A 449,503-nucleotide genomic window follows, 5' to 3' on the forward strand; every position below is an offset into this window, starting at 1 on the left:
TCCCGGACTTCGACACCAGACCGATCCGGCCGGGACCCGCGATGTCGGCCGGGATGATACCGGCGTTCGACTCACCCGGCGTGATGATGCCGGGGCAGTTCGGGCCGATGATCCGGGTGGTGCCGGACGCCTGCGCGGCGGCGAAGAACGCCGCGGTGTCGTGCACCGGCACGCCCTCGGTGATCACCACCACCAGCGGCACCGCGGCCTCGATCGCCTCGAGTACGGCGTCCTTGGTGAACTTCGGCGGCACGAAGATGACCGAGACGTTCGCACCGGTCTCCTTCACGGCGTCCGCGACGGTACCGAAGACCGGCACTGCAACGTCTTGGCCGTCGAAGGCTGAGAATTGAACGCTCTGCCCCGCCTTGCGCGGGTTCACCCCGCCGACGATGTTGGTGCCGGAGGCAAGCATCCGGGTGGTGTGCTTGGTGCCTTCCGAGCCGGTCATGCCCTGGACGATGACCTTGCTGTCCTTGGTCAGGAAGATAGACATGTTCAGCGATCCCTTACTTCGCAGCCAGCTCGGCGGCCCGCTTGGCGGCGCCGTCCATCGTGTCGACCCGCTCCAGACCGGCCAGCCCGGCCTCGTCGAGGATCCGGCGGCCCTCCTCGGCGTTGTTGCCGTCCAGCCGGACGACCAGCGGCTTGGTGACGTGCTCACCGCGGCCGGCCAGCAGCTCGAACGCCTGCACGATGCCGTTCGCGACCGCGTCACAGGCGGTGATCCCGCCGAAGACGTTGACGAAGACGCTCTCCACCTGCGGGTCGGAGATGATGATCTCCAGGCCGTTCGCCATCACCTCGGCCGACGCGCCGCCACCGATGTCGAGGAAGTTCGCGGGCTTGACCCCACCGAACTCCTCACCGGCGTACGCGACGACGTCGAGCGTGGACATGACCAGGCCGGCGCCGTTGCCGATGATGCCGACCGAGCCGTCCAGCTTCACGTAGTTCAGGCCCTTGGCCTTGGCCGCGGCCTCCAGCGGGTCCTCGGCCGAGACGTCGGAGAACTCGGCGTGGTCCGGGTGCCGGAAGTCGGCGTTGTCGTCGAGGGTGACCTTGCCGTCCAGCGCCTCGATGTTGCCGTCCTCGAGCTTGACCAGCGGGTTCACCTCGACCAGCGACGCGTCCTCGGCGATGAACACCTCGTACAGCTTGACGATCTCCGGCGCGACCGTGTCGAGGATGTCCTCGGGGTACTTCGCCGCCCGGGCGATCTCCCGCGCCTTCGCCTCGTCCACCCCGGCGGCCGGGTCGATCGAGATCTTCGCCACCGCCTCGGGGTTGGTGTGCGCGACCTCCTCGATCTCCATCCCGCCGGCGGCCGACGCGATGCACAGGTAGTTGCGGTTCGCCCGGTCGATCAGGAACGAGAAGTAGTACTCCTCCGCGATCGCCGCGGCGGGCACGATGTTCAGCGTCTTGACGATGTGGCCCTTGATGTCGAGGCCGAGGATCTCGCGGGCCCTCTGCTCCGCCTCGTCCGGCGAGGAGGCCAGCTTGACGCCGCCGGCCTTGCCGCGGCCGCCGGTCTTGACCTGGGCCTTCACCACCACCCGGCCGCCGATCTTCTCGGCCGCGGCCCGGGCTTCCTCCGGGGTGGTGACGACCTCACCCACGGTCGTCCGCACTCCGTGCTTGGCGAAGACCGTCTTCGCTTGGTATTCCATCAAGTCCACGACTGTGGTCCCTCTCTCGCACCTGTTCGAGTAGGCCGCGGCAGGCGGGCTGAACCCATCCGGAGGGCACGGGCGCCGGCGCGTTCCGTGGCCTGAGACTAGCCACCCCCGCCTGCACCGCAACAGCCGGGGTGCACGCTGAGACGACCGTCACAGCCCTCTCACCGGTCGTGAAAGGCTGGGCGGTATGACCGATGCAGCGAGCAGACCAGCTGACGACTGGTGGCGTAGCGCCGTCGTCTACCAGGTGTACCCCCGTTCCTTCAGCGACGCCAACGGTGACGGCACCGGCGACATCAACGGCATCCGGGCCCGGCTGCCGTACCTCGCCGACCTCGGCATCGACGCGATCTGGATCAGCCCGTGGTACCCGTCCCCGCTTCTCGACGGCGGGTACGACGTGTCCGACTACCGGGACATCAACCCGGAGTTCGGCACGCTGGCGGACGCGGATGCGCTGATCGCCGAGGCGCACGAGCTGGGCATCCGGATCCTGATCGACCTGGTGCCGAACCACTGCTCTTGGGACCACCCGTGGTTCAAGGCCGCGCTGGAGGCCGGCAAGGGTTCGCCGGAGCGGGAGCTGTTCTGGTTCCGGGACGGCAAGGGCGCGGACGGTGCGCAGCCGCCGACGAACTGGCCGGCGGCGTTCGGTGGCCAGGCCTGGACGCGGATCGAGGACGGGCAGTGGTACCTGCACCTGTTCGATGTCAGCCAGCCGGACTGGAACTGGGAGCACCCGAAGGTGATCGAGGAGTTCGACTCGATCCTGCGCTTCTGGTTCGACCGCGGCGTCGACGGGTTCCGCATCGACGTGGCCGACTCGATGGCGAAGGACGCCTCGCTGCCCGACGTGATCCCGGGCCCGAACGGCGAGGTCACCCGGGACAAGTACGAAGGCCACCCGACGTACGACCAGCCGGCGGTGCACGACATCCACCAGCGCTGGCGCCGGATCGCCGACGAGTACGCCGGCACCCCACTGGGCCCGCGCGTGTTCGTCGCCGAGGCCTGGCTCTCGCCGGCCGACCGGCTCGCCCAGTACGTCCGGCCGCACGAACTGCACTCGGCCTTCAACTTCGACGCCCTGCGGTGCCCGTGGGACGCGGCGGAGCTCCGCGAGGTCATCGACCACACCACCGAGCACTTCTGGGCGGTCGGTGCCCCTGCCACCTGGGTGCTGAGCAACCACGACACGATCCGGCACCGCACCCGCTACGGTCGCGACCAGAAGAAAGCGTCGATGCCCGCCGGGACCGTGCCGACCGATCTGGAGCTGGGACTACGCCGGGCCCGGGCGGCGGTCATGCTCGAGCTTGCCCTGCCGGGTGGCGCCTACATCTACCAGGGCGACGAGCTCGGCCTGCCCGAGGTCGAGGACCTGCCGGAGGACGTGCTGGACGATCCCACCTGGGTGCGGTCGGGCCACACCGTGCGTGGCCGCGACGGCTGCCGTGTTCCGATCCCCTGGAGCGGCAGCGAACCGCCGTACGGGTTCGGTCCCGGCCCGGGCCGGCCCTGGCTCCCCCAGCCGGCCGACTGGGCGTCACTGACCGCCGAGGCCCAGGCCGCCGACCCGGACAGCCACCTCAACCTCTACAAGGCCGCCCTCCGCATCCGCCACGAGCAGCAGGGCCTCGGGGACGGCCGGATGACCTGGGACGAGGATGCCCCGCCCGGAGTGCTGTCGTTCACCCGCGACCCGGACTTCCGGTGTGTGGTGAACCTGGGCGACGAGCCGATCGACCTGCCGCCCGCCTCCGCGGTGCTTCTCTCCAGCGCGCCGCTCACCGACGGCACACTCGGTGTGGACGCGGCCGTCTGGCTCACCGTCTGAGCGCCGTACGGCGTCGCGGAGCGGCCGGGATCCTTTGCGGTGAAAGGATCCCGGCCGCTCCCTCCGGCCGGCTCCCCCCGCCGGCGCGGCCACGACATGACTCTTCGTGATCGCCGGTCATCACTGCCAGATGTTCGGCTTTCCGGTAGTGCCGCGAACAAAAACCGGTGTTATGGTCAAAAGTGATCTGGCACACATCGCTACGCGGTGTGTTCGTACTGCGCACCGCGATTGTGTACCGGCGTCGACGAGACGGGATGTCCGACGGCCACGCCGCCAGCCGCCTCGCCGGGGCAGATCGTTGGCTCGACGGATTGGGGCTGGTGATGGCCGGGCGCAGGTTCCTTCAGGTGGGATTGATGACGGTGGCCGCCGCGTTGACGGCCGCCTGTCTTGCCGAGGACGGCGGTGACGGCGGTGGTACGCAGGCGACCGGAGACAAGAACGTCGAGGTCGTCTTCGGCTTCGGCGGCGCGCAGTCCGCGGGCTTCCAGCAGGCGCTGAAGCAGTTCGAGCAGTCGTCCGGGATCAAGATCAAGTTCACCGAGGCGTCCCAGTCGTTCGACACGCTGATCCGCACCCGGGTTCGCGCGAACAACCTGCCCGACATCGCGCTGTTCCCGCAGCCCGGGATCCTGAAGGACTTCGTCGCCCAGAACAAGATGACCGATCTGTCGACGCAGCTCGATGTGGGCAAGCTGCAGGAGGACCTGGTGCCCGGTGTCCTCGACGCCGGCAAGGTGGGCGACAAGTTCTACGGCGTGCCGGTCTCGATGAACGTCAAGAGCCTGGTGTTCTACCCGAAGAAGGCGTTCGAGGCCAAGGGTTACGAGATCCCGAAGACGCAGGACGAGCTGACCGCGCTGACGAACCGGATCAAGGCCGACGGCACCCCACCGTGGTGCTTCGGCATCGAGTCCAGCGCGGCGACCGGGTGGCCTGCGACGGACTGGCTGGAGGAGTACGTCCTGCGCATCGGCGGCCCGGAGAAGTACGACCAGTGGGTGCGGCACGAGATCCCCTTCAACGACCCGGTGGTGAAGCAGGCCGCGGAGGCGATGGAGAGGCTGGTGCTTGCCGAGGGCAACGTGCTCGGCGGCCGCAAGAGCGTCGCCAGCACCGCGTTCGCCACGGCGGCGAACCCGATGTTCGGCAATCCGCCGAGGTGCTTCCTGCACCGTCAGGGCAACTTCATCACCCAGAGCGGCTTCTTCCCGGCCAACATCGTGCAGAAACTCGACGAAGAGGTCGGAGTGTTCTACTTCCCGGGTCAGTCGGAGGACGATCAGCCCGTGCTGGGCGGCGGTGATCTGGCCGCGGTGTTCAGCGGCAAGGACGAGGACACCAAGCAGCTCATGGCGTTCATGACCGGTGCCGACTTCCCGGGCTGGAGCGAGCAGGGCGGGTTCCTGTCCCCGCGCAAGGACTACGACCTGAACAAGTACCAGAGCGACGTGACGCGACAGATCGCGGAGATCGGCGGCAAGGCGACCGTCTTCCGGTTCGACGGCTCCGACCAGATGCCGGGCGCGGTCGGCTCGGGCACCTTCTGGAAGGGCATGGTCGCGTGGATCAGCGGGCAGAAGAACCTCGACACCTCCCTTACCGACATCGAGCAGAGCTGGCCCGACTGACGCCACCGGCATGACGAGGGGAAGGAGCGCGTCGTGATCAGGGTCATCAACGCTCTGCTGGCGATCGTCGCCGGTGTGGGCGGCGCCTTCGTACTGTTCTGGCTGCTCAACCAGCTCGCCGAGCGGCTGCCGGACAAGTGGGAGGACCGGCTGAAGCCGTACCTGTACATTCTGCCCGCGATCGCGGTGATCGCGTTGTTCCTGCTGTACCCCGCGATCCAGACCATCGTGTACAGCTTCGCCAACGAGACCAGTACGCAATGGGTCGGCTTCGAGAACTACTCGAGTCTCCTGGGCCGGGAAGAGTTCGTCCGCGTGACGCTGCTCAACACGTTGCTCTGGATAGCGCTCGTGCCGGCGGTCGTCGTGGCTCTCGGACTGATGGTCGCGGTCCTGGCCGACCGGCTCAACCCCCGCGGCGAGAAACTGTCGAAGACGATCGTCTTCCTGCCGATGGCGATCAGCGGTGTCGCCTCCGCGGCCATCTGGCGCTTCGTCTACGAGGTGCGGCCGGCGGGCGAGCCGCAGATCGGCCTGCAGAACGCGGTCTGGACCGCGCTCGGCTTCGAGCCCGTCGCCTGGCTCCAGCAGGACACCGCGAAGCTCAACACCTTCATGCTGATGATCATCCTGATCTGGGCGCAGGCCGGGTTCGCCATGGTGCTGTTGTCCGCGGCCATCAAGGGGGTGCCGGACGAAACCATCGAGGCCGCGATGGTCGACGGCGCGAACGAGCGGCAGACCTTCTTCCGGGTGATCGTCCCGCAGATCTGGGGCACCGTCGTCACGGTCTTCATCACCGTCCTGATCGGCGTGATGAAGATCTTCGACGTCGTCTACGTGATGACCGGCGGCAACTTCAACACCGACGTGATCGCGGTCCGCTTCATCACCGAACTGATCGTCAGCGGCGACGCCGGGCGCGCGGCGGCCATCGTCGTGATGCTGATGATCGCGGTCATCCCGGTGATGGTTTACCAGGTGCGCCACTACCGAGCCGAGGAGCTAGCGCGATGACCAGCACCGGTACCGTCCAGCCGGGCGGCACAGCGGCGACCGAGCAGCGCCAACTCCGGACGGCCACGCCGCGCCGGCGCGAGGCCGGCGCGCTCTCCGGGCGGGCCGGCTGGTTCGTCCGGGGTGCCCTGCTGGTGATCTGCTTCCTGTGGCTGATGCCGTCCATCGGCCTGCTCGTGACCTCGTTCCGTACGCCGGAAGCCGCGCTCAGCTCGGGCTGGTGGACTGTGGTCACGAAGCCGTTCACCGACTGGACCGGAAACAACTATGCCCAGGTGCTGCGTGAGGGCGGCTGGAACGCATCCCTGAACAGCTTCGTGGTCAGCCTCCCGGCCACCATCATCCCGCTGATGATCGCCGCCTTCGCGGCGTACGCGTTCACGTTCATGGAGTTCCCGGGCCGTGACTGGCTCTTCATCCTGATCGTGGGACTGCTGGTCGTGCCGCTTCAGGTTGCCATCGTGCCGCTGTTCAAGATCTTCGGCGACCTCGGCCTGACCGGAACGTTCGCGTCGGTTTGGTTGGCGCACGCGGGTTTCGGCATGCCGCTGGCGATCTTCATCCTTCGGGCCTACATGGCGACACTGCCGCGCGGAGTCATCGAGTCCGCGAAGATCGACGGCGCGACCCACTTCCAGACCTTCTGGCGGCTGATCGTGCCGATGTCGGTACCGGCGCTGGCGTCCTTCGCCATCTTCCAGTTCCTCTGGACCTGGAACGACCTGCTCGTCGCCCTGATCTTCCTCGGACCGGGCGAGCGTGAGGTTCTCACCGTCCAGGTCGCCGGCCTCATCGGCGCTCAGCAGCAAGGCTGGCAGCTGCTCACCGCCGGCGCCTTCCTCAGCATGACCATCCCGCTCCTGGTCTTCCTCGGCCTGCAGCGCTACTTCGTCCGCGGCCTGACCGCGGGCTCGGTCAAGGGCTGAACCACCGAGCAGCACCGGATCGCGGCAAGCAGAAGGCCGGAGCCACCTGAGCGACTCCGGCCTTCGCCGAACCACGACTAACGCAACCGGCTCACTTCACGCCACCTGCCGTGAGGCCGGCGACGATACGACGCTGGAAGATCAGTACGGCGATCACCAGCGGGATGGTGACGACCACGCCGGCGGCCATCTGGCTGCCGAACGGCTGGTCGCGTCCCGACGTACCGGTGAACTGCGAGATGACCACGTTCGCGGTCTGGATCTCCTTGCGGTTCACCATGCTCAGCGCGATCAGGAACTCGTTCCACGCCGCGATGAAGGTGATGATCGCGGTGGTGAACACACCCGGGGCGGCGAGCGGAATGATCACCTTCCGGAACGCCTGGGCCGGCGTGCAGCCGTCCACCATCGCGGCCTGTTCGAGCTCTCGCGGCATCTGCCGGAAGAACGCGGTCAGGTTCCACACCGCCAGCGGCAGCGCGAACGACAGGCTGGGCACGATCATCGCCTGGTAGGTGTTGATCCACTCGATGTCGACGAACAGCTTCTTCAGCGGCACCACCAGCGAGATGCCGGGGAACATCGAGGTGGTGATGATGATCGCCAGCACGAAGTTCTTGCCGCGGAAGTCCAGCCGGGCCAGCGTGTAGGCCGCGACCATGCCGATGATCAGCGTCAGGATCGTCACCGTACCGGCCACGATCAGGCTGTTCAGCAGGCCGCGGCCGAACCCTGTGCCCGGCTTGAACACGTCGGTGAAGTTCGTGATCGACCAGTTCCGCGGAATGATCGAGTTGTCGAACTGGTCGCTCGGCCGGCGCAGCGCCGACACCACCATCCAGTAGAACGGCGCCAGGCAGTAGATCACGATCAGCGCGACACCGAGCAGCGGCAGCCACCGCCGGTACCACGGCGCCTCGGCCGCCTTGACGTCGATGACCTTCTTCGGGGCGTTCTCGGCCACAGCCATCACAAACCTCCACTTCCGGCGGTCGCACTGCCCGTCGCGGCACCCGCCGACGTACCCGGTGACAGTTCGTTGCGCCGGCCTCGCCCGTTCTTGCCGTTCTTCTTGGGCTTGCGCTGCACGGTGTCGCCGAACACGTCGGCGCCCAGCAGCTTCACGAACACGTACGCGACCACCGCGACGTAGACGAACAGCAACGTCGCGTACGCCGCCGCCGGTCCGTACCGGGTCTCGTTCGCCTCGAGATAAGCCAGGATCGACAACGTCTCGACCGACTCCTTGTTCGGGCCGACCAGCACGAACGGCAGGTCGAAGATCCGCAGCGTGTCGAGAATGCGGAACAGCACTGCCACCAGCAGTGCCGGCTTCACCAGCGGCATCGTGATCCGGACGAACGTCTGCCACGGGTTCGCGCCGTCGACCTTGGCGGCCTCGTAGACCTCGTCCGGGATGGTCTGCAGCCCGGCCAGCACCAGCAGGCCGATGAACGGTGCCGTCTTCCAGGTGTCGGCGACGATCACCGACAGCACCGACTGCCAGCCTTCGGTGGACCACAGGATCTGCGTCCCGAGGATGTCGTTGGCGATGCCGTCGGCCTGGAAGATCCACTTCCACAGCAACGCCGACACGACGGTCGGGATGGCCCACGGGACCAGGATGCTGGCCCGGACGATACCGCGGCCCTTGAACGCCTTGTGCATCACCAGGGCCATCGCGACACCCAGGATGGTCTCCAGGACCACGCACGTGACGGTGAAGAACGTGGTGTTGTAGAAAGCGTTCCAGAATCGGTCGCCGGTCTCACCTGAGAAGATCGCCGTGAAGTTCTGCAGCCCGACGAACTCCGACCCCTGGACGACGAAGCCCGCCTCGTCGATCCGCTGCCCGCTCTGGTAGAGCGACTCGCGCAACGCCGACAGGATCGGGTAGAGGACGACCAGGCCGAGGACGATCAGCGTCGGCGACAGCAGCAGTGCGGCCAGCCGGCCGGTGCCCTCGTTGAACGAGCTCCGCCGCTTGGGCTTCTTGGTGGTTTCCGGCGTCGGCCGCTGCGCGACCGGGGCGGATGTACTCACCTCTGCCTCCTTCTTTCCGCCCGCTTTCCGCGGGCAGCGACAGGCCGGGGCCGGCCCGCAGCGGTGAAGCTACGCGCCGGCCCCGCCGCTTCGGTCATTGCGTGATGAGCGAGCTCAACTTGGTCTGCAGCTGGCTGAGCGCGTCCTTGGGTGGCGTCGCACCGGTCAGTGCGCCGTACGCCGCCTCCTGGATCGCAGTCGTCACGTCGCCGTACTTGACCACCTTCGGCCGCGACTTGGCGGTCTCGATCGAGGCCTTCAGCGGGGCCAGGTACGGGAACTGCTTGGTCAGCGCCGGGTCGTCGTACAGCGAGGCCCAGGTCGGCGCCTGCGAGGTCTTCTCGACGTTGGCCTTCTGCCGCTCCTCGCTGGACATGAACTTGATGAAGTCCGCGGCGGTCGCCTTGTTCTTCGCGAACTCGGAGATCGCGTAGTTGTGGCCACCCAGGGTGGACACGCCCGGGCCGTCCTTGCCCGGCAGCGGCGCGACCCCGAACTTGCCGGCGATCTTCGACGAGCCGTCGGTCTTGTTCGCCAGCGCGTACACGTAGGGCCAGTTGCGGTGGAAGATCAGGTTGCCCTCCTGGAAGGCACGCCGGCCCTCTTCCTCCTTGTAGGTGATACCCGGCCGCGGGATCATCCCGGACTTGAAGCCCTCGACGAGGAAGTTCAGGCCTTCCAGCGCCTCCGGGGTGTCCACGTTCGGCTTGCCGTCGTCACCGACGACCACACCGCCCGCACCGTTGACGGCCTCGGAGAAGTTCACCGTGAGGCCTTCGTACTTCTCGAACTGACCGGCGTAGCAGCTCGCGTTCTTGGCCTCGGGCAGCGCCTTGACCTTCGCGCAGGCGTCCTGCATCTCTTTCCAGGTCTTCGGCGGCTGCACGCCGGCCTTGTCCAGCAGATCCTTGCGGTAGTACAGCAGGCCACCGTCGGACGTCACCGGTACGGCGTACAGCTTGTCGCGGTACTTCGCGGTGTCGACCGTCGACGGCAGCAGCTTGTTCAGATCGGGGAACTGGTCCTCCGGCAGCTCGGTGACCCAGCGGTTGGCCGCGAACTCCGCGGTCCAGACCACGTCCAGGTTGAGCACGCTGAACGCGTCGGACTTGTTCTGCGCGTTGGAGATCATCTGGGCACGCTGCTGGTCCGCGGACTCCGGCAGCTCCGCCACCGTGACCTTCTCGTCCGGGTGCTGGGAGTTCCACGCGTTGACCTGGTTCGTCAGGTTCCCGGAGGTGTCCTTGCCGGTCGCGAAGGTGATCGGGCCGCGGCCCTCCAGTGCTCCCCCGCCCGCGCCAGTGCCGGTGCCACCATCGCCTCCGTCGTCTCCGCCACCACACGCGGTCGCGAGCAGCGCAAGGCTGCTGACGACGGCCACGAAGGCCGCCTTGCGTGTGTGTGATCGTTCAAACCTCATCGTTTACCTGCCCTCTCCCGATGGGACGTCGCTTGGTCCTGCGTCAGCGGGTCACAGTCCCCCACCGCGCTGCGATCCCGCCTGTCCGGACAGTAACCGACGACGGGGGTGATGTGTCCTGAGCCACACACCTTGCCGCTCAACAGTCTCTGAAACGGACAGACGCATGGCTGTATGCGACCGCGATTCGACAGCCCGCACAACCGGGTCTTTCTTAACGATTCGGTATTACCGGTTAGTAACGTGACTGAACGCACCGTATCCGTTCAGATCGACTCCACCGTGTCGCCATCACGCTCCGGAGTGGAAGGAGACGCTCGGGCCCGTTCGACGACCCCGACGCGGTCGGGCGAACGGCGTCAGGCCGTCGAGGCGGACGCGTCGCCGACGTGGGTGCGGACCCACTCGACGATCTCGGTGGTGGTGGCGCCGGGCGTGAAGATCTTGTGCACACCGAGCTCGGCGAGCGGCTGCAGGTCGGCGTCCGGGATGATACCGCCGCCGAACACCACGATGTCCTCGGCGTCCCGCTCGACCAGCAGTTCGCGGACCCGCTTGAACAGGGTCATGTGCGCGCCGGACAGCACCGACAGCCCGATCGCGTCGGCGTCCTCGGCGATCGCGGTCTCGACGATCTGCTCGGGCGTCTGGTGCAGACCGGTGTAGATGACCTCCATACCCGCGTCCCGCAGCGCCCGGGCGACGACCTTCGCGCCGCGGTCGTGGCCGTCCAGGCCCGGCTTCGCGACGACGACTCGCAGAGGACTCGTAGGAGGCATGTCCGCAGGCTAACCGGTCCCTTCCTCTCGGATAAGACACGGAGGTGTGTGTTCCCCGACACGCCAAGTGGGAACCGGTTACCGTGAAAGAGATCGGACCGATCCGGGGGGTCTGGTTGCGTGAGGAGTCGCCCATGAGCGCTTGGCAGGACGAGGTACGCGGCGCCCTGGACGGCCTCCGCTACGGCGCCCGGACCGCACTCTCACCGCGCGTCCTGCAGGGAGCGGCGATCGAGCTGGGCTGGCTGACCACCCATCTGGCGATGTACCCGCTCGGCCTGGTCGGCGGCTCCGGCTCGCACACCGCCCGGCTGAACCTGGCCGGCCTCACCCCGGCCCAGCGCAGCCTGCTGGTCAGCGACGTCCGGGCCGCCGGTACGCCGATCCTGCTCGTCCACGGGATCATCGACAACCACACCGTCTTCGCGCTGATGCGCCGGCAACTGCTCCGGCGCGGCTTCAGCAGCATCCACACGTTCTCGTACTCACCGCTGACCCTGGACGTCCGCCGTACCGCGGAACGGATGGCGGACGAGGTGGAGCGGATCTGCGACGAATCGGGGTCCGACCAGATCCACGTGATCGGGCACAGCCTGGGCGGCCTGATCGCCCGGTACTACGTCCAGCGGCTCGGAGGTCACGAGCGCGTGCACACCTGCGTCACCCTCGGCACGCCGCACCAGGGCACCGTCGCCGCCCGGCTGCTGCCGTGGCCGCTGGTCAAGCAGGTGCGGCCGGACAGCGACCTGATGGCCGAACTCGCCGAGCCGGCACCTGACTGCGCGACCAGGTTCGTCGCGTTCTACAGCGACGTCGACCAGCTGATCGTGCCGCAGCGGCGGGCCCGGATCCGCCACCCCGACCTGGTGGCCAGTAATGTTCGCGTGTACGGCGTGGGCCACCTGTCCCTGCCGTTCCACGGCGAGGTCGTGCACCAGATCACCGGGGTGCTGGCCCACCTGGACGATCAGGACACCGTCGCCTGACGTTGTCCTGACAATGCTCGATTGTGCCTGACAGGGCAGCTTTCTGAGCGGCATCGGGCGGATGCACGTGCAGCCGCGCATGCAAAAGTTTCGTGAAGGAGCCGGAGAAAAGTGGGTGGCGGGGTTTGTCGCCTCGTGACTGATCCGTTATCGTGCATGAGCCCGGACGGGGAATAAATCTCCGGACGGGTGGGGAAAGGCTCCGGCCGTTCCCCAAAGCCCCTCCCCTGTGACCGAAAGGCCACTCGTGTCTCAGCACCGTGCCGCGGGCAACCGCGTCACGCCAGGCAACGCTGCGCGCAAGCCCGGCGCAGGACGTCACAGTGCCAAGCATCGTGTTGCCAGGCGTACCACCCCGAGTAGTACCCAGATCGTCGGTTTGACCGCGGCCCTCGCCGCGGCAGCGGGAGCTGTCGGGTTCAGCCACAGCTCGCTCGCCTCGCCGACACAGGCGAACTCGGCGGTCAACCTCGCCGCCCTCAGCATGGACAACGGGCAGCTGTCCGGCATCACCACCGCACGCATCCAGGCCCGCCAGCTCGCCACCCGTGACTCCTCCCGGGTCCAGCTGGCCGGCAACGACACGAACAAGAAGCAGGCCGCGGCCGCCCAGCTGGCGAAGGCCCGCGCCGCCAAGCTCACCGCCACCCAGGCCCTCACCGCCAAGCGCGCCTCCGCCCTCGCCAAGGCCAAGGCCGCGGCCGACGCGGCGGAGAAGAAGATCCGCGAGTCCGCCACCCGCTGCGAGATGGTGATCTCCGACTACCGCGTCACCGCGACGTTCGGTCAGGGCGGCAGCCGCTGGGCCCGCAACCACACCGGCACCGACTTCGCCGCCCCGATCGGCACCCCGATCCGGACCGTGATGAAGGGTGTGGTGATCTTCGCCGACTGGGCCGGCCCGTACGGTCGCCAGGTTCAGGTGCGGCACGAGGACGGCACCGTCACCTGGTACAACCACATGTCGAAGTTCAGCGTGTCGGTCGGCGAGACCGTGTACGCCGGGGACCAGGTCGGCGCGGTCGGGATGACCGGCAACACCACCGGCCCGCACCTGCACTTCGAGGTCCACCCGGGCGGGGGCGACGCGGTCGACCCGATGCCGTGGCTGCGCGACCACTGCGGCCTCAACCCCTGAGCTCCCCGCAGTACCTGAAACCAGCTGAGACCGCCCGCCGGCCGGACTAGGATCCCCGGCATGCGTCCAGCACCCGGAGAGGTTCTGCACTTCTCCGAAGATCCGGCCATCGAGGTGTTCCGGCCACACGTCGCCAAGACGACGCGAGAGGCCACTCCCTACGTCTGGGCCGTCGGCTACGACCGCGCTCCCGACTACTGGTTCCCGAGGCAGTGCCCCCGCGCTATGGCGTGGGTCGGCCCCTCCACCACTCCCGACGACCAGGCCCGCATCATCGGCGCCGGCTCCGGCAGCCGTGTGCACGCGGTGGAGTACGGCTGGCTCGATGCGATGCGCTCGGTCAAGCTGTACGCCTACCGGCTGCCCGCCGAACCCTTTGTCGAGGTCGACGCCGCGATGGTCGCCACCACCGTGGTGCGACCACTGGGGCCGCCGGAGCGGGTTGGCGATCTCTTCCAGCTGCACGACGAGGCCGGGATTCAGTTGCGGGTGCTGAACCGGTTGCACGAGTTCTGGTCCGCGGTCGTAATCAGCAGCCTCGAGTTCAGCGGCATCCGGCTGCGGAACGCCCGCCCATGACGGCAACGCAGTACGGCGAACTGGGCGAAGCGGCCTGGGCTTGGGTCCTCGGACAGGTGCAGTGGGACGACGCCGGCCCGTGGATCCCCGAGGCCGCCGGTGGCGACAAGCCGGAGGAGTACCGCGACGGCATGCACGGAGGCGTCGGCGGCCTGGCGCACGCACTGGCGGAGATCAGGCTCGCCCGCGCCTGGACGGCCGGCGAGCAGGACCTGGCCGCCGCGATCGCCGACCGGGTCTGTCGCGCGATCCCGGCCGAGACGTCGATCACGTACTTCGACGGCCTGGTCAGCGCGATCGGCGTCCTCACCGCTCTCGGTGAACCCGGCGCGCAACCCGCCGTGGACCGGATCGCCGAGCTCACCACCGACAACGGCTGGCCGGAGAGCTTCCTCGCCCCGCCCAAGTACCTCCCGGGCGCGGTCGCGAACGACGCGACGCTCGGCACCGGCGCCGTACTGATGGGCGCGCTCTGGGCCGATCGGCGAGGCGAGGACGCCCGCGCACTGGTCGAGCGGGCGGCCGGGCTGCTGATGGCCGAGAAGGAGGAGCCGGCGACCTGGCCGTTCGTCCCCCGCCGCTTCTCGACCGAGCCGAAGGCCGAGATTCCGAACTTCTCGCACGGCTTGGCCGGTATCGCGACCGTGTTGGCGTTGGCCGGTGTCGAGCTGGAGGCAGCCGACCTGATCGACGCCGCCCGGGCCGGAGCCGAGCACCTGATCACGCTCGGGGTCAACGACGACAAGGGCTTCCGGGTGCCGCGCGTGGTCCCGTGGGAGGAGCGGCGCGGCGACGAGTTCACCTACAACTGGTGCCACGGCGGCGCTGGTACGTCGCTGTTGTTCCGCGCACTCGAGTACGCCGGGGTGGAGAAGGTTGCCGGCGAGACGCCGGCCGTCTGGCATCGGCGGTGTCTGGACAGCGTCCGGCACTCCGGCGTACCCGAGCGGCTCTACCCGGGCTTCTGGGACAACGACGGACGCTGCTGTGGTACGGCGGGAGTCGCCGACGTCTTCCTGGACTCCTGGCACCGCGACGGCGACGAGGACGACCTGGAGTTCGCCGTACGGCTCGGCGATGCCTTGGTGGAGCGGGCGTTCCACGACGACGGCACGGCGTACTGGCGCTTCGTCGAACATCGCAACGAGGACCCGCTGCTGCCGCCGGGTGTGGGCTGGATGCAGGGCACGGCCGGGATCGCGGCATACCTGCTCAGGCTCCAACGGGTGCTCGACGGCGGCCGCGAGGCGGTCGAGCGGATGGACAACTGGTGGGCGCTCCGCCAGGCCCAGCCGCGCTAGGCCCAGCCGCGGCAGGTCTAGCGGCGCCAGACCTCGGCGGTGGTGAGGAAGGCGGACGAGCCGGGCTTGTCGGGTGAACCGTCGACCTGGACGAACCCGGGGACGGAGGCGCCGCCGATCGAGACGGTCGCGGACCGGACCGGGGCGATCACCAGGCTGAGGCTGTGGTTGCCCTCGGCGAGCTGGAAGTTGTCGGTGGCGAACAGGCGGCGGTCGAGCACCCCGCCCATCTCGATCTGGATGTCGGCCGCCTTCGCGGTCAGCCCCTCGGCCAGGTTCATCGACACCTGGACCAGGTCGCGCTCGACCGCCGGCTCGTGCCAGGGCAGGCCCTGGACCTCGAGGAACGAGCGAACGAAGTAGCGCTCCAGCCAGGAGGCCAGGTCGACGTCCTCCGACACCACCCGGACGATCCCGTCGAACCAGAGGATCACCGCCGTACCGGCGCCGCGGATGGACCAGTCGACCATCCAGATCGACGCGTACGCGGTCACCTTGCCGGTCTCGTCGAACAGCCGCAGCCCAGGGTTGGCTCCCGCCAGGATGATCCGGCGGTGACTGCCTGCTACCGACTTGGACATGGCGAGAACGCTTCCGGGGGAGGGCCGAAGATCCTTGATTGTCTCAATCTCCGGCCCAGATGCAACGCACCGGCCCCAGAACTTGACTCAGATCTTCTCCACCGGCGCATAACGCAGCAGCAGCCGCTTGACCCCTTCGGACCCGAAGTCGATGTCGGCCTGGGCCTGCTGGCCCTCGCCACGGACGACCACGACGGTGCCCATCCCGAAGCTGTCGTGGACGACCCGGTCGCCCGGGTTCAGGCTGATCACCGGCTTGTCGGAGGCAGTACGACGCGGTGGCTCGTAGCGACTGGAGATGCCGCTGCCCCTCGACGTACCGGTGCCGGACCAGCGGGTGATCGCCGACTCGTCCCGCCGCCAGTCGAGCAGCTCGGCCGGAATCTCCTCCAGGAACCGCGACGGCGGGTTGTGCTGCGGGGCGCCGTACGCCGACCGGACCGCGGCCCGGGAGATCGCCAGCCGCTGCCGGGCCCGGGTGATCCCGACGTACGCGAGCCGCCGCTCCTCCTCCAGCTCCTTCAGGTCGGTGAGCGACCGCGAGTGCGGGAAGACGCCGTCCTCCATCCCGGTCAGGAACACCACCGGGAACTCCAGCCCCTTCGCGGTGTGCAGCGTCATCAGCGTGACCACGCCGCCGTCGTCGGCCGCGTCCGGGATCTGGTCCGCGTCGGCGACCAGCGCGACCCGCTCGAGGAACGCCTGCAGGTCGGCCGGATCACCGGCGGCGGTCCGCTCCTCGACGAACTCCCGGGCCACCGAGATGAACTCGTCCAGGTTCTCCAGCCGGGTCTCGTCCTGCGGATCCGTCGACTTCTGCAGCTCCTCGTAGTACCCGGACCGGTGCAGCGCGACGTCCAGGATGTCGTCCGGCGGCGCACCCGAGTCGACCATCGCGGTCAGCTCGTCAAGGATGTCGATGAAGGCCTGTACGGCGTTCACCGAGCGGCTCGCCATCGCCGGGGCGTCGTGCGCCCGGCGCAGGGCCTGGGCGAACGAGATCCGGTCCCGCGCCGCCAGCGCCTCGATCGCGGCCTCGGCGCGGTCGCCGATCCCGCGCTTCGGCACGTTCAGGATCCGCCGCAGCGACACGGTGTCCTCGGGGTTCACCAGCACGCGCAGGTACGCGAGCGCGTCGCGGACCTCCTTGCGCTCGTAGAACCGGACCCCGCCGACCACCTTGTACGGATGGCCGGTCCGGATGAAGACCTCTTCGAAGACCCGGGACTGGGCGTTGGTCCGGTAGAAGACCGCCACGTCGGACGGCTTGATGCCCTCGGTGTCGGTGAGCCGGTCGATCTCGTCGGCGACGAACTGGGCCTCGTCGTGCTCGTTGTCGGCGACGTACACCGCGATCTGCTCACCCTGGCCCTGGTCGGACCAGAGGTTCTTCGCCTTGCGCCCCTCGTTCCGGCTGATCACCGCGTTGGCGGCGGACAGGATGGTCTGGGTGGAGCGGTAGTTCTGCTCCAGCAGGATCGTCTCGGCGCCGGTGAAGTCCTCCTCGAAGGCGAGGATGTTGCGGATCGTCGCCCCCCGGAACGCGTAGATCGACTGGTCGGAGTCGCCGACCACCATCAGCTCGGCCGGCGGCGCGGTCGGGCCGTTGTAGTTCGGGTCGTCCTCGCCGCAGAGCTCGCGGATCAGCGTGTACTGCGCGTGGTTGGTGTCCTGGTACTCGTCGACCAGCACGTGGCGGAACCGGCGCCGGTAGTACTCACGGACGTCCGGGAACGCCTGCAGCAGGTTGACCGTCGTCATCAGCAGGTCGTCGAAGTCCAGCGCGTTCGCCTGGGCCAGCCGCTCCTGGTAGATCCGGTAGCACTCGGCGTACGTCTCCTCGAGATGGTTCCCCGCCTTCGCCGCCGCGGTCTCGTGGTCGATCAACTCGTTCTTCTGGGTGCTGATCCAGTTCAGCACCGCACGCGGGTTGTACCGCTTGACGTCCAGGTCGAGCTCACGGCAGACCAGCGTCATCAGCCGGCGCGAGTCGGTGTCGTCGTAGATCGAGAACGTCGAGTTGATCCCGAACCGCTTGATGTCGCGGCGCAGGATCCGCACGCACGAGGAGTGGAACGTCGAGACCCACATCAGTTTCGCCCGCGGCCCGACCAGGTCCACCACCCGCTCGCGCATCTCCGCGGCGGCCTTGTTGGTGAACGTGATCGCCAGGATCGACCCCGGGTGCGCGTCGCGGGCCGCCAGCAGGTAGGCGATCCGCCGGGTCAGCACCCGCGTCTTGCCCGAGCCGGCGCCGGCCACCACCAGCAGCGGCTTGCCCGCGTGCACGACGGCGGCCCGCTGCTGCGGATTGAGCCCTTCGAGCAGCGACTCCGGATCGGTCCGATGCTTCGTGGGCTCCTCCAGCGGCACCGGGAGCTCATCAGGCGAGAACAGCGTAGTCATCACCGAACACCTTAGGCGCTCACTCCGACAGTTACCGAACGCCGGTTCGAACGCGGGGGGATCTAGGCTGGGTTGGCATGGGACATCCGGTGTTCGCGCGCGTCTACGCCCGGGTGCGCCCGCAACTCGACGAGCAGGGCGCGGCCGGCCACCGGAAGCGGCTGCTGGACGGTCTGGCCGGGCAGGTGGTCGAGATCGGCGCCGGGGACGGCGGGAACTTCGCCCACTACCCCGCCGAGGTGACGGGCGTGATCGCCGTCGAGCCCGAGGCCTACCTGCGCGCCAAGGCGGAGTCCCGGGCCTTCGCGGCCGCCGTACCGGTGGAGGTCGTCAACGGTACGGCGGACAACCTGCCGCTCACGGACGGCTCTGTGGACGCCGTGGTCGCGTCGCTGGTGTTGTGCTCGGTGCCGGACCAGGCCGTCGCGCTGGCCGAGGCGTTCCGCGTACTCCGTCCCGGCGGGGAACTCAGGTTCTACGAACATGTCGCGGCCGAGCCGGGCACCCGGCTGGACCGCCTCCAGCGGGTCGCGGATGCCACTGTCTGGTCCTGGTTCAGCGGCGGCTGTCACGTCCACCGCGACACGGCCGCCGCCATCGAGGCGGCGGGCTTCACCATCGAGACCCTCGACCGCTTCCCCTTCGGCCCGAGCCCCGCCTCCCCGCACGTTCTCGGCATCGCCGCCAAACCTCAGTCGGCCAGCTGACGCACCACCAGGATCCCCAGGCCGCCCACGACGATCATCGCGACGCCGTACCAGGCTTCCGGGATGCCCCACCACCAGCGATCCGCCGACCGGAACCGCGCCGCGGCCGGCACGGTCGCCTTGTACTTGTCGAGGACCGCCTGAATCCGGTCCTCGTCCGCCGCGGACAACCCGTCCTCGCCGAGGTCACGAGCCAGCCGGTAGACCTCGTCCTTCTGTGCGTCGGTGAAACCGAACATCGCGTTGGTCTTCGGCTTCTGGATCGGCCTCACACCCACCGACCCGCAGTACAGCTCTCCGCCCGTCTCGACATCGAGATGCAGGAACCCGCTACCGCACTCGCCGCCACGCGGGCCGACGTCCACCCGATAGGCGTTCCGTTCGGTGTTCAGGCCCACGAATCCGACGAACGCCGTCATGCACCCGGCGAACACCAGCGCGCACGACGCCAGGTACCCGAGCGCCCAGAACAGGATGCGCATCCGCCCTCACCTTCGTCCGGCACCCGGCACACGATCTCACGCCGCCGGGTGCGGGGCGCGGTGGTGACCGGATGCTGCCGTCAGGACTCGTTTGCTGTGGGCAGAGTCGCCGACAGCAGAAAAGCTGGGGTGGGCGGGTCCGGCCGGTCAGGGTTGGGGACATGGCTGAAGACAACAAACCGCCGCTGTTCAACGAGTCCGCGCGTCAGCGGCTGCTCGCGCAGCGGATCGTCGTACTGGACGGGACCCTCGACGACGACAACGGAACCCTGCTGGCGACGCAGATCCTCACCCTGGCGGCCGATGACCCGGACCGGGACATCTCCCTGTGGATCCACTCACTCGGCGGCTCGGTGCCGTCGATGCTGGCGATCCGGGACGTGATGCGGCTGGTGCCGTGTGACGTGTCGACGCTGGCGATCGGGCTGGCCTGCAGTGCCGGGCAGTTCCTGCTGTCCGCGGGGACGCCGGGCAAGCGGTACGCCCTGCGGCACGCGCGGGTCCTGATGCACCAGGGGTCGGCCGGGATCGGCGGGTCCGCGGTCGAGATCGAGATCCAGGCCAACGACCTGCGGCACATCCGCGACACCGTCCTGCGGCTGATCGCCGAGGACACCGGGCAGCCGTTCGAGACCGTGCACGAGGACTCGCTGCACGACCACTGGTACACCGCCGAACAGGCCCGCGAGTACGGCTTCATCGACCACATCGTCGACTCCTTCGACCAGGTCATGCCCCAGCGAAAGGCCGCGTGATGAGCACCTACACGATTCCAAACGTGATCGCCCAGAGCCCGCGGGGCGAACGGATCATGGACGTCTATTCGCACCTGCTCAGCGAGCGCGTCATCTACCTCGGCACGGCGATCGACGCCGGTGTCGCGAACGCGCTGATCGCGCAACTGCTGCACCTGGAGGCGGACAAGCCGGACCAGGAGATCAACTTCTACATCAACTGCGAGGGCGGCGACATGACCGCGATGCTCGCGATCTACGACACGATGCAGTACATCCAGTCGCCGATCTCGACCTGCTGCGTCGGGCAGGCGGTCGCGGCCGGCGCGGTCCTGCTCGCCGCCGGCGCGGCCGGGCAACGCGCAGTGCTGCCGCACGCGCGGGTCGTCCTGCACCAGCCGGCCGCGCGCAGTCAGGGCACCATCCCGGACCTGATCCTGCAGGCCGACGAGGTGGTCCGGGTCCGCGGTCAGGTCGAGTCGATCCTCGCCGCTCACACCGGGCAGACGATCGAGCGGCTGCGGCACGACACCGATCGCGACCACGTGCTGACCGCCGAGGGTGCCCGCGAGTACGGCATCGTCGACCAGGTCATCCAGCACCGCAACCGGGTGCCGGTCCTGGTCTGATCGTCAGTCGAACGCGGCCTCGAGGACCTTGTCGGCGACCGCGGCGTGATGGGCGACGTCGGCGTCCCGGCGGCCGATCCGGTTGGTCAGGTAGGCGTAGGCGATCCGCCGGTCGGGGTCGGCCCAGCCGATACAGCAGTTGCTGCCGTTGTGCCCGAACGTCCGCGGACTGCTCGTCGTCCCGAGCGGTGTGACCACCTGCGGGACGAACCGTGGCCCGCCGAGCTGGAACCCCTGCGACCACCGGATCGGCGCGTTGACGGTCCGGTCCAGCTCACCCTCGCTGGTCGGCTCGACCGCCGCCGCGATCGAGTCCGGCCGCAGGATCGGGCCGGCAGGCCCGGCTCCGCCGTCCAGGAGCGCCTGGTAGAAGGTCGCCAGGTCCCGTGCGGTGGCGGACATCCCGGCCGCCGGTACGACGGCCTGCCGGGTACCGCGGTTGTTCACGATCGACTGGACGACCGGGCCGACCGGGCCGCTGACCCGGATCGGGACGGCCCGGTTCCAAAGGTCGCCCGGCAGGCCGAGGAACGTGTCGGCAACACCCAGCGGCTCGAGGATCAAGCGCCGTACCAGCTCCTCGATCGGTTGCCCGGAGCATCGATATGCGACCTCGCCGAGGACGAAGCCGAACGCGAGCGGGCTGTACGCGACCGTGCCGATCGGCCAGAGCGGCCGGGCCTGCTCGATCCGCTGCAGCGACCGATCCCAGTCGCTCATCGCCCGGGCCTCGGCCAGGTACCGGCCGACCGTGGTCAGGCCGGACCGATGCTGCAGCACCTGGCGAACGGTGATGTCCCGCTTGCCGTTCTCACCGAACTCGGGCCAGTACGCCGCCACCGCGTCGTCCAGGTGCAGCAGGCGGGCTTCCACGAGCCGGTGGATCACGATCGCGACGTACGGCTTGCCCGCCGAGAACAGCCAGAACAGCGCGTCGGGTGCGCAGCCGATCGCCTGGTCGACCACCACCCGGCCGTCGCGGATCACGCACAGCTGGGCCGCCGCCTTGCGGGTCCGGACCAGGTCGAGCGCCGCCCCCAGCCGCCCGGCGTCCATCCGGACGTCCCGCGGCTCGCACTCGCCGCCCAGGTCCATCGAACCTCCTCCCCGTCATCACCAGCTTGCCCCCGGTACCCAAGCCGCGCGTTAAGGTCGGACGAATGAGCATGCCTGAGCCGAATCCGCGCCCGGACAGCGAGATCGAGCGGGTGCTGGTGGTGGTCGCGCACCCCGACGACATCGACTTCGGCGGTGCCGGGACGGTCGCGACCTGGACCAAGGCCGGGATCGAGGTGCACTACTGCATCGTCACCGACGGCCAGGCGGGCGGTTTCGAGCCGGATCGCGACCGGGCCGAGATCCCCGCGGTACGACGCGCCGAGCAGACCGCGGCCGCGGAGCACGTCGGCGTACACAACCTGCACTTCCTCGGGTACGTCGACGGTCAGGTCGAGCCGGGCCTCGACCTGGTCCGCGACATCACCCGGCTGATCCGCCGGATCCGCCCGCAGCGCCTGCTGACCCAGTCGCCCGAACGCTGGTGGTCACGCCTGCAGGTCTCCCACCCCGACCACCTCGCCACCGCCGAGGCGACGGTCCGTGCCTTCTACCCCGCGGCCGGCAACCCCTACGCGTACGACGACCTGACCGAGGAGGCCTGGGACGTCGGCGAGCTGTGGATGATGGAGCATCCGGAGCGCAACCACTGGGTCGACATCACCGACACCGTCGACCAGAAGATCGCCGCCCTCCTGTGCCACGCCAGCCAGCACCGTGACCCCGAGACTCTCGCCGCCGACATGCGCCGCTGGTCCCAGGACAACGCCCGCGACGCCGGCTTCCCCCCGAACCACCACGCCGAAGCCTTCACCGTCGTCCGCCTCGGCTAATCAGTTTGCGCTGGGGGTGGTGAGCGGGGAGGGTGCGGGCATGACTATTGCTCATTGGGTGGTTGGGGACGGGCCGGCGGTGTTGCTGGTGCACGCCGGAGTGGCGGATGCGCGGATGTGGGCTCGGCAGGTGGATGAGCTGAGCAAGGACCACCGGGTGATCACGGTCGATCTCCGCGGGTACGGCGAGACGCCGCTGGAGCCGGGGGCGAAGTACTCCGACGCGGGGGACGTCCTCGCGGTGCTGGACGAGTTGGGCGTGGAGACGGTCGAGGCCGTCGGAGCGTCGTACGGCGGCTACGTCGTCCAGCAGGTCGCGAGCCGGCAGCCGGAGCGGTTCAGCAGGCTGGTGCTGATCTGTGCGCCGACCGACGGGGTGGAGCCGACCGCGGACATCCGGGCGGTCTGGGCCGAGGAGGGACGGTCGCTCGAGGCCGACGACGTCGACGGTGCCACCGACCTCATCGTGCGGAGCTGGCTCGGCCCCGAGGCGGACGACCACGCCAAGGTCCTCCTGCGCACCATGCAAAGGCGCGCCTTCGAGCTGCAGCTCGCGGCCGGGGACGTCGACAACGAGGAGTACGCCGTCGAGCCGGAGAAGATCAGCGCGCCCGTGCGACTGATCACGGGCGCACATGACTTCGAGTGGTTCCGCAACTGCGCGGCCTACCTGGCCGACCGGCTTCCCAACGTCGAACGCGTCGACCTGCCCTGGGCCGGCCACCTGCCGACCCTCGAACGCCCCACCGAGGCGATGGGTCTGATTCGTTAGTCCGCGAGGGCGCCCATCGGGTCCCAGGCTGGCAGCACGATCGGCTCGTCGTCGAGGCGGGCCTGGAGCTCGGCCGGCAGCGCTGAGCGCCGTACGGCGACCTCGAAGACGTGCTCGCCGAACCACGAGTCGTTCATGGTCCAGAAGCCGTTGTCCGCCTTCTCGTCGCCCCAGCTGTTCTCCACCCGCCAGCGGCGCGGCTTGCCGTCCACCACGTCGACGCCGGTGAACAGCATCGCGTGCGTCATCAGCGTCTCGTGGTGCAGCAGCCGCTCGGCCTTGTCCAGGGTGAACTCGGCGTCGTAGACCGAGCCGTAGTCGTACAGCTTGGCGTCCCAGTAGCCGAGGTCGGCGTTCATCTGCTTGCCGACGTCGCAGCCGAACCAGACCGGCTCACCGCCGACGATCGCGTCCTGGGTGAGCTGCTTCATCAGTTCGATGTCGACGTTCAGGTACACCACCGGCGGCGCGTCGATGACGTTGCCGAGGTAGTCGACGGTGAAGGTCTTGCCGACCGGGCTGGACTCACGCGGGTCGTGCACCAGGCAGACGTACTCCTCCAGCGGCAACTGGACGTACCGCGCGGCGAACTCGGCCGGCGTCATCCAGCCGTCGCGGTGGAACTCCTTCTCGTTGTCCTTCCACTGCCACAGGAACTTCTGCGGCGGCGTGCCGAGGTGGATGCTCAGCACCCGGTGCACGGTGGTCAGGATCTCCTGCTTGCGGTCGCGCCGCGCCTCGACGGTGTCCAGTGCCCGCAGGTCGCGGGCGCCCTGGCGGAGCAGCTTGCGCAGGACGTCGTTCATCTGCGCGGTCGCCGAGGAGCTGTCGGTCTCCGGCATCGCCGACTTCGGCACCAGGCCGTGCTTGCGGACCAGCGCGACGAACATGTTCCACTGGCCGCCGTCACCGATCGGGTCGGACAGCAGGTGCGCCACGGTCCGGTCGTCGACGTCCCGGCCGGCGGTCTCGATGATCGCCTCCAGGAAGAAGTTCGAACGCTCGAACTTGTCCCAGAACAGCAGGTAGTTCTGGGAGAACTCGAAGTCCTTGACGCCGAGCTTCTCGGCCGCGCCGACGCGGAGCAGGTTCAGCCCGGCGAACAGCCAGCAGCGGCCGCTCTTCTTCTGGTTCGTCACCTTCCAGTCGTCGAGCAGATGCGACACCGAATGGTCGATCGAGGTGACGACCTGGCGGTCGAGGGCGATGGCGTTGACCGGCGTCTGCGTGACGGCGTTCTGCATCACCCGGTACTGCGGGTTCGACACGAACTCCTTCTCGAAGAGCGCGAGCTGTTCGGCAGTGAGATTCCGCTCCATAGCACTCGACGGTATAACAGCCGCCAAGCCCGCACCGCCCCCGCCGGGGTGGCGCATTCAGTCGAGCAGGCCGCGCTGGTAGGCCTTCACCAGGGACCGAGGGACGCGGAGTTGCCTGCCGTTCACCGTGATCGGCACCAGGTCGACCGGGGTCGCCTTCCACTGGGCCCGGCGGTGGCGGGTGTTCGAGCGTGACATCTTGCGTTTCGGAACGGCCATTTGGTCTCCTCCTGAGTGTCAGCCGCTATGCTAAATGAAAACGACATTCAACAACAAAGGACACCCGACCATGGCCCGACGCCCGGCGCCGACCGGCAAGCGCAAGCCGAAGCAGAACCCGCTCGACCGCGACGGCATCACCTACATCGACTACAAGGACACCGCGCTGCTGCGGAAGTTCATCTCCGACCGGGGCAAGATCCGCTCCCGCCGGGTCACCGGGCTGAGCGTCCAGCAGCAGAAGCAGGTCGCCCGCGCCATCAAGAACGCCCGCGAGATGGCCCTCCTCCCCTACACGTCCGCCAACCGCTAGGTCAGTGCCAGAAGACGGCGATCCCGGCGTTCAGCAGGGTGAGACCGCCGATGGCGAAGAGGACACCGCGGCTGATCGCGGGCCGCTTGCGGTAGGCGAGGACCAGCCCGGTGATCACCAGGACGACGACCAGCTTGACGGCGATCTTGGTGTTGTCGACGGTGAAGTCGTCGTCCTCGACCCCGGACGCGATCCCGACCAGCAGGACGCCGGTGACCAGTTGGGTCAGCGCACCGTGCAGCATCGCGGCGTTGACCACCGGCGCCTGCGACTTCAGCTGGGTGAAGAACCCACCGAACAGCGCGGCGAACCCGACCAGGTGCAGCAGCGTGAGTACGTCGTGCAGGAAATCCATGCCCACACCTTAGAGGCCCCGACCGACGGCGAGCTCGTTGCCATCGGCACCAGTCACCCCCGGCCACGTCCCGACTCCAGTCACCGAGCCCGTCGGGTCGCGGTCCGCGGCCGTCACGGTCGAGGGTTGATCCGCTGCCAGCGCTTCCCGAGGTCCCCGGCACGGCGGCCTGCCACGGACGCACAGCGACGGCACTGGCTGACGACGCGGTCGGCGGCGCCGCCCGTCTCCACGAAGGTGTCGGCCCATTCGACGCCCGCGAACCTGTACAGGCGGGCACGACTGAGGGGCAACCCGCACACCGTCTGGTTGAGCCCTTGTTCCCAGGCGTGCACTTCCCCCGCGGGGAGTCGTACGCCGTGCTCGTCTCGCCACTCGCCGGTGGCCGCCACGACGTACCGCCGACGTTTCGCCATGGCGCCCCGGTGCCCGGCCGCGGCCCGTGCACACCTGCCGGCGTACGGCGGTTCAGACCAGGCGGCGGTCCGTGGCCCAGCGGGTGAGTTCGTGGCGGTTGGACAGCTGGAGCTTGCGCAGCACCGACGACACGTGGGTCTCGACGGTCTTCACCGAGATGAACAGCTCTCGGGCGACTTCCTTGTACGCGTAGCCGCGCGCGATCAGCCGCAGTACCTCACGCTCGCGCTGCGACAACCGGTCCAGGTCCTCGTCCACCGAGGCGATGTCGATCGCCCCCGAGAAGGCGTCCAGCACGAACCCGGCCAGCCGCGGTGAGAACACCGCGTCGCCGTCGGCGACCCGGCCGATCGCGTCCACCAGCTCGGTGCCGCTGATGTTCTTGGTGACGTAGCCGCGGGCACCGGCCCGGATCACGCCGATCACGTCCTCGGCCGCGTCCGACACCGACAGCGCCAGGAACTTCACGTCCGGATGCCGCTGGTGCACCTGCTTCATCACCTCGGTGCCACCGCCGCCGGGCAGGTGGACGTCGAGCAGTACGACGTCGGGCTCGGTCGCGACGATCGCCTTCACCGCGCTCTCGACGTCGGACCCTTCCCCGACGATGTCGACCGCGGCGCCGATCTCGCTGCGCACCCCGGCCCGGAACATGTCGTGGTCGTCGACGACGACAACGCGCCTCTGGCTCATCTGTCCATCTCCAGTCGCACTTCGGTCCCTGTCTCCGGATCGGACCGCACCGTTGCGCGGCCGCCGTGCCGTTCCATTCTGCCCAACACACTGTGCCGCAGGCCGAGCCGATCGTCCGGCACGCCGTCGACGTCGAATCCCTTGCCGCGGTCCCGGACGAAGATCTCCGCCCGGTCCCCGTCCACCTCGACGAACACGTCGATCTTGGCCGCACCGGAGTGCTTGGCCGCGTTCACCATCGACTCGCGCGCGGCCCGGACCATCGAGGACAGCGGTTCGGTCAGGTCACAGTCGCCGACCGTCACCACCTCGACCGGTACGCCGTGGGAGTCCTCGACCTCGGCCGCGGCCCGCTTGATCGCACCGGCCAGCGTCTGGTCGGTGTTGTCGTCCTCGTCGTACAACCAGGACCGCAACTCGCGCTCCTGCGAACGGGCCAGCCGCGCCACCGCGCGCGGGTCGTTCGCCTGCTTCTGGATCAGCGCCAGCGTCTGCAGCACCGAGTCGTGCAGGTGCGCGGCCATGTCGGCCCGCTCCTGCGACCGGATCCGCTCGGCCCGCTCCGTGTTCAGGTCCCGGGTCAGCCGGTGCACCCACGGCCCGGCGATCACGCCGAGACCGACCACGGCGAGCAGCAGCGCGACCAGTACGTCGCCGACCATCGAGAGCCGGCCGTTCTGGACCAGGAACACGGTGACCGCGGTCCCCAGCAGGATCAGGCCGACGGCGATCCGGACCAGCGACTTCCAGCCGCCCTTGCCGAGCACCAGCCCGAGGATGGGAACCCGGACCGAGTTCGCCCACTCGGTCTTCTGGCTCTCGTCCGCCTGCCGCCAGATCAGCGCCAGACCGGTGCCGGCGAACACCAGCGGCCAGAACATCTTCCCGGCGATGCCCAGCCCGGCGACCTGCAGCAGGAGCAGTACGCCGACGCCGACGACCACCAGGGCCGTCACCTGCCCGCGGCTCTTGTCCTTCTTCTGCTCCTTGGCCTCGGTCACCGGCTGCGGCGGCGGCTGGTCGGTGCGGAGTCCGCCCCGGGTATGCGCCGCCAGCCCGGGCGCGGCCGGCACGGTCGGAGTGGCCAGCGGCATCAGGAACCAGAGCGCGGCATAGATCAGTACGCCGAACCCGCCGAACACCGTGGTGGCGATCAGCACGAGTCGCACGATCGTGTCGGACACGCCGAGGTGATCCGCCACACCGCCCGCGACCCCGGCGACCACTCGTCCCTCGGTACGGCGGTAGGCCCGGCGGACCGGTGGCAGCTCGGAGCCCGGGCCGGGCTGAGGGCCGTACGGGGGCTGGTGGCCGGGCTGAGCGCCGTACGGCGGCTGGTGGCCCGGCTGACCGGCGTACGGCGCGTAGGGGCCTTGGTACTGCCTGGGACCCTGGGGACCCCAGCCCTTGTACTGCCACTGCCCCTGGTCATCCTGGCCGTGCGGGGACCCGGGAGGGGTCCCTGGCGTGGAGGACCCGCCCGTGGGCGCGGCTGCGGCTGGCTGGTTCATCCCCACGATCGTCACACGCGGACAGGGCCGACACCAGCAGGCTTGTCCCTAGCCGTCTCCTCACCGCCTGCCCGGCAGGCTCAGGGTCGTACCGGGGAGAACCCCGAGCGGGCCGGTCCCCTGCAGTGACCCCGGGGTCGCGAGAGGGGGATCCCCGATGTTGCCGGGCCGGGAGCGGGGAGAGTATCGATGGCATGGAGCAGAACTCGACGGGACCCGGTGGGTTCGACCGCGGCGGCCTGCAGAACGTGCAGAGCTGGAAGCGCAGCCGGTCGGACCGGATGGTGGCCGGCGTCTGCGGCGGTATCGGCCGCGCGCTGAACATCGACCCGGTGCTGGTCCGCGTGGTGATGGCGGTGCTCATCCTCAGCGGTCCGGGGGTCATCTTCTACATCGCCGCCTGGGTGCTGATGCCCGACGAGGGCAGTTCACGCTCCGCGGCGCAGGGTCTGCTCGGCGACCGGGTTCGCCCGGACCACCCGTGGCTGTGGCCGATCGTGATCGGCGCCTGCGTGTTCTTCGCGATCGCGATGATGTCGTCGTTCGACTTCGGCCGGTTCGTGCCCGGGCCGCTGATCGTGCTCGCGGTGATCTGGGTCGTCGCCGTCCACCGCAAGAACCGCAAGCGCGCCCGGAGCGCCGACCAGGGCTGGTCCGGTCAGCAGTGGACCGGCTCCGGCCAGTACGGCCAACCGGGTCAGCCCGCGCAGACGCCGCCCGCAGCGCAGACCACCGCGCCGATGGGTCAGCCGGCGACCTCGGCGTACGTGCCTCCTCAGACCGGCCCGTCAGCTCCCCCGGCGGGTCCGTCGTCCTCGGCCACACAGCGACCCCAGGACCGCACCGTCGAACCGGTCCAGCCTGTGTGGACCGAGGACGACCCTCTCGGCTTGTACGTCGACGAGCCGGCGACCGCGCCACCCCCGGCGACCGCCAGGTCCGCCGAACCACCGGCCAAGGGCATGCGCGGGGTCAAGTCGATCGTCGTCCTCCTGACCGGCGCCGCGATCGCGATCGCCTGGGCGGCGGGCGCGGCGACCTCGACGATGCTGATCGTCGGACTGGCGACGCTGGGCACCGGGATGCTGCTCGGCGGTTTCGTCGGCCGGACCCTGGGGCTGCTGCCGCTCGGCATTCTGCTCGCGGCCGGTGCCGTGGCGAGCACCGTGTTCCCGGAAGTGCCGCGCAACGTCGCCGACGTCAACTACACCGCGACCGCCACCGACACCATCACCGCGACCAGCACGAACTACCAGTTCGACGCCGGGGCGGCGAAACTTGACCTGACCAAGGCCACCTTCGCACCGGGCGCCCGGGTCGAGGTGCACGGCGGCGTCGGCGAGGTCGTCATCAAGCTGCCGCAGAACGTCGACGTCGAGGGCCAACTGTCCGCCGAGATGGGCGAACTCGTCTGGCAGAACGAGCACAAAGGCGGCCACAACGCCGAACTGACCATCAAGGACCTAGGCACCGACGCCAAACCCGGCCCCCAATCCGTCACCCTGGACCTAGACCTCAAACTCGGCAGCATCAGAGTGGAGCGCGGATGAAGCAGCAGTCGAAGCCGGATGTTCCCGGGATTATTGCTGGGACCGTTCTGACTGGCGGCGCCACTATTTGGATGCTTACTGAGAACGGCGTCCTGCAACCCGACGACCTGGGTGTGAGCAGTGCGCTTCTGCTGGTGGCTGCCGGCATCGTGGGGCTGGCTGCCACCCACCGCAGCTGACCTGCCCGGGCCCGTACTGCAGCCGACCGCTGTGCGTAAGTCGGTGGACCGGCGCCTGGGGGTTGTCTAGGGTCGGGGGCGTGTCGAGTCCGGAGGCGAGCAGACCGTAGCCACCGGCTGTCCGGTGGCTGAACTGCTCCGGACTGCCGGCGATGCCGGCCGCGCGCTCGAGTGAGTCGCGGCTCGTCCCGCGGCAGACTCGACCTGCCGCATCCATCGACGTGGTTGCGGAGTTCCCCCATGCCTTTCGTGCTGTACCTGCTCGGCCTGGCCGTGTTCGCCCAGGCGACCTCGGAGTTCATGCTCTCCGGCCTCGGTCCGGACATCGCCCGCGACCTGGGCGTCTCGATCCCGGCCGCGGGCTGGCTCACCTCGGCGTTCGCCGCCGGCATGATCGTCGGCGCACCGGCGATCGCCGTCCTCGGCGCCCGCTGGCCGCGCCGCCGTACGCTTCTGGTCACGCTGACCGTCTTCCTGGTCGTCCATGTGATCGGCGCCGTCACCACCAGCTTCACGATCCTGCTGATCACCCGGGTGCTCGCCGCCCTCGCCAACGCCGGCTTCCTGGCGATCGCCCTCGCCACGGCCACGACCCTGGTCCGGCCCGACGCGAAGGGACGCGCGACCTCCGTCCTGCTCGGCGGTACGACGCTCGCCTGCATCGCCGGCGTACCGGGCGGCGCTCTCCTCGGCCAGCACCTCGGCTGGCGGTCGGCGTTCTGGGCGGTCGCGATCATCTCGTTCCCGGCGCTGATCGCGATCGTGCGCGCGATCCCCGCCACGCGCACCACGGGTCCGGCCACGGCCGGCGGACTACGGATCGGGAAACGCCTGGTACTGCTGCTGATCCTGGGCGCATTGGTGAATGGGGCAACGTTCTGCTCGTTCACCTACCTGGCGCCGGTGCTGACCGAGGTGACCGGTTTCGGCGCCGGCTGGGTTCCGGCGATGCTCGCACTGTTCGGCCTCGGTTCGTTCGCCGGTGTCACCGCGGCCGGCCGGTACGCCGACCGCCGCGGCACCCGCCTAGTTCTTGTTGCCGGTGGCATCTTGTTGCTCGGCTGGTGCGCGTTCGCGCTGACCGCGGCCGTGCCCGCCGCGACCGTCGTACTGGTCTTCTGCCAAGGCCTGTTGTCGTTCGCGGTCGGCTCGACGCTGATCTCGTACGCGCTCTACGCCGGCTCGACCTCACCTGTACTCGCCGGCGGCCTCGCCACCGCGTCCCTCAACGTCGGCGCTGCCCTCGGGCCCGCCCTCGGCGGAGTCGCGATCACCGTGACCGGCTACCGCGCCCCATTGTGGGTCAGCGCCCTCTTGGTGGGTACGGCGTTCTGCCTGGCGTCAACCGCTCACCTCTGGGACCGGCGTGCGGATCGCCGGGACACGTAGAGCCGCATCTTCTCCGACGTACCGCAGTCCTCCATCGAGCACCAGCGCCGGCTGCCGTTCTTCGACTGATCGACGAACAACCACGGGCAGCCGGCGCACCGCTTGATCCGAAGCGCCCGCGGCCCGGTCAGCAAGTCGTACGCCGCGTGCGCCACCGGCCACAGCGGTGACTCCGGCTCGTCGAACCGCCACGACGGCCGGAGATCCACCAACTCCATCCGCTCGATCGCGGTGCGTACGAACGGCCGCAGGTCCGCCCACCCTTCGAGCGGCCCTGCGGGTCGCGGGGCGGTGGTGGGTGCGCGGCGCGTGCCGCCGGCTGCCGAGGCATCGACGACGCTGCCGGCGGCGCGGTTGATTGCCTCGCGCAACGAGTGCGCCCGGCTCACCACGGCGGCCGCGCGGCGACCCGGGGCGGCCTGGAGCAGGCGGTCGGCCTCGTGCTCGGCGAGGAGGGACATCCGGAGCGACCACCACAACAGTGCGTGATAGTCGGCGATGTGGTCGTGGCGCTCGGGGCCAAGGGGGTCGTCGACCGTGTTGGCGAAATCGAGCGCGAGGTCACCCGCGACGACCGGGAGCACCCGGATGCCGTCCGGTAACTGGACTGTTTCCATCAAAATGCATTTTACCAGTTTGCTCGCGGGCGCGCCGGGCACTGTTTCCGGCATGAGCGATTTGACTGGAAACACCCCGGCGCGGGCCGGCGGCTGGGCGATCGTCTGTGTCGCTCAGTTCGTGGTGGTGCTCGACGCCACGATCGTCACGATGGCGCTGCCCGCGATCGACGACGAACTCGGGTTCGGCCCGGTCGGCCTGCTGTGGGTCTTCACGGCGTACACGGTCGCCCTCGCCGGCCTGCTCGTCCTCGGCGGGCGGGCGGCCGACCTGGCCGGTCCGCGACTGATGTTCCGCGTCGGCCTCGTCGCGTTCACCGCCGCATCGCTGGCCTGCGCGGTGGCCTGGTCGCCGGCCACCCTGATCGGCTCACGCCTGGTGCAAGGCCTCGGCGCCGCTCTCCTCGCACCGGCCGCCCTGGCTGCGCTCTCCGACTCGCTGCCGCCTGACGCCGCCAAACGCGCACTCGGCTGGTGGACCGCCGCCGGAGCGGCCGGCGGCGCGAGCGGCTGGGTGGTGGGCGGCGTACTCACGCAACTCGGCGGCTGGCGCTGGGTCTTCGCGGTCAACGTGCCGATCGGACTGGTCGCACTGCTCTTCAGCCTGCGGGTCCTTCCCGGTCGCGGCCGCAGGACGCCTGTTCGCACCCTCGATCTGCCCGGCGCCTGCCTCGTCACCGCAGGCATCGCACTCACCGCCATCGGCCTGTCGGAGATCGCTCACGACCCGACCGGGCCGCGGGGCTGGGCGGCATTGGCCGGGGCGGCACCGCTGCTTGTCCTGTTCACACGTGTCGAGCGGCGGTCACCACAGCCGCTCGTCCCCGGCGCCTTCGCGCGCACCCCCGGCGTACTCGGTGGCAACCTCACCGCGGCCGCGGTGACGGCGTCCACCAGTCCACCCATGATCACCGCGGCCCTGTATGTCCAGGACCAACTGCCACCCGCACAGGCCGGCCTGATCTTCCCGGCGTTCAACCTCGCCGTCATCGGCGGCTCGCTGGCCGGTCCGCGCGCCGCCCTGCGCAACGGCACACGCCGGATGCTGATCATCGGCTTCACCGGCATCGCCGCCGGCGTCGCCCTCCTGCTGCTCCTCCCGGCGGACGGCGTACCGCTCGCGCTCCTGCTCACCGCCTTCACCGTGATGGGCCTCAGCCTGGGACTCGCCTCGGTCTCCTCGACCACGGCCGGTACGGCGGAAGTCGTCGAGGGCGAACGTGGCGTCGCCGCGGGCGTACTCACGTCGTCCGCCCAGCTCGGCGCCACGCTCGGCCTGGCTCTGTGCGCGCCTGTCACCGCGGCCGCGGACCGGATGACCGGCTACCGGCTCGGCTTCCTCATCGGCGTCGTCGTCGCGTTCCTCGGCGCCGCGGCGGCCCTCACGGTGCCCCGGGCGGTACGGCGTACCGCGGCCGATCTCGGTTAGGCTTTGTCACGTCGACGACCGCGGTCGTCAGGTCGTAGGTCAGTACCCGAGGGGTCCGGGTGAAGCGGGTCCCGTGGTCACAGGAGTTCCGATGGTGCGCGGCACCGTGAAGTGGTTCAACGCCGACAAGGGCTACGGTTTCCTCGCCGTCGAGGGCGAGGACGACGTGTTCGTCCACTGGAGCAAGATCGTCTCCGACGGCTACAAGACCCTGGAGGACGGCCAGCAGGTCGAGTTCGAGATCGTCGACGGCCCCAAGGGTCGCGAAGCCGACGCCGTCACCCCGCTCTGACCCGCGGCGCCCGGCCCGGGTCATCGGTTGCCCGAGGCGCGCGTCGTACCCGGGTTTCCGGACTGCACCGGGCGGCTGCGAACGGTAACCTGTCGTCTCACCGTGTGAGGGGTTGGGACGTGACAGAGCCGGTACCCGTGATCCGCAAGCTCGAGCAGGCGCTCGCCGACGACGACTTCAACTGGTCGCTGCTGCTCGTCGGCGAGGACCAGACCGACAAGCTCGCGACCCTCACCGGCGACCTGCGCGGCCCGTTCTCGAAGACCGGCGACGGCAAGCAGATCACCTCCGGTTTCTCCTACTGGGGCATCGGCCCGACGATCGCCTGGGCGAACGCGACCAACGACCCGTTCTACCTGGTGATGAAGGCCGGCGCGGAGTCGTTCCTGCGGCACTGGCGCAAGGTCCGCCCGCACGTCGACAAGGGCGGCTTCCACCTGGTCAGCCTCGGCGTCGGCACCGGCGTCAAGGATCGCACCATCCTCGGCGACATGCGCCGGCACAACCCGGACATGTACTACGTCCCGGTCGACATGAGCTCGGAGATGCTCCGGATGGGCACGCTGGAGCCGGTCCGGGGCGTCCGGTTCCCGATGTCGCAGGTGCTGCCGGTGCAACTCGACTTCTCCATCGCCGACAACATGGACGAGCTCGGCCAGATGCTGTCCCGGCTGATCGGTGACGAGCCGATCCTGTTCACACTGACCGGCAACACGCTGGCGAACTTCGACAGCGACGAGGAACTGCTCCGGATCATCACCCGCGTACTGCGGCCGCAGGACCGGCTGCTGCTCGAGGTGGCCAGCACCAGCAGCCTGGACGAGGAGGCGGCGAAGGCGGCCGCCGACGAGTACCACCAGACCCGGGCGTTCGCCGAGTTCGTCACCAGCGCGCTGCGGTACAACACCGACCTGAAGATCGACAACGACCGGATCGACTTCCGCGGCGAGGTGGAGAACGACGACGCCCTGCTGGTGAAGATCGTCTGGCAGAACAACACCGGCGAGCCGATCGTGATGGGTCTGCCGGACCACACCGAGGTGGTGCTCGAGCCGGAGGACACGATCCTGCTCTACACCACCCGCAAGTTCTCCACCGAGCGGCTGAAGAAGCTGACCGCGGCCTGTGACCTGACCGCGATCGAGCACGCCCACTCCGGTTTCCGGTACACCCGCAAGCCGAGCCCGTTCGGCCTGGACCTGCTCCTGCTGGCTCCTGGCAGCGCGGAGGACACCACCGCCCGCACCCTGGCTGACGACATCTGGTCCACATGACCTCAGCCGGTACGCCGACCGACCAGCCTGATCCCGGAGTACGGCGGGCCCGGCTGCGGGTGCTGGCGCGGTTGCGGCAACTGCGGCGGGTGCTGCCGCTGGTGGACAGTCGCTGGGCGGCGTACCGCCGTACGGTCGTCTCCGTCGTCAGCTACGGGTTGCTCGGGTTGGCGTTCGTGCTGGGCGTGATCTGGTTCCTGTGGCCCGAGAACTCGCGGTGGGAGCCGGCCGTCAACTCGCTGACGCTGGTCGCCGGGCTGACCGGCATCTTCGTCGAACGGCTCACCGCGGAGGCGGAGCGCCGTACGGAGGTACTGCGCGCTGTCGCCGACGAGCTCCGCGAGAACACCAGACTCCTGAACGACGAGCGCTTCTCCCCGAAGGCACCCACCACCCGGCAGGTGTACCCGCGGCTCGTCGTCTCCGCGGTCGACCTGGCGCTCGTCTCCGGCGCGCTCGGTCGGCACCGCGACGCGGAGCTCGTCGGGCTGCTGCACCGCTGGCGCGACACCGTGCACCTGTTCAACCGCCGCCTCGACCTGACGGAGATCAGCACGTTCTCCAACACCATCTCGCCGGCCGAGCTGGCCGCCTTCCACCGCGCCCTGCACCGCGAGAACAGCTACTTCGCGGCCACCCGTGACATGCTGGACAACCTGCTTGCCCGGCTGCCACCTGCGTAACGGCCGTGGCCGAAAGGCTGCCCCGCTGCCAGAAGCGGCAAAAACCGCCGAGTGGTTGACTTCACCACACCTCCAAGGCTTACTTTCGGACAGGACCGTAAATAGGTCGTCCACCGGAGGCTTCGCATGCGATCAGCCCGCTCGCTCATCGCGGTGGCACTCGCCGCCCTGCTCGTCACCACCCTGACCACTCCCGCCGACGCCGGAGAGCTCCCGATGGCCCAAGCCGGCCCCACGACGGCAACCCTCGTATCCCTCGGTACGCCGCTGTCCGACGTACTCCTGATCGGCGGCACCGTCGCGCCGGGCCCGAACGGCAAGACCGCGATCTGGAACGTCTCCACCGGCAAACCGGCGTACCTGAACGCGATCGACCCGGCGACCGGCGCCAGCCTGCTCTCCGCGCCGCTGCCCGGGGCCGACGGCAGCTATGCCGTGGCCGCGACATCCGACGGCACCATCTACGCCGGCACGTACAACAACGGCCACCTGTATCGCTGGAGGCCCGGATCGGGGAACACCGTCGAGGACCTCGGCCGCCCGATCGCGAGCGAGTCGTTCATCTGGCGGATCACCACCGACGAACAGGGCAATGTGTACGGCGGCACGTTCCCGAACGGCAAGGTGTTCCGCTACGACCACGCGACCGGCGCGGTCCGCGACTACGGCCAGGTCAAGGCCGGCCAGCCGTACGTCAAGAGCATCGACTACTGGAACGGCAAGGTCTACACCGGTTCATTGCCCGACGCGCACATCATGGAGCTCGACGTCGCATCCGGCGCGATCACCGAGCTGCCGTCGCCACCCGGACTCGGCGATCCCACCGACAAGGTCGTCTATGACCTGAACACGCGCGCCGGCCGGGTCTACGCCCGGATCAGCACCGCGTTCCCCGGCCCGATGTACGTCTGGGACATCGCGACGCGCACCTGGGTGGACGAGATCCCGAACGCGCACGGCCTGGACATCTCCCCGGTCGGCGACAACGGCGAGATCTACCTGATCCAGGCCAGTGAGCTGAAGAAGTACGACCCGGCCACGAAGACGCTGACCGGGACCGGTCTCACCTTCACCGGCCGGATCCAGAACACCCGCTCGATCGGCTGGGCCGAGCTCGGCCTGCCCGACTACCCGGGCATGAGCATTGTCGGCACGCTGTGGCGCGGCGAGGAGTTCCGGTACAACCCGCAGACCGGCAAGTCGGAGATCTTCCAGACCCAGGTACGGCGGGAGCCGATCGAGATCCTGTCCGTGGCCGGCGGCAAGGACAAGATCTACGCCGGCGGATTCCTGAACGGCGGGGTGTCGGTCGTCGACCCGGCCACCGGTGCCGCCACCTTCAACCGGTTCTCGCAGGTCGAGGCGCTGCTGGAGGGCAAGGACGGCAAGCTGTGGATCGGTGCCTACCCGGACGCGCGGCTGTACTCGTACGACCTGAGCCAGCCGTGGAGCAGCCCGGAGTACTCCCCCGGCCCACCCGGTACGCCGGACAACCCCAAGCAGGTGCTCAACCTCAAACCGGAGCTGTTCCAGACCCGTGCCCGGGCACTCGTGGAGGTGAACGGCAAGATCGCGGTCGGCACGGTCCCCGACGGCGACCGGCTCGGCGGTGCGCTCGTCATCTACGACCCGAAGACCGGTACAGCGCAGAAGTTCCGCAACGTCGTCCAGGACGAGAGCGTGTTCGGCCTGACCGCCCGCGACGGCACCGTGTACGGCGGTACGTCGATCGTCGGCGGCCTCGCCACCACGCCACCGACCCGGACCGAGGGCACCGTCTTCGCCTGGGACGTGAAGCGCTCCCGCAAGCTGTGGGAGACCGTGCCCGTGCCCGGCGCGATCACCGTGTCGTCGGTGACGTTCGGTCCGGACGGGCTGCTCTGGGGCGTGGCCGGCAAGACCGTCTTCGCGATGGATCCCCACCGCGGCACGGTGCTCAAGTCGTATGTACTCGGTACGACGTCGTCCAGCGGAGACATCGTCGCCACCGGTGAGGCGGTGTACGTGAGCATCGATCTGAACAAGATCTTCCGGATCGCACCGGGCAAGGCGCCGACGCTCCTGGTCGAGAAGGCGCACCGCCGGCTGGGCGTCCGGAACGACCGCCAGTTGCTGCTGACATACGGTGCCGAGCTGTTCCGAGTTGATCTCAGCCGTTGACACCGGAAATTCCACCCAGCTACTTTCGGTCCTGACCGTTATTCCGGACCCTGACTTCCGGACACCCAGGGGGTGCGATGAAATCCACCGTCCGCCGCATCGCGGCACCGATCACGGCGCTCGTGCTGGCCGCCGCGCTGAGTTCCTGCGGAGGCGACTCCGGCTCCGCACAGGAGGAGAAGAAGACAGTCACGCTCTGGATGTACCCGGTGATCGGCGACCAGGCGGCCAACGACGCGTACTGGCAGAAGGTCGAGAAGGACTTCGAGACCGCCAACTCCGACGTCGACCTCAAGATCGAGGCGCAGACGTGGGACAAGCGCGACGAGAAGCTCGCCGCCGCGTTCGCCGGCAAGAAGGGGCCGGACGTCGTCCTGCAGATCCCCGACCAACTGCCGCAGTACGTCAGGAACGGCTCGTTCGAGCCGGTCGACGACGTGGTCGAGCCGGAGAAGGACAAGTTCCTGCCGGCCGCGATCCCCGGCCTGACCGTCGACGGCAAGGTCTACGCCGCGCCGATCTACCACACCGTCACCACGGCGATGTACAACAAGACGATCCTCGACAAGGCAGGGATCACCAAGCCGCCGGAGACCTGGGCGGAGATCAAGGCGGCGGCGCCGAAGATCAAGGCGGCCGGCTTCTCGACGCTGGACTACTCCGCGTCGCCGGAGGCCTCGCTGAACCTCAACTTCTACCCGCTGCTGTGGCAGGCCGGCGGCAAGGTGTTCAACGACGACGGCAAGACCGTCGCGTTCAACCAGGGGCCCGGTCTCGAGGCGCTGACCTTCCTGAAGGAGCTGTACGACCAGGGCGCGATCCCGAAGAGTGCCCTGAGCAACGGCAACCTGGTCGCCGACCAGCCGTTCGGCAAGGGCCAGGTGGCGATGGCCTTCACGAGTACGCCGGCCTACGCCAAGACGGTGGCGGCGACCTGGGGGGCCGCCAACGTCATCATCGGCAAACCGCTGACCGGCCAGAAGCAGGTCGGTTTCGGCCTACCCGGCGGGCTGGCGGTCAACGCCGCCTCGGAGAACGTCGACGCGGCGAAGAAGTTCCTGTCGTTCATGATCCAGCCCGCGCAGGTGGAGGGGCTCAGCAAGGCGTCGGGCTTCTTCAGTCCCCGTACCGACGTGAAGGCGCCGGACACCGACCCGAACGCGCCGAAGTTCGCCGACGCCCTGCAGTACGCCGTACCGGGTGAGCCGAACGCCTCCGCCCGCCAGGTGATGTCGCTGCTGAGCGTTCAGATCCAGGCCGTGCTGACCGGTAAGAAGGCGCCGCAGCAGGCGCTCGACGACGCCGCGAAGCAGGCCGACGACCTCCTGTCGAGACAGCGTTGACCGAGGCCGGACAAGCGCCGGACACGGCCACGGGCCGGGCGGAACCCGTGGCCGGCGAGCCGGCGCCCACCACCTCCCGCTTCCGCCGCACCCCCCGCTCCACCCCCGGCTCCGGCTCGGGCTCGGGTTCCGGCTCGGGTTCCGGCTCGGGCTCGGGCTCGGGCACGGGTACCGGCTCAGGCTCGGGTACCGGCTCCGGCTCGGGAGCCGGGCGGGGTTCTGGGCAGGGGTTCAGGTCGCGGCTTCCGTTGCTGCGATCCGCGCCGCTCGCGGGGCGGCGCGGGTCGCTCCGGCGCCCGTGGGTCGGGCTGCTGTTCGTCGCCCCGATGCTCGCCCTGTTCCTGCTGTTCCGGTTCGTCCCGGTGGTGGGCGCCGTACTGCTCTCCCTCACCGACTACCGGCTCAGCGGACGCTGGTCCTTCGTTGCGCTCGACAACTACACGCGACTGCTCCAGGACAACCTGTTCCACCAGGCGCTGGTCGTCACCCTCACCTACACGGTGATCTTCGTCCCGATGACGGTGCTGCTGTCGCTCGGCACCGCCGTCCTGCTGCACCAGGTGGTCTGGCGGCGAGGCTTCTTCCGCGGCGTCTTCTTCCTGCCGTACGTGACCAGCATCGTGCTGGCCGCGGTGATCTGGAAGTGGATCTACGACGCCCAGGACGGCCTGATCAACTCCGTGCTCGGGCTGATCTCGATCGGGCCGATCGACTTCCTCGCCGAGTCCAACCTGGTGCTGCCGTCGATCGCGGTGACATCGGCCTGGAAGGGATTCGGCTACTCGATGCTGATCCTGCTCGCCGGGTTGCAGGCGGTGCCGCGTTCGTACCTGGAGGCCGCGATGATCGACGGCGCGTCCACCTGGCAGCGGTTCCGCCACATCACGTTGCCGCAGTTGCGCCCGGTGCTGTTCTTCGTGCTGGTGATCGAGACGATCGGGGCGTTCCAGGTCTTCGACGCGATGTACGTGATGACCGGCGGCGGCCCGGTGCGCTCCAGCTACTCGCTCGTCTACTTCCTGTACGACAGCGGTTTCAAGTACTTCGACTTCGGCTATGCCAGCGCGATCGGCCTGGTGCTGTTCGCGATCGTGCTGATCGTCTCGCTGGTGCAGCGACGGCTGGTCGGGAGGGACGACTGATGGTGAACCTGCTCGAACGACCGAGCCCGCAGGACACGGCACCGCCGCCGAAGACCGAGCAGCACCCGGTCGCACGGCTCACGCTGCCGACGCTGCTGACGCTGACCGCGATCGTCACCATCGTGCCGTTCGCGGCGATGGTGCTGGTCGCGTTCGCGCCGCCGAGCGGCCGGACGTTCCCGGACGCGCTCGACCCGACCCGGTTCACCCTCGACAACTTCACCCGGGTGCTGTCGAGTTCCGACATCCCGCGCTGGGCGGTCAACTCGCTGCTGTACTCGCTGATCTCGGTGGTCTTCGTCCTGCTGTTCGCGGCGATGGCCGGGTACGCGTTCGCGAAGAAGCGGTTCCCGGGCCGGGAGATCATGTTCTGGGCCTTCCTGGCCACCTTGATGGTGCCGTTCCAGGCGACGCTGATCCCGTCGTACATCCTGGTCTCGCGGCTCGACTGGGTGGACAGTTACTGGGGACTGATCGTGCCCACGCTGGCGAACTCGCAGGCGGTGTTCCTGCTCCGGCAGTTCATCAGCCAGTTGCCGGACGAGTTGTTCGAGGCGGCCGAGATCGACGGAGCGCCGGAGTGGCGGATCTTCACCCAGATCGTGCTCCCGCTGATCCGGCCGGCGCTGGCCACCCTCGGCATCTTCGTGTTCCTGTGGCACTGGAACGACTTCCTGTGGCCGCTGGTCATCGGTCAGTCGGCCGAGATGCAAACCCTCACCGTCGGCCTCGCCACCCTGCAGACCCAGGCCGTCCCCATCAACCAGGTCATGGCCGGCGCCACCATCACGGTAGTCCCCAGCCTCCTGGTCTTCGGCCTCCTCCAACGCTACCTGACCGACAGCATCGCCATGTCCGGCCTCAAGAGCTAGGAGTGAGGAAAGCCCGCGCGTGCTCCGCAGGCGTGGCGAGGAGCGGAGCGAGGGCGGAGCGGGTGCGTGGGACGCGTGGGGATTACAACAGTTCGCCGAAGGATTCGATGGAGTGGAGGGCTTGGGTTTGGGGCATGCCGGGGGGTTGGATGCGGAGAATGATGCCGTCGGCACCCATCTGCTCGTAGTGCGCCAGCCGCTCGGCGCACTCGGCCGGGGAGCCGATGACGCTGCGGGCGGCGATGTCGTCCCAGCCCTGGCTGTAGCGGCTTGCGTCCGTCGAGGTCCGCTTCCATCCGGTGTAGGCGTCGTACAGGTCGCGCAGCGGCTCCTCCAGCGCCTGCCGCGCGTCCTGCGACGTCGGGGCGCAGAAGCCTTCCCGGCACAGGATCACGTCGCGTCCCAACGTGCCCTCGCCACTCGGGTAGGAGCGGTACTCCGCGATCTTCGACGGCAGGTCGGAGTCGAGTTCGTTGAACGACGTCGTCCACCCGTCGCACATCCGCGCGGTCCGTTCCAGTACGGCGGAGACGCGGCCGCCGTTCCACAGCCGCGGCCGTGGTGTCTGCACCGGCCGCGGCGACAGGAACGCCTCGCGGATGCTGGTGAACTTCCCGTCGTACGTCACCTCGTCCTCGGTCCACAGCCGGGTCAGCACGGTCAGGCACTCCTCGAACCGCGCGACCCGCTCGGCCTGCGTCACGCCGTACAGCGCGAACTCCTCCGGCCGGTAACCGAGCACGAACCCGGCGGTCAACCGCCCACCCGACAGTACGTCGATGTGGGCCAGCGTCTCGGCCAGTACGACGGGGTCGTAGAGCGGAGCCACGATGCCCGAGGTGGCCAGGCCGATCCGGTCGGTCTTGGCGGCCAGGTAGGCCAGCGAGGTCAGGATCTCGTGGTATCCGGGCCGGTGCAGGTGCCGCTCGCCCAGCACGATCCAGTCGAACCCGGCCTGCTCGGCCAGCCGGGCCTGCTCGACGGCGTCCTCGAGCCGCGGCCGCTCGCCGGGGGTTCCGTAGAGGTTCAGATAGAGACCCAGCCGCATCGGGGGACCACCTTCCGTTGACAGAGAGCGCTCGCGGTATTTACGGTCTTGACCGTAAGTCCTTTCTCGCCAGATTGCGACCCTGAGGAGCCGGATTTGAGTGTCGTACCGCATCCGGTCGGGGTGCCGGCCGAGACCGGCGCGGGGCCGATCAGTGCGATCAAGACCCGCGTGGTCAGCGCGCCGTACCGGCGCCCGTTCCAGATCAGCAGCGGGATCAGCACCGAACTGGTCAGCCTGGTGGTGGAGGTGCACACCGCCGACGGCGCGATCGGCATCGGTGAGACCTCGCCGATGACGGCGTACACCGGGGAGACGCTGGCCGGCGTCACCGCGGCGATCGAGGAGCATCTCGCGCCGGCGCTGATCGGCCACGACCCGCTCGACCGGGCCGGAGCCCACCTGGTGATGGACTCCGTCCTCCGCGGGCAGCACGTGGCCAAGGCAGGCCTCGACATCGCCCTGTACGACCTGGCCGGCCGGCTGAGCGGCTGGCCTGTGCACTCGCTGCTCGGCGGGAGCATCAGGGACCGTGTGCAGACCACGTGGGTGGTCGGGCTCGGCACTCTCGACGAGATGGCGGCCGAGGCGGCCGAGTACGCCGACAAGGGCTTCCGGCATCTGAAGGTGAAGGGTGGCCACGAGCCGGCCAAGGACCTCGAGTTGGTCCGGGCGGTCCGTGCAGCCATCCCTGCCGACGCTGAGCTCTGTCTCGACGCCAACGAGGGGTACGACGCTGCCACGGCGCTCCCCTTCCTGGCCAAGATGGCTGGTGCCGGGCTGACCCTGCTGGAGCAGCCGCTGCCGCGATGGGACCTGGCCGGGTTGGTCCGGCTGCGTGAGCGGCTCGACGTACGCCTGATGGTCGACGAGAGCATGCACTCGCTGCAGGACGCTCTGGAGATCGCCCGGCGGGGTGCGGCCGACGTACTGAACATCAAGATCCTCAAGGTCGGTGGACTGCACAGAGCCCTGCAGATCGCCAACGTAGCCGAGGCCGCGGGCCTGGCGGTGAAGGTAGGCTCGATGCCAGAGCTGGGCGTGGCCACCCTGGCCGCGGTCCACCTGGCCGCCGCCGTACCCGGTGCGACCGTGGCAGCCGACCTGGTCGGGCCGCTGATGGTGCACGAGGACCCGCTGGCTCCGACCGTGTTCGCCGACTGCGACGGCTGGATCGACGTACCAACGAGCCCAGGCCTCGGCCACGACGTCTGAGAGGTTCCATGTCTGATTCCGGGCACCCACTCGTCGAGCAACTCCGCGGCACTCTGCTTCCCGCCGTCGTCACCCCGATGGCCACCGACGGTGTCGTCGCGTACGACGCTCTGACCGCATACGCCGGCCGGATCGCTACCGAGCCGATCGGTGGGGTGGCTGTGTGGGCTCACACCGGTCGTGGCCTCTACCTGTCGCCTGGAGATCGCTCCAAGGTGCTGGAGACGTGGCGGCAGGCTGTAGACGTCCCCATCGTCGCTGGGGTCGGCGTACCTCGCTCTGAGCCGGTACAGACCCTGCAAGAGGCTGCAGACGCGATTGTGGCGATGGCTCTGCAGGCCGCAGCGGGCGGAGCCGATGCCGTGATGGTCTACCCCTTGGCAGCGTTGCGCGACCTGCCGGACGGGCACGCGCAAGCCGTTGCGTTGCATGAACGTGTTGCGGCCGAGAGTGGGCTGCCTCTGGTCGGCTTCTACCTGCACGGTGAGGCAGGTGGGTACCCGTACCCGCCGGAGCTCATCCGCGACCTCCTGAGCCTGGACGCCATGCTCGGGGTCAAGACGGCCACCTTGGATCGGGCCATCGGCTGCCAGGACGCCATCTGGGCCGGGCGCGGTACGGGCAAGCTGCTCATCACCGGTGAGGACCGGATGTTCGGCCCCTCCTTCATGTGGGGCGCCGACACCGCACTGGTCGGCATCGCCGCGGCTCAGGTCGAGCTGTCAGCCGCCGTACTCCGAGCCTGGACGTCTGGCGACCACACCGGCTTCCTGACCGCATCAGACCGGCTGGACCGGTTCGCCGCGGCGACCTTCTACGCACCCATCGAGGGCTACGTGCAGCGGATGCTCTGGGCCGCGGTGTGGGAGGGCCTCGTCCCCGAGGACGCGGCCCACGACCCGTACGGCCCCGACCTGCCCGCGGCCGAGCGTGACGTCGTGATCCGCTGTCTCGAGGAACTCAGCCACTATCCTGCGAGTTGAGGGCCAGACCAGAAGGAGTGCCGTGCAGATCAACCCAGCGGTGGCCTGATGGCCCTCACGGTCGGTGTCATCGGCCCGGAGGACCTGGTCCAGCGCGTGATCGCGGTCGGTCCGCCGAGCGGCGCGACCCTGCTCCCGCTGCCCTACCGCCACGAGACCGAAGCGGTCGACGTGGTCGAGCAGTCGCACGAGAAGGTGGACGCGATCCTGTTCACCGGCGTCGTCCCGTACACGATCGCCACCGGGGCCGGCGTGATCGACCGCCCGGCGATGTACGTCTCGTACGACGGCGCCACCCTGCTGCGAGCCCTGGTCGAACTGCTCCGGCTCGGCCACAACGTCACCCAGTTCTCGATCGACACGCTGCGGCGCAGTGAGGTGCTGGAGACGCTGATCGAGGCCAAACTGCCGACCGACCAGATCCAGGTGCTGCCGTACCGGCCGGGCCTGACCTCGGACGACATCGTCGCGTTCCATCGCACCGCCCGCGAGAAGCACGACACCAAGGTCGCGATCAGCTGCCTCGGCTCCGCCTTCCACCTGCTCGAGAACGAGATGCCGTCGGTCCGTCTCGCGCCGTCGCGGTACTCGATCCGCTCCACGCTGCAGGCTTTGGTTCTGACGACGACCGGCCAGCACGTCGGCGACGCCCAGGTCGCCCTCGGCGTGATCGACCTGCCCGAGCCGGACGACGCCCTCGCCGCCGACCTCATCACCCTCGGCGCCAGCCTGGCCGCGCTCCCTGACGGTCGGCACCTGGTCGTCACCACCCGCGGTGTGCTGGAGCAGGCGACCGAACAGTTCACCCGGATGCCCCTGCTCGACCACCTCGCGTCCAGGCACAGTACGGCGTACATCGGCTTCGGCGTCGGACGTACGGCGGCCGAAGCCGAAGCGCTGGCCCGTCGCGCGGTGAGCCGGGCAGCGTCGATCGGTTCGGTCGCCGGTGTGGTGTCAATGTCCGACGACGTGGAGATCGTGATCGAGCCGACCGGCGACCAACCCACCACCGCCCGCAGCGCGGAAAGCCTGCCCCTGCTGGCCCGCCGGGTCGGCCTGAACACCCAGACCCTCGCCCGGATGCGCGAACTCGTCGCCACCCTCCCCGACGGCCTCACCACCCAGGACGTCGCCGACCACCTCGCCGTCCAACTCCGCACCGCCCGCCGAGTCCTCAAACGCCTCGAACGCGCCGGACTGGCCGACCCCATAGGCTCCCAACAACACGGCCGCACCGGCCGCCCCCCAACCGTCTATCTGATCCGCCTCTAAGAACCCTGGAGGGCGAGGTGCGGTACTACTACGCCGAGCATGAAGCGGCATATCGGCGGGTCGAGCAGGAGGGTATGACCCAGTGGAATGACCTCTTCGAGGAGGACCGGACCGAGGATTTCGGCGCGTTCCCGAACCGGGCGTTCCTCGAACACGCTCTGACTCGCCTCGACCTGCCCTCGTCGGCTGAGGTTGACGTTCTGGAGTACGGCTGCGGTACCGGACCGGCAGCGTGCTTCCTAGCGGCACGTGGCTTCCAGGTCGACGCGATCGACCTCATTCCCCAGGCGATCACACTCGCTCGTCGGTTTGCCCGGCAACGCGGCCTGGACGTCACCTTCGGCGTGCAGGACATGTGCGCCCTCGCAGACGAGCCGGTCAGCAAGCAGTACGACCTCATCGTCGACAGCTACTGCCTTCAATCGATCGTCACCGACGCCGACAGAGCCAGCGTCTTCGCCGCCGTGCGCGCCCGTCTGAAGGCCGGCGGCTGCTACCTCGTCTCCACAGCCATGTACGAGCCGGACCGCAGCTACGGAGCTGGTTTCCGCTACGACCCGACGACCGGCATCTGTTACCAGGAGGTGCCGTCCACCGGAGCGGGACACGATGCGGTCGAGATCGACGGCATTTGGTACCACCCTCACCGGCGCCACCTGACAGCCATGGCATTGCGAGATGAACTGGAGCGCGCCGGGCTTCGTGTCCTGTCACAGGACGGGCCCTACAAAGGCGATCTCATCTGCGTCAGGGCCTCGGCGCACCGGGCTGAGGCCAGGGGTTGATGACCGTGACGCCGGGTGGGGTGCCCTGGGTGAGGGCTGCCAGGGCGGTGGGGGTTTCGTCGAGGGTGATGGTGCGGGTGATCAGGGCGGCCGGGTTGAGGTTGCCGGAGGCAACTAGGTGGAGCATTTCCGGGTAGGCGTGGGCGGGCATGCCGTGGCTGCCGAGCCATTCGAGTTCCTGGCCGATCAGGCGGCCGACGTCCAGTTGGACTCCGGACGGGAGGAGGCCGACCTGGAGGTGGCGGCCGCGGGGCCGTAGGGCGAGCAGGGCCTGCTGGACGATGTCGTTGGAGCCGAGGGCGTCCATGGTGACGTGGGCGCCGCCGAGGGCGCGGATCTCGTCGACGATCTGCGGCGAGGCTTGCAGTACGACGGATGCGCCGTACGAGCGGGCGAGTTCCAGAGCGGCCGGGTTGGTGTCGGCCGCAACCACCCGCGCACCGAGGGCGGCCGCGATCATCACCGCGGACAGTCCGACGCCGCCGCAGCCGAAGACGACCACGGTCTCCCCCGCCGTGACCCGGCCGACCTGGCGGATGGCGCGGAACGACGTCGCGAACCGGCAGCCCAGTCCAGCCGCGGTGTCGAAGTCCAACGAGTCCGGGAGGCGCACCAGGTTCACCTCGGCGTACGGCACGGCGACGTACTCGGCGAAGGATCCCCAATAGTTGAACCCGGGCTGCACCTGGTTGGGGCAGACCTGCTGGTTCCCCGAGAGGCACTGCTCGCACGTGCCACAAGCACAGATGAACGGCGTGGTGACGCGGTCGCCGACCTGCCAGCCGGATACGCCGGTGCCGATGGCAGCGATGGTCCCGGCCAGTTCGTGCCCGGGGACGTGGGGCAGGACGATGTCCGGGTCGTGTCCCATCCAGCCGTGCCAGTCGCTGCGGCACAGCCCGGTGGCCTCGACCTTCAGGACGACACCACCGGGCTCCGGCTCAGGAGCTGCTACGTCGACAACCGTGGGCGGGACGCCGTACTGCTCGACCAGGACGGCGCGCATCAGCCGCCGGCGACCGCCGGGATGATGGAGACCTCTCCGCCGTCCTTGATCGAGGTCTGCAGGCCGTCGGCGAAGCGTACGTCGTCGTTGTCGACGTACACGTTGACGAACCGGCGCAGCTCGCCGGACTCGTCGAGCACGCGGCCCTTGATCCCGGGGTACGAGCTGTCCAGCGACTCGAGGACCTCGCTCAGCGTGGAACCCTCGGCGCTGACCGAGGAAGCACCCTGGGTGTAGGGCCGCAGGATGGTCGGCACCCGGACACTCACACTCACTGCAGACCTGCCTTCACGAAGGCGTCGTAGGACGCGGGGATGGTCACCTTCGGGCCGACCCGGTCGGCCACGGCGTCGAGCGTCTTCAGCCCGTCGCCGGAGTTGATGATCACGGTCTCGGCCTCGGGGTCGAGCTGACCGGTCTCGACCAGCTTCTTCAGCGTCGCGACCGTCACCCCGCCCGCGGTCTCGGTGAAGATGCCCTCGGTCCGGGCCAGCAACTGGATGCCCGCGACGACTTCTTCGTCGGTGACGTCCTCGATCGCTCCGCCGGTACGACGGGCGACGTCCAGGACGTACGGTCCGTCGGCCGGGTTGCCGATCGCCAGCGACTTCGCGATGGTGTCCGGCTTCACCGGCTTGACCACGTCGTACCCGTCCCGGAAGGCCTGGGCCACGGGCGAGCAGCCGGTGGCCTGGGCGCCGTACACCTTGTAGTCGGTGGCGTCCACCAGGCCGAGCTTGCCGAGCTCGGTGAAGCCCTTGTCGATCTTGGTCAGCTGCGAGCCGGAGGCGACCGGGATGACGATCTGCTGCGGCAGCCGCCAGCCGAGCTGCTCGGCGATCTCGAAGGCCAGCGTCTTGGAGCCCTCGGAGTAGTACGGGCGGACGTTGACGTTGACGAACGCCCAGCCCTCCTCCTCGCCGGCGATCTCGGAGGCCAGCTTGTTCACGTCGTCGTAGTTGCCCTCGACGGCGACCAGCGTGCCGCCGTACACGGCGGTGGTGATCACCTTCGGGCGCTCGAGGTCATGCGGGATGAACACGACCGAGCGGATGCCGGCCCGGGCGGCGGCAGCGGCGACGGCGTTGGCCAGGTTGCCGGTCGAGGGGCAGGCGAAGACCTTCATGCCGAGCTCGCGGGTGGCGCTCAGTGCGGAGGCGACCACGCGGTCCTTGAAGGAGTGGGTCGGGTTGCCGGAGTCGTCCTTCACCCAGAGTTTGCGAAGGCCCAGTTCGCGGGCCAGGTTCTGCGCGTCGATGAGCCGGGTGTAACCGGGCTCGGTGTTCGGGAAGCTTGCCACGTCGACGGGGACGGGCAGCAGCGGCTGGTAGCGCCAGATGTTCTTGGGGCCGGCCTCGATCTGCTCACGGGTGATGGTCGGGAAGTCGTACCCGACCTCGAGCGGACCGAAGCACTCGGTACAGGCGTAGAACGGACCGAGCGGCGACTTCGCCCCACACGCGCGACAGCTCAGGTGCGTACCGTTGCCGAAGGCACCTTCACGGATGGTGTGGGTGGCGGTCAGGCTCATGAGTGAGGTTCCCCTCTCATCTTCCCCGGACACCGGATCTCGGCGCGGGACGGATTTGGCACCGTTCCGCCGCGAGGGGCCCGGGACTGGGACCTCAACGGGGAGGGTTGCCGGGACTTCAACGGGCCGTTTCCCTCAGTCCCTCTGGATGAGCTCCCCCGAGGTTACCCAATCGGGTCCATATTGTGTCTTCGGTTCCCAGCATCCGAGACAGCCGATCTCAGCCCTGCCGGGCCCGGAAGGTCCGCCGGTACGCCGACGGCGAGGTGTGCAACTGCTTGGCGAAGTGGTGGCGGAGCGTGACCGGCGAGGCGAACCCGGCCGCCGCCGCGATCTCCTCGACCGGCGCGTCGCCGGTCTCCAGCATCGTCAGCGCCGCCTGCACCCGCTGGGCGATCAGCCACTTGCCCGGCGTCGTCCCGGTCGCCTTCACGAAGTGCCGCAGGTACGTCCGCGGCGACAACCCCGCCTGCCTGGCCAGATCGGGTACGCCGATGGGCTCGGCGAGATGTTCGAGCGCCCAGCCCAGGCTCCGGGCGACCGAGGCGTCGTCCGGATCGGGCGGCACCGGGGACTCGATGTACTGCGCCTGCCCGCCGGACCGGTACGGCTGGATCACGAGGCGCCGGGCGACCGCGTTCGCCACGGCCGCGCCGTGGTCCTTGCGGACCAGGTGCATGGCCAGGTCGAGGCCGGCCGCACAGCCCGCGCTGGTGAGTACGTCGCCCTCGTCGGTGTAGAGCGGCTCGGGATCGACGACGATCTCGGGGTAGCCCTCGCGGAGCAACTCGGCGTACCGCCAGTGGGTGGTGGCGCGGCGGCCGTCGAGCAGGCCGGCGGCCGCGAGGGCGAACGCACCTGAGCAGATCGACACGATCCGGGCGCCACGGCGATGCGCGACCTGCAGCGCGGCAATGAGCTCAGGCGAGGTCGTGCCGTGCGGGTCCGCGACGCTAGGGATGACGACAGTGTCCGCCGCGGCGAACTCCTCCAGGCCGTACGGGCTGCTCAGCGTGGCACCGCCCAGCACACGGATCGGGTCCGGCGTCTCCGTGCAGACCTTCAGGTCGTACCAGGGCTGGTCGATGTCCGGCCACACCAGCCCGAACACCTCGATCACGATCCCGGCTTCGAAGGCCGTCATCCCGTCGTACGCGAGGACCGACACGGTGCGCTGAGCCATGTGTCGAAATCTTAGCGATAGAGGTCGTTCACGCCACTTCTGCGCGCAGGCGGGGCCCCGGACGATGGAGGCATGTTCAAGGCACTGAAGGACTTCGCCGCCGGAATTCACGCCGCGGCCGCGATCCGGCACGGCGTCGAGCCGCCGGCCGCGGCGCTCAATTCCCGCGGCGCCGCTCGAGCATCCGCATCATCGGTGTCGCGGCCACCCCGTGCAGTACGACGCTCAGCACGACGGTGAACCCGACTGTCGCCCACAACCAGGCCAGGTCTCCGGCGAAGTGCGGACCGACGTACGCCAGGTAGAACACAGAACCGACCCCACGGACGCCGAACGCCGCAGTGACCCACCGCTCGGACCGGCGCATCTCGGTCCGTTGCAGAGCAAGCCACGCGGTCACCGGACGAATCACCAGCACGAGCAGCGCGCCGAGCACGGCACCGGACAGCGTCAGGGGTCGCAGCAGGCCTCCGGTCACCGCGATACCGAGCAGCAGCAAAATGCCCCAGGTGAGGATGTGCTCGAGCTGCTCCATGAAGTTGTGCAGCTCGACGTTGTACTCGTGTCCGCGCTCCGCGGCACGCAGCGCCAGGGCGGCCACGAACACCGCCAGGAAGCCGTAGCCGTGCAGCACCTCGGCCAGTCCGTACACACCGAGCGTCATGGCCAGCGCGAGGACCGGCTCCCGGGAGTCGGCGAGCCGGAAGCTGCGCAGCGGTGCGGAGAAGGCCATCCGGCCGAGCAGCCACCCTGACCCCGCGCCGATCGCCACGCCGATTACCGTCTTGCCGACCACGTCCCAGGCGAGCCACTCCAGCGCCCATCCGCCGACCGATTCCTTGGTCGCGACGAACACGGCCAGATACACCAGCGGGAACGCCATGCCGTCGTTCAGACCGGCCTCCGAGGTGAGTGCGAAGCGGACTTCGTCGTCCTCCTCCGGCTCGGCGTGCTCGCCGGTCTTCGGCCCTTGCACCTGTACGTCGGAGGCGAGGACCGGATCGGTCGGCGCGAGCACCGCACCGACCAGCAGCGCGACCGCCGGCGCCACGCCGAGCAACCAACCGGCGCCTGCCATCGCCGCCACGCAGGCCGGCATCGCGATGAACAGCAGCCGCCAGGTCACCGACCACCGCCGCAACCCGATCGGCCGGTCGATCGCGAGGCCGACGCCCATCAGTGCGATCAGGACGGTGAGCTCGGCCAGGTGTTCGGTGATGTCCGGCTCGGCCAGCGGACTGAGCCGCTCCCGGTCGACCACGAGTCCGAGCAGCATGCCCGCACCGAGAAAGGCGATCGGCGCCGAGACCGCGTACCGCCGCAGCAGCCGGGGCAGCACTGCCCCCAGCAGCAAGGCCAGCCCTGCGACCAGGTACAGGCCGTCCCCGTCGATTCGCATCGTGTGACTCCGGTGCCCAGTACCGATTACCTCAAGCGGTGGGTCGCTCCCGGAGTGTGCGTCGGGAGCGCCTTGCGCGGGCCGTATCGGGGGTGTCCGATCCCAGCCAGTTCGAGCAGGCGCTGGACGCGGAAACGGTGGCCTCGGTACGGCTCGATGAGTTCGGCACAGCCGTCGTCGTCGAGTTCCTCGCCGATCAGGGCGTACGAGACGTTCCGGGACACGTGGTAGTCCGCGAACGAGAAGGCGTCCGCGTCACCGTGGGCCCGCTGCCGCACCTCGGCGGCCGTCCACACGCCGACGCCGGGCAGCGACCGCAGCCGTCGCTCGATCTCGGCCGAGTCGGTCAGCTCCAGCGTCCGCTCCAACGCCTTGGCTCGCGTCGCGGCGGTGATCACGACCCTCGACCGACGGCTCTCCACGCCGGCCCGCAACCACTGCCAGGAGGGGATCAGCCGCCACTCCTCCGGCGAGGGCGGGACCATCATGATTCGGCCGTCCGGGGGCCGCGGCCCCGGCGCCGGTTCGCCGTACTCACGCAGGAGCAGCCGCCAGGCGCGGAACGCCTCCTTGCCGGTGACAACCTGCTCGATCCCCGCGGCCGCCATCGCCTCGAAGACGGCCCGCGTCCGCGGCACCCGGACATGCGGGAACCGTCGCGCCGCGTCCACCAGCGCCGTGTGCTCCGGCAGCGGCTCGAACCCGTCCCAGCTGTCCGCATCCCCCAGCAACTCCGGCACCCCGTCCAGCGCCCACTCGGCGCCCGGCCCCCACGCCTCGGCCTCCACCTCCCCGATCGCGGCGTACGGCGTCAGTCGCAAGAGCACCGGTCCTTCGGGGGTCCGCGTGGCCCGCCACACGGCCCGCCGTACCGGGTCGAACACGTACGCCGGGTCGCCCGGCCCCTTCCGCAAGCCGCTGATCACCGTGTGCGGATCGACCGCTCGCCCTGGACGCCAGACCCGCACCACCGAACTCACGCGCCAAGTCTTACTCATGCCACGGACAGAACCGCATACTGAGGCATGACCGGGTGGCAGTGGGTGAAGGCGGTGGGGAACGTCCTGAACCTGTCGACGGTCGTGGGCCTGCTGGTCGGGGTGATCGGACGGGCCCGGTTCAGCCGGGGGCCTCGGGGACTGTTGTTCGCGAACGGGTACAAGGTGAAGTTCCCGGTGGCCGGGGCGTTCACGATCGGGAACGTGGTACTCAGCAAGCACGAGCGCCCGTATTTCGACGACGAGGCGCTGGTCCGGCACGAGGAGCGGCACTCGTGGCAGTACTTCTGCCTGATCGGCTTGCCGTTGTGGCCGCTGTACGTCGTCGGTGTCGTCATCTCGTGGGTGCTCACCGGCGACCCGGCGTCGCGGAACCCGTTCGAGCGGCTGGCCAACCTCCACGACGGCGGGTACGCCGAGCGGCCGGTCCAGTCGTTCGGCCGGACCCTCGCGCAGACGTTCAGCGTGCTGCGATCGCGTCCGAAAGCGCCGTGAGGACAGTCACCACACCGGTCGGGTCGTCCACCACGATGTCGGCCGCCTCGATCAGCTCGGCAGCGTCCGACGACCGGGTGGCGAGCAGTACGGCGCGCAGACCGGCCTTGCGCTGCTCCTCGATCGCCCGGTACGCCGCCAGGTCGCCGAGGTCGTCACCGGCGTACAGGATCGACCGGGCACCGGTGGACTCGAGCAGGCGGCGCAGTGCGACACCCTTGTCGATACCCGGCGGCCGCAGCTCCAGCACCAGGTTGCCCGGCTCCAGCCGCAGCTCGGTCGACTTGGCCAGCTCGGTCAGCGGCGTACGCAGTCTTTCGAGTGCACCGGCCGGATCGGACATGCGGCGGGTGTGAACCGCCAGCGAGCTCTCCTTGTCCTCCACGAAGGCATCGGACAGGTCCAGCTCCCGCAGCAGCTCGGGCAACCGGCTGCGCGCTGCGGCGACACCAGGAGGCACCGGGTCGCTCGTCACCCGGCCGGTCGACGCCTCCCACCGCTCCAGCCCGTAGTGCCCCAGTACGACGAGACGCCCGAGGCCGGGGTGGCCGGTCACACCGGTGAGCTCGGTGGCGACGAGGGCGGGGCGGCCGGTGACGATCGCCACCTGCTGCACCGAGCGGGCCAATCGGGCCAGCGCGTCCAGAGCGCCCTCCACCGGACGGGCCCGGGCCGGGTCCTCGACCAGCGGCGACAGGACGCCGTCGAAGTCCGACGAGATCACCGCGGTGGCCGGATCGGCGACGATCGCCTCCCAGCCCTCGCGACCGGCCTCGGTCTGGATCGTCGGCGTACTCATCCGGTGTAGTCCGTGGTGAGAATCACGGTGAGCCGGTCCTTCTTCATGTTGTCGAGCGCGCCCTTGGTCCGGCCGATGCCGAGGTCGCGGGCGAGCTGGTTGGCGGCGTCGAGCATGCCCGGCGGGTAGTACACGGTGCTGGCGGCGACCTTGCCGCGCCAGTTGTCGGCGCCGGCCACGGTCCAGCCCGCCTGCCGCGCCCGGCCGGCGACCGAGTCGGCCAGGCCCTTGCGCTGGGTGTTGTTGTAGATCTCGACCGCCGGGCGCTGGGCCGGCGGGATGGTGGTGGGCTGCGTCGCCGGCGGCTGGGTGGCGGGCGGCGGCGCCGTCGACGGCTCGCTGCTGGGCTCGGTCGACGGTTCCCTGCTGGGCTCGACGGCCGGATCGCTCGTCGGCGGGGACGTCGGTCCCGCGGTGGGGGTCGGCGTCGTGCCTTGAGCGGTCGGCCCGGGCACACTCGCACCGACGGTCGACGGCCCGCCCGTCGGCTTCGGTGTCGGGGTGTCGGCGGCGGACGGCTCGTTCGCGGTGCTGTCGTTGCCGCGGGTGCCGAACAGCACCAGCAGGCCGGCGACGATCGCCACGACGGCGAGCACGGCAACGAGGGACGAGAGGACCTGGCCTCTGTCGTCCTTCGGGCGGGTCACGGTCAGACCTCGATGCCCAAACGGCGCGCCGAACGGGCTCGCTGCCGGGCGGCGCGCAACCGGCGCAGCCGCTTGACCAGCAGCGGGTCGTGAGCGAGGGCCTCGGGCCGGTCGATCAGCGCGTTCAGCACCTGGTAGTACCGGGTCGCGGACATCTGGAACTGGTCCCGGATCGCCTGCTCCTTGGCCCCGGCGTACTTCCACCAGTGGCGCTCGAAGGCGAGGATCGCGCCGTCACGCTCGGAGAGCCCGGCCGTGCCCGACTCCCCCGCCGCACCACCCCGGTCGGCAGTCGGCGGCGCAGCTTCGGCGGGACCCGGGGAGCTGGCGTTGGCGCTGTCCATCTGCTGGTGACTCCTGTGCGGTCGGTGATCGTCCGTCCGCGCTCCACTGTACGTGCTGAACAACAGCGATGTCATTCACCGCTCCGGCGACACGGACCGTGTCGCTGACGCGGCAGCCGGACGCCCTCAACTCTGGCAGGATCGTTCAAGTGACCTCAACTCTCTCCGACCGGGGTGGTGGGGTGGGGAAGGAATTCCACGCAGTGGCGCTGGTGGAAGAGCTGCAGGCCAGGGCCCGTGAGGTGGACCCGCTGGTCAAATCAGTCTGCACACCCGATCCCGCCGCCCTCACCCATGCCGCACGCCTCGACACCGAGCGTGCCGAAGGGCGGGTCCGTGGCCCGCTGCACGGCGTACCGGTACTGGTCAAGGACAACATCGACACCGCCGACCTGCCGACCACGGCCGGCTCGCTGGCACTGGCCGAGCAGCCGCCGCCACTCCAGGACGCTCCCCTGGTACGGCGGCTGCGTGAGGCCGGCTGTGTCGTCCTGGGCAAGACCAACCTGAGCGAGTGGGCCAACTTCCGCGGCACGTCGTCCTCGTCCGGCTGGAGCGCGTACGGCGGCCTCACCCGCAACCCGTATGCCCTCAACCGCTCCGCCGGCGGCTCCTCGAGCGGATCGGGCGCGGCCGTCGCGGCCGGACTGGCCGATTACGCCATCGGCACCGAGACCAACGGATCGATCGTCTGCCCGGCCGCACTGAACGGCATCGTGGGCTTGAAGCCAACAGTCGGGCTGGTCCCGCAGCAGGGCATCGTGCCGATCTCCCACTCGCAGGACACCGCCGGGCCGATGACCAGGACGGTTTCCCAGGCTGCAGCCCTGCTGACCGTGCTGACCGGTGGCGGCACCGACTACACCGAGCACTGCCGTGGCACCGACCTCAGCGACATGCGTATCGGCGTACCGCGAGGCCCTTTGTGGGGTTACTCCGCCGGGCTCGACCAGGTCAGCGAGAAGGCTCTGGAAATTCTCAGCCGGTGTGGAGCCACGCTCGTCGACCACCTGTCGCTTCCGACGCCCGGTGGCGAGGAGGACCAGTTGCAGGTGCTCGCGCACGAGTTGAAGGTCGACATGGCGGCGTACCTGGCCACTCGTGCTCCTGGCGGTCCGCGCACGCTGGACGACCTGATCGCGTTCAACAAGGAGCACGCGGACGTCGAGTTGCGCTGGTTCGGTCAGGAGCTGTTCGAGCGGGCTGCCGCCACCGAAGGCCTGAACTCCCCGATCTACGTGGCTGCGCGGCTGACAGCCCTGCGGGCGGGCCGGGACGGCATCGACAACCTGCTCCGCGAGAACCAGCTCGACGCTCTGGTCACCCCGTCGTACTCCCCGGCCTGGACCATCGACCTGGTCAACGGCGACCACGTACTGGGCAGCTCCTCCTCACATGCCGCGCTGGCGGGCTATCCGCTGATCTCGGTGCCGTCCGGACTGGTCGCCGGACTGCCGGTCGGAATCACGTTCAGTGGCACCGGACGGAGTGACGCCACGCTCATTCGCTTGGCTCACGCGTTCGAAACCGCGAGAATCGCAGCAGACGGACCGTTCCCGACCCCGGAGTTCACACAGTGGGTGTAGATCGCGTCAGGTGGGGCATCGTTGCTACTGGCAACATCTCCACGTCGTTCACGCGGGATCTGAAGCTGCTCCCCGACGACGCCGTGGTGACCGCTGTCGCGTCCCGGTCGCAGGGCACGGCCGATCGGTTCGCCGCCGAGTTCGGCATCGAGCACGCGTACGACGACTACCGGCGGCTGATCGGCTCCGGCACGGTCGACGTCATCTACATCGGCACACCGCACCCGCAGCACTACGCGGTCGCCCGGGCCGCGCTGCAGGCCCGGATCGCCGTCCTCTGCGAGAAGCCGGTCACGCTGACCGCCAAGCAGGCGCGTGACCTCGTCTCGGTCGCGACCGAGCACCACACGCTGTTCGCCGAGGCCATGTGGATGCGGACCAACCCGGTGATCCAGGCCCTCTTCGCCGATCTGGACAGCGGCGTGATCGGCGAGCCGCAGCAGGTCGTCGCGGACTTCGCCTTTCACAAGCCGTCGCTGCCGGCCCGCCTGCTCGATCCGGCGCTGGGTGGCGGTTCGCTGATGGACGGCGGCATCTACCCGATGACCTTCACCTACATGGCGCTGGGCCGTCCGGCCGAACTCAAGGCGGTCGGCTCGCTGAACGAGGACGGCGTCGACCTCAACGTCGCGATGGCGTGGCGGTACGACTCCGGCGCGGTCGCGGCACTGACCTGCGGCCTGCGCTCGCAGAACCCGTGGACCGCCTCGGTCAGCGGACCGGACGGCAGTCTGTTGCTTCCCCACCGCTTCCACCACCCCGAGTACTACGTGCGCAGTACGGCGGCCGGCCAGGAGCGGATCGACGTACCGACGCATGGGCTTGGGTACCACTATGAGGCGGCCGAAGTGATGCGGGCGCTGCGCAACGGACTCGTCGAGGTGCCGTCCCTGCCGCATGCCGCGACGATCGAGATCCTCGAGCTGCTCGACGAGACCCGTAGACAGATCGGGGTCAGGTACCCCGGTGACAACGAAGACCTGGGTGGATAACAGCAGATGCCGAACGGACGTAGTTCCTTCGTAGTGGTGGCCAATCGCCTTCCCGTCGACCGGATCGAGATGCCCGACGGCAGTACTGCGTGGCGGCGGAGCCCAGGCGGGCTGGTGACCGCGCTGGCCCCGGTGATGCAGCGTCACCACGGGGCCTGGATCGGCTGGACCGGCAGCGCCGACGAGAAGGTCGATCCCTTTGACAACGACGGCATGCACCTGGTCCCGGTGATGCTGTCCACCGAGGACGTGCGGCTGTACTACGAGGGTTTCTCGAACGCGACGCTCTGGCCGCTGTACCACGACGTGATCGTGGCGCCGGAGTTCCACCGGGAGTGGTGGGAGTCCTACGTCGCGGTGAACCGGCGGTTCGCCGAGGCCGCCGCGGACGCCGCCGACGACAACGCCGACGTGTGGGTGCACGACTACCAGTTGCAGCTGGTCCCGGCGATGCTGCGCCGGCTGCGCCCCGACGTACGGATCGGGTTCTTCCTGCACATCCCGTTCCCGCCGACCGAGCTGTTCGCGCAGATGCCGTGGCGGCGGCAGATCCTGGACGGGCTGATGGGTGCGGACCTGGTCGGTTTCCAGCGGCCCGGCGCCGCCTCGAACTTCGCCCGGCTGGCCCGCAACCGGATGGGCCTGCGCACCCGCGGCGACCGGATCCACCTGCCCGACGACCGGATCGTCCGCGCGAAGGCGTTCCCGATCTCCATCGACGTCGGCGAACTGGAGGACCTCGCCCGCAAGCAGGAGACCGAGACCCGCGCGCGGGAGATCCGCGAGGAGGTCGGCAACCCCGCGCACGTCCTGCTCGGCGTGGACCGGCTGGACTACACCAAGGGCATCCGGCAGCGGCTGCGCGCGTTCGGCGAATTGCTGGACGAGAAGCGCATCTCGGTCGACGACGCGGTCTTCGTCCAGGTGGCGACGCCGTCGCGTGAACGGGTCGAGCAGTACCGGGTGCTGCGGGACGAGATCGAACTGCTGGTCGGCCGGATCAACGGTGAGCACGGCCGGATCGGTACGCCGGCCATCAACTACCTGCACACGTCGTACTCGCGGACCGAGATGGCCGCCCTGTTCCGGGCCGCCGACGTGGCCGTGGTGACCCCGCTGCGCGACGGCATGAACCTGGTCGCCAAGGAGTACGTCGCGTGCCGGTACGACGACACCGGCGCGCTGGTGCTGAGCGAGTTCGCCGGTGCCGCCGACGAGTTCCGGCAGGCGTTCCTGGTGAATCCCCACGACATCAACGGGATGAAGGACACCGTCGTCGACGCGATGAACACCGACGACCGTCAGCTCGGCCGCCGGATGAAGGCGATGCGCAAGCACCTCGCGCAGCACGACGTGAACGTGTGGGCCGCGGCCTTCCTGAAGGCGCTGCATGACGAGGATTGACGGCCGCAGCGGCCGCCTGCTGGCGCTCGACCTCGGCACGTCGTCCGCCCGGGCGCTGGTCCTGTCCGCGGAGGACGCCGCCCCGGTCCCCGGTGCGCTGGCGCGCTACAAGATCTCGCCGACCTACGCGACCGGCGGCTCGGCCACGCTGGACCTGCACGAGTACGTCGAAGGCCTGCTCGGCTGCCTCGACGAGCTGCAGCAGAACGGTCACCTGGACGGCATCGGCGCGATCGTGCTGTCCTCGCAGTGGCACTCGATCGTTGCCCTCGACAACAAGGGGGCGGCGCTCACCCCGGTGGTCACCTGGGCCGACACGCGATCGGTGGAACTCGACCTCGGGCCGTCGTTCGACGAACACGCGTTCCACGCCCGCACGGGTTCGTGGCTGCACCGGCTGTACTGGACGCGCCGGATTCCCTGGCTGCTGTCCGAAGCTTCACCGGCCGGATTCGCCGGCCTGCCGGACCTGGTCCTGGAACGGCTCACCGGCGAGCGGGTCACGTCCGTGTCGATCGCCTCCGGCACCGGCACCGTCGACCTCGCACGCGGTGTGTACGACGAGGAGGCCTTGGAGATCGCCGGCGCCAAGGCCGACCAGCTGCCGCCCATCGTCCCGTCCACCTGGACCGGGTCGTTGTCCGCGAAGTACTCACGCCGCTGGCCGGGGCTGGTCGGCGTACCGGTGCATCCGCCGACGGGTGACGGGGCCGCGTCGAACGTCGGGACCGGCGGGTACGACGAGACGACCGCGGCGGTGACCGTGGGGACGTCGGCCGCCGTACGGGTGGTGCATCCGATCGCGGACGCACCCGAGCTGCCGTGGGAGTTGTGGCGCTACCGGGTGGACGACGAGCGTGCCGTGACCGGTATGGCGTTCTCGGCGGCGGGCAACCTGCACGCGTGGCTGACCGGCGTACTGCAACTGGCCGAGGGGGAGCCGACGGGCGTCGAGATCGGCTCGTCCCGGGTGATCGCGATCCCGTTCCAGGCCGGGACCAGGCCGCCGGCGACGGTCCCGAGCGGTTCCGGCGTGTTCTTCGGTCTCTCCTTCGACGACACCGCCGCAGATCTCCTCGCCGCCTCGCTGCAAGGTGCGTCGTTGGAGATCGACCGCGGCCTGCGGATGCTGGACTCGCTGTTCGGCCGTGAGCTCTCGGTGGTCCTGGGCGGCGGTGGGATCGACGCGTCGGCGTGGTGGCGGCGATGCCTCACCGCGACGTTCGCCCGGCCGACGACGGTGTGCGCCGAAGCCGAGGTCGGAGCGCGCGGTGCGGCCGCGGTCGCGCTCGGGTTGTCGCCCGAGCCCGGTGGCGAGCACCTGACCCCGCTCCCCGACGAGATCGCCCGTGTCGCCGACCTGCGACCGCGCTACGCAGCCCTGCGCGAATTGGCCGTGCGGGCCTCCGTCCTCTGAGCCGTACCGCGTTCGCGGTACGTCGCTGATACGGCCGAAGGACGACGCGGTCCCTGGGACGGCCACGTAGTGTGAGCGCATGGGCGCGCTCATGCGGTTCTGCCGCGACCTCCAGCGGCACCCGTTGACGCTGGACCTTGCCCTGGCGCTGTTCCTCCTGGCGATCAATCTGCTGGTGCCCGGCGGCCGGCACGTCGGTGAGCGGATCGAACTGACGCCGACGGTCGTGGTGCTGTCGGTCGTGGCGGCGGTCGCGCTCGCTCTGCGCCGGCACGCGCCGCTGGTGGTGCTCGGCGTGACCACCCTGGTCGCGATCCTGTACTCGATCGTCGAGCAGGGAAAGAGCCCGATCGTCCTGTTCATGGCGTGCGCGGTCTTCACGGTCGTGCTGGAGAAGGACCGGCGGACCCGTACGACGGCGGTGCTCGCGGTGGCGGGCACGACCCTGGTCGCCGACTCCTTGTTCATCGGCGGAACCCTTCTCGACAACCTCGGGATGACGTTTCTGGTGCTGTTCTCGGGTGCGGTCGGCGAAGCGGCGCGGTACCGGCGTGCCCTCCAGCGGGAGCTGGAGGAGCGAGCCCTGCGCGCCGAGCAGTCCCGCGAGGAGGAGGCGGAGCGGCGGGTGATCGAGGAGCGGCTGCGGATCGCCCATGAGCTGCACGACGTGATCGCGCACCACATCGCGCTGATGAACGTGCAGTCCGGCGTCGCCGCGCACGTACTGCGCACGCAGCCCGAGGAGGCCGAGCGTGCGCTCTTCCTGGTCCGAGAAGGCGGCCGGACGGTCCTGCAGGAGCTCACCGTCCTGCTCGGCGTACTGCGTCGTTCCGGTACGTCGTTGCCGACCGCCCCGGCACCGTCGTTGCACGAACTCGGCGCCCTGGTGGACTCGTTCACCGCGGCCGGGGTCAAGGTCGACTGGCACCTGCCGGACTCGGTCGGCCCACTCCCCGACGTGATCGAACTGACGGCGTACCGAATCGTCCAGGAGTCGCTCACCAACGTCCTCAAACACGCCCCGGGCTCCACCGCCCGCGTCCGCCTCACCCGCCGGCCGGCCGCCCTGGCCGTCGACGTCACCAACACCGCCCCGGAGCCGGGCGGTCCCGGCGACCAGGTTGCGCTCACCCCGGCCGCGGCGCCAGTCAGGCCGGTCGGTGCCGGGCACGGTTTGGTCGGTATGCGGGAACGGGTCGCCGCAGTGGGTGGTGAACTGCGCACCGGCCCCGAGCCGGGTGGCGGGTTCGGGGTGCATGCTGTTCTTCCTCTCGAGACGGGAGTCGCAGGTGACGATTCGGGTGCTGCTGGCCGACGACCAGACGCTGATCCGCAGCGGGTTCCGGGTGCTGGTGAACTCGGCACCCGACCTGGAGGTCGTTGCTGAGGCGTCGAACGGCCGGGAGGCGGTCGAGCGGGCCCGGGCCGAGCGAGCCGACGTGATCTTGATGGACATCCGGATGCCGGAGGTCGACGGACTCGCCGCGACCCGGCTGATCACCGCGGACGACGCCCTGGCCGGGGTCAAGGTGCTGATCCTGACCACGTTCGAGGTGGACGAGTACGTCTTCGAGGCGATCCGGGCCGGGGCCAGCGGCTTCCTCGGCAAGTCGGTCGAGCCGGCCGAACTGATCGACGCGATCCGGGTGGTCGCCCGCGGCGACGCTCTGCTCTCGCCGAAGGCGGTCCGCGGACTGATGAACCGCTTCCTGGCCGAGCCGCGGATCGGCCAGGACGTCGGCCCGTCGGTGCTCGACGTCCTCACCGACCGGGAGCGCGAGATCGTCGGCCTGGTCGCCCTTGGGCTGACCAACGACGAGATCGCCGAACGCCTGGTGCTCTCCCCTCGACCGCCAAGACGCACGTCAACCGCGCGATGGTGAAACTCGACTGCCGCGACCGCGCCCAACTGGTCGTGGTCGCCTACCAGACCGGCCTGGTCCGTCCCGGTACGACGTGGCCGGCCGACGTACCGCAGACGCGGTAGCTGGTACGGCGTCCGCAGTACCTCGGAAAGCCCCCGGCCGACCGACGCGGGCTACGCCGGGCGACCGGAACGATCGGCCGCATGGCTACCTTCCTCTACCGGCTCGGCCGGTTCGCTTTCCGCCGGCGTCGGCTGGTCGTGCTGGTATGGCTCGGACTACTGGCCACAGGCATCGCCGGCGCGGCCACGCTCTCCGGCCCGACATCGGACGCGTTCTCGATCCCGGGGACCGAGTCGCAGCGCGCGGCCGACCTGCTCGGGCAGCGGTTCCCGCAGGCCGGCGCGGACTCGGGGACGGCCCGAATCGTCTTCCAGGCCCCGGAAGGCCAGAAGCTCACCGATACGGCCAGCGCCGCGCAGGTCCGCCAGACCCTGGACCGGATCACCGACGCGCCGCAGGTGGCCAGAGTCCTGGATCCCTTCACCGCCAGGGCGATCTCGGCCGACGGCCGCACCGGCTACGCCCAGGTGACGTACGACGTCCGCGCCCAGGAAGTCACACCCGAGGCGCAGGAGGCGGTGGCCGCGGCGGTCGAACCGGCGCGAGCGGCCGGCCTCACGGTCGAGTACGGCGGCGACGCGATGCAGGCGCAGGACGAACAGAGCCTGACCGAGGTGATCGGTCTCGGCGTGGCCGCGGTCGTCCTGCTGATCACGTTCGGCTCGCTGATCGCCGCCGGCCTGCCGTTGCTGTCGGCAATCATCGGGATCGGGATCGGGGTCACCGCGATCACCGCCGCGACCGGGTTCATCGACATCGGGTCCGGGACGCCGATTCTGGCCCTGATGATCGGGCTCGCGGTGTCGATCGACTATGCGCTGTTCATCATGTCGCGTTACCGGCACGAGCTGAGTACCGGCCTGGAACCGCAGGAGGCGGTCGGGCGCGCGGTCGGCACCGCCGGGTCAGCGGTGGTGTTCGCAGGACTGACCGTGGTGATCGCGCTGGCCGGGTTGTTCGTCGTCGACATCCCGTTCCTCACCCAGATGGGGCTCGCGGCCGCGTTCACCGTCGTACTGGCCGTCGCGATCGCCCTCACGCTGCTGCCCGCGCTGCTGGGTTTCGCCGGGCGGCGGGTTCTCGGCGGGCGGGTCCCGGGGCTGCGGGCCGGTGACCCCGAGGCGGCCGGGCGGATGTCGGCCGGGCGGCGGTGGGGGCGGTTCGTCACCCGCCGGCCGGTGGCGGTGCTGCTGGTGACGGTGATCGGCCTCGGTGCGCTGGCGATTCCGGCGACGGACCTCGAACTCGGGCTGCCCGACGACAGCACCGCGGCTCCGGACTCCACGCAGCGCAAGGCGTACGACCTGCTGTCCGAGGGTTTCGGACCCGGGTTCAACGGTCCGCTGATCGTCGTCGTCGACGCCGCTGGATCAGCCGATCCGCAGACGGCGGCCGCCGCCACGGCCACCGCCGTACGCGCGCTGCCTGACGTGACGATGGTGACCCCGCCGACGTTCAACCCAGCCGGGGATACGGCAATGCTGACGGTCATCCCTGCGAGCGGGCCTGGTACGACGCAGACGCGCGACCTGGTCCACGCGATCCGCGCGTTGCCCGGGAACGACAGCGCCGAGGTGGCTGTCACGGGCGCCACCGCGATCGGCATCGACGTGTCCGACAAGCTCAGCGACGCACTGGTGCCGTACCTGTCGCTGGTGGTCGGACTTGCGTTCCTGCTGCTGATGCTGGTGTTCCGGTCGCTGCTGGTGCCACTGAAGGCGACCCTCGGTTTCCTGCTCACCGTCGCGGCGACGTTCGGTGCGGTGGTCGCGGTGTTCCAGTGGGGCTGGCTGGCCGGGCTGTTCGGTATCGAGGGCCAGACCGGGCCGGTGATCAGCATGCTGCCGATCTTCCTGGTCGGCGTCGTCTTCGGCCTTGCGATGGACTACCAGATCTTCCTGGTCACCCGGATGCGGGAGGAACATGTCCACGGCGCCGAACCCCGCACGGCGGTCGTCGACGGCTTCGCCCACGGCGCCCGCGTCGTCACCGCGGCCGCGGTCATCATGACGGCGGTCTTCGCCGGCTTCATCCTGTCCAGCGAGACCCTGATCCGGGAGATGGGTTTCGGCCTCGCTCTCGCGGTCGCCATCGACGCGTTCGTCGTCCGCATGACGATCGTCCCGGCGGTCATGGCGCTCCTCGGCCGCACCGCCTGGTACCTCCCGGGGTGGCTCAACCGCCTGCTTCCGAACGTGGACGTCGAAGGTGAATCCCTGCGCCGCGACGTCCCGCCCGCACCCGACCGCGAGCTCGAGTCGGCCGGCACCGGCCAACGCTAGCGGGTTGCGAGGCGCCGGAGGGCGGTGGCGTAACGGCGGGCGGCCTGGTACTGCGCTTTGCGCGTGACCGGGCCGCCCAGGCGGGTGTACCAGGTGGCGGCGCGGCTGTAGGCGCGGATGGTGAAGTAAATGCCGTCCGGTTCGCGGGTGACGACGAAGGACTCCTCGCCGGACGCGGGGTGGCCTTGGAGGGTTCCGTACGCGAAGCCGATGCGGTCCGGTTCGTCGACCGTCCAGACGACGCGACACGGGACCGGCAGGCCGAGCATGCCCACTGGGCTGACGGTGCGGAGGCGGCCGACCAGCATGCCGGCGCCGAGGCGACCGAGGCTGTTCGTGCCGATGGTCGCCGGGCTGTCGGTCGCGGTCGTCGGCAGGCCGGCGGTGCGGTGCATGCGCCAGTGGAGCAGCGCCTCGCCGGCCCGCCGGAACACCTCGTCGCCCTCGCCGATCCGGGTCTTGTACTCCATCCGGTGATAGCCCGGCGGCGTCTCGTCGTACCGGGTGGAACCGACCGCGTCGTACGTGAACCGCAGGCCCGCCAGGTCCTCGAGCTTCATCCGGATCCTTCCGCCGTACCGAGTCGTCGCCAGGCCAGCAACCCGCACAACGCGAAGCCGACCGCGTTCGCCAGCCCATGGGTGGCGACCATCCACTCCAACGGTAGATAGGGCGTCGCCACCACGTGCCCCAAGGCCCAGCTCAACGCCAGGAGCATGGTCACGACGAGGACCCCTGCGGAGACGGTGAGCAGTACCGCGGTCGCGCGGTCGGCGTGCCGTGATCGGCGCCAGAGGTTCCATCCGACCAGCCACATCCCGGCGGTCAGTACGGCGGCACCGGCGAGCTCGACCGGGTCGCCGAGGAAGAAGCCGAGCAGGACGATTCCGGTGCCGAGCGGGACACTGATCGCCGCGGCATCACCGGCGACCGTCCGCGGCCCGGCGACCAGGAAGGCGATCAGCGCGGCCGCGAAGCCGGCGAAGTGGAAGTGCGCGACGGTGAGCGAGAGAACGGTCAGGCTGAAACCGAACAGTTCGTACGACGATCGTTCGGCGACCAACGCCAGTCCGGCGATCGACGGGGTCGCGAGCGCGGTGTAGAGCGCGATCTCCGGCGGGCGCAATCGCTGGTGGCGGAGGAAATCTCGCGCCGCCAACCCGACCAGAACGACCGTCCCGGCCAGGTAGACCGAGGCCAGAACGATCGATACCGGTCCGCGGGGAAGCCAGAGCGAGACCGCACCGGGCACGGCGAAGATGAACCACCACCGGACGTCCCCGAACCGCAGCAGGGTGAGCCCGAGCGGCACGACAACCAGCATGCCCAGGCTCACCACCGCATGGACGAGAGCGATCAACTGCTCTTCAGACTGCTCGTGTTGTCTTCCTTGAGGGCCTTGAACAGCGCCAGGGCCTTCGTGCGGTCCCAGCGGACGCCGACGCCGTCTTGCGCCGTCCGGTAGCTCTCGTCACCGATCGGGACGGTCAGGGTGACGCCCCCACTGCCCGAGATCGCCCGCATCCCGAGCACGAACTTGCCGAAGTCGAACAGCCCCATGTCCCTGTCCACGGTCAGTGCGTCGACCCCCTTGGTGGAGAGGTTGTAGTAGCGCACCGGGTTGAGGAACGTGGACGGGGAGGCTGCCTTCTTCGCCACCGCGCCGACCATCTCGCGCTGCCGCTGGACCCGGCCGAAGTCGTTCTGGCCGTCCGCCTTCCGCGACCGGACGTAGCCGAGCGCGTTGACACCGTCGAGTTCCTGGCAGCCGGCCGGCAGGTCGATGTGCGCGTCGTCGTCCTTCATTGCCTTCGGCAAACACATGTCGATACCGCCGACGCTGTCGATGATCGAGGCGAAGCCGCCGAAGCCGACCTCGACGTAATGGTCGATCCGCAGCCCGGTCGCACCCTCGATGGTCTGGATCAGCAGCGCCGGGTTGCCCTTGCCGATCGCGAACGCCGCGTTGATCTTCCGCTTGTTCCCCTGACCCGGGACGTCGACCACGCTGTCGCGCGGGATGCTCAGCAGGACCGTCGGCCCGGACTCCGGGACGTGCATCAGCATGATCGAGTCGGTCCGGGCGCCGGCCTCGCCGCCGGTGTGCAACCTGGCCCGCTCGGTCCGGCTGAGGTCGTCCCGGCTGTCCGAGCCGACCATCAGGTACGTCGTACCCGGCGTTTCAGCCGGCCGGTCGCCGGTCGGCATCGCGTCGATCTTGTCGATCCGGCTCCAGGCGTACAGCGGAACCGCGACCAGCATGAGGACGAACAGCAGGACGATCAGTCCGACCGTGCGGAGGAACCAGTGCCGCCTCTTCCTCGGCGGGGCCGGCGGCCGGTTCACGAAGCGCTGGTCGATGGGCTGCGGTTGACTCATACCCACGACCGTATCGGGGTCCGCCGCTCGCGACGTCACCCCACTGAACGGTCCTACCGGTCGGAAAGTCGCCCCCGCATCCTCCAGAAGGAGGAAATCCACCCCAAAACCGAACCAGACCGCCGAAACCCGCGCCGATCAGCCTCGGAGTGACCGGAATGCGGTTGCTTCTCGCTAACGACAATCATTTCGGTTAAGGTGCTGACGATCGACCGGACGGCGGCTGAGGTGCCGCCCGGCGGGACGAAAGCTGAGGAGAGCCGTGAATCGCAACGAGCTGATCGCCGGCGTGGCGCAGAAGGCGGGCATTCCGCGGAACCAGGCCGAAAAGGTCCTCGACGCGCTGGGCGACGTCGTCACCGAGGCCGTGCACAAGGGCGACAAGGTCTCGCTGACCGGTCTGCTGAGCATCGAGCGGGTGATGCGCGCGCCGCGCACCGGCCGCAACCCGCAGACCGGTGAGCCGCTCACGATCCCGGCCGGTTACTCCGTCCGCCTGTCCTGCGGCAGCCGCCTGAAGGCTGCCGCTCGCGGAGACCTCCGCACGATCTCCTGATCACCGCCGTACTGCTGTCACCCAGTACGGCGTGGTGGGTGTCGGTGTGGTCGAGAACCGGGCATTCGGCAGGTAGAGCCGCTTGCCGAAGGCTGCAACGGTCGTCGGTACGTCGAAGTCCGGGCTGGTGATCTCACGGACCAGTGAGCCTCTCGTGCCGGCGCGGTCGAGCTTCACCACTGCCACCTTGTTCAGCTGGTTCTGGACGACGTACAGCGTCCGGCCGATCGTCAGCAGGCCGTCGCCGTTCGTCATCGGCGCAGCGAGGTCGACCTGCCTCGTGACGCCGGTCCGCGGGTTCACCCGGAACAGCAGCCCGGTCGACGACTGCACGATGATCAGCGCCCGGCGATCCGGCGTCAGTGTGATGCCGTTGGCGTTGAACCCGGCCTGGTGCTCGTAATGCCCGGTCAACGGGATCGTGCGTACGGCGGACTGGCCGAGCAGCTTGCCGTGGCGGCCGAACGGCACCTTGTAGATGACTGGCCGCTGCGAGTCGGTGAACCAGGCCGCCCTCCTGGACAGGACCACGTCGTTGACGAACGTCGGCTGCCCCGCAGGAGCCAGTTGGTACGTCGCCAGGATCTTGCCGGTCCGGGTGTCGACCACACGGGCGTTCCCGGCGGGTCCGCCCGCGACGAACAGCCGGCCGCGGCGATCCACTTTCAACCCGACCGACGGCGTATTGGGCCCCTGGCTGATCACCTTGCCCTTGCCGGTGCGCAGGCTGGCGGCGTAGATGTCGCCGTCCGCGAGCGAGCCGAAGTACGCCGTACCTCCCCTGATGGCGATGCCCTCGGGCCGGAACCCGTTCGGCAGTTCGATCCGGGTCGGGAAGGCCCGTTTCGTGCCGGTGTCCGATGTGGTTGCGGCCGAAGCCGGCGTACTGACCAGTCCCAGGATCAGGGCGGACAGGCCGAGTGTGACCCCCAGTCGGCGTACGAGACGTGACATGAGCAGGTTCCTCCCCGGTGTGCGCCGTGGAGTCGGCTCTGTGTGCCCCCGAACGGCCGACGTACGGCTCGTTGTGCCTTCACCGTAGGACAACGAGCCGCGCGCCGGAACGGTTCAGCGTGGGACGGCGGTGACCCAGTACGGCGTGTCCGGAGTGGGTGGGGTGGTGAAGCGGGCGTTCGGCAGGTAGAGGCGGGACCCGAAGGCAGCCGCGGTGGTCGGTACGTCGAAGTCCGGGCTGGTGATCTCGCGGACCAGGTGGCCTTCGGTGCCGGACGGGTCGAGTTCGAGTACGGCGACCTTGTTCAGGCGGTTCTGGACGACGTACAGCGTGGTTCCGATGACCAGCAGGCCGTCGCCGTTCGTCATCACGAGGTCGCCGATGTCGATCCGCCGCGTCACGCCGGTGTCCGGGTCGACCCGGAACAGGAAGCCGGTCGACGACTGGACGATGATCAGGGCCTTGCCGTCCGGGGTGAGTGCGATGCCGTTGGCGTTGTTGACGTCCGGGACGTGCCGGTAGTCGCCGCTGTACGGGATGATCTGGACCGCGGACTGCGGCGGCAGGTCGCCGTGGGGGCCGAGCGGCACCTTGTAGAAGACCGGCTTGCGCGAGTCGGTGAACCAGGCCGCGTCCTTGCTCACGATCACGTCGTTCACGAACGTCGGGGCGGTGGCGAAGGTGTAACTGGCCAGCAGCTCGTGCGTCCGGGTGTCGATCACCCGCGCGTCGCCACCGGCCGCACCGGCGACGAACAGGCGGCCGAACCGGTCCACCTTCATACCGAGCGAACCGGTCCCCGGTCCCCTGACGATCCGCTCGCCGGCCCCGGTCTTCAGGTCGGCGGCGTAGATGTCGCCGTTCAGCCGGGAACCGAAGTACGCCGTACCGCGGTAGATCGCGATCCCTTCGGGCTGGAAGCCGTTCGGCAGCTCGATCCGGGTGCGGAAACTCGTGGTCTGTGCGGAGGCCGAAGTGCTGACGAGGCCGAGCATCAGCGCGGGAACGCTGAGTACGGCGGTGAGCCGTCGGACGAGGCGTGGCATGGGCGGGGTCCCTCCTGATCCGGTGTTTTTACCCGGATCAACGGCACGGGCCTGTGGATGGTTCACCGCGGCCGTCGGGCGTACCGGGTACTGTCGCTGACAGCAACATCACGCGCTGAAGAAAGCCGTCAGGAAGCAAGGGGCAGGGATGACAGCAGGGATCGACATTTCGGGTCTGTCCGACACCGTGCGGCCGCAGGACGACCTGTACCGACACGCGAACGGGCCGTGGCTGGAACAGCACGAGATCCCGGCGGACAAGGCCATCTACGGCGCGTTCCACGCGCTGTCGGACACGGCCGAGCAGGACGTCCGCGCCATCGTCGAGAAGACCGTCGCCGCCGGTCATCCGGAGGGCAGCGAGGCGCGCAAGGTCGCCGATCTGTACAGCAGCTTCATGGACGAGGAGACGATCGAGCGACGGGGCGCCGAGCCGATCGCCGACCAGCTCGCCCTGGTCCGCGGCATCGCCGACACCGGCGACCTGGTCGCCGCCCTCGGCACGCTCGAGCTGCAGGGCGTCTCCGGTGTCTTCCACACCTGGATCGACGCCGACGCGAAGAAGTCCGACGAATACATCGTGTACTTCATGCAGGGCGGGATCAGCCTGCCCGACGAGTCCTACTACCGCGAGGACTCCTTCGCCGCGATCCGTACGGCGTTCGTCGGCCACGTCGGCCGGATGCTGGAGCTGGCCGGCCTGCCCGATCCGGCCGGGGCCGCCGAACGGATCATGGAGCTGGAGACCCGGATCGCGGCCGGCCACTGGGACCGGGTCAAGGACCGCGACGTCACGCTGACCTACAACAAGCTGGACCGGGCCGGGCTCGACGAGCTGACGCCGGGCTTCGACTGGTCACGCTGGCTGGAGGGCGCCGGCGTACCGGCGTCGGCGATCGAGCAGGTCGTCGTCCGCGAGCCCGACTTCTTCACCGCGGCCGCCGGGGCACTGCGCGACGTCGAGCTCGACCGGTGGAAGGAGTGGCTGAGCTGGCGGATCGTGCACGACGCGGCGCCGCTGCTGAGCAAGGCCTTCGTGGACGAGAACTTCGCCTTCTACGGCAAGACGCTGACCGGTGCGCCCGAGCTGCGCGAGCGCTGGAAGCGCGGTGTCGGCGTGGTCGAGTCGGCGCTGGGTGAGGCGCTCGGCAAGCTGTACGTGGCCGAGCACTTCCCGCCGGCCGCGAAGGCCCGGATGGTCGAGCTGGTCGCGAACCTGGTCGAGGCGTACCGGCAGCGGATCGAGAAGCTCGACTGGATGGGACCCGAGACCCGGCAGCGCGCCCTGGACAAGCTCGGCACCTTCCTGCCGAAGATCGGGTACCCGGACAAGTGGAAGGACTACAGCGCGCTCGAGATCGACCCGTCCGACCTGGTCGGCAACGTGCGCCGGTCGGTCGCGGTGGAGACCGCCCGCGAGCTGGCGAAGCTCGGGAAGCCGGTGGACCGGACCGAGTGGAAGATGACACCGCAGACGGTCAACGCGTACTACAACCCGCGGATGAACGAGATCGTCTTCCCGGCCGGCATCCTGCAGCCGCCGTTCTTCGACCTGGACGCCGACGACGCGGTCAACTACGGCGCGATCGGTGCGGTGATCGGGCACGAGATCGGCCACGGGTTCGACGACCAGGGCTCCCGGTACGACGGCGACGGCAACATCAACGACTGGTGGACCGACGAGGACCGGGCCGCCTTCGAGGAGCGCACCGCCAAGCTGGTCGCGCAGTACGAGGTGCTGGAGCCGGCCGAGACACCAGGGCAGCATGTGAACGGCAAGCTCACCCTGGGCGAGAACATCGGCGACCTGGGCGGGCTGTCGATCGCGTACGTCGCCTACCAGCTGTCACTGAACGGCGCCGAGCCGCCGGTGATCGACGGACTGACCGGCAGCCAGCGCTTCTTCCTCTCGTGGGCCAACGCCTGGTCCACCAAGACCCGCCCCGAGGAGGCAGCCCGCCGCCTGGCGATCGACCCGCACTCGCCACCGGAGTTCCGCTGCAACGCAGTCGTCAAGAACATCGACGCATTCCACGAAACCTTCGGAATCACCGAATCCGACGGCATGTGGCTGGCGCCGGAAGACCGCGTCCGCATCTGGTGAACATGACAGCGGGGGCGCACGATCTGTGCGCCCCCGCTGCCTTCTGAGTGTTTACGAAGCCATCCAGTTCTGGAGGGCTTCTACGTCGCGGGGCATGGCGGCGGAGAGGTTTTCGGCGCCGTTCTCGGTGATGAGGATGTCGTCCTCGATCCGGATGCCGATTCCGCGCAGGTCCTCCGGCACGGTCAGGTCGTCGGCCTGGAAGTACAGCCCCGGCTCGACCGTCAGCACGTAACCGGTCTGCAGGTCACCCTTGCGGTACTTCTCCTCACGGGCGGCCGAACAGTCGTGTACGTCGAGGCCCAGCATGTGGCTGACACCGTGCAGGGTGTAGCGCTGGTAGAGCATGCTCTCCGGGTCGAGCGCCTCCTCGGCCGACACCGGCAGCAGCTCCATCGCGTCGAGCCCCCGCACGATGACCTCCATCGCCGCCTCGTGCGCGGTCCGGAAGGTGACACCCGGCCGGAGCGCATCGATCCCGGCGTTCTGCGCGTCGAGGACCAGCTGGTACAGGTCGCGCTGGCGCGGGGTGAACTCGCCGTTGACCGGCAGCGTGCGAGTGATGTCCGCGGTGTAGAGGTGGCGGTTCTCCACCCCCATGTCCAGCAGCATCAGCGTGCCGTCGACGACCGGCCCGTCGTTCTCGATCCAGTGCAGCGTGGTCGCGTGCGGTCCGGCCGCGGCGATCGAGGTGTACCCGACGTCGTTCCCCTCGGCCCGGGCCCGGCGCCAGAAGGTGCCCTCGATCCAGCGTTCGCCGTACTCGCGGACCTTGTCCATCTCGGCGAGGACGTCGGAGAACCCGCGGTGGGTGATCGCGACCGCGTTGCGCAACTGCTCGATCTCGAACGGGTCCTTGACCAGCCGGAGCTCGGACAGCGTCGCGGCCAGCTCCCGGTCCCGGTCGGTGTCCGTCTTCGCGCCGCTCAGCAGGGTCGCGATCGGCGTGTGCTCACCCCGCCGTACCCGGGTCGGCACGTCGCCCTTGAGCGCGTCGGCGAGCCGCTCGACGTGCCGGGTCTCGATGCCGAACTCCTTCGCGGTCTCGGTCAGCGACGGACGACGGCCGGCCCAGAGCTCGCCGTACATCCGGTCGCGCCAGAACTCCTCGCCCTCGCTGCGGTCTGCGCGCGGGCGGAAGTACAGGACCGAGTCGTGGCCGCTGGTGCCGTTCGGCTCCAGCACCAGGACCGCGTCGGAGGTCTGGTTGCCGGTCAGCCAGACGTAGTCGGTGTGCGGGCGGAAGACGTAGTCGGTGTCGTTCGACCGGACCTTGTACGTACCGGCCGGGATGACGAGGCGCTCGCCGGGGAACGCCTGCGACAGCGCGTCCCGCCGCTTGGCCGCCCACACCCCGACGTCGCTGAGCCTCACGTCCTGCCGCTCGGAGTCGGCCCAGCCGGAGTTCATGAACGCCCGCAGCTTCGGGTTCGGCTCGTTGTCGTGCGAGGCGGTCTTCGGCGCGGCCGCGGTCTCGCCGGCCGACGCCGTGGTCTCGCCGGCCGACGCCGTGGTCTCGCCGGCCGACGCCGTGGTCTCGCCGGCCGACGCCGTCTGGCCGGCCGCTGAGCCGGTGGCAGGTTCGTTCGCCGCGGTGGCGGTCTCCGGGGCGGTCTTCTCGGCTGCGGTGGTCTCGGTCGTGTCGGTCATCGTCGACCAGTCCTCATCTCGGCGCGGGGTCAGCGTGTACTTCGTCGCCGCGGAGCGTGCCGCTGTCGGGCAGCGCCTCGGCGGGGTCGGAGCCGATGCGGGTGATCGCATTGTGCTCGTCCACGAAGACTACGCTCGGCTCGAACACCTTCGCCTCCGCGGTGTCGAACATCCCGTAGGCGATCAGGATGACCAGATCGCCCGGGTGGATCAGGTGTGCCGCCGCCCCGTTGATCCCGACCACCCCGGACCCGCGCGGCCCTTCGATCAGGTACGTCGACAGCCGGTTGCCGTTGGTGATGTCGACGATGTCCACCTTCTCGCCGGGCAGCAGATCGGCCGCCTCCATCAGCTCGGCGTCCAGCGTGCAGGACCCGACATAGTCCAGATCCGCCTGCGTCACCGTCGCCCGGTGCACCTTCGACTTCATCATCTCGCGCCACATGCGCGCCATGATCCAGCCCATCCCCACCCCTGTCAGTAACCACCATCACCCAACCGGTTCAGCCCCTGACCAGACCACGCAAAGGCCCCGCAAGCTCATACCTTGCGGGGCCGGGACCTTCCTACCAGGAGGAGCAACCCCGGCAAGTGACCAACACGCCAACAAAACAAGACCATCCGCCGGCCCACGCTCGGTGTGTCACAGATCACCGACCACCTCACGGTTGCAGTTGTGGAGCAACGCACGGAGCTGCCGATGAGCGGAGAGCTGAAGTAGTTGGCCGGCCCCGACGTCATGCGGCTCGTTCGAACCAGTCGAGCGAGAGGTCGGCGACAGCGGCGGGGGCGTCGTCGGTGATGAAATGTGCTGCGTCGTCGACGTAGGCGAACTCGACGCGATCGGCGTACCGCTCCGGATTGCGGCAGATGCGTTGGATGATCTCCTCGTTCCAGTAGCGGTCGAGGCGCCCGAAGACGAAGAGAGTGGGCACCGAGAGCCGGCAGCGGCGGTAAACGCCGCGGACCATGCGCATGCCCTCGGGCACAGCGATGCCGCGGGTGAGAGTGCGAACCGCCGCGTCGATCTCGGGTTGGCGCATCGGTGCGAGATGGGCCTCGATCGTTGTCGCTGCCATCGGGCGGGCGACGTACCTGTCGGAGAAGACGCCATGCATTGAGGCGCCCGGGCGGTGCCAGATGAACGAGGGAAGGTGCCGGAAGCCCGGCATGACCCTCGGACTCAACGTCATGAAGCCCGGCGGCACGGAGAGTTGCACTGCCGTTCGAACCCGCTCGGGGTGGTCGTAGGTCAACTGCATCGCGGTGATGGCGCCCAAGTCGTGGGAGAAGAGGTGGGCGCGCTCGATGTGGAGTACGTCGAAGAGCGCGAGCAGGTCGCGGAGCCGGGTCTCGCGTTCGACGCGCGGATCGTCGGCCACGGTCCAGCCGGCCCCGCGCAGGTCGGGGCAGATGGCGCGGTATCCGGCTGCGGCGATGACCGGAGCTACGGCGCGCCACTGCCACCAGTGCTGGGGAAATCCGTGCAACAACACGACCGGTTCGCCCTCGCCGATCGTGGCGAGGTGAGTGCGAAGGCCGGGCGTCTCGACGACTAGATGCTGGAAGCCGGAGGCCTCCGGCAGCGGGGGCGACCAGGCCGAGGGGTCGACGGAACGGGTGCTGCGGGGCTCGGGCGCGGGCATGGCGACCCCCTCCGTGCGATGAACTACTATTTTCATAGTAGACCTCTGGGAAGGGGGCGTCCATGCCGGCGGCCACCCGGGAGCGCGCACTCGAGGCGGCCGTGGAACTGCTCGGCGCGGAGGGCGTGCGCGCGCTGAGCCATGCGCGGGTCGATGAACGAGCAGGCCTCCCGCCCGGGTCGACCTCGAACTGGTTCCGCACCCGCCGGGCGCTGCTCGCCGGTGTGGTGGACTGGATCGCCGAGCGCGAGCGCGCAGATTTCGACCCGGCCGCGATGCCTACGATCACGGGACTCGACGGGCTGATCGAGGGCTTGTGCGCCATGGCCGAACTGCAGACGGGGCCGTTCGCCACGCGCACCCGCGCACGCTACGCCCTCTTCCTCGAACTCGCCGCCGACCCCGAGCTTGGCGAGCCGCTGCGGCGGCAGCGCCGCGAGTTCGAGCGGTGGACTGAGCGGATCGTGACCGCCGTCGGTATCGCCGACCCCGTGCCGGCGACCCGGGCCGTTATGGCGCTCGCCGACGGATTGCTCCTGCACCGGCTCACCGTCGACCCCGCCCTTGACCTGCGCCCCGCCATCGAACGCGCAGTGCGCGCCCTCGCAGAGTCTTGACCTCTGTGGCGGAAGCGTTGAGCGACACGCGAACGGCAGGTGACACCCGGGATGCGGTGACACCGTGGGTGCTGCGAAACTGTGGCGGGTGAGTCCCAAGACGTTGACGGATCTGGTGGCGCCGGACTGGGCCGAGGCGCTGGCGCCGGTCGAGGACACGGTCGCCAAGATGGGCGAGTTCCTGCGCGGGGAGATCGCGGCCGGGCGGGGGTATCTCCCGGCGGGTGAGAACGTACTGCGCGCTTTCCACCGGCCGCTGCAGCAGGTGAAGGTGCTGATCGTCGGCCAGGACCCGTACCCGACGCCGGGCCACCCGGTCGGCCTGAGCTTCTCGGTCGCGCCGGACGTCCGGCCGATCCCGCGCAGCCTGGCCAACATCTACCGCGAGTTGATGGCGGACGTCGGCGTACCGGCTCCGTCGAACGGCGACCTGACCCCGTGGGCGGACCAGGGCGTGCTGATGCTCAACAGGGTGCTCACAGTGCAGCCAGGCAAGTCGGGTGCGCACCGCGGCAAGGGCTGGGAAACCGTCACCGAGCAGGCGATCCACGCGCTGGTGAAGCGCGGCGGCCCGCTGGTCGCGATCCTGTGGGGCCGGGACGCCCAGACGCTCAAGCCGATGCTTGGCAGCACGCCGTACGTCGAGAGCGCACACCCGAGCCCGATGTCGGCCGACCGTGGTTTCTTCGGCTCCCGCCCGTTCAGTCGCGTCAACGCGCTGCTGGTCGAGCAGGGCGCCACCCCCGTCGACTGGCGCCTGCCGTAGTCGTCATGCTGCGGGTATGGCCCGCTATGTGATCGACGCACCGACCCTGCTCCATCTTGTGGACCGCGGTTTGCCGCTCGATCCCAGCCATCAGCTGGTCGCGCCGAACTCGATCCGCTCGGAAGCGCTCCAGCTGCTTCTGCGTGAGGTCCGCGCCGGCGCGCGCACCGAGAAGGAAGCCCTGAGCCGGCACGACCGCATGACCGCGGTGAAGATCCGCGCGCTCGGCGACCGCGTCTCGCGCCGCGTGTCCTGGCAGTTGGCGCGTGAGCATGACTGGGACACCCTGCGCGACGCCGAATACCTGGCCGTCACCAAGCTCCAGGCCGACGCTCTGGTCACCGTCGACCCCCGCCTGGGCGCCTTGGCCGCCGGCCTCGTCCCGGTGGCTCCGCTCAGAGACCTCCTCAAGCACTGAATCTGCACGCAGCGAGAGCGCCGCACGATTGCCCCTGAGCCGGCCGGACCGATTGACACCGTCGGGCGGTCCGCCGTACGGTCTTGCATCAATAGGAAACTTTCCTAACAGTTGACGCGCTACCGCGCGGCGACGCCACGGATGCTTCGGAGGGAGGCAGGGTTGTCCCATGGCCAAAACATCTGGGACCCCCGGAACACCCCGCCTGCTCCGCGCGATGAACGACCGCGCCGCCCTGGACCTGCTGCTCGCCCAGGGCCCGCTGTCCCGCACCACCCTCGGCAACCTCACCGGCCTGTCCAAACCGACCGCGTCGCAACTGCTCGCGCGGCTGGAGGCGGCGGGCCTGGTCCGGGCCAGCGGCACCACCGCCGGCCGGCCCGGCCCGAACGCCCAGCTGTACGAGATCAACGGCGGCATCGCGTACGTCGCCGGCCTCGACGTCACCCCGACGCGGATCCGCTCGGCCGTCGCGGACCTGACCGGCAAGGTCGTCGGCCGCTACGAGCTGCCCACGCCGGGCCGCAGCGCCAAGGGCACGGTCGAGCGGGTGATCAAGGCGATCGACGGCGCCGCCGGCGAGGCCGGGCTGACCCGCGGCCGGCTGCACCGTGTCTCGATCGGAACGCCGGGTGGTTTCGACCCGACCACCGGCCGGCTGCGGTACGCCACCCACCTGCCGGGCTGGCACTCCCCCCATCTGCTCGACGAACTGGCCGCGGCGATCGCGGTACCGCTCGAGGTCGAGAACGACGTCAACCTCGCGGCCATCGCCGAGCAGCGGCTCGGCCACGCCAAAGAGACCGAAAATTTCGTGCTGCTGTGGGGCGAGGAAGGTATCGGAGCGGCGGTCGTCATCAACGGTCAACTGCACCGCGGAGCCACCGGCGGCGCCGGCGAGGTCGCGTTCCTGCCACTTCCCGGTACGCCGCTCGTCCGCAACGTCAGCCGTAACAACGCCGGCGGCTTCCAGGAGCTGGCCGGTGCCGAGCCGGTCCTCCGCCTGGCCCGCGAGCACGGCCTCAAGGCCCGTACGGCGGAAGCCGCCGTCGCGGCCGCGTTGCACACCGAGGGGGCCGGCGACGCCGTACTGAACGAGTTCGCCCACCGGCTCGCCGTCGGCCTGGCCGCGATCGTCGCGGTCGTCGACCCCGAGCTGATCGTGCTCGCGGGCGGCGTCATCACCGCCGGAGGCGAGCGGTTGCGCGGCCTCGTCCAGGAGGAGCTGGCCGAGCTCGCCGTACCGCGGCCGCGGCTGCTGATGACCGCCATCCACGAGGACCCGGTTCTCGCCGGCGCGCTGCAGTCCGCCCTGACCACCACCCGAGACGAAGTCTTCGACACCGCAGGTCCACCTCTTCCCTAGGAGTCCGGATGCAACGCTTCCACCGCGCCGTACTGGTCACCGCGGCCGTCGCACTGCTCGCGACCGCCTGCACCGGTACGTCGACCGCACCGCAGGCGAGCGACGACGTCACCGAGGACGTCACCATCACCTTCTGGCACGGCTGGAGCGCGCCCGGCGAGGTGGCCGCGATCAACGCCAACGTCACGGCGTTCGAGGCGAAGCATCCGAACATCCACGTGAAGGCAGTCGGCAACATCAACGACGACAAGATCAAGCAGGCGCTGCGGGCCGGCGGGCCGAGCGCGCCGGACGTGGTGTCGTCGTTCACCACCGACAACGTCGGCACGTTCTGCGCGTCGAACGTGTTCGTGGACCTCGAGCCGTTCCTGGACAAGTCCGGAATCGACCTGGACAAGACGTTCCCGAAGGCGCTGCAGGACTACACCCAGTTCGAGGGTAAGCGGTGCACGCTGCCGCTGCTGAACGACGCGTACGGCCTGTACTACAACAAGGACGCGTTCAAGACCGCCGGGATCACCGCGCCGCCGAGGACGCTGTCCGAGTTCGACGCGGTCGCGAAGAAGCTGACCAGGCCGAAGGGCGACACCTATTCCCAGCTCGGCTTCATGCCGAACTTCCACGGCTACGAGTCGACCACCACGCACTTCGCCGCGCAGTGGAATCCGACGTACTTCACCCCGGACGGCAAGTCGAACCTGGCCGCGGACCCGGCGTTCGCGAGCATGCTGAAGTGGCAGAAGAACCTGGTCGACTCGCTCGGCGGCTACGCCAAGCTGGAGAAGTACCGGGCCACCTTCGGCGACGAGTGGGGCGCGAAGAATCCGTTCCACACCGGCCAGGTCGCGATGGCGATCGACGGTGAGTGGCGGCTGGGGATGGCACGTGAGGCCGGCGTGAAGTTCGACATCGGGGTCGCGCCGTTCCCGGTGCCCGACGACCAGGCCGACACCTACGGCAAGGGCTACCTGTCCGGCACCATCATCGGCATCGCGAGCACCAGCCAGAAGCAGAACGCCGCCTGGGAGCTGGTCGAGTACATGACCACCGACACCGATGCCGTGGTCAACTTCGCCAACGCGATCCACAACGTGCCGTCCACCCTGGAGGCGCTGAAGTCGCCCAAGCTGGACGCCGACCCGGCCTTCCGCACCTTCCTCGACATCGCCCGGCACCCGAAGAGCAACACACCGCCGGCCAGTCCGAACGGCGGTGCCTACCAACTGAGCCTGCAGGACCTCGGCTACGCCTACGAGTCCGGCAAGATCACAGACCTGGCCGCCGGGCTGGCCAAGACCGATCAGCAGATCGACAAGGACCTGGCCCAGGTCCGATGAGCTCACCCGGACTGCGACAGGTTCGCCGCAGGGAAGCGGTCCGCAACGTCGCCTTCCTGTCCCCCTGGCTGATCGGCGTCAGCGTTTTCTTCCTCTACCCGCTGATCTCCACCGTCTACTTCAGCTTCATGCGGTACGACGGTTTCACGCCGCCCACCTGGACCGGTCTGAGGAACGGGCAGTACGTCTTCACCGACTACCCGTTCTTCTGGCCGGCCCTGCGGAACACGCTCTGGCTGGTCGTCGTCATGGTCACCCTGAGGGTGATCTTCGGGCTCGGCATCGGTCTGCTGATCACCAAGGTCAAGACCGGCGCCGGGTTCTTCCGGACCGCCTTCTACCTGCCCTACCTGGCGCCGCCGGTGGCCGCGACGATGGCGTTCGCGTTCCTGCTCAACCCGGGCACCGGGCCGGTGAACAGCATCCTCGGCGGCATCGGGCTGCCGCAGCCCGGCTGGTTCAACGACCCGGCCTGGTCCAAACCGGCGCTGACGATGCTCGCACTGTGGGGTATCGGCGACCTGATGGTGATCTTCATGGCGTCGCTGCTCGACGTACCGCAGGAGCAGTACGAGGCAGCGTCGCTGGACGGAGCGGGCCCCTGGCAACGGTTCCGGTACGTGACGCTGCCGAACATCTCGCCGATCGTGCTGTTCGCGGTCGTCACCGGCGTGATCCAGACGATGCAGTACTACACCCAGCCGCTCGTCGCCGGGAAGGTGGCGAGCGGGGTGATCGGTGGCTCCGGGCAACAGTTCGAGCCGGGCTACCCGGACAAGTCGACGCTGACGCTGCCGCAACTCGTGTACCACCTGGGCTTCCAGCGGTTCGACACCGGTGGAGCGGCGGTGATCGCGCTGGTGCTGTTCGCGCTGGCGATGGTGTTCACCGCGCTGCTCATGCGCCGCGGCAGCGGCTTCCTGGCGACCAACGACTGAGGGGCCGGTTATGACTCTGACGATCACGGCGGCCCCGGTCCGGCTCACCGCGGCCGGCCGGGCAGCACGCCGTACCAAGGTCCTGGAATGGATCGCGGTGCACTCATTGGCGATCGCGGCAGCGTTGTTCTTCGTCCTGCCGTTCGTGTTCGTCTTCCTGACCGCGGTGATGAGCGACCAGCAAGCACTCACCCGCGACCTGTGGCCCGACAACTGGCACTGGGAGAACCTGCGGACGGTGTGGCAGACACCGGGCTTCCTGACCTGGTGGAAGAACACCCTGATGTACGCCGGTCTCGGTACGGCGCTGACGCTGTTGTCGAGCATCCCGGTCGCCTACGCGCTGGCCCGGTTCACGTTCCGCGGCCGGAACCTCGTGCTGATGCTGGTGATCGCCACGATGATGCTTCCGCCGCAGGTGGTGATCGTGCCGATGTACCTGTTCTGGGCGAAGGAGTTGCACCTGTCCGGGACGCTGTGGCCGCTGATCATCCCGATGGCGTTCACCGACGCGTTCTCGGTCTTCCTGCTGCGGCAGTTCCTGCTCACCATCCCGAAGGACTACGTGGACGCGGCGAAGGTGGACGGCTGCGGAGACTTCACCGCACTGATCCGGATCATCCTGCCGATGGCCAAACCGGCGATCGCCGCGGTCGCGCTGTTCCAGTTCTTCTACTGCTGGAACGACTACTTCGGCCCGCAGATCTACGCCAGCGAGAACCCGGCCGCCTGGACGCTCAGCTACGGCCTGGAATCGTTCAAGGGCGCGCATCACACCAACTGGAACCTCACCATGGCCGCGACCCTGCTGGTGCTGGCACCGGTGATCATCCTCTTCTTCTTCGCTCAGAAAGCCTTCATCGAAGGCGTCACACTCACAGGGGTCAAAGGTTGAAACTCACAGTCGTAGGCGGCGGATCCACCTACACTCCCGAACTCGTCGACGGTTTCGCCCGACTGCGCGACACCCTGCCGGTGACCGAACTGGTCCTGGTCGACCCGGCTCCCAACCGGCTCGAACTGGTCGGCGGCCTGGCCCGCCGGATCTTCGCCCGGCAGGGGCATCCCGGCCGGGTGGTCACCACCTCCGACGTCGACGCGGGCATCGACGGCGCGGACGCCGTACTGCTGCAACTCCGAGTCGGTGGCCAGGCGGCCCGCAACGAGGACGAGACCTGGCCGCTGGAGTGCGGTTGCGTCGGCCAGGAGACGACCGGGGCCGGTGGACTGGCGAAGGCGTTGCGGACTGTTCCGGTCGTACTGGACATTGCCGAGCGGGTACGGCGTACGAACCCGGACGCGTGGATCATCGACTTCACCAACCCGGTCGGGATCGTCACCCGCGCGTTGTTGTCCCAGGGGCACAAGGCGGTCGGGCTGTGCAACGTGGCGATCGGCTTCCAGCGGCGGTTCGCGCGGTTGCTCGGGGTTTCGCCGGAGCAGGTCTCGCTGGACCACGTCGGACTCAACCACCTGACGTGGGAGCGCGCCGTACGCGTTGACGGCGAGGACGTGCTGCCGAAGCTGCTCGCTGACCATGCGGCTGCGCTGGCGGAGGACTTGAAGCTGCCGGCCGAGTTGTTACTGCAACTGGGCGTCGTGCCGTCGTACTACCTGCGCTACTTCTACGCACACGACGAGGTGGTGCAGGAGTTGCTGTCCAAGCCGTCGCGCGCGGCTGAGGTGGCTGCGCTGGAAAGGCAGTTGCTGGACCTGTACGCGGACCCGTTGCTGGACGAGAAGCCCGCCCTGCTCGAGCAGCGCGGTGGGGCGTACTACTCCGAGGCCGCGGTCGCGCTGGCGTCGTCGCTGCTGAACGACACCGGCGACGTGCAGGTGGTGAACACGCTGAACAACGGGACGCTGCCGTTCCTGCCGGACGACGCGGTGATCGAGGTTCCCGCTGTTGTCGGCGCTCACGGCGCACGACCCGTCTCGGTGAGCCCGGTCGAGCCTTTGTACGGCGGTCTGATCAGCCATGTGACGGCGTACGAAGAGCTGGCTCTGGACGCGGCTTTGCACGGTGGCGTCGAGCGGGTGTTCAACGCGTTGCTCGCGCATCCGCTGGTCGGGCAGCTGTCGCGGGCTCGTGCGCTGACGGACAAGTTGCTGGCTCACAATGCGGCGTACCTGCCGTGGATGCAGTGATGATTCCGGGCGGCGTGCTCGCCTTCGACGCCGGCAACAGCAAGACGGACGTCGCCCTGGTCGCCGCCGACGGTTCAGTCCTCGGTACGGCGAGGGGCGGCGGATTCGAGCCGCAGAACATCGGGGCCGCCGCGGCCGTGGCCGGGCTGGAGCCGCTGGTGATCGCGGCTGCCGCCTCGGCCGGGCTCGACGTGGGCGACGTACCGCTGGTGCAGCAGGTGTCCGCATGCCTGGCGAATGCGGATCTGCCGGTGGAAGAGGAGTGGCTGACGGCTGCCTTCGAGTCCTACGGCTGGGGGCAGTCGGTGTACGTCACCAACGACACGTTCGCGCTGCTTCGCGCGGGCGTCGACGAGCCGCGCGGTGTCGCGGTGGTGTGCGGGGCCGGCATCAACTGCGCCGGGCTGCTGCCCGATGGCCGGACGGCCCGGTTCCCGGCGCTCGGGAAACTGTCCGGGGACTGGGGCGGTGGGCAACATCTCGCCGAGGAGGCGATCTGGGCGGCCGCACGCGCCGACGACGGTCGCGGACCGGCGACCGCGTTGGTCACCGCGCTGACGTCGCACTACGGCGTTGCGTCGCTGACGACGCTGTTCGAAGGGTTCCATCTCGGCGACCTTCCCGCGGTGCGGAAGCTCGAGGCGACACCGGTGCTGTTCCAGGTCGCGGCCGCGGGTGACGCGGTGGCCAGTGCGATCGTGCGCCACCAGGCCGAGGAGATCGTGGCGATGGCGACCGTCGCGCTGCGACGACTCGACCTCCTCGACGAGCCGGTGCCGGTCGTCCTCGGCGGTGGGGTGCTGACGGCCGGACACCCGTTGCTGGTGGAGACCGTCGTACGCCTGCTGTCCGGGGCCGCTCCGAAGGCGGTCCCGCGCGTGATCGACGTACCGCCCGTCGTCGGCGCCGCCCTGCTCGGTCTGGACCGAACAGCCGCCGCCCCGGCCGCTCAGGCGGCACTCCGAGCCGCCTTCTCCGCACCCCACGCGGCCTGAGCTCGCCGGCAACTTTGTGCAGGGTTCCGCCATTTTCCGGCGGCTCAGGTGGAAACCTCGTGCACAAAGGCAGTCTGTGTAATCATGATTACATGAGTACACAGCATGAGAGTGAGCGGGTGCGCGGCTGGTTGACCGGGCGGCTGCCGAGCGGGTGGTTCGAGGGGGAGCCGGAACTGACCATCGACCGGGACGAGATCCTGATCGTCGGCCGGATCGCGGCGCCGGAGCAGAAGGGCGACGTGAGCGCCGCCGAACGGTCCGCGGCCGAGGAGGGCCGGATCAAGCAGTTCCGCGAGGACACCCGGGAGCGCCGGATCGAGATCGCCCGCGAACTCGAGCACGCCACCCGCCGCAAGGTCGCCTGGGGCGTCCAGTGCGGCGACACCCGGACGATCTTCACCTCGCTGTCGGCCCCGGTGATGACGCGCCTGCGCCAGCCCGAACGCCAGGTCCTCGACACCCTCGTCGACGCCGGCGTCGCCCGCTCCCGCAGCGACGCCCTCAGCTGGTGCGTCAAACTTGTCGCCCAGCACAGCGAGTCCTGGCTCGCCGACCTCCGCGAGGCCATGACCAAGGTGGAAGACGTCCGCCGAGCCGGCCCGGACGCCACCAACTGAACCGATCCGGGTGCCGCAACGCCCGTCACGCCCCGGCTCGCCCCGGAAGTACAACTGAGATCTTGATCACGCATGGTCACGGCCGTCGCACCCTTTGGGAGCGGCGGCCGTAGTCATTGCTTCGGAAAACTTCTACGGTGTAGCAGTCTCGACATCTTGCCTACTTCGTGGGTCTATGTTCACATTGTGGGTGCCCAAGCTCGAGACCCTGCCCCCAGCTGCCCGTTCGAAGGACTTCCGCTCATGACTTCAGACGTCGGAGTACTGATCAACACCGCGGTGGCGATCCTCGCGATCGTGGTGCTCATCGTCCGGTTCCGGGTGAACCCGGTGATCTCACTCGTGGTCGGCTCTCTGTACCTCGGCCTGGTCAGCAAGCTCGGCCTGGACAAGACGGTCGAGACCATCACCACGGGCTTCGGCGACATCATGGCCGAGGTCGGCCTGCTGATCGCCTTCGGTGTGCTGATGGGCTCGATCCTGCAGGAGCTCGGCGCGATCGAGCGCCTGGTCCGGCACCTGCTCGAGCTGTTCGGCCCGAAACGGCTGCCGTACTCGATGGCGCTGACCATCGCCACGCTGCTGCAGTCGATCTACCTCGACGTCCTGCTGGTGATCTCGGCCCCGCTCGCCCGTTCGGCGGCGCGGCGGATCGGCCCGCTCGGCAACGCCCGGATGGCGACCGCGCTGGCGATCGGCCTGGAGTGCGGCATCGTCTTGATGGTCCCCGGTGTCGGCGCGCTGGCCTTGTCCGCGTTGCTACACGTCCCGCTCGGCAAAATGCTGATCTGGGGTCTGGTGCTGATCATCCCGACCGTCGTGATCGCGATCGCGATCATGACCTTCCTGTTCCGCCGCGGCTTCTGGAAGCCCGACGTCGACGAGCAGGTCCTGACCGGCGAGCCGGTCGCGGACGAGCAGGACGAGAAGCAAGCGGTCACGGTCGGCGGGTCCGGCGCGAGCACCGGTCGGACTGACGCGGGCGCAGAGGCATCCCGGCGTACCGCGGGCGCCGGATCGGCCGACGGCGCTGGTGACGCCGCCGACGCGGACCGGAGCGAGACCGGGCAGCCGCCGTTGCTCGTGCTGTTCGTCCCGCTGCTCGCGGCGTTGCTGCTGATCGGATTCGGTGCGATCGCCGAGGCCGCCGACTGGGAGAACAAGGTCGTCTCGCTGATCTCCGACCCGGTGGTCGCGCTGCTGGTCGGTCTGGTCGGCACCTGCCTGATCGGCCGGTCCGTGATGGGTCAGCCGCGAGTGGAGAAGGCGATCGCCCGCGGGTTCAAGGAGAGTGGCCAGATTCTCATCCTCACCGCGGTCGGCGGCTCGCTCGCCGCCGTGGTCGCGGCCGGCGGACTCGGCGACATCCTGCGCGGGTACTTCAGCGCCAACACGGTCGCCCCGCTGCTGCTGGTCTGGGCGATGGCCGCCGCCCTGCACGTCGCGGTCGGCTCGGTCACCATCTCCGCGATCACCGCCGCCGGAATCCTGGCGCCGATCGCCCCGGCACTCGGGCTCGACCCGGTCCTGATCGCGTTGGCGGCGGGCTCCGGCTCGCTGTTCGCGGTGCACGTCACCAGCAACACCTTCTGGCTGCTGCAGGCACTGATGGGCCAGACCACCCGCGGGACGCTGAAGAGCTGCACGGTGGGCGTCTCGGTCGCCTCGGTGGTCGCGATCGTCCTGCTGATGCCGCTCAGCCTGCTGTTCTGAAACCGCCAACCCTCTGGAGTGCACTGCTATGACCACGAGTGAGCCGCCGGCGCCACTGGCCGGTGTCCGGGTCCTCGAACTGGGCAACTACATCGCCGCGCCGACCGCGGGCCGCCTGCTGGCGGACTTCGGCGCGGAGGTGATCAAGGTGGAACGGCCCGGCACCGGCGACGAACTGCGCAACTGGCGGTTGTACGCCGGGACCACCTCGCTGCTGTTCCGGACGATCAACCGGAACAAGCTGTCGATCGAGCTGGACCTGCGCAGCGAGTTCGGCCGCCGTACGGTGATCGACCTGGTCCGGCAGTGCGACGTCGTACTGGAGAACTTCCGGCCCGGCACGCTCGAGGCCTGGGGTATCGGCCCCGAGGTGCTGAGCGAGGCGAACCCGGAGGTGGTGCTGACCCGGATCTCCGCGTTCGGGCAGACCGGCCCGATGTCAGACCGGCCGGGCTTCGCCGCGGTCGCCGAGGCGCACGGCGGCTTCCGCGAACTGGTCGGTCATCCGGACCGTCCGCCGGCCCGGGTCGGCATCTCGATCGGTGACTCGATCGCCGGCCTGTACGCGGGTTTCGGCTCGGTGATGGCGTTGTACCGGCGCGACGTACGCCGTACTGCGGGAATGCCGCCGGCACCATTGTCCGAGCGGGTGATCGACGTGGCGCTGAACGAGTCGATGCTGTCGATGATGGAGTCGCTGATCCCGGACTACGAGGCGTACGACGTCCTGCGTGAGCGGATCGGCGGGCGGATGGAGGGCATCGCCCCGTCGAACGCGTACCTGTGCCAGGACGGCGACAGCATCATCGTGGCCGGCAACGGCGACCGGATCTTCCAGCGGCTGATGACGCTGATCGGCCGGGCGGATCTCGCGGACGACCCCGAACTGCGCTCGAACGCCGGCCGGTGGGCGCGACGCGACGAACTGGACGAGGCGATCGGCGCCTGGACCGCCGGCCGCACCGCCGCCGCGGCGATCGAGGAACTGGAGAGAGCCGGAGTCCCGTGCGGACCGATCTACACCGCGCGGGAGATCAGCCGGGACGAGCAGTACGCCGCCCGCGCGATGATCCAGCGCTTCGACGTCTCCAACGGCATCGAGGTGCTGGAGAACGTCGGCTTTCCCGGCGTCGTACCGGTGATCGGTGGGCAGTCGCTGCCGATCCGGAGCCTCGGGCCGGAACTGGGCGAACACACCCAGCAGGTGCTCGGCAGGCTGCTCGGGTTGAGCGCGGCCGAGATCCGGCGCGGGACGCACGATCTGGAGGAGGCGTCATGACGGTCACCCTGCGCGACGTCACCCTGCGGGACGGACTTCAGCTCACCGGGAAACCGTTGCCTACGGCCCGTAAAGTAGAGCTGATCCGATCCCTGCTGGCGCTGGGCGTTCCGGCGCTCGAGATCGGGTCGATGGCGCGGCCGGATCTCGTCCCCGCCGTCGCGGACACTCTCGACGTGATCCGTGCGTTGACGCCCGCGGAGCTGGAGAGGTGCTGGATCTGGGTCGCGACGCCGCGGCATGTCGCGCGGGCCGCGGAGGCCGGTGCGCGCAACTTCCAGTACTGCCTGTCGGCGTCGGACAAGCACAACCAGGCAAACCTCGGCCGGTCCACAGCGGACAGTCTTGCCGCCTTGCCTGCCGCGGTGGAGGCCGCAGCGGACGTTTCGGGCGAGGTCCAGCTGTGCATCGCCACCGCCTTCACCTGCCCGTTCGAGGGTGAGGTGCCGGTGGAACGGGTGCTGGATATCGTTCTCGATCCGCGAACCGACGGGACCAGTGACGTCGTACTGTGCGACACACTGGGACAGGCGATTCCGCAGCAGGTCCACGACCTCGTCAGCCGTACGGCGCAGATCGACGACCGACCGGTCGTGTACCACGGCCACGACACCTGGGGCCTCGGGGTCGCGAACAGCCTCGCCGCCATCAACGCCGGCGCGACGACGGTCGACGGCTCGCTCGGCGGGTTGGGCGGTTGCCCGTTCGCGCCGGGCGCGGCCGGCAACACCTCCACCGAGGACCTCGTCTTCGCGCTCCGCCCGGACTGGCTGACACCGGTCAGATTCGGCGAACTCGTCCGGATCGGGTCGGGGCTGCTCGACGACCTCGGCGAACCCAACCGCTCTCGATCCGCTCGAGGCGCCCGAGCGAGCACGACACGCTTCCCCTGGGCCTCATGATCTCCTTCCGTCTCCGTCCCCCGGCCCGGCCTCCTCTCCCGGGCCGGGGGACCCCGTCCGGCCATCGGAGGTGAATGATGATCCGCGCCGACTCCAGGCGGCAGGTCGCATACGCTGAACCCATGGCAGCAGCGGACGCGGCGGGTGGTAGCGGTCAGCCCCTCCTGGTGCTGGGCAAGATCGGTGAGATCCTCGACGCGTTCTCGCTCGAGCGGCCGTCGCTGACGCTGGGTGAGATCCGCGACGCCACCGGGTTCCCGACCTCCACGGTCCAGCGGCTCGTCACGAACATGGTCGCGCTCGGGTTCCTCGACCGGCAGGGCGACCAGTTCCGGATCGGCGTCAAGATGGCGTACTGGGCCGCGCCGGCCGTCAAGGGCGTCGACGTACTCGACCTGATCCTGCCGCTGCTCAGGCAACTGCGCGACGCCACCGGCGAGACCGCCGCGTTCTTCCGGGCCGAGCAGGGTCACCGGGTCTGTGTCGCGCTCGCGGAAACCCACCACGCGCTCCGCCGGGAGATGCACGTCGGCAAGATCATGCCGCTGCACGCCGGTTCGGCCGGTCGAGTGCTGCTGGCCTGGGACGACTCGCTGGCGCAATCGGTCCTGTCGCAACCGCTCGGACCGATCACGGACAGCACGATCACCAGCGCCGACGAACTGGCTGCCGTGATCAAGCAGACCCGCGCCGACGGCTACGCGATCACCATCGGTGAACGCGAACAGGGCGCCTCGGGCCTGTCCGCCCCGGTCTTCAAGGCCAACGGCGAACTCGCCGGCTGTGTGACGATCAGCGGCCCGACCATCCGGATGCCGCTCGACCGCTGCCTCGAATGGCTCGACCTCCTGGTCGAAGCCGCCGAACACGCCACGCGTCTCCTCGGCGGTCGGTTCCCTACCACGCTCTGATGTCAGCCGGTACGACGTAGGCCGCAAGAACAGGGCGGGCACGGTCTTCTTGGACCGCGCCCGCCCGTTCCAGAGCTTCAGGTGTCAATGGTGCCTATCGCTGGCCGCCTTGCCAGTTGCCGTCGGCGGTGGTGCCGTTGGACCAGCCGCCGGACTGCTGGGCGCCGTGGGTCGCCGGGTGCTGCTCCTGCGACGGGTAGCTGCCCTGCTGGTATCCGCTGCCTTGGCCGGAGCCGGACTGCTGGTAGCTGCCCCGGTCGTAGGTGCCGTTCGACGGCGTGGTGCCGTCGGACTGCGCCGTGGTGTTGTTCTGCATCGTGCTGCGGTCGAACAGGTTGCTGAGCGCCCGGGCCGCCATCTCACGACCACCGAGGCCGAAGGCGAGACCCATCGCCAGCGCCGCGCCGGCGAGCACGATCAGCAGGGTGTTGCCGGTCAGCTGGACCGCGATACCGAGCTGGGTCAGCGCGGCGAAGGCGGCGTACACCAGGATCGCGTACTTGCCCACCTTGGCCAGCGTCTCGTTGCCGGTGGCGCCGCGGATGATCGCCGACAGGAAGTTCGCGAACAGCGCGGCCAGGCAGACGATCACGATCGCCGCGAAGATCCGCGGGATGTAGCCGAGCATGTCGCTCATGAACGCCGAGATCTCCGGTACGCCGAGTGCGGAGGCGAACATCGTGAAGCTGATCAGGAACACGAACCAGAACACGACCTTGCCGAGCATCGCCGAAGCGGTCAGCCCCGTGCCGGACCGCTGCAGCACCCCGGACACGCCGGCTCGCTCCATCCATTGGTCGAACCCGACCCTGCCGAGCAGTTTGCCGACGAGTTTCCCGAGCACCTTGGCGACGATGTACCCGACCACCAGGATGACGAGGCCGCCGAGCAGGTTCGGGACGAACCCGAGAAGTTTGCCGAAGGCATCTTCGAAGGGCTGGGTGAAGTCGATCGCCAGTACCCGACCGGGGTGGCCGGATGGGGGCAGCATGTGCACCGTCATCGAAACTTCCTTCCGGACTGGCCCGCATCCGCTGCCGCGCACGACCGCACACGACCCCGGCACGGGCGGATGCAGTGTGTCTGGTATCACCGTGCCCCGACGCGTACAGCGCAAACGGTTGTCTCAGGCATGTAAACGACGATGGCAAGGAAAAGTGTTTGCATAAGGCAATGACCGTCGACCGCCTTGACTCGTTACCCCCGATGGGTGAACCGGTCAAGTTGGTTGAGATGCTGTGGACATGAGCGAGGAAACCTCAACCGCAGTCATCCGCCGGGCCGCCGCCGGCGACGTCGCCGGGATCGTCGCGATGATCGCCGACGACCAACTCGGCGCAACCCGCGAGTCGGCCGACGACCTGACGCCGTACCTGAAGGCCTTCGAAGCCATCGACGCCGACCCGAACCAGGTCCTTGTGGTTGCCGAACGCAACGGTGAGCTGATCGGCACGCTGCAGCTCACGATCATCCCCGGCCTGTCCCGCCGCGGCTCGTCCCGCGGCCTGGTCGAGGCCGTCCGGGTCGCCGCCTCGGCGCGCGGTGAAGGTCTCGGTACGACGTTGATGGAGTGGGCCGTCCAGGAGTCGCGGGCCCGCGGTTGCACCCTGGTCCAGCTCACCTCGGACAAGACCCGCACCGACGCCCACCGCTTCTACGAGCGCCTCGGCTTCACCAACTCCCACGAAGGCTTCAAACTCCAGCTCAACTGACCCTCATGGCCGGCGCCGCGAAGGTGTTGCAGGAGGCGGGGTTCATGGACGTGAAGGCGCGGAGGCTCCAGTAGCCGTGGTTCTTGCGGGAGCCGTGGTCGCGGATCTTCTCCGGGTTGTACTCGTCGCCGGTGTGCTTGACCATGTCCTGCCAGACGTCCAGGCGTCGGCCGGTCAGCCGGAGCGACCGTTTGTGCGCGCCGAGGAACGCTGCACCGAGACAACTCGCCTGCAGTTCCAGGCGACGCTCACCTTCCAGTTGCGCCGCCTCGGAGCCGCCGGGATGGCGGAACACGTACGTCCGCAGGATGTCGACCGTCTCCTGCAGATGGTGCCCGTACTCGTGCGCGAGCATCTCCTGGAAATCGATGTGGTTCCAGACCTTGTCGTCGTCCGGGTCGGCGAACTCCCGCCACTCGAAGCAGATGACGTGGCCCATGCTGCGATAGAACGCGTCGGTGTGCCGGGGCGGATTGCCGCACAACTGCGTGCCCGACGACTTGCCCTCGACGTACGCGTCGATCCGCGGAGCCGGCAGGTACCGACCCGCCCGCAGCACCAGCGGCGACCACGCTCTCTGCATGCACTCGACCATCACCCGCGCGTAGGCGAGCAGCCCGGCCCGCGTCCGCGCCAGTTCGCTGGGCACCTTGCAGCTCACCGTCGGCACCCGGCCGGCCGTGTACAGCCCGTTCTTGACCGGGACGAGAGTCGGGTCCATCGAAACCGCTGGCGCCCGCTTGGGCGTGGCGGACGGTGACGGCGTCGGATTGGGCACGACCACCGCCTCCGCGACCGCCGGCACCTCCGGTTGCGTGGCGGCCCCAGCAGCAACAGCAGTCAGTACGGCGACAAGCACAAACGCAGCGCCCTTCGCCGCACCTCCCATCAGCTCACCTTGCTCGCTGGAGCGGCGAAGGTGTTGCAGGAAGCAGGGCTGGCGGACTTGAAGGCGGGCCCGGCCCACAGCCACTGGCTCTTGCGTGAGCCGTGGTCGCGAACCTTCTTCGGGTTGTACTCGTCACCGCTGTGCTGAACCTGCCATTCCCACAGGTCGAGCTTCGCGCCGCTGAGACCCAGCGACTTCTGGTTCGCGCCGAGGAAGACCGCGGCCAGGCAGGACGCCTGCAACTCCCGGCGGCGGGCCCATTCCAGCTTCTCCGCCTTGGTCTTCGCCCACCCCTGGCGGGAGAACGACGCGGTGATGATCTCCGTCATCTCCTGCACGTGGTGGCCGTACTCGTGCGCCAGGGTGTCCATCATCCACAACCGGGCTGCGAGCTTGTCCTCCTTGTAGCCGGCGAGATCGTTCTTCCAGTTGATGTTGATGCTTTCGTCGGCGCTGCAGTAGTACGCGGTCTCGGCCTCACCTGAGCAGGTCGAGGCCGGTGCCTGGTTGCTCTGCAACACGACCTTCGGCGGCCGGAAGTCGTAGCCCGCCTTCCTGATCACCGGCTCCCAGGCCTTGTTCAGGCAGGGCAGCATCGCGTTGTAGTACCTCAGGATCGCCGACTGGGAGTTCGGCTTGATGGCCGGTTCCTTGCAGTTCACCGCGGGAACCTTCCCGACGGTGTACAGCTCGTTCTTCCGGAGGCGGACCAGGTCCGGGACCGGCTGGACGGTGACGGTGACGGTGGGGTCGGCGGGGACGGGGAGGGGCGCCTCGGACTTCTTGACCGAGGGGCGGGCCATCGGGCTGTCGACGGTGTCGTAGGAGTTGACGAGTTTGAACCCGCCGACGGTGCCGCCGGTGACGAGGACCAGGGCGAGCACGGACAGTCCGGCGATCACGGCCTTCGAGTACTGCCGAGGTGGCGTGATCGGCGGCGGTTCGGCCGAGAACTGGGCTCCGTTCCGCGATGACGGTTCGTGCCAGCCCACCGGACGAGCGCGGCCGGTACGGCGGGTGCCGACCAGCGGCGTGACCGGGGCGCCCAACGGGGTGGGCGGCGGTGCGCCGAAACTGGTCTCGGTTCCGGGGGCGGGCGGGAGTGGCCGAGCTGTCTTCCGCAGGGACGGGTCGAGGGGTCCGAGGGCGCGGGCCTTGCCGAGGCCGAGCGACTGCCGGCGCTGAGCGGCTCGGACCCGGTCGCCCTCGGTCAGAATGTCGCCGGCACCGCCCGGCAGAAAGTGCCCTGGCTTGGGCAGGCCGCCCCCGCTCCGCGCCGTACCCGATCCGGGCGCCGCGAGGCCGGGAGCCGGACCTCCGTCAGGTGCGCCACCGGCCGGCATGCCTGGGTCGGCCGGCGTCGATGCGCCGGCCGTGGACGATGGATCTGTGTCCGGGTGCTCCTCAGGCATCGCTCGTCCCCATCGTTCGTTCCGTTCCGTCAGCCGACCTTGGCGGATGATGCCACGAAAGTGTTGCAGGTGCCGGGATCGGTACTGGCAAAGCCCTGGTTCATCCACAACGCGAGACTCCTGGCCGACCCGTGGTCGCTCACCTTGTCCCCGGAGTTCTCGTCGCCGCCGTGCTTGATCAGCCAGGTCCACTGGCTCAGCAGTACGCCGCGCAGCGGGAAGCTCGCCTTGGCCGCGCCGAAGAACACCGCCGACAGGCAGTTCGCCTGCAGCGCCTGGCGGCGGTCCAGCTCCAGCCGCGCCGCCTCGGTCGGCTGGGTGTCACGCAGATTGCTGGTCGCGTCGAAGATCCCGGTCAGGTTCTGCAGATGGGCGCCGTACACGAAACCGAGTGACTGGGCCATCTCGACGCGGACGTTGGCCCGGTTCTTCGGGTACTCCTCGGTGAGCTTCTGCCACGGCATCGTGACACTGCCGCCCTGCTCGTCGGCGCAGTACGACGCCACGTCCTTCTGGATGCCGCAGGCCGTCTCCTGGCCGTCGTCGAACACGATCAGCCGCGGCGACCGGAACTCGAACCCGGCCCGGGTGACGAGCGGCGTCCAGGCGCGGTCCATGCAGGCGATCAGGGCCTGGTAGTACGAGTGGACGTTCTCCTTGGAGGTCGGCCGGTACGCCGGTTCCTGGCACTTGACCGTCGGCAGCGGGCCGGTCGCGTAGAAGGGGTTCTCCTTCTGTACGACGGCGTCCGGGGTCGGCTCCGCGGCCGGCGTGGGGATGCCGGACGGATGGTAGGACGGCGTGGCGAGGGGTTTGGCGATGTACTCGTCGTACGACAGCAATGCTTTCGCCGCGAGCGCGACTCCTCCGCCGACGACCAGGAGCGCGGCGACGACGACGGCGGCGATCAGTACCTTCGACCGCTCCTTGGGGACGAACGGGATCGGCTCGGGCGCGAAGACGGCCCGGTAAGCCGCGGCCGCCGGATCATCAGGCGGCGGCGGCCCGAACCGGGTCCCGGAAAGCTGAACCGACCGCCCCGACTCCACCGATCCGGAAGGCGGTCCCGACCGGCCCGAGCCCAGGCGCGGTGTCGGCGCGGCCAGAGGAGCGGCTCCGGACCTCGATGCGTCGTCTGCCGAGTCACCCGCGCCCGCGCCGCCAGGCAGGAAATGGCCAGGCTTCGGCGCCGGCTTGTCCGCCATGAATCCCCGCTCTCCCCAGTACCGGCCGCCGCCGGTCCACCCACACGTCGATCGCGGCCGGCCCCTCCTGCACCGCCGCAAGATGCTAAGCCCTGCACCCCACCGGTGCATACCGGATTCCCCTTTTCGACACCGTTTCGCGACCGGCCGACCCACCTGCCTGACCTTCGCGATGCCGGCGGCTCGCAAACCGGCGACCTGACTGTTGCCGGTGCCGCCCGGTAGGACATGCTGGGGGCATGAGCTGGGCTGTGTACGCGATGCGAGGACCGGGAGGCGTACGCCGCCTCGACGACATTCCGGACGGATACGAACCGCCTTCGGTCGGTACGGCGGAAGACGTGGTGGCGAAGGTCCGTGAGGTCGTCCCGGACGTGGACGCCAGCAAGCCGTCCTGGCTGACGTTGCGCAGCGACGACTTCGACGTCGAGATGACGATCGGCAAGGGCGTCGAGGTCCGCGACATCACCTTCTACCTGAACGACGGACCGCGCTCGATCCCGATCGTGATGGAGATCAGCCGCCGCCTCGGCGTCACGCCGTACGACACCGAGTCCGGCAACTTCCTCACCGAGGAGTCCCGTCCGCCGGTCCCGCCGCCGCTGACCGAGGACGAGATCAAGGCCAACAAGCCCAAGTGGTGGAAGTTCGGCCGCAAGTAACCCCTTCAGGCGACTTCCAGCCGGGTCAGGCGGGGCGGCGGGAGACGAGGACGCCGATCTTGTTGATGCGGTGCTCGGGGTTGCCCAATTCGTCGGCCCAGTAGTTGCCGGCGGCGTGGTCCTCGGGCGTGGCGCAGGTCGAGAGGGTGATCATCGCCTGGGTGGGGGTGACACCCGGGCGGCCCGGGACGGCGGCGTTCTGCTGGGCGATCTCGGCCGGTTTGCGGAACGAGATCGTCATCGTCCGGTTGACGACGTAGTCGTAGACGAACCCGTTCGCGGTGACGAGGACGTGGTCGCCGTTGTTCAGCTCCGGGACGCGGCCGAACGGGCGCCCGTGCGTGGTCCGGTGCGCGGTGATGATGTAGTTGCCGATCTCGCCCGGTCCCACCCCACCGGCCCTACCGCGCGGGCTGGCGGCGACCCCGCGGTCCTGGATCACGGTGCCGGGCCGGTCGTCGGCGGTCCCGGTGTACGGCACCACGCGCAACCGCCGTACGCCGATCGCCGGGATCGACATGCTGGCCACGGTCGTGTTCGAGCGCTCGGTGGTCGGACTGGGACTCCGCGGCACAGACGGTGTGCTCGTCGGCGTCGGCGTCGGCGCGGCGGGCGTGGGCGCGGCGGTCGGCGTACTCGTCCGTGCCGACGGGCTGCTCGGCGCGGCCGGCGTACTGGGCGTCACTCGACTGGACGACTCGCCCACCGGGCCCGCCACATCGGCACACCCGACCAGCCCAGCCGCCACCACAACCGCACCAACCATCCAACGCCCCACACCCCGACGGTAGCCCGCCCCACCGAAAACCGCCCGAAAACCCAGGCCGTCAGGTAGCCGAGTCCAGCAGCACAAGGCTGGCGGGGCCGACGGCGAGGGTTCCCGAGGTGAGCGGGGTGGTGCGGATGCCGGCGTGGCCACGGAGGTTTTTGAAGGCGCCGGGAGCCAGCACGGTGTCCATCCAGGCGCACGGGTTGGCCGGGCGGTTGGCCTGGAACTCGACGGGACCGGCCCCGGAGTCGAGGGTGAAGCGACGGCCGGAGATGCGGGTGCCGTCGGCGGTACGGCGGGCCGCGAGGGCGCCGACGGGAAACCCGCGCAGGATGATGTTGCGGCGGAGGAGCAGCGGGTCCGGGGCAGCGGAAAGTCGCAGGCTCTGAGCGAGCTCGTCCACCGCGGCCGCGTCGAGGAACGTGACGGCCGCGTTGCGATGGATCGTCTGCCCGTAGTACCGATCCCCGACGATTCCGAGGCCGGCGCGGACCTCGACCTCCGGCCGGCCGACCGGCGACGGGTCGGGACGCGCACCATCCTGCGGTCGCCCATCGAAGGCGTGGATGGGTGAGACCATCAGCGCGACGATCTCCACCGGGATGCTCACCTGTCTCACAGTACGAGCCTTAACCCCAGGTCAGCGGGTCGAGGAGGCGGTAGAACTCCAGACGGCGCTGATCAGGTTCCGGTACGCCGTACGCGGTCAGGAACGGGCCGGCATCGGCCGACCACTCGTCGTGCAGCTGGATCGTCGTCAGGGCCAGATCGGAGTAGCGGTCGGCGATGCCGAGACGGCCGAGGTCGATCAGCCCGGTGACCTCCAGCGTCAGCGGATCGAAGAAGAAGTTCGGCAGACACGCGTCACCGTGACAGACCGCGAGCTCCATATCGGCCTCGATGGAGGGACGTTCTGCGACCACCCGGCGCAGCAGCTCGGCCGGCTCGAGCCGCCGCCACTCGTCGGTCAGGAACGCCGGATTCACGGCACCGCGTCCCACGACATCTTCAGCGGCGGCGATCACGGACTCCAGAGGCCTCTCGAACGGACAGTCCGGCAACTCGTGGAGCTCACGCAGCACGACGCCGAGGTTCTGCATCGCCTTGAGCTGGGCGGATTCGGGCAGGTCCGTCGCGGCCACCCCCGGCACGGCCGTCGTCACCAGACAACCACCCTCAGCGGACTCCAGCCAGTCCACGACTGTTGCCCCCGGCAACCCGGTCCCGGCCAACCACTCCACCCGATCGCGCTCATCCCGCAGTTCCGCGAGACCCTCCACGGCGCAGCACTTCGCGAAAACCTCACCCCGCCGGAACACCGATGTCGCGGACTCGCCGATCGTCACCGGCTCCCAGCCGTCACCCTTCGGCTGGAACACGCGACGAATCCCGGACGATCAGTTGCCAGGGGAAGTCGAAGACCTCACCGTCCGCGCCCTCCCGATCGGTCAGCCGGGAGACGATGATCCGCGCCAGCGCCTCGTTGAACCCGACCGGCCCGACCGTCGACAGCGACGGGTCGAGATGCTCCCCCTCGGGGATGTTCCCGACGCCGACCACCGCCAGGTCCCGGGGTACGTCGATCCGCAGCCGATGGGCCGCCCGGACGGCCGCGATCGCCGCGAAGTCCGTCGTACAGTAGATCGCCGTCGGCCGGTCCGGCTTGGTCAGCAGCGCCATCGCAGCCCGGTAGGCGCCTTCCGGATGACGTTCGAAGACCTCGATGTCGTCGTCGCGGATGGGCCGCCCGGCCTTCCGCATCGTGTTCAGGTACGCGTCGAAGCGGGCAAATCCCGACGTCCGCGAGGTGAGCGCGCCGACCCGCGAGTGGTTCTCGAGCAAGTGCTCCACGGCCAGGTGACAGCGCGGCTCGGCGCCCGACCGGATCACGTCGAAGCCACGCGGCTCCAGGGTCTCGCTGAAGGCCACGATCTGCACGCCCTGCGCGGCGAAAGTCTCCAGTTCGGCGATCTGCGACGGGTCCGAACTGACGCTGTCGATGAAGATCACGTCCGGTGTCCGGTTCGACAGCACCGTCCGCCAGTCACCGTCCGCGACGATCAGCGCGGTCTTCCCGAGCGGGCTGACAGCCGCGCTGACCGTGGCCGCGACCGCCTGCGACCACGGGTCGGCGAGCACGCTGAGGGACAGCAGCACCAGGTCGGACTTGCCGGTGCGGATCGCGCGAGCCGCGTCGTTGCGCCGGTAGCCGAGTCTGGTGGCCGCCTCGCGGACCCGGTCGGCGGTCGAGTCCTTGATGGTGTGGCTGCGATGCCGGCCGGACAGCACGTACGACACGGTCGCGAGCGACACCCCGGCCTCGGCCGCGACCATCCGCAGCGTCGGCCGGTCGGCGGCCGCGGGTCGTTGCCCCATCGACATGTGATCGATTCTTGCAGAATGCACCTGGTCCTCGACGGCTCCGGTCTTACGCCCTGGGCACGAAAAGCGGCCGGCGACCGCGGGGTACGACTCCCGCGGCCGCCGGCCGGACACCAGGTCCTTCGACCTGGTCAGCGTGGATCAGTCGATCAGCACCTGACGATCAGGCTGGTGAGTGCGCTACAGGTGCGGCTCGCCTGGTCGTTCGCCGCGTTCGGGTCGGCCGGGCTGCTCTCGGTGCGCTCCGCCGTCGCGACCAGCGACCCGAGCGTGAGCAGGCCGGCGTCGGCCGCGAATGTCCGAGTCGTGCTGGCACCACTCGCCAGGGCCGGAATGTCGCAGGTGACCGTCCTGGTCCCGGCAACCCGGGTGCAACCGGTCGAACCGGCGTACACCAGACCGGCCGGGTAGGTGCCGGTCACCCGGACACCGGTGGCGTCAGCCGGCCCGTCGTTCTTCACGGTGATCGTGTAGGTGACCCGCGAGACCAGCAGGCCCCGCGCCACCGCGTTCAGCGCCACCGCGACGTCGGCCTCGGCCGGCGCGGGCGGCAGGATCGTGAGGACCGGACCGTCCAGGATCTCGAACGCGTAGTTCTCACCGATGAACTGGTGCTGCAGGGTGACCTGCCCGGCCGGAGCCATGTCCTTGACCCGGAGGGTGAACACCACCGTCCTGGTCTCACCGCTGGCCATGTCGCCGAAGCCGCCGCGGATGCTGCTGCCCAGCACATCACAGGCGAACGCGCCCGGACACGACACCAGGTCGACCAGTCCGGGGAGCGACGACTCCTTGCCGTACAGACCGGCCTTCGCGCCGGTGATCGTGAACGCCCGGTCGTTGTGCAGCGTCTGGGTGACCGTGAAGGTCTCCCCTGGACGCACCGACGTCGGACTGACCTCGATCGCACTCGACGGCGGCGCCGCCGTCGCCACCTGCGGAACCGCCACCAGGCCGGCTCCGGCCACCGCCGTCACCAGCGCAGCACGCAGCAATCTCAAGGCACGCATAGTAAAGCCCCCACCCCAGGTCGAACTTTCCCCCACACCCGCTGAACGCGGTGACAAGAGTATGGACCGCCCGGCCATCGGGTACAACACTCAGCCCACAAGGAGTTTGCGAACGGCAACGACCCCCCGAGGACTGGAGTCGCCCGGTACTGTCGTTGACGCGTGGTTGCCGCAAACAACCGGAGGAAAGGTGCTCGAGATCAGTGGCCTGATCTGGGCCGTCACCATCGGCCTGATCGTCGTACTGCTGGCTGTGGACCTGGTGCTCGCGGCGGTGCGGCCGCATCGGGTCGGGTTCCGGGAGGCGGCCGGATGGTCGATCTTCTACGTCCTGGTGGCGATCGCCTTCGGCGTGTGGTTCATGTCGGCGTACGGCGGTGACTTCGGGGCGGAGTACTTCGCCGGCTATATCGTCGAGAAGAGCCTGTCGGTCGACAACTTGTTCGTGTTCGTCATCATCATGACCACGTTCGCCGTACCCGAGAAGCACCAGCAGAAGGTGCTGACGTTCGGCATCGTGCTGGCGCTGGTGATGCGGGCGATCTTCATCGCGCTCGGGGCGACGCTGCTGTCGCTGTTCTCGTTCATGTTCCTGCTGTTCGGCCTGCTGTTGCTGTACACCGCGGTGCAACTGTTCCGGCATCGTGACGAGGACCCCGACGTCGAGAACAACGTGATCGTGAGGACCGCCCGGCGGGTGCTGCCGGTCAGCGACGACTACGTCGACGGCAAACTCGTCGCCCGGATCGACGGTCGCAGGGTCGTCACGCCGCTGTTCGTCGTACTGGTCGCGATCGGCGGTGTCGACCTGCTGTTCGCCCTCGACTCCATCCCGGCGGTGTTCGGCGTCACCGAGGAGGCGTACATCGTGTTCACCGCCAACGCCTTCGCGCTGCTCGGCCTGCGCGCCTTGTTCTTCCTGGTCAAGGGTCTGCTGGACCGGCTCGTCTACCTGTCCGCGGGCCTGGCCGTCATCCTCGCCTTCATCGGCGTGAAACTGATCCTGCACTGGGGCCACGTCGACATCGACGACCGCATCCCCGAGGTCCCCACCCCCCTCAGCCTCGGCGTCATCATCGCCATCCTGACCGTCGTCGTCATCGCCAGCCTGATCAAGACCCGCCACGACCCCACCGCCAAAGCCCACGCCGGCTCCCTCCACGGCCACCGCGAGGATCGAGACACGGCCTGACCTGGAGGGATGGAAAGGGCGCCCCCGGCTTCGGTCCGGGGGCGCTCTCTCGGCATCAGCTGACTGTCACGACGCGGTACGGCGAGACCGCCTGCGCGTGGTCCGCGTCGCCCGGGAACCAGGCCCGGTAGGCGTAGCTGCCCTTGGCCGCCGGCCTGATGCCGAAGGCATACTTCCCGGAGCTGCTGAGCTTGACCGAGGCGATCGACTTCCATGCCCTGTTCGAGTACAGCTGTAGGTACACCAACTTCCCGTAGTGCGCGGGCGCGACGTACCCGGACAGCGCGGTCGTACCGCCCAGCCGGATCGCGGTCGGCGACAGCGCCGAGGAGACCGTCGGCGCGACGTTCACTGTGATGTCCGCAGTCCGCGTCCCCATCAGGTCGGCGTTGCCGGGGAACGTCAGCATGTACACCGACGACACCGCCGGCTTGTGCACAACCGACACCGTCCCCGTCGAAGATGTCTTCAACGCCGCCAACAGCTTGAAGGTGGACACATTCTTCGGCCGCACATAGACGTTGACGGGCAGCCCGGCGTACGCCTTGTTGTCGATCCGCAACGTGCTCCCCTTGATCGTGACCGACCCGCCGTAGTTGACCAACGTCGAGGTCGTCGCAATCCCGGACTTCATCCCCAGCAACTGCTTGACGGCTGCGGGGCCGTACTTCCCGCCGCGGTCCTTCACCCAGGCGGCGTAGGTGTAGGTCGTGCCCTGCGCGAGGCCCGTATTCTTCACGGCCGTCCCGGTGCCGGCGTACACGAGCGTGCCCGTCGTCGGCGTCGGCGCCGTGCTGCCGACGTTGCGCCGCACGATCACCTGATCGAGATCCGGGGTCGACGGAATCGTCCACGCCAAGTTGGCGGCCAGGTACGCCCCACTGCCCGTGAACGTCGTCAGCTTCTGCGGCGCGAGATCGGCCGTGCTGAAGACAGTCCGGACAAAGGGCGCGCTGGTGCCGTCCGCATACTCCAGAGCCTCCGCGATGATCTTGTACGGCGAGTTGTCGAGCAGCGGCGCGTTCGGGGTGATGACCGCCGTCCGAGCCGATGCGTCGTACGTGACGCCGGACGGGACCCAGGCGCCGGTCTTGCCGTGCACCAGCTTGATCCAGCCCGGACCGATCTTGCTCGGGTTCATGTCCCGGGCGAAGGTCAGCGTCGGCGTCGCCGTCACGGCCGCGGTGGTTGACAGGTCAGCCGGCCACACGTCGCGGATCACGTAGCCCCAACCGGTGTCGTCGGGTACGCCGGTGCCGCCCTCACTGACGGTCAGGGTGTAGGGCCGAGTGTCGCGAGAACCGTTCGTGTTGCGCACCGCGATGTACGACGTGCCGGCCTCTGCGCTGACGTCGGTGTCCGCCGTCAGCTTCTGCCACTTCGGGCCTCCGGTGCCCGGGTCGAGCTCGTTCGGGAACGGGTTGGCCGCCAGCGCCGCCGACTTCAGGTCCGGGCCGTACACCTGGACCTCCGGGCCGATGTTGGCCGGGAACTGGTCCTCGTCGAAGAGTGCGCCGGTCAACGAGACCCTGAGGTTGCGAGCCGCGGCCGAGTCGACGGCGTACCAGTCGACCTCACCTTCGACGCTGATCGGCGCCGAGACGGTGGCCGGCGTCGATGCGGTCACGGTCAGCTTGGTCGCCCGGGCGGGCTGGTCGTTGCCGTCGGCCGGGTTGACCGGGAAGTCCGTGGCCCACTTGCCGCCGAGGGTGGCGTACGCGTCCAGAATGCCGGCCCCGTAGTACGGGTCGGTCCCGCGCGGACCGGCGTCCCGGGCGAGTACCTTCAGCCGGGTCGCGATCTCCGTATTGCTGAACGTCGGCCACTTGTTCTTCACCAGTGCGGCCACGCCGGCCACGATCGGGGCCGAGCACGAGGTGCCGGTGCAGTACCAGTAGGGCAGATAGCCGGACGGTGTCATCGACCGGGGACCGGGGCTGAGGATGTCCCAGCCCGGAGCTGCGATGTCGACCCACTCGCCGTAGGAGCTGAAGCTGGTCAGTGCGCCACCGGCGTTCGTCGCCCCGACCGCGATGACGTGGGGGTACGCAGCCGGGAAGTGGGGCACGTTGCTGCCGTCGTTGCCTGCGGCCGCGATCAGGGTCACGTTGCTGTTCACGGCGTTCTGGATGGATGCGCGCAGGACCTCGTTGTCGCCCGGGCCGCCGAGGGACATGTTGATCACCTTGGCACCGTGGGCGACCGCCCAGTCGATGCCTTCGGCAATATCGGCGTCGTACCCCGTGCCGTCGGAGGCCAGGACCTTGACCGGCATCGCCTTGGCGGACCAGCCGACGCCGGCGACGCCGATGCCGTTGTTCGCCGCCGCGGCGATGATGCCGAGCGTCATCGTGCCGTGGCCGTTGTCGTCGACCGGGTTCGGCCGGGTACTGGACACCGCGTTGTAACCGGGCACCAGGCGCCCGACCAGGTCCGGGTGACCGGCGTCGACACCGGTGTCCAGCACGGCGACGATCTGGTTGCCGGTCGACTTGGACACGTCCCACGCCTGCGGCACCCGGACGGTGTTCAGGTACGACGCCTGATCCGGGCCGTACCACTCGTCGTTCGGTACGGCGGAGATCCGGCGCTTGTAGTTGAGCGAGGCCAACTCGACCGTCGGGTCGGCCTTGACCTTCTTCAGCAGCTCAGGCGCCGACAGCTTGCCGGTGAGCCGGACGACGCTCGAGGTGACCGACTGCTCGGCAGTGGCGCCGACCTTGGACACCGCCGCCTTGCGGGCCGAGATGGTGGCCTTCTTCTTGAACTTGACCATCACCGCGTTCGGCTCGAACTCGGCCTTCGCCGTGTTGTGATGCGCGGTGAACGGCGGGCGGTAAGGACGGGGCTCGGCGGCGGAACCGGACGAACCGGTCACGGCGACCAAGCCACCTGCGACCAGCGCCGCGGGCACGGCGAGACGCAGCAGACGAGCAGGGCGGGACAACAAGGGGACCCCCAGAGGAATGGGCGGAGAACCGGGCCACAGACGGCGGCCCGACCCTAAATCGTTCGATTCACCCTTTGCGTTACAGATCAGCCGAGTTCGCGGAGGATCATCTGGACGAGGGCGTCGACGTCGGTGTCGACCATGGGTTCGCCGGTCATGCCCATGCGGTGCAGGAGCGTGCCGATCACGACGTCGATGAAGAAGAGGACGCGGTGTTCCGGCTCGTTCAGGACTTCCTGGAGCAGGAGCCGGTAGGGGTCCTGCAGCTGGGTGGACAGGATCTGGCGCAGGTCGGGATCGCTGATGGCGTCGGTGAACACGCCGGCGAAGGCCGCGGCGACGCCGGGTTCGCCGATCTTCGCGGCGCCGTACCGGATCGCCGCCTCCATCAGCTCCTTCCGGCTCCCGCCGTCCTGCACCGGTAGTGGGCCGAACGTGTCCAGCAGGCAGGCCGTGATCAGCGCGCCCTTCGTCGGCCAGCGGCGGTAGATCGTCGTCTTCGCGACACCGGCCGCGGCGGCGATGCGGTCGACGGTGGCACGCGTGTAGCCGAGTTCGTGCACCGTGCTCAGCGTTGCCGCGAAGACCTCGTCGTCGATACCGGAGCGGGGCCGGCCGGGCGGTCTGCTCGGGGTGGTTGCTCGGGCCATGGTCCCACCTTAGCGAGTTATGCTACTTTCGGTATCGATACCTTTGGTAGCGAAATCCCTCGAGGAGCATGGCATGAGCTTTGCAACCGCCGTACAGCAGCCGCCGCTGGGCATCCGGCTGCTGCACGTGCTGAGGAAGGAGCCGAACGTCTCGTCGATGTCGGACGAGGCCCTGGTCGCGTTCCGGGACGCCCAGAACCGCAAGGCGGCGTCGCCTCTGGTCCGGCCGCTCACCGGCTTTCCGCACCGCGGCGCGACGATCGGCTGGCAGCAGATGGAACTGCCCGATCGCGTCCTCCCCGTCCGCGTGTACCGGCCGCGCGGCACGAAGACCACTCTGCCGCTCGTCGTCCACGTGCACGGCGGCGGATTCGTCGGTACGGCGGTGCAGTGCGACTGGATCAACAGTCACGTGGCCGCGACGCTGCCGGCTGTGGTCGTGTCCGTCGAGCACCGCCTGATCGATCGGCAGACCCCGCTGTCGGCCGCGGCCGATGACGGCTGGGATGTGCTCCGCCACCTGATCGAGAACGCCGCGCAGTGGGGAATCAACCCGGCGTGGGTCGCCGTCGCCGGAGAGAGCGCGGGCGGGGCAATCGCCGCTCTGGCTGCGATCCGGGCCAGGGACGCCGGTCTGCGGCTGCGCGCACAGGTGCTGGTCAATCCCTGTGTCGACCTGACTTCGACGGCGTTGGACTACCCCTCGATGACCCGGTACGCCGACAGCCCGACGCTCACCAGGACGCGGATCGACCTGTTCCGCCGGCTGGCCGTTCCGGAGGGAGCGGATCCGCGGGCGGTGTCGCCGCTGTACGCCGACGACCTGCGTGGGCTGGCCCCGGCGCTGATAGTGGTTCCGACCCTCGATCCGGTCGCCGACCACGGACGCGCGTACGCCGAGAAGCTCTGGGCGGCCGGAACGCCCGCGCGACTGGAAGAGCACCCCGGGGCGGGACACGCGTTTCTGAGCATGCCCGGCCTGGTGCCGCAGGCGAAGGCCGCGCGTGCGCAGATCATCAAACTCCTTCGCGATCGTCTGACGGCATGACGAGCCTGGTACGCCCCTATCTCGGGACCTTCGCCGCCGTCGTGGTCCTGCAGGTGGTCGGCGCCGTCGCGGGTCTGGCGCCGTTGCTGGCGGTCGTGGAACTCGGCCGCATCCTGCTCTCGCCCGGCCCGATCGATCACGATCAGGCCTGGACCGTCGTCGTCCTGGGCGCGGCCGGTCTGCTGGTGCGGCTGCTGTTCACGGCGGCTTCAGCGGGGATCGGTCATGTTCTGGACGACGAAGTGCAGTTGTCGTTCCGCCGGCAGCTGGCGGCTCGACTGGGGCGTGTCCCGATCGGCCGGTTCTCCCAGCGCCGTACCGGAGAACTCGCCAAGGTGGTCGGCGACGACGTGAGCGCCGTACACCCTTTCATCGCCCACACGCCGGGCGAGCTCACGGCCGCGTTCGTGGTGCCGTTGGTGTCGCTGATCTATCTGTTCACGATCGACTGGCGGCTCACCCTGATCACGCTGCTCCCGGTCGTGCTGGCGATCGGGCTGGTCCCGCTGATGATGACGCCGGCGCGGCAGAACGAGCAGCAGGAGTTCGACGCGGCGATGGGACGGATCGCGAACTCGGTCGTCGAGTTCGTCGAGGGGATCGCCGTGGTGAAGGCGTTCGGGGGCACCGGGCGGGCGCATCACCGGTTCCTCGAGGCCGCGGACGATTTCGTCCGCATCTTCTACCGGTGGGTGCGCGGGGTGTCGGTGATCGCCGCCGGAATGCAGTTGGCACTGGCTCCGCCGTTCGTGCTGCTCGTCGTCCTGATCGGAGGTACGACGCTGATCACGAGCGACGGCATGCCGCCGGCCGACCTGCTGCCGTTCGTGCTCCTCGGGCTGGGCCTGACCGCGCCGGTGGCGGCGCTCGGCCACGGCTTCGACGAGCTGCAGGCGGCCCGGCGCGCGCTCGGCCGGATCCGCGAGGTGCTGGACGTGCAGCCGCTCCCCGAACCCGTCCACCCGGTTCCGCCACAGGGCCACCGCGTGGAGTTGCGTGATGTGCGGTTCGGGTACGACGACGATCGCGAAGTACTGCGTGGGATCGACCTGGTGCTCGAGCCGGGCACCGTCACGGCGATCGTCGGACCGTCGGGCAGCGGAAAGTCGACGCTGGTCCGGCTGCTGCCGCGGTTCTTCGACCCGACTCACGGCTCGGTGTCGCTGGGTGGCGTCGACCTTCGTGAGCTGAGCAGCCGAGACCTCTACCGGATGGTCTCGTTCGTGTTCCAGGACGTTCGTCTGCTGCGGGCGTCGGTCGCAGACAACATCGCCCTCGCCGTACCGCAGGCAAACCTCGACGACGTGGTGCGTGCCGCCCGGCTGGCGAACATCCACGACCGGATCCTCGAATTTCCGCGCGGCTACGAGTCGGTGATCGGAGAGGATGCCGGCCTGTCGGGTGGGGAGGCCCAACGGATCGCGATCGCTCGTGCGTTGCTCGCCGACGCGCCGGTCCTGGTGCTCGACGAGGCGACCGCGTTCGCGGACCCGCAGACCGACCACGCCGTACGTCAGGCCCTGGGGACGCTTGACCGGACCATCCTGGTGATCGCCCACCGACTGGAGACGGTCGCCGACGCGGACACCGTCGTACTGCTGGAGAACGGGTCGATCGCCGAACGCGGCCGGCCCGCCGACCTGCTGGCTCAGAACGGCAAGTTCGCCGCCTTCTGGCAATCCCACTCCCTCGAAGGACAGGCCCGATGATCCGACTACTGCTCCGCGTCCTCGGGCACGAGTACGCCCGGCCGGTACGGCGCACGGTGGCCCTGATGACGGTCACCGCGATCGCCGAGGGCCTGTCGTACGCACTGCTGGTTCCCGTCCTGCGGGCGTTGTTCGGAAGCGAGCCTGGCGGCGCCTGGCCTTGGCTGATCGCCTTCGGTACGGCGGTCGCGCTCTACGCCGTACTGCGTTACGTCAGCGACCTGTCCGGGTTCCGCGCCGGGACCACGCTGTTGCGGGGCATGTATCACCGGATCGGCGATCACCTGGCTCGGTTGCCGCTCGGCTGGTACACGTCCGGCCGGGTCGGGAAAGTCTCCGTGCTGGCCAGCAGCGGTGTCCTCGAGGCGATGGGTGTGATCGCACATCTGCTGTCGCCGTTCATCTCGGCCTCGGTGACGCCGTTGACGATCGTGGTCGTGATGCTTGCCTTCCAGTGGCAACTCGGGCTGGCCGCGTTGGTCGCCGTACCGCTGGTGGCGGCGATTCAGGCCTGGACGGGTCGCGCGACGGCCGTTCACGATGCTCAGCGGGCCGAGCGCGACCAGGACTCGGCCGGGCGCGTCATCGAGTACCTCCAAGCCCAGCCGGTACTGCGGGCCGGCGGACGGACCGTGGAGCGGTTCGAATTGCTCGACGACTCGTTGCAGGCGGTCAAGCGGGCGTCCCGCCGTACGACGTTGTCGGCCTTGCCCGGTGTGGTCGGTCTGGCCTTTGTGGTGCAGGCGGTCTTCACGATGCTGCTCGTGCTGGGGACCTATCTGGCGCTCGGCGGCGACATCGAGGCAGCTGAGCTGTTGACGATCTTGGTACTGGCCGCCCGGTGTGCGGATCCGCTGCTGTCGTTGACCGATATCGCCGGGAAGCTCCGCGGCGCACGTGCCGAGTTGGCCAGGCTCGACGAGTTGTTGCGCACCGAGCCGCTGCCGGAGCCGCGCTCCGCTCAGCGTCCGGTCCGGCACGACTTGTCCTTCGAGTCCGTGACGTTCCGGCACGGCGACCGGACGGTGATCGACAACCTTTCGTTGTCCTTGGCAACCGGTCGGCGACTCGCGATCGTCGGGCCGTCAGGAGCGGGGAAGAGCACCGTGTTGCAGTTGCTCGCGCGGTTCTACGACGTGGAGGCCGGCGCGGTGCGGATCGGCGGCGTGGACGTGCGCTCGATCAGCACCGACGTACTGATGGAACAGCTCGCGATCGTCTTCCAGAACGTGTACCTCTTCGACGGAACGATCGAGGAGAACGTGCGCCTGGGCCGCCCGGACGCCAGCGACGCCGAAGTACGGGCGGCAGCGACCGCGGCGCGGCTGGACGAGGTGATCGAGCGGCTGCCCGGCGGCTGGACGACGAATGTCGGCGAGGGAGGCGCGCACCTGTCAGGCGGCGAGCGCCAGCGCGTGTCGATCGCGCGCGCCCTGCTGAAGGACGCGCCGATCGTCCTGCTGGACGAAGTGACGTCCGCCTTGGATCCACGGAACGAAGCGGCTGTCCACGAGGCTCTCGACCGCCTGATGGCCGGGCGGACCGTCGTGATGGTGGCGCACCGGCTTCGCACGATCCAGCACGCCGACCACGTCATCTTCCTGGACGGCGGCCGGATCGTGGAGCAGGGCACCCACGACGAACTCCTCCACCTGGGCGGCCGCTACGCCGCCTTCTGGTCCCTGTCGGTCAGCGCAGGGTCCTGAAAGCGCTACCTGGAGCGGTTGGTGACTTCGAAGGCGACGACGGCGGCGGCGGTGGCGACGTTGAGGGACTCGACGCCGCCGTGGAGGGGGATCTGGAGGTCGGAGTCGGTGGCGACGGTGAGGCCGTGGGTCTCGCCGCCGAGGACGTACACGGCGCGCGGGGCCAGGTCGGCCTTGAACAGGGACTCGTGGGAGCGGGCCGAGAGGCCGTAGACGTGGTAGCCGGCGGTGCGGAGGAGGTCGACCGCGGCCTTCGCGGTGGACGTGTTGACGATCGGAGCCTGGAAGGCAACACCCGCGGAGGCCTTGATCACGAGCGGCCCGACGTGCGGCGTACCGGCCCGAGGCAGGATCACGCCGTCGAACCCGGCGCCGGTCGCGGTGCGCAGGATCATGCCGACGTTACCCGGGTTCGTCACGCCGTCGAGCAGGAACACGTTCGTCGGCCGCTTCCCGCGGGCCCGGACGAACTCCTCCAGCGGCGTCATCCGCGGCGCGTCGACGTCCGCGACCACGCCCTGGTCGTGCTTCCCGTTGCCCGCCAGCCACTTCACCCGGCTGGCGGTGGCCCGCTCGACCGGTACGTCGTACTTCGACGCCGCCCGGAGAATCTCGTGCAGCGACTCCCCGGTCGCGTTGTCGGCCACCACCACCTTCGCCACCGACAGCTTCGGGTCGTGCAGCGCCTCGAGTACAGGCTTGCGCCCGTAGATGGTGATCCACTTGTCCCGCGGCGACCTCTTCGATTCCACCCGCCTACGGTACGACGGACAACTTCACACACGTGCAACAGCCGGGCAACGTGGATGGGTCACGCTCGGGAGCATGGAACCCTTGCGTACGGCACTCGTCGGCGGGACCGCCTGTGACGTGTGCGGGCGTCTCCCGCATCCCCGGCGGCTGCGGTTGACGGTGGCCAAGCTCCTGGCGATCTTCCCGGTCGAGTTCGCCCTGCACGCCCTCGTGCTGGCCGCACACCCGCCGTACCTGGTGACGGTCTCGGTCCTGGTGATCGCCACGACCGCGCTGGTGATCTGGGTGGTCGAGCCGTCGACGATGCGGCTGCTGCGGTCGTGGCTGCATGCGCCGCGGATCCGGCCCACGTCCGGCATCGACGCGCTGTGGCGGATCCGCGTCACCCTCGCGGACCGGACCGGCGCGTTGGAGCGGCTGACCCACCGGCTGGCCGAGTTGGACGCGAACATCCTCGGTCTCCACGTGCACCCGGTCCACGACGGCGTACGCGACGAACTGGTCGTCTCCACCCCGGACGCGACCGGCCCGCATTCGTTGCTGGAGGCAATCGAAGCGGCTGGCGGCCGGGACGTTCACGTCTGGCCGACGACCACGCTCGCACTGGTCGACGGGCAGACGAAGGCGCTGACGCTGTCCGCGCGGGTGGTGAGCGACCCGAGTGAACTCCCGCACGCGGTCGCCGAGCTCCTCGGCGCCCAGCTCGTCACCGATCGCGTCGCGCTGGCCGGTCCGCTGCCCGCCGACGGTTCCGTGCTCAAGATCCCGTCACCGTGGACCGGCCTGTTCGCGTTCACCCGGCCCGGCGAGCCGTTCACACCCGCCGAGTCCGCCCGAGCCCACCGCCTCGCCCGACTGGCCGAGCTGACCCTGCTCATCCGGCAGGGTTAGTCGCCTTGCCGTCGAGCCAGAGCACGTTCGACGGGTCGCTGTGGCTGCCCTTGCTGCCGACGTGCTTGTCGCTGATGACCGGACCGTTCTTGATCACGTGCACCAGCGCCATCGCGTGACCGCGGCCCAGGTCGTAGTCGGCCTTCAGCCAGTCGCAGATCACGCCGGCCTTCACGTCCGGAGCGTCGTACCCGCGCTCCTTCGCCTGCTCGACCAGCGCCCGCGGGGTCAGGCCGGTCTTCTCCTCGATCTTGTCCAAGTACGCCTGGAACGACATCGGGTGCCTCCTCGGGAAGTGTCTTCACCACCGCGTCGATCGGCCGGCGCCGGAATCGACACCCCTCAGAGATCGGTTTGCAGACCGTACTTGTGCAGGGCGTCGGAAAGGCGGCCCTGGTTCTGGGCCTCCACGAGATCGCCGGACACGTCCCGGAGCTTGACGTTGCTGTCCTGGGAGGCTCGCTTGAGTACGTCGAAGGCGACACTGGACGTGATTCCGTAGCGGTGCATCAGCACCCCCTGCGCCTGGCCGATCACGGTCCGCGTGCTGAGCGCCGTACGCAATTGCTCGACCAGACTCCGGCTGTCGTTGAACACCTGCATGTTGTCGAACGTGACCCCGGCGTGCAGGGCGAAGAGCAGGACGACGTCGTACGACGTAGTGCCGAAGGCGTTGGCCTTGGCGGAGAACAGGCTGAACGCGGCTGCGGAGTCGGTGACCGCCGGCAGCGGGAGCAGCAGGCAGCTCCGGTAGCCGGCGTTGATCGCCGCTGCGGCGAACTCGGGCCAGCGGTGGTCCGCGGCGAGGTCGCTGACGCGGTGCGGTTCGCCGTACTTGAGCGTGTCGTAGAGCGGGCCGTCGATCTCGATCATCTGCTGGGCCAGCGTGGCCCGGGCCGGCTCCAGGAGGGCGTCGGCGGTCTTGTGGTACCGCGCGACGATCTCGGCGCGGCCGTCGTCGAGCACGGTGATCGAGGCCTCCTCGCACTCGGGCACCGTCTTGACCACCCGGCCGACGAACCGCCCCAGCGTGCTGGCGACGTCGTCGTCCTCGACCAGCCGACTGATCTCGGCCAACTCCTGCGCCAGCTCCAGAATCCCCTCACCCATGGCATCCATGATGCGGCATCACGCACGGTAGCGGCGCCGCGACGAGCTAGCCCAGGCGCTCGGCCACCGCTAGTACGGCGGCCGCCGAGCGGTCGACGTCCTGCTCGTCCGTCGTCCAGTTGCTGACCGAGATCCGCATCGCCGCCTTGCCCTGCCAGGTCGTGCCGGACATCCAGCACGTGCCCTCCTCCTGCACCCCGCGCACCACGGCCCGAGTCAGCTCGTCGTCGTCTCCGAACCTGACGAGGACCTGGTTGAGTACGACGTCGTTCAGTACGGCGACCCCGTGCGCGGCCAGCCGGTCGGCGAACCGCCGCGCCATCGCGTGACACCGCTCCACGATCTCGGCGATCCCGTCCCGGCCGAGCGCCCGGATCGCGGCGTACACGGCGAATCCCCGCGCCCGGCGGGAGAACTCCGGGTTGAACTCGAGCGGGTCGCGTTCGCCGTGCTCATCGTGGATCAGGTACGACGCCCGCACCGACATCGCGGCGCGGTGAGCCTCGGGATGGGCGCAGAGGACGAGGCCGGAGTCGTACGGGACGTTCAGCCACTTGTGCGCGTCGGTCGCCCACGAGTCGGCCTGGTCGATGCCTTTCAGCAGCGGCTTCAACTGGGGGCTCACGGCCGCCCACAGCCCGAAAGCGGCGTCGACGTGCACCCAGGCGCCGGCCGCGTGGGCTCGATCGCAGATCTCTTCGATCGGGTCGATGGCGCCGGTGTTCACATTGCCGACCTGGGCACACACGATCGTCGGCGTGCCTTCGTCGTTTAGTGCATCTTTGAGGGCGTCTGCTTGCATCCGCCCTTGGTCGTCCACGGGGATCGGCACGACGCAGCTGGTGCCCAGGCCGAGGAACCGCAGCGCCCGGTCGACCGTGTCATGGCGCTCGGCACCGGCCAGCACACGAACCGCCGGCGCACCGATCAGACCGTCCCGCTCCACGTCCCACCCGGCTTTCCGCAGTACGGCGTGCCTCGCCGCCGCGAGCCCGGTGAAGTTGGCCATCTGCGCCCCGGTCACAAAGCCCACCGACGTACCACTCGGCAGCCCGAACAGCTCGACCAGCCAACTAGCCGCAATCTCCTCGACCACCGCCGCCGCGGGCGAGGCGGCGTACAGGCCCGCATTCTGATCCCAAGTGGTGGTCAGCCAGTCCGCCGCAAGCGCCGCAGGCGTCGCCCCACCGAACACAAACCCGAAAAACCGCCCACTCCCACTCGGCAGAAGCCCCTCTTCAACCCCCTTCGCGAGATCCGCAATCACCTCCCGCGCATCCGCCGGGTGCTGCGGCAAACCCCCTCCAAGCGCCTCCCGAAGCTCCCCCGCCGTCCCCCGAGGCCCAACCACGCGCTCCGGCAACCCCTCGAGATACGCCACCGCCCGCCCATACGCCTCCCCCAGCGGCCCCTCCCAATCCGTCATACCCCCTTTGTACGCCCCCCACGTGTGACCAACCGTGTGAGCCCACCCCACCCCGCATCCCCTAAGATGTCCCCCGAAGCACCCAGCCGGTGTGGCGCAACTGGCAGCGCACCGCTCTTGTAAAGCGGTGGTTAGGGGTTCGAGTCCCCTCACCGGCTCCGAACCTGTTCCGTGGACAGCGCGGACTGATCGACCCCACGCGTGCTACGCGGGGCTCCTTCGTCGCACCCGCTACGCCCGCTCCCGCCCACCCGACGTCCGCTGCGGGCTTATCGCCCTCAATGGGCGCTGCCGCGCGATCGACACCCGGGGGCCCGCCCGTACACCCGCGGCTGTTGTCGGAAAGACGTGTGCCGTAGCCGCCGTATTGAGTCCTCGTCACGTCGTCATCCGCCGGCCGAGTTCGCCACAATCTGAGCCCGCGTGACCAGCTCGCCGCCGATTCGCCCGATTTGTGCCACCGCACCCAACCCCGGTTTGGTGCTAACGAACGCCGGGATGCACGGTGGGTAGTGTCGTGGCGTGACGGCTGACGGTGGTACTGAGTCCACGTTATGGAAGATCCACGGTGAGCGGCTGATTGATGACACCCGCCGGCTGCGGTTGAGCATCGCGTCGGTGGAGTTGCCCGATGGTGTGCAGTTCGAGCAGTACGTCCTGCGCATGCCAAAGGCCGCCATGATGGTTGTGCTCGATGACAAGCAAGAGAATGTCTTGATGATGTGGCGGCACCGCTTCATCATCGACCGCTGGGTCTGGGAACTACCTGGCGGCTATGTCGACCCCGACGAAGATCCAGCCGTGACTGCGGCGAGGGAAGTCGAGGAGGAGACCGGCTGGCGCCCAAGGAATGTCAAACCGTTGGTTTCCTTGCAACCTTCGGTGGGTACGACGGACGCCGAGAATCGACTGTTCGTCTCGTACGGTGCCGACTACATCGGAGAGCCGGAAGACATCAACGAAGCAGAACGCATCGAGTGGCTTCGACTCGACTCGATCCGCGAACGCATCGACGCCGGCCAGATCATCGGCGCGGCCTCTCTCGTCGGCCTCCTCCACGTTCTCGCGTTCCATACCCGCTGACTTGGTCGGTGAGGTCCTACCTTCGACATCGCCACCAAAACGGACGTGTCGCGATCGTGGACGGGGGTCGCATGCTGAACATACTTCCCACGTAGTCCGCGAGCGTACGATCGTGGGATGGGCTTCTGGGATCGAGTGACTCGTTCCGATGTCATTCGCGCTATGGAGGAGTACGACCGTCTCGGCCAAGAGCGCTTCCTCTCGGAGCACGGATTCGGCCCCGCCCGTGCGTACATCCTCTTGCACGACGGGAAGAGCTACGACTCGAAGGCGATTCTCGGAGTCGCGTACAAGTTCGCGACAGGCCGGCCGATCGGTTCAAGCGACTTCAGTGGCGGGCTGCATGGTGCGGCTGCTGTGCTTCGCGGCCTCGGCTTCGAGGTGCGCAACACTCGGGATGCTCGCGACGACTGACCCAGGAATCGCACGCCCTCTGGGCGACGCTGCGCAGGTACCGGCCAATGCTCAGAAGGCACAGCGGACAGGTGGCGACGACGACTCATGCACGCGGTGCGTTTGAGTGCCGGTGAGGCGTCAGTGCCTCGTTAGCCTTGGGCGCGTGTGGGATGAAACGCGTCGATCGCGGAGGGCTGATGGCTGGGCGGATTGATTTTTACGACGATCCGGATGGGCCGGTGGCCAACAGTCTGGTGCCTTCGGTCAATGTTGTTATTGAGAATGGCGCGGGGGAGATTCTCATGATCGAGCGGGCTGATAATGGGAATTGGGCGGTGCCTGGCGGTGCGATCGATCTTGGGGAGTCGATGTCGGAGGCCGCGGTACGGGAGACCAAAGAGGAGACCGGGATCGAGTGCGAGATCCTTGGTGTCGTCGGCATTTACAGCGATCCCAAACACATCATCTTCTATGCCGGCAACGGTGAAGCTCGGCAGGAGTTTTCGATCCTCCTCCATGGTCGAGCTACCGGGGGGCGACCCACCACGAGCAGCGAGAGCACCAAGGTCCATTGGGTGCCTCGAATCGAGATCAACAAACTCCCGATGGATCGGTCGATGCGGCGGCGGATTGGCCACTACCTGGAGGGGCGGGCGGTGCCGTATTTCGACTAGCGCGTTACGTGGCGCCGGGGGCCGCCGGGGAGTTGGCTCCCCGGCGGGGGGTCAGGTGGTGGGCTTACCCGTGCCGATTTCGATTCGGCGGTGGTGGGCTGTGGTGGATTTGGGGGGTCGGATGGTTAGGACGCCGTTGTTGAGGGTGGCCTCGATGTGGGCGCCGTTACTTCGCCTGGGAGGGTGATGGTGTGGTGGAACTCGCCGACTCGGCGGGTTTGTTGGTGGAGGAAGCCTTTGCGTTCTCGTTCCTTGACTTCGCCGTGGACGGTGAGGTCGCGGTCGTTCCACTCCAAGGTGATGTCGTCGCGGGCGACGCCGGGGAGGTCGATCTCGACGACGTACGCGTCGTCGGTCTCCTCGATGTCGACCGGGAACGACCAGCGCGGGCGGTCGAAGGTCGTACCGAAGGACCTCATCAGCTGGTCCATCCGGCGGTAGATGTCGTCGAAACTGGCGAGCGGGTCAGTGGGCAGCCAGCGCACGGTCTGGTCGTTGGCGTGGCTGACCTGGTTGCCGCTGGTGCGGCGGCGGACTGGAAGTGCCATCATGCTCACGTCTGGACATCGGTCCTCTGCACATCGATCCTCTGCACATCGATCCCGTGCACATCGATCCCGTGCACATCGATCCTCTGCACGTCGATCCTCTGCACGGTCGATCTCCGGGCGTCCGGCGCACCGGACGCCCTACAGCTGTCGAAGGGCCGCCGTACGGCGTAGGCCCGCACAGGCGATGCGCCGTACGGCGGGGTCTGTCAGGCGTTGATCTCGCGGCGGCCGCCGGTGATCTCGATCTTGCGGGGCTTGGCCTGCTCCGCGACCGGGATCCTCAGCGTCAGCACGCCGGCGTCGTAGCCGGCCTGGATGCGGTCGGTGTCCAGGCTGTCACCGAGGAACAGCTGCCGGGTGAAGACACCCTGCGGGCGCTCGGAGACCTGCAGCTGGACGTCGTCACCGAGGCCGGCCGGCTTCCGCTCGGCCTTCACCGTCAGGACGTTCCGCTCGACGCTGACGTCGATGGAGCCCGGGTCGACGCCGGGCAGGTCGAAGGCGACCACGAACTCGTCGCCAGAGCGGTACGCGTCCATCGGCACCCACGGCCTCGACCACGTCCCCGAGCCGGTGAGCTGCCGGGCCAGCTGGTCGAACACCTGGAACGGATCGGTACGAATCAGCATTGTCACCTCCACGTCAGGATCGGAGCTTCTACCCATTAGAACGGTCGTCGATCCGTTGACATTCCCGAAGTCAGCGATCCGTTGACAAATTTCCCGAAATTCCGCCCTCTGGAAGGTTCATTGTCAGCGGCCGGAGGCCCGTCTATGGTGGCTGCGGGTTGGGAGAACAGCCTGCGGCCAACGCCGTTGCCGAATGTGAGCGACTCCCAGCCGATCCCTCCGGGTGCCTCGGCGGAGTCGCCGTACGGCGGAAACGGCCGCAGACAGCAGCACCACAGCATGTGGACGAGGGAGCGGCCATGACGCCGCCTAACAGGATCACCTACGTCGACCGGCAGGGTCATCCGATCAACCGCACCACCTGGCTCGCGTTGTCGGCACGGCCCGAGTACGTCGTGGTCGCACGAGACGCCGTCATGGTCGGCAGACGACAGGTACAGGTCATGACGATCTGGCTGGGACTGAACCTGCCGACCAGCCGGCCACCGATCTTCGAGACCTTGCTGCACTCGGTCGGCTCCGCCCGGCCGCGGCGGTGGAGCTGGCCGAGCCTGGCCCAGGCCCGGGCGGGCCATCGCCATGTCGTCAGCGAACTCGGTGCCGGAGACGCGAGGGGAGCAACGAACAGCAGCCACTAACCGGGCAGGGGCGAACCATCCGACGCTGCGGCGTGTGCGGCCGGAACCGCGGGCTGGGTCACGTCGGGGCGAACTCTTCCTCTGCATGCGGTACACCAGACGCCAGGACGTGTGCGGCCGGAACCATGGGCCGGGTCACGTCCTGGCGTCGCCGCCGCTCAGCGAGTCCTCCGAATCGGACTCGAACACGCGGCTGTCGACCGGTGGCTGTCCGGTGAGCCTGGTGATGAGGTCCGCGGCGACGCGACGTAGCTTGCGGTTGTTGTGCTGAGAATGGCGGCGCAACAGGTCGAACGCGGTCTTCGCGTCGCATCGTTGCTGGCCCATCAGCACTCCGAGCGCCTGGTCGATCACCGATCGGGACGCCAGCGCCCGCTCCAGCTGCTCACTCAGCTCGGACTGTCGCACTGCCCCGGCCGCGAACGCCAAGGTGGTTGCCGCCTGTTCGGCGTAGGCGGCCGCCCGCTCCCTGTCCGCGTCGGTGAAGGTGTTCGGCCGGTCGTACGCGTAGAGGTTCAGCGCACCGATCGGCCGGCCGTCGACGATCAGCGGGAAGGCGAGCGACGCCTTCACTCCCAGTTCACGCGCCGCGTCGCCGTACCGTCCCCATCGCCGGTCCCGGGCCTGGTCGACGACCTCGACGACGACTCCCTTCTGCAGCGCTTCCAGACAAGGCCCTTCGCCCAGGCTGTACTGCTGCTCGTCGATCAGCGCCGCCCGCGAGTCACTCGTCACCAGCGTCCGCGGCTGCCCGTCGTACCGCGTCGTGATCCCGCACGAGGCGGGCGGTTCGACGACTTTCGCGGCGACCTCGGCCAGCTTCGCCAGCAGGTCCTCGAGTCCGGGACAGCTCAACAGCAGGGAATGCAGTGAGCTCAGTACGTCGACCAGCGGGGTGCCCTCGTCCTCGACCATCACGCCACCTCGATCCCGGCGCCGCCGAGGCGGACGCCAGTCACCGTCCGAGCCGTGGCGGCGGCAGGACACCCGACCGAATCCACGCTACGCCTCCCCGCGGCGATGGGCACCCCTCCCGGACCCCAGGGCCGGCGACGGCAAAATCCCGTTGCCTACAGCGCGCTCCACGACGAGACCCGAACGGCGCCGGGCCGGGCAGAGCACAGAGAATCAGCCAGTGATCTGCCGGGCGAGGTTCTCGGCGTCGTCCTTGCTGTAGTTGCCGCTGATCTGGACCTTGCCGCCGGGGATCGGTGACATGACGGCCGGGGCGGCGGCCACCCGGCCGCGGACCACGATCGCGATCTGGTTCAGCGGGGACTGCCTGGCGGCGAGATCGGTGGTGAGCCGGCCGAACCGCGTCGTACCTTCCGCGTCCAGGCTCAGATCGATGTGCCAGCCGTTGTTGTCGGGCGACTGGGCCGCCTTCACCTCGGACACGTGACTGCCGTCGAGCTCGACCTCGCCGAGGACGTAGTTGTAGCCGTCCAAACCGCAGAAGCTCGGAGCGGCCGGCGTTGGCGACGTGCTCGCGCATCCCCCCGGCGCGGCCTTCAGAACCCGCCGGAATTCCACCGCCCGCGGATCGGACGGCTGCGTGGCTGTCGCAGTCGGCTCGGAATCGCTGAGACGCCGTACCACCACGACCGTGCCGACAACCAGCACCGCAACCAACACCAGCACCAGTACGCCGACAACCACCAACGGCCCCCGCCCCCGCTTCACCGGCCCGTACTGCGAGCGCCCGTACGGTGGAGGTGGAGTCGCCGGCGCCATACCCAGATGCTATGCGCCCACCAAGTCACCGAGCCGGCGCCGACCGCGGTCTCATTGCTTCCGTCTTTCGAAGAGGTAGACGGTGACTCCCAGCGCGAGTCCCAGTAGAACGCCCGGCGACGCGAGGTCCGTGAGCGGATGGTCCGTGGTGAGGATCCCGACGAGAAGGAGCACCGGGACGAGCGCGACCCACGGCAACGGGGTCATCAGCCAGTACTTCGCCTGGTGGCGCCAGGTCACCGCGGTCCGCGGGATCTCGTCCGGCTCGCGGGCCGGCAGCGGCACCCGCAGGTCCGGCGAGATCGACGCGTCGACCGCCGCCACAGCCTCCTGGCCGCGGTTCCACAGCGTGGGCTCGATCGGCAGCTGGTACCCGTCCCGCCGGATCAACACGCGCCCGCCGTCGGGATAGGAGAGGACTGCCGCGAGGTCGTCGTACGACGCGGACGTCTCGCCGGCGTCGGTCTCGACGTGGGCCGCACTGCGCCCGACGACCAACGCACCCTTCGCCACCGGACTCCCGACAGGCTTGAACCGCTGACCCGTGGGCACGGAGCGGGCCGGCGGCGGGCCGGTGTGCCAGCTCAGCTGGGGATCGCCGCTGGCCGCGGGTTCGACCGACAACAGCATGCTGTTCCACATGGTCCGAGCGGCCTGCCGGACGTCGGCCACCGTCACGCCGTCGACCTCGGCGGCCAGCCGGTCGCGATCCGTCGGCGGACGTCCGTACAGCACGTCACGCGCCGCCATGAACGGCAACCAGTTCTCCGCCGGCTCCGTCTTGATCCGGCGCAGTTCGTACTCCAGGTCGTCGCGTAGCTCCACCGGATCGATGCCTCGGTCCCGGAGGCGCCTGAGCACCGCCGTGGTCTCGGGAACGGCGCGATGCAGCGCCTCGGGCAGGATGTCCATACCGGCCGTCAGCATCGCGTGCTCGGCATCCACCAGTTCGTACGACGACCAGCCGCTGTAGCCGACCCCGGCGCCGTGCCGGAACCCACCTTCCAGACCGCGCTGCAGCGCTCGCAGCAACGCGGCCGCAGCGGTCGATCGAGGCAGCACGCCCGACACCGCGACCGAACCGGAAGGTCCCGCGAAACCGCCGGGCAGCGGCTGTTCGCACGGTACGGCGGGATGAATGGGCCACCGCGGTCCCTCGTTGAGCGGCAGTCGCAGACCCGCAGGCGGCGGACCGGTCAGGGCGAGTACGGCGTTGCCGCGGGTGAAGGCCTGCTGAGCCAGGCGCCGCAACCGATCCTCGCCGGCGGTGTACAACCCGACCTCGTCGTACCCGGCCAGGCCCGGACCGTGCGCCCCGTAGCGCCAGATGAGATGCGACGCCACCGCGCCGGTACCCCGGGCGGCACCTTCGGCACGCAGTACGCGTCGTTCGTGCTCCAGGTCGGCGAAGTCCGGGGCTGACAACCACCGGCACACCTGCTGCAGGAAGTCCGCGACGTCCTCCGGCTCGCCCTCCACGTCGAAGCTGGTGTGCAGCATGCTGACGTACCCGTTGACCGGTACCCGGATCGAGCCGCGGTCGTGCAACGCGAGGTGCTCCAGCAGGTGCAACCAGCCGTGCGTCGGCAGCGACTCGTCGGCCAACCCGGTCCGGAACCACAGGCCGGCGCGCAATCTGTTCTGACCAGGCACCCAGTAGACGGGTACTCCGTCCACCTCGGTGGTGCGCAACTCTCCGGTCATCTCCCCCACTCCCCAGCCCTGAACGAATGCCGGAACATCTTGCCCGAAACTCTCGCCTCCCGGCTGCACCATTTGCGGCAATTGCCACTGTTGGCATTCGCCGCGAGGTCGGCTAGGCGCGGAGCAGGTGGGCGGCGAGGGTGGCGTTGCGGTGGGCGAAGGGGTGGTAGAGGGCTGGGGTGGCGGCGACGCGGGGGCGGGCGGCGGCTTCGGAGGTGGGGCGTTGGGTCCAGGTGCACATGCGGCCGGCGCGGATCTGGAAGTGCACGAGGACGCCGTCCGCCCAGCCGTAGACGTCGGTGTCGTGGGGGTCGAGCCAGGAGACCTTCTGTTCCGCGACGACCCAGTCGAACGCGGCGATCTCGTCCTGCAGTTTGGCCGCGAACTCGAAGCGCAGTTCGGCGGCCGCGCGGTCGCGGCGGCGCTCCAGTTCGGCGCGGAGCGCGCCGACCGCGGCCGGATCGCGTTCCAGTACGGCGATCGCCGTACGGGCGAGGGTTTCACGGTCGGCCGGGCCGATCCCGAACAGTTCGGCGAACTCGCGCGCCGAGCCGTTCGCCGTACCCGCGTAGGTCAGCGGGAGAACGCGGTGCAGGGCGGAGATCGCCTGCCGGATGCGGAGGCCGCCGAGGTACGGACCGAAGTGCTGCCCGGTCCCGGTCGCCAGGTGGGCGAACCGCAACCCGGGTCGCCGCGGCTCGTCGTCGTACCGGATGTACCCGACGGCTTCCTGACCGCCTTCGGTGCGGTTCCAGCGCGGCTTGGAGTGCTCGAGCAGATTGCGTTCCAGCCAGGCCGCCTCGTGCTCGGAGTCGCACCACACGGCTTCGACCCGGTCGATGCGGTCCACCATCCGGCGCAACCGCGGCCGGTCGCCGAGATGCGTCCAGTACGACTGCACCCGGCGCCGCAGATTCACCGCCCGCCCGACGTACAACACCTTCCCGCCCACATCCCGGAACCGGTAAACCCCCGGCCCCACCGGGAGCCCCCGAGCCACCTCCCGCGCCGCCGTCACCCACCCATTCTCACCTTTAGCGGGACGACGGTGTGGTTGACGGTCCCCTCGAAGATTCCTCCTGGAGGACGAGCGTGGTGCTGCCGCGCGTAATGGTGAGGGTGTCGGCCTCGGCGGTCCAGGTGGGGCGCGAGGTGAGGAGCTCTCCGACCCACTCGTCCTGGGCTTGTCGGGCGGGTTCGCACGCCATTTCGGTGCCGCCGTAGGTGTCCATCACGACCGTGTCGCCGTCCAGCGACACCAGACCGCTCAACTGGTTGCAGCCGGTGTGGAAAGCCAGAACGCCGTCCTCCCGGAAGTCCAGGCGGATGCGGGTGTTCGGCGCGAGCCTCCTGGCCTTGCCGTCCTCGGTCACGCTCACCGACAAGTACGACTTCCCCACCGGCGAGCCGCCACCGGCCTGCACCTCGCTGCCGCAGGCGGTCAAGGTGAGGCCCAACACCAGCAGGCCCAGCAGTTGCGTCCTCATACTTCAAGGATGCGATCCGGCCCCTTGTCGTTGCATGACCCCTCGGTGTGGTGGGATATGTGGCTGGGTTCCCCGGGTCGTCGGGTTACCGTCCAGGCGCAGTCGCCCGCTCGGGGAGCGTCCCGGGGAACCCACCAGCCACCTAGTTCCTGGCGACCATCAGCCAGCTGACCTGGATGTCGGGTGAGCGGGTCGGCCTGATCGTGACAGTCAGCGTGCCGTCCGGACCCACAGTGACGTTGCCGTATTCGGCCGCCGTCGGGGTGGCGGTGAAGAGGCGCTGGGCGTCGACGACGGAGCCGTTGATCGAGACCTCCGCGGCGCGGTTGGCCCACGGCCACGGGTCGTAGTAGCCGGCGTGGACCGTGTACGTCCCCGGCTCCAAACCGCCGAAGGTGTAGACGAGCGGCTCGTGGTTCTTGGCGTACCGCAGCGTCGTGTACAGGTCACCCGTGCCCGCAGGCGCACTGGATCCGGTGTACCCCCACGTCGTACCGGTGACCGGGTCGGTCCCCAGCGGTTGCTCGGGAGCGGAGTTCAACAGCGGTCCGGCGACCTGGGTCAAGCGCGACCAGTCCGGTGTCGCGGTGCCTCCCGCGTTGACGGCGTACCGCAGACCATGCGGTACGACGATCACCGAGCGAGTGAAGGTCCGCCCGTCGGACAGCGTTCCCTTCAGCTGCGCGGGTCCCGGGCGTGCGATGCTCGCCGCGTCCCAACTGACCGCCACCTGCTCGGATCCGCGCGCCGTATTGACGGTGACCTGGGCCGGCAACGTGCTGGTGTCGTTGAGCCAGACGTGGTCCGGCACGGCCGACGTGACGGTCCAGCGGGTGTACGGCTTCAAGTCCTCCAGCGTCCACTCCCGGTCCGGCCCGATCACCAGCGACCCGCCCTCGCCGAAGCTCATCGGCATCCAGACGTACGGCGAGTTCGCCAGATCACTCGGCGTCCACCGGTCCCCCATGAAGATGAACTTGTTGTTCTCACGGTCGACCGGGATCACGTTGGTGCTCTGGGACCGGTACGTGTTCGCGGCACCGGTGCCGGGCACCGGGTTCCCGCGGTCGGTGAACTGGCCGAGGATGTTCTGCGAGGTCGCGTACCGCGCCGGGTTCGGGTCCCAGCCCGTCGCCCCCGACGTCACCAGGTAGTACGAGCCCTCGGACTTGAACATCGCCGGCGCCTCACGCTGGTTGCACGCCAGCGTCCGGACGAAGTCCCTGCCCTGGACGGCGTTCTGCGGCGACGCGGACAGATACGTGTACGACGGGTTCAGCTTGGAGATGTACATCGTCCGGTTCTCCTCGGACGAATAGATGATGTACGCCGTACCGTCGTCGTCCACGAAGAGATTCATGTCGCGCGCCATCCCGCCGGCTGGGTCGAACGCGGACGACGTGCCGCACCACGGCACCGAGTCGCTCGGCACCCGGTTCAGCCGGTACGAGTCGATCCACCGGAACGGGCCCTTCGGCGAGTTCGCGATCGCCACACCGGCCTCGGCCCGGGCGTACGTCGACGTGCTCGTCGGCGACGACGGTCCGTCGGAGTGCACCCACATGACCCACTTCCCGGTGGCCTTGTTGTAGATGACCTTCGGCCGTTCCAGGATCGACGGCCGCGCCCAGCCGTCGGTGCGGACGCTGTTGGTCGACAGGTCGCGCCAGACGATCTCCTTCTGCGCGGCCGTGTAGCCGTCGTAGAGCTTGACGAAGTACTTGTCGTTCTCGAACTGGTCGAACGAGTTCATCGCGCGCAAGGCGAGACCTTCGTCCTTCCAGTTGTACAAGTCGTACGACGAGTACACGTGCACCCCGGGACTGTCGAAGTACCCGTTGCTGCGGTCCTCGCCGTACCAGTAGTAGATCCGCCGGCCGTCGTCGTCGGTCGCCGGCACCACCTGACCGCCGTGGGCCTGGATCACCTGACCGTTGGTGTCCAGCCAGGGCGCACCGGGCCGGAACGAGTCGTATTTCTCGGCCGCCGCGGCAGGCACGACTCCGGCGACCGAAGCCGCCAGAGCCGCCAGAGCCGCAACGGCTGTCCGGAAGGTCCGACGAGTCATCGTGACTGTCTCCTCACGCAGGCGAAAACGTGCGCCTCAGCGTGCTGCGCGGGCCATTCGTGTTCAACGGTCCGTACACGATCGAACACAGTCGATCCAGCTCAGAACCCTTTGACAGTGACCGTTTCCGCCGGGCTCTTGCGCGGCGGCCGATCGTCCCGCATGCTGTCGGGCACCTTGAGCGCTCGCCGGGGGGACGGTGGGGCCGGGCTGTGGGGCTGGGTTTGCCTGGGGGGACTTCATGATGCATTCCGTCAAAAGGATGCTGGCAGCGCTGTGCGTGGCGCTGCTGGCGCCGTTGACCGTGACCGCGCCGGCACGCGCCGCAGTCGTGCCGACCGGTTTCAGTGAGCAGGTCGTGTTCAGCGGGCTGACGGATCCGACCAACGTCGCGTTCGCGGCCGACGGCCGGGTGTTCGTCGCCGAGAAGAGCGGTCTGATCAAGGTCTTCGACTCCCTCGACGATACGACAGCGGCCGTGTTCGCGGATCTGCGCACGAAGGTCCACAACTACTGGGATCGCGGCCTGCTCGGCCTCGCCCTGCATCCCGGCTTCCCCACCGATCCGCGCGTCTACGTCCTCTACACGCACGACGCTCTGATCGGCGGAACGGCACCGAAATGGGGAACCGTCGGCACCGCCAACGACCCGTGCCCGTCGCCACCCGGTCCGACCAGCGACGGCTGCCAGGTCAGCGCGCGGCTGTCGGTCCTCACCCCGAGCGGGTCGGCGGTGGCGGAACAGGTCTTGGTCGAGGACTGGTGCCAGGTGTTCCCCAGCCACTCGATCGGGTCGATCGAGTTCGGCCCGGACGGCATGCTGTACGCGGGTGGCGGGGACGGCGCCAGCTTCAACTACGCCGACTACGGACAAGACAGCTTCCCGTCCTCGGACGTCACACCGGACAACCCCTGCGGTGATCCGCCGGCCCCGACCGGCACCGCACTCGCGCCGCCGACCGCCGAGGGCGGCGCACTGCGATCGCAGGATCTCCGGACCAGCGGCGACCCGACGACCCTCGACGGCTCGATCATCCGGATCAACCCGGACAGCGGACTGGCCGCGCCGGGCAACCCGCTGCTGAGCAGCCCGGACCTCAACGCCCGCCGCATCGTCGCGCACGGCCTGCGCAACCCGATGCGCTTCGACTTCCGCCCTGGCACCAGCGAACTCTGGGTCGGTGACGTCGGCTGGAGCACCTGGGAGGAGATCAACCGCATCGTCAGCCCGACCGGGGGCGTGACCAACTTCGGCTGGCCCTGCTACGAGGGCGCCGCCAAGCAGAACGGGTACGACGGAAACGACCTGAGCATCTGCGAGAACCTGTACGCCGCCGGTCCGGCCGCGGTCGCATCGCCGTACTACGCCTACAAGCGCACCGAGCAGGTGGTTGCGGGCGAGAGTTGCGGAACGGGCAGCTCGTCGATCACCGGAATGTCCTTCTACGAGGAGGGCAACTATCCGCCGGAGTACGACGGCGCCCTGTTCTTCGCCGACTACAGCCGCAAGTGCGTCTGGGCGATGCTTCCCGGTGCCAACGGACTGCCCGACCCCGCCGAGCTCGTCACGTTCGCCTCGGGCTACGGATCGACCCGGCTGCAGACCGGACCGGGTGGCGACATCTTCGCGGTCGACTACGACAACGGCCGGATCATCCGCTACGTCTACAACGGCACCAACAACCCGCCGACGGCAATCATCGACGCCGACCCGACCACCGGCCCGAGCCCGCTCACGGTCACGTTCGACGGGACCGCTTCGAACGACGCCGACGGCGACACGCTGACCTACGCCTGGGACCTGGACGGCGACGGCCAGTACGACGACTCGACCGCGGCCACCGTCCAGCACACGTACTCCGGCAGCGGTCTCGTCACCGCCAGGCTCCGGGTGAGTGACGGCCGAGGCGGGACCGGCACCGCGTCGGTCCAGATCGACGTGGCCAACGGGCCACCCACCGCGACGATCACCGCGCCCGGCCCGTCGACGAAGTGGAAGGTCGGCGACACCATCAGCTTCTCCGGTACGGCGACCGACCCGGAGCAGGGCACGTTACCCGCCTCGGCGTTGAGCTGGACACTGATCATGCATCACTGCCCGAGCGACTGCCACGCGCATCAGATCACCACGGTGACCGGAACGAGCGGCACGTTCACCGCGCCGGATCACGAATACCCGTCGTACCTGGAGCTCAGGCTGACCGCTCGCGACTCGGCAGGGCTGACGGACGTCAAGAGCGTGCGGCTCGATCCGCAGACGGTCGGTCTCACGTTCGCGACGCAGCCGACGGGGTTGAAGGTCACCCACTTCTCGAAGACGGTGACCGCTCCTGCGACGAGTACGGCGATCGTCGGGTCGAACGGATCGCTGTCCGCCGACCTGCTGCAGCAGACCGCGAACAGGTTCTACCGGTTCGCGTCCTGGTCCGACGGCGGCGCGCGCAACCACAACTTCACCGCGCCGGCCGCGCCGACGACGTACACGGCGACGTACATCCCGAAGCGGAACCTGGCGCTGAACCGCCCGGTGGCTGTCTCCAGCGTCTACGCCGCGGGCCGCGAGGGACCGAAAGCGGTGGACGGTTCGATGTCGACAGCCTGGTCGAGCGCGCGCAGCGATCCACAGTGGCTGCGGGTCGACCTCGGCTCGGTCCAACTGGTGAACCGGGTACTGCTCAACTGGCTGGGATCGGCGTACGGCAAGGCGTACCAGATCCAGGTGTCGGGCAGTGGACGGACGTGGAAGACCGTGTACTCAACAACGGTCGGAGACGGCGGCACCGACAGCCTCCAGTTCAGCCCGAACTACGCCCGGTACGTGCGCATCGACGCGACGGCCCGGGGTGTCGCGGGCAGTTACTACTCGCTGTGGGAGTTCGGGGTCTTCCAGGACACCGGTCAGATCACCGGGATCGCCGGAAAGTGCATCGACATCTACCAGGCCAGTTCGGCCGACGGTACGCCGACGACGCTCTACACCTGCCACAGCAACGCCAACCAGCAGTGGACCCAGTTCGAGGACGGAACCCTGCGATCGCTGGGCAAGTGTCTCGACGCCCGCGGTACGGCGCTCCGCACGCCGGCTGTGCTGTGGACGTGTGACGGCAGCGAGGGGCAGAAGTGGCTACCCCGCCCCGACGGAACGCTCCTCAACGTCCGCTCCGCCCAATGCCTCGACGCCACCGGCGGTTCCAGTGCCAACGGGACGAGACTGATCCTCTACACCTGCCACACGGCAATCAACCAGAAGTGGACGCTGCCCTGAACCAGTCGCGACTGCTGGTGCGTCGGATCACCGGACTCCGGTGCCGAAGATGCGCTGGTAGATGTCTTCGCCATGGCTCGACACCCGCGGTTCACCCGGGGTGAGCCTGAACGTGCGGCGGCCGTCGGTCAGTCGCTCCGCGCGGAGGAACAGAGTCGTCGGCGCGGACTCCTCGTACAGGGCACGAGCGAGGTGGAACAGGTGTGTCACGAAGACGACCCGGACACCACTCTCCGTCAAGGCGCGCAGCACGTCACCGGCGAGCTCGGAACCCTCCCGCTCGTTGGTCGACGCGAAGGACTCGTTGCACAGCAGCAGGTACGACGGCCGGATCCGGTCGACGATGGCGCTCATCCGGGCAAGCTCCTCGTCGAGCTTGCCGCTCGTCATCGTCGCGTCCTCTTCGCGCTGGAAGTGCGTGACGACACCGCCGCACACGCCGGCGCGCAGCGAGTCCGCCGGCGCGAACATCCCCGCCTGCAGCATCAACTGGGCGACCCCGACAGCCCGGAGGAACGTCGACTTACCACCCTGATTGGCCCCGGTGACGACGATGAGCGACGTACCGTCGGCGTCCAGATCGTTGCCTGTGGCCCGTTGCTCCAGTCGAAGGCTGAGACACGGGTCGTACAGCCCCCGGGCCGTCAGCGTGCGTCGGTCCCCGGCCGGGTCGGGTATGCACAAGGGCTCCCCCTTGGCGGACAAGCGTTCGTGCAGGTTCAGGCATCCCACGTAGAACGCGAGTTCGGCCCGGAGCATCCGGAAGAAGTCGAGAATGTGATCGGCGGACTGGGCGATCGCGTTGGCGACCAGGTTGAGCCCGCGTTCCCGCAGTTCCGACAGAGCCTGTACTCCGCTGTCGTCGCGCTCGGGGATCTCCAAGGTGTACGACGTCGGCTCTGAGCGGTCGAGCAACCGGCGCAGGCCCTTTCTGGTTTCGGGCGGCCGCCGCAAGACGTAGTCGGTGCCGACGTTGCCGACGCCGAGCCGGCCGCTGATCAGCACGCCCTGGCGGAACTTCAGCCGCTTCAGATGGTCGTCGACCGTGCGGAGGTACTCGTCGTCCAGATTCGTGACGATCATCCGGAAGAACGTGGTGAAACCCTCGGACCGGAAACCGCCGGCTGCCTGGTCGGCGATCGCACGCAGCCTGGCCAGGTAGGTCATGAACAGCGCGAGTGCCTCACCGGAGCTGTGCAGGATCCCGTCCGGGCTGCGGAAGTAGCGATAGACCTTCCGCTCCCGCTCGATCGCCTCCACGACGACGCCGTACAACTCCCTGACCACCTGTGGTTGCCTGAGGCAATCACGGAGAACGTCCTGGCGGTAGCGGATGTCGTCGGCGTTCTGCAGGCTCGACAGGATCGCCTGGCCCGCGATCTCCCGCAGGAACGGATCATCGGCGGCCATCGCGTCGAACAGCGTGGCGAGCTCGAGGTCCCGGACCAGGTCTCCTGCGCCTGGTGGCGGTTCCTGGTCGGGGTCGAAGTCGCGGTCCGGGTACATCAGCCGTGCCTTCATCGACCCAACCGGCCCTTCAGCTGCGCGTAGGTCAGTCCGTACTTGGCCGCGATCGCGGCCGCGTGGGCGAGCCCGTTCGCCGGCTGCCGGACCACCCGGTACGTCCGGGTCGTGGGATCCGCGGGATCCACGGTGCTGACGAGGCTCACCACCGTCTCGTCCTCGGTGGCGAGCTCGTCGAGGAACGTGACGAAGACGCAGAGCAGGTCCCGGTCCACGATGTCGGTCAGCACCCGGCGACCGAGCACCACCGCATCCCGCAGTGTCGTCGAGTTGAAGATCTCGTTCATGATGACGATGCTGTCGCCGGTCGCCGCGGCCAGGATGTCGCGGATCCGGACCAGGTCGTCCTGGAGTTTGCCCCGCAGGTCGGCCAGATACTCCTCCCGGCCGAAGTGGGTGAACAGGCGGTCGAAGAGGAACAGTCGGGCGTCGTCACCCGGCACCGGCAGCCCGAGCGCCGCCAAGTGGTGCAGCTGCCCGAAGGTACGCGCGAAGGTCGTCTTGCCGCCCTGATTGGGACCGGTGACGACCAGGACCCGTTCGCTTCCGGTCAGGTGGAAGTCGTTGCGGACCACCGCCGTACCGTCGGCCACCAGGGCCGCCGCCAGGGCGAGATCGAAGGTGGCCGTGGCATGGATCGACTTGGCCTTGCCGACGACCGGGTAGCAGAAACCGAGACCAGCGGCCTTGAGTGGCTCTAGGTACTCGAGGTATGCGAGGTAGAACTGCACCTCCCGGTCGAACCTGGCAATGGTGGGGTCGACGAAGTCCTGGTAGCGCCCGCGGAACCGCTGCAGCTCGGTGAAGACCTCCGGGTGGAGCTTTGCGACCCGCTCCAGGATTCCGGCCTCGACGTGGTTCAGCTCGGGCGGCGACTCGAAGACGATCCGGTAGTCCTTCACCGCGTCCTGCTGGAACCTGGCGAAGGTCTGCTCGATCTCCTCGCTGTAGTCGGCCTCACCGTCGTACCGGCTCACGTTGACCGTGTTGCCTTTGATGTGCAGGCGGTAGTGCACGCCTGCAAGGCGGGCGGTGATGTCGGTCGTTTCGGCAACCAAGTCCTGGAACATCGCGGTGCCGGCGTAGGCCGTCACATAGTCAAGCAGCGCCCGCAGACCCCGCGACCGGGGCTGCGCTGTCGCCAGAGCCGCGACCAGGCCGGTCACCGCCGCGCAGTAGTTCTCCGCCGCACTCAGAAACCAGCGTTCCTGCTGAAGGACGTGATGCAGCTTGCCGGCCTGCGCGAGGTGGGTCCGGACGCTGACCATCCGGCGGGCGAACAAGCGCACGCCGTCCGCCACGGCCTTGCCTTCCAGATCCCGCGCGATCTCGTGCCGGTAGGCGATCGTCTCTACCGATCGCGCTGGCGCCGCGAACAACGGAGCCAGATCGTAGTCGTCCCTGCCCGCTGTCACGGCCGCGACGAGCTGATCCAGATTCAGATCCTTGAACGCCGCCGCGCCGACCGCCTCACCCGCCCCCTCCCCGGCCCGCTCGAACAGAACACTCCCGAACCCCTCCGCCGTCACCCCCGAAGCATAGGCAGAGCCGCCGCATCACCCCCGCAGGCACCGTCAAGCTCCGGCCCCGGCAGAACCCAGGACTTGCTCACCATCCAAGCCGAGCGGAGAACCGCCACCGGTGACTTGGCGGGACAAGGCGTCAAGCCCTGGCTCGGGGGAGCCAGGGCTTGCGGGGGCTTGGGGGTCAGGTGTTGCGGCGGTTGTCGGCGCAGATGGTTGCGATCCAGGTCCAGCCGAGGATCACCGCGACGCCGAAGGCGATGATGGTGGGGCGGGAGCCGGCGCCGGCGCTGAGGCCGGCGAAAGCACCGAAGAACAGGATGCCGGTGGCGGCCGAGTAGCGGCTGAACGCCGTCCGGCCGATGCTGCGGTAGTGCGCGGCGACCACCAGGCAGGCGGCGATCAGTCCGGTGAATCCGATGCTGCCGGCAACGAAGTGGCCGACTCCGCGGGCACTGATCTCGGCGTAGTCGGCCGGCGTACCGGCCGGGAAGCCCGCCGCCGGGTCGGCCGGGAAGATCGCGGCGAGCAGCAGGCCGACGCCGTACGCGCCGACCAACCGCGGTGCCCACGTGCTCCCTCGCCCGGTCAGGGTACGGCGGAGTCCGATCGCGGCGCCGATCGACAGCAGGCCGCTGATCACGAAGTTGGCGGTCTGGATCCAGCCCGGTCCGCCGTTGGCGAGCAGGCTGGCCGGGTGGCGGGTCAGGTCGAACCCTTCACGGGTGAAGGCCTGGCCCAGCCAGACCGCGACGTACAGCGGGCCGGCCACGACGCCGCCGGTCAGCAGGGCGCGGGCGGAGACACGAGTGGTGGCCGGGATCGTCAGGTCGTTGGTGGTCATCGCCGGGGTCCTTCCAGGTGGTCTGAGGTCGTCCTTCACCCCTGCGTCGACCAGTCCGGCCCGAAATCGACACCCGCCCCGAGAGAAGTTCGGCATCCTGGACGGATGACAGACGAGGACGAGATCCGGGCCGTCGCGGCGGCCTTCGACGAGGCGCTGGTCGGCAACGACGCGGATTTGGTCGGGAGCTTCATGACCGACGACTGGGTGTACGTCGGTCCCGACGGCATGGTCGCCAAGTCCGACCTGGTCGGCTGGATCGCATCCGGCCGGCTGGCGCACCACACGATGACGGTGGTCGGCGCCGAGCGCCTCGCCCGCGTGGGCGACACCTTCGTCCTGACCGCCCGCAAGGCGAGTTCAGGCACCTGGGACGGTACGACGTACACGACGGAGGAATGGATCAGCGACATCTACGTCCGCGACAACGGCCGGTGGCGCTGCGCCTTCAGCCAGAAGACCCAGTAACCGAGCCACTCAATTGCCTGTATTCAGAAGTCGAAGAAAGCCCTTGCCGGTTCCAGTGGTCGGCGAGGGCGCCTGGTTCACCGGCTGATGCTCGGGGTGTAGAAGTCCCACACAGATGTCGATGCCGGGACGTACAGGCGGTACCGGCGTGTGCGGCCGGGATAGTAGGTATAGCTGGCCTGCCCACTGGCGTTGGTGGTGAGGTAGGCGAGGCCCTTCCACGTCGAAGTGCCGATCTCCTGGTACTGCAGAAGGACCCTCCGTCCGCCCCAGCGAACGAAGGTGTTGGTCGTCGGGCTGAACCACCAAACGGTTGTGATGAAGGCCGTCCGGGTGCCTTTTCGCCCTGCATTCACACTTGCCGACGACGCGAACCTCACCGCGGAATAGGCCTGGATGAGCGTGGCGACCCTGGCACCGCTGGCATCGGTGGCACCGTACGGGTCAGGTTCGAACGTCACCTGCTGAGCGGGGGTTGTGCGCGTACTCAGCGACAGGCGGCACGGTTCGCCGTCCCAGCAGTCCAGGTCTTGCTGAATCCCGTTCGACCAGTTGATGTACCAGCGGGCGTGCTGCACGGTGGACGGACAGTCGCTGCCCAGCGGAATGCTGACGAGGGTCTGCGCTGCGGCCAGGGAGATCCTCGCCGGCGGCTTCATCGAGCAGGTCGCCGCTGTCCCATCCGCGCCCGCCGGTGCTGCGTGGGCGACCGAACCGGTCGGCCCGAGTACCGATGCAACCAGGACGGATGCCACCGCAAGCGTGGTGAATCGCATGATTTCTCCCCAGGTCAGCCGCGAGCCTGCGCGGGAACCTCATCAGGTCCGGCCGCAGCGTATCGCGCTGCTGGGGCTCCTGCAGCGCGATACGGTGCCGAGCACCGTGCAGCAGCGCGGTCCGTTGCTCCGGGCCTCAATCCGTGAGGAGTTTCTCGTAGACCTCCGGGGACCAGCTGGCCACTGTCTTGGTGCGGAGGTTCGCGCCGAGGCGGTCGTAGAAGCGGTAGCCGCCCTCGTTCTCCAGGCGCAGGCCCCAACTGATGGTCAGCCGGTCGGGGAGGGCGTGCCGGGCCAGCTCCAGCATCAGCATGCGGCCGACACCGGCGGAGCGGAACTTCTCCCGCACGTACAGGTCGTCCAGGGCGAGCTGGTCGCCGCCGACCCACAGGTACGGGCGGCGCAGCGACGACACGTACCCGGCCGCCGTCCGGTCGATCTCGGCGATCAGCACGATGACGTCGTCCCGGCCGAGGAAACCCCGCCAGTCCTCGACGGTCGCGGTGACGTACTTCCCCTGGTCCTGGTAGTCGGCCAGCTCGACCAGCATCGACCGGACGGTCTCGGCGTCTGCGGGGACAGCACGGCGGATGTCAGTGCGCATGGGCTGCTCCTGTCGAAGGCTTGGCGGCCGGTACGACGACCAGCGCGAGGACGGCGGCGACGGCCGCGGTGATGGCGGCGAAGGTGAACCCGCGGCTGAACCCCGTGGTTACCGTTCCGGCCAGGCTGGCAGCCGCGAGACTGGACACGATCGCCACACCGAGGGCAGCACCGAACTCGTGGAAGGTGCTCAGGATCCCGGACGCCAGCCCGGCCTCGGTGTAGTGGATCTGGGCGAACGTGGTGGTCGAGGCCGCGACGAAGGCAGCGCCGATCCCACCGGCGCCGAAGCTCGTCCCGATCACGACCATGGCAGCACCCTCCCAGATCGCGGGGACAGCGATGCCCAGCGCCGCGATGACCAGCCCGATCATCGCGACCGGACGAGCCCCGACCTTGCCGATGATCTGGCCGGACACCTGCGCCCCGATGATGGTCAGTACGGCGATCGGCAGGAACAGCAGTCCGGTGCGCAGTGCGCCGTACCCCTGGTAGTGCTGCAGGTAGAACGATCCGAGGAAGAAGACCGCGATCATCAGCGCGGTCGCGACCAGGATCAGGAACGTACCGGCGGCGACCGGGCGGCGGGCCAGGATCCGCAGATCCATCAGCGGCGAGCGGACAACGGTCTGCAGCCAGGCGAACCCGGCGTACAGGACGACCGCGCCGGCCAGCGTGCCGAGCGTCGCGGCCGACAGCCAGCCGCGGTCACCGGCGTTGATCAGCGCGTAGATCGCCGTACCGGTGCCGGCCGTGACCAGGATCGCGCCCGGTACGTCGAGCCGTCCCTGGTTCTCCGACGGACGGTCGGCGGGCAGCAGTTTCAGCAGGAGCGCGAACACGATCACGCCGATCGGCACGTTCACGTAGAACACCCACTGCCAGCCCGGGCCCGCGGTCAGCACGCCACCGAGCAGTACGCCGATCGCGGAGCCGCCGCCGCCGATCGCGGACCAGATGCCGAGCGCCTTGTTCCGCTCGTCACCGTCGAACGTCTTGGTCACCGTCGAGAGCGCGGCCGGTGACAGCATCGCGGCACCGATGCCCTGCGCGATCCGGCCGCCGATCAGCAGTTCGGCGCCGTTCGCCAGGCCGGTCGCCAGCGAGGCCGCGGTGAACACCAGCAGACCGGCCAGCACCACCTTGCGGGAGCCGAGCAGGTCCGCCGCCCGTCCGCCGAGCAGCATGAGGCCGCCGAACATCAGCGTGTAGGCACTGACCACCCAGGTCAGCGTGTCCCGCTCCAGGCCCAGGTCGGTGCCGATGTGCGGCAGCGCGATCGCGACCACGGTCACGTCCAGGATCAGCATGAACTGCGCCACGGCGAGCAGTCCCAGCATCCGCCACCGCCGCGGGTCGGCCGCGGTGACCTCGGGTTGTTCCATCGATGCGGACATCTCCGTCCCCTCCTCCTCGACTATCTCGAACACAGTTGTTCAAGTTATGTGCGCTACAGTAACTCGAACAGGGGTGTTCGACAAGAGGAGATGCGATGCCGGCGAAGCAGGCGGGTACGACGGCCAAGCGGGCCGACGCACAGCGGAACATCGCGGCGATCGTCGACGCGGCGACCGAATGTCTCAGCCGCGATCCGGCCGCCAGTACGAGCGAGATCGCGAAAGCGGCCGGCGTCGGACGGGTCACGCTCTACGGCCACTTCCCGTCCCGGACCGACCTGGTCGACGCCGTCTTCGTGCGCGCGATCGAGGGCGGCGAGGCCGCGCTCAGCCGGGTCGACCTGACCGGCGATCCGCGGGAGGCACTGGCCCGGCTGATCGAATCCAGCTGGCATCTCGTCGACCGGTTCCGCTCACTCCTCATCGCCGCCCAGGACGCTCTGCCGCCGGGCCGGGTCCGCGAGTTGCATGCCGATCCGATGGTGCGGGTGGAGCGGCTGATCGAGCGCGGTCAGAAGGAGGGGGTCTTCCGGACCGACCTGCCGACGTCCTGGCTGGTCGGTGTCATGCACAGCGTGATGCACGGCGCGGCCGACGAGATCAACGCCGGCCGCGTCACCCCGGACAAGGCCGCCGCCTACATCACCGCAACACTCCTGGCCGCCTTCACCCCGCCGGGCGAACGCGTCCCGGCCTGACCACCTGGGTACCGCGATGACCATGCTGAACGTTGCGGAGTTGCCCGAACTGCAGAAGCGACGCAGCGAGAAGTGGTCCGGCCACGCGCCGGGCGTGATTGCGTCGACGGTCGCGGAGATGGACTTCGACCTCGCCGGACCCATCGCCCGGGTGTTGCACGACGCGATCGATCGCAGCGATCTCGGGTACGCGTTCGAGGTGCCGCGGCCGTTGCAGGAGGCGTTCACGGGGTTCGCCGAGCGGCGGCTCGGCTGGACCGTCGATCCCGCGCGGATCACGGTGGTGCCGGACGTGATGGCCGGGCTGATCGAGCTCTCCCGGGTACTGGCACCCGGTGGTTCGGTCGGCTTCGCGACGGCGGCGTACCCGCCGTTTCTTCGCCAGATCCCGCAGGCCGGGCTGCGCACAGTGCTGATGCCGCTGCGGCCGGACGGCTGGTTCGACCTCGACCGGCTCGGTGACGCGCTGCGCGACGGCCTCGATGTCCTCGTCCTCGCCAATCCGCACAACCCCACCGGCCGGGTGCTGCCGCGAGAGGAGCTGGAACAGATCGCGGAGCTCTGCGCATCGTACGGCGCCTGGGTCCTGGCGGACGAGATCCACGCGCCACTGGTCCTGCCTGGAGCGACGCATGTTCCGTGGCTTGAGGTGTCGGACGCTGCGCGCGAGTGTGGAATCGTCCTCACGTCGGCCTCGAAGGCGTTCAACCTGGCGGGGCTGAAGACCGCACTGGTCGTGACCGCAGCCGATCGGACGCAGAGCGTCGTACGGCGGCTGCCGTACACCGCCGAGCAGGCCGGGTTGCTCGGCGTCCTGGCGACCGAGGTCGCGTTCTCCCAGTGCGACGACTGGCTGGATGCCGTACTGCGCCAACTCGACGAGAACCGCGCCTATTTGGACGCCAACCTGCCCGACAGGATCGTGTGGACTCCCCCGGAAGCCACTTATCTGGCTTGGCTCGACTGCCGCGGCCTCGGCCTGAACGCGGAGCCCAGCACCTACTTCCTGGAGCACGCAAAGGTCGCGCTGGCCCGCGGCACCGACTACGACCCGGCCGCCAACGGCTTCGTCCGCCTCAACTTCGGCACCGGCCCGAAGCTGCTCGAGGAGCTCGTCTCGCGCCTCCGATCAGTCCTCGACTGACGGGAGGTGCGTTGCGCCTACTCCAGCCAGGTGGTTTCGAAGGTGGGGTTGGCATGGATGTGGACGGCTTCGTAGCCACCAGGACCGGTGGCGAACTTGTGCGGGGTCTCTGCCGGTACGACGAGGATCTGGCCGGCCCGGCCGACGACCTGCTCGGTGCCGACGGTGAACGTGGCCGAACCACGCCGGATGATGAACGTCTCGGCGTACGGGTGCTTGTGCAGCCGCGGGCCGACGCCCTCCTTGGTGGTCGACTCGAGGATCAGCGAGACCCCGGCCCCACCCGGGAGCTGCTCGTAGTTCTCGGTCCACTCCTCGCCGTCGTCCCGCCCGTCGGCGCGGTTGATCACCGCCGCGCCGGTGTTCGCGATCTCGGTCATGACACGTCTCCCCTCGGGTTTCCGCCCACCGTAGACCGCGACGGGTTCGGTCGCGACCGCATTGATCAGGCCCGAAATGTCACGGCGTCGGCTGCTGCTGACTCCGCCGAGCGGCGACCGGGCCGAGCGCCGCGACGACCAGCGCGAGTACGGCGACACCGCCCAACGCGACCGGCAACGACCAGGCCGACGAGGCGGCTCCGACCGCGGCCGGGCCGAGCAGGAAGCCCAGGTACGCGAGCGTGGTCACGGTCGAGATCGCGCCGGCCCGTCGTTCGGGACCGGCCCAGGCGCCCGCCATACCGATGATGGTCGGCGCGCAGACCGACGTACCCAGGCCGGCGACGCCGATCCCGAGCAGGGCCAGCCAGGCGGAGCCGGCGCCGGCGGCTGTGATCGACCCGGCTGCTGCGATGATGCCGCCGGCGACCAGGAGCTGCACCGGACGCAGTCGCCGGAGCATCGCGTTGCCCGCGATCCGCCCGGTCGCCGCGGCCGCCGCGAACACCGCGGGCGCACTCGATGCCAACCCCGGCGCGGCGTTCAGAGAGCTGTCGAGATGCACGGCGCTCCAGCTCTGCCAGGCGTTCTCCACGACGTACGCCAGCGCGCAGAGCACCCCGAAGACGAGCAGAACCGGCTCGAGCCTGCGTTGCGGTTTCGGCTCGTCGGAGGTGTGCAGGTTGTCCTTGGAGCCTGGCCCGAGTACGGCGACGCCGAGAAGGGTGACGATCACGCCGACACCGCCCAGCACCGGCAACGCGTCCGCGCCGGCGGTGCGCAGTCCCGCCGTACCAAGGCTGGCGACGACGACAGCGATCGAGAAGATTCCGTGGGCAAGGTTCATCAGCGGTCGGGCGGTGACTGCCTCCGCGTGGGAACCGGTCGCGTTGATGGCGACATCTGTCGCACCCGACGTCGCGCCGAGCAGGAAGAGCGCCGCGCCGAGTGTCACGACCGAGTCGGCGAACGCCGGCAGTACGCCGCACGCGCCGAACAACACGACCACGATCGGCAGCACCACACCGCCGTACCGGTCGATCAGATACCCGGTGAACCGCATCGACAGCAGGGCGCCGAGCCCCACCATGAGCAGCGCGATCCCGAGCTCGCCGTCACCGACGCCGGACTCCTCCCGCACCGCGGGCAGGATCGCGCCCCACGCACCCCAAAACAGCCCGAACGCACCGAACCCCACGAGTGTCCTGAGCACCCGCTCAACCCTAGCCGCCCATCCGGTTCGCGGCTCAGCGGTCGATTCGCGGCGCATGGGGTTCCTGGTACGACGAGCTGGCCTCTCCACCGCCCACGCGGAGGCCAGCCTTCTTGCAATGATTGCAAGATCGGTTTGTCACGCTGACGGTGCTGTGGTGCGGCCGACAGGAATCGGGTGTGGCTGCGTGGGTACCGGGGGTTTGTCGGGTTGAGCAGCCAGCCCGCACCAGCGGAAACCCCGTGGTGGGGTCCGACGATCTCCACCACGGGGGACCCGCCTGGTTCAGCGATCTGTTCGACTGTTCGTCACGCGGTGTCAGCCGACCTGTTCGACTGACGCCGCGTGGCGGCGAGCCAGCTCGTGGTAGACCGCGGCGTTGTGGTCGACGAACAGCTTCGCCGTCCCCTCGAGCGGGACGATCTTCTTCGCCGGGCTGCCCATCGCCACCGACTCCGGTGGGATCACCGCGCCCGGCGTCACCGTCGAGCCGGCCGCAACCAGACTGCGTTCGCCGACGACCGCGCCGTCGAGGACGATCGCGCCGTTCCCGACCAGCGCCTGCTCGCCGATCCGGCAGTCGTGCACCAGGCACTGATGCCCGACCGTCGCGTTCGGGCCGATCTCACACCCGTTGCTGCCGACGTGGATCACCGTGTTGTCCTGGATGTTCGCCCCCGCCCGGATGGTGATCCGGCCCAGATCCGCGCGGATCACCGCGCCGTACCAGATCGACACCCCTTCCTCGACCACCACGTCGCCCACCAGCGTCGCGGTCGGCGCCACCCACGCGTCGGGGTGCACGGACGGACTCTTACCCTCGAACGAGAACAACGGCATAGCGCACCTTAACCACTCCTCCGCCACGGCCCGTCGCGCTGTCCGAACGGCGCCGGGTTGCCGGTGTTGAGCTTCAGGATCCGGTGCCGGCCGCTTCCAGCCTGCTATGCCTCCTCCAGCACCGGTCCGCACCCAGTCGCGCCCTCGGGGGCGCAGAAATTCGTGGCGCCGACTGTGTCAAATCTCGCCCGGTGCGTCCGACGTACTGGTGAGAGCTGACCGGATCACGACCTTGGAGTCACCATGAGTGAGCAGAACAGCACCTTCAAGCGGTTGCTGGTGAACACCCTCGTCGCCAACGTCACGACCACCTTCCTGTCGTTCGCGCTGGCGTTCTGGGTTTACCTGGTGACCGGGTCGGTGCTGGTCGCCTCCATCGTCTCCGGCAGCTCGATGCTGGCCGGCGCACTCTGCGGAGCCGTCTTCGGCGCGATCGTCGACGCGAACCGCAAGAAGACCGCGATGGTGATCTCGAGTTCCGTCACCGGCGCCGCGTTCGTCGCCGCCGGCCTGGTGTACCTGGCCGTGCCGGTGACCGACTGGAACCGGCCGTGGTTCTGGGTGTTCGCGGCGCTCGTCCTGGTCGGAAGCCTGGCGGGCGGACTGCGGAGCATCGCGCTCTCCACGACGGTCACGCTGCTGATCCCCGAGGACCGGCGCGACAAGGCGAACGGCATGGTGGGTACGGTCAACGGCCTGGCTCACCTGGTGACCAGTGTCCTGAGCGGACTGTCGGTCGGCTTCCTCGGCATGGGCGGTACGGTCGCCATCGCCGTCGGACTGACCGTGGTCGTCCTCGGGCACCTGCTGCTCGCGATCCGGATCGACGAAGCCCGGCCGCACCGGACCGGCCGGCAGCACCACCTCGACCTTCGCGGCTCGTGGCGGACCATGCGCGCCGTTCCGGGTCTCGTGCCGCTCGTCCTGTTCAGCACCTTCAACAACCTGATCATGGGTGTGTTCATGACGCTGATGGACCCGTACGGGCTGGAACTGTTCTCGGTCGAGGCGTGGGGGATCGTCCTCGGCGTCACCAGCGTCGGCTTCATCGCCGGCGGTGCGGCCGTCGCCCGCTTCGGTCTGGGCCGCTCACCGCTGCGGATCCTGCTGCTCGCGAACGTCGCGATCGCGGTCGTCGGCCTGTCCACCGCCATCCGCGAATGGCAGTCGCTGCTGGTGCTCGGCATGTTCGGCTTCATGCTGGTCATCCCGATCGCCGAGGCGGCCGAGCAGACCATCCTGCAGCGCGTCGTCCCGTTCGAGACCCAGGGCCGCGTCTTCGGCCTCGCCCACAGCATCGAGTCCGCCTCGACCCCGGTCGCCGCCTTCGTCATCGGTCCGGTCGCCCAGTTCCTGGTCGTCCCCTACATGAACTCCACCGCCGGCCACACCACGTTCGGCTGGCTCCTCGGCGGCGGTCACACCCGGGGCCTGGCCCTCACCTTCGTCATCGCCAGCACGATCATGCTGATCGTCGTCCTCCTCGCCTTCCTCACCACCACCTACCGCAGCCTCACCCGCGAATACACCGCCATCACCACCACCCCCGAACCAGCACTCGTCCCAGCCTGACCACACCGAACGGTCGGAACGACTAGGCGACTGTGCGGATTTGGCGGACCAGGAGGCCGGCCAGGAGGGTGATGGTGGCGGCGAGGAGGTAGAGGGTGGGGTAGCCGCCGAGGTGTTTGACGATGGGGGCGGCTATCGCGGGGGCGAAGACCTGGGGCAGGGAGTTGGCGACGTTGATGACGCCGAGGTCCTTGGCGCGGTCGCGGGCGTTCGGGAGGATCTGGGTGAGCAGGGCGAAGTCGACGGAGAGGTAGACGCCGAACCCGGCGCCGAGGACGATCGCGCCGAGGACGGCGCCCGGCCAGGTGGGCCAGACGGCCAGTACGACGCCGGCGACCGCCATCACCACGCCGGACAGGGTGACGAACACCTTGCGGCGGGCGATCCGGTCGGACCACGTGCCGAAAACCACCGACGTGACGAGGACGCACACGCTGTAGATCGCGGTCAGGATCAGTACGGCGGTGTCGGGCTCGTCGACGCGGACCTCGTCCTGCAGGTAGAAGAAGAGGTACAGCGTGCCGAGTGCGTTGCCGACGTTGAAGAGAAACCGCGTCAGCCAGCCCCAGCCGAAATCCGGGTACCGGCGCGGGCTGATCCAGAAACCGCGGATGAAGTCGCGCGGGACCAGCGGCGGCCGCGAGACGAGCCGCTCGTCGCCGCTGAGCCGTAGATACGGCAGCGCCGACAACACCAGGAAGACCGCACAGGCGACGTACCCGGCGCCGATACCACCAACCACCGTGGCAAGCCCAGTTCCGACCAGGGCACCAAGGACCTGCGACAACGCCACCCATCCACCGACAGCACCGCGCTGGTGCGTCGGCACCCGGTCCGGGACGGCTGCGGTGATTGCCGCCAGCAACGCGTTCCCGAACAACTGCACCAGGCACCACCCGACCAGCATCCACACCACGGACGCCACGCCGGCGAGCACCAGCAACCCGACCGCCCCGCCCACGGCCCCGGCGAGCACCCAAGGGACCCGCCGCCCGAAGCGCGACGTCGTACGGTCGGACAGCGCACCGGCCACCGGGTTCGCCACCACCGACACGGCCGCGCCGATGCCCGTCACCAGCCCGAAGACGAACTCCTTGTTGCCTGGAGCAACCACTTCGGACTGCTTCGCCAACAGCACCTGGATCGGACCCAGCCAGGCCGCGAACACCCCGACGTTCGCCAGCACGACGGCCGCCGTCCACCGCGACCGGACCCGGACCACCGGCTCCGCGAAAGCCGTCGGCACCACGCCGGGTTCGGGAATCATCCCCGGCTCTGCGCGATCACGTCACGGAACCAGTGGTACGACGCTTTCGGCGTCCGCACCTGGGTCTCGAAGTCGACGTGCACCAGCCCGAACCGCTGGGAGTACCCGGCCGCCCACTCGAAGTTGTCCAGCAACGACCACTGGAAGTACCCGCGGACGTCGACCCCGTCGTCCATCGCCTGCCGCAGCGACCGCAGATAGCCGTCGAGATAGTCGATGCGCCGCTGATCCGCGACCACCCCGCCGACCGGCTCGTCGTCGAACGAGCACCCGTTCTCGGTGATGTAGATCGGTGGCAGCCGGTCGCCGTACCGGTCCTTGAAGCTGCGCAGGATCTCGCCGAACGCCGACGGCACGATCGGCCACCCGAAGCCGGTCCGCGGGTAGCCTTCCAGCGTCCGCGGCTCGAACGGCAACCCCGGCGGCAGCGGGATCCCATCGGTCGCGGCCGTGTCGGCCTGACCCGTCGCGGCCCCCACCGACGCCGGCGCGTAGTGATTGATCCCGAAGAAGTCCAACGGCTCACTGATGACAGCCAGGTCGTCCGCAACCGGCCCGGGCATCGCCTCCCCGAAGCCGGACGGATAGCTGCCGAGCAACACCGGATCGGCGAACAGCCAGTTGATCAGGTTGTCGTAGAGACCGGCCGCTTCCTTGTCCTCGACGCTGTCGCTGGCCGGCCAGGTCGGCGCGTGATTGCCGGCGATCCCGATGTTCGACGCACCGGCGGCGCGCAATGCCTGCACCGCGCGCCCGTGTGCCAGCAACTGGTGATGGGCGACCGGGAGCGCGTCGAACATGAGCTCCCGACCGGGTGCGTGCGCGCCGAGCGCATAGCCCATCAGAGTGAGCACCATCGGCTCGTTGATGGTGATCCACATCGGCACCCGGTCGGCGAACCGCGCGGCCAGGATGCTCGCATAGTCGGCGAAGCGGTCGGTGATCGAGCGGTCCAGCCACCCGCCCGCGTCCTCCAGCGGCTGCGGTGTGTCCCAGTGGTACAGCGTCGGCGCCGGCTGGATGCCGGCGCCCAGCAGCGTGTCGATCAGCCGGTCGTAGAAGTCCAGCCCGGCCGCGTTCCCCGGGCCGGTGCCGGACGGCTGGATCCGGGGCCACGCGAACGAGAACCGGTAGGTGTCGACCCCGAGGTCCCGCATCAGCGCGACGTCCTCGGCGTACCGGTGGTAGTGGTCGCAGGCCACCGCGCCGGTGTCGCCGTTCAGGATCCGGCCCGGCTCGGCGCAGAATGTGTCCCAGGTCGACCGGCCGCGGCCGCCCTCGGCAACGGCACCTTCGATCTGGTACGCCGACGTCGACACCCCCCACCGGAAACCGGGGCCGAACACCAGGTCAGCCGTCATGCGCATCATCCTCGCCGGGAACGGGCTTCGGCTCGTTCTTGCGGACGATGACCGCCGTCCCGTACGCGGCCACCTCGCTCATCGTGTTGGCGATCTCGTTGCAGTCGAACCGCATCGCGAGGATCGCGTTCGCGCCCATCTGCTGCGCCATCTGGCACATCCGCATCACCGCGACGTGCCGCGACTCGGCCAGCATCTGGGTGTACTCCGGCACCTCGCCGCCGGCCAGCGACCGGAACCCGGCGGTGAAGTTCGACCCGAAGTCGCGGCTGCGCACGGTCAGCCCGAAGACCTCGCCGAACACCTTCTCCGCGGTGTACCCGGGAAGGTCGTTCATGGTCGAGACCAGCACCGGGTACGGCGAACCCTGCGGAGCGACATGTGGTGCGCTCTGTTGTGCCGGCTGGTAGTTCCCCGGAGCCTGGCCGTACCCGGGCTGCCCGTACCCCTGCGGCGGAGGACCCTGCTGGTACCCTGGCTGCGGCGGCGCGTAACCGGGCGGCGGTCCCTGCTGGTAACCCTGCTGCGGCGGGTACGGCTGGTTCGGGTTCGGAGGGAAAGTCTGGTTCATGCCCTCATCCTGACAGGCCGCTGTCACCCAGCTTGCTCACGTCGTCACCGCCGGGCCGGAAACTCGATGACCTGTTGGTAGGTCGGTCGGTTGACCCAGGCGATCCGATTCTGCGTGATCCCGCCCATCGGGTTGTGCACGATCTGGTCCGCGCAGTACTGGTCGCCGGCAGCGCAGCCTCCACCGGCCGGGTACGTCGTCGTCGCCGGAATCTTATTTGCCGCGAGCAACGAGTTGGTGAGGACCGCACGGCACGCCGCAAGCGAACCGCTGCCGCAGAACGTGACCGGCTGCGCTGCCCGGACCGGATCGCCGAGCACCTTGCGCAGGTCGCGCTGGACGAAACCCCACCATCCGCTCTGGAACGCCGAACCCTGCGGACCCGGTCGCTCGTCGATCTTCAGGTTCGCGACCAGGGCGCCGTACAGGCCGGGGCCGAGGTCCTTGAACTGTGCCGGGACGAGCAGCGGCCACCAGGCGTCCAGGATCCGGATCGCCTCGCTGTGGTCGTACGCTCTCGACGACGCGTTCGGTGTCTTCCGGTGGCTGCCCGCGGCCTGCCACGCCGTCAGCTTGGCGACCGCGTCGGCGACGGCCGGATCGGTGATCGGCGCCGACTTCAGCACCCGAAGTAGGTAAGGCAGCACCTGGTCACCGCGGAGATCGACCGTGGCGGCGTCCTCCATCACCTCGACCAACTTGCCCCGGGTGAACCTCTGCCCGCTGCCGATGACGGCCTTGATCCGGTCGTCGAGCGGTTGACTGCGGTAGACGGCGTTGTAGCCGAACTGGCCGTCGGACGCGGAGAACCCGGGCGCCTGCTTGTTGTTCCAGCTGGTCAGGTAGTCCTGGTCGATCACCTGCGGATGCTGCGCGGCCGGGGTGTACGTCGCGCGGTTGGTGTCGGGGTTCCAGCCCTGCCACTCGTACGAACTCCAGGTCGGCAGGTTCGGGTCGCCGCCGGCGGCGCGGACCGGGTTGTCACCGGAGTTGAAGTACGCGATCGACGTGTTGTCCGTGTAGAACCAGTTGAACGTGTAGCCGATGTTGTGCGCCGCCCGCTGGAAGTCGGCGGCCGAGCGGATCTTGTCCGGGTCGTTGAACTGCATGAAGCCGAGAGCCGAACCGGCCTCGTTGCCATAGGTCGAGCGGTTCCTGGTGAACAGCACCGGCCGCCCGCCGACCGTGCCGCGATGCGTGACGATGCCGTATTTGGTGCGCAGGGCAACCAATGTGTACGACCCGGCCGGCTCGGACGAGCCGAGGCTGGCGTACCACTCGTTGTGCCGCTCGAGCCGCTCGATCGGCACGCACTGGCCGCGGAACTCGTAGTACTGCGAGTTCTTCGTCGGCGTCGCGCCGCCGGGCTCGCACAGCGGTACGGCGAAGGTGTCGGTGATGTCCTGCCCGGCCGACGTCGCGCTCCAGGAGTAGTCGGGACCGCGGCCGATGAGGGTGTAGAAGTTCAACCCGGCGAAGGCGACACCGCGGGTGCTGACGCCCGGACCTTGGAGCTCCTGCCGGAGGAGAAGCTGCGGCGCGAAATAGCCGGTCTGCGGACCGTAGACGGCGATCGGGTTGCCGCTCACGGTGTGCTGACCGGAAACGAGCAGCGCGTTCGACATGCCCTTCTCGCCGAAGCCCTCGGGGAAGACGCCGTTGTCGAAGACGCCGCGCAGCGCCTCCGCATGTTTGGGCGCCGGCTTGCTCGCGGCGCTCCTGACGGTCTGGTTGATCACCTGCGGCTCCGGAGTGACAGAGCCGCGGTCCGGCAGGGCGCGGCCGGCCGGGTTCGGACCGGTCACGCCGTACGGGAAGGTCGCGCCGTTGTGGACGGTGGTGTTCGCCTCCGGATCGTTCTGCGACCGGAACGACTCCCACACCTTGGTGCCCTGGGCAACGCCGTACTTCGCCTGCGCCTCGAGCAACGCCAGGGCCGAGGTGACCTCGTGTCCGCCGCCGGTGCCGAAGATGCCCGCGACCACGGCCGCGGTGGCGACCACGTCTGTGACCTTCCACTGCGGCGTCGGCCAGTCCAGGCCGAGTGCGACGTACTCACCGGGATACGCGAGGCCGACCGTGTTGATGTAGTGGTTGACCCCGTCGACCCAGGCCCGGATGTCCTGCTGCATCTTCACGCCGTCGGCGCCGTACCGCTCGTCGGCGTCGTCGAACTGCTGCTGCAGGTCGGCTTCCGTGTACGGCGCGGTGCGCCAGAACTCCTGCTCGAACGCCCGGTTCGCCGGCGCGCCACCCGCGAACGGGGTCAACTGGCCGCGGCCGAGGTGCCGGAACACGTCCATCACGAACAGCCGGTCCTGTGCCCCGGCGTACCCGGCGCCGAACATCACGCCCTGCCGTGTGGTGCCGGTGATGTGCGGGATGCCGCGCGACTTGTCCCGCACGATGGTGACGTCCGCGCGGGGCTTGACCGTGCTCCCGACGTCACCGGCCTTCACTCCGAACGACGCGTCGTCGAAGTAGGCGCCGAGTCGGTCGTCGGTGATGCCTCGGGAGTTCCAGACCAGGTTCTCGTACGGTTTCAGCGTGTCGCTGAAATGGGCCGGCCGGGTCCCCAAAGCCTTGAAAAGAAGGAGATCGGTGAAGGTCGCGTTCCCGTTCTGACCAGGCGGCAAAATGTCGTCACATTGCCCGAGGCAATAGTCCGCCGGTGCCGGCGCCGCCGTCTCGGGCTTCGCCTGGGTCGGTGCCGGCACAGCGGCGAGGACGGCGGTGACGGTAGCCGTGGCGATGGCCGCCGCGATCGTCGTACGGATGGTTCGGTGAGCGGGGCGGAGCTGCACGGATCCTCCTCGAGACGCGACCAGGACGGCAGGGGAGTACTGAAAACTGAGAATGACTCACCAGTAGGTTGGGGTCAAGATCTGGCCGATTCAGGACCCGACGGAGTCTCGCCAACCACTGTCCGTGACCATTACTGTGAGCACCACCATGAGCATCCACGATCGGTACCGATTGAGTGTGGTGATCAATGCCAAGGGGACGTACACCCCGCTCGGGGTGTCCAGGAGTTCCCACGGGGTGGCGGAGGCCGTCGCCCAGGCGTTGCCCGAGTTCTTCGTCATGGACGAGCTGGGCGACCGGGCGAGCGAGGCGATCGCCCACGTCACCGGCGCCCAGGCCGGGGCCGTCGTCCACTGCACCGCCGCCGGCATCACACTCTCGGTCGCGGCCACCATGACCGGCGGCGATCCGCGCCGGATCGCGGCCCTGCCGGACACCACGGACATGCACAACCGGGTCGTGCTGCCGGCCAACCACGTCGTCGACTACGGCCACACCAACCTGCAGGGCATCCGGCTGGCGGGCGCCCATGTCGACCTGGCGGGTGACGAAAACCGTTGTGGCATTGACGATCTGGAGCAGGAGCTGGACGGACCGGACATCGCCTGCCTGTTTCTCGTCTCGTCCCGGCTGACCCGGGGCGAGCCGATCGACCTGGTCGCGGCCGTGCGGGCCGCCCATCGCCGGGGCGTGCCGGCGATCATCGACGGCGCCGCCCAGTTCCCGCGGATCGCGGACCTGCTGGCCACCGGCGCGGACCTCGTCCTGGTCAGCGGGCAGAAGTACCTCGGCTCCCCCACCGCCGGCCTGGTCGCGGGCAGCTGGCCGCTGGTGCAGTCCGTCCGGGCGCAGGAGAAGGGCATCGGCCGGGTGATGAAGCCGACCAAAGAGGCCGTGATCGGCGTCCTGGCGGCGCTCGAGCAGTGGCAGGCCTTCGATCGGGTCAAGTGGGAGGCGGACGAACTGGCGAAGGTCGTCGCGTTCGCCGAGGCCGCGGGCAAGATTCCCGGAGTCTCGGCGCAGGTCGAGCCAGACCCCACCGGGCTGCAGGTGTCGCGCGCCGTACTGACGGTGCCGGACGCCAAGCGCCTCGCCACCGAACTGGAGGCCGGCTCACCCTCGATCTATGTGATGACGGACCGCGTCGACGACAACGAACTGGTCTTCGAGCTCATCCCGCTGAGCAGCGCGGAGATCTCCGCCGTACTCGCCCGGCTCTGGGCGATCCTGACATGACAAAGGCCCTGGTTCTCCTTGTGGTACAGGAGAACCAGGGCCTCTGATCGCTCAGTGCTGGTACGACTTGCTGTCGGTACGGCGAGGGCCGTTGCCCCGGCGCGGACCGCTGCCGCCGCGGGCGTCGTACCCACGCCCCGGACGGCTGCTGCCGAACCGCTTGCCGCCGCCCTTGCCGAACCGCGGCGACTTCGGCGCCGGCAGCTTCACCGGGTACCCGGACGGCGTGTTGCCACCGGTCAGCTCGGTCACCAGCTCGTCACCCGGACGGACCCGCACCGGCGAGGCGTTGACACCCGCGGACTCGGCCAGCCGGATCATCCCGCGCCGCTGGTGCGGCAGCACGAGGGTGACGACCGCGCCCTTGCCACCGGCCCGGGCCGTACGACCGGCCCGGTGCAGGTAGTCCTTGTGGTCGGCCGCCGGGTCGGCCTGGACCACCAGACCGACATCGTCGACGTGGATCCCGCGCGCTGCGACATCCGTTGCCACCAGCACCGGAACCGAACCGTCCTTGAACTGGTCCAGCGTCCGGTTCCGCGCGCCCTGGGTCAGGCCGCCGTGCAGTGCCGCGGCCATCACACCGCGATCCCGCAGCTGGGTGGCGACCCGGTCGGCGCCGAGCTTGGTGCGGACGAACACGATCGTCCGGCCGTCGCGGCTGGCCAGCTCGGCCGTCAGCGACTGCTTGTGCGCCGGCTCGATCACCAGCAGATGATGCTCCATCGTGCTGACCGAGGCCTGGCCGGACTCGGTCGAGTGCTGGACCGGGTCCTTCAGGTACGTCTTCACGATCTTGTCGACGTCGTTGTCCAGCGTCGCCGAGAACAGCAGCCGCTGTCCCTCGGCCGGGGTCATGTCGAGCAGCGTGGTGACCGCCGGCATGAAGCCCATGTCGCACATGTGGTCGGCCTCGTCGAGGACGGTGATCTCCACCGCGCCGAGGTCGGCCGCGCCCTGCTCACACAGGTCGATCAGGCGGCCGGGCGTGGCGATCAGGAGGTCGACGCCACGACGGAGCGCGTCGATCTGCTTCGGGTACGGCAGGCCGCCGGCGATCAGCTTCAGCGACACGTTCATCACGTGCGCGAGCGGCTCGAGCGCGTCGTGCACCTGCATGGCCAGCTCACGCGTCGGGACCAGGACCACGCCGCGCGGACGGCGCGACTCGGTCCGGCCGCCGGCCAGCCGGGTCAGCGTCGGCAGGCCGAAACCGAGCGTCTTGCCCGAACCGGTCTGGCCGCGGCCGAGCACGTCCTTGCCGGCCAGCGCGTCCGGGATGGTCGCGGTCTGGATCGGGAACGGCGTGGTGATCCCGTCCCGGGCCAGCCGCTGCACCAGCCGAGGCGCCAGACCGAGCGCGGCGAACTGGTTGTCCGGGGCAACGGTGCCGAGGTCCACCGGCTCCTCCGGCCGCTTCTGCTGGAACGGCGTCCGCTCGTCCCGGCGCTCGAACCGCGGCTTGTCCTGGTACGCCGGGCGCTCGTCGCGCCGGTTGTTCGCCGGCCGGTCGTCCCGGCCGCGGTCGAACGCGGGCCGCTCGTCCCGGCGCTGGTACGCCGGCCGGTCGTCCCGGCGCTGGTACGACGAACGCTCGTCCCGGCGCTCGAACGACGGCCGTTCCTCACGACGCTCGAACGACGAACGCTCGGGCCGCGACCGGTCGCCGTACGACGAACGCTCGGTCCGGAACCGCGGCTTGTCGTCCCGGCCGCCGCCGTCGAAGCGCGGCCGCTCGTCGCGGGCACGGTCCTCGAACCGGGGCCGGTCGTCGCGGCCACGGTCGAACGCGGGCCGGTCGTCGCGGCGATAGCTCGCGCGGTCGTCGGACGGCCGGCGCGGCTGGGTGGCGCGGTCGGCGCGGTAGCCCTTCACCGGGCGGTTGTCGTCGCGACGGTCGTCACGAGCACCGTCGTAGCGCGGACGCTCGTCCCGGGTGCGGTCGTCGTCGCGCGCCGACGATGCCATCCGCTCGCCGTACGACTGGTTCTGGAACTTCTTGTGCCGTGGCTTCTTCATCCGGCTGTCGGCCTGGTTGCCGTCGGCAGGGTGATTGTTCTCCGGGTGTTGCTGGGTCACGCAAAAACTCTCTCTCAACGTCACGGACGACTGACCGGATCGCAACCGCACGGAAATGCCGGCCACGGACGTGACCGGACAGGACGTGCTGAGCAGGAGACGGGCATCGACCTGCGGGTGCTATCGCGTTGCACCCATGTCGCCGGGGACCTTCAGCCGGATGCTGAAACCGACGGGTCGGAGCGCCTGGGAAAATCTCTGGTGACGCGACGCGCGCACCGACACCGAAAAAGTATACCCGACCGCGACCGCTGTCCCGACCACTCCGGACCCGACCAGACCACCTGGCGCAGTGGCATGCATCTCAGTAGTTCAAGTGAGGTTGAGTTCTTGGCCGACCGGCCTAGGGTTGGCGGTATGGCGGAGGAGAACGTCCCGAGCAAGGAGCACTGGCTGTCCATCGGGGAGATCGCCCATCGGTCCGGAGTCGCCGCGTCGGCGCTGCGTTTCTACGAGGACCAGGGCCTGATCCGGTCGCGGCGGACAGCCGGGAACCAGCGGCAGTACCAGCGGAGCACGTTGCGGCGGATCGCGTTCATCCAGGCGGCCCAGCGGGTCGGGCTGGCGCTGGCCGAGATCAGGAGCGCGCTGGACTCCCTGCCCGACGACCGCACGCCGACCCGCGCCGACTGGAGCCGGTTATCGAAGTCGTGGCGCAGCCGGCTCGACGAGCGGATCGCCGAGCTCGAGCGGCTGCGCGACGACCTCGACGGCTGCATCGGCTGCGGCTGTCTGAGCCTGCAGCGCTGCAACCTCTACAACAAGAACGACCGGTTGGCCGAACGCGGCCCCGGCGCCCGCATCCTCAACGTCGGCATCCCCGGCGACTGACCTCCGCCCGCCATAGGCGGCGGGTTATGAGCGGCATAGAACGGCGGCCGCGGAACGCGGGATAACCCCCGAGTTTCGGCCGATCCGGTGCGGAACCTCCGGACTGTTGGCAGCATCCGGCGGGTAGCGAACAGTGATCCGCTGGTCGCTTTCCGCCACCGATCCGGAGTGAGGCTCTCCCATGTCGCATCGCCGTATCCTGCCGTCGCTCGTAGGGCTCGCCGCCGCCGCACTGGCCGTCCCCAGCTTCGCCGCCGCGTCCCCCGCGCCCGCGCCGGCAGCCCCGTCCGCGTCCACCTCCGCGACCCGCGCCGCGTACACAGGTTCGCCGCAGGACCAGGCCGCCACCAAGGCGTTCTACGAGGCCGTGATGAAGTCAGCGCGCGCCAAGCAGGCCCAGCAGGCCAAGGCCGGCAAGAACGCTGCCGCCGTCACCGTCACGTACGCCGTCGACGCGCCGTCGTTCCGCTCCCAGATCAACTCGAGTACTTCGATCTGGAACTCCTCGGTCGGCAACGTCCGCCTGGTCGAGGGCAGCAGCTACGACTTCTACTACACCGAGGGCAACGACCCGCGCGGTTCGTACGCGTCGACCGACGGTCATGGCCGCGGCTACATCTTCCTGGACTACGCCCAGTCGCGGCAGTACGACCCGACCCGGATCACCGCCCACGAGACCGGTCACGTCCTCGGCCTGCCGGATCACTACTCCGGCCCCTGCTCCGAACTGATGTCGGGCGGCGGCCCCGGCCCGTCCTGCACCAACGCCTACCCGGACGCCAAGGAACGCGCCCGCGTCGACCAACTGTGGGCCAACGGCATCGCCTCGGCCGCGAAGGCCGCTTTCAGCAACAAGTAGCAATCCCCCAGGGCCCTCCGGCCCGGAACCGCCCGGCAGGGGACGGTCCCGGGCCGGAGCTTTTCCACACTCAGACATAGGACGTACTACGACTCGCCGGGAAAGCCCGCGTGGGGCGGGTGACACGGCGAGACTGGAAGCGTGAGGCTTCTACGGATAGTGGTCGCAGTATTGCTTCTGGTTACGGCCTGCCTGACGTCGACGGCGTACGCGGCAGGTCTGGAGGGGAAGGCGATCCTCGCGCCCGGGACGAACGGGTACACCTGCTTCCGGATTCCGGCCCTGGTGACCGCGCCGGACGGGTCGTTGGTGCTGTTCGCGGAGGGACGCAAGCCGACCTGCGGCGACACCGGCACCCACGACGTGGTGATGGTCCGCTCGACGGATCGCGGAGCCACCTGGAGTACGCCGACCGTCGTGCACGCGGGTGTGGATGCGACGGCGCACAACCCGGCTCCGGTCGTCGACGCGCGGACCGGGCGGATCGTGCTGCTGACGACCCGGCAGTACAACACCGTGTGGGCGCAGCACAGCGACGACAACGGGCAGAACTGGAGCGCACCCCGGGAAATCACCAGCAGCGTGAAGCTGCCAGGCTGGAGGGGATACGCCACCGGGCCGACGCACGGCATCCAGTTGTTGCGCGGCGCGCACGCCGGCCGCCTCCTGGTCGGGACGCATTACACGACCACCGACGGAGACCTGAAAGGCGGCGCCCTGGTCCACAGCGACGACGGCGGCCAGACCTGGGCCCTCGGTGCGTACGACCACTCGGCCGACCCCGAGCTGCGAGTGCAGGAGTTGTCCGTCGTCGAACGGCCGGACGGATCGCTGTTCGCCTTCGCCCGGGACGAGAACGGCACCAGTACGTCGACCGTCGCGTCGGCGATGTCGTTCGACGCCGGCCAGAGCTTCTCCACCGGATTCCAGGCCGGAGCCGCGGAGAAGAGTCTCGCGGTGCCGACAGTTCAGGCGTCGACGCTGGCCCTGCGAGCCACCGACCAGGGTGACCGCTACAACCGCATCCTGCTCGCCGCGCCGACCCGGCAAGGCACCACCCGGGAGAACCTCACCATCCGGTCGACGTACAAGGGCGGCACGGAGTGGGTCGATCCTCAAGGCGGCACGGTGATTTACGGCGGCATGGCGGCATACACGGACATGACGTTGCTCGACCGCAATATCGTCGCCCTTGCGTATGAACGCGCGGTCAACTGGTCGCACGGCTACATCTGGTTCACGACGTTCACCGAGGCTGATCTGGGGTTACCGGACGGCAACACGAGCGGCGTACCGACCACACCGGATACCTCAGGCAACCAACTGCACGGGTATCTACGGGGTGGACCTGCGTCGGTAGCAGGAAGGTTTGGTCAGGCGGTGTCGTTGGACGGCGTGGACGACTACGTGCAACTGCCGTTCGCCGAGAAGCTGGCCGTCAGCAGCGGGGACTTCACCTGGACGGGATGGTTCAGGTACGGCGACAGCACCGCGGACCAACCGTTGCTGTGGGCATACAACCAGGGCGATGTCTATTCCCAGCTGTGGTTGCGCGCCGAGCCGGCCGCCAACCGGATCCGCGCACTCGCCCAGAGCGGCGAGACCGCGGTCACCGTCGCCACCACCAGGGCCTACAACGACCGGGCCTGGCATCACTTCGCGCTGCGCCGGCAGGGCTCGACCTTCACCATCTACATCGACGGGGCCGCGGCCGCCTCCGCGGTCGGCACGATCGGATCGGTCAGCCCCAAACGTCCCTTCCAGATCCACCTCGGCCAACGCCTCGACGGCAGACAACACCTGCGCGGCTCGCTCGACGACGTCCGCCTCTACAACCGGGCCCTGACCCCCACCGAGATCTCCACCATCCACGCCACGAACACCACCACTCCGGCCGGTCTGCAACTCAGATATCCGTTCTAGCCGGACGCCGCGCCGAGACCGGTCCGGTAGCAGCCGCTACTGGCGGGCCGGGCCGGTCGAGCCGCGGACCACCAGTTCGGGGCGGAAGAGGAACTCGGTGTGGGGTGTGGTGTGGCCGCGGACCTCCTCGAGGAGGGACTGGACTGCGGCGAGCCCCATCGGCTGGACGGGTTGGCGGATCGTGGTGAGCGGCGGGTCGGTGAACTCCATCATCGGGGCGTCGTCGTACCCGACCACCGAGATGTCACCGGGGACGGACAGGCCGCGCTGCCGGGCGGCGCGGATGACGCCGAGGGCCATCATGTCCGAGCCGCAGATGACCGCGCTGACGCCGGCGTCGAGCAACTGCTGAGCGGCGGCGGCCCCGCCCTCGACGCCGAACATGCTCAAGGCAACCAACGGGTCGAGCTCCTCGTCGGACAGGCCGAGCTGCGCCTTCATCGAGGTGCGGTAACCGGCCAGTTTCCGCTGGACGACGATGAAGCGTTCGGGCCCGGAGGCGAAGCCGATCCGCCGGTGGCCGAGCGCAACCAGGTGCGCCACGGCCAGCTCCATCGCGGCGTACTCGTCCGACGACACGAACGGCGCCTCGATCCCGGGCAGCCAGCCGTTCACGAACACCACCGGTAGCCGCCGGTCCACCAGCGACTGGTAGCGGGCGTGGTCGGCGCCGGTGTCGGCGTGCAGGCCGGAGACGAAGATGATCCCGGAGACGCCGCGCTCCAGCAGCATCTCGACGTACTCGTCCTCGGTCGCGCCGGACGGGGACTGCGTGCACAGCACCGGGGTGAACCCGCGCTGCGACAACGCCGACTCGATCACCTGGGCGAACGCCGGGAAGATCGGGTTGATCAACTCCGGCATCACCAGGCCGATCAGCCCGGCCGACCGGCGGCGCAACCGCGTCGGCCGCTCGAACCCCAGAACGTCGAGCGCGGTGAGGACCGACTGTTTGGTCTCCTCGGCCACCCCCGGCTTGCCGTTCAGCACCCGCGAGACCGTCGCCTCGCTCACCCCCGCCTTGGCCGCGATGTCCGCCAGCCGTGCTCTGCTGCTCACGCGGGGCACTGTACCCAGCCACCCGTTGACGTTGCAGCAAGATCCTGCAAGAACTTGCAGGCGGACGGTTTTCTGCGCGGATCTGTCCAGAACGTGAACAGTATGGGCACGTCACACGCCGTACACCTTGTCAGGACGAGCGGCGCGGGTGAGGATAAGCGCACCCCCGCCTGGGGCCTTTACTCGGATCGTCCGGCACGTTCCTGCCGGTGAAGGGATGTAATCGTCATGGCCACTGTGTCGTTCAAGTCGGCAACCCGGATCTATCCCGGTGGTGACACCCCCGCCGTCGACAAGCTCAACCTCGAGATCGAGGACGGCGAGTTCATGGTTCTCGTCGGCCCGTCGGGTTGCGGCAAGTCCACCTCGCTCCGGATGCTCGCCGGCCTCGAAGAGGTCAACGAGGGCTCCATCTACATCGGCGACCGCGACGTCACGCACCGTCCGCCGAAGGAGCGGGACATCGCGATGGTGTTCCAGAACTACGCGCTCTACCCGCACATGTCCGTCGCCGACAACATGGGCTTCGCGCTGAAGATGCAGGGTGTCTCCAAGGAGGACCGGGCCAAGCGCGTCGGCGAGGCCGCCAAGCTCCTGGGTCTCGAGGAGTACCTGGACCGCAAGCCGAAGGCGCTGTCCGGTGGTCAGCGTCAGCGCGTCGCGATGGGCCGCGCGATCGTCCGTAACCCGCAGGTCTTCCTGATGGACGAGCCGCTGTCGAACCTCGACGCCAAGCTGCGCGTCCAGACCCGGACCCAGATCGCCGAGCTGCAGCAGCGTCTCGGTGTCACGACCGTCTACGTCACCCACGACCAGGTCGAGGCCATGACGATGGGCGACCGGGTCGCCGTACTGAAGGACGGCCTGCTGCAGCAGGTCGACACCCCGCTGAACCTGTACGACCACCCGAAGAACAAGTTCGTCGCGGGCTTCATCGGCTCTCCGGCGATGAACCTGCTGACCGCGGACATCACCGAGGGCGGCGCGAAGCTGGGCGACTACGTCGTCCCGCTCGAGCGCAGCCTGCTGGCCAAGGCCGGCAACGACAAGACGCTGACCCTGGGCGTCCGGCCGGAGGCCTTCAAGGTCGCCGACCACGGCCTGCCGGTCCACGTCGCCGTGGTCGAGGAGCTCGGCGCCGACGCGTACCTGTACGGCACCGCCGAGCACAACAACGAGCACCAGCAGATCGTCGCCCGGATCGACGCCCGGATGCCGGTCGAGAAGGGTTCGACCATCCACCTGGCGGCGCTGCCCGACAAGCTGCACCTCTTCTCCACCTCCACCGAGGAGCGGCTGACCGCCTGATCAGCGGTACGACGTTCAGGCTGCGGCCCCGGGTGGTTCGTCCACCCGGGGCCGCAGTGCGTTCCAGGACCCGTACTACGTGACCCGGCGGCTGCGGCGGTCCCGGGCGGACGGGTTGTCGGCCGGGCTCATGTTGGTCTGCTTGAGCAGGTAGTGCGGCCGGTGCTTGGTCTCGTAGTAGACCCGGCCGATGTACTCGCCGATGACCCCGAGCATCACCATCTGCAGGCCGCCGAGCCCGGTGATCGCCGCGATCAGCGTGACGTATCCGGGCATCTCCACGCCGCGCAGGAGCGCGACCGCGATCACCCAGACGGCGTACCCGGCGGCGACCGCGGTGAGCAGCAGGCCGACGTAGATCGCCAGCCGCAGCGGCCGGTTGTTGAACGACAGCAGCCCGTCCAGCCCGTACTCGAGCAGCCGCCGGAACGTCCACCGGCTCTTGCGCGCCGGCTGTTTCACGTTGTCGTACTCGAACAGGATCGACTCGAACCCGATCCAGGCGAACAACCCCTTGGAGAACCGGTTGTACTCCCCCAGCTCGAGCAGCCCGTCCACGGCCCGGCGCGACAGCAGCCGGAAGTCGCCCACCCCGTCCATCAGCTCGACGTCGGCCCACTTGTTGATCAGCCAGTAGTACGCCCGGGCGAACAGGGTCCGGGTGGCCGGGTCGCCGACCCGGTTCCGCCGGGCGATCACCTGGTCGAAGCCGCGCTCGTACAGCTCCAGCATCCGGCCGATCAGCTCCGGCGGGTGCTGCAGGTCGGCGTCCATGATCACCACCGCGTCGCCGGAGGCGTACCGCAGCCCGGCCAGCATCGCGGACTCCTTGCCGAAGTTCCGGCTGAACGACAGGTAGCGGACCGCCGGATCGTCGTCCGCGAGCCGCACCAGCGCGTCGAGCGTCCCGTCGGCGCTGCCGTCGTCGACGTACACGATCTCGTACGGCGAGCCGACCTCGGACAGCTCCCGGCTGACGGCTTCATGGAACCGGTCGATCACCTCGACCTCGTTGAAACACGGCACCACAAGACTCAAACGCATCTTTCGTCCCCCCTGTGCAATTCAGGCCGATTCTTGTCCAGACCGGAACTACACGCTACGTTGGCGCTCGATCGAGCGCGCGGACCTGGGGACAGAGCAGAGGGGCGGGGAGTGGCGGACGACGGAGCGGTACACGACCCGCCCGCGCCGAGTGCTGCCCAGGCGCCGGTGACCGCCGAGCCGGACGCAGGGCGGCCGGCGGCGAGCCGATCGACCCCACAACGCTCGGCGCTGCCGCCCGCGCTCGTCGCCGCTGTGCTGGTGGCGGCGGTGTTCGCCGCCTCCGGAATCATCCGCGGTACCTTTCCTTTCGGTTCACTGTCCCGCAGTACCAACGATCTCGGTACCCAGTACATCCCTTTCTTCGCCCACCTGTGGGACATCCTGCACGGCCGCGCCCAAGGTGACCTGTTCTTCAACTGGCAGAGCGCCTTCGGCGTCGGGTTCCTGGCCGACTACGGCGTGGACCTCGGCAGCCCGTTGTCCCTCCTGGTGGGCCTGTTCCCTCGTGACCAGATCGACCTGGCCGTGTACGTCATCACCGTCCTCAAGCTGAGCCTGGCGGCCGCCGCGATGGCGGCCCTACTACTCAAGATGTCGCCAGGGCCCCGTTGGGTTGCAGCGATTCTCGGAGCGTCGTACGGCGTCTGCGGCTGGGCCGTCGACGACGGAGCCTACGTGCCGATGTGGCTGGACGGCCTGATCGCCCTGCCGATGTTCTTCCTGGTGGCCGAATGGTCACTGCGCCGCACCAACCGCCTGCTCAGCGTGATCGTCGTCGCGGTCTTCTGGGTCTCGAACTTCTACACCGCCTATATGGCAACGATCGCAGCCGGCCTGTTCCTGATCGCGCGGGTGCTGACCAGCGACCTCCGCTGGTCGCTGCGGCTGCGCGGCGTCCTGCGCACCGGCATCTCGTTCGCGCTCGGGCTGGCGCTGGCCGCGCCGGTTCTGCTGCCGATCTTCGCCGCCAACGACATCGCGACCCCGTCACCGTCGGGCGTCTTCTCGCCGTCCCCGGTCGACATCTTCCTGTCCCGTCTGCTCCCGCTGTCCGAGGGCGTCGGCCGGACCGCGAGCCTGTACGTCGGCACGGTCGCGCTGCTGCTCGCGCTCACCCTGCCGTTCCACCGGACCGTGGCGATCCGGACGAAGGTGGTCTGGATCGTGACGACCGCCGCGATCGTCCTGTCCTTCCGGTGGGCGCCGACACAGGAGATGTGGCACGGCTTCGACACCCCGAACGGCAGCCAGTACCGGCAGGCCTTCGTCCTGTGCGGCGTGATCGTCGTCCTGGCGTGGTTGTCGGTCGCGCACCGCCTGCCCGGTCCGATCGCGTTGCTGGGTGGCGGCGTCCTGCTGGCGGTGATCGCAGCGCTGTCGGACGGCAGCCCGTTGCTGACGAAGTACGCGATGACCGTACTGATTGCCTCCGCAGCGGTGACTTTGGTTGCGTTCGGCACCATTTGGGCGGTCCGCCGCTCCGCGTTGCGACGGACCAGGTGGCCGGTCGCCGTCGCGTTCGCCTTGGTGATGGCCGTCGTGGCCGTGGAAACCACCTGGACCGCGGTGGTGACCGACGAGCAGCGGTCGAAGATCCTCAGTTCCTCCGTCCCACCGTGGAACCAGCAGCAGACCGAGCGGGCGGACGCGGTCGCGGGAGCCGGCGACTGGCCGAAGTACCGGACCGACCCGGGGACCTCGGTGACGCCCAACGACCCGATCCTGCTGGGCGGTCAGGGCGCCGGTATGTACAGCAGCCTGCTGCCGCACTCGCTGAACCAGACACTGACCGGCCTCGGCTTCGGCTGGTCCGGATACGGCCGCGCCAACCACACCCTTGACAACCCCGTCACCGACGCCATCTTCTCGATCGGCGCCCGGCTGCACCTGCAGGACGGGGATGAGGTGATCACCCGATCCACGGTTCCACCACTGGTGACGGTCCGGCGCCGGATCGGCATGACGACCGCGTCCAACGCGTTCGTCGCGCAGGAGCGACTGCTCGGGACCCAGGTGTACGAGGTTCCGGAGTATCGCGGCAGCAAGTCGGACACCGGTGGCGACGTGAAGCTGCTCGGGCGGTGCTCGCCGGGGACGACGGCGTACCTGCATCTGCCGCGGGTCTCCGGTGAAGCCCGGTTGACCGACGGCGGCCAGTGGCGTGCGTTGACCGCGAGCCGCCGGCCGGGGATCAACACCAACAGCGCGATGGTCCGCCTGGGCACCGTCCCCGCCTCCGGGGTGGTGTCGGCCGAGATCCGGTTCACCGACGCTCCGCGCGGAATCACCCCCACGGGAGCGATCGGCTGCCTGAACGAGCAGCGCCTGGCCAGGGCGGTGCAGAACCTGCGGCTGAGTGGAGCAACGGACGTCGAGGTCGGCGGCCATTCGATTAGCGCGATGCTGCCTCCGGGGAGCAAGGGGTACGCCGTGGTCGCCGTACCGAAGGTCCCGGGCTGGACCTGCTCGGCCGGCGACGGGGAGGCCCGGACGCCACGCGACTACGGCGGCCTGATCGCCGTACAACTGACCGGCAACGCCGACCGGATCGACTGCAGTTACACGCCACCTGGCCTCCGGCGCGGTCTCGCACTGGCTGCCGTCGCCGCCCTCGTCACACTCGGTCTCGTGCTGTTCGGACGCTTCCGCCGGGCTAGGAGTTGACGTCCCGGCGGTAGAAGACGGCTCCGCCGGCCATGATCAGTACGGCGGCCAGGATGCCGAGATACCAGGCGCCATGCTCGAACGACAGCGTCTTTTCGATGCTGTTGCACAGGTACATCCCGTCGGAGCCGGTCGAGCACTGGTTGACGTAGTACGTCGTGTCGTGGCGGACGAAGGCGTCGAAGTTCAGCTTCACCAGCCACGGCTGGGCCTGGTTCAGAAACCCGGCGAAGACGCCCTCGATCAGGACCAGGTAGCCCATCGCCACCCCGAGCGCGGCCGCGGTGTGCCGCAGCAGCAGCCCGACCACCCCGCCGAGTGAGGCGCCCAGCGCGATCAGCAGGACCGCACGACCGCCCATCCCGGTGAGATCGGCCCAGACCTTCCCCGTCGTACCGGACGTGTCGCCCAGTTGGGCGACGATCAGATAGGTGCCGAGCAGGACGATGGCCAGGACGACGGCGGCCACCGGAGCGAGGCCGATCGCGGCGGCCAGCACCTTGCTGCCGTAGACCCGCAACCGCCGCGGCTCGAACGTCAGCCAGTTGCCGATGGCACCGGTACTGAACTCGGCGCCGACGAAGCTCGCCCCGATCAGGAACGCGGCGAAGACCAGCAGGTACGACGAGCCGAGCAGCAGCTCCGGTGTCGCCTCGGCGAAGACCAGCCGCGGCTTGCCGAAGTCCTCGAGCTTCGGCTCCGGAAAGCTGCACATCTCGGCCCTCGTCGGCTTCGGGTCCGGCTGCTTCTCCCACTCCGCCTCACACCTCTGGCGGTCCTCCTCCGCGTGCTCGACCCAGTTCTGATGTGCGGTCTCGAACTGCGTCTGGGCGGCTCGTTGCTCTTCGGCCGACAGCGGCCGCGCCTCGCGCCAGGTGACGAACAACAGCAGGGCGGTGATCGCCAGCACCCCGAGGACGCCGATGACGGTCAGGCGGCGCGCGGTCAGCCGGCGGAGCTCTACTCCGGTGAGGCGCAGCATCACAACCCCTCCCCCGCGGTCAGCTCGAGGAAGACCGACTCGAGGTCCGCGCGGACCGGCACCAGCTCGGACACGTACAGCTCCTGCTGCGCGAGCCGGCGGGTCACGTCGGCCGGGTGCTCGGCGCCGTCGACGAGCAGGTGGTTGCCGTCGGAGCGCACCGTCATCCCGGCCGCGGTCAGGATCCGGGTCGCGGCCTCGTGGTCCGCGGCCTGGCGTTCCAGCGCGATCCTGACGGTGACCGCGGCACCGCCGCCGATCACCTCGGCGACCGAACCGGAGGCGAGCAGCCGGCCGTGGCCGATGATCGAGACGGTGTCGGCGACCTGCTCGACCTCGGCCAGGATGTGGGAGCTGACCAGGACGGTCCGGCCCTGCTCGCCGAGGCCGCGCATGGTCTCGCGGATCTCCCGGATCCCGGCCGGGTCGAGGCCGTTGGTCGGCTCGTCGAAGATCAGCAGGTCGGGTTCCTTGAGCAGCGTCGCGGCGATCGCCAGCCGCTGCTTCATCCCGAGTGAGTACGCCTTGAACCTGTCCTTGCCGCGCTCGCCGAGCGAGGTCTGCTCGAGCACCTCGCCGACCCGCTGCCGGGGTGCGCCGATCGCCTCGGCGAGCAGTTCCAGGTTCTTCCGGCCGCTGAACGCGGGGAAGAACTTCGGCGACTCGACGATCGCACCGACCCGGCCGACCACCTCCGGCAACCGGTCCGGCACCGGCCGGCCGAACATCGTCATCGTCCCGGCGTCGGCCCGGATCAGCCCGAGCAGCATCCGGATCGACGTGGTCTTCCCGGACCCGTTCGGCCCGAGGAAGCCGTGCACACCCCCGACCGGCACGTCCAGGTCGAGCCCCTGGACCGCCACCACCTTCCGGCCCCGCCGGGTCCGGTACGTCTTGCGCAGACCGCGCGTACTGATCGCCAGCTCCGGCATGTGACCCCCTTGTCGAGCCAGTAGACGGACAGCTTGGCAGGTTTGCGGGCCGCCCGCTGCGAAACATACCCCCCGCCGGTATGCCGCCAGGACTTGCATTCGATACCCCGAGGGGGTAACTTAAGGCCTGTCGACATACCCCCGAGGGGTAGCCGCGGAACACCGAAGGAGCCTGAGATGACCACCGACACCGTCCACGGGTACACCGCCGAGAAGAGCAGCCACCTGAAGCGGCTGCGCCGGATCGAGGGCCAGATCCGCGGTCTGCAGCGGATGGTGGAGGAGGACAAGTACTGCATCGACGTCCTCACCCAGGTGTCCGCGGCGACGAAGGCCCTGCAGTCGTTCTCGCTGGAACTGCTGGACGAGCACCTGGCGCACTGTGTGGTCGAGGCCGCGCAGCGCGGCGGTCCGGAGGCCGAGGAGAAGGTCCGCGAAGCCTCCGACGCGATCGCCCGCCTGGTCCGCAGCTGATCACCCACCGAAACAACCGAGTACGAGGAGAACCGCTATGACCACCACGTCCTACTCCGTCACCGGCATGACCTGCGGCCACTGCACCGCCGCGGTCACCGAGGAGATCAGCAAGCTCCCCGGTGTCCAGCAGGTCACTGTCGACCTCGTCGCGGGCGGCACCTCCGCGGTGCACGTGACGAGTGAGTCCGACCTCGACGAGGCCGCCGTCCGTGAGGCCGTCGACGAGGCCGGTTACGAACTGGCGGCGTCATGAGCCGGGCCGTCGCGCTCCGGCTCGGCGCGTTCGCCGGTGCGCTCGCGCTCGCCTTCGGGGCGGCGTTCGCGATCGGCACCGCGGTCGACCCGATCGCGGCGGCCGACACCGCTGCCGCCCCGGCACACGAAGAGGAGATGGGCGGTATGGAGGAATCAGCGCCGGCACACGGGGCGGGACACAGCGAGTCCGGCGGGCAACTGCCCGGGCTCGCGGTCTCCGAAGCCGGCTACACCCTCAGTCCCAGTACGACGTTCTACCAGGCCGGCGCCAAGACCGACCTGCGCTTCACCATCCAGGGTCCGGACGGCAAGCCGGTCACGAAGTTCACCGAGACGCACGAGAAGGAACTGCACCTGATCGTCGTCCGGCGTGACCTGTCCGGTTTCCACCACGTGCACCCGACCCGGGACGCGAGTGGCACCTGGAGCATTCCGTTCACGTTCACCGCCGGTGGCACCTGGCGGCTGTTCGCCGACTTCCAGCCGGCCGGTCTCGACCGGACGCTGACCCTCGGCACCGACGTCAACGTCTCCGGCCTGTACATCCCGGTCCCGCTGAGCGAGCCGGCGAGCAGCTACAGCTTCCACGGGTACGACGTGACACTGGCGGGCAACCCGGTCGCGGGCAAGGAGTCCGAGCTGACCTTCACGATCAGCCGGGGCGGCAAGCCCGTCACCGACCTGCAGCCGTACCTGGGCGCCTTCGGGCACCTGGTGTCACTGCGCAGCGGAGACCTCGCCTACCTGCACAACCACCCCGCACAGCACGCGGATCCGGGGACGAAGGGCGGACCGCACATCACGTTCGCCACCACCTTCCCGACCGCGGGGACGTACAGCCTGTTCCTGGACTTCCAGCACGCGGGTGCGGTCCACACCGCCGAGTTCACCGTCAAGGTGGGCACCGACGGGAAGACCGTGATCGTCCCGCCGAAGCAGCCCCCGGCGACCCAGGCTCCGGCGACTCCGGGCAACGAGACCACGCCGCACGGCCACTGAGAGGAGGCACACAACAATGACCACCGCAGAATCCGGTCAGTCCGTCGAACTCGTCATCGGTGGCATGACGTGCGCCTCGTGCGCCGCCCGGGTGGAGAAGAAGCTGAACCGGATGGAGGGTGTCACCGCGACCGTCAACTACGCCACCGAGAAGGCGAAGGTGACGTTCGCGGACGGCATCACCACCGACGACCTGGTCGCCACCGTCGAGAAGACCGGCTACACCGCCTCGCTGCCGGCGGCCGTCGACTCACCGGACGACGAGGAGCCCGACGAGCTGAAGCCGCTGCGGCACCGGCTGTTCGCCAGCATCGCGCTGGCGGTGCCGGTGATCGCGTTCGGGATGATCCCGGCGCTGCAGTTCGACTTCTGGCAGTGGGCCTCGCTGACGCTGGCCTTCCCGGTCGTGACCTGGGCGGCCTGGCCGTTCCACAAGGCGGCCTGGACGAATCTGCGGCACGGCGCGGCGACGATGGACACGCTGATCTCGCTGGGCGTGGTGAGCGCGTTCCTGTGGTCGCTGTACGCACTGTTCATCGGCGGTGCGGGCGAGCCGGGGATGAAGATGCCGTTCACGCTGATCCCGTCCCGGGGCGGCGGGACCGAGGAGATCTACCTCGAGGTCGCCGCCGGCGTCACCACGTTCATCCTGGCCGGCCGGTACTTCGAGGCCCGCGCCAAGCGCCGCTCCGGTGCGGCCCTGCGGGCCCTGCTCGAACTGGGCGCGAAGGACGTCGCCGTCCTGCGGAACGGTGCCGAGGTGCGGATCCCGGCCGACCAGCTGGCCGTCGGCGACGAGTTCGTCGTCCGGCCGGGTGAGAAGGTCGCGACCGACGGCGTCATCATCGCCGGCAGCAGCGCGGTCGACGCCTCGATGCTCACCGGCGAGTCGGTGCCCGTCGAGGTCGGCGAGGGCGACTCGGTCGTCGGGGCGACCGTGAACGCCGGCGGCCGGCTCGTGGTCCGGGCGACCCGGGTCGGGTCCGACACCCAGCTGGCCCAGATGGCCCGGCTGGTCGAGGACGCCCAGAACGGGAAGGCCGCGGTCCAGCGGCTGGCCGACAGGGTGTCCGCGATCTTCGTGCCGATCGTGATCGGGCTGGCGCTGGCGACCCTCGGGTTCTGGCTCGGCAACGGTTCGCCGCTGGAGATCGCGTTCACCGCGGCCGTCGCCGTACTGATCATCGCCTGCCCCTGCGCCCTCGGGCTGGCGACGCCGACCGCGCTGATGGTCGGCACCGGCCGGGGTGCGCAGCTGGGCATCCTGATCAAGGGCCCGGAGGTGCTCGAGTCCACCCGGCGGATCGACACCGTCGTCCTGGACAAGACCGGCACCGTCACGACCGGCCGGATGGAGTTGGTCGACGTCCTGCTGGCGCCGTCGGAGGACCGGTCCGAAGTACTGCGTCTGGCCGGCGCACTGGAGCACTCCAGTGAGCACCCGATCGCCCAGGCCATCGCCCGCGGTGCGGCGGCCGAGGTCGGCAAGCTGCCCGAGGTCGAGGACTTCGGCAACGTCGAGGGCCTCGGTGTCCAGGGCATCGTCGACGGGCACGCCGTACTGGTCGGACGGACCCGGCTGCTGGAGGAGTGGAGCCAGTACCTGCCGGACGACCTGGCGCAGGCGAAGGAGCGCGCCGAGTCCGAAGGCAGTACGGCGGTCGCCGTCGGCTGGGACGGGAAGGCCCGGGCCGTGCTGGTCGTCGCGGACACGGTGAAGCCCACGTCCGCCGAGGCGATCCGTCAGCTGAAGGGGCTGGGGTTGCGGCCGGTGCTGCTGACGGGTGACAACGAGGCGGTGGCGTCGAAGGTGGCGGCCGAGGTCGGCATCGCCGAGGTGATCGCCGAGGTGCTGCCGGCCGACAAGGTCGACGCGGTGAAGAAGCTTCAAGGCGAGGGCCGCGTGGTCGCGATGGTCGGCGACGGCGTCAACGACGCGGCCGCCCTGGCCCAGGCCGACCTCGGCCTGAGCATGGGCACCGGCACCGACGTGGCGATCGAGGCGAGCGACCTGACCCTGGTGCGCGGAGACCTGCGGGCGGCGGCGGACGCCATCCGTCTCTCCCGCAGCACACTGCGCACCATCAAGGGCAACCTGTTCTGGGCCTTCGCCTACAACGTGGCCGCCCTCCCGCTCGCCGCGGCCGGTCTGCTCAACCCGATGCTGGCCGGCGCCGCGATGGCCTTCAGTTCGGTCTTCGTGGTCTCGAACAGCCTGCGGTTGCGGCGATTCCGTCCACTCACCTGATCCACGCCGTACTGTCACTGGCCAGCAGCCCGTCCTCCAACGGGCTGCTGGCCAGCAGCATTTCGCCGTGCGGCGGGAGTTCGATCGGCTCCGGGGTCAGGTTCGTGACACAGCTCAGGCTCTCGCGGCTGAACGCGAGGACCCCCGGCGGGGTGTCGAGCCAGGTCAGGGTGCCGTCGCCCAGGTGGGTGCGGCGGATCCGGAGACCGTTGCGGTAGAGCGTCAGCATCGAGTTCTGGTCGTTCTGCTGGGACTCGACGGTCAGGTTCTTCCAGTCGACCGGCTGCGGCAGCCACGGCGTACCGGTGCCGAAGCCGAACGGCGGCTCCTTGCCGGACCACGGAAGGGGCACCCGGCAACCGTCGCGGCCGCGGTCGGCGCCCTGGGAGCGGAGGAAGATCGGGTCCCGCAGCAGGTGATCGGGCAGGTCCTCGACCTCCGGCAGGCCGAGCTCTTCGCCCTGGTAGACGTACAGTCCGCCCGGCAGCGCCATCGCGAGCAGGGCGGCCGCGCGGGCCCGGCGTTCGCCGAGGGCGAGGTCGGTCGGCATGCCGTGCTTGCGGTCCTGGTGCGAGAACGACGTGTCCGAGCGCCCGTACTTCGTGACCGGCCGGGTGACGTCGTGGTTGGACAGCACCCAGGTCGGCGGTGCCCCGATCGGGACGTGGGTGGTCAGGGTCAGGTCGATCGAGGCGCGCAGTTCGTCGGCGTCCCACGGGCGCGACAGGAAGTCGAAGTTGAACGCGGTCTGCAGCTCGTCCGGGCGCAGGTACAGCGCGAACCGCTCCTGGTCCGGCATCCACATCTCCCCGACCAGGAAGCGGCCGTCGTACTCGTCGGTGATCCGGCGCCAGCCGCGGTAGATCTCGTGCACCTCGTCGTGGTCGGTGTACGACTCCGCCACGCTGTCCAGGTCCTTGAACAGAACGGCGGCACTGTCGACCCGGATCCCGTCGACGCCCCGGTCCAGCCAGAACCGGAGGATGGCGTGGAACTCCTCGACCACCTCGGGATTGCGCCAGTTGAAGTCCGGCTGCTCGGGGGCGAACAGGTGCAGGTACCACTCGCCGTCCTCGACCTGGGTCCAGGCCGGGCCGTTGAAGATGGACTGCCAGTCGTTCGGCGGCCGGTCGCCGCGGCCTTTGCGGAAGATGAACCGGTCGCGCTCGCGTGACCCCGGACCCGCCTGCACGGCCTGGACGAACCAGTCGTGCTGGTCGGAGCCGTGGTTCGGGACGATGTCGATGATGGTGCGGATGTTCAGCGCGTGCGCCTCGGCGATGTAGGTCTCCGCCTCCTCCAGGGTGCCGAACACCGGGTCGATGGCGCGGTAGTCGGCGACGTCGTACCCGCCGTCGGCCATCGGCGACGGGTACCACGGGTTCAGCCAGATCGCGTCGACACCCAACTCGGCCAGATACGGCAGCCTCTGCCGCAACCCAGCCAGATCCCCAACGCCGTCCCCGTCCCCGTCGGCAAAACTCCGCAAATACACCTGATAAACAGCCGCCCCACGCCACCACTCGCCCGCCATCAATCCTCCTCTCGAACCCGCTCCACCCGGAGCCTGACCACACCCCACCCCACCGCGGAGCGGGATACCCCACCGCGGAGCGGCATCCTGCTTTCCCATCTACCGCGAAGCGGCACTACTCCCGCGGGACCGGACCACCCCGCGGTCGGCACCACCCCGCGGTCGGCACCACCCCCGCGGAGCCAGACCACCCCCGCGGTGCGGGACCACCCCGGCGGGGCGGGCCCCCGCGGAGCGGGGCTTTTCTTCCCCGCCCCGAGCGGAGCGAGGGGTGGGTTGTCTTATCCCTTGAGGCTGCCGGCTGTGAGACCTGCCATGATGCTGCGTTGGAAGACGAAGAAGACCAGGATCGTCGGCAGGCTGGCGATCACCAGCGACGCGATCAGCACGTTCTGCGGCATCTGCGCCGACAGCGACGCGATGCCAACACTGATCGACATCTTGTCCGTCTCCGGCAGCACCAGCAGCGGCCAGACGAAGTCCTTCCACACCGTCACCACGGACAGGATCGACACCACCCCGAGGATCGGCCGCGACACCGGCAGCACGATCGACCACAGGATCCTGCCCTGCGACGCTCCATCGATTTCGGCAGCCTCCAGCAGCTCGCTCGGGATCGAGTCGAAGAACCGCTTCAGCAGGAACACGAAGAACCCGTTCGCTGCCGCCGGCAACCAGATCGCCCACGGCGTGTTCAGCAGGTCGAGATGCAGGATCGGCAGATCCTTGACGGTCAGGTACGTCGGCAGCAGCAGGACCATCGCCGGGATCATCAGCGTCGCCAGCATCGCGCCGAGGACGACCTTGCCGAACATCGGCCGCAGCTTCGACAACGCGTACGCCGCGGTGACGTCGACGGCAAGCGTGAACAGCCACGCGCCACCGGCATACAGGGCGGTGTTCTTCAGGAAGACCCCGAGTTGCAACTGTTCCCACGCGTCGGCGTAGACCCCGAGGTCGAAGCGCGTCGGGAAGAAGCTCGGCGGGATCTGCGCCAGTTCCTCGGGTGATTTCAGCGCACCGGTCACCATCCAGTACAGCGGGAACACGAAGGCGCCGGTGAATCCGACCACGGTCAGGATGAGCGTTGCCCAGTAGATCAACCGGCCGCGCGGGGTCCGCAGTGCCAGTGGTGAGACGAGCGTCCTCATCGTTCCGCCTCCCGGGAGACGCGCAGGTAGATCGCGGAGAACACCATCAGCACGACCATCAGCATCAGGCCGAGGGCGCTGCCACCACCGAAGTCGCCGAAGTTGAAGGCGTACTGGTACATCAGATAGGCGACCGTGACGGTCGCGTTCTCCGGTCCGCCGCCGGTCAGCAGGTACGGCTCGATGAACACCTGCATGGTCGCGACGATCTGCAGCAGCAGCATCACCAGCAGGATCAGCTTGGTCTGCGGGATCGTCACGTGCCAGACCCGTCTCAGCAGACCCGCGCCGTCGAGTTCGGCCGATTCGTAGAGGTCGCCCGGGATGCTCTGCAGAGCGGCCAGGTAGATGAGCGTGCCGGTGCCGAGATTCATCCAGGTCGACACGAGCACCAGGCTGACGAGCGCCGTACTGGTCGAGTCGAGCCAGCTCAGCGGCGGGAGGTCAAACACGTCCAGCACCTGGTTGAACAGGCCCGCGCCGGGGTCGTAGAACCACTTGAACAGCAGGACCGCAACCGCCGGCGGGAGCATCACCGGGAGGTAGACGACGAACCGCAGATAGGCCTTCGCGTGCCTCAGTTCGTTGAGTACGACGGCCAGCACGAACGGGACGGCGTACCCGATCACCAGCGCGAGCCCGCTGAATGCGGCGGTGTTGATCCACGCCGACCGGAACGCCGGATCCTCGATCACGCTCCGGAAGTTGCCGAACCCCACCCAGCGCGGCGGATCGACGAAGTTGTTCTCCTGAAAGCTGAGGATCACCTCCCGCACCATCGGATACCACGAGAACAACGCGAAACAGATCAGCGCGCCACACAAGAACCCGTACGCCGTCAGGTTCCGCCCCACCGCCCGACGCCGCGCCCCGGCCAGATCCGCCGCCCCGTCCGGCCGATGCGCAGGAGTCCGCCGCGGCCCTGTCCCGCGGGCAATCTCCGGCCGGCGCCGGTGCGTCACCCCCACCTCGCGGGGGCGGCGCACCGGCTCGTTCGTGACGGCCATTACGTGTTCTTCGCGAGGATCTTGTTGGCCTTGCTCTCGGCGTCGGAGAGCAGCTTGTCGATGTCGGCGTCCTGGCGGGTGAGGACGGCGGACATCGCCACATCGAGGACGGCGTACAGCTCCTGCGCCTTCGGCGGCTCCAGCTTGTTGGTGATCTTCGACTGCGCGGCGACGTACGGCGCGAAGTGCTCGACCGGGACCGTCGCGTACTGCTTGCGGAGGGCAACGATTTCCTTGCCTCGCGCGGAATCGCCGTACAGATCCGGGATCGGCAAGCCGACCGGACGGCCCTGCTCCTTGGCCCGGGCGTAGTTGAACTGGCCCTTCCCCGGCGTGAGCTCGTGGAACTCCAGCCACAGCAGACCGGCCTTGATCTTCTCCGGCGTCGCCTTCGGGTTGAACATGTAGCCGTCACCACCGCTCAGCGACGACTTCCCCTCGGACTCCGGTACGGCGGCGACGCCGTAGTCCTCGAACTTGCCCTGGAAGTCGTTGTTCACCGACTGCACCACGTCCGGCGCGCCGATCATCATGCCGAGCTTCCCGGAACCCATCATCCGCATCAGGTCCTCCCACTGGAGGAGCTGCTTGCTGCCCATCGAGTTGTCGACCCAGCGCATCTGCTTCAGGTTCTCCAGCACCGCCTTGCCCTCGGGGCTGTTGAACGCGGCGCTCTTGCCGTCGTCGCTGACCATCGAACCGCCGCGGGCGTACAGGCTCGCGGCGAAGTGCCAGCCGCCGGTGTTGCCGGCGGAGTACTCACCGAAGCCGACGTACCCGGGACCGAGCGCGGCGATCTTCTTAGCCGCCGCGTGTACTTCGGCCCACGTCGTCGGCGGGGCGTCCGGATCGAGACCGGCCTGGGTGAACAGCTTGCGGTTGTAGACCAGGCCCATGTTGTAGTTGTTGCGCGGCAGGCCGTACGTCTTGTCGCCGTCCTTGAACACGCTCATCACGTCGTCGCGCAGGTCGTCGACGGCCTTCACGCTGCCGACGTACTGACTGATGTCGGCGGCTTGCCTGGCTTTGATGATCTTCTGCACGTCCGTGTAGTAGACGTAGAAGACGTCCTCCTGCGTGCCGCCGGCCAGCTTCGCCTGGAACGTGTCCGGGTTGATGCAGGGGAACGCGTCCTTGCTCTCGATCGTGATGTTCGGGTGCAGCTTCTGGAACTCGGCCACATCGGCGTCCCAGGCCGCACGTTCCTTCGGATTGCTCTTCGGCGGCTGGCAGCCGACCGTGATCGTCACCGGCCCGTCGGCACCCGCCGACCCCTGGGCGTCCGGCTTCTCCTCCCCCGACCCACAGGACGCGGCCACCAGCCCGAGTCCCACCACCAACACCAGCCCCAGCCCACGGCGCGCTGTCCTCATCTCCACCCTCTCCCTAGGCCACCTGCCGCACACCGTAGGCACCCGAACCGATCCGCGCAATAGTTCGATGGAAGATTGCAAGAAGTCGACGACGACCAGCGAGACGTTGATCGCTGAGCAAGGGGGCCCGGTGGTCGGCACAGAGCCGGCGGGGCCCTCCTCTGCCAGTCAGTCGGGCGTGGATCCGATTCGGCGGGAAGCCGGCTCCGCGACCCGTGAGCCGTGGGGTTGACCGCTGAGGGGCAGGTTGGCGTCTGCGCCTACCGCTGGGCAGTTGGCGGGGACGAGTTCGTGCTGACGGTTCAGGTTTTGGCGCGGGTGGTGGAGGCTCGGACGACGAGTTCGGGTTCGAAGAGGAGTTCGTCGGCGGGGACGGTGGCGCGTTCGATCAGGGCGACGAGCATGTCGACGGCGGCTCGGCCCATGGCGTCGATGGGCTGGCGGACGGTGGTCAGGGGCGGGTCGGTGCAGTTCATCATCGCGGAGTCGTCGTACCCGATCACCGAGACATCCCCCGGGACGGTGAGGCCGGCCCGCCGGACCGCGCGGATCACCCCGAGAGCGAGGATGTCGCTGGCGCAGACGATGCCGGTGACGCCCTTCTTGACCAGCCGGGTCGCGGCCGCGTGCCCGCCCTCGAGCGAGAACATCGTGTGCTCCACTAACTCGGGATCGGCCTCGTCGGAGGCGAGGAACGCGTCCAGCTTCCGCCGCGACGGGATGTGGTCGCGCGGGCCGAGGACCATCCCGATCCGCCGGTGACCGAGCGCGCGCAGATGACCGATCGCCATCTCCGCGGCGACGTGGTCGTCCGACGAGACCTGCGGGAACCCGAGGTGATCGACCGCCGCGTTGACCAGCACGGTCGGGAGTTTCCGCTCCTGGATCAGCTGGTAGTGCTGGTGCGGCGCGTCGGCCTGCGCGTAGAACCCACCGGCGAACACCACCCCCGACACCTGCTGCTGCAGAAGCAGGTCGACGTAGTCCGCCTCGGACACGCCGCCGACCGTCCGGGTGCACAGCAAGGACGTGAAACCTTGCTGCGCGAGCGCACCACCGACGACCTCGGCGAACGCCGGGAAGATCGGGTTCTGCAACTCCGGCAACACGAGTCCGACCAGCCGGGCCCGGTCGCCGCGCAACTGGGTCGGGCGCTCGTACCCGAGCACGTCCAGCGCGGTGAGGACCGCTTCCCGGGTCGCCTCGGAGACACCCGGCTTCCCGTTCAGCACCCGGCTCACGGTGGCTTCACTGACCCCGACCTTCTTGGCCACCTCTGCAAGTCGACGTGTCATGACGCAAACTGTACGCCGGACCGCGCAAGTTCTTGCAACCGCTTGCGTACATCGTGGACACGCAATCGTCGATCGCCGTACCGACCGGGCCGGCCCACAGATGTACCAGGTGGTGGCTGAAGGGTCAGGATCCGGGCGGTTTCCTGACAGACTGGGAGTCGTGCCTCGATTTGTCGCTACCCGCCCCGACACCGGTCTGCTGTCGCTCCCCTGGGACGTCCCGCTGGAGGACTGGCCCGAGGATCAGCTGGTCGCGCTGCCGCGTGGTATCTCGCGGCACGTGGTCCGGTTCGTCCGGGTCAACGGCAGCGTGTACGCGATCAAGGAGGTGCTCGAGCATCTCGCTCTGCACGAGTACCGGCTGCTGCGCGACCTGGAACGGCTGGAGGCGCCCTCGGTCGAGCCCGTCGGCGTGATCACCGACCGGATCGACCGCAACGGCGAGCCGATCGACTCGATCCTGATCACCCGCCATCTGCAGTTCTCACTTCCCTATCGCGCGCTGTTCTCCAGCACGCTCCGGCCGGACACCGTGAACCGGCTGATCGACGCGCTGGTCGCGTTGATCGTCCGGCTGCACCTGCTCGGCTTCTTCTGGGGCGACTGCTCGCTGTCCAACACGTTGTTCCGGCGTGACGCCGGCGCGTTCGCGGCGTACCTCGTGGACGCCGAGACCGGCGAACTGCACCAGGACATCTCCGACGGGCAACGGGCGCACGACCTGTACACCGCGGAGATCAACCTGTTCGGCGAACTGCTCGACCTGCAGGAGGGCGGCCTGCTCGACCCGGACATCGACCCGCAGGAGACCGTGGAGTCGATCCAGAAACGGTACGAGGCGCTGTGGGCCGAGCTGACCGCGCCGGAGGAGTTCGCCACCGACGAGATGCACCGGCTGGACTCGCGGATCCGGCGACTGAACGAACTCGGCTTCGACGTCGCCGAGATCGACATCATCACCGACTGGGACGGCAGCCAAGTCCGGATCCAGCCGAAGGTCGTGGACGCCGGGCACCACTCGCGCCGGCTGCTCCGGCTGACCGGCCTGGACGTCGAGGAGAACCAGGCCCGCCGGCTGCTGAACGACCTCGACTCGTTCGCCGCCGCCACCGACCAGCAGAACGAGGACGAGGAGATCGTCGCGCACCAGTGGCTGACCGAGGTGTTCGAGCCGGTCGTCCGCTCGGTCCCCCGGGACCTCAACCGCAAGCTGGAGCCCGCCGAGATCTTCCACGAGGTGCTCGAGCACCGCTGGTTCCTGTCCGAACAGGCCGGCCACGAGGTCGACACGATGGAAGCCGCCCGCTCGTACGTGGACGACGTACTCCGCGCCAAACCCGACGAGAAGCTGGCCCTTCCCACCCCCGCCACCCCCGAAGCCGAGTGACGCCCTCGCCGACCGGTTGACGTCGGCCCGTGACTGGGCCCGCCCGACCCGGCCGCTCGATCAGAGGCGCCAGACCTGCAACGTTCTGCGGTCTGGTGGCGTGGTTAGGGGTGGGAGGTGGGGATGGAGCGGCCGGAGTTCGATGTGTGGGTCGGGCAGCGCGGGGCGGCGTTGTTGCGGTTCGCGTACCTGATCACGCGGGATCACAGTCGCGCCGAGGAGGCCGTGCAGGACGCGTTGGTCGCGGCGTACTCGCGATGGGCGCGGATCTGCCGGGACGGAGATCCGGAGTCCTACGTACGGCGGTCGATCGTCAACGCCGACATCTCCCGCTGGCGGCGGTTCTTCCGTCGGGAGAGCCCGACCGCGGATCCGTTCGTGAGCTCGCCGAGTCCGGACCATGCGGTCGCTCAAGCCGAGCAGGACGCGGTCTGGGCGTTGTGCGCGACGTTGCCGGCCAAGCAGCGGGCGGCCGTCGTACTGCGGTACTACGAAGACCTGCCCGATGCCGAGATCGCGGAGATCCTCGAATGCAGCCCGGCGACCGTCCGGTCGCAGATCCACCGTGCGTTGGCGAGCCTGCGCACCACTCTCACCACAGTCGAGGAGGTCAACCGCTGATGGACGCCCATGAGAAGCTGATAGCGACGAGCCTGTCGAGGCACGCGACGGAGGCACCGTCGGACGAGGACCTGCTCGTCGCGGTCCACCACCGTCTACAGCGTCGCCGGACAGGACGCGTGATCGGTGCCGCCGTACTGGCGTGTGCCGCGGTCGCGACCGCCATCACCGCGGCGCACTCGCTCTCCAGCGATCTGCGCACTGACCCCGAGGTCGCTCGTCCAGCCGCGCCGGACGCCGGTTGGCGGTGGGAGTCGTACAAGACCGTGCAGGTCCAGGTGCCGGCCGACTGGACGCAGTACGTCTCCGGCCCGGCGCCGTGTACTGCGATCGGGGGCTCGCGCTCGGACTCGGTCGTCGGCCGGTTCAACGGCTGGCTCGGTCCCTCGAGCTACGTCTGCGAGGACGCCGTACTCCCGCTGGAGCGGCGGTCGCAGTACCTGTGGTTCGACGACGTACAGGCACCGGGTGTCAAGCGGTACGACGCCGGCTGGAGCGAGGAGACGCGGCTCGTGGCCGGCGTGAAGATCAGCGTGCTGACCCAGGACGACGCACTCCGCCGTCGCATCCTGGACTCGGCCCGCCCGATCACCGGCACCGACTACTACGGCTGCGCACCCACGGACTCCGCCCCACGCGGCACCGGCCTGGACCCAGACGACCGCATCACCTCGGCAAGCATCTGCGAGTACTGGCAGAACACCCTGGTCGCTGGATCGATGCTCAACGGCGCCCGCGCCACCAAGCTCGCTCAACGCCTCGCCGCCTCACCGGCCGGCCCGCCGCCGGGCGGGTGGGCCAAGGGTTGCGACGACCCCGACCAGCGCACGTTCGTCGTCACCCTGAACAGCAGCACCAAGACCTACCCGGTCAGGGTGAGTTATGCGTTGTGCTACATCGATCACAAGGGTCGGACGTGGACCTCGAGGGCTGCCTTGTGGTTCCCCACCGACGACGGCGTCACCGAGCGCCACACCGACTCGGTCACCTTGGACCTGATCCGTCAAGGCGCCCACCGCCAACACCAACCCAGCGACCTCTTCGACCCGGCAGGCCCGCTGACCCCCTCACCCCGCTGAATCGTTGCCCCCAGCAAGAAAACTCGGCAGGCTCGGTGGATACGCATATCGCCTCGGTATGAGCCGAGAGGCAGTGGTCGGACTAGAGGCTTGGGGTCAGGTGATGCCGGGGCTGGCGATGGGGAGGCCGAGGGAGTTGGCGGTGGCGAGTAGGCGGCGGTCGTAGGTGACGAAGGCGGTGAGGTCGTCGCCGAGGATGGCGTCGGCGGTGGCGAGGTGGATCGCGTCGAGAGAACGGATGCCCGGGTCCTGGTAGGCGGCTGCGGTCGTCCGCACTGTCTCGTCCACGTCGTAGACCGAGATCTGCGCCAGGACCGACGGTACGGCAGTGAGTAATGCCGGCTCACATCGTCGGAGGGCGCGGGGCAACTCAACCTCCACCAGCGCGGACGAAACGAAGATCCGGTCGACCTGCTCGTTGAGCCAGTCGACGAGCTCGTCCGACGCGAGCTCTCGCCGGACGAGCTTCACCAGCGCGGCTGTGTCGAGGTAGATCATCAGTACCGCTCCTCGTCCCGCATCTGCTCCAGCACCGCACCCGCCTCGTGTTCGGTCCGCACCTCCCCCTTCGGGCGCGAGAAGGGCCTCGTCAGCCGGGCCGGGCGAAAGCTGCCGGTTGCGAGCAGGCGCGCATTCGGCGACGGCTGAGCCGGGACCAGGCGGGCGACGACCACGCCGCGTTCGGTGATCTCGATCTCCTCGCCTTGCTTGACCCGAGCCAGCACTCGGGCTGTTTCCTGGTTCAGCATCCGGATGGGGACTTCAGCCATGACCGCATCATAGTACATTTTTGTCTGACACCTGTCCTCTCCGTTCTCGGTCGCCAGAGAAGATATTGGTGTTTCGGCCCGCGGTCAGGGGTTGTCCACAGGGTTATTTCAGGCGGTACGCGCGGATGTAGTCGACGTCGAAGGAGTTGGGGAAGGGGGTGGTGGTGTCGGGTGGGCCTCCTCGGTGGGGGTTGGCCCAGGTGCCGCTGTTGAGGACGATGTACATGGGCTTGCTGGGGACCTGGGCGCCGGTGACGGTGTAGGTGGGGCCGCCGTCGGTGTAGAAGGTGATACGGCCGGGTGACCAGAGGACGCCGTACTTGTGCCAGCCCGTGGTCGGGGCAGGGCCGTAGGACCAGTTGCTGTCCCAGCGCACGGCCGGCCAGTTGCCGGACGCGAGACCGCTGTGCATGCCCTCGATACTGCCGAACCACTCGGCGACGTCGATCTCCGGCGGCCAGCTGCGGTCCTGCGGGATCAGCCAGAACGCGGGCCACAATCCCTTGCCCGCCGGGAACTTCGCGCAGATCTCCCAGTACCCGTAGGCCTGGAAGAACTTGTCGTGCGAGGAGATGAAGCCCTCGGTGTACTGGTACGTCCCCACCGGGTCCGTGCCGACGACAGGCTTGTTGTCGGTGACGAGCCGAAGACGGCCGTTCGACAGTACGACGTTCTCGTCGACGGCGTAACTCCCGTACGACGTGTTGTGGTAGTGACCTCCTGCCCGACCGGGGAAGTCCATCACCGTGCTCCAGCGGTTCGGATCGAGCGACGGGCCACTGAACTCGTCATGCCACGCGAGCGGCAACCCACGAGCGGGCGGCGAGGCCGGTCCCGTGCAGGTCCGACCGGTTGCCGCTGGCAACTGGTCGGCATCGGCAGACGGCTCCGCCCCGGCAGCGGCGGTGGTGCTGAGGCACGCGGCCGCGAGCATCACGCCCGCAACCCCGATGGACCAACGGCGTAGTCCTGTCGTCATCTGTGTTCTCCCTCGGGCGGATGGGCGGGAATCATCATTTGATCCCCGAGGTGGAGAAGCCGCTGACGAAGCGGCGTTGCATGAACATGAACAGCACGAGCACCGGCAGTACGTACATCACGGCTCCGGCCGCGACCAGGTTGTTCAGCGGCAGTCCCTTGTCGTTGACGTAGCCGGTCGCCATCGCGACGGCCAGCGTGGTGCTGTCCTGGCTGAGGAACATGGCCGGTCCGACGAAGTCGCCCCAGGCGCCGGTGAAGGAGAGGATGACGCTGGCCGCGATCACCGGCCAGGACTGTGGCAGGAAGATCCGCCAGAAGATCCCGACGTACCCGCAGCCGTCGATGATGGCGGCCTCCTCCATCTCCTTCGGGATCCCGGCGAAGAACTGCCGGAACAGGAAGATCAGGAACGCGCTGCCGCCGAGCCCCCAGGCCACCCACGGCCAGTAGGTGTTGACCATGTGGAGCTTGGCGAAGATCAGGTACGTCGGCACCAGTGTGACGATGCCGGGCAGCATCATCGTGGAGAGCAGGACGACGAACAACTGCTTCTTCCCCGGCGCGGTCAGCCGGGCGAACCCGAACCCGACCCAGGCCGAACTGAGCGTGGTGAGCGTGGTGGTGATGAACGCGATGGTGAGCGAGTTCTGCAGGGCGCCGACGAAGTTGACGCTGGTGATCGCCTCGGAGTAGTTCCCCAACCGCGGTGCGGACGGCCACCAGGTGGGTGGGAACGACGCCATCTCGGCCGGCGACTTCAGCGAGGTCTGCACCAGCCAGTAGATCGGGCTGAGCATCATCAGTACGACCGCCAGCAGCACGATGTACAGCGCGTAGCGGTAGGACCGGGTCATCGCTTGCCCTCCGGCTCGACGGTGTAGAAGACGGTCCGGGCACTCACCTTGATGATCAGCAGCGTGACGAGCAGGATGACCGCGAACAGCATCCACAGCATCGCCGAGGCGTAGCCGAAGCGGGACGCGGAGAAGTACTGCGCGAACACGTGGATCATGTACATGTAGTTGCCCTGCGGCACGGTCCCGGCCCCGCTGAGCGTGCCCGACGACAGCAGCAGCGGCGCGAACGACTGCAGCGAGCCGATCACCCCGGTGATCACCTGGAAGAGGATCACCGGCGACAGCAGCGGGATGGTGATCCTGGTGAACGACTGCCAGTACGACGCTCCGTCCACCTGAGCCGCCTCCTGCAACTCACGCGGGATGTCCTGCAACCCGGCCAGCGAGATGATCATCGACCCGCCACAACCCCACATCACCAGGCCGTACAGGACGTAGCGGGCGTTCGGGTCGACCAGCCAGGTGATCGGGTCGGCGCCGAAGCTGCTCAGGATGCCGTTCGCCGCACCGGCGTCGCGGTCGAAGATCAGCCGGAACGTCAGCGCCGCACCCACCGGCGGAACCACCGCCGGCAGGTAGATCAGCGCCCGGAACAGCCCACGCGCGCGGATCCGCTGGTTCACCATCACCGCGAGCAGCAAGCCGGCCAGGATCGACAGCGGCACTGTGACCACCGCGAACACACCGGTCTTCGCCAGCGAGCTCAGCGTGAGCGGATCCTGGAAGATCTCCACGTAGTTCGCGAAGCCGACGAAGTGGGTGCGCGGGGAGAGGCCGTCGGAGTCGGTCAGGCTGAGCCAGAACGCATAGCCCAGCGGGAACACGGTCAGCGTGACGAACCCGATGATCCACGGTGCGACGAACAGGTAGAAGGTGCGGGCTTTGCGCAGGCTCGGCGGCTTCTTCCGCCGGTCCGGCCGCGCAGGAGCGGCCGGCGCGGCGGGACGTCGTACGTCGGTCAGCGCGGAGCTCACCGCAACCGCTTCTTTCCGTCCGCCAGCTGAGCGTTGATCTGCGCGTTCAGCGTGTCGCCCAGCTGACCGGCCGACACCGATCCCTTGATTGCCTTGGGCAACTCGCGGCCGATGACGGTGTTGATCGCGTCCAGCCGCACGTACGGGGTGAAGGACATCACCGAGAAGTGCTCCTGCTCGGCCATCTGCACCTCGTAAGCCTGCTTCTGGTACGGCAGCTTCTGCGGCATGAGCTTCTGCAGCGACTTGAGCGGCGGGATACCCCAGCCGCCGGCCGCCCGCGCCTTGGCGGGTTCGCCGGCCACGAACCACTCCAGCACCTGCCACGCGGCGTCCTTGTTCTTGCTCGCCTTGGGAATCCACAGCCCGGTCGCGCCGAAGCACGGGCTGACCCGCCGGCCGGTGTCGAACTGCGGGGCCGGTGCGAAGCCCGCGACCTTGGCGGACTTGGCGTCACCGGAGAACAAGCCGCCGAGCCAGTAACCGCTGAGCGTCGCCGCCATCCGGCCGGCCTGGAACGTCGGTCCGTCCCAGCCGTTCGGGTCGGGGTTGAGAACGGTCGGGCCGATCCCGGCCTTGGCGTACTCCAGGTACCAGCTCAGGGCCCGCTGAGCCTCGGGGCTGCTGAAGTCGACCGAGGCCAGGTCGTCGGCGGTCAGCTTCCCGCCGGCCAGGTCGGTCAGCCAGGTCAGCTGGGTGAACAGGCCCAGCCCGTTCGGGTTGAGGCCGTAGACACTGACCTTCGCCCCCTGGCGCTTCGTCAGCCGCTTGCCCTCTTCGAGCAACTCGTCCAGCAGCAGCGGCGTGGTGGCCGACGGCCGGGCCACCTTCGCCGCGTCGAACAGCCCGCCGTTGTACCAGAGCGTGCAGTCCTGCGAGTAGTCCTTCGCGAACCCGTACCGCGGCCCGCTGCCCTGCTTCTCACCGTCGTACCGCCAGACGTCGTTGACCGGGTCGATGTCGTCGGCCTTGATCAGCGTGCTCTTCTCGAAGTACGGGTCGAGGTTCTCGGCCACCTGCCGGGCCACCAGGTACGGCGTCTCGGTCGCACCCATCCCGCGGACCACGTCGGGTGGGTTGCCGCTGGCAAGCATCGCGGTCAGCTTGGTCAGGTCGTACTCGACCGTCTTCACCGTGATGCCGAGCGCCTGCGAGGCCGCCTTGGCCTCCTTCGGGCCGAACTCACCCGACTGGGACATGACGGTCACGGTCCCTTTGGCGATCGAACCCGTGCCACTGGCGGCCGGGGCGTTGGTCGAGGACGCGGGCGAGCAGCCGACCGCGAGGGCGCTGCCGACGGCGGTGCCCGACAGAGCGAGGAACCGGCGGCGGGAGAGCCCTGGGTTCGTGGTGGTCATGTCAAACCTCTCATTCCGAAAGCTGTGAGTCGTCGAAGAGCCGGCAGACCGGACCGGAGGAGGGGCCGGTCCGGTCGGCCAGCGGCTCGCTGTCGTCCTCGGGCCGGTAGCCCAGCTCGTGCCGCGCCGAGGTGATGTCCCAGTGGTTGCGAGTGTTGGCGGAGACCCCGAAGTGCACGCCGTAGTGCTCCCGGGAGTTCAGCGCGGCGAGCACCAGCCGGCCGGCGTCGCCGTCGGACAGCCACTGGCCCAGATAGCGCCGCTCGGTCAGCGGCCAGCCGGTCAGGCCGAGCCGCAGACATGTGACCGAGGCACCGGTCCGGGCCGCATGCATCCGGCCGAGTGTCTCGAGCACCACCTTGCCGAGGCCGTACGAACAGCACGGCCGCGGATCGAGTCGTGGATCGACCGGCCGGTACTGCGGCCGGTTGTACTCGCCCACCGCGTGCAGCGAACTGGCCAGCACGATCTTCGGTACGGCGTGTGCCGCGGCCGCCTCGAGCACAGTGTGGGTCGGCCGCACGTTGGCGGCGTACACGCTGTCCCAGCTCTGCCACGGGCTGCTGTTCGCGGCCAGGTGCAGGATCGCGTCGGCACCCTCGAAGGCCCGGTACGCCGCATCGGGATCGCCGATGTCGGCCTGTACCACCTCGTCGCCGGACGCGGCCGGAGTGGACCGGTCGACGAGCCGGAGCCGGTAGTGCTTCCGCAGCTGGGGCAGCACCACTCCGGCCACCCGGCCCTGTCCGCCGGTGATCACCACCAGCGGTTCACAGTCGTTCCGTACAGCGCTCATGTCGTGCCATCCATGTCGCCCGGCCGGGATCGTCACCCGAACTGTGACCGGAATTGTTCGAGCAGTTCCGGGTTTGTGTCAAGAGCGTGAACACACTATGTCAGTTTTGTTGACGTCGTCGCCTTCGGACGCCGATACTCGACGTCGTGGCTGCCAAGGACACCGGATCACTGCGAGCGCTGCGGCGTACCAACTCCGAACGGATGCTGTCCGCCCTGATGGAACACGGGGCTCTGCACCGGGCGGAGCTGGCCCGTATCTGCGGCCTGTCGCGGACGACCGTGTCGACGATCGCGGCGGACCTGATCACCGGCGGCGTCGTGATCGAGGCGATCGGCGACCAGGTCGCCCAAGCCGGGATCGACGCCTCGGAGGTGGACGGACGGGCCCGCGGCTTCCTGCAGGCGAACCCGTCGGCCGGGGCGGCCGCAGGTCTGGATTTCACCCTGGAACGCGTCTGGGGCCACGTCACCGACCTCTCCGGGAGGACACTCGCCAGCGCCGGAGTCACCATGCCCCGGGACACCCCGTGGCAGGAGCGGCTCACCGCCGGCATCGGCCTGCTCGACGACCTGCTCGTGCAGGCCGGGACCGACCGCGACGCGCTGGTCGGTGTCGCCATCGGCGTACCTGGGCCGATCGACCTGCAAACCGGCGTGGTCGGTCCGTCCCTGCCCGGGCAGGCGTGGGCCGGTGTCAACGTGTCGGCCGAGTTCGGGCGGCATCTCGCCGTACCGCTGCTGGTGGAGAACAACACCCGGCTCGAGGCGGTCGCCGAGTTCACCTGGGGAGCGGGCCGGGGCGCCCGGGACGTCCTGTTCCTCGGGCTGTCCACCGGCATCGGTTCCGGATTGCTTGTCGACGGCAACCTTCATCACGGCGGCGCGCGCGGTGGCGGCGGCGAGGCCGGGCACATCTCGGCGGACCCGGCCGGTGCCCAGTGCCCGTGCGGGAACCGCGGCTGCCTGGTGCAGTACGCGTCGCTGAACGCCGTACTGCAGGCCTTGCGGCTCGACAGCATCGACCAGCTCCTCGCGTCGGCGACCGCCGGCGACCCGGACACGGTGCGCGTACTGCGTGAAGCGGGTGAGGTGACCGGCCGGGTGCTGGCGAACATCTGCAACCTGCTCAACCCGGGCCTGATCATCATCGGCGGCGAGCTCGCCCGGACCGGCGACCTCATCCTGGAGCCGATCCGGGCGACCTTGCGCCGGTCCGCGATGGCGCTCACCCGCGACGCCGAAGTCGTCGCCGCGGAACTCGACCTCGGCGTCCGCGCCGGCGCTTCCGGCGCCGCGGCGCTGGTGCTCCGGCAAACCGACCAACTCGTCGCCGCGCTGCTGACCGGCGCAGAACCCCGAACAAGTGAGGCCGTGTGAAGATCGTCGGGTACGAGACGTTCCTGGTGGCGCCGCGATGGCAGTTCCTGCGGATCGACACCGACGAGGGCATCAGCGGCTGGGGTGAGCCGATCGTCGAAGGGCGGGCCGAGGCCGTTCAGGGCGCGATCACGGCGCTGATGGAGTACCTCGTGGGCAACGACCCGCTGCGGATCGAGGACCACTGGCAGACGCTGGCCAAAGGCGGCTTCTATCGCGGTGGTCCGGTGCTCTCGAGTGCGCTGGCCGGCATCGACCAGGCGCTGTGGGACATCAAGGGCCGGTACCACGGGACACCAGTGCACGAACTGCTCGGCGGTCCGGTCCGCGACCGGGTCCGCATCTACACCTGGGTGCACGGCAAGGACAACGCACAGCTCGTCGACGAGGCACAAGCCAAGGTGGCCAAGGGATTCACGGCCCTGAAGCTCAATCTGGCCGAGGCGCTGCCGCCGATTCCGTCCGCCGCGCAGCTGAACGCGATGGTGGGCCGGGTCGCCGCGTTGCGTGACGCGCTGGGTGACGGGATCGACATCGCACTCGATTTCCACGGCCGGTTCAGTACGGCGGCCACCCGGCAACTGCTGCCGTTGCTCGAGCCGCTGCTGCCGATGTTCGTCGAGGAGCCGGTGCTGCCCGAGTTCACCCGCGATCTGCGCCGGGTCACCGAGTCGACCAGCATCCCGATCGCGACCGGTGAACGCCTCTACTCCCGCTGGGACTTCCGCGACGTGCTGCCGACCGGCATCGCGGTGGCCCAGCCGGACATCTCGCACGCGGGCGGCATCTCCGAGGTACGGCGGATCGCCGCGATGGCCGAGGCGTACGACGTTGCGGTCGCGCCGCACTGCCCGTTGGGCCCGATCACGCTGGCGGCGAGCCTGCAGCTGGACCTGGCCACGCCGAACTTCCTGATCCAGGAGCAGAGCCTCGGTATCGAGTACGGCGGCGGCAGCGCGCTGCTCGACTACCTGGTCGATCCGAAGGTGTTCAGCTTCGTCGACGGCCACATCGAGCGGCCGACCGGTCCCGGCCTCGGCATCGAGGTCGACGAGGACGCCGTCCGCGCGGCCGCCTCCGAAGGTCACAGCTGGAGATCACCGGTGCTGCGGCACCCCGACGGTTCGTTCGCCGAATGGTGACCCGCGCGCAGACCCCGCCGATGGGGTGGAACAGCTGGGACTGTTTCGGTACGACGGTCACCGAGGACGAGGTGCTCGCGAACGCCCGGGTGATGCACGACAAGCTGCTGGCCTTCGGCTGGGACACGATCGTCGTCGACATCGCGTGGTACGACCCGACCGCCCGGTCGCACGGCTACAACGCCGACGCGCCGATCGTCCTCGACGACCACGGCCGCCAGATGCCGGCGCCCAACCGCTTCCCCTCGGCGGCCGACGGGGCCGGGTTCGGTCCGCTCGCGGCGGCCGTGCACGACCTCGGACTGAAGTTCGGCCTGCACATCATGCGCGGCATCCCGCGTCGCGCGGTCGAGCTCGACCTGCCGGTGTTCGGCACCGAGTGGACCGCGCGGGAGATCGCCGATGCGGACAACGTCTGCGCCTGGAATCCGGACAACTTCGGCCTCGACCACGACCACCCGGGCGCCCAGGCGTACTACGACGCCCAGCTCACGCAGTTCGCCGAATGGGGTGTCGACTTCGTCAAGGCCGACGACATGCTCGCGCCGTACCACGACCGTGAGATCGCCGCGTACGCGCGAGCCATCGAGCGCAGCGGCCGTGACATCGTGCTCTCGCTGTCACCGGGCACCCACCTGTCGACCCACCACCTCGAGCATCTGCGGGCCAACGCACAGATGTGGCGGATCTCCGACGACCTGTGGGACCGCTGGGAGGACGTGCACGCGCAGTTCGCCCGGCTGGCCCGATGGGCGCCGTTCCAGCAGGCCGGCGGATGGGCGGACGCCGACATGCTGCCGCTCGGCCACATCGGGATCCGGGCCGAGCGCGGCGAGGATCGGGCCGGCCGTCTCACCCGGGACGAGCAGAAGACGCTGCTGACGTTGTGGGCGATGGCGCGGTCGCCGCTGATGATGGGTGGCGACCTGCCGACCACGGACGACGAAACGCTCGCCCTGCTGGCCAATCCCGCGCTGTCCGAGCTGCTGCGGACGTCGTCCGACGGCCGCGAGGTGATCCGCGAGCCGATGGACGACGGCGAGCTGATCGTGTGGACAGCCCGATCGCCGGGGGCCGGCTACGTGGCGATCTTCTGGACCGGGCCGACGCCGCGGAAGGTGTCGGTGCCGCTGAGATCCCTGGCAGCGGAAGGCCCGGCGCACGACCTGTGGGACGGCACGACGCAGGATGCGGGTGACCAGCTCGAGTACGACGTACCGGCGCACGGCGTCCGCTGGCTGAAGCTCAGCGCGGTGGCATCCTGAGAGCACCGTCGAGGCGGATGACCTCGCCGTTCAGCAACTGGTTGTCGATGATGTGACCGACCAGGGCCGCGTACTCGGACGGCTTGCCGAGTCGTGACGGGTGCGGGACCTGCTGCTCGAGGACCGTCCGGGTCTCCTCCGGGAGGCCCGCCAGCATCGGCGTCTCCATCGTGCCCGGCGCGATCGTGACCACCCGGATACCGGAGTCCGCAAGGTCGCGCGCCGCGGTCAGGGTCAGGCCGACGATGCCGCCCTTGCTGGCCGCGTACGCCGCCTGGCCGATCTGGCCGTCGTACGCCGCGATCGACGCGGTCATCACCACGACGCCGCGGTCGCCGTCGGCGCCGGCCGGCTGCGCGATCATCCGCTCGGCGGCCAGCCGGAGCACGTTGAAGGTGCCGACCAGGTTCACCTCGACCACCTGCCGGAAGGTTGCCAGCGGCAACGGACCCTTCCGGCCGACGACCCGGCCCGGGGTGGCGATCCCGGCGCAGGTGACGACCACGCGCAGCGTGCCGAGGGCGGCGGCCGCGTCCAGGGCCGCGGTCACGGCCGCCTCGTCGGTGACGTCGGCCGGGGCGAAGACGACCCGGTCGCCCAGCTCGTCCGCGATCGCCTTGCCCGCGGACGACGGCAGGTCGACGATCACGACCGCCAGTCCGCCGGCCGCGAGCCGTCGTACCGTCGCCTCTCCGAGCCCCGAACCACCACCGGTGACCAGTGCGACGTCGGACGGGCCAAGCTTCATGAAGCACTCCTGAGTAGGTCACGGCTGATGACGATCCGCTGGATCTGGTTGGTTCCCTCGAAGATCTGCGTCACCTTGGCCTCACGCATGTACCGCTCGGCCGGGAACTCGCGGGTGTAACCGTACCCACCGAGCACCTGGACGGCGTCCGTGGTCACCTTCATCGCGGCGTCGGTGCAGACCAGCTTGGCGATCGCGGCCTGCTGGGTGAACGGCCGGCCCAGGTCGCGGCGGCGCGCGGCCTGCAGGTACGTCGAGCGCGCGGACTCGACCGCGGCCGCCATGTCGGCGAGCATGAACTGCACACCCTGGAACTCCGCGATCGGCTGGCCGAACTGCTGCCGTTCCAGCGCGTACCTCGCCGCCACGTCGAGGGCGGCCTGGCCCAGTCCGGTCGCGCAGGCGGCGATACCGAGGCGGCCGGAGTCCAGCGCGGACAAGGCGATCCGCATGCCGTCGCCCTCGTCGCCGATGCGGTTGGACAGCGGGACCCGGACCTGGTCGTAGTTGACCAGCGTCGTCGCCGACCCGGTCATCCCCATCTTGCGCTCGGGCGCGCCGAAGCTGAGGCCGGTGGCCGAGGCCGGCACGTGGAAGGCGGAGATGCCGCGCTTCGGGTCGTCCGACGTCCGGGCGAAGGTGGTGTAGAAGTCCGCGTGCCCGCCGTGGCTGATCCACGCCTTGGTCCCGGTCAGGACGTACTCGGCGCCGTCGCGGACCGCCTTCGTGGTCATCGAGCTGATGTCGGAGCCGGCCTGCGGCTCGGACAGCGCGTAGGCGCCGAGTTGCTCTCCACCGACCATGTCGGGCAGCAGCCGGGCGCGCTGCTCCTCGGTGCCGAAGGTGGCGACGGCGTAGCTGGTCATGGTGTGCACGGACACCCCGACACCGACCGACATCCAGGCGGCGGCGACCTCCTCCAGCATCTGCAGGTACACCTCGTACGGCTGCTCGGCCCCGCCGTACTGCTCCGGGTAGGGCAGGCCGAGCAGGCCCGCCTTGCCGAGCGTGCGGAACGCGTCCCGCGGGAACCTCTCACTCTCCTCGGCCCGGGCGGCGTGCGGCGCGAGCTCGTGCGCGCACAGGTCGCGGACGAGAGCGAGCAGGTCGGTGGATTCCTCGGTCGGCAGCAGACGGTCGACAGCCATCAGGCACCCCTCTCCACGGCTGACGAAATGATACTCGGAACGATACTGGAGCCCATAGTTCCGTATCGTTCTATGCTGTCTCGATATGACAACAGTCGTTCCGGGGCGCCGAACCCGCAGGCAGTCAGAGCTGCTCGACCGGCTTCTCACCCTGTTTCTCGAGCAGGGCTTCAGCCGGTTCACCCTGGACGACCTGGCCGCCGAACTGCGCTGCAGCAAGACGACCCTCTACGCGCTCGCGCCGAGCAAGGAGCAGCTCGCCGTCGAGGTGGTGAAGCACTACTTCAAGAATGCCACCGCTCAGGTGGAGTCCGCGGTCGCGCGGCAGACCCGGCACGACCGGCGGATCGCGGCGTACCTGAACGCGGTCGCGGACGCGCTCCGGCCGGCCAGCCGGACCTTCCTGGACGACGTGGCCCGGTTCGCGCCGGCCCGCTCGGTCTACGAGCGGAACACCCGGATCGCCGCCGACCGGGTCCGCACGCTGATCGAGGACGGCATCAACAACAAGGCGTTCCGGCCGGTCGACATCGCGTTCGCGGCCGAGATGATCGCGCACACGATGCAGGCGATCCAGCGCGGCGACATCGCCCGGCGGACCGGTCTGAACGACGCCGAGGCCTATCGCGAGCTGGCTTCGTTCGTTCTGCACTCCCTGAGGTTGGACTGAGCTTGTAGCTTTTCCGGATGGAGCTGAGGCTGGGGCCGCTGCTGCGGTACGTCGACGACACCCGGGCGACCGTCTGGGTGGAGACCAGTGCCCCCGCCGAGGTGGAGGTCCTCGGGCACCGGACGCGGACCTGGACGGTCCACGGCCACCATTACGCGCTGGTCCGGATCGAAGGTCTGGCTCCGGCGAGTGAGACGCCGTACGAGGTCCGGCTGGACGGGAAGCGTGTCTGGCCGCTGCCGGACAGTGAGTTCGGGCCGAGCGTGATCCGGACGCCGCGTGCGGATGGGACCTTCCGGCTGACGTTCGGGTCGTGCCGGCGGTCGGCGCCGTTCGACGCGCAGGCGTTCGAGCGGTTCGGCCCGGATGCGCTCGTCGCGCTCGCCGAGCGGATGGCGGCCGGTGTCGAGGAGGCCCCGGACGCGATCCTGCTGCTCGGTGACCAGGTGTACGCCGACGACCCGTCGGACGCCGTACTCGAGAAGCTGCGCGCGGCGCACGGCGGCCGCCAGGGGTCCGAGGTGGCCGACGAGATCGGCGACTTCGAGGAGTACACCTGGCTGTACGACGACGCGTGGCTGGAGCCGGCGGTGCGGTGGCTGTTCTCCACCGTCCCGCTGTGCATGCTGCTCGACGACCACGACCTGCGGGACGACTGGAACACCTCGCTGACCTGGCGTCGCCGGGTGACGTCGCAGCCGTGGTGGCGTGACCGGGTCGTCGGCGCCTACGGGTCGTACTGGGTCTACCAGCACCTCGGCAACCTGTCCCCGGAGCAGCTCGACCACGACCCGACGTACACCGCGATGCTCACGATCGAGGACGACGAGGAGCGTACGGCGTACCTGGACAGCTTCGCGTGGGCGGCGGACGAGGACCCGGCCTCGGCCCGGTGGAGTTTCGTCCGCGACTTCGGCGACGCGTCCCGTGGGATCCGGCTGGTCGCGGTCGACTCGCGCTGCTCGCGGCGTCTGGAGCCGGACGAGCGGGCGATGGTCGACGCGCACGAGTGGGAGTGGGTCCGGCATCACATCGTGGAGGCGTCGCGGCCGATCCACCACCTGCTGCTCGCCTCGACCCTGCCGTTCCTGCTCGCGCCCGGGCTGCACCACCTGGAGGGCTGGGACGAGGCCGTCTCGGCCGGAGCGTGGGGACCGCGGGCGGCACGGATCGGCGAGCGGATCCGGCAGGGCATGGATCTGGAGCACTGGTCGTCGTTCCGGAAGTCGTTCGACGACGTGACCGACCTGCTCGCCGACGTGGCCGGCAGCGAGGACCCGCCGGCGTCGATCCTGATGCTGTCCGGCGACGTGCACTGCAGCTACCTCGCCAAGGCCCGGCTACGGGCCGTCGACCATCCCGGTACGGCGATCCGTCAGCTCACCATGTCGCCGTTCCGGAACCCCGTGCCGCGGCACATCCAGTGGGCGAACCACCTGCTCGACACACGCTGGATGACGACGCTGCTGCACAAGCTCGCCCGCTCGGCCGGGGTGAAGGACGTGGCGGCCGACTGGCGGATCACCCACGGCCCGTGGTTCGGCAACGGCTCGATGACGGTGACGTTGTCCGGCGAGAACTGGGCGGTCGAGGTCGACCACGCCGAGTTGCGGGGCGAGCGCCAGGTGCTGGAACGGACGTTGGCCTACGGACGCTTAGACTCGCCATCCAAGCGCTTGATGTCCTGAAGCTGCCACGGCCGGTTCGCGCACGGCTTGTCCCGGAAGGCTTGTGACATGCGATCTTCGACCCTTCGACGTACGGCGGCGTTGGCCGCCGTCGCTGCTTTGTCAGTGGCCGCCCTGCCGGCCGAGGCCGATCCGGTCAAGCCGCCCCGGCTGTCCGCGGCCGCGATCACGTCTGCCCTCAACGAGGAGGTCAGCACCCCCGGCACCGCGTGGATGACGCGGCCGGACGGCAAGGTCGTGGTCTCCTACGACTCCACCGTCACCGGCGGGAAGCTGACCGCCCTGACCAACGTCACCAAGAAGCTCGGCGAGAACGTCGTCCTCGAGAAACTGCCCGGCAAGCTGACCAAGTACGTCAGCGGCGGCACCGGCATCTGGGGCGGCGAGGTCAAGTGCTCGGCCGGCTTCAACGTCCAGCGGCGCGGCAAGTACTACCTGCTGACCGCCGGACACTGCGGCAAGGAGGCCTCGACCTGGTACTCCGACGACGACCACGACCGGTACCTCGGCAAGCTGCACCACGCGAGCTACCCGTGGAACGACTACGCGCTGATCATCTACCCCACCGGCATCCGTCCGCCCGGCGGCAGCGTGTACCTCTACAACGGCCGCTCGCAGGACATCACCACGGCGATGAACCCGGGCATCGGGCAGTACGTGTACCGCGCCGGTGTCACCACCGGTCTGCGCAGCGGCCGGGTGACCGGGCTCAACGCCACGGTCAACTACGGCGACGGCCGCGTGGCGGGCCTGATCCGGACCAGCGTCTGCGCCGAGTCCGGCGACTCCGGCGGGCCGCTGTTCTACCGCCACTGGGCCTTCGGCCTGACCTCGGGCGGGACCGGTGACTGCGACTCCGGCGGTGTCACCTACTTCCAGCCGGTGGTTGAGGCACTCAACGCGTACGGGGTCTCGGTCTACTGAGCGGAGGATTACCCTCACTCTGCGAATTCGCCTGAGTACTCAGGGAGAGAGTGGGGTAAGAATGGACACGGTTTAAGTCAAGGACGCACCCGCCCCGAGCGCGTCCTCACGTGAGGAGGCTGAAACCGTGAACTTTTCGCCCATCCGCCGTACCACCGCCATCCTGGCAGCAGCCGGACTGACGGCCGCAGGTCTGCTCTCCACGCAGGCCTCGGCCGCCCCGGTCGACCCGTCGAAGCTGTCGGCGACCGCCATCACCGCGACCCTGGCCGAGGACGCGACCATCCCGGGCACCGCCTGGCAGACCAACCCGGACGGCCGGATCATCGTCTCGTACGACGACACGGTCACCGGTGGGAAGCTGACCGCCCTGACCAACGTCACCAAGCGGTTCGGTGACCGGATCACGCTGGAGAAGCTGCCCGGCACGCTGTCGAAGTACATCCGCGGCGGCGACGCCATCTACGGCGGGCAGTCCCGCTGCTCGCTCGGCTTCAACGTCCGCAACAGTGCCGGCACGTACTTCTTCCTGACCGCCGGTCACTGCACCAACATCGCGTCCAGCTGGTACGCGAACTCGAGCAGGACCACGCTGCTCGGCACCCGGACCGGGACGAGCTTCCCGGGCAACGACTACGGGATCGTCCAGTACAGCTCGTCGTACACCAACCACCCGGGCTCGGTGAACCTCTACAATGGCTCGTCGCAGGACATCACCTCCGCCGGGAACGCGTACGTCGGCCAGGCGGTCAGGCGCTCGGGCAGCACCACCGGCCTGCGCAGCGGCTCGGTCACCGGGACCAACGCCACGGTGAACTACGCCGAGGGCACCGTGACCGGCCTGATCCGCACCAACGTCTGCGCCGAGGGCGGCGACTCCGGCGGCGCGTTGTTCGCCGGCACCGTGGCCCTGGGCCTGACCTCCGGCGGTTCCGGCAACTGCACCACCGGCGGAACCACCTACTTCCAGCCCGTCACCGAAGTCCTCTCCCGCTACGGCGTCAGCGTCTACTGACCCCAAGCAAAACGGTGCCCCGGACCCACACTGGGTCCGGGGCACCACCCTGTTCGCGGCTCAGCCAGCGCGGCGGCGGGAGATTTCGTAGAGGGCTACGCCGGTGGCGATGCCGGCGTTGAGGGATTCGGTGGCGCTGGTCATCGGGATCGAGACGATCAGGTCGCAGTTCTCCCGGACCAGGCGGGCCAGGCCCTTGCCTTCGGAGCCGACGACCAGGACGAGCGGCTCGGTGGCGGCCTCCAGGTCGGGCAGCTCGATCTCGCCGCCCATGTCCAGGCCGACGACCAGCAGGCCGGCGTCCTTGTAGGACTTCAGCGCCCGGTTCAGGTTGGTCGCCCGCGCCACCGGGATCCGGGCCGCGGCCCCGGCCGACGTCTTCCACGCCGACGCCGACATCGACGCCGCACGGCGCTCGGGCACGAGGACGCCGTGCGCACCGAAGGCGGCCGCGGACCGGGTGATCGCGCCCAGGTTGCGCGGGTCGGTCACCCCGTCCAGCGCGACCACGAGCGGCACCTCCTGGGCGTCGTACGCCCGGCTGAGCAGGTCGTCCGGATGCGCGTACTCGTACGGCGGGATCTGCACCGCGAGACCCTGGTGCGCACCGCCGCCGGTGACCCGGTCCAGCTCGGTCCGCGGCACCTCGAGAACCGAGATGCCGTGCTCGACCGCGAGCAACAGGGCCTCGCGCAGCCGGGCGTCGCGTTCGGTGCCCTCGGCAACATGAAGCGCCGCGACCGGCACCCCGGCGCGCAGCGCCTCGACCACCGGGTTGCGGCCGTACACCCACTCGACCGTGGCGTCGGTGTCCTTCCGGGCCGGGCGGCGGGTGCGCTCCTTGGCGCGCTCCTTCGCCTTCGCCCGCTTGTGCGCCGGGTGCTTGACCCGGTCCACCGCCTTCGGCGTCGGGCCCTTGCCCTCGAGCCCGCGGCGGATCCGGCCGCCCGATCCGGCGGTCGGATTGCCTCGCGGCTTCTTCCGGACCGCTCCCCTGCGCTGGCTGTTGCCTGGCACGTCAGTTTCCTTCGGTTGTCGTCGGCCCAGAATCGGACACGGCGATCGACCAGCGAGGCCCCTGCGGGGTGTCCTCGACGACGACGCCGAGCGCCTTCAGCCGGTCACGGATCTCGTCCGATGCGGCATAGTCCTTGCGCTCCCGGGCGGCCTGCCGCTGCTCCAGCAGCGCCTTGACCAGCCCGTCCACCACCTCACTGAGCTCTTCGGTGGCACCACTGCGCGACACCCACGGCTCGGCCAGCGGATCCAGCCCGAGCACGTCGAGCATCCCGCGGACCGCAGCCAGACTCTCCCGCAGAGCGGGCGAGTCTCCGTCGGCGACCAGCTTGTTCCCGTCCCGCACGGTGTTGTGCAGTACGGCGATCGCGGCCGGCGTCCCGAGGTCGTCGTCCATCGCCGCGACGAAGTCCGCCGGCAGTTCGGCGGCCGGCTCGACCGCGCCGGTCACCTCCGTGGCACGGGTGACGAAGCCCTCGACCCGCTGGAAGCTCTTCGCGGCGTCGTCCAGCGCCTCGAAGGAGAACTCCACCACCGAGCGGTAGTGCGACTGCACCAAGTACCAGCGCAGCTCGATCGGGCGGACCCGCTCGACCACGTTCCGGACGACGGCGCTGTTGCCCATCGACTTCGACATCTTCTCGCCGGCCGTGGTGACGAGCGCGTTGTGCATCCAGAACCGGGCGAACTTCTGCCCGACCGCCCTGGACTGCGCCAACTCGTTCTCGTGGTGCGGGAACCGCAGGTCCAGCCCGCCGCCGTGGATGTCGAACTCCTCGCCGAGGTACTTGCCCGCCATCGCCGAGCACTCCAGGTGCCAGCCCGGGCGGCCGCGGCCCCACGGAGTCGGCCAGGACGCGGTCAGCGGCGTGCCCTCGGTGTGGCCCTTCCACAGCGCGAAGTCCCGCGGGTCCCGCTTGCCGCGCGGGTCCGCGTCCTCGGCGGCCTCCATGTCCTCGATCTTCTGGTTCGACAGCTCGCCGTACGACGGCCAGGACTTCACGTCGAAGTAGACGTCGCCGGACCCGTCCGGGGCGACGTACGCGTGCCCGCGCTCGATCAGCCGGCCGATCATCTCCAGCATCTCGGGGACGTGGCCGGTCGCCCGCGGCTCGTACGTCGGCGGGCGGCAGCCGAGCACGTCGTACGCCCAGTGCAGCTCACGCTCGAACTCGTAGGCGTGCGCCCACCACGGGATGTTCCGCTCGGCAGACTTCGCCAGGATCTTGTCCTCGATGTCGGTCACGTTCGCGATCACGGTGACGTCGTACCCGGAGCGCTCGAGCCAGCGCCGCAGGACGTCGAACACGACCTCCTTGTAGATGTGCCCGACATGCGGGGCACCCTGCACCGTCAGCCCGCAGTGGTAGATCCCGACCTTGCCCGGACGGACCGGTTCGAAATCCCTCACTGCTGCTGTCGCGGTGTCGTACAAGCGAAGTGTCACCGATCAAGGGTAACGGGAGTTGACACCTCCTCTTGACAATATTGTCCGGACCAGTCCTGAGGAGGACCCCCTTGTCGAACCAGCCCCCGTACGGCGGACCGCCGCCCCAGGGTCCACCGCCGTACCAGGGACCACCGCAGTATCAGGGACCGCCGCCGCAGTACGGTCCGCCGCCGCAGCAGTACGGCCCGCCTCCTGGACCGCCGCCGCAGTACTGGGGTCCTCCGCCGCCCCAGGGGCCTGGGTTCGGGTGGGGTTCGAACGGGTTCCCGCCGCCGCCTCCGCCGAAGAAGAGCAAGGCGGGCTGGATCGTGCTGCCGATCGTCGGCGTCCTGGCCGGCGTCGTCGGGCTGTGGGTCTTCGGGGTCGTCCAGAAGAACAACCGCCAGGACGACGACTACACCAGCCCGCAGCCCACCTACACCTCCACCTACAGCCCGACCGAGGAACCGACGTACGCTCCCACCACGGCGGCCCCGACACGAGCCACCCGGCCGACGCAGCCGACGGCGACCCGGACGACGCCACCGCCTCCGCCGCCGCCGTCCGACTCCGACATCGTGACGAAGAACCGGATCTACAAGACCGGCGTGCAGCGCTCGGTGAACTGCCGGGAGTCCGGCGCCCGGGCCAGCAGCGCGGCCAACGCCCGCAAGTACTACGCCAACCTGATCGTCTGCCTGAACCGCGCCTGGCCGCAGCAGGTCGCGCTGTCCGGCAAGACGTTCGCACCGCCGCGGCTGATCGCGTTCACCGGACCGGTCAGTACGCCGTGCAGCGGCAACGCACCGAGTTCCTTCTACTGCTCGGCGAACCGGACCATCTACATGGACGCGGCGACCGACATCAAGCGGTACCGGCAGTTCCTGGGCTACAACAACCGGTCGACGGCGATGGCGTTCCTGCGCGCCGACATGTCGGACACGGTCGCGCACGAGTACGGTCACCATCTTCAGCACCTGACCGGGATCCTGCGCGCGTCGTCCAACATCCAGTACGACCGGTCCGGCGACGCCGCCCTGCAGATGAGTCGCCGGCTGGAACTGCAGGCCACCTGCCTGGGCAACGTCTTCCTCGGCGCGAACAAGGGCACCTACGGCCTGAACGGCGGGTTGTTCAAGTCCCAGCTCGACTGGCTGCACGCGCATTCGGGCGACGAGTACGGGACGGTGCGGGACCACGGCAGCCGGGAGGTCGTGCCGCGCTGGGCGAACGCCGGGTTCAAGACCCGCAGTCCGGCCGCTTGTAATACGTACGTCGCCGCCGCGGCGTACGTCCGGTAAATTCTCACAATCTCCTAGTTGACCGAGGGTTGATTCTTACGGCATCCGGGTAAAACCTCCGCCGAGCGCTCTGTTCCGCCCCTCATCGCTCTGTGGAGGTTCACCGTGAAGTCCGCCCTTTTCACGGGTGCCGCCGTCACTCTTGGCCTGCTCCTGGCCTCGATCGGCTCCGCCCAAGCCAGCACCACCTCAGCACCCCAGCCCACCCCGCAGGCCCGCCAGCACGGCATCGACAAGGCCGGCGAGGCCTACGCCGGCTGGCTGCAGAACACCGTGACAACCGGCACATCCGCGGCCCCCGCTCCGGCCGACATGGGGACCGCAGCGGTTGTCGACGGCATCGACGTCTCCAGCCACCAGGGAAACGTCGACTGGAACTACTGGTGGAACCAAGGCAAGCGCTTCGCCTACGTGAAGGCGACCGAAGGCACGTCGTACCGGAACCCGTACTTCGCCCAGCAGTACAACGGCTCCTACAACGTCGGCATGATCCGCGGCGCCTACCACTTCGCCCTGCCGAACTCGTCCAGCGGCGCCACCCAGGCCAACTACTTCGCCAGCAACGGCGGCGGCTGGTCCCGGGACGGCAAGACGCTGCCGGGCGCGCTCGACATCGAGTACAACCCGTACGGCGCGACCTGCTACGGGCTGAGTCAGTCCGCCATGGTCAGCTGGATCCGGGACTTCCTCAACACCTACAAGGCCCGCACCGGCCGCGACGCCGTCATCTACACCAACTACGACTGGTGGAGCCGCTGCACCGGCAACACCACCGCCTTCAGCTCGACCAACCCGCTCTGGGTCGCCCGCTACTCCTCGACGGTCGGCACGCTCCCCGGCGGCTGGCCGTACTACACCTTCTGGCAGTGGACCTCGTCGCCCATTGACCAGAACCGGTTCAACGGCGACTACAGCCGCCTCCAGGCTCTGGCCAACGGCTGAGCCGCTAATTGGGTTGCGGCGGTCTCATAGTCTCGATCGGTGACCACCTACTCGCTTCCGATCGAGACGGACCGCCTGACCCTTCGCCGCTACCTCGACACCGACTACGACGACCTGCTGAAGCTGCAGTCCAGCCCGGAAGTCACCCGCTTCCTGCTGTACGACGTGAGGACTCCGGAGCAGGTGATGGAGTCCCTCGCCGGCCGGCTGGCCGACGTCCCGATGGACACCGACGGTCAAGCGCTCACCGTCGCCGTGATCTTGCGGGAGACCGGTCGGCATGTCGGCGAGGTGACTCTGTTCGTCCACAGTGCCGAGCACCGGACCGGGGAGATCGGGTTCGTCTTCCACCCGGAGTTCCACGGGCGCGGGTACGCCGCGGAGGCCTCGGTGGAGTTGCTGCGGATCGGGTTCGAGGAGCTCGGGATGCACCGGATCATCGGCCGCCTGGACGCCCGCAACACCGGGTCGGCGAACCTGCTCCGGCGGCTCGGGATGCGTCAGGAGGCGCACTTCGTCCGGAACGAGTTCCTCAAGGGCGAGTGGACCGACGAACTGGTCTTCGCGATGCTCGCCGACGAGTGGGCCGAGCGTTCGTAACTATTTGACCGAAAAAGTTCGCCGTCACGGCACGCGTTACCGCGACAGCCGGGCAGCCCAGGTCTACCGTCGTTCCATGACCACCGCCCACAGCCTCACCGCACTGATCGCCGGTGTGGTCGTGCTGACCTCCGGCACGTTGCCCAGCGAGGCCGCGAAGGTGCCGCAGCAGCTGCGCGACATCGCGTATCACACGTGGACGTCGACCGACGACTTCCTCGCCGGTGCCCACTCCGGCACCACCGTCGCCGACGGCGCCCTCACCTTCGGTACGCCGAGCGGCACGACGTCGTACGTCGATCCGTTCGGTGACGGCACCGCCAAGACCTACGACCGGACCAGCTGGACGTCACCGGTCGTCAGCCCCGGCTTCGGTCTCACCGAACTGATCGCGTCCTGGAACGCGACCACACCGCCCGGGACCTGGGTCGAAGTGTCGATGTCCGGCCGGACCGATCTCGGCACCACCACCAAGTGGTACGTGCTGGGCCGCTGGTCGAGCGGCGACGACACCGCGGCCGGTGACATCCATCGCACCTCGGTCCCGGCCCAGGGCGACACCGACGGAGCTGTTGCCGTCGACACCTTTGTCGCGGCCGACGGCCGGTCGCTGGACCGATGGCAGTTGAAGGTCTCGCTCTACCGGTTGTCCGGTACGACGCAGACCCCCTCGGTCCGGTCCGTCGGTGCGATGGCGTCCCGGCTGCCGGACACGAAGAAGGTTGCCGCCAGCCCCCTTGGTGGCGCCCAGGGCATCGTCCTCGACGTCCCGACGTACTCGCAGGAGACGCACATCGGGCACTACCCGCAGTGGGACGGCGGCGGCGAGGCCTGGTGCTCGCCGACGTCGACGGCGATGGTGCTCGACTACTACGGCGCCGGACCGACCGCCGAGGAGACGGCCTGGGTCGATCCGTCCGACGCCGACCCGCAGGTCGACCATGCGGCCCGCTCGGTCTTCGACTACGCGTACGACGGCGCCGGCAACTGGCCGTTCAACACCGCGTACGCCGGGACGCGCGGGGTCGACGGGTTCGTCACGCGGCTGCGGTCGCTGACCGAGGCCGAGCAGTTCATCGCGGCGGGGATCCCGTTGATCGCCTCGCTGTCGTTCAAGAAGGGCGACCTGCCCGGCGCCGGGTACGGGACGAACGGGCACCTGATGGTGATCGTCGGATTCGACGCGAACGGCAACGTGGTCGTCAACGATCCGGCCTCGCACCTGATCCCGAGCAACGACGAGGTGCGGACGACGTACGACCGGGCCGCGTTCGAGAACGCCTGGTTGCCGCACTCCGGTGGTCTCGTCTACGTCATCCACCCGGAAGGGGTGCCGTTGCCTCCAACGGGAGCGCAGGCCAACTGGTGAAAGCTGTAGTGCCCGCCACACCGGGGTGGTGTGACGGGCACTGTCATGTCGTGCTCAGCGGGCGAACAGCGCGCCGGTGAGGTTGGTGGTGAGGTTGCGGAGCGAGTCGGGCAGGTACTGCAGGTGCCAGCCCCGCGGGCCGCGGTACCACCCGAAGCCCTCGTCCTCGTCGATGTCGTCGTCGGTCGCGACCAGAGCGTCGATCCAGCGCTCCGAGCCGCCCAGCACGACGGCGTACGGCAGGGCGCGCGAGCACAGCTCCGCGTGCTGGTCGGCCGGCAGTTCGCTGACGTCCATCTCGAGCAGCTCACCGCGGATCGCCGCGACCTGGCCGAGCACCCGCCCGGCGGCCGGAGCCTTGGCCGGCATGTAGCGGCCGACCACGATCAGGCCGACGCCGACGGCGGTGATCGCGAGACCGAGCAGGCCCCAGGTCGAGAGCAGTGCGAGCAGGACGGTCAGCGCGACACCGACCACGGTGACCACGATGCCGATCGTCGCCCACAGCGACCGGGTCCGGTCCGGCCGCTCGGTGAACCACCCGCGCTTGACCACACCGTCGTACAGGGCGTCCTGGACCTGGGCGAGGTTCGCCCGGACCTGGCGGCCGAGCTCGGAGACCAGTACCGAGTCCGAGTCACCGAAGATCGCGCGGATCAGCACGTTCTCGTACCGCTGCAGCTCCTCCGACGGTGCGTTCGCGACCCGGCGCAGCTCCCAGTCGGGCCGTGCGTACTCGGAGTGGTGCTCCTGCTCGATGATCGTGATGTGGCCCCGAACGGCCAGGTCGATGATCGTGGCGGTGACGTCGACCGGGTCGATCCGCTCGTCGATCAGGGTGCCGACCTCACCGGGGCGCAGGTCCGACGGCGGAGTGAAGTCGATCCGGGTGTCGGCGCCGAGGCTGAACAGCGACGCCGGGACGACGCGCCGCGGGTCGACCCGGTCGCGGCCGCGGACCCGGTACAGCACCAGCAGCGCGATCGCGCCGAGCAGCAGCACGCCGAGCGCGGTCAGCAGTTGCGCGGTGTCGGTGGAGAAGGCCCGCTTGAACGTCTTGCGGTACTCGACGATCGAGTTCGCGGCGATCTCGCCCTCGGGGAAGCCGACCGTCAGCCGGACCGTGTTGCCCGGCGGCAGGCCCTGCTGCTGGAACGTCGGCCCGGCCGTCTCGCCGAGCTGCGCCAATGTGCACGGGGTGTTGCTGTCGATCGCGCCGGCAAAGCAGGAGACATGCGTGACCTCCGGCGTACTGAACACGATGTTCGCCTGCTGGATGGTCAGGTTGATCCCGGTCAGCGGGGCGAACCGCACCTCCGTGCCGTTCAGCGTCTTCGCCACCGCGCCACGCACCGTGTAGGTGAAGTCCAGCTGGGTGGCGCCGCTGACGTCCGCGACCGCGATCGAGGTGACGTCACCGTTCGTGCTGGTCTCGGTCTGCTTCTCCTGCCCTCCGGACGTGACCTTCAGGTCCTCGATCCGCTGCACGTGGTCGACGTCGTCGGGCAGATGGTCGCGGGTGAGCACGAACCGGGTGAACGTCCCGTTCACGTCGCTCAGCTTCCAGGTCTCGGAAACCTTCAGCAGGCCGTCACGTTCGACCCGGACCTGACTGTCGAAATTGGTCACGACCGGGTCGGCCGCACCGTGGGAACCGGTCGCGCCGGCCGGGACGCCGGTCAGGGCCGAGAGACCGAGGGCACACAGGGTTACCCCGAGCAGACGTACGCGCATCGCCCAATCACACCGTAGGAAGAGGGTCAGTTGACCCGGGCACCATATCGTGACAGGTGTCTCGTGCAACGTGATCCCTGGCTCGGCTAGCGTCTGGCGGGTGTCAGGCCACACCTGGGGACCGCCACCGGGCCCGCAAATGCCCTACCAGCCGTACGGGACCCCGCCACCACAGCAGCCGGGCTACTACGGCCCGACCGCCGGCATCAAGGTCACACAGAGCATCGACGACGACCCCGCCGTGGCGGAGCCGGTGGCTCCGGGTACTCCGGTCTTCTCGACGCCTTCGGTGCCGGTGGCAACCACCTCGAAGCCGGCGATTCCGCTGCCGACCCGGGCTACGACGACGCGCACGACCTCGCCGAAGCCTGTGCAGACGATGGATCCGCTGAAGTTCGTCGCCACGCACCGGCTGTACAAGACCGGCGTACAGCAATCGGTGAACTGCAAGGAGGCGCCTGTCGGGCTCGCCAACGTGTCGAAGGCGACGTCGTACTACCGGGCCGTCAAGGCCTGTCTGGACCGTGCCTGGCCGCGGCAGGTCGCTGCGTCCGGCCGCACCTTCCGGGCGCCGGGCTTGCTCTCCTGGGTGGGCTCGGCGAACTCCCCGTGCGGCAACTCCGACCGGAGCCTGTCGTTCTACTGCCCGTCGAACCACACCATCTACATGGACGTCGCCGACGACGTCTCGTACTGGAAGCGGAACCGGGCGTTCGCCCGTGCGCTCGCCTCGCACACGGTGGCGCACGAATACGCCCACGCCCTGCAGCAGATGACCGGCATCCTGCCGGCGTACAGCCGGGCGAACCACGGGTTCTGGAGCCGCGGCGCCTTCACCAGCCGCAACGTCGGCAAGTGCAACACCTTCACGGCCGGGCCCGGCAAGGTCAGCTGAGTCCGGCTGTTGAGCTCGGCAACTGTTGGTGAGCCGGGGCTCGGATAGCGTCTGGCGCGTGTCCGGCAACCAGTGGGGCCCACCACCTGGGCCGCAACCGCCTAACGGTGCGCAGCCGCCGTCCTATGGTGCACAGCAGCAGTGGCAGCCAGGTCCCCAGTACGGCGGTCAGCAGTACGGCGGTCCGCCGCCGCCAGCGCCGTACGGCGGGCAGCCGCAGTTCGGCTGGGGTGTTCCGCCTGGTGGACCGCGGCCGCCACAGAAGAAGAGTGGCGGCGCCAAGGCTGTCCTCATCGTGCTCGGAGTGGTGGTACTCGGCGGCGTCGGGCTCTTCGGGGTGGCGAACGCGCTGGACCAGGACGACGACCCGTACACCAGTCCGTCGTACTCCTCGTCGAGCTACACCCCCAGGTACGCGCCGTCCGCGACGCCGTCGGTGTCACGGACCGTGGCGAGCAGCCCGACCCTGACCACGACCCGGCCGACCGCGACCGAGCCGACCGCGCCGCGGACGACCTCCACACCGAAGCCGAAGCCCGGTCCGAGCGACACCGACATCGTGCTGCGCAACGGGCTGTACAAGGCCGGGGCGATGAGGTCCGTGAACTGCAAGGAGTCCAGGTCCCGCCCGTCGAACGTGTCGGGTGCGCGGGCCAACTACGCCAACCTGCTGAAGTGCCTGAACAGGTCCTGGCCGGCGCTGATCGCCAAGTCCGGTGCGCGGTTCCGGCCGCCGACCGTGCAACCGTTCAGCGGCAGCATCAGTACGCCGTGCGGGACCGGCTACGACTCCGGTCCGCCGTTCTACTGCGGCAGCAACGAGACCATCTACATGAACCTCACCGAGGACATCGGCAACTACAACCGCTACCCGCAGGCGTACCAGAAGGTGTGGGCGCGGATGTGGATGCTGCACCAGTTCGCGCACGAGTACGGTCACCACGTCCAGAACCTGACCGGCATCCTCGCCGCCAACCACCGGATCCGCTACGAGGCCCCGACCCGGGCACTGGAACTGGAGGGCAGCCGGCGGCTCGAGTTGCAGGCGTCCTGCTTCGGCGACATGTTCATCGGCGCCAACCGGCGTACCTATCCGATCACCGGTGAGGCGCTGTTCCAGTGGAAGTGGCTGATCCTGCACTGGACCGACCACAACAACGACCACGGTGACGGGGTCAACCACCGCTACTGGGCGACCCGCGGCTTCAACAGCCGCAACCCGAGCGTCTGCAACACCTTCGCCGTTTCCTCCGCCAAGGTGCAGTAGGAACTGGTAAGGCAGCTCACGTCGTCATAGTGGTCTGGGTCACGATGGACCTGCCTGCAGACGGAGACCTGCCGGGCTGGCTAGCCTGGTGCGCCCGGATCACGCAGAGTATGTCCGGGGACGAGCAGTCTGTCCGGGGGGAGATCGACCGGGCGCGGCGTCGGCACCCCGAACAGCGCCGGATGCACCACGTGACGGCTACACCCAGAAGGTCGTGAGGAGTATCGATGTCGGACAACTGGAATCCACCCCCGGCGCGCGAACCGGCTGACGGCGACCAGCCCGCCGGTCCGCCGGAGAAGCCTGCCGGGGATGGCCAGTCGCCCAGGTGGTGGAGCGAGAGCACCGAGGCCAAGCGCGAGTTCCAGGACCCGGGTGCGTCCCGGAGCGATCGCCCGGCGAACAACTGGTTCGGCGATGGCTGGACCAACCGGCGCCCGGAAGACCCCGAAGCCCCGACCTGGCAAACCCGTCCAGAGCAGCCCAGGCCCCCGCTGACCGCTCGACCCGAGGACGGTCCGCCACACACCGGCGTCCCTCAGGGCGGCACTACCCAGGGCGGTCCGGCACAAGGCGGTGCTACCCAGGGCGGTCCGGCGCAGGGCAGTCCGGCGCAGGGCAGTCCTGTGCAGGGGGCTCCGGTGCAAGGCAGTCCGGCGCACAGCGGTCCGCAGCGCGGTCCCGCGCAAGGCGGTGCGCCCCAGGGCGGTCCCGCGCAGGGCGGTCCGGCGCAAGGCAGTGCTGGCCCGGGCGGCGGTACCGCTCAGGGCGGTCCGGCACAGGCGGTTCGGCCGCAAGGCAGTCCGGCGCACGGCGGTGCGGCTCAGGGTGGTGCGGGCTGGTCCAGGACCGAGCAGTCCGGCGGGGGTTCGGCCGGTGTGCCGGGCGGGGCTGGGTGGGCCGGTGGTGGGCAGGCGGGGTGGCAGTCGGCGCCGGCGTACGGCGGCAGGCCGCAGAGCGGACCTCAGCAGGGTTCCGGACCGAGCCGTGGGCCGCAGGCCGGTGGGCCGCAGGGGGTAGGTGAAGGTGCAGCGACACCGCCGCAGGGGGGTGGGGATGAGGTGGGGCGGACGGGGGCGTACTCGGAAGGGTCCTACTTGTGGGCTCCGCAAGCCGGGTCCGAGCAGCAGGCTCCGTCGCCGTGGAGCAACGCTTTGCCGCCCAACCGGCAGCAGCAGAGTGGACCTCGGCACGCCGCGCAGCGGGGGCAGATCGGGCCGATGGGGCAGCCGGTGCAGCAGCCGCCCACCTGGCAGTACCCGCCGATCCCGATCCCGCAGCCACCGGGTCCCGGCCGCCGCCGCAAGCAGGCGAACCGGACCCGCGGCCTGCTGATCGGTCTGGTGGTGCTCGCCGTCCTGGTCGTCGGCTCCGGCGTCACGCTCCTGGTCCGCAACCTCGGCGACGACGCCCCGCAGACCACCAACAGCCCCTCGCCGGTCACGTCGGAGAGCCCGTCGGAGTCGCCGTCCCCGACTCCTTCCCAGGCGTCGCCGACACCCACCGAGGCCCCCGCACCGGCCCAGGACGAGATCCTGACCGCGAACAAGCTGTACACCGTCGGACCGATCGCGGCCGCGAAGTGTGCCGAGCCGCCGTTCGCGCCGATCAACTTCACCGCCGCACGGAACTACTACAACACTCTGCTGCCGTGCCTGAACCGGACCTGGTCCCTGGCGATGAAGAAGGCCGGCCTGCCGTTCCGGCCCCCGAAGGCGGTCGTGTACGCCGGCAAGCTGTCGTCCCCGTGTGGCATGCAGCGCAGCGTCCGGGCGTCGTACTGCGGCGTCAACGCGACCATCTACCTGCCGTTCACGGTGGACAACCGGTACTACCGGAGCAACCCGGTGTACGCCCGGGCGATCATGCTGAACACGTTCGCGCACGAGTACGGCCACCACGTCCAGAACCTGAGCGGCATCCTGGCGGCCTCGGTCGCGCGCCAGCAGAAGATGACGCCGAACCAGAAGCTGCTCGAGAGCCGTCGCCGGGAACTGCAGGCCACCTGCCTCGGCGCGGCGTACCTGGGCGCGAACGCGGCGTTCATCCCGATGCGCGGCCCGCTGCTGCAGAACTGGAAGTTCCTGATCGCCCACACCGGTGACGACTACTCCCGGCCGCGTGTGCACGACCACGGCAACCGGGTGAGCAACTACCAGTGGACCATCGCCGGGTACAACAGCAAGCAGCCCAACGCCTGCAACACCTACACCGCGCCCGAGGCCCGAGTGGCCTAACGGTACGACGCAGAAGCCCGGGTCCGCACTGGACCCGGGCTTCTGCGTTTCCGGCTCAGAACAGGCGGCGTGCCGTGGCCAGCGTGCCGCCGAAGGACGTCACGAAGTTGCTGAGCGACTCACCGATGTCGGACAGGTGCCAGTTCTCCGGTCCGGAGTACCAGCCGATGCCGGCGTCCGGGTCGTCGTCGTCATCGGTGGCGGCGATCTCCAGCGCCCACTTCTCGGTCAGGCCGAGCACAGCGGCGTACGGGAGGCAGCGCGAGGCGAACTCGAGCCGGTGGCTCTGCGGCAGGTCTGCCGACGTCTCGTCGAGCAGATACCGCTGCAGGCCGGCCACACGCCCCAGCACGGCCGCACCACGGGCAGTGCGGGCCGGAGCGACCTGACCGATGAGTGCGAGCACGAGTCCGGCCAGCATGACGGCGAAGCCCACCAGCGCGTACTTCGTCACGATGGCGAGCACGAGCGTCAGTACGACGCCCGCACCCAGCAACACCATGCCCGCGGTGGTCCAGCGGTTCCGAACCGCGTCCGGGCGGCTGGCGAACCACCCCTGCGTCACGACGTCGGCGTACAACTGCTCGCGCACCAGGTTGAGCCGCGGCCGCAGCGACGGGCCGAGTGTGGAGACGACCACGGAGTCGCCGTCCACGAACACCGCGTCGAGCAGGGCCTTCTCGTACGGCAGCAGCTCCGGACCACCCTGGTTCAGCCGGCGCAGCTCCCAGTCCAGCTTGCCGAACTGGCTCTGCCGCGGCAGCTCGACGATCGTCAGGTAGTTGCGTACGGCGAGGTCCAGCAGTGTCGCGGTGATGTCGACGACATCGGCCGTCTCGTCCACCACCGTGCCGACCTGCCCCGGCCGGATCCCGTCCGGCGCTGCGAACTGCGGCCCGTCCGGGCTGTCCAGCACCGGCCGCTCCGGCGCACCGCCGCCGACCTTCGCCGCGTCACGCCCGCGGAAGTACCACAGCGCCACGGCACCGAGCAGTCCGAGGCCGAAGACCAGTGCGGAGAGCCCGAGCGTGCTGGAGTCGACCGTGAACGCCCGGCCCAGGCTCCACCGCGCCGCGAACTCGGCGTTCGGCTGCACCGTCGCCTGGTCGCTCAACCCGGTCAGGAAGGTCAGCCTTCCACCCGCCGGTACGCCGTTCTGGTCGATCTGCACCGCGGCCGACTCGCCCAGCTGCGACGACGTACACGGCATGCTCGAACCGACCCGCCCGGCGATGCAGGTCACCCAGGTCGCGAACGGCACATTCACGGTGACTGTGGCCTTCGGCACCGACGTACCGAAGCCCTGCACGATCGGCCAGCTCACCTCGCGGCCCTCGGTGGTCTCGGCCACCACGTTGTCCACGGTGTAGCTGTAGACGATCTTCGACTGGCCGGACGCGTTCAGCGTCAGCCGCCGGCCGTCGTCGGTGCCTTCGTCGCTGAACCCCTGCGCCGGCTGACCGTTCACGGTCGCCGACACGTCGCGGACGTCGTACGTGCGGTCCCGCTCGGCGTCGGCCCGGACCTTCGTGGTCAGCGTCCGGCTGAACGTCGTACCGCCGGCGGTCAGGTCCACTGTCTCCTTGACCTGCAGTGCGCCGTCCTTGGTCAGCGTCGCCTCCGCGGAGTACGCCGTGATCTGGTCGTCGGCCGCGTGGGCGGGCAATGTGCCGAGGGCAACGAACGGGGCGGTCAGGGACATCAGCAGGGCAGCCGGCAGGAGGCGGCGCTTCAGTGACATGGGTCGAGAGTAGTCTCGTGCCGGTTCGTCCAGCGAACTCGAGTCACGCAGTCCAGCGGCAGGAGGGCAACACCGGTGAGCAGTCCGTACGGCTACGGGGGCCGTCCGCAGGATCGGCCCGTCGGCCCACCCCCTGGTGTCCTGCCGCCGCCGCAGGCGGCCCCTTGGCCGCAGCAGGGTCCCGGTCAGTTCCAGCCGGGTCAATTCCAGCCCGGTCCGCAGTTCCAGCCCGGTCCTGGTCAGTACCAGACGCCGTACCCGGGTCAGTGGAATCAGCCGTACTACGGCGGGCAGGGACAGTTCAACGGGTTCCAGCCGCCGAAGCGCCGGGGTGGTGCGGTCCGGCTCATCCTGTTCGGCTTTGTGATGCTCGTCATCGTCGGCGGGGCGCTGGCTGCCATCAGCGTGATCCTCACCGGCGGCAGCGACGACAACACCGCCCAACCCGGTGTCACCGGCCCGTCGGTCGTGCCGACGCCGAGCACCAACCCGCAGAAGGGTTCGGCGGAGGACTACCTGCTCAACGCCGAGATCTACCGCTCCGGCGGCCTGCCCGAGCAGAACTGCAGGGCCGCGAGCCTCGGCAACGGCAGCCTGGCGGCGCAGAAGGTGTACTACCAGAAGCTGTTCACCTGCCTCAACGACGCCTGGCGGCCGATCTTCAAGGGCCTGGGCGACGAGAAGCCCGACCCGGGCCTGGTCGTGTTCGACAAGCCGGTCGTCACCCCCTGCGGCAACTTCGCTCCGCTCTCCGGGCGGGTGCTGGCGTTCTACTGCTACGGCAATCAGGTGATGTACACCGACGTACAGCAGATGAACAAGGCGTTCGGACCGGAGCAGGACCTGGCGTACCTGATGACGATCGCGCACGAGTACGGCCACCACGTCCAGGGCGTCACCGGGCTGTTCTACGCGCGAGCGGCGTACCTGCAGGACCACCCGGACCGGAAGCTCGAGTACTCCCGCCGCAACGAACTCCAGGCCTCCTGCTTCGCCGGCGTCTTCAGCAAGGCGGTCGCCAGTACCTACCCGCTCACCGACCGCATGGACGAGTTCAAGGAACAGTCCAGCAACAGCTTCGGCGAATCGCCCAACACGCCCCCGGAGGAACGCACCCACGGCCGCGCCACCAGCCAGGGCTTCTGGATCCAGAACGGCTACAACATCGGCGAGAACAAGGCCTGCAACACCTACGCCGCTCCGATCGACCTCGTCGAGTAACCCACCGAGTGGTGTTGTTCGGGTTGGTGGGGTCGTCAACCAGAGGGCGTATCATCCGGCCGTGATCTTGCGGCGGGGGGAGCGGGCGGCGCCGGCGCGGACGTTGGTGGAGGTGTTGCGGGAGACGGCGGCCAGGTACCCGGACGAACCGGCGTTGGACGACGGTGGCGTGAGCCTGAGTTACCGGGAGTTGCTCGAGCAGGCGACCAAGTTCGCGGGGCGGCTGGCCGAGGGTGGGATCGGGCCGGGCGATCGGGTCGGGGTGCGGATCTCGTCCGGGCACAACGATCTGTACGTCGCGATCCTCGGCACACTCCAGGCCGGGGCGGCGTACGTGCCGGTCGACGCGGACGACCCGGAGGAGCGCGCCGAGCTCGTCTTCGGTGAGGCGGCCGTCGCGGCGATCGTCACCGATGAGCTCGAGCTCGACCTGCTCCGTACCCAGGCCGGACCGCCGCAGGGCAACGACAACGCCGACGGGTACTTCGACCACCCGTATTCGGCCCGGATGGACTCGGCACAGATCGAACCACCGAGAGCGGACGGCCCGGATCCGGACGCCGACGCGTGGATCATCTTCACCTCGGGCTCGACCGGCGTACCCAAGGGTGTCGCGGTCACGCACCGATCCGCGGCCGCCTTCGTGGATGCCGAGGCGCGGCTGTTCCTCCAGGACGAGCCGATCGGCCCGGACGATCGTGTGCTCGCCGGACTGTCGGTCGCGTTCGACGCGTCCTGCGAGGAGATGTGGCTGGCCTGGCGTCACGGCGCCTGCCTCGTCCCCGCACCGCGGTCGCTCGTCCGCAGCGGGATGGACCTGGGCCCGTGGCTGGTCGCGCAAGGCATCACGATCGTCTCCACCGTCCCGACCCTCGCCGTCCTCTGGCCCGCCGACGCGCTCGACCAGGTGAGGCTGCTGATCTTCGGCGGCGAGGCCTGCCCGCCCGAGCTCGCGGAACGGCTGGCGACCGACGGGCGCGAGGTCTGGAACACGTACGGCCCGACCGAGGCGACCGTGGTGGCCTGCGCCGCCCGGCTGACCGGCCAGGGCCCGGTCCGGATCGGCCTGCCGCTCGACGGCTGGGACCTCGCCGTAGTAGATGCCAATGGCAACGAAGTGGCCGAGAACGAGACCGGTGAGCTGATCATCGGCGGGGTCGGCCTGGCCCGGTACCTGGACCCGGCCAAGGACGCCGAGAAGTTCGCCCCGATGCCGACCCTCGGCTGGGAACGCGCGTACCGCAGCGGCGACCTCGTCCGCTACGAGCCGGAAGGCCTGATCTTCCAGGGCCGCGCGGACGAGCAGATCAAACTCGGCGGCCGCCGGATCGAGCTCGGCGAGGTCGACGCCGCTCTCCAGGCGCTGCCGAACGTCTCCGGCGCGGCCGCCGCGGTCCGGACCAGCGCCGCCGGTAACCAGTTGCTCGTCGGGTACGTCGTACCAGAAGACCCGACCGTGTTCGACCAGCAGGCGGCGACCGAACGACTCCGGGAAGCCCTGCCCGCGGCGCTCGTACCGCTGCTGGCGATCGTCGGCACCCTGCCGACCAGGACGTCGGGCAAGGTGGATCGCGACGCGCTCCCCTGGCCGCTCGAAGGCATGGACACCGACGGCCCCACGGCCGAGCTCGACGGGACAGCCGGTTGGCTCGCAGAGCGTTGGACGAAGGTCCTCGGAGCCAAGGTCACCAGCGCCGACAACGACTTCTTCCTGCACGGCGGCGGCAGTCTCGCCGCCGCCCAACTCGTGTCAGCCCTCCGCGAGCGATACCCCGACGTCACGGTCGCGGACATCTACGAGTACCCACGGCTCGGGGCCTTGGCTGATCGGCTCGACGAGGCGACCACGAAGCTCACCGAGCCCGTAGAAGTCCGTGAGGTCAGGCCGACCCCCAAGGCCACCCAACTGCTGCAGACCGCGCTGACGCTGATCCTGCAGACGGTCGTCGGAGTCCGGTGGCTCGTCTACCTGTTCACGCTGAACAACCTGCTCGCCGAGTTCGCCGGCCCACTCCCCTGGGTCCGAACGGTCTCCTGGTGGTGGATCCTGGCCGGCTGGCTGGTCCTGATCACTCCGGCGGGCCGGATGGGGATCGCCGTCATCGGCGCCCGCCTCCTGCTCCGCAACCTGAAACCCGGCACCTACCCCCGAGGCGGCAACGTCCACGTGAGACTCTGGGCCGCCGAGAACCTCGCCGACGCGGCCGGCGCCGCCAACCTGGCCGGCGCGCCCTGGATCGCCTACTACGCAAGGGCTCTCGGTGCGAAGATCGGCCGCGGCGTCGACCTGCACACACTGCCGCCGGTCACCGGCATGCTCACGATGGGCCGCGGCGCCTCGATCGAACCCGAAGTGGACCTGGCCGGTTACTGGATCGACGGAGACCGACTGCACGTCGGTCCGGTGAGCGTCGGCGCCGAGGCCGTCGTCGGGTCCAGGAGCACTCTGCTGCCCGGTGCCGAGATCGGCCGGAACGCCGAGATCGCCGCCGGCTCGGCCGTCTCCGGCAAGGTCCCCGCCAACGAGCGCTGGTCCGGGTCCCCCGCGACCCGCATCGGCCGTGCCAGGCGCCCCTGGCCCGATCACCGGCCGGCCCGGGCGCCGTGGTGGGTTCTCGCGTACGGCGCTCAGTCCGTCGTGATGTCGTTGATCCCGGTGGCCGCGGCCGCGGCGGCGATCGCCGTACTGGGCAACGCGGTGCAGGGCACCGAGACTCTCGGTGAGGCCGCTCTCGAAGCTCTCACCGCCGTTCCGCTGATGACGCTGGTCGGATTCGCCACCCTGGCCGGGCTGACGCTCGTCGGCGTACGGCTGCTGGGCATCGGGATCAAGCCGGGCCACTACCCGGTGCGGAGCCGGATCGGCTGGCAGGTCTGGGCGACCGAGCGGCTGCTGGACTCGGCCCGGACGCTGCTGTTCCCGCTGTACGCGAGCCTGCTGACGCCGTGGTGGTTGCGGGCCCTCGGCGCCAAGGTCGGCCGGGACGTCGAGGCGTCGACGGTGCTCTTGCTGCCGAAGATGACGACGGTCGGCGAGGGCGCGTTCCTGGCCGACGACACGATGATCGCGTCGTACGAACTGGGCGGCGGCTGGCTGCACGTGGCGCCGCGAAGGTCGGGAAACGTGCGTTCCTCGGCAACTCCGGGATGACCGCGCCGGGCCGGTCGGTGCCGAAGAACGGGCTGGTCGCGGTCCTGTCGGCCGCCCCGAAGAAGTCGAAGGCCGGTACGTCGTGGCTCGGATCTCCGCCGGTGAAACTCCGGCGTCAGGCGGTCGAGGGTGACCAGAGCCGGACGTTCGACCCGCCGCTCGAGCTCAAGCTGGCCCGCGCGCTGGTCGAGCTGTGCCGATTCGTGCCGATGATGTGCACGGTGGCGATCGCGCTCGGCGTGCTGTTCGCCTTGCAGGCGCTCGACGTGTGGCTCGGGCCGTGGCTGACGGTGTTGCTGTCCGGTGCGGTGATCCTCGCCGCCGGCGCGGTCGCGGGCGGGACGGCGACCGTCGCCAAATGGGTGATCGTGGGCAGGACCCGCGCGGTCGAGTACCCGTTGTGGAGTTCGTTCGTCTGGCGCAACGAGGTCGTGGACAGCTTCGTCGAACTGGTCGCCGCGCCCTGGTTCGCCAATGCGGCGGCCGGTACGCCGGTGCTCGCGCTCTGGCTGCGGACGCTCGGGGCCAAGATCGGCAAGGGAGTGTGGTGCGAGACGTACTGGTTGCCCGAGGCGGACCTGGTCACCCTCGGCGACGGCGCCACGGTGAATCGCGGATGTGTGCTGCAGACGCACCTGTTTCATGATCGAGTTCTCTCCATGAACACCGTCACCTTCGGCCCGGGCGCGACCCTCGGCCCCCACGGCATCGTCCTGCCGGCCGCCACGGTCGGAGCGGGGGCTACCATCGGGCCGGTGTCGCTCGTGATGCGCGGTGAAGGTGTACCTGCCGGGACGCGTTGGGCCGGGAACCCGATCGCCCCCTGGCAGAGCTGATGGTTGCCCCCGACAACAGGCAGCAGCCCGGGGCGTCGACGGCCGGCGACCCCTACGTACCCTCCCACGGCAACGGCGGCTACCACGTCGAGTCCTACGAGCTGGACCTGGACTACCGGGTCAGCAGCAACCGGCTGTCCGGCAAGGCCACCATCACCGCGGTGGCGACGCAGGCCCTGTCCCGGATCAGCTTCGACCTGTCCGGCCTGCGGGTGTCGAAGGTCTCGGTCAACGGCCGCCGGGCACAGCGCTTCACCCAGCGCCCCGGGAAGCTGCACATCTCGGCGAGCATCCTCGACGGGGCCGAGTTCACCGTCGACATCCAGTACGCCGGCAACCCCAAGCCCGAGGACGGTCCGTGGGGAGAACTGGGCTGGGAGGAACTCACCGAAGGCGTGATCGTCGCCGGCCAGCCGAGCGGCGCGGCGACCTGGTTCCCCTGCAACGACCACCCCGGCGACAAGGCGCACTACCGGATCACGATCACCACGGATTCGCCGTACCACGTGGTCGCCAACGGGCGGTTGGTGTCCCGGCGGGTGAAGGCAAGCCGGACCACCTGGGTGTTCGACCAGGCCGCGCCGATGGCGACGTACCTGGCGACCGTTCAGATCGGCCGGTACGACGCCGTCGACCTGGCCTCGTCACCGGTGCCGACCCAGGCCGTGTTGCCGCCGTCGCTGCTGCGGGAGTTCCGGGCGGACTTCGGCCGCCAGCAGGACATGATGAAGCTGTTCGGCCGGCTCTTCGGTCCGTATCCGTTCGCCGGCTACACGGTCGTGGTGACGGACGACCCGCTGGAGATTCCCCTGGAGGCACAAGGGATTTCGGTGTTCGGCCGAAACCATTTGGACGGCCGCCGCGGATCCGAACGGCTGGTCGCGCACGAGCTCGCGCATCAGTGGTTCGGCAACAGCCTGACCCCGGCGGCGTGGCAGCACATCTGGCTGAACGAGGGATTCGCCTGCTACGCCGAGTGGCTGTGGTCCGAGGCGTCGGGCGGGCTGACCGCGACGCAGCAGGTCTCCAAAGCGCACTCGCGCCTGAAGAACCTGCCGCAGGACCTGCTGCTGTCCGATCCCGGCCCGGAAATGATGTTCGACGACCGTCTCTACAAGCGGGGTGCGATCACTCTGCACGTACTGCGGCAGCAGCTCGGCGACGACGCGTTCTTCGAACTGCTGCGGACGTGGACCCGGTCGCATCGCCACGGCTCGGTGACGACGGACGAGTTCGTCGCACTGGCCGTCACGTTCAGTTCTGACGGGAACGCCGTACGCGAACTGTTCTCCCAGTGGCTCGACTCGACCGAGCTGCCGGCGCTCAAGAGCGGGCGACCTCGGCAGCGGCCTTGAACGAAGCGCTCGGTGAGCGGGGTCCGAGTCGCCCAGGCCGCACCGATCCACCAGGAGGCGGCCCGGCCGGGCAGCGGGACCAGGCGAAGCTCAGGGGGAGCGATCCGTTCGGCGGATTGAGGTACGACGGCCGGACCGGCGCCCGCGGCAACCAAGACCAGCACGGTCTGCAGGTCGGCGGCCTCCTGGAGTACGCCGGGATGGCAGCCGAGTTCGGCGTACAGGACGTGGATCTGAGCGGTCAGACCGGGCCCTCGTGACGGAGTGAGACGGACGAGCGGCCGGTCGTCGAGCCAGCCACCGACATCCCTCGGTACGTCGACGCCGTCAGGGACCGCGAGAGCCAGGCGGTCCCGTCGTAACCGTAGGTGTTCGAGGCCGGCCGGGACCGGGAGCCGGACGAAGCCGATCTGGAGATTGCCCGCGAGCAGGCGTTCGCATTGGACCGCCGACGACATGTCCTCGAGGGACACCGAGACACCGGGCCAGCGGCTGCGGAACAGCGCTACAGCGCGTGGCGCCAACTCGATCCCGGACAGCCCGAATCCGACCGCCAGCGAGCCTTCGCTCCCGGCGGCGACCTGAGCGGCTCTGCGATCGAAGGCCTCCGCCCGGTCCAGCAACTCCAGAGCGTCAGGAAGCAGCAGTTCCCCGGCGGACGTCAATCGGGCCCCGTGGCGCCCCCGGCTGAACAGCACCGAACCGACCCGGCGCTCGAGGACCTGGATCTGCTTGGTCAGCGCGGGCTGGCTGGTCGACAGCTCCTCGGCCGCGGCGCCGAAGTTGCGCAGCCGGGCCACGGTGACGAACGCCCGGAGCAGTCGGAGATCCATAACTCCACGATATGGAATCTGATCAAACAGCTATTGGACGTCATGGAACGTTCGGCGTTTCGATGGGGAGATGAACCTCTTTCGCAGCGCTGTCGTCCAGTTCGAGGCGGTGCCGGACCAGCCGTCGGCCAACCTCGCCACCGTCGAGCGGCTGGCCCGGAAGGCGGTCGCCGACGGTGCCCGGCTGGTCGCGTTCCCGGAGATGTGCCTGCTCGGCTACTGGCACCTCCGCCGGCACACCGCCGAACGCCTGCACGAACTCGCGTCGCCCGCCGACGGTCCGCTGGTCGGCCAGGTTCTTGCCCTGGCCAAGGAACTCGACGCGGGACTCGGCGTCGGGTTCCTGGAGGATGCCGACGGCAAACTGTTCAACTCGTACGCCGTCTGCCTGCCGACCGGCGAGGTCCACGTGCACCGGAAGCTGCACGCGTTCGAGCACGAGGCGATCGCGAGCGGGTCGTCGTACACCGTGTTCGACACGCCGTGGGGTTTCCGGGCCGGGGTGCTGATCTGCTGGGACAACAACCTGGTGGAGAACGTCCGGATCACCGCGTTGCTCGGGGCAACGGTTCTGCTGGCGCCGCACCAGACCGGCGGTACCAGCTCGCGCAGTCCGCACGGGATGAAACCGATCCCGCTGGAGATCTGGGAGAGCGGTGACCAGAAGGCGATCGAGGCCGCGTTCAACGGCCCGAACGGGCGCGGCTGGCTGATGCGCTGGCTCCCCGCCCGGGCGCACGACAACGGCCTGTTCGTGCTGTTCAGCAACGGTGTCGGCCGCGACGACGACGAACTCCGCACCGGCAACGCGATGATCCTGGACCCCTACGGCCGGATCGTCGCGGAGACCCCGGTGCCGTCCGAGTCCGTGGTGGTCGCCGACCTCGACCTGGAACTGGTGCCGCTGGCAACGGGCCGCCGCTGGCTCCGTGGTCGGCGCCCCGAGCTGTACGGCGTACTGACCGAACGGACCGGGGACGAACTGGACCCGAGGGCAGCCCGGTTCTCGACCGAGCCGGTCAGCCTTTCGAAACAGGGCCGTCAGTAGATGAGCGCGGTGGCGATGGCCGCGATGCCTTCGCCTCGGCCGGTCAGGCCGAGACCGTCGGTCGTCGTCGCGCTCACCGAGACCTCCGCGTCGCAGGCCGCGCTCAACGCCTTCTCGGCCTCCTCGCGACGGCGGGCGAACCGCGGCCGGTTGCAGATGACCTGCACCGAGACGTTCCCGATCTCGAACCCGGCGGCCCGCACCCGGCGCGCCGCCTCGGTCAGCAGCGCCGCTCCCGAAGCACCTGCCCACTGCGGCTCCGACGTACCGAAGTTGGAGCCCAGGTCACCCAATCGGGCCGCGCTGAGCAAGGCGTCACAGATGGCGTGAGCCGCGACGTCGCCGTCCGAGTGGCCCGACGGTCCGGAGGTCTCTTCCGGCCAGTGCAGTCCGGCCAGCCACATCGGGCGGCCTTCCTCCAGTGGGTGTACGTCGATCCCGGTGCCGACCCGTGGGACCTTCACGTCAGCCTCCTTGCCGCGAGCAACGCCTCGGCCAGCAGCAGGTCCCGCGGCCGCGTCACCTTGAACGCGTCCTCGGACCCCTCGACCGTCACAACGGTCACGCCGAGCCGTTCACACAGCATCGCGTCATCCGTCGCACCGGCACCACCGGCCGCATGCGCACGACGCAGTACGGCGGGGTCGAAACCTTGCGGAGTCTGTACGGCGACCAACCTCGAACGATCGGGCGTGTCGACGACCTCACCGGCCTGGGAAACCTGCTTGATCGTGTCCGTCACCGGCACCGCCGGTACGACGGCCGGCGCGCCCGCACGGACCGCGGCGACGACACGGTCGACGACCTCGGCCGGCACGAACGCGCGGGCCGCGTCGTGGACGAGGATGCAGTCGATCCCGTCGACCGGGACCAGGTCCAGCGCCGCACGGACCGAGTCGGCCCGCTCCGCACCGCCCGCGACCACCGTCAGCCGGGCGTCACCGGCGTACGGCTCGAGGTCCTTCCGGACGGCGTCCTCGGTGCCCGCCGGGACGGCGACCACAACGCAGGAAAGGTCGGCGGCGGTCGCTGCGCGCAGTCCACGAACCGCGTGGACCAGCAGCGAATCGCCACCGACCTCCCGAAACGCTTTCGGGGTCTCACCACCGAGCCGGAGTCCGAGACCGGCCGCCGGGATGATGGCCGCGGTACTCATCGGGAGCCCGCGCAGGACGGCAGGATCACGTACTTCGACTCGGTCTGATCGGATCGATCAGGAAGCGAGAACCTCGTCGAGGATGGCTTCCGCCTTGTCCTCGTTGGTGTGCTCGGCCAGCGCCAGCTCGGAGACCAGAATCTGGCGAGCCTTCGCCAGCATCCGCTTCTCACCGGCGGACAGACCGCGGTCACGCTCACGGCGCCACAGGTCGCGCACGACCTCCGCCACCTTCAGCACGTCACCGGAGTGCAGCTTCTCCAGGTTCGCCTTGTAACGTCGCGACCAGTTGGTCGGCTCCTCCGTGTGCGGCGCCCGCAGCACGTCGAAGACGCGCTCCAGACCGGCCTGATCCACGACGTCACGCACGCCGACGAGATCGAGGTTGCACGCGGGGACCCGGACGACCAGGTCGTTCTGAGCGACGATCCTCAAGACCAGATAGGTCCTGTCCTCACCTTTGATCTGACGGGTCTCGATGTCCTCGATGACGGCCGCTCCGTGATTGGGGTAAACAACCGTCTCGCCGACTGTGAAAGTCATATGTCACGTGCCCCTTTCCGAGATCCATCCTACCACGCAGTCGCTGGTCCGGTCGGGGCGTTTGCGCTGGTCAGAGGCCATTTCCCGCCTTGACAAACGCTCTGGGCCGTGCCTCGTGCGCGCGGGAAAGGTTGCCGGGGACACCCTCGCGACGCCCCCGAACGGCCATCCCGCCGTCGGGTCCGACGGGAGCGAGGGCTACGCTGTGACGCGCCGGAGGCCATGGACGAGGGACAGCGCGAGCAGCCCACGAGCCACAGCCTGACGGCGTCGAACAGCCTTGCAGGAGAGGGAATCCAGTGCCGATCACGTTGTCCTCGCGGTTCGTCCGGCGCACCGCGCTGGCCGGTGCCGCCGCCACCTTGAGTATCGCGCTGGCGGCCTGCGGCGCGAACTTCAACGCCCAGACGCTGCAGCCGTACCAGCCGGCCGAGGGCACCAACGCCGACTCCGGCTCGATCGCGGTCCGTAACGTCCTGGTGCTGGCGTCGGAGGACGGCAAGGGCGAGTTGCACGCGGTCATCGTCAACAACGGCTCCACCGACGACACCCTGGCCGGCATCGAGCAGGCGCCGGAGGAGTCCGGGGACGGGCAGTCCGGTGATCAGCCGAGTTCGGTCACGTTCGGCAACGTCAAGACCCTGGACCTGAAGGCCGGTACGTCGACGGTGTTGCCGCCGGCCACCGGCCAGGAGGGCACCGAGACCGGCGAGGCGGCCGGCGAGCCGATCACCGTCACCGGCGGCAAGCCCGGCGACATGATCAACGTGACCATCACGTTCGGCAAGGCCGCCCCGATCACCACCCACATCCCGGTTCTCGCCAAGGACCACTACTCCCCCACCCCGCGCGCCGACGAGGGCACCGGCGGCCACGGCTGACGCCAGCCGATCCCCACGACCGGCGGCCAGGCAGGACGGGCCCGCCAGGACGCGGAACGGGCCGACCCGATGTGGGGCGGCCCGTTCGTCGGGGCGGTGGGATCAGGTTGCGCGTCGGGGCGGTAGGTCAGCCTGCGGCCTGGGCGGCCTTGGAGAGGCCGGGGATGATCTTGTCCAGCACCCACGGGACGCTCAGCACGCTGACGGCGCTCATCCCGGAGATGACCTGCTGGTCCTCCATCACGTAGGCGCTGCCGCGCTTGACCGCGCCGAGCGAGGAGTAGACCGGGTCGGCGTTGAACTTCTGCGCTCCGAGCCCGTCGACGTACGCGACCACCACGTCGGCGTCCACGTCGCCCACCTTCTCCTTGCTGATGGTGAGCGCGAACTCCTTCTTCGTGTTGGTCTTCTCCAGCGCCTCGACACCGGGCGCGTTCACGAAGCCCATCTCGTTCAGGATCTGCACCCGCGGGTCACCCGGCATGTACACGTAGTTCTCGGCGCCGAACGAGCCGACCGCGATCGTCTTGCCCTTGAACTCCGGGTGCTCGCTCGCGACCTGGCTGATCCGGTCCTTGATGCCGGCGATCAGCTTCTCCGCCTCGGCCTTCTTGCCCAGCGCCTCGCCGATCAGCAGGGTCTGGTCCTGCCAGGTGGTCTGCCACGGCGCGCCGGGGTAGGCGACGGTCGGCGCGATGTCCGACAGCGTCTTGTACGTGGCCGCGTCGAAGCCCTCGTACGGCGCCAGGATGACGTCCGGCTTCAGCGCCGCGATCTTCTCGAACGGGAACTTGTCGGCGGTGTCCAGCAACTCGGTCTTCGAGGCGTCGAACTTGTCCGCGTCCCAGGCGGTCACCCCGGCCGGCGTCGCGCCGTACGTCACCTTCGGCATCCCGACCGGCGTCTCGCCGAGCGCGTAGACCACGTCCTGGGCGTTCCAGCCGAGCGTGACGATGCGCTCCGGCTTCTTCGTGATCGTGGTCTCGCCGAACGTGTTCTTCAACGTGACCGGGAACCCGGCGGCCGCCGTACCGGCAGAACCGCCGGCCTGCTGGTCGGCGTCGCTCCCGCAGGCGGTCAGCGTGGTCGTCGCGACCAGCACGGTGGCGATCGCGGCAACGGCCCGAGTACGGGACCAGGACATGGTGACTCTCCTTAGAGTGAAATGCCTCAACTAAGGAAAGCCTAAGCTAACCCCACGAGCCGGTGCGACCTGTGGGGATGTGACTCAGGACTCGAACTTGTAGCCGAGACCACGCACCGTGACCAGGTGCTGCGGGTTCGACGGGTCCTTCTCCAGCTTCGAGCGCAGCCGCTTCACGTGCACGTCCAGGGTCTTGGTGTCGCCCACGTAGTCAGCGCCCCAGATCCGGTCGATCAGCTGCCCGCGGGTCAGCACCCGGCCGGTGTTGCGGAGCAGCATCTCGAGCAGCTCGAACTCCTTCAGCGGCAGCCGGATCTCGGTGCCGGACACGGTCACCACGTGCCGCTCCACGTCCATCCGGACCGGGCCGGCCTCCAGGGTGTCCGGCAGCAATTCGACGTCCTGGCCACGCCGCAGTACGGCGCGGATGCGCGCGAGCAACTCGCGCGGGCTGTAGGGCTTGGTCACGTAGTCGTCGGCACCCAGCTCGAGGCCGACCACCTTGTCCACCTCGGTGTCCTTGGCGCTGACGATGATCACCGGGACGTTGCCCCGGCTGCGCAGGGCACGGCACACCTCGGTGCCGGACAGCCCCGGCAGCATCAGGTCGAGCAGGACGATGTCCGCACCGGCCCGGTCGTACTCGTCCAGCGCGTCCGGTCCGGTCTCCGCGACGGCGACCTCGAACCCTTCCTTGCGCAGCACGTACGACAACGCGTCGCTGTAGCTCTCTTCGTCTTCGACGACCAGCACTCGGGTCACGAAGCTGTCTCCTTTGTGATCTGACCTGACGGGGTAGGCGTCAGGGGTACGGCCGGCTCCGCCTGGCTGGGGGAGCCGGTCTGGCCCGGTGCGGGTTCGAGCCGCAGCGGGAGTCTCATCGTGAAGGTGGAACCCTGGCCCTCGACGCTCCAGACCCGGACGTCGCCGCCGTGGATGGAGGCGATGTGCTTGACGATCGACAGGCCCAGGCCGGTACCACCGGTCTCCCGGCTGCGGGCCCGGTCGACCCGGTAGAACCGCTCGAAGATCCGTTCCAGGTCGCTGCTCGGGATGCCGACACCCTGGTCGCTGACGGTCACCTCGACCAGGTCGCCGATCGGGTGCGCGGCGACCGCCACCCGGGTGCCGTCCGGGCTGTAGTTGACCGCGTTCTCGACCAGGTTGCCGATCGCGATGGCCAGCTGGTCCTCGCTGCCCATCACCTCCAGGTCCGGATCGGACTTCACCACGATCTTGATGTCGCGGCCCTCGGCGTCCACCCGGCAGCGGTCCACCGCGGTCTCGATCACCGCGTTGATGTCGACCGGGCCGGGGTTCTCCAGCGGGTCGTCGCCCTGCAGCCGGGACAGCTCGATGATCTCCTTCACCAGCCGGCTCAGCCGGGACGCCTCGACCCGCATCCGGCCGGAGAACCGCTGCACCGCCTCCGGGTCGTCGGACGCCTCCGAGACCGCGTCGGCGAGCAGGATCAACGCCCCGATCGGGGTCTTCAGCTCGTGGCTGACGTTGACGGTGAAATCCCGCCGGATCGCCTCCAGCCGGCGTTCCCGGGTCCGGTCCTCGACCAGCACCAGCACGAGCTGGCTGCCCAGCGGCGCCACCCGGGCGCTCACGTACTGCGTGGCGCCGAGCCGGCCGCGGACGATCTCCAGGTCCTGCTGGCGGATCTCGCCGTCGCGGCGGACCGCCCGGACCATGGTCAGCAGGTCGTCGACGACCAGCCGCTCGCCCCGGACGATGCCGAGCACGTGCGCCGGGGCGCTGGCCTGGAGCACCTGGTCCTCCGGGCCCATCACCACCGCGGACGAGCGCAGCACCGACAGCACGGTGGCGACGCCGCTCGGGACCGCCGGGTCCGGGGATTCCGGGATCGTGCGCTGCGCCCGCTCACTGAGCATCATCGCGCCGAGCGAAAGCAGGGCCAGGGCCGCGCCGATGACGCCGCCCAGCACCGCAGCCAGCGTGGGGTCCACGGCAACGATGCTACGCGGGCGACCAGCAGGGAAAGACCGAATGATCACCGGATGACCGGGGGACGACACAACTGTTCATCAGGCGTTCACCACTCGTCGCCAACCGGCAACCTCGACGGCATACGGTCACCGTTGGGCGGGTACCAGGCCGGTGCCTGCCTCCCGGCCCACCGCGGCACCGGACAGCACAGATCGGAAACGAACACCATGCGTGACACCTACCACGAGCAGCTCGACGACATCCTCGCCGAGCTGGAGCGGATGACCCGGACGGTGTCCACCGCCGTACGGCGCTCGACCGCGGCGCTGCTGGAGGCCGACATCCGCAAGGCGGAAGAGGTCATCGCGGCCGACATCCAGCTGGACGCGGCCGGCGAGGGCGTCGAGGAGAAGGTGTTCGAACTGATGGCGCGGCAGTCGCCGGTCGCCAACGAGCTGCGGATGCTGGTCGCGGCGCTGCGGATGGTGGCCGACCTGGAGCGGATGGGCGACCTGGCCGCGCACGTGTCGAAGATCGCCCGGCTGCGCTACCCGTCGCCGGCCATCCCGGAGGAGCTGCACGGCGTCATCGAGGAGATGGGCTCGGTGGCCGGCACGATGGTCGACGCGGCCGGTGACGTGATCAAGACCCGCGACGTCGACGCGGCCGCCAAGCTGGAGGCCACCGACGACCAGATGGACAAGCTGCGCAGCAACCAGTTCCGGCTGATGATGGACGACTCCTGGCCGCACGGTGTCGAGGTCGCGGTCGACATCGCCCTGCTCGGCCGGTACTACGAGCGGATCGCCGACCACGCCGTCTCCATGGCCCGCCGGGTCGTCTACCTGGTCACCGGCGAACTCCCGGTCGCCGTCGGCGGCACCGCCGCCGGCTCCGGCGCCGGCGCCTCCGCCCCCTCCCCCAACGGCACCAACTGACGATCCGCCGGATCAGGCGGATTCGGGCTTGGGGAGAGGCAGCTCGCGGGCGGCGCTCCACAGCAGTTCGGCCTCGGCCAGGAACTGTGGGAACCAGCTGTCGGCCGGTTGGAGCACGAACTTCGGCTCGCCGGCCGCCTGGTACGTGTAGTACTCGAGGAAAGGGCCGAGTACTCGCTGTACCGGCCGCCGGCGGCGTCCACTGCCACGACGCCGATCGGGATCGGGTGACTCGTCAGCCGGACCTGCAAGGCTCCACCAGTCGACGCGGCCAGCTCGGACAGCAGGCGCAGGGACTGCTCGATCCGCGCCTTGGTGGACTCCGGGGACCGCTCCGCGTAGTACCGCTGGGCAGCGATCTCGACCGCGCTCGAGGTGGGCTCGATCAGCAGCATCCGGATCGTGCAGCCGCGCCGCAGCCAGCGCTCGAACTCGGTGTAGTTCTCGACCAGGAGCGTGTTGCGCGCCACGCCGGTGACGAACAGGTCGTCCGCCTCCTTCATCGCGCTCAGCAGCTCGGTGCCGAACGACTGGACGAACTGAGGACGTGCGATCGCGTTCAAGCGGCGGCTGGGGGGCGGAGGCCACGCGGTACCGGCCTCCCAGAGCCGCTCGGCCTGCTGTGCGTAGAAGGTGAACCAGCCGCCGTCGGCCTCGGCGAAGTGCAGGATCGGTCCGGGCTCGGAGGCGGGCCTGAGCTCCGGGTGCTGGATGGTCACGGTCGCCGAGCCGGCGACGCGGACCAGGTTGACGCCGATCGGCGGGACGAACGGTGCGACCCGGATCTCCAGGTTGCCTCGCGTGCTGTCCTTGAGCTCGACCAGTTCGTCCAGCGTCGCCCTGATCCGCTGCGCCAGCAGGGCTGCGCGACCGGCCGGACGCAGCAGCGCCGCCTGCTCGACGAGCGCCTGGTCGGTCGGGTCGACGACCAGAACCCGGATCCGTGCGCCGCGGGTCAGCGCCCGGTGGAAGTCGTCGCGAGCACCCTGCACGGTGCGTGCCATCGCGATCCCGACCAGCAGGATGTCGTCGGCCTCGGCCCGGCGCCGGACCAGGTCGTCCGGGAAGTCGCGCAGCAGGACGTCGGCGGGCTCGGTGCGGTCGGCGATCTCCGCGACCAGCCGGCGGGAGCGGATCTGGGCGACGGCCAGCGCCGCGAGCAGCGCGAGGATCGCCGAGCTCAGCACGCTCATACTCGCGACGTCGACGATCCCGAGGACCGTGAACACCCCGGCCGCGGCGGTCAGCAGCCAGAGGTCGACGTTGTCGTCGGTCAACAGGCGGTGGGCGGCCCGCAACGAGGCCCGTACGAGACTCACCGGCTCACCGTGCGGTCCCCGGGGTGCGGCCCGTCCCCCTGCGAGTGTCGCCCGGCCGCGGACGGCCTAGCGACCCTGGTTCTTGACTGCCTCGATGGCTGCCTGGGCGGCCGCCGGGTCGAGGTACTCGCCGCCCTTCGTGACCGGGTGGAAATCCTCGTCGAGTTCGTAGTACAGCGGGATGCCGGTCGGGATGTTCAGGCCGACGATCGTCTTCTCGTCCAGGTTGTCCAGGTGCTTGACCAGGGCGCGCAGGGAGTTGCCGTGGGCGGTGACCAGGACGGTCTTGCCGGCCTGCAGGTCGGGCACGATCGCGTCGTACCAGTAGGGCAGCATCCGCTCGACGACGTCCTTCAAGCACTCGGTCGACGGCAGGATCTCCGACGGCAGCCCGGCGTAGCGCGGGTCGCCGGCCTGGTCGTACTCCGAGCCGCGCTCGATCGGCGGCGGCGGGGTGTCGTAGGAGCGGCGGAACAGCATGAACTGCTCCTCGCCGAGCTCCTCCAGGGTCTGCTTCTTGTCCTTGCCCTGCAGCGCGCCGTAGTGCCGCTCGTTCAGCCGCCAGGACCGCCGTACGTCGATCCACTGGCGGTCGGCCACCTCGAGGGCGATGTTCGCGGTCCGGATCGCCCGGCGCAGCACCGAGGTGTGCAGGACGTCCGGCAGCAGGCCGCGGTCGCGCAGCAGTTCGCCACCGCGCTGCGCCTCCTCGACGCCCTGCGCGTTCAGGTCGACGTCGACCCAGCCGGTGAAGAGGTTCTTGGCGTTCCAGTCGCTGTGGCCGTGGCGGAGCAGGATCAGGCGATAGGTCATGCGGCCCAGACTATCGGGGGTCCAGCCAGCCCTTGAAAGCGTCCAGATTCCGGGTCGACTCGCCCCGGGAGACCCGCCACTCGTACTCCTTGCGGATCGACGAGGCGAAGCCGAGCTCGAGAATCGTGTTGAACGACGAGTCGGCGTACTCGAGGACGGCGCCGAGCAGCCGGTCCACCTCGGTCGGGGTGATCGCGTGCAGCGGGACCCGCCCGTCCAGGTGGATGTCGCCCAGGTGGTCGACGGCGAACGCGACGCCGTACATCTTCAGGTTCCGCTCCAGCAGCCAGCGGTAGACGGCCTCGTGGTTCTCGTCCGGGCGCCGGGCGACGAACGCGTGCACGTGCACCGCCTGCGGCCCGACGGTCAGCGACACGGTCGTCTTCAGCTTCCGCTCCCCCGGCAGGTCCGCGGTGAAGGCACCGGGCTCGCCCTCGGTGAAGTCGAGCTCGTTCTCCTTCAGGACCTGGCGGATCACGTCCGCCGCCGAAACCCTCATCCAGCCACCTCCGCGGCCAGTTCGGCCGCCATCGTCTCGGTCGCCACCCGGTAGGCGGTCAGCGTCTTCTTCGCGGTCAGCTCCCAGCCGAAGCCCTGGGCGTGCTCGACCGCCGATCGGCTCATCGTCTCGCGGGTGGCCGGATCCGTCGCGATCCTGGTCAGCGCGTCGGCGAAGTCGTCGACGCCGTGGCCGGGCACCAGCAGCCCGGTCCGCCCGTCCACGACCGCGGTGGTCAGCCCGCCGACGGCCGCCGCGACCACCGGCGTACCGCAGGCCTGCGCCTCCAGTGCGACCAGCCCGAAGGATTCCGAGTACGACGGGACACACACGACCGACGCGGAGCGATACCAGTCGGCCAGCGCGGACCGCTCCATCGGCTTGACGAACCGGGTCACGTCGTCGACCCCCAGCGCCCGGGCCAGTTCCGCGTGCGACTCGGGATGCTCCATCCCGTTGCCCGACGGGCCGCCGATCACCGCGACCACCAGCCGCTCCCGCAGCGACGGGTCCCGCTGCAGCATCCGCGCGGCCGCCCGGATCAGCAGGTCCGGCGCCTTCAGCGGCTGGATCCGCCCGACGAACGTCAGGACGACGGCATCCTCCGGCAACCCGACCGCCCGCCGGGCCGCCGCCTGGTCACCAGGACTGAACATGTCCAGATCGACGCCGGGGTTGACCACACCGACCTTCGCGGGCTGGGCGCCGTACAGGGTGATCAGCTCGTTAGCCTCTTCGTCGGTGTTGGCGAGCAGCCGGTCCGCCGCCTCGACGACCTGCTCCTCCCCGAGCAGGCGAGCAGGCGGTTCGGGTACGTCGTCCTCCGCGAGGCTGGCGTTCTTCACCTTGGCCATCGTGTGCATGGTGTGGACGAGCGGGACGGCCCACCGGTCGCGGGCGAGCAGGCCGACCTGGCCGGACAGCCAGTAGTGCGAGTGGATCACGTCGTAGTACCCGGGCTCGTGGATCGCCTCCGCCCGCAGTACGGCGCGGGCGAAGGTGCACAGCTGGGCGGGCAGCTCGTTCTTGGTCAGGCCTTCGTACGGGCCGGCCGCGACGTTGCGGACCATGACGCCGGGCATCAGCTCGACCCGGGCGGGCAGGCTCGAGGAGGTCGCCCTGGTGAAGACATCGACCTCGATCCCCAGGTCGGCGAGGCGCTTCGACAACTCCACGACGTAGACGTTCATCCCGCCGGCATCCCCGGTCCCCGGCAGATCCAGCGGCGACGTGTGCAGGCTGATCATCGCGACCCGCCGGAGTGGACGGTCGGCGGAGGGAAGACTCACCTGGTCAGCGTAACTCCGGCGGCGCGGCCTGGAATCGGGACTTCTCCCTATCCGCCGGGCCGCACGTCAGTCCGGCGGCTGTGGCGGCACAGCCAGGGTCTGGCCGGTTTCGAGGGCGGTGGCGATCCGGCGGGACAGGGTGGCATGGAGGTCGGCGGTTTCCCTGCTGAGCTCCTCGATCAGGCCGCTGCGGCCGGCGACCTCGGTGCTGGACAGGAGTTCGACGTACCGGTCGCGGTCCTGGAGGGCTCCTTCCAGGGCGGTCTCGACCTCTAGTACGGCGTCGGCCTCGCGGACCTGGTCGGCGTACCGCTCGAGCTTGGCGACCTTGGCCTCCATCGCGGTCGCGGACAGCTCGAGGGCCTGTCGTTGCGGGTGGAGGACGGCCTCCAGCCGAGCCGTCCGCAACGGCTGCTCGAGGTCCGACTGCCGGGTCCGCAGGGCGGACAGTTGCTGGAGGACGCGGCCGATGTCCCAGAGTTGTTCGGGCAGCACCACGTCGTTCTTGGCCGCGTCGAGCAGTCCGCGCTTGTTCACCTCGGAGTCCTGGATCGTGTCGACGGCCCGCTGCGCCCGCCGCATCAGGGCCGCGGCCTGCTCGTCCCAGTCCTCGGCGAGCAGGTAGTTGCCGTGGTGCCTGCGGGCGACGGCCCGGGCCCTGGACTCACCGGCCATCGCGAAGATGCCGGCGACCAGCAGCAGGACACCGAGCACCCCGGCGCCGCCGCTCAGCCAGACCGCCAAGCCATCGGGGAAGATCGCGTAGAGCAGCCAGCGCAGAAAGAACCACAGGCCGACCTCGATCCCGCCGAACAGGACCAGGCCGCCGATCGTCTCCCCGATCGGTTGCGACCGGCCGGCGACGTCCTGTTTCGGCGCACTCGCGGGAATCAGCACGTCCGGGTGCTCGCTGAGCAGGTCCCGCGCCGAACGGGGTACCTCGGGCGAGAACACCACGACCCGCCGCGCCTGATCGGTCTGCTCCTCGTCGCCGGGCTCGGTGTCCATCTGGCCGCCTTCCCGAAAGTCTCGACGTTCTACTGTGCGGACTGCTTCCCGCCGATGGCAACCGGGCTGCGAAACTCGGGGGTATGACTTCGAATGCGCGTCCTCTTGCCGTCGTCACCGGAGCGAGCAGCGGGATCGGAGCCGCGTCCGCGCGGCACCTGGCCAGGGAGGGTTTCGAGGTGCTCTGCGCGGCCCGCCGGCTGGACCGGGTCGAGGCGCTGGCCAAGGAGATCGACGGCCGCGCGGTCCAGTGCGACGTGACCTCGCCCGACGACGTCGCCGCACTGACCGCGGCGGTCGGCGACCGGCTGGAACTGCTGGTGAACAACGCCGGCGGCGCGTTCGGTCTGGAGCCGGTCGCCGAGGCCGACCTGGAGGCCTGGCGGGCGATGTACGAGGTGAACGTGATCGGTGTCGCGGCCGTCACGAAGTCGTTGCTCCCGGCCCTCATCGCCGGGCGCGGCACGATCATCGTGATGGGTTCGACCGCCGGCCAGGTCGCTTACGAGGGCGGCGGCGGGTACGTCGCCGCGAAGCACGCCGTCAAGGCCGTCGTCGACACGCTGCGGCTGGAGTTGTACGACCAGCCGGTGCGGGTCTGTGAGATCGCACCGGGCATGGTGCGCAGCGAAGGTTTCGCCCTGACCCGGTTCGGCGGCGACCAGGAGAAGGCCGAGGCGGTGTACGCCGGTGTGGCCGAGCCGCTCACCTCCGACGACATCGCGGACATCGTCGCCTGGATCGCCACCCGCCCGCCGCACGTCAACATCGACCGCCTGACCGTGCGCCCGCGGGCCCAGGCCGCGCAGCACAAGGTCCACCGCGTGCAGTAGGCGTCTCGAACGTCCTTACTTCGCGCGTAGGCGGTCGACGGGGGGCGAGTCGACGGGCAAGGCGGACGTTGGTTCGGGGAGGGCGTAGTTGGCGTAGAGGCGGCGGCGGACGGCTTCCAGCGGGAACGTGTGAGGGTAGATCGCCAGCTTGACGGTGACACCCTCCAAGGTTGCCCTGAGCAACATTTCCTCGACGGCCGGGTCCTCGGCGCCCCGGGCCGCGAAGACGGACCGGATGGCGTCCTCCACCTGCGCCAGCCGGGCGTTCTTGTCGGCTTCCACCCGGGCGAACACGTCATGGGTGCTGGGCTGCATCATCAGCGTGATGGCCAGCCGCTGGACCGGCAGCGTGGTGGCGGCGGCCATCAGGGCTCCGTCGATCATGCCGGCCAGCCGTTCGTCCGGGGTGCCCTGCAGGGTGAGGATCGCGGTGATGCCGTCGAGCCAGCGGTCCAGCAGCTCGGCGGCGAGCTGCTCCTTGGTGGCGAAGTAGTACGAGACCAGACCCCGGGACACCCCGGCACGGGCGGTGATCTCGGAGATCGACGCGGCCTCGTAGCCCTTCTCGGCGAACACCTCGAGCGCGGCGGCGAGGATGCGTTCACGGGAGCGTTCCCGGAGCTCCTGGTTCACGGTGGCCGAGCGCGGCACGGTTCCTTCCCCGATGCTGGTCGTGGCCCCGGAGGCCGAGCAACCCCCCACTTGTGCTCGGCGCTCCCGGGCGCTGACCCCCCGTTTCTTTCCGGACCCCTCCCCAGGCGGCCCACCTATAGACTGGACGTCCAGTCAATGAATGTCAAAGGCCGCCCGTTACCTGGGCACGTTCCGTCACCGGTAGGATGAGAGGGCTGCGCCCTGTGTCGAGTGGCACGTGAACCAGCCGTAGCCACCGCCTGAAACCCTCTCACCGCTTGGAGCGCTTCCCCATGCCTGTCCGTAACGACCTGCGCAACGTCGCGATCGTGGCCCACGTCGACCACGGGAAGACCACCCTGGTCGACGCGATGCTCTGGCAGTCCGGCGCCTTCGGTGCGCACCAGCACGTCGACGAGCGGGCGATGGACTCCGGCGACCTGGAACGTGAGAAGGGCATCACGATCCTGGCCAAGAACACCGCGGTCCGGCACAAGATGGCCAACGGGGAGCAGGTAACGATCAACATCATCGACACCCCCGGTCACGCCGACTTCGGTGGCGAGGTCGAGCGCGGGCTGTCGATGGTGGACGCGATCGTGCTGCTGGTGGACGCCTCCGAGGGCCCGCTGCCGCAGACCCGGTTCGTCCTGCGCAAGGCGCTGGCCCGGAAGATGCCGGTGATCCTGGTGGTGAACAAGGTGGACCGCCCGGACGCCCGGATCTCCGAGGTCGTCGACGAGACGTACGAACTGTTCCTCGACCTGCTCGACCACGACGCGGACCAGAGCGCACTCGACTTCCCGGTCGTCTACGCCTCCGCCCGGGCCGGCCGCGCCTCGCTGAACCAGCCCGCGGACGGCGCCCTGCCGGATTCGGAGGACCTCGAGCCGCTGTTCGAGACGATCCTCGAGAACGTCCCGGCTCCGACGTACGTCGAGGACGCGCCGCTGCAGGCACACGTCACCAACCTGGACGCGTCGCCGTTCCTCGGCCGGCTCGCGCTGGTCCGGGTGCACGAGGGCACGCTGAAGAAGGGCGCCCAGGTCGCCTGGTGCAAGCACGACGGCAGCATCGAGCGGGTCAAGATCACCGAACTGCTGGTCACCGAGGCACTCGAGCGGGTGCCCGGCGAGTCGGCCGGACCGGGTGACATCGTCGCGATCGCGGGCATCCCGGAGATCATGATCGGCGACACCCTGGCCGACCCGGAGAACCCGAAGCCGCTGCCGCTGATCACCGTGGACGAGCCGGCCATCTCGATGACGATCGGCACCAACACCTCGCCGCTGGCGGGCCGCACCAAGGGCACCAAGGTCACCGCCCGGCTGGTGAAGGACCGGCTGGACAAGGAACTCGTCGGCAACGTGTCCATCCGGGTGCTGCCGACCGAGCGCCCGGACGCCTGGGAGGTGCAGGGCCGTGGCGAGCTGGCGCTGGCCATCCTGGTCGAGCAGATGCGCCGCGAGGGCTACGAGCTGACCGTCGGCAAGCCGCAGGTGGTGACCAGGGAGATCGACGGTAAGCGGCACGAGCCGGTCGAGCGGCTGACCATCGACTGCCCGGAGGAGTACCTCGGCACCGTCACCCAGCTTCTCGCGGTCCGCAAGGGCCGGATGGAGCAGATGACCAACCACGGCACCGGCTGGGTGCGGATGGAGTTCCTGGTCCCGGCCCGCGGGCTGATCGGGTTCCGCACCGAGTTCCTCACCGACACCCGCGGCACCGGGATCGCGCACCACGTGTTCGAGGGGTACGAGCCGTGGTTCGGCGAGCTGCGCACCCGGCCGACCGGTTCACTGGTCGCCGACCGGGCCGGCGTGGCGACGTCGTACGCGATGATCAACCTGCAGGAGCGCGGCACGCTGTTCGTCGAGCCGACCACCGAGGTGTACGAGGGGATGATCGTCGGCGAGAACTCGCGCAGTGACGACATGGACGTGAACATCACCAAGGAAAAGAAGATGACCAACGTCCGGTCGTCGACCGCGGACGAGTTCGAGAAGCTCATCCCCGCCCGCAAGCTCTCGCTCGAACAGTCGCTGGAGTTCTGCCGTGAGGACGAGTGCGTCGAGGTGACCCCGGACGCGGTCCGGATGCGCAAGGTCGCGCTGTCCCAGGTGGACCGCGCGAAACTCGGCCGCAAGAACAAGGCCTGAACCACCGCGGTGTGATACACCGTTCATCGGTCCGGCGCGGGGGCAAGAAGTTCCGGATCGTTACCAACCAGACGTGAGGTACTGACGTCTGACCTTGTGCAAGCACTCAGTTGGGGGAAGGACAAGGAAACATGGGCATTCTGCGTAAGCTCGGCGCCACCGTCACGGCCGCCGCGTTCGTGGGTGTGGGGGCACTGACCGCGGGGACGGCCGAGGCTGCCACGGTGGCACCGAAGGTTGCGCCCCAGGCCGTGGTCGCGCCGCAGCAGGCGACGGCGGCGGCGAGTTCGGCCGCGGTCGTCCCGGGGAAGCTGCGGATCGACAAGCGCTGTATGACGAAGGGCCGGGTGCTGTGCATCAACAAGCGCACCCGCAAGCTGGTGTACATGGTCAACGGCAAGCCGGTCCAGATCGCCGACGCGCGGTTCGGCGGCCGGAAGACCCCGACCCGCAACGGCGTGTTCAAGGTCTACCGCAAGTCGAAGAACCACGTGTCGTCGATCTACAAGTCGCCGATGCCGTACGCGATGTTCTTCAGCGGCGGCCAGGCGGTGCACTACTCGTCGGACTTCAAGGCCCGCGGGTACAACGGCTCCTCGCACGGCTGCGTGAACATCCGGGACAAGAGGAAGATCGCCTGGATCTTCGCCCGGGTGAAGATCGGCGACAAGGTCGTCGTCTACAACGGCTGATGCTTCGCGCACAGCGGCCGGAGAGTGCTCACTCTCCGGCCGCTGTGGCGTTCCGGAACGCCTGGTGGAGCCGCGGTTCGACCAGGCAGAAGGTCGCGGTCTCGACGCCGGACGCCGTACGGCGCAGGGTCTGTACGGCGATGTCCGCGGCGGACTGCGCCGGCCAGCCGTAGATCCCGGCCGACACCGCGGGCAGGGTCAGCGTCTTGACGCCCAACTCGTCCGCGATCCGCAGCGCGTTGCGGTAGCAGGACTCGAGCAGTGCCGGATCCCGCTGGCCCGCGGAGTAGTTCGGGCCGACGACGTGGATCACGTACGACGCCGGGAGCGCGCCGGCCGTGGTCCACACCGCCGTACCGGTCGGGGTGCCGTGCGGGTAGCGCTCGATCAGTTCGGCGAGGATCTCGGGGCCGCCGGCCCGGTGGATCGCGCCGTCCACGCCACCGCCGCCACGCAGTGCGTGATGGGCGGCGTTGACGATCGCGTCCGCCGGGACCGTGGTGATGTCCGCGGTGCTGAGAACGATCTGCATGCGCGTTCCTCCGGTACGCTGAGGCGCCAACCAAATGACCCGTGAGGACGTCCTACCAGGGTGGGAACGGGGTCTGCACACAAGGGGTGTCCGATGCGAGGGCTGATCATTCGCAAGATGGTGACCGGACTGGTCGCGGGCGCAGCCATTGCGGCACTCCTCGGTTCCGGAACGGTCGCCACCGCACGGCCGTCGTCCACCGCCGACCTGAAGACGGTGCCGTTCGAGGTGTCCGGTGAGCTGCCGATCTACCCGAAGGCGCTGTGGAAGAACGGCTCCAGCGGGACGAACGTGCGCAAGGTCGAGGCCCGGCTGGTCCAGCTCAGGATGCTGGAGAAGCGCTACCTGGACAACGAGTTCGGCACCATGACCCGGTCCGCGGTGAAGAAGTTCCAGAAGTCCAAGGGCATTCCCCAGCTCGGGTACGTCGACCAGAACACCTGGGACGAACTGGTCGCGGCCACCCACGAGCCGACCCAGGCCGAGCTCTACCCGCCGGCGCCCGTCGTGGACGGGAAGAAGCTCGACGCGCGCTGTGCGACCGGTGTGGCGCTCTGCATCGACAAGACCAGCCGCAAGCTGCGGTACGTCGTCGACGGCGTGGTGAAGATGCAGATGGACGTCCGGTTCGGCGCGGTGAAGACGGCGACCCGCGAGGGCAGCTTCACGGTCGGCTGGAAGAGCCGCAACCACGTGTCGAAGCTGTACGACTCCCCGATGCCGTACGCGATGTTCTTCAGTGGCGGCCAGGCCGTGCACTACTCGTCGGACTTCGCTGCCCGCGGCTACAACGGCGCCTCACACGGCTGCGTGAACGTCCGGGACCTCGGCAAGATCAAGGTCCTGTTCGACCAGATCAAGGTCGGCGACAAGGTGGTCGTCTACCGGTCGTAGTACACCTGGGTCGTGGCGGTCGTCACGCCGTACGACGGAGTGGACTACAGCGGGCGCGGCCCGCGGCGACGGCGGATGGCGCCCCAGCCACCCCGCCCGCGACCGGCGGCGGCGCGCAGGGCCGGGCGGGCGTCCACCAGGTAGACACCGGCGGCCACGATGCCGATCAGGCCGAAGAAGCTCAGCCAGCCCTGGAAGATCTGGCTCAGCGAGAACACGGCCAGGATCAGCACCCAGCCGGGCTTCGTCAGCTTGTCCGCGGCAACGAACACGGCCCGCGGCCGGAAGGCGGCGTCGACCAGCGCGACCAGCTTGATTCCGAGCAGCACCCACCAGATGATCTCGAGCGGACCTGCGAACCCGGGAAAGAGGTTCGGGAACGTGGCGAGTGGGAGCATGCGTACGAGCGTACCCAAAGACCGGGCGGCCCACCTCTGCTGAGCGCAGATTGTGAGCCGCCGGGCCTGAGATTCACCCAGGAGTCGGGTGGAGCTTACTGTCAGTCGCCGACCTTGGTGGCCGCGTCGGCGGCGGCCTTGGAGGCGGTCTTGGCGGTCTTGCGGGCGCTGGTCGCGGTCGCCTTGACGTTGCGGGAGGCGGTCTCGGCGGTCTTCTTCGCGGTGGTCCGGGTGGCCTTGGCCTTGCTCACCGTGGTCTCGGCCTGGGTGACCAGGTCCTCGGTGGCCTTCTGGCTGCGGATCCGCTCGACCAGGTCCTTGCCGCGGCCGGCCAGGTCCTCGTAGGTCTCCTCGGCCTGGCCCAGCACGGTGGTGAAACCGGCCTGGGCGACGGCCGGCAGCTCACGGAGCTTGGCCGGAGCGGTCTTCGCGTCCGCGACGATCGCCTCGAACCGCGTCTCGATCAGCTTGGCCAGCTCGTTCTGCCGCTTGGTCAGCTCGGACTGCAGGGTCTTCTGGTCCAGCTTCGCGAACCGGGCGGTGACGTCGCCGCCGACCGCGCGGAGCTTCTCCACCGCCAGGTCGCCGGCACCGGCCAGGGCGTAGAACGGGGTGACGGGCGTACGGGTAGCCATCAGGCTTCTCCTCGGGATGTCTACAGCAGGATGAGTTACTTGCGCTTGCTTGCAGGGGTCTGTGGTGTCTTCTTGGTCGCCGCGGTCTTCTTGGCAGCAGCCGGCCTGGCAGGGTCGGGCTGCTCCGCGGCGTCGTCGCCGGACGTGTTCTCACGGACGAAGGACGCGTAGACGTCCAGCAGGACTCGCTTCTGCCGCTCGTTCAGCGCTGGATCGAGCAGTACGGCGTCGACCACGCCGGAGGCCCGTCGGCTCTCCGCGCTGTCGTCCGGATCGAGGATGCCGGCCCGTACGTACAAGGTCTCCGCGGAGATCCGCAACGCCTTCGCGAGCTGCTGCAGCACTTCGGCCGACGGTTTCCGCAGGCCGCGCTCGATCTGACTGAGGTACGGGTTCGACACACCGGCCAGGTCGGACAGTTGCCGAAGCGACAACTGCGCGTTCCGCCGCTGCTCGGCGAGGTACTCCCCGACGGAGCCCACCGCCCCGGCGGCACGATCACTCAACCTGGCCATGCCTCCAGTGTGCTAGCAAGCTGCTTGCAATTGCAAGCAGGCGGGGCCGTGAGCCCGCTCACGCGGAGTAATTGAAAGAGTGACTAGCTGAACGTCGGAGCATGCGGCAGGACGGCGCCGACCTCGGCGCCGCCGCCGTACAAGGGGAAGCGGGACTGCTGCTCGATCACCTCGTGATCGAGACCGAGTTTCTTCAGCACGGCGGCCATCACGACGGCGCGCGCCCGCGGCGTACCGTCCTCGACCTTCAGCGCGATGCCACGGCCGTCCTCGAGACCCACGGCGTACACACTCTCCGCGCCGACCTTGCAGAACAGGCCCGGCACCCCGCGCATGAGGGCAGCCTCGTCGCGGGCACTCCCGCTGGCGTACTCCGGGTACGCCCGGAAGGCGTCCTTCACCCGAGCCTCGAGCGTCCCCGGCGCGGCCGACGCGAACAGACCGAACGATCGCGCCAGCCCGGCCAGGCTGATCGCCAGGATCGGGGCGCCGCAGCCGTCCACAGCGACGTACGAGACCTTCTCGCCCGCGGTGTCCTCGACCGCGGTCCGGATCGCCTGCTGCAGCGGGTGCTCCGGTGAGCGGTAGTCCTCGATCCGCCAGTCGTTGATCACGGACGTCAGCAGCATCGCCGCGTGCTTGCCCGAGCAGTTCATCGTGATCCGCTCCGGACCGTGACCCGCGCGCACCCAGGCGTCCCGGGCGGCGTCCTCCAGCGGGTAGGCCGGCGGCGTCTGCAGCGCCGACTCGTCCAGGCCGGCCAGCGCGAGAATCTCGCGTACGCCGTCCAGGTGGAACTGCTCACCCGAGTGTGACGCACCCGCGAGCGCCAGCAGTTTGCCGTCCAGCGGCAGTCCGTGGCGGAGCATGCCGAGCGCCTGCATCGGCTTGTTCGACGAGCGCGGGAACATCGGCTGGTCCACCACGCCGAGGGACCACTCGACGGCGCCGTCGGGATTCGTCACCACGACGGAGCCGCGGTGACGGCCTTCCACGAAGCCGCTGCGAACGACGTCGGCCAGGATCACAGGTTCGGTCACGGCTGAACTGTACGGCCTGGATGTCAGGTGCAAAAAGCTGGCTTGCGAATGATCCCGCTCACAACCGGGCGCGGACGTGCAGACCGACCTCGGGATCCACCAGGAGCTCCTGCGTCGCGGTGACCGTCGGCTGGTCTCCTGTATCAGGCACAGGGACGACCTCGAGGACCGCGGCCGGGTCCACGTTCCGCTTCACCATCGCCAGCGCGATCGGCCCGAACTCGTGGTGCCGGGCCGCCGACCCGACGAACCCGACCTGCTTGTCGCCGGCGCGTACGGCGTACCCGTGCGCCGGCAGGTGGTCGACCGAACCGTCCAGGTGCAGCCGGACCAGCCGCCGCGGCGGACGACCGAGGTTGTGCACCCGGGCGACCGTCTCCTGACCGCGGTAGCAGCCCTTGTTCAGGTGGACGCCGACACCGAGCCAGCCCAACTCGTTCGGGATCGCCCGCTCGTCCGTGTCCAGACCGAACCGCGGCGCACCGGCCTCGATCCGGAGTGCCTCGTACGCCCAGATCCCGGCCGCCGGTCCCTCCAGCCCGGCCAACTCGGCCCGCGGCAGGAAGACCTCGTGCCCGCCGAGCGAGTCCTCACCACTGCGGGTCAGGAAGTCACCCTCGGCAGCGCCGGGACGCCAGATGATCGCGTAGTCCTCGGTCACGTCGGCGATCTCGACGCGGGACATGAACACCATCTTCTGCAGCCACTCGACCATGGCCGCGGCCGCGCCGGGCTCCGTGTGCAGCCAGAACGTCTCGCCGTCGTCGACGCCGTACATCACGTGCTCGACGTGTCCGGTCGGCGACAGCAGCAGCGCGGTGGTCGAGGTCCCGGGCTTGAGGCCCTCGAAGTACTGCGTGGTGAGCGCGTGCAGCCAGGTGAGTCGATCCGGCCCGCTGATCGTGACGACGTCGCGATGCGACAGGTCGACGAACCCCTCGCCGGCCGCCAGGGCCCGCTGTTCCCGCAGGTCGGACCCGTAGTGCGCCGCAACGCCGGCGTCGACTCCGTCGGCCTCGACCGCGCCGGGCCGGTCCAGCAGGGGGCTGCGCTTCAGTGACATGTCACCAGAGTACGTCGGCCGCATACGGCGAACGCCTCCCACCGTGGGATGTGGACACGACCCCGGTCGCGGACAGCCTGGACATGACACTGCCCGTCAGCCTGGAAGGAAGCTGACGGGCAGTGCCGGAGGGGTGGAGAGGTGGCTAGTGGGCGGCTCCACTGCCGACAGCGGCCGGTACGTCGCCCGCGTGGGTGTCACCAGCGGCAAAGGCCGCCTCGTCGAACGGATCCTCGCCGGCGAAGACCTGGCGGGCCTGTTCCTTGTCGAACGCGCCGACCCAGTGCCCGACCACGACCGTCGCCACCGCGTTGCCGGCGAAGTTGGTCAGCGCGCGGGCCTCCGACATGAACCGGTCGATACCGACGATCAGGCCGACGCCGTCGACCAGGTCCGGCCGGTGCGACTGCAGGCCGCCGGCCAACGTGGCCAGGCCGGCACCGGTGACGCCGGCGGCGCCCTTGGAGGCAATGATCATGAACAGCAGTAGGGAGATCTGCTGGCCGAGCGAGAACGGCTCGTTCAGCGCCTCGGCGATGAACAGCGACGCCATGGTCAGGTAGATCGCCGTACCGTCCAGGTTGAACGAGTAGCCGGTCGGGACGGTGATCCCGACCACGGACTTGTCGACACCGAGGTGCTCCATCTTCCCGATCAGGCGGGGCAGGGCGGTCTCGGACGACGAGGTGGACACGATCAGCAGGAACTCCCGGCCCAGGTACTTGAGCAGCTGGAAGATGGAGATCCCGGTGACCGTCTTGAGCAGCGTGCCGAGGACGACCAGGACGAACAGCGCACAGGTGATGTAGAAGGCCAGCATGATCTTGCCCAGGCTGACCAACGCGTCCGTGCCGGTGGCGCCGACGACGTGCGCGATCGCGCCGAACGCGCCGATCGGGGCGGCCCACATGATCATCGCCAGCACCTTGAACACCAGCCGCTGGATGTGGCCGATACCGTCCAGGATCGGCCGGCCCTTGGCGCCCATCGCCTGCAGCGCGAAGCCGATCAGCAGCGCGACGAAGACGGTCTGCAGCACCTCGCCCTCGGTCAGCGCGGACACGATCGTCTTCGGGATGATGCCGAGGATGAAGTCCGACGTACTCTCGTGTGCGCCGGCGGCCTGCTTCTGGCCGGCCTCGCGCAGCGTGTCGGTCAGGTTCAGGCCGGACCCCGGCTGGACCAGATTGCCGACCAGCAGGCCGATCGCCAGTGCCGCCGTCGACATCACCAGGAAGTAGACGAGGGCCAGGCCGCCGACCTTGCCGACGCTGGCGGCCTGGCGGACCGAGCCGATGCCGAGCACCAGCGTGCAGAAGATGATCGGGCTGATCATCATCTTGATCAGGTTGACGAACCCGGTGCCGAGCGGTTTCAGCTCGACCGCCAAGTTCGGGAACAGCAGTCCGACACCGATGCCGAGGGCGACGGCGACGATGACGGCGATGTAGAGGAAATGGGTCCGGTCGTTGCGGACCGGAGTGGGCCGGGATTCGGTCGGGCTCGACATTGGGGGACACTCCTGTATCGGCCGGGCGGGCGGTTACCCGAGTAACTGTGACGTGACGCACAGGGGAACTGCGGATTTCGTTCATATCGTTCGCCACAGCGGACCAGTGCACCGGCTGGAATGCACAAATCCGGTCCCGATGTGCAGACTGTCCGCATGAAGCACCGGCCGTGGGAGCTGCGCCGCCAGGTCCTCTGGCTGCAGACGATCACGGTCGGAATCCTGATCACGGTCGTCTGGATCACCATGATCGCCCAGTCGCGAACCCAGGCCGACCGGGACGCCGCGGCGGCCGGCGTCACCCCGCCCGGTTGGTGGGAGCTGATCCGGCTCGACCTCCGCTCGATGCTCGGCGTCGCCAGCCTGATGCTCGGGTTCGCGATCGCCGGCAACGCGCTCGTCTCCTGGCGGGTACGACGGGCCACCCGCGGCATCGGCACCCAGGCACTCGCCCGGATGCTCGACTTCTACGAGGGTGTCCTGCGCGCCGCCCGGGAGGGCCTGATCCTCCTCGACGCGGACGGCCGGATCCAGCTGGTGAACGACGAGGCCCGGCGCCTGCTCGGCCTGCGGACGGTCGTCCCCGGCACCCCGATCCAGCAGCTGGACCTGGGCACGACGCTGTCCGAGTTGCTGGCCGCCGGGCGTACGGCGTACGACGAACTCCACCTCGGCGCCGAGGGTGTCGTCGTCGTGAACCAGCAACCGGCCAGGTCCGGACGGATCGTCACGCTGCGGGACCACACCCAGCTGCAGCGGCTGCTGGGCGAGCTCGACGCGGTCCGCAGCCTGGCCGAGTCCCTGCAGGCGCAGAACCACGAGGCCTCGAACCGGCTGCACACCGTGGTCAGCCTGATCGAGATCGGCAAACCGGAGAAGGCCCGCGAGTTCGCGGTCTCCGAGCTGCAGTTCGCCCAGGCGATGACGGACCGTGTCGTCGGGACGGTCGGCGACCCGGTGCTCGCCTCGCTGCTGCTCGCCAAACTCTCCCAGGCCCAGGAACGCGGAGTGGCGCTCACGTTGGAACTCGGTCACGAGGCACTCAACACCCGGCTGCCGGCGCAGGACGTCGTCACGGTCGTCGGGAACCTGCTCGACAACGCCATCGAGGCCGCCCGCGGCGGACCCGCGCCGCGCCGGGTCGAGTTGAGGGCGAGTACGACGCCGGACGCGATCGACCTGGCCGTCACGAACACCGGCGCCGAACTCGGCGCGCTCGAGCTGGCGCACATGTTCGAGCGCGGCTGGACCACCAAGGCGGAGCCGGGTCACGGGCTCGGGCTCGTGCTGGTCCGCAGTACGGTCGAGCGCTGGCAGGGGTCGCTGATGGTCGACCCGGACTCCGAGCTGGACGACGTACCGGCACTGACCGTGCGGGTCCGCCTGCCGCGGGCGGTGGACGCCAGTGCCTGACCTGCGGGTCCTCGTGGTCGAGGACGACCCCGTCGCGGCCGAGGCGCACCGCACGTACGTCGACCGGTTGCCCGGTTTCACCTGTGTCGGCGTCGCCGGTTCGGCGGCTCGCGCGCTGCAGGTGCTCGCCCGCGGTGAGGTGGACCTCGTCCTGCTGGACATGAACCTGCCGGACGGTCACGGGCTCGACGTCGTCCGCCGAATGCGTGCCCTGGGCAACCAAACCGACGTGGTCGCGGTGACGGCCGCGCGGGAGGTGGCCGCGGTCCAGGCGGCGGCCCGGATCGGCGTGGTGCAATACGTGCTGAAACCCTTTGCCTACGAGACTTTGCGGGACCGGCTGACGGCGTACGCACGGCAACGAAAGGCGGCCGAATCGGGGCAGATCGTCGCGGACCAGGACGAGGTCGACCGGTTGTTGCACCCGGCAACAGTCTCGTCGGTGCCGAAGGGACTGGCCGGGTCGGTGCTGGACCGGGTTGTCCAGCTGCTCGGCAACCGCGAGGGCTGGACGGCCGAGGAGGTCGCGGCGTCCCTCGGGACGTCACGCATCACGGCGCGGCGGTACCTGGAACACCTCGCCGACCAGGGCCAGGCGCTGCGCACGCAGCGGTACGACGGCCGCAGCGGACGGCCGAAGGTCGAGTACTCCTGGGTGGCGGAGAGTTAGGTCGCCCCGGACCTGGGTGGCGGAGAGTTAGTTCGCCCGGACGAGGGTGGCCCAGAGGTGGGGCTGCAGGGGCTGGCCCTCGGCGGCCATGTCGTAGGCCCACATCAGCTCGCCCTTGACCAGGCCGTACAGCCGGTGGCCGGCGCTGACCTCCTTGGCCGTCTGCGTCCGGGCGACCACGTCGGTGCGCAACTCGATCTTCGCGCCGTCGATCTCGCCGTACCAGATCTCCGTGATGCCGGTCGGGTGCGCGAGCACGACCTCGACCTTCTTGTCCGGCTTCGGCCGCCAGAACCCGGTCTCGACCGCGAGCGGGCGCTCCTTCCGGCCGTCCTCGCCGACCACGTAGGTCTGGCTGACGTAGTGCAGGTACGGCTTGCCGTTGTGGCTGAAGTCGATCTGCTGGCCGAACTCGAACTTCTCGATCGTCGGGTAGTCCCCGTGACCGCGGCCCTCCCAGCGACCGAGCAGCCAGGCCAGCGGCATCAGGTCGGGGTGAAGGTCCTGCGGGATCTCGAACGCCATCTTCGGTGGTGCTCTCAGTTCGTGCCGCGGCCGCGGTACAGCCGGTAGACGACGAACGCCGAGAACCAGCCCATGAACACACAGACCAGGACCAGCAGCGTGGTGAAGATGACGTGCAGCACGTCGGCCAGTCTAGAGGATCGCCGCCGGGGTCCCTCGGCTACCGTGGCGTGATGTCCCGCACGCTGGTGATCAAGCTGACCGCAGGCGCCGAAGAACCCGAACGCGCGAACCAGGCGTTCACGGTGGCCGCGACCGCAGTAGCCGCCGGAGCCACGGTGTCGCTCTGGCTGACCGGGGAAGCCGTCTGGTTCGCCGTACCCGGCCGGGCCGAGGCGTTCGAGCTACCGCACGCCGCGCCGCTGGCCGATCTGGTCTCGGCGGTCCTGGAAGGCGGTCAACTGACCGTCTGCACCCAATGCGCCAAACGCCGCGACCTCACCGAGCCGGACCTCCTCCCCGGCACCCGCATAGCCGGCGCCCCCGCCTTCACCGAAGAAATCCTCAACGCCAACACCCAAGCAATCGTCTACTAACCCCAACCCCCGGTGCCGCCCAAGGCGCACCGGATTACACCGCGCGGCAACTCGACGACCCGCCGCCGAGGTGTGAGCTGACCACCCGCGAGCCGAGGCGGGAGCTGACCGCCCCGCCGCCGGGGCGGCGCCTGATCAGGTTGCTGTGGCGGGGCTGATTTCCCCGCCGTAACCGGGTCCTTTGGGTGCCCCGGGCGCCGCGGTTGACGCTCAGCTGGTGCTGCTGCGGGTTGGTAGGGCGGGGCCGACCTACTCGCCGAGACCGGGGCCTTGGAGGCCACGGCCGCCGCCGACGACGGACTGCTGGTGCTGCTGGGGTTGGTGTGGTGGGGCTGAGTTACTCGCCGAGGCCGGGGGTTTGGGGGCCGCGGGCGCCGCGGTTGACGGTCTGCTGGTGCTGCTGTCCGGGGGTCTGGCCGCCGCGGCCGCCGGTGAGTGCGGCTTCCTTCGGTCGAACGGCCGCGCCGTTGGCCGGTGAGGTGCCGGCGCCGGCGACATGCTGGTTGCGACCGATCTCGTCCGGAGTCATCCCGTTCGGCCGGGCGCTTTGCTGCTGGTCGCCCTGAGTCTGCGCACGCTCCGCCCGCTGCTCGTCCAGCACCCGCTCCACCGGCTGAACCTGCTGCCCGTTCTGTTGGACTTGCTGCCCGTCCTGCTGGACCTGCTGACCGCTCTGCTGGACCTGTTGTCCGTCCTGCTGGACCTGTTGTCCGTCCTGCTGAACCTGTTGTCCGTCCTGCTGGGTCTGCTGACCGTTCTGCTGGGCCTGCTCCGCCTGCCGGTTCGCCTCAGCCCGATCTCCCGCAGTAGGCAACCCCGGCTCCTGCCCCTGCTGAACCTGCTGCTCCTGGTCCTGCACCTGCTGCCGCTGCGGATCCTCACCATTGAGCGCAGCCTGGTTGACTGTGCCGTCCTCGTTGGTGAACTCGCGGTCCTGGTCCTGCTGCTGTTGCTGCTGCGGGTCCTCACCGTTCAGGGCAGTCTGATTGATCGTGCCGTCCTCGTTGGTGAACTCGCGGTCCTGGTCCTGCTGCTGTTGCTGCTGCGGGTCCTCACCGTTCAGGGCAGTCTGATTGGCCGTGCCGTCCTCGTTGGTGAACTCGCGGTCCTGGTCCTGCTGCTGTTGTTGCTGCGGGTCCTCACCGTTCAGGGCAGCTTGGTTGACTGTGCCGTCCTCGTTTGTGAACTGGCGGTCCTGCTGGTCTTCCTGGTTCTGTTGGGCGCGTTGTTCTTCTTCCTGGCGGTCCTGGAGTTCGTCCACCGCCGCCGCCGTACCGGCAGCCGCAGCGACCGGAGCGGCCGCGTCGGCGCCCGGCTCGGACCGCTCCCGGTCCTCGCGCTCGCGCTGGCGTTCCTGCTCCCGGCGCGCCTCGGCTTCCCGGTCGCGCTCGGCCTGCTCCCGCTCGCGGTCCTCGACCTGGTCGTCGACACCGTCGCCGTCCTGGTCGACGTCACGATCGCGGTCCTCGGTCTGCTCGTCGCGCTGCCGGGCAGCGTCGTCGGCCTCGCGCCGGTTCTCGACGTCGTCGGGCACCCGGTCCCCGTCGCGGTCGAGGTTCGCGTCCTGCTGCCGGTCGAGCAGCTCCTGCTGTTGACGGTCGACGTCCTGCCGCAGCCGGTCGTTCTCCTCCCGCAGCTGCTGGATGCGCTCCTCGAGCTGCCCCCACTGGTCCGCCGGCTCCCGGTCGTCCAGCGCGCGGTCGAGTTCGGGGTTGTGCTGCCGGGCATTCCGGATCTGCTCCAGCAGCATGCGCTGTTCCTGCCGCCGGGTGAGGGCGTCGCGCAGCCGCCTGATCTCGTTGATCTTCTGCAGCAGCGCACCGACCACCTGCTCGAAGATCTCGTCCTCCGCAGCCATCACGCCACCTCGCTCGCATAGACGGAGTACCCGAAGCCGGCCTGCGTGTCGTCCGGCCCGGGCTGTGTCGCGTACAGGTGAAACTCGGCGCCCGGCCGCAGCCAGACCGCCAGGTGGCGACGGCGCCCCCGCCACTCAGGGGGAACCCTTGGGTCGGATCCCGGACCGACGAACACCGGATCACCCCAGTAGCTCCGGGCGAGCTTGAGCTGACCGGGCCAGTGCTCGTCCAGCCCTTCCTCGGCGTCGGGCAGCTCCGACGGCGCGATCTGGTACGCCGACCAGCCGCTGCGCGGACTCTCCGGCAGTACGGCGTCCGGCAGCACCAGCATCACGGTCTCGCGCGGGGTGACCAGGCCCCAGGTGTAGCGGTCGGGATCGATGTTTCCGGGAGCCCACGGACGCCAGCCGGTGGCCGCGGTGACCCGGTTGACCAGCGCGCGGATCGCGTCCAGGCCGGTCCCGGGCGGTCCCCAGACGGATCTCCAGTCGGAGACCTCGGCGAGGTCGGCCATGGCGCGCTCGTCATCGTCGGACGACCGCAGCTGCGTCTTCACCCGTCGGCTCCCTTCCTCAACCCGCACAGCCTAAGCCCCGACCGGTGCCACCACCCCTCGACAGACGCACGGCATCGCCGCCCGGATCCCGGGGATCCGGCGGGTTTGCCGAAGGCAACTTCAGCGCTTGATGTTCAGCAGCTCGCGCGCCTCGTCGGGCGACATCGGCGGACGCTGCGCCAGCGTCGCCAGGGAGGCGGCCCGCTCGACCAGCTCGGCGTTGTGGGTGACCGGCTGCCCCTTGGCGAGCGTGAGGGTGTCCTCCATCCCGACCCGCAGGTGGCCGCCCTTCGACAACGCGGCCAGCGCCACCGGGAGCGCCGTACGCCCGATCCCGGTGGCGGACCACGAGGTGACCGCGTCCGGCAGCGCGTTGACCGCGGCGACCAGGGCATCCGCCGTACCGGGCATGCCACCCGGTACGCCCATCACCAGGTCGCAGTGCACGCGGCCGCCGTACGGGAGTCCGAACTTGTCCAGCAGCCGGTGCAGCGCCGCCACGTGCCCGAGGTCGAACAACTCGAACTCCGGCACCACCTCACGCTCCTGCGTCAACTGGTACAGCTCGGTGACGAACGGCCACGGATTCATGAAGACGTCGTCGCCGAAGTTGACCGTGCCCATCGTCAGCGAGCAGGAGTCCGGCGCGGCGTCGAGGACGCGGAGCCGGTGGTCGTACGGGTCGGTCACCGCGCCGCCGGTCGACAGCTGGACGATCAGCGCGGTGTTCTCTCGGACCGCGGCCACGGTGTCGGTCAGCCGGCCGAGGTCCAGCGTCGGCCGGTGCTCGCCGTCGCGAATGTGGATGTGGATCATCGCCGCCCCGGCGGCCTCGCACCGCTTCGCCGTCTCCACCAGTTCGTCGAGGGTGGTCGGCAGCGCCGGGCAGTCCGCCTTGGCGGTCTCGGCGCCGGTGGGAGCAACGGTGATCAGAGTCGAGGCCATGAACAGATCCTGCCAGATCCGGTCTCGCGACGGGATATTTGCCTGTCATCCGGCCTGATGACCGGACGATCTCCCGCGCGGCAGGATGGTCTCATGAGAGCCGTCGTACAGCGAGTCAGCCAGGCATCGGTCACCGTCGAAGGCGAGGTGGTCGGGGCGATCGACGAGCCGGGACTGGTGGTCCTGCTCGGTGTCACCCACGACGACACCGAGGAGAAGGCGAAGGCGCTCGCGGCGAAGATCTGGACGTTGCGGATCCTGCGGGACGAGCGATCGTGCTCCGACGAGCACGCGCCGATCCTCGCGATCAGCCAGTTCACCCTGTACGCCGACACCCGCAAGGGCCGCCGTCCGTCCTGGAGCGCGGCCGCCCCCGGCCCGGTCTCGGAACCGTTGTACGACGCCTTCTGCGCCGCCCTCGAATCCCTCGGCGCCAAGGTCGAACGCGGCCGGTTCGGCGCCCAGATGGACGTTGCTCTGGTCAACGACGGCCCGGTTACCCTCGTTCTCGACGCGTGATCGCCGGACCCCGGGAACGGCGCCGCCGGACCATCGGCGCGCGAAGTCGTGAGTAACGAGGCGCGAATCGGGGCACTTGTTGAGTAGGCACGGGTCACCGAGGCCCCGCCCGTGCTCGGGTGTCGGTCGGCGGGAACCTTCATCGAGGAGTGTGGACCATGACTTCACCAGCACATCCCGACGATCCGCCGCCGGGCGAGTTCCAAGCCGTCGGGGGGAGGGTGGAGCGCGGGCTGATCTGGGTTTTCATCGTCGTCCCCACGCTCGCGCTACCGCCGGGGATCTTCTTCGCCTGGGGCGGCTGGATCGGCTGGCACGACATCGTCCTGCTGGTCGTGTTCTATGTGCTCACCACCACGGGCATCGGCGTCGGTTACCACCGGGCCTTCACCCACGGCTCCTTCAAGACCAGGCGAGGCCTCAAGATCGCACTCGCGATCGCCGGCAGCATGGCGCTCGAAGGACCCGTCATCCGCTGGGTGGCCGACCACCGCAAACACCACAAGTTCTCCGACCGGGACGGCGACCCGCACTCACCGTGGCGCTACGGCACCTCCGCCTGGGCGGTGACCAAGGGGTTCATCTTCGCGCACGTCGGCTGGGTCCTGTGGGGCAAGGACCGCGCCGAGCCGAAGCACTACGCCCCGGACCTTCTGCACGACCGCGACATGGCGGCGATCTCGCGGCATTTCCGTGAACTGGTCGCGATCTCCCTGCTGGCACCGGCGATCATCGGTGGACTGTGGGACAGGTCGTGGCACGGTGCCGCGACCGGATTCTTCTGGGGCACCCTGGTCCGGATCGCCCTGATGCATCACGTGACGTTCTCGATCAACTCGATCTGTCATGTCACCGGTGAGAAGCCGTTCAACGCCCGGGACCGGTCGGGGAACGTCTGGTGGCTGGCGATCCTGAGTCAGGGCGAGTCCTGGCACAACCTCCACCACGCCGACCCGACCTGCGCGCGCCACGGCGTACTCAAAGGGCAGATCGACATCAACGCCTGGTTCATCAAGCTGTTCGAACGTCTCGGCTGGGCGTACGACGTGCGGTGGCCGAACCGCGAACGCCTCGAGCGGAAGCGCGCCGCCGCCGCTTGACCTCGCACCGTCACTCCGAACGACGCACACAGAGAACGGCCCCGGCCGGATCCTTGAGGATCCGGCCGGGGCCGGTGTGTGTTCCGAATCGGTGAGGTGCGACTCAGAAAGGTGCGTCCGGCTGGATCAGCCGATGACGCCGGCGGCCGAGTGGCCGACGATGACCTTGGTGTTCAGGCTGTAGACGTCGATCACCAGCGCGTTCACCGCGACGTACCGCTGCTGCTTGACGACCTGGTTGAAGGTCAGCTTGGCGACACCCGGGATGTCCAGCGTGGCGTTCGGTCCGGTCTGGACCGGGTACACCTTGTTGCCGACGCGGATCGAGGCGACGCTCGAGGAGTGGTCCAGTCCGACCTTGCCGTCCTTGGTCTTCCACGCCGAGGCGGAGGACTCGATGGCGCCGATGGACAGGTTGCCCACCTTCACACCCGCGACGTGCGAGGTGAACTTCACCGCGGACTTCTCCATACCCATGTAGCCGTTCTTCGTGGTGTAGACCGCACCCACGTAGGCGACCTTCGGGATGACCAGCTCGCCGATCGCGTTCCGGATCGTCTTGCCTTCCGTGCCCTGGCAGGTGGCCTGGTACGACGTCGGACCGGAGACGACCAGCTTGTCCACGTGCGCCTTGGTGCCGTAGGCGTCACCGATCACCATCGCGGTGGCCGGCTTGGTGATCTCGGCGCGGGTCTTCAGCACCACGACGTCGACGCCCTGCGGGATGTACTTGTTCTTCACGTTCGCGTGCAGCACGACGGCCTGCGCGTACGAGTAGATGCCGGTGTTGGTCTTCACGCCACCGACGCGGTTCAGCACCATGTAGCCGAGGCCCGGGATGGCGACCTTGGTGTTCGGCTCCGGCTTGAGCAGCGACGGCACCGAGACGGCACCGATCTTGACGCCGGCAAAGCTGGTGCTGCCGGTGTAGGAGAGCTTGCCGTCCTTGTAGACAGACGTGGTGGTGGTCTTCACACCCGTCAGGTGCAGCAGGCTGCCGAGCTTGATGTCGACGGCCGACGCGTTGCTGGTGACACCGTTGCCGTTCTTGTTGTTGAACGAGTGGGTGTCGGTCCGCACGGTGCGGGCGATCGCGTGGTTGTTGACGTTCGCGGCGGCGAGGTCGTTCTTGTCGGACCGGTTCGAGTCCGTGGTGCAGCTGATCTGGCTGACCACCTGCGGGCCGCTGTTCGCCAGACCCGACTGGACGTCGGTGCCGAACGCGTAACCGCTGTAACCGAAAACGGGCGACGCGGACGCCGAACCCGAGGTCAGCGCGATCGTAGAAGCTACGCCGACAACCGCCGCAACTCCGACGGCAGCGAGCTTCTTGTATCCGATGCGGGGTCTCATGACCCCTCCTCCCTGAGTGATGACGTGACCCGGATGGCGGGCCAGGACACAGACACAACTCAGTCGATTGCGGTAGGTAACGAGAAGGTCCCGCTCCGAGATCAAACCGTTACATGACGGCTCGACGGGCGAGATTTCCGGTCCGCCCCCGTAACTTCGCAGTGATGCCGGAAACCGTCCGTTCTGCAGGCGAATCCGGACATGCCGAAGGGCCCGGACGCGCAAGGTCCGGGCCCTTCGGGGCTTGCATCAGGGTGGGCCGTCGTCGGGTGGTGACGGCACCATCAGTAACGAACGACTGCTCGGTCGGCTACGGCCTGTCCGGCGGCCGCGGCGTACCGCTCAGACCGCGACGGCCACCTCGGCGACCGTGCCGTACTGGGCGACGACCTGGCGGTCGACCGGCTCGGCCTTCGGCGCCAGCGTGCGCAGGGTCCAGTTCCCCGGCGCCGCGAAGAACCGGAAGTGCCCGGTCGCCGACGTCGGCACCTCCGCGGTGAACTCACCGGAGGCGTCCAGCAGCCGCACGTACGCACCGCCGACCGGCTCGTCGCCGCGCAGGACCTGGCCCTGGATCACGGCTTCCTTGTCGACGTCGACGCCCTTGAGGTCGAGGCCGCCCTTCTTCGCTCCGCACATGTGTCAGGCCTTTCCGGGTTCGTCGCCGAGGGCAACGGGTACGCCGACCAGCGAACCCCACTCGGTCCAGGAACCGTCGTAGTTCTTGACGTTCGGCTGCCCGAGGATCTCGTGCAGCACGAACCAGGTGTGCGCCGACCGCTCGCCGATGCGGCAGTAGGCGATGGTGTCCTTGCCGAAGTCGACGCCGGCCTCGGCGTACAGCGCCTTCAGCTCGTCGTCGGACCGGAAGGTGCCGTCGTCGTTGGCGGCCTTGCTCCAGGGGATGTTCGCGGCGGTCGGGATGTGACCCGCGCGCTGCGCCTGCTCCTGCGGCAGGTGGGCCGGGGCCAGCAGCCGGCCGGCGTACTCGTCGGGGCTGCGGACGTCGACCAGGTTCTTCACGCCGATGGCCTCGTTGACCTCGTCGCGGAAGGCGCGGATGGTCAGGTCCGGGTCCTGCGCCTTGTACTGCGTCGTCTCACGCTTGACGACCTCGTCGGTCAGTTCGCGGCTGTCCAGCTCCCAGCGCTTGCGGCCGCCGTCGAGCAGCCGGACGTCCTGGTGGCCGTACAGCTTGAAGTACCAGTACGCGTACGCCGCGAACCAGTTGTTGTTGCCGCCGTACAGCACGACCGTGTCGTCGTTCTTCACGCCGCGCTCGGACAGCAGCGCCTCGAACTGCTCCTTGTTGACGAAGTCACGCCGGACCGGGTCCTGCAGGTCTTCCTTCCAGTCCAGCTTGATCGCGCCGGCGATGTGGCCGGCGTCGTACGCCGAGACGTCTTCGTCGACCTCGATCAGGACGACACCGGCGTCGTTCTTGTGCTCCTCGACCCAGTCGGCCGAGACGAGCGCGGACTCCCTGCTCATGTGTGCTGCCTCTCAGTTGTTGGTAGCGGTGGTTGGCGTACGAATGCGGTGGATCAGCAGATAGGCCTCGCAACCGAGGCAGAGCCCGACGGCCGCGTTCACGAACGCGGCGACCAGGGCGAACCCGGTGGCGACCACGCCGAGCACGGTGAGACCGGTCAGGTACCCGAGCAGACCGGCGGCCGCGAAGACGAGACCGACCAGCTGGGCGAACCGCGGCGGGGCCGCGTCCTCCAGCTCCTTGGGCGGACCCAGCCGGGGGCGGATCAGCCGCTTGAACAGCTGCCCGTACGGCGACGCCTGGACGCCGAACGCGACGGAGATCGCGAACACCACGGCCTGCACCGCGAGCGGCCAGGCGCTGTTCAGGATCAACGTCAGCGCGAGCAGCACGGTGGTGACGCCCGCGGCGAACCGGAGTCCGCGCGGGTCGACCTTGGCTTGTGTCGCCGTCTTCTGGTCGGACATGACGACTCCCGGAGGAGAAGAAGGTTCGAGCCGGACCCGCCCGGGTCTGCGGGAGACGACGTACGCGAAACCGTGCTCAGCGACCGGTTCCGCAGCGCTCGGGACGCCGCCTGGTCAGCGGCGACGACACAGCGACGAGCGCACCCGGCAGTTGTCCACTGCCCGGCGCTTGGTCAGCCATGTCGTGTAAGCCACGGATCGAGAGTACGGAAAGCGGGCGGGACCGCCAGCCGTGGTCCCACCACATGAGACAACTGATCACATTACGGACAGCAGCAGCTACGTGCGCACCACGTTGGTCGCGGCGATCTTGTCGTGCAGGGCCTGCTTCTTGTCGTCCCACAGCGGCCACAGGTAGTTGATCAGGCCGAGGAAGCTGAACAGGGTGCCGACCAGCGGGATCGCGCCGAGCAGGCTGAGCGCGGTGTAGAAACCGAACCGTTTGGCGACCGCGGATCCCGGCGGCGGACCGGCCACGTCCCGGAGACGGACGGCGATGCCGAGGGCCATCTTGCCGGGCGTGGCGCCCTTGCGGGTCAGGAAGAAGTACTCGTAGACGAAGGACACCGCGATCCCGATCAGCACGGCCGGGATCATCCACTGGTAGGCCTCGGAAGGTATCGCGAAGGTCGACTGCGGCGTACCGGCCGCGGCACCGTCCAGGGTCTCCTCCATGGAGTCCCACATGACCTGGAAGTACTGCCAGTAGAAGTACCCGGTGAGCGGCAGACCGACGATTGCGACGATGAGCCCGTCGATGATGCGGGCGAACACGCGCCGCCACCAGCCGGACAGTGGCTGCCCGTCAGGCGTGGTGCGCACCTTCTGACCGGGGTAGCCGTAGCCCTGCCCGTAGGGCTGCTGCGGGTACGGCGACTGACCGGGCTGGCCGTACTGCTGTGGGTGCCCGTACTGTGCCTGGCCCGGTTGGCCGTACTGCGCCTGGCCCGGCTGACCGTACTGCGTCGGGCCCGGCTGACCGCCGCCGAACACCTGGCCGTGCTGGGCCGGCTGCCCGAACTGCGGCCGGCCGCCGGGCTGACCGAACTGGCCCTGGTACGGCGGAGGGCCCTGGCGCGGACGGCGGTCGTCCGTCCATTTGTTGCCGTCCCAGTACCGCTGCTGGGACTGGTCCTCGGGGTCGTCGTACCAACCGGCTGGATAGCTCACCGCCAAAGCATCACCTAACTGGTGGTCCATCCGCCATTCGTTGGCAGTTACCGGCCGGGATTTCAGCGCGCCGCGGGCTCGATCGCGGTCGCCAGCGCGGCGATCACGTCGGGCTTGCGCGGGGCGCCACTGGCCCGCTTGACGATGGCGCCGGTGCTGTCGAGCACCAGCGTCGTCGGAGTCCGCAGGATGTCCAGGCGGCGTACCAGCTCGAGGTGCGCCTCCGCGTCGAGCTCCACGTGCCGTACGCCGTCGACCATGCCCTCGACCTCGGCCAGGGTCCGTCGGGTCGCCCGGCACGGCGCGCAGAACGCCGACGAGAACTGCAGCAGGGTCGCCCGCTCACCGAGCTCCGCGCCGATGTCGGCCGCGGACACCCGGTCCACGCTGTCCACCTGTTCGGTGTCCACCTTTCGCACCAGTCGGGTCCCCCGGAAGCGCCCGTCGAGCTTGGACTTGAGCAGGCTGAGGACGACGCCGGCGGTGACCGCACCGACCAGGACCCACATCCCCAGGCTCATGACAATCCAGCGTACGTCGCTGGTCTATCGGCTCAAACGGCCGTTCAGCCCTCGGACGCCTCAGTCGTCCGGCCGCGACCGGAGCCGTTTGGTCTCGCCGCGGCGCTTCTTCTCGTCCAGCCGCCGCCGGACCGAACTCCTACTGGGCCTGGTCGGCCGCCGCTGCCGGGGCGGGGCTGCGATCGCCTCCCGCAGCAGCGCGGCCAGCCGGGTCCGCGCCGCCTCCCGGTTGCGCCACTGCGACTTGTGCTCCGAGGCGGCCACGGTCAGTACGCCGTTCACCAGCCGCGACCCCAGTCGCTCCAGCGCACGAGCCCGCAGTACGTCGGACAAGGCTGTCGTACCCGCGACGTCGAAACTCAGCTCGACCCGGCTGTCGGTCGTGTTGACCGACTGCCCGCCCGGCCCGCTGGACCGCGAGAAGCGCCACGCCAGTTCCGTCTCCGGGATCACCACTCCCGGTCGCACCACCAGCCCTCCGTCCACGGCACCCATTCAACCGGACCCCTGGATGGTTAGGCTGCTGCCCGTGCGGGAAACGGGGAGCGGGGGCCGGGAGCAGGAAGAACTCCCGGAGCTGAAGGACCTCAAGGTGCGTGGCCGGTCGATCCGGACCTGGGCGTTCAGTGCCGGAGCGGTGCTGCTGGCGATCTCGGCGGTGTTCGGCGGTCTGAAGAAGGCGGACGACGAGACGCCTTGGGTCGACGCCGGGACGGCGATCGACGCAGGCCGGTTCGAGGTGACGATCCAGCGGGTCGTCACGGTGAAGGATCTCAAGCCGCTGTTCACCCCTGACGAGGGCGGTGCGCTGATCGCGGTGGTGACCAAGCTGAAGGTCACCGACGACCTCGGTACGACGCCCACCAGCGACCTGATCCGGCTGATCGGCGTACCGGGGATCAAGGACACCGACGCGCCACTCGGCACCACGAACCTGCGCGACGCGACGATGCACCCGGTGCTCACACCCGGTTTCGCCGAGGACGTCGCCTACGTGTGGAAGTTGCCAAAGGCCACGGAGTTGCCGGCGTCGGTGCAGCTCACGGTCCGCGGGTACGACCACCAGGAACAGTCGCTGCTGGACCACCACGAGAAGTGGCTGCCGGGCGAGATCGCCGCCGAGAGCACCGTCGCCGTCAAGGACAACACCAGATGAGGCCCCGCAAGCTGGTCGACATCGGGCTCACGCTCGTCGTCCTGGTGGCGATCGTCGGGCTTTACCGGCTGACCCCGACGCAGAAGGACATCCAGGAACCGGTGGCGGTGACGGGCGTGGTAGGCCGTGCGGTGAAGACCCCGCGGTTCGACCTGACCGTCGAGGGCGTCCGTGTCGGCCGGACGCTTCGCCTGCCGGGTGCGGCGAAGGCCCGAGACACCTTGTCGAACTTCGTCGTCGTGGACGCCGTGGTCACGGCCACCCGCGAGCCGATTCATTTGGCCTCGGTCCGGATCGTCGGGTCGGACGGAGTGACGTACCTCGCCGCCAACCGCAGCGGCCTGGATCGGGTGGACCTGACCGGGTTCGAGTTCGCCCCGGACATCCCGGTCCGCGGCTCGTTCGTGGTCGAGCTGCCGGCCGACAAGTTGCCCGGGGCGACCTTGCAGGTGATGGAGAAGGCGATCTTCAACGATCTGGAGCCACAGGCCACGATCCCGCTGGGCATCGACTCGGCTCCGGCCGTCGAGGACGTGGTCACGCTGACCCGGGCGGTCGAAGCATGACCGGTGCACGCCGAGCCCGGCGGGGATGGTTCCACAAGAATCTTGCCGCGTTGGGGGCATTGGTCGTCGCCGTCCCGCTGGCCGGCTGGTGGACCACACGCAGCGACTACAAGTCCTGGTACGACGCCGAACCGCGTGACCCGGTGGTCGTCGCGGCAGGCGGGACGTCGTACGCGGGAGCCACCTGGTACGCCGCCGGCGTGGAAGTGGACCCTCAGGCGCGCGCCGGCCGTCAGGCTGACCCGACACCGGCCGGGACCACGCGAGTCCGGGTGTACTTCCGTCTGCAGGTCGATGACTTGGCTGCGTTGGAGGGCCTCGGCGGATGCAGGCCCCAGCTCCGTGCATCGGACGGACGGCTGTGGAACGAATCTTCTACGGCTGGTGACTTCCAGGACCGGCCGACCGGCTGCACGGGTGGGTACGACTCGTCGCCCCAGAGTTGGCGTGGTGCGGCTGCGCAGTACTACCTGAAGCCGGTGGCCGGTAAGCCGTTCGAGACGGTGGCTGTGTTCGTCGTACCGACGTCTGTCGCGTCGGACGTGCAGCCGATACTCACGTGGGCTACGAGGCTCCCTCAGTACTTGGTATTCCCGAGGTAGCGGCGGTCAAGTCGGTCACGCCCTGGTCGCCCTCCGGCTGCTCGTGCACAGCACGGGTCCGCGGGGTCAGGTATCCGGCCAGACCGCCGATCATCCGGTCGTACGCCGCCGCCAGCAGACTGACCTGGAGCATGATCTTCAGTCCGTCGGTGACGAGGCTCAGCGGCTCGTCGACGACCTGCCAGAACTGCAGCGAGTGCGGACCCAGCACCCAGAGCTTCAGGGCCATCCATACGCCGCTCGCCGCGAACGTCACGACCGCCCAGGCCAGGAAGTACCCGAGCATCGGCCGCAGCCCGGAGCGCACCACCAGCCGGAAGGCGTCGGCGACCGGGGTCCACCGGTCCCGCCAGTCCGACACCATCGAGTTGCCGGCCGCCCGGACAATCCTCGGCGTCTGCTCCCAGCGACGCGTGATCCGGTCGAACCGCCAGCGCGGCTGCGGCTTCTCCGCCTTGTGGACGGCGCGGCCGTAGATCACCGCGGTCATCGTGATCCACATCAGCGGCAGCACCGCGGCGTTCCAGAGATCGCCGATGCCGGCCGCCAGGAAGCCCGCCACGCTGTCCCAGATCTCGCGGACCCGGTCGATCACCAGCACGCGGTCCAGCACCCAGGCGTACGCGTCCTGCACCCACAGCCAGACCTGCCGCTCCTGCAGCCACGCCTTCGGCGACGGGACGAACGAGGACGCCTGGTACGCGACCACGAAGATCCACAACGCCTCGAGGTACGTGACGAACAGCTTCCGGACCGGGCCCTCGTTCTCCCGTTTCCACTTCTTGAACACCAGCCGGAGCAGGTACGCCGAGACACCGAGCCCGATGAACAACCACGTCGACAGCGACCGCAGCCCCTGCGACTCCTGGGGCGCCGACCCACCGGTCAGGACCGCCGCCACCGTCTCGTTCACCTTGTGGACGGCCAACTGGTACTCGTAGTCGAGCGCCTCGGCCTGCAGGAACTTGTAGGCCGCGTAGAACGCCAGGAACGGCAGCAACGCCGCCGCGAGCGCGTCGAGCGCCCGATGCTCCACACCAGGCTCTACCCCGTCGGGCGCGAGCATGCCCTCGGCAACCGCCCGCTTGTGGAACGGCAGCTCACCTCTGAGCACCAGGAACATCGCGACGTACATCGCCAGCGACACCACGACCAGCAGCGCCAGCACCGCGATCCCGGCCGCGTCAGCCTTGGCCCCCGCCTGCACAGCCAGCCACTGCAGTCCCCGGTGCGCCAACTGCGCGATCAAGAACACAGCCAACAACCGAGGCCACGCCCGCGCGAACAATCCCCCAGCCCGCCCCACCGTCGTGAGCAGACTCCCCGTCTCCACCGCCACCCCGCGAATCTACCTCCCCAAAGCGTCACTGCCCCGCAGAAGCCGACCACCCCACGCTGGGGCGGATTCGACGTTCTCCGACAGCTGCGGCCAGGTGCCTGAGCAGGCAGCTTTGGAGTTGGCGGGGTTGCTTGGTACCTTGCGTACTCGGTCTTTCACGGAAGGTGACCGATGGCGCACGTTGCTCCGACTTCGCATCGCCGTGCGACCCGCGCGTCGCACCGCAACCACCGCAGTGCCGACGGCCCGATCCAACTCACCACCTGGCTGGGCCTCACCTTCGCCATGGTCCTCGGCCTCTGGCTGACCTCCCGCTCCCACGTCGGCGTCCACGCCGCCGGCATCACCCTCCTGGTGATGCTGGTCCCGCTCACCGTCGCGGTCTTCGTCACCGGCCTCCGCCGCGGCATCGGCTCCGGCAAGGCAGCCCTGACCACCGCCGTAGCCCTGACCTTCGTCGCCCTGAAGTTCCTCTTCTGACCCAGCGGAGCGACCTCGAGGACCCCGCCAGGGTCAGCGGTCAGCCGCCGGCGAACGGTGGGAGGGCGTCGACCTGGGCGCCCGGGTGAAGGGGCGTGGACGGGTCGGCGCGCCGGCCGTCGAGGAGGAAGGTGCAGATGCCGAGGACCCGGGCGAGCTCCGGCCGGCCGGCGGACACGGTGCTGATCAGCTCGCGGATCGAGGCGGCTTCGGCGGTCGCGGAGGACTCTCCGGCGGCGGCACGCGCGGCCGCGAAATACCTGATGGTGACTTCCGGCATCTGAGAGAACGCCTCACTAATCGGTTAAGTCTTCCGCTATTATGTCAGCTTGCTGTTGCTATCCAGTGTGTCTCGGGCCCCCGGCAATGACGCCGTTGGGGCCTGACGTGCAAAAGGACCGGATCGCTCACCAGGGATCCGACGACCAGCACAAGGAGACAGCGTGAGTACGTTGCTTCTGCTGACGAACGCGCTGCAGGCCTCCACCGAGGTCCTGCCCTCGCTCGCCCTGCTGCCGCATCAGATCCGGATCCTTCCCGCCGAAGTCGCCGCACTGGTCGACGCCCCGGACGCGGACGCCGTCCTGCTCGACGCCCGCCGCGACCTGGTCGCGGTGCGTGGCGTGTCCCGCCTGATCCGGACCACCGGGATCGACGTACCGCTGATCCTGGTCGTCACCGAGGGCGGTCTGACCGCGGTGAACGCCGACTGGGGCGCCGACGACGTACTCCTGGACACGGCCGGCCCGGCCGAGATCGAGGCCCGGCTCCGGCTGGTGATCGGCCGCCTCGCCGCGGTGCGGAACGAGGACCCCGACACCTCACTGATCCGCAGCGGCGACGTCGTGATCGACGAGGCGTCGTACACCGCGAAGCTCAACGGCCGCGCGCTCGACCTGACCTACAAGGAGTTCGAGCTCTTCAAGTTCCTCGCGCAGCACCCGGGCCGCGTGTTCACCCGGGAGCAACTGCTGCAGGAGGTGTGGGGCTACGACTACTTCGGCGGCACCCGCACGGTCGACGTCCACGTACGGCGGCTGCGCGCGAAACTCGGCCCGGAGCACGAGGCCCTCATCGGCACCGTCCGCAACGTCGGCTACCGCTTCGTCATCCCGCCCAGCACCACCCGCGAGACCGCCGAGACCAACGCCTGACCTCAGCTTCCACGAAGCCGCCGCGCCCAACCCGCGGCGGCTTCGTCTTTCCCGGATCGGAGAGGTATGCCGGTACGCCGTACTTGACGGCGTACCGGCATACCTCAGGAGCCGATCGAGATGCGGTCGGTCGGGACCGGCGTGTACGGGTCGTGGGCGGTCAGGTAGTTCGAGAACGCGTCGATGTCCAAGCCGCCGAAGAACTTGTTCGTCGCGGTGGTGAAGGCCGGGAAGCCGTCGCCGCCGTCGGACAGGAAGTTGTTCGTGACGATCCGGTACGTCGTACCGTCCACCAGCGGCTGGCCGGCGATCTTGATCGAGCCGGGCACAACCTTCGAGCCCGCCGGCGCGGCCGGGTTCCAGGTGTAGGTGATGCCCGCAACCTGGAGCACCTTGAACTTCGGCGCCTCCGGACCGTTCACGCCGGAGAACTGCTGCTCCAGCAGGGCCTTGAGCTGTGTCCCGGTCATGTCCATCGATACCAGGTAGTTGTTGAACGGCTGCACGGTGAACGCCTGCCCGAAGGTGACCTCACCACCGTTCGACGCCAGGTCGGCGCGGATACCGCCCGGGTTCATGAACGCGGCCACCGGAGTCTTGCCGTCCGTCACGACCGACGGATCAGCGAGCTGCGCGTCCGCGATCAGGTTGCCCAACGGCGACTCGAGCGAGTCGTCCGCCGTCCGCGAGACCGACGGCGTGGTGATGTGCCCGATCACCTTGTTCGCGATCGGCGCGACCAGCGTCTGGTACTTCGAGATCAGCGCGCTGGTCCGGGGGTCCTTCCGCACATCCTGGGTGACGATCTGGTTGTTGGCGATCGTGTTCGCCCGGTCGACGTCACCGGTCGCGTTGTCGATGCTCAGCCGCACCTCGGTGACGAGCTTGCCGAACGAGGACGCGCTGGTGACGAGCCGCGGCTGGCCGGCGTTGTCCTTGAGCGTGCAGTTGTAGCCCTGGTGGGTGTGGCCGGAGATGATCGCGTCGATCTCCGGATCCAGGCCGGCGTTGATGTCGACGACCGGGCCGGAGATGCCCGGGCAGCTGTTGTACGCGCGTGCGTCGGCGGGGAAGCCACCCTCGTGCAGCAGCACGACGATCGACTCGACGCCGTTCTGCTTCAGGATCGGCACCAGCTTGTTCGCGGTCTCGACCTCGTCGGTGAAGGTCAGGCCCTCGACACCGGACTTGGTGACGATGTTCGGCGTGTTCTCCAGCGTCATGCCGATGAACCCGACCTTGCGGCCGTCCTTGAAGGTCTTGATCTCGTACGGCGCGAACAGCGTCTTCTGGGTGTTCTCGAAGAACACGTTCGCCGACAGGTAGTTGAACTTCGCACCCGTGAACGGCTGCTTCGGGTCGGGGCAGGAGTTCTGGTTGTTCTGCCCGTCGCCGTCGGGCAGGCAGCCGCCGGTCTGCATCCGGAGCAGCTCGTGCCACCCCTCGTCGAACTCGTGGTTGCCGACGGACGCGATCTCCAGGCCCATCCCGCTCAGTGCCTCGATCGTCGGCTCGTCGTGGAACGCGGCCGACAGCAACGGCGAGGCGCCGATCAGGTCCCCCGCGGCGACCGTGACGGACTGCTGCCCCTTGGCCGCGGCGGCCGCGCGCATCTGCTTCAGGTGCGTCGCGAGGAACTCGGCGCCACCGGCGGGTGTGCCGTTGACGTTGCCGCTCGAGCTGGTCGGGCTGTTCGGCGCCAGGTTGCCATGGAAGTCGTTGATGGCGAGCAGCTGGATCTGCGTGTGCGTCGGCTCGGGTTTCGCCGGCGCTGCCTGGGTCACGGTTCCCCCCGTGGCCAAGCCGAGTACCGCGGCCGCGCCCGCGGCGAGCAGGCCGATCGCCCGCCGTCCGCGCAGCCACGTTGTGTCTCGTCCTGTGAAGGCCATGTCTACTCCGTCGTAGTTCGGTCACCGCTGGTGCGCGGTGCCGAGAAATTACCCGACCTTCCGCGACCTCTCCAAGGACCTGAGCACGAACTGACCCGGACCTTCTACCGTATTCCGGTGACTCTTGAAGCCGTTCCCTCACCGTTGCCGCCGGCCACTGCCGCCGCCGTCACGGAACTCGCCCGCGCCGCCGCAGAGAGCGACGGCGTCAACCCACTCTCAGAGCGCACTCTGCTCCACCTCGACGGCGAACATCCGGGCGACGTGCACGTCCTCGCGTACGACGGCGAACCGGGCACGATCGAGGTCACCGGCCTCCAGAGCGCCCGCAACCTGATCGGGTACGGCTCGCTGTCACCGGACGGCTCGGCCGAACTGGTGGTCACCCCCGCGTTCCGGCGGCAGGGCATCGGTACGGCGCTCCTACGCATGCTGCTCGACCACGGCGGCCCCCGACTCCGCGTGTGGGCGCACGGGCGGCTCCCCGGCAGTGACGAACTGGCAGCCCGACTGGGTCTGGAGGTGACACGGGAGCTCTACTTCCTCCGTCGTACCAGAGCCCCGCTGCCCGAACCGGTCTGGCCGGAGGGGATCGCCGTACGCACGTTTGTCCCCGGACAGGACGAGGCGGCGTGGCTGGAGGTCAACAGCCGGGCGTTCGCGGACCACCCGGAGCAGGGCAGCTGGACAGCCGCCGACCTGGCCGAGCGACTGCAGCAGCCGTGGTTCGACCCGTCCGGGTTCTTCCTCGCCGTGAACTCCAGTAGTGGGGCGCTGGCGGGCTTCCACTGGACGAAGGTCGAGGAAGGGGTCGGAGAGGTGTACGTCGTCGGCGTATCCCCCGACTACCAGGGCAGCGGCCTCGGCAAGGCTCTGACTCTCCAGGGTCTCCATCACCTACAGGAGGAGCGGGGCCTGGACACAGTCGTCCTGTACGTCGACGGCACCAACACAGCCGCCCGCGGCCTCTACACCTCCCTCGGCTTCACCACCGCCGCCCTGGACGTCCAGTTCGCCCCCACCACTCCCCTGTGAACGGCATCACAGCGAATCCACCCGTTCACTTGGCGTCATAAACCCCACCTACCCCCGTCTCACCATCAACCAGGAGCCGCCCGCGCCTCTAACCCCCCAGCCGGGCGGCTCCTGGCCTCCCCCGTTATCCACAACTGCATCTTTTGACATCCCAAACCGCTCCCGCCCGCCGTTACGATCAGTGTCGACTACGGAGGGCTGACACTCGTGACTAACCGCAACAGGCCACTACAACTCCTCCTCCTGGCCTGCCTAACCACCACACTCCTCCCCGCCTGCACAAACAGCCCCGAAGCCGGCCACCCCAACACCACCGCCACTTCGGCGCCGACGTCGACATCCGGGCCGGATGCTACGGCCTCGTCACCCAGCAGCGGTTCGGCTTCGACGTCCGCCTCGCCGCAACAGCCACCAATTCGGCCTTCGGGCGCGAACGGGCTGTCACTTGCCGCCGCGGAGGCGTTCATCCGGTACTACTCCGACGTACTGAACTACGCGTCTGAGACGGGTGACACCGCACCACTTCTGGCGGCCAGCGACGGCGGTTGTGAAGGGTGCAAGCTCTACGCGGACTACGTGAAGAAGGCCAACGGCAAGAACGGCGGTCTGACCGGGGATTACCGGGAGAAGCTGACGGAAGTCTCGGAGCTGTATCGGGGCACGAACGGACATATCGGAGCCTCGGCGCTGGTAACCATCGGGGCATATGTCAGCAAGCAGACACCGACGTCGAAACCTGTCGCCAGCAAAGCCGCCAAGTACAAGCGCGAGATCGCGCTCTCTCCCAAGAACGGCAACTGGATCATGTTCGAAATGAAACTGGTCGAGCAATGAGCCGGGCGACTTCGATGGCCGCGACCCTGGCTAGCGTCGCCGGAACTGCTGTGGTCTGGACGATGGTCGCGCTACCGGACAGCGCAGGCGCGACGGATCCAAGGAGCGTTGTAGCCCCGGCCGCGCCGGCGTCAAGTGCGCCCGTCGTGACGCCATCGCAGTCGCGCGAGGGCGTCCTGCTCAACGGCTGGAAAGGAGACAACGGCCGCTTCACGTCCAAGCCGAGTACCGGCAAGCCCCGGCGGGGATCGCAGGCTCAGACCTCCATCGACAACCGCGCTCGGGAAGACAGGCGACCAGGTCGACGAACACCCCCGACAGATCTTCGGCTGAACATCGGGATTTGTGGGCTGCGGGAAGCCGATGGGACTACGCCGGGGCCGGAGCGGTGTCAGCCTGTTGAACCTGAAACGTTGACGCCGACGCGTCGTACGTTGCCGCCGCAAGTGGTGCAGCCGCCGCAGCCGTCGGACGTGACGTGGGAGGAGGTTCTTGCGGAGGCGCGGGTGGTGTTGTTTCCGGAGTTGGCTGTGAAGGTGCAGCCGAAGGGACGGACGTTGGTGAATTTGGAGACCATCGTTTACACGGACGAGAGTGCGGTTTCGACCAATACCGTGACGTTGCTGGGGTTTCCGGTGGTGGTGGAGGCGACGCCTGTCAGTTACCGGTGGAATTTCGGGGACGGGACGCCGTCTCTTCTGACCACGACGCCTGGGAAGCCGTATCCGTCGAAGGAGATCACGCACAAGTACCTGAAGCGGGGTTCCGTCGGACTGACCCTCACGACCAATTACGCCGCTCGGTTCAACGTCGCCGGCACCGGGTGGCAGTACGTCGAGGGCACGATCCCTGTCACGGGTCCGGTGACGCCGTTGCAGGTGCGGGAGGCTGTGCCGGTTTTGGTGGATCCGGGGCGGTAGGAGGCGGTTAGGGGTTGAGGGTTTGGGTTAGGTGGGTGGTCAGGGCGTCGTGGGCTTGGCGGGTGGCGCCGGGGAGGGTTAGGAGGTTGCTGTGGCCGTGGGTGAGGGTGGGGTGGGACGCGTGGGTTACGGGGACTCCGGCGGCGGCCAGGGCCTGGGCGTATTCGGTGCCTTCGTCGCGGAGGGGGTCGAAGCCGGCGGTGGTGATGTACGTGGGGGGTAGGCCGGTGAGGTCTTCGGCCAGGAGCGGGGAGACCAGCGGGTCGGTGCGGACCGCCGGGTCGGGGGTGTAGTGGTCGCGGTACCAGATGATGTCGCGTTCGGTGAGGATCAAGCCTTCGCCGAAGAGGTCACGGCTGGGGCGGCGGCCGACCAGGTCCAGGGCGGGGTAGAGCAGGACCTGGAGGGCGGGTCGCGGCAGATCCCGCCGTACGGACTGCTGGGCTACGACGGCGGCCAGGTTGCCGCCCGCGCTGTCACCGCCGACGGCGACGAGTGACGGGTCGCAGCCGAGGTCTTCGGCGTGGTCGACGGCCCAGGTGAACGCGGCGATGGCGTCCTCGGCGGCAGTCGGCGCCGGCGCCTCCGGGGCGAGCCGGTAGTCGACCGACAGCACGCGGATCCGCGCGTCGGCGGCGAGTGCCCGGCACAGGTGGTCGTGGGTGTCGAGGTCGCCGATGACCCAGCCGCCGCCGTGGAAGAAGACGAGCAGGCCGCGGCCGGCGTCGCGCGGCACGTACAGACGGGCGCCGAGCTGACCGTCCGCCCCGCGGACCGTCAGCTCGGTCACGCGCTGTAGTTCACGCGGCTGTCCCGAGATCAGCCGGCAGATGGTCCGCAGATGTGCACGGGCCTTGGCGACCTCGGACTTGGGTGCGCTCGGCAACAACCCTTCCACCCGCAGCAGGAGTTGCAGCTCGGGGTCGAGGGTGTTGCCGTCGATCTGGATCGGTGCACCGGCGAGCCGGCGCCGGACGGCCGTGGGCAGCGCGTACAGCGGCGTCAGCGCGTTCGCCTGTACGGCGGTCAGCGTGCCGCGGAGCAGCGAGTCCAGTCGTGGGTTCACAAGGAGTGACGCTAGCAACAGAAGCGGCGCCGCGGACAACCAGCAGGCGCAGCGGGCACCCGGCGATCGACAGGCCCTCGGCAACCTCTCGTTCATCAAAGGATGCGATGCTTGTCAGCGTGGCTGGAGACTTGCTGGCGTCCCACAACCGGGAGTACGACGTCGAGCCGCCGTACGACATCGCGGCGGCCGGCGACCTTCCGGCGAACCGGTTCTCGGATCGCGAGCTGAGCTGGCTGGCGTTCAACCAGCGGGTGCTCGAGCTGGCCGAGGACGACCGGATCCCGCTGCTGGAGCGGGCCAAGTTCCTGGCGATCTTCGCCAGCAACCTGGACGAGTTCTACATGGTCCGGATCGCGGGTCTGAAGCGCCGGATCGCGGCCGGGGTCGCGGTGCGGGCGGCCAGCGGCCTGCATCCGCGCGAGGTGCTGGACCGGAGCCTGGCGCGCAGCCGCGAACTGATGGACCGGCACGCCGAGACCTGGCGGAAGGGGGTCCAGCCGGCGCTGACCGAGCAGGGCATCGACATCCTGCGCTGGGTCGACCTGGAGCACACCGAACGCGAGGAGATGACCCGGTTCTTCCGGGATCGCGTGTTCCCGGTGCTGACTCCGCTGGCGGTGGACCCGTCGCACCCGTTCCCGTACATCTCCGGCCTCTCGCTGAACCTGGCGGTCGTGGTCCGCAACCCCGACACCGGCGGCGAGCACTTCGCCCGGGTGAAGGTGCCCCCGTTGTTGCCGCGGTTCATCCAGGTGGCCGAGGGCCGGTTCGTCCCGCTGGAGGACGTGATCGCGACCCACCTGGGGCAGTTGTTCCCGGGGATGGAGGTCACCCAGCACCACACGTTCCGGGTCACCCGCAACGAGGACCTGGAGGTCGAGGAGGACGACGCGGAGAACCTGCTGGCCGCGCTCGAGAAGGAATTGCTGCGCCGCCGCTTCGGTCCGCCGGTCCGGCTCGAGGTCGAGGAGTCGATCGACCCGCAGGTGAAGGCGCTGCTGCTGTCGGAGCTGGGGGTCACGAAGGCAGAGGTGTTCGAGCTGCCCGGTCCGCTCGACCTGCGCGGGCTGTTCGCCATCGCGAGCCTGGACCGCGCCGAGCTGAAGTACCCGGCGTTCGTGCCGTCGACGCATCCGCACCTGGCCGAGGTGGAGACGTCCAACCCGGCGGACATGTTCCATGCGCTCAAGCAGCGCGACGTACTCGTGCATCACCCGTACGACTCGTTCTCGACGAGCGTGCAGCGGTTCATCGAGCAGGCCGCGGCCGACCCGCACGTGCTGGCGATCAAGCAGACGCTGTATCGCACGAGCGGTGACTCACCCATCGTGGACGCGCTGATCGACGCCGCCGAAGCCGGTAAGCAGGTGCTGGTGCTGGTGGAGATCCAGGCCCGCTTCGACGAGCAGGCCAACATCAAGTGGGCCCGCCAGCTCGAGCATGCCGGTTGTCACGTCGTGTACGGCGTCATCGGCCTCAAGACGCACTGCAAGCTGTCGCTGGTGGTCCGCGACGAGCCGGACGGCCTGCGCAGGTACGTCCACATCGGCACCGGCAACTACCACCCCAAGACCGCCAGGCTGTACGAGGACCTCGGACTGCTGACCAGTGACAAGGTGGTCACCGAGGACGTCGCGCACCTGTTCAACCACCTGTCCGGCTTCGCCCGCAGCGCCGGGTACCGGCGGCTCCTGGTCGCTCCCCAGTCGGTACGGCGTGGTCTGCTCGAGCGAATCGACAGAGAGGTGCAGCATCACCTGGCAGGTCGTCCGGCCCGGGTCCGGATCAAGGTGAACAGCCTGGTCGACGAGGCCCTGTGCGACGCGCTCTACCGGGCGTCCCAGGCCGGCGTACCGGTGGAGCTGTGGATCCGCGGTATCTGCACGCTCCGTCCCGGCGTACCGGGGCTGTCCGACAACATCCAGGTGCGCAGCATCCTCGGTCGCTTCCTCGAGCACAGCCGGGTGTTCTGGTTCGAGAACGGCGGTGAGCCGGAGGTGTGGATCGGTTCGGCCGACCTGATGCACCGCAACCTCGACCGCCGGGTCGAGGTGCTCGTCCAGTTGAAGGAGCTGGACCACATCAGTGAGCTCCGCGAGTTGTTCGACCTCGGCTTCGACGAGCGCACCGGGTCGTGGTGGCTGCAGCCCGACGACACCTGGGAAGCGAAGCTGACCGGTCCGGACGGTCTTCCCCTGCGCGATCTGCAGGAAAGACTCATCGCCACGCGTGGGCGCCGCAGAATTGCTGACCCCATTACCTAGGGTGATTCCATGAGCAACCCGGCGACCGTCATCGCCGCGGGCGGTGTCGTGTGGCGTGAGCGCCGCGGCACCCGCCAGGTGCTGCTCGTGCACCGGCCCAGGTACGACGACTGGTCGCTACCGAAGGGCAAGCTCACGCCGCACGAGCATGTGCTGCAAGCTGCACGACGTGAGATCGAGGAGGAGACCGGCCAGCAGGTCGTACTCGGTCCACCGCTCGGTGTGCAGCGCTACACGGTCCGCAAGAACGGCGTGACCGCGGAGAAGCTGGTGCACTACTGGTCGGCCACCCCGATCGACGACGGCGAGTTCCAGGCCAACAACGAGGTCGACGAGGTTGCCTGGCTCCCGGTGGACAAGGCACGCAGCAAGCTCAGCTACCCGCGGGACGTGGACATCCTCAACTGCTTGGGCCGTGTCGTACCCGTGGTCGCCACACTGGTCCTGCTCCGTCATGCGGAGGCCATGAAGCGGAAGGACTGGGACGGCAAGGACACGGCCCGGCCACTAAGTACGAATGGGACAGGCCAGGCTGAGCGGCTGACCGCCGTACTGGGCGCCCTGGGTGTGAACAGGCTGATCAGCAGCGACGCGGAGCGGTGTGTCGCGAGTCTCACGCCGTTCGCCGCGATGACCGACAGGCACATCAACCTCTGGCCGGAGATCTCCGAGCGTGGGTACGACGCGAATCCGGGTGCGCTGGGTGGTCTGGCCGAGAAGGCGTGGAAGCCGGGCAAGGTGACGGTGGTGTGCTCACACCGGCCGGTGCTGCCCGCGCTGGCCCGGGAGTTCGGGCTGCGGGTGGGCAAGTTCTCGCCGGGAGCGTTCCTGGTCGCGCACCGGCTGGGTGACGGACGTCTCGTTCACGAGCGGTTCAGCGCTCCGTGAGACGCGTAACCGGCACGGGTCGGTGACGATCCAGGCACAGCCGCCGGGGCGGCCGGATGACCCGGGAACTGGCGGGTATGTTCCTACCGAGGAACCTGGCGCCCCACCGGGCCCGGGTCTGAGGAGAGAGTTCGGGGCGCACCATGACGATGATGCGAGAACTGACACTGATCGGGATCCGGATGGAATCGCCCAACCGGGCCCCGGTGATGATGCTGCGAGAGACCGACGGCTACCGCTACCTGCCGATCTCGATCGGGTCCGTCGAGGCGACCGCGATCGCCTACGAGGAGCAGGGACTGCGCCCGTCGCGGCCGCTCACCCACGACCTGATGCGTGACCTGATCCAGGCGTTCGGGGTGCACATCGAGGCGGTCGAGATCGTCGAGCTGCGCGACGCGGTGTTCTACGCCGAGCTCGTGCTGGCCAACGGCGCCCGGGTCTCGGCCCGGCCGAGTGACTCGGTCGCCCTCGCGGTCAGGCTGGGCACCCCGATCCGGTGCACCGAGCAGGTCCTGCGCGAGGCCGGCGTCGCGACCCCGGAGGAAGAGCAGGCCGAGCTCGAACGCTTCCGCCAGTTCCTCGACGGCGTCGCTCCCGAAGACTTCTCCAGCTGATTGGCCCGGCCCCGACACGGTGCGCTACGGTTCGACGACGCGCTGGCGGCGGGGGTGACCACCAGGCGGCCGTTCCTGGGGGTCCACATGCGCAAGATCGTCGCCATCGCGACCGCGGGCGTCCTGCTCGCCTCCGGCCAGACCGCCACGGTCTGGGCGGCGCCACCCGCACCGACCGACGTGCAGGTCAGCTGGGCGGACGCTGCGACCGGCGTGATGCGGGTCGCGTGGAAGAACGCGGCCGACGAGGCGAACAGGGTACGCATCGAGTACCAGGACGGCGCCAAGCCGTCGGAGTGGGTGACCGTCACGTCGACCGTGATCAACCGCCGCTGGGAGGCGACACCGGGGAAGATCGCCCGGATCGCCGTCGTCTCGATACCGTCCGACGGCACCCCGGTGGACAGCCCTCCAGCCGTGTCGCCGTGGTTCGACACGAATGGCCCGGCAGCTCCGACCATCACCGGCGCGGCTCCGCTCGCGGACGGCTCTCTCCGGTTGAGCTGGTCCCGCGCCGCTGCCCCTGCTGACACGACACCTGGTGATCCGCTCGACCTGGAGGGCAGCGACAGGGTCTTCACCGGGACTTGGTACCTGGAGTTGACAGAGCGTTTCCCGCAGCCCGCCGGTGCCACGACGGGAACCGTTCCGCCACGACCGCGCCCCTATCCGGCCTGGGTCGGGGTCCGGAACGAGTGGTCGGAGGTGTGGTCCAAGCAGCGGGTGACGTTCGCGGACATGAAGCTCTCATTCACCGGCGTCCCCGCCTTCGGGGTGTTCGGACAGCAGATGACTCTCAACGGTGATGCCGGCGCCTACACCTGCATGCAGTGGGATTCGAGCCCCTGCCCACTCCTGAAGGGCAATGGGATCACCGTCACCATGCAGACCCGGCCGAACTCGGCCAAGCCGTGGGAGTACGCGGGCCGCTTCACCTCCGACGCGATCGGCTACTGGGCGCGGACCACTGCGGTCGGCGGCCGGCAGTACCGCTTCTACGTCCCAGGCGGAAGATACGGCTGGCCCGGTGACGACTGGACCGTCACCTCACTGGTGTCGACGAGCCCTCGCTACATCCCCACCCAGGCCAAGTTCGCTGTCGCGGGATTCAACACGCTGACGGCGCAGGTCGGGCAGATGGTGAAGCTGACGGTGGACGTGCGGCCGGCGGGGACGGTGAAGGGGGCGCTGCAGCGGTGGGACGGGAAGTACTGGCGGAGCATCGCCACTGTGCCGATCACCAAGGGGAAGGCGGTGCAGTACTTCCGGGCGGCCGGGCGTGGCACCACGACGTACTACCGTGTCGCCGTACCTCAGATGACGTACTACGGCTTGCCGATCGTCAGCACGGGGAGCCGGGCGTTCAAGTTGACGGTGCGCTGATTCGGCGAGGGCTGTGATCTACGGAGAGTCACGGCTCTTAACTCAGTTCACCTGTTGGCTGCCTGTCGGCACGCCAGGCGTCGCACACACGCTCGGAATCGTTCACCGCTCGTTCACCGGCGACGGACCGGTCGGTCACCTGCTCTCCCTACCGTCTGTGGAAGTTCAGAAGTCTGATTCCCGCAGAAGGGCAACACTCTCGTGTCCGTCAATCGCCTGCTCCGCGTCGGCACCGTCGCCGTGGCATCCCTCGGCGTCCTCGCTCTGAGCGCCTGTGGCAGTGACCCGGAGCCGTCCGGTTCCTCGAGCCCGGAGGGTTCCTCGTCGGCCGGCGCCGACTGCCCGCAGGGCACCCTGAACGCAGAGGGCTCCTCGGCACAGAAGAACGCCATCGAGGAAGTCATCGCCAAGTACAACGAGAAGTGCGCCGATGTCACGGTGAACTACAACCCGACCGGTTCCGGTGCGGGTATCAAGCAGTTCAACGCGGCCCAGGTCGACTTCGCCGGCTCGGACTCGGCGCTGAAGACCGAGGCGGCCGACGGTGACTCCGAGGCCGCGACCGCGGCCAAGCGCTGCCAGAACAACCCGGCGCTGAACCTGCCGATGGTGATCGGCCCGGTCGCGATCGCCTACAACGTGGACGGCCTGGACAAGCTGGTCCTGGACGGCCCGACCGCGGCGAAGATCTTCCAGGGTGCGATCAAGACCTGGAACGACCCGGCGATCGCCAAGCTCAACCCCGGTACGACGCTGCCGTCGGACCCGATCTCGGTCTTCTTCCGGTCCGACGAGTCCGGCACCACCGAGAACTTCACCAAGTACCTGGCCGCCGCCGGCGGTGGCGCCTGGACCGGCAAGCCGGCCAAGAAGTGGACCGGTACCGGCGCGGGCAAGGAGAAGTCCGCCGGTGTGGCCGAGGGTGTGAAGAGCACCAAGAACTCCGTCACCTACGTCGAGTGGTCCTACGCGGTCGACAACAAGCTGGGCGTCGCGCAGATCGACAACGGCTCCGGCCCGGTCGAGCTGACCGCCGAGTCGGCCGGCAAGGCGCTGGCCGCCGCGAAGGTGACCGGCACCGGCAACGACCTGTCGATGAGCCTGGACTACGCGACCAAGGAGGCGGGCGCGTACCCGATCATCCTGGTCACCTACGAGATCGCCTGCAGCAAGGGGCTGCCGGCCGAGAAGACCGCGCTGGTCAAGAGCTTCCTGAGCTACTTCGCCAGCACCGAGGGCCAGTCGTCGCTGACCGAGCTGAACTACGCGCCGCTGCCGGAGGAGATCCGGACCAAGGTCGACGCCGCCATCCAGGCGATCAGCTGACCTGCCGACAGCAGTCGCACTGATGCGAGCCCCGGCCGTTCCCATCCCGCGATGGACGGCCGGGGCTCGCCTCGTGACCTGAAGCCACGACACCAGGCGCTTGGAGCACCATCGATGAGTAGTCCAGACGGCACGGCACCGCCCGACCGGCCGGCCGGCGAACCCGCGCCGGACCACCAGGCCGCGCAGCCCGAACCCCAGATCGAGGATCTGGTGATCGGCGAACCCGCCGGGCCGACCCCGCACTTCGAGGGACTGGCCGAGAAGCACGCCGGGCACCAGCCCGCCCGGCCCCCGGAGCAGACCGGACCGAAGCTCGAGCTCGGCCCGGTCGGTCACCTCGGCGACCGGCTGTTCTCCGGTCTCGCCCACGGCTCCGGCGGCCTGGTCATCGCGATCGTCGCGTTCGTCGGCATCTTCCTGCTGGCGCTGGCGATCCCGGCGCTGGCCGACAACGAGAGCAGCTTCCTGTTCTCCCGGATCTGGGAGCCCGGCGGCGAACAGCCCCGGTTCGGTATCGCCGGACTCTTCTACACGACCGTGGTCAGCTCGATCATCGCGATGCTGATCGCGGTCCCGATCGCGGTCGGCGTGGCGTTGTTCATCACGTACTACGCCCCGCGGCGGCTGGCCACCCCGGTCGCCCACGCGGTCGACCTGCTGGCCGCCGTACCGTCGATCATCTACGGGCTGTGGGGCATCCTGTTCTTCGCGCCGATCCTGCGGCCGGTGATGGACGGGCTGGCCGCCGGGCTCGGCTGGATCCCGGTGTTCGAGAAGCCGCCGGGCGACAACGTCGGGGTGGTGTTCACCGCCTCGGTGGTGCTGGCGATCATGATCCTGCCGGTGATCACCGCGATCAGCCGGGAGATCTTCCAGCAGACCCCGATCTCGCACCGCGAGGGCGCGCTGGCGCTCGGCGCGACCCGGTGGGAGATGATCCGGGTGGCGGTGCTGCCGTACGGGCGCTCCGGAGTGGTGAGTGCCTCGATGCTCGGCCTCGGCCGCGCGCTCGGCGAGACGGTCGCGGTGCTGATCATCTTGTCGGTGCCGAACGCGAACGACCCGTGGGACTCGTCGATCTTCGCCGGCGGCGAGACGTTCGCGTCGAAGATCGCCAACAACGCCGCCGAGTTCGACTCGCCGGAGAAGACCGGCGCCTACATCGCGGCCGGCCTGGTGCTGTTCGTGGTCACCTTCCTGGTCAACTCCGCGGCCCGGATCATCGTGGCCCGCAGCGCTCCCGGCACCCGGCGCCCCCGCCGCAACCGCCGCGCCACCGAAGGAGCCGCAGCATGACCACGCTGGCCGAGAACAAGCCGACGTACGACGGCCAGACGCTGGATCTGACCGGGAAGTCGGGCACCCGCGCCTTCAAGAACACGCTGGCCACCGTGCTGATCACGCTGGCCTTCGTGGTCGCGCTGATCCCGCTGGTGTGGATCCTGTGGACCGTCATCAGCAAGGGCTACAGCCTGCTGCTCGACGCGAACTGGTGGAGCCAGTCACAGCGCGGCGTCACCGTCCGGCGCGAGGGCGGCGGTGCCTACCACGCGATCATGGGCACCCTGATCATGGGCCTGATCACGGCCGTGATCGCGGTCCCGATCGCCGTGCTCGGCGCGATCTACCTGGTCGAGTACGGCAAGGGCACCAAGGCCGCCCGCGCGGTCAGCTTCATGATCGACATCCTCACCGGCGTGCCGTCGATCGTCGCCGCGCTGTTCGTCTACGCGGTCTGGATCACGGTGTTCGGCTTCAACCGGGTCGGGTTCGCCGTCTCGCTGTCGCTGGTGCTGCTGATGCTTCCGGTCGTCCTGCGCTCCACCGAGGAGATGCTCAAGCTGGTACCGGACGAGCTGCGCGAGGCGTCGTACGCGCTCGGGGTGCCGAAGTGGAAGACGATCCTGAAGGTGGTCGTGCCGACCGCGTTCGGCGGCATCGTCACCGGTGTGATGCTCGGCCTGGCCCGGGTGATGGGTGAGACCGCGCCGCTGCTGATCCTGGTCGGCTACTCCAAGAACATCAACCTGAACCCGTTCGACGGGTTCATGGGTGCGCTGCCGACGATGATCAACCAGGACCGGACCGAGCTGGCACTCGAGCCGGCCGCGGACCGGGTCTGGGCGGCCGCGCTCACCCTGATCCTGCTGGTCCTCGCCCTCAACCTGCTGGCCCGGCTGTTCGCCCGGTTCAACACGATCAAGTCGAAATAGTCACGAGAGGTTCTGAGTCGATATGGCGAAGCGCATCGAGGTCAGTGGCCTCAACGTCTACTACGGCGACTTCAAGGCGGTCGAGGATGTGTCGATGACGATCGAGCCCCGCTCGGTCACCGCGTTCATCGGCCCGTCCGGCTGCGGCAAGTCCACCTACCTGCGCACCCTGAACCGGATGCACGAGGTGATCCCCGGGGCCCGGGTGGAGGGCAAGGTCGTGCTCGACGACCAGGACCTGTACGCGCCGGGGATCGACCCGGTCGCGGTCCGCCGGGTGGTCGGCATGGTGTTCCAGCGGCCGAACCCGTTCCCGACCATGTCGATCTTCGACAACGTCGCGTCCGGGCTGAAGCTGAACGGCGTCAAGGACCGCAAGCGGCTCGCCGAGGTGGTCGAGCAGTCGCTCAAGAGCGCCAACCTGTGGAACGAGGTGAAGGACCGGCTGGACAAGCCGGGCGCGGGTCTGTCGGGTGGTCAGCAGCAGCGGCTGTGCATCGCCCGGGCGATCGCGGTCGAGCCGGAGGTGATCCTGATGGACGAGCCGTGCTCGGCGCTGGACCCGATCTCCACGCTGGCGATCGAGGACCTGATCGAGAAGCTCAAGGACCGGTTCACCGTGGTGATCGTCACGCACAACATGCAGCAGGCGGCCCGGGTGTCGGACCAGACCGCGTTCTTCAACCTGGCCGCGACCGGCAAGCCCGGCCGGCTGATCGAGATGGGCCCTACCAAGCAGATCTTCTCGAACCCGAACGAGAAGGCCACCGAGGACTACATCACCGGCCGCTTCGGCTGATCCGCCGTACGTCGCGGGCGTTCGCCGTACCGCGATCGGTTCCTCGTCGGCCGCCGCGAGCTCACGGCTTGCGGCGGCCGCATCGCGTGGTCGCAGCGGTCAGACGCACAGGGTCCGGGCGAAGTTGACCCGGGCAAGCGTGTCGGCGACGTCTCGCGGTGAGCTGACCCCGATGTGGGTGTTGTGGGTGCGGTTGCCGTTCTGCACGGTGACCTGGACGAAGCCGGTGGTCCTGCGCTCCTTGCAGAGCAGGAAGAGCAGGCCGAGCAGGCAGGCAAGCGCGAACACGATGGCCAGGATGATCGCCCAGGCGGGGATCTTCTCCTCGGTCCGCGACATGTCCATCGCCGACCAGTTCGTGCCCTGGGTCGGCATCACGCCGGCCGGTGTGACGATCCGGAACTGCTCGACCGAGATGTCGCCGACGGTCACCAGCACCGGACCCGTCGGCAACGCCTGCAGGGGCAGCGATTGCGCCGGCTGGTACGGCCCGCCGACCGGCGGCTGGTACGGCCCTGGAGGCGGCCCGTACTGCGATCCGTACTGCGGCCCGTACTGGGGTCCGGGATGTGCCTGGGGCGCTGCCTCGAACGTCGGCGCGGGCGGCTCGTACTGAACCGGGAGGTGTTCAGACGGCGGAGGTTCGGAGGGTTGAGTCACCCGGCCAACTGTAGGTGTTGCAGGGACCCGGTGTGGGCGCGTGACCGGACACCTGTGGAAAAGATAATCTGCGATGATTCCTCGACGTTCTCAGAAGGGACCGCGGTGAGCACTCCGACGCCTCCCGGCGACGACCGTGACGACCGGGACGACCCGAACAGGCCGCAGGACACCCCTGACGAGACCCAGGGAGAACAGCAGAGCCCGTACGGCGACCAGCCGGACCAGCCGAGCCAGTACGGCGAAGGCTCCGACGACGACCGGCCAAGTCAGTACGGACAGCAGCAGCCGGGTCAGTACGGACAGCAGCCCGGTTACGGTCAACAGCAGCCAGGCCAGTACGGCCAGCCCGGCGCCTACGGCCAGCCCGGACAGTACGGTCAGCAGCCCGGCTATGGCCAGCAGCCCGGACAGTACGGTCAGCAGCCAGGCGCTTACCCAGGCCAGCCTGGTCAGTACGGGCAACAGCCTGGTCAGTACGGGCAACAGCAGCCGGGCTACGGGCAACAGCCTCCCTACGGACAACAGCCCGGCGGATACGGTCAGTACCCGGGCCAGCCGGGCTACGGCTACGGCAGCGCGCCCCAGCAGAACAACACCCCGATGGTGCTCTCCATCATCGGCATCGTGTTCTGGTTCTGCTGCGGCGGTGTGTCGATCGTGCTCGGCCTGATTGCCCAGAGCAAGTACCGGGAGCAGGGCCAGCCGGACACCCTCGCCAAGGTCGCCTGGATCGGCGGTATCGTTTCGCTCGTCCTCTGGATCGCGTCCTTCGCGTCCGGGCTGGTCAACTACTGATTCAGATCAGGTTGCGTGCGACGCCGTACACCACGAGCAGGGCGATCAGGGACTTGACCAGCCAGTCGACCGTGCGCTGGCTCATGGTCAGCCGGGGCAGCCGGACCAGGCGGAGGGACTCGAGCGTCCAGGCGAGCAGTTGGTAGCCGACGGCAACACCGATCAGCGGGCCGAGCACCAGCACCACTGCGTTGAAGTGCCAGGCCGCGTCCAGATCGCCATGGAGCAAGGCGGCCGCCATCCTGGTCGAGCCGCACAGCGGGCAGTCCAGGCCGGTGGTTGCGTGCAGGAGGCAAGGAATTCCGATCCGCCCGCCGGACAGCTCGTAGACGGCCGCGAGGCCGAACCCGCCGGCGCCCACCGCGGCCAGGCCGAGGACCCGTCTGTCCACAGGCTGCACCGGACCGGTCGGCCGCAGTACGACGTTCAGCGAAAGGCTCACCGGACAACGGTAACTCTCATCACGTGGGATCCGTAGCCGGAGCTGAGCCGTCCGACCATTAGCCTGCAAGTCACTCCTCAACAGCAATCAGTAGAAGGGATCGTCGTGAGCAATCCGACGCCACCGCCGGGTTACGGTCCGCAGGATCCGCAGCAGCAGGGTCAGTACGGCCAGCCAGGCCAGTACGGACAGCCAGGGCAGCAGCCGGGTCAGTACGGGCAGCAGCCCGGCCAGTACGGACAGCTGCAGGCCCAGCAGCCCGGTCAGTACGGGCAGCAGCCGGGCCAGTACGGCCAGCCGGGTTACCCGCAGCCGTACGGCCAGCAGGGCTTCGGCGGCGGGACCCCCGGCAACCTGGCCACCTGGCCGGTCCGTTTCGGCGCCATGCTGATCGACCTGCTCATCTACGCCGTTCCGGGCCTCATCGGCAACATCCTGACCCGCAACGACGAGAACACGGCCCTCCTCGTCGTCGGGTTGGTCTTCCTGCTCGTCGCCCTGGGCGTGTGGATCTACAACCGCTGGATCCAGCAGGGGCAGACCGGCCAGAGCTGGGGCAAGAAGGCCCTCGGCCTCAAGCTGGTCGGCGCGGACACCGGACAGCCCGTCGGAGGCCTCAAGGCCTTCGTGCGCGACATCACTCACATCCTGGACGGCCTGCCGTGCTACATCGGCTACCTGTGGCCGCTGTGGGACGAGAAGAAGCAGACGTTCGCGGACAAGATCAACAACACCTACGTCGTCAAGCTCTGACGTCGAACCGCGCCGCACCGGACGCCGTGGCCTGTTGAGGCCGCGGCGTCCGGCTTTCCGGGCCCGTCCGCGATACTCGTCCAGGCGGATCCGGCACGCCAGAAAGGACCTGACAGGTGAGCACCCCTCCGTACGGCGAGCAGAACCGGCCTGGCCCGTTCCCACCGGGACAGCCGGGGTACGGCGCCCAGCAGCCGTCCCCACCCGGTCAGCCCGGCGGTCAGGTCTCCCCGCAGGGGTACAACCCGTACGGACCAGGCGGATCCGGTCCCGGCTACGGCTTCGGCTACGCGCCGCCCGGGCAGCTGGCCGGCTGGCCGATCCGGGTCGGCGCCTCGATCCTGGACACCGTGCTGCAGGTCATCCCGATGCTGATCGGCGTCACCGTCGCGGCTGTTCTCGACGCCAACAACGCCGGCCGGACCACCGGCGGCAGTGCGACGGCCTTCACCCTCGGCTATCTCGGCGTGTTCGTGGTCGGGTTCCTGAACCGGGTGATCCAGCAAGGCCGGACAGGTCAGTCGTTCGGCAAGAAGGTCACGGGGCTGAAGGTCGTGCACGCGGAGACCGGGCAGCTGATCGGCATGGGCTCCACCTTCGGCCGCGAGTTCTGCGCGGTTGTGTTCAACTACATCTGTTTTCTCAACGTGCTCTGGCCGCTGTGGGACGCGAAGCAGCAGACCTGGCACGACAAGGTCGTCAACGACGTGGTCATCCGCCTCTGAGGCAGAGCTCCAAGAGATGGAATCGATGTGAGTACACCGACACCACCCCCACAGGACCGGCCGCCGTACGGGCAGCAGCCGCCGTACGGGCAGCCCCGGTACGGGCAACCGCAGTACGGGCAGCCCGGCCATCCACAGCAGCAGGGCTACAACCCCTACGGCCAGAATCCCTACGGGCCACCGCACGGTCAGCCGCAGTACGGTTACGGGTACGGCGTCCCGCAGGCGCCGCTGGCCGGCTGGGGTCCGCGCGTCGGTGCCTACCTCCTCGACGGCCTGCTCAGCGGGCTCCCGGTCCTGATCGGGTACGGCGTCCTGATCGCGAACATCGCGTCGCGCGCCGACAACCCCTATCCCGACGACGAGCCGCAGACGTACGCGATCCTCGTGTTCGTGGCCAGCCTGGTCGTCAGTCTCGGGGTGACCCTGTGGAACCGGGTCTTCCGCCAGGGCAGGACCGGCCAGAGCGTCGGCAAGAGCGCGCTGCACCTGCGCCTGGTCGACTCCCAGACCTACCAGCCGGTGGGTGCAGGCAAGGCGTTCCTCCGTGAGTTCCTGGCCTGGATCTTCAACAACGCCTGCTTCCTGAACCTGCTGTGGCCGTTGTGGGACGACCAGAAGCAGACCTGGCACGACAAGATCCTGTCGACCTACGTGATCAGAGCCGACTAGCGCGACAGCAGGAAGCCTGCGCAGGCGACGGACCACAGGACGCTGGTGAAGGTCCCGATGATGAACCGTTCGGCGACGGCCTGAGGGGTGACGGAAGCCGGCTGGTCGGGGCTGCGCAGCTCGGGGTAGCGGGCCAGCCCCTTGATCGCCAGCACGATGGCCAGGCCCTCAGGCCAGCCCGCCACCAGAGCGGCATAGATGGCGCCACGCTCGAGCGCACCGATCAGCGCGCCGCCACGCAGTACCTCACCGGCTTTCTGCGTCGACTGGGCTCTGGTGTTGCCCCGGTCGACCAGAGCGAGCACCGACGTCGTCAGCGGGCCGCCACCGGTGACGGCGAGGCCCCCGGCCAGCAGGAGCAGCACGTTCCACCAGCGCTCCCGCCAGCCGACCACACCGTCGCCTGCCAGCAGCAGGAGTCCGGCCGCGAGCAGGAAGGCGAGCATCACCCCGCTGATCACGATTTGCACTGCGGAGCCGGCCTTCGGTGCCCATGCCAGTACGGCGAGGATCAGGCCGGCCGCGGTCAATGCCAGGACCAGTGCCGTCACGCCGCGGCCCCGGCGCCCAGCAACTCGGCTGCCAGCACCCTTCCACGTTGTTCCTCGGCGAAGCCGGCCGCCTGGGCCCGTTGCGTTACCGCCGACTGACTGATCCCCAGCTTCACGCCGATCTCCCGCCTGGTGAGTCCTTCGGCCAGCAGGTCGGCCACTGCCCAGCCGCGATCGCTACGACGCCGCAGCACCGACGCCATCAGCCACAGCACGGTCTCCACCTGCTCGGCGACGTGGGCATCGGAACCGACCACGTTGATGTGGTGCGGACTCGATTTCGCCCGGTTCACCGCCTCCCGCGCGTTCACGAACGCCTCGCCGCTGCCTGCCCTGGTACTGCGGGGCAGGGGCTGGGCGACCTCGCCGATGCCGAGCCCGATGTACCACGTGTCCGAGCGAAGCAACTCGACGATCACGTCGATGGTGGCGCGAGCCTCGGAGAGCACGCCCTGCACCTCGTCACCCGCCGTCCGCTCGAACCTCCGCAGCAGCCCGGTCCGCCGCGGCCGGCGGTTCAGCATGTTCAGTAGCTCGGGTACGAGATCGGTCATGCTTCGGCTGCCCCGTTGATCTACCGTGAGAACGAAGACCACCGCCCTGCACCTCCTTCCCAACGGGGTTAAGGCTACAGTCTTATTCACGTAGAGTGAAGGAAAAAACCTGAATCGGTTCACCCAATCACTCGCAGTGACCGCCCCGCAGGCCCGCCGATCCCCCAATTCTCCGCTGGATCCGGGTCCCTCGGCATCTCGACTCGCCCCAGGACTTCACTCCGCGTCAACACGGCAACGGACCGCCAGGCCATCACTACCGCGGGCCTGGGGTTGCCCAGGCGGGCGCCGACCAGAAGTGACGGCCCGGCGATCCGCAACTCACTCGGCCAGTGGCAGGTACAGCTTCTTGTCGTGCGACTTGAACGTCTCCGACATCTCGGCGAGGCCGGCCTCGATCGCCTCGGCCGAGGTCAGGCCCTTCTCCTCGGCGTACGCGCGGATGTCGGCGGTGATCCGCATCGAGCAGAACTTCGGGCCGCACATCGAGCAGAAGTGCGCGGTCTTGGCCGGCTCGGCGGGCAGCGTCTCGTCGTGGAACGAGCGCGCGGTGTCCGGGTCCAGCGAGAGGTTGAACTGGTCCTCCCAACGGAACTCGAACCTTGCCTTGGACAACGTGTCGTCCCAGGCCTGCGCACCCGGGTGCCCCTTGGCCAGATCGGCCGCGTGGGCGGCGATCTTGTAGGTGATCACCCCGGTCTTCACGTCGTCGCGGTCCGGCAGGCCGAGGTGTTCCTTCGGCGTGACGTAGCAGAGCATCGCCGTACCCAGCCAGCCGATCTGGGCCGCGCCGATCGCGCTGGTGATGTGGTCGTAGGCCGGCGCCACATCCGTTGCCAACGGCCCCAATGTGTAGAACGGCGCCTCACCGCACAGCTCCTCCTCGAGCCGCACGTTCTCGGCGATCTTGTGCATCGGCACGTGGCCCGGTCCCTCGATCATCACCTGGACGTCGTGCTCCCAGGCCACCCGCGTCAGCTCGCCGAGGGTCCGCAGTTCGGCGAACTGGGCCGCGTCGTTGGCGTCCGCGATACACCCCGGCCGCAACCCGTCGCCGAGCGAGAACGTCACGTCGTACGCGCGCAGGATCTCGCACAGCTCGGCGAAATGCGTGTACAGGAAGGACTCCTGGTGATGCGCCAGGCACCAGGCGGCCATGATCGACCCGCCGCGTGACACGATCCCGGTGATCCGCCGCGCGGTCAGCGGGATGTACCGCAGCAGGACGCCGGCGTGCACGGTCATGTAGTCCACGCCCTGCTCGCACTGCTCGATGACCGTGTCGCGGTACACCTCCCACGACAGCGCGGCCGGGTCGCCCTTCACCTTCTCGAGCGCCTGGTACAGCGGAACCGTCCCGATCGGCACCGGTGAGTTCCGCAGGATCCACTCGCGCGTCTCGTGGATGTTCCTGCCGGTGGACAGGTCCATCACCGTGTCCGCGCCCCACCTGGTCGCCCAGACGAGCTTCTCGACCTCCTCCTCGATCGAGCTGGTGACGGCGGAGTTGCCGATGTTCGCGTTCACCTTCACCAGGAACTTCTTCCCGATGATCATCGGCTCGGACTCCGGATGCCGCCGGTTCGCCGGGATCACCGCCCGGCCGCGCGCCACCTCGTCCCGGACGAACTCGGGCTCGACGCCCTCGCGGACGGCGACGTACCTCATCTCCTCGGTGATCGTCCCGGCCCGCGCGTGCGCGAGCTGGGTGAGCGGTTCACGCCCGGCGATCCAGTCCCGGCGCAACGCCGGCAGACCGGCCTGTACGTCGATGGTCGCGGACGCGTCGGTGTACGGGCCGGAGGTGTCGTACAGGTCGAAGTGTTCGCCGTTGGAGAGGTGGACGCGGCGAGCCGGGACTCTCAGCTCGCCGCGGTAGATCTTCTCCGACCCGGAGATCGGGCCGGTGGTGACAGACGGACGGACCCGAGCTGGGGCACTGCTTCCGATGGATGTCACGATGCTGCTCCCTACGCCGGAATTACCCGGACAGGTTCGGCGGTCGGCGGCGCCGGTTCGCCCAGCCTGGCTGTCCCCGGCGCAGCTGCCGGTGGGTCCAGGGGTGCGCAGTCCAGCCGCCCTCTCAGCCCGCTACGGTGCGAGCTCCCGCGATCTCCAGTTGTCGCGAACCACCCTAACGAAGATCTGCATACCGGATTCCGTGGGGCGCGTCACGTCCGCGGTGGGCGGGTAACCGGTAGCGTCGGGGGATGCGAGACCTCGTGTACCCGCCGGTGATCGGCATCGCCAAAACAGCGTTCAAGGTGCTGGACCTGAAGTTCCAGTTGACCGGGACGGAGAACGTGCCGCGCACCGGTGGCGCGGTGATCGCGCTGAACCACATCTCGTACGTCGACTTCGTGCTCGGCGGGTTCGGGGCGCTGCCGAGCAAGCGCCTGGTCCGGTTCATGGCCAAGGAGGTGCTGTTCCGCAACCGGTACTCCGGTCCGCTGATGCGCGGTATGCACCACATCCCGGTGGACCGTTCGGCGGGTACGGCGTCGTACCGGCGGGCGCTCGAGTACCTGAACGCGGGTGAGGTCGTCGGCGTCTTCCCGGAGGCCACGATCAGCCGGTCGTTCGAGTTGAAGGAGTTCAAGTCCGGCACGGTCCGGATGGCCGCGGCGGCCGCCGTACCGGTGATCCCGATGATCCTGTGGGGGACGCAGCGGATGCTGACCAAGGACCATCCGCGGGACCTCTCCCGGCACCGCACGATCGCGATCACCGTCGGCGAGCCGATCACGGTCACGCCGGAGGACGATCCGGCCGAGGCGACCGCACACCTTCGCTCCACGATGGCCGGCATGCTGGACCGCACCATCCGGGCCTACCCCGAGCAGCCCGCCGGCGCCTGGTGGCTGCCGGCGTCGTACGGCGGCGGCGCGCCGACCCCCGAGGAGGCCGAGCGCCTTGACCGCGAGGAACTGGCCCGCCGGGCCGCCCGGAGAAAGTAAACGCTTGCCTGAATCGGCAACCGACTCGCGGACAAGATCTTGACCCCGGATCGGCGCGAGGGTACGAAGAGCATCTGTTGACAGCGCAGGAACCTGGGGGTCCCTGCGGTTGCGGTCACGCGGTGGAGTGCGCGGCCGTCGTACTCAGGTGGGCGGGGGAAGTGGTGTTGGAATCATCCGAAGAGTTGCATCTCTTCGAGCCGGGGACGCTGACCGTGGCACCGCATGTCGCGGAGGAGATCCCCGACGTCGGCGCGTACTTCCTCGATTGGGCGGTCCGCGGCCTGAACCCGGCCCAGGCCCGCGAGGTCGAGTCGGCGGTGAACGGCCGGCGCTGCCAGAACGGGTGGTTCCCGCTGGAGAGCCTGGACAACATCGGCAGCCGCGGCTTCTGGCGCGGACCGCTGACGTACCTGGCCCGGATGACCGCGGACGACGCCGCGATCCTGCAGGACTGGGCGTCCGACCGGCTCGAGGGCGAGCAGCGTCGCAGGATCGAGGCGACCGCGAACCACCTGCTCTTCCAGCAGGGTCATGCGGCCGCGGCCACCTGGGTGGTGGCCGTCCGTCCGCAGGCCTACCTCGACCTCACCGCACTCGGCGACCGCCTGGCCGCCACCTGGGAGCTCAACCTCGGCTCCATCCGCCCCAAGGACGTGGCCAAGTCCGTACGGCGCTGGAACCGCTGAGCGACGCTCACTCCAGGATCAGGTGGGCGAGGCCGTAGCAGCCGGCGGCGACCGCACCGGCGGCCGGGATGGTCAGGATCCAGGCGGTGATGATGCCCCTGGCGACGCCCCAGCGGACGGCCGACAGGCGCTTGGTCGCGCCGGCGCCCATCACCGCCGAGGTGATCGTGTGGGTGGTCGAGACCGGCGCGTGCAGGCCGATCGCCATCACGTAGAGCACGGTCGCGGCGACCGCCTCCGAGGCGAAGCCGCGGGCCGGGTCCAGGTGGATGATCCGGCGGCCCAGGGTCCGCATGATCCGCCAGCCGCCGGAGTACGTGCCGAGCGAGATCGCGGTCGCGGCGGACAGCTTCACCCACAACGGGATCTCGTCGCCCGCCTGCACGTGCCCGGTGGTGAGCAGGGCCAGGAAGATCACGCCCATCGTCTTCTGCGCGTCCTGCAGACCGTGGCCGAGCGCCATCGCGGCGGCCGACAGCGACTGGGCCAGCCGGAACCCGCGGGTCACCCGGCCGGGGTGGAACCGCCGAAACACCCACAGGATCGTGATCATCAGCACGAACGCGCCGAGGAACCCGATCGTCGGCGACAGCATCATCGGGATGACGACCTTGTCCAGGATCCCCGACCACAGCACCGTGCTGGCCGAGGCGAGCCCGGCGCCGACCAGGCCGCCGATCAGCGCGTGCGACGAGGAACTGGGCAGGCCGAAGTACCAGGTGATCATGTTCCAGGTGATCGCGCCGATCAGGGCCGAGATCACGATGACCAGCCCGTGCTGGCCGGACGGCGTGGTGATGATGCCCTTGCCGACCGTCTCCGCCACCTCGGTGCCGAGGAGCGCACCGACGAAGTTCATCACCGCGGCCATCAGCAGCGCCACCCGCGGGGTCAGCGCGCGGGTCGAGACCGAGGTCGCGATCGCGTTGGCCGCGTCGTGGAAGCCGTTGGTGTAGTCGAACGTCAACGCGATGACGACGACCGCGACGACGAGCGCGAACTCCACGCTCAGCTCTCCTTGACGGCGATCTGCTCGACCGTGTTGGCGACGTGCTCGAAGGCGTCGATCGCCGCCTCCAGCAGGTCCACCACGGTCTTCACCTTCATCACCGTCAGCGCGTCGTACTCGCCGCTGAACAGCTTGGCGATCAGCCGCCGGTACACCGCGTCACCGGTGTTCTCGAGCCGGTTGATCTCGATCCAGTACTCCGCCAGGTCCTTCATCGTGCGCAGCCTCGGCATCGTCTCCGCGGTCAGCTGGGCGGCCCGCTGGAGCACCTCGATCTGCTCGGCGATCTCCTCCGGCAGCTTCTCCAGGGAGAACAGGTGGACCGCGTCGACCGCCTCCTCCATGAAGTCCATCACGTCGTCGAGGTCGGACGCCAGACGGTAGATGTCCTCACGGTCGAACGGCGTGACGAACGTCGAGTTCACCCGGCGGATGATCGAGTGCGTGGTCTCGTCCGCGGCGTGCTCGGCGTCCTTCATCTGGGCGGCGATCTGGTGACTGGAGGACAGCCCGGTTCCCGCCGTACTGCCGAGCAACTCGGCCAGGATCCGGGCCCCTTCCACGAGGTGGTTGGCGGACTCGGTGAAAAGGTCGTAGAACGTCGGGTCGTTCGGACGCAGACGTAACGGCACTTCAAGCTCCGGATGAACGAGGGACAAACCGTGAACATGCTAGGGGGAACGGACCGTTGACGCGGCATCCGCCTGGTCAAAGTACCGCGTTCCGGTGAACTCCACGCCTGGACACGACCGATGAGTAACCAATCGGTCTCACCGCGTGAGGACGGCGTACAGGTCGAACAGGCCCACGACCAGGACCAGAGCGAAGGCCGCGCGGACCACCCGATCGTGGCCGAGAGCATGGATGGGAGCGCCCTGGGTACGGCGGTAGACGGCACTGACCGCGGCCCAGCAGGCCAGCGACAGGACCAGTACGACGATGCCGAGGCCGGTGCGGACGTCCGACGTACCGTGGCCGGAGGCAAGCAGCAGGATGCCGTTGGCGATCAGGCCGAGCGCCGTCCGGCGCCAGGCGAGCAGCGTCCGCTCCGGCTGCAGGCCGGGGTCGTTCATTGCCACAACGAGACCAGCAGGCCGATCAGGCCGACCACTCCGATGGTTGCCGCCAGCATCAACGGGATCCGGGTCACCGGGAGGCTGCCGCCGTTGCGCATCGCGGTCAGGTTCGACTGCCAGCGGCGGAAAGCGGCTGCCGTGGTGACGATTCCGGCACTGACCAGAACCACACCGATCACCTTGGCCGCCCAGCGGTCCGGGCCGAGGTCGAGGAACTGCACCGCGGACAGGCCGCCGGCGTAGCAGGCCAGCGAGGTCCGCAGGTAGGCCAGGTACGTCCGCTCGTTGGCCAGGGTGAAGCGGTAGTCGGGTTCCTGCTCGTCGGTCATCCGCAGCTCACCAGGCCGTGGCTCTCCTTGAGGGTCAGCACACGCCTCACGCTACTCGTCAGCTTCGCGGCGAACGCCTTGTCCTGCTCGGCCCTGGCGACCAGGGCGTTCACCATGGTGGCGGTCAGCCCGGCCCGGGCATTGATGACGATGTCCCCGCCGGCCGCGACGAACCGGGTCGCCCGCTGGCCCGCCGGGACCGACGCGACCTCGGCGGCCGCCCCGACGTCGTCGGTGATCACCACGCCGTTCCATTGCAGGTCTCCGCGGACCATGCCCTGGATGACGGTCGGCGAGAAGACCGCCCGGTTCTCCGGGTCGATCCTGGTGTAGGTGGCGGTGGCGATCATCACCATGTCGGCGCCGGCCTCGAGCCCGTCCGCGAACGGCTTCAGGTCCTCGTCGCCGCGGACGGTGACGTTGTCGACCACACCGGACGAGAAGTCGGTGTTGCCGCGCACTCGGCCGAGTCCGGGGAAGTGCTTGACCGAGGTGATCACTCCGGCCTTCTGCATGCCCCTGACGAACGCCTGGACGGGCGGGCCGACCTCCTGAGGGGTGTTGCCGTACTCACGGTCGAGACGGCCGATCGGAGCGTTCGAGGACTTCTGCGAGTTCGGTACGACGTCCGCCACCGGCGCGAGGTCGACGTTGACACCGGCCTCCATGAGCTGGCCGCCCCAGCCCTCCGCTTCCGCGGTGAGCTTCGAGCCGGACCAGGTGCCCTGCACGGTGGCCGCCGGGATCCGGTCGAACCCGGAGCCGTCCAGGCGCTGAATCTGGCCGCCTTCCTGGTCCGCGGCGATCAGGGGACGGATGCCCTTGACCGTGGCGGCGTTGCCGGCCGCGGCCGTCGCCGTACGCGTGTGGGAGAGACTGCCGCCGTCGCCGAGCAGGAGGATCCCGCCGGGCTTCTGCTTCTGCACGATGGAGCGCTGCGACGAGGTCATGCCGTTGGCGCTGATACCGGTCATGATCAGCTGGGCGGCCTGCTCTCGCAGCGTGAGGGACTGCAGCTTCTGGTCGACGCAGCTGGTCTGAGTCGGTGTCGGTGTCGGAGTGGGGGTGGGCGTCGGCGTCTCGGTCGGTGTCGGTGTGGCTGTTGCTGTTGTCGGCCGGGGCACCGAGGACGACGGCACGGTGCTGGGGCCGGCGGTTGGCGCGTCGGCGTCGCTGCAGCCGGTCAGCACGAGTGCTGTCAGGACGACCGCTGCCGCTGTGCGCTTCATCTCAGCGCCGCTCCCAGGCGGCTCGGTCGACCGTGTCGCCGGAGTGCCGGGCAAGCGTGGAGCAGATGTCGTAGAGGGCCTCGACCTGGTCCTCGCTGAGGGCGTCGAAGATCGCCTTCCGGACCTCCTCCACATGACCCGGGGCACTCTCGACCAGCTTCTGCTTGCCCTGCTCGGTGATGATCGCCATCTGACCGCGACGGTCGGACTCGATGCCCTCACGCCGTACCCAGCCTGCCTGCTCGAGCCGGTTCACCGCATGCGAGAGCCGGCTGCGTGAGCCCTGGGTGGCCACCGCCAGTTGACTCATCCGCAGCCGGCCTTCAGGGGCCTCCGACAGCCGGACCAGGATCTCGTAGTAGGTGTGCGGTATCCCTGCATCGCGCTGCAGTTGTTGCTCGATGCGGGTGCTCACGACTCGCTGCGCCGCGATGTACGCGCGCCACGCCTGCTGCTCTCGCTCGTTCAGCCACCGGGGTTCCGCCATCCCCGCAGCGTAGCCAGAACCGCTCCCGTGCGCTCGTCCAACCTGATCAGCAGTACCGCGACCGCACAGATCAGCATGCCGACCATGGCGAGCGGTCCGATCGTCTCGTGGAACAACAGGAAGGCGAACACCATCGTGGTCGGCGGCACCAGGTAGAGCAGGCTGCTGATGCGAGTCGCGCCGGACAGCTTCAGGTTGACCAGGTACAGGCCCCATCCGCCTCCAGTCGCCAGCAGCACCAGCCACAGCACTGCGCCGTAGAAGCCTGCTTGGCTCGGTACAGACAGTTGATCTGTCGATGCGGCCAGTACGACGAAGAACACCGCCGAGACGAGGCTCTGCAGACAGAGTGCGTCGAGTGAGCTGGTGCTGGGCTTGCGGCGGCGCTCCAGGCAGGTACCGACGACGAGGCCGAGCAGACCGCCGAACGGCAACAGGAAGAGCAACAGGGAGCCGTGCAGATCGTCTGCCACGACCAGACCGACTCCGGCGACGCCGACGACGAGTCCGATCCACTGGCGTCGGCTGACAGGTTCGTTGAGGAGCGGTCCGGCGACCGTGGCGATCAGGAGCGGCTGGAGCGAGCCGATAAGGGCTGTGACCCCGGCCGAGATCCCGTGATCGATGCCGGTGAAGATCAGGCCGAGGTAGACGCACTGAGTGAGGATCGCCATCCACACCTGGGTCGCCAAGTCCCGACGGGTCACGGCCGGCCGTCGTACCAGCAGAATGACGGCCGCCAGCCCGCCGGCGACGATGAACCGCCAGGCCAGCAGGTCGAACGCGTTCGTGTACTCCGTCCCCCATCGCGCTCCGATGAACCCGCTGCTCCAGAACACGACGAACCCGGCTCCGGGGGCTGTCAGCGTCGTCATACGGACGACAGTAACCACACCGGTCGGTATACTGTCAGTGTGCTTGATCAGCAGATGAGACTGCTGGTGGATCGCCGGCTGCCGGAGACCACCACGCTCACGCCTGCCGGGGAGCGGATCCTGACTGCGGCGTCGACCCTGTTCTACGAGCAGGGCATCCGGGCGGTGGGCGTCGACACGATCGCCGAGACCGCCGAGGTGACGAAGAAGACGCTGTACGACCGGTTCGGCTCGAAGGACAAGCTGATCGCCGCCTACCTGGAGCGGCGAAACCGGTTGTGGCACGAGTTCCTGGACGAACAGCTCGCGGCGCGGGCGCCGTCGACGCCGGAAGAGGTGATCCTGGCGCTGTTCGCGGCGCTGACCGACTGGGTCGCGGGATCGCGGAAAGGGTGCGGCTTCATCAACGCCAGCGTCGAACTGGCCGCGCCCGACCACCCGGCGATGCCGGTGATCGTGGGGCAGAAGCAGTGGATGCGGGCCGAATTCGAAGCCCAGGCGACCTTGGCCGGCCTGGCCGATGCCGGCGAGCTGGCCGATCGGCTGCTCCTGCTGCACGAAGGCGCTCTGGTGAGCTTCCGGGTGGCCGCGATGGAGCACGCTCCGGAGGTGGCCTACCGGGCTGCGGCGGATCTGCTGGCGAGCTGGCCTCGGGCCTAGCTGCTACTCCGCCTGGTGATGGTCAGACCGACCAGGCGCGACACGACCATAGCGACGTACCCAAGCCCTGCCAGCTGCTCCAGCATCACCACTGACCTGGCCCACGACGTGATGGGCACGATGTCGCTGAGCCCAGTGCTGGACAGCGTCGTGAAGCTCAGGAACAGCAGCTCCATCCAGGTGCGGTCGTTGGTCGCGTTGACGGCTGCCGTGAAGCTGCCGGGCACCAGCGCCTGGACGAACACGTACAGGTACGCGAAGCCCCAAGCCACCAAGGTGAAGGTCGCACCCGTCGCGTAGAGCTCGTCGGTGCTGACGTCATGGTCGGAGAGCATGTACCGCAGCAGGCTGTAGGCGGCGTAGAAGTAGAACGTGGCGTGCAGTACGGCGGAGAAGACCGCGACCGTCTCGGTCGGGTTGAACGCGTCGACCAGCGAGAGAACGACGGCGGGGATGCCGAGTCCGATGCTGACCCAGGTCAGGCCGGGGGTGGCGCGAACGGAGAAGACGGCGAGCACGAGTACGACGATGCCGAGGATCTCGAACGCGACCCGGCCACCGCGAGAACCCTCCATCGCCGGGTAGACGAGCACGCCCAGCAACTGCACCAGCAACAAGACCGCCGACGGATGCCGCCGGGCACTGGCAAACCAGGTCACCGCTGCTCCCCCTCAGCCTCCGCGTCGGCCTCCCGGGCGCGAGCGTCTTCCTCGCGGGACGCGATGATGGCGGCACGGCGGGCCAGGCGGTGACTACGCCGGATCTCGGCCTCCCGGAGCCGGCGTCGGTCCTCGTCGGTCTCGGGCACAACCTGCGGCACCTCCCGCGGTTTCCCGTCGGCGTCGACCGCGACGAACACCAGGTACGCCGACGCCACGTGCACCTCCGGCCCGACGGCATCCCACCGATCGGCCGTGATCCGTACGCCGATCTCCATCGAGCTGCGCCCGGTCCAGTTCACCTGCCCGCTGAAATGGACCACATCGCCGACCCGCACCGGCACCAGGAACGTCATCTCGTCCATCGAGGCGGTCACCGCCGGACCACCCGAGTGCCGCGCCGCCACCACACCGGCGACCGAGTCGACCAGCGTCATGATCACGCCGCCGTGCACCGTGCCCAGCAGGTTGGTCTCGTTCTGCGCGGTGATGTGCGACAGCGACAACCGGGTCTCCGAGGTCGGCCGCGACGACGGCGTGCTGGACATCCTGCTCCACTCCCGAGTTCCTGACATGGCGGCGTGGCCGCAGACTATCCCGGCCGGTTGTCCACAGGTTCGAATCGACCGGCCGGAACCGCTGCCGTTCCTCGTACTTTCTCTGCCGAGGAGGTGGCCACGATGACCATCGACAGCTCCACCGAACGTGCCCAAGGCAACCACTCCGACCGGCCCGACCCGGTCCTGATCCCGTTGACCCAGCCGCAGGCCGCACGACTCGTGCGCCTCGGCCTGACCGCCGCGACCCGCCTCGGCCTCGACGTGACCTACCAAGGCGGCGCGGCCCTCGTCCCGGCCGATCCGGCCGCGGACGGCCCGTTCCTCGGCCTGAGCAACCTGGCCCGGGCCGTGTCCCAGCACGAGGAACACCGCTGGCCGGCCATGGTCGAGGAGCACTTCGTCCAGCTCCTGCATCGCCTCCGCAAGGGCCCTCCGCTGCCACCCACCGACCCCGAGCGAGAGCTGATCCAGCGCCTCGTCCCCCGTCACGCGCTCCCGGCCGACTGGACCGCGGACCGCGCCGACTTCCTGCCCGGCCTGCTGTCCATCCCCGCGACCGCCCAGGAGGGCGTCGTCACGATGTACCTCGACCCGTCCGACTTCGGCCTCACCTGGTCCGACGCCGAACGCTTCGGCCTGGCCAACCTCCGCCGCCTGACCGATCACGTCGAGTACGTCGAGCACGACGACACCCGGATCGCCCTGATCACCGGCAGCATCTTCGCCGCATCCCGTGCCCTCGTCCTCGACACCGTCCTCCGTGAATCCCTCCACACCGACCTCCCGCCGTACGGCGTCCTCGCCGCCGTCCCCTCCCGCGATCTCCTCCTCGTCCACGTCATCCGCGACCTGTCCGTCATCCCCGCCCTAGGGATGATGCTCAACCTCGCCTCCCGCTCCCACACCCACGACCCCGGCCCCCTGTCCCCCGACGTCCACCTGGTCACGCCCACCCTCACCTGGCACCCCGCCACCACCCTCTCCCCCGACAACACCCCTCTCCGTCTCTCCCCCTACCTGGACGCCCTCACCAAAGCCCTGGCCCTCCAAGAACCCCCATCCGGCGCCGGTTGACAGCAACCTCAGGTCAATGTCGACCACGGAGTCGGTGGGTTGGTGGCGAAGAACCTCAGGACTGCGAGGAGGCGGCTGGCCGGGGGTGCGGTCCAATGGCGTTGGCCTGGCCAGGGGTTGGCGGTCAGTTTGCCCAGGCCCCAGGCGAGGTGGAACCACAGGGCGGTCGCGGCAACCTCGTCGTCCCGAGGGCCGGGGTGGCCAAGTTCCGCACTGTGGCGGATGTAGTCGGGCAGAAGGACGGCGACGTGCTCGAGTGGGAGTTTGGCGAAATCCATGCCGCGGGGAGCCCAAGCTGCATCACCCCAGTCGATCAGGGCGCGCAGCTCGCCGCCGGGTCCGGCGAGAAGGTTGTGTGCGGCAACATCTCCGTGGATCAGCACCTTCGGCTCACTCCGGTCGAACCGGTCGGCCAGCCGGGTGAACCAGCCGCTCAGCCACGTCGCCGTACCCTCATCCAGATAGCCGCGCTCGGCCAACTCGTCCACGGTCCGCCACGGATTGGCTGTGTCGTCCTGCGGTACGCCGGGGACGTCCATCCGCTCGACCCGATGCAGTCGCGCCAACTGCTCCGCCAGGCCTACGGGTACGCCGGTCGGCTCGGTCCCGTGGACGCGTTCCATCACGACGTACGGCGCATCGATCAGTGCTCGACTGTCGTCGTACTCGACGATCGCCGGAGTCAGTACGCCGGCCTCCCGGGCCACCGGTACGACACCGGTCTCCTTCCGCAGATCGTCCTCGAACCCGGGCCGCGCGACCCGCAGGAACAACGCGTCCCCCAGCGCGAAGCCACGATTGGCCACACCCCCAGCAACCTCGACCACGCCCCCGGCCGCCACGCCGTACCTGACGCCCACCGCCAGGACCCGCTCGAAAAGCTCACCTTCCCCGTAAGGATCATCCGATGACGCACCGACCACCCGGGCACCACCCGGCGCACCACCCGGCGCCGCGGCTCCATCCGACGAACGGCCCATTGCTATGGCGGCGGCCGACCTCCGATCCACAGTCGTGGGGGTGCCCGGAGACTCGTCGTGCTCGTCCATCCGCACCTCCTTTGTCGGGTGATCCGGTACCTGATCCTTGTGCCGGGGCAGGGCGGCGTCCAACGGATTTGATGTACTGCGGGCGTGCGAGTGGATCTGGATCCCGACGTTGTCGGGCGGCGGGAGTTCTACGCGGCCTTGAACTCCATCGTGGTGCCACGGCCGATTGCCTGGGTGTCGAGCCGGTCCGCCGACGGAGTACTCAACCTGGCACCGCACTCGTTCTTCACGGTCTCGTGTGTGCAGCCGCCGATGGTGCAGTTCACCTCCGTCGGCCGGAAGGACAGCCTGAACAACGTCGAGGCAACCGGCGAGTTCGTGGTGAACTTCGCCGCCGAGCCACTGTTCGAGCAGATCAACGCGACGGCGACCAACTTCCCGCCGGAGATCTCCGAGTTCGAAGCCGTCGGGCTGACAACCGAGCCCTCCCGCACCGTCGCCGTACCGCGTGTCGCCGAGTCGCCGGTGGCGATCGAGTGCACCCTGCACACCACCCTCGAACTCGGTGACTCGACCGTCGTCATCGGCCGGGTCCGCCACCTCGCGGTCGACGCGGCGATGATGGTCGGCGACCACCCGGAGATACGCCTGCTCCGTCCGCTGGCCCGCCTCGGCAAGGACGAGTGGTCCACGCTCGGCGAGATCCGCTCGATCACCCGAATCCGCCACGCCGACTGGCCCGGCCACTACCAACCTCCCCACTGATCTCCTCACCTCAGGAAGTCGCAGGGCACACCGGATCAAGCACGTAGGTACAGCGCCGGACATACGGCATCAAGAAGACGGGTTTCTGGGTCTCAGTGATGGGGTTTCTGCTGGAAAACAAGGGGGTTTGAAGTTGTTGCGGCATGAGGCAGACTGAGGTCTCGTGACTGAATACGTAGCCGCTCAGGACCGGTACGACGACCAGATGGCCTACCGGCGGACGGGGCGCAGCGGGTTGCAGCTGCCCGCGATCTCACTGGGGCTGTGGCACAACTTCGGCGACGACAAGCCGTTCGAGACCCAGCGCGACATCCTGCGCCGGGCGTTCGACCTGGGCGTCACGCACTTCGACCTGGCGAACAACTACGGCCCGCCGTACGGCGCGGCGGAGACGAACTTCGGGACGCACTTCGCGCGCGACTTCAAGAAGTACCGCGACGAGCTGATCCTGTCGACCAAGGCCGGGTACGACATGTGGCCGGGTCCGTACGGTCAGGGCGGTGGCTCGCGGAAGTACCTGCTCGCCTCGCTCGACCAGTCGCTGAGCCGGATGGGCCTGGACTACGTCGACATCTTCTACTCGCACCGGTTCGACCCGGACACGCCGCTCGAGGAGACGATGGGCGCGCTCGACGCCGCGGTCCGCTCCGGCAAGGCGCTGTACGCCGGGATCTCGTCGTACTCGGCGGATCGGACCCGGGAGGCGGCGCGGATCCTGCAGGAGCTGGGTACGCCGTTGCTGATCCACCAGCCGTCGTACTCGATGCTGAACCGCTGGATCGAGGAGGACCTGCTGGACACCGTCGGTGAGCTTGGCGTCGGTGTGATCGCGTTCTCGCCGCTGGCGCAGGGTGTGCTGACCAACCGCTACCTGGACGGTGTGCCGGCCGATTCTCGTGCTGCACAGGGCAAGTCGCTCGACCCGGACTCGTTGACCGAGGACACGTTGAAACACGTCCGCGCGCTGAACGAGATCGCCAAGCAGCGCGGCCAGTCCGTCGCACAACTCGCCCTCGCCTGGACACTGCGCGACGACCGCGTCACCAGCGCCCTGATCGGCGCGTCCAGCGTCTCCCAGCTGGAGGACAACCTCGCCGCGGTCAAGAACCTGAAGTTCACCCCCGAAGAACTCGAAGCCATCGACGCCGACGCCGTGGAAGCCGGCATCAACCTCTGGAAAAACAGCTCCGACGCCTGACCGCAACTCACCCCACCTCCCCGCCCCGGCCACCACCAGGTAGCCGGGGCGTTTCATCCGCCACTGAACCCGGACCCCGGGATGATTGCTGGTGGAGGTGGTGTGGGGTGGGTGAGCGGCTGTCGGCGCGGCTTGAGGCTGTGGTGGATGCGTTGCCGTTGGCGGATGGGATGCGGGTGTTGGAGGTCGGGTGCGGGCCGGGGGCGGCGGCTCGGGAGGTGGCTCGGCGGGTGGGGGTGAACGGGTTCGTACTGGCGATCGATCGGTCGGCGAAGGCGGTTGCCCAGGCGACTGCCGGATCGGCGGAGCTGATCGCGAGTGGGCGGCTGAGGTTCCGGCAGGCGGCCGTGGAGACGTTCGAGTTGGAGCCGGACGAGCAGCCGTTCGACCTCGCCTTCGCCGTACGGGTCGGTGCACTGGACGGCCGGCATCCAGAACTGGAGCGGGAGGCGCGACAACGGATCGCGGCCGCCCTCGCGCCCGGTGGACGCCTGTTCATCGACGGCGGCACCCCGCTACGCGAGGTCGACCTGCGCTCCTGACCGCCGCCGGCTCCCTGCGTAGCGGAGTACGGCCGCGGTTGCACTCCCCACGGGATGGGCACACGCTGGGGTGAAGACCCCCTGGAGGTGGTTGTCATGACCGCTTCGACGCTCGAACTGGCCCTGACCTACGAACACGCGCGGATCCGCGAGCTGGCCGAGCCGGCTCAGCATCCGGATGCGGCGCACCCGGAGCATCGGCACCGCACCGACTGGTTCTACGCCATCGCAGCCCAGCACCTGGCCGCCGCCGAGGACGTGCTCCTCCCATACGTACGCCGCCTGCCCGACGGCGACGACCTGGTCACCTGGTACGTCGGGAACGCCAAGGAACTGGAGCGGTCGCTGCGCTTCCTCAAGGGACGGCAGTACGGCGACAGCCGCATGGTGGACCTGACGCCGGAGGAGGTGTGGGAGTCGATCGACCGCCTGCTCTCCCGGCACGAGGAACTCGAAACCGAGTGCAGCCAGCGGATCAGCGAGGAACTGGACGACACGGACGTCAACACGCTGACCGAGGAGCTGCTGGAGGCGGAAGAGGTCGCTCCGACCCGAGCGCACCCGTACTCGCCGCACACCGGCGTGGCGGGCCGGCTGGCGCACCGCATGTGGCGGATGGCCGATACCGCGTGGGACAGCGCGGAGGGTCGCGTCGTACCGACGAAGTACCACGTCCACCCGAAGCGCGACTCGGCGCTGTCGCACTACCTCTACGGCACACCGCTGCCGGACACCGAGGAACCCCCGGAGTAGGCCGTGTCTGATGGTCCCGCGCCGGACCCATCAGACACGGCCTCCAGCAAAGCGACCGGGCCCGGACTCCTCCGGATGCCTCCGGAGGGCCGGGCCCGGTCTGCCTGCTCTCACTGCGCCTGGTTGTGAGAGCGGGCGGTGGGTCCCGCCGCCGCTGCGCCTGATGTGCGGAGGCGGGACCTCACGTCCTCCCCCGCTGCGCCTGGTGTGCGGGGGAGGACGGTCCTGGTCACTTCAGTGCGTCGATCGCCTTCTTCGCGCCCGGGTGCACCGGCACCGGGTCGGTCTTGTCGGCGTTCGCCAGGTCGATGCCCTTGGCGGCCGCGTTCACCGCGACCAGGGCGTCCTTGTTCTCGTAGACGACCTTGGTGAGCTGCTCGGCGAGGTCGTCCTTCATGTTCTTGCGGACCAGCAGCACGTTCGGTACGACGATGGTGGCGACGTCGGCCGGCTGCTTGTACGTCGCCGCCGGGATCGGGGCCTGGCTGTAGACCGGGCCGTACTTCTCCTGCATCTTCGGCAGCAGGTCCACGATCGGGATCAGCTTCACGTTCTTGCCCATGGCGGTGGTGAGGTCGGTGATACCGCCGGTCGGAAGGCCGCCGGACCACACCAGTGCGTCGATCGAACCCGACTTCATCGCGTCCACCGACTCCGGCAGGCCGAGCCGCTGCGCGGTGACGTCCTTGGCCGGGTCGAGCCCGGCCGCCTCGAGCAACCGCCGGGCGATCACCTCGGTGCCGGAGTTGGGCGAACCGGTGGAGACCCGCTTGCCCTTCAGGTCGGCGATCGAGTTGATGCCGGCCGACGTACGGACCGCGACCTGCGTGTAGTTGTTGTACAGCCGGGTCAGCGCGACGACGTCCTGCGGCTGGGTGAAGCTGTTCTGGCCCTTCACCGCGTCGGCCGCCGTGTCACCGAGTGAGAACGCGATGTCGTAGTTCCCCGCCACCAGTCCCTGGATGTTCTGCACCGAGGCGCCGGTCTCGCTCGCGGTCGCCCGGTACCCGGAGACCTTCTCCGAGATCAGTTTGGCCAGCGCACCGCCGAGCTGGTAGTAGACGCCGGTGGTGTTGCCGGTGGCAATGGTCAGCCGGCCGCCCTCGGCCGAATCGGTGCCGGCGGGCTCGCGCTGGCCGCCGCAGGCGACCAGCGAGACGGCGGCGGCGAGCGCCACCACAGCGACGGAGAGGCGACGGGTCCTGATCAAGTGACAGGTCCTTCCTTCGGCCCGGCTTCTGACCGGGGCGGTGGGGTGGGGCCGGCATTCGTACCGCGCTGCCGCCGGACCAGGTTGATGACGACGGCAACAAGTAGCAAACAGATTCCGGCCGTGATGGTTACGGGCGCGAGGTAAAGCAGCAGTACGGCGGCCGGGACGCAGAGCGACCGCTCGGCCCAACTGGTGGCCACCAGGATCCACCCGCCGGTCACGACCGCGAGCGCGGCGACGGCCAGCATCGAGACCGCGAGCGTCCACAGCATGCCGGCGAACGAGCCCTGGCCCAGCAGCCGCGCACCGTTGTCGGTGAGTACGAACGCGAACGGCACCAGGAAGGCCGGCAGCGTGTACTTCCACGCCTGCCACATCGTCGCCATCACCTTGCCGCCGGTGATCGCGGAGGTGGCCACCGCGGCCAGCGCGGTCGGCGGCGACACCTCGGACAGGACGGCGTAGTAGAAGATGAACATGTACGCCTCGGCCGGCGTCACGCCGAGTTGGACCAACGCCGGCGCGATGATCACCGCCGCGATGATGAACGACGCGGTCACCGGCACGGCCAGCCCGAGGAGCAGTACGGCGAACGCCGACAGCACCACGGTGAAGATCAGCACCGCGGTGTGGTTGTCGGTCAGGCCGCGGGCCGCCCCGACGATGATCTGGGCCAGGTTCAGGCCGAGCCCGGTCTGGGTGGTGACCGCGACGATCACCCCGGCGGTCGCACAGGTGGCTGCCACTGGCAACACCGAACGGGTGCCCTGGGCAAGGGCCTTGAACAGCGGCCGGGCGGTCAGCCGGTGCTCACGGTCCAGGAACGACAACGCGAACTGGACGATCACGGCGTAGACCACGGCCTTGAACGGCGGGACGTCGGCCGCCATGAAGCCGATGATCACGAACAGCGACAGGAAGTGGTACCCGAATCGCAGCAGCAGTCTCAGCGCCGACTGGTCCGACGTCTCGGCCGACTTCGTCCCGTGCCGGCGGGCGTCCATCTCGATCGCGAGCAGGATGCCCAGGTAGTACAGGATGGTCGGGATGACGGCGTACCCGAGCACGGTCAGGTAGGACACCTGCAGGAACTCGGCGATGATGAACGCGGCCGCGCCCAGCGTCGGCGGCGACAGGATCGCGCCGATACCGGAGGCGGCCAGCATCCCGCCCGCCGGTTCCGGCGGGTACCCGGCCCGCCGCAGGATCGGCCACGACACCGTCCCGAGCGACACCGCGGTCGCCGTACCCGAGCCGGACACGCTGCCCAGCAGGAAACCGGCCAGGGTCACCGTGCGACCCGGTGCCGTACGGCTGCGCTTGAAGGCCGCGAACGACAGGTCGATGAAGAACTTCCCGGCACCGGAGTAGTCCAGTACGGCGCCGTAGATCGTGAACAGCACGATGTAACTCGCGGCCACACTCAGCGGTGTGCCGTAGAACCCGGCCGTTCCCATCGTGAACTGCGCGATGATCGCGTCGAAGTTGAAGCCCTGATGCGCCAGCGACCAGGTATAGGGCAGGTAGCCGCCGTAGTACGCGTACGCGATGAACAACAGGCTGACGACCGGCAGCACCCATCCGGTGGTACGGCGGCAGGCCTCGAGCAGCAGCAGAAGCAGCAGGGCGCCGACAAGGACGTCGAGAGTCGTCGGAGCCTGGCGACGTTCCAGGTAGCCGTCGAAGTCGAAGAGCGGGTAGACGCACACCGCGAACGCGACGACGGCCAGGAGCCAGTCCGTGATGCCGGGGTCGTCACCGGGCCGGTTCCTGAACGGATTGAGGAACGCGGGGACCTTCCAGCCGCGGTAGCACAGCAGGGTGATCGGCAGAACGGCTGCGAGAAAGATCACCAGGTAAAACTGGGTGCCTTGTGGTAGAGGGAAGAACACCTGCAGCAGTACGCCGATGCTGACGATTGCGCACCAGACCGCAATGACCAGATCGAGGACAGGCCGAAGCCGCCGAGCCGGCCGTTCCTGCTCGTACTCGGCGAGTTCTTCGTCGGAGGGCGCGGCCACGCCGCCCCCCGTACCGATACCGACAGTCATCTACCGGTTCCCTCCTGTGTGCGGAAGGCTAATGTTGCCGAACACTGCGTGGAGTCGCGTGATTACGTCTTTACCAAGATCTGACACATATGTGCGTCACCTGGCCTACGATCACCGCATGAGTGGCGCGGTCAGGATCCTGTTGGTCGAGGACGATCTCGATATCGCGAATGCCCTGATACCCGCGTTGCGGCGCTACGGCCTGATGGTGACGCACGTCCGGACGGCCGCGGACGCCCTCGCGGCGGACCCCGGTGACCTGGTCCTGCTGGACCTCGGCCTGCCGGACGGCGACGGCATCAACGTGTGCCGGCAGATCCGCACGGTGTCGGACGTCCCGGTGATCGCGGTGACGGCGCGGGGCGAGGCGGCCGACCGGGTGCGCGGGCTGCGCAGCGGCGCGGACGACTACGTGGTGAAACCGTTCGCGATTTCCGAGCTGCTGGCCCGCATCGATGCTGTACTTCGTCGTACCGGCCTCTTGCAGCCCCGCCCCCGGGTGACCGTCGGCGACCTGACCGTGGACATCGAGGCCCGGACCGTCCAGGTCGCGGACAAGCCCATCAGTCTGACCCGCAAGGAGTTCGACGTGCTAGCTGTGCTGGCCGCTCACCACGGCCGGGTGGTCCCCCGCGAACAGGTCGCCCTGTACGCGTGGCAGTCGGTCTTCGAGGCCTCGTCGCGCACGATGGACGTGCACGTGGCCAGCCTGCGGGCCAAGCTCGGCCGGCCAGAGCTGGTGCAGACCATTCGCGGTGTCGGCTACCGCCTGGGTTCGGACTGACCGTTGCGTCGTCGTCTGCTGCAGTCACTCGTACCGATGGTCGTGGTCCTGGCCGTCGTGGCCGCGGTACCGCTGGCGAACTACATCGCCACCAGTACGTCGCGGACCCTGTTCCTCTCCCGCAGCAACGACGCGGACTGGTTCGCCACCATGGCGGAATCCCCGCTGCAGTCCGGTGACATCGCCAACCTGCGCGAACTGGCTGTTCGCTATCACGAGCTCTACAACACCCCGGTCTTCGTCGTGGACGTCGACCGCAAGGTGGTGGCCACCTCCCGTTCCGGTGTGAACGTGGACGAGCCGGACCTCAAGACCGCCCTCGACAGCACGCTGGCCGGCCGCCTGCCGGCCGAGCCGCCGGCGATGTGGCCGTGGCGCACCGGCGAGATGGTGGTGGCCCGGCCGGTCGTCAACAACGGCCGCGTCCTCGGCGCCGCCGTACTGCGGGTGCCGACCGAGAAGGCCCGCGACCAGGTGCAGCGCGGTCTGCTGCTGCTGCTCGGCGGTCTGCTGATCAGCATCGGCGCGATCGTCATCGGTATCGTCCGCCCGATCACCCGCTGGGTCCTTCGCCCGCTGAACGACCTGGACAACGCGACCCACCAGATCACCCGCGGCGCCCTCGACACCCGGGTGTCCACCGACGGACGCGCACCGGAGCTGCGCCGGCTCGGCGACAGCTTCAACTCGATGGCCCTCAGCCTGCACCAGGCCCGCCAGCGCGAGCGCGAGTTCGTCGCCGACGCCTCCCATCAGCTCCGTACGCCGCTCACCTCGGCGCGGATCCACATCGAGGGGCTGTCCCGGCTGTCGCCGACGGCCCGGTTCGCGCTCAGCGACATCGATCGGCTCGGCCGGATCGTCCAGCGGCTGTCCCGGCTGGCCGGCTCGGACCGCCCCGGATCCGATGCCGACGGCAACGAAGAGCCGCTGGACCTGGCCCAGGCGGTGAAGGAGCGGCTGGTCGGCTGGAAGGCCGTCTACGCCGCCGACGGCCTGGAACTCGTCATCGGCGACATGGTGCCCGGTGGCGTCGCACCGGAGCTCGAGGTCGACGACATCCTCGACGTACTGCTCGACAACGCCTCCAAGTACGGCGCTCCGCCGGTCGAGGTCTCGGTGACGCGGGACGGCACCGAGGTGGTGCTGTCGGTCCGCGACCACGGGCTCGGGCTCGGTTCCCGCGACCTCAAGAAGGTCGGCGAGCGGTTCTGGCGCAGCGCGCACCACCGGGAGCTGCCGGGTACCGGGCTGGGGCTGGCGATCGTCCGGTCCGAGGCGGCCCGGGTCGGCGGCCGCGTGGTCGCCCGCCCGCCGATCGGCGGCGGCCTGGTGATCGAGGTCCGCGTCCCCCTGATCGACGACTACGACGCCTGACCCGACCCGCGACCGACGCTGATCGTTTGAACGGATAACCCCTCGAGTTGCCCCTTCTCCCTGCCTTGTACGGGCAGACAACGGGCAACTTGAGGGGTTATCCGCTGAAATGCCCGGGTGGGTGGCGGCGGCGCCGCAGGCAGGTAGGTCGGGGGCGGGGTGGGTGGTGCGGTGGGTGGGCTCAGATGTGGTTGGCGCGGTACCAGCGTTCGGCGGCGGGGTGCAGGGGGATCGGCATGGTGGCGATTGCCGAGCGCGGGTCCAGTGAGCCGGCCTCCTGGTGGGCCGACATCAGGTCGTTCTGCCGGCGGAACATCGTGTTGACCGTCCACCAGGCCCACGAGTCGGACAGGTTCGGCCGGGCGATCAGGTAGTTCGGGACCGCCAGCGTCGGCACCGAGCTGGCCAGGCCGTACACCGACGGCGGAATCGAGGACACGATGTAGCCGCCGAACCGCTTGAGCGAGATCTCCTCCGCCACCGTGCCGATGTCGACCAGCCGGAAGCCGACCGTCTTCTGCAGTTCGGCGATCGGCGCGGTCGGCAGGCCGCCGCTCCAGATCAGCGCGTCGATGCCGGGGCCTCGGCCCTGGTTGTTGGCCCGCGTCGCCAGCGCCTTCACCGCGGCCTCGAGCGGGAGGTTCGTGGTCCTGACGTTCTGGAGCCTGGCGGTGGTCAAGATCAGGTCGGCGACCACCTTGGTCCCGGAGTTCATCGGGCCGACGTTCACGGTCAGCCCGGACAGGTCCTTCAGCTGGACCGCGTTCGAGGCGGTAGGCACGACGACGTGCACGTAGTTGTCGTACGTCCGGGCCAGCGCGGTGAACTTGAGGCTGCCGGAGCTGAACAGACCGGTGCCCTCGTAGGCGTTGAGTGCGGTGTCCGACGTGGTGAAGCCCATGTCGTTCTTCATCCCGGCCACCAGGTACAGATTGTCCACCGAACCGTTCGACTCCACCGGCCGGAGTTCCATGCCGGTGACCTCGCTGACCAGCTTCGCGAGCCCGCTGCCGAAGGTGTGGTACACACCGCCCCGGTTGCCGGTCGCGAGCGTGGCCGGGCCGGGCGGCGCGGGCTCGTCGGACCGGCCGCGGGAACAGCCCGGCACGACCAACGCCGCCGCGGCGGCGGCACCGAGACCGAGCACGCTGCGCCGGGTCATCCCGGTCGGCTGGAGGAGGCCGTCCCTGGTGGGGGTCAGCAGGCGGGGGCGATCCATGCAGGACAACCTAGACGGCAACCGGTCCGATTCGGTAGCCACGCTCCCGTACTGCTACTTGGAGGTATCAGAGTGAACTGCGTCTGGACGTCTCCGGGGTGGGTGTGACAGCGTTGTCATCGCAGCGGCCGGGTGGGTCGCGTGAGGACGGCCGTGTGAGACGGCCAAACCCCGGAGGATGATTTCGTGCACGACGACCGTCAACTCATCGAGGAGCGGCTCAGGCGCGCCCTGCGGGAGCGGATCCGCCCCGCGATCTACGGCGCGGCGGTCCCGCTGGACATCGAGGTGTGGCACGCACCCGGTGAACCAGTGTCCCCCGCCGAGGCGCTCGCACAGACCTACGAGCCGGCCGCGATCGGCCTGCCGTGGGGTCCGGCCTGGGGTACGGCGTGGTTCAAGTTCAGCGGCCAGGTCCCGGCCGAGTGGGCCGGCAGCGAGATCGAGGCCGTCGTCGACCTCGGCTTCAGCGGCGGGCCCGGGTTCTCCGCGGAGGGCCTCATCCACACGTCGTCCGGCGTACCGCTGAAGGGTCTACACCCGCGGCAGACGTACGCCCCGCTGTCGATCCTCGGTCCGGACGGTACGGCGGCCTCGCCCGGCGACCGGATCGAGTTCTACGTCGAGGCGGCCGCCAACCCCGAGGTGCTCGGGTCGAACGCGTTCGCGCCGACCGACATCGGCAGCAAGCCCGAGCCGGGCGGCGAGCCGATCTACAAGCTCACCCGGGCCGACCTGGCCGTGTTCAACCCCGAGGTGTGGGACCTGATCCTCGACCTCGAGGCACTCGACGGCCTGCAGCAGCAGCTGACCCCGCAGGAGCCGCGGCGCCGCGAGATCCTGCGCGCGATCAGCCGCTCGCTGGACGCGCTGGACTACGAGAACGTCGCCGGTACGGCGGCCGACGCCCGCGCCCAGCTGACCGAAGTACTGAGCCGCCCGGCGCACGCCAGCGCGCACCAGCTGTCCGCGGTCGGTCACGCGCACATCGACTCGGCGTGGCTCTGGCCGCTGCGCGAGACCCGCCGCAAGGTGGCCCGGACCGTCTCCAACGTCGCCACCCTGGCGCAGGAGTACCCGGAACTCGTCTTCGCGTTCTCCCAGGCCCAGCAGCACGCCTGGGTGAAGGAGAACTATCCGGAGGTGTGGGAGCGGCTGAAGAAGGCCGTTGCCGACGGCACCATCGTTCCGGTGGGCGGCATGTGGGTGGAGTCCGACACCAACCTGCCCGGCAGCGAGGCGCTCGCTCGGCAGTTCGTGCACGGCAAGCGGTTCTTCCTGGACGAGTACGGCATCGACACCCAGGAGGTCTGGCTGCCGGACTCGTTCGGCTACACCGCGGCGCTGCCGCAGCTGGTGAAGCTGTCCGGGTCGAAGTGGTTCCTGACCCAGAAGATCTCCTGGAACAAGGAGAACAAGTTCCCGCACCACACGTTCTGGTGGGAGGGTCTCGACGGCACCCGGGTGTTCACCCACTTCCCGCCGATCGACACCTACAACTCCGACCTGTCCGGCCGCGAACTGGCGCACGCGCAGCGCAACTTCGCCGAGAACGGCGCGGCGACCCGCTCGCTGGTCCCGTTCGGGTACGGCGACGGCGGTGGAGGCCCCACCCGCGAGTTCGTCGCGACCGCGCGCCGGGTGGCCAACCTGGAGTCCTCGCCGCGGGTCACGATCGAGTCCCCGACCGAGTTCTTCGCCGCGGCCGAGGAGGAGTACCGCGACCACGCGCCGGTCTGGTCGGGTGAGCTCTACCTGGAGATCCACCGGGCCACGTACACCTCGCAGGCCAAGACGAAGCAGGGCAACCGGCGCAGCGAGCACCTGCTCCGCGAGGCCGAGCTGTGGTCCGCCGCGGCGGTCGTCGCGGGCAAGCTGGACGAGTACCCGTACGAGGACCTGGACCGGATCTGGAAGGCCGTGCTGCTGAACCAGTTCCACGACATCCTGCCGGGCAGCTCGATCTCCTGGGTGCACCGCGAGGCCGAGGCGACGTACGCGAAACTTGCCGAGGAGCTGGAGGCGATCATCGCGAAGGCGCAGCAGGCGCTGGCCGGTGAGGGCTCCGCGCAGATCGTCTTCAACGCCGCGCCGCACGCCCGCAACGGCGTGGCCGGGCTCGGTGCGGGTGTCGCCGCCGGCGAAGGCCAGTCGGTCGCGGTCGAGAACGGCGTACTGGACAACGGGCTGATCCGGGTCACGATCGACGAGCGCGGCCTGATCACCTCCCTGTACGACGTCGAGGCCGGCCGCGAGGTGATCGCGCCGGGCGCCGCGGGCAACCTTCTGCAGTTGCACGTGGACACCCCGAACCACTGGGACGCCTGGGACGTCGACTCGTTCTACAAGAACAACGTCCGCGACGTGACCGAGGTCGACAGCGTCGACTTCAGCTCCGTCGACGGGGTCGCGACCGTGGTCGTGAAGCGGTCCTTCAGCCGGTCCGCCGTCACCCAGACGCTGCGGCTGCGGCCGGGCGCCAAGCGGGTCGACATCGAGACCACGATCGACTGGCACGAGGCGGAGAAGTTCCTCAAGGCGGCGTACCCGGTCGACGTGCACGCGGACCGGTCGGCGTCGGAGACCCAGTTCGGACACATCTTCCGGCCGACCCACCAGAACACCTCGTGGGACGCGGCGAAGTTCGAGATCGCGGCGCACCGCTGGGTGCACGTCGGCGAGCCCGGGTACGGCGTCGCCGTCGTCAACGACTCGACCTACGGCCACGACATCAACCGGACCGCCCGCGAGGACGGCGGCACCACCACCGTCATCCGGACCTCGCTGATCCGCGCACCGCGGTTCCCCGACCCGCAGACCGACCAGGGCGTGCACACCGTGAACCACGCGCTGGTGGTCGGCGCCGGGATCCCGGAGGCGATCGAGGAGGGCTACCGGATCAACCTGCCCGAGCGGGTCGTCACCGGTGCCGACGGGGTCGAGCCGATCGTTGCCGTCGACAACGGCAACGTGATCGTCGAGGCGGTGAAGCTCGCCGACGACCGGTCCGGCGACGTGGTCGTCCGCCTCTACGAGTCCTCCGGCGGCCGCTCCCGGGCCACCGTCACGCCGTCCTTCGCGGCGACGTCGGTGACCGAGGTCGACCTGCTGGAGCGCCACCTGGCCGACCGCGAGCTGACCGACGGCGGGGTCTCGTTCGAGCTCCGCCCGTTCCAGATCCTCACCCTCCGGTTCCACCGCTCCTGAGCTCGGAGGTTTGAACACCATCCGGGGGCCTCGGACAGGCAATAACCTGTCCGAGGCCCCCGTTTCTTGGCCCGGGCCCGGGTTCCCGCCTCGGCGGGCGGCCTAGGAGCTGGCGCTGGAGTACGTTCGCAGGCCGCGGCGCCACAGCAGCCGTACGAGGGTGATCGCCACCGCCGCGAGCGCGAGGCCACCTGCGACCAGCGTCCATCCGACGTCACCACGCAGCGCCTGGACCGGGAACGTCGACGCGAACGCGACCGGGAACGCGAACGTCAGGAACGCCCGCACCGCCACCGGGAAGAACACCAGCGGATACCGGCCGGCTTCGACCAGGTTCAGGTAGATGGCCCCGATCGGGTTCACCGACTGCAGCCAGAACGCGAGGAACGACATCGCCGACCACACCGCCGTCAGCAGCACCAGCCCGCAGGCCGCGAGCAGCAGTGCCTGAACGATCTGCTCCAGGTCCGGGCCGGCGCCCGACTGCACCAGGCCGACCACCAGCACCACAGCCCCACTCGCGACATTGCCCAGCTCCGCGACGTTGATCCACCGCAGCGTCAGGTAGAACTGGCTCGACACCGGTCGCAGCAGCACCGCGTCGAGCTCGCCCTCGGTGATGTACGTCGTCATCCGGTTGAGGTTCGGCGCGACGAACGCCGCCATCAGCCCGGTCACGATCTGGAACATCCCCGTCAGCGCGATCACCTCGGCCCGGGACCAGCCCCGCACCTCGCTGGTGTAGCCGAACAGCAGCAGGATCGGGACGATCCCGAGCCCGAGCTGGACCAGCCCGACGAGCACAGTGGTGAGGAAGTGCGCCCGGTAGTGCGTCTCCCGGACCACCGCCTGCGCGAGGAACCGCCGCCACAGCCGCACCTGGCGCCACTGCTTGTGCAACCAACTCCGGTCGAGCGGCTTGGGGTCGCCGGCGTACGTACCAAGCCCGTTCATGCGCCCACCGCCGAGTACGCCCGCAGCCCGGCCGACCAGACGAGCCGCGCGATCAGGCCGAACCCGAGCACGTAGCCGAGCTGGATCGCCAGGCCCACCACCAGCTGTGATTCGGTCAGGTCGCCCGCGACGATCTCGACCGGGAACGACACCGTGTACCGGAACGGCTGGTTGTCGACGAATCCCCGCGACCATTCCGGCATCAGCGCCAACGGCACGACCGCGCCGGACAGCACACTCGCGATGATCAGCCGGGCCTGGGCGAGTGCTGCCACGTCGTCCATCCAGAAGGCGAGTGACGCGATCAGGATGTCGATCGTGAACACCAGGATCGCCCCGAGCACGATGCTGACCGCGAACACCGCCCAGCGGCCCGGGCCCGCCGGGATGCTCATCGAGTCGCGGAAGATCCACCACAGGATGCCGATCATCGGCACCAGCGCGAACAGCTTCAGGAACTTCTCCGACAGGTTGTTGGCGACGAAACCCAGCAGCAGGGACGCCGGGCGCACCATCCAGCTGGAGAGCTTGCCGAGCCGGATGTCGGTCGCCAGAAAGCCGGTCATCCACGACGATGTGGCCATCGTCACGAAGCTGAGCAGCACGAAGTACGTCGTCACGTACCGCTCGCCGACCGGGAGGCGGGCGCCGTTCGCGATCGCCGTACGCCAGATCAGCAGCGAGATGATCGGGACGCAGACGTTGGCCGCCATGAAGATGACCCACGCGCCGCGGTAGACCGACTGCTGGGCGATATCCGCCGCGGTCATCCGGCGCAGCACGCGGAGGTTGCGGACGAGCCTGGTCATGGGGCCTCCCGGCCTGGACTGAGGAGCGGAGGGAGCGCAGCGACCGTAGCGACGAGGGAAGGCCGGGAGCCAAAGCCCCATGACCCGCCGCGCCGGAGGCGTGGCATCAGCACGTTCATGACCGGTCCCCCGGTGTACCGCGACGCAGGAACAGGTCGCGCATGATCTCCTCGACATCGGCGTCCGCGACGTCGAGGTCGACCAGCGGGCCGAGGCGGGTCAGTTGCTCGAGTACCTCGCCGGTGCGCTCGCGCTCCACCTCGAGTTCGACGACCCGGCCGGAGCTGTCGACCGCGGTGACACCGTCGAGCGCCAAAAGGCGGCCGCGGTCGAGATCCGTCGCGTACGTCGCCCGTACCAGCTTGCGCGGCCGCGTGGTCCGCACGAGCTCGTCGAGCCCGCCGTCGTACTGCAGCCGCCCGTGGTCGATGATCATCACCCGCGAGCACAGCGCCTCGATGTCGTCCATGTCGTGGCTGGTGACGAGGATCGTGGTGCCGCGGAGCCGGTTGACCTCGGCGAGGAACGTCCGGACCCGCGCCTTCGCGACGACGTCGAGGCCGATCGTCGGCTCGTCCAGGAACAGGATCTCCGGCCCGTGCACGAGCGCCGCCATCAGCTCGAGCTTCATCCGCTCGCCGAGGGAGACCTTGCGAACCTGCACGTTCAGCAGGTCGCCGACCTCGAGCAGTTCCGCGAGCTCGGCGACGTTGCGCTCGAACTCGTCGGCGTCGAGGCCGTACATGTCCTTGTGCAGCAGGAGACTTTCCATCGCCGGCACGTCCCACCAGAGCATCGACTTCTGCCCCATGACCAGGGCGATCCGCCGCAGGTAGTCGTGCTTGCGGTCCGACGGCGTGAAGCCGAGAACCTCGACCTCACCGGACGTGACGTACAGCAGCCCGGAGAGCATTTTCAGCGTGGTGGTCTTCCCGGCGCCGTTCGGCCCGAGCAGGCCGACGACCTCGCCGCGGTTGATACCGAACGTGATCCGGTCGACGGCAAGCCTGGTCTCGTACTTGCGCCGGACCAGGCTCTTGAGCGCGCCGCCGAGCCCGGCGCGCTGTTGGTGAAACGTGTAGGTCTTCGTGAGATCCCGCGCCGCAATCACCGGCGCCTGACCTGACGGGACGTCAAAGGCAACACTCATGTGTCATGCACAGCTTTCGAGAGTCGGTGGAACATCGGACCGGGCAGCGTCACCGCGCTGAGCGCAGGAGCTGACCTGACAACGTCAAGCCCGATGGGCCGGGGGTCCTCTCGGTCCCGTCCGGCCGGCCGATCGCTCGTGCCACGACCCTCGACTGCTCCGGGCGTTGCTAAGTCATCGGCCGAGAGCCGACTCGACGAGGTGCAGGCATCTCCTCAGGTCCTTCCGACGTGCGGCTGCCGACAAAGACGCTAGCCAGGTGGGAAAGCGATGTCCACCCGGTTTTCGTGCCGGGCGCGGCGCAGGCGCCTCGGGTTCGAGCGCTTGGTGCGTTCGACGTCCGGTGATCGGCCACAGTTCACCCGGCTGTCGTAGCGTGGCTGGCGTAGCTTGGATGCCCTGGCTAGGAGGTGGCATGGCCTCGACACCTTTGCTCGGTGCCCGGACGCTCGACCGGCAGACGGCTCGCACGCTGCCGCCGGGTCCGCGGTTGCCCACGCTGGCCCAGACCGTGCTCTTCGCGAGTCACCGCAAGACGTTCTTCCCGCGGATGCGCGAACGGTACGGCGACGTGTTCACGATCCGGCTGGTCCCGTCCAGCCGGGTGGTCGTCGTACTGAGCAGACCGGACCACATCCGGGAGGTGTTCGCCGGCCCGCCGTCGGTGATGCACGCCGGCGAGGGGAACACGGTGCTCGAGCCGATCATGGGCTCGCACTCGCTCCTGCTGCTGGACGACGAGGACCACGTCCGGATGCGACGCCAGCTGATGCCGGCCTTCTCCGGGCAGGCGTTGCGCGGGTACGCCGGGATGGTGCACGAACTGGCGCGCGTCGAGGTCGAACGCTGGCCGGCCGGCACGCCGTTCAAGGTTCACCAGCGGATGCGGGACCTGACCCTGGAGGTGATCCTGCAGGTCGTGTTCGGCGTGACGGACTCCGACCGGCTGAACCAGCTCCGCCCGCTGCTCGACAAGATCGTCTCGGTGTCACCGGTGATCATGCTCGGCGGGTTCTACCCGGCCCTGCTCCGGGTCCCGCCGTGGCGGACGTACCTGACCGTGCAGCGGCAGGTCGACGAGATCCTGTACGACGAGATCGCCCGGCGCCGCGGGAGCCTTGCCGGACGCAACGACGTACTGTCCCGACTGCTTGCTGCCGGCAACTGGTCGGACGTGGAGCTGCGGGACCAGCTGGTCACGCTGCTGCTGGCCGGGCACGAGACGACCGCGACGGCGCTGGCGTGGGCGTTCCACGAACTGGCCCGGAGTCCGGAGCAGCTGGCGTTCGGCCAGCGGGCCGCGGACGCGGGTACGGACGAGGAGCTCGAGGCGATCGTCAAGGAGGCGATGCGGCTGCACCCGGTCGTCTACCAGGTCGGTCGGCGGCTCACCGAGACCGCCGATGTCGGGGGGTACCGGCTGCCCCGCGGTACGACGATCATGGCGGCGATCGGGCTCGTGCATCGCGACGGCGACCACTTCCCGAAGCCGCAGGAGTTCCGCCCGCAACGGTTCCTCGACGAGGACCCGCCGGCCCCGGGCACCTGGATCCCGTTCGGCGGCGGCGCCCGCCGCTGCATCGGCGCCGGCTTCTCCCTGATGGAAGGCACCGAAATCCTCCGCGCCGCCCTGACCACCTACTCCTTCCAAGCCCCAGACCCCACCCCCGAACCAGCCAAAGCCAAGAACGTCACCCTCGTCCCCTCCCAGGGCGCCGAGGTCACCGTCACCCGCCGCTAACCGCCCTGCCTGCGGGCACACTGCCTCCCGCCCTCCGGTCGCGCTTCTACAACCCGGCTGCCGGGCCGGCCTTCTGCAGGCCGGCCATCAGGTTGCCTGCTGACCGCCTGGCGGGCGAGTGGAGTGAGGGCGGTGGTCAGTCTTCGGGGTCGCCGACGTCGCCCAGGTCCACGTCGCGGTAGGAGGGGAGGTCGGCCTCGTCGTCGTCGGTGAGTTCGAAGTTGTCCTCGTCGTCGACCACGTGGACGGCGGCTTCCTCGGCCCCGGCGGCCGCACCGTCGATGCCGACGTCCTCGGCGACCAGGCCGCCCTCGGTGTCGGTGTGTGCCCCCTCGTCGGGTGCGACCAGTCGACCGGCCCGGCGGACTCCGACCTCCGGGCCGCCGACGTCCTCACCGTCGTCGGCGTACGGGTCGATGTCGGGCTCTTCCTGCGCGAGCCGCTGGTCGAGGGTCTCCCCCTGCAGTTGCTCCTCGGCGGTGTTTCCGAACTTCTCGGCCGGTGACCACTTCTCCGGCGGCGAGTACCCCTCGTCCAGCGGGTCGTCGAGACCGCGATCGTCGAGGGTGTCCTCGGCGCCCGGCTGGTCCTCGTCGTCGACGCTGTAGCTGCCGTAGTCCTCGCGGTTGTTGTCCGTCATGCTCCCCACCCTGGCCGCCCCGCGTGGGTGAATCAAGCCGAAGCGCGATTGGCTGGACAATGGGCGTGTGGATCCGGTCAGGTTGACGTTGGACCAGCTGCGGGAGTTGCGGGACGACATCGCCCCGCAGGCCGCACGGCGTTCGCGAGCCTCGGTCCGGCGGCGGGTGGACCGCTGGCGGGACCGGGTCTTCTTCATCGCGCAGTGCGCGCTCGCCGCCGGCGTGGCGTGGGCGCTGGCCCGGTACGTCGTCGGCCACCCACAACCGTTCTTCGCGCCGGTCGCGGCGATGGTGTGCCTGGGGTTCAGCTTCGGCCAGCGGCTGCGCCGGGTCGCCGAGGTGATGGTCGGTGTGGCCGTCGGGGTCGGGGTCGGTGACCTGTTCGTCCGGTTCTTCGGCACCGGCGTACCGCAGATCGTCTTCGTGGTCGCGCTCGCGATGAGCGTCGCCGTACTCCTCGGCGCCGGCACCCTGATGACCACGCAGGCCGGTGTCCAGGCCGCGATCGTCACCACCCTGCTGCCGCACCCGGGTGCCGGTTTCAGCCGATGGATCGATGCCGCGCTCGGCGGTGTGGTCGCACTGGCCGCCGCCACGATCGCCCCGGCCGCGGCGATCAGGCGCCCGAGGCAACAAGCGTCCGAGGTGCTGAACGAGCTGGCCGAGATCCTGATCGAAACCGCCGACGGCCTGCGGAACAAGGACGAGCAGGCGGTCACCGAGGCACTCCGCCGGGCCCGGGCCAGTGAGTCGATGCTGGACGACCTGCGCAGTGCGGCCGACGAGGGCGTCGCGGTGGTCCGGATGTCGCCGTTCCGCCGCCGACACCGCGGCCGCGTCCAGCAGATCGCGGACCTGGTGGTGCCGGCCGACCGCGCGATCCGCAACATCCGGGTCCTGGTACGCCGCTGTGCGGTCTCGGTCTGGCGGGACGAGGCGATGCCGGACGAGTACCCGATGCTGCTCGAGCGTCTCGCCGACGGCACCCGGCTGATCGCCGAGTCGCTGTTCGAACCGGCCGCGGACGTCGCCGCGCACCGCGTCCTGGGTGAGCTCGGCCGCCGTACGGCGGAGATGCCGCTGCCGCACGGGTTGTCGGCCGTCGTGGTGCTCGGTCAGATCCGGTCGACCGTGGTCGACCTGCTCGAACTGACCGGTACGTCGTACGACGAAGCGCGGAAGCTGGTCCCGCTGCGCCTCGACGGACTGGATGAGAAGTAGGTCACACCAAAAAGTCCGGCCGGATTCCCGTCATATCCGCCGGCACCGTGCGTCTCACTGGCATGACGATCCACCGACTGATGACCGCGATCGCCACCGAGCAGGTCCGCCTGCGGGGCGAGGAGCAGGGAATCGAGACGACCAGCCAGACCACCGACGACCGGAGCGACGCCGCCGCCGAGCAGTAGCAGGCGCGTACCGGACGAACGGATCCCGGCGGCGCACCCGATCGGTCTTGCCCACCGAGCCAGACCGCGCGGTTGTCGCACACCAACGCAGAGGCGCCCCGTGCGAGGCGCCGCCGGATCCGTTGCCAGGTGCATCACCACTCCTGATGCACCGCAGAACCACCCGCCGGCTGTCCTGACGCCGCTTGCGCGAGGCTCAGGCCGGACCGGCGGGTGGTTCTTTCTTGCTGCCAGCTACCGGTTGATTGCCTCAGGCCACCGTCACCTCGGTGGTGACCGAGTTGGCGATGAAGCACTCCAGGTGGGCCCGGTGGTGCATCCGCTCGATCGCCTCGGCGTCCGGCTCCGGACCGCCCCAGACGATCTTCGGGTGCAGCGTCACCTTGGTGATGGCGAGCCGGCCCGCCTCGTTCTTCGCCATCACGCCGACCGCGTGGTCGTCGTACGCGTCGACGACCAGGCGCTTGCGGGCGGCGATCGCCAGGAAGGTGAGCATGTGGCAGGACGACAGCGCCGCCACGAACGCCTCCTCCGGGTCGACCGGGCCCGGGTTCCCCAGGTACGTCGGGTTGGCCGAGGCGGGCACCGTGATCCCACCGTCGAAGCGCCACTCGTGGTCGCGGTTGTAGGTGTCGTAGGTGAACTCGTGCTCACCACGGCTCCAACTGACATCAACCACGTGCTCCGACATCCCTCAGCTCACCTCTCCGAGACGTTCCCCCGGCACCACGTCGGTGCCGACACAGGATTGCATCGTACGGCGGTGTCCCCCGGGAGCTTCGCGACGAAGTCACTGTTGTACCGCGCGGCCATGCCGGCCACCGGGAAGTCGGTGGTCACCATCTGGGCACCGGAGTCGAGCGCGACGCCCACCCGGCTCAGCTCGCCGTTGAGGACGGTGCTCATCGGCTCGTCGGAGCGGGTCCGGACGATGTACCCCTTCTCGACCAGTCGCTCGATCTCGGCGGAGTTGGCGCCGCGCGGGTCGTTCACCATCGTGACGGCCGCATCCGGCTCACCCTCCGGGCCGCGGGTGAAGACGGCCCGGCCCTCCAGGTTCGGCTTGCCCGCGCGGTACGTGTCGCGGATCGCGCCGGGACCGCCGTTGTCGAAGAAGAACAGCACCTTGCCGCGCGACTCGGCCAGGGTCGGCCAGCCCTTCGTCAGCACCGACTGCTCCAGCGTCAGTCCCGGCCGCCGTACGTCGTCCGGAGACAGCAACTGCTGGTCCGAGAAGACCGAGCGAATCTCCCGGTCGACCGTGTCCAGCTGGCCGGCGTCCCACGGCGGCGCCTTCACACCGCCGGCCGCCACCAGCCGCGGGTCGGACTGCTTCAGCTCCAGCTGGATGATGATCGGCGCGTGACCCGGGTTCGCGGCCGACCAGTCCTTCACCTGGGTCAGGCACTTCACGAACGTCGAGCACGTGGTGCCGTAGTCGAAGTCGGCCCAGTGCAGCACCTTGATCCCGGGCTTGGCCAGGTCGGGGTCGGTGAGCGGACCCTTGCCGGCCATCTTCCGGATCAGCGGATGGGTGTAGAGCCCACCCTGCGGGTCCGGGAACAGGTCGAGCTCGACGGCCCGGATGTTCTGGTCCTCGAGCTGGGCCGGGATGGACGCGTGCGAGTAGAACAGGCCGATCGCGCCCGGGTCCTGGGCGAGCTGGATCTTCTTCTCGTCGTCGGGCGCCTCGCGGTGGTAGGCGTTGTGCGCGCCGATGAACTGGATCTGGTTGAGACGCAGGCCGGAGCCGGTGGTCTGGGTCTGACCTTCGGCGGACTGCGGAGTGGTCCTGGACGTGAGCGCCGTACCGGCGAGACCGGACGCGGCGATCGCGGCGGAGGCCAGGCCGGCGACCACCGTTCTGCTGATGCGCATGACGGGTATTCCCCTCCTCTGGGCGGAGACCAGCTGACCGGCGTCGGTGATGACGCCGATCTGACGGCAATCTGTCACACCCGGGTGGCAACGATGCCCGCCCAGAAGATGGACAATGAGCGACATGGTGACATCGGGGGCGTATCCGTTGCGCCGGATGCCGACGCAGGATCGGGCCAGCCGGCAGGTCGAGCGGATCCTGGACGCGGCCTGTGCCGAGGTGGTCGAACTCGGGTACGACGCCGCGTCGACGAGCGGGATCGCGAAGCGGGCGGAGATCGCGGTCGGCAGCGTGTACCGGTACTTCCCGGACAAGCGGAGCCTGATCCAGGCGATCGAACGGCGGAACCAGGCGCGCTACACGGAGGCGGTCCGGCAGCGACTGGACTCGGTGTCGTCGTGGCGGGAGGCGGTGGACGTCACGCTGGACACGTTCCGGGAGATGCACCGGACCGACCCGGGGTTCAAGGCGGTCGTGCTGAGTGGGCTGGGCGATCCGGACCTGGAGACCCAGCCGGGCGAGTTCGACGACCAGCACGCGGACGAGTTCGCCGAGTTGCTCACGGCCCGCTTCGGTGCGCGTGACAGCCGCGAGTTCCGCCTGGCGGTCACCCTGAGCATCACCATGGGCGAGGCCCTGGCTCACCTCGCCGACCGCCTCGGCCCGGCGGAGGCGGAGTACGTGCTGAGCCAAGGCCGCCCGACCCTGCACCGGCTCCTCGAACCCCACCTGCCGTCCTGAAGGGTAGAAGCCGAAGTGCCAGGGTGCTGAATCAGGTCGAAGGGATCAGGCCTGTGGGACAGGGTCCGAGTTGCGCGGGCCCAGTTGGGGCCAGTGGGTGACTCGGCCGGCGATGCGGGCTCGGCGGGGAGTCCGGACGTTGTAGCTGACGATGACGCGATCGTCCGTGGCGTACGTGATCCGGCTGCCCGCCGGGAGCCGGCGGGCGACCTCGAACGGGCCCTCACCCCGGCGCGTGTAGTACTCGACGATGACCTCGGTGTATTCGGCCGGGGTCCCGCCGTCCAGCCGTCCGCGGATCGGGCCGCGGACCCGGATCACCCGGCCAGCCGTCTTCTCCTCGGCACCCGCCGCCTCGTCCCGCCGCAGTCCGGCGATCACGTCCGCGACGATGCAGGCCGCGACCAGCAGCACCAGGCCGAACCCACCGAGTACGACGATCGTCACCATGGCACTCACCCCCGACGCGCCGCCCGCGAGCGACGCGGTCGTCATTGTCGATTACTGCCCTGCGCGGCCCTTGCCGCACATCGGTGAGACGCTGCCTGGGACTACTCGGTTCCCAAGTCCTGACAAACTTCGTGACCAGTCAGTTGCTCCCCATGCCGAACTGGTACTGCGGCGGCACCGGCCGGTTCGTCCCGAGCGCCGCCTCGGTCTCCAGCCACAGCTCGGCGAGCGGGTTCGCGCCCTCCCGCACGGTCGGCAACTGGATGCCGTCGGCCAGCAGATCGCGAGCGGTCTCGGGATCACCACTGCGCAGCGCGTACCTGATCCGCAGCAGCCGCACGCGGGGATCGTCCGAGTCGGTCACGTCGAGGAGGCGGCCGGCGCGGCGTACATCGACGGCAAGGGCGACATCGACCGCCTCGACCAGCAACTCCACCACGTCGGGCAGCAACTCGACGGCGCGCTCGTAGTACGACAGTTCGCCGGTCACGAAGCCGAGGTTCCGCAGGGCCCACGGGTTGTCGCCGGCCTGCAGCCAAGCCTCGACCGCACCCTCGACATCACCGGCGTAGTGCCGCGCCACACCTCGGTGGTACCGGACGAGCCAGTTGTCCTCGGCCTTCTCCAGCAGCTCCTTCCAGCCCACCAACGTTCCGTCCGGTACGGCGTCCACCGGGGGCAACCGCCCCTCCAGCAACGGCAACCAGGCCCGCTCCCGCGACGTCATGGTGTCCTCGGGGAACGGCGTACCGGCTGAAACCGTCCAGCCGGTCCGCGCGAGCTCCAGCGCACCCCAGCCCGATCCCACCGCGAGCCGCTCGACAGGTGCGGCGTCCACCACCGTCAGCCACGACCGCTCACGGTCCGGCAGGTCGTCGAGCAGCGGTCGCAGGACGGCCGTGCCCGCGGTCCGCGCGGTGGTCCAGTCGTCCGCGTGCGCGGCGGCCGGGTCCACCGAGATCCGCCCGTACGCCTCGAGCCAGTGCCAGCTAGTTGCTGCGGGCAACTTCAAGTGTTCCAGCTGGGTCCGCGCCAGCCCGGCCTGGATCTCGGCGTACCCGTGCCCCTGCAGTCCCGGCGACAACCACTCCTGCCAGCGCCGCCCGCCGGTCCCCTCGCCCCAGACGAACAGCTTCCGCCCTTGCAACCGCTCGGTCGACGCCTGCACCAACCCCTGACCGTCGCCGTCGACCGACGCGATCCACGGCCGCTCACCGGCGAGGGGTTCGAAGAAGAAGTCGACCGCCCGGGGATGCCGCATCGGATAGGTCAGGTCGATGCCCTCGAACTCGGGTACGCCGATCAGGTCGAGCCACCGTCCGGTCGCGTCCGGCCGGTCCGCCCCGGCGTACCCGAAGCGCCATGCCTGGTCGGCCGGCACCAAGACCCTGGTCTCAGGGGACTGCTCGACCGCGATGTTCGACCACCAGTACGCCGGGACTTCGGTGTCGGACGGGTTCTGCAGCCGGACCCCGACGTACAGGTGCTCCGAATCGGCCGGCAGCCAGAAGTCCAGTTGGGTGACGAGATTCCTGGTCCGTTCCAGCTCCCAGAGGCGTAGTACCGGCGTACCGTCCGGGCCGTCGACGCGGGCGGCGTGCATCGGTTCGCAGGTGCCGGTCCAGTGGCCGGTGCTGCCGACGTTCCACTCCACCCCGCCGGCCCACCATGCATTGCGCAGGGCAAGGTTTGCGGGCTGGAAGACGGGATTGCGGTAGAGCAACTCCTGACCGGTGGCCTTGTGGACGAGTGAGTAGAGACGTCCGCCGACGCTCGGCAGCACGGTCGCGCGGAGATGGTCGTTCTCCAGGACGAGCGCGGGGAAGACCCGGTCCCGCAGCTCGCGGTCGTAGCCGTCCTGGTCGAGGCACGGCAGCGTGCTGTGGAGGCGGCCGTACCGGATGTTCTCGCGCAGGTCGGCCGGGAGGCCGGCCAGGTTCTCGACGTTCTTGAGCTCCTGGTGGCTGCGCAGCGGTGCGAGCGGGTTCTCCTCCCCGAGCGACGCGGCGGGCAGGACCAGGTCTTGCGCGGAAAGGATCGTCACGAGTCCCATCCTGACAACTTCGCGCAGGTCCGTCTATCGGTTCCGGTTCTCCGCTATACATGGACCACCTGAGCTGCTGAGGGGACAACCATGGACGCGGATGTGATCGTCGTCGGGGCGGGACTGGCCGGGCTGGCCGCGACCGCGGAACTGGCCGACGCGGGGCGGAAGGTACTGCTGCTGGACCAGGAACCGGAGACCTCGCTCGGTGGGCAGGCGTTCTGGTCGTTCGGCGGGCTGCTGTTCGTCGACTCCCCCGAGCAGCGCCGGATGGGGATCAAGGACTCGCACGACCTCGCCTTGCAGGACTGGCTCGGCTCGGCCGGGTTCGACCGGCTGGACGACGAGGACAAGTGGGCCCGGCAGTGGGCCGAGGCGTACGTCGACTTCGCGGCCGGCGAGAAGCGGCCGTGGCTGCACGCCCAGGGCGTCCGGTTCTTCCCGGTGGTGGGCTGGGCGGAGCGCGGCGGCTACAACGCCGACGGCCACGGGAACTCGGTGCCCCGGTTCCACATCACGTGGGGCACCGGTCCGGGCCTGGTTGCGCCGTTCGAGCGCCGGGTCCGCGAAGCGGCCGAGAAGGGGCTGGTCGAGTTCCGGTTTCGGCACCGCGTCGACGAGTTGACCGTCACCGGTGGAGTCGTCGACGGTGTCGCCGGCAAGGTTCTGGAACCGAGTGACGTCGAGCGTGGTGCGGCCAGTTCCCGGGCCGAGGTGGATGACTTCACGCTGACCGCGCAGGCGGTGATCGTGACGTCCGGCGGGATCGGGGGTAACCACGACCTGGTCCGGGCGCAGTGGCCGAAGCGGATGGGCGAGCCGCCGAAGCGGATGATCTCCGGCGTCCCGGCGCACGTGGACGGCCGGATGCTCGCCATCACCGAGAAGGCCGGTGGCCGGTACGTGAACCGCGACCGGATGTGGCACTACACCGAGGGCATCCGGAACTGGGACCCGATCTGGCCGCTGCACGGCATCCGGATCCTGCCGGGCCCGTCGTCGCTGTGGTTCGATGCCACCGGCAAGCGACTGCCGGTGCCGCTGTTCCCCGGATTCGACACACTGGGCACGCTCGAGCACATCATGCGGACCGGCTACGACTACACCTGGTTCGTGCTGACCCAGAAGATCGTCGAGAAGGAGTTCGCCCTCTCCGGCCAGGAGCAGAACCCGGACCTGACCGGCAAGGACATCCGCGGGGTGCTCGGCCGGGCCCGCGGCGGTGCGACCGCGCCGGTCCGGGCGTTCCTGGAGAAGGGCGCCGACTTCGTCGTCCGGAGCAATCTGCCCGACCTGGTGCGCGGGATGAACGACCTGACCGGTGACAACCTGATCGACTTGGACGACCTGGAGCGCCAGATCCTCGCCCGCGACCGCGAACTCACCAACACCTTCACCAAGGACCTGCAGATCACCGCGTTGCGCGGCGCGCGGAACTACCGCGGCGACAAGCTGATCCGGGTCGCGACCCCGCACCGGATCCTCGATCCCAAGGCCGGTCCGCTGATCGCCGTGCGGCTGAACATCCTCACCCGCAAGTCGCTCGGCGGTCTGCAGACGGATCTGGAGTCGCGCGTACTGCGTACCGACGGCCGGCCACTGCCTGGTGTGTACGCGGCCGGCGAGGTGGCCGGGTTCGGAGGCGGCGGCATCCACGGCTACCGCTCACTCGAAGGCACCTTCCTCGGTGGATGCCTCTTCACCGGTCGTACGGCGGGACGCGCGGCCGCGAAGGCTGTGTCGTAGGAGACCACCCGGAGGCGTGTGGTTGTGTGCCCGGACCCTCTGTCCGCAGGCGGAGGGGACTTCTAGCGTGACGCCATGCGCCGCCTCGCCTTGTTCTCAGCCGTCCTGCTGCTCACCGGTCTCAGCGTGCCGGCCAACGGCCATCGTCAGGTCCGCGTCCCGGGTGCCGAGCACCAGCAGGTCGCGCACCTCGACGACCTGACCACCGCCGGGACCGTCGCCTCCGGTCACACCAATCCGGCCGACTACGCCGGTCTCACGCATTCCGGGTTGCCGCAGCCGTCCGGCGTGCCAGGCGTCCAGATTGACGGGTACTTCCCCGACACGTCGCACACCAACACGAATCACGGCTGGAACCACGACTCGCAGTTCGTCATCCGGCTGCCGAAGAAGTGGAACGGCGGCCTGGTGGTGTCCGGCTCGCCCGGCGTGCGGGCGCAGTACGCGAACGACAAGGCGATCTCGGACTACGTGCTGTCCCTCGGTTACGCCTACGCCGCGACCGACAAGGGCAACACCGGCGCCGCCTTCCACACCGACGGGGTGCGGCCGGGTGACGCGATCGTCGAGTGGAACCTGCGGACGACGCAACTGGCGAGAGCGGCCCGCGCGACCGTCGCGCAGTACTACGGCAAGCCGGCGCGCGAGGTGGTTGCCGCAGGCATCTCCAACGGCGGCTACCTGGTCAGGTGGCAACTCGAGAACCACCCCGAGCTCTACACCCGCGGCGTCGATCTGGAGGGCACTCTCTGGACCGCCGACGGCCCGAACCTCTTCACGTTCCTGCCGCCGGCAATCAGGGGCTACGAGCAACAATCTCCGGAGCTGATCGCCGCGGCCGGCTTCGACCCGCGCTCGGCGTTCCTGTGGGACTACCACTACACCGTCTACTGGAAGCTGACCCAGCGCATCTACGCCGCCGAGCTCGACCCCACCTACACCGGCCGTGAAGCCGACTACGACTACGCCACCAGGACACAAGCGCACCAGGCTGTGCAACGCATCGCGCTGACCGGGAAGATCGGCAAGCCGCTCGTCACGATCCACGGGACCTACGACAGCCTGCTCCCGATCACCCAGGATTCGGATGTGTACGCCGCGATGGCTCGGCGCACCGGGCTGCACACGTACCAGCGGGTCGAGGCAGGCAACCACGTCGACGGACTTGTCGACGCCTACCCCGACCGGCTGGTCCCGCTGGTCCCCCTGTTGCGGCAGGCGATCAGAACACCATCGTGAGCAGGTCGGCGAACAGCTCCTGTTCGTCGACCTCCAGCCCGCGGTTGGTGAACCAGGCCGCCATGTTGTGACAGTCCCGGAGCAGGAAGTCCATCCCCTTCGGGTTGCCGACGATGTCGACCACCTGCGGCAGGTCGATCATCACGATCCGCTCGCCCTGCGCCAGCACGTTGTACGGCGACAGGTCTCCGTGCGCCAGGCCGGCCCTGGCCAGCTCACGCATCCCGTCGCGCAACTGCTCGAAGTACAGACCGAGCAGGTCCTTCGGCGGCCGGACCTGGGCGAGCCGCGGCGCGGCACCACCCTCACCGTCGTCGATGAACTCCATCAACAGCTCGGTGCCGTCGACCTGGACCGGGTACGGCACCGGGACGCCGGCCGTCCACAGCCGGCACAGCGCGTCCCACTCGGCGTACGCCCACTGCCCCGCGGCGACGCTGCGACCGTGCCCGGTCTTCTTCGCCATCGCGCGGCTGTCCCGGCTGTTCCGGGTACGGCGCCCCTCGACGTACGCCGTACTGCGGTGGAACGACCGGTGTTCCTCGGTGCGGTAGCGCTTGGCCGCGAGCAGCGACGACCGGGCCGGGTTGTCGCCGATGGCTTCGACCGCCCGCTCGAGCAGGAAGACGTCGGCTTCCTTGCCGGTTTTGAGGACGCCGAGCTCGGTGTCGATCGCGGCCTGCTCCGTCACGACCCAGCCGGGTCGTGGTTCCGGGCCGCGAGAGCCGCGCTCGACGTCCAGCCAGGTGGACCAGCGCTGGTCCGGGCCGAGTTCCTCGTCCACCGCCTGGAAGCGGAAGACGAACGCGTCGGCCGGATCGGGTTGGGACTCGTCGCGGGTGAGATCGGCCCAGCGGGAGTCGAAGTCGGAAGAGTCAGACAGTTCTGAATCGGGACGAAAGACGTCGGAAGACATCCGGAGTGCTCCTGAACGGTGAGGTGGGACTGACGCGGACATGCCGCAGCACAGTGATGGCCATCCGTCAGCCCTCCTTAGGTCCAGGCAGCGCTCGTCGCCGCACGCGCGATCAGGATGCCGGGCGCCTCCCCGGCCGCGCAACCGATTTAATCCCGGCGCCGCGAACTAGCTGAACTGCGAGCGCGCGGTCGGCCGCAGCCGCAGTTCCTGGGCCGGCTTCACCGAGCGGCGGACCAGCTCCGGCAGCACCTTCTGCTGCCAGACCGGTGCCGCGGCCAGCCGCCGGCGGTGATCGTCGTACGCCGCGTCGTCCGGGAAGCGGGCGAACCAGGCCAGCACCACCTCGTCGCGCAGCGGCAGCGCCGGAAAGTTGTTCTCGGCAACCAATGTCTCGAACACCGCGACCGGTTCGGCACCGCTCCCGACCAGGGCGGGTACGACGTGGTCGGTGAAGAACTCGACGAAGCCGTCGTCCGGTGAACCGCGGTGGTACACCGCCCCGGCGATCACGGAGCCCGGGACCTCCGTCGTACCGATCGGAGGACGTGGTGAATCCAGTCGCGGGTAGCCGTCACGGAGCTGAAGCGGAGTCAGCAGCAACGCGTCGTCGGAGTCGATCATGGTCGCGTTCGCGGCGGCGGAGTGCGCACGCCAGATCGGCCCGCCGTAGAAGGCGCTCAACGCGTCCGCGCGGGTGGGCAGGTCCGCGAAGCCGCGGATCCAGACGAACCGGTCTGGGTCGTCGAGGTCGCGGAACTGGCCGGCGATGTGCATCCCGGTCGCTTCCTGGCCTTCGACGAAGTACTCGTCGAACAGGTCGACCAGGGTGTCGCGCTGTCCTGGATGCAGCGTGTACTGGCGCAGATCCACCACGGCGCAGCACTCGTTCATTCGGCTCCTCCTCAGGGCTCGGCCACACGCAGTCAAACACCAAAACCTGACAGTGTACGTCAGCGTTCGGCACCGGTTCACCGTTTGCGCGGTGGGCACTGGACATGAAGCACGGGGAGAACAGCCGCCGGGTACCCGCCCGGCTCGTGAGGAAAGGAAGGACCATGGGTCTCATCCTGTGGATCATCGCGGCGATCCTCGTGATTGCTGGGATCGTCTCTCTGGTCCGTGGCCAGCTGTTGTGGGGCGCTGCCCTGATTGTGATCGGCCTGCTGGTCGGTCCCGGTGGCGTCAGCATCTTCACCTGACCCGACCGCGCGGAGTGCCTGCCTGTAGTCGTCGCCCCACGCTGCTTCGCGTGGGGCGACGCTCTTGCGGGGTCAGAGCAGCCGCCGCACAGCCTGGTCGAGTCGCTCGACACCACGCGCGATCTCGTCGGGTGACGAGGCCGCCACGTAACTGAGCCGAAGGTGGCGGTCAGGGCCACCCGGGCCGTAGAACGCACTGCCAGGACTGATCGACACCGCGTGACGCAAAGCTTCGGCCGCGGCTTCGTCGTCACGTACGCCGTCCGGTAGCGACGTCCAGACGTGGTAGCCGCCGGGCCGGACGGCATGAATCGTCAAATGCGGGCAACGCTCCGCCAGACTCCGGGTCGTCGTCTCTCGCCGCTCCCGCAACGCAGTCGCCAGCCGGCGCAGATGCGTCGCGTACGACGGCGAGGTCATCAACTCCAGAGCGGTCTCCTGCATCGGTCGCGGCACGAAGAAGTTGTTGACGACATGCGTGTCGCGGAGCCGCTCGAAGGCAGGACCGCGGGCGGTCAACGCCGAGATCCGGAGACTCGGCGAGGCAGGTTTCGTCAGCGACCGGATGTGGACCGCATGGCCGTCCGGATCGTCGGCCGCCAACGGCTGAGGCAGGTCCGGGGCGTCGTCGTGCACCAGCCGACGGGTGAAGTCGTCCTCGATGACGAAGGCCCCGGCGGCACGTACGGCGTCCATCAATTGCGCTCGTCGCGCCGGCGCGAGCACGGCGCCGGTCGGGTTCTGGAACAGCGGCTGACACACCAGCACGCGGGCCCCGGACTCGGCGAACGCCTCCGCGAGCAACTCCACCCGTACGCCGTCCGCGTCGACCGGAACCGGAACACAGCGCAGCCCGGCGGCGCCCGCGGCGGCCAGCGTTCCGGGGTACGTCGGTGACTCGACCAGCACCGCTTGACCAGGGTCCGTCAACGCCCTGAGTGCCGTGACGAGCGCCGTCTGCCCGCCGGAAGTGATCAAGACGTCGTTGGCGCCGAGCGGCCCTTCACGTCCACCGATGTCCGCGGCGAACCAGGCACGCAGTTCGGGGATCCCCTCGGCCGGCGAGCGCGCCCACGTGCCGGGGCGTCGTCCTGCTCGTCCCATCGCGTCGGCCAACGCCTTGCTCGGTTGCAGCGACTCGTGCAGGTAACCGGTGGACAGGTCGACGACATCGTCGGCGGGCGTCGCCAGCATCCGCATCATCGCGGTGGTCGTCGGCCGGTCACCGGCCAGAGCGCCCTGCTGCCAGGACAGATCCGCCGGCGCGAGCGACCGGCGCGGCGCTCGATCGCTCACAAAGACGCCGGACCCTGGGCGGGACACGACAAGACCTTCGGCCGTCAACACCGTCACGGCCCGCGAGAGCGTGACCGGACTGATCCCCCACCGCTTCACCAGCAGACGACTCGCGGGCAGCCGGCCGCCTGGCCCGGAAGCGGCGGCCTCGGCCCGCAACCTCCCGACGACAACAGCCAGACTGCTATCGTCGTTCATGACAGGACAGAATAGCGCTATCGCCCCTGTCCGGGAAGCGATACCGGCCCCGCGGGCCGGGACCCTCGCCGCGCTGCTCGGGGTCGCGTCCTTCTCGCTGAGCTTCCCGGCGACGGTCTGGGCCACGCGCGGCATGGGGCCGTGGACGGCGACGGGCGCGCGCGGACTGCTGGCCGGGCTGCTCGCCGTCGCGCTGCTGGCCGGCTTGAAGGTCCCGTTGCCGCGCCGCGAGGATCTTCCCGGCCTGCTGATCGTCGCCGGGGGCTGCGTGATCGGCTTCCCGCTGCTGACCACGTTGGCCCTGCAGACGTCGACGACCGCGCACTCCGCGGTCGTCATCGGTCTCTTGCCGATAGCAACGGCCTCCGCGGCGGCGCTGCGGACGAAGCGCCGGCTCCCGGGGAAGTTCTGGATCGCGGCGGCGACCGGCGCCGGGGCCGTGGTCGCCTTCACTGTCACCAGGCACCACGGCGCCGTGTCCGTCGCCGACCTGTATCTGCTCGCGGCACTCATCATCTGCGCTCTCGGGTACGCCGAGGGCGGCCGGCTGGCCGGACACCTGCCCGGCTGGCACGTGATCGCCTGGGCCGTCGTCCTGGCCCTCCCGATCAGCCTCACGATCACGCTGCTCGCCGTACCGTTCGAACCTCTTGATCCCAGCCCGGTGAGTCTGCTGGGGCTGGCCTACATCGCGGGGATCTCGCAGTTGGGTGGCTTCGTCGTCTGGTACCGCGGGATGGGGATCATCGGGGTGGCGAAGGCCAGCCAGCTTCAGCTCGCCCAGCCGTTGCTGACCCTCGTCTGGTCCGTCCTGCTGATGGGCGAGCACCTGCCGGTGGCGGCTCCGATCACGGCTGTCGTCGTTCTGCTGTGCATCGTCGTGACACAACGGGCGCGGTAGTTTCGGTCCATGGCAGCGACCGGCGAGACGATCTCGATCGACACCGCGCGCCGGATCGCGCTCACTGCGCAAGGTTTCGGGGAGCCGCGTCCGTCGGGTCGTGTCGACGCCCGTCATCTGCGGAAGGTGATCGAGCGCCTCGGCGTACTGCAGGTCGACTCGGTGAACGTGCTGTGCCGCTCGCACTATCTTCCGCTGTTCGCCCGGCTCGGGCCTTATCCGCGGACGACGCTGGACCGGATGTGCTGGGACGGCCGGGACCGGGAGCTGTTCGAGTTCTTCTGGGGACACAAGGCGAGCCTGATCCCGGTGACCAGCTTCCCGTTGTTCCGCTGGCGGATGCGGGCCGCCGAACAGCAGGACTGGGACGAGGACGCCGAGCTCGACCCGGACCTCACGGCGCCGTGGTCGGTCGTCACCGGGATGCGGCGGCTGACCAAGGAACGGCCCGGGTTCGTCGGCGACGTCCTCGCCGTGGTCGCCGACCGCGGCCCGGTGACGGCCGGCGAGGCCAGTCCGGACGGCGTACGGCGGAAGCGGACGGACCCGGACCCGGATCCGAGCACCGGCCGGATGTGGAACTGGCAGGACGCCAAGATCGCGATCGAGTACCTGTTCTGCGCGGGCCGGGTGACGATCGCGGACCGGCGCAACTTCGAGCGGCTCTACGACCTGACCGAGCGGGTGCTGCCGTCCCGGCTGTCCGAGCCGGAGGTGAGCGCGGGCGAGGCTCGGCGGGAGCTGGTGAGGATCTCGGCCCGCACGCTCGGCGTCGCCACCGCGCGCGAGCTGTGCGGCGCCGGGACCGGCCACTTTCCGTTGCCCACGGCAACCGCCAGGCGGGTGATCGGTGAACTCGTGGAGGCCGGCGACCTGCTGCCGGTCCGCGTGGACGGCGTACCGCAGCAGAGCTACCTGTGGTCGGAGGCCGAGGACCGGCCGGTGGACGCGCGGGCGCTGCTGTCGCCGTTCGACACGCTGATCTGGAACCGTGACCGGGTCCACCGGCTCTTCGACTTCTTTTACCGGATCAGCATCTACACGCCGGCTCCGCAGCGGGTGCACGGCTACTACGTACTGCCGTTCCTGCTCGGCGACCGGCTGATCGCCCGGGTCGACCTGAAGGCCGACCGGCGGAACTCGGCGCTCGTCGTCCCGACTGTCACGGCCGAGCCCGGCGTACGCGCCTCCGGCCTCGTCGAACCACTGGCGGCCGAACTCGCACTGATGGCCCGTTGGCTGGATCTCGACCGCGTGCTGGTGACCGCGGACGGCGATCTCGGCAGGGCGCTGGCAGGCGCATAGCGCGGCGGCTCCGGGGCACCGGGCGGGCAGAACGCCGACGACGTGATCGGGAGACGACGTGAAAATCGGATACTTCCTGTCCAGCGAGGAATACACACCGGCCCAGCTGATCGAGCAGGCTCGGCTGGCCGAGGAGGCCGGGTTCGACGGTCTCTGGATCAGTGACCACTTCCACCCGTGGAACGACGAACAGGGTGAGAGCGCGTTCGTCTGGTCCACCATCGGGGCGATCTCTCAGGTCTGTGAGCTGCCGGTGACGACCGCGGTCACCTGCCCGACCGTGCGGATCCACCCGGCGATCATCGCCCAGGCCGCCGCCACCAGCGCGGTGCTGCTGAACGGGCGGTTCGTCCTCGGCATCGGCAGCGGCGAGGCGCTGAACGAGCACATTCTCGGCAGTGTGTGGCCGACCGTCGACGTACGCCTGGAGATGCTCGAGGAAGCCGTCGAGATCATGCGGCGGCTGTGGACAGAGGACGGGTTCGTCAACCACCGCGGCAAGCACTACACCGTCGACACGGCCCGGATCTACACACGGCCGGAGACGCCGCTGCCCATCTACATGTCCGCGTTCGGCCCGGAGGCCACCGATGTCGCCGCGCGGATCGCGGACGGCTACATCACCACGTCGCCGGACGCGAAGATGCTGAAGCGCTTCCGCGACAACGGCGGCGGTGACAAGCCGGCCCAGGTCGGGTTCAAGGTCAGCTACGCGCCGACCGAGGAAGAGGGCATCGAGCAGGCGCACCGGATCTGGCGCAACTCGGGTCTGCCGGGCGAGCTGTCCCAGGTCCTGCCGTCGCCGCGGCACTTCGAGCAGGCCAGTCAACTGGTGACGAAGGAGTCGACCGCACAGTCGGTCACCGCCGGCCCGAAGGCGGACGCCCACGTGGAGGCGTTCAAGCCGTACATCGAGGCCGGCTTCGACGAGATCTACGTGGCGAACATGGGCCCGCACTCGATCGACATGATGAACCTCTACCGCACCGAGGTGCTCCCGGAACTGCGCCGGATCGCGCGATAGGCGCCGGCTTCCGCGCAGTGGCGGGCGACTCTAGTTCAGCAGGGCGACTGCGGCGCGGAGGTCGTTGACGAAGAGGCTGAAGTCGCGGCGGTACTCCCGGGACCGGACCACGGACGACGGGTGGACCGTCGCGACCGCCGCCCGTCCGCCCGGTAGCTCCTGCGGCAGACCCCGTTGCTCGGTGACCTTGAAGCCCGTTCCGAAGACGGCCCGCGCGGCGACGGCGCCGAGCACCACGATCAGCGAAGGTTTCACGATCTCCAGTTCGCGATCCAGCCAGGGATGACAGGCGCCGATGTGACCGGCCCCCGGCGTCTTGTGGATCCGGCGCTTGCCCTGCCGTTCGTAGCGGAAATGCTTGACAGCGTTGGTCAGGTACACCTCGGAGCGGTCGATCCCTGCTTCCGCGAGCGCCTTGTCCAGCAGGCGTCCGGCCGGTCCGACGAAGACGTGTCCTTCCTTGTCCTCGACGTCACCCGGTTGTTCACCGATCAGCATCATCCGGGCCCGCGCCGGGCCCTCCCCCGGGACGACGCGTTCGGCGTACTCGTAGAGGTCGCACCCGCGGCACTCGGGCAACGCGGCGACGAGTTTCTTCAGGCCGCCGTCGTGCGGCACCCAGGGCGACGCGCCGGTGAAGCTGTTCACGGTTCGCCGGTTCCCAGTTCAAACAGCTGTAACACCTCGGGGGTTGCACGCGGACGCCAAGTCTGGTCTGGTGGAGGTGAGTGGCTCAGCCTGACGCCACGCCCGCAGGACGACACACGACGAGGTCTCTCACCGTGACGATCGCACCTGTCAGTACTGCCGATTCCAAGCAGAGCATCGCCGAGGCCACCCAGGAACTGCTGATCGAGGCCGACGGCACCCCCGACCCCCGCCACCAGGAACTGCTCGACGAGGTCGTCATCCTGAACGCGCCGGTGGCCCGGTCGATCGCCTCGCGCTATCGCAGCAAAGGAGTGGATCCCGACGACCTGGAGCAAGTCGCTTACCTCGGCCTGGTCAAGGCCGTGAACGGCTACCGGCTCGACGCGTCCACGGCCTTCCTGTCGTACGCCGTACCGACGATCAGAGGCGAGCTGAAGCGCTACTTCCGCGACTGCGCCTGGACCGTCCGGCCACCGCGCCGGGTCCAGGAGATGCAAGGCTCCATCGCCGCCGCCGAACCCGAACTGACCCAGCGCCTCGGTCACCTGCCCTCGGAGGAGGAGACCGCACAGGCGCTCGGCACCGATCCCGACGAAGTGGTCGAGGCCACTTCGGTCCGCGGCTGTTTCACGACGCTGTCGCTGGACGCGCCCGGCTCGGTCGACGGCGGCACCAACCTGCTCGACACGGTGGCCGACGCCGAGGACGGCTATGAACTGGTCGAGAACGTGCACACGCTGACGCCGGCGGTGGCAGCACTGGGCGACCGCGACAAGCGGATCCTGGAGCTGAGGTTCTGCAACGGTCTCACCCAGGAGGAGATCGGCAACGAGCTCGGGGTCAGCCAGATGCAGGTCTCCCGTCTGCTCCGCGACATCCTGGAGCGCCTGCGCACACAGTTGGCCGAGCCGTCAGCCGCCAAGTAGCTGCGGATCGGGTACGACACCCATCCACTCGGCCGACGGCACACGTCGGCTCGCAAGTTCCTCCGGGTTACGGCGTCAGCAGCACCTTCACCGCGCCGTCACGCTTCTGCTGGAACATCTCGTACGCCGCCGGCCCTTCGGACAACGGCAGATGGTGCGTGGCGAAGGTGTCCACCCGGAGCGGATCCTCGTCGCCGAGCAACTCCAGGATCTGGTCCGACCAGCGGTGCACGTTCGCCTGCCCCATCCGGAGCTGGATCTGCTTGTCGAACAGCGTCAGCATCGGCAGCGGGTCCGCCATCCCGCCGTACACGCCGATCAGCGAGATCGTGCCGCCCCGGCGGACGGCGTCGATCGCAAGGTAGAGCGCGGCCAGCCGATCCACCCCGACCGTCTGCATGACCTTGCGCTGCAGGGGATCCGGAAGGTATCCGGCGAGCTGCTGACTGACCTTGGCCACCGGGGACCCGTGCGCTTCCATGCCGACGGCATCGATCACCGAGTCGGCACCGCGGCCTTCGGTCCGGTCCCTGATCTCGTCCGCGACGTTGTCGCTGTACCGGAGGACCTCGACACCCTGCACTTCGGCGCGCTGCAGCCGTTCGGGCACCAGGTCGACACCGATCACGCGGTGACCGCGGTGCCGGGCGATCCGGCACGACATGTCCCCGATCGGTCCGAGCCCCAGGACGACAACGGTCCCGCCGGCCGGGATCGCGGCGTACTCCACCGCCTGCCAGGCCGTCGGGAGTACGTCGGACAGGTACACGTACCGCTCGTCCGGCGGACCGTGCGACACCTTGATCGGCCCGTACTGCGCCTGCGGAACGCGGAGGTACTCCGCCTGACCGCCGGGGACCTGGCCGTAGAGCTTGGTGTAGCCGAACAGCGCGGCGCCCATGCCCTGCTCACGCACCTGCGTCGTTTCACACTGCGTCTGCAGGTTCCGCGAGCACATGAAGCACGTGCCGCACGCGATCTGGAACGGTACGACGACGCGGTCGCCCGGCTTCAGGTTGGTGACCTCGGAGCCGACCTCCTCGACGATGCCCATCGCCTCGTGGCCGAGGATGTCACCGGGGTCGAGGAACGGTGCCATCACCTCGTACAGATGCAGGTCGGATCCGCAGATCCCGGTCGACGTCACCTTGATCACGGCGTCGGTCGGCTCCTGGATCCGCGGATCCGGTACCTCACTGAACTCGACCTTGCGTTTGCCCTGCCAGGTCAGCGCTTTCACTAGCGTCCCACGGCCTTCTCGAGCTCGGCCTTGCTCATCTTCGAGCGGCCCTTGATGTTCTTCTGCTTGGCCTCGTTGTACAGCTGCTCCTTGGTGCGGCCCTGCGAGCCGCTGTGGGAGCGCAGGCCGCCGCGGCGGCCGGACGAGATGTCGTGGGTGGAGCTGCGGCTCTTCGTCTTCGCCTCGCCGGACCGCGCCCGCTCCTTGTTCACGGTGCGTGCCGCGATCTCCTCGGCGGTGTCCTCGCTCCGGCCACGCTTCTTCAGCCCGGCCTTGATGTGCTCGTACTGCCGCTCGCGTTTCGGACTGGATCCTGCAGGCATGGTTTGGCTCCTTTCACACCGCCCGCCCGGTACCCGATGCCCCGAGGAGCAATCACCCCGACAGCCCCGGGGGCTGGGGCTAGGCGTCCTTGGTCAGGAGCCTGGTGACCGAGCGTTCCAGGGCCTCGCGGGTGTCCTCGTCGTTCAGGTCGTCGCCGTACCGGTCGACGGCCCGGGCGATCGTGCGGCCTTCCTCGTACTGCGTGACGACGCGAGGATCGATGTACGACGACCTGGCCACGGCCGGCGTGTTGCCGAGATGGTCCGAGACCTCCGCGAGCATCTCCTTCACCGCGGCGTTGAGGGCCTTCTTCGACGTGGGCGGATCCGCCTGGGCGAGATCCACGGCGGCGTGCACGGTGGCGGTCCAGGTGCGCAGGTCCTTCACGGTGAAGTCCTCGCCCACCAGTTCGTGGAACCGCTCGTTGATCATGGTCGCGTCGATCCCGTGGTAGCCCGAGCTGTCCCGGTACACCAGCAGCTCGGGCTTTCCGTGCCGGGCGCGTTTGAGGGAGGAGACCGCGTCCACCAGACGGTCGTCGTCCAGCTCGATCAACCGCCGCACCCCGCCCTTGGCGACGAAGTCGAACACCAGCTTGCCCTTGCGGACACTGACGTCGTCCCGCAGCAGCGTCGCCGCGCCACGGCTGCCGTTCTCCTCGGCGTACTCCGAGTTACCGGTGCGGAAAACGCCGTAGTCGAGCATCCGCAGCGCGACCGCCAGCACCCGTTCGCGGTCGAACCCCGCGCGGCACAGGTCGTGGTCGATCGCCTCCCGGAAATCGGGCAGCTTGCGAGCGAGCCGGCGTACCCGCTGGAACTTGTCGGCGTCCTGGGTGGCGCGCCACTTGTCGTGGTAGAGGTACTGCCGGCGGCCGGCCGAGTCGGTGCCGGTCGCCTGCAAGTGACCGTTCGCATACGGGCAGATCCAGACGTCCTCCCAGGCCGGCGGGATGGCCAGTGCCCGGACCCGGTCCAGTGTCTCCTGGTCGGTGATCCGCCGGCCGTCGGCGTCCAGGTAGCTGAAACCGCGCCCGCGCCGCCGGCGGGTCAGGCCGGGACGGGTCGGATCGCTGCGTCGTAACCGCATACCGACCGATACCCGCCCCGCATGCATGGATCCCCCGCCGGCGGGCACCCGAACCGGGAGGGTGACCGGACCCGGTTAGGAGAGACCCATGGGTATCGGAGACAAAGCCAAGAACGCCGCCAAGGAAGCCAAGGGCAAGGTCAAGAAGGAGACCGGCGAGGCGACCGACAACCGCGACCTGCAGGCCAAGGGTGACACGGAGCAGTCCGTGAACGCCCTCAAGCAGGCCGGCGAGAAGGCGAAGGACGCATTCAAGAAGTAGCAGAGCCCGGAAACAGCCACCCCGGCGCAGATCCCCCGCGCGCCGGGGTGGTTCTGTGCCGGGGTGAGTTCCGGTACCGTCGGCGGCGTGGACTTCGAGGAGGCGGCCGACCAGCTGTACGCCGTACCGGCGGCCGACTTCATTGCTACCCGCAACGAGCTCGCGAAACAGCTGAAGGCGGACGGGGACCAGCTCGGATCGACGCGGTTGAAGGCGATGCGCAAGCCGACCGTCGCCGCCTGGGTGGCGAACCTCGTCGCCCGGGAGCTGTCCGACGACCTGGACGACCTGCTGGCGCTCGGCGACGAGTTCCGCGAGGCGACCGCCGACCTGGACGGCGAGCGGCTGCGTGAGCTGACTCCGAAGCGGCACAAACTGCTCGACAAGCTGGCCAAGGACGCCGCCAAGCTCTCCGAGGAGCAGGGCCAGAAGGTCAGCGCGGACGTCGCCCAGAAGCTGCGCGAGACGCTCGACGCCGCGTTGGTGGACCCGGCCGCGGGCGACGCCGTCCGCGAAGGACGGCTGAGCAGCGCCCTGCGACACGTCGGCTTCGGCGTCGTCGACGAGAGCGGCGAACCCACCAACGTCACGCCGCTCACCGACGAACGCCGGCAGCGCGCCCGCGAACGGCGCAAAGCCGAAACCACGGCGGAGGACGAGTCGGCAGCCGCCCGCCGCAAGCGGGAGCAGGCCGAACGCGAGCAGGAGGAACGCGCGGCCGCCGAGAAGGCGAAGGCCAAGCAGGCGCTGGAGGACGCGGTCGCGGCCGCCCAGGACGCCGAGGCGAAGGTCGAGGACCTGGACAACCAGCTCGACGAGGCCCGCGAGGCGCTCGCCGAGGCCCAGGAGCTGGTACGACGACTCGGCGCGGAGCTGGACGAGGCGCGCCGGGCCGCCCGGGACGCACAGAAGGAGAGCCGGGAGGCGCGGAAGCGGTACAACCGCCTCTGAGCTGGGTACCGGTGCCGGCACGTCGGAGAGGAGCCGGGGATGGCGCGGTCGATCTGGAGCGGGTACATCAACTTCGGGCTGGTCTCGGTTCCGGTCGGCATGTACACCGCCACCGAGGAACACGAGGTGGACTTCCACCAGTTCCAGAAGGGCACGTCGGACCGGATCCGCTACAAGCGGGTGAACGAGCGCACCGGCCGCGAGGTCGACTACGACAAGATCGTCAAGGGCCACGACGTCGGCAACGGCGAGTACGTCATCGTCGAGCCCGACGAGCTGGACAACATCGCACCGGGCAAGTCCCGGTCGCTGGAGATCAACACTTTCGTCGACCTGGACGAGATCGACCCGATCTACTTCCAGAAGAGCTACTACCTCGGCCCGTCGGACAAGGAGAACAACTCGTCGTACGCGCTGCTGCGGGACGCGCTGAAGAAGACGAACCGGGCCGGGATCGCCAAGTTCGTGATGCGCGGCAAGGAGTACCTGGCCACGATCCGGGCCCAGGACAAGGTTCTGGTGCTGGAGACGATGTACTTCGCCGACGAGATCCGCGACCCGGCCAAGGAGTTGGACAACCTGCCCTCCAAGTCGAGCGCCGGCAAGCAGTTGTCGATGGCGGCCGACCTGATCGAGGCGATGAGCGGTGAGTGGAAGCCGAGCGCCTACAAGGACACCTACACCGAACGCGTGAAGAAACTGGTCGAGGACAAGCGCAAGGGCAAGGAGGTCGTCTTCACCGAGGAGGAGCCGGAGGCAACCACCCCGACCGACCTGGTGTCCGCCCTCCGCGCCAGCGTCGAGGCCGCCCGCAGCCGCCGCGCCTCCGGCGGCACCGCGAAGAAGACCACGGCCAAGAAGACAGGCGCCAAGAAGACCGCGAAGAAGACAGGCTCGGGGAGGACGAGCGCCGGGAAGACCGCCGCCAAGAAAACCGCGAAGAAGTCCGCGACCAAGAAGAGCACCGCGAAGAAGTCGGCTGCCAAGAAGACCTCGGCCAAGAAGGCCGCCTGAGCCGTCAGGCCTGGGTGAGTCGGCGGATGAGTTCGTCGCGGACGACGGCTGTGGCGCTGCGGGGTCCGGTGTCGGATCGGGTCGCGAGGTAGAGGGTGTTCAGGGGTGGGAGCTCGGGGTCCGCCAGGAGGACCAGGGCGCCGGTCGAGAGGGCCTCCTGACAGAGATAGGTGGGCAGAACCGTGGCGCCGGCACCTGCCAGTACGGCGGCCAGCACGCCGCGCAGATCCGGTACGACGAGGTCCGCCGTGCGGGTCAGCCGGGTCCCGAACACACTGCGCCAGTAGCGGCGGATGATCGGAGCCTCTTCGGCGTATGCGACGAGCGGGACTCTCCGGAGCGGTTCGGGCGACGTGATCGCCGTACCGGTGGACCATCGGGGTGCCGCGACCAGCGCGAACACCTCGTCGTAGAACGGAGTCACCCGCACACCCGGCCGACGCGGTCGAACCGAGCTGACCACCAGGTCGAGGCTGCGGTTGAGCAGGCGATCGAGCAGCTCGTCCGGCAGGCCGAACGTCGTACGCACCTGCAGCCCGTCCGCCAGTCGGCCGGCGAGCGCGGGCAGGACGTGATGGCACAGGAAGTCGGACGGCCCGCCGAGGTGGACCGTCGCCGCGACCGGTACGTCGAGCTCGTCCCGCCATAGGCCTTGGAGCGCGTCGATCGGCTCGGCGATCCGGCGGGCCAACTCGTCGCCCGCGCCGGTCGGGCGGACACCGCGAGCCTGCCGCTCGAACAGAGGTCGGCCCAGCGCCGACTCGAGCGATTTGAGCTGACCGGTCACGGTCGGCTGGGACAGGCCGAGACTCTCCGCCCCTGCGGTGATCGAGCCGGCCCGGTGCACGGCCAGGAACGTCCTGAGCAGGTCGAGCGAGACAGTCATATCGGAAATCCTATGCCTCGGCCACGCTGTTCCTATTGGTTTCCGATGACGGAACCAGCGCATCATGGCGGCATGACACGCGTACTGATTGCTCTCACCAGTCACTCCGAGCTTGGCGACACCGGGCGGAGCACCGGCTTCTACGTCTCCGAGGCCGCCGAACCCTGGGCGGTGTTCACCGAGGCCGGATTCGACGTCGCCCTGGTCTCCGTCGCCGGTGGCCGCCCGCCGGTCGACGGGCTGGACGAGAACGACCCGATCCAGCAGAAGTTCCTCGCCTCCGTGGACCTCGACCACACCGCGACCGCGGCCGATCTCGACGCTTCGTCGTACGACGCGATCTTCTTCGCCGGTGGCCACGGCACGATGTGGGACTTCCCGGGCGACCAGGCGCTGGCCTCGCTCGCGGCCGGCATCTACGAACGCGGCGGTGTCGTCGCGGCCGTCTGCCACGGTCCGTCCGCGCTGGTCAACGTGAAGCTGTCCGACGGCTCCTACCTGGTCGCGGGCAAGAACGTGGCCGCCTTCACCAACGCCGAGGAGGACGCCGTCGGCCTGACCGAGGTCGTCCCGTTTCTGCTGGCCGACGCCCTGACGGCTCGTGGCGCGATCCACCACCCGGCCGGGAACTTCACGGCGCAGACGATCAGCGACGGCCGCCTGGTCACCGGCCAGAACCCGCAGTCCGCCGAGCCGACCGCACGCGCGGTCGCGGCCGTCCTCCGCAAGGGCTGAGAGCCCTCACTCTCCGGGTGTGGGGAGCAGGTAGCGGCCGGGGTTGGCGGGGGCGCCGGCGTCGAGCCAGCGGTGGAACCCCTCGGGGTTGCGGCGCTCGAACTCGTCGAGGCAGATCCGCCGTACCTCGGCCACTGCCTGCCGGTCCCGCGGACCCGCACCCTGGGCGAGGGTGGTGGCGGTCTCGGCCCACAGGCCGCAGAGTTCCTCGATGCTCAGCGGGCACTTGAGCGAGGCGATCAGCCGCTCGTCCACCTGCTGCTGGGCCTCCGTCAACCGCTCGAGCTTCCGCCGCCGACGGGACGGACGCGGCCGGCGCTCCGGCGCGACGAGGTCGATCACCACGAACAGCCCCGCGACCACCATCGCCACAGCCACCCCGACGGCACCCCAGGCCAGCAGCCGCACCAGGCCCGGAAGGCACAGCACCCCAGCGGCCGCAGCCGCCGCGACGAGCACGGCCGACTGGTACGGCGCATCGTCCGCGACGTGCCGGATCACCGCCGCCAGCGGCCAGACCAACGCGAACACCACGGCGAGCAGGACCGACGCGGCCAGCGGTCCCAGCAGCAGAATCCCCGCGAGCACCCCGGTCGTACCGACACCGAGGGCACTGGCGACCGCCATCCGACGTACCAACGGCGAATTACGCATCACCCTCGACACACCTCACCCGTACCCGCCCCACACCTACCCCCTGAACGAACGGCCCCCTACCACCGTTCCCACCCGGGGGCGCGACCAATCAGGCGCCGGTCTCCGAGTGCGGGGCGTGCACGGGCTTCGACTGCGCCGACCGGCGCTGGCGGAGGTAGATGGACCCGCCGACGATCGCGGCGACCGCGAGGAACTCGCTCTGCCAGTTCTGGAACGACTCGTACCAGAACTGCGACGTCCGCACGTACTGCCAGGTGGTCGCGGCTTCGGCACCGTGCAGTTCCTGCTCCTCGCTGTACGCGCGGGCGCCGGTGACGGCATGCAGCCAGATCGACAACAGGAAGACCAGACCGAAGGCGATTGCCAGCGAGTTCTCGTACAGGCGCAGGAGCAGCGGGGAGCCGTGGCGCACCGGCCAGGGCGCATCACGGTCGTTGCGGTGCTCGCGTGGATCCTCGTCCTGCGGAACCGGCCCGTCCAGCGGCCGGGACTCGGCCGACCCCTTCTGCAGCAGGTAGGCGGTGAGCAGGACGTACATCCCCATCTGCAGGAACTCGGACTCCCAGTTCTCGAACACGGCCTCGCCGAACGAGGCCGACACCGCGTACTGGGCCAGGCTCTGCGTCGGCTGGCCGTGGTCGGCCAACTCCGAGTTCTCGTGGGCATGTCCGGTGAGCAGCAGACCCACCATGAACAGCAGGAAGAGCGCCAGATTGACCAGTAGCAGGGCACGCCATCGAATCCATCGCATGCCTCATCCTGACCCCAGGCCGGGCCGGAATCGGTCAGGCGGCGCTGTGAGTCGCGGCCGGCTCGGCCGGCTGGTCCAGCGGGTGGGCGATCTCGTCGGACGGCATCCGGCCGAAGTACACGACCAGCACCGACACCAGCGCGGGCCCGATCCCGGCGACGAGGAACACCGCCGTCAGCCCCAGTACGGCGCCCGCCGGGCCGGCCAGCGCCATCGAGAGCGGCATCAGCAGCAGCGACACGAAGAAGTCCAGGCTGGCGATGCGACCGCGCAGGTGGTCCGGCACCCGGCGCTGCAGCAGCGTCCCCCAGATCACCATCGCCGCCGAACTCGTCACCCCGACCACGGCCGCGGCGGCCATCATCATCCACAGGTCGCGGGCGAACCCGAGCACCGCGAACGGCAGCGAACCGACACCCCACAGCAGCGTCATCACGGTCAGGTACCGCCGCGGCAGACTCCGTGACGAGATCAGCAGCGCACCGGCCGCGCCACCGATCCCGAACGCCGCCAGCACCAGACCGAAGTCACTCGGCCCACCGCCGAGTTGATCCCGGACGGCGAACGGCAGCAGCACCTCGAGCGGTCCGAGGATCAGCAGCACGAAGACCGTGCCGAACAGCAGCGACGCGAGCAGCCACCGGGTCCGCCGGACGTAGCCCCATCCCTCGCGGAGGTCACCGAAGATCGTCCGCGCCTCGGGCTTCTGCTCGACGTCGTCCACGTCACCCGGCTCGACCGGTTCGAACCCGCTGGACGGGACCCGCATGGCCAGCACGCACCCGGCCGAGAAGAAGTACGTCAGCGCGGTCACCAGGATCGCGATGCCCGGCGACATCGCCGCGATCGCCAGACCGCCCAGCGCCGGCCCGGTCGCCTGCTGGGCCAACGGCCGCAGGGTGCCTTCCAGACCGTTCGCGGCCAACAACTCGTCCGCCGGCAACAGCTTCGGCGCCAGCGCCGTGTACGCCGGAATGAGGAAGGCCTCCCCGGCTCCGATCAGCAGCGCCGCACCGGTCAGATGCCAGACCTCCAGCGATCCGGTCAGTGCCAGCGCGGCAACGACCAGCAACACTAGTCCGCGGACGACGTCGGCCGAGACGATGACGCTGCGCTGCGACAACCGGTCGGCCGCGATCCCGCCGAACAGCACGCAGACGACCAGCCCGATGCTGTACGCCGTCGTGACCACGGACAACTGGACCGGCCCGCCGCCGAGCTCGATCACCTGCCAGGCCAGCGCGACCAGCCAGAGCCCGCTGCCGAGCAGCGCGACCGCCAAACCGGTCCACAGCAGCCGGTAGTCCCGATGCCGCAGCGGCCGAACCGCCTTCCAGCTCACGAGTGCCCTCCCCTGGGTTGTTTCGGCGAGCATACACGGACGAACAGTTCACGTGTCAACTGTTGTGATGCGCATCGACGCCGTACACTTTCTTCATGCCGACGACGATGAGTGCCGAGCAGCTGGGTGCCTGGCGGGCGATGTACCGCGCGGACACCCTGCTGTTCACGCATCTCGACAACACGCTGCGCTCCCGGCTGAAGATGGGGTACTTCGAGCACGAGGTGCTCCGGATCCTCGACCAGGCCGGCGGGCGGCTGCGGATGGCGCCGCTGGCCGAGCAGCTGATGATCTCGCGCAGCGGCTGCACCCGGCTGGTCGGCAAGCTCGAGGACAAGGACGGCTGGGTCGTCCGCCGGAACACCCCGGAGGACCGCCGGGCCACCTGGGCCGAGCTCACCCCCGCCGGGCGGGAGGCGCTCGCGGCTGCTCAACCTGTGGTCGAGGCTGTGGTGTCGACGTTCTTCGCCGATCATGTATCAGATGAGGACCTTCGCCGCGCGAGCAGAATCCTGGACGTGCTGGCCGACGCGAACCCGAACGACGACGGGTTCGACTGCGGCCTCTGAGACCGCGGGCGGCCGGCCGTGACCAGCGTCGACGAGCGGTTCGCCGAGCGCGTCCGGGCGCTCGAGCCGACGCCGGGCGACGTACCGGCCGACCTGCTGCGCAGCCTGTACGACGCCCAGCTCGGCAGCCGGCACGCCGACCTCGCGGCCCGCTGGATGCAGTCGCAGGGCCACGGCTTCTACACCATCGGGTCGGCCGGTCACGAGGGGAACGCCGCCGTCGCAGCGGCCCTGCAACCCACCGACCCGGCCCTGCTGCACTACCGGTCCGGCGCCTTCTACCTGGCTCGCGCCGAGCAGTGCGGCTCGAAGGAGGGCCTGCGCGACATCCTGCTCGGGGTGGCGGCGGCCACCGCCGAGCCGATCGCGGGCGGCCGGCACAAGGTCTTCGGCCGGCACGACCTGGCGATCATCCCGCAGACCTCGACGATCGCGTCCCACCTGCCGCGCGCGATGGGTGTCGCGTTCTCGATCTCCCGGTCGGCGAAGCTCGGCGTACCGTCGCCGTGGCCGCACGACGCGATCGTGGTGACCAGCTTCGGCGACGCCTCGGCCAACCACTCGACCGCGACCGGCGCGATCAACGCGGCGCTGCACGCGTCGTACCAGGGTTTGCCGATGCCGTTGCTGCTGGTCTGCGAGGACAACGGACTCGGGATCAGCGTGCGGACGCCGGACGGCTGGATCCGGCAGGCGTACGGTCAGCGTCCCGGCCTGCGGTACTTCGACGCCGACGGCACCGATCTGGCCGCCGCGCTGTCGATCGCGACCGAGGCGGCGACCTTCGTCCGGCGCAACCGGCGGCCCGCGTTCCTCCGGCTGCGGACGGTCCGGCTGCTCGGCCACGCCGGCTCGGACGTGGAAGCGGCGTACCGTTCCCCCGCCGAGCTGGCCGCCGACGAGGAGCTCGACCCGTTGCTCGGTACGGCGCGACTGCTGCTCGGAGCCGGCTACTCGGCCGACGACGTGATCGAGCTGTACGAGGACAAGCGGTCCGAGGTGATGCGGATCGCCGCCGAGGTCGCGGGCCTGCCCCAGCTGTCCTCCGCGGAAGCCGTCGCCGCGCCGCTGCGGTTCCCCGATCCGGCGAAGGTGTCGGAGTCGTTGCCCCGGCGCAGTCCGACGCCGGACCGGCTGACCTTGAGCCAGTCGATCAACCGCGCATTGGCCGACGTCCTCGCGTCGTACCCGGAGGCCATGGTGTTCGGAGAGGACGTGGGCCGCAAGGGCGGCGTGTACGGCGTGACCCGCGGACTGCAGAAGGCGTTCGGGCCGGCCCGCGTGTTCGACACGCTGCTGGACGAGCAGTCGATCCTCGGACTGGCCTTGGGTGCTGGCGTGTCCGGGCTGCTGCCGATCCCGGAGATCCAGTACCTGGCGTACCTGCACAACGCCGAGGACCAGCTACGCGGCGAGGCGGCGTCGCTGAAGTTCTTCTCCCAGGAGCAGTACTCGAACCCGATGGTGCTGCGGATCCCCGGGTACGGCTACCAGAAGGGCTTCGGCGGCCACTTCCACAACGACGACGCGATCGGCGTACTGCGCGACATCCCCGGCATCGTGATCGCGTCACCATCGCGGCCCGACGACGCGGCCGCGATGCTGCACACCTGCGCCGCGGCCGCCCGGTCGTCCGGCACGGTGAGCGTGTTCCTGGAGCCGATCGCGCTGTACCACCGGCGGGACCTGTACGACGACGGTGACGACGGGTGGCTGGCGCCGTACCCGGCCGAACCGGTCCGGATCGGGAGCGGCCGGACGTACGGCGACGGAACCGGACTGACCGTCGTCACCTTCGGCAACGGCCTGCCGATGAGCCTCCGGGTCGCCGCGAGGGTCCCCGGCATCCGGGTTCTCGACCTGCGCTGGCTCGCACCGCTTCCGCTCGACGACTTGTTGCGTGAGGCAACAGCCACCGGGCAGGTGCTGGTGGTCGACGAGACCCGTAGGTCCGGCGGTGTCTCCGAGGGTGTGCTGGCCGCGTTGATCGATTACGGGTACACCGGCCGGCTCGCGCGCGTCGCCAGTCACGACTCCTACGTCCCGCTCGGCGCGGCCGCGCACCACGTCCTGGTCAGCGAGCGGGAGATCGAGACAGCCGCCCGCGAACTGCTCAGCTGAACAGCTTCTGCCAGAAGGACTTCTTCCGGACCGGCTCAGGCTTCGGCGCCGGCCGCTCGGCCGGATCGGGACGCTCGGCGCGCCACCGGGCCAGGATCGCCTCCTCGTCCACGGTGCCGACCGGCACGACCGGTCCGGTGGTGTCGCGGATGTTGATCAGGATCCGCTTGTTCAGGTCGGCCAGGTACTCGCGGACCTCGGACTCCCGGCGCATCCCGCGGACCTTGTCATCGACCTGCTGCTTCTCCTTGCGCAGCAGGACGGCCGGCGGCAGCAGCGCCTCCGCCTCGATCTGCTCCCGGCGGATGAAGTCCTTGACCCACCAGTCCGGGTCGTGCGGATCGGCCAGCTTGGTCAGCGGTTTGCCCGCGCCCGGCAGATCGTCGAACTCACCGGCGTTCTGGGCCCGCCTGATCTGGGACTCGACCCAGTCCTGGGTACTCATGCCCGGTGGCTTGCGCTCCGTCATGCCCACACCTCTGTCTCATCGACAGTTGATCGGAACCGATTCTACCGGCTTGTGAACGCAGTCACAAGCCGCTCCGGCGGCGCTGCGCGCTTAGGGTGGTATCCGGACCAGAGAGGGGACGCGGATGGCGGTCGAGGTTCTGTCGGTGGTGGCCGGTGAGCGAGTCGCGGAAGCGGTACGGCGTACGCCGTCGACCAACCCGGCCCGGTTGAGCGACGTCGTGGGGACGGTGGGCAGCGCCGGACCCGAGGTGTTCGTCCGGGCCGCCGAGGCAGCCCGCGCGGCCCAGCGGTCCTGGGCCGCGACGCCGGCACCCCGGCGCGGTCAGGTGATCGCAGCAGTCGGCCGGCTGATGACCGCCAACAAGGAGCGTCTCGCCGCCTTGGTCACCCGCGAGATCGGCAAGCCGATCGCGGAGGCCCGCGGCGAGGTGCAGGAGATCATCGACACCTGCGACTTCTTCCTCGGCGAGGGCCGCCGGCTCTACGGCCAAACGGTCCCGTCCGAGATGCCGGACAAGCAGTTGTTCACCTTCCGCCGCCCGGTCGGCACGGTGGCCGTGATCACCGCGGGCAACTTCCCGGTCGCCGTACCGTCCTGGTACATCGTCCCGGCGCTGCTGTGCGGCAACACGGTCGTCTGGAAGCCGGCGGAGTACTCGGCCGTCGTGTCCGACGCGTTCTACGAGATCTTCGCGCACTCCGGCGTACCGGCCGGGGTCTTCAATGTCGTGTACGCCGACGGGCCGGACACCTTCACCGGACTCGAACAGGCGCTGCAGGCCGGTCTGGTCGACAAGGTCGGGTTCACCGGATCGAGTGACGTCGGCGCGCGGATCGGCGAGTTGTGCGGCCGTCACCTGCAGACGCCGTGCCTCGAACTCGGCGGCAAGAACCCGATGGTCATCACCGAGGACGCCGACCTCGACCTGGCCGTCGAAGGCGCCCTGTTCTCCGGCTTCGGTACGGCCGGCCAGCGCTGCACGTCCCTCGGTACGGCGATCGTGCACAGGTCGGTCCACGACGAGTTCCTGGACCGGTTCGGGCGGGCGGTCGCGGCCGCTCCGATGGGAGATCCCACCCAGGACGTGCTGTTCGGGCCGCTGCTGGACGAGAAGTTCGCCGCCGGGTTCGAGAAGACGCTGGGCTGGATCGCCGCCCACCACCGGGTCATCGGCGCCACCGGCCGGGTCACCGCCGGCAACCCGCGGGCCGGGTTCGTCGGCGATCCGGCGGCCGGGCTGTTCTACCACCCGGTGATCGTCGCCGGGGTCCGTCCGGACGACGAACTGTTCCGCAACGAGACGTTCGGGCCGATCGTCGGCGTCACGTCGTACCACGACCTCGACGAGGCGATTGCTCTCGGCAACAAGCCGGGGTACGGGCTGTCGAGCTCGATCTACACCACCGACCCGAACAAGGCGTTCCGGTTCGCGCAGGGCATCTCGGCCGGCATGGTGAGCGTGAACAACTCGACCTCCGGCGCCGAGGCGCACCTGCCGTTCGGCGGGAACGGCAAGTCCGGCAACGGTTCGCGGCAGAGCGGCGTCTGGGTGCTGGACCAGTTCACCCGCTGGCAGTCGATGAACTGGGATTACTCGGGCCGGTTGCAGAAGGCGCAGATGGACGTCGAGACGGTCGAGGCCGACCTCTCGTTCCAGCTGCCCTGATGGCGGCGCTGCCGGGCGCCGCCGACGTGGTGATCGTCGGCGGCGGCGTGATGGGCACGAGCATCGCGTTCCACCTGGCCGAGGCCGGAGTGGAGCGCGTGCTGCTGCTGGAGCGTGCCGAGCTCGGGTCCGGGTCCACCTCGAAGGCGGCCGGGGGCGTCCGGGCGAACTTCTCCGACGAGCTGAACATCGCGCTCGGCGCCCGCAGCCTGGAGGCGTTCGCCCGCTTCGGCGAACGCCCCGGTCAGGAGATCGACCTGCACCGCGTCGGCTACCTGTTCCTGCTCGAGACCGCGGACCAGGTCGAATTGTTCCGCGAGAGCACCCGCCTGCAGAACGCGGCCGGTCAACCCACCCGGATGATCGACGTCGAGGAGGCCGTCACCCTCGCGCCGATCATCTCGCCCGACGGCCTCGCGGCCGCCTGCTTCTCCCCGGCGGACGGTCACTGTACGCCGGAGTCCGTCGTCCTCGGGTATGCGATCGCGGCCCGCCGGCTCGGAGCGACGCTGGTCACCGGCTGCGAGGTCGTCGGTATCGATGCCGAGAGCAACCACATTCGCGCGGTCCGGACCAGTCGTGGCGACGTCCGGACCGGCACGGTGATCTGTGCGGCCGGCGCCTGGTCCGCTCGCCTGGGGGCGATGGCGGGCGTCGACCTCCCGGTCACCCCGCTGCGCCGGCAGATCGTGGTCACCGAGGCGGTCGCCGGTCTCCCGTCCACGCTGCCGATGACGATCGATTTCACCAGCACCTTCTACTTCCATCGCGAGGGCCCGGGCCTGCTCGTCGGAATGTCCGACCCCGAGGAGCAGCCCGGCTTCCACCTGAACCGCACCGACAGTTGGTTGCCGCGTCTGACGGAGGCGATGGAACGCCGGGCACCCGCGTTGCTCGACGTCGGACTGACCGGCGGCTGGGCCGGCCTCTACGAGATCACCCCGGACCACAACGCCTTGATCGGCGAGGCCGACGAAGTGTCCAGATTCCTGTACGCCACAGGGTTTTCCGGCCACGGCTTCCTGCAGGGACCGGCCGTCGGAGAAATCATCCGCGACCTCTACCTCGACCGCGAACCCTTCGTCGACATCAGCCCCCTGCACGCCCGCCGCTTCACCACCGACACCCCACGCGCCGAACGGAACGTGGTCTGAGCTCAGTCGCCGCTCAGTTGGTCGACCGTCTGGCAACCACCTGGTTCTGGAACCGGCGGCGACTTCGGGTCAGGGTTCTTCGTTGCGGGGGTCGTCGGCCGGGTTCTGCGGCCAGTTGGCCGGGTCGCACCATTCGGGGTCCCAGCCCTGCTGGATGCAGTACTGCCGGAGGAGTTCCTCGCGGGTCGGCGGCGTACTCGTACTCGGCCGCGGCGGACGGACGGTCTTCTTCGTCGTCGAGGTCCTGGTGGGAGTGGGCTCCGGCCGGTCCTCCCGCTCGGTGGTCCGCGTTCTCGTCGGCTTCGGCGTCGGCTTTCTGGTCGGAGTGACGGTCGTCTTCTGCACCGGCGGCGGTGGCGGCGTCGACGGCGCGACCTTCGACGGTACGGCGGTCGGCGTCGCAGTCGCGGTCGGCGTCGGCCTCGGCGTACTGTCGTCGGCCACGTGGACCGCCTGCGAGCCGGAGTCGCCGCCGAACAGTCCGACCGCGGACAGTGCCCAGAAGCTGACCCCGAGCAGGAGCACCAGGCCGCCGGCACCGGCGTACACGGACTTGCGGGTCGGGCCGCCGTACCGGCCGACCGGACCACGGACGGGATTGCCCTTGCCGTCGACCCAGAACCGCCAGCCCTCCGGCGGCGGCGGCCAGGACGGATGGGGACGCCACGACTTCGGCGGGACCCAGTGACGGCGGGGCGGCGACGGCCAGGTCGGCGGGACCACGAACCGCTTCAACGATCTCCTCCATCTCCGCCGCACAAACCCGGCTCAGGCTAGTGGATGTGGTCGGACCCGAACACCCCCGGCAGGTCAGGTCTTCGTTCAGTTCCACATGCCCGCACCCAGGCCAACGACACAGGCCCCGCGCAAGCTACTTGCGACTTTCACCCGGCGGCGTGTCGCGCTGGCTTTTTCGATCAACCCATGCCTGCGCCGACCTCTCTCGCGTCGGTCCGCAAGCGCATACTTTCGGCCATTCGATCGAGACTTCGGTTCCCGGGCCGTCCGGTTACGTTCGGGTCGTGGGATCGAGAAGTGGAGCCGGCGGCCGATGACGACACAGGCCGCGGGGCGGACGGTGATCGGGCACTCGACCGTGGACAAGGTCGTCCTGTTCGGCGGGTTCCCGTTGGCCGGGATCGTGCTCGGCTTCTTCCTGCCGCGGATCGCGGACTGGGCGGTGACGAAGGAGTGGGCGCCGTTCCAGGGTCCGTTGAAGCTCGTCGGCGGCTGGGACAGCTGGTGGGTGGGCGCGATCTGCATCGTGATCGGCCTGCTCGCCGGCGTGCTGCTGGCGACGATGGCGCTCGAGGACACGCTCAAAGTGACGATCACCGGGCAGTCGGTGGAGTTCCTGAAGAACCAGAAGACGGTGACCGTGCCGCGGGAGAAGGTGGCGGTCGCGTTCCTGGACGGCAAGGAGATCGTGCTGCAGGACGCGATGTCGCGCGAGCTGGCCCGGGAGAAGCACGACCAGCTGAAGTCCGAGGCCCAGCAGATCCCGGCGGCGTTCCGGGCGCACGGATATCCGTGGTCGGACGGCGGTGACCCGCACGCCGACCGGTTCCGGCGGTGGGTGGAGGACGAACCCGAGCTGCCGCCGACGGTCAACGCCGTACTGAAGGCCCGGTCGAAGGCGTTCGACCAGGGTGACAAGGGGAAGGCCGACCTGCGGGAGCTCCGCGACGAGGTGGCGAAACTCGGCTACACGGTCAAGGACCGCGACAAGGTGCAGTACTGGAGGCCGACCACTCCCAGGTGAGCGGTCAGGCGCCGAGGAGGTGGATGACGGCGTTGGCGTAGGCCTGTTCGGCGTCGGCGGCGGTGTGGCTGCTGTCGGTGAGCTCGACCCGGTAGCCGCCGGGGACGGCCTCGAGGGTGCGGAAGTGGTCGCCGAGGAGGGCGCGGAGCTGCTCCTCACGCGGGAGCCAGATCACCTCACGCTGCTCGATGCTGTCCAGGGCCCACTCGGTGGTGCCGTTGAAGCCGATCACCTTGCTGCCCTGGTAGTCGTGCACCTCGACGGTCATGTCGCTCACCACGAACACGTCGTCGTCCATGTCCCGGTCCGGTACGACGAAACGATCGCCCGCCGCGGGTGCCCACAGCACCCCGGCCTTCCGCAGTCGCCCGGCCTGCTCGATCGTGATCACCCCTCCATCCTCTCCAGGCCACCCAAACCTCGCAGGTCCCCGGCGAGCCGCGGGGTCAGCGATTCAGGGCAGCACGCAGTTCGGCGGCACGCAGGGCGATCCGGTCGCGGCACTCCGTGGTCAAGGGCAGATCGAGGAGAGCGGCCGCCTGCAGCCTGCTCAGCCCGAGCCGTTCCTCCAGCCCTCGTACGGCGGTCTCCCGGTCGGCGGAGCTCTTCAGCACCTCGGCCACCTCGTCGCGGCGTTCGAACGCGGCCAGCACGCCGTCGTAAATCTCCAGCTGCGTGTACGCCGATCGATCCGGCTGGGGCACGACCGTCGGCTCCGCCTTGTCGCTCCCGCGGATCACCTGCCGCCACAGCGTCGGGACGGTGAGCCGGGCGCGGTTGTAGCGCGGGGGAAACGGCTGGGCATAGGTCATCGTCATGATCTGCTCCTCGTTGGTGGTGGGATCAGTCGGGCACGGGTCGCGAGTACGGTTCGCGCGGCGGGCACTTCGTACCGGGCCTGGTCAGCGCCTCGAAGTGCCAGGGTTCGTTGTCGTACCGGCGGCAGATGCCGTACCGCCAGCCGTTCTTGTCCAGCCACCGCATAGCCGCCGCCGGACCGATGTCCACGGCCTTGCCCTGCACGTGGGCGGAGTACTGCGGGGGCAGCACCCACCGGGTCGCCGCCTCGTACGAGCCGTACTTCTGGATCGCCTCGTTGAACAGCCGCTGCTGCTTGGCCGCACTCCGCCGGCCCGAGGTGATCTGCAGCGTGACACCGTCCCGCTTCGCCGCGGCCATCGCCTTGGTCAGCCGCGACTTCAGCGTCGGCGACAGCCCGTCGATGCTCTCCTCGTCGTACGACCCCTCTGACGACTTGGTCGGCTTCTTCGTCGGCTTCTTGGTCGGCGTCGCCGGCGTGCGGCTCGGCTTCCGCGGCGCGGCGGTCGCCGGCGGCGGCCCGGACACCGGGGGTGCGTTCACGCTCGAGACGACCGGCTCCTCGTCGGCAGCCAGACCGAACAGCTCCCCCACCTGACCGTGCCAGAGCAGGAGCGACCCGACCGCCAAGGCCAGTACCCCCACACCCGTCACGGACCGCCACCGCTTCTTCCGCACCGAGCCGGTCCCGCCCGGCGGCTTGTCGTTCCTCATGCGGTACAGCCTTTCGGATCGCGGCGGCGGGCACATCGGCCCCAGGGACCGTCATCGGGACCCGGAAGTACGTCCTGGGTATCAGGTCGGACGCCCACCCTCCTCCAAAAGTTGGAGCGGGTGCCCGTCCGGGCAGATGAAGCCTCCGCTGACAACGGGTGACTACGCTGCTGAACATGTGGAGCACCTGGCGTCGGTTGCCGCAGGCGCAGCAGGATCTGCTGCTCGCGGCGGTGATCGGGCTGGGCTGGTTCACCGCGCTGAGCCTGATCAACGACAGCGGCCTGCGCCCGCAGAACCCGATGGTCTCGGTGGTGACCGGGGTCTTCCTGGTCGCCACGGTCGCGTGCGTACGGCGGTTCCCGCGCGTCATGCTCGTGATCGTCTCGGTGCTCTACCCGTTCCTGTACGCCGCCGTCGGCACCGGTCTCGCGGCTCAGGTCGGCCTGACGTTCTTCGGCCAGCCGGAGATCAGCGACGCCGCGCTGCAGTCCGAGATCCACCTGGTCCCGCTGCTCGTGGTCGGGTACCTGGCCGCGTCCAGCGGCGTACGGCGGTTCACCTGCCTGTTCTTCACGATGGGCAGCCTGGCCGGACTGATGATCGGCCTGCCGACCGTGGTCGCGATCGTGCTGGGCAACGCGAATCGCGCGATCATGTACGGCGACCGCTACAAGAACCTGCCCAGCGACCTGCCGAGTCTCTACAACTACATCGACGTCTCGCTGTTCGTGTTCGCCGAGGCACTGATCTGCGGCATGGTGCTGCTCGGCGCGGACGCCCGCCGGCGGCGCAAGAGCGTCGCCCTGCTGGAGCAGCGCAACGCCGAACTGGTCCGGCTGCGCGCGGTCGAGGCCGAACGTGCCAAGGTCGCCGAGCGGACCAGGATCGCCAGGGACCTGCACGACGTCATCTCGCACCACGTCAGCGCGGTGGTGATCCGGGCCCAGGCCGCGGACCGGGTCGCCGACCAGAAACCCGAGGTGCTGCGCGAGGCGATCCGCTGGATCATTGCCAGCGGCAAGGAAGCGCTGACCGCGATGCGGGAGACGGTCCGGGTGCTCAACACCGCCTCGCCGGACGCCGCGGACACCTCTGCGGGCTCCGGCGGCGGGACCGCGCCGGTGCCCGATCTTGCCGACGTCGCGCGGATGGGCGAGCGGCTGAAGGCTGTCGGCATCGACGTGACGATGGACTTGCCCTCGCGGCAGCGGCAACTGACCTCGGCCACCGAACTGACCGCCGTACGGATCATCCAGGAGGCACTCACCAACGTGATGGTGCACGCGAAGGCGACCGCCGCGCAGGTCACCTGGCAGAGTGGACCGCAGGGCGAACTCCTGACCATCGACGACAACGGCAGCGGCGGGCCGCCGCCGGTGAACGTGCTGGAGACCGCCCGGCGGAGCGAGAGCGGCCGCGGGAACGGGCTGATCGGGATGCGGGAACGGGCGACGGCGGTCGGCGGCACGCTGGCCGTCGCGGCCGGCCCGCTGGGTGGATGGAGGGTGCAGGCATGGCTGCCGCCGCAGAGGTAGACGAGCAGATCCGGGTGCTGGTCGCGGACGACCAGGGTGTGATCCGGATGGGCCTGGCGATGATCCTCGACCACGAACCGGACCTGACCACCGTCGCCCAGGCCGAGAACGGCGAGGAGGCGCTCCGGCTGGTCGACCGGTACGACCCGGACGTCGTCCTGATGGACATCCGGATGCCGGTGATGGACGGGCTGGTCGCGACCGAGCGGATCACCACGGCCAACAAGGCGGCCGGCCGGTCGCGTCCCGCCGTACTGGTGCTGACGACGTTCGACGACGAGGCGTACGTGCTGAGCGCGGTCCGCGCCGGGGCGTCCGGATTCCTGCTGAAGGACACGGACCCGGACCTGCTGGTCTCGGCGGTACGCGCGGTCCACCGGGGCGACTCGCTGGTCGACCCGGCGTCGACGCGGGTGCTGCTGGAGCGGTGCATGGAGCTCGAACGCCAGGTCGGCAGCGGTTCGGCGGAGCCCGCGCCCGCTCCGGCGGACGGCCGCTGGACCGGGCTGCTGGCGCAGTTGAGCGAACGCGAACGGGAGATCCTGGTCTGGATGGCCCGCGGCCTGTCGAACCGGGACCTGGCCACCAAACTCTTCGTCAGCGAGACCACCGTCAAAACCCACGTCAGCAGTGTCCTGTCCAAACTGGGCCTCTCCAGCCGGGTCCAGGCAGTCGTGGTCGCCTACGAAGCCGGCGTGGTCCGGCCCGGCGAAGCCGAAGTCCGCTGGGAGTCCTAGGTGTAGAGGTAGATGCCGAGGGCTGCGGCGGTGAGTAGGGAGAGGACGGTCAGCAGCTGGGCTCTCAGTGACGCCTTCCGGCGCCGGGGCAGGAAGTCTCCGGTCATGGCCTCAAGCATGCTTCGCGATCCGCGCCGGCTCATCAGTCGCGAGAAGGGTTCTGCCGGGCCGTTCGTCGGGCCTGGGTAGCACCCGGGTCCTACCACCGGAGGAGACAGTTGCCCTAGGCCCCTTATTGCTCACCGTGAGTGGCGAAATACTCGGCCGCGACCTTCTTCGGCACGCACAGCTGCCACGCGTCCAGGACCAGTTCGCGCAGCTCCTCGAACTCGAGCGCATCCAGCCGGACCTGGATCCACTGGAACCGCTCGTCCGACGGCCGCGGCCGGAAGAACTTCTCCGGCTCCGCCGCCAGCGCCGCCTCCCGCTCCTCGCGCGGAAACCCGATCCCGATCGTCTGCTCGTCCGGCGCGACCGCCAGGTACACGATCTGCCCGACCCGGAACTTGATCTGGTCCCGGACCAGTACCTCGTAGCTTCTCGGCAGGTCTGCTGTGATTGCCCGGATATCCGTGAGATCGACCACGCACCCAGGATAGACAGCGATGACTGACAGGGAATGTCAGTTTTTCCGCCTGTACCGTGGTCCGGATGCCCGCAGTGGAGAGTGCCGTCGAAGGCGCTGAGGTGGTGTTCCGCCTCAGCGATCCTTCGCATGCGTTCACCGGCGTCAAACTGTGGCAGGAACTGGGTCTCGCGGCCGAGTCGCTCGAGTTCAAGCCGGTCGACTACGGCTGGGAGCTGCGGCTGCCACGACCCTCGGTGCACCGGATGGAGTACCTGTTCGACATCGCGGACGTCGGGATGCAGACCGACCCGACCAACCCACGGGTGGTCGGCGGCGCGTTCGGGGAGCACTCCTGGCTGCCGCTTCCCGGGTACGTCGAGCCCGCCTGGATCTCCGTCGAGCCGATCGCCTCGACGCTCACCCCCCACTCGGTCAGTTCCCCGGTCGGCCCGGTCGACGTCGAGGTGTGGGCGCCCGAAGGCATCGCCCCGACGTTCGAGCTGCCGCTGCTGCTCTCGCACGACGGTCCCGAGTTCGCCGCGTACGCCGGCCTGACGCACTACGCCGGCGCGATGGTGGCTGAAGGCACGCTCCCGCCCTTCCGCCTTGCGCTGATCCGGCCGACCGCCCGAAACCTCTGGTACGCCGCCAACCCGCAGTACGCCGACTCCTTGACGCAGTACGTGCTGCCCGCGATCAAGACGCAGTACCGGAGCCGGAAGCCCGTCCTGATGGGCGCGAGCCTGGGTGCGCTCGCGGCGCTGCACGCCGAGTGGAACCATCCCGGCAGCTTCGACGGGCTGTTCCTGCAGTCGGGGTCGTTCTTCACGCCGGAGACCGACCCGCAGGAGGCGAAGTTCGAGTACTACGCCGAGGTCACCGGCTTCGTGAACCAGGTGCTCACGGCAACCACGGCGCCGAGTACGCCGGTGGTCGGGATGACGGCCGGGACGCCGGAGGAGAACGTCCACAACAACCGCGTGATGGCGGCCAAGCTGGCCGAGCTCGGGCAGCGCGTCGAGTTCGGCGAAACGCCGGACATGCACAACTTCACAGCCTGGCGTGATGTGCTGGATCCTGATCTCACGGATCTACTGCGACGAGCCTGGGGTGAGGCTGATGGAGCGGGAACAGGTCGAGCTGGAGGCGCCGGGGCTTGACCGTCCCGGCACCGTGATCCGTTACGGCCACTTCGGCCGCCCGGTGCTGGTGTTCCCGAGCGAGCAGGGCCGCGCCTGGGACTACGAGAACAACGGCATGGTCGACGCCGTCGCGGACCTGATCGAGGCCGGCCGGGTGAAGCTCTACTGCGTCGATTCCTACGACCACGTGAGCTGGTCCGACCGGAGCATCCAGCTCGAGGACCGCGCCCGGCGGCACGGGTTGTACGAGTCGTGGATCGTCAACCAGGTCGTCCCGGCGATCGGCGCCGACTCTCCCGGCGTCGCCGACATCATCACCACCGGCTGCAGCCTGGGCGCCTTCCACGCACTTAACTTCGCGTTGAAGCGGGCCGATCTGTTCCCGATTGCGATCTGCCAGTCCGGCAACTACGACGCGGCCAGCTGGCACGGCTGGGGTGAGCGCGGCGAGGCGACGTACTTCAACAACCCGGCCGACTACCTGCCCAACCTCGACGGCGACCACCTGGACTGGCTGCGCAGCCGGATCTACATCGTGCTCACGGTCGGGCAAGGTGACTGGGAGACGAACCCGACCGGGTCGTTGCCGTCCGCCCGTGCGACGGCCGCAGTACTGGCGAACAAGGGCATCCCGCATGAGCTGGACCTCTGGGGGTACGACGTAGCGCACGACTGGCCCTGGTGGCGGCGGCAGATCGCCCACCACCTGCCCCGATTCGTCTGACCCATCGACCTTAGGAGACGTTGTGGCTGACCGCTCACGGCATTTGATCGGGTTGTTGCTCGGGGCCGAGGAGGACTGGCCGCAGGCGTTCGAGGCGCTGCTGCAACGCGTCGGACCGGTGACACTCGACGGCTCGGAGCACGAGTTCGGGTCCAGGCGGCTGACGATCGAGCCGTTCGACCTGACCGATCCGGTCCGGGTGGGGCTGGTGATCGACCGGCTGGCGTACTGGTACTACCACCCGCGCGAGTGGCTGAAGAAGGCCGCGCTGATGAACGGCACCTACCTGCTGAACTCGCCGTTCACGTTCCAGTCGATGGAGAAGCACTCGGCGTACTGCGCGATGCTCCGGCTCGGCCTGAAGATCCCGCGGACCGTGCTGGTGCCGTACAAGAACCCGGTCGACAACGTGCGCTGGGCGTACACGTCGGCGAAGTACAACAAGCCGTTCGACCTGGACGCGATCGCCGAGGACCTCGGCTACCCGCTCTACATGAAGCCGTTCGACGGCGGCGGCTGGCGCGGGGTGTCGCGGATCGACAACAAGGACGACCTGCACCGCGCCTACGACCAGTCCGGCGAGATGCTGATGCACCTGCAGGCGACGATCGAGTACGACAAGTTCGCCCGCGCGCTGTCGATCGGCGCCGAGACGATGGTGATGGACTTCCGGCCGGACGAGCCGATGCACAACCGGTACGCCGTCTCGCACGACTTCCTCAGCCCGTCCGCCGGCCACCAGGCGGTGGCGATCAGCCGGATCGTGAACGCGTTCTTCGGCTGGGAGTTCAACTCCTGCGAGATGCTGGTCAAGGGCGACTCGGTCCACCCGATCGACTACGCCAACGCCTGCCCGGACGTCGCCGTCACCTCACTGCACTACTACTTCCCGTGGGCGCTCAGCGCGCTGGTCAAGTGGTCGGTCTTCTCCTTGGCGACCGGCCGGCGCAGCAGCGTCGACCTGCACACCGAGCGGTACTTCGAGATCGCCGACGACGAGTCCCTCGACTACGACGCCAAAGTCGACGCCTACCTCGCCTTGGCCGACGAACACTTCGAAACGGCCAAGTACCACGAGTGGTGCGCCGAGCACCTGCCCGACTTCGACGCCCGCGTCCGCGACTGGTTCGCCGGCCCCGACTTCGACCATCTCCTCCGCAACACGGTCGCCACGACCTACCCGGCCCACGAGACCGACCAGTTCTACGCCCACTTCCGAGGCCTTATCAACCTCTGGCTCTCCGACCAGGCGGCCTGATCACTCGTCCAGGCTGTCGAGGATCGTGTGGAGGGCGGTGAGGCGGGACGGGGGGATGGCGAAGACGCCGCGGGTGGGGTTGTGGAGCCAGCCTTCGGCGGTGAGGTGCCGGAGGTGGTGGTAGATCTGCCCGCTCGTGCCGAGACCCTCGACCTGGCTGAGTGCGCTGACGGTTGCGTGACCGTGGACGATCTCGCGCAGCAGGGTGAGCCGGGTCGGGCTGCCCAGCGCCGCGAGGGTCGGCGCCGCGGTTGACCAGTCCTGCCTGGCCCGGAGTGCCCTGAGCGCCCGGGCCGCCTGGGCGTGCCCGCCGCCGGGCCGCCTACGCCTCGCTTCCCGCTGAGCGGCCGTGGATTCCAGCGCGGCGATCCGCCGCTCCAGCTCTGCGAGCCGGTTATCCACAGGATCTTCCACACTGTGGATAGTACGTAGTTACGTAGCTGTTGAAAAGCTTGGCACGGCCGATCCGGCGGTCAGCCGATCAGCAGCCGAATCCCGGCGGTGAGAACGATCCCCGCGGCGACCGCCAGCAGCAGCGGGACTCTGACGACGGAGAGGATCCCGGCGACACCGACGCCGGTGAGCTGTGTCCAGTCCAGTCGCTTGCCGCCGAGTTCGGTGACGATGAGGCCCGCGAGCAGGACGGGCGCGATCAGACCCACGACGCGAACCGCCGCCGGGGGCAACTTGCGTTCGCCCATCAGCAGCGGCCCGCCGGCCTTCATGAGCCAGTTGACGACCGTGACGGCCAAGGCCGCCAGCCACAACCTCATGCCTTCTCCTCTCCGGCCTCAGCACGTTCGAGATCGGGATCCGGCCCGTGTGCCGGAATCAGGCCGATCAGTGCGGCCGCGGTGGCACCGAGCAGCGCGTAGCCGGGATCGGTCACCAGCAACAGGCCGGCGGCCACGACGGCTCCCAGCAGCGATGCGGCGAGCGCCCGGCGAGAGCGCCGCACTTCGTCCAGCGCCAGCACCAGGAAGAACGCCGGAAACACGACATCCAGCCCGAGCCGGTGCATCAGATCAGCCGACGGTGCGGTCAGCGCGCCGACGGCGGTCCCGAGCACCCAGGTGACCCACTGCGGCAGGCTGGCGCCGATCAGGCGGGAGACGTCGTACCGGCCGTCGTTGCGATGAGCAAAGACGAACGAAGCGTCCACGAGCGCCTGCGCCTGCAGTGCCCGGCTCAGCCGGCTTCCGTGCAGGCTGTCGTTCAGCGCGACGCTCATCACGAGGTAGCGCCCGTTGATCAGCGCCGCCGACGCGACCGCGGCCGCGACGGTGCCGCCCGACAGGGCGGTCAGCAGGGTGAACTGCGCCGAACCGGAGAAGGCAAGGGCGGAGAACAGGACCGGCAGGCCGAGTCCCCAGCCCCGGGCTTCCGCCTCGGCGCCGAAGCTGAGGGCCAGGACGAAAGCCGCACCGGCCGGTCCGAGCCCGAGCCGGACTCCCTCGGCGAAGCCGGCCCGCTGGATCTCGATCATGGCGACACTCCGGCGCGACGACGCTGATAGTGCCTGCGAGCCCGGGCCCGGTTGCCGCAGTCCGCCGAACTGCACCACCGGCGCGACCCGTTCCTGGTCCGATCCAGGAACAGCCAGCCGCAATCGTCGTCATCGCACTGCCGCAGTCGGCTCAGGTCCTCGTCCTCGAACAGTCGCCAGACGGCCAGCCGCAGCCGGTCGACGACGGTGGTGGCGCGCCAGGTCAGCGGTCGCGCGCTGACCAGCCAGGCGTCCCGTACGGCGTCCTCGATCAGGTCCCGCAGTACGGCGAGATCGCGGGCGGCCGGTTCCGCGCCGACCGCGAGCGGATGCAACACCGCATAGGCGTCCTCGCGGCACCGCACCAACTGATCCCGCTGGGCGCGCGTGACTCGGGCCGGCGGCTCGAGACCGCCGGCTGTCAGCCACCTGCGCAGGTTGACCGGATCCGCGATCCGGTCGACCCGCCGCCGATCGTCCAGCCGCCAGGCCACGGTGTTGACCAGATCGAGCGCCAGATGACCGCCGACGAGCTCGGGTTGGTAGTTCACGGCATGCACCTCTCTAACACTCAAACAACATCTTGACTCGTTAGACAGCGGAGGCGCAACCGCAGTGGGCATTTAGGTCGTCTCTGACGGTCCAGCGCCGCCCCAATCCCACGCAGGAGGCTGGTGACCGCCGGACGCGACTTAGGCTGGTGCTCGTGCGCGACGAGGATGTGCCGGCGTGGTGGCAGCGGCTGGGGCTGGACGGGCTCGTGGATGTGCACGTGCACTTCCTGCCCGACCAGGTGATGAACGCGGTGTGGGCGTACTTCGACCAGGCGTCGGAGCACTACGGGACGGCCTGGCCGATCAACTACCGCACGTCCGTCGAGGAGCGTCTGAAGACCTTGGATGCGCTCGGCGTTCGAGCGTTCACGGCGTTGGTCTATCCGCACAAGCCCGGGATGGCGGCCTGGCTCAACGCATGGGCGCGGGACTTCGCCGAGGCGACCCCCGGCTGCGTGCCGAGTGGCACGTTCTATCCCGAGCCCGGCGCCTCGGACTACGTCCGTGAGGCGTTGGAGAAGGGCACGCGGATCTTCAAGGTCCACGTGCAGGTGGGCGACTACGACCCTCGCGACGACGAACTCGACGACGTCTGGGGTCAGCTCGCCGAGGCCGCCGTACCGGTGGTCGTCCACTGCGGCTCCGGCCCGATCCCCGGCCGGCACACCGGTCCGGGGCCGTTCGGCGAAGTACTCCGGAAGCACCCGCGCCTGACCGCGGTCATCGCGCACCTCGGCATGCCGGAGTACGCCGAGCACCTGGCGCTCACGTCATACCCGAACGTCCACCTGGACACGACGATGGCCCTGACTCCGTTCACCGAAGCGCTGATGCCGTTCCCGCGCTCCCTGACCTCACGCCTCGGCGACCTCCAGGACCGCATCGTCCTCGGCTCCGACTTCCCCAACATCCCCTACGACTACGCCACCCAACTCTCCGCCCTGGAGTCCCTGAACCTCGGCGACACCTGGCTACGCGCCGTCTGCCGGCACAACGGCGCCCACCTACTCAACCTCTGACCGCAGTTCGTCGGAAATGGGTGGGCGGATCCTGGTCGACCGGTGTTTCTCACACCCCAGAACGCCTGTTGCTGAGGCTATTCCAACGTTGTACTGTCGTGTCGACCGCCCGCTCTCCTCTCTCCGAATCACGGGAGTTCTCGATGACCCAACCCCGCCCTGAGCACCCGCGTCCGCAGTTCGTCCGGCCGGACTGGCTGAACCTGAACGGCGAGTGGCAGTTCGAGATCGACCGGTCCGACTCCGGTCTGGAGCGCGGGGTCCGGGACCGCGAGTTGCTGCAGCGGATCGTCGTACCGTTCGCACCCGAGTCCGAACTGTCCGGGATCGAGAACGTCGACTTCCTCGAGGCGGTCTGGTACCGGACGACCGTCACGATCCCGGCCGAGTGGTCGGGCAAGGACGCGGTGCTGCACTTCCAGGCCGTCGACCACGACGCGACGGTCTGGGTGAACGGCGTCGAGGTGGTCCGTCACCGCGGCGGCTTCACCCCGTTCAGCGCGAATCTGAAGAACGTCGCCGCGCCGGGCGAGGAGGCCGTGATCGTGGTCCGCGCCCGGGACAGCCGGTACGGCGTCCAGGCGCGGGGGAAGCAGACGACCACCTACTTCAACCACGGCTGCCACTACACCAGGACCACCGGCATCTGGCAGACGGTCTGGCTCGAGGCTGTGCCGAGCGTGCACCTCGACAGGCCGCGGATCACCCCGGACGTGGCCGGCTCCAGCTTCCACCTGGAGGTGCCGGTCTCGGCGAACAAGCCAGGCTGGAAGGTCCGCGCGGTCCTCAAGGACAGCGACGGTAACGTGGCGACCGCCGAGGTCCGGGCCGATCTCGACCTGGCGCCGCGGCTCACGCTGCAACTCCCGGCCGACCGGGTCCGGCTCTGGGACACCGCCGACCCGCACCTGTACGACGTACACCTCGAGCTGATCGATGCCGAAGGCAACGTTGTGGACGGCGCGGACAGCTACGCCGGGCTGCGGTCGGTGTCGATCAACGGCCAGGCGATCCTGATCAACGGCAAGCACGTGTTCCAGCGGCTGGTGCTGGACCAGGGATACTGGCCGGAGAGCCTGATGACGGCGCCGTCCGAGGCGGCGCTGGTCGCGGACATCGAGCTGAGCCTGGCCGCCGGGTTCAACGGCGCACGGCTGCACCAGAAGGTGTTCGAGGAGCGGTTCCTGTACCACGCGGACCGGCTGGGCTACTTGGTCTGGGGCGAGTTCGGCGACTGGGGCGGAAATGTTGCCGACGGCACCCAGGAGAACAACCAGCAGCCGACCGCGTCGTTCGTCACGCAGTGGCTGGAGGCGGTCGAGCGCGACTACAGCCACCCGAGCATCATCGGCTGGTGCCCGCTGAACGAGACGCACCAGTTCCTGCACGACCGGATCACCCAGCTGGACGACGTGACGCGGGCGATGTTCCTGGCCACCAAGGCCGCCGACACCACACGCCCGGTCCTGGACGCGTCCGGGTACTCGCACCGCGTGCCGGAGACCGACGTCTGGGACTCGCACAACTACGAGCAGGACCCGGCCGAGTTCGCGAAGCAGATGGCGGGTCTGGCGGACGGCAAGCCGTACGGGAACACCGGCGGGCCCGACCAGCGGCCGATCTCCCAGCCGTACGCCGGTCAGCCGTACTTCTGCAGTGAGTTCGGCGGCATCTGGTGGAACCCCGAAGCAGCCGCGCGGTCCCAAGGCAACAACACCAAGGAGTCATGGGGTTACGGCCAGCGAATCGCGGACGAGGAGGAGTTCTACGTCCGGTTCGCCGGCCTGGTCGACGTACTGCTCGACAACCCGCTGATGTTCGGATACTGCTACACGCAGCTCACCGACGTGTTCCAGGAAGAGAACGGCATCTACCGGTTCGACCGCAGCAACAAGCTCGACGTACCGCGGATCAAGGCCGTGCAGACCCGGCAGGCCGCCTACGAGAAGGACTGAAGTTCAGGGGACCTCGGTGACGGTCAGGGCGCTTGGGAAGCGGGTCTCGAAGTCGAGCACCGCGACCCAGGTCGGCCTGACCGCAACCCTCGCCATGGGTTCGCCGCGCAGTGTGGCCACCCATGCCTGCCCCTGCTCCGGCCCGAAGTACCGCGACGCGGCCGCGGCGTACTCCGGGCAGACGTCGTCAAGCATTTCGACCGACGCCAGACCGCGGACGAGCAGGGCGTGATAGGGCCACTTGGACTCGTCGTCGATCGTGACCGAGACCTCGGGCCGCTCCTGGAGCGCCTTCACCTTCGGGGCCTTCGGTGGTGTGCCGAACGTGATCGTTTCGCCGGTCCAGTGGAACCAGATCGGCACCACCCGGGGCGTCCCGTCCCGCCACGTGTACGCCAGTCGTGCCAGTTGCCGTGATCCGAGCAGCTCTTGTGCGACCGGGTCCTCGAGCAGCGCCACATCGCCTTGTGCAGTAGTCATTTGTGCCACCCCCAAGCACCACTCTCGACCTCGACATCGTGAACCGCAAGCGCCTGGGGTCGCCTTGATCGCGCGGTCACATACCGCCGGTCAGAGCCTGGAGACCCAGGCTGCCCAGTGCGACCAGGACCCAGAGGATCGCTCCGAGGAGGAGGGGCCTTGGTCCGGTGTCACGCAGCTCCCGAAGGCGTAGCGACAGCCCGATCGCGACCAGCGCGCACGTGATCAGGAACGTACCGATCAGGCTCAACCCAGGCAGCCAGCTCACTGGCACCAGACCGGCGCTCCGCAGGGCGGCCGCGGCCAGAAAACCGATCAGGAAAAGCGGGACGAGCTTCCGCCAGGGCAGGCGGGGCGCACGGTCCGCGGTGGGTGTCCGGGCGTCGCGGCGCGACTTGAGTACGACGAGCGCGATGACGATCGGGACCAGGGTCAGGGAACGGGTCAGCTTGACCACGAGCGCCTGGTCGCCGGCCTGCTGGCTGTAGGTGTAGCCGGCGGCGACAACGGACGACGTGTCGTTGATCGCCGTACCAGCCCACAACCCGAAGGCCTCGGGGCTGAGCCCCAGCAGATGCCCGAGCGGCGGGAACGTGAGTACGGCGACGACGTTGAAGGTGAAGATCGTCGCCAGCGCGTAGGCGACGGACGAGCGCTTGGGGTTGATCGCAGCCGCGGTCGCCGCGATCGCCGAGGCGCCGCAGATCGCCGTACCGACGCCGATCAAGGTCTGGGTGTCACCACGGACACCGAGCAGGCGGCCGAACACCCACGCTCCGCCCAGCGCGAGAGCCAGCGTCCCGAGCATCACCGGCAGCGATGAACTCCCGACGCGCGCGACCTGGTGCAGCGACAGACCGGTGCCCAGTACGACGATCGACAGCTGGAGCAACCCCTTGGACGCGAACGCATACCCGGGTCGGCAGCGTTCGGAGCGCAACCGAGGCACCAGCCATCCGGCGAGCACACCAAGCACGATCCCGAACACCGGGCCGCCGATCACCGGCACCAGCCGGCCGAGCGGTACGGCGGCAGCAGCCACAGTCAGTACGACGGCCAACCCGGGCAACCGCGAAACGACAGCGGCGGCACGGCGGGCGCGGCGAGGAAAGACAGCGGTCGGGGCGGTTGGCCTAACCTCGACCTGCACCATCAGACCGGTCCTCCCCTGACACAAAATGTACGCACATTTAAGTTAGGAGATGACCGGACATTTGGCAACCCGGGAGGCCGACCAGATGACCGAGCGCAGGCTCGACCGCTCCGGCGGTCAGCCGCTGTGGAAGCAGCTGCAGCAGGACCTGGTCCGGCGACTGCGGGCCGGGGAGTTCGACGAGGCCTTTCCCGGCGAGCTCGCGCTGGTCGAGGGTTACCAGGTCAGCCGGCACACGGTCCGGCAGGCGCTGGCCAAGCTCCGCGCGGACGGCCTGATCGTCGCCGAGCGCGGCCGACAGCCGCGGGTCGCGACCACCCCGGAGATCCGGCAGCCCATGGGAGCGCTGTACAGCCTCTTCTCCTCGGTCGAAGCCTCCGGGCTGACTCAGCACAGCGTCGTACGGGCGCTCGACATCCGGGCCGACGGGGTCATCGCGGCCCGGCTGGAGCTGGAGGAGTCCATCCCGCTGCTGTACCTCGAGCGCCTCCGCTTCGCGGGTGACGAACCACTCGCGCTCGACCGCGTCTGGCTGCCCGCCTCGCTCGCGGAATCGCTCCTGGACGCCGACTTCACCCACACCAGCCTCTACAACGAACTGGCCGCCCGCACCGGACTTCGGCTCGACCACGGCCGCGAAGACATCCGAGCCGTCGTACCCACGCCGGCCGAACGCGCGCTGCTCCGCTGCCCACCGGAGGCCGCCGCCTTCTCCATCAACCGTCAGGGCAGCTCGCAGAACCGCCCGGTCGAGTGGCGTCACACCCTGGTCCGCGGTGACCGTTTCGCACTGTCCGCCGAGTTCTCCGCCAACACGGGCTACCGCCTGACGACCGGAGCGGTATCCCACGCCGACGCCTGACTTCGCCGACTCCGATCGTTGGCACCTCGGCGTGGTGGTGCGCTGGCTCTGATACTGGGACGCATGACAGTCAAGGAACTGCGGTTGGTCGTGACAGCGGACGACTACGAGGAGGCGGTGGCGTTCTACCGGGACGTGCTCGGCCTGCCCGAGCGGGCGTCGTACTCGTCGGAGAACGGGCGGGTGGTGATCCTCGAGATCGAGCGGGCGACCCTGGAGATCGCGGATCCCGGTCAGGCCGAGTTCATCGACGAGGTGGAGGTCGGCCGGCGGGTCGCCGGGAAGTACCGGGTCGCGCTCGAAGTGGACGACTCGAACGCCACCACCCGGAAACTGGCCGACGCCGGCGCCACCGTGATCGCCGAGCCGACCCGGACCCCGTGGAACTCGCTGAACGCCCGGCTGGAGACGCCGGGTGGCATCCAGCTCACCCTGTTCACCGAACTTGACCTCAAGTGAACTAGAAGTGTTGAGGTAGGCGTCATGTGGGACATCGAAGAACTGGACCTGGACGCCTACCTCGACCGGATCAAGCACCCGCGGGTGACACCGTCCGCGGACAGCCTGCGCAGTCTGCACCGGGCACACGTACTGGCGATCCCGTTCGAGAACATCGACGTGATCCTCGGCACACACCCCGGGATCGGGCTGAGCGCGATCCAGGCGAAGCTGGTACGGCGGCAACGCGGCGGCTACTGCTACGAGCACACCCTGCTCTTCGGCGCCGCACTGGAGCAACTCGGGTTCGAGGTGGAACGCCGGGTGGCCCGCGTGCAACCGCACAAGTCGGGGCCGCGGACGCATGCTCTGCTCAAGGTCGGTGTGGACGGGCAGGAGTTCCTGGCCGATGTCGGGTTCGGCGCCGGCCAGCTCTACCCGACTCCGCTCAAGGACGGCGTGATCGTCGACCAGGCCGGCTGGGACCACCGTCTCACCGCCGAGGGTGACCTGTGGACGCTGTCGAAGAAGACCGCGGACGGCTGGGAGCCGCAGCACGCGTCGAACGACGAGCCGGTGCGGCCGATCGACTACGAGGTGTACCACCACTACGTCTCGACGCACCCGAACTCGCCGTTCACCGGCCGGCCGGTGGTGATGCGGGTCGCCGACGGCGTCGTACGTCGCCTGATCGGGAACGAGCTCACCACCGAGTACGCCGACGGCCGCACCACGCAGCGCGCCGTACCGGCCGACGAACTCCCGGCCGTCCTCGCGACGCTGGACGTCGTACTCAGCGACGAAGAGGTCGGCCGGCTCCGGCTCGTCTAGGTCCCCGTCGTTTCGGCGCGGGCCGAACTGTGCCGACGGCATGATGGAAGACGTGAGCACGCAGACGGAGGGGCAGGAACTGGCCGCGTGGGCCAGGATGCTGGCCGACACCACCCGGGCGACGGTGTGCCTCGCGCTGCTCGACGGACGGGCATGGACGGCGACCGAGCTGGCCCGGGTGGCGAAGGTGTCCCGGCCGACGATCAGCGAACATCTCAACCTGCTGGTCGACGGCGGGTTGCTGACGGAGGTCCGGCAGGGGCGGCACCGGTACCTGAAACTCGCGGGTCCGGACACGGCCGAGTTGATCGAAGGGCTCGCGGCGCTCGCACCCCGTCGTACCGAAGTACTGAACAGCTTGTCGGCAGTGAGCAGGCGGGACGCGTTCGCGCGCGCTCGGACCTGTTACGACCACCTCGCGGGCAAGCTGGGGGTGGCACTGGCGGACGCGATGACCGAGCGCGGCCTGATCGACTGGTCGGACGGTGTCGCGCTGACAGCGAAAGGTACGGCGTGGCTGGACGATCTCGGCATCGTGGTCGAGCGTCGCCGCGGCCGACCCTCGCTGCGGTCCTGCCTGGACGTAACCGAACGCAGGCCGCACCTGGCCGGCGCGGTCGGCGCGGCCTTGTGCGCACATGCACTGCGGCGAGGCTGGGTGAGCCACATCCCCGGAGGACGCGCGTTGAAGGTGACCGGCTCGGTGCGGGAGTTCGGGCTGGCCGGCGGCGTTGTCCGGGAACTTCTGCCCAGAGTCTGAGAAGACCGTGCGGAAACACGCCTCGAGGAGGCGCGTAACGCCGAAACGACTTAGCCTTCGGCCATGACTGAGTTCGAGCCCGGCACCGAACTGGTGTCCCGCCTCCCTCTGCCCAGCCATGTGGTCGTCCTGGTGGACGGTCAGTGGCGTCCCGGCTGGCTGATCGGCCGTGAGCACGAGGAGACGGGATGGACCGGCCTGGTGCAGTACGAGGGCGACGACGGCACCGAGCGGACGGAACGCCTGCCGGCGGACCGGATCGCGTCGCCGGAGTCGCACCGACCGACCGAACAAGCGTCATAGCGAATGCCTCGTGACGAGGCGCAGAGGGAGGATTCAACGCGAAGGCCCCCGGCGGAATGCCGGGGGCCTTCGTGCGTAACGCCCGGCCGGGGCGCCTCGCGGCGGACGAGAACCCCGTCCCAGGCCCTTCGGGCGGTTGACCTGGGACGGGATCCTCAGTGGCGTTACACACGGTGTATCGCCGGTGACGGCGCGAGCGTTACACGATCGGAGGAAAAAAATTCCGGCGCGCTGGTCGCGGGCGTTGACGCCGGAGTCAGAGAGCGACCCCGGTGCACGTCCCTGAACACCGGGGTCTCGAGAAGAAGCCTCTCGAGCGACCACTCCTCTTGACTTCTCAGGTGCCCCACCGGCAACCGGCCATTCGTGCCGAACGCGACCACGTTGGCGCGGTCCGTGGTCAGAAGTGGACCGCGAGCAGGATCCGGCCGGTCTCCGAGCTGCGGATGTCCAGCGCCCGGATCTCGTGGCGCTGCAGCTTCGTGGTCGCGGCCGGCTTGACCGTCGTACCCGGTGCCGCCGTCCAGCTCGCGATCAGCTGGGACTTCCCGGAGGTGTCGGTGACGTACAGCTCGTAGCCCCGGGCGCGTTCGCTCGGCGTGGCCAGTTCGTCGTACCGGCAGCTGATCTCGATCGTCGTACCCCAGCGCTCCGGCACCAGCCGGGCGTCCGCGGACAGCTTGCTGGCAACGGTCTGCGCCAGGACGACATAGTCGCCCTCAGGCTCCTCGCGGCTGAGCGGGATCGCGACCACCGCCCCGATCACAGCCGCCGCGGCGGCGATCCCGGCCATTGCCATGCCGAGCCGGACACGCCGCTTCCGGACGTCCTGCTGGACCGCGCGGACCAGACCGGGCAACAGGTTCGGCGGGGCGTCGGGGATGGTCGCGAGGGCGCGGTCGCCGGGCAGCGCCGCGAGGACCCCCGGTACGCCGGCCAGCGACGCCACCTCGGCCGAGCACTCGTCACAGGTGCGCAGGTGTTCCTCGTAGGCGTGCCGGTCCTTCGCCGGCAACGCCCCGAGCAGGTAGGCCGCGTCCCATTCCTTGTACGGGTCGCTCACTGGCTCGTCACCCCCCTCTCCTGCAACGCGAGCTTCAAGGCCCGCAACCCGTAGTGCAGCCGCGACTTCACGGTGCCCGACGGTATGTCCAGCTCCTCCGCGATATCGGTGACCGTACGACGCCCGTAGTACGCACGAACGATCACCTGCCGATGTTCCTCGGACAACTGGGCCAGCGACTCCGCCACCAGCCATGCGTCGAGTACGCCGTTCGCGTGGTCGGCACTCGGGTTCTCCGGCAGGTCGTCGCTGGCGACTTCGCGACTGACCCGGGCGCTGCGCCGGTCGTCGATGACCAGATTGCGTGCCACGGTGAACAGCCAGGCCCGGGCTCCCGCCGCGTCCTCGGTCAGGATCTGCGGCCGGCGCCAGGCCCGTAGCAACGTCTCCTGGACGACATCCTCGGCCAGCCGGTCGTCGCCGGTCAGCCGGACCACGAACCGCCACAGCGCGGGCGCGTGCACGTCGTGCAACTCGCGCAGCAGCGCCGCCCGGTCATCGGCCATCGGCGCTCCTGGTCTGTCGTGCATCGTGCGGCCCCGGCCGGGATCACTCCGCTGCTGCTGCCGCCTTCTCGCCACCATTCTGCACAGGAAGCGAAGCCTCCACCTCGCGAACCGTGGATTCGGTCGTGGCGCCCCGGGTGCGCAGGTAGTACCCGTAGCTGGCGACGGCGAGGCCGGCGCCCCAGAGGACGTAGGCCGGCACAGCGACCCAGAAGAAGGCGGCGGGCAGGTCGATGCCGTCGTACGCGGGCTCGCCCTGGACGGCGGCCGCAATCATCTGGAGGAGACTGACGCCGAAGTACGCCGTGATGCCCGCACCGAGGCTGCCGCCGGGAAGGAGCAGCATCCAGCGCGGGAAGATCCGGCCGAGACGGTGGACGAGCAGCAGCGGCAGGACGATCCCGGCCAGCAGGAAGCCGCCCTCGAACAGGATCATCGAGAGGCCGGCGTCGTACGGCGTCTTGCCGAAGCCGACGACCGCTTGGGCGCCCAGCCGGATGAGACATCCGGCCACGGCGGTCCACGCGCCGATCACAGCCCAGGTGGGGGTTTCGGTCACTGATCGGCCGGGGCCGAGCCTGCGCTGGTGCGTCAGGGCAGTTCGGGCGAGGAGGGCGGCGCCGGTGAGCGCGGCGAACCTGCTCAGCATGCCCGCCAGGTCGAACGGGATTCCCAGGCCGGGCAGCACGCCTCCGACAACGTCGAGCAGCGCGAGTGCGGACGCAGCGACCCAGCCGGCGGCGAGCAGCCACACCGACCTGATGAGGAGGCGCGAACTCGGCCGCCTGGCAAGAGCAAGCACTGCTGCAGCGCTGACTGCGCAACCGAACACCGCAACCCAGTCAGGCACCAGGAGATCGTCGCCCGGAAGCTTCCACTCCGGCCCGTTGCCCAGGGCAAACCACAGGCGCACGACTCCGTACGCCGCTGCCCATGCCAGAACTGCTGCCGTCTGCCGGATCACCATGCAGCGAGTCTCGTTGTTCCGGCGACGTCGCGGATCACTCTCGCGAGGGAGCGGCCTCCATCCGGCGGTGGACTCAGCGGGCGTCGTACAGGGTGCGGATGGCCCGGAGGAAGGCGTCACGGTCGGCGGGCGGGAGGGTCGCGAGGATGCGGTCCTCTTCCGCCCGGATCGCCTTGCGCACGGAACGCCGTACCCGGCGGCCCTTGAGCGTGATCGACAACAGCCGGACCCGGCGGTCGCTCGGGTCGGGGGTGCGCTCGATCAGGCCGGCGTCCTGCAGTTCGTCGAGGGTGCCGATGATGCGGGACTTGTCGGCGCCGATCGCCTCCGCGAGGGCCGCCTGGGTACGCACCGGGGTGTCGTCGAGCGCGGTGAGCACCGCGTAGCCCCACATCGAGACGTCGTGCGCCTCGATCACGGGCAACTCCGCCGCGATCAGGGCCCGCAGCAACGGATGCAGCATCGCGGCGAGATCGGGGCGCTCGTCGTCCGGACTCACGTCGGGAAAGATAACACTGGCGCAATCATAAGCTCGTGCATATGATATGCACATGTCTACTGTTGATTACGTTTCCCTCGACGCGCAAGCGGTTCGGGCCAGCATCGACCTCGCCTCGCGTGTCACCGCCGACGACCTCGGCAAGCCGACGCCATGCCGCGCCTGGACCCTCTACGGCCTGCTCGCCCACATGGCGACCCAGCACTACGGCTTCGCCGCCGCCTCCCGTGGTGACGGCGACGAATCCGTGTGGAAGCTCCGCGACCTGGGCGACGATCCGGTCAAGGCCTACATCGACTCCGCCGAGCACGTCCTGGCCGCGTTCGCCGAGCCCGGCGTACCGGACCGTCTCTTCCCGCTCCCGGAGTTCGGCACCGACCAGCCGTTTCCCGGCCACCAGACGATCAGCTTCCACTTCATCGACTACGTCGTCCATTCCTGGGACGTCGCCAAATCCCTCGGCACCACGGTCACCTTCAGCCCCGAGGTCCTCGACGCCGCCCAGACCGTGGCCCAGCTCGTCCCCACCGGCGACCTCCGCCTGACCCCCGGCTCCCCCTTCGGCCCCGACGTCGCCTGGTCGGGCTCCGACCCCCTCGACCAGATCGTCGCTCACCTGGGCCGCAAGCCCAGCTGGCCGAACTAGTCCTCACAGCCGAGGCCGTCGTTGTCGCGGTCCAGGTCGTAGATGTCGTCGCCGACGACTGTGACCGGACCGCGCACGTACTCCGGCCCGTTGCCACTGCCGCCTGAACAGTCGACGTCACTGGCGACCGGGACACAGCCTCCGCTGTAGTTCGGGTCGCACGCCGACTCTTGCTCCTCGATCTTGGTGCCGACCGTCGTCACCTGGGTACGCGGCTGCTTCGCCACCTCTTGCCTGACGAGGTCCTTGGCCGTCTGTACGCCGTTGACGAGGGTGACCTCATAGGTCAGCCGCCGAGTCCCGTTGACACCTTTGGTCGTGACGACCTTCTCGCCCTTGGGTAACGACGAGTCAGTCACCGTCCGCTTCTTGAACGGGATCACTTGAAGCTCGACGACGGTCTTCTTCACCGTCGTCAGCTTCGGCGCCGTCGTTTGCTTCGGCGCCGTCGTTTGCTTCGGCGCCTCTGCGGTCGGTTTTTGCGCCGGCGCCTGCGTCGCGGTTGCCGTCGCCTTGGGCGCGGGCGTCACCACCACCTGGCTACTCGCAACCGCACCCGGGTCCGCGCTTCCCGCCGTACCCTCGGTCCCACATCCACCAGCAGCAAGGACAACCCCGACCACCAGCGCACCACACAACAACCGCACAATTCCCCCCAACCCACCGCAGTTCCCCCCGCGGCAGGATCGTCCCCAGCCGGCCACCCCGGATGGATTCCCGATCCATACCACCTGCTCGATAGGCCGGTCGAGAGTTCAGCGCCGACCGACCGTCAGACGGGAGTGCCGGTGAGCAGGTGACTGCCTATCGGGCTGATGGTGTGGCGGACGGCGGGGCCCACTCGGTGCGTGGTGACGAGGCCGGTGCGTTGGAGGACCCGCGCGTGTTCGCTGGCGGAGGCGAGGGAGATGCCGGCCCGGGCGGCGAGTTCGCTCGTCGAGCACGCGCCGGCCGAGATGGTTCGGAGTACGGCGGCCCGCGTACGGCCGAGCAGATCGGCGACGGCGCGGTCCGGGTCAGGGTGGTGCTCGGCGGGCTCGGACCAGCCCGGGTCGTGGTTCACCGGGTAGACCAGGACCGGCGGCAGGTCCGAGTCGGCGGGCATGATCGGATGCCGCCAGCAGAAGAACGACGGAACCAGTCGCAGACCGCGGCCGCGCAGTTCCAGATCCCGGTCGATGTGCTGCATGTCGACGTACAGCATCGGCGGCCGCCACTGCATCGCCGGATGCAACGTGGCCGCAAGCGTCTCGAACCCGCCGGTCGTCACCGCCTCGCTGTGCAACTTCACGTCACGGGCGATCGTCGTCGCCATCGACGGCAGTTGCGGCGCGATCTTCGTCCGGTGGAAGTGCCTGAGCCCGTGACAGACCTTCTTCAGTACGGCGGGATCGCCGGCCGCGAGCCGTCGAGTCCACCGCGGCAACCGCACCTCGTCGGACAACCGGCGAAGCTCACTCTCCAACCGGGTCGGCGGTGTCGCCGCCACCGCGGCCAGCCCGGCCTCGAGCCCGTCGACCGCTTCAGCGGGCGTCAAGAAGTCCGGCGAATACCCCACCGGTGGTGCCAGGACGAGCAGTTCACGTTCGAGAGCGGTCAACCGGGCCCGGGACCGCTGCCGCCAGGCCCCGAACACGGCCGGTTCGTCGTCCGTCTGCAGCATGTGCATGCCCAGCAGCACTTCCCACAACGGATCCGGCTCGCGCGCGATCGTCGTACGCGCAAGGTCGGCACACCCGAAATGGATCCGGAAACCCATCGCCATCCTCCCCCGAGGAAGCGGGCACGCCAGTGAACACACCCCCAGCGTGACCACATTGACCTATGTGCTGCACCCAGCGTAACCGGGGCAGGGGGTCACACCTCGGTCCCGGCTCCCACCAGGGCGGCGGCGGCGAGACCGGCGACGACGCCGGCCACACCCAGCACGATCAGCGGCCCGGCGGTCACCCGCGGGTCCGGCACCGGCTTGCCGAAGATCGCGAACAGCCGCTCCTCGGCCGGCCGCACCTCCGCCAGCAGAACCGTCGACGGATGCGACACGTGCTCCTCGACCGCGGCCCGAGCGGCCACGACCGCGCCCCGCAGTACGCCGGCGATCACGGCACCCGAAGCCCCGGTCAGTACGGCGATCAGCGCCGCGGTCGTCTGCGCCATCGCCGCATCGGACAACAGCGTGTTCTTCAACGCCGTCAACGACCACAGGCCGAAGAATCCGAACCCCGCCGAGGCGAACCCCACGGCGAGGAACACCTTCGCCAGCGGATTCTGCATCCGCACCGCCACCGCGAAAGCCCTCGCGTCCCTGGCCAGATCCCCCGCGTCCCGGGCCAGTCCTTCGTACGCCGCCAACGCATCGGCCCGCGCTCTCAGCTTCACCGCGATCACGATCCGGTCGGCAAGATCCAAGGTGCTCGCCTGGTCCATGATCTCTTTCCAGGCGTTGACCACTTCGTCGTGCGACGGCGCGATCACCGCCCGCTCCACGACCCCCATACCAGCCCCCTCACGCCGAACGGCTCCCCAACACGTTCGTCTCCCCCTGGCACGAGAGTACGCCGCCCCTCCCCCCACGAACAGTCACCGCCGGTCAACCCCCGACCGCACCCCGCCACCCCACCCCGCGAACAAACCCCTCGACAAACCTGACACACTATTCCCCACACCCCTCGGTGCGAGGGCCTCTAGCTCAACTGGCAGAGCAGCGGACTTTTAATCCGCGGGTTGTGGGTTCGAGTCCCACGGGGCCTACGAGCTCAGAAAGTGGCCTCTGACCTGCAAACAGGTCAGAGGCCGTTTCGTTCAGATGGCACTGAGGCCCGCGAACTCGCGTCATGACACGGTTCGTGACGCAAACGGGCCTAGATCTGCTTCATGGCAAAGGCGAACGGTCGCAGGAAGCGCGAGCGTGGCGGCTCGACGTGCTGCCCAGCGGCGCGATCAGGGTGCGCGTGTATGCCGGGATCGACCCGGTCTCGAAGCGCCGCCACGACCTGAGCGAGGTCATCCCGGCCGGCCCGGACGCTGAGAAACTTGCCGAGGAGATGCGAATCCGGCTGCTCAACCAGGGTGTACGAGCGCCGCAACCCGCGCACGACGGCCACGGTCAACCAACTGCTCGACAAGTACCTGGAGTTCAACACCCTCGACGTCTACAAGGGCTACGCCGACAAGCACCTCGCCGTCTCCTCGGCGACGTCAAGGTCGGCTCCCTCGACGCCGGCATCATGGACTCGGTGTACGCCGACCTCCGACGCTGCCACGACCATTGCAAGAAGACCAAGGGCCAGGTCGACCACCGAACGACCCGTAAGCATGAGTACGACGACCGCTGCCAACCACACAGCTGCAAACCTCTCGCCGCCTCCACCATCCGCCAGATCCACTTCATCCTGTACGCCGCACCCGCGCCTCGCGGTCCGGTGGAAATGGGTCACGACCAACCCCATTGCCGATGCACAACCGCCGGCTGCCCCCAAAGGCAACGCGCGACCGCCGACCCCGGCGCAAGCCGCACGCATCATCAACGAGGCGTTCAAAGACCCCGACTGGGGCGCACTCATCTGGCTCACCATGATCACCGGTCAGCGCCGGGGCGAACTCTGCGCGATCCGCTGGCGCCATGTCGACCTTGACAACGGCGTACTCCACCTCGCGAAGGCCATCGGCCAACGCAGCGGGAAGAAGTGGGAGAAAGACACCAAGGCCCACCAGGACCGCCGCATCACCGTCGACCCCGACACCATCGAACTCCTGCGCGAACACAGAGCACGCGCCATCGCCCGAGCTGAGGCACTCCAGGTCGCCCTTGCTGACGACGCTTTCGTGTTCTCGCTAGCTCCAGGCGGATCCACGCACCTAATCCCTGACTCCGTCACCCAGCGATACAGCAAGCTGGCGAACCGCCTAGGACTAAAAACCACTCTCCACAAGCTCCGCCACTACTCAGCCACCGAACTGATCGCCGCCGGCGTCGACATCCGAACCGTCGCCGGCCGACTCGGCCATGGCGGCGGCGGAACAACCACCCTCCGCGCCTACACGGCCTGGGTATCCGAATCCGACCAACGGGCAGCGGTCAGCCTTGCTTCGCGTATGCCTATCCGCCCCGGAGCCGCACCCGCACCCACCATCACCACCACTGATTTGGACGCGACGAGCCCGTACGAGCGGATCGCTGTAGATCTCCGAACCAAGATTTCGCAAGGCGTACTCCGACCGGGCCTCCCAATCCCACCGGTGAAGGCGATCGCGGCCGAGCATGGCACATCAGTCTCAACCGCCCAACGAGCAGTCAAGCTTCTCGACGAGTGGGGCCTCGTTGAGGTGAATTCCGGCCGCCGCACGCTGGTCAAGTACGTCACACCTGCAGCCTCGACAGCTCCAAGACCGCCCGACGATCAGGCTCAGCGCTCGGTCGGAGAGCCGCGTCTCCTCGACTTGGAGGTTCGCCAACTCGGCAAGCCGATCGCCAAGTTCAGAGCCAGTGCCGATCCAGGCAGCTCCCAAGAACTTCGCCAGCTGCTCGTCGGCGCGATTCGACGGAGCGGCGGAGAACTCGCGGACATCGGCGACTACGAGCTCTCTGTCAGCCTGGCAGGGTCCGCGGATCTCATGACGACCTTCGTGGCCACCAGATAGCCGCAGGAGACATGGCCGGCCACGCGACGGTTACCTAAACCGTGCGTCGCAGGTACGAATCCTGCCCCGGGGCACCTGACGAAACCGCAGTCAGGGGCGGGCCGCAAGAAACTGGCTCACTCTGCGGCGTGCTACGTGGGGCTACTCATGAGTGCGAGCCAACGGCGAACAGAGTCAGCTGTGAAGTTCCGGTCCTGCGGGCGGGACCGCGATCGGCCGGCGAGGCCGCGCAGGTCCCGGACAGTGGGACGCGCGGCAAGTGCCTCAGGAGTCGACCCGCTCGAATAGGCTGCTGGCGTCAATTCTTCAGGGCCTCGGGGGTGCGGGTGAACCAGCAGTTCCACAAGAGCAAGAAGTCGGCGGCAGTGCTGAAGCACGCCATCATCGACAGCTACGCAACGCCGTTCGCCAGCAAGACGGGCAGCAGGTCTAAGGACAAGCGTGTGGCGTTCATCGACGGGTACGCCGGGCCCGGACGGTATGCGGACGGGGCGGAGGGCTCCGGGGCGATGCTGCTGCGGAAGGCCAGGGAGCTGGCGAGATTGCGCCCACCGCGGCAGGTGGAGTGCCACTTCGTGGAGGACGACGCCGAAACCGTGGCCCGGCTGCGCGAGGTGGCCGAGAGGGAGGGCGATGGTGTCGCGTACACGATCACGGACGACGACATCTCCACCCACCTGCCCGTCCTTCTCGAAAGGGTGAAGGACATCCCGGTGTTCGCCTACCTGGATCCGTGTGGTCTGCCGATCCCGCTCGACGAGGTCGCTCGGATTTTTGACCGCCCGAGCGGTATCGGCGTACCGGCAACCGAGGTCCTCATCAACCTCACCGCCCACCTGCGGCGCTTCGCCGGGATGCTGTACAGCGAGAGTCCGGTGGAGAACTCGTTGAAGCGCATGGACGCCGTCTGCGGCGGGGAGTGGTGGCGAGCCGCCTGGCTGGAGAAGTGCCCCACCAAGGACGCCCCGGAGGAGCAGAAGATGGCGGCCGAGCTGGCCGTCGTAGAGGGATACGCCAAGAAGCTCCGGGAGCGAGCGGGCGGTGGTGCCGGCACCTGGATCATCGACGTGAGACCACGCGCCGACCTAAAGCCCATCTATTACCTTGTCTTCGCCACCAGGAGCATCCACGGCATGGTGACCTTCGGGGAGTCAGCGTCGAAGGGACTGGAGCGGTGGCGGAAGTACCTCGCCGAGCAGACCGCCGAGGACACATTGTTCGGCGACGCCGCCAGCTGGGAGGAGGACTGGAAAGCTTCGGAGGCTAAGCTCACGGCGCAGTGGGTCGCCACGCTCGCGACCCGGCTGACCAGTGAGCTCGCAAAGGGACAGGCGTTCCGCATCATCGACCGACACGCCGAGATCCTCGGCACCGATCTGGTCGGCCTGGTCCGCACGACGCACCTGCGCGCCGCGATCAACAGGGTGCTAGCCGCCGGGACGACGACTACCAACCCCAAGGGCGTGGACGACCTGTACACCCTCTTGATCAAGCCCGCGTAGGCACGGGCATCTCGTCCCACAATCGCCCATCGAGCTCACGCCCGTTGCTTTTCGGCCTGTGCCCTCCCCACTGCTTGAAGAAGAACGCGACGCCCTGATCGTGGCAGGCGTCGCGAAGCTCGCGCACCCACTCGATATCGACTGGGCGGTGGTTCGGGCCACTTTCCCCGCCCACGATGAGCCAGTGCATGCCCGTCAGGTCGAGCCCGAGTAGCGAGCCGAGCAGCGGCTCGGCTGACACGAATCGCGTGACAGCGGGAACCTTCCGCAACTCGTCCAGCCGCCACAGGTGGTGCGTGTTTTCCACGCTGACACCGAGCCAGACGTTGCTCGGCCAGGGCAGCTCGGCCGCCATCCTCGCTGCCCGCCGGGGTCGCTTGGTCAGCAGTTGGTATGTGTGCCGGGGCGTCTCTTCCATCACCTGGAAAACGTCACGGATGAACGACGATGACACACGAGCATGAAACAGGTCAGACATGCTGTTGACAAAGATCACACGTGGAGCCGCCCAGCGCCGCGGAATCTCCAGCGCGGCCGGGTGCTCGGTGACCGCAAAACCGGGGCCACTTGTGCGCGGGTCCCCGTCGGCCTGGTACTTCGGATTGCCCATCGCCTTCAGCCGCTTGGCCAACGTCAGGGCGTAGCAGTTGTCGCATCCCGGGCTGATCCGGTCGCAGCCGGTCGTGGGATTCCATGTGGCTTCCGTCCACTCAATGCCGCTACCGTCCGCCATGACATCAAGTTATGTCATTCGCCACCGACAACCCGGGAGGACGAGCCAATGGGAGTCGAGCGTCACGCGCCACCGCCGGCGCGGTCAGAAGGCCGTCACCCGCTGCGAGATGAAAGTCGGCCAAGGGGTCGACGAGGCGACCGGAGGAACCTTCTCATTACGAGGAAGACTTTCAGCGTTGCGTACGCCCTCTACCAGCGTCTTTCCAGACACGGCCTCACGCACCACACGCCGCTTCCACCATGGGTTTCCAGGATTTCGCACCACGTGTGGCACCACGCGGTGTCTCCATCTCGAGTAGCTCTGGGAGGTCGGCTCTTGCCGGACCATCGCGGTTCGATCGCGCTGACAAACTCGAGCCTCCACGCACTGCCCAGCGCAACCTCGAAGGCCCTCACGCATGAGGTGGCGCACCACTTGCCCCTGCCACAGAGGGTCTCGCTGCCCCGACCCGGGCAGCCATCTCGGCCTCAGTTGGCTCGCCGGTCGGGCTGGCGGGGCAGAATCACACTGTGAAGAAGCCCGAGGCCGACCCCGTGATCGCGCGCAACCGCAAGGCTGCCCACGACTACCATCTGGGCGAGTCATGGGAGGCAGGGATCGTGCTGCAGGGTGCGGAGGTCAAGGCGCTCCGTGCCGGGCGGGCGTCCCTGGTCGGCGGCTTCGCCACTATCGAGGACCGGGAGATCTGGCTGCACGCCGTGCACATACCGCAGTACTCCCAGGCCCGCTGGTTCAACGACGGCTCACGCCGCAAGCGGAAGCTGCTGCTGCATCGTGCCCAGATCGACAAGATCGAGCGCAAGGTCAACGAGAGCAGCCTGACGATCGTCCCGGTGACCCTCTACTTCAAGGACGGTCGCGCGAAGGTTGAAATCGCCCTGGCCCGCGGCAAGAAGACCTGGGACAAGAGGCACACGCTCGCCGAGCGCGAAGCCAGCCGGGAGGCCGAGCGTGCGGTCAGCCGCCGGCTGAAGGGTCGCCCAGACTGACCACCTTCTCATTACGAGGAGGAACTTCGTCGTCGCATCGGCCCTCTACCAGCGGTTTTGATCACACGGCCGCCCGCAGCGCGCGCGAGATTCCCCATGAGTATCCGCGATTTCGTGCCACGAGTGATGCCACGTACGTCGACCACCCCCGGGTCGCGGCACACGCCTGGTCGGGGCTACCCAACATCGCTGGCGCCCTGACCGGCCCCTTCACCCGAAGCGGTTCAGTCCTCACCTCGCGGTGACGGCGTCAGACCTGGTGAGTTTCCTGCCTACGCTCTGGGGCTCACTTCTGTGGATTGACTGGGCCCCCAGTGCACTCGGCTCGGCGTCGAGAATAACCTGCTGCGAACTGTTCACGGCAGGAGTCTGCCGAGCGCCTGCGCAGTCCAATCACAATCGGTGCGGCACTGCCGTCGGCGGAGCGCAAGCAGGATCTCTTCGGCGGGGACGGAACGAGAATGTGGCGACGCGGCGAAAGCCCTAGACACGCCCGCGTTGAGAATGTTACATGTGACCGGGGAGGTGTCCGAATGGCCAGTCGCTCGGCGGCGACGGAGCGCTGAACCTACGGGCCGCGTTGTGGGGAGTGGTCACGTCACTCGGAGTAGGACATTAAGCGCCGCGGCGGACTCGGGGGAGCTGCTTGAGGTAGTACGACACCTCGATCGCGATTGTGTCGTCAGCGGGCACGTAGTCTGCTTCCAGCCAGCTCAGCGCGTACTACGCCGTAGCGATCATCTTGGCAACGTGGTCGGTTGCCTCGCGTGTCGCGTGTAGCAGCGCGTCCAGCGCGAGCATCTCGTTTCGGTCCTGGCTCTGCTCCATCAGCTCCACCAGTTCAGTGATCGCGTAGTCCCTGCGCTCGTCAAGATCGATGGCCGCCGGTAGTGCCCGCACTTCGCGTTCACGGCGGTCGAGGGGATCCGCGCCGGCCGCGGCATCGACATCCGGTACCAGACGGGCGTCTTGTGCAGGCTGCAGGAACTCCACGAGCGCCGTGCGCAGCTTGCCGACATTCACCAGTTGCGGGGGCGGATTGGGGGTGAAGGGCATCGCCCGCGCGCGCTCGGCCGAGCAAGCGCTCGTTCTAGGGCAGGTAGGAGTCCAAGTAGACGTTGCGGAACTTTCCGGTGGGGTCGAACTTGGCCGCGAGCTCGATGAACTCGGGAACCTTGGGGTAGCACGAGCGCAGCGTTGCCGCGTCGGCCTCGAAGACCTTTCCCCAGTGTGGCCGCGCCCCCAGCGGCAAGAGCACGTCCTCGATCGCGGCGACCACAGGTCTTACGGCGGCCTCGTCCTGAATCCAAGTGAAATGCAGAGCAACCGTGTCCCGGTCCTGGCTGGGGCTGAGCCAGAGCTGGTCGGCGGCGATGGTCCGTATCTCAGAGACCTGGAGCACTGGTGTCATCGCTAGGCCCAAGGATCGCATCCGCTCAAAGGCTTCAGCTGCGTGGGCGCGCGGCAGGAAGTATTCCGATTGCAGCTCGTCGCCGTTACTTGGGGTGAACTCGAGCCGGAAGTGTGGCAAACGCTCGTTCCATGGCCCGGCGACGCCGCCCTGCTGGGTGGCGAACCGCGACGGCATCGTCTTGATCGGGTGTCGTGGCCCGTCGGCCAGCACGGCGTCCAGCCAGTGTGAGGTATACGGTGTTCCGGCGTGCAGCTTTCGCCAGACCATCAGGTCTGGGCTGACCCAGTCGGTGAACGCGCTGACGCTGTAGCCACTGGCAAAGATCTCGTTGAAGTCCGTCTCGAGCCGTTCTATCGGCAAGCCTTCGTACACGACCTGGCTGATCTGGTACGACGGCTGGGTCTCAAGGGTCAGGCTGACTACGGCACCGAGCGCTCCGAGTGCGATGACTGAGCCGGCGAATGTCTCGTCGTCGCGGGACAGCGTCATGAGTTCGCCTGAAGCGCCGACGAAGGTGATTGCGGTCGCCGCGGCGGCGAGCGCCGCGTTGGTGTCGCCGGAGCCATGTGTGCCGGTCGAGCAGGCGCCAGCGACAGAAATGTGCGGTAGCGAGCCCAGGTTGTGCAGTGCCAGGCCGCGGGACTGCAGCGCGGCGGTGATCTCGCCGTAGCGCAGGCCGGCGGAGACGGTGACGCCTTGGTCGCCCGTCTCGATCACCTTCGGCAGCTCGGAGACGCTGACAAGGGTACCGTCAGTGTCCGCAATCGGGTTGAACGAGTGGCCGGTGCCGAGGACCCGGACCTTCTCCGCCGCACCGACCAACTCCTGCAGCTCCGGCACAGATCGAGGTCGCATCAAAGCGCTCGCGAACGTGATGTTGCCGGCCCAGTTGGTCAGTTCGGTCATCTGCGTTCCCTTCCGGCCCGCGACCAGCATCGGTCTCAGGGCGGTCGACAGTTCTGCGTTGCTGCCGGTGTTCGGCGACGGCGGGTTGCTAGGCCGGTCGCGTCGATGCTCGCTGGATGAGCGCGCCGAGCAGTGTCGTGCGGGTGGGGGCGAGTTCTCGACGCTCGAGCAGAGAGTGCAGCGTCCCTGCTGCGGTGCGGCCCAGCTCGAATCTGGGGATGTGGAACGTGGTCAGTGGCGGAGACAGGAGCTGGCTTTGGTGGACGTCGTCGGTACCCACGATGGAGATGTCGTCGGGAATTCTGAGCCCAGCCTCGGCGATGGCCTGGTACGCGCCGATCGCGCTCTTGTCGCTGACCGCGTAAATCGCGGTCGGCGGGTTGCGCAGCGCGAGGAGGTGCTGGGTCTGCCGGTAGCCCTTGACGGGGTCGCCATGATGTTGGGCGGGCATGAGTGCAGGGTCGGGGATGAGCCCGGCGTCGAGAAGCGCTGCCTGGTACCCGTGGCGGCGGTCGCGCAGGCTGACGTACCGGGTTGATCCGACGAGCATGCCGATGCGTTGGTGTCCGAGCTCGAGCAGGTGCTGGGTGCTGAGGTAGCCGGCGGTGAAGTTGTCGGCGACCACGGCGTAGGTGTCGGCGCTGTCTTCGAGGTAGTTCTCGAGGAGGACGACGGGAAGGCCACTGTCGACGACGCGGTGGACGGCGTCTGCGTCGATGTCGCCGCCATTGGCGAGAATGACGCCGTCGACCGGGCGGCCCAGAACGGTCTGGAGCTCGGCCAGGGGGTCGTCGCCGTTGCGGTAGAGCTGGAGGGCCATCTGCAGCCCACTATCGCGGAGCCCGACCTCGACGCCGGACACGACCTCGGCCATGAATCCGTCCTTGGCCGCCGCAGGTGAGAGCGCCTCCATGACCAGGCCGACAGTTGCCTTGGCGCGGCGCACCACGGGTCGTTGCCGATGTGTGTAGTCGAGATCTTCGACTGCTCGCAGGATCTGCGCCCGGCGGTGATCGGAAACGCCCGAGCGACCGTTCAGGACCAGCGACACCGCGGACAGCGGGACCCCTGCTGCCTTGGCAACGTCTCGCATGGTCGGTGGCCGGTCGGGCTCTAGCTGCGGCGTGCTGCTCATGCCCCACTCCCCTCAGTCGCTGCGGGTAGGCGTCAACCTACACGACACCACCGGAAAGAACAAATAAGAACAAGAGAAGGTCTTGTCTATTTGTTCTCGTTCGTCCTACGGTCCTGTTCCGTGAACATTGTCACTGAACAGACCATTGAGTTGAAGGGTTGTGATGGCGTGGCGTCCTCGCAATTCACCCACGTGACGCGGGGACGCGTGAACGTCGGGCGGCGCCGGTGACCGGGGGCGCTGCGGTCGAGATCGGCCTTGCCGGGCGGCCGACGGGTTACTCGCGTGATCTCTTCGGCCACTTCATCGAGCACTTCCACCGCCAGGTCTACGGCGGGTTGTTCGAACCCGGTTCCGATCTGAGCGACGAGCGTGGCTTCCGCCTCGATGTCGTGGAGGCGATGCGGGAGCTTCGTCCTTCGGTGGTGCGGTGGCCTGGCGGCTGTTTTGTCTCGAGCTACCACTGGCTGGACGGTGTCGGTCCGCAGCGTCGTTCGCATTACGACAAGGCGTGGCGGGTGACCGATCCGAACACGTTCGGGACGCGGGAGTTCGTCGACTGGTGCGCGGCGATCGGTGCCGCGCCGTACATCTGCACGAACGCGGGCACCGGCACCGCGGAGGAGATGAGCGACTGGGTCGAGTACTGCAACCTGCCGGCCGGATCCGGCCGTTGGGCCGATCTTCGCGCCGAGCACGGCAGCGTCGAGCCGTTCAACGTCCGGTACTGGAGCATCGGGAACGAGAACTACGGCGACTGGGAGATCGGCGCGAAGGACCCCGACGAGTGGTCCCGGCTGGTCACCGAGTCGGCGAAGATGATCCAGCACGTCGACGAGAACACAGTGCTTCTCACTGCCGCCCGCGCCGACCTGGACTGGATGCTCCCACTGCTGTCCAGGGCCGGGCGCTACCTCGACATGCTGTCGATCCACGGCTACTGGGACTCCCTGGCCCTGGTCAACGAGCCGTCCGACTACGTGACCGCGCTGTCGCGCTCACTAGAGCCACAGGACGACATCGAACGGACCCGGAACATCATCGGCGCGACCGGGTTGGCCGGAAAGGTCGGCATCGCGTTCGACGAGTGGAACCTGCGCGGCTGGCACCACCCGAACGGCAACAGCCCCGATGTCATCCAGGCCCGCGACAAGAACGACGACAACAGCTGCTACACGATGGCCGACGCGCTGTTCACCGCGAGCTTCCTCAACACCTGCCTGCGGAACGCGGACATCGTCACGATGGCCAACATCGCGCCCAGCATCAACACCCGTGGGCCGCTGTTCGTCCACGAGGCCGGTGTCGTACGGCGAACCACGTTCCACGTCATGGAGATGTACAGCTCGCTGCTCGGCGACGCCGTACTGCCGAGCACCGCAAGCTCAGCCTCTCTCGCCGGTGCCGAAGTCCCGATCTTCGATCACATCGCCACCATCGACGAAAAGGCCGCGACCGTCTCGCTCGTTCTGGTCAACCGGGATCCCGCCGAGAGTCTGCCCTGCGATGTGACCGTTGCCGGGCGGCCGTTGAGCGGCACGTTCGATGCGACCGTGCTGAACGGCCCGAAACCCGATGCCTACAACGATGTGGACGCCCCGGCGAGAGTGACCCCGAGCCGAACCCGGGTCGACTTCAACGATAGCGGCCGGACCGTACTACCGCCTCACTCACTGACCATCTGCCAGATCCCGCTGCCGCTGCGGCGCGCCGACGACACGGTGACGTGGAAGCCGGCACCGCAGAGCCACGGCTGGTACCTCGACCAGCACGCGTGGCGCCCAGCCCGCTGAAGAAGCCTTCCCGCTGAAGACCCATCCCGCCCCACACCAGTAATTCCGTCGCGTTGAAGGAGAATTCGCAATGGAACGCACGACGCAGGGTCCCGTGATGAGCCGGGCCACCCTCCTCAAGGGGCTGGGTGGTGTGGCGCTGGCGCCGCTGCTCGGCAGCACCCTGGCTAGCTGCAGCAGCGACGCCGGCTCCTCAGGGGGCACACCTACCTCCGGCAGTCTCGTGTTCACCTTCTACGGCGACGCCGAGGCGCAGAAGGACTACAACAAGCTGTTCAAGAAGTTCTCCGAGAAGTACCCCGACATCAACCTCAAAGTGCAGGCCATCGCCGCCGACACCTGGGCCGACTTCCTCAACACCGTTTCTACCCGGCTAGCCGGCGGCCAGCAGATCGACGTGCTGCAGGTCGCCACCGAAGGGCAGCGGCTGTTCGCGACCAAGAACCTGCTCGAGCCTCTCGAGCCGTTCATGGACAAGGACAAGGCGGTGGTCGACGAGTACTACAAGGACACCCCGCCGGAACTGGTCACATGGCTGAACACGTTCGGGTCACCCGACGGCAAGACCTACTACATGCCCACCGGTTACAACACCATGGCGATGTACGTGAACACCCAGGTGTTCAAGCAGGCAGGAGCGGAACTGCCGACCGAGGACTGGACCTGGAACGACTTCCGCGCGGCCGGCCAGAAGATCAAGCAGAAGACCGGCGCGTTCATCGGTACGGCCGGTTCCGGCTACTTCATCGACGTGATGCCGTGGCTGGTGACCAACGGCGCCAGCACCATGGACACCGGATGGACCAAAGCCACCTTGGACAGCCCGGAGGCCGTCGAGGCCCTGACCTTCGTGCGGTCCCTGGTCGTCGATGGGTTGGTACCTAAACCCGGCGGCACGTTCGAGGCCTCCACCCAGATGTCGAAGGGCAAGCTCGCGACCTTCGGCGGCGGACGCTGGCCGACCCCGGACGTCCAGCGGCTGAAGATGGTCGATCACGTCGCGCTCAACCGCTGGCCGAACAACGGCAAGGTCGCGACCGTGGTCGGCTGGGAAGGCTGGCCGATCCTGAAGTCGTCGAAGAACAAGGACGCGGCCTGGACGCTCATCAAGTTCCTGATGTCGGAGGAGTACGGCAAGGCGATCACCACCGGCGGCGCGAGCTTCGTCCCGGCGCGCATCTCCATCGCGACCGGCGAGATCTTCACCCAGAACGCACCGGCCAACACCACGCTGCTGTACGAGCAGGTCAAAGATGCAGTACCGCTTCCCGCGCCACAGCGCAGCACCGAGTTCCAGAAATTCATCGAGGAGGCATGGCTGCAAGGAATCAGCGGTACCAAGGATCCACAGGCCGCCTTGAGCGAGGCGAACGCCAAGATGCAGGGCCTGTTGTCGTGACAACAACCGCTGTGCGACCACCGATCCATGGCCGTCGGACCCGGGTCTCCGGGTCCGGCGTCCGATCGCGATCCGACAGCGTGGCTGCCTGGTTGTGCATCAGCCCTGCGGTGGTGCTGTTCCTGACCTTCGTGCTGGGTCCGTTCATCGCGGCACTGGTGCTCAGCTTCTTCAGCTATGACCTCCTGACATCACCGCAGTTCACGGGCCTGGACAACTTCTCGAAACTACTGAGTGACTCGCTGCTGCTCAGATCCTTGATCAATACTTTCGCCTTCAGCTTCGGTTCGATGGTCACCCACCTGATCGGGGGCCTGCTCCTCGCGATCGCCGTGAACGGCGGCATCAACCGCGTCGTGAACTACGTCGTCCGATCCGCGGTGTTCTTCCCGTTCCTGATCTCCTGGGCCGCGGTCGCGCTCCTGTGGCAATACGTCATGGATCCGGCCTTCGGTCTACTGACCTATTACCTGAAAGAGATCGGAATCACCGCACCCAACTGGTTCGCCGAGCCGGCCTGGGCTCTGCCGGCGATCATCGGCATCGACTTCTGGCACACCATCGGCTACACGTTCCTGATCATGCTCGCCGGCCTACAGACCATTCCCCGCGAGATGCACGAGGCGGCCCGCGTCGACGGCGCGAACAGCTTCCAGCGTTTCATCCACATCACCATCCCCCTCATGTCGCCCACGCTGTTCTTCGCCTCCGTGATCACGTTCATCGGAGCCTTTCAGATCTTCGACCCTATTCAGATCATCACCAAAGGCGGGCCGAACGACTCGACGATCTCGGCCGTGATGTACCTCTACCGAGTCGGATTCGAGGCCTTCCAAGTTGGCTACGCCTCCACGATCGCCCTGGTGATCTTCCTGATCATCATGCTCGTGACGATCCTCCAATTCGTCGGACTACGCCGATGGGTGCACCACGCATGAACACCGGAAACGCCAAGCACAGCAGCACGTTCAGCCCGCGCCTCGCTCGCTGGGCGCTCCACGTCGTCCTCGCGGCCGTCGCAGTCCTCATGGCAGCTCCGCTGATCTGGCTGTTCACCACCAGCCTCACCAGAGCTGACGGAGCGTTCCAGGTCCCAGCCAACTGGCTCCCGCGGCCCTTCAGCCTCGCCAACTTCGCGGACGTCGCCGGCCTGATCCCCATCGGTCGCATGATGCTCAACAGTTTGATCGTCACGGTCATCAGCGTCGGCGGCTCGCTGTTCATCGCCTCATTGGCCGCTTACGCGTTCTCGCGTATCCCGTTCCGGGGCAGAGAACCGATCTTTATCGGGCTGCTGTCCGCGATGATGGTGCCGGGTCAGCTCACGGTGATCCCGATCTTCATTCTGATGCGCACCATCGGCCTGATCGATCAGCTCGCCAGCCTGTGGCTGCCCGCGCTCATCAACGTGTTCGCGATCTTCTTCCTCCGTCAGTACTTCAATTCCATCCCGCGCGATCTCGACGAGGCGGCTCGCATCGATGGGGCCGGCCATCTGCGGATTCTTTTCCAGATCGTCCTGCCGCTCGCCGTTCCGGCCCTCTCGGCGCTGGCGATCCTCGGCTTCGAGGCCTCGTGGAACAACTACTTCGGTCCGCTCATCTTCCTCAGCACCCCCGAACGCATGACCCTCCCGATCGGCCTGGTTTCCCTCTCTGCCGGCGTCGGAGGGAGTCAAGCCGTCGTCGTGTTCGCAGGGATAACCATCGTGGTCTTCCCGATGCTGATCCTCTTCCTCGCCTTCCAGCGGGCATTCGTTGAAAGCGTCGCAACGGTGGGGCTGCGTGGCTGATGTTCAAATACTCCGATCGCGAACTCCCGAGCGACGATCTCCTCCGAGGCGCCATCGTCGTCTGGGACAACCTCCCGGTGTTCGTGGCAACAGGCGCGGCGGCTGCCGCGTTATGGTCGCTCGGCCGCTCAACCGGCCTCCTGCTGCCGCTCGCCTTCGCCGGCGTCCTGCCGCTCCTCACCGCGCTGACCAACGGGTTCAACCGACTGATGCAAGGCGAACGATTCAGGCTGCGGAACCTCGTTCGATGCCTTCCCCACAGCGCGCTGGTGACATGGAAGCTGCTCTGGCCAAGCACCCTCGCGCTAAGCCTGGCCGCCGTCGCGAACGCCATGTGGCTCTCCACCGGCGAAACCTGGATTCTCCTCAGCTTCGGCGCAAGCCTGGCAACCGCGCTAGCCAGCGGCGCCCTCGGAATCACCGCGGTACCGATAGCCATAGCGACCACCCGCAGTGCCCGCGAAGCGTGGCAAGACGCCACTCGAGTGGTTCTCCGAAACCCCACCGGAGGACTCAGAGGCCCCGCCGCATTCATTCTCGCCGGATGGGCCAGCCAGCACCTCAGCTTCGCCCTCCTACTGCTGCTTCCAGTCCCCCTCGTGGGCCTGTGGTCGGCAAGCGCAACAAGGACCAACGTGCAGACCTCATGAGATCAAGCGCCGTCAGGACGCCGACGCGTCTCGCCCACCCGTCGTGAGGCCCCGTCGGCAGGCAGACTCGGTGCCGGCACACGTACCTCAGGCGGGCGGTCGGAGTGAATGCCCGCATCCGAGCTACCGCGATTGTGCGGTCCCCGGTGAGCGCCCTACCCCCCAGCGCTCCCGGGAACCGTGTCGTTCTGGCGGCCGGCCCACTTCTACGAGGGGTGGGCCGGTTGGGCGAGATCGTGCAAACGGCCAGCTGGTCGAGTAGTGCGTCGTCGGCGAGCACAGCGCGGTCGAAGTCGGCTGGCGGTGGCGAGTCGGTGACGGCTCGCCACAGCGCGAGCAGACGGGCGATGACAGCCTGATCGTCGTCCGTCGGTGCAGGCCGCTCGTAGCGGCAGCGTTTGCGTGGCACGGCCCCTCCCCACCGGTGTATCGCGGGCTGAGCGGTGAGTGTTTCACTGTCTGAGCCATTGCCCGGCAACAGTTTGCTGCTAGATCGGTGGGGCGCTCTGGCAGGCTGTAGGCATGTAACGAGATAGCTGTCAGCCGCCTGCAGCCGTGCGTCTCAGGTCCGAATCCTGCCGGGAACGATAGGACGTGCTGAGACGCTCGTCGCGTCGAACTGGGTCCAGATGCGCCGCGGTCGCGTGGGGCCGTAGTGGTGCGATCTAGGCGCTACACGTCGACTCACTCATTGCTCAGAACCGTGTGGGACTGCACACTGCACGTAACGGCCGAGAGCGACCGGCGGCCCGTCGACGGGAGGCAGTGGATCATGACTGTCGGGTTCGGCGACATACTCTTCGGCGTACCCCTAACCGGGGTCGCGATCCAACTCCACATCAACCAGCACCGTGCTGCGCTGGGCCTTCTCCCCGTCTTCGTTGACGGGCAACTGTCGTCCGCTGCAGGTCAGCACACGTCGGACATGGCGACCAACCCGTGGATGTACAAGACGCCTGGCCGTGATGCCCACATCAGCTCCGACAACCACACCACGCCAGGCGAGCGCATCGTTGCCGCCGCCGCTGCTGGTGGGTGGCGACCGGAGTTGACCGGCGAGATTCTCTACTGGGGTGGTGCGCTCCTGAACGGCGACGCCCCTTTCAATTGGTGGATGGGAAGTCCACCTCACCGGCGGATCATCGAAGACGGCTCATACACGCACATGGGGTTCTCGGCCAGCCACACCAACAGCGCTAACGAGTGGGTGTACGCCGTGACGTTCGCCCGGGCGCCGGCTCGCGCGTTCTTCGCCAAGCACAGCGACCGGGTGATCGACGTTGACGGCATTTCGATCGCCAACGGCGCGAAGATCCATCAGTGGGACTGGTGGGGCGGCGCCAACCAACGGTGGAAGTACTGAGAACTCACAAGGCGGCAGTGTGATGGCGAATCCGACGGTGAACCGGCCGCAAGGACTGCTCGATCGACTCTGGTCGGGAGGATACGGCGTCGAACGCCAGGGCGAGTGGTCCGAGCAGATCAGGAATGAGGAGGGTGAGATGGCGGACCGGCTCGTCCGCATCGCCGAGCTGATGGCGGCCGGCACGCGGCCCAATGACCCGGCCGTCCTAGACGAGGTCGAATGGTATTACCGCCAGGCGAACCAGTACGGAGGCGTCAACGCCGCCACGTTCACCGCCATCGGCGACGCGCTCGTAGACAACGAACAGACCCGAGCTGTCTTCGATGACGTCGCCGAAGAGTTGGCCGCCTACCACCGCGAGGCGATAACTGCCTACGTACAGGCGCGCCTATCCGAGGGCGGCGCCTGAGGAACGCCGCGACGAAGGTCGCCAAGCACACTCCAACCTCTCAAGGGCCTCGAAGGGAGAGGGGGAAGCCGAACGTTGGCTGATCGCGGCGCAGACAAACTGTTGACCGTGACGGCGCCGTGGCGACCAGGGGTTGTTGATGTCCGCGGACTCGTTGGCCAACGAACAACCAGCCGCCCTCCGGGTCCGTCCTCGAACTCATCGTGGACCGAGGCTACCGCCACGTCTAGCGCTCGACCGCGGCCGCCAAGATCGCAGTGCGCGCTCGCGCCTTGAGCTATCGGAACGCGGCATGTGAGGACGTTGCCCACCAGCGCTTCGCGCCTATCTCGCTGGTGGAGTCATCGTGACCCAGTGCTCATCAATTCCGAATCCCAGCGACTGGTTGGCAGGGAGGATGCCGCGGTTCTCCTCCGATCCGCCCGTGCGAACGACCGTCACGCCGTCGCGCGCCAGGGCTAGCAACGACGCGGCCTTGGGTGCAGTCGCCAGGCCCTGCCGGCGTCTGTCCCGCGCAACGACGGTGAAGTCCACCTCTGCCCGCTCGGCCTCCACCTCGAGGAGGGTCATGGCGGCCAGCCGCCCGTCCGGGTCGAAAACGCCGAAACTCCGACGACGTGCCGTCGGCACCGCGTTCTTCGCTGTGAAAGCCTCATGGGCTGTGGCCACGCTGCCCGGGTAATCGCCGGCGATCGCCGCGTCCAGGGCCAGCGCGGCGGAGACATCGGCTTCGCGCAAGTCCCGGCACGTGTCCGCCGCGGGGAGGCGGGTGGTTGCGGCGGTCCACGCGTCGGTGTGCGCGGGCGCCAAGTCGAGCAGGGCCGCCCACGATGGCGCGGTCACGATCCACCCTCGTTGGTCAGCATCTGGCAGAGCTGATCCTCGGCACGGAGGACCATGACGTCACTCGGCACTGGCGTAGCCTGACACACCTTCACCCAAACTCGCGGCATGAGCGGGCGTCTGAACGGCTGACCGGCTTAAAGTCTGCGGCATGGCCCAGATTGGCTCCCTGACCCGTGAGCGGTTTCTGGTTGAAGGCGTCGAGTGGACTTCCAAAGTCGTTCGTACCGGAGGTCCGTCCGGTCTTCTCCACGACGAGTGGGCGCTCTCGGTGCGGTTCGCGTGCGAGGTGCCCTTCCGAGCGGCAGCGTTCCTGGATTCGGATGGCGTCCGTCTCTACGCACGGGATTGGGCCCGTCATTCCGAGCGTGTCGCCGAGTTGAGTGTCCATTTCAGGCCCTACGACTGGGACCGGTCGGACGAAGTGCAGGTCATGGCGGGCGGAATCAGGGCGGCCCTGGAGTCCTCGGCGCTGAAGGCGGATCCGGTCGCCGCGACAAGCGTGGACGTCGCGGCTGGCGCGTCGGCCTACACCGGTGACCCTCTTACTGTCCTCAGGATCCCCGAAGTCGGCGTCGTCTTGGGAGTTGTGCTGGTTCGGAGCACGGACACCAAGGGGGACCGAACGCGGTGGCGTCTGCGCGACCAGCACGTCCAAGACCTCGGGGACTTCTCGTTCCTTGCTGCTGGCCGGCGATCAGGCTGGATCCAACTGTCCGTCTGACGCCCAAGGAGTTGATGTTTTGCTACGGCTCTTCTTTGAGTTGGTCCTGCAGTTCGTCAACTAGTCCGGTGTATTCAACCCAATCCTGGTGATCGGCGTAGAAGTCTTCCAGCTCGGCCCCCGTCAGCCGCTGGATCAGTTCACCGGTGTAGTGGTCACATGCAATCCAAAGGTTGGGTGCCCCATCCGAATCGTCATCGGGGTCGATGAACATGTCGAAGACGTAGATGTTGCTACGCCGATACTCGGCGAGGCGCTCGTCAACCAGGACCTGGAGGCGCGCATCTTGCTGCTCGAGCCACTGACGATCATCCGAGGTCCACTCATCCACTTGCGACATGGCCAGATGCTAGTGCAGCGCTGCTCACGTGCTCGCTCATCGGCAGATCCGTGCGTCGACGCGCATCCGTTGGCGGACTCACAAGAGGTAGCTATATCCACAGTCCGTTGGCGCGCGATATTCGCTCGCCAGGCCCTGCGCCGTCCTCCCGAACAGATGCGCACTCGATGGTCTCGATCGTTTGTCGGATCTGCCTGGGATGGTCTGAGTATGGAGATGACAGTGCAGCTGACGATCGACTGCTCCGATCCGCAGAGAATGGTGACCTTCTGGGCCGAGGCGCTGGGCTACGTGTCTGAGCCTGCGCCGGGCGGGCACGCCACCTGGCGTGCCTACTGGGCGGCCATGGGGGTGCCGGAGGCAGAGTTGCCGGCCGGTGCCGGGGACGTTCCGGAGTCGATCATCGATCCTGCGGGACGTGGACCGAGGGTGTGGTTCCAGCAGGTTCCGGAGCCGAAGGTCGCCAAGAACCGGTGGCACTTCGACCTGAAGGTCGGTGGGGGACGTGACGTCCCACTGGACGTCCGCGTACAGCGGGTCGAGGCCACGGTGGAACGGCTGGTCAAAGCTGGCGCTACCGTGCTGCGGATCAAGGATGAGCCAGACATGGCGCTCTACGCCGCCGCCATGCAGGACCCCGAGGGCAACGAATTCGACGTCGTCTGAGGGCCGTTGCGACGGTGCTGGTCACAGCCACTCGTTCACGGCCGCGACCAGCACCAGTCGCCTCGTAGCGGACGGAGAGCTTGTCGTACCTCGTGGCCACTGCCCGGTGCCTTCATGTCGGTTGATCCCGCGGTCGACCGCGCGAACCCCGAATTGCTTGCGGAGCTCGGCCAGCTGCTCCGGTGTCCGGCCAAACAGGACCGCCTCGTCGACGTCGCGGCGTTGGGCGTAGATGGCGGTCTGGGCTGGCCGAACCCGGTGCCGAGCAACGCGATTTTCATGATGGTCGGCTTCTCTCGTGGCGATCCGCCCGCTCCCGCGACCGGACGGCGAGAGGGGGCAGCTGCCGCGCGGGGTCTGTCATGGTTGCTGGGTGCCGAAGAGTTCTGCCGTACGGATGATCGATGCCCGCGACGAGACGGTGCACGAGAAGCCTGCTCGGGCGCCGCGGGCGATTCCGGACAGCCTGTGGGGCGAGCTGTCTGCTCAGTTGAGGTGCGTCCGCGATTGGGAGCCACCGGCGTGTTTTGTGTCGTCCGGCGAGTCAACCCGCCCGTGGCAGTCGGCGACCGATCTGCGCGCTGGCCGGATGACCATTGACTAGCAACTGGTGGGACTGCACCAGGGTTAGGTTCGCGGACGGCCAAAGAGCATGCGTTACTTCAGCCGCCCGCCGCGACAGCAGCAGTACCAGCCGACCGCGCTGCGGATCCAGCACCCGGTCGAAACTGGCCATCATCCGCCGGGCGAAGGTGGCAAAGTCGACGTCCAGCCCGTCGTACTCACCCCAGGGTGGGTCGGTGACGATCGAACTCACCGAACCAGTCGAGATCGACGGAAGCTCCAGGGCGTCCTCGGCGAGCACGGTGACCCGACTGCGACGCCGGATCTCCGGCGGCACCTGCAGATGAGGCTCCCCAACGGCGAGATCGGAGTACGTTGCCCGGCCGTACGGCAGCGCCATCCGGGCCCGGACGATGGAACCACTGCCTGCAAAAGGGTCCAGGAAGACGTCGTCTGGCCTAGGATCTGACGCCCTGACCAGCAACGTGGCGAGGTCGGCCCCCAGGCTGCCGGCGACCCCCGGCTTAATACCCGTCGTCAACCGCTGGCAGAAGAACATTGATTCGACGTCACGGCGGCCGATCAGCCAGTACTCCACGCCGCCGCCACGGGGGTTCAGCCGCGCCCCGGTGGCCTTGGCGATCGCCGACTCGAGCCGAGTCTTGGCCCGGCGGGGCAATCCGAGCAACCTCCCGTCTACGCTCACCATCGTCCGGAAGCTCGTTACCCGCCCCTGTCCACGCAACATCGGGGTCGAGAGCACCTGCTCGGCAAACTGTTCGGCCGCACGCTGAGCTGAGGATTGTCGGATCGTGCCGAGCACACTGAAGGCGTTCTTCAGGTAGCCCAGGTTGGCAACCTTCGACGGATCGCTACCACTGTCGAAGATCAGACCGCTCTCATCGGAGCTGACCACCTTCACGCTCGAAAGATCCCGCCGCAGAGAGTCGATGACGAGCTCGCCCAGCCACGCGCGGAACTGAGCGAAGTAACGCATCCGCCGAACGCTATCGCCAGTCCGTCACGCCGTCAGGCGAATTTCCGGCGTGAGCAGCACATGCCCGGCCGCGGAACCGGCAGCAGCCAGCTCCCACCGCACGGACGAACCTCCCCGCCCGGCTCGACACCGTCGCAGGCCTTGACTAATGCAGAGAAGGTAACCAATTGCGCCTGGCTTCTCTGGCACGCTGTGCGGACGATATGTGTCAACCAGGAGCCGCTCGGAGCTGCTGAAGACGTCCACGATCGAGGAAGCCAACGCCGACGAGGAGAAGGCACCGGACTACAACGTCGCGCCAACCAAGACCAGCCCGGCTGTGCTGGCCCGCCCGCCGCGCAGTGCCAGCGACGACGCCGAACCGGTTCGACAGCTGCGCAACGTCAAGTGCGAACTAGTCGCTGTCGCAGTCCGGGTGTGTCCTGGGTGCAAACACCCGTTGTTCGGCGGAGGCTGTCGCGAGGAGGAGGGTTTGCCGTCGACGCGGGGCACGACTGTTGCGGCAGATTGAGGGAGTTGGGGCTAAGCCCCGCGCGCAGCGAAGGCCTCTATCAGAGACACCGCAAGCCAGTGACCGCCAACCCGAGCCAGGTGGAGAGCAGAGCCCACTCCCCCTCTGGGCGATGCAAGTGGATCTGCGCCTCGAGCGAGGAGGTACGCCGTGACGTCAACGTGAAGTGGCATGCCCGTTTGCGTGTGTCCATCAAGTTCGACATCGACCGCGTGTTGGAGCAAGGTCATACCTCCATCGATCTCTTCGATGTCGACACCGCCATCGAGCAGCTCCCGCAGCTTCGGCAAGTCCTCGTTCTCGACGGCAAGGTGTGCAGGTGTCATCGTCGTTCCTCTGGTCGGCCGCGGACCATCTGCCTAACACAGTTTGACGACGTTCGCCGCGGTAAGGGCGGCCTCGTCGAACACATCCGTGTAGACAGCGGAGCCAGACGAGGTCGTTCTGGGTCCCGCTGCTGACGGCGCTACTGGCTCGGCCATGATCTGGGAATGGCCACCATGTATGAGCGTTACCTCGCCGGCGACCGGGCGCGCGTGTGGCATGAGCTCCGTCAGGTCGGCGACCGTGTCCGAGAACCGGGACTCTGGGCGGACGCGCAGGCGGTCTGCGACGAGATGGCTCGCCGAGCCCGGCGCAACGTCGAGACTCTCATTGACCGACTTGAGAGCCAAGACTATGTGTTCCACAGCAACGACGGACGGCGCAACCCGGTGCGCCCCTACTACCCAGCCACTGAGCGTGGTGGCCTCGCGCTCGCCTGGCTGGACGAGCACGTCGGGATAGTCCCTTTGGCGCTGTCGTCGTGGCTTCGGTTGGTGGCGACGTTTGGCTCGTTGGGACCCACCCACATTGGCCTGACTCGGCCTCGGCTGATCCTCTCGTGATCGAGGTCGAAGGGTCCTCCGATCCGGACGCCTCCGTCGAACAGTATCTGGAGGACGAGTATCGGGGATGGGTCGAGATGGCTGAGGACAACCCCGAGGAGGCCGTCAGCTTCGAGTTGCCTCTGGCACCCGACCACCTGACGAAAGCCAATATCAGCGGTGGCGTCTACCGGATGCCGCTGCCGGATGGGACAGCGGAAGGCCTGATCGTCGGAGAGGTCGCTATGCCCTTCGTGTCCTACCTGAATTGGGTTTTCCGGAACGGCGGGTTCCCGGGACTGGCGGTAGGGGACGCTCAATTGAGGATCAAGCGCGACTTGGCTATGGGGATGCTTGAGCTTTAGCAGAGCGCGGCAGATGCCGAGGGTTCGTCGGGCTTCTGCGTTGTGCAAGGGCGAACCGCCCCTGTCCTCCCAGGGCATCGGCCGAGGCTCGACGCGAGGACATCGTTCTCGCAACGAAGGTCCACGGGAAGATGCATGACGGTCAAGGCGGCAGCGGCCTCTTGCGCAAGGCCATCCTTGAGCGTTGGACGAGTCGCTAAGGCGGTTGGGAACCGACTACGTCGACGTGTACTACGTTCACCGTTTCGACGAACAGGTGCCGGTCGAGGAAACCATGGCAACGCTGCATGACGTCTTGAAAGGGGGGTGCGCTATCTGGGCGCCTCCTCCATGTGGGCGTGGCAGTTCGCGAAGATGTCGGCGCGCGCAGCGAAGTCATCTACCTGCCCATAGACCACGAGGAACAACGCAGGCGTGTCACCAATCGGTTCGCAACTACGCCCCACCAAACGTGGCGCATGAGCGACGTCGAACTGAAGCAGTGGCGGGCTCAGTTTCAACCGCCGGACGACGAAGAACTGCAGGGTGCTGAGATTCCACCAGTCCCACCAGAGCACGCAACATGGTCGAAGTTGGCCTCCCTGCGCTGACCATCCTTGCCTGACCAGTACGCCCCCGCCGCCGCCAACTCGCGTTGCTCAAACGAACCGTGACCCATCCGATCCCGCCGTCCCGCTGCTGAGAAGCTGGCGCCGGGACCGCTTTGTCATTCCACCTGGTCGACGTCGGCGGGCCCGAGCCAGCCTGACGAGTTCGGTGAAGGCTAGTTGACTGAACTCTTCACCGGCTGGGTTTTCGGGCGATCAGCAGGTCGCCGGAGAAGGAGCGGATGGCGCGGTTGACCGTCTCGGGCTGTTCCCAGGGCATGAAGTGACCGGCGCCCTTGACCCAGAACGGACCGACCGCTTCGGGGAAGGCGAGTGCGCACCGCTGCTCGGCGTGGTCGCCTTTGGTCACCTGGTCTTCACCGATCAGTACCAGGGCGGGCTGCCGGACCGGCCGGTCGAGCATCTCCGGGGCGGACAGCGGCCGGGTACCCACGACGACCTCGTAGTCGGCGAAGGAGGCGCGCAGCCGGGCAGCGTCGCCGTACGGCTCGGTCAAGAAGGCCAAGTCCTCGTCGTCGAAGGCATCGGGCGGACACCACAGGCGGTGCCCGTAGAACTCACCGATGTAGCGCCGCCGCTGCTCGGGCGTGTCCAGCTCGGCGACCAAGGCGTCGGCGTGATGCCCCTGGAGGCGGACGTAGTCATAGACCGCGCGCTTGGGCATGCTCGGCGGAATCCCCGCCGCCGCGAACGCGTCTTTCAGGTCGGGCGTGGAGTCGTCCAGGATCACCAGACGGTCCACCCGGTCGGGGTGGCGGTTGGCCATGTCGATGGCGATCATCGCCCCCAGATCATGCCCGGCGACGACTACGCGATCCCAGCCGAGCTTGTCGAACAGCCCGGTTAGATCGGTGTTGAACGCGTTGAAATCGTAGAAGTCATCCGGCGCGAAGTCGGAGTCGCCGTACCCGCGCAGGTCCGGCGCGACGACGTCGAATCCCGCCTCGGCCAGCGGGACGAGATTGTGCGACCAGATCCGGCTCGTGCAGGGGAACCCATGGATGAGCAGCAGCGGCACCCCACCATCCCCGCGACGCCGCACCGCGAGGTGATGCCCATTGCGTACTTCGACCCGCACGGGCGCAACTACTTCAGCAGGAAGAACCATGCACCTGGCTTACACCACATTCCGGACGGTGAACTTCCGGAATGTGGCCTACTTGACGAGTTCTGTGAAGGTACTGGTCATGGTTCGCGTGCTGCTCGGGAGGAGTTGATCAAACGACGGCTCCGGCACGGCAGGCCTCCACGATCATCGCCGCCATCGCGGCGGGCAGCTTCACCACGGATTCCGAGTCCGAAAGCCCGCAATCGTCGAACAACCCTCGCGAGCACCGCTGGATCACTACCGTCTCACCCTGGAAGTGGAGGTCTCCAGTCTCCGCGTCACCGAACGACCGCAGGACAGTTGTTGCCTGGCAGTCTCGGTCGTTGCCGTAGGTCTGCGTCCGCAGTCTCGGATGTTGAGGTCGAGCTCGGCTGACGCCTTCGGTCCACGCACGCCACTCGACGGACCGCGGTTGAGCACCGTCCCGTCACGAACTCCCGGACCGCTTGACGTACCTGATCGATATGTTCTAGTGCGATATGGCGTCTCTGAGCGTCGAGCGTCTGCCACTGGTCTCCTGGATCGGCCTCGCCGTACTGGCACTGGGCCCGTACTGCTGACGCGGATCAGACCACGTGCAGGTCTCGGCCGAGGAGGGTTGCCAAACGGGCGGCCGCGGACTCGATCTCGTCACTAGGTATGTCCGTGGCACGGACGAACCAGGAGATGGTGAGGGTGTCTTTGCGGATCTTCCATGTTCCGCTGACGATGCCCGCTGTGAGGACGAGGGGGGCACCGCGGGTGATGACGGCACGGTGTTCGGCGGGTACGACGCGGGCGTCGGCCGTACCGGGGCCGACGACCCACTGGTCGTACCCCGGCAGCAGTGTCACGGCCGTGGTTGCCGACTGCTCGGCCAGGGCATCCAGGTGTTGCCTCGCGTGCAGCATCGGCTCGCCGTCGACGGTGATCTCGACGATCTCGTCGGCCAGATCGGCCAGCCAGCGGGTGATCCGCTTTCGGCCGGCGCCGAGGCGGTCGCCGAGCCAGTACTGAAGATTCTCAGGCTTCGCCGGGCCGTACGCATCGAAGTACGCAAGGACAGCCTCGCGGCCGGCCCGCTCAAGTTCAGGGATACCGGCCCAGCCGGGGATCGCGTCGGGAGACTGGTACGTCGCCTGACCGTTTCGGGCCGGCCCGAAACACAGATCTCCTTGCCAGGCGAACGGTTTCAGCAACGTGTCGCTGGTATGCGCGAAACCGGGCCCGAGGTGGCTGAATCGGCGATGTGCGGTCGCCCCTGCGATCAGCTCTTCTCTGGTCACCGGACCGTCCGAGAGCACCTCGCGGACGACCTTACGCAGGGCCGGCCAATCCTGTGCACCGAGCTGGTAGTGACTCACCCAGCTGGGCAGCTCCCACATTCGACTGGCCGCCCGCAGCGCCAGATGAATACCCGCTTGGGCCGGTGTCATGAGGTGGGTGGCGCCGCCGAACGCGTAAGTCTTCATGATGCGGCCCGCCTGGAATGCCCGCTCGACATCATCTTCGCCGGGTGTCGACAACCGCCGTCGTACGGCGAGCCCGGGGTCGCCCGAATGCGCTCCCACCGCGACCAGCCGGCCCACGACCTCCTCCACCGACTCGGCGCCCTCGGTGAGGAACTGCCGGCTCATCCGCCACGCCAGCGCCCGTCGGAGAGAAATCTCCATGAAGCCACCATAATCAGAAGTCGACTTCGCGCGTGACAGTAATCGTGTGAGGCCAGTCGGGGCTGTGAGCGAGGCGCTAGAAATCTTGCGCTGCCAAGCCCGGTTCGACAGCCCGCGTCCGAGTCTCGCCGTAGCAGAACCAGGCCAGCACGTCTCGCGTTTGCGTCAATTTGAGGACGCCCTGTCGGCTATGGATGTGGTCCAGTCGGTCTTGAATCACCTCCATCCCAACGTTCCAGGAGGCGCGACGTGCAACGTGTCATGCTGCTCATCGGTGCCGCTGGCCCCAGTCACCACATTCATTCCGAGCGGGTCGTGTCGCGGTCGCCTTCTTCGGTCTTGAAGGTACGGAAGCCGCGGCGGTGATAGTTGGGCAGCGCGTGGGGATGGTCCAACGACGAGGTGTGCAGCCAGACCCGGTTCACCGCGGGGGCCAGGGCCCACGCCTGCTGAATCCCGAGCGTCAAGGCGTAGCCGCCGAGACCCTTGCCGACGAACTCCGGCACGAGGCCGAACGTCTCGATCTCCAGGTCGCCACCGGGATGGAGATCGTAGGACACCAATCCCGCCGGCACATTCTCGAAGGACAGTAACCAGAACGTCCGGTCCGGGCACTCGGCGAACCAGGCCGCCCATTCCTCCTCGGTCCGGCGCGCGCTCTGCCAGCCGAAAGGAGCGCCGATCCTCGTCTGGAGGTCGACCACCAATGGAGAGTCCCGCTCCAACGGCTCGATCACCAGACCGGACACGGCAGTCGCCGGTCTGAGCTCAGCAGGCGCTGTCATCTCGACATACGTCACGATCTCCTTCACGCAGGAAGGCTATGTGATCCACAAGGTTGGCGTGCGCGGGCGTCAGCAGGGGCTTCGGTGCTCGGGCTCTCAGTAGAGTGCAGGGCGTGCGCGCTCTGGCGAAGGTGTTGCTCTGGATTGTCGGCGCCGTGGTCCTGGTCGGTCTGTTCTGCGGCGGCTTAGGGCTGGCGTTCTGGGGCTTCGCGGATCAGCACGCGGCGCGCTACACCTACAAGATCGGGTTCAAGAAGGCCGGTGACAGTTGCGGCAACAATGACGTGTCGGTCGACATCAACACCGGCGTGCCGTTGGGCTGCGGTACGCAGGCGTACAACGAGCCGAATGTGGACCTCCCCGGGTTCAGCAGCGAGCAGAACGACAAAGTGGTGTCGCTGTCCATGCAACTGGGGAAGGACGGCTTCACCGACGCCGAGCGCACACAACTGCAGAACGAGGTAGACAAGATCGTCGCCTCACTCCCACCGGAGCGGCTGCCGCAGCACCCATGGTGGTGGGGCTGGAAGATGGGCGTGGTCGGCCTGCTGATGATGGTCACGCCCATCGGTCTAGCCAGCTACGCCATCCAGCGGCTCTAACTCGCCGAGGATGCCCTTTCAGGAGCCTGGCCCTGCGGGCCGCGGTGAAGAGACGAATCGCTCATCTTGTACAGGTTGCAGCCCTCAGGCCGAGGCAGCAGTCGCAGCCGATGCAGGTGTCCAGGTCTCCGTGGAGCCGTTCGCCGGCGTGGGCGTAGTCGCCGCCGGTGAGTCCTGGAGGTTGGGAGTGAGTCCGCTGGACCCCGAGAAGGCGGCGCGCGTTGCGCTGGGTCTTTATCAGGTCGCCGTCGCGGGTCTCGGTCCGTACGTCGCCTCGATCGGACACCCCTTGCTGGTCGTCTTGGGGGAAGCCGTGAATGACGACCTACTGTTCTGCCAACTGGACCGGACATGCAGGTGGGCCATCCGGTTTCCGGGGAAGCGGGAGCGTAGGAGGCCGCTGAATGTGCTGGTGGACGGTGAGGGCCGATACTGCGCTCCACCGTTCAAGGCCGCCGTGTGCGGCAAGGAGCTCGCCGAGCAGCCTGCTCATGGCTAGAGGAATCTGGGCGCCATACGGTCCGCGGCGCGGTGAATGAAGGCTAGGGGGCGGGCGAGGGCCGCCAGGAGGGCGCCGGTCAGGGGGCCGCGTCGCCTTGACGCTACTCGCGGTGGGAGCGTCGCGAAGAGGGTGGCGAGGGCCGGGAGCGGGCGGACGAAGACCGTGTACTCGGCGATCTGTCCCTGCTCGTTGACTCGGACCAGGTTCATGGCTTCGAGTTCCACCCCGCGCACGCGCGCACGGAAGGAGAAGGATCCCGTATCGCCGAGCACGAGTGGGTCTGTCGTGTCGACGTTCTCGAGGACGGCGAAGATGTCACGGTGCAACGCGGTGACCTCCTCCTTGCCCTCGAACAGTTTTGTCGCCGACATCGGGGAGTGAAAGACGACGTCGGGTGCCAAGACCTCGGCTACTGCATCGGCGTTGCCGTCTTCACCTGCGGCGCGCAGTACGTTGATCGCCGTTGAGACCGGCGAGATCGATGGGGCTGCGGGGTCCGGGACAGACATGGAAGCTCCATTGAGAACGAAGGTGCGTTGGCGCCGTGTGGCGATGGACGTCGGTGACCGCAGGTTAGGGGACGTAGCGGGCGCGGACTTCTACGGACCGGTTATCAGTAGTGTGTTGGCGTCGGGGTCGCGGAGGGTGAAGAAGCGGACAGTGTCCGGTGTGCCTTCGATTGGGCTGGGCTCGTGGCCCTGGTCATGGAGGTCGGCTCGAACCTGGTCGAGGTCTGCGACGGCGAAGTTGCAGGTCGCCCAGTCCAAGCCGGGCTTGGCTTGAATGCCAGTGGTCGGTCCTAGCAACGTCACGGCCATTGATTTTGCGCCATCGCCGGGTCGGAGAACGGCGCTCCACTCGTTCACCTCCTCGACTCGGAGTCCCAACGTACGGCTGTACCAGTCGGCCGAGTCTGCCGGGACGGCCACAGGGATGAAAGCGGTCGTGATCTTCACAGGTTGCATGCTCGGAACCGTACGCGCCTCCACCGACAGCCTCTCGATGGACATCCTCCCCGACGCGGCGTCCTGCCGGCGACCTACATGAATCGGTGCGTACGGCAACGGTGACCGACCCGGGCTGAACACCCCGACGCCACGCACTCTCACGGCTTGGCTGCGATCGACCAACCGCAGGCGCCTCGCGTACGTTTGGGATCGATCATGATCGCCGATGCGCTCGTCGCAGCGGACCAGTCTGAGCCGGGAGGCGCGCGTGGCTGTGCAGACGCTGATCTCGGTGCCGGACGCCGACCTGCATGACCTCCGGAGTCGGCTCCGCAGTACCCGCTGGCCTACTCCGTGGCCAGTAGACCCGTGGCAGGCCGGCACCGACACCGACGAACTCCGGCGCCTCGTGACTTATTGGGCCACCGACTACGACTGGCGCAGGCACGAAGCAGCTGTCAATGCTCTGCCCTCGCACGTGACCGAGATAGACGGCACGCCCGTCCACTATCTCCGTTTCGAAGGCGAGCATCCCGACGCGCTGCCGATCGTCCTGACCCACGGGTGGCCAAGCTCGGTCCTTGAGCTCACCGATCTGGCCCGGCGCTTAGCTGTCCCCTCTCGGCACGGCGGGGCGCCGGCCGACGCGTTCACTGTCATCGTGCCGTCCTTGCCTGGCTATGCGTTCTCACCGCAGCGCCCGTCGCTGCCGCCGGCACTGCAGTACCACGAGATCTGGCACGCCCTCATGCACGACGAGCTCCGCTTCGAGCGGTACGCCGCCCACGGCGGTGACCTCGGCGCCGGCATCAGCTCGCGGCTGGGCGAGGCCTATCCCGACTCGGTCGTCGGCATCCACCTGCTCGCCGTCGCCGCACCGATCTCGTACGACGAACGGAGTCTCACAGCCGAGGAGAAGGCCTACCTCGACGAGGTCATGGCGTGGACCGCGGAGGAGGGCGGCTACCAGCACCAGCAGAGCACCCGACCACTCACCCTGGCTCACGCCCTGTCGGATTCCCCTACCGGCCTCCTGGCCTGGATCGTGGAGAAGTACCGAGCGTGGAGCGACAGCGGCGGTGACTTGTCGGCCCGGTTCAGCGACGACTTCCTCCTCACGCAGGCGTCGCTCTACTGGTTCACCGGCAGCATCTCGACGTCCTTCCGGCCGTACTACGAGTACGCGCGCGGCTTGACCCGGCGCGTCGAGCGGGTCGAGGTGCCGACCGCCGTTGCCGTCTTCCCCGCCGACCTCACCCGGCCACCGCGCTCCTGGGCGGAACGCACGTACAACGTGACGAGGTACACCCGGATGCCCCGCGGTGGGCACTTCCCCGCACACGAGGAACCGGAGCTCCTCGCCCAGGACATCACCGAATTCTTCCGGCCGCTCAGATGACCGCCGCCACCGGCGCCGTTCTACCCACGGCTCGGTGCAAGTCGGCGTGGGTGGCGAGCATCGCGGCCGGTCGCAGGTAGGCGCTGGTGGTGCCGGTTACGGCGAAATCGTGAGCTCCAGCGGCGCCGACAGCATGCTGCCGCTGTCGGTCTGTAGTTCGATGACCAGCCGCCACTGTTCGGGCGGGACTGCGTACCCCAGGTCGGGGACCACCGAGGCTGTCCCGATCAAGACCGGCACAGGGCGGCTTTGGTGAGGTTCGATCCAGAACTGCACCCGCACAAGAGCATGAGGGCCGATGTACCGACCTACGACGCTGCCGGAGTTGTCGGTTACCGCTGATTGCAGCTGGCCGTTGGTCGACAGCATGTGCCGGTGGGCGGCTCGATTCGTTACCAAGACGTCCTCGCGCCTGCACCGGCCGGTCCGGGCCGACAACGGAGATAGGGGTTCCACGGTGTGGCCGGGCGGGTTCGGCGGGTGCTCCGCGTAGCTGGTAGGTGTGCTCGCTCAGCCACAGCTGTCTGGTCGGGAAGGTCATCGCTCCGACACGCAGGAGGCTGCGTACTTTGCGGTCAACGTGGCGGCGATGTTGGTTGCCAAGGGGGCCAGATCGATGCGGATCCGCCGCTCGCTGTCGGGGTCGGGAAATGCCATGAGCGCGTCCGGTGACTGCTCGCGCAGCTGGCGCAAGTCCGCGCGCAAACTCTCCCAACCTGTCATGCCTCACGATAGATCGGTACTGCGGCCGACGGGCGGGCTGATCGGATAGGTCGCGTGGTCAGTCCTGGTTGCGGAGTTGTTCGTTGATTTTGAGGGCTTCGGCCAGTTGGTCTTCGAGGATGATGATTCGGCAGGCGGATTCGAGGGTGGTGCCCTGGTCGACCAGTTCGCGGGCTCGGGCGGCCAGGCGTAGCTGGTAGCGCGAGTAGCGGCGGTGGCCGCCTTCGGAGCGTTGGGGGGTGATCAGTTTCGCCTCGTCCAGGCTGCGCAGGAATCCCGGCGTGGTGCCGAGCATCTCCGCGGCGGCACCCATCGTGTAGGCGGGGTAGTCGTCGTCGTCGAGATGGGCGGTTCCCGTGGTCGGGTCTGAGTTCATCGGATTCTCCGGGTGCGATCTGGGGTCATAGGGCCTCCGTGTCGAAGGGCCCCGGTGCCGAAGCACCGGGGCCCAGGGGTTGGATTTGTCACCTTTACCGGCTGTCAGGCCGGCCTTTCGTGTCCGCAGCACGCCTCAGGTGGGCCGTCACTGCGGGTATCGCTGAATGCGTAACCGAAGACCACCTTCCAATCCGATGTGACTGCGGTCTCCGCCCGGCGACGTACTGGCCCGGGCGGACGATCCGACGGTGTAACCAACTCCTGCTTACTCGGACTACTTCTTACTGCAACTGCAAACCGCTACTACACGTACGGAACTGCAACTACTTACTGCAACTACCTACTACTTACTGCAACTGCGTACTACCTACTGCGAACTGCGAACTGCGAACTGCGAACTGCGAACTGCGAACTGCGAATCACCACTCTGGACAGGTCGGTAGCTGTCCACCTCGGCTTCGATGTTCTCCTCCGTCAACACGATCAACGCTACACACCCGACCGACGAATGTCTAATCCCGTCAGCACAGATTTTGTGAGCCGTCAGCAGAAGGGAAACCGAGGCGGATGGCAGGGCGGACCCACGCGTCCGGCACCGACTGCGGTGTGTGTAGGAGCCGGGTACTGGGGCATCGGTGTCGCTCGACACTTGCTGAGGTTCCGGCGCGGGAGGTGGGGCCATGAGCGATGGACGCGATGGCGACCTCGAGAACTCGCCCGCGCCGAGAGAGAGCTCGCCAGGGACGAGAGAGAGCTCGCCAGTGGCCAGAGAGAACTCGCCGATGACGAGAACAGACAACGGCCCCGGTGAGGTCGCGGCCACGCCGCCAGCGGATCCGGATGCCGTTGTCACGGACGCTGAGCCGCAGCCGGCAACGCCCGCGGTCACGGCGTCATCGGCCCAGGACGCCGACACGGAGCCCGCCCCTGAGCAGACTCCGGAGCCGGTGGTTGTGCCCCGCTGGGTGCAGGCGGTCGTCGTGGCGGTGGCCCTGTTCGCGCTGACCGCGTTTGCGCGGGCGGCCGCGCCGGTACTGATGATCTTCCTGGTCGCCGCCGTCGTGGCGTTGATCGTCAACCCCCTGGTGACGGGCTTGCAGCGGGCACGCGTGCCCCGCGGGATCGCGATCGGGGCCGTGTTCGTGGCGTTCTTCGTGGTCCTGGCCGGCGTGGTGACACTGCTGGTCCGGCAGGTCGCCGCCCAACTGTCGGCGTTCCAGGCCGACCTGCCCCAGCTGATCAACTCGGCGAACAACTCACTGGCGAACGTCCAGGAGCGGCTGGATCAGCGGGGTATCGGCATCCAGATCAAGCGCCCCGGCGAGACCGCGCTGGAAACCTTGCAGGACCAGGTGGTTCGGGGTTCCGGGGATGTCGTCGCGTTCACCCGGGACCTGGTCACCATGGCCGTGGAGGCGGGGTTCGTCCTCATTCTGATCCTGGTGATCACGATCTACATGCTCATCTACGGAACCCAGATCGGCACGCTCTTCCGGCACATCATGCCTCCCGGCGACGGAAGCACCGAGGACGACTACCCGGCGAGGGTGCAGCGCGCGGTGTCGGGGTATGTGCGTGGCCAGCTGACGTTCAGTTTCATCATGGGGCTCAGCGCAGGGATCTCGCTCTGGCTCTTCGGTGTGCTGGGGATCTTCCCCGCCGGACGGACGTACGCCGTGTTCTTCGGCGTGTTCTACGGGCTGATGGAACTCATCCCGTACGTCGGTCCGGTTCTCGGCGCGACTCCCCCGGTGCTGGTGGCGCTCTTCCAGGGCGACCTGTGGACTGCGCTGTGGCTGGTGCTGCTGTTCGTCGCACTGCAGCAACTCGAAGGGCACGTCGTGGCTCCACAGGTGTTCGCCCACAGCCTTCGCATCAACCCCTTGCTGGTGATCTTCGCCCTGTTGCTCGGCGGTCACCTGCACGGCATCGCCGGTGCCCTGGTGGCGCTGCCGCTGGCGGCGATCGCGCGCGAGACCGTGCTCTATCTTCGGCGCCACCTGATGCTGGAGCCTTGGGGTACGCCGAGCGCCGCCGCACTTCTCGCGTCTCCGACCGAACCGGCGCCGGCGTTGTCCAGGCCGCGTCCCATCCGGCACACGACGACCGGACTCGCGCGCCTGCTGTCAGCGGACGGGCTGAGGGGGCGCCTGCGCCCCAGGCGCAACCGAGCCCAGCTACCGGACCAGCCTCCTGTCGACCACGACCAGCCGAACGCGTAGCGCAGGCCGACCATGGCAGATCGGAGTGTCGCGGTGAGTGCCGGCAAGCGACAGTGGATGCACAAGAGTGGAGTCCGGATCGGTGCGACAGTGCAAAGCGCCTGGCGGCACCGGGTGCTGGGCATGGCAGCGGAGATCGCGTTCTGGATGCTGCTGGCGCTGCCGCCACTGGTGTTGTGCCTTATCGGGCTGGTCGGTTACCTGGAGTCCGTCTTCGGGGCCGACCTCGGCTCCGCGATCGAACAGCGGGTCCTGGAGGTCGCAACCCAGGCGCTGACACCGCAAACCGTGACCGACCTCGTCCAGCCGCTGTTGACTCAGGTGCTCACCGAGGGCCGTGCCGACATCGCCTCCGCCGGATTCCTCCTCGCGATCTGGGCTGGTTCCACCGCGACCGCCAGCTACGTCAACGCGATCGCGATCGCCTACGGACAACGCAGCGCCCGCGGCGCTGTGCACAGTCGTCTGCTGGCCCTCGGTATCTACCTTGCCGGCGTGGTCACCGGAGTCGTCGTCCTGCCGCTGCTTGTCATCGGCCCTCGCACGTTGCTGCGGCTCATCCCGGACACCGGCCACGACCTGGCCGTGACGACGCTGAGGGTCGCGTACTGGCCGACCATCCTGATCTTGTCGATTCTTGCCCTGGTCACGCTTTACCACTACGCCGTACCGCTGCGGACCCGCTGGCGCGACCACCTGCTCGGTGCCGGCATCGCGACGGCCATCTGGCTCGCTGGTGCCGCGGCCGTTCGCGCATACCTGCGCTACGCCTTCGACTCGATCAGCGTCTATGGACCCATCAGCACGCCGATCGCCGCCCTGTTGTTCTTCTACCTCACCGCGCTTGCCGTGCTACTCGGTGCGGAAGCCAACGCTCAGACCCACGCCGTCCCTGCCGGCCCAGCACCCCGCATCCGTCGGCCTTCAGGAGGTTCCCATGACGATCCGGCCCGACAACCCTCGCGACCCCCAGTCCACGACCCCCACGACGACTCCGGCCACCCCGGAACCCGGGCCGACCGATGACCTGAAGCCGCGCGACGAAAGCCAACCAGCCGCACGGCCCGCCGACGAGGCGCAACCCGAACGCGCGCCGTCGTCGACCGCGCCCGCCAAACCAGTGCCTCCCAGCCGCGCAGGCGCTATGTGGGTCGCGCTGTGCGCCACAGCCGTCGTACTGGTCGCCCTGATCGTGTTCTTGCTCCAGAACACCCGCACAGTGCAGGTCTCGTTCTTGTGGATGGACGGGACCGCGCCGTTGGCGATCACGTTGCTGATCGCCGCGGTAGGCGCTGCCCTGATGACCGCTTTGCTCGGCACGGTCCGCATCACCCAACTCAGACGCGTGGCCCGGCGCAGGCGAACCGGCCACCGCCACTGACCTCACCGGTGAGGCCTCGCGACCGCGGGAGCACCTCGGCGGCGTCCCGGCCGGGGTTTGGTGCTCGGCGGGTGGGCCGAGCACCAAACCGCATCAGCGTTCCTCGAGCCAGGGATCGGCGGGGCGGGGGCGGTCGAAGGTGGGACGGGCCGCCTTCCAGTGGCCGCGGGTGAAGTCCGGGATCTTGACCGGCCGCATGTGCGGGGTCTTCATCGACTCGTGGCTGAGCGGGATCACCGAGCACCACGCCGCCGAGTCGTACACGTCGATGTCCGGCGTCATCCCCAGCCGCATCAGCTGAACGAGCCGGAAGATCGCCACGAAGTCGCCACCGCCATGACCGCCGTACTGTTCGGCCAGGCGTTGCAGAGCAGGCCACAGCCAGTGGTCGTGCTGAGCCAGGATGCTGTTGTACGCGCTTCCGGTCCGCCAGGTGTGGTTGTTGTGGCCAAGTGACTCCAGGTACAGCCGGGCGTTGTCGAGCTCGATGGAACCACGGGTTCCGGTCAGCGTCGTGTCACGCGTGTACGGGTGCGGCGAGTTGACGTCGTGCTCGACCCGGATGAACCGGCCCGATGCCGTCGTCACGAAGGCGCTGTGCCGGTCTCCGGAGATGTACGGCGCGTCGTCCCACGACGAGTGGTCGGGTCCGACGCGCGAGTCCTCGGATCGGAACAGCGCCAGCGCCTTCGGCGGGCTGGCCACCGCGACCAACTCGTCGAAGCGGTCGCCGCGGTTGATCCCCATCGCGGCCGAGACCGGGCCGAGGCCGTGCATCGGGTAGTGCAACGCGTTCATCCGCGTCTGCCAACGCCGGCGCCAGGGCTCCGGGTAGTACGCCCCGCCGAACAGGTACGGCCAGCGCAGGTCGTGGATGTAACCACCCGACGCGTGCTGCACGTCGCCGAACAGGCCGGCCTTGACCATGTTGAACATCTGCAACTCGGGCCGGAAGTAGTTGACGTTTTCGAGCAGCATGCAGTGCTTGCGGGTGCGCTCCGACGTACGCACCAGGTCCCAGATCTCGTCCAGGTGCGGCGAGATCGGCAACTCGATCGCGACGTGCTTGCCGTGTTCCATCGCGGCTTTGGCCTGCGGGTAGTGCCATTCCCACGGCGTGGCGATGTAGACCAGGTCGATGTCGTCGCGCTTGACCAGGTTGAGGTAGTCCTCCTCGCCGCCTGCGTACCCGACCGGCGGGGTGTCCTGGAATCCCTGCGCCATGATCCGGCTGATCGTGCGCGCGACCTGGGCGGGCCGGATGTCACAGACCGCGGTCACGGTGGAGACGGCGCCGAAGCGCACGTCCTGCCCGCCGCCGCGGTTGCCCAGGCCGATCAGGCCGACCCGGACCTTGTCGAAACCTTCGAACGGTACGTCGACCATCGGCTTCTCGGTCGCCTCGCGGGCTGGTTCCGGCGCGGCCGATGCGACCTGGCCGGTCACGGCACTGATTCCGACGCCGGCACCGAGCGCGGCCCCGGATCTCAGCACGTCCCGGCGGGAGGGTTGGTAAGACGACACAGCGATCACTTCCTCGGACGGTAGGTGTGACTGAACTTGTCGTATTGCTCGTTGTAGCGAGCAGTATTGATCACTACTCCACCGAGGACAAGACCCCAGCCGTGGTGACGGAGCGTTGCCGCGACCGGACCACTGGTGACAAACGCGTTGGTAGGGAAACGCGCTCCTCATCGTGGAGTCATGACGTCATTCACTGACGACGGGACCGGGTGGACGGACAGGATGTTCGGCGAGGCGTCCGACACATCAGGGGGCGGTAATGGAGCGATACGAGCTCTACTGTCTCGCCGACCGGCACTTCTACGAGACCCCGGCGAAGCGCGGCATAGAGGATCCAGGCTTCGCTCTCTGCTCCCGGCCGGTGCCCGACGGCTGGGAGCACGACGCCGGCGATGTTTGGATGCACTACGCACCGCGCAACGTCGATCTGCCCTTGCAGGGCTGGAAGATCCACGTCTCGTCGTGTCTGGCGGACGCCGAGCGGACGCTCGAGGCGGTCTGGGACTACTGCGTTCCACGCGGCGTGGCCTTCAAGTTCCTGCGGAGCACCTCCGTCGCGATCATGATGAACTCCAAGGCCGCCTTCCGCGGATCGAGCGGCAAGCTCGTCACCATCTACCCGGCGGACGAGGACCAGCTCGAGCTGGTGCTGAAGGAACTGGCGGAGATCCTCGAGGGCATCCAGGGCCCCTACATCCTCAGCGATCTCAGGTACGGCGAAGGCCCGCTCTTCGTCCGGTACGGCGCCTTCGCCGAACAGCACTGTCTGTCGGACAGCGGCGAACGGGTGCTGGCCCTCGCGGGTGCCGACGGCCGGCTGGTCCCCGACGTCCGCGGTCCGGTCTTCTCGACGCCGGCCTGGGTGTCACTGCCCTCGTTTCTCGAGCAGCACCTGGCCGCGCGCAACGCGGTGACGACCAACGACATGGAGTACGACATCGAGAACGTGATCCACTTCTCCAACGGCGGAGGCGTGTACCTCGGTCACCACCGGAAGACGGGTGTCCGCGTCGTCCTGAAGGAGGGACGGCCGTTCGCCGGGCTCGACGAGGCCGGTCGGGACGCGGTCGCACGCATGCAGCACGAGCGGGACATCCTGGGCCGGCTGGCCGGGCTCGACGTCGTACCCGCGGTGCACGACTACTTCGTCCTCGGCGGACATCACTTCCTGGTGCAGGAGTTCATCGACTCGAATCCGCTCCAGCGCCTGCTGGTCAGGCGCTACCCGCTGACCCGGCCGGATCCGTCGCCCGAGGCACTTGCCGACTACGCGGACTGGGCGCTCGGCATGCTGGCCAGGGTCGAGGCGGCGGTTCGGGCCCTGCACGAGCGCGGTGTGGTGTTCGGTGATCTGCACCCCGACAACATCCTCATCGACGCGAACGACCGGCTCGTGCTCATCGACTTCGAGGTGGCCACGCTCGCCGAACAGCGAGCCCGGTCGGTCCTGGCGCATCCCGGTTACGTGGCGCCCCCAGGCCGCCAGGGCGTCGACGTCGACCTGTACGCGCTCGCCTGTCTCTGCCTCGGGTTGTTCGCCCCGCAGACGACGATGCTGCTGCAGCTCCACCCCGGCAAGGTCCGGCACCTCGGCGAGCTCATCGCCGACATCTTCCCGGTGCCCAAGGCAACCATCGACGCGGCCGTCAGCACCATTGCCGGAGGCAACCACGACACGGAGCTCGACTCGGTTCCACTCCCTGGCCGCGACTCCTGGGAGGAGGTGCGCGCCGCGCTCACCCGGGCGATCGTGGCCAGCGCGACTCCGGAGCGGGACGACCGGCTGTTCCCCGGAGACATCGCCCAGTTCCAGCCCGGCGGCGGCATCAGCCTCGCGTACGGCGCGGCCGGTGTGCTGTACGCCCTCCACCGCACCGGCGCCGGCCGCTTCCCGGAGTACGACGACTGGCTCCGCAAGCACGCCCTGGATCCGGTGAAGGGGATCGGGTTGTACGACGGCCTGCACGGCGTCGCGCACGTGCTCGACGAACTCGGCTACCGGCAGGATGCCCTGGACGTGCTGGACCGGTGCGTCGCGGAGCCGCTCGAGTCCTGCGAGTTCGGACTGCACTCCGGGCTGGCCGGGATCGGACTGAATCTGCTCCACTTCGCCGGCGAGCCCGGCCTGGAGGCAGCGGCGACCCGGGTGATCGACCTGGTGGCCGACCGGCTCGGCGGCGCGGACGATGTCCCGGAGATCAGTGGTGAGGGACATCCGCGGGCGGGACTGATGTTCGGCTCGTCGGGAGCCGCGCTGCTCTTCCTGACCGCATACGAGCGATCCGGTGACACCGGCTTGCTGGACCTCGCGGCGACGGCGCTCCGGCAGGACCTGCGCCGCTGTGTCCGCGACCAGTCCGGGACGTTGCAGGTCAATCAGGGCTGGCGGACGTTGCCCTACCTGGAGGAGGGTTCGGCCGGCGTCGCTCTCGTCCTGGACCGCTATCTGCGATACCGCCCGGACGACGATCTCGCCGAGGCCTTGGCCGGACTCCGGCGGGTCAACCACTCCCGGTACTTCGTTCAGCCGGGCCTCTTCATGGGCCGGGCCGGCCTGATCGCTTCGGCCGCGCTGCAGGCGGGTACGCCGGGACGCCCCGACGCGGTCGTCTCCGCCCTGATTCGCGGACTCGACTGGCACGCCCTGCCGTACCAGGGCGGCCTCGCTTTCCCCGGCAATCAATTGCTTCGCCTGTCGATGGACCTGGCGACCGGTTCGGCCGGCGTACTGCTGGCCCTGGGCACAGCGCTGCACGACCAGCCCGTTGCCCTCCCATTCCTCGGACCCCCGACCGCGGCGGGTCGTCCGATCATCCCTACCAGTGTGCGGAAGGAGGTGTAAACCATGGCGCTTCTCGATCTTCAGGGACTCGAGGCTCCCGGCGGCGGCCACGGCGGTCACGGCGGCGGCAGCGGGCTGACTCTGCTCACGTGCGGTTCGCAGTCCCCCAGCAACCTCAGCGTGGCTCTTTGTCACTGACACGCAGGCAGGTTCCACGATCCTGGACGGGACGAAGTCGTCCCGTCCAGGATCCCACCTCTGGGAAGGAGAGCCTGGGTGCAGAGGCTCGACATCAGGTACCCCGAGGCCGCCCGGACGCCCGTCGTGGACCAGCTTCACGGTCACACGGTGGCCGATCCCTATCGCTGGCTGGAAGATGCGGCTGATCCGCGGACCGTCGCCTGGCAGACGGCGCAGGACCAGCTGTGGCTCCGGCACGCGGCCGAACTGCCGGGGCGCGCCCGTTTCCGGAGCCGCGTCGCGGAGTTCAGCCGAGTCGGAATGGAGAGTCCGCCGCTGTGGCGCGGCGGACGCCGGTTCTTCCTGCGCCGCTCGGCGCCCCAGGATCAACCGGTCCTGTACGTCGCCGACCCGGAACAGGCCCTGATCGATCCGATGCAGCTCGACCCGGCCGGCGGGACGACTCTCGACGCATGGCAGCCGTCTCCGGACGGCCGGCTGTTGGCCTTCCAGCTCTCGCGCGGCGGCACTGAGGAGTCCGTTCTCTACGTCATGGACACCGGGACCGGTCAGGTGATGGACGGTCCACTCGACGGCTGCCGATACTCCCCCGTGGCCTGGCTACCCGACGGGCAGGCCTTCTACTTCGTCCGCTCCCGGCAGGTTCGGCTGCACCGCGTAGGCCGGGCCGACGAGATACCGGTGATGACCGACGAAGCGTCGTACGGACTGGAGCTGAGCGCCGACGGCCGGTGGCTGACGATCTCCGCGGCGCATGGTGCGAGCAACGATCTCTGGCTCGCGGAACTGTCCGACCCGGAGAAGCCCGAGATCACCGTCGTACAACGCGGTGTCGACTGGCGGAGTGCCATGATCGTCGGCCGCGACGGGCGTCTGTACGCCGTGACCACACTGGGGGCCCCGGCGGGCAGAATCTGCGTGGGCGATCCGAGCCGGCCCGGACCCGAACAGTGGCGGGACCTCGTGGCCGAGGATCCGGGAGCACCACTCAGCGAGTTCGCCCTCCTCGACGGACCCGAGCTGTCCCGGCCGCTGCTCGTGGTCGCCCGGACCCGGCATGCGCTCGGCGAACTCGCGGTCCACGATCTCCGGACCGGCAAGCGGGTCGGAGACGTACCGCTGCCCGGGCCCGGTTCCGTCGGCTCGCTGACCACTCGGCCGGAGGGTGGTCACGAGGTCTGGTTCAGCTTCACCGGCAGCGTGACTCCGGCAACGGTGCATCGGTACGACGCCCGCACCGGCGAGACCACCGTGTGGGCCGATCCTCCCGGCGCGGTCGACGTACCGAAGGTGACGTCGCGGCAGGTGGTCTACCGCTCTGCCGACGGTACGCCGGTCCGGATGCTCGTCATCGCTCAACCCGGCCGGCGCGGACCACGTCCGACGATCCTGTACGGGTACGGCGGTTTCGGCCAGCCGCTGACACCGACGTACTCCTCCTTCACCCTCGCCTGGGTGGAGGCCGGCGGGGTCTTCGTCACCAGCAACCTGCGCGGCGGCGGTGAAGAAGGTGAGCGGTGGCACCGGGCCGGACGGCTGGACAACAAGCAGAACACCTTCGACGACTTCATCGCCGCGGCCGAGACACTCATCGCCGACGGCTGGACGACGCCGGAGCAGCTCGGCATCTGTGGTGAATCGAACGGGGGCCTGCTGGTGGGCGCCGCCGTGACCCAGCGGCCGGAGTTGTTCGCCGCGGCCGTCTGCTCGGCGCCGGTGCTGGACATGGTTCGCTACCAGTACTCCGGCCTCGGCCCAGCGTGGATTCCGGAGTACGGCTCCAGCGCCGATCCGGACCAACTCGAGTACCTGCTGGCCTACTCGCCGTACCACCGGGTGAGCGAGGGCACCGACTATCCCGCGGTCCTGTTCACCGTCTTCGGCGGTGACACCCGGGTCGACCCGCTGCACGCGCGCAAGATGTGCGCCGCACTCCAACACGCCACGAGCGGATCACGGCCGATCCTGCTCCGGCTGGAGGCGAACACCGGACACGGCACGTCCGCGGTGAGCCGTGGCGTCGACCTCACGGCCGACATGCTCGCCTTCCTCGCCGCTCACACCGGGTTGTCGACGTGACGACGTTCGGCGCTGTCGCACGGCACGGCCGCGGCTGGCTTCCACTCATCGGACTGGCGGCCTTGCTCGACAGTGCGGTCACGCTCGCGCTGCCGACGGTCCTCGGCCGGTCTGTCGATGCCATTGCCTCGGGCAACGACTCCGAACGCTGGCTGGGACTGGCGGCCGGGCTGATCCTGCTCGGCGTCTTCTGCGCCCTGGTCGATGTGCTCGCCAGTACGGCGTGCGTCGCGGGAACCACCGCGTGGCTGCGCCACCGAGTGGTTCGGCGCGTCCTCGGGGGCGGGCCGGAAGGGGTACGCCGGTTCGACACAGGCGATCTCGTCAGCCGGGTGTCCGGCAGCGCGAGCGACGCAGCCCAGGCCGGACCTGCCGCTGTGACTGCCGTCGCAGCAGTGATTCCCCCGGTCGGAAGCCTTGTCCTGCTGGCGTTGATCGACCCCTGGCTGGCGGCCGCGTTCCTCGCCGGAGTCCTGCTGGTCATCGCGGTGCTGTGGGTGTTCGCCCGTCGCACCACCGAGATCAGCCTTGCCTACCAGGAAACGCAGGGGCGTATCGCCGCGCTGCTGACCGAGGCCCTCGCCGGTATCCGTACCATCACGGCCGCCGGGACTGCCGGCCAGGAGGAACGTCGGGTGCTGGGACTGCTGCCGGACCTGCACCGGCACGGCCTGCTCACCTGGCACGTCCTCGCCCGCTCCGGCGCCCAGGCGGCGATCGTCGGACCGCTGGTCCTGGTCGCAGTACTGGCGATCGGCGGCCTGCAACTCGTCGACGGCCGGATCACCGCCGGTGAGCTGTTCGCTGCCGCGCAGTACGCCGTGATCGGCGCAGGCCTCGGCAGTCTGACCGGCATCCTGGGCGAGCTCGCCCGGGCCCAGGCCGGCATGCGGCGCAGCGCCGAGGTGCTGGCCGTGGAACCCGTTGCCTATGGCGCGCTTCCGCTCCCGCCCGGACCCGGGCACCTGGTGTACGACGACGTCAGCGTGATCGTGGACGGCGTACCCCTGCTCGATCACGTCGACCTCGACCTTCCCGGTGGAGCGACCGTCGCCGTGGTCGGTCCCAGCGGCGCGGGAAAGTCGGTGCTGGCGGCGCTGGCCGCGCGGCTGCGTGACCCGGACTCAGGTCTCGTGCTGCTCGACGGCGTACCGCTCCAGGCTGTGCGGCGGTCGGTACTGCGCCGGGCGGTCGGCTGTGCGTTCGAGCGGCCCGTACTAGTGGGCAGGACGGTGTGCGAGTCGATCTCGGGCGGGCGGATCGCACCCGTCGAGGTGCTCGCGGCCGCTCGGGCGACCCATGCGCACGACTACGCCAGCCGGTTGCCGCAGGGCTACCACACCCCGTTGCCCGAGGCACCGATGTCCGGTGGGGAGGCGCAGCGTCTCGGGCTGGCGCGCGCCTGGCACACCGGTCGGCTGCTGGTGCTGGACGACGCCACCTCGAGTCTCGACACCGCGACGGAGCGGCAGATCAGCCGGACCCTGACCGAGGATCGGCACCGCCGTACCCGGCTGATCGTCACCCATCGGGCGTCCACGGCGGCCCGCGCGGACCTGGTGGTCTGGCTCGATCGCGGCCGGGTTCGCGCGGTCGGACCCCATCAGCGGTTGTGGCAGGACCCGTCGTACCGGGAGATCTTCGGATGAGGCGGGAACTCGGGTTCGGAGTGGCGGCCCTGAAGCGGCGGCCGGCGCTGGAGTTCGCCGCCTGGTCGATACCGGAGATCCTGCCGACCGCGGTCTACGGGCTCGCGGTCGCCCACGCGACAGATGCGTTCCTCGCCGGCCGGGCGGAGACCGGCCTTGCCTGGTTGGGTGGCCTCGTCGCGGCCGCGTGTCTCGGAGCCGTCGGCGCCAGGCAGGCGTATCGGCGACTCGGCGACCTGGTCGAGCCGTTCCGGGACGACCTGGTCCGCCGGGTGGTGAGTGGTGCGCTGCGCAACGCCGACCGGATCGACGGGGCGGTGTCGCGGCTGAACCGGCAGGTCGAGATCGTGCGGGACACCTTCGCCGGGCTGATCGTCGTGACCCGGACTTTCACCATCACCGTGGTCGGCGTCGTGACCGGTCTGCTGTCACTCGACCCCTTGATCGCGGTACTCGTCGTACCGCCGTTCCTGGTCGGCTTCGCCGCCTCGCTCGCCATCCTCGGCCTGGCAGCCGACCGGATGAAGGCGTCTTTGTCCGCCGACGAGCAACTGGCGACATCGGCGGGGACGGCGTTCGCCGCGGTTCGGGATATCACCGCTACCGGGGCCGAGGACTTCACCGCGGACCTCGTCGGTGAACCGATCGAGGCGCACGCGGCGGCCGAGCGAGCTCTCGCCAAGGTCGCCGCGCTTCGCACGCTTTGCTTCGCCGTGGGCGGGTGGTTGCCGTTGCTGATCCTGCTGGCAGCGGGTCCTTGGCTGATCGGTCGCGGCGTGAGCACCGGCACCCTGCTCGGCGGATTGACGTACGTCCTGCTGGGGCTGCAGCCCGCCCTGAGCACCGTGATGTCGGCACTCGGCGACGGCGGGCTGCGGTACGTCGTCACGCTCGGCCGCATCCTGGACACCGGCGCTCCGGTCGAGCGGCCCGCGTCGGCCTCCTCGCCTCGCGGTCACCAGGTGAGACTGCACAAGGTCTCCTTCGCCTACGGACCACAGGCGGAACCGGTGCTGCGGTCGCTGGATCTCGTCGTACCGGAAGGCGACCACCTCACCGTCGTCGGTCCCAGCGGCATCGGGAAGTCGACCCTCGCCGCACTCATCTGCGGCATGTTCCCGCCGACCGAGGGGAGGTTGCTCGTCGGTCGCGTCGCACCGCACGAGCTGTCCCCCGAGCAGCTGGCGCGGACGCGCGTACTGATCCCCCAGGAGGCCTATGTCTTCTCCGGCTCGATCCTCGAGAACCTCACCTACCTCGCTCCGGGTGCTCCGACGACTCAGGTGAATCGCGCGATCGAGGCTGTCGGGGCCGAAGCGCTGGTCGCGCGGCTCGGGGGGCCGAAGGCGCTGATCCGGCCCGCCCAGCTCTCTGCCGGAGAGCGGCAGCTGATCGCCCTGGTCCGGTCCTACCTGTCGCCGGCACCGCTGGCCGTACTCGACGAGGCCACCTGTCATCTGGACCCCGAGGCCGAGCGTCGGGCCGAGGAAGCATTCTCGGCCCGGCCGGGGACGCTCATCGTCGTCGCGCACCGGATCAGCTCGGCACTGAGAGCACACCGGATCCTGGTCCTGGACGGGAACGAGGCCATGGTCGGCCGGCACACCACCTTGCTTCGGGAGTCACCGCTGTACCGGGACCTCCTCGGTCATTGGCAACCGCAACCCGATCAGATCCAGCCCGCCTCCTGAGCCTTCCGGACCGCCTCGATCCGGCTCCGCGCATCGGTCTTCGTCAGGATGTGCGACAGGTAGTTCCGGACCGTTCCCGCGGTCAGGTTGAGCCGCCGCGCGATCTCCTGGGCGGTCGCACCCGTGGTCACCAGCCGCAGCACCTCGCACTCCCGCTCGGTGAGCGGATTCTCCACCGCACGCAGGGCAGCCACGGCCACGCCCGGATCGATCACCGCCGCGCCGTGCGCCAGCTGTCTGACCGCCTCCGCCAGATCGGCCGGCGACGCGTCGGTGGCGATGAACCCGACCCGCGGTGCCAGCCGGACCAGCGCCAGGCTGACGCCGTTGAGCAGGTCACGGTCGATCAGGATCAGGATGCCGGGCTCGCGCAGTTGCAGGCAAAGCTCCTCGATCCTGATGGCCCCGTCCAGCATCGGATCGAGCACCACCACATGCGGCCGCGTCCTCTCCACCGCGGGCAGAACCTCGTCGGCCTTCTCGACCTCGGCCAACACCTCCAGATCAGCTTCCTGCGACAGCACCGCGGCAAGCGCCCCTCGTACCAACGCGCCGTGATGCCCGAGTACGACTCGGATCACGCCCCTGCCCCCCAGGTATCGCGAGACTTATTCGGAGACTCCCCAGTCACGAAAAGTACCCAGCAACCCCCCTCCCGGTGACGCAAGTGTGAATCGTCCACGCCGGATTTGTCACGCCCTCGACTCCCTTGACATCCGATGTCCTCGGCGAAGGAGTGCGGGGGTACACCCGGGTTGTCCCGGGGAAACCGGGTGTTATCGTCGAGACAGCCGCGGGAGCTCGCACCGGAGCGGGCTGAGAGGGCGACTGACCTAGTGTCGCCGACCGCTGAACCTGAATCGGGTAATTCCGGCGTAGGGAGGAAGCGATGTACGACGTGTGGGTCAACGGCGAGCCGACGAGTGTCCCGCCGGACCGTTCCGTCGCCGACCTGGTGCGGGAGTATTCCGACCGCGAGACCGGGATCGCGGTCGCGGTGAACCAGAACGTGCTCACCAGGGCCGAGTGGGCCGGCACCACGCTCACCGACGGGGACCGGGTCGAGATCGTCAGTGCGGTCCAGGGAGGCTGACATGGACGATCCGCTGGAGCTCGGCGGCCGGACCTACTCGTCCCGGCTGATCATGGGGACCGGGGGTGCGGCGAACCTCGAGGTGATGGAGGAGGCATTGGTTGCCTCTGGCACCCAACTCACCACGGTCGCGATGCGCCGGATCGGCACCGGCCACGAGGGCTCGATCCTCGACGTGCTGAAGAAGCACGGCATCGACGTCCTGCCGAACACCGCCGGTTGTCACACCGCCGCGGAGGCAGTGCTGACCGCGAAGCTGGCCCGGGAGGCGCTGGGGACCGACCTGATCAAGGTCGAGGTGGTGGCCGACGACCATCTGCTGATGCCGGACCCGGTCGAGTTGCTGGATGCGGTGGACGCGTTGGTGACCGACGGTTTCACCGTGCTGCCGTACACCAACGACGACCCGATCCTGGCGCGCCGGCTGGAGCAGGCCGGATGTGCGGCGGTGATGCCGCTGGCGGCGCCGATCGGGTCCGCGCTCGGCATCCGGAATCCGCACAACCTGGCGCTGATCGCCGAGGCCGCGAACGTCCCGGTGATCGTCGACGCCGGCATCGGTACGGCGAGTGACGCCGCGCTGGCCATGGAGCTCGGCTGCGCCGCCGTCATGCTCGCGACACCTGTCACCCGGGCCGAGAAGCCGGCCCTGATGGCGGCCGCGATGCGCGACGCGGTCACCGCCGGCCGCGCCGCGCGCCTGGCCGGCCGGGTCCCCCGCCGCTGGCACTCGGCGCTGGCGTCGTCCCCGGTCACCGGTCTCGCGTCGTTCTGAGCCTCTCGACCAGTTCGGGAGCCTCGGCCAGGTCGATCGAGCGATCCAGCAGCAACGCCGTCAGGGACAGCGGCAACTCCTGGTCGGGCTGCAACGCCAGCGCGCTCTGCCACGCCAGCGCAGGTCCGGCGCCCACGTAGTCGGTGGAGCGGAGGAACCACGGGCGTACGTCGTCCGGTTGCACGAGCAGCAGCGTGGTGACCGTGTCACCGCGTTGCTGGACGAAGGCCAGCCAAGGGCTGAGCGAGCCGTAGGCGGCGTCGGTGCCTTCACCGGCCTCGCTCAGAACCACGGTGGTTTCGGCCGAGGGCAGCCGCCAGAAGATGCCGCCGTACCCGGCGCCGGGACGTCCCGCGGTGGCCGGGCTGTCGATGCGGATCGGGCCGTAGCGGGCGGTGAGGACGCTGTTCCAGTCGAGGCGCCAGCCGCCTTCGGCCAACGAACCGCTGAGCCGCCGGCGTTCGACCAGTTGCGGGCGACCCTGTTCGTCGTACCAGGTGATGTCGTCGGTCAGCGAGTTGCCCGGACCGTCGTCGACCGTGACACCGCGGCTGCGCTGCTGACCGTGGTTCGTCAGCAGTGTCGGCCCCCGCCCTGGGAGGAACGTGCGACCACCCCAGTGCGACGTTCCGTTCACTCCGGCCACGGCCAGCGAGACGCCGTAGTGGTGCCGGTGGTCGACAGGGCTGACCTCGGTCAGCGGATTCCCGCCGAGCGTACGAACCGGATGCAGATAGGGCCGCGGCGAATGCACCTGCGGCATCCGGCGCCCGAACTCGTAATGTGCCAGCAGGCCCGACTCGGACCCCAGCACGAAGATGTCCCCCTGCTGCTGCCACCGCACCGGCCCCAACCGGCCTCGCGGCGCATCCCCCTGCAACCGGGTCGCCTGCGGAACCGGCCCGGTGCTCGCCCGCAACGCCAGCCGCAGATCCGGTACGCCGTCCACCTCGCCGGCAGCCCCCGCGACCTGCGAGTACAGCACCCGCCAGGCCAGCTCCCCCAGACCTTGCTGCGGCACCCGCACGGTCGTCAGCGACGGTACGGCGAACCGCGACAACCCGATGTCGTCCATCCCCGCCACCGACAGATCGGCCGGTACGGCGACGCCGACCTCGTTCAGCCTGGCCAGCAGACCGAAGGCGACCAGATCGTTGAACGCGACCACGGCCGTGACGTGCGACTCCAGCACCTTCTCGACCGCGCCGTACCCGTCCTCGATCGACGAACCGCACTCCAGCCGGACGATCTCCAGACCGGGGATCTCCCGCTCGGCGATCTCCAGTGAACGCAGGCGGTCGGTGTTCGACGCGCTCCCGGGCGGACCGGCCAGGTAGGCGAGCCGGCGGTGCCCGTGGCCGACGAGGTGGTCGACCACGATCCGCACCGCGCGGCCGAAATCGACCCCGACCGACGCGACGTCGGGCGGTCCCTGGCGATTGACCAGGATGACCGGTTTCACCTTCGGCAGCAGCTCGAGCAGCCGGTCCTCGGCCAGTCGCGGCGACACCATGATGAGCGCGTCGCACCGGCGCCTGGCCTCCACCGCGATGTCCGCCTCGGCCGCCGGGTCCTCGTCGGTCTCGGCGACCAGGACCCGGTAACCGGCCGCCGCCGAGGCGTTGGTGATCCCGCGCATGATCTGCTGGAACAGCGGGTTGCCGAGGTCCGGCACGACCAGCGCGACCATGTTCGTCCGGCCGAGTGACAGGTTGCGGGCCAGGTCGGAGGGCCGGTAGTTCAGCCGGTCGGCCGCGGCCCGGACGCGTTCGGCGATCTCCGGTGCGACGGTGACCCGTCCGTTCATCACCCGCGACACGGTCGCCCGCGACACCTCCGCCGCGCGGGCGACGTCGGCGATGGTGATCGAGTCCTTCGGTGTCCTGCCCATCACGCCGTCTCTCGTTCGGTGACCCGGACGGGACCGAACACTGCCCCGCCATCGTCCATCGTGCCTTGAGGGGCGACAGCGAAGAGGCCAACTTCGGCCCCGATCCACCGGCCCTCCACAGCCTGGAAGGTTCCCGCCTCCACCCACTCACCACCCGCCCGGTAGGAGAACCGCACGACCGCATTCTCATCCACGTCGGCGGCCAGTTCGACGTACGGCGATTCCGGTCGGGCCTGATGCAAGAGTTCCTCGTCCGGCGTACCGCGCTCCCGCAGTACGACGTCCACCCCGGCCGGGGTCCGATGCAGGCCGATCCAGGCGTAGGACCGGCCGAGTACAACCAGACCGGCACGGGCACCCGGGCCGCCAGCGTCGAGCCGCACCGAGGTCTCGAAGCGACGGCGATGCCCCGGCAGTTGCTGGCCGAGCACCTGGGGGAGATTCCGCAGGTCGCCGTCATCGTCCGGAAGCAGCGCCAACCGCAGTTCGCCGTCCTTCGGAGCGTCGTACCACTTCGGGTGCGGGTTCGCCTGCCAGTGCCAGATCGGAGACAACTCCGGCCCCTCGAAGGCGTCGCTTCGCTCGGGTTCGCGCTGCTCGCCGGCGGGCACCGGATGCCGCAGTACCGGCTCACCGGCCGCCCCGATCACCGGCCAGCCGTCTTCCCACGTCATCGGCTGCAGATGGACGACGCGCCCGACCGGACCGCGGTCCTGGAAGTGCAGGAACCAGTGCTCACCGCTCGGGGTGTCGACCCACGCACCTTGATGCGGTCCGTTGACCGGCGTCGATCCTTGCGCCAGTACGACGCGATCCTCGTACGGACCGTACGGCGAACGGGCCCGGAACGCCGACTGCCATCCGGTCGCCACCCCACCGGCCGGCGCGAAGATCCAGTAGTACCCGTCGCGCCGGTAGAACTTCGGCCCCTCGAGCGTCGTGTACCCGGGCAACTCGTCCCCGTCGACGACGGTCCGGGCCGGCCCGATCACCCGGTCCAGATCCGGTGAGACCTCGCGGACGGTCAACCGGTTCTTGATCCCGGCCCGGCTCTTCGCCCACCCGTGCACGAGGTAGCAGCGCCCGTCGTCGTCCCACAGTGGACACGGGTCGATCAGCCCGCGGCCGGCCAGCAGCAGGTGCGGCTCCGACCAGGCGCCCGCGGGATCGGCGGCACTGAGCACGAAGAGGCCGTGGTCCGGGTCGGGATAGACGATCCAGAACCGGCCGTCGTGGTGGCGGATGCTCGGCGCCCAGACACCGCCGCCGTGCCGCGGGATCCGGTAGTGCCCGGCCGGCGGCACCTCGCGGAGCGCGTGGTTGACGAGGGTCCACGAGATCAGGTCGCGGGAGTGCAGAACCGGGAGGCCGGGCGCCCGGTTGAAGCTCGACGCGATCATCCAGTAGTCGTCGCCGACCCGGATCGCGTCGGGGTCCGGCCAGTCCGCATCGAGCACCGGGTTGGCATACACAGGTCTCGCCCTCCGATCGGGAAACCGCCTTCCGAACCCTATTGCGAGCCCGGTGCGCTGTGTTACTTTCTCACGAAGAAACCGGTTTCTCAAACTGTTCCGGCGTGGAGAGAAGGATCAGATGACAGGCAGAGGGTGGTTCCGGGCGGCAGCCGCGGCGGTGACCCTGACGCTGGCGATCGGCGGCTGCGCCGGCCCGACCAGCGGTGGCGGCACCGAGGCCGCGAGCGATCCCGGCGACTGGGGTGAGGCGAAGGGCACGGTCCAGTTCTGGGACACCAACGCCAATCCGGCGCTGACCAAGAAGTGGGAGAAGCTGATCGGCGAGTTCAACGCCGCCAACCCCGACATCAAGGTCGAGTACGTCGGCCTGCCCAACTCGTCGTACCTGCAGAAGGTCGACAACGCGCTGGCCTCCGGCGAGATCCCCGACGTCCTGCTGATCGGCAACGACGTCGCGCACCTGATCGCCCAGAACGCACTGGTCTCACTCGACGACGCGTACGAGAAGTCCGGGCTGACCGCCAAGGTCGACCCGACGATGATCGCGAACGAGCGGCGCAACTCCGCCGACGCCAAGCTCTACAAGGCGCCGCTGAGCGCCCTGTCCGACGTGATCTGGTACCGGACGGACTGGCTGAAGCAGAAGGGCTTGGCCGAGCCGACGTCGTACGACGAGTTCTTCGCGATCACCGAGAAGCTGACCGAGAAGGACAAGAACCGGTTCGGGTTCGCGTTCCGCGGCGGGCCGGGGTCGATGCCGCCGATGTTCGCGATGACGTACGGCCAGGCGGGGATCGGCAAGTTCTTCACCGACGACGGCAAGGCGACGTTCAACGACCCGGAGGCGGTCAAGGCGCTCGAGCGGTACGCCGGGCTCTACGGCACCGTCAGCGCGCCGGCCGACCTGTCCAACGACTACGCCAAGATCGTCGCCGCGTTCGACGGCGGCTCAGCGTGGGCGACGCACCACAACCTCGGCTCGACCCAGGACCACTTCAAGGCCCTCGGCCCGGCGAACGTGGCCGGCGTCCAGCCGTTCCCGAACGCCGACGGCGTGATCACCGCGACCGCGCCGGCCATCTCCGGGCTCGGCATCCTCGCGAAGAGCGAGAAGAAGGCGGCGGCCTGGAAGTTCGTCGAGTACATGAGTACGACGGCCAACTCGGAGTGGTGCGAGACGGTCGGCCAGGTGCCGGCGAACATCGAGGCCGCGAAGGCGCCGTGGGTGCAGCAGTCGCAGCCGCTGCGGGCCATCGTCGAGACGTCGAAGGACCCGAAGACGCAGTACCTGCAGCTGCCGACGTACCTGCCGGACTGGAGCAAGATCCTGAAGACCGAGATGGAGGCCGACTTCCAGAAGGTCCTCCAGAAGCAGCTCACCGCGCAGGCGTTCGCCGACAAGTACGCCACCCGCTTCGAGGCCGCCAAGAAGGAGTACGACGACTCCCTCAAAACAGGCAAGTAAGCCCACAGCCTGTCATCTTTCCTTAGAAACCGGTTTCTCTCTGTGAGGAGATCCGCATGCCGCCCTTCATGCGCACCACCGCAGCATTCCTACTGATCACCGCCCTACTCGGGCTCGCTCCCACTCCACCTGCGTCGGCACAACCACCTCCTCAAGGCTCCGATCCAGCTCGGCAGACGCTTCCGGCTGGGGATGGGTGGGCTTCGGTGGGGGTGGGGACTACGGGTGGGGCTTCCGCGGAGCGGGTGGTGCGGGTTCGGACGGCGGCTGAGCTGAGGGCTGCTGTGGTGGGGGACGAGCCGAAGATCGTGCAGGTGGTGGGGAAGGTCGACGCGAACACCACCGACGACGGGCGGGCGATCGCCTGCGCGGAGTACAACGTCGCGCCGTACACGCTGCAGGGCTACCTCGACACCTACGACCCCGCGCGCTGGAGCGGGCCGGCGAGTGGGCCGATGGAGGAGGCGCGGAAGGCGTCGTCCGCCCGGCAGGCCGAGCGAGTGAAGCTGAACATCGGCGCCAACACCACCCTGATCGGTCTGCGCGACGCCCACCTGACCGGGTTCGTCGTCAACATCGAGTCGGTCCACAACGTGATCGTCCGGAACCTGCGGATCTCCGACGCGTACGACTGCTTCCCGGCCTGGAACGGCGAGACCTGGAAGACCGAGTGGGACAACGTGGTGGTCAGCCGCTCCACCCACGTCTGGCTGGATCACCTGACCCTCGACGACGGCGAGACCGTCGACGCCGAGCAGCCGGAGTACTTCGGCGAACCGTTCCTCCGCCACGACGGCCTGCTCGACGTCGTCCGGCAGGCCGACCTGGTGACGATCTCCTGGAACAAGCTCCAGGGCCACGACAAGTCGTTGCTCTGGGGCAACGGTGACGGGGTGATCGCCGACCGCGGCAAGCTCCGGGTGACGATGCACCACAACGAACTCACCGACCTGGTCCAGCGTGCTCCGCGGGTCCGGTTCGGCCAGGCGCACGTCTACAACAACCTGTACCGGATCACCGACCCGGACCGCTACCAGTACTCCTGGGGTGTCGGCGTCGAGTCGTCGATCATTGCCCGAAGCAACTGGTTCGAGGGCGTCGGGGCCGAGCGGATCATCCACGGCTGGGGTGGCACCGGCATCGCCGAGTCCGGCAACTGGGTGAACGGCCGGCCGACCGCCGTACTGGACGCCTACAACGCCGCACACCCCGACGACCGGCTGCTGCCGACGGTGTCCGGGAGCTCCGGCCCGCATCTGCGGATCAACCCCGCGCCGAGCGTGCCCGCCCTGGTCGGCGCGGGGGCGGGTGCGGGCCGGCTGGACCAGGACAAGCACCTGCTCGACCTGATGAACGCCCCCGCCACAACCACCGCCGACGGTCCGGTCTGGTCCGAGCAGGCGACCGGCATGGCCTCGATCCCCACGGCCGAACTCCCCGACGGCACCACCGGCGGGCTCGGCGGACGGATCGTGGTCGCCGGCACGGCCGAGGAGCTGACCAGGTACGCCGGAAGCCCGGAGCCGCTCGTCATCGTCGTCCGCGGCAGTCTGCGGATCCCGTTCGGCACCCAGGTGCCCGTCGCCTCGAACAAGACCATCATCGGCGCCGGCACCGTGGCCGAACTCGTCGGCGGCGGCCTGTTCCTGAACGGTACGCACAACGTCATCGTCCGCAACCTGCGGATCCGCGACTCGTACGTGCCGGGTGACTGGGACGGCAAGTCGGCCGAGAACGACAACGACGGGATCCGGCTCGACACCGCGCACCACGTGTGGATCGACCACGTCACGTTCGAGCGCCTCGGCGACGGTCTGGTCGACGTACGCAAGGACTCCGACTACGTCACGCTGTCCTGGAACGTCTTCAGCGCACACAACAAGACGGTCGGGGTCGGGTGGACCGCGAACGTGATCACCAAGATCACCATGCACCACAACTGGTTCGCCAACACCTACCAGCGCAACGCGAGCATCGACAACGTCGAGGCCGCCCACGTCTACAACAACTGGTTCCGCGGCTTCGGCCACTACGGCACGATGTCCCGCGGCGCCGCCAAAGTAGTCGCCGAGAGCAACTACTACTCCGACGGCGAGGACCCGGTCGTCGCCAAGGACCCGGCGTCGCAGGTGGTCAACCGCAACAACATCTTCAACAGCACCCGCGGCCGCCGCGACAACGTCGGTACGGCGTTCGACCCGGCGACGTACTACTCCTCCGCCCCGGACGCCGCGAGTACCGTCCCGGCCCTGGTCGGGAAGTACGCCGGTCCGACCACGAAGGCCCGCACTTACGGCCGCACGGTCACGGTCGCGTTGGACGGCACCGGTGACTTCGGCAGCATCGGCGCGGCCGTGGCGACGGTCGGTGGGCAGGGCAGCCCGGTGACGATCGTCGTGCAGCCCGGCGTCTACCGCGAAGTCGTCCGGATCTGGGCGTTCCAGGACAACCTGACCATCCGGGGTGCGACCGGCGACCCGGCGGACGTCGTACTGACCTATGACCTCGCCGCCGGTCAGCAGAAGTTCTACGGCGGCACGTTCGGCCACACCGGATCGGCCACGCTGGGCATCCTCGGCGACGACGTCACCGTCGAGAACATCACCGTCGAGAACGGCTGGGACGAGCAGGCGAACTTCCCCAGCCAGGCGATCGCCCTGCGCACCGCCGGTGACCGGATCCGCCTGGACAACGTCCGCGTGCTCGGCAACCAGGACACCCTGCTGCTGGACACACCAACCCGCGAGGCGATCGCCCGGACCTGGATCACCGACTCGCTGATCCAGGGTGACGTCGACTTCATCTACGGCCGCGGTACGGCGGTGATCACCGACAGCACGATCCGGTCGGTGGACCGCGGCCAGCCGGTCAACGGGTACGTCACCGCGGCCGCGACCGTCGACACGAACCCGCACGGCTACCTGATCGAACACAGCCGCTTCGAGTCGGACGCTGCGGCCGGCACCGTCTTCCTCGGCCGCCCGTGGCATCCCAGCGGCGACCCCAACGCCGATCCACGCGTGGTGGTACGGGATTCGTGGCTGGGCGCGCACATCGGTACGCCGGCCTGGACCGACATGAGCGGGTGGTCGTGGCGGGACGCGCGGTTCGCCGAGTACCGCAACACCGGCCCGGGCGCCGCGACCGGAGACGGACGGCCGCAACTGAGCGACACCGAGGCCGCCGCGGCGAACCGATCCGCCTGGCTGGCCGGCTCCGACGGCTGGAACCCGGTCGACCCCGACTGACGCAGCGACAACCAAGGAGATTCCACGATGGCAGTTCTGCAGGCCGATCCGGTGGCGCCGGACGAACCGGTACGCCGGCGATCGCGGGAGCGATGGACGCCGTACGCGCTGCTGGCGCCGACCCTGGTCCTCGTCGCGGTCTTCCTGCTGTACCCCATCGGCAGTGTCGTGTACTACTCGCTGTTCAAGTACAACGTCACCAAGCCGCGCAGCAACGGATTCATCGGCCTGGAGAACTACCGGGACATGCTGAGCGACCAGATGTTCTGGGACTCGCTGCGGTTCACCACCCAATGGGTCGTCGTCGAGGTAGGGCTCCAGTTGATCCTGGGGCTCGGCCTGGCCCTGGTCATCAACGAGACGTTCGTGGGCAGGAGCCTGGCGCGGTCGCTGGTGTTCTCGCCGTGGGCCGTCGCCGGCGTACTCACCACGACGATCTGGCTGCTCATCTACAGCCCGACCACCGGGTTCTCCCGCTACCTCGCCGACATCGGGATCGGCAGTTACGGGGAGAGCCCGCTGATCGACGGTACGTCGGCGTTCTGGGCCGCCGTACTGGCCGAACTGTGGCGCGGGGTGCCGTTCTTCGCGATCCTGCTGCTCGCCGACCTGCAGACGATCTCGCAGGATCTCTACGAGGCGGCGGAGGTCGACGGCGCCGGCCGGATGCAGCGGTTCTGGTCGGTGACGCTGCCGCATCTGAAGAACGCGATCATCCTGTCGACGCTGCTGCGCGCGGTCTGGGAGTTCAACAACGTCGACCTGCTCTACACCCTGACCGGCGGCGGCCCGGGCAACGCGACCATGACCTTGCCGTTGTACGTCGCCCGGATGGCGGTCGACGCGAAGGAGTTCGGCTACGGCTCCGCGCTGACCGTCTCCGCCTTCCTGATCCTGGCCATCTTCTCGATCGCCTACCTCAAACTGTCCCGCTTGGGCCGAGAGGACCACGCATGACAGTGCTGATGGCCGGGCCTCCGGCGCCGGCGGGTCATGGGGCCCTGGCTCCCGGCCTTCCCTCGTCGCTCCAGTCGCTGCGCTCCCTGCGCTCCTCAGTCCAGGCCGGGAGGCCCCATGACCACCGTTCTTGAAGCGCCGACTCAGCGTCCTGCCACCGCGGGTCGTCGACCAGCCGGGCGGCCGAATCCGGACAACCGGCGGGCGCCGCGGTGGATGATCTACGCGCCGCTCGCCCTGTACCTGCTGTTCACGCTGGTGCCGTTCTACTGGATCCTGCTGTTCAGCCTCCGCCCGGCCGGATCCACGTCCGTCGTGCCGTGGCCGATCACCTTCGAGCACTACGCGACGGTCTGGAACGGCGCCGGGTTCGCGGTGTTCTTCAAGAACTCGGTGATCATCGCGCTGTTCACCCTGTTCGGTACGACCGTGCTCTCGCTGCTCGGCGGGTACGCGCTGGCCCGGTTCCGGTTCCGCGGCCGGGGCGCGTTCATGGTGATGACGCTGTGCACGCAGTTCATCCCCGGCGCGATGATGCTGATCCCGCTGTTCGACATCTTCCGCACCATCGGGCTGATCAACACGCCGTGGAGCATCGTGATCGCGGACACCGTGTTCGGGCTGCCGCTGTCGCTGATCATGATGGCCGGGTTCATCCGCAACATCCCGATCGAACTCGAGGAGGCGTCCTGGGTGGACGGCTGCGGCCGGCTGCGCGGGTTCCTCACCGTCGTCCTGCCGTTGCTGCGGCCCGGGATGGTGGCGATCAGTTCGTTCGCCTTCATCGGGTCGTGGAACAACTTCCTGTTCGCGCTGATGTTCCTCAACGACCAGGACCAGTTCACCATCCCGGTCGGGCTGAGCTACATGCTCGGCGAGTACAGCGTCGACTTCGGTGCGCTCGCGGCGGGTGGTGTGGTGGCCGTCGTACCGGTTGTGCTTGTGTTCGCTTATGTGCAGAAGTTCCTCGTGCAGGGCCTGTCGGCGGGTGCGGTGAAGGGTTGAGACCGAGCGCTCTCGGCGGGTACGACGACTGGCCCGGCTTCGTCCGTGACGCCTCGCCGCTGACAGGCGACGAACTGACCACGCGGGTCGCCGGGCTGCTCGGCGTACCCGAACCCGGTGATCCGCCGCTCGTGCGGATCGTCGACGAGTGGCAATCCGACGATGTCCGGGGCAGCGTGCTCGAATGGAACACGCCGTTCGGCCCGCCCACTCGCGCCTGGCTGGTGCGACCGCGTGACGGCGATCAGCGACCCGGGCTGCTCGGGCTGCATTGTCATGCGGGCGTGAAGTCGGTCGGTGCCGAGCGGCTCGTGGAGACTCCGGAGCCGAGCGCCGGCGCAACGAGGTTGCGCGAGGATCTCTATGAGGGCCGGGCTGTCGCCAACCACCTGGCCCGCGCCGGCTTCGTCGTACTGTGTCACGACACCTTCGCCTGGGGTTCGCGCCGGTTCCAGCTCGATCCGTTGCCGTGGCGGCTGCGTGACGTGATGGCGACGTACGAGGCGGCCTGGCTGGCGGCGGATCACTCGCCCATCGACGACGAGTGGTACGACGTCGCCGCCGGCCACCACGAGAACACGATCGCCAAGGCGGCCGGGCTGCTCGGTACGTCGTTCGCCGGCATGGTCGCGTACGACGATCTGGTTGCACTCAGCGTGTTGCGGGCGCTCGAGGGCGTGGACCGGGACCGCATCGGCGTCTTCGGGTTCTCCGGCGGGGGCGGCAGGTCGGCGACACTCACCGCTCTCGACCCGGGGATCAAGGCCTCGGCGATCGTCTGCATGATGACCACGTTCGACTCGCTCGTCCCGGCGTACCTCGACGCCCACTCCTGGCTGTTCACCACACCGGGCCTCGCCCGGCACCTCGACCACCCGTCCCTCACCGCCGGCCGGGCCCGCCACCACCAACTCGTCGTCTACGCCCAGGACGACGAGCTCTTCCCACCCCAGGGCATGCTCGCCGCCGACCGCGAACTCACCGAACACTTCCACTACGGCCCCGGCACCTACACCGCCCTCTTCCTCCCCGGCCCCCACCGCTTCGACACCGAAATGCAGCAAGCAGCAGAAAACTTCTTCGCGCATCGCCTCGCCGTGGAGTGACAATGGGCCGTCCGACAGTCGGGAGGAACTCGTGAGCAAGCTTGTGCATCCGGAGCCGGAAGGGGTTGCGGCGGGGAATGGGTACAGCCATGTGGTGACGGGGCCGGGGCAGTGGGTGGCGGTCGCGGGGCAGGTGGCGTTGGATGCCGATGGCAACTTCGTTGGGGTCGGGGATCCGGCCGCGCAGGCGCGGCAGGTGTTCGCCAACCTGGATGCCTGCCTGAAGGCCGCGGGTGCCACGTTCGCCGACGTGGTGAAGCTGAACTTCTACGTCACCGACATCGCCCACCTCCCGGCCGTCCGGACCGCCCGCGACGAGTACGTCGACACCGCCAACCCGCCGGCGAGCACAGCGGTCCAGGTCGCCGCCCTCTTCAAACCCGAAGCCCTCCTCGAGATCGAGGCCTACGCCGTCATCTGACCGCGACCATTCGAACGGATATCCCCTCGGCTCGCCCCTTCTCCCCCTCGTATACGACCGGACAACGGTGCATTCGAGGGGATCTCCCCTGAAATGCACCGGCCGGGGGTGGGTGGCGGGTGGAGGGCTAAACAGCGGGGGTGGTCAGCGGAGGAGGTCTACGGCGGTTCGGGAGGCTTCGCCGATGGCGGTGTCTACGCGGGGTTGGCGGAAGTCGCCGCGGGCGGCGAGGGTGAAGACGGCGACTGCGAAGGCGGCGCCGCCGGGCAATGTCACCACGCCGACCTCGTGCCGGAGCGCTCCGAAGGTTCCGGTCTTCCCCGCGACGCGTACGCCGTCGTGCGGGAAGCCGGACGCCATCCGGTGCTGGAACACCTGCCGATGCATGGTCGCCTTCACGAACTCCGTCTGCTCGGCCGACAGCAACTCCCCCGCCCACAACCGCCGCAGCAGGAACGTCATGTCGCGCGGCGTGCTGGCCGATGCGTTCGCCGCCTCGTAGACACCGGCCGGATCGGTCCGGTCGTTGTCGGCCAGTACGGCGAGTGCCGCATCCGGATCGTCCAGTCCGGTACGCCGCTGCAGCTCACGCAGGTGCGCCCCGGTCCCCCGCCGTACCCAGGTCCGCTGCAGACCGAACGACTCCAGCAACTCGGCCAACCGCCGCAGCCCGACCAGACCGAGCAACGCATCGGCCGACGCGTTGTCCGACACCGTCATCATCGAAAAGGCCAGATCCCGCAACGACATCGTCACCGGATCCGCCAGGGCCGACAGGCCGGTCGGCCCGGGCGTCCGCTCCGACGGGTCCAACGTCAGCCTCGCCCGCGGATCGATCTCCCCGAGATCGACCAGCTTGCAGAACCCGGCCAGCAACGGCAGCTTGTACACCGACGCCATCGGTACGACGCTGTCCGCGTCCACCGCGACCGCGGCATCCGGCTCGTCCAGCGCGACCGCATGCAGCCAACCCCGTACGCCGGCGTCCTCGAAGACCGCTCGGATCCGGGCGTTCACGACGCCACCAGCGCATCGGTCAGCTGCGCCATCACGTCGGCCGGCCGCAGGAAAGGAGTACGGGTCCTGGACCACACCAACCGCAACCGGACCGGCAGCGGATCGCCGGCCAACCGATGCCGGCCGACCCCGGGCGCGGTCAGGGAAGGATCCGCCGTCACCACGATCGCCTGACCCGCGGCCGCCATCGCCAGCCCGGCCCGCTCGTCGGTCACCACGACCGTCCCGCCGTCGGGCCGATGCAACGCCAACGTGTCCAGGAACAGATCCCGGGCCGCCGGCGCCTCGGCCCGCGGCCGTACGGCGACCGGCACGCCACCCAGCTGCCGCAGCTTCACCTCGACACCGTCGTCCGGCACGACCGACGTCGGCACCAGCGCCCAGGTCGGCAACAACGTCACCGGTCCCGCCTCGAGACCGTCCAGTACGGCGGGATGCAGTACGACGGCCAACGTCAGCCGGCCCGCGGAGACCTGGCCGACGAGCGAGCTGGTCGGCGCCGACACGACCGTCACCCGGCTCCCCGGGATCGCCGCACCACAAGCCGCCGCCACCGCGGCGCCGGCCGACGACGGCACCTCCGGTGCCAGGCCGAGCCGGATCTCCGGTCCCTCGGGATCACGCGCGATCGCAGCCTGGTGCAGTTCCTCGATCGAGTTCAGCGCACGCCGCGCGTACGGCAGCAACGCCGCCCCGGCCGCCGTCAGCTCGACCCGGCCCTGACCACGCTCGAACAGCTTCGCCCCGACCAGCGCCTCCAGCCGCCGCAGTCCCTGGGACAGCGGCGGCTGGGTGATGCCGACGACGCGGGCGGCGTCGCCGAAGTGCTGCTCCTCGGCCAGCGCGATGAAGATCTGCAGGTGCCGTTCGGTCAGCATGGACCCTGCTGACCTGCGGTGATATGTCCCGGCAATCGGATCATGCCCGAGAGCATATTCGACACACGCCAGCAGCCTCGCCTTGACTGAGGCCCCAGGTACGGCGAGAGGAGACAGCGTGAAGGTGAGTCGCAGGGGAATCATCACGGGCGCGGCGGCGGTCGGCGCGACCGGCGTCATCGGCCTGGCCACCCGAGGCGAGGCGGCAACGGCCGAGGGTGCCGCGGACCAGGGAGACAACCAAAGCGCGTCCAAGGAGGCAGCCGACAGCGCTGGAGTGACGCAGGAGCGGCAGGGCGTGGAGCTGACCTGGTTCGGCACCCACGCGTGGCAGATCCGGTCGGGAAAGCATGTCGTACTGACGGATCCCTGGCTCACCCGCTTCCGGACCGGCACGTTCACCCCGGAGGGCGCGGACCCGAAGACCAAGCTGGTGATCAAGCCGGAGGTCATCGACCGCTACATCTCCACGGCGGACGCGATCCTCGTGCACCACGGCCACTACGACCACATGACCGACGTACCGTACGTCGCCAAGAAGACGCAGGCGACCGTCCTCGGCACCGAGTCGCACGTCAACATGCTCAGGGCGATGCGCGCGCCCGCGGAACTGCTGTCACCGGTGCGCGGCGGCGAGTACCTGCCGTTCGAGGGTTTCGCCGTCGAGGTGTTCCCGTCTCTCCACTCGTGCGGCGGCCGGCACCACACGTACGCCTATCCCGGCTACCGGCTCGACGGTGTCCCGCCGCGGCCGCGGGTGATCGAGGACCTGGTCGAGGGCGGCACGCTCGCCTACGTGATCACGATCGGCGGGGTGCGGATCCTCAGCCTGAGTACGGCGAACTTCGACCCGATCGCCCTGCGCGACCTGCAGGTGGACGTCGTCCTCGCGGCGCCCGGCGGCGAACCCGGGATCACCGACCGGCTGCTGCGCACGATCAAGCCGGTGAACAAGGTCATCGCCACCCACTGGGACGACTTCGACCAGCCGCTGGACAAGCCGGGCGTCCCGTGGACCGACCTGACGAAGCTCCGGACCTCGGTCGAGACGGCCGGCGCGGAGTTCGTCGTCCTGGATCACCGGGAGAAGGTCACGCTCTGACCCGGTAGTGGTACTGCGAGACGGTCCGGAACCCGAGGCGGTCGTACAGGGCCCGGGCCGGCTCGTTGGCCGCGACCACCTGGAGCCAGACCCGCCGGGTCCCCAAAGTCGTTGCCTCCTGCAACAGAGCCCGGATGACCGCGAGAGCGAGACCTTGCCGGCGGAACCGCTCGTCGACGGCGAGGCAGTAGAGGCCGGCCCAGTCGTCGACGAGCGCGAGCCGGCCGATCGCCTTGATCGGCCCGCCGGCCGGGACCACGGCGTACAGCGCCCGGCCGCGGTCGAGGATCCCCCGGGCGGTCGCCTGCTGCTCGGGGCTCCCGCCACGCCCGTCGACGGCCCACCAGAAATCCATCCACTCGTCAGTCGGGGAGCGGAAAATATTCACGTCGGCGGGCGCCTCGGGCAGCCGATCGAGTACGTCGGCGACCTCCGCGCACTGCACCAGCGTCGGCGTGACGATCCGGTAGCCGCGGGCCTCGAGGTGGGCGTCCAGATCGGTCGGCTGCGCCGCCGGGCCGACCTGGAACGACGGCGTGATGCCGTGTGCCTGGTACAGGTTTTCCACGTAGTCCAAGGCCTTGCCGAGGTCGAAGGGTGCGCTCGCGGGCAGCACGGAGTTCGCTCGCAGCGTGACGCCGCCGTTGCGACGGATCACCCAGCCGTCCAGTTCGGTCTTGGCCTCGGCGGGCCAGCCCTGGTTCATCAGACTGTCGATGCGTGCGGCGCTGATCACTCCACCGAGCGTAGAACCAGACGGATCAAATTGCAATCGCATGGATAATTATTCATCGGAGGGTCGCCACCGCGTCGGCGAGGAGGTCGATGCCCTCGGCAACAGCCTTCTCGGTCAGGCCGCCGTACCCGAACACCAGCCCGGCGGGACCGTGACCGGCCAGCCAGTACGGCGCCAGCCCGTAGACCCCCAGCCCGCGCTCCAGCGCGGCCTGCGCGACCGCCGCCTCGGACCATTCCGGCGGTAGCCACGTCATCACATGCAGACCGGCCGACACCCCGACCGGCACGAGCTCCGGCAGCCGCTCGCCCAGCCGGTCGACGAGCGTGTCCCGCAGCAGCCGGTACCGCGGGCGCATCCGGCGCAGATGCCGGTCGAATTCACCGCGCGCCACGAAGTCCGCGAACGCCAGCTGCTCCAGCACCGGCGACCCGCGGTCGTCGGCCAGCTTCGCCTCGGACATGGCCTCGACCAGCCCGGCCGGGAGGATCAGCCACCCGAGCCGTAGCCCCGGCGCCAACGTCTTGCTCGCGGTCCCGGCGTACGCGACCCGATCCGGCGCCAGCCCCTGCATCGCTCCGATCGGCTCCCGGTCGTACCGGTACTCCGCGTCGTAGTCGTCCTCGACGATCAGCGCATCCTGCCGCGCCGCCCAGGCCACCAGCGCGGCCCGCGTCTCGGCCGACGCCACCGCCCCGGTCGGGAACTGATGTGCGGCGGTCACCAGGACGACGTCCGCTCCGGACTGCTCGAGCGCGTCGACGTCGATCCCGGTGTCCAGCACCGGTACGCCGACCACCTCGAGCCCGGCCGCGGCCGCCACCTCGCGCAGCTCGTTGTCGGACGGGTCCTCGACCGCGAGCCGCCGGTAGCCCTGTTTCACCAGGACCTGCAGGAGCAACCGTGATCCCTGCGCGAAACCGTTGCAGATCAGCATGTTCTCGGGTCTGGCCGCCGTCCCCCGGACCCGGTTCAGATAGTCCGCCAGCGCGTGCCGTAGCTCCAGTGCGCCGCGGCCGTCGAGGTAGGCGAAGCTCAGGTGCGGCGTCTCGTTCAGGACCTTCCGGAGTGACCGCAGCCAGGCCGCACGCGGGAACTGGGAGACGTCCGGCCTGCTGTACTTGAAGTCGATCCGCGGTGGGCCGGTCATCGGTCGCGCGGCCGCCGCCGGCTCGACCACGGCGATGTCCGCGACCTGGGTGTAGCCGCCGGCCCGGCTGACCAGATATCCCTCGGCCACGAGTTGCTGGTACGCCTCGACCACGACACCGCGGGACAAGCCGAGGTCCTGCGCGAGCGCCCGGGTCGACGGCATCACCGTGCCGGCGCGCATCAGGCCCTGCCGGATCCGGTCCCGGATCGCCTTCTCCAACTGCTGGTGCAGCGGCGCGCCGGCGTCCCGCCGGAGCTCGACCAGCAGCTCGCCGGCACCGGAACTGGTCCTGATTCGGCTCACGGAACTGGACCTTATCGGAGTACCGCAGCGCTGTCAGGGTGATGAAGAGCCCACCGAGCGAGGAGCGCAACGATGAACCACCAGCTGCTGCAGACCGGCGACGCCGGATACGACGAGGCCCGGACCGTCTGGAACGCGATGGTCGACCGCTACCCGGCCGCGATCGCGCGCTGCCACGACACCGCCGACGTCGTCGCCGCGGTCCGGTTCGCCCGGAAGGCCGGTCTGGAGATCGGCGTCCGCTGCGGCGGCCACAGCATCGCCGGCCACGCCGTGCCGGACGGCGGCCTGATGATCGACCTGACCCCGATGAACGCCGTACGGGTCGACCCCGATCGGAAGCTGGCCTGGGTCGAGGGCGGCGCGCTGCTGGGCGAGCTGGACAAGGCCGCGCAGAAGTACGGTCTGGCGACGACCGCGGGCAACGTCTCGCACACCGGCGTCGGCGGGCTGACGCTGGGCGGCGGCATGGGCTGGCTGGCCCGGCAGTTCGGTCTCGCCTGTGACAACGTCGCGTCGTACGAACTGGTCACCGCGGCAGGCGACGTGGTGCGGGCGAGTGCCGACGAGAACCCGGAGCTGTTCTGGGGCCTGCGCGGCGGAGGCGGAAACTTCGGGATCGTCACGAGCTTCGAGTTCCGGCTGCACCACATCGGCACCCGGGCGTTGGTTGCCGAGTTCACCTATCCGATGTCGGCGGGGTTCGACGTACTGCGCGCCTGGCGGGAACTCAACACCACCGCGCCACGGCAGGCCACGTACACCGCGAGCATCACGCCCGACGGGGTGACGGTCGGCTATGTCTGGGTCGGCGACTGCGGTTTCGAACTGCTGGACGCCTTCCGCGCCATGGGTCCAGTGGACGAGCACGTCGAGGAGCTGGATTATCTGACCCTGCAGAGCCGGGACGACAACGTGCAGGGTCACCGCTACCGCCGTTATTGGAAGGGCCACTACTTCAAGGCTCTGCCCGACGACGCGATCAGGGCGTTGCTGAACACGCCGGGGGTATCCGCGAGTCTGCAGGCGTACGGCGGCGCGATCGCCGACGTACCGGACGACGACGCGGCCTTCAGCCACCGGGACACGCTGTTCGAGTTCGTCACCGCGACTCGCTGGGTGGACCCGGCCGAGGACGCGGCGCGGATCGGTCAGCTCCGCGAGTACGCGGCGGCGCTGGCGCCGTACTCGAACGGCGCCTACCTGAACACCCTCAACGGCGACTCCATCAGCCGTGCCTTCCCACCGGCCAAACTGGCCCGCCTGACCGCGCTGAAGACGACGTACGACCCGGACAACACCTTCCATCTCAACCAGAACATCCGCCCCGCGGCCCAGGCTGCTGCCCGCGGATGAAAGCGGACCCGAGCTGTCCGGTATGGCTCCTACGGTGGGAGCCATGACAGATGCCGACCAGTTCTTCGACGACTACGCGGCCGCACTCCTGGCCCGCGACGAGAAGCGGATGGCGAAGCTGTACGCCGTCCCCGGCCTCATCCTGTTCCCCGGCCAGCCGATCCCGGTCACCAGCGAGGAGCAGACCGAGCAGTTCTTCGCCGCGTCCTGGGCGCAGTACGACGGCGTGGACACGGCGGATCGCACGGTCGAGGTGATGGCCTCGACGCCGGCCAGTATCTGGGCAGACGTCACCTGGTCGTACGGCGGCCGGCCCCGCGAGCGCTTCTGCTACCAACTCGTCAACGACACAGAAGCCTGGAAAATCGCCGTACTGACTCCGTTGGACCTGGCCTGATCGCCTGACACGGTGTGCCTGCCCGGCGAGGGGGTACCGGGCGGGGCAACCGAGAACGGAGAGGGGTAAGCAGTCATGAAGAAGGCACGCGATCTGATGACGGCCGGCGCCACCTGCGTGGGCGAGAACGAGACCCTGGTCGACGCCGCCCGGAAGATGCGCGACCTCGACGTCGGCGCACTCCCGATCTGCGGCGAGGACAACCGGCTCAAGGGCATGCTCACCGACCGCGACATCGTGGTGCGCTGTGTGGCCGAGGGCGGTGACCCGGCGACCGCCGTGGCGGGCCAGTTCGCCCAGGGCAAGCCGGTCACGATCGGCGCCGACGACAGTGTCGACGAGGCACTCGAGATGATGACGAAGCACCAGATCCGCCGCCTGCCCGTCATCGACGGCCACACCCTGGTCGGCATGCTCTCCCAGGCCGACGTGGCCAGGGAACTGTCCGAGCGGAAGACCGGCGACACGGTCTCGAAGATCTCGCAGCCGTCCTGACCTGCCTCAGCAGGCGCAGGCGACGCCGCGCGGAGCCGTCAAGGGATCGACCGGACGCCGGTCGATCCCTTGACCGGTCTCCACCGGCAGCCCTTCGCGGGCCCAGTACTCGAACCCCCCGATCATCTCCTTCACCGGGTAGCCGAGTTTGGCGAACTCCAGCGCGGCCTTCGTCGCGCCGTTGCACCCCGGTCCCCAGCAGTACGTCACCACCGTCACGCCTTCCGGTACGACGGACGCCGCCCGGGCCGCGATCTCGCGGGTCGGCAGATGGATCGCGCCGGGGATGTGCCCCTGGTCCCAACTCTCCTGGCTCCGGCTGTCGACCAGCGCCCACCCGGTGACGCCGGCGCCGAGGTCCACGGCCACGTCCGACACGTCCGCTTCGAACGCCAACCGCCCGGCGAAATGCGCGACGGCCGCGTCCCGTTCGGCGGCGGGGGTCTGCAGGACAACCGAGGTGTGCAGGTCAACGGACATTCGTGGCTCCTTGGTGATCGACGGAGCCACCAGCGTCAGGCATCACCCGGGTGCGCCGACAGTGGCAGAAATGCCCTGGTGCCACAAGATTCTGCCCTCGCCATCGCCGTCCTCGTCCGGCCGCTCGACAAGCCGGAGAGTCCGTCCTTGCGCTCGCTGTATGGTTCTGGGTTCGAGGACCCAGGACCAGGCGAATGGCGGTCCGGCTAACAGATTGGGGGTCGCGGGCGGCATGATGTCTCCTGAGGATCACTCCAGCACCGGGGTGCCCGATGGCTCGAGCACGCCTGGAGTTCCTTTGACCGAGCAAGACATCGCCGCACACTCGGCCGACACCTTCGCCCGACTGGCGATCGAACTGCACGACGCCCCCGGTGTGGAGGAAACGATCGACGCGGTCGTCCAGTTCGCTCTGCAGGCGCTCAGCTGCACTTACGCCGGTGTCGCTCTCTATACCCGCGGTTCCCGCGCGGAGGTCGCGGCGGTGACCGACCCCGTCGTCGCTGAGGTGTACGACCTGCAGATCAGCAGCCAGAACGGCCCGCTGGTCACCGCGCTGCAGGACCGGACGACGGTCCTGATCCGCGACACGCTCGACGACGGCCGCTGGCCGGAGTGGGCGGCGAAGGTCGCCGCGCTCGGGGTTCGCAGCGTCCTCGACGTACCCCTGGCGACCGGCAACGGCGCTCGCGCGACGGTCGGCGTCCTCGGTCTCTACAGCCCTGTCGTCGACGCGTTCAGCCAGGACGACGAGGCGATCGCGCACATCCTCGCCCGGCACGCCTCGGTCGCGGTCGCGTCCGCGCGCCACGAGGAGACCATGGCGCAGGCGGTCGACGCCCGCAAACTGGTCGGCCAGGCGATGGGCATCCTGATGGAACGCTTCGACGTCGACGGTGATCGCGCCTTCGCCATCCTCAAGCGCTACTCCCAGGACACCAACACCAAGCTGCGCGACGTCGCCCAGCAACTCATCGACACCCGCAAGCTTCCGCACTAACCGTCCGCAGGTCATTGCTGCCGACAACCACTGCCGGCCGGGCGGATGGTAAAACCTTCCATCAACTCCTTGAAACGTTCCGAAAATATAGGAAATGGGTGAGCGCCTTCCCCGCGGAACGGGTGCATACTTCAAGAAGAATCGGGTACAGCGCCTGCGAATGGTCTGCACCAAAGGACGGACACCTGCAGGCCGTGGGTTGAGCTTGACGCCGGGGCTTGTGCGGCCAGAACCGCGGACCGGGTCACGTCCCGGCGTCCAACTCCCTCCCCGAATTCGGTCTGTGCCGCGACTACTCTTGTCGAGTGGGTGAATGGCGACCGTTGACCGGGCCGTCTCGGCAGGTGGCGCTGGAGATCCTGCTGGACGGACCGCTGTCGCGCGCCGAACTGTCCCGCCGGGTGGGGTTGTCGCCGGGCAGTCTGACCCGGTTGACGAAGCCGATGGTCGAGTCCGGACTGCTCGTCGAGGTGCCGGGCGGACCGACCGATGCGCGCGTCGGGCGCCCGTCGCAGCCGCTCGACCTCGATCCGGCCGCCCACCACTTCGTCGGTGTCAAACTCACCGGTGACAGCGCGATCGGCGTTCTGACCACGCTGCGCGCCGAGGTGATCGCAAGCGTCGAGCGTCCGCTGACCGATCCCACGCCGTCCGCGGTGTGCCGGCTCGTCCTCGAACTGGCCGATGCCCTCGCCGTCCAGGTTCCCGGCCGGCGATCGATCACCGGACTCGGTGTCACGGTCGGCGGCCGGGTGACGGAAGGCTCGGAGGTTCGCTGGGGCCCGTATCTCAACTGGGTCGACGTACCGCTCGGCGAGCTTCTGGCGGCCGCGACCGATACTCCGGTCGTCGTCGCGAACGACCTGAACGCGCTGACCGAGGCGACGCACTGGTTCGGCGCCGGCCGCGGCGCGGACCGGTTCGTGCTGGTGACGATCGGGGTGGGGGTCGGCTACGGCCTGGTCGTCCACAACCGGACCGTCGAGAGCCCCGACACGAGCATCGGGCTGATCGGCCATCACCCGTTGATCCCGGACGGTCCACGCTGCGACCGCGGTCACCGCGGGTGCGCGCTGAGCGTACTGACCGTCGGCGCCATCACCGAACAGGTCGGCAGCGCGCTCGGCCGGTCGGTCGACTACGAGGAATGTCTCGACCTGGCCGCCAAGGGCGACCCCGCGGCGCAGCCGATCATCAACCGGGCCGGCCGGGCGCTCGGCCGGCTCATCGCGGCGGCCGCGAACTTCACCATGCCCGAACTGGTGGTGCTCGGCGGTGAAGGCGTCCGGCTCGCCGAGGTCGCCCACGACGAACTGCTCGCCGGGCTGCATGCCGACCGCCACCCGTCCGGCGCGGAACTCCCGATGGTGCTGCAGCCCGCCGACTTCACCGAGTGGGCCCGCGGCGCCGCCGTAGTCGCCATCCAGACCTTCGTCCTCGGCCGGGGGTAACTGACTATTTCCGGTTGAGCAGTTACACTCGGCGGCATGGACGGGCTGTTGAGGCGATGGATCGAGGGCTGGCGGCTGTGCCGGGGGCTGGATCCGGTGATCGAGTACGACGACGCGCTCGCCGTCGTCCTGGGACTGCCGGGGCGCGACCGCGAACTGTTCGCGCTGACGGACGAGCCGGCGGTCGTGGCTCGGCTCGCGGCCAGGACGACCGGGGACGTCTGGCTGACGGTGACCACGCAGGACGGTGACGGAGTGGCTCGGCGGCTGGCCGAGGCCGGGTTGGAGCCGTTCGCGGAGCAGAAGATGCTGATGACGATCGCTCTGCACGACCACCCGCGGCCGGCGACAACGTCGTACGAACTGGAGATCAGCTCGGAGGGACCACTGGAGTACGTGCGGATCCTGGCGGCCGACGGATCGGTTGCCGCTCGCGGTATGGCGGCCATCGTCGGCACCGACGCAGTGATGCACGACATCCAGACGGATCCGGCGCATCGGCGGCGTGGGCTCGGCAGTGTGGTGATGGGCGCGCTGGCACGGCGCGCGGCCGAGCGCGGGGCAGAGACCGGCCTGTTGATGGCGTCCGCGGAGGGCGTCCACCTCTACCGGACGCTGGGCTGGTTGTCCGAGGCAACCATGGTGACGGCTCGCGGATCACGCCGTCCGGGCGCGGTGGGCGGCGACCTTGGTCCGGTTCTGGCAGGCCGTTGAGCAGAAGCGCTGCGTCCGGTTCCGGGTCGAGTCGAGGAAGAGATCCTCGCAGCGGGTCGCTGCACAACGGCGCAGGCGGTGGACGTCGTCGCTGCCCAGCAGCATCGCGGTCGCGGTGGCGAACTCCGCGATCCACCCGGTCGCCTCATTCGGATCGCCGAAATGCAGGTGCCAGGGCGCATCCTCGTGCCGGGTCAGCTGCGGCGCCGCCTTCGTGGCCTTGAGCAGCTCGTTCACCACGTGGACCGCTTCGTCGACCTCACCGTCGGCGAGGTGATCCAGTGCCTCGTACAGGCGCCGGCCGCCTGCCCCGAAGGCCGCCACCTCCACCTCGACCGGTTGATCCGTGGTCAGGCGCAGTACGTCGTGCACGGCGGCCTCATCCGGTTCGCGGGCCGGACGGCCCTGGCGCCACTGGGATCCGAAGGCGTTGGCGAGTGCGATCGCCGCGACCAGCGACGCCTTGAGATGATCCGTGGCTTCCACCCCGCCAGTATCCCCGGTCAACCGCGGTCGCTGAGATCCCGGGATGAGTCGCGTCATACCAGGGTCGTACGTGCGGTCCGCACACATCCGTCCGCGCTCCGATGAAGTCGATGGTTGCCACGAACAACACTGGCGGTCATGCCCTTGGTCCAGAGCTCAGCCCTCCACTGTCCAATGCCACAAGGGATCGCCGGCCTCGCCGAGGCAGTCGTCGACCTGTCGGCGGTTCGCCACAACGTCCGCACCTTCCGCCGCCGGGTCCCGCAGGACGTCCTGGCCGTGGTCAAGGCGGACGCTTTCGGTCACGGCGCCGTACCGGTGGCACGTGCGGCCGTCGAGGCCGGAGCGACCTGGCTCGGCGTCGCTCGCGCCGCCGAGGCGTTGCAGCTGCGAGCCGCCGGGCTGACCGCGCCGATTCTCACCTGGCTGTACGACGCCTCCGAACTCATGCTGCTCGGTGACCTCGACGGGGACGTCAGCATCTCCACACTCGCCGAACTGCACCGGGTCGTCTCCCACCCGGGGATCCACCACGTGCATCTGAAGCTCGACACAGGTCTGCACCGATCCGGAAGCGCGCCCGACCAGTGGACCGAGCTGATCCGGGCCGCCGCGCAGTACGAAGCACTCGGTGCTGTCACGGTCCGCGGCATCTGGTCGCATCTCTCGCACGGCGATGCACCGGACGCCGTCCAGAGTCGCAAGCAACTGCACCTGCTCCGCACCGGGGTGATCCTCGCTCGGCGCGGCGGCCTGCGGCCCAGCGTCGTACACCTGGCGAACTCGGCCGGAGCGATCACGCTGGATGCGCCCGACTGCGACCTGGTCCGGATCGGCGCGGGTCTCTACGGGATCGACGAGACCGGGCTCGGACTGCGGCCGGCGATGCGGCTGATCAGCAAACTGACCCAGGTACGGCGGATCCGCGCGGGTGAAGGGGTTTCGTACCGGCACGATTTCGTCGCGGACCGGGACACGACCGTGGCGCTGGTCCCCCTCGGATATGCGGACGGCATTCCGCGGATTGCCGGTGGCCAGGCGAGCGTGCTGTGCCGGGGTGTCCGGATGCGGGTGGCCGGGCGGATCGCGATGGACCAGTTCGTCGTGGACGCCGGCGATCTGCCGGTCGAGCCGGGTGACCCGGTGACGATCTTCGGCGACGGATCGGATGGCGAACCGACCGCCAGGGAGTGGGCCGATTGGGCCGGCACCATCCCGCACGAGATCTACTGCGGCATCGGATCGCGGGTGCCCCGCCGCTACGAGGAGGGAGCCCGATGAGGGTCGGTGTCGTGATGGGTGGCGCGAGCCCGGAGCATCAGGTGTCGCTGGCCAGCGGCCGCGGGATCGCCAAGGCGGCCAGCCTGCTCGGCCACACCGCGATCCCGCTGGTGATCGATGCCGAGGGCAACTGGGTGGACGGTCAGCACGAGGCGATCGAGATCCTCCAGGCCTGCGACGTCGTCGTCCCGGCCCTGCACGGCGAAGGCGGCGAGGACGGCACGCTGCAGGGATTCCTCGCCCACCTGAAGGTCCGGTACGTCGGCAGTCGGGTGGCGGCCAGCGCCGTCGGGCTGGACAAACACCTGACCAAGTCGGTGCTGAGGGCTCACGGCATCGCGGTCACGCCCGGCGTGACGCTTCGAGGACCGGAGCTGACCGACACCGAAGCGGCGATGCAGAAGCTCAAGACGGCCGGGATCGACCTCCCTGTCTTCGTCAAGCCCGGCAACGGCGGCTCCAGTTTCGGAGTGACGCGGGCGACCGACCTGCCGACCTTGTCGCAGGCGATCGCCGAGGCCGCCGTACTCGATCCGCACGTGCTGGTCGAGCGCGAGATGGTCGGCCGGGAGATCGACCTGGCCGTACTGGAGTTCCCGGACGGGCGGGTCGAGACCGCGCCGGCGCTGGAGATCCACAGTGATCCGGATCAGCCGTTCTTCAACGCGGCCGCGAAGTACGACAGCGGGGCGACGCGGTTCGTCGTACCGGCACCGCTCGACGCGGCGTTGGCGGCCCGGTTGCGCCGGACCGCTATCGAGGTCTTCGAGGTGCTCGGCTGCGAAGGGCTGGCCCGGGTGGACTTCTTCGTGCCGGTGGACGGGGAGCCGGTGGTGAACGAGATCAATACGTTCCCGGGGTTCACGCCGGCGTCACAGTTCCCGCGGATGTGGGCCGCGGCCGGGATGAGTTACGCCGAGGTGATCGACACATTGCTGCGGACAGCGGTGGCCCGCGGCTGACGGTTTCCCGGTGAGTTGATAGCCGATGCCTATCAGTTCATAGGCAGCATTGCTTTGACCCCGCAGCCGCCGTCACGGAATGTTGTATACATGACGAGTGAGGTCGTGGCCGCCGCCCCTGTCCCGGTTCCGGGGCGTGCCCAGCGAGTGCGCGAGATCGCCACGGAACTCCGCGGGCTCCGGGGTGCGTTGATCCCGATCCTGCACGCGATCCAGGAGGAGTTGGCGTACGTCGACCAGGCCGACATCCCGGTCGTCGCCGACGTACTGAACATCGCCGTGGCCGAGGTGCACGGTGTCGTCACGTTCTACAAGGACTTCCGCCGGGAGCCGGCCGGCCGGACCACCGTGGCGATCTGCCAGGCCGAGGCGTGCCGATCGGTCGGCGCGGTCGCGCTGGCCGAACACGCCAAACGCAGTACCGGCTGTGGTTTCGGCGAGACCACAACCGACGGCCGGCTGACGCTGGACGAGGTGTTCTGCTTCGGCAACTGCGCACTCGGTCCGGCGGTCCAGGCCGGCGGCAAACTGCACGGGCGGGTCACCCCGGCCCGGCTCGACGCGATCCTCGGGGAGGCACGATGACGAAGGTCTACGTCCCCAGGGACTCCGCCGCACGGTCGGTCGGCGCCGACGAGGTGGCCGAGCGGATCGCCGCGGCCGGCGGTGACGTGGAGATCGTCCGGACCGGGTCCCGCGGCATGCTCTGGCTGGAACCGCTGGTCGAGGTCGAGACGCCCGCGGGACGAGTCGGCTACGGACCGGTCGCGGCCGAGGACGTCGACGGACTGGTCGCCGCGGGGATGCTCCGGGGCGCGGTCCGCGACATCGGTGCGTACCTCGGCCTGGTCGAGGACCTGCCCTGGATGAAACGGCAGCAGCGGCTCACGTTCGCGCGGGTCGGCGTGATCGATCCACTCTCCGCCGACGACCATGCGTCGTACGGCGGAAACGCGGGCCTGCGGCGAGCACTGTCGATGACACCGGCCGAGGTCGTCGAGACTGTGGTCGACTCGGGTTTGCGGGGTCGCGGCGGTGCCGGGTTCCCGACCGGGATCAAGTGGCGGACCGTGCTCGGCGCCTCGGCGGATCTCAAGTTCGTCTGCTGCAACGCCGACGAGGGCGACTCGGGGACGTTCGCGGACCGGATGCTGATCGAGGGCGACCCGTTCACGCTGATCGAGGGGATGACGATCGCGGCGTACGCGGTCGGCGCGACCGAGGGTTACGTCTACCTGCGGTCGGAGTACCCGGACGCGGTCGCGACGCTGACGGCGGCCATCGAGGTCGCCCGTTCGAAGGGTTGGCTCGGCGACGACATCCTCGGTTCCGGGCTGACGTTCGACCTGCACGTGCGGGTCGGCGCCGGTGCGTACATCTGCGGCGAAGAGACGTCGATGCTGGAGAGCCTCGAGGGCAAGCGCGGGATGGTCCGGGCGAAGCCGCCGATCCCTGCGCTGGAAGGGCTTTTCGGCCGGCCGACCGTGGTGAACAACGTGTTGTCGCTGGCAACGGTCCCGACGATTCTGGCCAACGGTGCGCAGTCCTACGCGTCGTACGGGACCGGCCGCTCGCTGGGCACCAGCGTGTTCCAGCTCGGCGGCAACGTCGCCCGCGGCGGGATCGTCGAGACAGCCTTCGGCATCACCCTCGGCGAACTGGTGAACGACTTCGGCGGCGGTACGGCGTCCGGCCGGCCGGTCCGCGCGGTCCAGGTCGGCGGGCCGCTCGGCGCGTACCTGCCGGTCGAGCAGTTCGAGCTGCCGATGGACTACGAGGCGTTCGCGGCCGCCGGTGCGATGGTCGGGCACGGCGGGATCGTCGTGTTCGACGACACCGTCGACATGGCCGCGATGGCCCGGTTCGCATTCGAGTTCTGTGCGGCCGAGTCGTGCGGCAAGTGCACGCCGTGCCGGGTCGGCGCGGTCCGCGGTGCCGAGACGATCGACCGGATCGTGGCCGGCGACGACCGGCAGAAGAACCTCGTGCTGCTCGACGACCTGTGCGAGTTGATGACCGACGGTTCGCTCTGCGCGATGGGTGGGCTGACCCCCATGCCGGTCCGCAGTGCCGTCCGCCACTTCGGAGAGGACTTCCGCGCATGACACTGCTCAAGGAACCCGACTTCGGGACCCCGGCCCGGCCCGGTGAGGCCACCATCTCGGTGACCGTGGACGGGATCGACGTCACCGTCCCACCGGGAACGTCGGTGATGCGGGCCGCCAAGGAGGCCGGGCTGGACATCCCGAAGTTGTGTGCGACCGACAGTCTGGAGGCATTCGGGTCGTGCCGGTTGTGCATCGTCGAGATCGACGGCGTGCGCGGTACGCCGGCCTCGTGCACGACGCCGGTCGCGGACGGAATGGTCGTGCGGACCCAGAACGAGCGGCTCGGCAAGCTGCGGCGCGGGGTGATGGAGCTGTACATCTCCGACCATCCGCTCGACTGCCTCACCTGCTCGGCCAACGGCGACTGCGAACTGCAGGACATGGCCGGCGTCACCGGTCTGCGTGAAGTCCGGTACGGGTCGGGCGTGGACGCCGGCGCCAACCATCTCGACGCCCCGACGGACAGTTCCAACCCGTACTTCGACTTCGACGCGTCGAAGTGCATCGCGTGTTCACGGTGTGTCCGCGCGTGTGACGAAGTACAGGGAACCCTCGCGCTGACGATCGAGGGGCGCGGGTTCGACTCGAAGGTCGCGGCCGGCGCGGGGGTGTCCTTCTTCGAGTCGGACTGTGTGTCGTGCGGCGCGTGTGTACAGGCGTGCCCGACCGCGACGCTGCAGGAGAAGTCGGTCATCGAGCTCGGCATGCCGACCCGGTCGGTCGTCACGACGTGCGCGTACTGCGGTGTCGGCTGCTCGTTCAAGGCCGAGCTGCGCGGTGACGAGCTGGTCCGGATGGTGCCGTACAAGAACGGCGGCGCGAACGAGGGCCACTCGTGTGTGAAGGGCCGGTTCGCGTTCGGGTACGCGAGCCACCCGGACCGGGTGCTCGAGCCGATGGTCCGTGACACGATCGCGGACGAATGGCGCACCGTCTCCTGGGAGGAGGCGATCGGCTTCACCGCCCGGCGGCTGCGCGAGATCCAGGCGTCGTACGGACAAGGCTCCATCGGTGCGATCACCTCGTCGCGAACGACCAACGAAGAGGTGTACGCCGTCCAGAAGATGGTCCGCGCGGTGTTCGGCAACAACAACGTCGACACCTGCGCCCGGGTCTGCCACTCGCCGACCGGGTACGGCCTGAAGCAGACCTTCGGTGAGTCGGCCGGCACCCAGGACTTCAAGTCGGTCGAGGAGGCCGACGTGATCCTGGTGATCGGGGCCAACCCGACCGACGGGCACCCGGTGTTCGCGTCGCGGATGAAGAAGCGGCTGCGCCAGGGCGCGAAACTGATCGTCGTCGACCCGCGCCGGATCGACCTGGTCCGTTCGCCGCACATCGAGGCCGCGCACCATCTGCAACTGGCGCCGGGCACGAACGTCGCGGTGATCAACGCGTTCGCGCACGTCGTGGTCACCGAGGGCCTGGTGGACCGGTCGTTCGTGGCTGAGCGGTGCGAGGACTTCCAGCAGTGGGCGGAGTTCATCTCGCGGCCGGAGCACAGCCCGGAGGCGGTGGCCGAGATCACCGGCGTCCCCGCCGAGGAGCTGCGGGCCGCGGCCCGGCTCTACGCGACCGGTGGCAACGCCGCGATCTACTACGGTCTCGGCGTCACCGAGCACAGCCAGGGTTCGACCATGGTGATGGGGATGGCGAACCTGGCGATGGCGACCGGCAACATCGGCCGGCGCGGGGTCGGCGTCAACCCGCTGCGCGGCCAGAACAACGTCCAGGGCTCCTGCGACATGGGCTCGTTCCCGCACGAGCTGCCGGGCTACCGGCACGTCTCGGACGACGGCGTTCGCGAGGTCTACGAGAAGCTCTGGGGTACGCCGCTGCTGGACGAGCCGGGCCTGCGGATCCCGAACATGTTCGACGCCGCGATCGAGGGATCGTTCAAGGCGCTGTTCGTCCAGGGCGAGGACATCGCGCAGTCCGACCCGAACACCCAGCACGTGTTCGCGGCCCTCGGCTCGCTGGAGTTGCTGGTCGTCCAGGACCTGTTCGTCAACGAGACCGCGAAGTTCGCGCACGTTCTGCTGCCCGGTACGTCCTTCCTGGAGAAGGACGGCACGTTCACCAACGCCGAGCGGCGGATCAACCGGGTCCGGCCGGTGATGGCGCCCAAGACCGGGAAGCAGGAGTGGCAGATCGTCTGCGAGATCGCGCAGGCGATGGGCTACCCGATGCACTACGACTCCGCCGCCCAGATCATGGACGAGATCGCGCTCACCACCCCGACGTTCATGGGAGTATCGTTCCGGAAGCTGGACGAGGCCGGCTCCATCCAGTGGCCGTGCAACCTCGAGCACCCGGACGGGACGCCGATCATGCACGAGGACGAGTTCACCCGGGGCAAAGGCAGATTCATGGAGACCGTGTACGTGCCGACGAGTGAGCGGTCCACCCGGAAGTTCCCGCTGATCCTGACCACCGGGCGGATCCTGTCGCAGTACAACGTCGGCGCGCAGACCCGGCGTACGGCGAACGTCGCCTGGCATCCGGAGGACGTCCTCGAACTGCACCCGCACGACGCCGAGGTCCGCGGCATCGAGGACGGTGACACGGTCGCACTGTCGAGCCGGGTCGGCCGGACCACCCTGCGGGCGAAGCTGTCCGACCGGATGCCGGTTGGGGTTTGCTACACCACCTTCCACCACCCGGTGACCGGCGCGAACGTGATCACCACCGACAACTCCGACTGGGCGACGAACTGCCCGGAGTACAAGGTCACCGCCGTACAGGTCGATCTGCTGACCAAGCCGACGGCCGCGGCGGCCGAGCGCGAGCCGGTGGGTGCGCGATGAGCGGCACTGTTCCGCCGTACGTGCGGTTGGCGAACGAGATCGCGGCCCAGTTCGCCCACCGGGAGCCGGCGGACGCGGCCACCGCGATCGCCAACCATGTGAAGGCGGTCTGGGACCCGCGGATGAAGAAGGCCCTGATCGCCCACGCCGAAGCCGGCGCCGAAGACCTCGCCCCCGCAGCAGCCCTGGCCGCCCACCAACTGGCCACCAAGTGACCCAGCCCAACGACACCCCGCCGGCAACTCCCGGCAAACGCGGAGGAGCGAAACCCACCGCCCAGGCGATGGGTCGGGGGGTGGGGAGCGAAGGCCGTGGCCTTCGGCGGCGGTGGCATGGTGGGGGCGTGTTGCCGTGGGATGTGGCTCGGGAGTTGGCGCATGCGGCCGCGACACCGCTCGAGGCTGTGTCTCGGGGGTTGAACGACGCCGGGGGCACGGTGCTGGCGACTCCGCTGGTGTCGCCGGTCGCGGTGCCGCCGGTGGATCGGGCGGCCATGGACGGGTACGCCGTTTGCGGTGCAGGCCCGTGGCGGATCGTAGGACATGTGGGGGCAAGTTGTGACGCACAGGTCGTGCTGACGGCAGGTGAGGCGTGCAGCATCACGACTGGCGCTGCTGTGCCGACTGGTGCGACCTCAGTGGTGCGTGATGAGGATGCCGTGCTGATCGGCGGACTGGTGGACGGGCCAAGCGAGCCCGGGCGGCACATCAGGCGAGCGGGCGAGGAGTGCGCAGTCAACGAGACGCTGTTGCCGGCCGGTGTAGTCGTGGACCCGGCCGTGCTGGGTGTCGCCGCGTCTATCGGGCTCAACCGCTTGACTGTCATCCCGCAGCCACGGGTGGCAGCCGTGGTGACGGGCGACGAGTTGGTGCACCGCGGCCCCTCGGGACCCGGGCGGGTCCGTGACGCGATCGGTCCGATGCTCCCCGGACTTATCGCCCGCGCCGGTGCCCTCGCCGGTCCGGTCACCCACCTTCCGGACAATCGCAAATCGTTGGTCGACACGCTGCGGGCAGCCGACGCGGACCTGATTCTCGTATCCGGCTCGTCGGCGTCCGGACCCGCGGATCACCTGCGGCCGGCACTGAACGCCCTCGGCGCCGAGCTGATCATCGACGGGGTCGCGTGCCGGCCCGGTCATCCGCAGGCGCTGGCACGATTCGCCGACGGCCGGCTGGTCGTCGGCCTGCCCGGAAACCCGTTCGCCGCGCTGGCCGCGTTCCTCACCGTGGCTGTCGCGGCGATCCGGCGGATGCGCGGTCTCCCCCTCCCCGCGTTGATGGTCGCGCCGGTACCAGGTGGCCTGGCGTGTCATCCCCGCAGTACCCGGCTCGTCCCGGTCCGCGTCACCGCACAAGGCGCCGTACCGGTGGGGCACGGTGGTTCCGCGATGCTGCGTGGGGTGGCCGCCGCGGACGCGCTGGCCGTGGTCGATCCCGGGCCGGCGTCCGCCGTCGCTGCCCGCCTGCTGCCACTCGATCCAGGAGCACAGCCATGGGCCGTCTGATCGCACGTCGTCCGGTACTGCGACTCGGCCCGAGCGGCGACCGCAGTCGTCCGGACTCCATCGCCGTCGAGGAGCCGCTCGAACTGCGCGTCGACGGCAAACCGCTCGCGGTCACCATGCGTACGCCGGGCCACGATGTCGAACTGGCTCACGGGTTCCTGCATACCGAGGGCGTGATCGGCAGCGTCGACGACATCCGCGACGCCCGGTACTGCGATTCCCGCGACGACGAGGGCCGCAACACGTACAACGTCCTCGACGTCGGTCTGGCGCCCGGTGTGCCGCCGCCGGTGACCGGGGTCGAGCGCAACTTCTACACCACGTCGTCGTGCGGTGTCTGCGGCAAGGCTTCGCTGGACGCCGTACGACTGAAGACGCGCTACTCCCCGGCCGACGACCAGGTGCGGGTTCCGTACGACGTCCTGGCCGGGCTGCCGGATGCCCTGCGGGCCAGGCAGCAAGTCTTCGACCGCACCGGCGGCCTGCACGCGGCCGGGCTCTTCACCGCGGCCGGCGACCTCCTCGTCGTACGGGAGGACGTCGGCCGCCACAACGCCGTCGACAAGGTCGTCGGCTGGGCCGTCCTGAACGACCGGATCCCGGCGCGCTCCTGCGTCCTGATCGTCTCCGGCCGCACGTCCTTCGAGCTGGCCCAGAAGGCGGTCATGGCCGGCATCCCGGTCCTGGGCGCCGTCTCGGCGCCCAGCTCCCTGGCCGTGGATCTGGCCCACGAATCGGGTCTGACCCTGGCCGGCTTCATCCGCAACGGCTCGATGAACGTCTACACCCACCCCGACCGCATCGCGGTCGCCTAGGAGGCTGCCGTCGTCTCCGTCGGGGTGCTGGACGGCGTGACCCAGAGGCAGGACGCGGTGCCGTCGTCCAGGTGCTGCTGGTAGACGTCGACCTTGTGGGTGATGACGTTCAGGCACTCGGTGAGTTCCTGGATCTGGGCGGTGACGTAGTCCTGGTGACTGCGGAGCAGGGCCAGCCGGTCCTGTTCATTGCCGGGGCCCTGGCGAACCAGGTCGGTGTACTTGCGGATGGTGTCCAGCGGCATCCCGGACGAGCGGAACTTGATGCACATGTCGAGCCACTCCACGTCGTCCTCGGAGTAGACGCGGCGGCCGTTCGACTCACGCCGTACCGGATCCGCGAGCAGACCCTCACGCTCGTAGAACCGGAGGGCGTGCACGCTCAGCCCGGTCCGCTCCGCCACTTGCCCGATGCTCAGTCCCGTGCTCATACGCGGCACCTTAGCCCGGGCCTAGACCACCCTCTAGGTTTTTACAGCAGCGGTTTGAGGGCCGTGAGGGCCTGATGTACGTCGGCTGTCGTGGTGTAGATGTGGAACGACGCCCGGAGTTTGCCGTCGCGGACCGCGGCGCGGATGCCGGCGGCGTCGAACGCCTGCCGGGCCCCGGGGAGGCTGGTGCTGACGATCGCGCTGTTCGACGGCGGCAGGCCGAGGCCGGCGCGGAACTCGTTCGCCAGTTCGAGGTTGTGCCGGTTGATCGTCTCGACGCCGATCTGCTCGATCAGCTCGAGCGCCGGCGCCGCGGCGACGTAGCAGAACCAGGCCGGCGACTGGTCGAACCTCCGGGCGCCGCCGGCGAGCTCCATCCGGGTCCCGTAGTACGACGTGTGGACGTCGGCACCGGCGTACCACCCGGCGGCCAGCGGACGGCAGAGCTCCTGCAGCCGGGGCGAGAGGTAGCCGAGCGTGGCACCGCGCGGCGACATCAGCCACTTGTAGGTGTGCGCGACCAGCGCGTCGACGCCGTCGACGGTCAGCGGCAGCCAGCCGAGCGCCTGACTCGCGTCGATCACCACCAGCGCGCCGATCTTCTTGCTGGCGGCAACAACAGCGGGCAGGTCGAGGACGGCGCCGGTCGACGACTGGACCGCACTGACCGCGACCAGGTCGATCCCAGGCCGGATCGCGTCGACCAGTTGATCACCCGGTACGGCGACCACCTCCACGCCCCGGTCCTCGTGCACCTTCCACGGAAACACGTTCGAGGTGAACTCGACGTCGTCGGTCAGCACCTTCGCGCCGTCCGGCAACGCGCTCGCGATCGGCGCCAGCGCCGCGGACACCGTGCTGCCCACGAACACGTCGGACGCGTCGGCGCCGATCAGCCGTGCGAACGACTCCCGGCTGCGCGTCGTCGACTCGTCCCACGGCTCCCAACTGGTCGCGCCGACCCGCCAGTCGGCCAGCGCGGCATGCAGCGCCTCCCAGGCCGGGCGCGGCGGCAGCCCGTACGACGCGGTGTTCAGCCAGCCCGGCTCCGGATCCCACAACCCAGCGAAGTCCACGGCCTCCACCCTACGACCGGCTTGACCTAGACAGCGCTCTAGCTCCTAGCGTTCCAGGCACCAGACACCGCTAAGGAGCTTGTACATGCGTTATCGCACGCTGGGTGGGACCGGGATCGAGGTCAGTGCGCACTGCCTCGGGACGATGATGTTCGGTGCGGTCGGCAACCCCGACCACGCCGACTGCATTCGCATCATCCACGCCGCCCTGGACCAGGGCATCAACTTCGTCGACACCGCGGACATGTACTCCCGCGGGGAGTCGGAGGAGATCGTCGGCAAGGCGCTGAAGGGCCGCCGCGACGACGTCGTCCTGGCGACGAAGGTGCACTTCCCGCTCGAGGACGGGACGCGCAACCGCAGCGGCAACTCGCGCCGGTGGATCGTCCAAGAGGTCGAGAACAGCCTGCGCCGGCTCGGCACCGACTGGATCGACCTCTACCAGATCCACCGGCCGGACTACAGCACGGACATCGAGGAAACGCTGTGGGTGCTGACCGATCTGGTCAGCCAGGGGAAGATCCGCGCGTTCGGGTCCTCGACGTTCCCGGCCGAGGACATCGTGAACGCCTACCACGTGGCGGAACGGCGCGGCTACGGGAAGTTCCGGACCGAGCAACCGCCGTACTCGCTGATCAGCCGCGGGATCGAGCGCTCGCTGCTGCCGACGACACAGCGGCTCGGCATCGGGGTGCTGACCTGGAGCCCGCTGGCGTCGGGGTTCCTGTCCGGCAAGGTGCGCAAGAACCAGCCGGTCGACCTGACCACCGGCCGGGCGGCGATCACGCCGTTCCGGTTCGATCCGTCGATCCCGGGGAACGCGGCGAAGTTCGACGCGGTCGAGCAGCTGATCGAGGTGGCCGAGGGCATCGGCCGCACTCTGCCCGAACTGGCGCTGGCCTTCGTCACCACGCATCCGGCCGTCACGTCGGTGATCAGCGGACCGCGCACGATGGAGCAGCTCGAAGGTTTGCTGAAGGCCGCCGAGGTCACGCTCGACGACGCGACGCTGGACCGCATCGACGAGATCGTGCCCCCAGGCACAGACCTGTACCAACCGGACGGCGCCTGGCGACCCCCGTCCCTCACCACTCCGGCCCTGCGCCGGCGTCCGGTCGCCGACCGCTGACCCCGCCGGTGGGGCCGGACTTTTCAAACGGTGGAGATCGGGCACCGGGGAGGAGACCGCAAGGAGAGAAGTGAGGACGATGGGATTGCCGCAGTCCATTCGCAACGCCGCGGAACCGTGGACAGCGAAGGAACTGAGCAAACTGGAAGAACTCGCCGCGGACAACGTGCCGCCCTCGGTGATAGGGATGCTCCTCGGACGCCCGGAAGCCGCGATCCTGAGCAAGGCGATGCAGGCCGGCATCCGGCTCACCCCACTGAACCGCCCGCCGTACGGCGCTTAACCGCGTCGTAGCGGGATCAGCGCCACTGCGCCGGCAACGGTGCAACTCAGCGCCGACACGGCGAGGATCGTCGCCGGTGCGACGTGGTCGACGGCCACGGCACCGGCGGCGGCGCCGAGGGGGAAGGCGATCGACAGCAGCGCACGCTGCGTGCCGAACATCGCGCCGTGACTCGCCGGATCCGCCCATCGCTGCAGGGCGGTGGCCTCGATCGCGGAGTACGGGCCCCAGACCGCGCCGGAGACGAGGAAGATCGCGGCGGCGGCCGGAAGGCTGTCGGTGGCGACGATCGGCAGGGTGACGAGTCCCCAGACGATCGCGCCACCGGCGTTCACCAAGCCGGGCCGCCGTTCGGCGAGCCATGACGCCGAGGGCAGGGTCGCCAGCGCGGCCGCGCCGAAGAGCACCCAGAGCAGCGTGTAGCCACCAACCCCACTGCCCAACTGCTCACGGGTGAAGTGCGGCAACACGGAGTCGAAGGGTCCATAGGTGAAGTAGTAGGCGACCGACAACCCGATCAGCCCGACCACTCGGCCCGACGCCCAGCCGGACTGCACCTCCGCTCGCCGAGGTACGCCGGTACGACGGGGCAGCCGTACGGCGATCGCGGCCACGCCGGCCATCATCACCAGCGGGACGAGAAACGCGCGCCCTGGACCGAGCAGCGCAAGGGCCGGACCGGCCAACGCGGCACCGAGCAGCATCGGCAACTGATCGCCCAAGCCCAGCAAAGCATTTGCCCTGGGCAACAGCTCGTCGTCCACCAGTCGGGGAACCAGCGTCCGCGAGGCCGCGTAGCTGAGCGGCATGGTCGCACCGGCGACAGCGCACAGGGCGATCACGATCCACAGCGAGAAGTGCTGCTGCCATCCGGCGACCACGAGTGCCGCCATCAGCACGGTGCGCACGATCGCGTCCAGGAGCAGCATCCGCACCGGTCCGAATCGATCGACCGCACGACCGCCGACGATGCCGCCGACCACCGTCGGCACGCGAATGGCGACGAGCAGCAGACCGGTCTGAGCACCGGACCAACCCTGCGGCTCGGCAATCCAGAGCAGGACGAACAACAGGAAACTGTCAGCCGTCGAGGCGAGCGTCCAGGCAGCCGCCAGGCTGACCAGCGGGCGGCGCCTCATGAGGAATCGCCCACCGATTCGTCGACCGGGCATTCGGTGCAGACCGGCCAGTTGCAGAGGCGGCAGGTGGTGTCGGCCTCGGGGCGAGCACGCGCGGTCCGCCGGAGGGCGGTGGCGAGTAGGTCGGTGAACCGGCGCCGCTCGGCAGGGGTCAGCACATCGAGTACTTCGCGGCCGGCCTGGTCGCGGGCGGCGTTCCAGGCCTCGAGGAGGTCGGCACCGGCCGCGGTCAGGCTGAGTTCGAGAACCCGGCCGCTCCGGGCTCGGTCGACGTACCCGAGTCTCTCCAGCCGGTCGATCAGGCGAACGGTGCCGGACTGGGTGAGGCCGATCCGGTTCCACAACCAGTCGGCCGAGCAGCCGTCGTGGCTGGCGATCAGGGTGAGGGCGGCCAGGTCCCGCAGGCCGAGGCCCGGTGGGGCCACGGCCGCGACCGCGGCGGAGAGTGCGTCGTGGCTGCGCAGCGTCCACGCGGCCCAGATGTTCGACTCGGACATGATTCATTCATATGACTCGCTCATATATATCCGCCACCTGCGGCGTGTCGCGGAGGGTGCATTACGGTGTTGGGGAACTTTCGGACCGGTGACTTGGGGGTGATGCCGTGGCGGTGACGATGCGGGACGTGGCGCGGCACGCCGGGGTCTCGCCGAAGACGGTCTCCAACGTGATGAACGGGTACCCGTACATCCGCGAGGAGACCCGGACCAAGGTGCTCGCCTCGATCGATGCCCTCGGCTACCAGATGAACATCTCGGCCCGGAACCTGAAGTCCGGCCGGACCGGGATCATCGGCCTGGCCGTCCCCGAGCTGAGCAACCCGTACTTCGCCGAGCTCGCCGACGCGGCGATCGCGGCCGCGGGAGAGCACGGCCTGACCGTGATGATCGAGACCACCAACGCCGACCGGGAGCGCGAGCTGACCGCGCTCGCCCGGCCGCGCGGCCACCTCGTCGACGGTCTGCTCTACAGCCCGCTCGGCCTCGGCCCCGAGGACGTCGACCAGCTCCGCACGCCCACCCCGATAGTGCTGCTCGGCGAGCGGATCTTCCACGGCCCGGTCGACCACGTGATGATCGACAACGTCGAGGGCACCAGGGCCGTCGTCCGGCATCTGCTCGACCAGGGCCGCCGCCGGATCGCGGTGATCGGCATCCGTCCCGGTGAGCAGGTCGGCACGGCGGCCATCCGGTACGGCGCCTACGCCGAGACGCTGGCCGAGTACGGCGTACCCGTACCGGAGCAGCTGGCGGTGTCGGGCGGGAAGTGGCACCGGTCGAGCGGAGCGGATGCGATGGAGGAACTGCTCGGCACCGGGCAGAAGTTCGACGCGGTGTTCGCCCTCAACGACACACTGGCGCTCGGCGCGGTCCGCGCGCTGACCGCGCACGGCATCCGGATCCCGGACGACGTGGCGGTCGCGGGTTTCGACAACATCGACGAGGCCAGCTACAGCAGCCCGACACTCACCACGGTCGATCCGAACCGCATCCACATCGCCCGGACCGCGGTCGAACTGCTGGTGCAGCGGATGGCCGGCGACGACTCCGAGCACCAGGAGATCGTCGCGCCGTACCGGCTGCACGTGCGTGAGTCCACGGCGGGCTGACGGTCACCCAAAGCCACCGGACCCGAAGGGTTGACGGTCCCGAACCGCCCGGGCATCATTCCTACACCGATGTAGTACACCGATGTAAAAGCATGTGCCGGTGCTCCGTATCCCGGGCCGGCGCGGCGGTTCCGCACGCCCGAATCCGTGCTCCACCCCCTGCCAGGAGGACACGCTGATGCTTGATCGACCCCCTCCCCCGTCTCGCCGGGCGGTGCTCGGCGGCCTGCTCGGCGCCGCCGGCGCGCTGGCCCTCGGCGGCTGCGGCAGCCTCGGCGCCGGCCCCCGCGTCCGCGAGTGGAACCTGTTCGGCGGTGGTGACGGCGCCCGCCTGCTGCAGATCCACCAGCAGTACGTCGCCGAACACCCCGACGTCCGGTTCGAGGCCCACACGCTGGCCTGGGGACCGCCGTTCTACACCAAGCTGGCGATGTCCGCGGCCGGCGGGCGGGCCCCCGAGGTGGCAACCCTTCACTTGTCCCGGCTGAAGGGTTTCAGCCCGACCACGATGCTCGACCCGATCCCGGTCGACCTGCTGAACGAGGCCGGCATCCGCGAGTCCGACTTCCTGCCCGAGACGTGGAACCGGTGCGTGGTCGACGGGAAGCTGTACGCCGTACCACTCGACCTGCACCCGTTCGTCCTCTACTACAACACCGAGATCTGCCAGAAGGCCGGGCTGCTCGGCGCCGACGGCAGGATCAAGCCGGTCAAGGGGGTGGACGCGTTCCTGGAGATGCTGACGGCGGTCAAGGACACCACCGGCAAGTTCGCCGCCTCGGTCGAGACGACCAACCCGTGGCGGATGTGGTGGACCCTCTACGGCCAGCTCGAGGGAAAGTTCCTCAGCGACGACGGCACCCGGCTCGAACTCGACGACGCCAAGGCGCTGGAAGCCCTCGAACTGATGGCGAAGCTCGCCGCCGACGGTCTCGTCCCGCGGTCGGCGAACTACCCCGCCCTGGTCGCCCAGTTCACCAACGGCGACGCGGGCCTGAGTTTCAACGGCGAGTGGGAGGTGACGACGTACCAGACCGCGAAGATGCCGTTCAGCATGGCGCCGTTCCCCGTCGTGTACGACGTACCGAAGTTCGCCGGTGACGCGCACACCTTCGTGATGCCGCACCAGTCGGACCGCAACAGGGACGACACGAAGGCGACGGTCGAGTACATCGCCTGGATGCTGAAGCACAGTGCGGCCTGGGCGGCCGGTGGGCACATTCCCTCGTACCAGCCGGTGGTCCAGAGCCAGGAGTACCTGAGCCTCAAGCCGCAGGCGGAGTACCGCAGTGTGGCGCCGGACGTGAACTTCGACCCCGAGGCCTGGTTCAGCGGATCCGGCGCGCAGTTGCAGGAAGAAGCCGGCGCCGCCTTCAGCGGTGTGTTCTCCGGCCAGACGACGCCGCAGGCCGCGCTCGCGCAGTTCAAGGCCGCCACCCAGAAGCTGCTCGACACCCCGTCCCCGGTCTGACAGGAGGTCACCCATGGCCGTGCAGACACCATCTCGCGTAACACCCGGTACGCCGCGGTCCGCGGCGAAACCGCAGACCGGGCA

446 protein-coding genes, 2 tRNA genes, 2 pseudogenes and 2 riboswitches (1 of these 452 cut by a window edge) are annotated in these 449,503 nt (G+C 68.8%); of the genes and pseudogenes, 234 read left to right on the forward strand and 216 right to left on the reverse strand.

What is annotated here, in order from left to right; all coding sequences use genetic code 11:
- Together ACYVOK_RS29105 and sucC are read right to left on the reverse strand one after the other, a co-directional pair.
- On the reverse strand, positions 1–496 hold a 496-nt coding region (locus ACYVOK_RS29105; protein ID WP_460665761.1), incomplete at its 3' end, for a CoA-binding protein.
- A gap of 13 nt (positions 497–509) precedes the next feature.
- Positions 510–1,682: an ADP-forming succinate--CoA ligase subunit beta gene (gene sucC, locus ACYVOK_RS29110; protein ID WP_460665762.1), complete on the reverse strand. Its 1,173-nt coding sequence runs from the start codon at positions 1,680–1,682 to the stop codon at positions 510–512.
- Positions 1,683–1,869: 187 nt separating this feature from the next.
- Between sucC and ACYVOK_RS29115 the strand changes: the two genes are divergently transcribed.
- The 4 genes from ACYVOK_RS29115 (at position 1,870) to ACYVOK_RS29130 (ending at position 7,096) form a co-directional block, all read left to right on the forward strand.
- Positions 1,870–3,519, forward strand: coding sequence for a glycoside hydrolase family 13 protein (locus ACYVOK_RS29115; RefSeq protein WP_460665763.1), 1,650 nt, complete (start codon positions 1,870–1,872; stop codon positions 3,517–3,519).
- Positions 3,520–3,776: 257 nt separating this feature from the next.
- Positions 3,777–5,153, forward strand: a complete 1,377-nt coding sequence (locus ACYVOK_RS29120) for an ABC transporter substrate-binding protein (protein WP_460665764.1) — start codon at positions 3,777–3,779, stop codon at positions 5,151–5,153.
- Between the two features lie 33 nt (positions 5,154–5,186).
- Positions 5,187–6,170, forward strand: coding sequence for a carbohydrate ABC transporter permease (locus ACYVOK_RS29125; RefSeq protein ID WP_460665765.1), 984 nt, complete (start codon positions 5,187–5,189; stop codon positions 6,168–6,170).
- Positions 6,167–7,096: a carbohydrate ABC transporter permease gene (locus ACYVOK_RS29130; protein WP_460665766.1), complete on the forward strand. Its 930-nt coding sequence runs from the start codon at positions 6,167–6,169 to the stop codon at positions 7,094–7,096. Before ACYVOK_RS29125 ends, ACYVOK_RS29130 begins: the two co-directional genes overlap by 4 nt.
- 91 nt (positions 7,097–7,187) lie before the next feature.
- Here the strand turns inward: ACYVOK_RS29130 and ACYVOK_RS29135 are convergent, their stop codons facing one another.
- From ACYVOK_RS29135 to ACYVOK_RS29150, 4 genes are all read right to left on the reverse strand, one after another.
- A complete protein-coding gene (locus ACYVOK_RS29135) occupies positions 7,188–7,934 on the reverse strand; it encodes a carbohydrate ABC transporter permease (protein ID WP_460666340.1) in 747 nt (248 codons plus the stop codon).
- 131 nt (positions 7,935–8,065) lie between these two features.
- Positions 8,066–9,139, reverse strand: coding sequence for a carbohydrate ABC transporter permease (locus ACYVOK_RS29140; protein WP_460665767.1), 1,074 nt, complete (start codon positions 9,137–9,139; stop codon positions 8,066–8,068).
- Positions 9,140–9,233: 94 nt separating this feature from the next.
- On the reverse strand, positions 9,234–10,520 hold the full coding sequence (locus ACYVOK_RS29145; protein WP_460665768.1) for an ABC transporter substrate-binding protein: 1,287 nt from the start codon (positions 10,518–10,520) through the stop codon (positions 9,234–9,236).
- Between the two features lie 398 nt (positions 10,521–10,918).
- A complete protein-coding gene (locus tag ACYVOK_RS29150) occupies positions 10,919–11,338 on the reverse strand; it encodes a cobalamin B12-binding domain-containing protein (protein WP_460665769.1) in 420 nt (139 codons plus the stop codon).
- A gap of 134 nt (positions 11,339–11,472) precedes the next feature.
- Between ACYVOK_RS29150 and ACYVOK_RS29155 the strand changes: the two genes are divergently transcribed.
- From ACYVOK_RS29155 to ACYVOK_RS29170, 4 genes are all read left to right on the forward strand, one after another.
- Complete coding sequence (locus ACYVOK_RS29155) at positions 11,473–12,324, forward strand: esterase/lipase family protein (protein ID WP_460665770.1); 852 nt, start codon at positions 11,473–11,475, stop codon at positions 12,322–12,324.
- Between the two features lie 379 nt (positions 12,325–12,703).
- On the forward strand, positions 12,704–13,462 hold the full coding sequence (locus ACYVOK_RS29160; protein WP_460665771.1) for a M23 family metallopeptidase: 759 nt from the start codon (positions 12,704–12,706) through the stop codon (positions 13,460–13,462).
- A gap of 60 nt (positions 13,463–13,522) precedes the next feature.
- Complete coding sequence (locus tag ACYVOK_RS29165; protein WP_460665772.1) at positions 13,523–14,041, forward strand: DUF6886 family protein; 519 nt, start codon at positions 13,523–13,525, stop codon at positions 14,039–14,041.
- Positions 14,038–15,342, forward strand: a complete 1,305-nt coding sequence (locus ACYVOK_RS29170) for a lanthionine synthetase LanC family protein (protein ID WP_460665773.1) — start codon at positions 14,038–14,040, stop codon at positions 15,340–15,342. The genes ACYVOK_RS29165 and ACYVOK_RS29170 overlap by 4 nt, the downstream gene beginning before the upstream one ends.
- A 17-nt stretch (positions 15,343–15,359) precedes the next feature.
- Here ACYVOK_RS29170 and ACYVOK_RS29175 read toward each other — a convergent pair whose 3' ends face one another.
- A complete protein-coding gene (locus ACYVOK_RS29175) occupies positions 15,360–15,923 on the reverse strand; it encodes a hypothetical protein (protein WP_460665774.1) in 564 nt (187 codons plus the stop codon).
- An 87-nt stretch (positions 15,924–16,010) separates the two neighbouring features.
- Positions 16,011–18,329 (reverse strand): DNA helicase PcrA, encoded by a 2,319-nt coding sequence (gene pcrA / locus ACYVOK_RS29180; protein ID WP_460665775.1) that lies wholly within the window; start codon positions 18,327–18,329, stop codon positions 16,011–16,013.
- Between the two features lie 77 nt (positions 18,330–18,406).
- Between pcrA and ACYVOK_RS29185 the strand changes: the two genes are divergently transcribed.
- Positions 18,407–19,036 carry a class I SAM-dependent methyltransferase gene (locus ACYVOK_RS29185; protein WP_460665776.1) on the forward strand — a complete coding sequence of 210 codons (630 nt, stop codon included), beginning with the start codon at positions 18,407–18,409 and terminating at the stop codon, positions 19,034–19,036.
- Here the strand turns inward: ACYVOK_RS29185 and ACYVOK_RS29190 are convergent.
- Positions 19,021–19,518 carry a hypothetical protein gene (locus ACYVOK_RS29190; protein ID WP_460665777.1) on the reverse strand — a complete coding sequence of 166 codons (498 nt, stop codon included), beginning with the start codon at positions 19,516–19,518 and terminating at the stop codon, positions 19,021–19,023. The two genes, ACYVOK_RS29185 and ACYVOK_RS29190, sit on opposite strands and share 16 nt — an antisense overlap.
- A gap of 161 nt (positions 19,519–19,679) precedes the next feature.
- On the opposite strand from ACYVOK_RS29190, the gene ACYVOK_RS29195 reads away from it, so the two are divergent.
- Positions 19,680–20,273 (forward strand): ClpP family protease, encoded by a 594-nt coding sequence (locus ACYVOK_RS29195; protein WP_460665778.1) that lies wholly within the window; start codon positions 19,680–19,682, stop codon positions 20,271–20,273.
- Positions 20,273–20,881 (forward strand): ClpP family protease, encoded by a 609-nt coding sequence (locus tag ACYVOK_RS29200; protein ID WP_460665779.1) that lies wholly within the window; start codon positions 20,273–20,275, stop codon positions 20,879–20,881. Before ACYVOK_RS29195 ends, ACYVOK_RS29200 begins: the two co-directional genes overlap by 1 nt.
- Before the next feature lie 3 nt (positions 20,882–20,884).
- On the opposite strand, the gene ACYVOK_RS29205 is transcribed toward ACYVOK_RS29200, so the two are convergent.
- Positions 20,885–21,976, reverse strand: coding sequence for a serine hydrolase domain-containing protein (locus ACYVOK_RS29205; protein ID WP_460665780.1), 1,092 nt, complete (start codon positions 21,974–21,976; stop codon positions 20,885–20,887).
- A 65-nt stretch (positions 21,977–22,041) separates the two neighbouring features.
- On the opposite strand from ACYVOK_RS29205, the gene ACYVOK_RS29210 reads away from it, so the two are divergent.
- Both ACYVOK_RS29210 and ACYVOK_RS29215 read left to right on the forward strand, forming a co-directional pair.
- A complete protein-coding gene (locus ACYVOK_RS29210; RefSeq protein WP_460665781.1) occupies positions 22,042–22,770 on the forward strand; it encodes a PIG-L deacetylase family protein in 729 nt (242 codons plus the stop codon).
- 40 nt (positions 22,771–22,810) lie between these two features.
- The gene (locus tag ACYVOK_RS29215) at positions 22,811–23,542 is read left to right on the forward strand and encodes an alpha/beta fold hydrolase (RefSeq protein WP_460665782.1); all 732 of its coding nucleotides are present in this window, start codon (positions 22,811–22,813) and stop codon (positions 23,540–23,542) included.
- On the opposite strand, the gene ACYVOK_RS29220 is transcribed toward ACYVOK_RS29215, so the two are convergent.
- Complete coding sequence (locus tag ACYVOK_RS29220; protein ID WP_460665783.1) at positions 23,539–24,861, reverse strand: C1 family peptidase; 1,323 nt, start codon at positions 24,859–24,861, stop codon at positions 23,539–23,541. The two genes, ACYVOK_RS29215 and ACYVOK_RS29220, sit on opposite strands and share 4 nt — an antisense overlap.
- A 57-nt stretch (positions 24,862–24,918) precedes the next feature.
- Positions 24,919–25,080: a 50S ribosomal protein L32 gene (gene rpmF, locus ACYVOK_RS29225; protein ID WP_460665784.1), complete on the reverse strand. Its 162-nt coding sequence runs from the start codon at positions 25,078–25,080 to the stop codon at positions 24,919–24,921.
- 70 nt (positions 25,081–25,150) lie between these two features.
- Here rpmF and rpsR point away from each other — a divergent pair, with 70 nt between their 5' ends.
- The gene (rpsR, locus tag ACYVOK_RS29230) at positions 25,151–25,393 is read left to right on the forward strand and encodes a 30S ribosomal protein S18 (protein WP_460665785.1); all 243 of its coding nucleotides are present in this window, start codon (positions 25,151–25,153) and stop codon (positions 25,391–25,393) included.
- A gap of 1 nt (position 25,394) precedes the next feature.
- On the opposite strand, the gene ACYVOK_RS29235 is transcribed toward rpsR, so the two are convergent.
- The 4 genes from ACYVOK_RS29235 to ACYVOK_RS29250 all read right to left on the reverse strand — a co-directional run bounded on the left by ACYVOK_RS29235 (position 25,395) and on the right by ACYVOK_RS29250 (position 28,369).
- A complete protein-coding gene (locus tag ACYVOK_RS29235; RefSeq protein WP_460665786.1) occupies positions 25,395–25,748 on the reverse strand; it encodes a hypothetical protein in 354 nt (117 codons plus the stop codon).
- Positions 25,749–25,861: 113 nt separating this feature from the next.
- On the reverse strand, positions 25,862–26,164 hold the full coding sequence (locus ACYVOK_RS29240; RefSeq protein ID WP_460665787.1) for a hypothetical protein: 303 nt from the start codon (positions 26,162–26,164) through the stop codon (positions 25,862–25,864).
- 52 nt (positions 26,165–26,216) lie between these two features.
- Complete coding sequence (locus ACYVOK_RS29245) at positions 26,217–26,858, reverse strand: response regulator (protein WP_460665788.1); 642 nt, start codon at positions 26,856–26,858, stop codon at positions 26,217–26,219.
- On the reverse strand, positions 26,855–28,369 hold the full coding sequence (locus ACYVOK_RS29250) for an ATP-binding protein (RefSeq protein WP_460665789.1): 1,515 nt from the start codon (positions 28,367–28,369) through the stop codon (positions 26,855–26,857). The genes ACYVOK_RS29245 and ACYVOK_RS29250 overlap by 4 nt, the downstream gene beginning before the upstream one ends.
- Before the next feature lie 194 nt (positions 28,370–28,563).
- Here ACYVOK_RS29250 and ACYVOK_RS29255 point away from each other — a divergent pair, with 194 nt between their 5' ends.
- The 3 genes from ACYVOK_RS29255 to ACYVOK_RS29265 all read left to right on the forward strand — a co-directional run bounded on the left by ACYVOK_RS29255 (position 28,564) and on the right by ACYVOK_RS29265 (position 31,487).
- Positions 28,564–29,919: a PspC domain-containing protein gene (locus ACYVOK_RS29255; RefSeq protein WP_460665790.1), complete on the forward strand. Its 1,356-nt coding sequence runs from the start codon at positions 28,564–28,566 to the stop codon at positions 29,917–29,919.
- On the forward strand, positions 29,916–30,098 hold the full coding sequence (locus ACYVOK_RS29260) for a hypothetical protein (RefSeq protein WP_460665791.1): 183 nt from the start codon (positions 29,916–29,918) through the stop codon (positions 30,096–30,098). The genes ACYVOK_RS29255 and ACYVOK_RS29260 overlap by 4 nt, the downstream gene beginning before the upstream one ends.
- Positions 30,099–30,338: 240 nt before the next feature.
- A complete protein-coding gene (locus ACYVOK_RS29265; RefSeq protein ID WP_460665792.1) occupies positions 30,339–31,487 on the forward strand; it encodes a Cmx/CmrA family chloramphenicol efflux MFS transporter in 1,149 nt (382 codons plus the stop codon).
- Here ACYVOK_RS29265 and ACYVOK_RS29270 read toward each other — a convergent pair.
- Positions 31,448–32,104 carry a CGNR zinc finger domain-containing protein gene (locus ACYVOK_RS29270; protein WP_460665793.1) on the reverse strand — a complete coding sequence of 219 codons (657 nt, stop codon included), beginning with the start codon at positions 32,102–32,104 and terminating at the stop codon, positions 31,448–31,450. The genes ACYVOK_RS29265 and ACYVOK_RS29270 overlap by 40 nt on opposite strands.
- A 52-nt stretch (positions 32,105–32,156) precedes the next feature.
- Between ACYVOK_RS29270 and ACYVOK_RS29275 the strand changes: the two genes are divergently transcribed.
- From ACYVOK_RS29275 to ACYVOK_RS29310, 8 genes are all read left to right on the forward strand, one after another.
- A complete protein-coding gene (locus ACYVOK_RS29275) occupies positions 32,157–33,533 on the forward strand; it encodes an MFS transporter (protein WP_460665794.1) in 1,377 nt (458 codons plus the stop codon).
- 91 nt (positions 33,534–33,624) lie between these two features.
- The gene (locus tag ACYVOK_RS29280) at positions 33,625–33,825 is read left to right on the forward strand and encodes a cold-shock protein (RefSeq protein WP_460665795.1); all 201 of its coding nucleotides are present in this window, start codon (positions 33,625–33,627) and stop codon (positions 33,823–33,825) included.
- Between the two features lie 119 nt (positions 33,826–33,944).
- Entirely contained in the window at positions 33,945–35,099 is a 1,155-nt protein-coding gene (locus tag ACYVOK_RS29285) for an L-histidine N(alpha)-methyltransferase (RefSeq protein ID WP_460665796.1), read from the forward strand.
- A complete protein-coding gene (locus ACYVOK_RS29290) occupies positions 35,096–35,782 on the forward strand; it encodes a hypothetical protein (RefSeq protein ID WP_460665797.1) in 687 nt (228 codons plus the stop codon). The genes ACYVOK_RS29285 and ACYVOK_RS29290 overlap by 4 nt, the downstream gene beginning before the upstream one ends.
- Before the next feature lie 126 nt (positions 35,783–35,908).
- The gene (locus ACYVOK_RS29295; protein WP_460665798.1) at positions 35,909–37,942 is read left to right on the forward strand and encodes a hypothetical protein; all 2,034 of its coding nucleotides are present in this window, start codon (positions 35,909–35,911) and stop codon (positions 37,940–37,942) included.
- A 77-nt stretch (positions 37,943–38,019) separates the two neighbouring features.
- Complete coding sequence (locus ACYVOK_RS29300) at positions 38,020–39,285, forward strand: sugar ABC transporter substrate-binding protein (RefSeq protein WP_460665799.1); 1,266 nt, start codon at positions 38,020–38,022, stop codon at positions 39,283–39,285.
- Between the two features lie 248 nt (positions 39,286–39,533).
- The gene (locus ACYVOK_RS29305) at positions 39,534–40,427 is read left to right on the forward strand and encodes a carbohydrate ABC transporter permease (protein WP_460665800.1); all 894 of its coding nucleotides are present in this window, start codon (positions 39,534–39,536) and stop codon (positions 40,425–40,427) included.
- On the forward strand, positions 40,427–41,299 hold the full coding sequence (locus ACYVOK_RS29310; protein ID WP_460665801.1) for a carbohydrate ABC transporter permease: 873 nt from the start codon (positions 40,427–40,429) through the stop codon (positions 41,297–41,299). The genes ACYVOK_RS29305 and ACYVOK_RS29310 overlap by 1 nt, the downstream gene beginning before the upstream one ends.
- An 82-nt stretch (positions 41,300–41,381) precedes the next feature.
- Here ACYVOK_RS29310 and ACYVOK_RS29315 read toward each other — a convergent pair whose 3' ends face one another.
- Positions 41,382–42,347, reverse strand: coding sequence for an LLM class flavin-dependent oxidoreductase (locus tag ACYVOK_RS29315; protein WP_460665802.1), 966 nt, complete (start codon positions 42,345–42,347; stop codon positions 41,382–41,384).
- A 96-nt stretch (positions 42,348–42,443) separates the two neighbouring features.
- Between ACYVOK_RS29315 and ACYVOK_RS29320 the strand changes: the two genes are divergently transcribed.
- From ACYVOK_RS29320 to ACYVOK_RS29335, 4 genes are read left to right on the forward strand one after another with little or no spacing between them, the layout of a single operon-like run.
- Complete coding sequence (locus ACYVOK_RS29320; RefSeq protein ID WP_460665803.1) at positions 42,444–43,562, forward strand: mandelate racemase/muconate lactonizing enzyme family protein; 1,119 nt, start codon at positions 42,444–42,446, stop codon at positions 43,560–43,562.
- Positions 43,563–43,570: 8 nt separating this feature from the next.
- Positions 43,571–44,545, forward strand: a complete 975-nt coding sequence (locus ACYVOK_RS29325) for a dihydrodipicolinate synthase family protein (RefSeq protein WP_460665804.1) — start codon at positions 43,571–43,573, stop codon at positions 44,543–44,545.
- Positions 44,546–44,593: 48 nt separating this feature from the next.
- Positions 44,594–45,817 carry a helix-turn-helix domain-containing protein gene (locus tag ACYVOK_RS29330; protein ID WP_460665805.1) on the forward strand — a complete coding sequence of 408 codons (1,224 nt, stop codon included), beginning with the start codon at positions 44,594–44,596 and terminating at the stop codon, positions 45,815–45,817.
- Between the two features lie 17 nt (positions 45,818–45,834).
- Positions 45,835–46,602 carry a class I SAM-dependent methyltransferase gene (locus tag ACYVOK_RS29335; protein ID WP_460665806.1) on the forward strand — a complete coding sequence of 256 codons (768 nt, stop codon included), beginning with the start codon at positions 45,835–45,837 and terminating at the stop codon, positions 46,600–46,602.
- Here ACYVOK_RS29335 and ACYVOK_RS29340 read toward each other — a convergent pair.
- The 6 genes from ACYVOK_RS29340 to ACYVOK_RS29365 all read right to left on the reverse strand — a co-directional run bounded on the left by ACYVOK_RS29340 (position 46,565) and on the right by ACYVOK_RS29365 (position 52,701).
- Positions 46,565–47,608, reverse strand: a complete 1,044-nt coding sequence (locus ACYVOK_RS29340) for a zinc-dependent alcohol dehydrogenase family protein (RefSeq protein ID WP_460665807.1) — start codon at positions 47,606–47,608, stop codon at positions 46,565–46,567. The genes ACYVOK_RS29335 and ACYVOK_RS29340 overlap by 38 nt on opposite strands.
- A complete protein-coding gene (locus tag ACYVOK_RS29345) occupies positions 47,608–47,883 on the reverse strand; it encodes a ubiquitin-like small modifier protein 1 (RefSeq protein ID WP_460665808.1) in 276 nt (91 codons plus the stop codon). Before ACYVOK_RS29345 ends, ACYVOK_RS29340 begins: the two co-directional genes overlap by 1 nt.
- A complete protein-coding gene (gene thrC / locus ACYVOK_RS29350) occupies positions 47,880–49,139 on the reverse strand; it encodes a threonine synthase (protein ID WP_460665809.1) in 1,260 nt (419 codons plus the stop codon). The genes ACYVOK_RS29345 and thrC overlap by 4 nt, the downstream gene beginning before the upstream one ends.
- A 13-nt stretch (positions 49,140–49,152) precedes the next feature.
- Positions 49,153–49,294, reverse strand: a riboswitch (SAM riboswitch).
- Between the two features lie 65 nt (positions 49,295–49,359).
- Positions 49,360–50,322, reverse strand: a complete 963-nt coding sequence (locus ACYVOK_RS29355; RefSeq protein ID WP_460665810.1) for a helix-turn-helix domain-containing protein — start codon at positions 50,320–50,322, stop codon at positions 49,360–49,362.
- A 157-nt stretch (positions 50,323–50,479) separates the two neighbouring features.
- Complete coding sequence (locus ACYVOK_RS29360; RefSeq protein WP_460665811.1) at positions 50,480–51,721, reverse strand: cation:proton antiporter; 1,242 nt, start codon at positions 51,719–51,721, stop codon at positions 50,480–50,482.
- A 26-nt stretch (positions 51,722–51,747) separates the two neighbouring features.
- On the reverse strand, positions 51,748–52,701 hold the full coding sequence (locus ACYVOK_RS29365; protein WP_460665812.1) for a DNA-3-methyladenine glycosylase family protein: 954 nt from the start codon (positions 52,699–52,701) through the stop codon (positions 51,748–51,750).
- 45 nt (positions 52,702–52,746) lie between these two features.
- Between ACYVOK_RS29365 and ACYVOK_RS29370 the strand changes: the two genes are divergently transcribed.
- A complete protein-coding gene (locus ACYVOK_RS29370; RefSeq protein WP_460665813.1) occupies positions 52,747–53,214 on the forward strand; it encodes a hypothetical protein in 468 nt (155 codons plus the stop codon).
- Here ACYVOK_RS29370 and otsB read toward each other — a convergent pair.
- The 3 genes from otsB to ACYVOK_RS29385 are packed head-to-tail and all read right to left on the reverse strand — an operon-like array spanning position 53,180 to position 55,004.
- Complete coding sequence (gene otsB / locus ACYVOK_RS29375) at positions 53,180–54,013, reverse strand: trehalose-phosphatase (protein ID WP_460665814.1); 834 nt, start codon at positions 54,011–54,013, stop codon at positions 53,180–53,182. The genes ACYVOK_RS29370 and otsB overlap by 35 nt on opposite strands.
- Complete coding sequence (locus tag ACYVOK_RS29380; protein ID WP_460665815.1) at positions 54,010–54,660, reverse strand: LytR C-terminal domain-containing protein; 651 nt, start codon at positions 54,658–54,660, stop codon at positions 54,010–54,012. The genes otsB and ACYVOK_RS29380 overlap by 4 nt, the downstream gene beginning before the upstream one ends.
- Positions 54,661–54,662: 2 nt before the next feature.
- A complete protein-coding gene (locus ACYVOK_RS29385) occupies positions 54,663–55,004 on the reverse strand; it encodes a DUF3263 domain-containing protein (protein ID WP_460665816.1) in 342 nt (113 codons plus the stop codon).
- A gap of 182 nt (positions 55,005–55,186) precedes the next feature.
- On the opposite strand from ACYVOK_RS29385, the gene ACYVOK_RS29390 reads away from it, so the two are divergent.
- From ACYVOK_RS29390 to ACYVOK_RS29420, 7 genes and pseudogenes are all read left to right on the forward strand, one after another.
- Positions 55,187–56,590 carry an amidase gene (locus ACYVOK_RS29390; RefSeq protein WP_460665817.1) on the forward strand — a complete coding sequence of 468 codons (1,404 nt, stop codon included), beginning with the start codon at positions 55,187–55,189 and terminating at the stop codon, positions 56,588–56,590.
- Positions 56,581–57,582 (forward strand): Gfo/Idh/MocA family protein, encoded by a 1,002-nt coding sequence (locus ACYVOK_RS29395; RefSeq protein WP_460665818.1) that lies wholly within the window; start codon positions 56,581–56,583, stop codon positions 57,580–57,582. The genes ACYVOK_RS29390 and ACYVOK_RS29395 overlap by 10 nt, the downstream gene beginning before the upstream one ends.
- Positions 57,583–57,588: 6 nt before the next feature.
- On the forward strand, positions 57,589–58,986 hold the full coding sequence (locus ACYVOK_RS29400; protein ID WP_460665819.1) for an alpha,alpha-trehalose-phosphate synthase (UDP-forming): 1,398 nt from the start codon (positions 57,589–57,591) through the stop codon (positions 58,984–58,986).
- Entirely contained in the window at positions 58,973–60,403 is a 1,431-nt protein-coding gene (locus tag ACYVOK_RS29405; protein WP_460665820.1) for an FGGY family carbohydrate kinase, read from the forward strand. The genes ACYVOK_RS29400 and ACYVOK_RS29405 overlap by 14 nt, the downstream gene beginning before the upstream one ends.
- Positions 60,404–60,482: 79 nt before the next feature.
- The gene (locus ACYVOK_RS29410) at positions 60,483–61,790 is read left to right on the forward strand and encodes a sensor histidine kinase (RefSeq protein ID WP_460665821.1); all 1,308 of its coding nucleotides are present in this window, start codon (positions 60,483–60,485) and stop codon (positions 61,788–61,790) included.
- Positions 61,693–62,390 (forward strand): annotated as a pseudogene (locus tag ACYVOK_RS29415) (response regulator transcription factor). Before ACYVOK_RS29410 ends, ACYVOK_RS29415 begins: the two are co-directional and overlap by 98 nt.
- A gap of 81 nt (positions 62,391–62,471) precedes the next feature.
- Positions 62,472–64,673, forward strand: a complete 2,202-nt coding sequence (locus ACYVOK_RS29420; RefSeq protein ID WP_460665822.1) for an MMPL family transporter — start codon at positions 62,472–62,474, stop codon at positions 64,671–64,673.
- Here ACYVOK_RS29420 and ACYVOK_RS29425 read toward each other — a convergent pair.
- From ACYVOK_RS29425 to ACYVOK_RS29435, 3 genes are read right to left on the reverse strand one after another with little or no spacing between them, the layout of a single operon-like run.
- A complete protein-coding gene (locus tag ACYVOK_RS29425; protein WP_460665823.1) occupies positions 64,670–65,233 on the reverse strand; it encodes a DUF1990 family protein in 564 nt (187 codons plus the stop codon). The genes ACYVOK_RS29420 and ACYVOK_RS29425 overlap by 4 nt on opposite strands.
- On the reverse strand, positions 65,230–66,033 hold the full coding sequence (locus ACYVOK_RS29430) for a YndJ family protein (RefSeq protein WP_460665824.1): 804 nt from the start codon (positions 66,031–66,033) through the stop codon (positions 65,230–65,232). Before ACYVOK_RS29430 ends, ACYVOK_RS29425 begins: the two co-directional genes overlap by 4 nt.
- Positions 66,030–67,052, reverse strand: a complete 1,023-nt coding sequence (locus ACYVOK_RS29435; protein ID WP_460665825.1) for an LCP family protein — start codon at positions 67,050–67,052, stop codon at positions 66,030–66,032. Before ACYVOK_RS29435 ends, ACYVOK_RS29430 begins: the two co-directional genes overlap by 4 nt.
- Before the next feature lie 262 nt (positions 67,053–67,314).
- On the opposite strand from ACYVOK_RS29435, the gene ACYVOK_RS29440 reads away from it, so the two are divergent.
- The gene (locus tag ACYVOK_RS29440) at positions 67,315–67,608 is read left to right on the forward strand and encodes an HU family DNA-binding protein (protein WP_460665826.1); all 294 of its coding nucleotides are present in this window, start codon (positions 67,315–67,317) and stop codon (positions 67,606–67,608) included.
- Here ACYVOK_RS29440 and ACYVOK_RS29445 read toward each other — a convergent pair whose 3' ends face one another.
- A complete protein-coding gene (locus ACYVOK_RS29445) occupies positions 67,609–68,562 on the reverse strand; it encodes an SMP-30/gluconolactonase/LRE family protein (RefSeq protein WP_460665827.1) in 954 nt (317 codons plus the stop codon).
- A 114-nt stretch (positions 68,563–68,676) separates the two neighbouring features.
- Complete coding sequence (locus ACYVOK_RS29450) at positions 68,677–69,609, reverse strand: SMP-30/gluconolactonase/LRE family protein (RefSeq protein WP_460665828.1); 933 nt, start codon at positions 69,607–69,609, stop codon at positions 68,677–68,679.
- Positions 69,610–69,757: 148 nt separating this feature from the next.
- Here ACYVOK_RS29450 and ACYVOK_RS29455 point away from each other — a divergent pair, with 148 nt between their 5' ends.
- On the forward strand, positions 69,758–71,713 hold the full coding sequence (locus ACYVOK_RS29455; protein WP_460665829.1) for a M13 family metallopeptidase: 1,956 nt from the start codon (positions 69,758–69,760) through the stop codon (positions 71,711–71,713).
- A gap of 51 nt (positions 71,714–71,764) precedes the next feature.
- On the opposite strand, the gene ACYVOK_RS29460 is transcribed toward ACYVOK_RS29455, so the two are convergent.
- From ACYVOK_RS29460 to ACYVOK_RS29470, 3 genes are all read right to left on the reverse strand, one after another.
- A complete protein-coding gene (locus ACYVOK_RS29460; protein WP_460665830.1) occupies positions 71,765–73,363 on the reverse strand; it encodes an aminopeptidase P family protein in 1,599 nt (532 codons plus the stop codon).
- Positions 73,364–73,376: 13 nt separating this feature from the next.
- Positions 73,377–73,808: an aspartate 1-decarboxylase gene (gene panD / locus ACYVOK_RS29465; protein ID WP_460666341.1), complete on the reverse strand. Its 432-nt coding sequence runs from the start codon at positions 73,806–73,808 to the stop codon at positions 73,377–73,379.
- A 292-nt stretch (positions 73,809–74,100) separates the two neighbouring features.
- Entirely contained in the window at positions 74,101–75,009 is a 909-nt protein-coding gene (locus ACYVOK_RS29470; protein WP_460665831.1) for an alpha/beta fold hydrolase, read from the reverse strand.
- A 62-nt stretch (positions 75,010–75,071) separates the two neighbouring features.
- Between ACYVOK_RS29470 and ACYVOK_RS29475 the strand changes: the two genes are divergently transcribed.
- From ACYVOK_RS29475 to ACYVOK_RS29540, 14 genes are all read left to right on the forward strand, one after another.
- Entirely contained in the window at positions 75,072–75,626 is a 555-nt protein-coding gene (locus ACYVOK_RS29475) for a TetR/AcrR family transcriptional regulator (protein WP_460665832.1), read from the forward strand.
- 88 nt (positions 75,627–75,714) lie between these two features.
- Positions 75,715–76,392: a uracil-DNA glycosylase gene (locus ACYVOK_RS29480; protein ID WP_460665833.1), complete on the forward strand. Its 678-nt coding sequence runs from the start codon at positions 75,715–75,717 to the stop codon at positions 76,390–76,392.
- Positions 76,393–76,408: 16 nt separating this feature from the next.
- Positions 76,409–76,810, forward strand: a complete 402-nt coding sequence (locus ACYVOK_RS29485; protein ID WP_460665834.1) for a hypothetical protein — start codon at positions 76,409–76,411, stop codon at positions 76,808–76,810.
- Between the two features lie 169 nt (positions 76,811–76,979).
- Positions 76,980–78,176 (forward strand): ROK family transcriptional regulator, encoded by a 1,197-nt coding sequence (locus ACYVOK_RS29490; protein WP_460665835.1) that lies wholly within the window; start codon positions 76,980–76,982, stop codon positions 78,174–78,176.
- A gap of 8 nt (positions 78,177–78,184) precedes the next feature.
- Positions 78,185–79,513: an ABC transporter substrate-binding protein gene (locus ACYVOK_RS29495; RefSeq protein ID WP_460665836.1), complete on the forward strand. Its 1,329-nt coding sequence runs from the start codon at positions 78,185–78,187 to the stop codon at positions 79,511–79,513.
- Positions 79,510–80,451, forward strand: coding sequence for a carbohydrate ABC transporter permease (locus ACYVOK_RS29500; RefSeq protein WP_460665837.1), 942 nt, complete (start codon positions 79,510–79,512; stop codon positions 80,449–80,451). Before ACYVOK_RS29495 ends, ACYVOK_RS29500 begins: the two co-directional genes overlap by 4 nt.
- Before the next feature lie 10 nt (positions 80,452–80,461).
- On the forward strand, positions 80,462–81,346 hold the full coding sequence (locus tag ACYVOK_RS29505; protein WP_460665838.1) for a carbohydrate ABC transporter permease: 885 nt from the start codon (positions 80,462–80,464) through the stop codon (positions 81,344–81,346).
- The gene (locus tag ACYVOK_RS29510; protein ID WP_460665839.1) at positions 81,343–82,599 is read left to right on the forward strand and encodes a 6-phospho-beta-glucosidase; all 1,257 of its coding nucleotides are present in this window, start codon (positions 81,343–81,345) and stop codon (positions 82,597–82,599) included. The genes ACYVOK_RS29505 and ACYVOK_RS29510 overlap by 4 nt, the downstream gene beginning before the upstream one ends.
- The gene (locus ACYVOK_RS29515) at positions 82,587–83,594 is read left to right on the forward strand and encodes an N-acetylglucosamine kinase (RefSeq protein WP_460665840.1); all 1,008 of its coding nucleotides are present in this window, start codon (positions 82,587–82,589) and stop codon (positions 83,592–83,594) included. The genes ACYVOK_RS29510 and ACYVOK_RS29515 overlap by 13 nt, the downstream gene beginning before the upstream one ends.
- 92 nt (positions 83,595–83,686) lie before the next feature.
- Complete coding sequence (locus tag ACYVOK_RS29520; RefSeq protein ID WP_460665841.1) at positions 83,687–84,214, forward strand: hypothetical protein; 528 nt, start codon at positions 83,687–83,689, stop codon at positions 84,212–84,214.
- A 243-nt stretch (positions 84,215–84,457) separates the two neighbouring features.
- Positions 84,458–85,927: a GntP family permease gene (locus tag ACYVOK_RS29525; RefSeq protein WP_460665842.1), complete on the forward strand. Its 1,470-nt coding sequence runs from the start codon at positions 84,458–84,460 to the stop codon at positions 85,925–85,927.
- A 28-nt stretch (positions 85,928–85,955) separates the two neighbouring features.
- Positions 85,956–87,206, forward strand: a complete 1,251-nt coding sequence (locus ACYVOK_RS29530; RefSeq protein WP_460665843.1) for a CaiB/BaiF CoA transferase family protein — start codon at positions 85,956–85,958, stop codon at positions 87,204–87,206.
- Complete coding sequence (locus ACYVOK_RS29535) at positions 87,203–88,108, forward strand: beta/alpha barrel domain-containing protein (protein WP_460665844.1); 906 nt, start codon at positions 87,203–87,205, stop codon at positions 88,106–88,108. Before ACYVOK_RS29530 ends, ACYVOK_RS29535 begins: the two co-directional genes overlap by 4 nt.
- Positions 88,109–88,230: 122 nt before the next feature.
- The gene (locus tag ACYVOK_RS29540) at positions 88,231–89,019 is read left to right on the forward strand and encodes an IclR family transcriptional regulator (RefSeq protein ID WP_460665845.1); all 789 of its coding nucleotides are present in this window, start codon (positions 88,231–88,233) and stop codon (positions 89,017–89,019) included.
- Positions 89,020–89,113: 94 nt separating this feature from the next.
- Here ACYVOK_RS29540 and ACYVOK_RS29545 read toward each other — a convergent pair whose 3' ends face one another.
- Entirely contained in the window at positions 89,114–90,022 is a 909-nt protein-coding gene (locus tag ACYVOK_RS29545; protein WP_460665846.1) for a mechanosensitive ion channel family protein, read from the reverse strand.
- Positions 90,023–90,263: 241 nt separating this feature from the next.
- Between ACYVOK_RS29545 and ACYVOK_RS29550 the strand changes: the two genes are divergently transcribed.
- Positions 90,264–90,731, forward strand: coding sequence for a GNAT family N-acetyltransferase (locus tag ACYVOK_RS29550; protein ID WP_460665847.1), 468 nt, complete (start codon positions 90,264–90,266; stop codon positions 90,729–90,731).
- On the opposite strand, the gene ACYVOK_RS29555 is transcribed toward ACYVOK_RS29550, so the two are convergent.
- From ACYVOK_RS29555 to ACYVOK_RS29565, 3 genes are read right to left on the reverse strand one after another with little or no spacing between them, the layout of a single operon-like run.
- A complete protein-coding gene (locus ACYVOK_RS29555) occupies positions 90,724–91,620 on the reverse strand; it encodes a neutral zinc metallopeptidase (RefSeq protein WP_460665848.1) in 897 nt (298 codons plus the stop codon). The genes ACYVOK_RS29550 and ACYVOK_RS29555 overlap by 8 nt on opposite strands.
- On the reverse strand, positions 91,620–93,032 hold the full coding sequence (locus tag ACYVOK_RS29560; protein ID WP_460665849.1) for a neutral zinc metallopeptidase: 1,413 nt from the start codon (positions 93,030–93,032) through the stop codon (positions 91,620–91,622). Before ACYVOK_RS29560 ends, ACYVOK_RS29555 begins: the two co-directional genes overlap by 1 nt.
- A 29-nt stretch (positions 93,033–93,061) precedes the next feature.
- Positions 93,062–94,237, reverse strand: a complete 1,176-nt coding sequence (locus ACYVOK_RS29565) for a neutral zinc metallopeptidase (protein WP_460665850.1) — start codon at positions 94,235–94,237, stop codon at positions 93,062–93,064.
- Between the two features lie 239 nt (positions 94,238–94,476).
- Between ACYVOK_RS29565 and ACYVOK_RS29570 the strand changes: the two genes are divergently transcribed.
- The gene (locus tag ACYVOK_RS29570) at positions 94,477–94,899 is read left to right on the forward strand and encodes a hypothetical protein (RefSeq protein ID WP_460665851.1); all 423 of its coding nucleotides are present in this window, start codon (positions 94,477–94,479) and stop codon (positions 94,897–94,899) included.
- A 25-nt stretch (positions 94,900–94,924) separates the two neighbouring features.
- Here the strand turns inward: ACYVOK_RS29570 and ACYVOK_RS29575 are convergent, their stop codons facing one another.
- Positions 94,925–95,419, reverse strand: a complete 495-nt coding sequence (locus tag ACYVOK_RS29575; protein WP_460665852.1) for a class E sortase — start codon at positions 95,417–95,419, stop codon at positions 94,925–94,927.
- Here ACYVOK_RS29575 and ACYVOK_RS29580 point away from each other — a divergent pair.
- The gene (locus ACYVOK_RS29580; RefSeq protein WP_460665853.1) at positions 95,418–95,690 is read left to right on the forward strand and encodes a hypothetical protein; all 273 of its coding nucleotides are present in this window, start codon (positions 95,418–95,420) and stop codon (positions 95,688–95,690) included. The two genes, ACYVOK_RS29575 and ACYVOK_RS29580, sit on opposite strands and share 2 nt — an antisense overlap.
- A 36-nt stretch (positions 95,691–95,726) precedes the next feature.
- Here ACYVOK_RS29580 and ACYVOK_RS29585 read toward each other — a convergent pair whose 3' ends face one another.
- From ACYVOK_RS29585 to ACYVOK_RS29600, 4 genes are all read right to left on the reverse strand, one after another.
- Positions 95,727–96,278 carry a molybdenum cofactor biosysynthesis protein gene (locus tag ACYVOK_RS29585; protein ID WP_460665854.1) on the reverse strand — a complete coding sequence of 184 codons (552 nt, stop codon included), beginning with the start codon at positions 96,276–96,278 and terminating at the stop codon, positions 95,727–95,729.
- Between the two features lie 19 nt (positions 96,279–96,297).
- Entirely contained in the window at positions 96,298–97,056 is a 759-nt protein-coding gene (locus ACYVOK_RS29590; protein WP_460666342.1) for a phosphotransferase, read from the reverse strand.
- Entirely contained in the window at positions 97,028–98,044 is a 1,017-nt protein-coding gene (locus ACYVOK_RS29595) for a LacI family DNA-binding transcriptional regulator (protein WP_460665855.1), read from the reverse strand. The genes ACYVOK_RS29590 and ACYVOK_RS29595 overlap by 29 nt, the downstream gene beginning before the upstream one ends.
- A gap of 155 nt (positions 98,045–98,199) precedes the next feature.
- Positions 98,200–99,051, reverse strand: a complete 852-nt coding sequence (locus ACYVOK_RS29600) for a hypothetical protein (RefSeq protein ID WP_460665856.1) — start codon at positions 99,049–99,051, stop codon at positions 98,200–98,202.
- Between the two features lie 199 nt (positions 99,052–99,250).
- On the opposite strand from ACYVOK_RS29600, the gene ACYVOK_RS29605 reads away from it, so the two are divergent.
- Entirely contained in the window at positions 99,251–100,252 is a 1,002-nt protein-coding gene (locus ACYVOK_RS29605) for a TerC/Alx family metal homeostasis membrane protein (RefSeq protein ID WP_460665857.1), read from the forward strand.
- 55 nt (positions 100,253–100,307) lie between these two features.
- On the opposite strand, the gene ACYVOK_RS29610 is transcribed toward ACYVOK_RS29605, so the two are convergent.
- Both ACYVOK_RS29610 and ACYVOK_RS29615 read right to left on the reverse strand, forming a co-directional pair.
- On the reverse strand, positions 100,308–103,130 hold the full coding sequence (locus tag ACYVOK_RS29610) for a S8 family serine peptidase (protein WP_460665858.1): 2,823 nt from the start codon (positions 103,128–103,130) through the stop codon (positions 100,308–100,310).
- A gap of 158 nt (positions 103,131–103,288) precedes the next feature.
- On the reverse strand, positions 103,289–103,852 hold the full coding sequence (locus ACYVOK_RS29615) for a TetR/AcrR family transcriptional regulator (RefSeq protein ID WP_460665859.1): 564 nt from the start codon (positions 103,850–103,852) through the stop codon (positions 103,289–103,291).
- Between the two features lie 73 nt (positions 103,853–103,925).
- Here ACYVOK_RS29615 and ACYVOK_RS29620 point away from each other — a divergent pair, with 73 nt between their 5' ends.
- The 3 genes from ACYVOK_RS29620 to ACYVOK_RS29630 are packed head-to-tail and all read left to right on the forward strand — an operon-like array spanning position 103,926 to position 108,315.
- The gene (locus tag ACYVOK_RS29620) at positions 103,926–104,900 is read left to right on the forward strand and encodes an alpha/beta hydrolase (RefSeq protein WP_460665860.1); all 975 of its coding nucleotides are present in this window, start codon (positions 103,926–103,928) and stop codon (positions 104,898–104,900) included.
- Positions 104,897–106,609, forward strand: coding sequence for an ABC transporter ATP-binding protein (locus ACYVOK_RS29625; protein WP_460665861.1), 1,713 nt, complete (start codon positions 104,897–104,899; stop codon positions 106,607–106,609). Before ACYVOK_RS29620 ends, ACYVOK_RS29625 begins: the two co-directional genes overlap by 4 nt.
- Positions 106,606–108,315 carry an ABC transporter ATP-binding protein gene (locus tag ACYVOK_RS29630; protein ID WP_460665862.1) on the forward strand — a complete coding sequence of 570 codons (1,710 nt, stop codon included), beginning with the start codon at positions 106,606–106,608 and terminating at the stop codon, positions 108,313–108,315. The genes ACYVOK_RS29625 and ACYVOK_RS29630 overlap by 4 nt, the downstream gene beginning before the upstream one ends.
- Before the next feature lie 5 nt (positions 108,316–108,320).
- On the opposite strand, the gene ACYVOK_RS29635 is transcribed toward ACYVOK_RS29630, so the two are convergent.
- On the reverse strand, positions 108,321–109,067 hold the full coding sequence (locus ACYVOK_RS29635; protein WP_460665863.1) for a TrmH family RNA methyltransferase: 747 nt from the start codon (positions 109,065–109,067) through the stop codon (positions 108,321–108,323).
- A 73-nt stretch (positions 109,068–109,140) separates the two neighbouring features.
- On the opposite strand from ACYVOK_RS29635, the gene ACYVOK_RS29640 reads away from it, so the two are divergent.
- A complete protein-coding gene (locus ACYVOK_RS29640) occupies positions 109,141–109,959 on the forward strand; it encodes an ACT domain-containing protein (RefSeq protein WP_460665864.1) in 819 nt (272 codons plus the stop codon).
- On the opposite strand, the gene ACYVOK_RS29645 is transcribed toward ACYVOK_RS29640, so the two are convergent.
- From ACYVOK_RS29645 to ACYVOK_RS29655, 3 genes are all read right to left on the reverse strand, one after another.
- Positions 109,943–110,236: a DUF4287 domain-containing protein gene (locus ACYVOK_RS29645; RefSeq protein WP_460665865.1), complete on the reverse strand. Its 294-nt coding sequence runs from the start codon at positions 110,234–110,236 to the stop codon at positions 109,943–109,945. The two genes, ACYVOK_RS29640 and ACYVOK_RS29645, sit on opposite strands and share 17 nt — an antisense overlap.
- Before the next feature lie 65 nt (positions 110,237–110,301).
- Positions 110,302–111,069, reverse strand: a complete 768-nt coding sequence (locus tag ACYVOK_RS29650) for a GAF and ANTAR domain-containing protein (RefSeq protein WP_460665866.1) — start codon at positions 111,067–111,069, stop codon at positions 110,302–110,304.
- A gap of 46 nt (positions 111,070–111,115) precedes the next feature.
- A complete protein-coding gene (locus ACYVOK_RS29655) occupies positions 111,116–112,495 on the reverse strand; it encodes a pyridoxal phosphate-dependent decarboxylase family protein (RefSeq protein WP_460665867.1) in 1,380 nt (459 codons plus the stop codon).
- A gap of 85 nt (positions 112,496–112,580) precedes the next feature.
- Here ACYVOK_RS29655 and ACYVOK_RS29660 point away from each other — a divergent pair.
- The 4 genes from ACYVOK_RS29660 (at position 112,581) to ACYVOK_RS29675 (ending at position 114,648) form a co-directional block, all read left to right on the forward strand.
- Positions 112,581–112,653: transfer RNA gene (locus ACYVOK_RS29660), tRNA-Thr, on the forward strand.
- A gap of 364 nt (positions 112,654–113,017) precedes the next feature.
- Positions 113,018–113,578 (forward strand): NUDIX hydrolase, encoded by a 561-nt coding sequence (locus ACYVOK_RS29665; RefSeq protein ID WP_460665868.1) that lies wholly within the window; start codon positions 113,018–113,020, stop codon positions 113,576–113,578.
- Between the two features lie 162 nt (positions 113,579–113,740).
- The gene (locus tag ACYVOK_RS29670; protein ID WP_460665869.1) at positions 113,741–113,992 is read left to right on the forward strand and encodes a hypothetical protein; all 252 of its coding nucleotides are present in this window, start codon (positions 113,741–113,743) and stop codon (positions 113,990–113,992) included.
- Positions 113,993–114,144: 152 nt separating this feature from the next.
- Complete coding sequence (locus ACYVOK_RS29675; protein ID WP_460665870.1) at positions 114,145–114,648, forward strand: NUDIX hydrolase; 504 nt, start codon at positions 114,145–114,147, stop codon at positions 114,646–114,648.
- A gap of 125 nt (positions 114,649–114,773) precedes the next feature.
- On the opposite strand, the gene ACYVOK_RS29680 is transcribed toward ACYVOK_RS29675, so the two are convergent.
- Together ACYVOK_RS29680 and ACYVOK_RS29685 are read right to left on the reverse strand one after the other, a co-directional pair.
- On the reverse strand, positions 114,774–115,196 hold the full coding sequence (locus ACYVOK_RS29680) for an Hsp20/alpha crystallin family protein (RefSeq protein WP_460665871.1): 423 nt from the start codon (positions 115,194–115,196) through the stop codon (positions 114,774–114,776).
- A gap of 209 nt (positions 115,197–115,405) precedes the next feature.
- On the reverse strand, positions 115,406–115,825 hold the full coding sequence (locus tag ACYVOK_RS29685; RefSeq protein WP_460666343.1) for an Hsp20/alpha crystallin family protein: 420 nt from the start codon (positions 115,823–115,825) through the stop codon (positions 115,406–115,408).
- A gap of 302 nt (positions 115,826–116,127) precedes the next feature.
- On the opposite strand from ACYVOK_RS29685, the gene ACYVOK_RS29690 reads away from it, so the two are divergent.
- Positions 116,128–116,466 carry a hypothetical protein gene (locus ACYVOK_RS29690; protein WP_460665872.1) on the forward strand — a complete coding sequence of 113 codons (339 nt, stop codon included), beginning with the start codon at positions 116,128–116,130 and terminating at the stop codon, positions 116,464–116,466.
- Between the two features lie 135 nt (positions 116,467–116,601).
- On the opposite strand, the gene ACYVOK_RS29695 is transcribed toward ACYVOK_RS29690, so the two are convergent.
- The 6 genes from ACYVOK_RS29695 to ACYVOK_RS29720 form a co-directional block, all read right to left on the reverse strand.
- On the reverse strand, positions 116,602–117,381 hold the full coding sequence (locus ACYVOK_RS29695) for a GAF and ANTAR domain-containing protein (protein WP_460665873.1): 780 nt from the start codon (positions 117,379–117,381) through the stop codon (positions 116,602–116,604).
- A gap of 213 nt (positions 117,382–117,594) precedes the next feature.
- Positions 117,595–118,200 carry a SecDF P1 head subdomain-containing protein gene (locus tag ACYVOK_RS29700; protein ID WP_460665874.1) on the reverse strand — a complete coding sequence of 202 codons (606 nt, stop codon included), beginning with the start codon at positions 118,198–118,200 and terminating at the stop codon, positions 117,595–117,597.
- A gap of 51 nt (positions 118,201–118,251) precedes the next feature.
- Positions 118,252–119,904, reverse strand: a complete 1,653-nt coding sequence (locus tag ACYVOK_RS29705; RefSeq protein WP_460665875.1) for a peptidase M16 family protein — start codon at positions 119,902–119,904, stop codon at positions 118,252–118,254.
- Positions 119,905–120,016: 112 nt separating this feature from the next.
- Complete coding sequence (locus tag ACYVOK_RS29710; RefSeq protein ID WP_460665876.1) at positions 120,017–120,922, reverse strand: GIY-YIG nuclease family protein; 906 nt, start codon at positions 120,920–120,922, stop codon at positions 120,017–120,019.
- 16 nt (positions 120,923–120,938) lie between these two features.
- The gene (locus ACYVOK_RS29715) at positions 120,939–121,391 is read right to left on the reverse strand and encodes an META domain-containing protein (RefSeq protein ID WP_460665877.1); all 453 of its coding nucleotides are present in this window, start codon (positions 121,389–121,391) and stop codon (positions 120,939–120,941) included.
- A 142-nt stretch (positions 121,392–121,533) separates the two neighbouring features.
- Positions 121,534–123,459, reverse strand: a complete 1,926-nt coding sequence (locus tag ACYVOK_RS29720; protein WP_460665878.1) for a glycoside hydrolase family 43 protein — start codon at positions 123,457–123,459, stop codon at positions 121,534–121,536.
- A gap of 262 nt (positions 123,460–123,721) precedes the next feature.
- On the opposite strand from ACYVOK_RS29720, the gene ACYVOK_RS29725 reads away from it, so the two are divergent.
- The gene (locus ACYVOK_RS29725; protein WP_460665879.1) at positions 123,722–126,724 is read left to right on the forward strand and encodes a ricin-type beta-trefoil lectin domain protein; all 3,003 of its coding nucleotides are present in this window, start codon (positions 123,722–123,724) and stop codon (positions 126,722–126,724) included.
- Between the two features lie 27 nt (positions 126,725–126,751).
- On the opposite strand, the gene ACYVOK_RS29730 is transcribed toward ACYVOK_RS29725, so the two are convergent.
- From ACYVOK_RS29730 to ACYVOK_RS29740, 3 genes are all read right to left on the reverse strand, one after another.
- The gene (locus ACYVOK_RS29730; RefSeq protein WP_460665880.1) at positions 126,752–128,245 is read right to left on the reverse strand and encodes a MutS-related protein; all 1,494 of its coding nucleotides are present in this window, start codon (positions 128,243–128,245) and stop codon (positions 126,752–126,754) included.
- Positions 128,242–129,777, reverse strand: coding sequence for a MutS-related protein (locus tag ACYVOK_RS29735; protein ID WP_460665881.1), 1,536 nt, complete (start codon positions 129,775–129,777; stop codon positions 128,242–128,244). Before ACYVOK_RS29735 ends, ACYVOK_RS29730 begins: the two co-directional genes overlap by 4 nt.
- Before the next feature lie 178 nt (positions 129,778–129,955).
- Positions 129,956–130,615, reverse strand: coding sequence for a DUF998 domain-containing protein (locus ACYVOK_RS29740; protein ID WP_460665882.1), 660 nt, complete (start codon positions 130,613–130,615; stop codon positions 129,956–129,958).
- Between the two features lie 105 nt (positions 130,616–130,720).
- Here ACYVOK_RS29740 and ACYVOK_RS29745 point away from each other — a divergent pair, with 105 nt between their 5' ends.
- Positions 130,721–131,083 (forward strand): nuclear transport factor 2 family protein, encoded by a 363-nt coding sequence (locus ACYVOK_RS29745; RefSeq protein ID WP_460665883.1) that lies wholly within the window; start codon positions 130,721–130,723, stop codon positions 131,081–131,083.
- A 77-nt stretch (positions 131,084–131,160) separates the two neighbouring features.
- On the opposite strand, the gene ACYVOK_RS29750 is transcribed toward ACYVOK_RS29745, so the two are convergent.
- The 3 genes from ACYVOK_RS29750 to ACYVOK_RS29760 all read right to left on the reverse strand — a co-directional run bounded on the left by ACYVOK_RS29750 (position 131,161) and on the right by ACYVOK_RS29760 (position 133,859).
- Positions 131,161–131,859 (reverse strand): hypothetical protein, encoded by a 699-nt coding sequence (locus ACYVOK_RS29750; protein WP_460665884.1) that lies wholly within the window; start codon positions 131,857–131,859, stop codon positions 131,161–131,163.
- 136 nt (positions 131,860–131,995) lie between these two features.
- Positions 131,996–132,463: a GNAT family N-acetyltransferase gene (locus ACYVOK_RS29755; RefSeq protein ID WP_460665885.1), complete on the reverse strand. Its 468-nt coding sequence runs from the start codon at positions 132,461–132,463 to the stop codon at positions 131,996–131,998.
- Positions 132,453–133,859 (reverse strand): MFS transporter, encoded by a 1,407-nt coding sequence (locus tag ACYVOK_RS29760; protein ID WP_460665886.1) that lies wholly within the window; start codon positions 133,857–133,859, stop codon positions 132,453–132,455. Before ACYVOK_RS29760 ends, ACYVOK_RS29755 begins: the two co-directional genes overlap by 11 nt.
- Before the next feature lie 95 nt (positions 133,860–133,954).
- Here ACYVOK_RS29760 and ACYVOK_RS29765 point away from each other — a divergent pair, with 95 nt between their 5' ends.
- Together ACYVOK_RS29765 and ACYVOK_RS29770 are read left to right on the forward strand one after the other, a co-directional pair.
- Positions 133,955–134,557 carry a TetR/AcrR family transcriptional regulator gene (locus ACYVOK_RS29765; RefSeq protein WP_460665887.1) on the forward strand — a complete coding sequence of 201 codons (603 nt, stop codon included), beginning with the start codon at positions 133,955–133,957 and terminating at the stop codon, positions 134,555–134,557.
- A gap of 22 nt (positions 134,558–134,579) precedes the next feature.
- Positions 134,580–135,701: a MalY/PatB family protein gene (locus ACYVOK_RS29770; protein WP_460665888.1), complete on the forward strand. Its 1,122-nt coding sequence runs from the start codon at positions 134,580–134,582 to the stop codon at positions 135,699–135,701.
- Between the two features lie 17 nt (positions 135,702–135,718).
- Here ACYVOK_RS29770 and ACYVOK_RS29775 read toward each other — a convergent pair whose 3' ends face one another.
- From ACYVOK_RS29775 to ACYVOK_RS29785, 3 genes are all read right to left on the reverse strand, one after another.
- Entirely contained in the window at positions 135,719–136,081 is a 363-nt protein-coding gene (locus ACYVOK_RS29775; protein WP_460665889.1) for a cupin domain-containing protein, read from the reverse strand.
- A gap of 79 nt (positions 136,082–136,160) precedes the next feature.
- Entirely contained in the window at positions 136,161–137,417 is a 1,257-nt protein-coding gene (locus ACYVOK_RS29780; RefSeq protein WP_460666344.1) for an MFS transporter, read from the reverse strand.
- A gap of 195 nt (positions 137,418–137,612) precedes the next feature.
- Complete coding sequence (locus ACYVOK_RS29785) at positions 137,613–138,134, reverse strand: gamma carbonic anhydrase family protein (RefSeq protein WP_460665890.1); 522 nt, start codon at positions 138,132–138,134, stop codon at positions 137,613–137,615.
- Positions 138,135–138,377: 243 nt separating this feature from the next.
- On the opposite strand from ACYVOK_RS29785, the gene ACYVOK_RS29790 reads away from it, so the two are divergent.
- Entirely contained in the window at positions 138,378–139,706 is a 1,329-nt protein-coding gene (locus ACYVOK_RS29790; protein ID WP_460665891.1) for an MFS transporter, read from the forward strand.
- A 22-nt stretch (positions 139,707–139,728) separates the two neighbouring features.
- Here the strand turns inward: ACYVOK_RS29790 and ACYVOK_RS29795 are convergent, their stop codons facing one another.
- From ACYVOK_RS29795 to ACYVOK_RS29810, 4 genes are read right to left on the reverse strand one after another with little or no spacing between them, the layout of a single operon-like run.
- Positions 139,729–140,973 carry an MFS transporter gene (locus ACYVOK_RS29795; RefSeq protein ID WP_460665892.1) on the reverse strand — a complete coding sequence of 415 codons (1,245 nt, stop codon included), beginning with the start codon at positions 140,971–140,973 and terminating at the stop codon, positions 139,729–139,731.
- Positions 140,970–142,334, reverse strand: a complete 1,365-nt coding sequence (locus ACYVOK_RS29800) for a GH1 family beta-glucosidase (protein WP_460665893.1) — start codon at positions 142,332–142,334, stop codon at positions 140,970–140,972. Before ACYVOK_RS29800 ends, ACYVOK_RS29795 begins: the two co-directional genes overlap by 4 nt.
- On the reverse strand, positions 142,324–142,905 hold the full coding sequence (locus ACYVOK_RS29805) for a YbjQ family protein (protein ID WP_460665894.1): 582 nt from the start codon (positions 142,903–142,905) through the stop codon (positions 142,324–142,326). The genes ACYVOK_RS29800 and ACYVOK_RS29805 overlap by 11 nt, the downstream gene beginning before the upstream one ends.
- Positions 142,906–142,949: 44 nt before the next feature.
- Entirely contained in the window at positions 142,950–145,709 is a 2,760-nt protein-coding gene (locus tag ACYVOK_RS29810) for a penicillin acylase family protein (RefSeq protein WP_460665895.1), read from the reverse strand.
- Between the two features lie 148 nt (positions 145,710–145,857).
- On the opposite strand from ACYVOK_RS29810, the gene ACYVOK_RS29815 reads away from it, so the two are divergent.
- A complete protein-coding gene (locus ACYVOK_RS29815) occupies positions 145,858–146,946 on the forward strand; it encodes an aminotransferase class V-fold PLP-dependent enzyme (protein WP_460665896.1) in 1,089 nt (362 codons plus the stop codon).
- Positions 146,947–146,997: 51 nt separating this feature from the next.
- On the opposite strand, the gene ACYVOK_RS29820 is transcribed toward ACYVOK_RS29815, so the two are convergent.
- The gene (locus ACYVOK_RS29820) at positions 146,998–149,025 is read right to left on the reverse strand and encodes a DEAD/DEAH box helicase (RefSeq protein WP_460665897.1); all 2,028 of its coding nucleotides are present in this window, start codon (positions 149,023–149,025) and stop codon (positions 146,998–147,000) included.
- Between the two features lie 357 nt (positions 149,026–149,382).
- On the opposite strand from ACYVOK_RS29820, the gene soxR reads away from it, so the two are divergent.
- The 3 genes from soxR to ACYVOK_RS29835 all read left to right on the forward strand — a co-directional run bounded on the left by soxR (position 149,383) and on the right by ACYVOK_RS29835 (position 152,638).
- Complete coding sequence (gene soxR / locus ACYVOK_RS29825; protein WP_460665898.1) at positions 149,383–149,856, forward strand: redox-sensitive transcriptional activator SoxR; 474 nt, start codon at positions 149,383–149,385, stop codon at positions 149,854–149,856.
- Between the two features lie 181 nt (positions 149,857–150,037).
- Complete coding sequence (snpA, locus tag ACYVOK_RS29830; protein ID WP_460665899.1) at positions 150,038–150,715, forward strand: snapalysin; 678 nt, start codon at positions 150,038–150,040, stop codon at positions 150,713–150,715.
- A 141-nt stretch (positions 150,716–150,856) separates the two neighbouring features.
- A complete protein-coding gene (locus ACYVOK_RS29835; protein WP_460665900.1) occupies positions 150,857–152,638 on the forward strand; it encodes an exo-alpha-sialidase in 1,782 nt (593 codons plus the stop codon).
- 36 nt (positions 152,639–152,674) lie between these two features.
- Here the strand turns inward: ACYVOK_RS29835 and ACYVOK_RS29840 are convergent, their stop codons facing one another.
- The gene (locus ACYVOK_RS29840) at positions 152,675–153,697 is read right to left on the reverse strand and encodes a LacI family DNA-binding transcriptional regulator (protein ID WP_460665901.1); all 1,023 of its coding nucleotides are present in this window, start codon (positions 153,695–153,697) and stop codon (positions 152,675–152,677) included.
- A 228-nt stretch (positions 153,698–153,925) separates the two neighbouring features.
- On the opposite strand from ACYVOK_RS29840, the gene ACYVOK_RS29845 reads away from it, so the two are divergent.
- Positions 153,926–155,005: an ABC transporter ATP-binding protein gene (locus tag ACYVOK_RS29845; RefSeq protein WP_460665902.1), complete on the forward strand. Its 1,080-nt coding sequence runs from the start codon at positions 153,926–153,928 to the stop codon at positions 155,003–155,005.
- Positions 155,006–155,080: 75 nt separating this feature from the next.
- On the opposite strand, the gene ACYVOK_RS29850 is transcribed toward ACYVOK_RS29845, so the two are convergent.
- Positions 155,081–156,049 carry a glycosyltransferase family 2 protein gene (locus ACYVOK_RS29850; protein WP_460665903.1) on the reverse strand — a complete coding sequence of 323 codons (969 nt, stop codon included), beginning with the start codon at positions 156,047–156,049 and terminating at the stop codon, positions 155,081–155,083.
- Between the two features lie 111 nt (positions 156,050–156,160).
- Between ACYVOK_RS29850 and ACYVOK_RS29855 the strand changes: the two genes are divergently transcribed.
- Positions 156,161–158,716: a YfhO family protein gene (locus tag ACYVOK_RS29855; protein WP_460665904.1), complete on the forward strand. Its 2,556-nt coding sequence runs from the start codon at positions 156,161–156,163 to the stop codon at positions 158,714–158,716.
- Here the strand turns inward: ACYVOK_RS29855 and ACYVOK_RS29860 are convergent.
- Positions 158,706–159,698, reverse strand: a complete 993-nt coding sequence (locus tag ACYVOK_RS29860) for an ABC transporter permease subunit (RefSeq protein WP_460665905.1) — start codon at positions 159,696–159,698, stop codon at positions 158,706–158,708. The genes ACYVOK_RS29855 and ACYVOK_RS29860 overlap by 11 nt on opposite strands.
- Positions 159,698–160,630, reverse strand: a complete 933-nt coding sequence (locus tag ACYVOK_RS29865) for an ABC transporter ATP-binding protein (RefSeq protein ID WP_460665906.1) — start codon at positions 160,628–160,630, stop codon at positions 159,698–159,700. Before ACYVOK_RS29865 ends, ACYVOK_RS29860 begins: the two co-directional genes overlap by 1 nt.
- 177 nt (positions 160,631–160,807) lie before the next feature.
- Between ACYVOK_RS29865 and ACYVOK_RS29870 the strand changes: the two genes are divergently transcribed.
- From ACYVOK_RS29870 to ACYVOK_RS29885, 4 genes are read left to right on the forward strand one after another with little or no spacing between them, the layout of a single operon-like run.
- On the forward strand, positions 160,808–161,104 hold the full coding sequence (locus tag ACYVOK_RS29870; RefSeq protein ID WP_460665907.1) for a metal-sensitive transcriptional regulator: 297 nt from the start codon (positions 160,808–160,810) through the stop codon (positions 161,102–161,104).
- A gap of 37 nt (positions 161,105–161,141) precedes the next feature.
- A complete protein-coding gene (locus ACYVOK_RS29875; protein ID WP_460665908.1) occupies positions 161,142–161,360 on the forward strand; it encodes a heavy-metal-associated domain-containing protein in 219 nt (72 codons plus the stop codon).
- The gene (locus tag ACYVOK_RS29880; protein ID WP_460665909.1) at positions 161,357–162,361 is read left to right on the forward strand and encodes a hypothetical protein; all 1,005 of its coding nucleotides are present in this window, start codon (positions 161,357–161,359) and stop codon (positions 162,359–162,361) included. Before ACYVOK_RS29875 ends, ACYVOK_RS29880 begins: the two co-directional genes overlap by 4 nt.
- A 16-nt stretch (positions 162,362–162,377) precedes the next feature.
- Complete coding sequence (locus ACYVOK_RS29885; RefSeq protein ID WP_460665910.1) at positions 162,378–164,609, forward strand: heavy metal translocating P-type ATPase; 2,232 nt, start codon at positions 162,378–162,380, stop codon at positions 164,607–164,609.
- On the opposite strand, the gene ACYVOK_RS29890 is transcribed toward ACYVOK_RS29885, so the two are convergent.
- The 5 genes from ACYVOK_RS29890 to ACYVOK_RS29910 form a co-directional block, all read right to left on the reverse strand.
- Positions 164,602–166,143 (reverse strand): glycoside hydrolase family 13 protein, encoded by a 1,542-nt coding sequence (locus tag ACYVOK_RS29890; protein WP_460665911.1) that lies wholly within the window; start codon positions 166,141–166,143, stop codon positions 164,602–164,604. The genes ACYVOK_RS29885 and ACYVOK_RS29890 overlap by 8 nt on opposite strands.
- A 281-nt stretch (positions 166,144–166,424) precedes the next feature.
- The gene (locus ACYVOK_RS29895; protein WP_460665912.1) at positions 166,425–167,294 is read right to left on the reverse strand and encodes a carbohydrate ABC transporter permease; all 870 of its coding nucleotides are present in this window, start codon (positions 167,292–167,294) and stop codon (positions 166,425–166,427) included.
- Complete coding sequence (locus tag ACYVOK_RS29900; RefSeq protein ID WP_460665913.1) at positions 167,291–168,301, reverse strand: carbohydrate ABC transporter permease; 1,011 nt, start codon at positions 168,299–168,301, stop codon at positions 167,291–167,293. Before ACYVOK_RS29900 ends, ACYVOK_RS29895 begins: the two co-directional genes overlap by 4 nt.
- Positions 168,301–169,674 (reverse strand): ABC transporter substrate-binding protein, encoded by a 1,374-nt coding sequence (locus tag ACYVOK_RS29905; protein WP_460665914.1) that lies wholly within the window; start codon positions 169,672–169,674, stop codon positions 168,301–168,303. The genes ACYVOK_RS29900 and ACYVOK_RS29905 overlap by 1 nt, the downstream gene beginning before the upstream one ends.
- A gap of 302 nt (positions 169,675–169,976) precedes the next feature.
- On the reverse strand, positions 169,977–170,969 hold the full coding sequence (locus ACYVOK_RS29910; RefSeq protein WP_460665915.1) for a LacI family DNA-binding transcriptional regulator: 993 nt from the start codon (positions 170,967–170,969) through the stop codon (positions 169,977–169,979).
- A 100-nt stretch (positions 170,970–171,069) separates the two neighbouring features.
- Between ACYVOK_RS29910 and ACYVOK_RS29915 the strand changes: the two genes are divergently transcribed.
- The 3 genes from ACYVOK_RS29915 to ACYVOK_RS29925 all read left to right on the forward strand — a co-directional run bounded on the left by ACYVOK_RS29915 (position 171,070) and on the right by ACYVOK_RS29925 (position 174,056).
- Positions 171,070–172,356 carry a DUF4032 domain-containing protein gene (locus ACYVOK_RS29915; RefSeq protein WP_460665916.1) on the forward strand — a complete coding sequence of 429 codons (1,287 nt, stop codon included), beginning with the start codon at positions 171,070–171,072 and terminating at the stop codon, positions 172,354–172,356.
- Positions 172,357–172,479: 123 nt separating this feature from the next.
- Positions 172,480–172,977: a SigE family RNA polymerase sigma factor gene (locus ACYVOK_RS29920; protein ID WP_460665917.1), complete on the forward strand. Its 498-nt coding sequence runs from the start codon at positions 172,480–172,482 to the stop codon at positions 172,975–172,977.
- Positions 172,977–174,056, forward strand: coding sequence for a hypothetical protein (locus ACYVOK_RS29925; protein ID WP_460665918.1), 1,080 nt, complete (start codon positions 172,977–172,979; stop codon positions 174,054–174,056). Before ACYVOK_RS29920 ends, ACYVOK_RS29925 begins: the two co-directional genes overlap by 1 nt.
- Positions 174,057–174,152: 96 nt before the next feature.
- Here the strand turns inward: ACYVOK_RS29925 and ACYVOK_RS29930 are convergent, their stop codons facing one another.
- From ACYVOK_RS29930 to ACYVOK_RS29960, 7 genes are all read right to left on the reverse strand, one after another.
- Positions 174,153–174,554: a type II toxin-antitoxin system VapC family toxin gene (locus tag ACYVOK_RS29930; RefSeq protein ID WP_460665919.1), complete on the reverse strand. Its 402-nt coding sequence runs from the start codon at positions 174,552–174,554 to the stop codon at positions 174,153–174,155.
- Positions 174,554–174,826: a type II toxin-antitoxin system Phd/YefM family antitoxin gene (locus tag ACYVOK_RS29935; protein ID WP_460665920.1), complete on the reverse strand. Its 273-nt coding sequence runs from the start codon at positions 174,824–174,826 to the stop codon at positions 174,554–174,556. Before ACYVOK_RS29935 ends, ACYVOK_RS29930 begins: the two co-directional genes overlap by 1 nt.
- A gap of 103 nt (positions 174,827–174,929) precedes the next feature.
- A complete protein-coding gene (locus ACYVOK_RS29940) occupies positions 174,930–175,805 on the reverse strand; it encodes a glycoside hydrolase family 16 protein (protein ID WP_460665921.1) in 876 nt (291 codons plus the stop codon).
- A gap of 34 nt (positions 175,806–175,839) precedes the next feature.
- Complete coding sequence (locus tag ACYVOK_RS29945) at positions 175,840–176,661, reverse strand: carbohydrate ABC transporter permease (protein WP_460665922.1); 822 nt, start codon at positions 176,659–176,661, stop codon at positions 175,840–175,842.
- Entirely contained in the window at positions 176,658–177,638 is a 981-nt protein-coding gene (locus ACYVOK_RS29950; RefSeq protein WP_460665923.1) for a carbohydrate ABC transporter permease, read from the reverse strand. The genes ACYVOK_RS29945 and ACYVOK_RS29950 overlap by 4 nt, the downstream gene beginning before the upstream one ends.
- On the reverse strand, positions 177,635–178,996 hold the full coding sequence (locus tag ACYVOK_RS29955; RefSeq protein ID WP_460665924.1) for an ABC transporter substrate-binding protein: 1,362 nt from the start codon (positions 178,994–178,996) through the stop codon (positions 177,635–177,637). The genes ACYVOK_RS29950 and ACYVOK_RS29955 overlap by 4 nt, the downstream gene beginning before the upstream one ends.
- 10 nt (positions 178,997–179,006) lie before the next feature.
- Positions 179,007–179,792, reverse strand: coding sequence for an NAD-dependent epimerase/dehydratase family protein (locus ACYVOK_RS29960; RefSeq protein ID WP_460665925.1), 786 nt, complete (start codon positions 179,790–179,792; stop codon positions 179,007–179,009).
- Positions 179,793–179,938: 146 nt separating this feature from the next.
- Here ACYVOK_RS29960 and ACYVOK_RS29965 point away from each other — a divergent pair, with 146 nt between their 5' ends.
- Genes ACYVOK_RS29965 through ACYVOK_RS29975 form a run of 3 tightly spaced genes read left to right on the forward strand, consistent with a single transcriptional unit; the run spans position 179,939 to position 183,578 of the window.
- Complete coding sequence (locus ACYVOK_RS29965) at positions 179,939–181,171, forward strand: ROK family protein (protein WP_460665926.1); 1,233 nt, start codon at positions 179,939–179,941, stop codon at positions 181,169–181,171.
- Positions 181,168–182,313: a galactonate dehydratase gene (dgoD, locus tag ACYVOK_RS29970; RefSeq protein WP_460665927.1), complete on the forward strand. Its 1,146-nt coding sequence runs from the start codon at positions 181,168–181,170 to the stop codon at positions 182,311–182,313. The genes ACYVOK_RS29965 and dgoD overlap by 4 nt, the downstream gene beginning before the upstream one ends.
- Positions 182,307–183,578, forward strand: a complete 1,272-nt coding sequence (locus ACYVOK_RS29975) for a glycoside hydrolase family 27 protein (RefSeq protein WP_460665928.1) — start codon at positions 182,307–182,309, stop codon at positions 183,576–183,578. The genes dgoD and ACYVOK_RS29975 overlap by 7 nt, the downstream gene beginning before the upstream one ends.
- On the opposite strand, the gene ACYVOK_RS29980 is transcribed toward ACYVOK_RS29975, so the two are convergent.
- Together ACYVOK_RS29980 and ACYVOK_RS29985 are read right to left on the reverse strand one after the other, a co-directional pair.
- Positions 183,559–184,326 (reverse strand): SDR family NAD(P)-dependent oxidoreductase, encoded by a 768-nt coding sequence (locus ACYVOK_RS29980; RefSeq protein ID WP_460665929.1) that lies wholly within the window; start codon positions 184,324–184,326, stop codon positions 183,559–183,561. The two genes, ACYVOK_RS29975 and ACYVOK_RS29980, sit on opposite strands and share 20 nt — an antisense overlap.
- Positions 184,323–185,474 (reverse strand): acyl-CoA dehydrogenase family protein, encoded by a 1,152-nt coding sequence (locus ACYVOK_RS29985; protein WP_460665930.1) that lies wholly within the window; start codon positions 185,472–185,474, stop codon positions 184,323–184,325. Before ACYVOK_RS29985 ends, ACYVOK_RS29980 begins: the two co-directional genes overlap by 4 nt.
- Positions 185,475–185,559: 85 nt before the next feature.
- Here ACYVOK_RS29985 and ACYVOK_RS29990 point away from each other — a divergent pair, with 85 nt between their 5' ends.
- The 4 genes from ACYVOK_RS29990 (at position 185,560) to ACYVOK_RS30005 (ending at position 189,771) form a co-directional block, all read left to right on the forward strand.
- Positions 185,560–186,144: a TetR/AcrR family transcriptional regulator gene (locus ACYVOK_RS29990; protein ID WP_460665931.1), complete on the forward strand. Its 585-nt coding sequence runs from the start codon at positions 185,560–185,562 to the stop codon at positions 186,142–186,144.
- A gap of 17 nt (positions 186,145–186,161) precedes the next feature.
- The gene (locus tag ACYVOK_RS29995; protein ID WP_460665932.1) at positions 186,162–187,832 is read left to right on the forward strand and encodes a DUF7800 domain-containing protein; all 1,671 of its coding nucleotides are present in this window, start codon (positions 186,162–186,164) and stop codon (positions 187,830–187,832) included.
- A gap of 48 nt (positions 187,833–187,880) precedes the next feature.
- Entirely contained in the window at positions 187,881–188,756 is an 876-nt protein-coding gene (locus ACYVOK_RS30000) for a S1 family peptidase (protein WP_460665933.1), read from the forward strand.
- 127 nt (positions 188,757–188,883) lie between these two features.
- On the forward strand, positions 188,884–189,771 hold the full coding sequence (locus ACYVOK_RS30005; protein WP_460665934.1) for a S1 family peptidase: 888 nt from the start codon (positions 188,884–188,886) through the stop codon (positions 189,769–189,771).
- A 60-nt stretch (positions 189,772–189,831) separates the two neighbouring features.
- Here ACYVOK_RS30005 and rlmB read toward each other — a convergent pair whose 3' ends face one another.
- Positions 189,832–190,788, reverse strand: coding sequence for a 23S rRNA (guanosine(2251)-2'-O)-methyltransferase RlmB (gene rlmB / locus ACYVOK_RS30010; RefSeq protein ID WP_460665935.1), 957 nt, complete (start codon positions 190,786–190,788; stop codon positions 189,832–189,834).
- A gap of 1 nt (position 190,789) precedes the next feature.
- Complete coding sequence (cysS, locus tag ACYVOK_RS30015) at positions 190,790–192,235, reverse strand: cysteine--tRNA ligase (protein ID WP_460665936.1); 1,446 nt, start codon at positions 192,233–192,235, stop codon at positions 190,790–190,792.
- Positions 192,236–192,306: 71 nt separating this feature from the next.
- On the opposite strand from cysS, the gene ACYVOK_RS30020 reads away from it, so the two are divergent.
- The 4 genes from ACYVOK_RS30020 to ACYVOK_RS30035 all read left to right on the forward strand — a co-directional run bounded on the left by ACYVOK_RS30020 (position 192,307) and on the right by ACYVOK_RS30035 (position 196,429).
- A complete protein-coding gene (locus tag ACYVOK_RS30020; protein ID WP_460665937.1) occupies positions 192,307–193,518 on the forward strand; it encodes a neutral zinc metallopeptidase in 1,212 nt (403 codons plus the stop codon).
- Between the two features lie 105 nt (positions 193,519–193,623).
- Positions 193,624–194,460, forward strand: a complete 837-nt coding sequence (locus tag ACYVOK_RS30025; RefSeq protein ID WP_460665938.1) for a lysozyme — start codon at positions 193,624–193,626, stop codon at positions 194,458–194,460.
- Positions 194,461–194,499: 39 nt separating this feature from the next.
- Entirely contained in the window at positions 194,500–195,060 is a 561-nt protein-coding gene (locus tag ACYVOK_RS30030; protein WP_460665939.1) for a GNAT family N-acetyltransferase, read from the forward strand.
- Positions 195,061–195,136: 76 nt separating this feature from the next.
- Positions 195,137–196,429 (forward strand): peptidase C39 family protein, encoded by a 1,293-nt coding sequence (locus ACYVOK_RS30035; protein ID WP_460665940.1) that lies wholly within the window; start codon positions 195,137–195,139, stop codon positions 196,427–196,429.
- A 54-nt stretch (positions 196,430–196,483) separates the two neighbouring features.
- Here the strand turns inward: ACYVOK_RS30035 and ACYVOK_RS30040 are convergent, their stop codons facing one another.
- The gene (locus ACYVOK_RS30040; RefSeq protein WP_460665941.1) at positions 196,484–198,163 is read right to left on the reverse strand and encodes a DUF2207 domain-containing protein; all 1,680 of its coding nucleotides are present in this window, start codon (positions 198,161–198,163) and stop codon (positions 196,484–196,486) included.
- A 100-nt stretch (positions 198,164–198,263) separates the two neighbouring features.
- On the opposite strand from ACYVOK_RS30040, the gene ACYVOK_RS30045 reads away from it, so the two are divergent.
- From ACYVOK_RS30045 to ACYVOK_RS30055, 3 genes are all read left to right on the forward strand, one after another.
- Entirely contained in the window at positions 198,264–199,058 is a 795-nt protein-coding gene (locus tag ACYVOK_RS30045; RefSeq protein ID WP_460665942.1) for a neutral zinc metallopeptidase, read from the forward strand.
- A 58-nt stretch (positions 199,059–199,116) separates the two neighbouring features.
- A complete protein-coding gene (locus ACYVOK_RS30050) occupies positions 199,117–200,325 on the forward strand; it encodes a neutral zinc metallopeptidase (RefSeq protein WP_460665943.1) in 1,209 nt (402 codons plus the stop codon).
- Between the two features lie 1,220 nt (positions 200,326–201,545).
- Positions 201,546–202,562 (forward strand): neutral zinc metallopeptidase, encoded by a 1,017-nt coding sequence (locus tag ACYVOK_RS30055; protein WP_460665944.1) that lies wholly within the window; start codon positions 201,546–201,548, stop codon positions 202,560–202,562.
- A 55-nt stretch (positions 202,563–202,617) separates the two neighbouring features.
- Here the strand turns inward: ACYVOK_RS30055 and ACYVOK_RS30060 are convergent, their stop codons facing one another.
- Entirely contained in the window at positions 202,618–204,303 is a 1,686-nt protein-coding gene (locus tag ACYVOK_RS30060) for a DUF2207 domain-containing protein (protein ID WP_460665945.1), read from the reverse strand.
- A gap of 75 nt (positions 204,304–204,378) precedes the next feature.
- Here ACYVOK_RS30060 and ACYVOK_RS30065 point away from each other — a divergent pair, with 75 nt between their 5' ends.
- From ACYVOK_RS30065 to ACYVOK_RS30080, 4 genes are all read left to right on the forward strand, one after another.
- Positions 204,379–205,524, forward strand: coding sequence for a neutral zinc metallopeptidase (locus tag ACYVOK_RS30065; RefSeq protein ID WP_460665946.1), 1,146 nt, complete (start codon positions 204,379–204,381; stop codon positions 205,522–205,524).
- A 61-nt stretch (positions 205,525–205,585) separates the two neighbouring features.
- Complete coding sequence (locus ACYVOK_RS30070; protein WP_460665947.1) at positions 205,586–208,675, forward strand: non-ribosomal peptide synthetase; 3,090 nt, start codon at positions 205,586–205,588, stop codon at positions 208,673–208,675.
- Positions 208,672–209,511: a hypothetical protein gene (locus ACYVOK_RS30075; protein WP_460665948.1), complete on the forward strand. Its 840-nt coding sequence runs from the start codon at positions 208,672–208,674 to the stop codon at positions 209,509–209,511. Before ACYVOK_RS30070 ends, ACYVOK_RS30075 begins: the two co-directional genes overlap by 4 nt.
- Positions 209,511–210,866, forward strand: a complete 1,356-nt coding sequence (locus ACYVOK_RS30080; RefSeq protein WP_460665949.1) for a M1 family metallopeptidase — start codon at positions 209,511–209,513, stop codon at positions 210,864–210,866. Before ACYVOK_RS30075 ends, ACYVOK_RS30080 begins: the two co-directional genes overlap by 1 nt.
- Before the next feature lie 65 nt (positions 210,867–210,931).
- Here ACYVOK_RS30080 and ACYVOK_RS30085 read toward each other — a convergent pair.
- Positions 210,932–211,699, reverse strand: a pseudogene (locus tag ACYVOK_RS30085) (LysR family transcriptional regulator); the annotation flags it as partial.
- 70 nt (positions 211,700–211,769) lie between these two features.
- On the opposite strand from ACYVOK_RS30085, the gene ACYVOK_RS30090 reads away from it, so the two are divergent.
- On the forward strand, positions 211,770–212,747 hold the full coding sequence (locus ACYVOK_RS30090; protein ID WP_460665950.1) for a nitrilase family protein: 978 nt from the start codon (positions 211,770–211,772) through the stop codon (positions 212,745–212,747).
- Here ACYVOK_RS30090 and ispF read toward each other — a convergent pair.
- Genes ispF through ACYVOK_RS30105 form a run of 3 tightly spaced genes read right to left on the reverse strand, consistent with a single transcriptional unit; the run spans position 212,741 to position 214,446 of the window.
- Positions 212,741–213,211, reverse strand: a complete 471-nt coding sequence (gene ispF / locus ACYVOK_RS30095; protein WP_460665951.1) for a 2-C-methyl-D-erythritol 2,4-cyclodiphosphate synthase — start codon at positions 213,209–213,211, stop codon at positions 212,741–212,743. The two genes, ACYVOK_RS30090 and ispF, sit on opposite strands and share 7 nt — an antisense overlap.
- Positions 213,208–213,903 (reverse strand): 2-C-methyl-D-erythritol 4-phosphate cytidylyltransferase, encoded by a 696-nt coding sequence (gene ispD, locus ACYVOK_RS30100; protein WP_460665952.1) that lies wholly within the window; start codon positions 213,901–213,903, stop codon positions 213,208–213,210. Before ispD ends, ispF begins: the two co-directional genes overlap by 4 nt.
- 57 nt (positions 213,904–213,960) lie before the next feature.
- Positions 213,961–214,446 (reverse strand): CarD family transcriptional regulator, encoded by a 486-nt coding sequence (locus tag ACYVOK_RS30105; RefSeq protein WP_460665953.1) that lies wholly within the window; start codon positions 214,444–214,446, stop codon positions 213,961–213,963.
- A gap of 299 nt (positions 214,447–214,745) precedes the next feature.
- Between ACYVOK_RS30105 and ACYVOK_RS30110 the strand changes: the two genes are divergently transcribed.
- Positions 214,746–215,327 (forward strand): hypothetical protein, encoded by a 582-nt coding sequence (locus ACYVOK_RS30110; RefSeq protein WP_460665954.1) that lies wholly within the window; start codon positions 214,746–214,748, stop codon positions 215,325–215,327.
- Between the two features lie 127 nt (positions 215,328–215,454).
- Here ACYVOK_RS30110 and ACYVOK_RS30115 read toward each other — a convergent pair whose 3' ends face one another.
- The 3 genes from ACYVOK_RS30115 to ACYVOK_RS30125 all read right to left on the reverse strand — a co-directional run bounded on the left by ACYVOK_RS30115 (position 215,455) and on the right by ACYVOK_RS30125 (position 218,447).
- Positions 215,455–216,471: an iron-siderophore ABC transporter substrate-binding protein gene (locus ACYVOK_RS30115; protein WP_460665955.1), complete on the reverse strand. Its 1,017-nt coding sequence runs from the start codon at positions 216,469–216,471 to the stop codon at positions 215,455–215,457.
- Positions 216,472–216,555: 84 nt separating this feature from the next.
- On the reverse strand, positions 216,556–217,233 hold the full coding sequence (locus ACYVOK_RS30120) for a response regulator transcription factor (protein WP_131353111.1): 678 nt from the start codon (positions 217,231–217,233) through the stop codon (positions 216,556–216,558).
- The gene (locus ACYVOK_RS30125; RefSeq protein ID WP_460665956.1) at positions 217,230–218,447 is read right to left on the reverse strand and encodes a sensor histidine kinase; all 1,218 of its coding nucleotides are present in this window, start codon (positions 218,445–218,447) and stop codon (positions 217,230–217,232) included. Before ACYVOK_RS30125 ends, ACYVOK_RS30120 begins: the two co-directional genes overlap by 4 nt.
- 207 nt (positions 218,448–218,654) lie before the next feature.
- Between ACYVOK_RS30125 and phoU the strand changes: the two genes are divergently transcribed.
- Positions 218,655–219,365 (forward strand): phosphate signaling complex protein PhoU, encoded by a 711-nt coding sequence (gene phoU / locus ACYVOK_RS30130; RefSeq protein ID WP_460665957.1) that lies wholly within the window; start codon positions 218,655–218,657, stop codon positions 219,363–219,365.
- Here the strand turns inward: phoU and ACYVOK_RS30135 are convergent.
- From ACYVOK_RS30135 to ACYVOK_RS30155, 5 genes are all read right to left on the reverse strand, one after another.
- Positions 219,269–220,684, reverse strand: coding sequence for a hypothetical protein (locus ACYVOK_RS30135; RefSeq protein WP_460665958.1), 1,416 nt, complete (start codon positions 220,682–220,684; stop codon positions 219,269–219,271). The genes phoU and ACYVOK_RS30135 overlap by 97 nt on opposite strands.
- 66 nt (positions 220,685–220,750) lie before the next feature.
- Positions 220,751–221,497: a phosphoglyceromutase gene (locus ACYVOK_RS30140; RefSeq protein WP_460665959.1), complete on the reverse strand. Its 747-nt coding sequence runs from the start codon at positions 221,495–221,497 to the stop codon at positions 220,751–220,753.
- Between the two features lie 10 nt (positions 221,498–221,507).
- Entirely contained in the window at positions 221,508–221,996 is a 489-nt protein-coding gene (locus tag ACYVOK_RS30145; protein ID WP_460665960.1) for a type III secretion system chaperone family protein, read from the reverse strand.
- Positions 221,993–223,243 (reverse strand): D-inositol-3-phosphate glycosyltransferase, encoded by a 1,251-nt coding sequence (mshA, locus tag ACYVOK_RS30150; RefSeq protein WP_460666345.1) that lies wholly within the window; start codon positions 223,241–223,243, stop codon positions 221,993–221,995. Before mshA ends, ACYVOK_RS30145 begins: the two co-directional genes overlap by 4 nt.
- 108 nt (positions 223,244–223,351) lie before the next feature.
- Positions 223,352–224,293, reverse strand: a complete 942-nt coding sequence (locus ACYVOK_RS30155) for a hypothetical protein (RefSeq protein ID WP_460665961.1) — start codon at positions 224,291–224,293, stop codon at positions 223,352–223,354.
- An 83-nt stretch (positions 224,294–224,376) separates the two neighbouring features.
- Here ACYVOK_RS30155 and ACYVOK_RS30160 point away from each other — a divergent pair, with 83 nt between their 5' ends.
- Positions 224,377–225,126, forward strand: a complete 750-nt coding sequence (locus ACYVOK_RS30160; protein WP_460665962.1) for an SDR family NAD(P)-dependent oxidoreductase — start codon at positions 224,377–224,379, stop codon at positions 225,124–225,126.
- A gap of 15 nt (positions 225,127–225,141) precedes the next feature.
- On the opposite strand, the gene ACYVOK_RS30165 is transcribed toward ACYVOK_RS30160, so the two are convergent.
- Complete coding sequence (locus ACYVOK_RS30165) at positions 225,142–225,777, reverse strand: TetR/AcrR family transcriptional regulator (protein ID WP_460665963.1); 636 nt, start codon at positions 225,775–225,777, stop codon at positions 225,142–225,144.
- A gap of 275 nt (positions 225,778–226,052) precedes the next feature.
- On the opposite strand from ACYVOK_RS30165, the gene typA reads away from it, so the two are divergent.
- Complete coding sequence (gene typA, locus ACYVOK_RS30170; protein WP_460665964.1) at positions 226,053–227,918, forward strand: translational GTPase TypA; 1,866 nt, start codon at positions 226,053–226,055, stop codon at positions 227,916–227,918.
- A gap of 131 nt (positions 227,919–228,049) precedes the next feature.
- Positions 228,050–228,610: a L,D-transpeptidase gene (locus ACYVOK_RS30175; RefSeq protein WP_460665965.1), complete on the forward strand. Its 561-nt coding sequence runs from the start codon at positions 228,050–228,052 to the stop codon at positions 228,608–228,610.
- A gap of 28 nt (positions 228,611–228,638) precedes the next feature.
- Here ACYVOK_RS30175 and ACYVOK_RS30180 read toward each other — a convergent pair whose 3' ends face one another.
- Complete coding sequence (locus ACYVOK_RS30180) at positions 228,639–229,142, reverse strand: O-acetyl-ADP-ribose deacetylase (RefSeq protein WP_460665966.1); 504 nt, start codon at positions 229,140–229,142, stop codon at positions 228,639–228,641.
- 93 nt (positions 229,143–229,235) lie between these two features.
- Here ACYVOK_RS30180 and ACYVOK_RS30185 point away from each other — a divergent pair, with 93 nt between their 5' ends.
- On the forward strand, positions 229,236–230,036 hold the full coding sequence (locus ACYVOK_RS30185) for a L,D-transpeptidase family protein (RefSeq protein ID WP_460665967.1): 801 nt from the start codon (positions 229,236–229,238) through the stop codon (positions 230,034–230,036).
- A gap of 44 nt (positions 230,037–230,080) precedes the next feature.
- Here the strand turns inward: ACYVOK_RS30185 and ACYVOK_RS30190 are convergent, their stop codons facing one another.
- The 6 genes from ACYVOK_RS30190 to ACYVOK_RS30215 all read right to left on the reverse strand — a co-directional run bounded on the left by ACYVOK_RS30190 (position 230,081) and on the right by ACYVOK_RS30215 (position 235,197).
- The gene (locus tag ACYVOK_RS30190; RefSeq protein WP_460665968.1) at positions 230,081–230,434 is read right to left on the reverse strand and encodes a DUF2516 family protein; all 354 of its coding nucleotides are present in this window, start codon (positions 230,432–230,434) and stop codon (positions 230,081–230,083) included.
- A gap of 101 nt (positions 230,435–230,535) precedes the next feature.
- Positions 230,536–231,069 carry a hypothetical protein gene (locus ACYVOK_RS30195; protein ID WP_460665969.1) on the reverse strand — a complete coding sequence of 178 codons (534 nt, stop codon included), beginning with the start codon at positions 231,067–231,069 and terminating at the stop codon, positions 230,536–230,538.
- A 35-nt stretch (positions 231,070–231,104) separates the two neighbouring features.
- Entirely contained in the window at positions 231,105–231,584 is a 480-nt protein-coding gene (locus ACYVOK_RS30200; RefSeq protein ID WP_460665970.1) for a helix-turn-helix domain-containing protein, read from the reverse strand.
- Positions 231,585–231,667: 83 nt separating this feature from the next.
- Positions 231,668–232,624, reverse strand: coding sequence for an asparaginase (locus tag ACYVOK_RS30205; RefSeq protein WP_460665971.1), 957 nt, complete (start codon positions 232,622–232,624; stop codon positions 231,668–231,670).
- Positions 232,625–232,682: 58 nt separating this feature from the next.
- Complete coding sequence (gene ygfZ / locus ACYVOK_RS30210; RefSeq protein WP_460665972.1) at positions 232,683–233,687, reverse strand: CAF17-like 4Fe-4S cluster assembly/insertion protein YgfZ; 1,005 nt, start codon at positions 233,685–233,687, stop codon at positions 232,683–232,685.
- A gap of 145 nt (positions 233,688–233,832) precedes the next feature.
- Positions 233,833–235,197: a cation:dicarboxylate symporter family transporter gene (locus ACYVOK_RS30215; protein ID WP_460665973.1), complete on the reverse strand. Its 1,365-nt coding sequence runs from the start codon at positions 235,195–235,197 to the stop codon at positions 233,833–233,835.
- Between the two features lie 156 nt (positions 235,198–235,353).
- Between ACYVOK_RS30215 and ACYVOK_RS30220 the strand changes: the two genes are divergently transcribed.
- Both ACYVOK_RS30220 and ACYVOK_RS30225 read left to right on the forward strand, forming a co-directional pair.
- A complete protein-coding gene (locus tag ACYVOK_RS30220) occupies positions 235,354–236,610 on the forward strand; it encodes a sensor histidine kinase (protein WP_460665974.1) in 1,257 nt (418 codons plus the stop codon).
- A complete protein-coding gene (locus tag ACYVOK_RS30225) occupies positions 236,603–237,280 on the forward strand; it encodes a response regulator (RefSeq protein ID WP_460665975.1) in 678 nt (225 codons plus the stop codon). The genes ACYVOK_RS30220 and ACYVOK_RS30225 overlap by 8 nt, the downstream gene beginning before the upstream one ends.
- A 27-nt stretch (positions 237,281–237,307) precedes the next feature.
- Here ACYVOK_RS30225 and ACYVOK_RS30230 read toward each other — a convergent pair whose 3' ends face one another.
- Positions 237,308–237,805, reverse strand: a complete 498-nt coding sequence (locus ACYVOK_RS30230; RefSeq protein WP_460665976.1) for a heme-binding beta-barrel domain-containing protein — start codon at positions 237,803–237,805, stop codon at positions 237,308–237,310.
- Positions 237,806–237,978: 173 nt separating this feature from the next.
- Between ACYVOK_RS30230 and ACYVOK_RS30235 the strand changes: the two genes are divergently transcribed.
- Positions 237,979–238,341 (forward strand): DsrE family protein, encoded by a 363-nt coding sequence (locus ACYVOK_RS30235; protein ID WP_460665977.1) that lies wholly within the window; start codon positions 237,979–237,981, stop codon positions 238,339–238,341.
- Between the two features lie 337 nt (positions 238,342–238,678).
- On the opposite strand, the gene ACYVOK_RS30240 is transcribed toward ACYVOK_RS30235, so the two are convergent.
- The 3 genes from ACYVOK_RS30240 to ACYVOK_RS30250 all read right to left on the reverse strand — a co-directional run bounded on the left by ACYVOK_RS30240 (position 238,679) and on the right by ACYVOK_RS30250 (position 241,701).
- The gene (locus ACYVOK_RS30240; protein ID WP_460665978.1) at positions 238,679–240,199 is read right to left on the reverse strand and encodes a hypothetical protein; all 1,521 of its coding nucleotides are present in this window, start codon (positions 240,197–240,199) and stop codon (positions 238,679–238,681) included.
- Complete coding sequence (locus ACYVOK_RS30245) at positions 240,199–240,756, reverse strand: hypothetical protein (RefSeq protein WP_460665979.1); 558 nt, start codon at positions 240,754–240,756, stop codon at positions 240,199–240,201. The genes ACYVOK_RS30240 and ACYVOK_RS30245 overlap by 1 nt, the downstream gene beginning before the upstream one ends.
- A 120-nt stretch (positions 240,757–240,876) precedes the next feature.
- Positions 240,877–241,701 (reverse strand): beta-keto acid cleavage family enzyme, encoded by an 825-nt coding sequence (locus tag ACYVOK_RS30250; protein ID WP_460665980.1) that lies wholly within the window; start codon positions 241,699–241,701, stop codon positions 240,877–240,879.
- 93 nt (positions 241,702–241,794) lie between these two features.
- Between ACYVOK_RS30250 and dtd the strand changes: the two genes are divergently transcribed.
- Both dtd and ACYVOK_RS30260 read left to right on the forward strand, forming a co-directional pair.
- Entirely contained in the window at positions 241,795–242,220 is a 426-nt protein-coding gene (gene dtd / locus ACYVOK_RS30255; RefSeq protein ID WP_460665981.1) for a D-aminoacyl-tRNA deacylase, read from the forward strand.
- A 158-nt stretch (positions 242,221–242,378) separates the two neighbouring features.
- Positions 242,379–243,320 (forward strand): acyl-CoA desaturase, encoded by a 942-nt coding sequence (locus ACYVOK_RS30260; RefSeq protein ID WP_460665982.1) that lies wholly within the window; start codon positions 242,379–242,381, stop codon positions 243,318–243,320.
- 126 nt (positions 243,321–243,446) lie between these two features.
- Here ACYVOK_RS30260 and ACYVOK_RS30265 read toward each other — a convergent pair whose 3' ends face one another.
- The 7 genes from ACYVOK_RS30265 to arfB all read right to left on the reverse strand — a co-directional run bounded on the left by ACYVOK_RS30265 (position 243,447) and on the right by arfB (position 248,818).
- The gene (locus tag ACYVOK_RS30265) at positions 243,447–244,673 is read right to left on the reverse strand and encodes a choice-of-anchor P family protein (protein ID WP_460665983.1); all 1,227 of its coding nucleotides are present in this window, start codon (positions 244,671–244,673) and stop codon (positions 243,447–243,449) included.
- A gap of 342 nt (positions 244,674–245,015) precedes the next feature.
- Positions 245,016–245,312, reverse strand: a complete 297-nt coding sequence (locus ACYVOK_RS30270) for a DUF1416 domain-containing protein (protein WP_460665984.1) — start codon at positions 245,310–245,312, stop codon at positions 245,016–245,018.
- A gap of 3 nt (positions 245,313–245,315) precedes the next feature.
- On the reverse strand, positions 245,316–246,164 hold the full coding sequence (locus ACYVOK_RS30275; RefSeq protein ID WP_460665985.1) for a sulfurtransferase: 849 nt from the start codon (positions 246,162–246,164) through the stop codon (positions 245,316–245,318).
- 12 nt (positions 246,165–246,176) lie between these two features.
- A complete protein-coding gene (locus ACYVOK_RS30280) occupies positions 246,177–246,632 on the reverse strand; it encodes a DUF4395 domain-containing protein (RefSeq protein ID WP_460665986.1) in 456 nt (151 codons plus the stop codon).
- 279 nt (positions 246,633–246,911) lie between these two features.
- On the reverse strand, positions 246,912–247,802 hold the full coding sequence (locus tag ACYVOK_RS30285) for an RDD family protein (protein WP_460665987.1): 891 nt from the start codon (positions 247,800–247,802) through the stop codon (positions 246,912–246,914).
- A gap of 62 nt (positions 247,803–247,864) precedes the next feature.
- Positions 247,865–248,323 (reverse strand): TlpA family protein disulfide reductase, encoded by a 459-nt coding sequence (locus tag ACYVOK_RS30290; RefSeq protein ID WP_460665988.1) that lies wholly within the window; start codon positions 248,321–248,323, stop codon positions 247,865–247,867.
- A gap of 60 nt (positions 248,324–248,383) precedes the next feature.
- On the reverse strand, positions 248,384–248,818 hold the full coding sequence (gene arfB, locus ACYVOK_RS30295; protein WP_460665989.1) for an alternative ribosome rescue aminoacyl-tRNA hydrolase ArfB: 435 nt from the start codon (positions 248,816–248,818) through the stop codon (positions 248,384–248,386).
- Positions 248,819–248,852: 34 nt separating this feature from the next.
- On the opposite strand from arfB, the gene ACYVOK_RS30300 reads away from it, so the two are divergent.
- From ACYVOK_RS30300 to ACYVOK_RS30310, 3 genes are read left to right on the forward strand one after another with little or no spacing between them, the layout of a single operon-like run.
- A complete protein-coding gene (locus tag ACYVOK_RS30300; RefSeq protein ID WP_460665990.1) occupies positions 248,853–249,479 on the forward strand; it encodes a hypothetical protein in 627 nt (208 codons plus the stop codon).
- Positions 249,476–250,045, forward strand: coding sequence for a hypothetical protein (locus ACYVOK_RS30305; protein WP_460665991.1), 570 nt, complete (start codon positions 249,476–249,478; stop codon positions 250,043–250,045). The genes ACYVOK_RS30300 and ACYVOK_RS30305 overlap by 4 nt, the downstream gene beginning before the upstream one ends.
- A complete protein-coding gene (locus tag ACYVOK_RS30310; protein ID WP_460665992.1) occupies positions 250,042–250,647 on the forward strand; it encodes a hypothetical protein in 606 nt (201 codons plus the stop codon). Before ACYVOK_RS30305 ends, ACYVOK_RS30310 begins: the two co-directional genes overlap by 4 nt.
- On the opposite strand, the gene ACYVOK_RS30315 is transcribed toward ACYVOK_RS30310, so the two are convergent.
- Entirely contained in the window at positions 250,610–251,902 is a 1,293-nt protein-coding gene (locus ACYVOK_RS30315) for a hypothetical protein (RefSeq protein ID WP_460666346.1), read from the reverse strand. The two genes, ACYVOK_RS30310 and ACYVOK_RS30315, sit on opposite strands and share 38 nt — an antisense overlap.
- 255 nt (positions 251,903–252,157) lie before the next feature.
- On the opposite strand from ACYVOK_RS30315, the gene ACYVOK_RS30320 reads away from it, so the two are divergent.
- Positions 252,158–252,466 (forward strand): hypothetical protein, encoded by a 309-nt coding sequence (locus ACYVOK_RS30320; RefSeq protein WP_460665993.1) that lies wholly within the window; start codon positions 252,158–252,160, stop codon positions 252,464–252,466.
- A 40-nt stretch (positions 252,467–252,506) separates the two neighbouring features.
- Here ACYVOK_RS30320 and ACYVOK_RS30325 read toward each other — a convergent pair whose 3' ends face one another.
- Positions 252,507–252,746: a MoaD/ThiS family protein gene (locus ACYVOK_RS30325; protein ID WP_460665994.1), complete on the reverse strand. Its 240-nt coding sequence runs from the start codon at positions 252,744–252,746 to the stop codon at positions 252,507–252,509.
- A gap of 163 nt (positions 252,747–252,909) precedes the next feature.
- On the opposite strand from ACYVOK_RS30325, the gene ACYVOK_RS30330 reads away from it, so the two are divergent.
- Positions 252,910–253,620 carry a winged helix-turn-helix domain-containing protein gene (locus ACYVOK_RS30330; protein ID WP_460665995.1) on the forward strand — a complete coding sequence of 237 codons (711 nt, stop codon included), beginning with the start codon at positions 252,910–252,912 and terminating at the stop codon, positions 253,618–253,620.
- 104 nt (positions 253,621–253,724) lie between these two features.
- On the opposite strand, the gene ACYVOK_RS30335 is transcribed toward ACYVOK_RS30330, so the two are convergent.
- Positions 253,725–255,509 carry a bifunctional metallophosphatase/5'-nucleotidase gene (locus tag ACYVOK_RS30335; protein ID WP_460665996.1) on the reverse strand — a complete coding sequence of 595 codons (1,785 nt, stop codon included), beginning with the start codon at positions 255,507–255,509 and terminating at the stop codon, positions 253,725–253,727.
- Between the two features lie 117 nt (positions 255,510–255,626).
- Here ACYVOK_RS30335 and mshD point away from each other — a divergent pair, with 117 nt between their 5' ends.
- The 3 genes from mshD to ACYVOK_RS30350 all read left to right on the forward strand — a co-directional run bounded on the left by mshD (position 255,627) and on the right by ACYVOK_RS30350 (position 258,298).
- The gene (gene mshD / locus ACYVOK_RS30340; protein ID WP_460665997.1) at positions 255,627–256,544 is read left to right on the forward strand and encodes a mycothiol synthase; all 918 of its coding nucleotides are present in this window, start codon (positions 255,627–255,629) and stop codon (positions 256,542–256,544) included.
- A gap of 207 nt (positions 256,545–256,751) precedes the next feature.
- On the forward strand, positions 256,752–257,378 hold the full coding sequence (locus ACYVOK_RS30345) for a DUF6318 family protein (RefSeq protein WP_460665998.1): 627 nt from the start codon (positions 256,752–256,754) through the stop codon (positions 257,376–257,378).
- 146 nt (positions 257,379–257,524) lie between these two features.
- A complete protein-coding gene (locus ACYVOK_RS30350) occupies positions 257,525–258,298 on the forward strand; it encodes a PKD domain-containing protein (protein ID WP_460665999.1) in 774 nt (257 codons plus the stop codon).
- Between the two features lie 7 nt (positions 258,299–258,305).
- Here the strand turns inward: ACYVOK_RS30350 and ACYVOK_RS30355 are convergent, their stop codons facing one another.
- Positions 258,306–259,364: an alpha/beta hydrolase gene (locus ACYVOK_RS30355; protein ID WP_460666000.1), complete on the reverse strand. Its 1,059-nt coding sequence runs from the start codon at positions 259,362–259,364 to the stop codon at positions 258,306–258,308.
- Positions 259,365–259,471: 107 nt separating this feature from the next.
- Between ACYVOK_RS30355 and ACYVOK_RS30360 the strand changes: the two genes are divergently transcribed.
- The 8 genes from ACYVOK_RS30360 (at position 259,472) to pstB (ending at position 268,860) form a co-directional block, all read left to right on the forward strand.
- Positions 259,472–261,631 (forward strand): RNA degradosome polyphosphate kinase, encoded by a 2,160-nt coding sequence (locus ACYVOK_RS30360; protein WP_460666001.1) that lies wholly within the window; start codon positions 259,472–259,474, stop codon positions 261,629–261,631.
- 9 nt (positions 261,632–261,640) lie between these two features.
- On the forward strand, positions 261,641–262,519 hold the full coding sequence (locus ACYVOK_RS30365; protein ID WP_460666002.1) for an NUDIX hydrolase: 879 nt from the start codon (positions 261,641–261,643) through the stop codon (positions 262,517–262,519).
- 143 nt (positions 262,520–262,662) lie between these two features.
- Positions 262,663–263,136 (forward strand): bifunctional nuclease family protein, encoded by a 474-nt coding sequence (locus tag ACYVOK_RS30370; protein ID WP_460666003.1) that lies wholly within the window; start codon positions 262,663–262,665, stop codon positions 263,134–263,136.
- An 87-nt stretch (positions 263,137–263,223) separates the two neighbouring features.
- Positions 263,224–264,519 carry a hypothetical protein gene (locus tag ACYVOK_RS30375; protein ID WP_460666004.1) on the forward strand — a complete coding sequence of 432 codons (1,296 nt, stop codon included), beginning with the start codon at positions 263,224–263,226 and terminating at the stop codon, positions 264,517–264,519.
- Between the two features lie 201 nt (positions 264,520–264,720).
- Positions 264,721–265,845 carry a phosphate ABC transporter substrate-binding protein PstS gene (pstS, locus tag ACYVOK_RS30380; RefSeq protein ID WP_460666005.1) on the forward strand — a complete coding sequence of 375 codons (1,125 nt, stop codon included), beginning with the start codon at positions 264,721–264,723 and terminating at the stop codon, positions 265,843–265,845.
- 114 nt (positions 265,846–265,959) lie between these two features.
- Positions 265,960–267,144 (forward strand): phosphate ABC transporter permease subunit PstC, encoded by a 1,185-nt coding sequence (pstC, locus tag ACYVOK_RS30385; RefSeq protein ID WP_460666006.1) that lies wholly within the window; start codon positions 265,960–265,962, stop codon positions 267,142–267,144.
- Entirely contained in the window at positions 267,141–268,061 is a 921-nt protein-coding gene (gene pstA / locus ACYVOK_RS30390; RefSeq protein WP_460666007.1) for a phosphate ABC transporter permease PstA, read from the forward strand. Before pstC ends, pstA begins: the two co-directional genes overlap by 4 nt.
- Positions 268,062–268,083: 22 nt before the next feature.
- Entirely contained in the window at positions 268,084–268,860 is a 777-nt protein-coding gene (gene pstB / locus ACYVOK_RS30395; RefSeq protein WP_460666008.1) for a phosphate ABC transporter ATP-binding protein PstB, read from the forward strand.
- Between the two features lie 99 nt (positions 268,861–268,959).
- On the opposite strand, the gene ACYVOK_RS30400 is transcribed toward pstB, so the two are convergent.
- Both ACYVOK_RS30400 and ACYVOK_RS30405 read right to left on the reverse strand, forming a co-directional pair.
- Entirely contained in the window at positions 268,960–269,520 is a 561-nt protein-coding gene (locus tag ACYVOK_RS30400) for a hypothetical protein (protein WP_460666009.1), read from the reverse strand.
- 90 nt (positions 269,521–269,610) lie between these two features.
- Complete coding sequence (locus tag ACYVOK_RS30405) at positions 269,611–270,027, reverse strand: hypothetical protein (protein ID WP_460666010.1); 417 nt, start codon at positions 270,025–270,027, stop codon at positions 269,611–269,613.
- Positions 270,028–270,123: 96 nt separating this feature from the next.
- On the opposite strand from ACYVOK_RS30405, the gene ACYVOK_RS30410 reads away from it, so the two are divergent.
- Positions 270,124–270,318, forward strand: coding sequence for a hypothetical protein (locus ACYVOK_RS30410; RefSeq protein ID WP_460666011.1), 195 nt, complete (start codon positions 270,124–270,126; stop codon positions 270,316–270,318).
- A 1-nt stretch (position 270,319) separates the two neighbouring features.
- On the opposite strand, the gene ACYVOK_RS30415 is transcribed toward ACYVOK_RS30410, so the two are convergent.
- Positions 270,320–270,760: a DUF2752 domain-containing protein gene (locus ACYVOK_RS30415; RefSeq protein ID WP_460666012.1), complete on the reverse strand. Its 441-nt coding sequence runs from the start codon at positions 270,758–270,760 to the stop codon at positions 270,320–270,322.
- A 105-nt stretch (positions 270,761–270,865) separates the two neighbouring features.
- Here ACYVOK_RS30415 and ACYVOK_RS30420 point away from each other — a divergent pair, with 105 nt between their 5' ends.
- The 3 genes from ACYVOK_RS30420 (at position 270,866) to ACYVOK_RS30430 (ending at position 272,910) form a co-directional block, all read left to right on the forward strand.
- A complete protein-coding gene (locus ACYVOK_RS30420; protein WP_460666013.1) occupies positions 270,866–271,513 on the forward strand; it encodes an RDD family protein in 648 nt (215 codons plus the stop codon).
- A gap of 116 nt (positions 271,514–271,629) precedes the next feature.
- Positions 271,630–272,238 carry an RDD family protein gene (locus ACYVOK_RS30425; RefSeq protein ID WP_460666014.1) on the forward strand — a complete coding sequence of 203 codons (609 nt, stop codon included), beginning with the start codon at positions 271,630–271,632 and terminating at the stop codon, positions 272,236–272,238.
- Between the two features lie 27 nt (positions 272,239–272,265).
- The gene (locus tag ACYVOK_RS30430) at positions 272,266–272,910 is read left to right on the forward strand and encodes an RDD family protein (RefSeq protein ID WP_460666015.1); all 645 of its coding nucleotides are present in this window, start codon (positions 272,266–272,268) and stop codon (positions 272,908–272,910) included.
- Here ACYVOK_RS30430 and ACYVOK_RS30435 read toward each other — a convergent pair.
- The 3 genes from ACYVOK_RS30435 to thiC all read right to left on the reverse strand — a co-directional run bounded on the left by ACYVOK_RS30435 (position 272,907) and on the right by thiC (position 275,974).
- Complete coding sequence (locus tag ACYVOK_RS30435; RefSeq protein WP_460666016.1) at positions 272,907–273,461, reverse strand: hypothetical protein; 555 nt, start codon at positions 273,459–273,461, stop codon at positions 272,907–272,909. The two genes, ACYVOK_RS30430 and ACYVOK_RS30435, sit on opposite strands and share 4 nt — an antisense overlap.
- The gene (locus ACYVOK_RS30440) at positions 273,458–274,015 is read right to left on the reverse strand and encodes a transposase (RefSeq protein ID WP_460666017.1); all 558 of its coding nucleotides are present in this window, start codon (positions 274,013–274,015) and stop codon (positions 273,458–273,460) included. The genes ACYVOK_RS30435 and ACYVOK_RS30440 overlap by 4 nt, the downstream gene beginning before the upstream one ends.
- Before the next feature lie 321 nt (positions 274,016–274,336).
- Positions 274,337–275,974, reverse strand: a complete 1,638-nt coding sequence (gene thiC, locus ACYVOK_RS30445) for a phosphomethylpyrimidine synthase ThiC (RefSeq protein WP_460666018.1) — start codon at positions 275,972–275,974, stop codon at positions 274,337–274,339.
- Between the two features lie 251 nt (positions 275,975–276,225).
- Between thiC and ACYVOK_RS30450 the strand changes: the two genes are divergently transcribed.
- Together ACYVOK_RS30450 and ACYVOK_RS30455 are read left to right on the forward strand one after the other, a co-directional pair.
- Entirely contained in the window at positions 276,226–276,972 is a 747-nt protein-coding gene (locus ACYVOK_RS30450; protein ID WP_460666019.1) for a lysophospholipid acyltransferase family protein, read from the forward strand.
- Positions 276,973–277,136: 164 nt separating this feature from the next.
- Positions 277,137–277,661 (forward strand): hypothetical protein, encoded by a 525-nt coding sequence (locus ACYVOK_RS30455; protein WP_460666347.1) that lies wholly within the window; start codon positions 277,137–277,139, stop codon positions 277,659–277,661.
- 7 nt (positions 277,662–277,668) lie between these two features.
- Here ACYVOK_RS30455 and ACYVOK_RS30460 read toward each other — a convergent pair whose 3' ends face one another.
- The 7 genes from ACYVOK_RS30460 to ACYVOK_RS30490 form a co-directional block, all read right to left on the reverse strand.
- Positions 277,669–278,667, reverse strand: a complete 999-nt coding sequence (locus ACYVOK_RS30460) for an inorganic phosphate transporter (protein ID WP_460666020.1) — start codon at positions 278,665–278,667, stop codon at positions 277,669–277,671.
- A 2-nt stretch (positions 278,668–278,669) separates the two neighbouring features.
- Complete coding sequence (locus ACYVOK_RS30465; protein WP_460666021.1) at positions 278,670–279,302, reverse strand: DUF47 domain-containing protein; 633 nt, start codon at positions 279,300–279,302, stop codon at positions 278,670–278,672.
- A gap of 138 nt (positions 279,303–279,440) precedes the next feature.
- The gene (locus ACYVOK_RS30470; RefSeq protein WP_460666022.1) at positions 279,441–279,743 is read right to left on the reverse strand and encodes a DUF202 domain-containing protein; all 303 of its coding nucleotides are present in this window, start codon (positions 279,741–279,743) and stop codon (positions 279,441–279,443) included.
- Positions 279,740–280,075: a YidH family protein gene (locus ACYVOK_RS30475; protein WP_460666023.1), complete on the reverse strand. Its 336-nt coding sequence runs from the start codon at positions 280,073–280,075 to the stop codon at positions 279,740–279,742. Before ACYVOK_RS30475 ends, ACYVOK_RS30470 begins: the two co-directional genes overlap by 4 nt.
- Positions 280,072–281,304 carry a glycoside hydrolase family 3 N-terminal domain-containing protein gene (locus ACYVOK_RS30480; RefSeq protein WP_460666024.1) on the reverse strand — a complete coding sequence of 411 codons (1,233 nt, stop codon included), beginning with the start codon at positions 281,302–281,304 and terminating at the stop codon, positions 280,072–280,074. The genes ACYVOK_RS30475 and ACYVOK_RS30480 overlap by 4 nt, the downstream gene beginning before the upstream one ends.
- Position 281,305: 1 nt before the next feature.
- A complete protein-coding gene (locus ACYVOK_RS30485; protein ID WP_460666025.1) occupies positions 281,306–281,791 on the reverse strand; it encodes a MarR family winged helix-turn-helix transcriptional regulator in 486 nt (161 codons plus the stop codon).
- A complete protein-coding gene (locus ACYVOK_RS30490) occupies positions 281,770–282,666 on the reverse strand; it encodes a DMT family transporter (protein ID WP_460666026.1) in 897 nt (298 codons plus the stop codon). The genes ACYVOK_RS30485 and ACYVOK_RS30490 overlap by 22 nt, the downstream gene beginning before the upstream one ends.
- Before the next feature lie 39 nt (positions 282,667–282,705).
- On the opposite strand from ACYVOK_RS30490, the gene ACYVOK_RS30495 reads away from it, so the two are divergent.
- Positions 282,706–283,326: a TetR/AcrR family transcriptional regulator gene (locus ACYVOK_RS30495; protein WP_460666027.1), complete on the forward strand. Its 621-nt coding sequence runs from the start codon at positions 282,706–282,708 to the stop codon at positions 283,324–283,326.
- On the opposite strand, the gene ACYVOK_RS30500 is transcribed toward ACYVOK_RS30495, so the two are convergent.
- Positions 283,323–283,985 carry an ion channel gene (locus ACYVOK_RS30500; protein WP_460666028.1) on the reverse strand — a complete coding sequence of 221 codons (663 nt, stop codon included), beginning with the start codon at positions 283,983–283,985 and terminating at the stop codon, positions 283,323–283,325. The two genes, ACYVOK_RS30495 and ACYVOK_RS30500, sit on opposite strands and share 4 nt — an antisense overlap.
- Entirely contained in the window at positions 283,982–284,533 is a 552-nt protein-coding gene (locus ACYVOK_RS30505; RefSeq protein WP_460666029.1) for an acyl-CoA thioesterase, read from the reverse strand. Before ACYVOK_RS30505 ends, ACYVOK_RS30500 begins: the two co-directional genes overlap by 4 nt.
- A gap of 132 nt (positions 284,534–284,665) precedes the next feature.
- Between ACYVOK_RS30505 and ACYVOK_RS30510 the strand changes: the two genes are divergently transcribed.
- A complete protein-coding gene (locus ACYVOK_RS30510) occupies positions 284,666–285,619 on the forward strand; it encodes a DUF1444 domain-containing protein (RefSeq protein WP_460666030.1) in 954 nt (317 codons plus the stop codon).
- Between the two features lie 8 nt (positions 285,620–285,627).
- Here the strand turns inward: ACYVOK_RS30510 and ACYVOK_RS30515 are convergent, their stop codons facing one another.
- The gene (locus ACYVOK_RS30515) at positions 285,628–286,668 is read right to left on the reverse strand and encodes a phosphotransferase family protein (protein WP_460666031.1); all 1,041 of its coding nucleotides are present in this window, start codon (positions 286,666–286,668) and stop codon (positions 285,628–285,630) included.
- Positions 286,669–286,752: 84 nt separating this feature from the next.
- Between ACYVOK_RS30515 and ACYVOK_RS30520 the strand changes: the two genes are divergently transcribed.
- The 4 genes from ACYVOK_RS30520 (at position 286,753) to ACYVOK_RS30535 (ending at position 289,866) form a co-directional block, all read left to right on the forward strand.
- On the forward strand, positions 286,753–287,373 hold the full coding sequence (locus tag ACYVOK_RS30520; protein ID WP_460666032.1) for a flavin reductase family protein: 621 nt from the start codon (positions 286,753–286,755) through the stop codon (positions 287,371–287,373).
- A gap of 163 nt (positions 287,374–287,536) precedes the next feature.
- Positions 287,537–288,571: an L-glyceraldehyde 3-phosphate reductase gene (gene mgrA, locus ACYVOK_RS30525; protein ID WP_460666033.1), complete on the forward strand. Its 1,035-nt coding sequence runs from the start codon at positions 287,537–287,539 to the stop codon at positions 288,569–288,571.
- A gap of 107 nt (positions 288,572–288,678) precedes the next feature.
- On the forward strand, positions 288,679–289,113 hold the full coding sequence (locus ACYVOK_RS30530) for an SAM-dependent methyltransferase (protein WP_460666034.1): 435 nt from the start codon (positions 288,679–288,681) through the stop codon (positions 289,111–289,113).
- A gap of 96 nt (positions 289,114–289,209) precedes the next feature.
- Positions 289,210–289,866, forward strand: coding sequence for a hypothetical protein (locus ACYVOK_RS30535; RefSeq protein WP_460666035.1), 657 nt, complete (start codon positions 289,210–289,212; stop codon positions 289,864–289,866).
- A 229-nt stretch (positions 289,867–290,095) separates the two neighbouring features.
- Here ACYVOK_RS30535 and ACYVOK_RS30540 read toward each other — a convergent pair whose 3' ends face one another.
- Positions 290,096–291,076, reverse strand: a complete 981-nt coding sequence (locus tag ACYVOK_RS30540; RefSeq protein WP_460666036.1) for a TAXI family TRAP transporter solute-binding subunit — start codon at positions 291,074–291,076, stop codon at positions 290,096–290,098.
- On the reverse strand, positions 291,073–293,130 hold the full coding sequence (locus ACYVOK_RS30545; RefSeq protein ID WP_460666037.1) for a TRAP transporter permease: 2,058 nt from the start codon (positions 293,128–293,130) through the stop codon (positions 291,073–291,075). The genes ACYVOK_RS30540 and ACYVOK_RS30545 overlap by 4 nt, the downstream gene beginning before the upstream one ends.
- Before the next feature lie 118 nt (positions 293,131–293,248).
- Between ACYVOK_RS30545 and ACYVOK_RS30550 the strand changes: the two genes are divergently transcribed.
- Positions 293,249–293,914 carry a response regulator transcription factor gene (locus ACYVOK_RS30550; RefSeq protein WP_012918592.1) on the forward strand — a complete coding sequence of 222 codons (666 nt, stop codon included), beginning with the start codon at positions 293,249–293,251 and terminating at the stop codon, positions 293,912–293,914.
- 3 nt (positions 293,915–293,917) lie between these two features.
- Positions 293,918–295,291: a sensor histidine kinase gene (locus ACYVOK_RS30555; protein ID WP_460666038.1), complete on the forward strand. Its 1,374-nt coding sequence runs from the start codon at positions 293,918–293,920 to the stop codon at positions 295,289–295,291.
- 181 nt (positions 295,292–295,472) lie between these two features.
- On the opposite strand, the gene ACYVOK_RS30560 is transcribed toward ACYVOK_RS30555, so the two are convergent.
- Entirely contained in the window at positions 295,473–296,510 is a 1,038-nt protein-coding gene (locus tag ACYVOK_RS30560) for a TAXI family TRAP transporter solute-binding subunit (protein WP_460666039.1), read from the reverse strand.
- Between the two features lie 186 nt (positions 296,511–296,696).
- Between ACYVOK_RS30560 and ACYVOK_RS30565 the strand changes: the two genes are divergently transcribed.
- Positions 296,697–299,717, forward strand: coding sequence for an alpha-mannosidase (locus ACYVOK_RS30565; RefSeq protein WP_460666040.1), 3,021 nt, complete (start codon positions 296,697–296,699; stop codon positions 299,715–299,717).
- 102 nt (positions 299,718–299,819) lie between these two features.
- Here the strand turns inward: ACYVOK_RS30565 and ACYVOK_RS30570 are convergent, their stop codons facing one another.
- From ACYVOK_RS30570 to ACYVOK_RS30580, 3 genes are all read right to left on the reverse strand, one after another.
- Positions 299,820–300,671, reverse strand: a complete 852-nt coding sequence (locus tag ACYVOK_RS30570; RefSeq protein ID WP_460666041.1) for an ABC transporter permease — start codon at positions 300,669–300,671, stop codon at positions 299,820–299,822.
- Positions 300,668–301,480, reverse strand: coding sequence for an ABC transporter permease (locus ACYVOK_RS30575; protein WP_460666042.1), 813 nt, complete (start codon positions 301,478–301,480; stop codon positions 300,668–300,670). The genes ACYVOK_RS30570 and ACYVOK_RS30575 overlap by 4 nt, the downstream gene beginning before the upstream one ends.
- Positions 301,481–301,595: 115 nt before the next feature.
- Entirely contained in the window at positions 301,596–302,630 is a 1,035-nt protein-coding gene (locus tag ACYVOK_RS30580) for an ABC transporter ATP-binding protein (protein WP_460666043.1), read from the reverse strand.
- A gap of 415 nt (positions 302,631–303,045) precedes the next feature.
- Here ACYVOK_RS30580 and ACYVOK_RS30585 point away from each other — a divergent pair, with 415 nt between their 5' ends.
- A complete protein-coding gene (locus ACYVOK_RS30585) occupies positions 303,046–304,371 on the forward strand; it encodes a cytochrome P450 (RefSeq protein WP_460666044.1) in 1,326 nt (441 codons plus the stop codon).
- 136 nt (positions 304,372–304,507) lie between these two features.
- Here the strand turns inward: ACYVOK_RS30585 and ACYVOK_RS30590 are convergent, their stop codons facing one another.
- Positions 304,508–305,011: a DUF5709 domain-containing protein gene (locus ACYVOK_RS30590; protein ID WP_460666045.1), complete on the reverse strand. Its 504-nt coding sequence runs from the start codon at positions 305,009–305,011 to the stop codon at positions 304,508–304,510.
- A gap of 67 nt (positions 305,012–305,078) precedes the next feature.
- Between ACYVOK_RS30590 and ACYVOK_RS30595 the strand changes: the two genes are divergently transcribed.
- Complete coding sequence (locus tag ACYVOK_RS30595; RefSeq protein ID WP_460666046.1) at positions 305,079–306,233, forward strand: FUSC family protein; 1,155 nt, start codon at positions 305,079–305,081, stop codon at positions 306,231–306,233.
- Positions 306,234–306,295: 62 nt separating this feature from the next.
- Positions 306,296–306,421, forward strand: coding sequence for a hypothetical protein (locus ACYVOK_RS30600; protein WP_460666047.1), 126 nt, complete (start codon positions 306,296–306,298; stop codon positions 306,419–306,421).
- Between the two features lie 250 nt (positions 306,422–306,671).
- On the opposite strand, the gene ACYVOK_RS30605 is transcribed toward ACYVOK_RS30600, so the two are convergent.
- Positions 306,672–307,112 carry an OsmC family protein gene (locus ACYVOK_RS30605; RefSeq protein ID WP_460666048.1) on the reverse strand — a complete coding sequence of 147 codons (441 nt, stop codon included), beginning with the start codon at positions 307,110–307,112 and terminating at the stop codon, positions 306,672–306,674.
- Positions 307,113–307,120: 8 nt separating this feature from the next.
- Positions 307,121–308,299, reverse strand: coding sequence for a phosphatidylinositol-specific phospholipase C1-like protein (locus tag ACYVOK_RS30610; protein WP_460666049.1), 1,179 nt, complete (start codon positions 308,297–308,299; stop codon positions 307,121–307,123).
- A gap of 124 nt (positions 308,300–308,423) precedes the next feature.
- Here ACYVOK_RS30610 and ACYVOK_RS30615 point away from each other — a divergent pair, with 124 nt between their 5' ends.
- Positions 308,424–309,041 carry a TetR/AcrR family transcriptional regulator gene (locus ACYVOK_RS30615; RefSeq protein ID WP_460666050.1) on the forward strand — a complete coding sequence of 206 codons (618 nt, stop codon included), beginning with the start codon at positions 308,424–308,426 and terminating at the stop codon, positions 309,039–309,041.
- 45 nt (positions 309,042–309,086) lie between these two features.
- Here ACYVOK_RS30615 and ACYVOK_RS30620 read toward each other — a convergent pair whose 3' ends face one another.
- Both ACYVOK_RS30620 and ACYVOK_RS30625 read right to left on the reverse strand, forming a co-directional pair.
- Entirely contained in the window at positions 309,087–309,536 is a 450-nt protein-coding gene (locus ACYVOK_RS30620; RefSeq protein ID WP_460666051.1) for a hypothetical protein, read from the reverse strand.
- A 94-nt stretch (positions 309,537–309,630) separates the two neighbouring features.
- Positions 309,631–311,535, reverse strand: a complete 1,905-nt coding sequence (locus ACYVOK_RS30625; RefSeq protein ID WP_460666052.1) for a DUF5107 domain-containing protein — start codon at positions 311,533–311,535, stop codon at positions 309,631–309,633.
- Between the two features lie 90 nt (positions 311,536–311,625).
- Here ACYVOK_RS30625 and ACYVOK_RS30630 point away from each other — a divergent pair, with 90 nt between their 5' ends.
- Both ACYVOK_RS30630 and ACYVOK_RS30635 read left to right on the forward strand, forming a co-directional pair.
- On the forward strand, positions 311,626–313,281 hold the full coding sequence (locus ACYVOK_RS30630; protein ID WP_460666053.1) for an FAD-binding dehydrogenase: 1,656 nt from the start codon (positions 311,626–311,628) through the stop codon (positions 313,279–313,281).
- Between the two features lie 75 nt (positions 313,282–313,356).
- Positions 313,357–314,520, forward strand: a complete 1,164-nt coding sequence (locus tag ACYVOK_RS30635) for a tannase/feruloyl esterase family alpha/beta hydrolase (RefSeq protein ID WP_460666054.1) — start codon at positions 313,357–313,359, stop codon at positions 314,518–314,520.
- Here the strand turns inward: ACYVOK_RS30635 and ACYVOK_RS30640 are convergent.
- Both ACYVOK_RS30640 and ACYVOK_RS30645 read right to left on the reverse strand, forming a co-directional pair.
- On the reverse strand, positions 314,504–315,436 hold the full coding sequence (locus tag ACYVOK_RS30640) for a serine protein kinase RIO (RefSeq protein ID WP_460666055.1): 933 nt from the start codon (positions 315,434–315,436) through the stop codon (positions 314,504–314,506). The two genes, ACYVOK_RS30635 and ACYVOK_RS30640, sit on opposite strands and share 17 nt — an antisense overlap.
- A 168-nt stretch (positions 315,437–315,604) precedes the next feature.
- A complete protein-coding gene (locus tag ACYVOK_RS30645) occupies positions 315,605–316,330 on the reverse strand; it encodes an NIPSNAP family protein (RefSeq protein WP_460666056.1) in 726 nt (241 codons plus the stop codon).
- Between the two features lie 164 nt (positions 316,331–316,494).
- Between ACYVOK_RS30645 and ACYVOK_RS30650 the strand changes: the two genes are divergently transcribed.
- Entirely contained in the window at positions 316,495–316,638 is a 144-nt protein-coding gene (locus ACYVOK_RS30650; RefSeq protein WP_165949278.1) for a GPGG-motif small membrane protein, read from the forward strand.
- A gap of 72 nt (positions 316,639–316,710) precedes the next feature.
- Here ACYVOK_RS30650 and ACYVOK_RS30655 read toward each other — a convergent pair whose 3' ends face one another.
- A complete protein-coding gene (locus ACYVOK_RS30655) occupies positions 316,711–318,132 on the reverse strand; it encodes an aminotransferase-like domain-containing protein (RefSeq protein WP_460666057.1) in 1,422 nt (473 codons plus the stop codon).
- On the opposite strand from ACYVOK_RS30655, the gene ACYVOK_RS30660 reads away from it, so the two are divergent.
- The 3 genes from ACYVOK_RS30660 to ACYVOK_RS30670 are packed head-to-tail and all read left to right on the forward strand — an operon-like array spanning position 318,131 to position 321,362.
- Positions 318,131–319,033, forward strand: a complete 903-nt coding sequence (locus ACYVOK_RS30660) for a DMT family transporter (RefSeq protein WP_460666058.1) — start codon at positions 318,131–318,133, stop codon at positions 319,031–319,033. The two genes, ACYVOK_RS30655 and ACYVOK_RS30660, sit on opposite strands and share 2 nt — an antisense overlap.
- Positions 319,034–319,042: 9 nt before the next feature.
- Positions 319,043–320,338 (forward strand): winged helix-turn-helix domain-containing protein, encoded by a 1,296-nt coding sequence (locus ACYVOK_RS30665; RefSeq protein ID WP_460666059.1) that lies wholly within the window; start codon positions 319,043–319,045, stop codon positions 320,336–320,338.
- A 58-nt stretch (positions 320,339–320,396) separates the two neighbouring features.
- The gene (locus tag ACYVOK_RS30670; RefSeq protein WP_460666060.1) at positions 320,397–321,362 is read left to right on the forward strand and encodes a TIGR03557 family F420-dependent LLM class oxidoreductase; all 966 of its coding nucleotides are present in this window, start codon (positions 320,397–320,399) and stop codon (positions 321,360–321,362) included.
- 30 nt (positions 321,363–321,392) lie between these two features.
- On the opposite strand, the gene ACYVOK_RS30675 is transcribed toward ACYVOK_RS30670, so the two are convergent.
- Positions 321,393–322,010, reverse strand: a complete 618-nt coding sequence (locus ACYVOK_RS30675; protein ID WP_460666061.1) for a UdgX family uracil-DNA binding protein — start codon at positions 322,008–322,010, stop codon at positions 321,393–321,395.
- Between the two features lie 134 nt (positions 322,011–322,144).
- Between ACYVOK_RS30675 and ACYVOK_RS30680 the strand changes: the two genes are divergently transcribed.
- Positions 322,145–322,939 (forward strand): sigma-70 family RNA polymerase sigma factor, encoded by a 795-nt coding sequence (locus tag ACYVOK_RS30680; protein WP_460666062.1) that lies wholly within the window; start codon positions 322,145–322,147, stop codon positions 322,937–322,939.
- A 67-nt stretch (positions 322,940–323,006) separates the two neighbouring features.
- On the opposite strand, the gene ACYVOK_RS30685 is transcribed toward ACYVOK_RS30680, so the two are convergent.
- From ACYVOK_RS30685 to ACYVOK_RS30695, 3 genes are all read right to left on the reverse strand, one after another.
- Complete coding sequence (locus ACYVOK_RS30685) at positions 323,007–324,179, reverse strand: zinc-dependent alcohol dehydrogenase (protein WP_460666063.1); 1,173 nt, start codon at positions 324,177–324,179, stop codon at positions 323,007–323,009.
- Positions 324,179–324,502 (reverse strand): plasmid stabilization protein, encoded by a 324-nt coding sequence (locus ACYVOK_RS30690; RefSeq protein ID WP_460666064.1) that lies wholly within the window; start codon positions 324,500–324,502, stop codon positions 324,179–324,181. Before ACYVOK_RS30690 ends, ACYVOK_RS30685 begins: the two co-directional genes overlap by 1 nt.
- Positions 324,503–324,581: 79 nt before the next feature.
- Positions 324,582–325,592 carry a DNA topoisomerase IB gene (locus ACYVOK_RS30695; protein WP_460666065.1) on the reverse strand — a complete coding sequence of 337 codons (1,011 nt, stop codon included), beginning with the start codon at positions 325,590–325,592 and terminating at the stop codon, positions 324,582–324,584.
- A gap of 88 nt (positions 325,593–325,680) precedes the next feature.
- Between ACYVOK_RS30695 and ACYVOK_RS30700 the strand changes: the two genes are divergently transcribed.
- The 3 genes from ACYVOK_RS30700 (at position 325,681) to ku (ending at position 327,819) form a co-directional block, all read left to right on the forward strand.
- The gene (locus ACYVOK_RS30700) at positions 325,681–325,854 is read left to right on the forward strand and encodes a CsbD family protein (protein ID WP_460666066.1); all 174 of its coding nucleotides are present in this window, start codon (positions 325,681–325,683) and stop codon (positions 325,852–325,854) included.
- A 63-nt stretch (positions 325,855–325,917) separates the two neighbouring features.
- Positions 325,918–326,805 carry a hypothetical protein gene (locus ACYVOK_RS30705; RefSeq protein WP_460666067.1) on the forward strand — a complete coding sequence of 296 codons (888 nt, stop codon included), beginning with the start codon at positions 325,918–325,920 and terminating at the stop codon, positions 326,803–326,805.
- Positions 326,806–326,844: 39 nt separating this feature from the next.
- Positions 326,845–327,819 carry a non-homologous end joining protein Ku gene (gene ku / locus ACYVOK_RS30710; RefSeq protein ID WP_460666068.1) on the forward strand — a complete coding sequence of 325 codons (975 nt, stop codon included), beginning with the start codon at positions 326,845–326,847 and terminating at the stop codon, positions 327,817–327,819.
- A gap of 4 nt (positions 327,820–327,823) precedes the next feature.
- Here ku and ACYVOK_RS30715 read toward each other — a convergent pair whose 3' ends face one another.
- Positions 327,824–328,705 (reverse strand): LysR family transcriptional regulator, encoded by an 882-nt coding sequence (locus ACYVOK_RS30715; protein WP_460666069.1) that lies wholly within the window; start codon positions 328,703–328,705, stop codon positions 327,824–327,826.
- Positions 328,706–328,777: 72 nt separating this feature from the next.
- Between ACYVOK_RS30715 and ACYVOK_RS30720 the strand changes: the two genes are divergently transcribed.
- A complete protein-coding gene (locus ACYVOK_RS30720; protein WP_460666070.1) occupies positions 328,778–329,440 on the forward strand; it encodes a type 1 glutamine amidotransferase domain-containing protein in 663 nt (220 codons plus the stop codon).
- A gap of 6 nt (positions 329,441–329,446) precedes the next feature.
- Here the strand turns inward: ACYVOK_RS30720 and ACYVOK_RS30725 are convergent, their stop codons facing one another.
- The 3 genes from ACYVOK_RS30725 to ACYVOK_RS30735 all read right to left on the reverse strand — a co-directional run bounded on the left by ACYVOK_RS30725 (position 329,447) and on the right by ACYVOK_RS30735 (position 332,190).
- Complete coding sequence (locus tag ACYVOK_RS30725) at positions 329,447–330,067, reverse strand: hypothetical protein (protein WP_460666071.1); 621 nt, start codon at positions 330,065–330,067, stop codon at positions 329,447–329,449.
- A 118-nt stretch (positions 330,068–330,185) separates the two neighbouring features.
- Complete coding sequence (locus ACYVOK_RS30730) at positions 330,186–330,848, reverse strand: DUF6766 family protein (RefSeq protein WP_460666072.1); 663 nt, start codon at positions 330,846–330,848, stop codon at positions 330,186–330,188.
- Between the two features lie 34 nt (positions 330,849–330,882).
- On the reverse strand, positions 330,883–332,190 hold the full coding sequence (locus ACYVOK_RS30735; protein ID WP_460666073.1) for an MFS transporter: 1,308 nt from the start codon (positions 332,188–332,190) through the stop codon (positions 330,883–330,885).
- Between the two features lie 95 nt (positions 332,191–332,285).
- Here ACYVOK_RS30735 and ACYVOK_RS30740 point away from each other — a divergent pair, with 95 nt between their 5' ends.
- Together ACYVOK_RS30740 and ACYVOK_RS30745 are read left to right on the forward strand one after the other, a co-directional pair.
- A complete protein-coding gene (locus ACYVOK_RS30740; protein WP_460666074.1) occupies positions 332,286–332,759 on the forward strand; it encodes a MarR family winged helix-turn-helix transcriptional regulator in 474 nt (157 codons plus the stop codon).
- Positions 332,760–332,777: 18 nt separating this feature from the next.
- Positions 332,778–334,880, forward strand: coding sequence for a thiamine pyrophosphate-dependent enzyme (locus ACYVOK_RS30745; RefSeq protein WP_460666075.1), 2,103 nt, complete (start codon positions 332,778–332,780; stop codon positions 334,878–334,880).
- On the opposite strand, the gene ACYVOK_RS30750 is transcribed toward ACYVOK_RS30745, so the two are convergent.
- The gene (locus ACYVOK_RS30750) at positions 334,873–335,349 is read right to left on the reverse strand and encodes a DnaJ family domain-containing protein (protein ID WP_460666076.1); all 477 of its coding nucleotides are present in this window, start codon (positions 335,347–335,349) and stop codon (positions 334,873–334,875) included. The genes ACYVOK_RS30745 and ACYVOK_RS30750 overlap by 8 nt on opposite strands.
- Positions 335,350–335,473: 124 nt before the next feature.
- Between ACYVOK_RS30750 and ACYVOK_RS30755 the strand changes: the two genes are divergently transcribed.
- Positions 335,474–337,018 (forward strand): aldehyde dehydrogenase family protein, encoded by a 1,545-nt coding sequence (locus ACYVOK_RS30755; RefSeq protein ID WP_460666077.1) that lies wholly within the window; start codon positions 335,474–335,476, stop codon positions 337,016–337,018.
- Positions 337,018–338,172 carry an NAD(P)/FAD-dependent oxidoreductase gene (locus tag ACYVOK_RS30760; protein WP_460666078.1) on the forward strand — a complete coding sequence of 385 codons (1,155 nt, stop codon included), beginning with the start codon at positions 337,018–337,020 and terminating at the stop codon, positions 338,170–338,172. Before ACYVOK_RS30755 ends, ACYVOK_RS30760 begins: the two co-directional genes overlap by 1 nt.
- Positions 338,173–338,241: 69 nt before the next feature.
- Here the strand turns inward: ACYVOK_RS30760 and ACYVOK_RS30765 are convergent, their stop codons facing one another.
- Positions 338,242–338,907, reverse strand: coding sequence for a hypothetical protein (locus ACYVOK_RS30765; protein ID WP_460666079.1), 666 nt, complete (start codon positions 338,905–338,907; stop codon positions 338,242–338,244).
- A gap of 316 nt (positions 338,908–339,223) precedes the next feature.
- Between ACYVOK_RS30765 and ACYVOK_RS30770 the strand changes: the two genes are divergently transcribed.
- The gene (locus ACYVOK_RS30770; protein WP_460666080.1) at positions 339,224–339,934 is read left to right on the forward strand and encodes a YqeB family protein; all 711 of its coding nucleotides are present in this window, start codon (positions 339,224–339,226) and stop codon (positions 339,932–339,934) included.
- A 4-nt stretch (positions 339,935–339,938) separates the two neighbouring features.
- Here the strand turns inward: ACYVOK_RS30770 and ACYVOK_RS30775 are convergent, their stop codons facing one another.
- The 3 genes from ACYVOK_RS30775 to ACYVOK_RS30785 are packed head-to-tail and all read right to left on the reverse strand — an operon-like array spanning position 339,939 to position 341,467.
- Positions 339,939–340,325, reverse strand: a complete 387-nt coding sequence (locus ACYVOK_RS30775) for a pilus assembly protein CpaE (RefSeq protein ID WP_460666081.1) — start codon at positions 340,323–340,325, stop codon at positions 339,939–339,941.
- A gap of 55 nt (positions 340,326–340,380) precedes the next feature.
- Positions 340,381–340,752 carry a hypothetical protein gene (locus ACYVOK_RS30780; protein ID WP_460666082.1) on the reverse strand — a complete coding sequence of 124 codons (372 nt, stop codon included), beginning with the start codon at positions 340,750–340,752 and terminating at the stop codon, positions 340,381–340,383.
- A 25-nt stretch (positions 340,753–340,777) separates the two neighbouring features.
- Positions 340,778–341,467, reverse strand: a complete 690-nt coding sequence (locus tag ACYVOK_RS30785) for a M15 family metallopeptidase (protein ID WP_460666083.1) — start codon at positions 341,465–341,467, stop codon at positions 340,778–340,780.
- 158 nt (positions 341,468–341,625) lie between these two features.
- Between ACYVOK_RS30785 and ACYVOK_RS30790 the strand changes: the two genes are divergently transcribed.
- The gene (locus tag ACYVOK_RS30790) at positions 341,626–343,005 is read left to right on the forward strand and encodes a sensor histidine kinase (protein WP_460666084.1); all 1,380 of its coding nucleotides are present in this window, start codon (positions 341,626–341,628) and stop codon (positions 343,003–343,005) included.
- The gene (locus ACYVOK_RS30795) at positions 342,984–343,742 is read left to right on the forward strand and encodes a response regulator (protein WP_460666085.1); all 759 of its coding nucleotides are present in this window, start codon (positions 342,984–342,986) and stop codon (positions 343,740–343,742) included. Before ACYVOK_RS30790 ends, ACYVOK_RS30795 begins: the two co-directional genes overlap by 22 nt.
- Positions 343,743–343,974: 232 nt before the next feature.
- Here the strand turns inward: ACYVOK_RS30795 and ACYVOK_RS30800 are convergent, their stop codons facing one another.
- Entirely contained in the window at positions 343,975–344,328 is a 354-nt protein-coding gene (locus tag ACYVOK_RS30800) for an MmcQ/YjbR family DNA-binding protein (protein WP_460666086.1), read from the reverse strand.
- Between the two features lie 65 nt (positions 344,329–344,393).
- Here ACYVOK_RS30800 and ACYVOK_RS30805 point away from each other — a divergent pair, with 65 nt between their 5' ends.
- From ACYVOK_RS30805 to ACYVOK_RS30815, 3 genes are read left to right on the forward strand one after another with little or no spacing between them, the layout of a single operon-like run.
- Positions 344,394–345,470 (forward strand): alpha/beta hydrolase, encoded by a 1,077-nt coding sequence (locus tag ACYVOK_RS30805; RefSeq protein ID WP_460666087.1) that lies wholly within the window; start codon positions 344,394–344,396, stop codon positions 345,468–345,470.
- On the forward strand, positions 345,430–346,176 hold the full coding sequence (locus tag ACYVOK_RS30810; protein WP_460666088.1) for an esterase family protein: 747 nt from the start codon (positions 345,430–345,432) through the stop codon (positions 346,174–346,176). Before ACYVOK_RS30805 ends, ACYVOK_RS30810 begins: the two co-directional genes overlap by 41 nt.
- Before the next feature lie 22 nt (positions 346,177–346,198).
- Positions 346,199–347,434: an ATP-grasp domain-containing protein gene (locus tag ACYVOK_RS30815; RefSeq protein WP_460666089.1), complete on the forward strand. Its 1,236-nt coding sequence runs from the start codon at positions 346,199–346,201 to the stop codon at positions 347,432–347,434.
- On the opposite strand, the gene ACYVOK_RS30820 is transcribed toward ACYVOK_RS30815, so the two are convergent.
- The 4 genes from ACYVOK_RS30820 to ACYVOK_RS30835 are packed head-to-tail and all read right to left on the reverse strand — an operon-like array spanning position 347,435 to position 349,471.
- On the reverse strand, positions 347,435–347,848 hold the full coding sequence (locus ACYVOK_RS30820) for an ArsR/SmtB family transcription factor (protein ID WP_460666090.1): 414 nt from the start codon (positions 347,846–347,848) through the stop codon (positions 347,435–347,437).
- Between the two features lie 59 nt (positions 347,849–347,907).
- Positions 347,908–348,207 carry an AzlD domain-containing protein gene (locus ACYVOK_RS30825; protein WP_460666091.1) on the reverse strand — a complete coding sequence of 100 codons (300 nt, stop codon included), beginning with the start codon at positions 348,205–348,207 and terminating at the stop codon, positions 347,908–347,910.
- A complete protein-coding gene (locus ACYVOK_RS30830) occupies positions 348,204–348,920 on the reverse strand; it encodes an AzlC family ABC transporter permease (protein ID WP_460666092.1) in 717 nt (238 codons plus the stop codon). Before ACYVOK_RS30830 ends, ACYVOK_RS30825 begins: the two co-directional genes overlap by 4 nt.
- On the reverse strand, positions 348,917–349,471 hold the full coding sequence (locus tag ACYVOK_RS30835) for a CGNR zinc finger domain-containing protein (protein WP_460666093.1): 555 nt from the start codon (positions 349,469–349,471) through the stop codon (positions 348,917–348,919). Before ACYVOK_RS30835 ends, ACYVOK_RS30830 begins: the two co-directional genes overlap by 4 nt.
- 155 nt (positions 349,472–349,626) lie before the next feature.
- Between ACYVOK_RS30835 and ACYVOK_RS30840 the strand changes: the two genes are divergently transcribed.
- Positions 349,627–350,493, forward strand: coding sequence for an amidohydrolase family protein (locus ACYVOK_RS30840; protein WP_460666094.1), 867 nt, complete (start codon positions 349,627–349,629; stop codon positions 350,491–350,493).
- A gap of 143 nt (positions 350,494–350,636) precedes the next feature.
- Complete coding sequence (locus ACYVOK_RS30845; protein ID WP_460666095.1) at positions 350,637–352,448, forward strand: glycoside hydrolase family 2 protein; 1,812 nt, start codon at positions 350,637–350,639, stop codon at positions 352,446–352,448.
- A 3-nt stretch (positions 352,449–352,451) separates the two neighbouring features.
- On the opposite strand, the gene ACYVOK_RS30850 is transcribed toward ACYVOK_RS30845, so the two are convergent.
- On the reverse strand, positions 352,452–352,928 hold the full coding sequence (locus ACYVOK_RS30850; protein ID WP_460666096.1) for a pyridoxamine 5'-phosphate oxidase family protein: 477 nt from the start codon (positions 352,926–352,928) through the stop codon (positions 352,452–352,454).
- Between the two features lie 76 nt (positions 352,929–353,004).
- Positions 353,005–353,997 carry a YeiH family protein gene (locus ACYVOK_RS30855; RefSeq protein ID WP_460666097.1) on the reverse strand — a complete coding sequence of 331 codons (993 nt, stop codon included), beginning with the start codon at positions 353,995–353,997 and terminating at the stop codon, positions 353,005–353,007.
- A gap of 133 nt (positions 353,998–354,130) precedes the next feature.
- On the opposite strand from ACYVOK_RS30855, the gene ACYVOK_RS30860 reads away from it, so the two are divergent.
- The 5 genes from ACYVOK_RS30860 to ACYVOK_RS30880 all read left to right on the forward strand — a co-directional run bounded on the left by ACYVOK_RS30860 (position 354,131) and on the right by ACYVOK_RS30880 (position 357,275).
- Positions 354,131–354,943, forward strand: coding sequence for a GntR family transcriptional regulator (locus ACYVOK_RS30860; RefSeq protein WP_460666098.1), 813 nt, complete (start codon positions 354,131–354,133; stop codon positions 354,941–354,943).
- 63 nt (positions 354,944–355,006) lie between these two features.
- Positions 355,007–355,402, forward strand: coding sequence for a VOC family protein (locus ACYVOK_RS30865; protein ID WP_460666099.1), 396 nt, complete (start codon positions 355,007–355,009; stop codon positions 355,400–355,402).
- A 24-nt stretch (positions 355,403–355,426) separates the two neighbouring features.
- On the forward strand, positions 355,427–356,212 hold the full coding sequence (locus ACYVOK_RS30870) for an arylamine N-acetyltransferase family protein (RefSeq protein ID WP_460666100.1): 786 nt from the start codon (positions 355,427–355,429) through the stop codon (positions 356,210–356,212).
- Between the two features lie 52 nt (positions 356,213–356,264).
- Entirely contained in the window at positions 356,265–356,972 is a 708-nt protein-coding gene (locus ACYVOK_RS30875; protein WP_460666101.1) for an ArsR/SmtB family transcription factor, read from the forward strand.
- A gap of 63 nt (positions 356,973–357,035) precedes the next feature.
- Positions 357,036–357,275, forward strand: a complete 240-nt coding sequence (locus tag ACYVOK_RS30880) for a hypothetical protein (protein WP_460666102.1) — start codon at positions 357,036–357,038, stop codon at positions 357,273–357,275.
- Between the two features lie 400 nt (positions 357,276–357,675).
- Here ACYVOK_RS30880 and ACYVOK_RS30885 read toward each other — a convergent pair whose 3' ends face one another.
- From ACYVOK_RS30885 to ACYVOK_RS30900, 4 genes are all read right to left on the reverse strand, one after another.
- Positions 357,676–358,338 carry an anti-sigma factor family protein gene (locus tag ACYVOK_RS30885; protein WP_460666103.1) on the reverse strand — a complete coding sequence of 221 codons (663 nt, stop codon included), beginning with the start codon at positions 358,336–358,338 and terminating at the stop codon, positions 357,676–357,678.
- Entirely contained in the window at positions 358,335–358,844 is a 510-nt protein-coding gene (locus ACYVOK_RS30890) for a sigma-70 family RNA polymerase sigma factor (RefSeq protein WP_460666104.1), read from the reverse strand. The genes ACYVOK_RS30885 and ACYVOK_RS30890 overlap by 4 nt, the downstream gene beginning before the upstream one ends.
- Before the next feature lie 43 nt (positions 358,845–358,887).
- Positions 358,888–359,811: a hypothetical protein gene (locus tag ACYVOK_RS30895; protein ID WP_460666105.1), complete on the reverse strand. Its 924-nt coding sequence runs from the start codon at positions 359,809–359,811 to the stop codon at positions 358,888–358,890.
- 73 nt (positions 359,812–359,884) lie between these two features.
- Positions 359,885–360,310 (reverse strand): MarR family winged helix-turn-helix transcriptional regulator, encoded by a 426-nt coding sequence (locus tag ACYVOK_RS30900; protein WP_460666106.1) that lies wholly within the window; start codon positions 360,308–360,310, stop codon positions 359,885–359,887.
- A 52-nt stretch (positions 360,311–360,362) separates the two neighbouring features.
- Here ACYVOK_RS30900 and ACYVOK_RS30905 point away from each other — a divergent pair, with 52 nt between their 5' ends.
- Positions 360,363–360,956, forward strand: a complete 594-nt coding sequence (locus tag ACYVOK_RS30905) for a TIGR03086 family metal-binding protein (protein WP_460666107.1) — start codon at positions 360,363–360,365, stop codon at positions 360,954–360,956.
- On the opposite strand, the gene ACYVOK_RS30910 is transcribed toward ACYVOK_RS30905, so the two are convergent.
- The 3 genes from ACYVOK_RS30910 to ACYVOK_RS30920 all read right to left on the reverse strand — a co-directional run bounded on the left by ACYVOK_RS30910 (position 360,953) and on the right by ACYVOK_RS30920 (position 363,452).
- Positions 360,953–361,486 (reverse strand): G5 domain-containing protein, encoded by a 534-nt coding sequence (locus ACYVOK_RS30910; protein ID WP_460666108.1) that lies wholly within the window; start codon positions 361,484–361,486, stop codon positions 360,953–360,955. The two genes, ACYVOK_RS30905 and ACYVOK_RS30910, sit on opposite strands and share 4 nt — an antisense overlap.
- A gap of 242 nt (positions 361,487–361,728) precedes the next feature.
- Entirely contained in the window at positions 361,729–362,715 is a 987-nt protein-coding gene (locus tag ACYVOK_RS30915; RefSeq protein ID WP_460666109.1) for an ArsR/SmtB family transcription factor, read from the reverse strand.
- Positions 362,716–362,813: 98 nt separating this feature from the next.
- On the reverse strand, positions 362,814–363,452 hold the full coding sequence (locus ACYVOK_RS30920; protein WP_460666110.1) for a hypothetical protein: 639 nt from the start codon (positions 363,450–363,452) through the stop codon (positions 362,814–362,816).
- Between the two features lie 182 nt (positions 363,453–363,634).
- Between ACYVOK_RS30920 and ACYVOK_RS30925 the strand changes: the two genes are divergently transcribed.
- Positions 363,635–363,707 (forward strand) — tRNA-Lys (locus ACYVOK_RS30925).
- A 110-nt stretch (positions 363,708–363,817) separates the two neighbouring features.
- On the opposite strand, the gene ACYVOK_RS30930 is transcribed toward ACYVOK_RS30925, so the two are convergent.
- The gene (locus ACYVOK_RS30930; protein ID WP_460666111.1) at positions 363,818–364,060 is read right to left on the reverse strand and encodes a hypothetical protein; all 243 of its coding nucleotides are present in this window, start codon (positions 364,058–364,060) and stop codon (positions 363,818–363,820) included.
- 211 nt (positions 364,061–364,271) lie between these two features.
- Here ACYVOK_RS30930 and ACYVOK_RS30935 point away from each other — a divergent pair, with 211 nt between their 5' ends.
- Together ACYVOK_RS30935 and tcmP are read left to right on the forward strand one after the other, a co-directional pair.
- Positions 364,272–365,597 (forward strand): tyrosine-type recombinase/integrase, encoded by a 1,326-nt coding sequence (locus ACYVOK_RS30935; protein WP_460666112.1) that lies wholly within the window; start codon positions 364,272–364,274, stop codon positions 365,595–365,597.
- A gap of 326 nt (positions 365,598–365,923) precedes the next feature.
- Positions 365,924–367,099: a three-Cys-motif partner protein TcmP gene (tcmP, locus tag ACYVOK_RS30940; RefSeq protein ID WP_460666113.1), complete on the forward strand. Its 1,176-nt coding sequence runs from the start codon at positions 365,924–365,926 to the stop codon at positions 367,097–367,099.
- Here tcmP and ACYVOK_RS30945 read toward each other — a convergent pair.
- Entirely contained in the window at positions 367,086–367,832 is a 747-nt protein-coding gene (locus ACYVOK_RS30945) for a DUF5131 family protein (RefSeq protein ID WP_460666114.1), read from the reverse strand. The genes tcmP and ACYVOK_RS30945 overlap by 14 nt on opposite strands.
- Before the next feature lie 512 nt (positions 367,833–368,344).
- Between ACYVOK_RS30945 and smpB the strand changes: the two genes are divergently transcribed.
- Entirely contained in the window at positions 368,345–368,824 is a 480-nt protein-coding gene (gene smpB, locus ACYVOK_RS30950; protein WP_460666115.1) for an SsrA-binding protein SmpB, read from the forward strand.
- A gap of 723 nt (positions 368,825–369,547) precedes the next feature.
- On the opposite strand, the gene ACYVOK_RS30955 is transcribed toward smpB, so the two are convergent.
- The 3 genes from ACYVOK_RS30955 to ACYVOK_RS30965 all read right to left on the reverse strand — a co-directional run bounded on the left by ACYVOK_RS30955 (position 369,548) and on the right by ACYVOK_RS30965 (position 372,279).
- Positions 369,548–369,880, reverse strand: coding sequence for a hypothetical protein (locus ACYVOK_RS30955; RefSeq protein ID WP_460666116.1), 333 nt, complete (start codon positions 369,878–369,880; stop codon positions 369,548–369,550).
- Positions 369,881–369,914: 34 nt separating this feature from the next.
- On the reverse strand, positions 369,915–371,144 hold the full coding sequence (locus ACYVOK_RS30960) for a D-arabinono-1,4-lactone oxidase (RefSeq protein ID WP_460666117.1): 1,230 nt from the start codon (positions 371,142–371,144) through the stop codon (positions 369,915–369,917).
- A gap of 88 nt (positions 371,145–371,232) precedes the next feature.
- A complete protein-coding gene (locus ACYVOK_RS30965; RefSeq protein WP_460666118.1) occupies positions 371,233–372,279 on the reverse strand; it encodes a LacI family DNA-binding transcriptional regulator in 1,047 nt (348 codons plus the stop codon).
- A gap of 227 nt (positions 372,280–372,506) precedes the next feature.
- Here ACYVOK_RS30965 and ACYVOK_RS30970 point away from each other — a divergent pair, with 227 nt between their 5' ends.
- The 7 genes from ACYVOK_RS30970 (at position 372,507) to ACYVOK_RS31000 (ending at position 379,688) form a co-directional block, all read left to right on the forward strand.
- The gene (locus ACYVOK_RS30970) at positions 372,507–374,072 is read left to right on the forward strand and encodes an alpha-L-arabinofuranosidase C-terminal domain-containing protein (RefSeq protein WP_460666119.1); all 1,566 of its coding nucleotides are present in this window, start codon (positions 372,507–372,509) and stop codon (positions 374,070–374,072) included.
- A 70-nt stretch (positions 374,073–374,142) separates the two neighbouring features.
- Positions 374,143–375,471 carry an ABC transporter substrate-binding protein gene (locus ACYVOK_RS30975; protein ID WP_460666120.1) on the forward strand — a complete coding sequence of 443 codons (1,329 nt, stop codon included), beginning with the start codon at positions 374,143–374,145 and terminating at the stop codon, positions 375,469–375,471.
- Positions 375,472–375,551: 80 nt separating this feature from the next.
- A complete protein-coding gene (locus tag ACYVOK_RS30980) occupies positions 375,552–376,409 on the forward strand; it encodes a carbohydrate ABC transporter permease (RefSeq protein WP_460666121.1) in 858 nt (285 codons plus the stop codon).
- Positions 376,406–377,263: a carbohydrate ABC transporter permease gene (locus tag ACYVOK_RS30985; protein ID WP_460666122.1), complete on the forward strand. Its 858-nt coding sequence runs from the start codon at positions 376,406–376,408 to the stop codon at positions 377,261–377,263. Before ACYVOK_RS30980 ends, ACYVOK_RS30985 begins: the two co-directional genes overlap by 4 nt.
- Positions 377,263–377,913, forward strand: a complete 651-nt coding sequence (locus tag ACYVOK_RS30990) for a hypothetical protein (RefSeq protein WP_460666123.1) — start codon at positions 377,263–377,265, stop codon at positions 377,911–377,913. Before ACYVOK_RS30985 ends, ACYVOK_RS30990 begins: the two co-directional genes overlap by 1 nt.
- A gap of 772 nt (positions 377,914–378,685) precedes the next feature.
- Positions 378,686–379,276, forward strand: coding sequence for a CAP domain-containing protein (locus ACYVOK_RS30995; protein ID WP_460666124.1), 591 nt, complete (start codon positions 378,686–378,688; stop codon positions 379,274–379,276).
- Between the two features lie 22 nt (positions 379,277–379,298).
- Entirely contained in the window at positions 379,299–379,688 is a 390-nt protein-coding gene (locus ACYVOK_RS31000) for a TipAS antibiotic-recognition domain-containing protein (protein ID WP_460666125.1), read from the forward strand.
- 324 nt (positions 379,689–380,012) lie between these two features.
- Here the strand turns inward: ACYVOK_RS31000 and ACYVOK_RS31005 are convergent, their stop codons facing one another.
- Positions 380,013–380,531, reverse strand: coding sequence for a hypothetical protein (locus ACYVOK_RS31005; protein WP_460666126.1), 519 nt, complete (start codon positions 380,529–380,531; stop codon positions 380,013–380,015).
- A 151-nt stretch (positions 380,532–380,682) separates the two neighbouring features.
- Here ACYVOK_RS31005 and ACYVOK_RS31010 point away from each other — a divergent pair, with 151 nt between their 5' ends.
- Entirely contained in the window at positions 380,683–381,255 is a 573-nt protein-coding gene (locus ACYVOK_RS31010; RefSeq protein WP_460666127.1) for a hypothetical protein, read from the forward strand.
- A 22-nt stretch (positions 381,256–381,277) separates the two neighbouring features.
- Here ACYVOK_RS31010 and ACYVOK_RS31015 read toward each other — a convergent pair whose 3' ends face one another.
- Positions 381,278–381,595: a hypothetical protein gene (locus tag ACYVOK_RS31015; protein ID WP_460666128.1), complete on the reverse strand. Its 318-nt coding sequence runs from the start codon at positions 381,593–381,595 to the stop codon at positions 381,278–381,280.
- A 210-nt stretch (positions 381,596–381,805) separates the two neighbouring features.
- On the opposite strand from ACYVOK_RS31015, the gene ACYVOK_RS31020 reads away from it, so the two are divergent.
- On the forward strand, positions 381,806–382,261 hold the full coding sequence (locus ACYVOK_RS31020; protein ID WP_460666129.1) for a VOC family protein: 456 nt from the start codon (positions 381,806–381,808) through the stop codon (positions 382,259–382,261).
- A gap of 544 nt (positions 382,262–382,805) precedes the next feature.
- Here ACYVOK_RS31020 and ACYVOK_RS31025 read toward each other — a convergent pair.
- A complete protein-coding gene (locus ACYVOK_RS31025) occupies positions 382,806–383,822 on the reverse strand; it encodes a TRM11 family methyltransferase (protein WP_460666130.1) in 1,017 nt (338 codons plus the stop codon).
- Positions 383,823–384,012: 190 nt separating this feature from the next.
- On the opposite strand from ACYVOK_RS31025, the gene ACYVOK_RS31030 reads away from it, so the two are divergent.
- The 4 genes from ACYVOK_RS31030 (at position 384,013) to ACYVOK_RS31045 (ending at position 386,096) form a co-directional block, all read left to right on the forward strand.
- Complete coding sequence (locus ACYVOK_RS31030; RefSeq protein WP_460666348.1) at positions 384,013–384,333, forward strand: SOS response-associated peptidase family protein; 321 nt, start codon at positions 384,013–384,015, stop codon at positions 384,331–384,333.
- Positions 384,334–384,824: 491 nt separating this feature from the next.
- Positions 384,825–385,220, forward strand: coding sequence for a hypothetical protein (locus tag ACYVOK_RS31035; protein WP_460666131.1), 396 nt, complete (start codon positions 384,825–384,827; stop codon positions 385,218–385,220).
- Positions 385,217–385,564 carry a hypothetical protein gene (locus ACYVOK_RS31040; protein ID WP_460666132.1) on the forward strand — a complete coding sequence of 116 codons (348 nt, stop codon included), beginning with the start codon at positions 385,217–385,219 and terminating at the stop codon, positions 385,562–385,564. Before ACYVOK_RS31035 ends, ACYVOK_RS31040 begins: the two co-directional genes overlap by 4 nt.
- Positions 385,565–385,790: 226 nt before the next feature.
- The gene (locus tag ACYVOK_RS31045; protein ID WP_460666349.1) at positions 385,791–386,096 is read left to right on the forward strand and encodes a hypothetical protein; all 306 of its coding nucleotides are present in this window, start codon (positions 385,791–385,793) and stop codon (positions 386,094–386,096) included.
- A gap of 248 nt (positions 386,097–386,344) precedes the next feature.
- Here ACYVOK_RS31045 and ACYVOK_RS31050 read toward each other — a convergent pair whose 3' ends face one another.
- The 3 genes from ACYVOK_RS31050 to ACYVOK_RS31060 all read right to left on the reverse strand — a co-directional run bounded on the left by ACYVOK_RS31050 (position 386,345) and on the right by ACYVOK_RS31060 (position 389,744).
- Complete coding sequence (locus tag ACYVOK_RS31050) at positions 386,345–387,190, reverse strand: alpha/beta fold hydrolase (RefSeq protein ID WP_460666133.1); 846 nt, start codon at positions 387,188–387,190, stop codon at positions 386,345–386,347.
- A 656-nt stretch (positions 387,191–387,846) separates the two neighbouring features.
- Positions 387,847–388,932: a DNA glycosylase AlkZ-like family protein gene (locus tag ACYVOK_RS31055; protein WP_460666134.1), complete on the reverse strand. Its 1,086-nt coding sequence runs from the start codon at positions 388,930–388,932 to the stop codon at positions 387,847–387,849.
- Between the two features lie 299 nt (positions 388,933–389,231).
- Positions 389,232–389,744: a GNAT family N-acetyltransferase gene (locus ACYVOK_RS31060; protein WP_460666135.1), complete on the reverse strand. Its 513-nt coding sequence runs from the start codon at positions 389,742–389,744 to the stop codon at positions 389,232–389,234.
- An 86-nt stretch (positions 389,745–389,830) separates the two neighbouring features.
- On the opposite strand from ACYVOK_RS31060, the gene ACYVOK_RS31065 reads away from it, so the two are divergent.
- Together ACYVOK_RS31065 and ACYVOK_RS31070 are read left to right on the forward strand one after the other, a co-directional pair.
- Positions 389,831–390,319, forward strand: a complete 489-nt coding sequence (locus ACYVOK_RS31065; RefSeq protein WP_460666136.1) for a hypothetical protein — start codon at positions 389,831–389,833, stop codon at positions 390,317–390,319.
- 187 nt (positions 390,320–390,506) lie between these two features.
- Positions 390,507–390,818 (forward strand): hypothetical protein, encoded by a 312-nt coding sequence (locus ACYVOK_RS31070; RefSeq protein ID WP_460666137.1) that lies wholly within the window; start codon positions 390,507–390,509, stop codon positions 390,816–390,818.
- Here ACYVOK_RS31070 and ACYVOK_RS31075 read toward each other — a convergent pair.
- A complete protein-coding gene (locus tag ACYVOK_RS31075) occupies positions 390,815–391,330 on the reverse strand; it encodes a nuclear transport factor 2 family protein (protein WP_460666138.1) in 516 nt (171 codons plus the stop codon). The two genes, ACYVOK_RS31070 and ACYVOK_RS31075, sit on opposite strands and share 4 nt — an antisense overlap.
- A 90-nt stretch (positions 391,331–391,420) precedes the next feature.
- On the reverse strand, positions 391,421–391,777 hold the full coding sequence (locus ACYVOK_RS31080) for a VOC family protein (RefSeq protein WP_460666139.1): 357 nt from the start codon (positions 391,775–391,777) through the stop codon (positions 391,421–391,423).
- Positions 391,778–392,036: 259 nt separating this feature from the next.
- On the opposite strand from ACYVOK_RS31080, the gene ACYVOK_RS31085 reads away from it, so the two are divergent.
- Entirely contained in the window at positions 392,037–393,167 is a 1,131-nt protein-coding gene (locus tag ACYVOK_RS31085; protein WP_460666140.1) for an epoxide hydrolase family protein, read from the forward strand.
- Positions 393,168–393,263: 96 nt separating this feature from the next.
- Here the strand turns inward: ACYVOK_RS31085 and ACYVOK_RS31090 are convergent, their stop codons facing one another.
- The 3 genes from ACYVOK_RS31090 to ACYVOK_RS31100 all read right to left on the reverse strand — a co-directional run bounded on the left by ACYVOK_RS31090 (position 393,264) and on the right by ACYVOK_RS31100 (position 394,266).
- On the reverse strand, positions 393,264–393,407 hold the full coding sequence (locus tag ACYVOK_RS31090; RefSeq protein ID WP_460666141.1) for a hypothetical protein: 144 nt from the start codon (positions 393,405–393,407) through the stop codon (positions 393,264–393,266).
- Positions 393,408–393,704: 297 nt separating this feature from the next.
- The gene (locus ACYVOK_RS31095) at positions 393,705–393,890 is read right to left on the reverse strand and encodes a hypothetical protein (protein WP_460666142.1); all 186 of its coding nucleotides are present in this window, start codon (positions 393,888–393,890) and stop codon (positions 393,705–393,707) included.
- A gap of 58 nt (positions 393,891–393,948) precedes the next feature.
- Positions 393,949–394,266 (reverse strand): MerR family transcriptional regulator, encoded by a 318-nt coding sequence (locus ACYVOK_RS31100; protein WP_460666143.1) that lies wholly within the window; start codon positions 394,264–394,266, stop codon positions 393,949–393,951.
- Between the two features lie 784 nt (positions 394,267–395,050).
- Here ACYVOK_RS31100 and ACYVOK_RS31105 point away from each other — a divergent pair.
- The 3 genes from ACYVOK_RS31105 to ACYVOK_RS31115 all read left to right on the forward strand — a co-directional run bounded on the left by ACYVOK_RS31105 (position 395,051) and on the right by ACYVOK_RS31115 (position 397,871).
- Positions 395,051–396,490: an AI-2E family transporter gene (locus ACYVOK_RS31105; RefSeq protein ID WP_460666144.1), complete on the forward strand. Its 1,440-nt coding sequence runs from the start codon at positions 395,051–395,053 to the stop codon at positions 396,488–396,490.
- 12 nt (positions 396,491–396,502) lie between these two features.
- Complete coding sequence (locus tag ACYVOK_RS31110) at positions 396,503–397,516, forward strand: YihY/virulence factor BrkB family protein (RefSeq protein WP_460666145.1); 1,014 nt, start codon at positions 396,503–396,505, stop codon at positions 397,514–397,516.
- 118 nt (positions 397,517–397,634) lie between these two features.
- Entirely contained in the window at positions 397,635–397,871 is a 237-nt protein-coding gene (locus ACYVOK_RS31115; RefSeq protein WP_460666146.1) for a LapA family protein, read from the forward strand.
- Positions 397,872–397,964: 93 nt separating this feature from the next.
- On the opposite strand, the gene ACYVOK_RS31120 is transcribed toward ACYVOK_RS31115, so the two are convergent.
- Positions 397,965–399,404 (reverse strand): Gfo/Idh/MocA family protein, encoded by a 1,440-nt coding sequence (locus ACYVOK_RS31120; RefSeq protein WP_460666147.1) that lies wholly within the window; start codon positions 399,402–399,404, stop codon positions 397,965–397,967.
- Between the two features lie 250 nt (positions 399,405–399,654).
- Between ACYVOK_RS31120 and lanKC the strand changes: the two genes are divergently transcribed.
- The 5 genes from lanKC (at position 399,655) to ACYVOK_RS31145 (ending at position 407,797) form a co-directional block, all read left to right on the forward strand.
- Positions 399,655–402,237, forward strand: coding sequence for a class III lanthionine synthetase LanKC (gene lanKC, locus ACYVOK_RS31125; RefSeq protein ID WP_460666148.1), 2,583 nt, complete (start codon positions 399,655–399,657; stop codon positions 402,235–402,237).
- Between the two features lie 3 nt (positions 402,238–402,240).
- Positions 402,241–402,375, forward strand: a complete 135-nt coding sequence (locus tag ACYVOK_RS31130; RefSeq protein WP_460666149.1) for a SapB/AmfS family lanthipeptide — start codon at positions 402,241–402,243, stop codon at positions 402,373–402,375.
- Between the two features lie 78 nt (positions 402,376–402,453).
- Positions 402,454–404,457 (forward strand): prolyl oligopeptidase family serine peptidase, encoded by a 2,004-nt coding sequence (locus ACYVOK_RS31135; protein ID WP_460666150.1) that lies wholly within the window; start codon positions 402,454–402,456, stop codon positions 404,455–404,457.
- Positions 404,454–406,106 (forward strand): ABC transporter ATP-binding protein, encoded by a 1,653-nt coding sequence (locus ACYVOK_RS31140; protein ID WP_460666151.1) that lies wholly within the window; start codon positions 404,454–404,456, stop codon positions 406,104–406,106. Before ACYVOK_RS31135 ends, ACYVOK_RS31140 begins: the two co-directional genes overlap by 4 nt.
- Positions 406,103–407,797, forward strand: coding sequence for an ATP-binding cassette domain-containing protein (locus ACYVOK_RS31145; RefSeq protein ID WP_460666152.1), 1,695 nt, complete (start codon positions 406,103–406,105; stop codon positions 407,795–407,797). Before ACYVOK_RS31140 ends, ACYVOK_RS31145 begins: the two co-directional genes overlap by 4 nt.
- Here the strand turns inward: ACYVOK_RS31145 and ACYVOK_RS31150 are convergent.
- On the reverse strand, positions 407,776–408,378 hold the full coding sequence (locus ACYVOK_RS31150) for a response regulator transcription factor (RefSeq protein ID WP_460666153.1): 603 nt from the start codon (positions 408,376–408,378) through the stop codon (positions 407,776–407,778). The two genes, ACYVOK_RS31145 and ACYVOK_RS31150, sit on opposite strands and share 22 nt — an antisense overlap.
- A 202-nt stretch (positions 408,379–408,580) precedes the next feature.
- Positions 408,581–408,696: riboswitch (TPP riboswitch) on the forward strand.
- On the opposite strand from ACYVOK_RS31150, the gene thiS reads away from it, so the two are divergent.
- Both thiS and ACYVOK_RS31160 read left to right on the forward strand, forming a co-directional pair.
- The gene (thiS, locus tag ACYVOK_RS31155; protein ID WP_460666154.1) at positions 408,687–408,890 is read left to right on the forward strand and encodes a sulfur carrier protein ThiS; all 204 of its coding nucleotides are present in this window, start codon (positions 408,687–408,689) and stop codon (positions 408,888–408,890) included. (Overlaps the previous riboswitch by 10 nt.)
- Position 408,891: 1 nt before the next feature.
- A complete protein-coding gene (locus ACYVOK_RS31160) occupies positions 408,892–409,665 on the forward strand; it encodes a thiazole synthase (protein WP_460666155.1) in 774 nt (257 codons plus the stop codon).
- Here the strand turns inward: ACYVOK_RS31160 and ACYVOK_RS31165 are convergent.
- Both ACYVOK_RS31165 and ACYVOK_RS31170 read right to left on the reverse strand, forming a co-directional pair.
- On the reverse strand, positions 409,643–411,556 hold the full coding sequence (locus ACYVOK_RS31165; RefSeq protein ID WP_460666156.1) for a DUF6807 family protein: 1,914 nt from the start codon (positions 411,554–411,556) through the stop codon (positions 409,643–409,645). The two genes, ACYVOK_RS31160 and ACYVOK_RS31165, sit on opposite strands and share 23 nt — an antisense overlap.
- Complete coding sequence (locus ACYVOK_RS31170; RefSeq protein ID WP_460666157.1) at positions 411,556–413,028, reverse strand: glycoside hydrolase family 43 protein; 1,473 nt, start codon at positions 413,026–413,028, stop codon at positions 411,556–411,558. Before ACYVOK_RS31170 ends, ACYVOK_RS31165 begins: the two co-directional genes overlap by 1 nt.
- A 121-nt stretch (positions 413,029–413,149) precedes the next feature.
- Between ACYVOK_RS31170 and ACYVOK_RS31175 the strand changes: the two genes are divergently transcribed.
- The 6 genes from ACYVOK_RS31175 to ACYVOK_RS31200 all read left to right on the forward strand — a co-directional run bounded on the left by ACYVOK_RS31175 (position 413,150) and on the right by ACYVOK_RS31200 (position 421,233).
- Positions 413,150–414,496, forward strand: a complete 1,347-nt coding sequence (locus tag ACYVOK_RS31175) for an ABC transporter substrate-binding protein (RefSeq protein ID WP_460666158.1) — start codon at positions 413,150–413,152, stop codon at positions 414,494–414,496.
- 248 nt (positions 414,497–414,744) lie between these two features.
- Entirely contained in the window at positions 414,745–417,744 is a 3,000-nt protein-coding gene (locus ACYVOK_RS31180) for a pectinesterase family protein (RefSeq protein WP_460666159.1), read from the forward strand.
- A 27-nt stretch (positions 417,745–417,771) separates the two neighbouring features.
- Entirely contained in the window at positions 417,772–418,701 is a 930-nt protein-coding gene (locus tag ACYVOK_RS31185) for a carbohydrate ABC transporter permease (protein ID WP_460666160.1), read from the forward strand.
- Positions 418,702–418,818: 117 nt separating this feature from the next.
- On the forward strand, positions 418,819–419,706 hold the full coding sequence (locus tag ACYVOK_RS31190; protein ID WP_460666161.1) for a carbohydrate ABC transporter permease: 888 nt from the start codon (positions 418,819–418,821) through the stop codon (positions 419,704–419,706).
- On the forward strand, positions 419,703–420,812 hold the full coding sequence (locus ACYVOK_RS31195; protein ID WP_460666162.1) for a dienelactone hydrolase family protein: 1,110 nt from the start codon (positions 419,703–419,705) through the stop codon (positions 420,810–420,812). The genes ACYVOK_RS31190 and ACYVOK_RS31195 overlap by 4 nt, the downstream gene beginning before the upstream one ends.
- A gap of 31 nt (positions 420,813–420,843) precedes the next feature.
- Positions 420,844–421,233, forward strand: a complete 390-nt coding sequence (locus ACYVOK_RS31200) for a RidA family protein (RefSeq protein ID WP_460666163.1) — start codon at positions 420,844–420,846, stop codon at positions 421,231–421,233.
- Between the two features lie 144 nt (positions 421,234–421,377).
- Here the strand turns inward: ACYVOK_RS31200 and ACYVOK_RS31205 are convergent, their stop codons facing one another.
- Together ACYVOK_RS31205 and ACYVOK_RS31210 are read right to left on the reverse strand one after the other, a co-directional pair.
- Complete coding sequence (locus ACYVOK_RS31205) at positions 421,378–422,250, reverse strand: serine hydrolase (RefSeq protein WP_460666164.1); 873 nt, start codon at positions 422,248–422,250, stop codon at positions 421,378–421,380.
- Positions 422,247–423,128: a LysR family transcriptional regulator gene (locus ACYVOK_RS31210; RefSeq protein ID WP_460666165.1), complete on the reverse strand. Its 882-nt coding sequence runs from the start codon at positions 423,126–423,128 to the stop codon at positions 422,247–422,249. Before ACYVOK_RS31210 ends, ACYVOK_RS31205 begins: the two co-directional genes overlap by 4 nt.
- 118 nt (positions 423,129–423,246) lie before the next feature.
- On the opposite strand from ACYVOK_RS31210, the gene ACYVOK_RS31215 reads away from it, so the two are divergent.
- The gene (locus ACYVOK_RS31215; RefSeq protein ID WP_460666166.1) at positions 423,247–424,230 is read left to right on the forward strand and encodes an MBL fold metallo-hydrolase; all 984 of its coding nucleotides are present in this window, start codon (positions 423,247–423,249) and stop codon (positions 424,228–424,230) included.
- Here ACYVOK_RS31215 and ACYVOK_RS31220 read toward each other — a convergent pair.
- Both ACYVOK_RS31220 and pdxR read right to left on the reverse strand, forming a co-directional pair.
- Positions 424,220–424,966 carry a GNAT family N-acetyltransferase gene (locus tag ACYVOK_RS31220; protein WP_460666167.1) on the reverse strand — a complete coding sequence of 249 codons (747 nt, stop codon included), beginning with the start codon at positions 424,964–424,966 and terminating at the stop codon, positions 424,220–424,222. The two genes, ACYVOK_RS31215 and ACYVOK_RS31220, sit on opposite strands and share 11 nt — an antisense overlap.
- A gap of 52 nt (positions 424,967–425,018) precedes the next feature.
- Positions 425,019–426,422, reverse strand: a complete 1,404-nt coding sequence (pdxR, locus tag ACYVOK_RS31225; protein WP_460666168.1) for a MocR-like pyridoxine biosynthesis transcription factor PdxR — start codon at positions 426,420–426,422, stop codon at positions 425,019–425,021.
- A 72-nt stretch (positions 426,423–426,494) separates the two neighbouring features.
- Between pdxR and ACYVOK_RS31230 the strand changes: the two genes are divergently transcribed.
- The 3 genes from ACYVOK_RS31230 to ACYVOK_RS31240 all read left to right on the forward strand — a co-directional run bounded on the left by ACYVOK_RS31230 (position 426,495) and on the right by ACYVOK_RS31240 (position 428,670).
- A complete protein-coding gene (locus tag ACYVOK_RS31230; protein WP_460666169.1) occupies positions 426,495–427,778 on the forward strand; it encodes an FAD-binding oxidoreductase in 1,284 nt (427 codons plus the stop codon).
- Between the two features lie 43 nt (positions 427,779–427,821).
- A complete protein-coding gene (locus tag ACYVOK_RS31235) occupies positions 427,822–428,175 on the forward strand; it encodes a hypothetical protein (protein WP_460666170.1) in 354 nt (117 codons plus the stop codon).
- A gap of 75 nt (positions 428,176–428,250) precedes the next feature.
- A complete protein-coding gene (locus ACYVOK_RS31240) occupies positions 428,251–428,670 on the forward strand; it encodes a CBS domain-containing protein (RefSeq protein ID WP_460666171.1) in 420 nt (139 codons plus the stop codon).
- A gap of 6 nt (positions 428,671–428,676) precedes the next feature.
- Here ACYVOK_RS31240 and ACYVOK_RS31245 read toward each other — a convergent pair whose 3' ends face one another.
- Positions 428,677–429,150: a rhodanese-like domain-containing protein gene (locus ACYVOK_RS31245; protein WP_460666172.1), complete on the reverse strand. Its 474-nt coding sequence runs from the start codon at positions 429,148–429,150 to the stop codon at positions 428,677–428,679.
- A 298-nt stretch (positions 429,151–429,448) separates the two neighbouring features.
- On the opposite strand from ACYVOK_RS31245, the gene ACYVOK_RS31250 reads away from it, so the two are divergent.
- The 3 genes from ACYVOK_RS31250 to ACYVOK_RS31260 all read left to right on the forward strand — a co-directional run bounded on the left by ACYVOK_RS31250 (position 429,449) and on the right by ACYVOK_RS31260 (position 432,315).
- Positions 429,449–430,150: a GAF and ANTAR domain-containing protein gene (locus tag ACYVOK_RS31250; RefSeq protein ID WP_460666173.1), complete on the forward strand. Its 702-nt coding sequence runs from the start codon at positions 429,449–429,451 to the stop codon at positions 430,148–430,150.
- Positions 430,151–430,455: 305 nt separating this feature from the next.
- Positions 430,456–431,601 (forward strand): ROK family transcriptional regulator, encoded by a 1,146-nt coding sequence (locus tag ACYVOK_RS31255; RefSeq protein WP_460666174.1) that lies wholly within the window; start codon positions 430,456–430,458, stop codon positions 431,599–431,601.
- Between the two features lie 36 nt (positions 431,602–431,637).
- Positions 431,638–432,315: a GNAT family N-acetyltransferase gene (locus ACYVOK_RS31260; protein WP_460666175.1), complete on the forward strand. Its 678-nt coding sequence runs from the start codon at positions 431,638–431,640 to the stop codon at positions 432,313–432,315.
- Here the strand turns inward: ACYVOK_RS31260 and ACYVOK_RS31265 are convergent.
- Positions 432,259–432,801: a CGNR zinc finger domain-containing protein gene (locus ACYVOK_RS31265; protein WP_460666176.1), complete on the reverse strand. Its 543-nt coding sequence runs from the start codon at positions 432,799–432,801 to the stop codon at positions 432,259–432,261. The two genes, ACYVOK_RS31260 and ACYVOK_RS31265, sit on opposite strands and share 57 nt — an antisense overlap.
- A 174-nt stretch (positions 432,802–432,975) precedes the next feature.
- On the opposite strand from ACYVOK_RS31265, the gene alr reads away from it, so the two are divergent.
- From alr to fdhD, 8 genes are all read left to right on the forward strand, one after another.
- Positions 432,976–434,082: an alanine racemase gene (gene alr, locus ACYVOK_RS31270; RefSeq protein WP_460666177.1), complete on the forward strand. Its 1,107-nt coding sequence runs from the start codon at positions 432,976–432,978 to the stop codon at positions 434,080–434,082.
- Entirely contained in the window at positions 434,079–435,044 is a 966-nt protein-coding gene (locus ACYVOK_RS31275) for a D-alanine--D-alanine ligase family protein (protein ID WP_460666178.1), read from the forward strand. The genes alr and ACYVOK_RS31275 overlap by 4 nt, the downstream gene beginning before the upstream one ends.
- 90 nt (positions 435,045–435,134) lie before the next feature.
- A complete protein-coding gene (locus ACYVOK_RS31280) occupies positions 435,135–435,629 on the forward strand; it encodes an NAD(P)H-dependent oxidoreductase subunit E (RefSeq protein ID WP_460666179.1) in 495 nt (164 codons plus the stop codon).
- A complete protein-coding gene (locus tag ACYVOK_RS31285; protein WP_460666180.1) occupies positions 435,626–437,149 on the forward strand; it encodes a formate dehydrogenase beta subunit in 1,524 nt (507 codons plus the stop codon). The genes ACYVOK_RS31280 and ACYVOK_RS31285 overlap by 4 nt, the downstream gene beginning before the upstream one ends.
- Positions 437,146–439,959 carry a formate dehydrogenase subunit alpha gene (gene fdhF, locus ACYVOK_RS31290; protein WP_460666181.1) on the forward strand — a complete coding sequence of 938 codons (2,814 nt, stop codon included), beginning with the start codon at positions 437,146–437,148 and terminating at the stop codon, positions 439,957–439,959. The genes ACYVOK_RS31285 and fdhF overlap by 4 nt, the downstream gene beginning before the upstream one ends.
- Entirely contained in the window at positions 439,956–440,174 is a 219-nt protein-coding gene (locus tag ACYVOK_RS31295; protein WP_460666182.1) for a formate dehydrogenase subunit delta, read from the forward strand. The genes fdhF and ACYVOK_RS31295 overlap by 4 nt, the downstream gene beginning before the upstream one ends.
- Positions 440,175–440,242: 68 nt before the next feature.
- Positions 440,243–441,466 (forward strand): molybdopterin molybdotransferase MoeA, encoded by a 1,224-nt coding sequence (locus ACYVOK_RS31300; protein ID WP_460666183.1) that lies wholly within the window; start codon positions 440,243–440,245, stop codon positions 441,464–441,466.
- Entirely contained in the window at positions 441,454–442,281 is an 828-nt protein-coding gene (fdhD, locus tag ACYVOK_RS31305) for a formate dehydrogenase accessory sulfurtransferase FdhD (RefSeq protein ID WP_460666184.1), read from the forward strand. Before ACYVOK_RS31300 ends, fdhD begins: the two co-directional genes overlap by 13 nt.
- On the opposite strand, the gene ACYVOK_RS31310 is transcribed toward fdhD, so the two are convergent.
- Positions 442,278–442,712: a MerR family transcriptional regulator gene (locus ACYVOK_RS31310; protein ID WP_460666185.1), complete on the reverse strand. Its 435-nt coding sequence runs from the start codon at positions 442,710–442,712 to the stop codon at positions 442,278–442,280. The two genes, fdhD and ACYVOK_RS31310, sit on opposite strands and share 4 nt — an antisense overlap.
- 41 nt (positions 442,713–442,753) lie before the next feature.
- A complete protein-coding gene (locus ACYVOK_RS31315; protein WP_460666186.1) occupies positions 442,754–443,788 on the reverse strand; it encodes an aminotransferase class V-fold PLP-dependent enzyme in 1,035 nt (344 codons plus the stop codon).
- An 85-nt stretch (positions 443,789–443,873) separates the two neighbouring features.
- Here ACYVOK_RS31315 and ACYVOK_RS31320 point away from each other — a divergent pair, with 85 nt between their 5' ends.
- Together ACYVOK_RS31320 and ACYVOK_RS31325 are read left to right on the forward strand one after the other, a co-directional pair.
- Positions 443,874–444,917 (forward strand): aldo/keto reductase, encoded by a 1,044-nt coding sequence (locus ACYVOK_RS31320; protein ID WP_460666187.1) that lies wholly within the window; start codon positions 443,874–443,876, stop codon positions 444,915–444,917.
- A gap of 79 nt (positions 444,918–444,996) precedes the next feature.
- Positions 444,997–445,200: a hypothetical protein gene (locus ACYVOK_RS31325; RefSeq protein WP_460666188.1), complete on the forward strand. Its 204-nt coding sequence runs from the start codon at positions 444,997–444,999 to the stop codon at positions 445,198–445,200.
- Here ACYVOK_RS31325 and ACYVOK_RS31330 read toward each other — a convergent pair.
- Both ACYVOK_RS31330 and ACYVOK_RS31335 read right to left on the reverse strand, forming a co-directional pair.
- Positions 445,197–446,339 carry an MFS transporter gene (locus ACYVOK_RS31330; protein WP_460666189.1) on the reverse strand — a complete coding sequence of 381 codons (1,143 nt, stop codon included), beginning with the start codon at positions 446,337–446,339 and terminating at the stop codon, positions 445,197–445,199. The two genes, ACYVOK_RS31325 and ACYVOK_RS31330, sit on opposite strands and share 4 nt — an antisense overlap.
- Entirely contained in the window at positions 446,336–446,836 is a 501-nt protein-coding gene (locus ACYVOK_RS31335; protein WP_460666190.1) for a MarR family winged helix-turn-helix transcriptional regulator, read from the reverse strand. Before ACYVOK_RS31335 ends, ACYVOK_RS31330 begins: the two co-directional genes overlap by 4 nt.
- A 107-nt stretch (positions 446,837–446,943) precedes the next feature.
- On the opposite strand from ACYVOK_RS31335, the gene ACYVOK_RS31340 reads away from it, so the two are divergent.
- The 3 genes from ACYVOK_RS31340 to ACYVOK_RS31350 all read left to right on the forward strand — a co-directional run.
- On the forward strand, positions 446,944–447,948 hold the full coding sequence (locus ACYVOK_RS31340; protein ID WP_460666191.1) for a LacI family DNA-binding transcriptional regulator: 1,005 nt from the start codon (positions 446,944–446,946) through the stop codon (positions 447,946–447,948).
- Between the two features lie 178 nt (positions 447,949–448,126).
- Entirely contained in the window at positions 448,127–449,419 is a 1,293-nt protein-coding gene (locus ACYVOK_RS31345) for an extracellular solute-binding protein (protein WP_460666192.1), read from the forward strand.
- A 13-nt stretch (positions 449,420–449,432) separates the two neighbouring features.
- On the forward strand, positions 449,433–449,503 hold the 5' portion of the coding sequence (locus ACYVOK_RS31350; protein WP_460666193.1) for a carbohydrate ABC transporter permease. The gene runs 871 nt beyond the window's last position; only the first 71 of its 942 coding nucleotides appear in the window; the start codon lies at positions 449,433–449,435; the stop codon falls past the right edge of the window.

The sequence above is a fragment of the Kribbella swartbergensis genome (assembly GCF_054784135.1).

Bases quoted from the DNA above. Each gene is read 5' to 3' on its own strand.
- ACYVOK_RS29115 (WP_460665763.1), top strand. From the start codon at position 1,870: ATGACCGATGCAGCGAGCAGACCAGCTGACGACTGGTGGCGTAGCGCC.
- ACYVOK_RS29120 (WP_460665764.1), top strand. From the start codon at position 3,777: ATGTCCGACGGCCACGCCGCCAGCCGCCTCGCCGGGGCAGATCGTTGG.
- ACYVOK_RS29130 (WP_460665766.1), top strand. From the start codon at position 6,167: ATGACCAGCACCGGTACCGTCCAGCCGGGCGGCACAGCGGCGACCGAG.
- ACYVOK_RS29135 (WP_460666340.1), bottom strand. From the start codon at position 7,934: ATGGTGGTGTCGGCGCTGCGCCGGCCGAGCGACCAGTTCGACAACTCG.
- ACYVOK_RS29150 (WP_460665769.1), bottom strand. From the start codon at position 11,338: ATGCCTCCTACGAGTCCTCTGCGAGTCGTCGTCGCGAAGCCGGGCCTG.
- ACYVOK_RS29155 (WP_460665770.1), top strand. From the start codon at position 11,473: ATGAGCGCTTGGCAGGACGAGGTACGCGGCGCCCTGGACGGCCTCCGC.
- ACYVOK_RS29165 (WP_460665772.1), top strand. From the start codon at position 13,523: ATGCGTCCAGCACCCGGAGAGGTTCTGCACTTCTCCGAAGATCCGGCC.
- ACYVOK_RS29170 (WP_460665773.1), top strand. From the start codon at position 14,038: ATGACGGCAACGCAGTACGGCGAACTGGGCGAAGCGGCCTGGGCTTGG.
- ACYVOK_RS29175 (WP_460665774.1), bottom strand. From the start codon at position 15,923: ATGTCCAAGTCGGTAGCAGGCAGTCACCGCCGGATCATCCTGGCGGGA.
- pcrA (WP_460665775.1), bottom strand. From the start codon at position 18,329: ATGACTACGCTGTTCTCGCCTGATGAGCTCCCGGTGCCGCTGGAGGAG.
- ACYVOK_RS29185 (WP_460665776.1), top strand. From the start codon at position 18,407: ATGGGACATCCGGTGTTCGCGCGCGTCTACGCCCGGGTGCGCCCGCAA.
- ACYVOK_RS29190 (WP_460665777.1), bottom strand. From the start codon at position 19,518: ATGCGCATCCTGTTCTGGGCGCTCGGGTACCTGGCGTCGTGCGCGCTG.
- ACYVOK_RS29195 (WP_460665778.1), top strand. From the start codon at position 19,680: ATGGCTGAAGACAACAAACCGCCGCTGTTCAACGAGTCCGCGCGTCAG.
- ACYVOK_RS29200 (WP_460665779.1), top strand. From the start codon at position 20,273: ATGAGCACCTACACGATTCCAAACGTGATCGCCCAGAGCCCGCGGGGC.
- ACYVOK_RS29205 (WP_460665780.1), bottom strand. From the start codon at position 21,976: ATGGACCTGGGCGGCGAGTGCGAGCCGCGGGACGTCCGGATGGACGCC.
- ACYVOK_RS29210 (WP_460665781.1), top strand. From the start codon at position 22,042: ATGAGCATGCCTGAGCCGAATCCGCGCCCGGACAGCGAGATCGAGCGG.
- ACYVOK_RS29215 (WP_460665782.1), top strand. From the start codon at position 22,811: ATGACTATTGCTCATTGGGTGGTTGGGGACGGGCCGGCGGTGTTGCTG.
- ACYVOK_RS29220 (WP_460665783.1), bottom strand. From the start codon at position 24,861: ATGGAGCGGAATCTCACTGCCGAACAGCTCGCGCTCTTCGAGAAGGAG.
- rpmF (WP_460665784.1), bottom strand. From the start codon at position 25,080: ATGGCCGTTCCGAAACGCAAGATGTCACGCTCGAACACCCGCCACCGC.
- rpsR (WP_460665785.1), top strand. From the start codon at position 25,151: ATGGCCCGACGCCCGGCGCCGACCGGCAAGCGCAAGCCGAAGCAGAAC.
- ACYVOK_RS29235 (WP_460665786.1), bottom strand. From the start codon at position 25,748: ATGGATTTCCTGCACGACGTACTCACGCTGCTGCACCTGGTCGGGTTC.
- ACYVOK_RS29240 (WP_460665787.1), bottom strand. From the start codon at position 26,164: ATGGCGAAACGTCGGCGGTACGTCGTGGCGGCCACCGGCGAGTGGCGA.
- ACYVOK_RS29245 (WP_460665788.1), bottom strand. From the start codon at position 26,858: ATGAGCCAGAGGCGCGTTGTCGTCGTCGACGACCACGACATGTTCCGG.
- ACYVOK_RS29250 (WP_460665789.1), bottom strand. From the start codon at position 28,369: ATGAACCAGCCAGCCGCAGCCGCGCCCACGGGCGGGTCCTCCACGCCA.
- ACYVOK_RS29255 (WP_460665790.1), top strand. From the start codon at position 28,564: ATGGAGCAGAACTCGACGGGACCCGGTGGGTTCGACCGCGGCGGCCTG.
- ACYVOK_RS29260 (WP_460665791.1), top strand. From the start codon at position 29,916: ATGAAGCAGCAGTCGAAGCCGGATGTTCCCGGGATTATTGCTGGGACC.
- ACYVOK_RS29265 (WP_460665792.1), top strand. From the start codon at position 30,339: ATGCCTTTCGTGCTGTACCTGCTCGGCCTGGCCGTGTTCGCCCAGGCG.
- ACYVOK_RS29270 (WP_460665793.1), bottom strand. From the start codon at position 32,104: ATGGAAACAGTCCAGTTACCGGACGGCATCCGGGTGCTCCCGGTCGTC.
- ACYVOK_RS29275 (WP_460665794.1), top strand. From the start codon at position 32,157: ATGAGCGATTTGACTGGAAACACCCCGGCGCGGGCCGGCGGCTGGGCG.
- ACYVOK_RS29280 (WP_460665795.1), top strand. From the start codon at position 33,625: ATGGTGCGCGGCACCGTGAAGTGGTTCAACGCCGACAAGGGCTACGGT.
- ACYVOK_RS29290 (WP_460665797.1), top strand. From the start codon at position 35,096: ATGACCTCAGCCGGTACGCCGACCGACCAGCCTGATCCCGGAGTACGG.
- ACYVOK_RS29295 (WP_460665798.1), top strand. From the start codon at position 35,909: ATGCGATCAGCCCGCTCGCTCATCGCGGTGGCACTCGCCGCCCTGCTC.
- ACYVOK_RS29300 (WP_460665799.1), top strand. From the start codon at position 38,020: ATGAAATCCACCGTCCGCCGCATCGCGGCACCGATCACGGCGCTCGTG.
- ACYVOK_RS29310 (WP_460665801.1), top strand. From the start codon at position 40,427: ATGGTGAACCTGCTCGAACGACCGAGCCCGCAGGACACGGCACCGCCG.
- ACYVOK_RS29315 (WP_460665802.1), bottom strand. From the start codon at position 42,347: ATGCGGCTGGGTCTCTATCTGAACCTCTACGGAACCCCCGGCGAGCGG.
- ACYVOK_RS29325 (WP_460665804.1), top strand. From the start codon at position 43,571: ATGTCTGATTCCGGGCACCCACTCGTCGAGCAACTCCGCGGCACTCTG.
- ACYVOK_RS29330 (WP_460665805.1), top strand. From the start codon at position 44,594: ATGGCCCTCACGGTCGGTGTCATCGGCCCGGAGGACCTGGTCCAGCGC.
- ACYVOK_RS29340 (WP_460665807.1), bottom strand. From the start codon at position 47,608: ATGCGCGCCGTCCTGGTCGAGCAGTACGGCGTCCCGCCCACGGTTGTC.
- thrC (WP_460665809.1), bottom strand. From the start codon at position 49,139: ATGAGCCTGACCGCCACCCACACCATCCGTGAAGGTGCCTTCGGCAAC.
- ACYVOK_RS29355 (WP_460665810.1), bottom strand. From the start codon at position 50,322: ATGGCTCAGCGCACCGTGTCGGTCCTCGCGTACGACGGGATGACGGCC.
- ACYVOK_RS29360 (WP_460665811.1), bottom strand. From the start codon at position 51,721: ATGCGAATCGACGGGGACGGCCTGTACCTGGTCGCAGGGCTGGCCTTG.
- ACYVOK_RS29370 (WP_460665813.1), top strand. From the start codon at position 52,747: ATGACCGGGTGGCAGTGGGTGAAGGCGGTGGGGAACGTCCTGAACCTG.
- otsB (WP_460665814.1), bottom strand. From the start codon at position 54,013: ATGAGTACGCCGACGATCCAGACCGAGGCCGGTCGCGAGGGCTGGGAG.
- ACYVOK_RS29385 (WP_460665816.1), bottom strand. From the start codon at position 55,004: ATGGACAGCGCCAACGCCAGCTCCCCGGGTCCCGCCGAAGCTGCGCCG.
- ACYVOK_RS29400 (WP_460665819.1), top strand. From the start codon at position 57,589: ATGCCGAACGGACGTAGTTCCTTCGTAGTGGTGGCCAATCGCCTTCCC.
- ACYVOK_RS29405 (WP_460665820.1), top strand. From the start codon at position 58,973: ATGACGAGGATTGACGGCCGCAGCGGCCGCCTGCTGGCGCTCGACCTC.
- ACYVOK_RS29410 (WP_460665821.1), top strand. From the start codon at position 60,483: ATGGGCGCGCTCATGCGGTTCTGCCGCGACCTCCAGCGGCACCCGTTG.
- ACYVOK_RS29420 (WP_460665822.1), top strand. From the start codon at position 62,472: ATGGCTACCTTCCTCTACCGGCTCGGCCGGTTCGCTTTCCGCCGGCGT.
- ACYVOK_RS29425 (WP_460665823.1), bottom strand. From the start codon at position 65,233: ATGAAGCTCGAGGACCTGGCGGGCCTGCGGTTCACGTACGACGCGGTC.
- ACYVOK_RS29435 (WP_460665825.1), bottom strand. From the start codon at position 67,052: ATGAGTCAACCGCAGCCCATCGACCAGCGCTTCGTGAACCGGCCGCCG.
- ACYVOK_RS29445 (WP_460665827.1), bottom strand. From the start codon at position 68,562: ATGTCACGTCTCGTACGCCGACTGGGGGTCACACTCGGCCTGTCCGCC.
- ACYVOK_RS29450 (WP_460665828.1), bottom strand. From the start codon at position 69,609: ATGCCACGCCTCGTCCGACGGCTCACCGCCGTACTCAGCGTTCCCGCG.
- ACYVOK_RS29455 (WP_460665829.1), top strand. From the start codon at position 69,758: ATGACAGCAGGGATCGACATTTCGGGTCTGTCCGACACCGTGCGGCCG.
- ACYVOK_RS29460 (WP_460665830.1), bottom strand. From the start codon at position 73,363: ATGACCGACACGACCGAGACCACCGCAGCCGAGAAGACCGCCCCGGAG.
- panD (WP_460666341.1), bottom strand. From the start codon at position 73,808: ATGTGGCGCGAGATGATGAAGTCGAAGGTGCACCGGGCGACGGTGACG.
- ACYVOK_RS29470 (WP_460665831.1), bottom strand. From the start codon at position 75,009: ATGCCCGCGCCCGAGCCCCGCAGCACCCGTTCCGTCGACCCCTCGGCC.
- ACYVOK_RS29475 (WP_460665832.1), top strand. From the start codon at position 75,072: ATGCCGGCGGCCACCCGGGAGCGCGCACTCGAGGCGGCCGTGGAACTG.
- ACYVOK_RS29485 (WP_460665834.1), top strand. From the start codon at position 76,409: ATGGCCCGCTATGTGATCGACGCACCGACCCTGCTCCATCTTGTGGAC.
- ACYVOK_RS29490 (WP_460665835.1), top strand. From the start codon at position 76,980: ATGGCCAAAACATCTGGGACCCCCGGAACACCCCGCCTGCTCCGCGCG.
- ACYVOK_RS29495 (WP_460665836.1), top strand. From the start codon at position 78,185: ATGCAACGCTTCCACCGCGCCGTACTGGTCACCGCGGCCGTCGCACTG.
- ACYVOK_RS29500 (WP_460665837.1), top strand. From the start codon at position 79,510: ATGAGCTCACCCGGACTGCGACAGGTTCGCCGCAGGGAAGCGGTCCGC.
- ACYVOK_RS29505 (WP_460665838.1), top strand. From the start codon at position 80,462: ATGACTCTGACGATCACGGCGGCCCCGGTCCGGCTCACCGCGGCCGGC.
- ACYVOK_RS29520 (WP_460665841.1), top strand. From the start codon at position 83,687: ATGAGTACACAGCATGAGAGTGAGCGGGTGCGCGGCTGGTTGACCGGG.
- ACYVOK_RS29525 (WP_460665842.1), top strand. From the start codon at position 84,458: ATGACTTCAGACGTCGGAGTACTGATCAACACCGCGGTGGCGATCCTC.
- ACYVOK_RS29530 (WP_460665843.1), top strand. From the start codon at position 85,956: ATGACCACGAGTGAGCCGCCGGCGCCACTGGCCGGTGTCCGGGTCCTC.
- ACYVOK_RS29535 (WP_460665844.1), top strand. From the start codon at position 87,203: ATGACGGTCACCCTGCGCGACGTCACCCTGCGGGACGGACTTCAGCTC.
- ACYVOK_RS29540 (WP_460665845.1), top strand. From the start codon at position 88,231: ATGGCAGCAGCGGACGCGGCGGGTGGTAGCGGTCAGCCCCTCCTGGTG.
- ACYVOK_RS29545 (WP_460665846.1), bottom strand. From the start codon at position 90,022: ATGACGGTGCACATGCTGCCCCCATCCGGCCACCCCGGTCGGGTACTG.
- ACYVOK_RS29550 (WP_460665847.1), top strand. From the start codon at position 90,264: ATGAGCGAGGAAACCTCAACCGCAGTCATCCGCCGGGCCGCCGCCGGC.
- ACYVOK_RS29555 (WP_460665848.1), bottom strand. From the start codon at position 91,620: ATGGGAGGTGCGGCGAAGGGCGCTGCGTTTGTGCTTGTCGCCGTACTG.
- ACYVOK_RS29560 (WP_460665849.1), bottom strand. From the start codon at position 93,032: ATGCCTGAGGAGCACCCGGACACAGATCCATCGTCCACGGCCGGCGCA.
- ACYVOK_RS29565 (WP_460665850.1), bottom strand. From the start codon at position 94,237: ATGGCGGACAAGCCGGCGCCGAAGCCTGGCCATTTCCTGCCTGGCGGC.
- ACYVOK_RS29570 (WP_460665851.1), top strand. From the start codon at position 94,477: ATGAGCTGGGCTGTGTACGCGATGCGAGGACCGGGAGGCGTACGCCGC.
- ACYVOK_RS29580 (WP_460665853.1), top strand. From the start codon at position 95,418: ATGCTGGCCACGGTCGTGTTCGAGCGCTCGGTGGTCGGACTGGGACTC.
- ACYVOK_RS29575 (WP_460665852.1), bottom strand. From the start codon at position 95,419: ATGTCGATCCCGGCGATCGGCGTACGGCGGTTGCGCGTGGTGCCGTAC.
- ACYVOK_RS29595 (WP_460665855.1), bottom strand. From the start codon at position 98,044: ATGGGGCAACGACCCGCGGCCGCCGACCGGCCGACGCTGCGGATGGTC.
- ACYVOK_RS29615 (WP_460665859.1), bottom strand. From the start codon at position 103,852: ATGGCCCGAGCAACCACCCCGAGCAGACCGCCCGGCCGGCCCCGCTCC.
- ACYVOK_RS29620 (WP_460665860.1), top strand. From the start codon at position 103,926: ATGAGCTTTGCAACCGCCGTACAGCAGCCGCCGCTGGGCATCCGGCTG.
- ACYVOK_RS29625 (WP_460665861.1), top strand. From the start codon at position 104,897: ATGACGAGCCTGGTACGCCCCTATCTCGGGACCTTCGCCGCCGTCGTG.
- ACYVOK_RS29630 (WP_460665862.1), top strand. From the start codon at position 106,606: ATGATCCGACTACTGCTCCGCGTCCTCGGGCACGAGTACGCCCGGCCG.
- ACYVOK_RS29640 (WP_460665864.1), top strand. From the start codon at position 109,141: ATGGAACCCTTGCGTACGGCACTCGTCGGCGGGACCGCCTGTGACGTG.
- ACYVOK_RS29645 (WP_460665865.1), bottom strand. From the start codon at position 110,236: ATGTCGTTCCAGGCGTACTTGGACAAGATCGAGGAGAAGACCGGCCTG.
- ACYVOK_RS29650 (WP_460665866.1), bottom strand. From the start codon at position 111,069: ATGGGTGAGGGGATTCTGGAGCTGGCGCAGGAGTTGGCCGAGATCAGT.
- ACYVOK_RS29655 (WP_460665867.1), bottom strand. From the start codon at position 112,495: ATGACGGATTGGGAGGGGCCGCTGGGGGAGGCGTATGGGCGGGCGGTG.
- ACYVOK_RS29670 (WP_460665869.1), top strand. From the start codon at position 113,741: ATGGAGGAGTACGACCGTCTCGGCCAAGAGCGCTTCCTCTCGGAGCAC.
- ACYVOK_RS29675 (WP_460665870.1), top strand. From the start codon at position 114,145: ATGAAACGCGTCGATCGCGGAGGGCTGATGGCTGGGCGGATTGATTTT.
- ACYVOK_RS29680 (WP_460665871.1), bottom strand. From the start codon at position 115,196: ATGGCACTTCCAGTCCGCCGCCGCACCAGCGGCAACCAGGTCAGCCAC.
- ACYVOK_RS29690 (WP_460665872.1), top strand. From the start codon at position 116,128: ATGACGCCGCCTAACAGGATCACCTACGTCGACCGGCAGGGTCATCCG.
- ACYVOK_RS29695 (WP_460665873.1), bottom strand. From the start codon at position 117,381: ATGGTCGAGGACGAGGGCACCCCGCTGGTCGACGTACTGAGCTCACTG.
- ACYVOK_RS29700 (WP_460665874.1), bottom strand. From the start codon at position 118,200: ATGGCGCCGGCGACTCCACCTCCACCGTACGGGCGCTCGCAGTACGGG.
- ACYVOK_RS29705 (WP_460665875.1), bottom strand. From the start codon at position 119,904: ATGACCGGAGAGTTGCGCACCACCGAGGTGGACGGAGTACCCGTCTAC.
- ACYVOK_RS29715 (WP_460665877.1), bottom strand. From the start codon at position 121,391: ATGAGGACGCAACTGCTGGGCCTGCTGGTGTTGGGCCTCACCTTGACC.
- ACYVOK_RS29720 (WP_460665878.1), bottom strand. From the start codon at position 123,459: ATGACTCGTCGGACCTTCCGGACAGCCGTTGCGGCTCTGGCGGCTCTG.
- ACYVOK_RS29725 (WP_460665879.1), top strand. From the start codon at position 123,722: ATGCTGGCAGCGCTGTGCGTGGCGCTGCTGGCGCCGTTGACCGTGACC.
- ACYVOK_RS29730 (WP_460665880.1), bottom strand. From the start codon at position 128,245: ATGAAGGCACGGCTGATGTACCCGGACCGCGACTTCGACCCCGACCAG.
- ACYVOK_RS29740 (WP_460665882.1), bottom strand. From the start codon at position 130,615: ATGACCACCAACGACCTGACGATCCCGGCCACCACTCGTGTCTCCGCC.
- ACYVOK_RS29745 (WP_460665883.1), top strand. From the start codon at position 130,721: ATGACAGACGAGGACGAGATCCGGGCCGTCGCGGCGGCCTTCGACGAG.
- ACYVOK_RS29750 (WP_460665884.1), bottom strand. From the start codon at position 131,859: ATGCGATTCACCACGCTTGCGGTGGCATCCGTCCTGGTTGCATCGGTA.
- ACYVOK_RS29755 (WP_460665885.1), bottom strand. From the start codon at position 132,463: ATGCGCACTGACATCCGCCGTGCTGTCCCCGCAGACGCCGAGACCGTC.
- ACYVOK_RS29760 (WP_460665886.1), bottom strand. From the start codon at position 133,859: ATGTCCGCATCGATGGAACAACCCGAGGTCACCGCGGCCGACCCGCGG.
- ACYVOK_RS29765 (WP_460665887.1), top strand. From the start codon at position 133,955: ATGCCGGCGAAGCAGGCGGGTACGACGGCCAAGCGGGCCGACGCACAG.
- ACYVOK_RS29770 (WP_460665888.1), top strand. From the start codon at position 134,580: ATGCTGAACGTTGCGGAGTTGCCCGAACTGCAGAAGCGACGCAGCGAG.
- ACYVOK_RS29775 (WP_460665889.1), bottom strand. From the start codon at position 136,081: ATGACCGAGATCGCGAACACCGGCGCGGCGGTGATCAACCGCGCCGAC.
- ACYVOK_RS29785 (WP_460665890.1), bottom strand. From the start codon at position 138,134: ATGCCGTTGTTCTCGTTCGAGGGTAAGAGTCCGTCCGTGCACCCCGAC.
- ACYVOK_RS29790 (WP_460665891.1), top strand. From the start codon at position 138,378: ATGAGTGAGCAGAACAGCACCTTCAAGCGGTTGCTGGTGAACACCCTC.
- ACYVOK_RS29795 (WP_460665892.1), bottom strand. From the start codon at position 140,973: ATGATTCCCGAACCCGGCGTGGTGCCGACGGCTTTCGCGGAGCCGGTG.
- ACYVOK_RS29800 (WP_460665893.1), bottom strand. From the start codon at position 142,334: ATGACGGCTGACCTGGTGTTCGGCCCCGGTTTCCGGTGGGGGGTGTCG.
- ACYVOK_RS29805 (WP_460665894.1), bottom strand. From the start codon at position 142,905: ATGAACCAGACTTTCCCTCCGAACCCGAACCAGCCGTACCCGCCGCAG.
- ACYVOK_RS29815 (WP_460665896.1), top strand. From the start codon at position 145,858: ATGAGCATCCACGATCGGTACCGATTGAGTGTGGTGATCAATGCCAAG.
- soxR (WP_460665898.1), top strand. From the start codon at position 149,383: ATGGCGGAGGAGAACGTCCCGAGCAAGGAGCACTGGCTGTCCATCGGG.
- snpA (WP_460665899.1), top strand. From the start codon at position 150,038: ATGTCGCATCGCCGTATCCTGCCGTCGCTCGTAGGGCTCGCCGCCGCC.
- ACYVOK_RS29845 (WP_460665902.1), top strand. From the start codon at position 153,926: ATGGCCACTGTGTCGTTCAAGTCGGCAACCCGGATCTATCCCGGTGGT.
- ACYVOK_RS29850 (WP_460665903.1), bottom strand. From the start codon at position 156,049: ATGCGTTTGAGTCTTGTGGTGCCGTGTTTCAACGAGGTCGAGGTGATC.
- ACYVOK_RS29860 (WP_460665905.1), bottom strand. From the start codon at position 159,698: ATGCTGCGCCTCACCGGAGTAGAGCTCCGCCGGCTGACCGCGCGCCGC.
- ACYVOK_RS29865 (WP_460665906.1), bottom strand. From the start codon at position 160,630: ATGCCGGAGCTGGCGATCAGTACGCGCGGTCTGCGCAAGACGTACCGG.
- ACYVOK_RS29870 (WP_460665907.1), top strand. From the start codon at position 160,808: ATGACCACCGACACCGTCCACGGGTACACCGCCGAGAAGAGCAGCCAC.
- ACYVOK_RS29875 (WP_460665908.1), top strand. From the start codon at position 161,142: ATGACCACCACGTCCTACTCCGTCACCGGCATGACCTGCGGCCACTGC.
- ACYVOK_RS29880 (WP_460665909.1), top strand. From the start codon at position 161,357: ATGAGCCGGGCCGTCGCGCTCCGGCTCGGCGCGTTCGCCGGTGCGCTC.
- ACYVOK_RS29885 (WP_460665910.1), top strand. From the start codon at position 162,378: ATGACCACCGCAGAATCCGGTCAGTCCGTCGAACTCGTCATCGGTGGC.
- ACYVOK_RS29890 (WP_460665911.1), bottom strand. From the start codon at position 166,143: ATGGCGGGCGAGTGGTGGCGTGGGGCGGCTGTTTATCAGGTGTATTTG.
- ACYVOK_RS29895 (WP_460665912.1), bottom strand. From the start codon at position 167,294: ATGAGGACGCTCGTCTCACCACTGGCACTGCGGACCCCGCGCGGCCGG.
- ACYVOK_RS29900 (WP_460665913.1), bottom strand. From the start codon at position 168,301: ATGGCCGTCACGAACGAGCCGGTGCGCCGCCCCCGCGAGGTGGGGGTG.
- ACYVOK_RS29905 (WP_460665914.1), bottom strand. From the start codon at position 169,674: ATGAGGACAGCGCGCCGTGGGCTGGGGCTGGTGTTGGTGGTGGGACTC.
- ACYVOK_RS29910 (WP_460665915.1), bottom strand. From the start codon at position 170,969: ATGACACGTCGACTTGCAGAGGTGGCCAAGAAGGTCGGGGTCAGTGAA.
- ACYVOK_RS29915 (WP_460665916.1), top strand. From the start codon at position 171,070: ATGTACCAGGTGGTGGCTGAAGGGTCAGGATCCGGGCGGTTTCCTGAC.
- ACYVOK_RS29920 (WP_460665917.1), top strand. From the start codon at position 172,480: ATGGAGCGGCCGGAGTTCGATGTGTGGGTCGGGCAGCGCGGGGCGGCG.
- ACYVOK_RS29925 (WP_460665918.1), top strand. From the start codon at position 172,977: ATGGACGCCCATGAGAAGCTGATAGCGACGAGCCTGTCGAGGCACGCG.
- ACYVOK_RS29930 (WP_460665919.1), bottom strand. From the start codon at position 174,554: ATGATCTACCTCGACACAGCCGCGCTGGTGAAGCTCGTCCGGCGAGAG.
- ACYVOK_RS29935 (WP_460665920.1), bottom strand. From the start codon at position 174,826: ATGGCTGAAGTCCCCATCCGGATGCTGAACCAGGAAACAGCCCGAGTG.
- ACYVOK_RS29940 (WP_460665921.1), bottom strand. From the start codon at position 175,805: ATGACGACAGGACTACGCCGTTGGTCCATCGGGGTTGCGGGCGTGATG.
- ACYVOK_RS29945 (WP_460665922.1), bottom strand. From the start codon at position 176,661: ATGACCCGGTCCTACCGCTACGCGCTGTACATCGTGCTGCTGGCGGTC.
- ACYVOK_RS29955 (WP_460665924.1), bottom strand. From the start codon at position 178,996: ATGACCACCACGAACCCAGGGCTCTCCCGCCGCCGGTTCCTCGCTCTG.
- ACYVOK_RS29960 (WP_460665925.1), bottom strand. From the start codon at position 179,792: ATGAGCGCTGTACGGAACGACTGTGAACCGCTGGTGGTGATCACCGGC.
- ACYVOK_RS29975 (WP_460665928.1), top strand. From the start codon at position 182,307: ATGGTGACCCGCGCGCAGACCCCGCCGATGGGGTGGAACAGCTGGGAC.
- ACYVOK_RS29980 (WP_460665929.1), bottom strand. From the start codon at position 184,326: ATGAAGCTTGGCCCGTCCGACGTCGCACTGGTCACCGGTGGTGGTTCG.
- ACYVOK_RS29985 (WP_460665930.1), bottom strand. From the start codon at position 185,474: ATGGCTGTCGACCGTCTGCTGCCGACCGAGGAATCCACCGACCTGCTC.
- ACYVOK_RS29990 (WP_460665931.1), top strand. From the start codon at position 185,560: ATGACAACAGTCGTTCCGGGGCGCCGAACCCGCAGGCAGTCAGAGCTG.
- ACYVOK_RS29995 (WP_460665932.1), top strand. From the start codon at position 186,162: ATGGAGCTGAGGCTGGGGCCGCTGCTGCGGTACGTCGACGACACCCGG.
- ACYVOK_RS30000 (WP_460665933.1), top strand. From the start codon at position 187,881: ATGCGATCTTCGACCCTTCGACGTACGGCGGCGTTGGCCGCCGTCGCT.
- ACYVOK_RS30035 (WP_460665940.1), top strand. From the start codon at position 195,137: ATGACCACCGCCCACAGCCTCACCGCACTGATCGCCGGTGTGGTCGTG.
- ACYVOK_RS30040 (WP_460665941.1), bottom strand. From the start codon at position 198,163: ATGCGCGTACGTCTGCTCGGGGTAACCCTGTGTGCCCTCGGTCTCTCG.
- ACYVOK_RS30055 (WP_460665944.1), top strand. From the start codon at position 201,546: ATGGGGCAGCCGGTGCAGCAGCCGCCCACCTGGCAGTACCCGCCGATC.
- ACYVOK_RS30060 (WP_460665945.1), bottom strand. From the start codon at position 204,303: ATGTCACTGAAGCGCCGCCTCCTGCCGGCTGCCCTGCTGATGTCCCTG.
- ACYVOK_RS30075 (WP_460665948.1), top strand. From the start codon at position 208,672: ATGACCGCGCCGGGCCGGTCGGTGCCGAAGAACGGGCTGGTCGCGGTC.
- ACYVOK_RS30080 (WP_460665949.1), top strand. From the start codon at position 209,511: ATGGTTGCCCCCGACAACAGGCAGCAGCCCGGGGCGTCGACGGCCGGC.
- ACYVOK_RS30090 (WP_460665950.1), top strand. From the start codon at position 211,770: ATGAACCTCTTTCGCAGCGCTGTCGTCCAGTTCGAGGCGGTGCCGGAC.
- ispD (WP_460665952.1), bottom strand. From the start codon at position 213,903: ATGAGTACCGCGGCCATCATCCCGGCGGCCGGTCTCGGACTCCGGCTC.
- ACYVOK_RS30105 (WP_460665953.1), bottom strand. From the start codon at position 214,446: ATGACTTTCACAGTCGGCGAGACGGTTGTTTACCCCAATCACGGAGCG.
- ACYVOK_RS30115 (WP_460665955.1), bottom strand. From the start codon at position 216,471: ATGTCCTGGTCCCGTACTCGGGCCGTTGCCGCGATCGCCACCGTGCTG.
- phoU (WP_460665957.1), top strand. From the start codon at position 218,655: ATGCGTGACACCTACCACGAGCAGCTCGACGACATCCTCGCCGAGCTG.
- ACYVOK_RS30140 (WP_460665959.1), bottom strand. From the start codon at position 221,497: ATGACCTATCGCCTGATCCTGCTCCGCCACGGCCACAGCGACTGGAAC.
- ACYVOK_RS30145 (WP_460665960.1), bottom strand. From the start codon at position 221,996: ATGAGGGTTTCGGCGGCGGACGTGATCCGCCAGGTCCTGAAGGAGAAC.
- mshA (WP_460666345.1), bottom strand. From the start codon at position 223,243: ATGATCAGCCTGCACACGTCGCCGCTGGATCTGCCGGGGACCGGGGAT.
- ACYVOK_RS30155 (WP_460665961.1), bottom strand. From the start codon at position 224,293: ATGGACACCGAGCCCGGCGACGAGGAGCAGACCGATCAGGCGCGGCGG.
- ACYVOK_RS30160 (WP_460665962.1), top strand. From the start codon at position 224,377: ATGACTTCGAATGCGCGTCCTCTTGCCGTCGTCACCGGAGCGAGCAGC.
- typA (WP_460665964.1), top strand. From the start codon at position 226,053: ATGCCTGTCCGTAACGACCTGCGCAACGTCGCGATCGTGGCCCACGTC.
- ACYVOK_RS30175 (WP_460665965.1), top strand. From the start codon at position 228,050: ATGGGCATTCTGCGTAAGCTCGGCGCCACCGTCACGGCCGCCGCGTTC.
- ACYVOK_RS30180 (WP_460665966.1), bottom strand. From the start codon at position 229,142: ATGCAGATCGTTCTCAGCACCGCGGACATCACCACGGTCCCGGCGGAC.
- ACYVOK_RS30185 (WP_460665967.1), top strand. From the start codon at position 229,236: ATGCGAGGGCTGATCATTCGCAAGATGGTGACCGGACTGGTCGCGGGC.
- ACYVOK_RS30190 (WP_460665968.1), bottom strand. From the start codon at position 230,434: ATGCTCCCACTCGCCACGTTCCCGAACCTCTTTCCCGGGTTCGCAGGT.
- ACYVOK_RS30195 (WP_460665969.1), bottom strand. From the start codon at position 231,069: ATGGCTACCCGTACGCCCGTCACCCCGTTCTACGCCCTGGCCGGTGCC.
- ACYVOK_RS30200 (WP_460665970.1), bottom strand. From the start codon at position 231,584: ATGGCCAGGTTGAGTGATCGTGCCGCCGGGGCGGTGGGCTCCGTCGGG.
- ygfZ (WP_460665972.1), bottom strand. From the start codon at position 233,687: ATGTCACTGAAGCGCAGCCCCCTGCTGGACCGGCCCGGCGCGGTCGAG.
- ACYVOK_RS30215 (WP_460665973.1), bottom strand. From the start codon at position 235,197: ATGTCGAGCCCGACCGAATCCCGGCCCACTCCGGTCCGCAACGACCGG.
- ACYVOK_RS30220 (WP_460665974.1), top strand. From the start codon at position 235,354: ATGAAGCACCGGCCGTGGGAGCTGCGCCGCCAGGTCCTCTGGCTGCAG.
- ACYVOK_RS30230 (WP_460665976.1), bottom strand. From the start codon at position 237,805: ATGGCGTTCGAGATCCCGCAGGACCTTCACCCCGACCTGATGCCGCTG.
- ACYVOK_RS30235 (WP_460665977.1), top strand. From the start codon at position 237,979: ATGTCCCGCACGCTGGTGATCAAGCTGACCGCAGGCGCCGAAGAACCC.
- ACYVOK_RS30240 (WP_460665978.1), bottom strand. From the start codon at position 240,199: ATGGCTGCGGAGGACGAGATCTTCGAGCAGGTGGTCGGTGCGCTGCTG.
- ACYVOK_RS30250 (WP_460665980.1), bottom strand. From the start codon at position 241,701: ATGGCCTCGACTCTGATCACCGTTGCTCCCACCGGCGCCGAGACCGCC.
- dtd (WP_460665981.1), top strand. From the start codon at position 241,795: ATGAGAGCCGTCGTACAGCGAGTCAGCCAGGCATCGGTCACCGTCGAA.
- ACYVOK_RS30260 (WP_460665982.1), top strand. From the start codon at position 242,379: ATGACTTCACCAGCACATCCCGACGATCCGCCGCCGGGCGAGTTCCAA.
- ACYVOK_RS30265 (WP_460665983.1), bottom strand. From the start codon at position 244,673: ATGAGACCCCGCATCGGATACAAGAAGCTCGCTGCCGTCGGAGTTGCG.
- ACYVOK_RS30270 (WP_460665984.1), bottom strand. From the start codon at position 245,312: ATGTGCGGAGCGAAGAAGGGCGGCCTCGACCTCAAGGGCGTCGACGTC.
- ACYVOK_RS30275 (WP_460665985.1), bottom strand. From the start codon at position 246,164: ATGAGCAGGGAGTCCGCGCTCGTCTCGGCCGACTGGGTCGAGGAGCAC.
- ACYVOK_RS30280 (WP_460665986.1), bottom strand. From the start codon at position 246,632: ATGTCCGACCAGAAGACGGCGACACAAGCCAAGGTCGACCCGCGCGGA.
- ACYVOK_RS30290 (WP_460665988.1), bottom strand. From the start codon at position 248,323: ATGAGCCTGGGGATGTGGGTCCTGGTCGGTGCGGTCACCGCCGGCGTC.
- arfB (WP_460665989.1), bottom strand. From the start codon at position 248,818: ATGGGTGCCGTGGACGGAGGGCTGGTGGTGCGACCGGGAGTGGTGATC.
- ACYVOK_RS30305 (WP_460665991.1), top strand. From the start codon at position 249,476: ATGAGGCCCCGCAAGCTGGTCGACATCGGGCTCACGCTCGTCGTCCTG.
- ACYVOK_RS30310 (WP_460665992.1), top strand. From the start codon at position 250,042: ATGACCGGTGCACGCCGAGCCCGGCGGGGATGGTTCCACAAGAATCTT.
- ACYVOK_RS30320 (WP_460665993.1), top strand. From the start codon at position 252,158: ATGGCGCACGTTGCTCCGACTTCGCATCGCCGTGCGACCCGCGCGTCG.
- ACYVOK_RS30325 (WP_460665994.1), bottom strand. From the start codon at position 252,746: ATGCCGGAAGTCACCATCAGGTATTTCGCGGCCGCGCGTGCCGCCGCC.
- ACYVOK_RS30335 (WP_460665996.1), bottom strand. From the start codon at position 255,509: ATGGCCTTCACAGGACGAGACACAACGTGGCTGCGCGGACGGCGGGCG.
- ACYVOK_RS30360 (WP_460666001.1), top strand. From the start codon at position 259,472: ATGCTTGTCAGCGTGGCTGGAGACTTGCTGGCGTCCCACAACCGGGAG.
- ACYVOK_RS30365 (WP_460666002.1), top strand. From the start codon at position 261,641: ATGAGCAACCCGGCGACCGTCATCGCCGCGGGCGGTGTCGTGTGGCGT.
- ACYVOK_RS30370 (WP_460666003.1), top strand. From the start codon at position 262,663: ATGACGATGATGCGAGAACTGACACTGATCGGGATCCGGATGGAATCG.
- ACYVOK_RS30375 (WP_460666004.1), top strand. From the start codon at position 263,224: ATGCGCAAGATCGTCGCCATCGCGACCGCGGGCGTCCTGCTCGCCTCC.
- pstC (WP_460666006.1), top strand. From the start codon at position 265,960: ATGAGTAGTCCAGACGGCACGGCACCGCCCGACCGGCCGGCCGGCGAA.
- pstA (WP_460666007.1), top strand. From the start codon at position 267,141: ATGACCACGCTGGCCGAGAACAAGCCGACGTACGACGGCCAGACGCTG.
- pstB (WP_460666008.1), top strand. From the start codon at position 268,084: ATGGCGAAGCGCATCGAGGTCAGTGGCCTCAACGTCTACTACGGCGAC.
- ACYVOK_RS30410 (WP_460666011.1), top strand. From the start codon at position 270,124: ATGGTGCTCTCCATCATCGGCATCGTGTTCTGGTTCTGCTGCGGCGGT.
- ACYVOK_RS30440 (WP_460666017.1), bottom strand. From the start codon at position 274,015: ATGACCGATCTCGTACCCGAGCTACTGAACATGCTGAACCGCCGGCCG.
- ACYVOK_RS30450 (WP_460666019.1), top strand. From the start codon at position 276,226: ATGCGAGACCTCGTGTACCCGCCGGTGATCGGCATCGCCAAAACAGCG.
- ACYVOK_RS30470 (WP_460666022.1), bottom strand. From the start codon at position 279,743: ATGAACGACCCCGGCCTGCAGCCGGAGCGGACGCTGCTCGCCTGGCGC.
- ACYVOK_RS30475 (WP_460666023.1), bottom strand. From the start codon at position 280,075: ATGACCGACGAGCAGGAACCCGACTACCGCTTCACCCTGGCCAACGAG.
- ACYVOK_RS30480 (WP_460666024.1), bottom strand. From the start codon at position 281,304: ATGAAGCGCACAGCGGCAGCGGTCGTCCTGACAGCACTCGTGCTGACC.
- ACYVOK_RS30485 (WP_460666025.1), bottom strand. From the start codon at position 281,791: ATGGCGGAACCCCGGTGGCTGAACGAGCGAGAGCAGCAGGCGTGGCGC.
- ACYVOK_RS30490 (WP_460666026.1), bottom strand. From the start codon at position 282,666: ATGACGACGCTGACAGCCCCCGGAGCCGGGTTCGTCGTGTTCTGGAGC.
- ACYVOK_RS30505 (WP_460666029.1), bottom strand. From the start codon at position 284,533: ATGTCCAGCACGCCGTCGTCGCGGCCGACCTCGGAGACCCGGTTGTCG.
- ACYVOK_RS30510 (WP_460666030.1), top strand. From the start codon at position 284,666: ATGACCATCGACAGCTCCACCGAACGTGCCCAAGGCAACCACTCCGAC.
- ACYVOK_RS30515 (WP_460666031.1), bottom strand. From the start codon at position 286,668: ATGGACGAGCACGACGAGTCTCCGGGCACCCCCACGACTGTGGATCGG.
- ACYVOK_RS30535 (WP_460666035.1), top strand. From the start codon at position 289,210: ATGACCGCTTCGACGCTCGAACTGGCCCTGACCTACGAACACGCGCGG.
- ACYVOK_RS30545 (WP_460666037.1), bottom strand. From the start codon at position 293,130: ATGACTGTCGGTATCGGTACGGGGGGCGGCGTGGCCGCGCCCTCCGAC.
- ACYVOK_RS30550 (WP_012918592.1), top strand. From the start codon at position 293,249: ATGAGTGGCGCGGTCAGGATCCTGTTGGTCGAGGACGATCTCGATATC.
- ACYVOK_RS30560 (WP_460666039.1), bottom strand. From the start codon at position 296,510: ATGGATCGCCCCCGCCTGCTGACCCCCACCAGGGACGGCCTCCTCCAG.
- ACYVOK_RS30570 (WP_460666041.1), bottom strand. From the start codon at position 300,671: ATGAACGGGCTTGGTACGTACGCCGGCGACCCCAAGCCGCTCGACCGG.
- ACYVOK_RS30575 (WP_460666042.1), bottom strand. From the start codon at position 301,480: ATGACCAGGCTCGTCCGCAACCTCCGCGTGCTGCGCCGGATGACCGCG.
- ACYVOK_RS30580 (WP_460666043.1), bottom strand. From the start codon at position 302,630: ATGAGTGTTGCCTTTGACGTCCCGTCAGGTCAGGCGCCGGTGATTGCG.
- ACYVOK_RS30585 (WP_460666044.1), top strand. From the start codon at position 303,046: ATGGCCTCGACACCTTTGCTCGGTGCCCGGACGCTCGACCGGCAGACG.
- ACYVOK_RS30590 (WP_460666045.1), bottom strand. From the start codon at position 305,011: ATGACGGACAACAACCGCGAGGACTACGGCAGCTACAGCGTCGACGAC.
- ACYVOK_RS30600 (WP_460666047.1), top strand. From the start codon at position 306,296: ATGACGATCCACCGACTGATGACCGCGATCGCCACCGAGCAGGTCCGC.
- ACYVOK_RS30605 (WP_460666048.1), bottom strand. From the start codon at position 307,112: ATGTCGGAGCACGTGGTTGATGTCAGTTGGAGCCGTGGTGAGCACGAG.
- ACYVOK_RS30610 (WP_460666049.1), bottom strand. From the start codon at position 308,299: ATGCGCATCAGCAGAACGGTGGTCGCCGGCCTGGCCTCCGCCGCGATC.
- ACYVOK_RS30615 (WP_460666050.1), top strand. From the start codon at position 308,424: ATGGTGACATCGGGGGCGTATCCGTTGCGCCGGATGCCGACGCAGGAT.
- ACYVOK_RS30620 (WP_460666051.1), bottom strand. From the start codon at position 309,536: ATGACGACCGCGTCGCTCGCGGGCGGCGCGTCGGGGGTGAGTGCCATG.
- ACYVOK_RS30630 (WP_460666053.1), top strand. From the start codon at position 311,626: ATGGACGCGGATGTGATCGTCGTCGGGGCGGGACTGGCCGGGCTGGCC.
- ACYVOK_RS30635 (WP_460666054.1), top strand. From the start codon at position 313,357: ATGCGCCGCCTCGCCTTGTTCTCAGCCGTCCTGCTGCTCACCGGTCTC.
- ACYVOK_RS30640 (WP_460666055.1), bottom strand. From the start codon at position 315,436: ATGTCTTCCGACGTCTTTCGTCCCGATTCAGAACTGTCTGACTCTTCC.
- ACYVOK_RS30645 (WP_460666056.1), bottom strand. From the start codon at position 316,330: ATGAACGAGTGCTGCGCCGTGGTGGATCTGCGCCAGTACACGCTGCAT.
- ACYVOK_RS30650 (WP_165949278.1), top strand. From the start codon at position 316,495: ATGGGTCTCATCCTGTGGATCATCGCGGCGATCCTCGTGATTGCTGGG.
- ACYVOK_RS30660 (WP_460666058.1), top strand. From the start codon at position 318,131: ATGACAGGACAGAATAGCGCTATCGCCCCTGTCCGGGAAGCGATACCG.
- ACYVOK_RS30655 (WP_460666057.1), bottom strand. From the start codon at position 318,132: ATGAACGACGATAGCAGTCTGGCTGTTGTCGTCGGGAGGTTGCGGGCC.
- ACYVOK_RS30665 (WP_460666059.1), top strand. From the start codon at position 319,043: ATGGCAGCGACCGGCGAGACGATCTCGATCGACACCGCGCGCCGGATC.
- ACYVOK_RS30690 (WP_460666064.1), bottom strand. From the start codon at position 324,502: ATGCCTGCAGGATCCAGTCCGAAACGCGAGCGGCAGTACGAGCACATC.
- ACYVOK_RS30695 (WP_460666065.1), bottom strand. From the start codon at position 325,592: ATGCGGTTACGACGCAGCGATCCGACCCGTCCCGGCCTGACCCGCCGG.
- ACYVOK_RS30700 (WP_460666066.1), top strand. From the start codon at position 325,681: ATGGGTATCGGAGACAAAGCCAAGAACGCCGCCAAGGAAGCCAAGGGC.
- ku (WP_460666068.1), top strand. From the start codon at position 326,845: ATGGCGCGGTCGATCTGGAGCGGGTACATCAACTTCGGGCTGGTCTCG.
- ACYVOK_RS30715 (WP_460666069.1), bottom strand. From the start codon at position 328,705: ATGACTGTCTCGCTCGACCTGCTCAGGACGTTCCTGGCCGTGCACCGG.
- ACYVOK_RS30720 (WP_460666070.1), top strand. From the start codon at position 328,778: ATGACACGCGTACTGATTGCTCTCACCAGTCACTCCGAGCTTGGCGAC.
- ACYVOK_RS30725 (WP_460666071.1), bottom strand. From the start codon at position 330,067: ATGGCGGTCGCCAGTGCCCTCGGTGTCGGTACGACCGGGGTGCTCGCG.
- ACYVOK_RS30730 (WP_460666072.1), bottom strand. From the start codon at position 330,848: ATGCGATGGATTCGATGGCGTGCCCTGCTACTGGTCAATCTGGCGCTC.
- ACYVOK_RS30740 (WP_460666074.1), top strand. From the start codon at position 332,286: ATGCCGACGACGATGAGTGCCGAGCAGCTGGGTGCCTGGCGGGCGATG.
- ACYVOK_RS30750 (WP_460666076.1), bottom strand. From the start codon at position 335,349: ATGACGGAGCGCAAGCCACCGGGCATGAGTACCCAGGACTGGGTCGAG.
- ACYVOK_RS30755 (WP_460666077.1), top strand. From the start codon at position 335,474: ATGGCGGTCGAGGTTCTGTCGGTGGTGGCCGGTGAGCGAGTCGCGGAA.
- ACYVOK_RS30760 (WP_460666078.1), top strand. From the start codon at position 337,018: ATGGCGGCGCTGCCGGGCGCCGCCGACGTGGTGATCGTCGGCGGCGGC.
- ACYVOK_RS30770 (WP_460666080.1), top strand. From the start codon at position 339,224: ATGACGACACAGGCCGCGGGGCGGACGGTGATCGGGCACTCGACCGTG.
- ACYVOK_RS30780 (WP_460666082.1), bottom strand. From the start codon at position 340,752: ATGACGATGACCTATGCCCAGCCGTTTCCCCCGCGCTACAACCGCGCC.
- ACYVOK_RS30785 (WP_460666083.1), bottom strand. From the start codon at position 341,467: ATGAGGAACGACAAGCCGCCGGGCGGGACCGGCTCGGTGCGGAAGAAG.
- ACYVOK_RS30795 (WP_460666085.1), top strand. From the start codon at position 342,984: ATGGCTGCCGCCGCAGAGGTAGACGAGCAGATCCGGGTGCTGGTCGCG.
- ACYVOK_RS30805 (WP_460666087.1), top strand. From the start codon at position 344,394: ATGCCCGCAGTGGAGAGTGCCGTCGAAGGCGCTGAGGTGGTGTTCCGC.
- ACYVOK_RS30810 (WP_460666088.1), top strand. From the start codon at position 345,430: ATGGAGCGGGAACAGGTCGAGCTGGAGGCGCCGGGGCTTGACCGTCCC.
- ACYVOK_RS30825 (WP_460666091.1), bottom strand. From the start codon at position 348,207: ATGAGGTTGTGGCTGGCGGCCTTGGCCGTCACGGTCGTCAACTGGCTC.
- ACYVOK_RS30830 (WP_460666092.1), bottom strand. From the start codon at position 348,920: ATGATCGAGATCCAGCGGGCCGGCTTCGCCGAGGGAGTCCGGCTCGGG.
- ACYVOK_RS30845 (WP_460666095.1), top strand. From the start codon at position 350,637: ATGACCCAACCCCGCCCTGAGCACCCGCGTCCGCAGTTCGTCCGGCCG.
- ACYVOK_RS30850 (WP_460666096.1), bottom strand. From the start codon at position 352,928: ATGACTACTGCACAAGGCGATGTGGCGCTGCTCGAGGACCCGGTCGCA.
- ACYVOK_RS30860 (WP_460666098.1), top strand. From the start codon at position 354,131: ATGACCGGACATTTGGCAACCCGGGAGGCCGACCAGATGACCGAGCGC.
- ACYVOK_RS30865 (WP_460666099.1), top strand. From the start codon at position 355,007: ATGACAGTCAAGGAACTGCGGTTGGTCGTGACAGCGGACGACTACGAG.
- ACYVOK_RS30870 (WP_460666100.1), top strand. From the start codon at position 355,427: ATGTGGGACATCGAAGAACTGGACCTGGACGCCTACCTCGACCGGATC.
- ACYVOK_RS30880 (WP_460666102.1), top strand. From the start codon at position 357,036: ATGACTGAGTTCGAGCCCGGCACCGAACTGGTGTCCCGCCTCCCTCTG.
- ACYVOK_RS30890 (WP_460666104.1), bottom strand. From the start codon at position 358,844: ATGGCCGATGACCGGGCGGCGCTGCTGCGCGAGTTGCACGACGTGCAC.
- ACYVOK_RS30895 (WP_460666105.1), bottom strand. From the start codon at position 359,811: ATGGTGATCCGGCAGACGGCAGCAGTTCTGGCATGGGCAGCGGCGTAC.
- ACYVOK_RS30905 (WP_460666107.1), top strand. From the start codon at position 360,363: ATGTCTACTGTTGATTACGTTTCCCTCGACGCGCAAGCGGTTCGGGCC.
- ACYVOK_RS30915 (WP_460666109.1), bottom strand. From the start codon at position 362,715: ATGGGTTTCCGGATCCATTTCGGGTGTGCCGACCTTGCGCGTACGACG.
- ACYVOK_RS30920 (WP_460666110.1), bottom strand. From the start codon at position 363,452: ATGGGGGTCGTGGAGCGGGCGGTGATCGCGCCGTCGCACGACGAAGTG.
- ACYVOK_RS30935 (WP_460666112.1), top strand. From the start codon at position 364,272: ATGAGTACGACGACCGCTGCCAACCACACAGCTGCAAACCTCTCGCCG.
- ACYVOK_RS30945 (WP_460666114.1), bottom strand. From the start codon at position 367,832: ATGGCGGACGGTAGCGGCATTGAGTGGACGGAAGCCACATGGAATCCC.
- ACYVOK_RS30955 (WP_460666116.1), bottom strand. From the start codon at position 369,880: ATGCCCTTCACCCCCAATCCGCCCCCGCAACTGGTGAATGTCGGCAAG.
- ACYVOK_RS30960 (WP_460666117.1), bottom strand. From the start codon at position 371,144: ATGACCGAACTGACCAACTGGGCCGGCAACATCACGTTCGCGAGCGCT.
- ACYVOK_RS30965 (WP_460666118.1), bottom strand. From the start codon at position 372,279: ATGAGCAGCACGCCGCAGCTAGAGCCCGACCGGCCACCGACCATGCGA.
- ACYVOK_RS30975 (WP_460666120.1), top strand. From the start codon at position 374,143: ATGGAACGCACGACGCAGGGTCCCGTGATGAGCCGGGCCACCCTCCTC.
- ACYVOK_RS30985 (WP_460666122.1), top strand. From the start codon at position 376,406: ATGAACACCGGAAACGCCAAGCACAGCAGCACGTTCAGCCCGCGCCTC.
- ACYVOK_RS30990 (WP_460666123.1), top strand. From the start codon at position 377,263: ATGTTCAAATACTCCGATCGCGAACTCCCGAGCGACGATCTCCTCCGA.
- ACYVOK_RS30995 (WP_460666124.1), top strand. From the start codon at position 378,686: ATGACTGTCGGGTTCGGCGACATACTCTTCGGCGTACCCCTAACCGGG.
- ACYVOK_RS31000 (WP_460666125.1), top strand. From the start codon at position 379,299: ATGGCGAATCCGACGGTGAACCGGCCGCAAGGACTGCTCGATCGACTC.
- ACYVOK_RS31010 (WP_460666127.1), top strand. From the start codon at position 380,683: ATGGCCCAGATTGGCTCCCTGACCCGTGAGCGGTTTCTGGTTGAAGGC.
- ACYVOK_RS31015 (WP_460666128.1), bottom strand. From the start codon at position 381,595: ATGTCGCAAGTGGATGAGTGGACCTCGGATGATCGTCAGTGGCTCGAG.
- ACYVOK_RS31020 (WP_460666129.1), top strand. From the start codon at position 381,806: ATGGAGATGACAGTGCAGCTGACGATCGACTGCTCCGATCCGCAGAGA.
- ACYVOK_RS31025 (WP_460666130.1), bottom strand. From the start codon at position 383,822: ATGCGTTACTTCGCTCAGTTCCGCGCGTGGCTGGGCGAGCTCGTCATC.
- ACYVOK_RS31035 (WP_460666131.1), top strand. From the start codon at position 384,825: ATGGCCACCATGTATGAGCGTTACCTCGCCGGCGACCGGGCGCGCGTG.
- ACYVOK_RS31055 (WP_460666134.1), bottom strand. From the start codon at position 388,932: ATGGAGATTTCTCTCCGACGGGCGCTGGCGTGGCGGATGAGCCGGCAG.
- ACYVOK_RS31075 (WP_460666138.1), bottom strand. From the start codon at position 391,330: ATGTCTGTCCCGGACCCCGCAGCCCCATCGATCTCGCCGGTCTCAACG.
- ACYVOK_RS31095 (WP_460666142.1), bottom strand. From the start codon at position 393,890: ATGACAGGTTGGGAGAGTTTGCGCGCGGACTTGCGCCAGCTGCGCGAG.
- ACYVOK_RS31100 (WP_460666143.1), bottom strand. From the start codon at position 394,266: ATGAACTCAGACCCGACCACGGGAACCGCCCATCTCGACGACGACGAC.
- ACYVOK_RS31105 (WP_460666144.1), top strand. From the start codon at position 395,051: ATGACGAGAACAGACAACGGCCCCGGTGAGGTCGCGGCCACGCCGCCA.
- ACYVOK_RS31110 (WP_460666145.1), top strand. From the start codon at position 396,503: ATGGCAGATCGGAGTGTCGCGGTGAGTGCCGGCAAGCGACAGTGGATG.
- ACYVOK_RS31115 (WP_460666146.1), top strand. From the start codon at position 397,635: ATGTGGGTCGCGCTGTGCGCCACAGCCGTCGTACTGGTCGCCCTGATC.
- lanKC (WP_460666148.1), top strand. From the start codon at position 399,655: ATGGAGCGATACGAGCTCTACTGTCTCGCCGACCGGCACTTCTACGAG.
- ACYVOK_RS31130 (WP_460666149.1), top strand. From the start codon at position 402,241: ATGGCGCTTCTCGATCTTCAGGGACTCGAGGCTCCCGGCGGCGGCCAC.
- ACYVOK_RS31145 (WP_460666152.1), top strand. From the start codon at position 406,103: ATGAGGCGGGAACTCGGGTTCGGAGTGGCGGCCCTGAAGCGGCGGCCG.
- thiS (WP_460666154.1), top strand. From the start codon at position 408,687: ATGTACGACGTGTGGGTCAACGGCGAGCCGACGAGTGTCCCGCCGGAC.
- ACYVOK_RS31160 (WP_460666155.1), top strand. From the start codon at position 408,892: ATGGACGATCCGCTGGAGCTCGGCGGCCGGACCTACTCGTCCCGGCTG.
- ACYVOK_RS31165 (WP_460666156.1), bottom strand. From the start codon at position 411,556: ATGGGCAGGACACCGAAGGACTCGATCACCATCGCCGACGTCGCCCGC.
- ACYVOK_RS31175 (WP_460666158.1), top strand. From the start codon at position 413,150: ATGACAGGCAGAGGGTGGTTCCGGGCGGCAGCCGCGGCGGTGACCCTG.
- ACYVOK_RS31185 (WP_460666160.1), top strand. From the start codon at position 417,772: ATGGCAGTTCTGCAGGCCGATCCGGTGGCGCCGGACGAACCGGTACGC.
- ACYVOK_RS31190 (WP_460666161.1), top strand. From the start codon at position 418,819: ATGACCACCGTTCTTGAAGCGCCGACTCAGCGTCCTGCCACCGCGGGT.
- ACYVOK_RS31210 (WP_460666165.1), bottom strand. From the start codon at position 423,128: ATGCTGACCGAACGGCACCTGCAGATCTTCATCGCGCTGGCCGAGGAG.
- ACYVOK_RS31230 (WP_460666169.1), top strand. From the start codon at position 426,495: ATGAACCACCAGCTGCTGCAGACCGGCGACGCCGGATACGACGAGGCC.
- ACYVOK_RS31235 (WP_460666170.1), top strand. From the start codon at position 427,822: ATGACAGATGCCGACCAGTTCTTCGACGACTACGCGGCCGCACTCCTG.
- ACYVOK_RS31240 (WP_460666171.1), top strand. From the start codon at position 428,251: ATGAAGAAGGCACGCGATCTGATGACGGCCGGCGCCACCTGCGTGGGC.
- ACYVOK_RS31245 (WP_460666172.1), bottom strand. From the start codon at position 429,150: ATGTCCGTTGACCTGCACACCTCGGTTGTCCTGCAGACCCCCGCCGCC.
- ACYVOK_RS31260 (WP_460666175.1), top strand. From the start codon at position 431,638: ATGGACGGGCTGTTGAGGCGATGGATCGAGGGCTGGCGGCTGTGCCGG.
- alr (WP_460666177.1), top strand. From the start codon at position 432,976: ATGCCACAAGGGATCGCCGGCCTCGCCGAGGCAGTCGTCGACCTGTCG.
- ACYVOK_RS31275 (WP_460666178.1), top strand. From the start codon at position 434,079: ATGAGGGTCGGTGTCGTGATGGGTGGCGCGAGCCCGGAGCATCAGGTG.
- ACYVOK_RS31280 (WP_460666179.1), top strand. From the start codon at position 435,135: ATGACGAGTGAGGTCGTGGCCGCCGCCCCTGTCCCGGTTCCGGGGCGT.
- ACYVOK_RS31285 (WP_460666180.1), top strand. From the start codon at position 435,626: ATGACGAAGGTCTACGTCCCCAGGGACTCCGCCGCACGGTCGGTCGGC.
- fdhF (WP_460666181.1), top strand. From the start codon at position 437,146: ATGACACTGCTCAAGGAACCCGACTTCGGGACCCCGGCCCGGCCCGGT.
- ACYVOK_RS31295 (WP_460666182.1), top strand. From the start codon at position 439,956: ATGAGCGGCACTGTTCCGCCGTACGTGCGGTTGGCGAACGAGATCGCG.
- ACYVOK_RS31300 (WP_460666183.1), top strand. From the start codon at position 440,243: ATGGGTCGGGGGGTGGGGAGCGAAGGCCGTGGCCTTCGGCGGCGGTGG.
- fdhD (WP_460666184.1), top strand. From the start codon at position 441,454: ATGGGCCGTCTGATCGCACGTCGTCCGGTACTGCGACTCGGCCCGAGC.
- ACYVOK_RS31310 (WP_460666185.1), bottom strand. From the start codon at position 442,712: ATGAGCACGGGACTGAGCATCGGGCAAGTGGCGGAGCGGACCGGGCTG.
- ACYVOK_RS31320 (WP_460666187.1), top strand. From the start codon at position 443,874: ATGCGTTATCGCACGCTGGGTGGGACCGGGATCGAGGTCAGTGCGCAC.
- ACYVOK_RS31325 (WP_460666188.1), top strand. From the start codon at position 444,997: ATGGGATTGCCGCAGTCCATTCGCAACGCCGCGGAACCGTGGACAGCG.
- ACYVOK_RS31330 (WP_460666189.1), bottom strand. From the start codon at position 446,339: ATGAGGCGCCGCCCGCTGGTCAGCCTGGCGGCTGCCTGGACGCTCGCC.
- ACYVOK_RS31335 (WP_460666190.1), bottom strand. From the start codon at position 446,836: ATGTCCGAGTCGAACATCTGGGCCGCGTGGACGCTGCGCAGCCACGAC.
- ACYVOK_RS31345 (WP_460666192.1), top strand. From the start codon at position 448,127: ATGCTTGATCGACCCCCTCCCCCGTCTCGCCGGGCGGTGCTCGGCGGC.